The organism is Arthrobacter sp. NicSoilB11 (assembly GCF_019977375.1).
Lineage (GTDB): Bacteria > Actinomycetota > Actinomycetes > Actinomycetales > Micrococcaceae > Arthrobacter.
In genome coordinates, this window is sequence record NZ_AP024657.1 from 3,087,404 (window position 1) to 3,537,787 (window position 450,384).

The 450,384-nt window shown below is 66.0% G+C and carries 447 protein-coding genes, 4 tRNA genes and 2 pseudogenes (2 of these 453 only partly in view); 205 read left to right on the forward strand and 248 right to left on the reverse strand.

All coding sequences use genetic code 11. The features are described 5' to 3' along the window. The 12 genes from LDO14_RS14270 to LDO14_RS14325 all read left to right on the forward strand — a co-directional run. A protein-coding gene (locus tag LDO14_RS14270; RefSeq protein WP_144600733.1) for a bifunctional glycosyltransferase family 2/GtrA family protein crosses the window boundary here: on the forward strand, positions 1-835 show its 3' portion. It extends 404 nt beyond the left edge of the window; 835 of the gene's 1,239 nt are visible here — the last part of the coding sequence; the start codon falls outside the window, past its left edge; its stop codon occupies positions 833-835. Between the two features lie 116 nt (positions 836-951). Beyond that, positions 952-2,757, forward strand: coding sequence for a glycosyltransferase family 39 protein (locus LDO14_RS14275; protein ID WP_223992274.1), 1,806 nt, complete (start codon positions 952-954; stop codon positions 2,755-2,757). Between the two features lie 507 nt (positions 2,758-3,264). Then, positions 3,265-3,456 (forward strand): Flp family type IVb pilin, encoded by a 192-nt coding sequence (locus LDO14_RS14280; protein WP_056388971.1) that lies wholly within the window; start codon positions 3,265-3,267, stop codon positions 3,454-3,456. 203 nt (positions 3,457-3,659) lie between these two features. Next, positions 3,660-3,851, forward strand: a complete 192-nt coding sequence (locus LDO14_RS14285) for a Flp family type IVb pilin (protein WP_056388968.1) — start codon at positions 3,660-3,662, stop codon at positions 3,849-3,851. Positions 3,852-3,985: 134 nt separating this feature from the next. After that, the gene (locus LDO14_RS14290) at positions 3,986-4,375 is read left to right on the forward strand and encodes a TadE family protein (protein WP_056388966.1); all 390 of its coding nucleotides are present in this window, start codon (positions 3,986-3,988) and stop codon (positions 4,373-4,375) included. Further along, entirely contained in the window at positions 4,363-5,334 is a 972-nt protein-coding gene (locus LDO14_RS14295; RefSeq protein WP_223992276.1) for a pilus assembly protein TadG-related protein, read from the forward strand. Before LDO14_RS14290 ends, LDO14_RS14295 begins: the two co-directional genes overlap by 13 nt. A 22-nt stretch (positions 5,335-5,356) precedes the next feature. Then, complete coding sequence (locus LDO14_RS14300) at positions 5,357-6,106, forward strand: RcpC/CpaB family pilus assembly protein (RefSeq protein ID WP_263422480.1); 750 nt, start codon at positions 5,357-5,359, stop codon at positions 6,104-6,106. Beyond that, positions 6,103-7,296: an AAA family ATPase gene (locus tag LDO14_RS14305; protein ID WP_056388961.1), complete on the forward strand. Its 1,194-nt coding sequence runs from the start codon at positions 6,103-6,105 to the stop codon at positions 7,294-7,296. The genes LDO14_RS14300 and LDO14_RS14305 overlap by 4 nt, the downstream gene beginning before the upstream one ends. Beyond that, positions 7,296-8,801, forward strand: a complete 1,506-nt coding sequence (locus tag LDO14_RS14310) for a CpaF family protein (RefSeq protein ID WP_056388956.1) — start codon at positions 7,296-7,298, stop codon at positions 8,799-8,801. Before LDO14_RS14305 ends, LDO14_RS14310 begins: the two co-directional genes overlap by 1 nt. Positions 8,802-8,811: 10 nt before the next feature. Then, the gene (locus LDO14_RS14315) at positions 8,812-9,744 is read left to right on the forward strand and encodes a type II secretion system F family protein (protein ID WP_056388953.1); all 933 of its coding nucleotides are present in this window, start codon (positions 8,812-8,814) and stop codon (positions 9,742-9,744) included. Between the two features lie 6 nt (positions 9,745-9,750). Beyond that, complete coding sequence (locus LDO14_RS14320; RefSeq protein WP_056388950.1) at positions 9,751-10,635, forward strand: type II secretion system F family protein; 885 nt, start codon at positions 9,751-9,753, stop codon at positions 10,633-10,635. Positions 10,636-10,728: 93 nt separating this feature from the next. After that, positions 10,729-11,208 carry an Hpt domain-containing protein gene (locus LDO14_RS14325; protein ID WP_018769154.1) on the forward strand — a complete coding sequence of 160 codons (480 nt, stop codon included), beginning with the start codon at positions 10,729-10,731 and terminating at the stop codon, positions 11,206-11,208. A gap of 3 nt (positions 11,209-11,211) precedes the next feature. Here the strand turns inward: LDO14_RS14325 and LDO14_RS14330 are convergent, their stop codons facing one another. Further along, positions 11,212-11,997: a response regulator transcription factor gene (locus LDO14_RS14330; RefSeq protein ID WP_223992278.1), complete on the reverse strand. Its 786-nt coding sequence runs from the start codon at positions 11,995-11,997 to the stop codon at positions 11,212-11,214. Between the two features lie 253 nt (positions 11,998-12,250). Between LDO14_RS14330 and LDO14_RS14335 the strand changes: the two genes are divergently transcribed. Beyond that, a complete protein-coding gene (locus LDO14_RS14335; protein WP_223992280.1) occupies positions 12,251-13,918 on the forward strand; it encodes a sensor histidine kinase in 1,668 nt (555 codons plus the stop codon). Here LDO14_RS14335 and LDO14_RS14340 read toward each other — a convergent pair whose 3' ends face one another. The 8 genes from LDO14_RS14340 to LDO14_RS14375 form a co-directional block, all read right to left on the reverse strand. Beyond that, complete coding sequence (locus LDO14_RS14340) at positions 13,919-14,812, reverse strand: tRNA pseudouridine synthase A (protein ID WP_223992282.1); 894 nt, start codon at positions 14,810-14,812, stop codon at positions 13,919-13,921. It abuts the gene before it with no gap. A 32-nt stretch (positions 14,813-14,844) separates the two neighbouring features. Then, positions 14,845-15,426, reverse strand: a complete 582-nt coding sequence (gene rplQ, locus LDO14_RS14345; protein WP_026265744.1) for a 50S ribosomal protein L17 — start codon at positions 15,424-15,426, stop codon at positions 14,845-14,847. A gap of 68 nt (positions 15,427-15,494) precedes the next feature. Continuing rightward, positions 15,495-16,505 carry a DNA-directed RNA polymerase subunit alpha gene (locus LDO14_RS14350; RefSeq protein WP_013601812.1) on the reverse strand — a complete coding sequence of 337 codons (1,011 nt, stop codon included), beginning with the start codon at positions 16,503-16,505 and terminating at the stop codon, positions 15,495-15,497. Positions 16,506-16,635: 130 nt separating this feature from the next. After that, positions 16,636-17,037: a 30S ribosomal protein S11 gene (gene rpsK, locus LDO14_RS14355; RefSeq protein ID WP_018769149.1), complete on the reverse strand. Its 402-nt coding sequence runs from the start codon at positions 17,035-17,037 to the stop codon at positions 16,636-16,638. 54 nt (positions 17,038-17,091) lie between these two features. Then, on the reverse strand, positions 17,092-17,466 hold the full coding sequence (gene rpsM, locus LDO14_RS14360) for a 30S ribosomal protein S13 (RefSeq protein ID WP_003803743.1): 375 nt from the start codon (positions 17,464-17,466) through the stop codon (positions 17,092-17,094). 184 nt (positions 17,467-17,650) lie between these two features. After that, a complete protein-coding gene (gene rpmJ, locus LDO14_RS14365) occupies positions 17,651-17,764 on the reverse strand; it encodes a 50S ribosomal protein L36 (RefSeq protein WP_009358722.1) in 114 nt (37 codons plus the stop codon). 71 nt (positions 17,765-17,835) lie between these two features. Beyond that, complete coding sequence (infA, locus tag LDO14_RS14370) at positions 17,836-18,057, reverse strand: translation initiation factor IF-1 (protein WP_009358723.1); 222 nt, start codon at positions 18,055-18,057, stop codon at positions 17,836-17,838. A gap of 171 nt (positions 18,058-18,228) precedes the next feature. Then, positions 18,229-19,167, reverse strand: a complete 939-nt coding sequence (locus LDO14_RS14375; protein WP_223992285.1) for a P1 family peptidase — start codon at positions 19,165-19,167, stop codon at positions 18,229-18,231. Positions 19,168-19,382: 215 nt separating this feature from the next. On the opposite strand from LDO14_RS14375, the gene LDO14_RS14380 reads away from it, so the two are divergent. The 3 genes from LDO14_RS14380 to LDO14_RS14390 are packed head-to-tail and all read left to right on the forward strand — an operon-like array spanning position 19,383 to position 22,669. Then, positions 19,383-20,342, forward strand: coding sequence for a sugar ABC transporter permease (locus LDO14_RS14380; RefSeq protein WP_026265743.1), 960 nt, complete (start codon positions 19,383-19,385; stop codon positions 20,340-20,342). Positions 20,343-20,383: 41 nt separating this feature from the next. Next, on the forward strand, positions 20,384-21,259 hold the full coding sequence (locus tag LDO14_RS14385; protein WP_223995246.1) for a carbohydrate ABC transporter permease: 876 nt from the start codon (positions 20,384-20,386) through the stop codon (positions 21,257-21,259). Between the two features lie 60 nt (positions 21,260-21,319). Then, on the forward strand, positions 21,320-22,669 hold the full coding sequence (locus LDO14_RS14390; protein WP_018769145.1) for an ABC transporter substrate-binding protein: 1,350 nt from the start codon (positions 21,320-21,322) through the stop codon (positions 22,667-22,669). A 108-nt stretch (positions 22,670-22,777) separates the two neighbouring features. On the opposite strand, the gene map (LDO14_RS14395) is transcribed toward LDO14_RS14390, so the two are convergent. The 23 genes from map (LDO14_RS14395) to rpsJ form a co-directional block, all read right to left on the reverse strand. Further along, complete coding sequence (gene map / locus LDO14_RS14395; RefSeq protein WP_018769144.1) at positions 22,778-23,605, reverse strand: type I methionyl aminopeptidase; 828 nt, start codon at positions 23,603-23,605, stop codon at positions 22,778-22,780. A gap of 72 nt (positions 23,606-23,677) precedes the next feature. Next, positions 23,678-24,247 (reverse strand): adenylate kinase, encoded by a 570-nt coding sequence (locus LDO14_RS14400; RefSeq protein WP_018760442.1) that lies wholly within the window; start codon positions 24,245-24,247, stop codon positions 23,678-23,680. A gap of 5 nt (positions 24,248-24,252) precedes the next feature. Then, positions 24,253-25,563 (reverse strand): preprotein translocase subunit SecY, encoded by a 1,311-nt coding sequence (gene secY, locus LDO14_RS14405; RefSeq protein ID WP_223992287.1) that lies wholly within the window; start codon positions 25,561-25,563, stop codon positions 24,253-24,255. A gap of 210 nt (positions 25,564-25,773) precedes the next feature. Continuing rightward, a complete protein-coding gene (gene rplO, locus LDO14_RS14410) occupies positions 25,774-26,259 on the reverse strand; it encodes a 50S ribosomal protein L15 (protein WP_013601817.1) in 486 nt (161 codons plus the stop codon). Next, positions 26,260-26,466: a 50S ribosomal protein L30 gene (gene rpmD, locus LDO14_RS14415; protein WP_009358731.1), complete on the reverse strand. Its 207-nt coding sequence runs from the start codon at positions 26,464-26,466 to the stop codon at positions 26,260-26,262. 2 nt (positions 26,467-26,468) lie between these two features. Further along, entirely contained in the window at positions 26,469-27,185 is a 717-nt protein-coding gene (gene rpsE, locus LDO14_RS14420; protein ID WP_018769142.1) for a 30S ribosomal protein S5, read from the reverse strand. Then, complete coding sequence (gene rplR, locus LDO14_RS14425) at positions 27,182-27,565, reverse strand: 50S ribosomal protein L18 (RefSeq protein ID WP_018769141.1); 384 nt, start codon at positions 27,563-27,565, stop codon at positions 27,182-27,184. The genes rpsE and rplR overlap by 4 nt, the downstream gene beginning before the upstream one ends. Positions 27,566-27,567: 2 nt before the next feature. Then, on the reverse strand, positions 27,568-28,104 hold the full coding sequence (rplF, locus tag LDO14_RS14430) for a 50S ribosomal protein L6 (RefSeq protein ID WP_018769140.1): 537 nt from the start codon (positions 28,102-28,104) through the stop codon (positions 27,568-27,570). Positions 28,105-28,122: 18 nt separating this feature from the next. Beyond that, complete coding sequence (gene rpsH / locus LDO14_RS14435) at positions 28,123-28,521, reverse strand: 30S ribosomal protein S8 (RefSeq protein ID WP_018769139.1); 399 nt, start codon at positions 28,519-28,521, stop codon at positions 28,123-28,125. Between the two features lie 82 nt (positions 28,522-28,603). Further along, positions 28,604-29,185 (reverse strand): 50S ribosomal protein L5, encoded by a 582-nt coding sequence (gene rplE / locus LDO14_RS14440; protein WP_018769138.1) that lies wholly within the window; start codon positions 29,183-29,185, stop codon positions 28,604-28,606. Continuing rightward, positions 29,185-29,547: a 50S ribosomal protein L24 gene (gene rplX, locus LDO14_RS14445; protein WP_015937845.1), complete on the reverse strand. Its 363-nt coding sequence runs from the start codon at positions 29,545-29,547 to the stop codon at positions 29,185-29,187. Before rplX ends, rplE begins: the two co-directional genes overlap by 1 nt. 3 nt (positions 29,548-29,550) lie before the next feature. Next, complete coding sequence (gene rplN, locus LDO14_RS14450; protein ID WP_003803789.1) at positions 29,551-29,919, reverse strand: 50S ribosomal protein L14; 369 nt, start codon at positions 29,917-29,919, stop codon at positions 29,551-29,553. A gap of 630 nt (positions 29,920-30,549) precedes the next feature. Continuing rightward, complete coding sequence (rpsQ, locus tag LDO14_RS14455; protein WP_018769137.1) at positions 30,550-30,855, reverse strand: 30S ribosomal protein S17; 306 nt, start codon at positions 30,853-30,855, stop codon at positions 30,550-30,552. After that, positions 30,852-31,181, reverse strand: a complete 330-nt coding sequence (gene rpmC / locus LDO14_RS21635) for a 50S ribosomal protein L29 (RefSeq protein WP_018769136.1) — start codon at positions 31,179-31,181, stop codon at positions 30,852-30,854. The genes rpsQ and rpmC overlap by 4 nt, the downstream gene beginning before the upstream one ends. Before the next feature lie 2 nt (positions 31,182-31,183). After that, positions 31,184-31,600, reverse strand: coding sequence for a 50S ribosomal protein L16 (gene rplP, locus LDO14_RS14465; RefSeq protein ID WP_015937848.1), 417 nt, complete (start codon positions 31,598-31,600; stop codon positions 31,184-31,186). Beyond that, complete coding sequence (gene rpsC, locus LDO14_RS14470; protein ID WP_018769135.1) at positions 31,601-32,431, reverse strand: 30S ribosomal protein S3; 831 nt, start codon at positions 32,429-32,431, stop codon at positions 31,601-31,603. Continuing rightward, positions 32,432-32,797 (reverse strand): 50S ribosomal protein L22, encoded by a 366-nt coding sequence (gene rplV, locus LDO14_RS14475; RefSeq protein ID WP_009358304.1) that lies wholly within the window; start codon positions 32,795-32,797, stop codon positions 32,432-32,434. A 38-nt stretch (positions 32,798-32,835) separates the two neighbouring features. Beyond that, positions 32,836-33,117, reverse strand: a complete 282-nt coding sequence (rpsS, locus tag LDO14_RS14480; protein WP_003803803.1) for a 30S ribosomal protein S19 — start codon at positions 33,115-33,117, stop codon at positions 32,836-32,838. A 12-nt stretch (positions 33,118-33,129) separates the two neighbouring features. After that, positions 33,130-33,969: a 50S ribosomal protein L2 gene (gene rplB, locus LDO14_RS14485; protein ID WP_026264302.1), complete on the reverse strand. Its 840-nt coding sequence runs from the start codon at positions 33,967-33,969 to the stop codon at positions 33,130-33,132. A gap of 29 nt (positions 33,970-33,998) precedes the next feature. Continuing rightward, positions 33,999-34,304, reverse strand: a complete 306-nt coding sequence (rplW, locus tag LDO14_RS14490; RefSeq protein ID WP_011692807.1) for a 50S ribosomal protein L23 — start codon at positions 34,302-34,304, stop codon at positions 33,999-34,001. After that, positions 34,301-34,921, reverse strand: coding sequence for a 50S ribosomal protein L4 (rplD, locus tag LDO14_RS14495; RefSeq protein WP_018769134.1), 621 nt, complete (start codon positions 34,919-34,921; stop codon positions 34,301-34,303). The genes rplW and rplD overlap by 4 nt, the downstream gene beginning before the upstream one ends. 4 nt (positions 34,922-34,925) lie before the next feature. Next, positions 34,926-35,576: a 50S ribosomal protein L3 gene (rplC, locus tag LDO14_RS14500; RefSeq protein WP_018769133.1), complete on the reverse strand. Its 651-nt coding sequence runs from the start codon at positions 35,574-35,576 to the stop codon at positions 34,926-34,928. Between the two features lie 17 nt (positions 35,577-35,593). Further along, complete coding sequence (rpsJ, locus tag LDO14_RS14505; RefSeq protein ID WP_003803825.1) at positions 35,594-35,902, reverse strand: 30S ribosomal protein S10; 309 nt, start codon at positions 35,900-35,902, stop codon at positions 35,594-35,596. 398 nt (positions 35,903-36,300) lie between these two features. Between rpsJ and LDO14_RS14510 the strand changes: the two genes are divergently transcribed. Next, positions 36,301-37,737 (forward strand): GH1 family beta-glucosidase, encoded by a 1,437-nt coding sequence (locus tag LDO14_RS14510; RefSeq protein ID WP_018769132.1) that lies wholly within the window; start codon positions 36,301-36,303, stop codon positions 37,735-37,737. Positions 37,738-37,776: 39 nt separating this feature from the next. Here LDO14_RS14510 and LDO14_RS14515 read toward each other — a convergent pair whose 3' ends face one another. The 9 genes from LDO14_RS14515 to LDO14_RS14550 all read right to left on the reverse strand — a co-directional run bounded on the left by LDO14_RS14515 (position 37,777) and on the right by LDO14_RS14550 (position 52,538). Beyond that, a complete protein-coding gene (locus LDO14_RS14515) occupies positions 37,777-39,027 on the reverse strand; it encodes an Nramp family divalent metal transporter (RefSeq protein WP_223992292.1) in 1,251 nt (416 codons plus the stop codon). 109 nt (positions 39,028-39,136) lie between these two features. Next, complete coding sequence (locus LDO14_RS21610) at positions 39,137-39,262, reverse strand: hypothetical protein (RefSeq protein WP_018769130.1); 126 nt, start codon at positions 39,260-39,262, stop codon at positions 39,137-39,139. 101 nt (positions 39,263-39,363) lie between these two features. Beyond that, a complete protein-coding gene (tuf, locus tag LDO14_RS14520; protein ID WP_013601835.1) occupies positions 39,364-40,554 on the reverse strand; it encodes an elongation factor Tu in 1,191 nt (396 codons plus the stop codon). Positions 40,555-40,811: 257 nt separating this feature from the next. After that, positions 40,812-42,926: an elongation factor G gene (fusA, locus tag LDO14_RS14525; RefSeq protein ID WP_018769129.1), complete on the reverse strand. Its 2,115-nt coding sequence runs from the start codon at positions 42,924-42,926 to the stop codon at positions 40,812-40,814. 69 nt (positions 42,927-42,995) lie between these two features. After that, on the reverse strand, positions 42,996-43,466 hold the full coding sequence (gene rpsG / locus LDO14_RS14530) for a 30S ribosomal protein S7 (protein WP_003803829.1): 471 nt from the start codon (positions 43,464-43,466) through the stop codon (positions 42,996-42,998). 1 nt (position 43,467) lies between these two features. Then, complete coding sequence (gene rpsL, locus LDO14_RS14535; protein WP_009358312.1) at positions 43,468-43,842, reverse strand: 30S ribosomal protein S12; 375 nt, start codon at positions 43,840-43,842, stop codon at positions 43,468-43,470. Positions 43,843-44,227: 385 nt separating this feature from the next. After that, on the reverse strand, positions 44,228-48,127 hold the full coding sequence (locus tag LDO14_RS14540) for a DNA-directed RNA polymerase subunit beta' (RefSeq protein WP_223992294.1): 3,900 nt from the start codon (positions 48,125-48,127) through the stop codon (positions 44,228-44,230). 103 nt (positions 48,128-48,230) lie between these two features. After that, complete coding sequence (rpoB, locus tag LDO14_RS14545; RefSeq protein ID WP_018769127.1) at positions 48,231-51,740, reverse strand: DNA-directed RNA polymerase subunit beta; 3,510 nt, start codon at positions 51,738-51,740, stop codon at positions 48,231-48,233. A 309-nt stretch (positions 51,741-52,049) separates the two neighbouring features. Then, positions 52,050-52,538 (reverse strand): hypothetical protein, encoded by a 489-nt coding sequence (locus LDO14_RS14550; protein ID WP_346656237.1) that lies wholly within the window; start codon positions 52,536-52,538, stop codon positions 52,050-52,052. A 255-nt stretch (positions 52,539-52,793) separates the two neighbouring features. Here LDO14_RS14550 and LDO14_RS14555 point away from each other — a divergent pair, with 255 nt between their 5' ends. Together LDO14_RS14555 and LDO14_RS14560 are read left to right on the forward strand one after the other, a co-directional pair. Then, positions 52,794-53,993 carry an acetyl-CoA C-acetyltransferase gene (locus LDO14_RS14555; RefSeq protein WP_026265738.1) on the forward strand — a complete coding sequence of 400 codons (1,200 nt, stop codon included), beginning with the start codon at positions 52,794-52,796 and terminating at the stop codon, positions 53,991-53,993. Beyond that, entirely contained in the window at positions 53,993-54,490 is a 498-nt protein-coding gene (locus LDO14_RS14560) for a YbaK/EbsC family protein (RefSeq protein WP_056388921.1), read from the forward strand. The genes LDO14_RS14555 and LDO14_RS14560 overlap by 1 nt, the downstream gene beginning before the upstream one ends. 72 nt (positions 54,491-54,562) lie before the next feature. Here the strand turns inward: LDO14_RS14560 and rplL are convergent, their stop codons facing one another. The 9 genes from rplL to LDO14_RS14605 all read right to left on the reverse strand — a co-directional run bounded on the left by rplL (position 54,563) and on the right by LDO14_RS14605 (position 61,072). Next, on the reverse strand, positions 54,563-54,940 hold the full coding sequence (rplL, locus tag LDO14_RS14565; protein WP_018769123.1) for a 50S ribosomal protein L7/L12: 378 nt from the start codon (positions 54,938-54,940) through the stop codon (positions 54,563-54,565). Positions 54,941-55,018: 78 nt separating this feature from the next. Further along, the gene (gene rplJ / locus LDO14_RS14570; RefSeq protein WP_018769122.1) at positions 55,019-55,600 is read right to left on the reverse strand and encodes a 50S ribosomal protein L10; all 582 of its coding nucleotides are present in this window, start codon (positions 55,598-55,600) and stop codon (positions 55,019-55,021) included. Between the two features lie 296 nt (positions 55,601-55,896). Continuing rightward, positions 55,897-57,015 carry a GNAT family N-acetyltransferase gene (locus tag LDO14_RS14575; RefSeq protein WP_223992301.1) on the reverse strand — a complete coding sequence of 373 codons (1,119 nt, stop codon included), beginning with the start codon at positions 57,013-57,015 and terminating at the stop codon, positions 55,897-55,899. A gap of 7 nt (positions 57,016-57,022) precedes the next feature. Next, a complete protein-coding gene (locus LDO14_RS14580) occupies positions 57,023-58,120 on the reverse strand; it encodes a GNAT family N-acetyltransferase (RefSeq protein WP_223992303.1) in 1,098 nt (365 codons plus the stop codon). Between the two features lie 132 nt (positions 58,121-58,252). Beyond that, positions 58,253-58,960, reverse strand: a complete 708-nt coding sequence (rplA, locus tag LDO14_RS14585; protein WP_018769119.1) for a 50S ribosomal protein L1 — start codon at positions 58,958-58,960, stop codon at positions 58,253-58,255. Between the two features lie 178 nt (positions 58,961-59,138). Further along, complete coding sequence (gene rplK, locus LDO14_RS14590; RefSeq protein WP_003803853.1) at positions 59,139-59,570, reverse strand: 50S ribosomal protein L11; 432 nt, start codon at positions 59,568-59,570, stop codon at positions 59,139-59,141. Between the two features lie 128 nt (positions 59,571-59,698). After that, on the reverse strand, positions 59,699-60,517 hold the full coding sequence (gene nusG / locus LDO14_RS14595) for a transcription termination/antitermination protein NusG (protein WP_018769118.1): 819 nt from the start codon (positions 60,515-60,517) through the stop codon (positions 59,699-59,701). Between the two features lie 115 nt (positions 60,518-60,632). Beyond that, positions 60,633-60,917: a preprotein translocase subunit SecE gene (gene secE, locus LDO14_RS14600; RefSeq protein WP_056388913.1), complete on the reverse strand. Its 285-nt coding sequence runs from the start codon at positions 60,915-60,917 to the stop codon at positions 60,633-60,635. Between the two features lie 82 nt (positions 60,918-60,999). Then, a tRNA-Trp gene (locus LDO14_RS14605) sits at positions 61,000-61,072 on the reverse strand. Positions 61,073-61,348: 276 nt separating this feature from the next. Between LDO14_RS14605 and LDO14_RS14610 the strand changes: the two genes are divergently transcribed. After that, positions 61,349-62,566: a pyridoxal phosphate-dependent aminotransferase gene (locus tag LDO14_RS14610; protein ID WP_018769116.1), complete on the forward strand. Its 1,218-nt coding sequence runs from the start codon at positions 61,349-61,351 to the stop codon at positions 62,564-62,566. 155 nt (positions 62,567-62,721) lie between these two features. On the opposite strand, the gene LDO14_RS14615 is transcribed toward LDO14_RS14610, so the two are convergent. Both LDO14_RS14615 and LDO14_RS14620 read right to left on the reverse strand, forming a co-directional pair. Continuing rightward, a complete protein-coding gene (locus LDO14_RS14615; RefSeq protein ID WP_018769115.1) occupies positions 62,722-63,411 on the reverse strand; it encodes a response regulator transcription factor in 690 nt (229 codons plus the stop codon). Then, positions 63,408-64,775 (reverse strand): ATP-binding protein, encoded by a 1,368-nt coding sequence (locus LDO14_RS14620; RefSeq protein WP_056388911.1) that lies wholly within the window; start codon positions 64,773-64,775, stop codon positions 63,408-63,410. Before LDO14_RS14620 ends, LDO14_RS14615 begins: the two co-directional genes overlap by 4 nt. 125 nt (positions 64,776-64,900) lie before the next feature. Here LDO14_RS14620 and LDO14_RS14625 point away from each other — a divergent pair, with 125 nt between their 5' ends. From LDO14_RS14625 to LDO14_RS14645, 5 genes are all read left to right on the forward strand, one after another. Continuing rightward, a complete protein-coding gene (locus tag LDO14_RS14625) occupies positions 64,901-66,601 on the forward strand; it encodes a PspC domain-containing protein (RefSeq protein ID WP_056388910.1) in 1,701 nt (566 codons plus the stop codon). 1 nt (position 66,602) lies between these two features. Beyond that, complete coding sequence (locus LDO14_RS14630; RefSeq protein ID WP_018769112.1) at positions 66,603-66,860, forward strand: hypothetical protein; 258 nt, start codon at positions 66,603-66,605, stop codon at positions 66,858-66,860. A gap of 3 nt (positions 66,861-66,863) precedes the next feature. Beyond that, positions 66,864-67,121 carry a PspC domain-containing protein gene (locus LDO14_RS14635; protein ID WP_018769111.1) on the forward strand — a complete coding sequence of 86 codons (258 nt, stop codon included), beginning with the start codon at positions 66,864-66,866 and terminating at the stop codon, positions 67,119-67,121. A gap of 238 nt (positions 67,122-67,359) precedes the next feature. Then, positions 67,360-68,385 (forward strand): ATP-dependent 6-phosphofructokinase, encoded by a 1,026-nt coding sequence (locus LDO14_RS14640; RefSeq protein WP_018769110.1) that lies wholly within the window; start codon positions 67,360-67,362, stop codon positions 68,383-68,385. Between the two features lie 27 nt (positions 68,386-68,412). Next, the gene (locus tag LDO14_RS14645) at positions 68,413-69,129 is read left to right on the forward strand and encodes a GNAT family N-acetyltransferase (RefSeq protein WP_134163695.1); all 717 of its coding nucleotides are present in this window, start codon (positions 68,413-68,415) and stop codon (positions 69,127-69,129) included. On the opposite strand, the gene LDO14_RS14650 is transcribed toward LDO14_RS14645, so the two are convergent. From LDO14_RS14650 to LDO14_RS14675, 6 genes are all read right to left on the reverse strand, one after another. Continuing rightward, positions 69,091-70,614, reverse strand: a complete 1,524-nt coding sequence (locus LDO14_RS14650) for a DHA2 family efflux MFS transporter permease subunit (RefSeq protein WP_018769108.1) — start codon at positions 70,612-70,614, stop codon at positions 69,091-69,093. The genes LDO14_RS14645 and LDO14_RS14650 overlap by 39 nt on opposite strands. Before the next feature lie 51 nt (positions 70,615-70,665). Continuing rightward, positions 70,666-71,097, reverse strand: a complete 432-nt coding sequence (locus LDO14_RS14655; RefSeq protein WP_134163694.1) for an ankyrin repeat domain-containing protein — start codon at positions 71,095-71,097, stop codon at positions 70,666-70,668. After that, complete coding sequence (locus LDO14_RS14660; RefSeq protein WP_166673021.1) at positions 71,097-72,179, reverse strand: glycine cleavage T C-terminal barrel domain-containing protein; 1,083 nt, start codon at positions 72,177-72,179, stop codon at positions 71,097-71,099. Before LDO14_RS14660 ends, LDO14_RS14655 begins: the two co-directional genes overlap by 1 nt. Before the next feature lie 22 nt (positions 72,180-72,201). After that, positions 72,202-72,936, reverse strand: a complete 735-nt coding sequence (locus LDO14_RS14665) for a flavodoxin family protein (RefSeq protein ID WP_018769105.1) — start codon at positions 72,934-72,936, stop codon at positions 72,202-72,204. Between the two features lie 16 nt (positions 72,937-72,952). Beyond that, positions 72,953-73,561 (reverse strand): FABP family protein, encoded by a 609-nt coding sequence (locus tag LDO14_RS14670; RefSeq protein ID WP_018769104.1) that lies wholly within the window; start codon positions 73,559-73,561, stop codon positions 72,953-72,955. Between the two features lie 173 nt (positions 73,562-73,734). After that, entirely contained in the window at positions 73,735-74,502 is a 768-nt protein-coding gene (locus LDO14_RS14675) for a hypothetical protein (RefSeq protein WP_043424912.1), read from the reverse strand. A gap of 339 nt (positions 74,503-74,841) precedes the next feature. Between LDO14_RS14675 and LDO14_RS14680 the strand changes: the two genes are divergently transcribed. The 10 genes from LDO14_RS14680 to LDO14_RS14725 all read left to right on the forward strand — a co-directional run bounded on the left by LDO14_RS14680 (position 74,842) and on the right by LDO14_RS14725 (position 82,673). Then, entirely contained in the window at positions 74,842-75,540 is a 699-nt protein-coding gene (locus tag LDO14_RS14680) for a response regulator transcription factor (RefSeq protein WP_018769102.1), read from the forward strand. A 34-nt stretch (positions 75,541-75,574) separates the two neighbouring features. After that, positions 75,575-76,543, forward strand: coding sequence for a mycothiol synthase (mshD, locus tag LDO14_RS14685; protein ID WP_134163693.1), 969 nt, complete (start codon positions 75,575-75,577; stop codon positions 76,541-76,543). A gap of 130 nt (positions 76,544-76,673) precedes the next feature. After that, entirely contained in the window at positions 76,674-78,923 is a 2,250-nt protein-coding gene (locus LDO14_RS14690) for an RNA degradosome polyphosphate kinase (RefSeq protein WP_018769100.1), read from the forward strand. 9 nt (positions 78,924-78,932) lie between these two features. Beyond that, positions 78,933-79,901 (forward strand): NUDIX hydrolase, encoded by a 969-nt coding sequence (locus LDO14_RS14695; protein ID WP_134163692.1) that lies wholly within the window; start codon positions 78,933-78,935, stop codon positions 79,899-79,901. A 20-nt stretch (positions 79,902-79,921) separates the two neighbouring features. Continuing rightward, complete coding sequence (locus LDO14_RS14700; RefSeq protein WP_018769098.1) at positions 79,922-80,725, forward strand: thymidylate synthase; 804 nt, start codon at positions 79,922-79,924, stop codon at positions 80,723-80,725. Then, positions 80,722-81,306, forward strand: a complete 585-nt coding sequence (locus LDO14_RS14705; protein WP_018769097.1) for a dihydrofolate reductase — start codon at positions 80,722-80,724, stop codon at positions 81,304-81,306. Before LDO14_RS14700 ends, LDO14_RS14705 begins: the two co-directional genes overlap by 4 nt. A gap of 4 nt (positions 81,307-81,310) precedes the next feature. Beyond that, on the forward strand, positions 81,311-81,529 hold the full coding sequence (locus tag LDO14_RS14710) for an NF038396 family protein (RefSeq protein ID WP_018769096.1): 219 nt from the start codon (positions 81,311-81,313) through the stop codon (positions 81,527-81,529). Positions 81,530-81,620: 91 nt separating this feature from the next. Next, entirely contained in the window at positions 81,621-81,947 is a 327-nt protein-coding gene (locus tag LDO14_RS14715) for a hypothetical protein (protein ID WP_134163690.1), read from the forward strand. Positions 81,948-81,987: 40 nt separating this feature from the next. After that, on the forward strand, positions 81,988-82,392 hold the full coding sequence (locus LDO14_RS14720; RefSeq protein ID WP_056388894.1) for a VOC family protein: 405 nt from the start codon (positions 81,988-81,990) through the stop codon (positions 82,390-82,392). After that, positions 82,389-82,673, forward strand: coding sequence for a helix-turn-helix domain-containing protein (locus LDO14_RS14725; protein WP_056388893.1), 285 nt, complete (start codon positions 82,389-82,391; stop codon positions 82,671-82,673). The genes LDO14_RS14720 and LDO14_RS14725 overlap by 4 nt, the downstream gene beginning before the upstream one ends. A 266-nt stretch (positions 82,674-82,939) precedes the next feature. Here LDO14_RS14725 and LDO14_RS14730 read toward each other — a convergent pair whose 3' ends face one another. Further along, positions 82,940-83,863: a phosphotransferase gene (locus LDO14_RS14730; RefSeq protein ID WP_223992305.1), complete on the reverse strand. Its 924-nt coding sequence runs from the start codon at positions 83,861-83,863 to the stop codon at positions 82,940-82,942. A gap of 250 nt (positions 83,864-84,113) precedes the next feature. Between LDO14_RS14730 and asd the strand changes: the two genes are divergently transcribed. Further along, on the forward strand, positions 84,114-85,244 hold the full coding sequence (gene asd / locus LDO14_RS14735) for an aspartate-semialdehyde dehydrogenase (protein WP_223992308.1): 1,131 nt from the start codon (positions 84,114-84,116) through the stop codon (positions 85,242-85,244). Between the two features lie 1,091 nt (positions 85,245-86,335). Here the strand turns inward: asd and LDO14_RS14745 are convergent. From LDO14_RS14745 to LDO14_RS14790, 10 genes are all read right to left on the reverse strand, one after another. Then, on the reverse strand, positions 86,336-87,439 hold the full coding sequence (locus tag LDO14_RS14745) for a winged helix DNA-binding domain-containing protein (protein WP_018769089.1): 1,104 nt from the start codon (positions 87,437-87,439) through the stop codon (positions 86,336-86,338). Positions 87,440-87,545: 106 nt separating this feature from the next. Next, the gene (locus LDO14_RS14750) at positions 87,546-88,613 is read right to left on the reverse strand and encodes a UDP-N-acetylmuramate dehydrogenase (RefSeq protein WP_144600775.1); all 1,068 of its coding nucleotides are present in this window, start codon (positions 88,611-88,613) and stop codon (positions 87,546-87,548) included. A gap of 22 nt (positions 88,614-88,635) precedes the next feature. Then, entirely contained in the window at positions 88,636-89,910 is a 1,275-nt protein-coding gene (locus tag LDO14_RS14755) for an MFS transporter (protein WP_223992310.1), read from the reverse strand. 48 nt (positions 89,911-89,958) lie between these two features. After that, positions 89,959-90,396, reverse strand: coding sequence for a MaoC family dehydratase (locus LDO14_RS14760; RefSeq protein ID WP_018769086.1), 438 nt, complete (start codon positions 90,394-90,396; stop codon positions 89,959-89,961). A 2-nt stretch (positions 90,397-90,398) separates the two neighbouring features. Next, a complete protein-coding gene (locus LDO14_RS14765; RefSeq protein ID WP_223992311.1) occupies positions 90,399-90,860 on the reverse strand; it encodes a MaoC family dehydratase N-terminal domain-containing protein in 462 nt (153 codons plus the stop codon). 66 nt (positions 90,861-90,926) lie between these two features. Continuing rightward, a complete protein-coding gene (locus tag LDO14_RS14770) occupies positions 90,927-91,151 on the reverse strand; it encodes a DUF3188 domain-containing protein (protein WP_018769084.1) in 225 nt (74 codons plus the stop codon). A 35-nt stretch (positions 91,152-91,186) separates the two neighbouring features. Further along, on the reverse strand, positions 91,187-92,146 hold the full coding sequence (locus LDO14_RS14775; protein WP_223992315.1) for a DUF2797 domain-containing protein: 960 nt from the start codon (positions 92,144-92,146) through the stop codon (positions 91,187-91,189). A gap of 27 nt (positions 92,147-92,173) precedes the next feature. Continuing rightward, positions 92,174-93,037 (reverse strand): CoA ester lyase, encoded by an 864-nt coding sequence (locus LDO14_RS14780; protein ID WP_134163680.1) that lies wholly within the window; start codon positions 93,035-93,037, stop codon positions 92,174-92,176. Positions 93,038-93,205: 168 nt separating this feature from the next. Next, positions 93,206-94,147, reverse strand: a complete 942-nt coding sequence (locus tag LDO14_RS14785) for an aldo/keto reductase (protein ID WP_223992322.1) — start codon at positions 94,145-94,147, stop codon at positions 93,206-93,208. Positions 94,148-94,178: 31 nt separating this feature from the next. Beyond that, entirely contained in the window at positions 94,179-95,891 is a 1,713-nt protein-coding gene (locus LDO14_RS14790) for a glycoside hydrolase family 13 protein (protein ID WP_223992333.1), read from the reverse strand. A gap of 96 nt (positions 95,892-95,987) precedes the next feature. Between LDO14_RS14790 and LDO14_RS14795 the strand changes: the two genes are divergently transcribed. After that, positions 95,988-97,205: an ROK family transcriptional regulator gene (locus LDO14_RS14795; protein WP_223992335.1), complete on the forward strand. Its 1,218-nt coding sequence runs from the start codon at positions 95,988-95,990 to the stop codon at positions 97,203-97,205. Positions 97,206-97,236: 31 nt separating this feature from the next. On the opposite strand, the gene LDO14_RS14800 is transcribed toward LDO14_RS14795, so the two are convergent. Further along, the gene (locus LDO14_RS14800; protein ID WP_018769078.1) at positions 97,237-97,893 is read right to left on the reverse strand and encodes an SDR family oxidoreductase; all 657 of its coding nucleotides are present in this window, start codon (positions 97,891-97,893) and stop codon (positions 97,237-97,239) included. A 105-nt stretch (positions 97,894-97,998) separates the two neighbouring features. Between LDO14_RS14800 and LDO14_RS14805 the strand changes: the two genes are divergently transcribed. The 5 genes from LDO14_RS14805 to LDO14_RS14825 are packed head-to-tail and all read left to right on the forward strand — an operon-like array spanning position 97,999 to position 106,074. Then, positions 97,999-101,706: a nitrate reductase subunit alpha gene (locus LDO14_RS14805; protein WP_223992336.1), complete on the forward strand. Its 3,708-nt coding sequence runs from the start codon at positions 97,999-98,001 to the stop codon at positions 101,704-101,706. After that, entirely contained in the window at positions 101,706-103,400 is a 1,695-nt protein-coding gene (gene narH, locus LDO14_RS14810) for a nitrate reductase subunit beta (protein ID WP_043424889.1), read from the forward strand. Before LDO14_RS14805 ends, narH begins: the two co-directional genes overlap by 1 nt. Further along, positions 103,397-104,017, forward strand: a complete 621-nt coding sequence (gene narJ / locus LDO14_RS14815; RefSeq protein ID WP_223992337.1) for a nitrate reductase molybdenum cofactor assembly chaperone — start codon at positions 103,397-103,399, stop codon at positions 104,015-104,017. Before narH ends, narJ begins: the two co-directional genes overlap by 4 nt. Positions 104,018-104,019: 2 nt before the next feature. Continuing rightward, positions 104,020-104,817, forward strand: coding sequence for a respiratory nitrate reductase subunit gamma (gene narI, locus LDO14_RS14820; protein WP_223992338.1), 798 nt, complete (start codon positions 104,020-104,022; stop codon positions 104,815-104,817). 45 nt (positions 104,818-104,862) lie between these two features. Beyond that, positions 104,863-106,074, forward strand: coding sequence for an MFS transporter (locus LDO14_RS14825; protein ID WP_223995262.1), 1,212 nt, complete (start codon positions 104,863-104,865; stop codon positions 106,072-106,074). Here LDO14_RS14825 and LDO14_RS14830 read toward each other — a convergent pair. From LDO14_RS14830 to LDO14_RS14855, 6 genes are all read right to left on the reverse strand, one after another. Further along, positions 106,059-106,613 carry a dihydrofolate reductase family protein gene (locus LDO14_RS14830; protein WP_223992339.1) on the reverse strand — a complete coding sequence of 185 codons (555 nt, stop codon included), beginning with the start codon at positions 106,611-106,613 and terminating at the stop codon, positions 106,059-106,061. The two genes, LDO14_RS14825 and LDO14_RS14830, sit on opposite strands and share 16 nt — an antisense overlap. A gap of 138 nt (positions 106,614-106,751) precedes the next feature. Beyond that, positions 106,752-107,540, reverse strand: coding sequence for a membrane protein insertase YidC (gene yidC, locus LDO14_RS14835; protein ID WP_223992340.1), 789 nt, complete (start codon positions 107,538-107,540; stop codon positions 106,752-106,754). Between the two features lie 91 nt (positions 107,541-107,631). Further along, positions 107,632-107,705: transfer RNA gene (locus LDO14_RS14840), tRNA-Met, on the reverse strand. A gap of 60 nt (positions 107,706-107,765) precedes the next feature. Then, a tRNA-Thr gene (locus tag LDO14_RS14845) sits at positions 107,766-107,837 on the reverse strand. Between the two features lie 295 nt (positions 107,838-108,132). Further along, positions 108,133-110,190: a DEAD/DEAH box helicase gene (locus tag LDO14_RS14850; RefSeq protein WP_223992341.1), complete on the reverse strand. Its 2,058-nt coding sequence runs from the start codon at positions 110,188-110,190 to the stop codon at positions 108,133-108,135. 395 nt (positions 110,191-110,585) lie between these two features. Continuing rightward, positions 110,586-111,239 carry an MOSC domain-containing protein gene (locus tag LDO14_RS14855; protein ID WP_223992343.1) on the reverse strand — a complete coding sequence of 218 codons (654 nt, stop codon included), beginning with the start codon at positions 111,237-111,239 and terminating at the stop codon, positions 110,586-110,588. A gap of 181 nt (positions 111,240-111,420) precedes the next feature. Between LDO14_RS14855 and LDO14_RS14860 the strand changes: the two genes are divergently transcribed. The 4 genes from LDO14_RS14860 to LDO14_RS14875 are packed head-to-tail and all read left to right on the forward strand — an operon-like array spanning position 111,421 to position 115,986. Beyond that, positions 111,421-112,062, forward strand: coding sequence for a Tat pathway signal protein (locus tag LDO14_RS14860; protein WP_223992345.1), 642 nt, complete (start codon positions 111,421-111,423; stop codon positions 112,060-112,062). Between the two features lie 3 nt (positions 112,063-112,065). Next, on the forward strand, positions 112,066-113,277 hold the full coding sequence (locus LDO14_RS14865) for a glutathionylspermidine synthase family protein (protein WP_056393073.1): 1,212 nt from the start codon (positions 112,066-112,068) through the stop codon (positions 113,275-113,277). A gap of 13 nt (positions 113,278-113,290) precedes the next feature. Next, positions 113,291-114,784, forward strand: coding sequence for an APC family permease (locus LDO14_RS14870; RefSeq protein WP_223992347.1), 1,494 nt, complete (start codon positions 113,291-113,293; stop codon positions 114,782-114,784). Then, on the forward strand, positions 114,781-115,986 hold the full coding sequence (locus LDO14_RS14875; protein WP_223992348.1) for an acyl-CoA dehydrogenase family protein: 1,206 nt from the start codon (positions 114,781-114,783) through the stop codon (positions 115,984-115,986). The genes LDO14_RS14870 and LDO14_RS14875 overlap by 4 nt, the downstream gene beginning before the upstream one ends. A 101-nt stretch (positions 115,987-116,087) precedes the next feature. Here LDO14_RS14875 and LDO14_RS14880 read toward each other — a convergent pair whose 3' ends face one another. The 5 genes from LDO14_RS14880 to LDO14_RS14900 are packed head-to-tail and all read right to left on the reverse strand — an operon-like array spanning position 116,088 to position 121,372. Next, positions 116,088-116,858: an SDR family oxidoreductase gene (locus tag LDO14_RS14880; protein WP_223992349.1), complete on the reverse strand. Its 771-nt coding sequence runs from the start codon at positions 116,856-116,858 to the stop codon at positions 116,088-116,090. A gap of 25 nt (positions 116,859-116,883) precedes the next feature. Next, on the reverse strand, positions 116,884-118,236 hold the full coding sequence (locus LDO14_RS14885; protein WP_223995264.1) for an MFS transporter: 1,353 nt from the start codon (positions 118,234-118,236) through the stop codon (positions 116,884-116,886). 5 nt (positions 118,237-118,241) lie between these two features. Next, positions 118,242-118,748 (reverse strand): helix-turn-helix domain-containing protein, encoded by a 507-nt coding sequence (locus LDO14_RS14890; protein ID WP_026265732.1) that lies wholly within the window; start codon positions 118,746-118,748, stop codon positions 118,242-118,244. Positions 118,749-118,797: 49 nt separating this feature from the next. Next, positions 118,798-119,961: a cystathionine gamma-synthase gene (locus tag LDO14_RS14895; RefSeq protein ID WP_223992350.1), complete on the reverse strand. Its 1,164-nt coding sequence runs from the start codon at positions 119,959-119,961 to the stop codon at positions 118,798-118,800. A 25-nt stretch (positions 119,962-119,986) separates the two neighbouring features. After that, positions 119,987-121,372 carry a cystathionine beta-synthase gene (locus LDO14_RS14900; protein ID WP_018769058.1) on the reverse strand — a complete coding sequence of 462 codons (1,386 nt, stop codon included), beginning with the start codon at positions 121,370-121,372 and terminating at the stop codon, positions 119,987-119,989. A 59-nt stretch (positions 121,373-121,431) separates the two neighbouring features. On the opposite strand from LDO14_RS14900, the gene LDO14_RS14905 reads away from it, so the two are divergent. Then, a complete protein-coding gene (locus LDO14_RS14905) occupies positions 121,432-122,619 on the forward strand; it encodes an SLC13 family permease (RefSeq protein WP_223992351.1) in 1,188 nt (395 codons plus the stop codon). Positions 122,620-122,690: 71 nt separating this feature from the next. Here LDO14_RS14905 and LDO14_RS14910 read toward each other — a convergent pair whose 3' ends face one another. After that, on the reverse strand, positions 122,691-123,095 hold the full coding sequence (locus LDO14_RS14910; RefSeq protein ID WP_018769056.1) for a VOC family protein: 405 nt from the start codon (positions 123,093-123,095) through the stop codon (positions 122,691-122,693). A 184-nt stretch (positions 123,096-123,279) separates the two neighbouring features. On the opposite strand from LDO14_RS14910, the gene LDO14_RS14915 reads away from it, so the two are divergent. The 5 genes from LDO14_RS14915 (at position 123,280) to LDO14_RS14935 (ending at position 126,982) form a co-directional block, all read left to right on the forward strand. Further along, positions 123,280-124,266, forward strand: a complete 987-nt coding sequence (locus LDO14_RS14915) for a 3-methyladenine DNA glycosylase (RefSeq protein WP_223992352.1) — start codon at positions 123,280-123,282, stop codon at positions 124,264-124,266. Positions 124,267-124,370: 104 nt separating this feature from the next. Further along, positions 124,371-124,964: a hypothetical protein gene (locus LDO14_RS14920; protein WP_223992354.1), complete on the forward strand. Its 594-nt coding sequence runs from the start codon at positions 124,371-124,373 to the stop codon at positions 124,962-124,964. Between the two features lie 69 nt (positions 124,965-125,033). Next, positions 125,034-126,266 carry a C2 family cysteine protease gene (locus LDO14_RS14925; RefSeq protein WP_223992363.1) on the forward strand — a complete coding sequence of 411 codons (1,233 nt, stop codon included), beginning with the start codon at positions 125,034-125,036 and terminating at the stop codon, positions 126,264-126,266. Positions 126,267-126,272: 6 nt separating this feature from the next. Continuing rightward, entirely contained in the window at positions 126,273-126,527 is a 255-nt protein-coding gene (locus LDO14_RS14930) for a papain-like cysteine protease family protein (protein ID WP_223992364.1), read from the forward strand. Positions 126,528-126,664: 137 nt separating this feature from the next. Next, complete coding sequence (locus LDO14_RS14935; protein ID WP_018769052.1) at positions 126,665-126,982, forward strand: hypothetical protein; 318 nt, start codon at positions 126,665-126,667, stop codon at positions 126,980-126,982. Here the strand turns inward: LDO14_RS14935 and LDO14_RS14940 are convergent, their stop codons facing one another. Then, positions 126,983-128,659: an AMP-binding protein gene (locus tag LDO14_RS14940; RefSeq protein ID WP_056393060.1), complete on the reverse strand. Its 1,677-nt coding sequence runs from the start codon at positions 128,657-128,659 to the stop codon at positions 126,983-126,985. It abuts the gene before it with no gap. A 103-nt stretch (positions 128,660-128,762) separates the two neighbouring features. On the opposite strand from LDO14_RS14940, the gene LDO14_RS14945 reads away from it, so the two are divergent. Further along, complete coding sequence (locus LDO14_RS14945) at positions 128,763-129,041, forward strand: antibiotic biosynthesis monooxygenase (RefSeq protein WP_018769050.1); 279 nt, start codon at positions 128,763-128,765, stop codon at positions 129,039-129,041. 67 nt (positions 129,042-129,108) lie between these two features. Here LDO14_RS14945 and trxA read toward each other — a convergent pair whose 3' ends face one another. After that, positions 129,109-129,546, reverse strand: a complete 438-nt coding sequence (gene trxA, locus LDO14_RS14950; protein WP_018769049.1) for a thioredoxin — start codon at positions 129,544-129,546, stop codon at positions 129,109-129,111. A gap of 92 nt (positions 129,547-129,638) precedes the next feature. Further along, positions 129,639-130,193 carry an acyl-CoA thioesterase gene (locus LDO14_RS14955; RefSeq protein WP_018769048.1) on the reverse strand — a complete coding sequence of 185 codons (555 nt, stop codon included), beginning with the start codon at positions 130,191-130,193 and terminating at the stop codon, positions 129,639-129,641. 71 nt (positions 130,194-130,264) lie between these two features. Here LDO14_RS14955 and LDO14_RS14960 point away from each other — a divergent pair, with 71 nt between their 5' ends. Together LDO14_RS14960 and LDO14_RS14965 are read left to right on the forward strand one after the other, a co-directional pair. Further along, positions 130,265-130,999 (forward strand): ion channel, encoded by a 735-nt coding sequence (locus LDO14_RS14960; RefSeq protein WP_018769047.1) that lies wholly within the window; start codon positions 130,265-130,267, stop codon positions 130,997-130,999. 401 nt (positions 131,000-131,400) lie between these two features. Further along, on the forward strand, positions 131,401-132,420 hold the full coding sequence (locus tag LDO14_RS14965) for a LysM peptidoglycan-binding domain-containing protein (RefSeq protein ID WP_018769046.1): 1,020 nt from the start codon (positions 131,401-131,403) through the stop codon (positions 132,418-132,420). 104 nt (positions 132,421-132,524) lie between these two features. On the opposite strand, the gene LDO14_RS14970 is transcribed toward LDO14_RS14965, so the two are convergent. The 3 genes from LDO14_RS14970 to LDO14_RS14980 form a co-directional block, all read right to left on the reverse strand. Continuing rightward, positions 132,525-132,950, reverse strand: a complete 426-nt coding sequence (locus tag LDO14_RS14970; RefSeq protein WP_018769045.1) for a CBS domain-containing protein — start codon at positions 132,948-132,950, stop codon at positions 132,525-132,527. Between the two features lie 187 nt (positions 132,951-133,137). Beyond that, positions 133,138-133,219, reverse strand: a tRNA-Tyr gene (locus LDO14_RS14975). A 166-nt stretch (positions 133,220-133,385) separates the two neighbouring features. After that, positions 133,386-133,643: a hypothetical protein gene (locus LDO14_RS14980; protein WP_018769044.1), complete on the reverse strand. Its 258-nt coding sequence runs from the start codon at positions 133,641-133,643 to the stop codon at positions 133,386-133,388. A gap of 186 nt (positions 133,644-133,829) precedes the next feature. Here LDO14_RS14980 and LDO14_RS14985 point away from each other — a divergent pair, with 186 nt between their 5' ends. From LDO14_RS14985 to efeB, 4 genes are all read left to right on the forward strand, one after another. Continuing rightward, complete coding sequence (locus LDO14_RS14985; protein WP_018769043.1) at positions 133,830-134,321, forward strand: YajQ family cyclic di-GMP-binding protein; 492 nt, start codon at positions 133,830-133,832, stop codon at positions 134,319-134,321. Positions 134,322-134,609: 288 nt separating this feature from the next. Continuing rightward, a complete protein-coding gene (gene efeU / locus LDO14_RS14990; protein ID WP_018769042.1) occupies positions 134,610-135,473 on the forward strand; it encodes an iron uptake transporter permease EfeU in 864 nt (287 codons plus the stop codon). A 53-nt stretch (positions 135,474-135,526) separates the two neighbouring features. Next, entirely contained in the window at positions 135,527-136,723 is a 1,197-nt protein-coding gene (gene efeO / locus LDO14_RS14995) for an iron uptake system protein EfeO (RefSeq protein WP_018769041.1), read from the forward strand. A 131-nt stretch (positions 136,724-136,854) separates the two neighbouring features. Further along, complete coding sequence (gene efeB, locus LDO14_RS15000) at positions 136,855-138,096, forward strand: iron uptake transporter deferrochelatase/peroxidase subunit (RefSeq protein ID WP_231377425.1); 1,242 nt, start codon at positions 136,855-136,857, stop codon at positions 138,094-138,096. A 203-nt stretch (positions 138,097-138,299) separates the two neighbouring features. Here the strand turns inward: efeB and htpX are convergent, their stop codons facing one another. Next, positions 138,300-139,166 carry a zinc metalloprotease HtpX gene (gene htpX, locus LDO14_RS15005; RefSeq protein WP_018769039.1) on the reverse strand — a complete coding sequence of 289 codons (867 nt, stop codon included), beginning with the start codon at positions 139,164-139,166 and terminating at the stop codon, positions 138,300-138,302. Positions 139,167-139,195: 29 nt separating this feature from the next. Next, the gene (locus LDO14_RS15010; protein WP_026265730.1) at positions 139,196-140,467 is read right to left on the reverse strand and encodes an MFS transporter; all 1,272 of its coding nucleotides are present in this window, start codon (positions 140,465-140,467) and stop codon (positions 139,196-139,198) included. A gap of 81 nt (positions 140,468-140,548) precedes the next feature. Here LDO14_RS15010 and LDO14_RS15015 point away from each other — a divergent pair, with 81 nt between their 5' ends. The 3 genes from LDO14_RS15015 to LDO14_RS15025 all read left to right on the forward strand — a co-directional run bounded on the left by LDO14_RS15015 (position 140,549) and on the right by LDO14_RS15025 (position 143,311). Beyond that, complete coding sequence (locus LDO14_RS15015; RefSeq protein WP_018769037.1) at positions 140,549-141,034, forward strand: Fur family transcriptional regulator; 486 nt, start codon at positions 140,549-140,551, stop codon at positions 141,032-141,034. Between the two features lie 7 nt (positions 141,035-141,041). Continuing rightward, positions 141,042-142,538: a catalase gene (locus LDO14_RS15020; protein ID WP_018769036.1), complete on the forward strand. Its 1,497-nt coding sequence runs from the start codon at positions 141,042-141,044 to the stop codon at positions 142,536-142,538. A 137-nt stretch (positions 142,539-142,675) separates the two neighbouring features. Continuing rightward, positions 142,676-143,311 (forward strand): DUF2461 domain-containing protein, encoded by a 636-nt coding sequence (locus LDO14_RS15025; protein ID WP_018769035.1) that lies wholly within the window; start codon positions 142,676-142,678, stop codon positions 143,309-143,311. 76 nt (positions 143,312-143,387) lie between these two features. On the opposite strand, the gene LDO14_RS15030 is transcribed toward LDO14_RS15025, so the two are convergent. The 9 genes from LDO14_RS15030 to LDO14_RS15075 form a co-directional block, all read right to left on the reverse strand. Then, complete coding sequence (locus LDO14_RS15030) at positions 143,388-144,950, reverse strand: amino acid permease (RefSeq protein ID WP_018769034.1); 1,563 nt, start codon at positions 144,948-144,950, stop codon at positions 143,388-143,390. A 176-nt stretch (positions 144,951-145,126) separates the two neighbouring features. Next, a complete protein-coding gene (locus LDO14_RS15035) occupies positions 145,127-145,534 on the reverse strand; it encodes a DUF779 domain-containing protein (RefSeq protein ID WP_026265729.1) in 408 nt (135 codons plus the stop codon). Then, positions 145,534-146,556: an alcohol dehydrogenase AdhP gene (adhP, locus tag LDO14_RS15040; protein WP_026265728.1), complete on the reverse strand. Its 1,023-nt coding sequence runs from the start codon at positions 146,554-146,556 to the stop codon at positions 145,534-145,536. The genes LDO14_RS15035 and adhP overlap by 1 nt, the downstream gene beginning before the upstream one ends. A gap of 43 nt (positions 146,557-146,599) precedes the next feature. After that, entirely contained in the window at positions 146,600-148,123 is a 1,524-nt protein-coding gene (locus LDO14_RS15045) for an aldehyde dehydrogenase family protein (protein WP_018769031.1), read from the reverse strand. A gap of 124 nt (positions 148,124-148,247) precedes the next feature. After that, entirely contained in the window at positions 148,248-149,609 is a 1,362-nt protein-coding gene (locus LDO14_RS15050; protein WP_018769030.1) for a helix-turn-helix domain-containing protein, read from the reverse strand. 33 nt (positions 149,610-149,642) lie between these two features. Then, positions 149,643-150,914, reverse strand: coding sequence for a nucleotide disphospho-sugar-binding domain-containing protein (locus tag LDO14_RS15055; protein ID WP_018769029.1), 1,272 nt, complete (start codon positions 150,912-150,914; stop codon positions 149,643-149,645). Further along, on the reverse strand, positions 150,914-151,519 hold the full coding sequence (locus LDO14_RS15060) for a TetR/AcrR family transcriptional regulator (RefSeq protein ID WP_081620186.1): 606 nt from the start codon (positions 151,517-151,519) through the stop codon (positions 150,914-150,916). Before LDO14_RS15060 ends, LDO14_RS15055 begins: the two co-directional genes overlap by 1 nt. Before the next feature lie 411 nt (positions 151,520-151,930). Continuing rightward, positions 151,931-153,358 (reverse strand): FAD-dependent oxidoreductase, encoded by a 1,428-nt coding sequence (locus tag LDO14_RS15070; protein ID WP_018769026.1) that lies wholly within the window; start codon positions 153,356-153,358, stop codon positions 151,931-151,933. Between the two features lie 75 nt (positions 153,359-153,433). Further along, positions 153,434-154,429, reverse strand: coding sequence for a DNA topoisomerase IB (locus tag LDO14_RS15075; RefSeq protein WP_134164166.1), 996 nt, complete (start codon positions 154,427-154,429; stop codon positions 153,434-153,436). Between the two features lie 119 nt (positions 154,430-154,548). Here LDO14_RS15075 and rarD point away from each other — a divergent pair, with 119 nt between their 5' ends. Next, positions 154,549-155,553, forward strand: coding sequence for an EamA family transporter RarD (gene rarD, locus LDO14_RS15080; RefSeq protein ID WP_018769024.1), 1,005 nt, complete (start codon positions 154,549-154,551; stop codon positions 155,551-155,553). Between the two features lie 78 nt (positions 155,554-155,631). On the opposite strand, the gene gabT is transcribed toward rarD, so the two are convergent. Then, positions 155,632-157,002: a 4-aminobutyrate--2-oxoglutarate transaminase gene (gene gabT, locus LDO14_RS15085; RefSeq protein WP_018769023.1), complete on the reverse strand. Its 1,371-nt coding sequence runs from the start codon at positions 157,000-157,002 to the stop codon at positions 155,632-155,634. Positions 157,003-157,039: 37 nt separating this feature from the next. Then, positions 157,040-158,470 (reverse strand): aminobutyraldehyde dehydrogenase, encoded by a 1,431-nt coding sequence (locus LDO14_RS15090; RefSeq protein WP_056393178.1) that lies wholly within the window; start codon positions 158,468-158,470, stop codon positions 157,040-157,042. A gap of 168 nt (positions 158,471-158,638) precedes the next feature. On the opposite strand from LDO14_RS15090, the gene LDO14_RS15095 reads away from it, so the two are divergent. Further along, on the forward strand, positions 158,639-160,075 hold the full coding sequence (locus LDO14_RS15095; protein ID WP_018769021.1) for a PucR family transcriptional regulator: 1,437 nt from the start codon (positions 158,639-158,641) through the stop codon (positions 160,073-160,075). A 43-nt stretch (positions 160,076-160,118) separates the two neighbouring features. Here LDO14_RS15095 and LDO14_RS15100 read toward each other — a convergent pair whose 3' ends face one another. Then, positions 160,119-161,714 carry a CYTH and CHAD domain-containing protein gene (locus tag LDO14_RS15100; RefSeq protein WP_223992366.1) on the reverse strand — a complete coding sequence of 532 codons (1,596 nt, stop codon included), beginning with the start codon at positions 161,712-161,714 and terminating at the stop codon, positions 160,119-160,121. Positions 161,715-161,928: 214 nt separating this feature from the next. Here LDO14_RS15100 and LDO14_RS15105 point away from each other — a divergent pair, with 214 nt between their 5' ends. The 3 genes from LDO14_RS15105 (at position 161,929) to LDO14_RS15115 (ending at position 165,246) form a co-directional block, all read left to right on the forward strand. Further along, positions 161,929-163,152, forward strand: coding sequence for an MFS transporter (locus tag LDO14_RS15105; RefSeq protein ID WP_223995266.1), 1,224 nt, complete (start codon positions 161,929-161,931; stop codon positions 163,150-163,152). Positions 163,153-163,156: 4 nt separating this feature from the next. Then, the gene (locus tag LDO14_RS15110; protein ID WP_018769018.1) at positions 163,157-163,837 is read left to right on the forward strand and encodes a FadR/GntR family transcriptional regulator; all 681 of its coding nucleotides are present in this window, start codon (positions 163,157-163,159) and stop codon (positions 163,835-163,837) included. Between the two features lie 146 nt (positions 163,838-163,983). Then, positions 163,984-165,246, forward strand: a complete 1,263-nt coding sequence (locus tag LDO14_RS15115) for an AI-2E family transporter (RefSeq protein ID WP_223992369.1) — start codon at positions 163,984-163,986, stop codon at positions 165,244-165,246. 89 nt (positions 165,247-165,335) lie between these two features. Here the strand turns inward: LDO14_RS15115 and LDO14_RS15120 are convergent, their stop codons facing one another. After that, a complete protein-coding gene (locus tag LDO14_RS15120) occupies positions 165,336-165,875 on the reverse strand; it encodes a hypothetical protein (RefSeq protein ID WP_018769016.1) in 540 nt (179 codons plus the stop codon). Positions 165,876-166,035: 160 nt separating this feature from the next. On the opposite strand from LDO14_RS15120, the gene LDO14_RS15125 reads away from it, so the two are divergent. Genes LDO14_RS15125 through LDO14_RS15135 form a run of 3 tightly spaced genes read left to right on the forward strand, consistent with a single transcriptional unit; the run spans position 166,036 to position 168,445 of the window. Beyond that, on the forward strand, positions 166,036-166,326 hold the full coding sequence (locus tag LDO14_RS15125) for a hypothetical protein (RefSeq protein WP_026265726.1): 291 nt from the start codon (positions 166,036-166,038) through the stop codon (positions 166,324-166,326). Between the two features lie 3 nt (positions 166,327-166,329). After that, positions 166,330-167,157, forward strand: coding sequence for a DUF1206 domain-containing protein (locus tag LDO14_RS15130; RefSeq protein ID WP_018769014.1), 828 nt, complete (start codon positions 166,330-166,332; stop codon positions 167,155-167,157). 28 nt (positions 167,158-167,185) lie between these two features. Further along, entirely contained in the window at positions 167,186-168,445 is a 1,260-nt protein-coding gene (locus tag LDO14_RS15135; RefSeq protein WP_223992370.1) for an SRPBCC family protein, read from the forward strand. 72 nt (positions 168,446-168,517) lie between these two features. On the opposite strand, the gene LDO14_RS15140 is transcribed toward LDO14_RS15135, so the two are convergent. The 12 genes from LDO14_RS15140 to LDO14_RS15195 form a co-directional block, all read right to left on the reverse strand. Continuing rightward, positions 168,518-169,984: an FAD-dependent oxidoreductase gene (locus tag LDO14_RS15140; protein WP_018769012.1), complete on the reverse strand. Its 1,467-nt coding sequence runs from the start codon at positions 169,982-169,984 to the stop codon at positions 168,518-168,520. A gap of 97 nt (positions 169,985-170,081) precedes the next feature. Next, complete coding sequence (gene cobA, locus LDO14_RS15145; RefSeq protein WP_018769011.1) at positions 170,082-171,344, reverse strand: uroporphyrinogen-III C-methyltransferase; 1,263 nt, start codon at positions 171,342-171,344, stop codon at positions 170,082-170,084. Between the two features lie 74 nt (positions 171,345-171,418). Further along, positions 171,419-171,874: an SRPBCC family protein gene (locus LDO14_RS15150; protein ID WP_134163944.1), complete on the reverse strand. Its 456-nt coding sequence runs from the start codon at positions 171,872-171,874 to the stop codon at positions 171,419-171,421. 216 nt (positions 171,875-172,090) lie between these two features. After that, positions 172,091-173,047, reverse strand: coding sequence for an ABC transporter permease (locus LDO14_RS15155; protein ID WP_018769009.1), 957 nt, complete (start codon positions 173,045-173,047; stop codon positions 172,091-172,093). Beyond that, entirely contained in the window at positions 173,037-173,762 is a 726-nt protein-coding gene (locus LDO14_RS15160; RefSeq protein ID WP_223992371.1) for an ABC transporter ATP-binding protein, read from the reverse strand. Before LDO14_RS15160 ends, LDO14_RS15155 begins: the two co-directional genes overlap by 11 nt. A gap of 28 nt (positions 173,763-173,790) precedes the next feature. Beyond that, positions 173,791-174,921, reverse strand: coding sequence for an ABC transporter substrate-binding protein (locus LDO14_RS15165; protein WP_018769007.1), 1,131 nt, complete (start codon positions 174,919-174,921; stop codon positions 173,791-173,793). Between the two features lie 130 nt (positions 174,922-175,051). After that, complete coding sequence (locus tag LDO14_RS15170; RefSeq protein ID WP_018769006.1) at positions 175,052-176,218, reverse strand: RtcB family protein; 1,167 nt, start codon at positions 176,216-176,218, stop codon at positions 175,052-175,054. A 110-nt stretch (positions 176,219-176,328) separates the two neighbouring features. Beyond that, positions 176,329-177,735 (reverse strand): GTP-binding protein, encoded by a 1,407-nt coding sequence (locus LDO14_RS15175; protein ID WP_018769005.1) that lies wholly within the window; start codon positions 177,733-177,735, stop codon positions 176,329-176,331. Continuing rightward, on the reverse strand, positions 177,735-178,679 hold the full coding sequence (gene cysD, locus LDO14_RS15180; RefSeq protein ID WP_018769004.1) for a sulfate adenylyltransferase subunit CysD: 945 nt from the start codon (positions 178,677-178,679) through the stop codon (positions 177,735-177,737). Before cysD ends, LDO14_RS15175 begins: the two co-directional genes overlap by 1 nt. Further along, positions 178,676-179,404, reverse strand: a complete 729-nt coding sequence (locus LDO14_RS15185; RefSeq protein ID WP_018769003.1) for a phosphoadenylyl-sulfate reductase — start codon at positions 179,402-179,404, stop codon at positions 178,676-178,678. The genes cysD and LDO14_RS15185 overlap by 4 nt, the downstream gene beginning before the upstream one ends. Continuing rightward, on the reverse strand, positions 179,404-181,149 hold the full coding sequence (locus LDO14_RS15190) for a nitrite/sulfite reductase (protein ID WP_223992372.1): 1,746 nt from the start codon (positions 181,147-181,149) through the stop codon (positions 179,404-179,406). Before LDO14_RS15190 ends, LDO14_RS15185 begins: the two co-directional genes overlap by 1 nt. 54 nt (positions 181,150-181,203) lie before the next feature. Continuing rightward, positions 181,204-182,073, reverse strand: coding sequence for a sirohydrochlorin chelatase (locus tag LDO14_RS15195; RefSeq protein WP_018769001.1), 870 nt, complete (start codon positions 182,071-182,073; stop codon positions 181,204-181,206). A gap of 60 nt (positions 182,074-182,133) precedes the next feature. On the opposite strand from LDO14_RS15195, the gene LDO14_RS15200 reads away from it, so the two are divergent. Both LDO14_RS15200 and LDO14_RS15205 read left to right on the forward strand, forming a co-directional pair. Further along, positions 182,134-182,787, forward strand: a complete 654-nt coding sequence (locus LDO14_RS15200) for a trimeric intracellular cation channel family protein (protein ID WP_018769000.1) — start codon at positions 182,134-182,136, stop codon at positions 182,785-182,787. A 51-nt stretch (positions 182,788-182,838) separates the two neighbouring features. Further along, entirely contained in the window at positions 182,839-183,267 is a 429-nt protein-coding gene (locus LDO14_RS15205; protein ID WP_056392997.1) for a hypothetical protein, read from the forward strand. A 122-nt stretch (positions 183,268-183,389) separates the two neighbouring features. Here LDO14_RS15205 and LDO14_RS15210 read toward each other — a convergent pair whose 3' ends face one another. The 4 genes from LDO14_RS15210 to LDO14_RS15225 all read right to left on the reverse strand — a co-directional run bounded on the left by LDO14_RS15210 (position 183,390) and on the right by LDO14_RS15225 (position 187,834). Then, the gene (locus LDO14_RS15210; protein WP_223992373.1) at positions 183,390-184,229 is read right to left on the reverse strand and encodes a type IV toxin-antitoxin system AbiEi family antitoxin domain-containing protein; all 840 of its coding nucleotides are present in this window, start codon (positions 184,227-184,229) and stop codon (positions 183,390-183,392) included. A 399-nt stretch (positions 184,230-184,628) separates the two neighbouring features. Beyond that, positions 184,629-185,729 carry a polyprenyl synthetase family protein gene (locus tag LDO14_RS15215; RefSeq protein WP_223992374.1) on the reverse strand — a complete coding sequence of 367 codons (1,101 nt, stop codon included), beginning with the start codon at positions 185,727-185,729 and terminating at the stop codon, positions 184,629-184,631. After that, a complete protein-coding gene (locus LDO14_RS15220; protein WP_223992375.1) occupies positions 185,726-187,057 on the reverse strand; it encodes a geranylgeranyl reductase family protein in 1,332 nt (443 codons plus the stop codon). Before LDO14_RS15220 ends, LDO14_RS15215 begins: the two co-directional genes overlap by 4 nt. Positions 187,058-187,060: 3 nt before the next feature. Beyond that, entirely contained in the window at positions 187,061-187,834 is a 774-nt protein-coding gene (locus LDO14_RS15225; protein ID WP_223995268.1) for a demethylmenaquinone methyltransferase, read from the reverse strand. 115 nt (positions 187,835-187,949) lie between these two features. Between LDO14_RS15225 and LDO14_RS15230 the strand changes: the two genes are divergently transcribed. The 4 genes from LDO14_RS15230 (at position 187,950) to LDO14_RS15245 (ending at position 192,258) form a co-directional block, all read left to right on the forward strand. Beyond that, entirely contained in the window at positions 187,950-189,350 is a 1,401-nt protein-coding gene (locus tag LDO14_RS15230; protein WP_223992376.1) for an isochorismate synthase, read from the forward strand. A 183-nt stretch (positions 189,351-189,533) separates the two neighbouring features. After that, entirely contained in the window at positions 189,534-190,487 is a 954-nt protein-coding gene (locus tag LDO14_RS15235) for an ABC transporter substrate-binding protein (protein WP_018768629.1), read from the forward strand. A gap of 35 nt (positions 190,488-190,522) precedes the next feature. Continuing rightward, complete coding sequence (locus LDO14_RS15240) at positions 190,523-191,485, forward strand: amino acid ABC transporter permease (protein ID WP_018768630.1); 963 nt, start codon at positions 190,523-190,525, stop codon at positions 191,483-191,485. Next, positions 191,482-192,258: an amino acid ABC transporter ATP-binding protein gene (locus LDO14_RS15245; protein ID WP_134163952.1), complete on the forward strand. Its 777-nt coding sequence runs from the start codon at positions 191,482-191,484 to the stop codon at positions 192,256-192,258. The genes LDO14_RS15240 and LDO14_RS15245 overlap by 4 nt, the downstream gene beginning before the upstream one ends. Before the next feature lie 117 nt (positions 192,259-192,375). On the opposite strand, the gene menD is transcribed toward LDO14_RS15245, so the two are convergent. Together menD and LDO14_RS15255 are read right to left on the reverse strand one after the other, a co-directional pair. After that, a complete protein-coding gene (menD, locus tag LDO14_RS15250) occupies positions 192,376-194,133 on the reverse strand; it encodes a 2-succinyl-5-enolpyruvyl-6-hydroxy-3-cyclohexene-1-carboxylic-acid synthase (protein ID WP_223995270.1) in 1,758 nt (585 codons plus the stop codon). 191 nt (positions 194,134-194,324) lie between these two features. Further along, positions 194,325-196,391 carry a PhoX family phosphatase gene (locus LDO14_RS15255; protein ID WP_144600839.1) on the reverse strand — a complete coding sequence of 689 codons (2,067 nt, stop codon included), beginning with the start codon at positions 196,389-196,391 and terminating at the stop codon, positions 194,325-194,327. A gap of 301 nt (positions 196,392-196,692) precedes the next feature. On the opposite strand from LDO14_RS15255, the gene LDO14_RS15260 reads away from it, so the two are divergent. Continuing rightward, complete coding sequence (locus tag LDO14_RS15260; protein ID WP_223992378.1) at positions 196,693-197,865, forward strand: serine hydrolase domain-containing protein; 1,173 nt, start codon at positions 196,693-196,695, stop codon at positions 197,863-197,865. A 34-nt stretch (positions 197,866-197,899) separates the two neighbouring features. Here the strand turns inward: LDO14_RS15260 and LDO14_RS15265 are convergent, their stop codons facing one another. The 6 genes from LDO14_RS15265 to LDO14_RS15290 all read right to left on the reverse strand — a co-directional run bounded on the left by LDO14_RS15265 (position 197,900) and on the right by LDO14_RS15290 (position 203,489). Beyond that, on the reverse strand, positions 197,900-198,142 hold the full coding sequence (locus LDO14_RS15265; protein WP_018768635.1) for a hypothetical protein: 243 nt from the start codon (positions 198,140-198,142) through the stop codon (positions 197,900-197,902). A 158-nt stretch (positions 198,143-198,300) separates the two neighbouring features. Continuing rightward, positions 198,301-199,287: an o-succinylbenzoate synthase gene (locus tag LDO14_RS15270; RefSeq protein WP_223992379.1), complete on the reverse strand. Its 987-nt coding sequence runs from the start codon at positions 199,285-199,287 to the stop codon at positions 198,301-198,303. Positions 199,288-199,356: 69 nt separating this feature from the next. Next, on the reverse strand, positions 199,357-200,373 hold the full coding sequence (gene corA, locus LDO14_RS15275) for a magnesium/cobalt transporter CorA (RefSeq protein WP_018768637.1): 1,017 nt from the start codon (positions 200,371-200,373) through the stop codon (positions 199,357-199,359). Further along, positions 200,370-200,882: a MarR family transcriptional regulator gene (locus LDO14_RS15280; RefSeq protein ID WP_223992380.1), complete on the reverse strand. Its 513-nt coding sequence runs from the start codon at positions 200,880-200,882 to the stop codon at positions 200,370-200,372. Before LDO14_RS15280 ends, corA begins: the two co-directional genes overlap by 4 nt. Further along, positions 200,879-202,501 (reverse strand): hypothetical protein, encoded by a 1,623-nt coding sequence (locus LDO14_RS15285; protein WP_223992381.1) that lies wholly within the window; start codon positions 202,499-202,501, stop codon positions 200,879-200,881. The genes LDO14_RS15280 and LDO14_RS15285 overlap by 4 nt, the downstream gene beginning before the upstream one ends. A 1-nt stretch (position 202,502) precedes the next feature. Further along, positions 202,503-203,489: an ABC transporter ATP-binding protein gene (locus tag LDO14_RS15290; RefSeq protein WP_223992382.1), complete on the reverse strand. Its 987-nt coding sequence runs from the start codon at positions 203,487-203,489 to the stop codon at positions 202,503-202,505. A gap of 53 nt (positions 203,490-203,542) precedes the next feature. On the opposite strand from LDO14_RS15290, the gene LDO14_RS15295 reads away from it, so the two are divergent. After that, entirely contained in the window at positions 203,543-204,757 is a 1,215-nt protein-coding gene (locus LDO14_RS15295; protein WP_223992383.1) for an MFS transporter, read from the forward strand. A 101-nt stretch (positions 204,758-204,858) separates the two neighbouring features. Then, entirely contained in the window at positions 204,859-205,791 is a 933-nt protein-coding gene (locus tag LDO14_RS15300; RefSeq protein WP_223992391.1) for a phosphatase PAP2 family protein, read from the forward strand. Between the two features lie 135 nt (positions 205,792-205,926). Here the strand turns inward: LDO14_RS15300 and LDO14_RS15305 are convergent, their stop codons facing one another. The 6 genes from LDO14_RS15305 to LDO14_RS15330 all read right to left on the reverse strand — a co-directional run bounded on the left by LDO14_RS15305 (position 205,927) and on the right by LDO14_RS15330 (position 209,803). Next, positions 205,927-206,304 (reverse strand): VOC family protein, encoded by a 378-nt coding sequence (locus LDO14_RS15305; RefSeq protein WP_018768643.1) that lies wholly within the window; start codon positions 206,302-206,304, stop codon positions 205,927-205,929. Positions 206,305-206,636: 332 nt separating this feature from the next. Next, on the reverse strand, positions 206,637-207,131 hold the full coding sequence (locus tag LDO14_RS15310; protein ID WP_223992393.1) for a hypothetical protein: 495 nt from the start codon (positions 207,129-207,131) through the stop codon (positions 206,637-206,639). Continuing rightward, on the reverse strand, positions 207,132-207,776 hold the full coding sequence (locus LDO14_RS15315; RefSeq protein ID WP_223992396.1) for a signal peptidase I: 645 nt from the start codon (positions 207,774-207,776) through the stop codon (positions 207,132-207,134). Then, positions 207,766-208,374: a hypothetical protein gene (locus LDO14_RS15320; RefSeq protein ID WP_056392967.1), complete on the reverse strand. Its 609-nt coding sequence runs from the start codon at positions 208,372-208,374 to the stop codon at positions 207,766-207,768. Before LDO14_RS15320 ends, LDO14_RS15315 begins: the two co-directional genes overlap by 11 nt. Before the next feature lie 75 nt (positions 208,375-208,449). Then, the gene (locus tag LDO14_RS15325; RefSeq protein WP_018768647.1) at positions 208,450-208,992 is read right to left on the reverse strand and encodes an alternate-type signal peptide domain-containing protein; all 543 of its coding nucleotides are present in this window, start codon (positions 208,990-208,992) and stop codon (positions 208,450-208,452) included. A 157-nt stretch (positions 208,993-209,149) separates the two neighbouring features. Continuing rightward, positions 209,150-209,803 (reverse strand): TetR/AcrR family transcriptional regulator, encoded by a 654-nt coding sequence (locus LDO14_RS15330; RefSeq protein ID WP_223992397.1) that lies wholly within the window; start codon positions 209,801-209,803, stop codon positions 209,150-209,152. A 148-nt stretch (positions 209,804-209,951) separates the two neighbouring features. On the opposite strand from LDO14_RS15330, the gene LDO14_RS15335 reads away from it, so the two are divergent. Further along, the gene (locus LDO14_RS15335) at positions 209,952-211,079 is read left to right on the forward strand and encodes an NAD(P)-binding domain-containing protein (RefSeq protein ID WP_223992399.1); all 1,128 of its coding nucleotides are present in this window, start codon (positions 209,952-209,954) and stop codon (positions 211,077-211,079) included. On the opposite strand, the gene LDO14_RS15340 is transcribed toward LDO14_RS15335, so the two are convergent. After that, complete coding sequence (locus LDO14_RS15340) at positions 211,048-211,749, reverse strand: alpha/beta hydrolase (protein WP_223992401.1); 702 nt, start codon at positions 211,747-211,749, stop codon at positions 211,048-211,050. The genes LDO14_RS15335 and LDO14_RS15340 overlap by 32 nt on opposite strands. Before the next feature lie 106 nt (positions 211,750-211,855). Further along, a complete protein-coding gene (locus tag LDO14_RS15345) occupies positions 211,856-212,434 on the reverse strand; it encodes a TetR/AcrR family transcriptional regulator (protein WP_223992403.1) in 579 nt (192 codons plus the stop codon). 140 nt (positions 212,435-212,574) lie between these two features. On the opposite strand from LDO14_RS15345, the gene LDO14_RS15350 reads away from it, so the two are divergent. Further along, positions 212,575-213,252 (forward strand): NAD(P)-binding domain-containing protein, encoded by a 678-nt coding sequence (locus LDO14_RS15350; RefSeq protein ID WP_018768652.1) that lies wholly within the window; start codon positions 212,575-212,577, stop codon positions 213,250-213,252. Positions 213,253-213,332: 80 nt separating this feature from the next. Here the strand turns inward: LDO14_RS15350 and LDO14_RS15355 are convergent, their stop codons facing one another. Next, complete coding sequence (locus LDO14_RS15355; RefSeq protein WP_223992405.1) at positions 213,333-214,550, reverse strand: MFS transporter; 1,218 nt, start codon at positions 214,548-214,550, stop codon at positions 213,333-213,335. Positions 214,551-214,639: 89 nt separating this feature from the next. Beyond that, complete coding sequence (locus LDO14_RS15360; protein WP_056393166.1) at positions 214,640-215,071, reverse strand: hypothetical protein; 432 nt, start codon at positions 215,069-215,071, stop codon at positions 214,640-214,642. Positions 215,072-215,264: 193 nt separating this feature from the next. On the opposite strand from LDO14_RS15360, the gene LDO14_RS15365 reads away from it, so the two are divergent. Next, a complete protein-coding gene (locus LDO14_RS15365) occupies positions 215,265-215,660 on the forward strand; it encodes a hypothetical protein (protein WP_223992407.1) in 396 nt (131 codons plus the stop codon). Positions 215,661-215,667: 7 nt separating this feature from the next. Here the strand turns inward: LDO14_RS15365 and LDO14_RS15370 are convergent, their stop codons facing one another. After that, positions 215,668-216,282, reverse strand: coding sequence for a PAS and ANTAR domain-containing protein (locus LDO14_RS15370; RefSeq protein ID WP_056392957.1), 615 nt, complete (start codon positions 216,280-216,282; stop codon positions 215,668-215,670). A 187-nt stretch (positions 216,283-216,469) separates the two neighbouring features. Between LDO14_RS15370 and LDO14_RS15375 the strand changes: the two genes are divergently transcribed. Beyond that, positions 216,470-216,811, forward strand: a complete 342-nt coding sequence (locus LDO14_RS15375) for a hypothetical protein (protein WP_018768657.1) — start codon at positions 216,470-216,472, stop codon at positions 216,809-216,811. A gap of 51 nt (positions 216,812-216,862) precedes the next feature. On the opposite strand, the gene trxB is transcribed toward LDO14_RS15375, so the two are convergent. Continuing rightward, the gene (trxB, locus tag LDO14_RS15380; RefSeq protein ID WP_142071539.1) at positions 216,863-217,840 is read right to left on the reverse strand and encodes a thioredoxin-disulfide reductase; all 978 of its coding nucleotides are present in this window, start codon (positions 217,838-217,840) and stop codon (positions 216,863-216,865) included. Between the two features lie 22 nt (positions 217,841-217,862). Beyond that, positions 217,863-218,297, reverse strand: coding sequence for an arsenate reductase ArsC (locus LDO14_RS15385; RefSeq protein ID WP_134163971.1), 435 nt, complete (start codon positions 218,295-218,297; stop codon positions 217,863-217,865). Between the two features lie 155 nt (positions 218,298-218,452). On the opposite strand from LDO14_RS15385, the gene LDO14_RS15390 reads away from it, so the two are divergent. Next, positions 218,453-218,776: a hypothetical protein gene (locus LDO14_RS15390; protein ID WP_018768660.1), complete on the forward strand. Its 324-nt coding sequence runs from the start codon at positions 218,453-218,455 to the stop codon at positions 218,774-218,776. Between the two features lie 141 nt (positions 218,777-218,917). Here the strand turns inward: LDO14_RS15390 and LDO14_RS15395 are convergent, their stop codons facing one another. Both LDO14_RS15395 and LDO14_RS15400 read right to left on the reverse strand, forming a co-directional pair. Further along, the gene (locus LDO14_RS15395; RefSeq protein ID WP_223992409.1) at positions 218,918-219,361 is read right to left on the reverse strand and encodes a hypothetical protein; all 444 of its coding nucleotides are present in this window, start codon (positions 219,359-219,361) and stop codon (positions 218,918-218,920) included. Positions 219,362-219,423: 62 nt separating this feature from the next. Continuing rightward, complete coding sequence (locus tag LDO14_RS15400; protein ID WP_018768662.1) at positions 219,424-219,942, reverse strand: MarR family transcriptional regulator; 519 nt, start codon at positions 219,940-219,942, stop codon at positions 219,424-219,426. Between the two features lie 227 nt (positions 219,943-220,169). On the opposite strand from LDO14_RS15400, the gene LDO14_RS15405 reads away from it, so the two are divergent. Both LDO14_RS15405 and LDO14_RS15410 read left to right on the forward strand, forming a co-directional pair. Beyond that, positions 220,170-220,919 carry an ANTAR domain-containing protein gene (locus tag LDO14_RS15405; protein WP_018768663.1) on the forward strand — a complete coding sequence of 250 codons (750 nt, stop codon included), beginning with the start codon at positions 220,170-220,172 and terminating at the stop codon, positions 220,917-220,919. Positions 220,920-221,214: 295 nt separating this feature from the next. Further along, positions 221,215-221,361 (forward strand): hypothetical protein, encoded by a 147-nt coding sequence (locus LDO14_RS15410; RefSeq protein ID WP_155845532.1) that lies wholly within the window; start codon positions 221,215-221,217, stop codon positions 221,359-221,361. Here LDO14_RS15410 and LDO14_RS15415 read toward each other — a convergent pair. Further along, positions 221,358-222,647, reverse strand: coding sequence for an MFS transporter (locus LDO14_RS15415; protein ID WP_223992411.1), 1,290 nt, complete (start codon positions 222,645-222,647; stop codon positions 221,358-221,360). The two genes, LDO14_RS15410 and LDO14_RS15415, sit on opposite strands and share 4 nt — an antisense overlap. Then, entirely contained in the window at positions 222,631-223,932 is a 1,302-nt protein-coding gene (gene ftsW / locus LDO14_RS15420) for a putative lipid II flippase FtsW (protein WP_223992413.1), read from the reverse strand. Before ftsW ends, LDO14_RS15415 begins: the two co-directional genes overlap by 17 nt. Before the next feature lie 203 nt (positions 223,933-224,135). Between ftsW and LDO14_RS15425 the strand changes: the two genes are divergently transcribed. Next, positions 224,136-225,671 (forward strand): LCP family protein, encoded by a 1,536-nt coding sequence (locus LDO14_RS15425; RefSeq protein ID WP_223992414.1) that lies wholly within the window; start codon positions 224,136-224,138, stop codon positions 225,669-225,671. Positions 225,672-225,688: 17 nt separating this feature from the next. Here LDO14_RS15425 and LDO14_RS15430 read toward each other — a convergent pair whose 3' ends face one another. Next, the gene (locus LDO14_RS15430) at positions 225,689-227,239 is read right to left on the reverse strand and encodes an HNH endonuclease signature motif containing protein (RefSeq protein ID WP_223992416.1); all 1,551 of its coding nucleotides are present in this window, start codon (positions 227,237-227,239) and stop codon (positions 225,689-225,691) included. Positions 227,240-227,418: 179 nt separating this feature from the next. Here LDO14_RS15430 and LDO14_RS15435 point away from each other — a divergent pair, with 179 nt between their 5' ends. Then, the gene (locus LDO14_RS15435) at positions 227,419-227,745 is read left to right on the forward strand and encodes a winged helix-turn-helix domain-containing protein (protein WP_223995272.1); all 327 of its coding nucleotides are present in this window, start codon (positions 227,419-227,421) and stop codon (positions 227,743-227,745) included. After that, entirely contained in the window at positions 227,742-228,470 is a 729-nt protein-coding gene (locus LDO14_RS15440; RefSeq protein WP_223992418.1) for a cation transporter, read from the forward strand. Before LDO14_RS15435 ends, LDO14_RS15440 begins: the two co-directional genes overlap by 4 nt. A 16-nt stretch (positions 228,471-228,486) precedes the next feature. On the opposite strand, the gene LDO14_RS15445 is transcribed toward LDO14_RS15440, so the two are convergent. Continuing rightward, entirely contained in the window at positions 228,487-229,728 is a 1,242-nt protein-coding gene (locus tag LDO14_RS15445; protein WP_223992420.1) for an acyltransferase, read from the reverse strand. A gap of 143 nt (positions 229,729-229,871) precedes the next feature. Here LDO14_RS15445 and LDO14_RS15450 point away from each other — a divergent pair, with 143 nt between their 5' ends. Next, positions 229,872-230,609: a GAF and ANTAR domain-containing protein gene (locus LDO14_RS15450; RefSeq protein WP_223992422.1), complete on the forward strand. Its 738-nt coding sequence runs from the start codon at positions 229,872-229,874 to the stop codon at positions 230,607-230,609. Between the two features lie 90 nt (positions 230,610-230,699). Then, positions 230,700-231,116, forward strand: a complete 417-nt coding sequence (locus tag LDO14_RS15455) for a VOC family protein (RefSeq protein ID WP_018768673.1) — start codon at positions 230,700-230,702, stop codon at positions 231,114-231,116. A 14-nt stretch (positions 231,117-231,130) separates the two neighbouring features. Here LDO14_RS15455 and LDO14_RS15460 read toward each other — a convergent pair whose 3' ends face one another. Beyond that, positions 231,131-232,582, reverse strand: a complete 1,452-nt coding sequence (locus LDO14_RS15460; protein WP_223992425.1) for an FAD-dependent monooxygenase — start codon at positions 232,580-232,582, stop codon at positions 231,131-231,133. A gap of 195 nt (positions 232,583-232,777) precedes the next feature. Between LDO14_RS15460 and LDO14_RS15465 the strand changes: the two genes are divergently transcribed. Then, positions 232,778-233,113 carry a YciI family protein gene (locus tag LDO14_RS15465; protein WP_223992427.1) on the forward strand — a complete coding sequence of 112 codons (336 nt, stop codon included), beginning with the start codon at positions 232,778-232,780 and terminating at the stop codon, positions 233,111-233,113. Further along, positions 233,113-234,360 (forward strand): DUF6596 domain-containing protein, encoded by a 1,248-nt coding sequence (locus tag LDO14_RS15470; RefSeq protein WP_223992429.1) that lies wholly within the window; start codon positions 233,113-233,115, stop codon positions 234,358-234,360. Before LDO14_RS15465 ends, LDO14_RS15470 begins: the two co-directional genes overlap by 1 nt. 278 nt (positions 234,361-234,638) lie before the next feature. Here LDO14_RS15470 and LDO14_RS15475 read toward each other — a convergent pair whose 3' ends face one another. From LDO14_RS15475 to pdhA (LDO14_RS15500), 6 genes are all read right to left on the reverse strand, one after another. Then, the gene (locus LDO14_RS15475; protein ID WP_223992431.1) at positions 234,639-235,373 is read right to left on the reverse strand and encodes a glycoside hydrolase family 16 protein; all 735 of its coding nucleotides are present in this window, start codon (positions 235,371-235,373) and stop codon (positions 234,639-234,641) included. A 441-nt stretch (positions 235,374-235,814) separates the two neighbouring features. Next, positions 235,815-236,123, reverse strand: a complete 309-nt coding sequence (locus LDO14_RS15480; protein WP_186447800.1) for a hypothetical protein — start codon at positions 236,121-236,123, stop codon at positions 235,815-235,817. A 210-nt stretch (positions 236,124-236,333) separates the two neighbouring features. Continuing rightward, positions 236,334-236,480, reverse strand: coding sequence for a lmo0937 family membrane protein (locus LDO14_RS15485; RefSeq protein WP_018768678.1), 147 nt, complete (start codon positions 236,478-236,480; stop codon positions 236,334-236,336). 171 nt (positions 236,481-236,651) lie between these two features. Continuing rightward, on the reverse strand, positions 236,652-238,181 hold the full coding sequence (locus LDO14_RS15490; protein ID WP_223992433.1) for a dihydrolipoamide acetyltransferase family protein: 1,530 nt from the start codon (positions 238,179-238,181) through the stop codon (positions 236,652-236,654). Positions 238,182-238,183: 2 nt separating this feature from the next. Continuing rightward, on the reverse strand, positions 238,184-239,311 hold the full coding sequence (locus LDO14_RS15495; RefSeq protein ID WP_144600872.1) for a transketolase C-terminal domain-containing protein: 1,128 nt from the start codon (positions 239,309-239,311) through the stop codon (positions 238,184-238,186). Continuing rightward, entirely contained in the window at positions 239,308-240,534 is a 1,227-nt protein-coding gene (gene pdhA / locus LDO14_RS15500; protein WP_056392928.1) for a pyruvate dehydrogenase (acetyl-transferring) E1 component subunit alpha, read from the reverse strand. Before pdhA (LDO14_RS15500) ends, LDO14_RS15495 begins: the two co-directional genes overlap by 4 nt. A 343-nt stretch (positions 240,535-240,877) precedes the next feature. Here pdhA (LDO14_RS15500) and LDO14_RS15505 point away from each other — a divergent pair, with 343 nt between their 5' ends. From LDO14_RS15505 to LDO14_RS15535, 7 genes are all read left to right on the forward strand, one after another. Then, on the forward strand, positions 240,878-241,105 hold the full coding sequence (locus LDO14_RS15505) for a hypothetical protein (protein ID WP_056392926.1): 228 nt from the start codon (positions 240,878-240,880) through the stop codon (positions 241,103-241,105). Positions 241,106-241,285: 180 nt separating this feature from the next. Continuing rightward, positions 241,286-241,747, forward strand: a complete 462-nt coding sequence (locus LDO14_RS15510) for an Lrp/AsnC family transcriptional regulator (protein ID WP_043449375.1) — start codon at positions 241,286-241,288, stop codon at positions 241,745-241,747. 892 nt (positions 241,748-242,639) lie between these two features. Continuing rightward, on the forward strand, positions 242,640-243,095 hold the full coding sequence (locus LDO14_RS15515) for a hypothetical protein (protein WP_026265679.1): 456 nt from the start codon (positions 242,640-242,642) through the stop codon (positions 243,093-243,095). 78 nt (positions 243,096-243,173) lie between these two features. Further along, positions 243,174-244,310 carry a hypothetical protein gene (locus LDO14_RS15520; RefSeq protein WP_018768686.1) on the forward strand — a complete coding sequence of 379 codons (1,137 nt, stop codon included), beginning with the start codon at positions 243,174-243,176 and terminating at the stop codon, positions 244,308-244,310. 1 nt (position 244,311) lies between these two features. Further along, positions 244,312-244,809 carry a hypothetical protein gene (locus LDO14_RS15525; RefSeq protein ID WP_018768687.1) on the forward strand — a complete coding sequence of 166 codons (498 nt, stop codon included), beginning with the start codon at positions 244,312-244,314 and terminating at the stop codon, positions 244,807-244,809. Further along, entirely contained in the window at positions 244,806-246,941 is a 2,136-nt protein-coding gene (locus LDO14_RS15530; protein ID WP_018768688.1) for an Ig-like domain-containing protein, read from the forward strand. The genes LDO14_RS15525 and LDO14_RS15530 overlap by 4 nt, the downstream gene beginning before the upstream one ends. A gap of 175 nt (positions 246,942-247,116) precedes the next feature. Then, positions 247,117-247,743, forward strand: coding sequence for a maleylpyruvate isomerase family mycothiol-dependent enzyme (locus tag LDO14_RS15535; protein ID WP_018768689.1), 627 nt, complete (start codon positions 247,117-247,119; stop codon positions 247,741-247,743). Here LDO14_RS15535 and LDO14_RS15540 read toward each other — a convergent pair. The 6 genes from LDO14_RS15540 to LDO14_RS15565 form a co-directional block, all read right to left on the reverse strand. After that, complete coding sequence (locus LDO14_RS15540) at positions 247,725-248,087, reverse strand: metalloregulator ArsR/SmtB family transcription factor (RefSeq protein WP_018768690.1); 363 nt, start codon at positions 248,085-248,087, stop codon at positions 247,725-247,727. The genes LDO14_RS15535 and LDO14_RS15540 overlap by 19 nt on opposite strands. After that, on the reverse strand, positions 248,084-248,542 hold the full coding sequence (locus LDO14_RS15545; RefSeq protein ID WP_018768691.1) for an SRPBCC family protein: 459 nt from the start codon (positions 248,540-248,542) through the stop codon (positions 248,084-248,086). The genes LDO14_RS15540 and LDO14_RS15545 overlap by 4 nt, the downstream gene beginning before the upstream one ends. Before the next feature lie 130 nt (positions 248,543-248,672). After that, positions 248,673-248,885 carry a hypothetical protein gene (locus tag LDO14_RS15550; RefSeq protein WP_018768692.1) on the reverse strand — a complete coding sequence of 71 codons (213 nt, stop codon included), beginning with the start codon at positions 248,883-248,885 and terminating at the stop codon, positions 248,673-248,675. Between the two features lie 517 nt (positions 248,886-249,402). Further along, a complete protein-coding gene (locus LDO14_RS15555; RefSeq protein WP_018768693.1) occupies positions 249,403-250,752 on the reverse strand; it encodes an MFS transporter in 1,350 nt (449 codons plus the stop codon). 224 nt (positions 250,753-250,976) lie between these two features. Beyond that, a complete protein-coding gene (locus tag LDO14_RS15560; protein WP_223992434.1) occupies positions 250,977-252,029 on the reverse strand; it encodes a trypsin-like peptidase domain-containing protein in 1,053 nt (350 codons plus the stop codon). A gap of 73 nt (positions 252,030-252,102) precedes the next feature. Next, a complete protein-coding gene (locus tag LDO14_RS15565) occupies positions 252,103-252,567 on the reverse strand; it encodes a hypothetical protein (protein WP_018768695.1) in 465 nt (154 codons plus the stop codon). A gap of 435 nt (positions 252,568-253,002) precedes the next feature. On the opposite strand from LDO14_RS15565, the gene LDO14_RS15570 reads away from it, so the two are divergent. The 4 genes from LDO14_RS15570 to LDO14_RS15585 all read left to right on the forward strand — a co-directional run bounded on the left by LDO14_RS15570 (position 253,003) and on the right by LDO14_RS15585 (position 258,195). Next, positions 253,003-255,108 (forward strand): transglycosylase domain-containing protein, encoded by a 2,106-nt coding sequence (locus tag LDO14_RS15570; protein ID WP_051081330.1) that lies wholly within the window; start codon positions 253,003-253,005, stop codon positions 255,106-255,108. Positions 255,109-255,273: 165 nt separating this feature from the next. Next, positions 255,274-256,023: a phosphatase PAP2 family protein gene (locus LDO14_RS15575; RefSeq protein ID WP_223992435.1), complete on the forward strand. Its 750-nt coding sequence runs from the start codon at positions 255,274-255,276 to the stop codon at positions 256,021-256,023. 133 nt (positions 256,024-256,156) lie between these two features. Next, on the forward strand, positions 256,157-257,230 hold the full coding sequence (locus tag LDO14_RS15580) for a glucose 1-dehydrogenase (RefSeq protein ID WP_018768698.1): 1,074 nt from the start codon (positions 256,157-256,159) through the stop codon (positions 257,228-257,230). Beyond that, positions 257,227-258,195, forward strand: coding sequence for an aldose 1-epimerase family protein (locus LDO14_RS15585; protein WP_018768699.1), 969 nt, complete (start codon positions 257,227-257,229; stop codon positions 258,193-258,195). Before LDO14_RS15580 ends, LDO14_RS15585 begins: the two co-directional genes overlap by 4 nt. A gap of 121 nt (positions 258,196-258,316) precedes the next feature. Here LDO14_RS15585 and LDO14_RS15590 read toward each other — a convergent pair whose 3' ends face one another. Beyond that, positions 258,317-258,817 carry a MarR family transcriptional regulator gene (locus LDO14_RS15590; RefSeq protein WP_051081332.1) on the reverse strand — a complete coding sequence of 167 codons (501 nt, stop codon included), beginning with the start codon at positions 258,815-258,817 and terminating at the stop codon, positions 258,317-258,319. A gap of 84 nt (positions 258,818-258,901) precedes the next feature. On the opposite strand from LDO14_RS15590, the gene LDO14_RS15595 reads away from it, so the two are divergent. The 8 genes from LDO14_RS15595 to LDO14_RS15630 all read left to right on the forward strand — a co-directional run bounded on the left by LDO14_RS15595 (position 258,902) and on the right by LDO14_RS15630 (position 267,900). Further along, positions 258,902-259,369: a hypothetical protein gene (locus LDO14_RS15595; RefSeq protein WP_018768701.1), complete on the forward strand. Its 468-nt coding sequence runs from the start codon at positions 258,902-258,904 to the stop codon at positions 259,367-259,369. Then, on the forward strand, positions 259,366-260,031 hold the full coding sequence (locus tag LDO14_RS15600) for a gluconate 2-dehydrogenase subunit 3 family protein (RefSeq protein ID WP_018768702.1): 666 nt from the start codon (positions 259,366-259,368) through the stop codon (positions 260,029-260,031). The genes LDO14_RS15595 and LDO14_RS15600 overlap by 4 nt, the downstream gene beginning before the upstream one ends. After that, on the forward strand, positions 260,028-261,683 hold the full coding sequence (locus LDO14_RS15605) for a GMC family oxidoreductase (protein ID WP_018768703.1): 1,656 nt from the start codon (positions 260,028-260,030) through the stop codon (positions 261,681-261,683). The genes LDO14_RS15600 and LDO14_RS15605 overlap by 4 nt, the downstream gene beginning before the upstream one ends. Positions 261,684-261,685: 2 nt before the next feature. Further along, the gene (locus LDO14_RS15610; RefSeq protein ID WP_018768704.1) at positions 261,686-263,476 is read left to right on the forward strand and encodes a thiamine pyrophosphate-requiring protein; all 1,791 of its coding nucleotides are present in this window, start codon (positions 261,686-261,688) and stop codon (positions 263,474-263,476) included. Between the two features lie 3 nt (positions 263,477-263,479). Then, positions 263,480-264,586 (forward strand): enolase C-terminal domain-like protein, encoded by a 1,107-nt coding sequence (locus tag LDO14_RS15615; RefSeq protein ID WP_018768705.1) that lies wholly within the window; start codon positions 263,480-263,482, stop codon positions 264,584-264,586. A 42-nt stretch (positions 264,587-264,628) separates the two neighbouring features. After that, positions 264,629-265,246, forward strand: coding sequence for a hypothetical protein (locus LDO14_RS15620; RefSeq protein ID WP_018768706.1), 618 nt, complete (start codon positions 264,629-264,631; stop codon positions 265,244-265,246). Beyond that, positions 265,246-266,001 carry a ZIP family zinc transporter gene (locus LDO14_RS15625; protein WP_018768707.1) on the forward strand — a complete coding sequence of 252 codons (756 nt, stop codon included), beginning with the start codon at positions 265,246-265,248 and terminating at the stop codon, positions 265,999-266,001. Before LDO14_RS15620 ends, LDO14_RS15625 begins: the two co-directional genes overlap by 1 nt. 63 nt (positions 266,002-266,064) lie before the next feature. Then, on the forward strand, positions 266,065-267,900 hold the full coding sequence (locus LDO14_RS15630; RefSeq protein ID WP_018768708.1) for a glycoside hydrolase family 15 protein: 1,836 nt from the start codon (positions 266,065-266,067) through the stop codon (positions 267,898-267,900). A 5-nt stretch (positions 267,901-267,905) separates the two neighbouring features. Here the strand turns inward: LDO14_RS15630 and LDO14_RS15635 are convergent, their stop codons facing one another. From LDO14_RS15635 to LDO14_RS15650, 4 genes are all read right to left on the reverse strand, one after another. Continuing rightward, positions 267,906-270,347: a hypothetical protein gene (locus LDO14_RS15635; protein ID WP_018768709.1), complete on the reverse strand. Its 2,442-nt coding sequence runs from the start codon at positions 270,345-270,347 to the stop codon at positions 267,906-267,908. Positions 270,348-270,352: 5 nt separating this feature from the next. Then, positions 270,353-271,024, reverse strand: coding sequence for a hypothetical protein (locus tag LDO14_RS15640; RefSeq protein ID WP_018768710.1), 672 nt, complete (start codon positions 271,022-271,024; stop codon positions 270,353-270,355). Positions 271,025-271,114: 90 nt separating this feature from the next. Further along, positions 271,115-272,809 (reverse strand): alkaline phosphatase family protein, encoded by a 1,695-nt coding sequence (locus tag LDO14_RS15645; RefSeq protein ID WP_223992436.1) that lies wholly within the window; start codon positions 272,807-272,809, stop codon positions 271,115-271,117. 31 nt (positions 272,810-272,840) lie between these two features. Beyond that, complete coding sequence (locus tag LDO14_RS15650) at positions 272,841-273,863, reverse strand: DUF6454 family protein (RefSeq protein ID WP_018768712.1); 1,023 nt, start codon at positions 273,861-273,863, stop codon at positions 272,841-272,843. 278 nt (positions 273,864-274,141) lie between these two features. Here LDO14_RS15650 and LDO14_RS15655 point away from each other — a divergent pair, with 278 nt between their 5' ends. Beyond that, entirely contained in the window at positions 274,142-275,230 is a 1,089-nt protein-coding gene (locus LDO14_RS15655; protein WP_018768713.1) for a glycerophosphodiester phosphodiesterase family protein, read from the forward strand. Between the two features lie 79 nt (positions 275,231-275,309). On the opposite strand, the gene LDO14_RS15660 is transcribed toward LDO14_RS15655, so the two are convergent. The 6 genes from LDO14_RS15660 to LDO14_RS15685 form a co-directional block, all read right to left on the reverse strand. Then, complete coding sequence (locus tag LDO14_RS15660) at positions 275,310-276,164, reverse strand: IS3 family transposase (protein WP_018772269.1); 855 nt, start codon at positions 276,162-276,164, stop codon at positions 275,310-275,312. Beyond that, positions 276,161-276,487, reverse strand: coding sequence for a transposase (locus tag LDO14_RS15665; protein ID WP_018772270.1), 327 nt, complete (start codon positions 276,485-276,487; stop codon positions 276,161-276,163). Before LDO14_RS15665 ends, LDO14_RS15660 begins: the two co-directional genes overlap by 4 nt. 267 nt (positions 276,488-276,754) lie before the next feature. Next, positions 276,755-277,576, reverse strand: a complete 822-nt coding sequence (locus LDO14_RS15670) for an alpha/beta hydrolase (RefSeq protein WP_223992437.1) — start codon at positions 277,574-277,576, stop codon at positions 276,755-276,757. 129 nt (positions 277,577-277,705) lie between these two features. Then, entirely contained in the window at positions 277,706-277,858 is a 153-nt protein-coding gene (locus tag LDO14_RS15675) for a hypothetical protein (protein WP_018768715.1), read from the reverse strand. Next, a complete protein-coding gene (locus LDO14_RS15680; protein WP_223992439.1) occupies positions 277,855-278,133 on the reverse strand; it encodes a hypothetical protein in 279 nt (92 codons plus the stop codon). The genes LDO14_RS15675 and LDO14_RS15680 overlap by 4 nt, the downstream gene beginning before the upstream one ends. Then, the gene (locus tag LDO14_RS15685) at positions 278,130-278,381 is read right to left on the reverse strand and encodes a hypothetical protein (protein ID WP_223992441.1); all 252 of its coding nucleotides are present in this window, start codon (positions 278,379-278,381) and stop codon (positions 278,130-278,132) included. Before LDO14_RS15685 ends, LDO14_RS15680 begins: the two co-directional genes overlap by 4 nt. Before the next feature lie 418 nt (positions 278,382-278,799). Between LDO14_RS15685 and LDO14_RS15690 the strand changes: the two genes are divergently transcribed. The 3 genes from LDO14_RS15690 to LDO14_RS15700 all read left to right on the forward strand — a co-directional run bounded on the left by LDO14_RS15690 (position 278,800) and on the right by LDO14_RS15700 (position 280,352). Next, the gene (locus LDO14_RS15690; protein ID WP_223992443.1) at positions 278,800-279,078 is read left to right on the forward strand and encodes a hypothetical protein; all 279 of its coding nucleotides are present in this window, start codon (positions 278,800-278,802) and stop codon (positions 279,076-279,078) included. Between the two features lie 84 nt (positions 279,079-279,162). Further along, positions 279,163-280,089, forward strand: a complete 927-nt coding sequence (locus LDO14_RS15695) for a multidrug DMT transporter permease (protein WP_134164007.1) — start codon at positions 279,163-279,165, stop codon at positions 280,087-280,089. Positions 280,090-280,145: 56 nt separating this feature from the next. Next, on the forward strand, positions 280,146-280,352 hold the full coding sequence (locus tag LDO14_RS15700) for a hypothetical protein (RefSeq protein WP_018768720.1): 207 nt from the start codon (positions 280,146-280,148) through the stop codon (positions 280,350-280,352). An 84-nt stretch (positions 280,353-280,436) separates the two neighbouring features. Here LDO14_RS15700 and LDO14_RS15705 read toward each other — a convergent pair whose 3' ends face one another. Further along, positions 280,437-280,808 (reverse strand): hypothetical protein, encoded by a 372-nt coding sequence (locus LDO14_RS15705; protein ID WP_144600892.1) that lies wholly within the window; start codon positions 280,806-280,808, stop codon positions 280,437-280,439. 171 nt (positions 280,809-280,979) lie between these two features. On the opposite strand from LDO14_RS15705, the gene LDO14_RS15710 reads away from it, so the two are divergent. Then, on the forward strand, positions 280,980-281,690 hold the full coding sequence (locus LDO14_RS15710; RefSeq protein WP_223992445.1) for a hypothetical protein: 711 nt from the start codon (positions 280,980-280,982) through the stop codon (positions 281,688-281,690). Between the two features lie 24 nt (positions 281,691-281,714). Here the strand turns inward: LDO14_RS15710 and LDO14_RS15715 are convergent, their stop codons facing one another. The 3 genes from LDO14_RS15715 to LDO14_RS15725 form a co-directional block, all read right to left on the reverse strand. After that, positions 281,715-282,584 carry a class II glutamine amidotransferase gene (locus LDO14_RS15715; protein ID WP_223992447.1) on the reverse strand — a complete coding sequence of 290 codons (870 nt, stop codon included), beginning with the start codon at positions 282,582-282,584 and terminating at the stop codon, positions 281,715-281,717. Between the two features lie 241 nt (positions 282,585-282,825). After that, entirely contained in the window at positions 282,826-284,226 is a 1,401-nt protein-coding gene (locus LDO14_RS15720) for a glutamate decarboxylase (RefSeq protein WP_223992449.1), read from the reverse strand. Positions 284,227-284,419: 193 nt separating this feature from the next. Next, a complete protein-coding gene (locus LDO14_RS15725) occupies positions 284,420-285,118 on the reverse strand; it encodes a GntR family transcriptional regulator (protein ID WP_223992451.1) in 699 nt (232 codons plus the stop codon). A 228-nt stretch (positions 285,119-285,346) separates the two neighbouring features. On the opposite strand from LDO14_RS15725, the gene LDO14_RS15730 reads away from it, so the two are divergent. From LDO14_RS15730 to LDO14_RS15745, 4 genes are read left to right on the forward strand one after another with little or no spacing between them, the layout of a single operon-like run. Next, complete coding sequence (locus tag LDO14_RS15730; protein WP_223992453.1) at positions 285,347-286,261, forward strand: ABC transporter substrate-binding protein; 915 nt, start codon at positions 285,347-285,349, stop codon at positions 286,259-286,261. 4 nt (positions 286,262-286,265) lie between these two features. After that, positions 286,266-287,228 (forward strand): amino acid ABC transporter permease, encoded by a 963-nt coding sequence (locus LDO14_RS15735; RefSeq protein WP_223992455.1) that lies wholly within the window; start codon positions 286,266-286,268, stop codon positions 287,226-287,228. Continuing rightward, positions 287,225-287,989, forward strand: a complete 765-nt coding sequence (locus LDO14_RS15740; RefSeq protein WP_056392863.1) for an amino acid ABC transporter ATP-binding protein — start codon at positions 287,225-287,227, stop codon at positions 287,987-287,989. The genes LDO14_RS15735 and LDO14_RS15740 overlap by 4 nt, the downstream gene beginning before the upstream one ends. Before the next feature lie 23 nt (positions 287,990-288,012). Further along, a complete protein-coding gene (locus LDO14_RS15745; protein ID WP_223992457.1) occupies positions 288,013-289,188 on the forward strand; it encodes an alpha-hydroxy acid oxidase in 1,176 nt (391 codons plus the stop codon). 52 nt (positions 289,189-289,240) lie between these two features. Here the strand turns inward: LDO14_RS15745 and LDO14_RS21665 are convergent. The 7 genes and pseudogenes from LDO14_RS21665 to LDO14_RS15775 all read right to left on the reverse strand — a co-directional run. Beyond that, positions 289,241-289,500 (reverse strand): annotated as a pseudogene (locus LDO14_RS21665) (glutamate decarboxylase); the annotation flags it as partial. Between the two features lie 179 nt (positions 289,501-289,679). Then, positions 289,680-290,504: a DUF3883 domain-containing protein gene (locus LDO14_RS15750; RefSeq protein ID WP_223992459.1), complete on the reverse strand. Its 825-nt coding sequence runs from the start codon at positions 290,502-290,504 to the stop codon at positions 289,680-289,682. A 198-nt stretch (positions 290,505-290,702) separates the two neighbouring features. Next, complete coding sequence (locus LDO14_RS15755; RefSeq protein WP_346656241.1) at positions 290,703-291,500, reverse strand: serine protease; 798 nt, start codon at positions 291,498-291,500, stop codon at positions 290,703-290,705. After that, positions 291,440-291,817, reverse strand: coding sequence for a hypothetical protein (locus LDO14_RS15760; RefSeq protein WP_134164023.1), 378 nt, complete (start codon positions 291,815-291,817; stop codon positions 291,440-291,442). The genes LDO14_RS15755 and LDO14_RS15760 overlap by 61 nt, the downstream gene beginning before the upstream one ends. Before the next feature lie 400 nt (positions 291,818-292,217). Beyond that, positions 292,218-293,456: a MinD/ParA family protein gene (locus LDO14_RS15765; protein WP_223992463.1), complete on the reverse strand. Its 1,239-nt coding sequence runs from the start codon at positions 293,454-293,456 to the stop codon at positions 292,218-292,220. Between the two features lie 341 nt (positions 293,457-293,797). Then, positions 293,798-293,950, reverse strand: coding sequence for a hypothetical protein (locus LDO14_RS15770; protein ID WP_223992465.1), 153 nt, complete (start codon positions 293,948-293,950; stop codon positions 293,798-293,800). A 288-nt stretch (positions 293,951-294,238) separates the two neighbouring features. Then, entirely contained in the window at positions 294,239-295,066 is an 828-nt protein-coding gene (locus LDO14_RS15775) for an MBL fold metallo-hydrolase (RefSeq protein ID WP_223992467.1), read from the reverse strand. A gap of 1,085 nt (positions 295,067-296,151) precedes the next feature. Here LDO14_RS15775 and LDO14_RS15780 point away from each other — a divergent pair. The 14 genes from LDO14_RS15780 to LDO14_RS15845 all read left to right on the forward strand — a co-directional run bounded on the left by LDO14_RS15780 (position 296,152) and on the right by LDO14_RS15845 (position 313,071). Further along, the gene (locus LDO14_RS15780; protein ID WP_223992469.1) at positions 296,152-297,654 is read left to right on the forward strand and encodes a polysaccharide biosynthesis tyrosine autokinase; all 1,503 of its coding nucleotides are present in this window, start codon (positions 296,152-296,154) and stop codon (positions 297,652-297,654) included. A gap of 220 nt (positions 297,655-297,874) precedes the next feature. Further along, the gene (locus tag LDO14_RS15785) at positions 297,875-298,963 is read left to right on the forward strand and encodes a glycosyltransferase (RefSeq protein WP_263422509.1); all 1,089 of its coding nucleotides are present in this window, start codon (positions 297,875-297,877) and stop codon (positions 298,961-298,963) included. After that, positions 298,956-300,014 carry a glycosyltransferase gene (locus LDO14_RS15790; protein ID WP_223992473.1) on the forward strand — a complete coding sequence of 353 codons (1,059 nt, stop codon included), beginning with the start codon at positions 298,956-298,958 and terminating at the stop codon, positions 300,012-300,014. The genes LDO14_RS15785 and LDO14_RS15790 overlap by 8 nt, the downstream gene beginning before the upstream one ends. Further along, on the forward strand, positions 300,011-301,090 hold the full coding sequence (locus LDO14_RS15795) for a glycosyltransferase family 4 protein (protein WP_223992475.1): 1,080 nt from the start codon (positions 300,011-300,013) through the stop codon (positions 301,088-301,090). The genes LDO14_RS15790 and LDO14_RS15795 overlap by 4 nt, the downstream gene beginning before the upstream one ends. Before the next feature lie 78 nt (positions 301,091-301,168). Beyond that, positions 301,169-302,377 (forward strand): glycosyltransferase, encoded by a 1,209-nt coding sequence (locus tag LDO14_RS15800; protein WP_223992477.1) that lies wholly within the window; start codon positions 301,169-301,171, stop codon positions 302,375-302,377. A 704-nt stretch (positions 302,378-303,081) separates the two neighbouring features. Continuing rightward, a complete protein-coding gene (locus LDO14_RS15805) occupies positions 303,082-303,864 on the forward strand; it encodes a hypothetical protein (protein ID WP_223992479.1) in 783 nt (260 codons plus the stop codon). Then, positions 303,857-304,966, forward strand: coding sequence for a glycosyltransferase family 4 protein (locus tag LDO14_RS15810; protein ID WP_223992481.1), 1,110 nt, complete (start codon positions 303,857-303,859; stop codon positions 304,964-304,966). Before LDO14_RS15805 ends, LDO14_RS15810 begins: the two co-directional genes overlap by 8 nt. Positions 304,967-305,030: 64 nt before the next feature. Next, the gene (locus tag LDO14_RS15815) at positions 305,031-306,197 is read left to right on the forward strand and encodes an oligosaccharide flippase family protein (RefSeq protein WP_263422481.1); all 1,167 of its coding nucleotides are present in this window, start codon (positions 305,031-305,033) and stop codon (positions 306,195-306,197) included. Positions 306,198-306,202: 5 nt separating this feature from the next. After that, complete coding sequence (locus LDO14_RS15820; protein ID WP_223992483.1) at positions 306,203-306,682, forward strand: hypothetical protein; 480 nt, start codon at positions 306,203-306,205, stop codon at positions 306,680-306,682. Positions 306,683-306,896: 214 nt separating this feature from the next. Next, positions 306,897-308,360 (forward strand): sugar transferase, encoded by a 1,464-nt coding sequence (locus LDO14_RS15825; RefSeq protein ID WP_223992485.1) that lies wholly within the window; start codon positions 306,897-306,899, stop codon positions 308,358-308,360. A gap of 42 nt (positions 308,361-308,402) precedes the next feature. After that, entirely contained in the window at positions 308,403-309,716 is a 1,314-nt protein-coding gene (locus LDO14_RS15830) for a UDP-glucose/GDP-mannose dehydrogenase family protein (RefSeq protein ID WP_223992487.1), read from the forward strand. Between the two features lie 722 nt (positions 309,717-310,438). After that, positions 310,439-311,596, forward strand: a complete 1,158-nt coding sequence (locus LDO14_RS15835; protein WP_263422482.1) for a DUF4012 domain-containing protein — start codon at positions 310,439-310,441, stop codon at positions 311,594-311,596. A gap of 173 nt (positions 311,597-311,769) precedes the next feature. After that, positions 311,770-312,369, forward strand: a complete 600-nt coding sequence (locus LDO14_RS15840) for an LPXTG cell wall anchor domain-containing protein (protein ID WP_223992489.1) — start codon at positions 311,770-311,772, stop codon at positions 312,367-312,369. 291 nt (positions 312,370-312,660) lie between these two features. Further along, positions 312,661-313,071: a VanZ family protein gene (locus LDO14_RS15845; protein ID WP_223992491.1), complete on the forward strand. Its 411-nt coding sequence runs from the start codon at positions 312,661-312,663 to the stop codon at positions 313,069-313,071. Positions 313,072-313,080: 9 nt separating this feature from the next. Here the strand turns inward: LDO14_RS15845 and galU are convergent, their stop codons facing one another. The 5 genes and pseudogenes from galU to LDO14_RS15870 form a co-directional block, all read right to left on the reverse strand. Continuing rightward, positions 313,081-313,971, reverse strand: coding sequence for a UTP--glucose-1-phosphate uridylyltransferase GalU (galU, locus tag LDO14_RS15850; protein WP_134164035.1), 891 nt, complete (start codon positions 313,969-313,971; stop codon positions 313,081-313,083). Positions 313,972-313,980: 9 nt separating this feature from the next. Further along, the gene (locus tag LDO14_RS15855; RefSeq protein ID WP_223992493.1) at positions 313,981-314,790 is read right to left on the reverse strand and encodes an enoyl-CoA hydratase-related protein; all 810 of its coding nucleotides are present in this window, start codon (positions 314,788-314,790) and stop codon (positions 313,981-313,983) included. A gap of 24 nt (positions 314,791-314,814) precedes the next feature. Next, a pseudogene (locus LDO14_RS15860) lies at positions 314,815-314,940 on the reverse strand (phenylacetate-CoA oxygenase/reductase subunit PaaK); the annotation flags it as partial. Between the two features lie 81 nt (positions 314,941-315,021). Then, the gene (locus tag LDO14_RS15865; protein WP_223992495.1) at positions 315,022-317,853 is read right to left on the reverse strand and encodes an FAD-binding and (Fe-S)-binding domain-containing protein; all 2,832 of its coding nucleotides are present in this window, start codon (positions 317,851-317,853) and stop codon (positions 315,022-315,024) included. Further along, the gene (locus LDO14_RS15870) at positions 317,853-319,571 is read right to left on the reverse strand and encodes an L-lactate permease (protein ID WP_223992497.1); all 1,719 of its coding nucleotides are present in this window, start codon (positions 319,569-319,571) and stop codon (positions 317,853-317,855) included. Before LDO14_RS15870 ends, LDO14_RS15865 begins: the two co-directional genes overlap by 1 nt. Before the next feature lie 156 nt (positions 319,572-319,727). On the opposite strand from LDO14_RS15870, the gene LDO14_RS15875 reads away from it, so the two are divergent. Further along, the gene (locus tag LDO14_RS15875; protein WP_018768753.1) at positions 319,728-320,420 is read left to right on the forward strand and encodes a GntR family transcriptional regulator; all 693 of its coding nucleotides are present in this window, start codon (positions 319,728-319,730) and stop codon (positions 320,418-320,420) included. 1 nt (position 320,421) lies between these two features. Here LDO14_RS15875 and LDO14_RS15880 read toward each other — a convergent pair whose 3' ends face one another. The 3 genes from LDO14_RS15880 to LDO14_RS15890 form a co-directional block, all read right to left on the reverse strand. Then, positions 320,422-321,147, reverse strand: a complete 726-nt coding sequence (locus tag LDO14_RS15880) for a FadR/GntR family transcriptional regulator (protein ID WP_223992499.1) — start codon at positions 321,145-321,147, stop codon at positions 320,422-320,424. Between the two features lie 111 nt (positions 321,148-321,258). After that, positions 321,259-322,629 (reverse strand): FAD-linked oxidase C-terminal domain-containing protein, encoded by a 1,371-nt coding sequence (locus LDO14_RS15885; protein WP_026265688.1) that lies wholly within the window; start codon positions 322,627-322,629, stop codon positions 321,259-321,261. Between the two features lie 101 nt (positions 322,630-322,730). Then, positions 322,731-324,476, reverse strand: a complete 1,746-nt coding sequence (locus tag LDO14_RS15890) for an L-lactate permease (RefSeq protein ID WP_223992501.1) — start codon at positions 324,474-324,476, stop codon at positions 322,731-322,733. A gap of 227 nt (positions 324,477-324,703) precedes the next feature. Here LDO14_RS15890 and aceB point away from each other — a divergent pair, with 227 nt between their 5' ends. Next, the gene (gene aceB / locus LDO14_RS15895; protein WP_223992503.1) at positions 324,704-326,320 is read left to right on the forward strand and encodes a malate synthase A; all 1,617 of its coding nucleotides are present in this window, start codon (positions 324,704-324,706) and stop codon (positions 326,318-326,320) included. Between the two features lie 145 nt (positions 326,321-326,465). Here aceB and LDO14_RS15900 read toward each other — a convergent pair whose 3' ends face one another. Genes LDO14_RS15900 through paaA form a run of 6 tightly spaced genes read right to left on the reverse strand, consistent with a single transcriptional unit; the run spans position 326,466 to position 331,348 of the window. After that, entirely contained in the window at positions 326,466-327,251 is a 786-nt protein-coding gene (locus LDO14_RS15900; protein ID WP_223992505.1) for an enoyl-CoA hydratase-related protein, read from the reverse strand. A 38-nt stretch (positions 327,252-327,289) separates the two neighbouring features. Next, entirely contained in the window at positions 327,290-328,516 is a 1,227-nt protein-coding gene (paaE, locus tag LDO14_RS15905; RefSeq protein ID WP_223992512.1) for a 1,2-phenylacetyl-CoA epoxidase subunit PaaE, read from the reverse strand. 9 nt (positions 328,517-328,525) lie between these two features. Next, the gene (paaD, locus tag LDO14_RS15910) at positions 328,526-329,047 is read right to left on the reverse strand and encodes a 1,2-phenylacetyl-CoA epoxidase subunit PaaD (RefSeq protein WP_223995278.1); all 522 of its coding nucleotides are present in this window, start codon (positions 329,045-329,047) and stop codon (positions 328,526-328,528) included. Between the two features lie 5 nt (positions 329,048-329,052). After that, a complete protein-coding gene (gene paaC, locus LDO14_RS15915; RefSeq protein WP_223992513.1) occupies positions 329,053-329,979 on the reverse strand; it encodes a 1,2-phenylacetyl-CoA epoxidase subunit PaaC in 927 nt (308 codons plus the stop codon). Continuing rightward, positions 329,976-330,356: a 1,2-phenylacetyl-CoA epoxidase subunit PaaB gene (gene paaB / locus LDO14_RS15920; protein ID WP_223992514.1), complete on the reverse strand. Its 381-nt coding sequence runs from the start codon at positions 330,354-330,356 to the stop codon at positions 329,976-329,978. Before paaB ends, paaC begins: the two co-directional genes overlap by 4 nt. Further along, positions 330,353-331,348, reverse strand: a complete 996-nt coding sequence (gene paaA / locus LDO14_RS15925; protein WP_223992515.1) for a 1,2-phenylacetyl-CoA epoxidase subunit PaaA — start codon at positions 331,346-331,348, stop codon at positions 330,353-330,355. The genes paaB and paaA overlap by 4 nt, the downstream gene beginning before the upstream one ends. Before the next feature lie 356 nt (positions 331,349-331,704). Between paaA and LDO14_RS15930 the strand changes: the two genes are divergently transcribed. From LDO14_RS15930 to LDO14_RS15965, 8 genes are all read left to right on the forward strand, one after another. Continuing rightward, entirely contained in the window at positions 331,705-332,730 is a 1,026-nt protein-coding gene (locus LDO14_RS15930; RefSeq protein ID WP_223992517.1) for a hypothetical protein, read from the forward strand. Positions 332,731-332,836: 106 nt separating this feature from the next. Further along, positions 332,837-333,229: a cupredoxin domain-containing protein gene (locus LDO14_RS15935; protein WP_018768765.1), complete on the forward strand. Its 393-nt coding sequence runs from the start codon at positions 332,837-332,839 to the stop codon at positions 333,227-333,229. A gap of 154 nt (positions 333,230-333,383) precedes the next feature. Beyond that, positions 333,384-334,154, forward strand: coding sequence for a CHRD domain-containing protein (locus LDO14_RS15940; RefSeq protein WP_026265692.1), 771 nt, complete (start codon positions 333,384-333,386; stop codon positions 334,152-334,154). A gap of 269 nt (positions 334,155-334,423) precedes the next feature. After that, positions 334,424-334,885, forward strand: a complete 462-nt coding sequence (locus LDO14_RS15945) for a sortase (RefSeq protein ID WP_223992519.1) — start codon at positions 334,424-334,426, stop codon at positions 334,883-334,885. 48 nt (positions 334,886-334,933) lie between these two features. Then, positions 334,934-335,566, forward strand: a complete 633-nt coding sequence (locus LDO14_RS15950; protein ID WP_223992521.1) for a hypothetical protein — start codon at positions 334,934-334,936, stop codon at positions 335,564-335,566. A gap of 74 nt (positions 335,567-335,640) precedes the next feature. Continuing rightward, positions 335,641-338,286: an AMP-binding protein gene (locus tag LDO14_RS15955; protein WP_223992523.1), complete on the forward strand. Its 2,646-nt coding sequence runs from the start codon at positions 335,641-335,643 to the stop codon at positions 338,284-338,286. Between the two features lie 169 nt (positions 338,287-338,455). Then, on the forward strand, positions 338,456-339,430 hold the full coding sequence (locus tag LDO14_RS15960) for a type IV toxin-antitoxin system AbiEi family antitoxin domain-containing protein (RefSeq protein WP_223992525.1): 975 nt from the start codon (positions 338,456-338,458) through the stop codon (positions 339,428-339,430). A gap of 230 nt (positions 339,431-339,660) precedes the next feature. Next, positions 339,661-340,242: a hypothetical protein gene (locus LDO14_RS15965; RefSeq protein WP_018768771.1), complete on the forward strand. Its 582-nt coding sequence runs from the start codon at positions 339,661-339,663 to the stop codon at positions 340,240-340,242. A gap of 142 nt (positions 340,243-340,384) precedes the next feature. Here LDO14_RS15965 and LDO14_RS15970 read toward each other — a convergent pair whose 3' ends face one another. Continuing rightward, on the reverse strand, positions 340,385-341,266 hold the full coding sequence (locus LDO14_RS15970) for a helix-turn-helix transcriptional regulator (RefSeq protein WP_056393152.1): 882 nt from the start codon (positions 341,264-341,266) through the stop codon (positions 340,385-340,387). A gap of 93 nt (positions 341,267-341,359) precedes the next feature. Between LDO14_RS15970 and LDO14_RS15975 the strand changes: the two genes are divergently transcribed. From LDO14_RS15975 to LDO14_RS15985, 3 genes are read left to right on the forward strand one after another with little or no spacing between them, the layout of a single operon-like run. Continuing rightward, on the forward strand, positions 341,360-342,241 hold the full coding sequence (locus LDO14_RS15975) for an aldo/keto reductase (protein ID WP_223992527.1): 882 nt from the start codon (positions 341,360-341,362) through the stop codon (positions 342,239-342,241). Between the two features lie 25 nt (positions 342,242-342,266). Further along, positions 342,267-343,295, forward strand: a complete 1,029-nt coding sequence (locus tag LDO14_RS15980) for an aldo/keto reductase (protein ID WP_223992529.1) — start codon at positions 342,267-342,269, stop codon at positions 343,293-343,295. Positions 343,296-343,342: 47 nt separating this feature from the next. Beyond that, positions 343,343-344,173: an oxidoreductase gene (locus tag LDO14_RS15985; protein ID WP_223992532.1), complete on the forward strand. Its 831-nt coding sequence runs from the start codon at positions 343,343-343,345 to the stop codon at positions 344,171-344,173. A 167-nt stretch (positions 344,174-344,340) separates the two neighbouring features. On the opposite strand, the gene LDO14_RS15990 is transcribed toward LDO14_RS15985, so the two are convergent. Genes LDO14_RS15990 through LDO14_RS16005 form a run of 4 tightly spaced genes read right to left on the reverse strand, consistent with a single transcriptional unit; the run spans position 344,341 to position 347,361 of the window. After that, complete coding sequence (locus LDO14_RS15990) at positions 344,341-344,889, reverse strand: DinB family protein (RefSeq protein WP_223992535.1); 549 nt, start codon at positions 344,887-344,889, stop codon at positions 344,341-344,343. Positions 344,890-344,927: 38 nt separating this feature from the next. Continuing rightward, positions 344,928-346,313 carry an FAD-dependent oxidoreductase gene (locus LDO14_RS15995; protein ID WP_223992537.1) on the reverse strand — a complete coding sequence of 462 codons (1,386 nt, stop codon included), beginning with the start codon at positions 346,311-346,313 and terminating at the stop codon, positions 344,928-344,930. Then, positions 346,310-347,014 carry an aquaporin gene (locus LDO14_RS16000; RefSeq protein WP_134164054.1) on the reverse strand — a complete coding sequence of 235 codons (705 nt, stop codon included), beginning with the start codon at positions 347,012-347,014 and terminating at the stop codon, positions 346,310-346,312. Before LDO14_RS16000 ends, LDO14_RS15995 begins: the two co-directional genes overlap by 4 nt. After that, on the reverse strand, positions 347,011-347,361 hold the full coding sequence (locus LDO14_RS16005) for a metalloregulator ArsR/SmtB family transcription factor (RefSeq protein ID WP_018768779.1): 351 nt from the start codon (positions 347,359-347,361) through the stop codon (positions 347,011-347,013). Before LDO14_RS16005 ends, LDO14_RS16000 begins: the two co-directional genes overlap by 4 nt. A 140-nt stretch (positions 347,362-347,501) precedes the next feature. On the opposite strand from LDO14_RS16005, the gene map (LDO14_RS16010) reads away from it, so the two are divergent. Continuing rightward, positions 347,502-348,275 (forward strand): type I methionyl aminopeptidase, encoded by a 774-nt coding sequence (map, locus tag LDO14_RS16010; protein WP_018768780.1) that lies wholly within the window; start codon positions 347,502-347,504, stop codon positions 348,273-348,275. 3 nt (positions 348,276-348,278) lie between these two features. Here map (LDO14_RS16010) and LDO14_RS16015 read toward each other — a convergent pair whose 3' ends face one another. Then, positions 348,279-348,797: a GNAT family N-acetyltransferase gene (locus LDO14_RS16015; RefSeq protein WP_018768782.1), complete on the reverse strand. Its 519-nt coding sequence runs from the start codon at positions 348,795-348,797 to the stop codon at positions 348,279-348,281. A gap of 166 nt (positions 348,798-348,963) precedes the next feature. Between LDO14_RS16015 and LDO14_RS16020 the strand changes: the two genes are divergently transcribed. Next, positions 348,964-349,404 carry a hypothetical protein gene (locus tag LDO14_RS16020; RefSeq protein ID WP_056392795.1) on the forward strand — a complete coding sequence of 147 codons (441 nt, stop codon included), beginning with the start codon at positions 348,964-348,966 and terminating at the stop codon, positions 349,402-349,404. Here LDO14_RS16020 and LDO14_RS16025 read toward each other — a convergent pair. From LDO14_RS16025 to LDO14_RS16035, 3 genes are all read right to left on the reverse strand, one after another. Beyond that, positions 349,373-351,349 (reverse strand): amino acid transporter, encoded by a 1,977-nt coding sequence (locus tag LDO14_RS16025; protein WP_223992539.1) that lies wholly within the window; start codon positions 351,347-351,349, stop codon positions 349,373-349,375. The genes LDO14_RS16020 and LDO14_RS16025 overlap by 32 nt on opposite strands. Before the next feature lie 142 nt (positions 351,350-351,491). Beyond that, entirely contained in the window at positions 351,492-352,175 is a 684-nt protein-coding gene (locus LDO14_RS16030) for a response regulator (RefSeq protein ID WP_144601359.1), read from the reverse strand. Next, the gene (locus LDO14_RS16035; RefSeq protein WP_223992541.1) at positions 352,172-354,745 is read right to left on the reverse strand and encodes a DUF4118 domain-containing protein; all 2,574 of its coding nucleotides are present in this window, start codon (positions 354,743-354,745) and stop codon (positions 352,172-352,174) included. Before LDO14_RS16035 ends, LDO14_RS16030 begins: the two co-directional genes overlap by 4 nt. Before the next feature lie 140 nt (positions 354,746-354,885). Here LDO14_RS16035 and LDO14_RS16040 point away from each other — a divergent pair, with 140 nt between their 5' ends. Next, positions 354,886-355,632 carry an ABC transporter permease gene (locus LDO14_RS16040; protein ID WP_223992542.1) on the forward strand — a complete coding sequence of 249 codons (747 nt, stop codon included), beginning with the start codon at positions 354,886-354,888 and terminating at the stop codon, positions 355,630-355,632. Positions 355,633-355,673: 41 nt separating this feature from the next. Here LDO14_RS16040 and LDO14_RS16045 read toward each other — a convergent pair whose 3' ends face one another. Next, positions 355,674-357,035 carry a phenylacetate--CoA ligase family protein gene (locus LDO14_RS16045; RefSeq protein WP_223992544.1) on the reverse strand — a complete coding sequence of 454 codons (1,362 nt, stop codon included), beginning with the start codon at positions 357,033-357,035 and terminating at the stop codon, positions 355,674-355,676. 38 nt (positions 357,036-357,073) lie between these two features. Next, positions 357,074-357,619 carry a YceI family protein gene (locus tag LDO14_RS16050; protein ID WP_018768789.1) on the reverse strand — a complete coding sequence of 182 codons (546 nt, stop codon included), beginning with the start codon at positions 357,617-357,619 and terminating at the stop codon, positions 357,074-357,076. Between the two features lie 160 nt (positions 357,620-357,779). Here LDO14_RS16050 and LDO14_RS16055 point away from each other — a divergent pair, with 160 nt between their 5' ends. Both LDO14_RS16055 and LDO14_RS16060 read left to right on the forward strand, forming a co-directional pair. Beyond that, positions 357,780-358,193 (forward strand): hypothetical protein, encoded by a 414-nt coding sequence (locus LDO14_RS16055; RefSeq protein WP_018768790.1) that lies wholly within the window; start codon positions 357,780-357,782, stop codon positions 358,191-358,193. Between the two features lie 42 nt (positions 358,194-358,235). Then, positions 358,236-359,006, forward strand: coding sequence for a CDP-alcohol phosphatidyltransferase family protein (locus LDO14_RS16060; protein ID WP_223992546.1), 771 nt, complete (start codon positions 358,236-358,238; stop codon positions 359,004-359,006). Positions 359,007-359,084: 78 nt separating this feature from the next. Here the strand turns inward: LDO14_RS16060 and LDO14_RS16065 are convergent, their stop codons facing one another. Further along, on the reverse strand, positions 359,085-359,489 hold the full coding sequence (locus tag LDO14_RS16065) for a DUF302 domain-containing protein (protein WP_134164063.1): 405 nt from the start codon (positions 359,487-359,489) through the stop codon (positions 359,085-359,087). Positions 359,490-359,534: 45 nt separating this feature from the next. After that, the gene (locus tag LDO14_RS16070) at positions 359,535-359,792 is read right to left on the reverse strand and encodes a metal-sensitive transcriptional regulator (protein ID WP_018768793.1); all 258 of its coding nucleotides are present in this window, start codon (positions 359,790-359,792) and stop codon (positions 359,535-359,537) included. Between the two features lie 124 nt (positions 359,793-359,916). On the opposite strand from LDO14_RS16070, the gene LDO14_RS16075 reads away from it, so the two are divergent. The 7 genes from LDO14_RS16075 (at position 359,917) to LDO14_RS16105 (ending at position 365,338) form a co-directional block, all read left to right on the forward strand. Continuing rightward, on the forward strand, positions 359,917-360,534 hold the full coding sequence (locus tag LDO14_RS16075) for a rhodanese-like domain-containing protein (protein WP_134164064.1): 618 nt from the start codon (positions 359,917-359,919) through the stop codon (positions 360,532-360,534). Beyond that, on the forward strand, positions 360,531-361,289 hold the full coding sequence (locus LDO14_RS16080; RefSeq protein ID WP_018768795.1) for a sulfite exporter TauE/SafE family protein: 759 nt from the start codon (positions 360,531-360,533) through the stop codon (positions 361,287-361,289). Before LDO14_RS16075 ends, LDO14_RS16080 begins: the two co-directional genes overlap by 4 nt. A 20-nt stretch (positions 361,290-361,309) precedes the next feature. Next, positions 361,310-361,651: a rhodanese-like domain-containing protein gene (locus LDO14_RS16085; RefSeq protein ID WP_056392779.1), complete on the forward strand. Its 342-nt coding sequence runs from the start codon at positions 361,310-361,312 to the stop codon at positions 361,649-361,651. Between the two features lie 52 nt (positions 361,652-361,703). After that, on the forward strand, positions 361,704-362,000 hold the full coding sequence (locus tag LDO14_RS16090; protein WP_018768797.1) for a rhodanese-like domain-containing protein: 297 nt from the start codon (positions 361,704-361,706) through the stop codon (positions 361,998-362,000). Positions 362,001-362,050: 50 nt separating this feature from the next. Then, the gene (locus LDO14_RS16095) at positions 362,051-362,413 is read left to right on the forward strand and encodes a thioredoxin domain-containing protein (RefSeq protein WP_223992548.1); all 363 of its coding nucleotides are present in this window, start codon (positions 362,051-362,053) and stop codon (positions 362,411-362,413) included. A 105-nt stretch (positions 362,414-362,518) separates the two neighbouring features. Next, a complete protein-coding gene (locus tag LDO14_RS16100; RefSeq protein ID WP_223992550.1) occupies positions 362,519-363,919 on the forward strand; it encodes an MBL fold metallo-hydrolase in 1,401 nt (466 codons plus the stop codon). Between the two features lie 141 nt (positions 363,920-364,060). After that, on the forward strand, positions 364,061-365,338 hold the full coding sequence (locus tag LDO14_RS16105) for an MFS transporter (RefSeq protein WP_223992551.1): 1,278 nt from the start codon (positions 364,061-364,063) through the stop codon (positions 365,336-365,338). A 12-nt stretch (positions 365,339-365,350) separates the two neighbouring features. Here LDO14_RS16105 and LDO14_RS16110 read toward each other — a convergent pair whose 3' ends face one another. From LDO14_RS16110 to LDO14_RS16150, 9 genes are all read right to left on the reverse strand, one after another. Then, positions 365,351-365,593 (reverse strand): phosphopantetheine-binding protein, encoded by a 243-nt coding sequence (locus LDO14_RS16110; RefSeq protein WP_056392768.1) that lies wholly within the window; start codon positions 365,591-365,593, stop codon positions 365,351-365,353. Positions 365,594-365,621: 28 nt separating this feature from the next. Further along, positions 365,622-367,007 (reverse strand): dihydrolipoamide acetyltransferase family protein, encoded by a 1,386-nt coding sequence (locus LDO14_RS16115; RefSeq protein WP_223992552.1) that lies wholly within the window; start codon positions 367,005-367,007, stop codon positions 365,622-365,624. Next, positions 367,000-367,992 (reverse strand): alpha-ketoacid dehydrogenase subunit beta, encoded by a 993-nt coding sequence (locus LDO14_RS16120; protein WP_223992553.1) that lies wholly within the window; start codon positions 367,990-367,992, stop codon positions 367,000-367,002. Before LDO14_RS16120 ends, LDO14_RS16115 begins: the two co-directional genes overlap by 8 nt. Beyond that, a complete protein-coding gene (pdhA, locus tag LDO14_RS16125; protein ID WP_223992554.1) occupies positions 367,989-369,038 on the reverse strand; it encodes a pyruvate dehydrogenase (acetyl-transferring) E1 component subunit alpha in 1,050 nt (349 codons plus the stop codon). Before pdhA (LDO14_RS16125) ends, LDO14_RS16120 begins: the two co-directional genes overlap by 4 nt. Then, positions 369,035-370,888 carry an acetate--CoA ligase gene (acsA, locus tag LDO14_RS16130; protein WP_223995280.1) on the reverse strand — a complete coding sequence of 618 codons (1,854 nt, stop codon included), beginning with the start codon at positions 370,886-370,888 and terminating at the stop codon, positions 369,035-369,037. Before acsA ends, pdhA (LDO14_RS16125) begins: the two co-directional genes overlap by 4 nt. A 34-nt stretch (positions 370,889-370,922) precedes the next feature. Beyond that, positions 370,923-371,150 carry an erythromycin esterase family protein gene (locus tag LDO14_RS16135; protein WP_263422483.1) on the reverse strand — a complete coding sequence of 76 codons (228 nt, stop codon included), beginning with the start codon at positions 371,148-371,150 and terminating at the stop codon, positions 370,923-370,925. A gap of 97 nt (positions 371,151-371,247) precedes the next feature. Continuing rightward, positions 371,248-372,588 (reverse strand): phosphoribosyltransferase, encoded by a 1,341-nt coding sequence (locus LDO14_RS16140; RefSeq protein WP_018768808.1) that lies wholly within the window; start codon positions 372,586-372,588, stop codon positions 371,248-371,250. 5 nt (positions 372,589-372,593) lie between these two features. Further along, positions 372,594-372,941, reverse strand: coding sequence for a CU044_2847 family protein (locus LDO14_RS16145; protein WP_018768809.1), 348 nt, complete (start codon positions 372,939-372,941; stop codon positions 372,594-372,596). A gap of 14 nt (positions 372,942-372,955) precedes the next feature. Next, on the reverse strand, positions 372,956-373,312 hold the full coding sequence (locus LDO14_RS16150) for an SPW repeat protein (RefSeq protein ID WP_144601347.1): 357 nt from the start codon (positions 373,310-373,312) through the stop codon (positions 372,956-372,958). Between the two features lie 197 nt (positions 373,313-373,509). On the opposite strand from LDO14_RS16150, the gene LDO14_RS16155 reads away from it, so the two are divergent. The 6 genes from LDO14_RS16155 to LDO14_RS16180 all read left to right on the forward strand — a co-directional run bounded on the left by LDO14_RS16155 (position 373,510) and on the right by LDO14_RS16180 (position 378,802). Further along, positions 373,510-373,866 (forward strand): PadR family transcriptional regulator, encoded by a 357-nt coding sequence (locus LDO14_RS16155; protein ID WP_223992555.1) that lies wholly within the window; start codon positions 373,510-373,512, stop codon positions 373,864-373,866. Next, complete coding sequence (locus LDO14_RS16160; RefSeq protein ID WP_018768812.1) at positions 373,863-374,228, forward strand: DUF1048 domain-containing protein; 366 nt, start codon at positions 373,863-373,865, stop codon at positions 374,226-374,228. The genes LDO14_RS16155 and LDO14_RS16160 overlap by 4 nt, the downstream gene beginning before the upstream one ends. A 25-nt stretch (positions 374,229-374,253) precedes the next feature. Next, complete coding sequence (locus LDO14_RS16165; RefSeq protein WP_223992556.1) at positions 374,254-375,069, forward strand: ATP-binding cassette domain-containing protein; 816 nt, start codon at positions 374,254-374,256, stop codon at positions 375,067-375,069. Beyond that, complete coding sequence (locus tag LDO14_RS16170) at positions 375,066-375,830, forward strand: ABC transporter permease (RefSeq protein WP_223992558.1); 765 nt, start codon at positions 375,066-375,068, stop codon at positions 375,828-375,830. The genes LDO14_RS16165 and LDO14_RS16170 overlap by 4 nt, the downstream gene beginning before the upstream one ends. Positions 375,831-375,963: 133 nt before the next feature. Further along, complete coding sequence (locus tag LDO14_RS16175) at positions 375,964-377,166, forward strand: alkaline phosphatase family protein (protein WP_223992560.1); 1,203 nt, start codon at positions 375,964-375,966, stop codon at positions 377,164-377,166. 1 nt (position 377,167) lies between these two features. After that, a complete protein-coding gene (locus tag LDO14_RS16180; RefSeq protein ID WP_223992562.1) occupies positions 377,168-378,802 on the forward strand; it encodes an alkaline phosphatase family protein in 1,635 nt (544 codons plus the stop codon). Between the two features lie 23 nt (positions 378,803-378,825). Here the strand turns inward: LDO14_RS16180 and LDO14_RS16185 are convergent, their stop codons facing one another. After that, on the reverse strand, positions 378,826-379,971 hold the full coding sequence (locus LDO14_RS16185) for a glutamate--cysteine ligase (protein ID WP_056392750.1): 1,146 nt from the start codon (positions 379,969-379,971) through the stop codon (positions 378,826-378,828). A gap of 199 nt (positions 379,972-380,170) precedes the next feature. Here LDO14_RS16185 and LDO14_RS16190 point away from each other — a divergent pair, with 199 nt between their 5' ends. The 8 genes from LDO14_RS16190 to LDO14_RS16225 all read left to right on the forward strand — a co-directional run bounded on the left by LDO14_RS16190 (position 380,171) and on the right by LDO14_RS16225 (position 388,673). Next, positions 380,171-380,893 carry a VIT family protein gene (locus tag LDO14_RS16190; RefSeq protein WP_223992565.1) on the forward strand — a complete coding sequence of 241 codons (723 nt, stop codon included), beginning with the start codon at positions 380,171-380,173 and terminating at the stop codon, positions 380,891-380,893. A gap of 60 nt (positions 380,894-380,953) precedes the next feature. Then, entirely contained in the window at positions 380,954-381,442 is a 489-nt protein-coding gene (locus LDO14_RS16195; RefSeq protein ID WP_018768819.1) for a hypothetical protein, read from the forward strand. Between the two features lie 159 nt (positions 381,443-381,601). Continuing rightward, positions 381,602-382,459, forward strand: a complete 858-nt coding sequence (locus tag LDO14_RS16200) for a cytochrome c oxidase subunit II (protein WP_018768820.1) — start codon at positions 381,602-381,604, stop codon at positions 382,457-382,459. Positions 382,460-382,474: 15 nt separating this feature from the next. Continuing rightward, positions 382,475-384,229 carry a cytochrome c oxidase subunit I gene (gene ctaD, locus LDO14_RS16205; RefSeq protein WP_223992567.1) on the forward strand — a complete coding sequence of 585 codons (1,755 nt, stop codon included), beginning with the start codon at positions 382,475-382,477 and terminating at the stop codon, positions 384,227-384,229. A 182-nt stretch (positions 384,230-384,411) separates the two neighbouring features. After that, positions 384,412-385,467, forward strand: a complete 1,056-nt coding sequence (locus LDO14_RS16210) for an iron ABC transporter substrate-binding protein (protein WP_018768822.1) — start codon at positions 384,412-384,414, stop codon at positions 385,465-385,467. A 4-nt stretch (positions 385,468-385,471) separates the two neighbouring features. Continuing rightward, positions 385,472-387,061, forward strand: a complete 1,590-nt coding sequence (locus LDO14_RS16215) for an iron ABC transporter permease (protein ID WP_223992569.1) — start codon at positions 385,472-385,474, stop codon at positions 387,059-387,061. Then, the gene (locus LDO14_RS16220) at positions 387,058-388,215 is read left to right on the forward strand and encodes an ABC transporter ATP-binding protein (protein ID WP_186447816.1); all 1,158 of its coding nucleotides are present in this window, start codon (positions 387,058-387,060) and stop codon (positions 388,213-388,215) included. The genes LDO14_RS16215 and LDO14_RS16220 overlap by 4 nt, the downstream gene beginning before the upstream one ends. Before the next feature lie 197 nt (positions 388,216-388,412). Continuing rightward, positions 388,413-388,673: a hypothetical protein gene (locus tag LDO14_RS16225; RefSeq protein ID WP_018768825.1), complete on the forward strand. Its 261-nt coding sequence runs from the start codon at positions 388,413-388,415 to the stop codon at positions 388,671-388,673. Between the two features lie 14 nt (positions 388,674-388,687). Here the strand turns inward: LDO14_RS16225 and nhaA are convergent, their stop codons facing one another. Together nhaA and LDO14_RS16235 are read right to left on the reverse strand one after the other, a co-directional pair. Next, positions 388,688-390,040 carry a Na+/H+ antiporter NhaA gene (gene nhaA / locus LDO14_RS16230; protein ID WP_018768826.1) on the reverse strand — a complete coding sequence of 451 codons (1,353 nt, stop codon included), beginning with the start codon at positions 390,038-390,040 and terminating at the stop codon, positions 388,688-388,690. Between the two features lie 83 nt (positions 390,041-390,123). Further along, on the reverse strand, positions 390,124-390,822 hold the full coding sequence (locus tag LDO14_RS16235) for a PAS and ANTAR domain-containing protein (RefSeq protein WP_018768827.1): 699 nt from the start codon (positions 390,820-390,822) through the stop codon (positions 390,124-390,126). A gap of 449 nt (positions 390,823-391,271) precedes the next feature. On the opposite strand from LDO14_RS16235, the gene LDO14_RS16240 reads away from it, so the two are divergent. From LDO14_RS16240 to LDO14_RS16275, 8 genes are all read left to right on the forward strand, one after another. Next, on the forward strand, positions 391,272-393,407 hold the full coding sequence (locus tag LDO14_RS16240; protein ID WP_223995284.1) for a heavy metal translocating P-type ATPase: 2,136 nt from the start codon (positions 391,272-391,274) through the stop codon (positions 393,405-393,407). A gap of 32 nt (positions 393,408-393,439) precedes the next feature. Then, positions 393,440-393,940: a hypothetical protein gene (locus tag LDO14_RS16245; protein WP_223992571.1), complete on the forward strand. Its 501-nt coding sequence runs from the start codon at positions 393,440-393,442 to the stop codon at positions 393,938-393,940. Between the two features lie 53 nt (positions 393,941-393,993). Further along, positions 393,994-394,626, forward strand: coding sequence for a DUF305 domain-containing protein (locus tag LDO14_RS16250; protein ID WP_223992573.1), 633 nt, complete (start codon positions 393,994-393,996; stop codon positions 394,624-394,626). A 141-nt stretch (positions 394,627-394,767) separates the two neighbouring features. After that, entirely contained in the window at positions 394,768-395,460 is a 693-nt protein-coding gene (locus LDO14_RS16255) for a low molecular weight phosphatase family protein (protein ID WP_223992575.1), read from the forward strand. Between the two features lie 133 nt (positions 395,461-395,593). Next, complete coding sequence (locus LDO14_RS16260) at positions 395,594-396,748, forward strand: LCP family protein (RefSeq protein WP_223992580.1); 1,155 nt, start codon at positions 395,594-395,596, stop codon at positions 396,746-396,748. 219 nt (positions 396,749-396,967) lie between these two features. After that, positions 396,968-398,653: an alkaline phosphatase D family protein gene (locus tag LDO14_RS16265; RefSeq protein WP_223992581.1), complete on the forward strand. Its 1,686-nt coding sequence runs from the start codon at positions 396,968-396,970 to the stop codon at positions 398,651-398,653. A 161-nt stretch (positions 398,654-398,814) separates the two neighbouring features. Beyond that, a complete protein-coding gene (locus LDO14_RS16270) occupies positions 398,815-399,606 on the forward strand; it encodes a histidine phosphatase family protein (RefSeq protein WP_223992584.1) in 792 nt (263 codons plus the stop codon). Further along, a complete protein-coding gene (locus LDO14_RS16275; RefSeq protein ID WP_223992586.1) occupies positions 399,575-400,531 on the forward strand; it encodes an NAD(P)H-hydrate dehydratase in 957 nt (318 codons plus the stop codon). Before LDO14_RS16270 ends, LDO14_RS16275 begins: the two co-directional genes overlap by 32 nt. 177 nt (positions 400,532-400,708) lie before the next feature. Here LDO14_RS16275 and LDO14_RS16280 read toward each other — a convergent pair whose 3' ends face one another. The 4 genes from LDO14_RS16280 to LDO14_RS16295 form a co-directional block, all read right to left on the reverse strand. Further along, complete coding sequence (locus LDO14_RS16280) at positions 400,709-401,131, reverse strand: Hsp20 family protein (RefSeq protein WP_018768837.1); 423 nt, start codon at positions 401,129-401,131, stop codon at positions 400,709-400,711. 238 nt (positions 401,132-401,369) lie between these two features. Continuing rightward, the gene (locus LDO14_RS16285; RefSeq protein ID WP_134164085.1) at positions 401,370-401,567 is read right to left on the reverse strand and encodes a hypothetical protein; all 198 of its coding nucleotides are present in this window, start codon (positions 401,565-401,567) and stop codon (positions 401,370-401,372) included. Between the two features lie 92 nt (positions 401,568-401,659). After that, entirely contained in the window at positions 401,660-403,300 is a 1,641-nt protein-coding gene (locus LDO14_RS16290) for an FAD-dependent monooxygenase (protein WP_223992587.1), read from the reverse strand. 13 nt (positions 403,301-403,313) lie between these two features. Further along, positions 403,314-403,880: a hypothetical protein gene (locus LDO14_RS16295; protein WP_223992588.1), complete on the reverse strand. Its 567-nt coding sequence runs from the start codon at positions 403,878-403,880 to the stop codon at positions 403,314-403,316. A gap of 147 nt (positions 403,881-404,027) precedes the next feature. On the opposite strand from LDO14_RS16295, the gene LDO14_RS16300 reads away from it, so the two are divergent. From LDO14_RS16300 to LDO14_RS16310, 3 genes are all read left to right on the forward strand, one after another. Continuing rightward, entirely contained in the window at positions 404,028-406,262 is a 2,235-nt protein-coding gene (locus tag LDO14_RS16300; RefSeq protein ID WP_223992589.1) for a S9 family peptidase, read from the forward strand. A gap of 213 nt (positions 406,263-406,475) precedes the next feature. Further along, positions 406,476-406,682: a DUF2945 domain-containing protein gene (locus LDO14_RS16305; protein WP_018768841.1), complete on the forward strand. Its 207-nt coding sequence runs from the start codon at positions 406,476-406,478 to the stop codon at positions 406,680-406,682. Positions 406,683-406,686: 4 nt separating this feature from the next. Further along, positions 406,687-407,883, forward strand: coding sequence for an FAD/NAD(P)-binding oxidoreductase (locus LDO14_RS16310; protein WP_223992590.1), 1,197 nt, complete (start codon positions 406,687-406,689; stop codon positions 407,881-407,883). Here the strand turns inward: LDO14_RS16310 and LDO14_RS16315 are convergent. Genes LDO14_RS16315 through LDO14_RS16325 form a run of 3 tightly spaced genes read right to left on the reverse strand, consistent with a single transcriptional unit; the run spans position 407,880 to position 410,024 of the window. Beyond that, positions 407,880-408,446, reverse strand: coding sequence for a GNAT family protein (locus LDO14_RS16315; protein WP_223992591.1), 567 nt, complete (start codon positions 408,444-408,446; stop codon positions 407,880-407,882). The two genes, LDO14_RS16310 and LDO14_RS16315, sit on opposite strands and share 4 nt — an antisense overlap. A gap of 5 nt (positions 408,447-408,451) precedes the next feature. Then, positions 408,452-409,612, reverse strand: coding sequence for an acetate kinase (locus LDO14_RS16320; RefSeq protein WP_223992592.1), 1,161 nt, complete (start codon positions 409,610-409,612; stop codon positions 408,452-408,454). A gap of 55 nt (positions 409,613-409,667) precedes the next feature. Then, a complete protein-coding gene (locus tag LDO14_RS16325) occupies positions 409,668-410,024 on the reverse strand; it encodes a VOC family protein (RefSeq protein ID WP_223992593.1) in 357 nt (118 codons plus the stop codon). Positions 410,025-410,135: 111 nt separating this feature from the next. On the opposite strand from LDO14_RS16325, the gene LDO14_RS16330 reads away from it, so the two are divergent. Further along, positions 410,136-410,426 (forward strand): hypothetical protein, encoded by a 291-nt coding sequence (locus LDO14_RS16330; RefSeq protein WP_018768847.1) that lies wholly within the window; start codon positions 410,136-410,138, stop codon positions 410,424-410,426. A gap of 86 nt (positions 410,427-410,512) precedes the next feature. Here LDO14_RS16330 and LDO14_RS16335 read toward each other — a convergent pair whose 3' ends face one another. From LDO14_RS16335 to LDO14_RS16350, 4 genes are all read right to left on the reverse strand, one after another. Beyond that, on the reverse strand, positions 410,513-411,712 hold the full coding sequence (locus LDO14_RS16335; protein WP_223992596.1) for a fumarylacetoacetate hydrolase: 1,200 nt from the start codon (positions 411,710-411,712) through the stop codon (positions 410,513-410,515). Then, the gene (locus tag LDO14_RS16340) at positions 411,709-413,238 is read right to left on the reverse strand and encodes an aldehyde dehydrogenase (NADP(+)) (protein ID WP_223992597.1); all 1,530 of its coding nucleotides are present in this window, start codon (positions 413,236-413,238) and stop codon (positions 411,709-411,711) included. The genes LDO14_RS16335 and LDO14_RS16340 overlap by 4 nt, the downstream gene beginning before the upstream one ends. Next, entirely contained in the window at positions 413,235-414,584 is a 1,350-nt protein-coding gene (locus tag LDO14_RS16345; RefSeq protein WP_056392707.1) for an L-fuconate dehydratase, read from the reverse strand. The genes LDO14_RS16340 and LDO14_RS16345 overlap by 4 nt, the downstream gene beginning before the upstream one ends. Positions 414,585-414,756: 172 nt before the next feature. Then, on the reverse strand, positions 414,757-415,482 hold the full coding sequence (locus LDO14_RS16350) for a GntR family transcriptional regulator (protein WP_223992599.1): 726 nt from the start codon (positions 415,480-415,482) through the stop codon (positions 414,757-414,759). 270 nt (positions 415,483-415,752) lie between these two features. Here LDO14_RS16350 and LDO14_RS16355 point away from each other — a divergent pair, with 270 nt between their 5' ends. Further along, the gene (locus tag LDO14_RS16355; protein ID WP_018768852.1) at positions 415,753-417,084 is read left to right on the forward strand and encodes an MFS transporter; all 1,332 of its coding nucleotides are present in this window, start codon (positions 415,753-415,755) and stop codon (positions 417,082-417,084) included. 78 nt (positions 417,085-417,162) lie between these two features. On the opposite strand, the gene pta is transcribed toward LDO14_RS16355, so the two are convergent. Further along, positions 417,163-419,289 carry a phosphate acetyltransferase gene (pta, locus tag LDO14_RS16360; RefSeq protein WP_223992600.1) on the reverse strand — a complete coding sequence of 709 codons (2,127 nt, stop codon included), beginning with the start codon at positions 419,287-419,289 and terminating at the stop codon, positions 417,163-417,165. A gap of 190 nt (positions 419,290-419,479) precedes the next feature. Between pta and LDO14_RS16365 the strand changes: the two genes are divergently transcribed. From LDO14_RS16365 to LDO14_RS16385, 5 genes are all read left to right on the forward strand, one after another. After that, on the forward strand, positions 419,480-419,950 hold the full coding sequence (locus LDO14_RS16365; protein ID WP_018768854.1) for a hotdog fold thioesterase: 471 nt from the start codon (positions 419,480-419,482) through the stop codon (positions 419,948-419,950). Positions 419,951-419,956: 6 nt separating this feature from the next. Beyond that, positions 419,957-421,309: a phenylacetate--CoA ligase PaaK gene (paaK, locus tag LDO14_RS16370; protein ID WP_134164093.1), complete on the forward strand. Its 1,353-nt coding sequence runs from the start codon at positions 419,957-419,959 to the stop codon at positions 421,307-421,309. Positions 421,310-421,424: 115 nt separating this feature from the next. Beyond that, the gene (locus LDO14_RS16375) at positions 421,425-422,030 is read left to right on the forward strand and encodes a TetR/AcrR family transcriptional regulator (RefSeq protein WP_134164094.1); all 606 of its coding nucleotides are present in this window, start codon (positions 421,425-421,427) and stop codon (positions 422,028-422,030) included. A 101-nt stretch (positions 422,031-422,131) separates the two neighbouring features. Beyond that, entirely contained in the window at positions 422,132-423,268 is a 1,137-nt protein-coding gene (locus LDO14_RS16380; protein WP_223992601.1) for a trypsin-like peptidase domain-containing protein, read from the forward strand. A gap of 13 nt (positions 423,269-423,281) precedes the next feature. Next, positions 423,282-423,587 carry a hypothetical protein gene (locus LDO14_RS16385; protein WP_223992602.1) on the forward strand — a complete coding sequence of 102 codons (306 nt, stop codon included), beginning with the start codon at positions 423,282-423,284 and terminating at the stop codon, positions 423,585-423,587. A 108-nt stretch (positions 423,588-423,695) separates the two neighbouring features. Here the strand turns inward: LDO14_RS16385 and LDO14_RS16390 are convergent, their stop codons facing one another. Next, positions 423,696-424,103 (reverse strand): VOC family protein, encoded by a 408-nt coding sequence (locus LDO14_RS16390; protein ID WP_056392696.1) that lies wholly within the window; start codon positions 424,101-424,103, stop codon positions 423,696-423,698. Between the two features lie 166 nt (positions 424,104-424,269). Further along, the gene (paaZ, locus tag LDO14_RS16395) at positions 424,270-426,381 is read right to left on the reverse strand and encodes a phenylacetic acid degradation bifunctional protein PaaZ (RefSeq protein WP_018768860.1); all 2,112 of its coding nucleotides are present in this window, start codon (positions 426,379-426,381) and stop codon (positions 424,270-424,272) included. 144 nt (positions 426,382-426,525) lie between these two features. Between paaZ and LDO14_RS16400 the strand changes: the two genes are divergently transcribed. Then, positions 426,526-426,969 carry a hotdog fold thioesterase gene (locus LDO14_RS16400; RefSeq protein ID WP_051081334.1) on the forward strand — a complete coding sequence of 148 codons (444 nt, stop codon included), beginning with the start codon at positions 426,526-426,528 and terminating at the stop codon, positions 426,967-426,969. A gap of 104 nt (positions 426,970-427,073) precedes the next feature. Beyond that, a complete protein-coding gene (locus tag LDO14_RS16405; protein WP_134164097.1) occupies positions 427,074-427,781 on the forward strand; it encodes a DUF4397 domain-containing protein in 708 nt (235 codons plus the stop codon). 69 nt (positions 427,782-427,850) lie between these two features. Here LDO14_RS16405 and LDO14_RS16410 read toward each other — a convergent pair whose 3' ends face one another. Together LDO14_RS16410 and LDO14_RS16415 are read right to left on the reverse strand one after the other, a co-directional pair. Beyond that, a complete protein-coding gene (locus LDO14_RS16410) occupies positions 427,851-429,989 on the reverse strand; it encodes a S1 family peptidase (RefSeq protein ID WP_223992604.1) in 2,139 nt (712 codons plus the stop codon). Positions 429,990-430,079: 90 nt separating this feature from the next. Then, complete coding sequence (locus tag LDO14_RS16415) at positions 430,080-430,805, reverse strand: tyrosine-protein phosphatase (RefSeq protein WP_223992606.1); 726 nt, start codon at positions 430,803-430,805, stop codon at positions 430,080-430,082. 204 nt (positions 430,806-431,009) lie between these two features. Between LDO14_RS16415 and LDO14_RS16420 the strand changes: the two genes are divergently transcribed. Continuing rightward, the gene (locus LDO14_RS16420) at positions 431,010-431,867 is read left to right on the forward strand and encodes an SGNH/GDSL hydrolase family protein (protein ID WP_134164099.1); all 858 of its coding nucleotides are present in this window, start codon (positions 431,010-431,012) and stop codon (positions 431,865-431,867) included. A gap of 13 nt (positions 431,868-431,880) precedes the next feature. Here the strand turns inward: LDO14_RS16420 and LDO14_RS16425 are convergent, their stop codons facing one another. Then, positions 431,881-432,489, reverse strand: a complete 609-nt coding sequence (locus tag LDO14_RS16425; RefSeq protein WP_056392686.1) for a GNAT family protein — start codon at positions 432,487-432,489, stop codon at positions 431,881-431,883. A 74-nt stretch (positions 432,490-432,563) separates the two neighbouring features. Here LDO14_RS16425 and LDO14_RS16430 point away from each other — a divergent pair, with 74 nt between their 5' ends. Continuing rightward, on the forward strand, positions 432,564-432,797 hold the full coding sequence (locus LDO14_RS16430) for a DUF6480 family protein (RefSeq protein ID WP_018768867.1): 234 nt from the start codon (positions 432,564-432,566) through the stop codon (positions 432,795-432,797). Between the two features lie 9 nt (positions 432,798-432,806). Here LDO14_RS16430 and LDO14_RS16435 read toward each other — a convergent pair whose 3' ends face one another. The 4 genes from LDO14_RS16435 to LDO14_RS16450 all read right to left on the reverse strand — a co-directional run bounded on the left by LDO14_RS16435 (position 432,807) and on the right by LDO14_RS16450 (position 436,512). Next, positions 432,807-433,679: a 3-hydroxyacyl-CoA dehydrogenase family protein gene (locus tag LDO14_RS16435; protein ID WP_018768868.1), complete on the reverse strand. Its 873-nt coding sequence runs from the start codon at positions 433,677-433,679 to the stop codon at positions 432,807-432,809. 3 nt (positions 433,680-433,682) lie between these two features. After that, positions 433,683-434,492 carry an enoyl-CoA hydratase/isomerase family protein gene (locus LDO14_RS16440; RefSeq protein ID WP_018768869.1) on the reverse strand — a complete coding sequence of 270 codons (810 nt, stop codon included), beginning with the start codon at positions 434,490-434,492 and terminating at the stop codon, positions 433,683-433,685. Further along, on the reverse strand, positions 434,492-435,718 hold the full coding sequence (locus LDO14_RS16445) for a thiolase family protein (RefSeq protein ID WP_026265702.1): 1,227 nt from the start codon (positions 435,716-435,718) through the stop codon (positions 434,492-434,494). The genes LDO14_RS16440 and LDO14_RS16445 overlap by 1 nt, the downstream gene beginning before the upstream one ends. Positions 435,719-435,837: 119 nt before the next feature. Then, positions 435,838-436,512 (reverse strand): pentapeptide repeat-containing protein, encoded by a 675-nt coding sequence (locus tag LDO14_RS16450; RefSeq protein ID WP_056392683.1) that lies wholly within the window; start codon positions 436,510-436,512, stop codon positions 435,838-435,840. A 129-nt stretch (positions 436,513-436,641) separates the two neighbouring features. On the opposite strand from LDO14_RS16450, the gene LDO14_RS16455 reads away from it, so the two are divergent. Beyond that, a complete protein-coding gene (locus LDO14_RS16455; protein ID WP_018768872.1) occupies positions 436,642-436,818 on the forward strand; it encodes a CsbD family protein in 177 nt (58 codons plus the stop codon). Positions 436,819-436,863: 45 nt separating this feature from the next. On the opposite strand, the gene LDO14_RS16460 is transcribed toward LDO14_RS16455, so the two are convergent. Beyond that, positions 436,864-437,919: a DNA polymerase IV gene (locus LDO14_RS16460; RefSeq protein WP_223995292.1), complete on the reverse strand. Its 1,056-nt coding sequence runs from the start codon at positions 437,917-437,919 to the stop codon at positions 436,864-436,866. 230 nt (positions 437,920-438,149) lie between these two features. Here LDO14_RS16460 and LDO14_RS21670 point away from each other — a divergent pair, with 230 nt between their 5' ends. Further along, positions 438,150-438,287, forward strand: coding sequence for a hypothetical protein (locus tag LDO14_RS21670; protein ID WP_346656242.1), 138 nt, complete (start codon positions 438,150-438,152; stop codon positions 438,285-438,287). Between the two features lie 200 nt (positions 438,288-438,487). On the opposite strand, the gene LDO14_RS16470 is transcribed toward LDO14_RS21670, so the two are convergent. From LDO14_RS16470 to LDO14_RS16485, 4 genes are all read right to left on the reverse strand, one after another. Further along, the gene (locus LDO14_RS16470; RefSeq protein WP_056392681.1) at positions 438,488-439,948 is read right to left on the reverse strand and encodes an amino acid permease; all 1,461 of its coding nucleotides are present in this window, start codon (positions 439,946-439,948) and stop codon (positions 438,488-438,490) included. 174 nt (positions 439,949-440,122) lie between these two features. Continuing rightward, the gene (locus LDO14_RS16475) at positions 440,123-440,458 is read right to left on the reverse strand and encodes a Rieske (2Fe-2S) protein (protein WP_018768875.1); all 336 of its coding nucleotides are present in this window, start codon (positions 440,456-440,458) and stop codon (positions 440,123-440,125) included. Continuing rightward, entirely contained in the window at positions 440,455-442,890 is a 2,436-nt protein-coding gene (gene nirB, locus LDO14_RS16480; RefSeq protein WP_263422510.1) for a nitrite reductase large subunit NirB, read from the reverse strand. Before nirB ends, LDO14_RS16475 begins: the two co-directional genes overlap by 4 nt. A 110-nt stretch (positions 442,891-443,000) precedes the next feature. Continuing rightward, positions 443,001-443,348, reverse strand: a complete 348-nt coding sequence (locus LDO14_RS16485; RefSeq protein ID WP_018768877.1) for a hypothetical protein — start codon at positions 443,346-443,348, stop codon at positions 443,001-443,003. 166 nt (positions 443,349-443,514) lie between these two features. Here LDO14_RS16485 and LDO14_RS16490 point away from each other — a divergent pair, with 166 nt between their 5' ends. The 5 genes from LDO14_RS16490 to LDO14_RS16510 all read left to right on the forward strand — a co-directional run bounded on the left by LDO14_RS16490 (position 443,515) and on the right by LDO14_RS16510 (position 447,909). Continuing rightward, complete coding sequence (locus LDO14_RS16490) at positions 443,515-444,276, forward strand: CPBP family intramembrane glutamic endopeptidase (RefSeq protein ID WP_018768878.1); 762 nt, start codon at positions 443,515-443,517, stop codon at positions 444,274-444,276. A gap of 52 nt (positions 444,277-444,328) precedes the next feature. Next, entirely contained in the window at positions 444,329-444,769 is a 441-nt protein-coding gene (locus LDO14_RS16495; RefSeq protein WP_056392678.1) for a VOC family protein, read from the forward strand. Positions 444,770-444,791: 22 nt separating this feature from the next. After that, on the forward strand, positions 444,792-445,745 hold the full coding sequence (locus LDO14_RS16500) for a 1,4-dihydroxy-2-naphthoyl-CoA synthase (protein ID WP_018768880.1): 954 nt from the start codon (positions 444,792-444,794) through the stop codon (positions 445,743-445,745). 12 nt (positions 445,746-445,757) lie between these two features. Then, positions 445,758-446,951 carry an AMP-binding protein gene (locus tag LDO14_RS16505; protein WP_223992608.1) on the forward strand — a complete coding sequence of 398 codons (1,194 nt, stop codon included), beginning with the start codon at positions 445,758-445,760 and terminating at the stop codon, positions 446,949-446,951. A 76-nt stretch (positions 446,952-447,027) separates the two neighbouring features. After that, positions 447,028-447,909, forward strand: coding sequence for a 1,4-dihydroxy-2-naphthoate polyprenyltransferase (locus tag LDO14_RS16510; protein WP_026265707.1), 882 nt, complete (start codon positions 447,028-447,030; stop codon positions 447,907-447,909). Here the strand turns inward: LDO14_RS16510 and LDO14_RS16515 are convergent. Next, positions 447,906-448,220 (reverse strand): DUF4229 domain-containing protein, encoded by a 315-nt coding sequence (locus tag LDO14_RS16515; RefSeq protein ID WP_018768883.1) that lies wholly within the window; start codon positions 448,218-448,220, stop codon positions 447,906-447,908. The two genes, LDO14_RS16510 and LDO14_RS16515, sit on opposite strands and share 4 nt — an antisense overlap. 61 nt (positions 448,221-448,281) lie before the next feature. Here LDO14_RS16515 and LDO14_RS16520 point away from each other — a divergent pair, with 61 nt between their 5' ends. Together LDO14_RS16520 and LDO14_RS16525 are read left to right on the forward strand one after the other, a co-directional pair. After that, positions 448,282-448,671: a PLD nuclease N-terminal domain-containing protein gene (locus LDO14_RS16520; protein WP_018768884.1), complete on the forward strand. Its 390-nt coding sequence runs from the start codon at positions 448,282-448,284 to the stop codon at positions 448,669-448,671. Positions 448,672-448,709: 38 nt separating this feature from the next. After that, on the forward strand, positions 448,710-449,246 hold the full coding sequence (locus LDO14_RS16525; protein WP_223992609.1) for a hypothetical protein: 537 nt from the start codon (positions 448,710-448,712) through the stop codon (positions 449,244-449,246). Between the two features lie 3 nt (positions 449,247-449,249). Here LDO14_RS16525 and LDO14_RS16530 read toward each other — a convergent pair whose 3' ends face one another. Next, positions 449,250-450,384: the 3' portion of a dynamin family protein gene (locus LDO14_RS16530; protein WP_134164107.1), read on the reverse strand. Its footprint extends 359 nt past the window's final position; only the last 1,135 of its 1,494 coding nucleotides appear in the window; the start codon falls outside the window, past its right edge; the stop codon is at positions 449,250-449,252.

The following is a 450,384-nucleotide window of genomic DNA, read 5'->3' on the forward strand; positions in this document are numbered from 1 at the left end:
AAGCCGCGGGCCGCAGCGTGAGTTCATTTCGCGCTCATACAACTTTCTGCTTAAACGCACTATGCAGGTTCGTTTCTCCGATGCCCAGTGCGGTTTCAAGGCCGTCCGGGCTGAAGTCGCCAAGAAACTCCTTCCCCATATTGAGGACAACGGATGGTTTTTTGACACGGAACTGCTGATAATTGCGGAGCGCTCGGGCCTTCGGATCCACGAGATCCCAGTGGACTGGGTCGACGACCCGGACAGTCGGGTTGACATCATGCAGACAGCAGCTGACGACATTCGCGGACTGGTCCGCGTTGCTGGCTCCCTTGTGAAAGGGTCCATTCCCGTCCAAGCGATATATGCCGAGCTGGGGCGGCGCCCCATGGTCGCACAGTCGAGGCCCAGCTTTTTTGGGCAAGTTATCCGGTTCGGCATTGTCGGAGCCATATCCACTGTGGCCTTTGCACTGCTCTATGTGCTGTTCCAGGAGCCTCTTGGCCCCCAACCCGCCAACTTTCTCGCCCTCCTCCTGACGGCGGTGGGTAATACAGCCGCTAATCGCCGTTTTACGTTCGGCATGAACGGCCCGGACAGGCTCTTTACCCAGCAGTTTCAGGGACTTGTTGTTTTTACGCTGGCCTGGTCAATAACATCATCGTCGCTGCTGGTATTGCACACTTCTGCACCGCACGCTTCCCCTACCATGGAGCTCGTGACACTGACAGGGGCTAATATCCTCGCGACCCTCATGCGCTTCGTCATGTTGCGCGTCTGGGTTTTCCGTGTTCCCGGCACTGATCCAGCCCGCCGCGTTGTGGCATCCAGCGCGCAAGCGGTACGCGCCTCTTGACGGCGTTGACACCCGACCCGTCGGACCCCGCTGAGCTTCGAGCGCAGGTGCTTCAATCACGCCAAACCCCCCTTGCGGCACATCGGGCATCCTCGGGGCGCCGGAGGGAGACTTGGATGCTGTGGGCCCTCCTGGCCCTGACAGCGGTGCTCTACCTTTGGGGCCTGGACCGCAACGGATGGGCGAATTCGTACTATTCAGCGGCTGCCATGGCAGGCTCACAGGATTGGACGGCATTCTTCTTTTCATCCTCGGATCCTGGCAACGCCATTAGCGTCGATAAACCTCCTCTCAGCCTCTGGTTAATGTCGGCTTCCGTCTGGGCCTTCGGTCTGAATCCCTGGAGCATCTTGGTGCCGCAGGCATTGATGGGCGTCGCGAGCGTCTTCCTGATGTACCGCATGGTCCGCACTTATGTCGGAAGCACCGCGGGGTTTCTCGCAGCGACATTCTTCGCCATAACCCCGGTTGCAGTGGTGATGTTCCGCTATAACAATCCGGATGCATTGCTCACCTTGCTGATGATCGGCGTGGCCTATGCTGCGTTGGAGTCTATCCGCAGCGACAAGGTTCGGTGGCTGATATTGGCCGGTGGCCTCACCGGTGCTGCTTTACTGACGAAGCAGCTTCAAATCGCACTGGTCCTGCCTGCGGTTGCTGTTACCTATCTCGCTTTTGCCACCGGTCCACTTGTGAAACGCGTGCTGCACGTCGCGGCTGCCCTGTTAACAGCAGTGGTTACGGGCGGCTGGTGGTTTGTCCTTGTGCAGATGGTCCCGGCGGCCAGCCGCCCCTTCGTCGGAGGATCCCGTCTTAACAGCGCGGTGGAATTGAGCTTGGGCTACAACGGCCTGGACCGCCTGACCGGTGAGGACGCCAGCCGGACTATGTCTCCCAGCACCGCCAGCCTGGCGGAAAAACTGGATTCAGGATTTCAGCGTTTCCTGCAACCGCAATTCTCTGGCCAGTTCGGCTGGTTCCTGCCTCTGGCCGTAGCAGGCATGTGCATTGCCATCTGGCACATCAAGCGGCGGAGCGGTAGCCGGCGATATCGGGCGTTCCTCAGTCTGTGCGTTCTCTGGTTTCTCTGCGCCTCAACGGTGTTGGCATTCATGTCAGGTATTGTCCATCCGTATTACTGCCTAACTGTTGTACCACCGTTGTGCTGCCTCGCAGGGACGGGTCTGCTGCACTTGTACCGGCTTCGTGACCAGCGAAACGCACGCTGGGTGCTGGCCGGGACGCTCCTGGCAACGATGGTTCTGGCCTTCCTCTCGGCGAATCGTTCAACCGCTGATTTTCCGCTAGGTCCTCTTGTGGCGCTCCTGGTCTGGTCGTTGGCCATCACCCTTCTGGCGGTCCCGCCCCCGTTTCCAGCCCTCCGGAACGTGCCAGCGAGCCTCTTGGCTGTCGCGCTATTGGCCGGTCCTTCCGTTTGGTCCGTCAATACAGTCCTGAGTCCCCACGAGGGTGCAGGCGTCGTGGCTGGCCCCAGTATCCTCGGCGTGCGCACCGACCACCCCGACCGTCAGCAGATGGGTTCGGACGTGCCACCCAGTTTCATGGCTGTCATGTTCGGAAACCTGCCAGAATCCGGAATCGTTTCGCGCCTCCGTGCCACGCCGGCCACCAGCAAATGGTCGGCGGCCATGGTGGGCTCCGAGACAGCGGCTAACTATCAGCTGGCAAGCTTACGCTCCGTGCTGCCGCTTGGCGGTTTCGATGGTACTGATCCCTTCCCGACCCTGGAACAGTTTCAGCGTATGGTCACCGACCACCAGGTGGCGTCCGTAGTCATACAGGACCTGCCACCATTGACCCTTGAGGGCCGCGGAGAGTCGGCAAGAATCGTGGACTGGGTGAGAGGCCATTACCGGGCCGAACAAATCGGGAGTGCCCAGTTTTACAAGTTGCTGCCGTAACGGCGGACAGTGGCCGCACAGCTTCTGTCCTTTTCGGAACTGGGCCATCCTTCCGATATCGCAGGGTTTGCCGGGTGATTGCGCACCAAACATGCACTTTGAAAAGCCTTTGCGAATACGCCAGCCACCCCGTCGAAATGACTCAAGCGGAGAATCTGTCGCGTTGACCACCTGTACTTGCGCAGGACTTTCACCGTGGAAACAGCTCGGGTTCCACGACGGACACCGTCCAGGCGACGGCTCCTCATGGCGAACGCCGGTGTGACCCAACAACACCGAATACAGCAAACAACACATCCATTCCTGGTGCCACCTTCGCCTTCGCCTTCCCAGTCTGCAAGCCTTCCAGTTCCGCAAGGTTTTCCACGCAATTGCGCAGGAAAGGTACACCTTGAAAAGCCTTTGCACAGGATCCTGCAAGACCCGGTCAACACCGCATCAAGGCTTGCTAACTTCGTCTTAGTGCTGGTGCAGGGCCAGCCAAACCTACTCGCTCAGGAGTTCATAATGCTTTCTCTCATCGCCACCCTTCAGACCCTCGGCTTCAACATCAAGAACCGCCTCCACGACGAAAAGGGCGCAACAGCTGTCGAATACGGCATCATGGTCGGCCTCATCGCAGTCGTCATCATCGTCGCTGTAACCACCTTGGGCGGCCAGTTGAACACCATGTTCACCAGCGTCACGGCCAAGCTCTAGCTGGGACGAAAAGAGCTCGGGTTCCCGCGACGAACACCGTCCGGGCCACAGCTCCTCATGGCGAACGCCGGCGTGACCGCAAACAACAGCGGGTTCGGCAAAACACAGAATCCTGCAAGACCCGGTCAACCGTTCCAAGCCTTGCTAACTTCGTCCTAATGCTGGTGCAGGGCCAGCCAAACCCACTCGCTCAGGAGTTCATAATGCGGTCTCTCATCGCCACCCTTCAGACCCTCGGCTTCAACATCAAGAACCGTCTCCACGAAGAAGAGGGCGCAACAGCTGTCGAATACGGCATCATGGTCGGACTCATTGCAGTCGTCATCATCGTCGCTGTAACCACCTTGGGTGGCCAGCTCAACTCGATGTTTACAAATGTGACTGCCAATCTCTAAAACCCGGCCCCTACAGCAAGACCCGAGGCCCAGCGCGCCCGGCTATTGTGCGGTGCAGCTCAACTGCACCGCACAAGCTGTTTCACGTGTACAAATCCACTCATCGCAACACAGACTCGAGAGGAACGCAGCAGATGCTGAGGCCATCAGAACGCGGGGCGGCGGCCGTTGAGTTCGCCATCGTCGTGCCTGTCCTCATCAGTTTGCTCCTTGGCATCATGGAATTCAGCCGGGCCTACAACGCCCAGGCATCGCTTTCGGCCGCGGCCCGCGAGGGGGTCCGGGTAATGGCCATCACCAATGATCCGGCGGCGTCTCGGACGGCAGCCGAAAACACGGCTGTCTCCCTAAATCCCCTTCTCGCTGATTCAAACATCACCTTCAAGAACCTCGACACGGGCACTACAACCTGCTCATCGGGCAACCGCATTGCGGTCACAATCACATATACACTCTCCACGCTGACGGGTATCGCCGGACCATTCACTATGACTGGCCAAGGAGCCATGTTGTGCGGCGGCTGAAGAAGATCAGCAGAAATTCCCGTTCCGAACAGGGCGCCGTGAGTGTCATCGTGGCAATAATGATGGTGGCCCTGCTTGGTTTTGCCGCCGTGGCGGTTGATGTCTCGATGATGTACTCAGAACGTACCCAGGTTCGGAACGGCGCTGACGCGGCTGCGCTTGCCATCGCTCAGAAGTGCGCTAAGAGTACCGCTGACCCGGACTGCACGGGTACCTCCCCGCTCGCCGCCAGCCTTGCGAATAGCAACGCCACCGACGGGCTGAGTAACATCAAGTCCGCCACGCCCGATACGGCCAGTCAGACTGTAACCGTTACGACAGGATCACAGCAGACGGGGAATAGCCCAAACCAGGTCACCCTCTTTTTCGCTCAAATATTCGGAATCTCTTCAGCAGAAGTGACCGCTGCCGCTTCGGCGCAATGGGGTACCCCGTCCAAGGGGCCCGCTATTCTTCCCTTGGCCATTGCTTACTGCAAACTGGACATTCCACCAGCCGGAAGCCAAGGCGCCGTACAGGTTCTCGAGCAGGCGGTGAATGGTTGTGGTGGCTTGCCGGGCGGGTTCGGGTGGATCACCACCTCGGGAACAAAATGCTCCGTCACGATGACGGCCGGCCAGTCCGACAATGCGGGTATCTGGTTTGCGAGCGATCCCGGGGCCAGCGCCCCAACGATCTGTAGCGCTGCCGATTTCAACCAGATGAACGACCAGACAGTTCTACTCCCTCTCTATGACGTGGCCACCGGTACGGGTTCCTCCGGCAAGTACTACGTCAAAGGCTTTGCGGCATTTCATGTAACTGGCTACCACTTTGCCGACATTTCCTGGAGCACGGGCGGAAACGTCCAAAACAAGACGATTCGTGGATACTTCGTAAAATTCGTATCCCTCGCCCAAGCATTTGAACTTGGTAACGTCCCAAACTTTGGGGCCTCAGTTGTGCGCCTCACCCCATAGCTAAAAGCAACAGGAGCAGTCATTGAAGTCACGTATGTTGGCCGGTGTATCAGCAGTGGTGCTGGCCATCATTGGGGCGCTTCTCATCGTCGCCTACGCCCAGGGTGCCGACCAGCGCGCCATGAAGGACCTGGATCCCATCGGGGTACTCGTGGTGACCAAGGCCGTACCGGCAGGCGCTTCCCTCGACATCGTAAAGGCGTCCGTTACTGAACAGCAGGTGCCAGCAACCGCTGTTTCAAAGACCGCTCTGAAAACCCTTGAGGCCTCCGCCGGCAAAGTCGCCGCAGTGGACCTCGTCCCCGGCGAGCAACTTCTCGCCGAACGGTTGGTTGACCCGGTGGACGCCAAGTCCAGTGGTGCCATCAAAGTGCCTATAGGGATGCAGGAAGTAACCTTCGAGCTCGAACCCAAGCGTGTGGTGGGCGGCAGGATTGACGCCGGCGACCATGTGGGCATCGGGTTCAGCTTCGCTGCGGAAAAAGCAAAAGCAGGCGAGCCAACCACCCAACTCACCCTCCGAAAGGTTTTGGTTACCGCCGTCCAGCGGGCCCCGCAGGCACTACCAAGCGCGAAGCCCACGGACGGCACCAATCCCCAGGACACAACGCTTCCGCAAGGTTCGCTCATGGTCACGGTTGCCGTGAGCGACATCGACGCAACCAAGATCATTTACTCCTCAAACAACGGCGATCTCTGGCTCACCAAAGAACCCCTCGACGCCAAGGACAACGGCGGCTTCATCGCCAAGAAGGACACGGTGTATAAGTGAGCCGCTTCGTCCTCCTTTCCCCCAACGGCGACTTCGACCTGAAGCTGCGTTCCGCCGTCGCCAACGGCCTGCGCGGCAGCGTCCAGACCATCGCCTCGGACATCCTCCCGGCGGGCCCCGCGGAACTCTTCGCCCTCCTCAACCAGGAGCAGCCGGAGGTGCTGATCATCGGCCCGGACGTCCCCTACGAGGAAGCACTCCGGTTCGCCAAGGTCTTCGATGTCCAACTGCCCGGCCTCAGCCTGGTCCTGGTCAGTGACATTGACCCCGGTGGCTTGTTGCACGCTATGCGCGCGGGCATCCGGGACATCCTCAGCCCCCAGGCGGACGCCGCCGAAATCCGGGTGCTGCTGGAACGCGCCTGCCAGTCCTTCGCCACCCGGCACCGCGGCCCCGAGGCACAACAGTCGGGGAACGGCAAGGGCCTGGTCATCGGCGTGTTCTCCCCCAAGGGCGGCGTGGGCAAAACCACACTGGCCACGAACATCGCCATTGGACTCGGGCGGATCGCCCCCATGAGCGTGGTCATCGTGGACCTGGACCTCCAGTTCGGGGACGTCGCCTCCGGCCTCTACCTCAACCCCGAACACACGGTCACGGACGCCGTCACCCCCGCCGCCGCCCAGGACTCCCTGGTCCTCAAGGCCTTCCTTACCGTGCATCCGGCCGGCATCTACGCCCTGTGCGCACCGCCCAACCCGGTGGACGCGGACCACATCACCCCGGACCAGGTCAGCCGGCTGCTGGAGCAACTGGCCCAGGAGTTCCAGTACGTGGTCATCGACACCGCCCCCGGCATGCCGGAAATCGGACTCGCCGCAATGGAGAAATGCACCGATGTGGTCTGGGTGAGCGCCATGGACATCCCCAGCCTGCGCGGACTCCGCTCCGGCCTGGAAGTCCTCCGCCAACTCGAAATCATGCCGGAATCCCGGCACGTGGTCCTGAACATGGCGGACGCCAAGGCAGGCCTGAACGTGCAGGACGTCGAATCCACCATCGGCGCCCCGGTTGACGTCAGCATCCCCAGGTCGCGCGCGGTGGCCCTGTCCACGAACCGTGGCATCCCTGTCCTGCAGGACTCGAAGAAGGACCCCGCCGTCAAAAGCCTCCGCCAGCTTGTGGAGCGCTTTAATCCGGCCTGGCGAGCACAAGCACAGCGGAAGCTTCACCGAAGGGTGGTTATCTGATGAAACTCTCCGAGCGCATCAACGCGGTCCAAGGCCGCAACGTATCCTCCACCAGCCCGGGATCCGTACCCGGCACCGCGCTGCTCGAGCAGCCGCGTCCTGCGACCGCGCCTTCCCCGTCCCCCGCCGAACGTGCGGAAGCTCGCTCTCCCGGCATCACCGCCGTCGCGCATCCAACGCACGAGGCCGGCACTTCCTTTGTGCCTAAGGCACCGGGCGTGGATGTCTTCGCAGCAATGAAGCTCAGGGCCGCAACCGCACTTTTCGAGCGGATGGGCACCCGGTTCAATGATGGTGCAGTCACTGAGCAGGAACTCCGGAGCACAGCCAAAGAGGAGCTTACCCGGATCATTGACGCGGAACAGGTACCGCTGACGCCGGAGGAGCGGACCAGGCTGGTCCAGGACGTCGCAGACGACGTGCTGGGCTACGGCCCCCTCCAGCGGCTGCTGGACGATCCCGCAGTCACCGAAATCATGGTTAACCGCATGGACCAGATTTACGTGGAACGCAAAGGGAAGCTGGTTCTCACTGAGTCCCGGTTCAGTTCCGAAGAGCACCTGCGCAAGGTCATCGAACGCATCGTGTCCAAGGTAGGCCGCCGCATCGACGAGTCCTCGCCGCTTGTGGACGCCCGGTTGGAGGATGGCTCGCGTGTCAACGCCGTCATTCCGCCCCTTGCCGTGGGGGGCTCCTCGTTGACCATCCGTAAGTTCAGCAAAACTCCGCTGACCGTTCAAAACCTCATAAACTTTGGCACCCTGACGCCGGAGATGGCGGAGCTGCTAAACGCCTGTGTCAAGGCCAAGCTCAACATTATCGTTTCCGGCGGTACCGGAACCGGCAAGACGACGTTGCTGAACGTGCTGTCATCCTTCCTGCCGGCTGACGAACGCATCGTGACTATCGAGGACGCCGTGGAACTACAGATCCAACAGGAGCACGTCGTTCGGCTGGAAAGCCGTCCGCCCAACACCGAAGGCAAGGGCGCGGTGACCATCCGTGAGCTCCTCCGCAACTCGCTTCGTATGCGTCCTGACCGGATTGTGGTTGGTGAGGTCCGTGGCGGCGAATCACTGGACATGCTCCAGGCCATGAATACCGGCCACGACGGCTCCCTGTCCACGGTTCACTCCAACTCCCCCCGCGACGCCGTGGCCCGCCTTGAAACCCTGGTGCTGATGGCTGGCATGGACCTCCCGCTGCGGGCCATCCGCGAACAGATCGCCTCCGCGGTGAATCTGATCGTGCAGATCTCCAGGCTCCGTGACGGGTCCCGCCGGATCACGCACGTCACCGAGGTCCAGGGGATGGAAGGCGACATTGTCACCCTCCAGGACGCGTTCGTCTTCGATTACTCGGCCGGCGTGGACGCCCAGGGGCGGTTCCTCGGGAGGCCCGTGGCCACCGGCATCCGGCCCCGGTTCATTGACCGTTTCGAGGACTTGGGAATCCACGTATCGCCGGGCGTCTTTGCCGGTCCGCTGTCCCCGGGCGCCAAGTAGGGACGCGGCCATGATCATCGCCATTGGAAGCGTCTTTCTCCTGGCTGCTATCTGCCTCCTCGGCGTGGCCATCCTTCTGCCAAGCGCCCCTACAGTGCCGCTGGACCGCCGTCGTCCGTTTGAACCGGAACCGCCATCCTCCCTGTCCCGGCTGGCACTGTCAGGCGTCAGGTCCTTCGAACGGCTGCTCGGTGGCCGCAACGTCAGGCTATTCTCCCGCGCGGAGCTGGAGAATGCGGGCCTGCGCCAAAGCCAGGCCGAATTCTTCCTGCTGGTGGGCATCGGCGCGTGCGTCGGGATGCTGGTGGGAGCCGTGATTGTGGGCCCACTGCTCGGATTGCTGCTCGCGCTGCTCGCTCCGTTCGTGGGGAAGCTTGTCCTCGGGTTCCTGAGCGGCAGGCGTCGTGCAGCGTTCGACGGCCAACTCGGCGACACCTTGCAACTGCTCTCCGGCGGCCTCCGTGCCGGCCACAGCATCCTGCGCGCCATCGATGCCGCCGCCGTGGAATCGCAGAAGCCAACGTCGGAAGAGATGCGCCGTGTAATCACCGAAACCAGCCTGGGCCGCGACCTGCTGGCCGCCCTCAACGACACCGCCGAGCGGATGAAGAACGAGGACTTCGTGTGGATCTCGCAGGCCATCCAAATCAACCGGGAGGTCGGCGGCAACCTGGCCGAGGTGCTGGACCAGGTGAACGAGACCATCCGCGAGCGTGGGGAGATCAAAGGCCACATTAAGGCACTCGCCGCCGAGGGCAAGTTCTCGGCTTACATCCTCATAGCCATGCCGTTCGGTATCGTTGCCATGCTGCTTTCCGTCAGCCCCAACTACATGAATTCGATGTTCACCCATCCCCTGGGCTGGGTGATGATCGGAGCCTCGTTCGTCCTGATGACCATCGGCGCGCTCTGGATGCGCAAGATCATCGACCTGAAGTTCTGAGGACACATGAACCTGACCATCCTGCTCTCAGTCCTTCTGGTCTGCCTGCCCCTTGCGGGGCTTGCCTGGTCTGTCCTGACCGTGGACAAGCAGGGCCGGACCTCCGCCGCCGAGCTACTCTCGCGCGGCGCACCGGCAGTCACCGCTGCACCAGTGGGAGCACCGGGGCTACTCGAAACCTTGGGCAGGCGCGTGACTCCCCCGGCCTATGTCGCATTCCTGGACCGGCTGCTGTCCCTCGCCGGCAGGCCCGTTACGATGCCGCTGGGCAAGGTGCTTGGGTCCAAGCTGGGCCTCGGCCTGGTCGGGGTGGCCTTGGGCGGCTACTTGGCGGCGGTGGGAAGCAGCCCGATGATGAAACTCGCGGGACTCTTCGTCCTCTTCCTTGGTTACTTCATCCCGGACCTTCTGCTATACAGCAAGGGCAAGGAACGGCAGAAGGCCATGCAGCTGGAACTCGCCAACACCCTGGACCAGATGCTCATTTCGGTTGAGGCTGGGCTGGGCTTTGAAGGCGCCATGGCCCGGGCAGGCGAGAACGGCAAGGGCCCCCTTGCAGAGGAGCTGGTCCGCACCCTGCAGGACATGCAGGTGGGACGCAGCCGCCGCGAGTCCTACATCGCCCTGGCCGAGAGGACCAGCATCCCGGAACTGCGCAGCTTTGTGCAGGCCGTGGTGCAGGCGGACACGTACGGAATCGCCATCAGCCGGGTCCTGCGCGTCCAGGCGAAGGTCATGCGGGTCAAACGGCGCCAGCGGGCCGAGGAAAAGGCCATGAAGCTGCCCGTCATGATCCTTTTCCCGCTGCTGTTCTTTATTTTTCCGGTCCTCTTCATTGCCATTCTGGGGCCGGCCGTGATCAATACAGTGGTGACCTTCAGCGGCCAGTAAAGATGCTCAGCGCGGCGGCAAGGTTGTCTCAAGGTTTACACAGAATGATGAAAAACAGGACCCCGAAGCATTTCCAGGAAGTAGCCTTGAACAATGAACAGTCCCGATCCCGGTTCCAGCGGAAAGAGCCCCGCTGCGGACTTCCCGCTGTCCGGGGTCGGTTTTCCTCCCGCTCCCGCTCCCGCCGGCGTGGACCCCTCACTGGAAGCGGCCGCTCTCTTGCCGTTGGTTGATGCCGCAGTGCTGGCGGAACTCGAAGATGAGCTGGCCGGGTCCGGACTGGCGCAGCGCTTCGCCAGGGACTACGCGGCCATGTGGGACGTGCGGCTGGCCCGGCTGGGAACAGCGGTGCTGAGCCGGGACGGGGACTCTGCCCTGGACGCGGTCATCAGCCTCAAAATCAGTTCCGCCATGGTGGGCGGGGTACGGCTGGCAAAGCTCGCCGAACTCCTGGAGGGCCTGATCCGGCGGGGTGACTTTGTCCAGGGGCAGGCGATGATGGCAGGCGTGGCCCAGGACGGGGCACGCACCGTGTCCGAACTGCAGTCAACCTACATCATGGAGAACGGCTAGCAGTTAAGCATCGTCCGGCCGCCTCGGCGCCAGCCGGTAACCCACCCCACGGACTGTCTGCAGCCAGCGCGGGGACAACTGGTCCTCTTTGAGCTTGCGCCGCAGGTTTCCCACGTGGACCTCCACCGCCCGCTCGTCCGCCTCGCTGATGTAGGTGTCCCGGTCATAGAAATCGCCCCGCACCGCCCGCACCAGGTCCGCCCTGGTGCACACGGCACCACCGCCCTTCAGCAACACGTGGAGCAGGTCGAACTCGCTGCGGGTCAGGCCCAGCGGCTCGCCCTTAACCTCCACGGTGCGTGTCCGGTGGTTCAACAGGAGTCCGTTGTGCCGCAGGACGCCGGGCTCGGACTGCGTGGCGGCAGGAACCGGTGCCTGGCCCCCGTGTGACGCGGATTCATGCTGCTCGTTCACCTCGTGGCGCGGCCTGCGCATCATGGCTGCCACCCTTGCCCGGAGTTCCCTGGGCCTGAACGGCTTGGCGATATAGTCATCCGCGCCCGCATTCAGTGCTGACAGCAGGTCCGGTTCGTCGGTCCGGCCAGTCAGCATGACCACGTACGCGTTGCTGAAATTCCGGATTCGCCGCAAAACCTCGAACCCGTCGATATCCGGCAGGCCGATATCCAGCGTCACAACGTTGGCCTGCTTAGTGCGGACCACCTCAACCCCGGCCCGTCCGTCAGCCGCCGTATGAACTTCGAAGCCCGCCTGGGTCAAGACACCTTCGAGGAGGTTGCGTACGTCGTCGTCGTCCTCGATAACCACCGCTACACCAAGATCGTCCATTGCTACCCCTGCGCCAGGCGGAGATGGCCCCCCATTGGCCCAGCGCCAATGCCATTCCCGCTCCAACAATTTATACGCTACTAGTAAGCCCGGCTGTTCACATACGAATCGACACTGAAAATTGAAAAGTCAATTACTATGACAAGACATGTGCATTATCCAAGGGAAAGGGTGCTGGCCAAGGTAACTGGGGGGAATTGCTACATCTTGGCGGCGCCTGCTTTCCGGACCTAAAGGGGTACGAGTCAGAAACATGGCCGAGCCGTTGTTCCAGCGTGGACCCGGACGCATCTTCCGGCGGCTGGGAACCCGCGCCCAAGTGGCGCTGTGCCAGCTCCCCCTTACCTTCCTTGTGCTTGTCATTGCCGTGGCCACCCCCTTCGCCTGGCCCTCGCTCATGCACTCCCCCTTGTACGTGGCCGGCCTTGCCCTGAACGCGGTTTTGTTCCTGGGCTGCTTCCTGGTTCCCTGGGAACGCCTGGCGCACCGCCCATACCTGCTGATCCCCGTGCTGGACTTCGCGCTGATCGGGTTCCTGCGCAACGGCGCCGCTCCGCTCCTGCCGGGCCTCGCGGTACTGGTGGTCTTCCCGGTCATCTGGCTTTCCGCCTCCGGCATGCTGGCGCGCAGCAGCCTGGTGCTCAGTTTTGTGGGGCCCTTCCTGATCATGGTTCCATCTGCCGTGGGCCATCTCCCCACCGTCACGGCCTCGGACCTCACCACCGTCCTGCTCTTTCCCGTGATGATGCTCGCCGTATCCCTGGCCATCCGCTTCGCGAGCGTAAGCCTCCGGCAGCAGCAGCGTGAACTGGCGGACAAGGACCGTGAACTCCGCGAACTGCTGGCCGCAAGCCGGGAACGGGAGAAGCTGCTCGAAACTGTATTGGAGGCCACCGACGTCGGAATTGCCGCCGTCGACCGCTCCGGCCACTTCCTGGTGTCCAACAGCCGCCAGCGCAACTTCCGCCGTGTCACAGGCGCTGACGACGCCCTCCCCGGCCAGGGGCACCAGCTCATCTTTGGACAGGACCGGCGCACGCTGCTCCCCCGGGACCGGCGGCCCATCAACAGGGCCATGGCAGGTGAGTCCTTCGCCGACTACCTGGTGTGGGCCGGCGAAGGCCCGGAGCAGCGCGCCATATCAACCGCCGCCCGCCCGCTGGTCGGCGAGGACGGCCGGCTGACCGGGGCAGTGGTGGTCTACACGGACGTCACCGGCTGGGTGGAGTCCCTGGCCGCGAACCAGGAGCTGGTGTCCAACGTCTCGCACGAGTTCAAGAACCCACTGAACTCGATTCTGGGCAACGTGGACCTGGTCCTGGACGACGCCGACAGCCTGCCCCGGCAGGTGGCCCAGCGACTGCTCGTGGTGCAGCGCAACGCGGAACGGCTGCTGGACCTGGTGGCCGACCTGACGGCCTCCGCCTCCACCACCTTGAACGTCCACCCAAAGCGGACCGACCTGGCCAGCCTGGTGGAGACCAGCCTGGGTTCCGCCCAAGCCCTGGCGCAACGCTCCCACGTGGAGATCGCCGCCGACGTCCCCTCGCCGCTGTGGGCCTACGCGGATCCGCTCCGGATCGGACAGGTGCTGGACAACTTGGTCTCCAACGCCATCAAGTACTCGCCCGACGGCGGCAAGGTCAGCATCAGCGCGGACGCGGACCGGCAGTGGGTCCGGCTGAGCATCACGGACACCGGGATGGGCATGTCCAGCGAGGACGCGGCGAGGGCTTTCAACCGGTTCTTCCGCGCCGAGACCGCCCGGAAGGCCGCCATCCCGGGCGCAGGTCTGGGTCTGTCAATCACCCGAATGATTGTGGAGCGGCACGGCGGGACGATCGCCTGCCAGAGCGGCGAGGGCCAAGGCAGCACGTTTACGGTGACGCTGCCGGCCGAGGGCCCACCCCCGGCGTTCTAGTCAGGGCTCGCGGAGCGCCCGGGTCTGTTCGGCGCGGGCCAGGAGCTCGCTGTCCGAGGGGTAGGCCACTTCCTCAAGCACCAACGGATGCGGGGCGGCCAAGACCGACTTGGCGTCCCGCTTCTGCAGCAGCAGCCGTTCGTGCAGCCAGCCCGGCTCCACAACGCCTTCACCCACGTACAGCGCGGAGCCGATGAGGGCGCGCACCATGTTGTGGCAGAACGCATCAGCCTGGACGGTGGCGACAATGACACGGTCCTCGCCGCGCCTGAACTCAAACCGCTGGAGTTCCCGGATGGTGGTGGCGCCTTCGCGCGGCTTGCAGAAAGACAGGAAGTTCTGCAGGCCCAGCAGCTGCGAGGCGCCCTCGTTCAGCAGTCCCACGTCCAGCGGATTCTTGTGCCACAACGTGAAATACCGCTCCAACGGATCCCACAGGGCGGGCCCGTCTGCGATCCGGTAGCTGTAGCGGCGCCAGAGAGCCGAGAAGCGGGCGTCAAAGCCCACAGGTGCCAACGAGATGTCATGCACTTCCACGGCCCCGTGAAGATCGCCCAGGGCCCGGTTCAATGCCCCGCGGAGCCTGCGCAGCATGGCGACGGCGGGATCCAGTTCGTGCCCGCGCGGCAGGTTCTGCCACTCGTCTTCGGTGAGGTCCAGGTGGACCACCTGGCCGCGGGCGTGCACGCCGGCGTCGGTCCGTCCCGCCACGGTGACACGCACCGGACGGCGTACCAACAGGGCGATCGCCTCTTCCAGGACGCCCTGGATGGTGCGCCGTCCCGGTTGCAGTGCCCACCCGCTGAACGGGCCGCCGTCGTACGAAAGGTCAAGCCGGATACGCAAAAACCCGCCGCCCCCTGGAACGGGGGCCGCGGGTTTTTGGTGGTTCACAGACCTAAGTCTATGCGAAGAGAATCAGCGAATTACTTCGCGTCCTTCTCTTCGGCGGCGGGAGCCTCGGGAGCTTCCTCAGCGGCGGGAGCCTCTTCGGTTGCAGCCTCTTCAGCCGGAGCCTCAGCAGCTTCGGTCTCCACGGCCTCAGCCTCGGGAGCTTCTTCTGCAACGGGTGCAGCAGCAGCTTCCTTCTTGTCGGCATCGCGCTTGGCAGCGGAGGTAGCCTCGGCTACGACGGCCTGCTTGGCGGAAACCGGCTCGAGGACCAGTTCGATGACAGCCATGGGAGCGTTGTCGCCCTTACGGTTGCCGATCTTGGTGATGCGGGTGTAGCCGCCATCGCGGTTCTCCACAGCCTGGGCGATGTCGGTGAACAGCTCGTGGACGATGCCCTTGTTGCTGATCAGGCCGAGAACGCGGCGGCGGGAAGCGAGGTCGCCACGCTTGGCGAAGGTCACCAGGCGCTCTGCGTACGGCTTCAGGCGCTTGGCCTTGGTCACCGTGGTGGTGATCCGCTTGTGCTCGAACAGGGATGCTGCCAGGTTCGCGAGCATGAGGCGCTCGTGAGCCGGGCCGCCTCCGAGGCGCGGACCCTTAGTGGGGGTAGGCATAATTGTTTCTCCTCATGTGGAAGCCGTGGGCGGCACACCGTGGTGCTGCCCTCCGGCCAAGGTCTGGTTTAGAGTTCGTCGTCGCCGAAGGCGGCGTCGTCCTCTTCGATTGCTGCGGCGCGTGCTGCGAGGTCAAAACCGGGAGGCGAGTCCTTGAGGGACAGGCCCAGTTCAACCAGCTTTGCCTTGACCTCGTCAATGGACTTTGCACCGAAGTTGCGGATGTCCATCAGGTCAGCCTCGGAGCGGGCAACGAGTTCACCCACGGTGTGGATGCCCTCACGCTTGAGGCAGTTGTAGGAACGGACGGTGAGGTCCAGATCCTCGATCGGCAGTGCCATGTCGGCTGCCAGGGCAGCGTCGGTGGGCGACGGGCCGATCTCGATACCTTCAGCTGCGGTGTTCAGCTCACGGGCCAGACCGAACAGTTCCACCAGGGTGGTGCCTGCGGAAGCGACGGCATCGCGCGGGGCGATGGCCTGCTTGGTCTCGACGTCGACAATCAGCTTGTCGAAGTCGGTGCGCTGCTCAACACGGGTTGCTTCCACGCGGAAAGTAACCTTCAGCACCGGCGAGTAGATGGAGTCGACCGGGATACGGCCGATCTCTGCATCGCCGGACTTGTTCTGAGCTGCCGAAACGTAGCCGCGGCCGCGCTCGATGGTCAGTTCGAGTTCGAACTTGCCCTTCGAGTTCAGCGTGGCGATGTGCAGATCCGGGTTGTGGAATTCGACGCCGGCCGGCGGAGCGATGTCCGCGGCGGTGACGACTCCGGGGCCCTGCTTGCGCAGGTAAGCCACGACGGGCTCGTCGTGCTCGGAGGAAACCGACAGGCTCTTGATGTTAAGGATGATCTCGGTGACATCTTCCTTGACACCCGGAACCGTGGTGAACTCGTGCAGCACACCATCGATCCGGATGCTGGTTACGGCAGCACCGGGGATGGAGGAGAGCAGGGTACGGCGGAGGGAGTTTCCGAGGGTGTAGCCGAAGCCCGGTTCCAGCGGTTCGATGATGAAACGCGAACGGTTTTCGGAGACTACCTCTTCGGAGAGGGTGGGGCGCTGTGCAATGAGCACTTAGGTTTCCTTTCGGCGAGCATCCGCTATATGACGCAACACAGGTGGTGGAAATTCGGTCTGAAGACTTAACGCGCTGGGCTTGCCCGGACCATCGCTGGTCCGGGCAAGCTCCTGCTGCGGAAAAGAATTAGACGCGGCGGCGCTTCGGCGGGCGGCAGCCGTTGTGGGCTGCGGGGGTGACGTCCTGGATGGAGCCAACCTCGAGGCCTGCGGCCTGCAGCGAACGGATTGCCGTCTCGCGACCGGAACCCGGTCCCTTGACGAAAACGTCTACCTTGCGCATGCCGTGCTCCTGCGCACGCTTGGCAGCGGCTTCGGCAGCCATCTGTGCAGCGAACGGGGTGGACTTGCGCGAGCCCTTGAAGCCAACCTCACCGGAGGAAGCCCAGGAAATAACAGCGCCGTTCGGATCCGTGATGGAAACGATGGTGTTGTTAAAGGTGCTCTTGATGTGCGCCTGGCCAAGCGCGATATTCTTCTTGTCCTTCTTACGCGGCTTGCGAACCGCGCCACGAGTCTTCGGGGGCATTTTTTCTCCTACAGAAAGTTATTGGGGAAAGTCCGTAAATCCCGAGCGGGGATTTTAACGGGCCTTCTTCTTGCCGGCGACGGTACGCTTCGGGCCCTTGCGGGTACGTGCGTTGGTCTTCGTACGCTGACCGCGTACGGGCAGGCCCTTGCGGTGGCGCAGGCCTTCGTAGCTGCCGATTTCAACCTTGCGGCGGATATCTGCTGCTACTTCGCGGCGAAGGTCACCCTCAACCTTGTAGTTGCCTTCAATGTAGTCACGCAGCTCAACCAACTGGGCGTCAGTCAGGTCCTTGACGCGAACGTCAGCGCTGATGCCCGTGGCAGCCAGGGTTTCGTGTGCACGGGTCTTGCCCACGCCGTAGATGTAAGTAAGCGCAATTTCCAGCCGCTTTTCGCGGGGAATGTCTACGCCAGCGAGACGAGCCATAGTGGCAGTACTCCTTGATAAACCGGAGGTCGTAGGCAGTACACCCGCATGTTCCATGCGGCCCCAGCCTCCGACCGGGGGTTAGCTGTCCGGACTCTTTCGAGCTCAATGTTCCAGATCAGCTTGTGCTGCCTTTATTTACTTGCGTGGGTTAGCAACCCAGGATTTCCTTCAGGGAAGGAAATTAGCCCTGGCGCTGCTTGTGGCGCGGGTTCTCGCAGATCACCATGACCCGGCCATTACGGCGGATCACTTTGCACTTTTCGCAGATCTGCTTGACGCTCGGCTTGACCTTCATGGCGTTCCTTTGCGTGTAGCAGTGTGGTCAACTGGAGCAGCGGTCAGCTTGTGCTGAAGCCGCCCAGCAATTTACTTGTAGCGGTAGACGATACGACCACGGGTGAGGTCGTACGGGCTCAGCTCCACCACTACGCGGTCCTCGGGGAGGATTCGGATGTAGTGCTGACGCATCTTTCCAGAGATGTGTGCCAGAACGATGTGCTTGTTGGTGAGCTCAACGCGAAACATCGCGTTAGGCAGCGCCTCGGTCACAACGCCTTCGATCTCAATGACCCCGTCCTTCTTGGCCATACCCTCCGCTAACTGTTGTTGCCGCAGTCCCGCCGGAATGCACCGGGCATGACCACGAACGTTTTTGTTGGATCGATTGCCGCCTCCAGGCCCAAAAGGGCGTGGCAGTCCAGACAACCAACAAACAACACTACCCCGTTGGCCGGTAAAAGTTAAATCGGCCATAGTAGCCTACGCCGGGCGGTAGGCACCATATTCGCCTGCTGGAGTGCTGACGCCTGCAGCGCTGGCCACGCCGTCCAGGATGGCCAGGCGGACGACGTCGGCTGCCGCACTCTGCAGCGTAATAAGGCTGACCTGCCGGGCAGCTTCGTCCGAGCGGTCCAGTGCCACGGCACCGGTCGCCAGGCAAAAAACGGTGTCCCCGTCGGCGAGGGTGTGGCTGGGATTCAAGGCACGGGCAATCCCCGCGTGCGAGGCAGCCGCCGTGCGCTTGCACTCGGCCGCATCAAGGACGGCGTTCGTGGCCACCACGGCAAGGGTGGTGTTCGTCGTGGCCGCTGCTTTGATTGGCGCTGGAAAGCCAGGTTTGGTCTGGTCGAACGGGAGCCCGAGCGCGTTGACTATGGCCAGCGCGCCGACCACTACCCCGTTCTCCAGCGTGACCGACGCCGTGCCAACTCCCCCTTTGTATTGCCCCCTGCCAATAAGTGCCCCGGTTCCGGCACCCACGTTGCCGCGTTCGACGACGTGCCCTTCCTTCTGTGCTGCCGCGGCGGCCGTTGCCGCGTAGCCCATGTCCGGCGTCGGCCGTGCCTTGAAGTCGCCGCCCCTGCCAAGGTCGAAGATCGCGGCAGCGGGGACGATGGGCACGACGCCCCCGGGAACGGCGAACCCCCGCCCATTCTCCTCGCACCAGCGCTGGGCACCGGCCGCGGACGCCAGCCCGTAGGCGCTGCCGCCGGTCAGCACCACGGCGTCCACCGCCCTGACCAGGGTGGTGGGGTCAAGGGCGTCCGTTTCATGTGTGGCAGGGCCGCCGCCCTGGACCTCCACCGAACCCACGCAGCCCGGCGGCGGCAGGACCACGGTGACGCCGGTCAGCCAGCCCCCGCTGTCCTTGTGGACCTGGCCTACCCGGATGCCCGGCACGTCGGTGATGGTTCCCATTCCCCTATTCTCCCCTCTGTGAGCGCGCCCCTGCCGCATCGCGGGACTTTGTGCGAGACTGCATTCAACACAGCGTTAACGGGCGACGAAGCCTTGGATAACAGTCCCCTGACAAGGGCATATGCGGGTTTCAGCCCCCTGACGGTCTGGTGTAGTAGTCCCTAGATCAAGCCAGGGCCGGCCACGAGCAGGCTCCCAACCCGGGAGAGACACGCATGACCCGTCAACTCGCCCCCCACCCCGCCGCCAAACCCAAGAGGCCTCCGGGGCGGTCCGCGAAAATCCCTAAGCGCCGGTGGACTGCACGGACCCGCAGGGACTTCTTTGTCTTCCTGGCCATGGCGCTGCCCAACCTGGTGCTGATCGCCGTCTTCACCTACCGGCCGCTGTTCAGCAATATCTATTACTCCACCCTCGACTGGACCCTTGGCTCCCCCACGGCCACCGTGGTTGGCCTCAGCAACTACGTCACCTTCTTCACCAGCAATGATGCGCCGAAAGTCCTGGGGACCACGGCTGTGTTCACCGTGGTCACGGTGGGCGGCTCCATGGTGCTGGGCCTGCTGGTGGCGCTGGCACTGAACGCGAAGGTCCGCGGCACCACCTTCGCCCGTTCGGCCGTCTTTGCCCCGTACGTACTCTCCGGCGTCGGCGTGGGCCTGGTGTGGCTGTTCATCTTCGACCCCGGCTACGGCGTCCTGGCCTGGCTGCTGCGCGGCATCGGGCAGCAGAGCCCGCAGTGGATCAACGACCCCCAACTCTCGCTGGTCATGGTGATCCTGGTCTACGTCTGGAAAAACCTGGGCTACTGCGCCGTGGTGTACCTTGCGGGGCTCCAGTCCCTCCCGGCGGATGTCATGGAAGCCGCGTCCCTGGACGGCGCCAACGGATTCCGCCGCTTTGTCAGCATCTCGCTGCCGCTGCTGTCCCCCACCACGTTTTTCCTCCTGATCACCACCATGCTCAGCTCGCTGCAGGCCTTCGACCTCATCCGGATCATGACGCCGCTGGGCACCGGCACCAGCACCCTGATCTACGAGGCCTACCTGCAGGCCTTCGGGGCGTACAACAGGGCCGGCTACTCGGCAGCCATTTCCGTGGTCCTGTTCGCAATCCTCCTGGTGATCACCGTGCTGCAGCTGCGGTTCGTGGAACGAAAGGTGCATTACTCGTGACTTCCCTTTCCCCGGTCAGCCCCGACCCCGCAGCTCCCGCCATTGCCGGACCGGAGCCAAGCCTCCACCGTGACCGGCCGTTCTCCCGCCGCAACCTCATCCGGACCGTGGTGGCCGGCTACCTGCCGCTGCTCGTGGCCACCCTGGTGGTGTTCCTGCCCCTCCTGTGGATGGTCCTGAGCTCCTTCAAGACGTCCGGCGAGATCGTCACCACGGACCTGAAGATCCTCCCTGAAAGCCTGGACCTGCAGAACTACCGGACCGCCATGACCACGGTGCCGTTTGGGCAGTTCTTCCTGAACAGCACCATCGTTACCCTGGCCGGGGCCACCATCAAGGTGCTGCTGGCGATCCTGACGGCCTATGCCCTGGTGTTTGTCCGCTTCCCGTTCCGGAACTTCATCTTCCTGCTGATCCTGGTGGCCCTCATGGTGCCGCCGCAGGTGTCCATCCTGCCCAACTTCATCCTGATCGCCGGCATCGGCGGGAAGAACACGCTGTGGGGCATCATCCTCCCCGGCCTTGGCACCGCGTTCGGAACGTTCCTGCTCCGCCAGCACTTCCGCACGCTTCCCGCCTCCATCCTGGAATCGGCCGAGGTGGACGGTGCCGGCCACTGGCGCCGGCTCTGGCAGATCGTGGTTCCCGTCTCGGTCCCGTCCATCGCCACCGTGGCGCTGGTGACGATCGTGACCGAATGGAATGACTACATCTGGCCCCTCATCATCACGGACCGCCCCGAAACCATGACCCTGCCCGTGGGTCTCACCCTGCTGCAGAACAACGAAAGCAACGCCGCCGGCTGGGGCGTCCTCATGGCCGGGGCGGTCCTGGTCATCGTTCCCATCCTGATCATCTTCGCGGCCCTCCAGCGCTACATCGTTGCGGGCCTCACCCAGGGCAGCGTAACCGGCTAAGCTGCCGGCCGCCGTCGTACTTTCCAACCTTTACCAAGGCAACAACCGAAAGGAACCGTCATGACACTGCACCTGGACCGGAGGCATTTCCTGGGCCTGGCAGGGGTATCCGCCTCTGCAGCTGCCCTGGCCGCATGCGGCGGACCATCAACAACCGGCGGCGGCCAGGCTACCTCCCAGGCAGCCGAGATCGACTTCAACGGCGTGAAGCCCGCCGCCAAGATCGACTTCTGGTCCAGCCACCCTGGCCAGTCCCAGGAGGTGGAGAAGAGCCTGATCGACAAATTCCACGCCAAGAACCCGGACATCACCGTCAACCTGGTCACCGCCGGTGCCAACTACGAGGAAATTGCCCAGAAGTTCCAGACCGCCCAGGCCGCTAAGTCGGGCCTGCCGGGCGTGGTGGTCCTGTCCGATGTCTGGTGGTTCCGCTACTACACCAACGGCAGCATCATTCCGGTTGACGGCCTTATCAAGCAGCTGGACATGAAGATGGACGACTTCCAGCAGTCGCTGGTCAATGACTACAAATACGACGGAAAGCAGTGGGCACTGCCCTACGGCCGGTCAACGCCGCTGTTCTACTACAACAAGGACCACTTTGCGGCGGCTGGAATTCCCGACCGTGCCCCGAAGACCTGGGACGAGTTCAGTCAGTGGGCACCCAAGCTGAAGGCAAGCTCGGGCGCGCAGTACGCCTATATCTACCCCGCACTCGCCGGGTACGCGGGCTGGACGCTGCAGAACATGCTGTGGGGCTGGGGCGGCGGCTGGTCCAAGGAATGGAACATCACGTGCGACTCCACCGATTCCGTGGCGGCCCTGCAGTGGGCGCAGGACTCCATCTACAAGGACAAGTGGGCCGGTGTTTCGTCCAAGGAAGCGGCGGATGACTTCTCGGCCGGGCTGACCTCCACCACCATTTCGTCCACCGGTTCGCTGCTGGGGATCCTGAAGTCGGCCAAGTTCAACGTTGGTGTTGGCTTCCTGCCGGGCGGTCCCAAATCCCAGTCGAACGTGTGCCCCACGGGCGGCGCCGGGCTGGGCATCCCCAGCGGGATCACCAAGGAGGAACAGCTGGCCGCCGGCAAGTTCCTGGACTTCGTCACCCAGCCGGAGAGCACGGCGGAGTTCTCGGCAGCCACCGGCTACATGCCCACCCGCAAGTCCGCGGACATGGCGGCCGTCCTGGCCAAGACGCCACAGATCAAGACCGCCATGGACCAGCTGGCGGTGACCAAAGTCCAGGACAACGCCCGGGTGTTCCTGCCGGGCGCCGACCAGGAAATGGCCAAGGCCGCCGCCAAGATCCTCACCCAGCAGGGCGACGTCAAGTCCACCATGACGGACCTGAAGAACACGCTGCAGAGCATCTACGACCGCGACGTGAAGCCGAAACTGAAGTCGTAGCACCTGGCCGACGCGCAAAAGCCCTGGCGACACCCACTTACAGGTGTCGCCAGGGCTTTTGCGTGTCGTGCCTGAAGGCGCGCGTCGCTTACGGAATCGGCGCGTCGCCTACGGGATCGGCACGGGGGTGACGCCGAGGGGCAACAGGTGCTCCGCGCCGCCGTCGGGAGCTGAAAGCACCCAGATGCCTTTTTCGTGCACGGCCACGGAGTGCTCCCACTGGCAGGAACGCTTGGCGTCGGTGGTGACCACCGTCCAGTCGTCATCCAGGACTGCCGTGTCAATGCTGCCGCGGACCAGCATGGGCTCGATGGCCAGGCACAGGCCCGGTTTGATCTTGGGCCCGCGGTGGCTGGTGCGGTAGTTCAGGACGTCCGGTGCCATGTGCATCTCGGAGCCGATGCCGTGGCCCACGTAGTCCTCCAGGATGCCCAGCGGTTTGCCCGGCACAGATGAAACGTAGTCGTCGATGGCGGCTCCGATGTCTCCCACATGCGTGCCGGTTGCCAGTGCCGCGATCCCCCGCCACATCGCTGCATGGGTGACGTCGGACAGCCGCTGGTCCTCGGGGTCCGCGTTTCCCACGATCACAGTGCGGGCGGAGTCCGAATGCCAGCCGTTGACGATCGCGCCGCCGTCGATGGAGATGATGTCGCCGTCCTGCAGGACGCGGCTGCCGGGGATGCCGTGCACCACTTCCTCATTGACGGACGTACAGATGGTAGCGGGGAAGCCGTGGTAGCCCAGGAAGTTGGACTTGGCACCTGCCTCGTTGAGGACTGCGGCGAAGACGTCATCCAGGTGCTTGGTGGTGACCCCCGGCACCGCGGCGGCAACGGCGGCATCCAGTGCACGGCTGAGGACCAGGCCGGCCTCATGCATGGTGCGCATCTGGGCGTTGTTCTTGAATTCGATGCGGGGCTGGCCGAAGGCCATGGTGTGTCCTTTCAAATGGCTGAGGCTCCTCCCGGATGCCGGGAGGAGCCTCGATAAACCGGGCGCCTGGGGTCAGGCTGCCTGTGCGGCCTTGATGGCCTGCATGACGCGGTTGGTGACTTCGTCGATGGGACCGATCCCGTCAACCTGGGTGAGGATGCCGCGCTCGGCGTACTTTGCCACCACGGCTTCGGTCTGCTCGTGGTACAGGTCAAGGCGGTGGCGGATGACGGCTTCGTTGTCGTCGCTCCGGCCCGTTTCCTTGGCCCGGCCCAGGAGGCGGTGGACCAGTTCCTCGTCATCGGCGGTCAGCTGCAGGACCACGTCGAGCTTCTCGTCGCCGTCGGCGAGGATCTCGTCCAGGTAGTCCACCTGCGCGGTGGTGCGCGGGTAGCCGTCAAGCAGGAAGCCGTTCTCGACGTCGGACTCGCCCAGGCGGTCGCGGACCATCTTGTTGGTCACGCTGTCCGGAACAAAGTCACCGTTGTCCATGTACTTCTTGGCCTCGATGCCCAGAGGGGTTTCACCCTTCACGTTGGCCCGGAAGATGTCACCGGTGGAGATGGCCACAACGCCGAGGCGCTCTGAGATCCGCTCCGCCTGCGTTCCTTTTCCGGAACCGGGAGGTCCAATAATCAGCATTCTCGTCATCGCAAAAGCCCTTCGTAGTGACGTTGTTGTAGCTGCGCATCAATTTGCTTTACGGTCTCCAACCCAACGCCCACCATGATCAGGATCGAGGTGCCACCGAACGGGAAGTTCTGGTTTGCGTTGATCAGTACCAGTGCAACCAACGGGATCAGCGCCACGAAGCCCAGGTAGAGGGCGCCGGGCAGGGTGATCCGAGAGAGCACGTACTGCAGGTAATCAGCGGTCGGCCTGCCGGCGCGGATACCTGGGATGAAGCCGCCGTACTTCTTCATGTTGTCTGAGACTTCTTCAGGGTTGAAGGTAATCGCGACGTAGAAGTAGGTGAAGAACACGATCAGGACGATGTAAACCGCCATATAGATCGGGTGGTCACCGCGGGTGAGGTTGTTGTTGATCCATTCAACCCACGGTTGCATCGACTCGCCGTTCCGGGGCTGGTTGAACTGTGCGATCAGCCCGGGAATGTAGAGCATGGAGGAGGCGAAGATCACCGGAATGACACCGGCCATGTTCACCTTGATGGGAATGTAGGTGCTGGTGCCGCCCACGGTGCGCCGGCCGATCATACGTTTGGCGTACTGGACCGGAACGCGCCGCTGGGACTGTTCCACGAAGACCACCAGCGCGACGGTGAGCAGGCCAACGGCCAGGACAATGAAGAAGGTCCCGGGGCCCTGCGAGGTCCAGATGGCACCCAGCGAGGTGGGGAACTGCGCAGCGATGGACGTGAAGATGAGCAGCGACATGCCGTTGCCCACGCCCTTCTCGGTGACGAGCTCACCCATCCACATGATCAGGCCGGTGCCGGCCGTCAGTGTGATGATGATCAGGATGGTGGTGATGATGCTGTTGTCCGGGATCACCGGCAGCTGGCAGCCGGGAAGCAGCTGCCCGGAGCGGGCCAGGGACACCAGCGTGGTGGCGTTGAGCAGGCCCAGCGCGATGGTGAGGTAGCGGGTGTACTGGGTCAGCTTGGACTGTCCCGACGCGCCCTCGTCGTAAAGCTGCTGGAACCGGGGAATGACCACCCGGAGCAGCTGGACGATGATGCTGGCCGTGATGTAGGGCATGATGCCCAGGGCGAAGATGGACACCTGGAGCAGCGCACCGCCGCTGAAGAGGTTAACGAGCTGGTACAGCCCGCCGGCGGTCTGACCGTTTTGCAAGCATTGCTGGACATTCTGGTAGTTCACACCTGGCGAGGGAATGAAAGCACCCAAGCGGAATATGGTGATGATTCCCAGCGTGAACAACAACTTGCGTCGCAGATCAGGCGTGCGAAAGGCCCGGCCAAATGCGCTAAGCAAGCGTCCTCCTGTGGTGTCAATAAGAGTGGGGGTGCGGAACTTGATAAATCCCGACAACCGAGTCTAACGGTTGAATGTGCCGTGCGAACAATCCGTGCCAGCGCGCATGCGCCGGATGGCAGGAAAATATCGCCCGGCGGATGTGAAAAACTCCCAGTATCCGGGGCCGAAGCCCGCGGATACCGGGAGTTCAACAGCTGGCGCCGTCCCTTAGAGGGCGGTGGTGCTTCCGCCTGCTGCAGCAATCTTTTCAGCGGCACTGGCCGAGAATGCGTGGGCGGTGACGTCAACCTTGACGGTGATGTCGCCGGTGCCCAGCACCTTGACGGGCTGGTTCTTGCGAACTGCGCCCTTTTCGACCAGGTTCTCCACGGTGACTGCGCCACCTTCCGGGAACAGCTCGTTGAGCTTGTCCAGGTTTACAACCTGGAACTCAACCCGGAACGGGTTCTTGAAGCCACGCAGCTTCGGCAGGCGCATGTGCAGCGGCAACTGGCCGCCGGCAAAGCCAGCCTTCACCTGGTAGCGGGCAGCCGTACCCTTGGTACCACGGCCGGCAGTCTTACCCTTGGATGCCTCACCACGACCAACACGGGTCTTGGCGGTCTTGGCACCCGGCGCGGGACGCAGGTGGTGAACCTTCAGGGCGTTCTGCTTCTCAGCAGCCTGTGCCTTATCAGCAGTGTTCTCTGCCATTTACTTCGCCTCCTCTACCTTTACCAGGTGCGGAACCGTGTTGAGCATTCCAACGGTCACGGCATCGGCGGTGCGGACAACGGTGTGTCCGATCCGCTTCAGGCCGAGGGACCGAAGGGTGTCGCGCTGGTTCTGCTTGCCGCCAATGGCGGACTTGATCTGAGTGATCTCCAACTGAGCGTCGGAGGGGACCAGGTTCTTAGCCATGACTAAACACCTGCCTTAGGGGCGAGGAGGGCCTTCACCAGTGCCGCCGGAGCGATCTCGTCGAGGGGCAGGCCGCGGCGTGCTGCCACTGCTGCCGGCTCTTCGAGGCGCTTCAGGGCATCAACAGTCGCGTGAACGATGTTGATGGCGTTGGAGGAACCGAGCGACTTGGAGAGGATGTCGTGGATACCCACGCACTCCAGTACGGCACGGACCGGACCACCGGCGATAACACCGGTACCGGCGGAGGCCGGACGCAGCATTACAACGCCTGCAGCGGCTTCACCCTGAACGCGGTGCGGGATGGTGCTGCCAACGCGGGGAACGCGGAAGAAGGACTTCTTGGCCTCTTCAACGCCCTTGGCGATAGCAGCGGGAACTTCCTTGGCCTTGCCGTAGCCCACGCCGACCATGCCGTTACCGTCACCAACGACGACGAGTGCGGTGAAGCTGAAGCGACGACCACCCTTGACGACCTTGGAAACGCGGTTGATGGTGACAACGCGCTCTACGAACTGGTTCTTCTCGGCTTCACGGCCACCGTCGCGGCCGCCACGGCCACCGCGGTCGCCGCGGCCCTGGCCGCGGTCGCCACGCTCGCCGCGACGGGCGCCACCACGGCGGTCCTCGGCAGCGGGGGCAGTGGTCTCAGCAGCTGCGGCTTCGGGCGCCTTCTGATCTGCAGACACAGTGTCCTTTTCCTTGTTTGCTTCGGTCACAGTGACAGCCCACCTTCGCGTGCACCGTCAGCGACGGCGGCAATGCGGCCGTGGTACTTGTTACCACCACGGTCGAACACGACAGCCTCGACGCCGGCAGCCTTGGCACGTTCGGCAACGAGCTCGCCGACGCGCTTGGCCTTGGCAGTCTTGTCACCGTCGAATGCACGGAGGTCAGCTTCCAGGGTGGACGCGCTTGCTACGGTCTGGCCAATGCTGTCATCGACAACCTGGACAAATACGTGGCGTGCGGAGCGGTTGACCACCAGGCGGGGGCGGGCAGCCGTACCGGCAATGCGCTTGCGGATACGAAGCTGGCGGCGGCTGCGGGCAGCAGCCTTGCTCTTGTTCGTACGCTTCTTGTTAATGGAGATGGCCATGGTTACTTACCAGCCTTTCCGACCTTGCGGCGGATGACTTCGCCGGCGTAACGGATGCCCTTGCCCTTGTAGGGGTCCGGCTTCCGCAGCTTACGAATGTTGGCAGCAACTTCGCCGACCTGCTGCTTATTGATACCTGAGACAGAGAGCTTGGTCGGTCCCTCTACTGCAAAGGTGATGCCGGCCGGAGCGGAAACGCTGACCGGGTGGCTGTAGCCGAGAGCGAACTCAAGGTCAGATCCCTTGGCCTGAACGCGGTAACCGGTACCGACGATTTCAAGCTTCTTCTCGTAGCCTGCGGTGACGCCCTGGATCATGTTGGCGATCAGGGTGCGGGTCAGGCCGTGGAGCGAACGGGAGGCGCGCTCGTCGTTCGGGCGGCTGACGGTCAGGGTGTTCTCGTCCAGGGCAACCTCGATGGGGCTGGCCACAGTGTGGGTCAGCTCCCCCTTGGAACCCTTGACGCTGACGACAGAGCCGTCAACCTTGACCTCAACGCCGGCAGGAACGGTGATGGGGAGACGTCCAATACGTGACATTATTCTCTTCCTTTCCCGTTACCAGACGTACGCGAGGACTTCGCCGCCCACGCCCTTCTTGCCGGCCTGCTTGTCAGTCAGGAGGCCGGAAGAGGTGGACAGGATTGCGATACCCAGGCCACCGAGCACGTGAGGCAGGTTGGTGGACTTCGCGTAAACGCGGAGACCCGGCTTGGAGATGCGGCGTACACCGGCGATGGAACGCTCGCGGTTCGGACCGAACTTGAGTTCGAGGGTCAGCTTCTTGCCAACCTCAGCGTCCTCTTCCTTCCAGCCGGCGATGAAACCTTCGGCCTTGAGGATGTCGGCAACGCGTGCCTTGAGCTTGCTGTAAGGCATAGACACGGAGTCGTGGTATGCCGAGTTTGCGTTACGCAGGCGCGTAAGCATATCTGCGACAGGATCTGTCATTGTCATGTGGGCTCATGCCCTTCCTCGTAACGGTTTCCGCCGTTCCCTCCTTGATGGAGCGGAGCGGCCGGACCTTTTACGTAGTTAATTAAGCTTCGGTTTTGAACGGGAAACCAAGCGCCTTGAGCAGCGCGCGGCCTTCGTCATCGGTCTTGGCGGTGGTCACAACCGTGATGTCCATACCGCGGACGCGGTCGATCTTGTCCTGGTCGATTTCGTGGAACATAACCTGCTCGGTCAGACCGAAGGTGTAGTTGCCGTTGCCATCGAACTGCTTGCCGCTGAGGCCGCGGAAGTCGCGGATACGGGGCAGGGCCAGGGTGACCAGGCGGTCCACGAATTCCCACATGCGGTCGCCACGCAGGGTTGCGTGTGCACCGATGGGCATGCCTTCGCGCAGCTTGAACTGTGCGATCGACTTGCGGGCCTTGGTAACCTGCGGCTTCTGGCCGGTGATCTGGGTGAGGTCGCGGACAGCGCCGTCGATCAGCTTGGAGTCCTTGGCGGCATCTCCAACACCCATGTTCACAACAACCTTCACCAGGCGGGGTACCTGGTTCACGTTCTCGTACTTGAATTCATCCTGGAGCGTTGCCTTGATGGATTCGGCGTACTTGGTCTTCAGACGAGGAACGATCTTCGTTGCCGGAGTCTCGAGAGTCTCAGTCATTAGATGTCCTTCCCGGAGCTCTTGGACACGCGGATGCGGACGGTCTTCTTGACACCGTTCTTCTCCACCGTGTCGAGGCGGAAGCCCACGCGGGTCGGCTTCTTGGTCGACGGGTCAACCAGGGCCACGTTGGAAATGTGGATCGGGGCCTCAACGACCTCGATGCCACCGGTCTTGGTGCCGCGCTGCGACTGTCCAACCCGGGTGTGCTTGGTGACGCGATTGATACCCTCAACCAGCACGCGGTTGGTGTCGGTGAATACGCGCAGAACCTTGCCCTGCTTGCCGCGGTCGCCGCCGCGCTCAGCCTTGGCGCCAGTGATGACCTGAACCAGGTCACCCTTCTTGATCTTTGCAGCCATGGACTAGAGCACCTCCGGAGCCAGAGAAACGATCTTCATGAACTTCTTGTCACGCAGTTCACGACCAACCGGTCCGAAGATACGGGTACCGCGGGGGTCACCGTCGTTCTTCAGGATCACAGCTGCGTTCTCGTCAAACTTGATGTAGGAACCATCCGCACGGCGGCGTTCCTTCTTGGTACGGACGATGACGGCCTTGACCACATCGCCCTTCTTTACGTTGCCGCCCGGGATTGCATCCTTGACGGTGGCGACAATGACGTCACCGATGCCTGCGTAGCGACGGCCGGATCCACCGAGAACGCGAATGGTAAGGATTTCCTTAGCACCCGTGTTGTCGGCGACCTTGAGTCGCGACTCCTGCTGAATCACTATTTACTCCTTGCGTCGCGCCGGTTCTCAGGCCGTGATCTTGCTACGGAATGAGCCTTGCGGAACGGTTGATCGGGGTGTCTCTTGACCTGCCTGGATTTTGCCAGACCAGGCCTAAACGCCCGTGCCAGAAGCAGTTGCTCCCATCCGGTCCGGGACGGATCCCGGGCGCACAGGGGCACTATGCTGTGGCACGCTTGTTTACGAGGTTGATGACGGCGCGCGAAAGGCGCCATACAAACTCAATATCCTAGCACGTTTTCCGCCGGTCCCCATATCACCACCGCCCACCACCCCGCAAGACGGACGACGGCGTCACGCAGGGCAGCCTTTCGGCCCACCAAAGGTGCCACTCCCCCGCCAGTCCAGGCGCCGCCGTCGTCCGGCAGTCCACTACGCCCCATCACTACCTGCAGGAAATCCTCCAACGCGCCATCACCTCCCGCTGGTACGTTTCGGCAAGTGTTGTGGCGTTTCCGCAAAGCGTGCAGGAACTGATGGGGCGCTTCGGGAAAAGATGCAGGAAGTGATGGGGCGTCTGTGTGGGACGGACGGCCACGCCCGCTGCCCGTTAAACGAGGAAGCCCCCGCTCCCGGGAGGGAGCAGGGGCAACAGCTAAGCAGCAGGTGCTACTTGGCCTTCTCGAGGATTTCCACGAGCCGCCAGTTCTTGGTGGCGGACAGCGGACGGGTCTCGGCGATGACTACGAGGTCGCCGATGCCGGCGGTGTTCTCTTCGTCGTGTGCCTTGACCTTGGAAGTGCGGCGGATGACCTTGCCGTACAGTGCGTGCTTCACGCGGTCTTCAACCTCGACGACGATGGTCTTTTCCATCTTGTCAGAGACCACGTAGCCGCGACGGGTCTTGCGGTAACCGCGCTGCCCAGCCTTGGCTGCGGTAGCAGTTTCGGTCACGTTCTGGTCCTTTTCACTCACTTGGCGTCCTCCTCGGTCTCAGCCTTTTCAGCCTTGTCGGCCTTCTTGGTTGAAGCCTTCTTGGACTTCTTCTCTTCCTTGGCTTCCACAACCGGTGCGGCAACCTCGGCACGAATGCCCAGCTCGCGTTCGCGGAGAACGGTGTAGATGCGGGCGATGTCCTTCTTTACCGCGCGCAGGCGACCGTGGTTCTCCAGCTGTCCGGTGGCGGACTGGAAACGCAGGTTGAACAGCTCTTCCTTGGCCTTGCGGAGTTCTTCAACGAGACGCTCGTTGTCGAAACCGTCCAGCTGTGCGGGAGCCAGATCCTTGGATCCTACTGCCATTTCTACTCACCACCTTCGCGACGCACAATGCGTGCCTTCAACGGCAGCTTGTGGATTGCCAGGCGCAGGGCCTCGCGAGCTACCTCTTCATTGACACCGGAGAGTTCGAAAAGAACCCGGCCCGGCTTGACGTTGGCGACCCACCATTCCGGTGAACCCTTACCGGAACCCATGCGGGTTTCGGCCGGCTTCTTGGTCAGGGGACGGTCCGGGTAGATGTTGATCCAGACCTTACCGCCACGCTTGATGTGGCGGGTCATCGCAATACGGGCAGATTCGATCTGGCGGTTGGTGACGTATGCCGGGCTCAGGGCCTGGATACCCCACTCACCGAACGAGACCTCGGTGCCGCCCGTGGCAGCGCCGGAACGACCCGGGTGGTGCTGCTTACGGTGCTTGACTCGACGTGGGATAAGCATTTAAGCCTGTCCTCCTTCTACAGCAGCAGGTGCTGCTTCAACTGCCGGTGCTTCGGCAGCAGGAGCTGCGTCAGCGGCCGGGCGGTCGGTGCGACGGCGGCGGTCACCACGGTCAGCGCCACCCGGGCGGCCGGGACGGTCGCCACGGTTACCGCGGGACGGAGCTGCAGCAGCCTGTGCTGCCAGTTCCTTGGCGGTGACGTCACCCTTGTAGATCCAGACCTTCACGCCGATACGGCCGAAGGTGGTCTTGGCTTCGTAGAAGCCGTAGTCGATGTTCGCGCGGAGGGTGTGCAGGGGCACACGGCCTTCGCGGTAGAACTCCGAGCGGGACATTTCAGCGCCACCCAGGCGGCCCGAGCAGGCGATACGGATGCCCTTGGCACCTGCACGCTGAGCGGACTGCATGGCCTTCTTCATCGCACGGCGGAATGCCACGCGGGAAGTCAGCTGCTCTGCAACGCCCTGGGCAACAAGCTGGGCTTCCATCTCGGGGTTCTTGACCTCGAGGATGTTCAGCTGGACCTGCTTGCCGGTGAGCTTTTCGAGCTCGCCGCGGATGCGGTCTGCTTCTGCTCCACGGCGGCCGATGACGATGCCGGGACGTGCCGTGTGGATGTCCACGCGGACACGGTCACGGGTGCGCTCGATCTCGACCTTGGCGATGCCGGCGCGCTCCATGCCCGTGGACATGAGCTGGCGGATGCGGATGTCTTCGCGGACGAAGTCCTTGTACCGCTGGCCTGCCTTGGTGCTGTCAGCGAACCAGTGCGATACGTGATCGGTGGTGATGCCGAGTCGGAACCCGTGCGGGTTTACTTTCTGTCCCACTTAGCGAGCCTCCTCTTTCTCCGGGGTAGCGACTACCACGGTGATGTGGCTGGTGCGCTTCTTGATCTGAAATGCACGACCCTGGGCACGCGGCTGGAACCGCTTCATGGTCGGGCCTTCATCAACAAACGCTTCGCTGATGATGAGGTCGCCTTCGTCAAACGCCACGCCGTCGCGGTCCGCGAGGACCCGGGCGTTGGAGATTGCCGACTGAACTACCTTGAATACCGGCTCCGAAGCTGCCTGGGGGGCAAACTTCAGAATTGCCAGAGCCTCATTCGCTTGCAATCCACGAACAAGGTTGACGACGCGCCGGGCCTTCATAGGCGTTACGCGGATGTGGCGCGCAATTGCCTTGGCTTCCATTGCTTTCCTTCTCTCGTCTTTGACGTAAACGCAGGCGCCTAGCGGCGCTTGCCCTTACGGTCGTCCTTGACATGGCCGCGGAATGTCCGCGTGGGAGCGAATTCGCCGAGCTTGTGCCCGACCATCGACTCAGTGACAAACACCGGGATGTGCTTGCGTCCGTCGTGTACGGCGATCGTGTGTCCGAGCATGTCGGGGATGATCATCGAACGGCGGGACCAGGTCTTGATGACGTTCTTGGTGCCCTTTTCGTTTTCCCTGGCTACCTTCACAAAGAGGTGCTGGTCAACGAAAGGACCTTTTTTCAGGCTGCGTGGCATGTGTCCAGGCTCCTATCGCTTGTTCTTGCCAGTACGACGGCGACGCACAATAAGCTTGTCGCTCTCTTTGTTGGGGCGGCGGGTGCGGCCTTCACGCTTACCGTTCGGGTTGACGGGGTTACGTCCACCGGACGTCTTACCCTCGCCACCACCGTGCGGGTGGTCAACCGGGTTCATGGCAACACCACGGACGGTCGGGCGGACGCCCTTCCACCGCATACGGCCGGCCTTGCCCCAGTTGATGTTCGACTGCTCGGCGTTGCCCACCTCGCCGACGGTTGCGCGGCAGCGCACGTCAACGTTGCGGATTTCACCGGAAGGCAGGCGCAGCTGGGCGAAGCGGCCTTCCTTGGCAACAAGCTGGATGGATGCGCCGGCGGAGCGGCCCATCTTGGCGCCGCCACCCGGACGCAGTTCCACTGCGTGGATAACGGTACCCACCGGGATGTTGAGCAGGGGCAGGTTGTTACCGGGCTTGATGTCAGCACCGGCACCTGCCTCGACAACGTCACCCTGGGAGAGCTTGTTGGGAGCGATGATGTAACGCTTGGTGCCATCAACGTAGTGCAGGAGGGCGATGCGAGCCGTGCGGTTCGGATCGTACTCGATTTCGGCAACGCGGGCGTTGACGCCGTCCTTGTCGTGGCGACGGAAGTCGATCAGACGGTACTGGCGCTTGTGCCCACCACCCTTGTGACGGGTGGTGATCTTACCGGTGTTGTTACGGCCGCCCTTCTTGGGCAGCGGACGTACCAACGACTTTTCCGGCGTCGACCGCGTAATTTCGATGAAGTCCGCTACGCTCGAGCCACGACGGCCCGGGGTAGTCGGCTTGTACTTACGGATTCCCATAATTTATTTCCTCGTTAAAGTGGTCTCCGCTACGCGAGCGGACCGCCGAAGATGTCGATGGTGCCTTCTTTGAGGGTGACAATCGCACGCTTGGTGTTCTTGCGGGTACCCCATCCGAATTTGGTGCGCTTGCGCTTACCGGCACGGTTGATGGTGTTGATCGATTCGACCTTGACGGAGAAGATCTTCTCCACGGCCAGCTTGATCTCGGTCTTGTTCGAACGGGGGTCCACCAGGAAGGTGTACTTGCCCTCGTCGATCAGGCCGTAGCTCTTTTCCGACACGACGGGTGCAAGCACGACGTCGCGGGGATCCTTGATGGTGGCTGCACTCACTTGGCATCCTCCTCGTTCTTAGCTGCCTTAGCGGCAACGAATGCGTCGTAGGCAGCCTTGGTGAAGACAACGTCATCAGAGACGAGAACGTCGTAGGTGTTCAGCTGGTCTACATACAGAACGTGAACGCCGGCGAGGTTGCGCACGGACAGTGCGGCAACGTCGTTATCGCGCTCGATGACGACCAGCAGGTTCTTGCGGTCGGACACACCGCGGAGCGTTGCCAGTGCGGTCTTGGCGGAGGGCTTGGTGCCTTCAACCAGTTCTGCGACAACGTGGATGCGACCGTTGCGTGCCCGGTCAGACAGTGCGCCGCGCAGTGCAGCAGCAATCATCTTCTTGGGGGTGCGCTGGCTGTAGTCACGCGGGGTGGGACCGTGGACGATGCCACCGCCGGTCATGTGGGGAGCACGGATGGAACCCTGACGGGCGCGGCCGGTGCCCTTCTGCTTGAACGGCTTGCGTCCTGCACCGGAAACTTCAGCGCGGGTCTTGGTCTTGTGGGTTCCCTGGCGGGCAGCAGCGAGCTGGGCAACGACAACCTGGTGCAGCAGCGGCACGTTGGTCTGAACGTCGAAGATCTCTGCAGGCAGGTCAACCTGGACAGTGTTAGCCATTGAACTAGGCTCCCTTCACGGCGGTGCGTACGAGTACGACCTGGCCGCGGGCGCCGGGAACGGCACCCTTGATCAGGAGCAGCGACTTCTCGACGTCAACCGCGTGGACCGTGAGGTTCAGCGTGGTGTGACGAACGGCGCCCATGCGGCCGGCCATTTTCATGCCCTTGAAGACGCGGCTCGGGGTGGATGCGCCACCGATTGAACCGGGCTTACGGTGGTTCTTGTGGGCACCGTGGGAAGCTCCAACACCGTGGAAGCCGTGACGCTTCATAACACCGGCGAAGCCCTTACCCTTGGTGGTGCCGATGACGTCGATCTTCTGGCCGGCTTCGAAGACCTCTACGGAGAGCTCCTGGCCCAGCTCGTACTCGGCAGCATCTGCGGTACGGAGTTCGACGACGTGGCGGCGAGGCGTGACGCCTGCCTTTTCAAAGTGACCAGCCAGCGGCTTGGTGACCTTGCGGGGATCGATCTGGCCGTAGCCGATCTGAACGGCGACGTAGCCATCGGTCTCAGCGTTGCGCAGCTGGGTGATGACGTTCGAGTCTGCCTGGACCACAGTGACGGGGATGAGCTTGTTGTTCTCGTCCCAGACCTGGGTCATGCCGAGCTTCGTGCCCAACAGGCCCTTTACGTTACGGGTTGCGGTCATAGTTTCTCAGCACCTCCCTACAGCTTGATTTCGATGTTCACGTCAGCCGGCAGGTCGAGACGCATGAGCGAGTCAACAGCCTTCGGCGTGGGATCGATGATGTCGATAAGACGCTTGTGCGTGCGCATTTCAAAGTGCTCGCGGCTGTCCTTGTACTTGTGCGGAGAGCGGATCACGCAGTACACGTTCTTCTCCGTCGGCAGCGGCACGGGGCCGACTACCGTTGCGCCTGCGCGCGTGACCGTCTCAACGATCTTCCGTGCTGAAACGTCAATGACCTCGTGGTCGTATGACTTCAGCCGGATGCGGATTTTTTGTCCCGCCATGTCGCCTGACTCTCTTTCAGTCTGTGCTTCCCCGGTTTAGGGCTGCCCTGTTCACTTACTCGTTGTATGGCTGCCGAAGCATTTGAGGTCGTAACCACCATCCGCCGCACAAACTGAATCCGGATGAATCCGGGTTCCTCACCTTGCCGGCGTAACCGACCCCCGCGGTCGGGCGTGTCGCGCTGGGCGCACATATAAATCCGCAGTTCCATGGGGGTGGGTTATGTTTGGTCTTCAGCTTGGACCCTGCACCCGGCATTATCCGGATCGGGACGCGAAGAAGCGCTTGAACAACTCATCTAGTATGCCGGAAATCCGCGGCAGATGCGAATCGGCTCCGGGTCCGGGCTGGTCACCGGCCATTGCCGCGGACCCGAACGCGCTGGATGATAGGGAGCATGACCCTGGAAGGCACTGAATCGGTGACCGAACTGGCCGGACGCGTTCCGCCGTCGTTCACGCTTGGCGTCGCGGCGGCGGCGTTCCAAATTGAAGGCGCACTCAAGGCCGGGGGCCGCGGGCCATCGGGGTGGGATGCCTTTGCGGAAAAGCCCGGCGCCATCCAGGACGGACACTCCCCCGCCGTGGCCTGCGACCATTACAACAGGTTGCCGGAGGATGTGGCGCTGCTCAAGGAACTGGGCGTTGACTCATACCGGTTCTCGCTGTCCTGGCCACGCATCCAGCCGGATGGCCAGGGCGGCTTCAATCCCGAGGGCCTGGACTTTTACGACCGGCTGATCGACCAACTCCTTGAGGCCGGCATCTCCCCCATGGCAACGCTCTACCACTGGGACACCCCGTTGCCCCTGGAACACCGCGGCGGCTGGCTGAACCGTGACACCGCGGAGCGGTTTGGCGAGTATGCCAGGGCTGCCGGCGAGCGGTTCGGCGACCGTGTGGCGCAGTGGGTCACCCTCAACGAACCGGTCTCGGTCACCCTGAACGGCTATGCCCTTGGAGTGCACGCACCGGGGCGCCGGTTGATGTTTGACGCCCTTCCCGCCATCCATCACCAGCTCCTGGCGCACGGGCTCGGCGTGCAGGCACTGCGGGCCGCCGGCGTGGCGGGCGGCATCGGCCTGACCAACCTGCACTCCCCCGTCAGGCCCGCCACCAGGAAGCTTGGCGACCGGCTGGTGGCCCATCTCTACGACCTGCTCATGAACAGGATCTATGCCGACCCCGTCCTGCTGGGCCAATACCCCTCGCTGCCGCTGTACGCTAAGCCCTGGCTGCGATCAATCGGGAGGATTTCCGATGCGGACCTCCGGACCATCCACCAGCCGCTGGACTTCTACGGACTGAACTACTACTTCCCCGTCAAGGTGGCCCTGGGGCCGGGCATCACTCCCCTGCCTGCGGATATGCACAAGCAACTCGCCAAGCTGCCCTTCCACGAGGTTGGCTACTCCGAGTTCGACAGCACAGGATTCGGCTGGCCCGTGGCACCGGACCATCTGGGAATCCTGCTGCGGGAAATGCGGGACCGGTACGGAGCGGCCCTCCCGCCGGTGTACATCACCGAGGGCGGTGCCAGCTTCCCCGAACCCGACCGTATCGCCGGCACACTGGAAGACACCGACCGCGTGGAGTACCTTGCCGCACATCTGACGGCAGCGCTTGACGCCACCGCCCCCGGCGGCCACGCCGAGGGCGTGGATCTCCGGGGCTACTACGTCTGGACGCTGATGGACAACTTTGAGTGGGCGGCCGGCTACTCGCAGCGTTTTGGGCTGGTGCACGTGGACTTCGAGACACTGGAGCGGACGCCCAAGCGGTCCTTCTACTGGTACCAGGCGTTGTCCAGGGCACGGCGCCACCGGCCACATTAGTGGCGCGCCACCGGCACCGTTGCGGCGGCGGCGGCGGGTTCAGCCGTGTCCCAACACCGTGAGGAAGATCAGCACGCAGTTCAAGCCCACGATCAGGGTGGCGCTGGTCCAACCGGCGATCTTGAGCGGCTTTGAATCGGCGTGGATGCCCATCACCTTGCTGCTGCCGGTGAGCCGGATCAGGGGGATCAGCGCGAACGGGATGCCGAAACTCAGGAGGACCTGGCTCAGGACCAACGCCAGCGTCGGTTCAATCCCTGCGCCCAGGACCGCCAGCGCGGGAATCAGGGTGACGGTCCGCCGGACCAGCAGGGGAATCCGCACCTTGAGGAGGCCGCCCATGATGGTGGCCCCGGCGTAGCATCCCACCGAGGTGGACGCCAGGCCGGAGGCCAGCAGGCCCACAGCGAAAACGACGCCGATCACAGGGCCCAGTGCGGACGTCACGGCAGCGTGCGCGCCGGCAATGGTGTCAGTACCCTCCACGCCGCGAAGGCTGGAGGCAGCCAGCAGCAGCATGGCAATGTTGACGACGCCGGCGAGCAGCAAAGCGCCGGCGACATCCACGCGCGTGGTTCGGATCAGCCGGGTCCTGACCGCCGGATCTTCCGAGAATCCGTGGCGGTCGCGGGCAAGGGCGGAATGCAGGTAGATGGCATGCGGCATAACCGTGGCCCCGAGCATGCTCGCCGCGAGCAGCACGGTGTCGGTCCCCTCGAACCGGGGCACCAGTCCGGCCAGGGCGCCGCCGGCGTCAGGCGGTGCGACGAAGAGGCCCGAAACGAACCCGACAGCAATGACGCCCAGCAGGGTAAGAATGGCAAATTCGAAGGATTTCTGGCTGCGGTGCGACTGGAGCGCCAGCAGCAGCATGGACGCCAGGCCGATAACGACGCCCCCGGTCAGCAGGGGCAGGCCGAACAACAGGTTCAGTGCCACTGCCCCACCGATAACCTCGGCCATGTCAGTGGCCCCGGCAACGATCTCGGCCTGCACCCAATAGGCGCGGCGGCGCCGCGTGCCCAGGCGCTTCCCGAGGATTTCGGGCAGGCTCATGCCGGTGGCGAGCCCCAGCTTGGCTGACTGGTACTGGATCAGTACGGCCATGCCATTGGCTGCAACGAGGACCCAGACCAGGAGGTAGCCGAAGCTGGCGCCGGCGGTCAGGTTGGCGGCGACATTTCCCGGGTCGACGTAGGCAATGGCAGCAACGAATGCCGGCCCGAGCAGGAGCAGGCGGGACCAGATCCTGGGGGTGGCGGATTCCGCCGTCATTGTTGAAACAGCCATTGCGTGTCCTCGTCGTTGCGGGCGTCGATATGACGAGGATACCCCGAATTTAGGTATACCGAAAAGTAGGAGTAAGGAGTACCGGCAGATCGGCGTGCTGCCCCTGTTGCTACTGGTTTTTGTTTGCCCTGTTGATCCGCTTGGCCCGGTCAATCTCGCGCCGGAAGTACTTCCTGGTCCAGAACACCCCGGCTACAACGGCCACCGCGATGATCAGGAAAATAAGCCATCCCATGATGAACTCCTTTCAGTGGTGCAACAGTACCAGTGGCCCCTTAACGAAAAAGGACAGCCCCGCTGCTACTGCAGCGGGGCTGTCCTTCAGGTCAGCAAGTACTACTTGATGATCTTGGTAACACGTCCCGAACCAACGGTGCGGCCGCCTTCGCGGATTGCGAAGCCGAGGCCCTCTTCCATAGCGATCGGCTGGATGAGCGCAACGGTCATCTCAGTGTTGTCGCCAGGCATAACCATTTCCGTGCCCTCGGGCAGGGTGATAACGCCGGTTACGTCCGTGGTGCGGAAGTAGAACTGCGGGCGGTAGTTGGAGTAGAACGGGTTGTGACGTCCGCCTTCGTCCTTGGAGAGGATGTAGACGTTGGCCTCGAAGTCGGTGTGCGGGGTGATGGAACCCGGCTTGACGACAACCTGGCCACGCTCGACATCGTCGCGCTTCAGACCGCGGAGCAGGAGGCCACAGTTCTCGCCGGCCCATGCTTCGTCGAGCTGCTTGTGGAACATCTCGATACCGGTAACCGTGGTCTTCTGGACCGGGCGGATGCCGACGATCTCGACCTCGGAGTTGATGGCGAGGGTTCCACGCTCGGCGCGGCCCGTAACAACGGTGCCACGACCGGTGATGGTGAAGACGTCCTCGATCGGCATCAGGAACGGCTTGTCGCGGTCACGTACGGGGTCCGGAACGGACTCGTCCACAGCAGCCATCAGGTCCTCAACGGACTTGACCCACTCGGGGTCGCCTTCCAGGGCCTTCAGGCCGGAAACGCGGACAACCGGAGCGTTGTCGCCATCGAAGCCCTGCGAGCTCAGGAGCTCACGAACTTCCATTTCGACGAGGTCGAGGAGTTCCTCGTCCTCAACCATGTCAGCCTTGTTCAGCGCGACCAGCAGGTAGGGAACACCAACCTGGCGGGCAAGCAGAACGTGCTCGCGGGTCTGAGCCATCGGGCCGTCGGTAGCGGCAACCACGAGGATTGCGCCGTCCATCTGGGCAGCACCGGTGATCATGTTCTTGATGTAGTCAGCGTGGCCGGGGGCGTCAACGTGTGCGTAGTGACGCTTCTCGGTCTGGTACTCCACGTGGGAGATGTTGATGGTAATACCGCGCTGACGCTCTTCGGGTGCAGAGTCAATCGACGCGAAGTCACGCTTCTCGTTGAGATCCGGGTACTTGTCGTACAGCACCTTGGAAATGGCGGCCGTCAGCGTCGTCTTACCGTGGTCAACGTGACCAATGGTGCCGATGTTGACGTGCGGCTTAGTCCGCTCGAACTTTGCCTTTGCCACAGGTTCCTCCTAGAACGTTTTCAAATAGCTTGCCCTCCAGCCGCGCTTATCGCGGTAGAACTCAGGCAAGTCTACTTGGGGGGCTTTGGATTGGTGAAATTGCAGATTCAGGAACTAATACTAATCCCCTGAGCCTGTTCGTGCAGGGGCCGGACCGGCTTGCCGGATAAATCCGGCCGGCCCGGCCACCTGCACCGGCTGCGCTGTCCGCTGGCGGACTGCCCAACCGAGGTGTTCGCTTTGAAAGTCCGGAAGGACTACTCGCCGCGGGACTTCTGGATGATCTCGTCGGCAACTGCCTTCGGGACCTCGGCGTAGCTGTTGAACGTCATGGAGTACACAGCGCGGCCCTGGGTCTTGGAGCGCAGGTCACCGATGTAGCCGAACATGCCGGACAGCGGAACGTGCGCACGGATGACCTTGACGCCCTGTGCATCTTCCATGGACTGCATCTGGCCACGGCGGGAGTTGAGGTCACCGATAACTTCACCCATGTATTCCTCAGGGGTGCGGACCTCGACATCCATCAGTGGTTCGAGCAGAACCGGGTTCGCCTTGCGTGCAGCTTCCTTGAAAGCCATACGGCCGGCGATCTTGAACGCCATTTCCGAAGAGTCAACATCGTGGTACGCGCCGTCGATCAGCGTGGCCTTGATGCCTACAACCGGGTAGCCGGCCAGGACGCCGTCGTTCAGTGCATCCTGGATGCCCGCGTCAACGGACGGGATGTACTCGCGCGGAACGCGGCCACCGGTGACCTTGTTCTCGAACTCGTACAGCTCGCCTTCGGCGGTGTCCAGCGGCTCGATGGCGATCTGGATCTTTGCGAACTGGCCCGAACCACCGGTCTGCTTCTTGTGCGTGTAGTCGTGGCGTTCGACGGCGCGCTTGATGGTTTCGCGGTAGGCAACCTGGGGCTTGCCCACGTTTGCCTCGACCTTGAACTCGCGGCGCATGCGGTCCACCAGGATGTCCAGGTGGAGCTCGCCCATGCCGGCGATGATGGTCTGGCCGGTATCTTCGTTGAGGGACACCTGGAAGGTGGGGTCCTCAGCGGAGAGCTTCTGGATGGCCGTGGAGAGCTTCTCCTGGTCACCCTTGGTGTTCGGCTCGATGGCAACCGAGATCACGGGCTCCGGGAAGCTCATGGACTCGAGCACGATCTGGTTGTTGGCATCACACAGGGTGTCACCCGTGGTGGTGTCCTTCAGGCCAATGGCTGCGTAGATGTGGCCTGCGGTAGCGCCCTCAACGGGCATTTCCTTGTTGGCGTGCATCTGGAACAGCTTGCCGATGCGCTCCTTCTTGCCCTTGGTGGAATTGACCACCTGGGCGCCTGCTTCCACGTGACCGGAGTACACGCGGATGAAGGTGAGCTGGCCGAAGAACGGGTGCGCAGCAATCTTGAACGCCAGAGCCGAGAAAGGCTCTTCCGATGAAGGCTTGCGGGTCAGTTCCTTCTCTTCGTCGCGAGGATCGTGGCCGACCATCGGGGGGACGTCGAGCGGGTTCGGCAGGTAGTCCACAACTGCGTCGAGCATGGGCTGAACGCCACGGTTCTTGAAGGCGGAACCGCAGAAGATCGGGTACAGCTCGGAGTTGATGGTCATCTTGCGGATGCCGGCCTTGAGCTCGTCGATCGAGATCTCTTCACCCTCGAGGTACTTGTCCATGAGTTCCTCGGAGGACTCAGCGACAGTCTCAACGAGGGTCGCGCGGTATTCCTCAGCCTTTTCCTGGAGGTCAGCCGGGATCTCGCGGATCTCGTACTTGGCACCCATGGTCACGTCACCCTTGGCATCGCCGGGCCACACCAGGGCGCGCATGTAGAGCAGGTCAACGACGCCGATGAAGTCGTTCTCGGCACCGATGGGCAGCTGCATGACCAGCGGCTTGGCACCGAGGCGGCTGATGATGGTGTCTACGGTGAAGTAGAAGTCAGCACCGAGCTTGTCCATCTTGTTGACGAAGCAGATACGCGGAACGTTGTACTTGTCAGCCTGGCGCCAAACAGTCTCGGACTGCGGCTCAACGCCTTCCTTGCCATCGAAGACGGCGACTGCACCGTCGAGGACGCGCAGGGAGCGCTCAACCTCAACCGTGAAGTCAACGTGGCCGGGGGTGTCGATGATGTTGATCTGGTTGTTTTCCCAGAAGCAGGTCACGGCGGCAGACGTGATGGTGATGCCGCGTTCCTTTTCCTGTTCCATCCAGTCGGTGGTCGAAGCGCCGTCGTGCGTTTCGCCGATCTTGTGGTTCACACCCGTGTAGAACAGGATGCGCTCGGTGGTGGTGGTCTTGCCGGCATCAATATGGGCCATGATGCCGATGTTGCGGACCTTACTAAGGTCGGTAAGCACGTCCTGTGCCACGGGGTCTCCTTTTGGGATGGACTACGCGTTCGCCGCCGGCTCTGTTGAGTCGGCGGCGTCCGGGGAGTATTACCAGCGGTAGTGTGCGAAGGCCTTGTTGGACTCGGCCATCTTGTGGGTGTCTTCGCGACGCTTCACAGCGGCACCGAGACCGTTGGACGCATCCAGGATTTCGTTCTGGAGACGCTCGGTCATCGTCTTCTCGCGGCGGGCCTTGGAGTAGCCAACCAGCCAGCGCAGGGCGAGTGCGGTGGAGCGGCCGGGCTTGACCTCAACCGGAACCTGGTAGGTGGCGCCACCGACACGGCGGGAGCGGACCTCGAGGGAAGGCTTGACGTTGTCCATGGCCTTCTTGAGTGCTGCTACGGGGTCGCCGCCGGACTTGGCGCGTGCGCCTTCGAGTGCACCGTAGACAATGCGCTCTGCCGTGGACTTCTTGCCGTCAACGAGCACCTTGTTGATGAGCTGGGTTACCAGCGGGGAACCGTATACCGGATCCGAAACGAGCGGCCGCTTGGGGGCCGGACCCTTGCGAGGCATATTACTTCTTCTCCATCTTTGCGCCGTAGCGGCTGCGGGCCTGCTTACGGTTCTTCACACCCTGGGTATCGAGGGCGCCACGGACGATCTTGTAGCGGACACCCGGGAGGTCCTTCACACGACCACCGCGAACGAGCACAATGGAGTGCTCCTGCAGGTTGTGGCCAACACCGGGGATGTAGGCGGTTACTTCCACGCCGCCGTTGAGGCGCACACGTGCCACCTTACGCAGAGCCGAGTTCGGCTTCTTCGGGGTGGTGGTGTAGACGCGGGTGCAGACACCGCGGCGCATGGGGCTGCCCTTAAGCGCGGGAGCCTTGGTCTTTGAGACCTTAGGCGTGCGGCCCTTGCGGACCAGCTGGTTAATCGTAGGCACTCTCGTGTTCTCCGTTTTATCCGGAGTGGCTGTTTCCGGCCACTCTCCTGTTGCGTTGCCCCGCCGCCCGGGCCTTGAAGAAGATCTCCAGGGCGGCGAAGGCGAAGCCTTAATAGTCGGATCGCATTCCCGGGGGCGACTGGCGTCGGACAAGTCCCTAGGCATGCAAAAATGTGGCATACGTTGCACAAGAACCCTGCAAACCGGAAACGTCGCTCTGGTCCAGCTTTTCAGCTGATACCGGCGCTCTCATCCACTGCCACAATAACAATTGGTAACAAGTCTAGCACGGACAGGCTCCATGCCTTAATCGGGGGGTTAAAGCGGGATGGTCCCCCACCTTGCGGTGCGGGACCATCCCTTCGTAAGGCTCTGCCGGAGTTGGTTACCGGAAGTCGTTGCCCAGGTCGTAGTCATCCAGGGGGATGGCGTGGAACTCGGGGGCTCCGTCACCGCCCAGGGTGTCGTACGAGAAGTCACTGAATGCGCTGGGGCCGGTGAACAGGTTGGCCTTTGCTTCCTCAGTGGGCTCGACGGTGACCTCGGTGTAGCGCGGGAGGCCCGTGCCGGCCGGGATCAGCTTACCGATGATGACGTTTTCCTTCAGGCCCAGCAGCGGATCGCTCTTGCCTTCCATGGCCGCCTGCGTCAGGACGCGGGTGGTCTCCTGGAAGGAAGCTGCGGACAACCAGGACTCGGTGGCGAGCGATGCCTTGGTGATGCCCATGAGCTCGGGACGTCCGGAAGCCGGAGTCTTGCCCTCGGACACAACGCGGCGGTTCGCTTCCTCGAACCGGCTGCGCTCGGCGAGTTCGCCGGGCAGCAGGTCCGATTCGCCGGACTCGATGACCGTGACGCGGCGCAGCATCTGGCGGACGATAACCTCGACGTGCTTGTCGTGGATACCGATGCCCTGGCTGCGGTACACGCCCTGGACCTCGTCCACCAGGAACTTCTGTGCCGCACGCGGACCCATGATGCGCAGGACCTGCTTGGGGTCCACCGGGCCGTTGATCAGCTTCTGTCCGACGGAGACGTGGTCGCCGTCTTCGATCAGCAGGCGTGAACGGCGCAGGACCGGGTAAGCGATCTCTTCCGTTCCGTCGTCCGGGGTGATGACCAGGCGCATCTGGCGCTCGGACTCTTCGATGGTGATGCGGCCGGCTGCTTCAGCAATCGGGGCGACACCCTTCGGAGTACGGGCTTCGAAGAGCTCCTGGATACGGGGCAGACCCTGGGTGATGTCGTCGCCACCACCGGCGGAAACTGCACCACCGGTGTGGAACGTACGCATGGTCAGCTGGGTACCGGGTTCACCGATGGACTGTGCGGCGATGATGCCCACGGCCTCGCCGATGTCCACGGTCTTGCCGGTGGCCAGCGAACGGCCGTAGCACAGGGCGCAGGTGCCCACGCTGGACTCACAGGTGAGCACGGAACGGACCTTGACCTCAGTGATGCCTGCCTTGAAGAGCTCGGCGATGACGACGTCGCCGCAGTCGGTGCCGGCGGCTGCGAGGACGTTGCCCTCGGAGTCAACGACGTCGACGGCCAGCGTACGTGCGTAGGCGCTGTTCTCGACGTTCTCGTCCAGGACGAGCTCACCGTTGGAGTCGGCGACGGCGATGGGCGTGACCAGGCCACGCTCGGTGCCGCAGTCTTCTTCGCGGACGATGACGTCCTGGGAGACGTCCACCAGACGACGGGTCAGGTAACCCGAGTTGGCGGTACGCAGAGCGGTATCGGCCAGGCCCTTACGGGCACCGTGCGTGGCGATGAAGTATTCCAGCACCGACAGGCCCTCACGGTAGGAGGACTTGATGGGGCGCGGGATGATCTCACCCTTCGGGTTGGCCACCAGGCCACGGATACCCGCGATCTGGCGGACCTGCATCCAGTTACCACGTGCACCGGAGGACACCATGCGGTTGATGGTGTTCATCGGGGACAGGCTTTCGCGCATCACCGAGGCGATGTCGTTGGTGGCCTTGTTCCAGATCTCGATCAGTTCCTGGCGGCGCTCGTCGTCGTCGATCAGGCCCTTGTCGTACTGGCCCTGGATCTTGGCGGCCCGCTCTTCGTACCCGGCAAGGATTTCCGGCTTGGCGGCGGGGACCTCGATGTCGGAGATGGCGACGGTGACGCCCGAACGGGTGGCCCAGTAGAAACCGGCATCCTTCAGGTTGTCCAGCGTTGCTGCGGTGACGACCTTCGGGTAGCGCTCGGCAAGGTCGTTGACGATGCGGGACAGTTCGCCCTTGTCGGCAACAGCCTCAACCCAGGGGTAGTCCTCGGGCAGGGTCTCGTTGAAGAGGACCTGGCCCAGGGAGGTCTGGACGAGTGCGGGCTGACCCGGCTCCCAGCCTTCCGGAGCTTCCCAGCCGGCGTAGGGCACGAAGCCTTCGAGGCGGATCTTGACCTGCGAGTTCAGGTGCAGCTCGCGGGCATCGAACGCCATGATGGCTTCCGAAACCGAACCGAAGATGCGGCCTTCGCCGGCTGAACCGACACGCTTGGTGGTCAGGTGGTAAAGGCCGATGATCATATCCTGCGAAGGCAGGGTGACCGGGCGTCCGTCGGAGGGCTTCAGGATGTTGTTCGAGGACAGCATCAGGATGCGGGCCTCAGCCTGCGCCTCGGGGCTCAGCGGCAGGTGCACTGCCATCTGGTCGCCGTCGAAGTCGGCGTTGAACGCGCCACAAACCAGCGGGTGCAGCTGGATTGCCTTGCCTTCGACAAGCTGCGGCTCGAACGCCTGGATGCCCAGGCGGTGCAGGGTAGGTGCACGGTTGAGCAGCACCGGGTGTTCGGTGATGATCTCTTCGAGCACGTCCCAGACCTGCGGGCGGTAGCGCTCCACCATCCGCTTGGCCGATTTGATGTTCTGGGCGTGGTTGAGGTCAACCAGGCGCTTCATCACGAACGGCTTGAAGAGCTCCAGGGCCATCTGCTTGGGCAGGCCGCACTGGTGCAGCTTCAGCTGCGGGCCGACGACGATGACCGAACGGCCGGAGTAGTCGACGCGCTTGCCGAGGAGGTTCTGGCGGAAACGGCCCTGCTTGCCCTTGAGCATGTCGCTCAGGGACTTCAGCGGACGGTTACCCGGTCCGGTGACCGGACGGCCGCGGCGGCCGTTGTCGAAGAGGCTGTCAACAGCTTCCTGAAGCATGCGCTTCTCGTTGTTGACGATGATCTCCGGAGCACCCAGGTCAAGCAGGCGCTTGAGGCGGTTGTTGCGGTTGATCACGCGGCGGTACAGGTCGTTGAGGTCGGAGGTCGCGAAGCGGCCACCGTCCAGCTGGACCATGGGGCGCAGTTCCGGCGGGATCACCGGGACGGCGTCGAGGACCATGCCAAGAGGGCTGTTGTTGGTGGTCAGGAACGCGTTGACCACCTTCAGGCGCTTGAGGGCGCGGGTCTTGCGCTGGCCCTTGCCGTTGGCGATGACGTCGCGCAGCAGGTCGGATTCGGCCTGCATGTCGAAGTTCTCAAGGCGCTTCTTGATGGCTTCGGCACCCATGGAGCCCTCGAAGTACATGCCGTAGCGGTCCCGCAGTTCGCGGTACAGGCCTTCGTCACCTTCGAGGTCGGCGACCTTCAGGTTCTTGAAGCGGTCCCAGACCTGCTCGAGGCGCTCGATGTCGGCGTCGGCACGCTTGCGCACGTTGGCCATCTGGCGGTCGGCGGAGTCGCGGGCCTTCTTCTTGTCGGCAGCCTTGGCGCCTTCGCCTTCGAGGCGTGCGATTTCGCCTTCGAGGTCGCGGGCGATCGCGGCGATGTCGGCATCGCGGTTGTCGATCAGCTGCTTCTTCTCGATGTCGTGCTCAACCTGCAGGTTGGGCAGTTCCTCGTGGCGGGCAGCTTCGTCGACGCTGGTGATCATGTAGGCGGCGAAGTAGATGACCTTTTCGAGGTCCTTCGGGGCCAGGTCAAGCAGGTAGCCCAGGCGGGACGGAACACCCTTGAAGTACCAGATGTGCGTGACGGGGGCGGCCAGTTCGATGTGGCCCATGCGCTCACGGCGGACCTTGGCGCGGGTGACTTCAACGCCACAGCGCTCACAGATGATGCCCTTGAAGCGCACGCGCTTGTACTTGCCGCAGTAGCATTCCCAGTCCCGGGACGGGCCGAAGATCTTCTCGCAGAAGAGGCCGTCCTTCTCGGGCTTGAGCGTGCGGTAGTTGATGGTTTCCGGCTTCTTAACCTCGCCGTACGACCAGCCGCGGATGTCTTCCGCGGTGGCGAGGCCGATCTGCATGAGGCCGAAGGAGGATTCGCTGGACATATGGTCCCTGTTCTCTCTTGTTCTCTAAATTCTGAAGTCTTGGTGCGGGATGAGGGAGGGGGCGTACGACGGCGGGTGGTCACCCGCCGTCGCAAACCTCCTGCTAGACCTCTTCTACGGAGCTGGGCTCTGCGCGAGACAGATCGATGCCCAATTCCTCCGCAGCCGTGAAGACTGCGTCATCAGAGTCACGCATTTCAATTGTGGTTCCGTCCGTGGAAAGGACTTCCACGTTCAGGCACAGCGACTGCATTTCCTTGATCAAGACCTTGAAGGATTCGGGAACGCCCGGCTCGGGGATGTTCTCGCCCTTGACGATCGCTTCGTAGACCTTCACACGACCGTGGATGTCATCCGACTTGATCGTGAGGAGTTCCTGGAGCGTGTAGGCGGCGCCGTAAGCTTCGAGCGCCCAAACTTCCATTTCACCGAAGCGCTGGCCACCGAACTGTGCCTTACCACCCAGCGGCTGCTGCGTGATCATGGAGTACGGGCCGGTGGAGCGTGCGTGGATCTTGTCGTCCACCAGGTGGTGGAGCTTCAGGATGTACATGTAGCCGACCGAGATCGGATCCGGGAACGGCTCGCCGGAGCGGCCGTCAAACAGGCGGGTCTTGCCGGAGGAGTTGATCAGGCGCTCACCATCGCGGGTCACGTTGGTGGAATCCAGCAGGCCCGTGATTTCCTCTTCGCGGGCACCGTCGAACACCGGCGTTGCAACAGTGGTGGGGCCACTCTCGCGCGGCAGGTTCGGCAGCTGCTTGACCCACTCGGGCTCGCCTTCGATCTTCCAACCGGTCTTGGCAACCCAGCCAAGGTGGGTTTCGAGCACCTGGCCCACGTTCATACGGCCCGGAACACCCAGCGGGTTCAGGACGATGTCAACGGGGGTGCCGTCGGCAAGGAAGGGCATGTCCTCAACGGGGAGGATCTTGGAGATAACACCCTTGTTGCCGTGGCGGCCGGCGAGCTTGTCGCCGTCGGTGATCTTGCGCTTGGCGGCCACGTAGACGCGGACCAGCTGGTTCACGCCCGGGGGCAGCTCGTCGTCGTTGTCGCGGTCGAAGACGCGGACGCCGATGACGGTGCCGGACTCGCCGTGGGGCACCTTCAGGGAGGTGTCGCGGACTTCGCGGGACTTCTCACCGAAGATGGCGCGCAGCAGGCGCTCTTCCGGGGTCAGTTCGGTTTCACCCTTCGGGGTGACCTTTCCAACCAGGATGTCCCCTGCTTCAACCTCGGCACCGATGTGGATGATGCCGCGCTCGTCCAGGCCTGCCAGGACTTCCTCGGACACGTTGGGGATGTCACGGGTGATTTCCTCGGCACCAAGCTTGGTGTCGCGGGCATCGATCTCGTGCTCCTCGATGTGGATGGAGGAAAGGACGTCCTCGGCAACGATGCGCTGCGAGAGGATGATGGCGTCCTCGAAGTTGTGGCCTTCCCATGACATGAATGCCACGAGCAGGTTCTTGCCCAGTGCGAGTTCGCCCTGGTCCGTTGCCGGGCCGTCGGCGATGATGCCGCCAACTTCCAGGCGCTGGCCTTCGTTCACCAGGACGCGGTGGTTGTAGCAGTTGCCCTGGTTGGAGCGGGCGAACTTGTTGATGCGGTAGTTGGTCTCGGTGCCGTCGTCGTTGAGCATGATGACGAGCTCGGCGGAAACCTCGGTGACCACACCGGCCTTCTTGGCGATGACAACGTCACCGGCGTCGACGGCGGCAGCGCGCTCCATGCCGGTGCCCACGAACGGGGCCTCGGAACGGACCAGCGGCACAGCCTGGCGCTGCATGTTGGCACCCATGAGTGCGCGGTTGGCGTCGTCGTGCTCCAGGAACGGGATCAGGGCGGTAGCCACGGACACCATCTGGCGCGGGGAGACGTCCATGAACTCAACGTCCGCGGCCGGAACCAGGACGGGCTCGCCCCCACCACCACGGGCACGGACCAGCACGGTGTCTTCAGCGAACTTGTTGTTCTCGTCCAGCGGCGCGTTGGCCTGGGCGATCAGGACCTCGGCCTCGTCGTCGGCTGTCAGGTACTGGACGTCGTCGGACACGACGCCGTCCTTGACCAGGCGGTACGGGGTTTCGATGAACCCGAACGGGTTGATGCGTCCGTAGGATGCCAGCGAACCGATCAGGCCGATGTTGGGGCCTTCAGGGGTTTCGATGGGGCACATACGTCCGTAGTGGGACGGGTGCACGTCACGGACTTCCATGCCGGCGCGGTCACGGGACAGACCACCGGGGCCAAGGGCCGACAGGCGGCGCTTGTGGGTCAGGCCCGAGAGCGGGTTGTTCTGGTCCATGAACTGCGACAGCTGGGAGGTTCCGAAGAACTCCTTGATGGCTGCGACCACGGGGCGGATGTTGATCAGGGTCTGCGGCGTGATGGCCTCGACGTCCTGGGTGGTCATACGCTCGCGGACAACGCGCTCCATGCGGGACAGGCCCGTGCGGACCTGGTTCTCGATGAGCTCGCCGACGGCGCGGATGCGGCGGTTGCCGAAGTGGTCGATGTCGTCGATTTCGACGCGCAGGTCCACTTCCTGGCCATCGCGGGTGCCCTTGATGGTCTTCTCGCCGGCGTGCAGCGCGACGAGGAACTTGATCATGGCAACGATGTCTTCAACGTGCAGGACAGAAGCTTCCTTGTCGCCAAGGGAGCGGTCGATGCCCAGCTTGCGGTTGATCTTGTAGCGGCCAACCTTGGCCAGATCGTAGCGCTTGGAGTTGAAGTACAGGTTGTCCAGCAGGGACTGGGCAGCCTCGACGGTGGGCGGCTCGCCCGGACGCAGCTTGCGGTAGATGTCCAGCAGGGCGTCTTCGCGGGTCTCGGTGGCGTCCTTCTCCAGGGTTGCCCGCATGGAGTCGTACTGGCCGAACTCTTCGAGGATCTGGCCTTCGGTCCAGCCAAGGGCCTTCAGCAGGACGGTGACGGACTGCTTGCGCTTGCGGTCGAGGCGGACACCGACCTGGTCGCGCTTGTCGATCTCGAGCTCAAACCAGGCACCGCGGGAAGGGATGATCTTCGCGGTGAAGATGTCCTTGTCGCTGGTCTTGTCAGCGGCGCGCTCGAAGTAGGCGCCCGGGGAACGGACCAGCTGGGAGACGACGACACGCTCGGTGCCGTTGACGACAAAGGTGCCCTTCTCGGTCATCAGCGGGAAGTCACCCATGAACACGGTCTGCTGCTTGATTTCGCCCGTGTTGTTGTTCATGAACTCGGCCTTGACGTACAGCGGAGCCGAGTACGTTGCGTCCCGGTCCTTGCATTCGGCCATGGTGTACTTGGGGTCAGCGAACTCCGGATCGGAGAAGCTCAGGGACATAGTGCCCTGGAAATCCTCGATCGGGGAGATCTCTTCGAAGATGTCCGACAGGCCGGACGTGGTGGCGACGCTGAGATCGTTTTCTTCGACAGCCTTTGCCACGCGTGCCTGCCAGCGCTCATTGCCGACCAGCCAGTCAAAGCTGTCCGTCTGCAGGGCAAGCAGATTCGGAACGTCAAGAGGTTCGTGAATCTTTGCGAATGAGAGCCGGCGAGTGGCACCATCAGTGCTGTCGGCAGTGTTAGCGGTTTCGTTATTAGAGGTGCTCGAGGCGACCAAGAGGGATCCTTCCACAGACCTTCAGGCGTTTTCAGATCTCCCCCGCTGTGCACCCTGCGGAGTGACTCCGCAGCGCTACCATCCGGTTCCGCTATATGACCCGGGACCTGATACTGACTATGCTGTGACCGTTGTTACGGCACGTTGATTGCCAGCTGCCAGGCAAAGCCCACCGCTATATGAAGGCTGAAGGTAAACAGGGAAGACGCAAATATCTACGATACGGCAAAATAACCTACGTGTCTACCCCACATCCGGCCGGATTGCAAGCACCTGATTTTTGGGGATCCCTAGGGCGCCGCCCGGATGCTAGAGCCTGAGCGTGACGCCCGCCGCCGTGCAAGCCGCGGAGTTGGCGAAGACGGCGTCCCGCACCGCGTCCTGGGACTCCGGCGCCGGCTTGGCTCCGGCCTCCGCCGCGGATGAGTGGTCGATGGCCAGCAGGCTCAGGGAGGCAAACAGTCCCTGCAGATCCCCGGAGACAGTGTCCTTGGCGTCCTGGGCCTTCAGGTACACGTCCTCATAGCCCTTGGAGTCAGTGGGTGCAACAGCGGAGTAATCCGCCACCAGCCTGTTGAAGAGCTCGCAGGCTTCCCGGGTTCCGCCCGCCCTGGCACCCTGGCTTGCGCCGCCGGTGGCCAGGGGGCCGCTTCCGGCCGCATCCCGGGTCTGCTCCGGCGATGCGGTCGACTGGACCGATTCCGCCGGCGCCGGGGTGGACACCGAGCAGCCTGCCATCATTCCGCCCGCAAGTAAGGCCGTGGCGGCCGTGGCTGCCGCGATAGATGTCGTCTTCACTGTGTCGCTCCGTCCGTCCCGGCTCCGGACCATCTGTCCCCCTGCAAAGCATGTGCCCCTGCAAAGCCTCGCCGTCCACCCTACGCAAGAGGCCGCCGTCGTGCACAACGCTGCCGATGGGGACCTCTCCCCTGCCGCGTGTGGAACGAACTGATTCAGGAATGCACATAGGGGTTCCAGCGTTTGAATAGTTGGGTGACCAGGGTCACGATAGCCTTGGTGGCTTACACCGGAACCGGACTGAAAGTGAAAACCATGGGCAACTCTCCCGACAACAGTGACGTTGTCATCCTCGGGGCAGCACGGACTCCGCAGGGCCGGATCAACGGCCAGCTCTCGAGTCTCACCGCCGTGGACCTTGGCGCCCACGCCATTAAAGCCGCACTGGAATCCAGCGGCGTCGGCACCGGCGACGTGGAGGCCGTGATCATGGGCCAGGTGCTTCAGGCCGGTGCGGGGCAGAATCCAGCGCGGCAGAGCGCCGTCGGCGCCGGCATCGGCTGGAACGTCCCCGCGGTCACAGTCAATAAGGTGTGTCTTTCAGGCCTGACGGCGGTGATCGACGCCGCCCGGATGATCCGTGCCGGCGAGGCCGCGGTGGTGGTGGCCGGCGGCCAGGAGTCGATGAGCCGCGCGCCGCACCTGCTCCCGGGGTCCCGCCAGGGATGGACGTACGGCTCCATCCAGGCGCTGGACGCTGCCGCCCATGACGGCTTGACCGATGCCTTCGACGGCCAGTCCATGGGCCTGTCCACGGAAACACGGAACCTCACGCTGGGCATTGACCGCACGTCGCAGGACAACGTTGCCGCCCAGTCCCACCAGCGCGCGGCGCTGGCGGCAAAGAACGGAACGTTCGACGGCGAGATCGCACCCATCAGCGTGAAGCAACGCAAGGGCGAGCCCCTGGTGGTGGATTCCGACGAGGGCGTCCGCCCCAACACCTCGGTGGAGTCGCTGGCAGGCCTGCGCGCAGCGTTCGTCACCGATGGCACCATCACCGCCGGTAACTCCTCTCCCCTGTCCGACGGCGCCGCCGCCCTGGTGCTCGCATCCCGAGGCTACGCGGAGGAGAACGGGCTGGAGTACCTGGCCGTGGTGGGAAAGCCGGGACAGGTGGCCGGCCCTGACAACTCGCTGCATTCCCAGCCGTCAAACGCCATCATGAACGCCTTGGGCAAGGCCGGGTGGAGCACTGCGGACCTTGACTTCATCGAGATCAACGAGGCCTTCGGGTCCGTGGCGGTACAGTCCCTGAAGGACCTGGACTACCCCCTGGAAAAGTGCAACATACACGGCGGTGCCATCGCGCTGGGACATCCGATCGGGGCCTCGGGCGCACGGCTGGCGGCCCATGCGGCCCATGAGCTGAAACGGCGCGGAACGGGCAAAGCCGCCGTGTCCCTCTGCGGCGGGGGCGGGCAGGGCGAGGCCCTCCTGCTGTACCGCGACTGATGGCGGGCGCATCCGGGAACGGAACGGACGGCGTCGGACGGGAACGCTTCCTGGCCGACGCCGCGGCCCGCGGCCTGCAGGTTGACGTGGTGCAGCGCCCGGCAGCAAAGAGCCTCGAGGAGGCCGCCGGCATCCTGGGCATCAGCCCGTCCGACATCGTCAAATCCCTGGTGGTCAAGCACAAGGACGGCACCTTTTTGTTCGCCCTGGTCCCGGGCGACCGGCAGATCTCCTGGCCCAAGCTCCGCGCCCTGGTAGGCGTCAACAAGCTGTCCCTCCCGCCCGCCGCTGCCGCGCTGGAGGCAACCGGCTATGAGCGGGGCACAATCACTCCGCTGGGGAGCACCACCGCCTGGCCGGTCTATGCCGACGCCACGATCACTGGGCGACGGATCTCCATGGGGGCCGGCGCCCATGGCTACAGTGCGTTCGTTGACGCCGATGCCCTGACCGCAGCCCTGGACGCGGTTGTGGCGGATATCAGCGACCCCGCGTAACGCGGGAGACCAGTTTAAAGCAGGAAACCCCGCCCACCGGAGTGGACGGGGTTTCCTGAGGAAAAGGCGTTGTTACTTGAGGGTAACGGTGGCGCCTGCAGCCTCGAGCTGCTCCTTGGCCTTCTCGGCAGCTTCCTTGTTGGCGCCTTCGAGGACAGCCTTGGGGGCACCGTCAACCAGGTCCTTGGCTTCCTTGAGGCCGAGGGAGGTGATGGCGCGAACTTCCTTGATGACTGCGATCTTCTTGTCGCCGGCAGCTTCGAGGATGACGTCGAAGTCGGTCTTCTCTTCAACCTCTTCAGCAGCTCCGCCACCGGCGGGGCCGGCAACTGCAACAGCAGCGGCGGTAACTTCGAAGGTCTCTTCGAAGAGCTTGACGAACTCGGAGAGCTCGATGATGGTCAGTTCCTTGAAAGCTTCAATGAGCTCTTCGTTGCTGAGCTTCGCCATGGTAGGCGTCCTTCCTGTTGTGGTGTCCGCAATGGCGCATGGCCTGAGGGGCACCGGAGTCTGGTGGGGGTAAGAGAATCAGTTCTCTTCGGCAGCGGGAGCTTCAGCGGCAGCTTCAGCTTCAGCGGCGGGGGCTTCTTCAGCGGCGGGCGCTTCGGCAGCTGCCGGTGCACCGTTCTCTTCTTCAAGCTTGAGGCGCAGTGCGTCGATGATGCGTGCAGCTGCGGCGGCCGGTGCCTTGAGGACACCTGCAACCTTGGCGAGCTGCAGCTCACGGGACTCGAGGGCAGCAAGTGCGGCAACCTCGGTGGCGTCCAGCGCCTTGCCCTCGAAGTAACCGGTCTTGATGACCAGCTGCTTGTTGGCCTTGGCAAAATCCGTCAGGCTCTTGGCAGCGGCAACTGCGTCACCCTTGATGAACGCGATTGCAGTGGGGCCGGCAAGCTGGCCGTCGAATGCTTCGACGCCGGCTTCCTTGGCTGCAATGGCGGTCAGGGTGTTCTTGACGACCGCGAACTTGGTGTCCTGGCCGAGAGAAACACGCAGCTGCTTGAGCTGTGCAACGGTGAGCCCGCGGTATTCGGTCAGGACAGCGGCGTTCGATTCCTTGAAATCGTTAGTGATCTCAGCTACTGCTGAAACCTTGGTAGGCGTTGCCATAACCCTCCTTCCGGGGATAGTGCCGGTATTCGACGGTCCCCGCTCAAGAGAGCTAAAACTAAAAACGCCCCGCGCAGATGCACGGGCTTGGCTCAACACGGCTGTACCGCGGAGCTTTGCTTCGTTCACCTGCGCCGGCCGCCCTGCGTTGAGGGTCCTTCGTCCGGAAAACCACTGTGGTCCCCGGAGCACAACTGCAGAGTTGAGCCATGTTCAGGAGAGTGGATTTCCAACAACCGACGGTCTTTGGTACTCCCAGCTTACGCGAGGCGTTGCCGGTCCGCCAAATCGGGGACTCAGCTGGTACTGGCGTGCAACGTGGGGAGCTCCTTTTGCCAGATCCCGGTGACGCCGGCCGTCTGGAATCCGAGCTGCCTGTTGACGGTCAGGAGGTACCGGTTCTCCGGCGCGTTCCAGGTGTAGATGATGCGGGCGTCCGGGAACTGCTCGCTGAGCCGCTCCATGTTGGCCACCTTGATGAGCAGGCCCAGCTTGTTGCCGCGGTGTTCCTGCAAAACCAGGGTGTCGTCCTGGAACACGACGTCGGCCCGGTGTGCCAGCACGGTGATGGTGGTGAGTCCCACCAGGGCTCCGGTGGCGATGTGTTCGACGGCGGTGACCACCGTCCTGCGGCCCTGTGCGATGGCGACGTCCTCCGCCTCCCGCAGGATGCCGCCGTCGAACACCATCTCCTGCTCGACGGGTGCGTCCAGCGAGGGATCCAAATCGGCCCCGGCCTGGTTTTCCAGGACGGCCACGGCCTCCAGCCAGCGTTCCGGGCAGCGGTCGGTCCAGTGGTGCAGCCTGTACCTGCCGTTGTTTGCTTCGTCGGCCTCAGCCTGGAGGTCCGCCACCAGCTTGCTGTCCAGCGGCAAGCGGCAGGAGCTGAACTGCTCGATGTGCTGCAGCGTGTATCCGGTCTTCTGCGCGAACTCCACTTCGCGGCTCTCCAGCGGCACGAACCCCTGGCCGGTACCGGGAACCAGCAGGGCCTGTTCAAACTCAGACAGGGACGCGCCGGGGTGGTTGGTGTCCACCAGGATCATGCTGCGCCCTTCCCCCCTTGCCAGTTGTTCGGCTGCCTCCAGCAGCCGCCGTCCCACGCCCTGCCGCTGGTACTCGGGGAGGATGTCCAAAGTGAGTTCGGCGAGGTCCAGGTGGTCAGTCAGCGGCAGTGCAATGTCCACCGTTCCCACAATGGTGCCATCCACCTTGGCCACGAGGATCAGCTGGCGCTCATACGGATCCGCGAACTCAAGCAGCTTCTCCAGTGGACCGTAAGCCAGATCGTCGCTGCCCCACGTGGCCATCCGCACCTTGCGGCCGACTTCGACGGCGGCAAGGAAGTCCGCTGCGTCGGGGGTGTCCAGTGAGTCGGGGATCCAAAGCTGCTCGATCTTTACGTCTATTGCCATTCGGGCATCATCCCAGCCGTTTCTGCCACTCACCTTCATAGCCAGCGGGCCTGAATCCAAGTGCGGTATTTATCGCCAGCATATGCTGGTTTTCGCTGGCATTCCATGTCAGGACCGAGCGCGCCCGGGGCCACTTTTCCTGTGCGCGGCGGAGGTTGGCCACCTTGACCAGCATGCCCAGCCGGTGGCCGCGGTGTTCCTCCGACACCAGGGTGTCCTGCTGGAGCAGCGACCCCGGCACCAGCGGCCGCCAAGTCAGGACGGTATAGGCCACCAGCTCACCGGTGCGGCGGTGCAGGGCCGCCGCCACGGATGAGTGCACGCCGCTCCTGGCCAGCGCCTGCTCATCGTCCCGGACGCGGGCGGCGTCCCAGTCCTCGCGTTCCCAGTCCATCCCGGCGGTGGGCGCATCGGTGCTCATTTGTGCCCGCAGGGCGGCGTACCGGGCGATCAACGGGTCCGGACAGTGCACGTCCCAGACCGTCAGCCGATAATCGCCGGCGTGGCTGAGGGCATCAGCCTCCAGCCGCGCCAGCCGTTGTGCCGGAACGGGGAGGGCGAGCCGGCTGGAACGCTCCACCTGTTCCAGCCGGTACCCGGCGGACAGGGCGAAGGAGGTGGCCGGGTCAGCCAAAGGAAGTCCCCCGGCCCCCGACATGGCAGGTACCAGCGGACCCGCGTCATCCACCAGGCGGGCAGGGAGTTCAAAGTAGCCATCCAGCGACGTCCGGTTGTTGGCGCGGGCCACCTTCTCCGCGTGGTCAAGGAGCCGCCGCCCCAGCCCGCGCCGCCGGAAGGCCGGCGCCACCAGGACGTTGATCCCTGCCGTGGCGGTGTTCTCCCGCAGGGGCAGCGTCACCGAACACATGCCCACCGGTTCCTTGCCCAGCCGGGCGACAAAGAGGTGCCGCGCCTCGTATGCGGTGCCGCGCCAGTGTTCCACCTCCTCCGCGTAGGTGTAGCCACGGTCACGGTCGCCCCATGTCTGCAGTTCGTGCGCTTCCCGCATTGACTGGCAGTCGTTGAAGTCCTGAAAGTCGCTGCCGCCCTCGGTTGACGGAGGAACAACGACGGCGGAAATCACCAGGGCGTTCGGCTGCGTCATTCCCCAAGCGTAGCCAGCCGTGGACGGCTGTCGAGGGTGCGCAAGCGGCGTTTAACGCCTGAAGGGACCGCCCGGCTGGTAGCCGGACGGTCCCTTCAGAAGTGCCGGAAGGCACGGGACGCTGCTGAGGATTTACGCCTCGGTGAGCACCTTGGTGACGTTGGGGTCAACGGAGATGCCCGGGCCGAACGTGGTGGCCACGGTGGCCTTCTGGATGTAGCGGCCCTTGGATGCGGACGGCTTGAGGCGAAGGACCTCTTCCAGTGCGGCTGCGTAGTTCTCGGCCAGCTTCACGGCGTCGAAGGAAACCTTGCCGATGATGAAGTGCAGGTTGGAGTGCTTGTCGACGCGGAAGTCGATCTTTCCACCCTTGATGTCGTTGACGGCCTTGGTGACGTCGGGGGTCACGGTGCCCGTCTTGGGGTTCGGCATCAGGTTACGCGGACCCAGGACCTTACCGAGGCGGCCAACCTTGCCCATGAGGTCAGGGGTGGCAACGGCGGCGTCGAAGTCGGTCCAGCCGGCGGCGATCTTTTCGATCAGGTCGTCGGAACCAACGAAGTCGGCGCCGGCTGCGATTGCGGCCTCAGCCTTGTCGCCCGTGGCGAAGACCAGGACGCGGGCCGTCTTACCGGTGCCGTGGGGCAGGTTGACGGTGCCGCGGACCATCTGGTCGGCCTTGCGGGGGTCAACGCCGAGGCGGAAGGCAACCTCAACCGTGGCGTCGAACTTGGACGGGTTGGTGTCCTTGGCCAGAGTTACTGCCTCGAACGGTGCGTAGTGCTTCTCCGCGTCGATCTTGGCGGCTGCTGCCTCATATGCTTTGCTGCGCTTTGCCATGCTGCTTATTTCTCCTTGTGCAGTTGTGGTCTGCGGACCGCGCTGGGCCCTGCCACAGTCGGTGATCCGGTTCGTTATCCGGCCCGGATGACCAACATTTCAATGTGTTTGGTGCCGGTGTCCCGGCGGTGCCGCCCGTCGTCGTCAACTACCTGACGCTGGACAGCGGGAAGGGTGGTTAGCCCTCGACGGTGATGCCCATGGAGCGGGCGGTGCCGGCGATGATCTTCGCTGCGCCTTCGAGGCTGGTGGCGTTGAGGTCTTCCATTTTGGTGGAGGCGATCTCGTTGACCTGGGCCTGGGTCAGCTTGGCAACCTTGACGGTGTGCGGGGTTGCTGAACCCTTGGCGACGCCTGCAGCCTTCTTGATGAGTTCTGCAGCCGGCGGGGTCTTGGTAATGAACGTGAAGGAACGGTCTTCGTAGACCGTGATTTCCACGGGGATGACGTTTCCGCGCTGGGCTTCCGTCGCAGCGTTGTACGCCTTGCAGAATTCCATGATGTTGACACCGTGCTGGCCAAGCGCAGGACCGATCGGCGGGGCCGGGTTGGCGGCACCTGCCTGGATCTGCAGCTTGATGAGGCCGGTGACCTTCTTCTTGGGAGCCAATGTAGGGTCCTTCTCTCAATAACGTCCTGGGGCACAGGAGCGTGCCTCAGGTTTTTGGCCGCCATGGCAAGGCGGCCGGCCGTTCCGGTGCAGCTAAGCGGGCGGCGCCGGGACGAATTCTAGGATTCTCAGATCTTGGTGACCTGGTTGAACGCCAGGGTGACGGGCGTTTCGCGCTCGAAGATGGAGACCAGCACCACGAGGGTCTGGGACTCGGGCTTGATCTCGGAGATCGTGGCGGGAAGGGTCTCGAAGGGACCTTCCTTGACGATGACGGATTCACCGACCTCGAAGTCGACGGCCACGGGAGCCTGGTTCTGCTTGTTGACCGGCTTGCCCTTCTCGGCCTGTTCCTCTTCGAAGACAGGGGCGAGCATGGAGAAGACCTCGTCAAGGCGCAGCGGGACCGGGTTGTGGGCGTTGCCCACGAATCCGGTGACGCCGGGGGTGTGGCGGACGGCGCCCCAGGAGGCGTCGGTCAGGTCCATGCGGACCAGGACGTAGCCGGGGATGCGGACGCGGTTGATCACCTTGCGCTGGGCGTTCTTGATCTCCACGACTTCTTCCATGGGCACCTGGATTTCGAAGATGTAATCTTCCATGTCCAGGGTCTGGATGCGGGTTTCAAGGTTGGCCTTCACGCGGTTTTCGTAACCTGCGTACGAGTGGATGACGTACCAGTCACCTTCCTGGCGGCGCAGCTTGGCCTTGAACTCCTCAGCGGGATCCACGGCTGCAGCTGCTGCCGCGGCGGCGAGGGCGTCGGCGGACTCGTCTTCCCCGTCAGCGTCTGATGCATCGCCTTCGGCAGCAACTACCACGTCGGAGGCGGCGTCGTCGGATTCGGGCGTGGAGGACTCAACCTCGGACTCTTCACCGGCTTCTGCCGTGACGTCCGGGGATTCTTCCAGCCCCGTCTCGGTTACCTCGAGCTCCTGCTCAGACACTTGGTCTCCTGCTTCCTCATTGCCTAACATGCCTATTTAAATGGCTCAATCCCGCACACCGGCGCATCCCTTCCGGTTTCCCGGATGGAACACGCGGCCTGCGGACTGTGCAGCCTTAGCTGTCCTTGGGGCCGGTACCGCCGAAGATCCAGCTGACAGCGGTTCCGAAACCAATGTCCAGCAGGCTGACGATGACCATCATGATGGCCACGAACACCAGCACCACGAGCGTGTAGTTGATCAGTTCCTTGCGGGTGGGGGCAACAACCTTCTTCAGTTCGCCGATAATCTGGCGGACAAAGAGTGCAATGCGGGCGAAGAAGTTTGCCTTGGCTTCCTTCTTAGCTGGGCGGCCCTTGGAGCTGCTGGCAGCTGTTTCGGTCACCTGGTCCTCGCTCATCTTTGCAATGGTGGATTACCCGGCCCTGATCAGAACCATGGTTGCTGCGCCTGCCCCGGGCTTTCGCCCGGAGCAGCTTGCGCAGGGCAGACAGGACTCGAACCTGCAACCTGCGGTTTTGGAGACCGCTGCGCTACCAATTGCGCCACTACCCTATGGAGTGAATTCCACTCTTTGACGACCCAACACCAGCTTGAACTGGGGCGCACGTCATCATCCGTGTTTCAACACCGGTGAACCAGTCTACGCAAGAACTTCGCGTAGGTAAAACCAGCCCGGCCCGGTCCGTCCGAAGTCCGGCCTGAAAGGTGCTGCGCAGGGCAGTCATAAATCAAAACCGGCTCCCCGGAGGGTCCGGTGAACAGCATAGAGTAGAACTCGTCGAATCCCACATTCCAGCCACCCGGCTGCAAGCGAAGAACGGACCTGCCATGTCTGCCGCCCGCGTTTCCCAACGCATTTCCGCAATTGCCGAATCCGCAACCCTGGCCGTCGATGCCAAGGCCAAGGCGCTGAAGGCAGCTGGCCGGCCCGTTATTGGCTTCGGCGCGGGTGAACCCGACTTCCCCACCCCGGACTACATCGTGCAGGCGGCCATCGAGGCTGCAGGGCAGCCCAAGTTCCACCGCTACTCCCCCGCCGGCGGCCTGCCCGAGCTGAAGAAGGCCATCGCCGAGAAGACCCTCCGCGATTCCGGCTACCAGGTGGACCCCTCCCAGGTCCTGGTCACCAACGGCGGCAAGCAGGCCGTCTACAACACCTTCGCCACCCTGGTGGATCCGGGCGACGAAGTCATCGTTCCCACCCCGTTCTGGACCACGTACCCGGAGGCCATCCGGCTCGCCGGCGGCGTCCCCGTGGAGGTTTTCGCCGGCCCCGAACAGGACTACCTGGTGACCGTCGAACAGCTCGAAGCAGCCGTGACGGACCGCACCAAGATCCTGCTGTTCGTCTCGCCGTCGAACCCCACCGGCGCCGTCTACTCCCCTGAGCAGGTGGCGGAAATCGGCAAGTGGGCCGCCGCCAAGGGCCTGTGGGTGGTCACAGACGAAATCTATGAGCACCTGACCTACGACGGCGTGCCGTTCACGTCGATCGCCACCGCGGCCCCCGAACTGGGCGACAAGGTGGTCATCCTCAACGGCGTTGCCAAGACGTACGCCATGACCGGGTGGCGCGTGGGCTGGATGATCGGCCCGGCCGACGTCATCAAGGCTGCCACCAACCTGCAGTCGCACGCCACCTCCAACGTGTCCAACATCATGCAGATCGCCGCCCTCGCCGCCGTGTCCGGTCCGCTGACCGCCGTGGACGAAATGAAGGTTGCGTTCGACCGCCGGCGCAAGGCGATCGTGGCAGGACTGAACGCGATCGACGGAGTGGAATGCCCGACGCCGAAGGGCGCCTTCTACGTGTACGCGGACGTCCGTGCCCTGCTGGGCAAGGAATTCCCGACCGCGTCCGGTACGGCCACGCCGCAGACCTCCGCGGAACTGGCCTCGCTCATCCTTGACGAGGTTGAAGTGGCAGTGGTTCCCGGCGAAGCCTTCGGCCCCTCGGGCTACCTGCGCCTGTCCTACGCCCTGGGCGACGACGACCTCGCCACGGGCGTCCAGCGCCTGCAGGACTTCCTGGGCAAGGCCCAGTAGTCGCTCCATCACCTTCCGCAGGAACAACCCAAACGCCCCATCACCTGGTGATGGGGCGTTTGGGTTTAAGGCGCAGGATCTGATGGGGCGTTTGGGTTTAAAGGCCGAAAGATGATGGGGCGTTTGGTTTAAAGGCGCAGGATCTGATGGGGCGTCTACAGGAGGCGGCGCTCGGCTGCCCATTTGGTCAGTTCGTGGCGGCTTGAGAGCTGGAGCTTGCGCAGCACGGCTGACACGTGGGTCTCCACCGTCTTGATGCTGATGAAGAGCTCCTTGGCCACCTCCTTGTAGCTGTAGCCGCGGGCGATGAGGCGCATGACCTCAAGTTCCCGGGCGGAGAGCTTGTCCAGCTCGTCATCGGCAATATCCGCAGGAGCGGTGCCAAAGGCGTCCAGGACGAACCCGGCAAGGCGTGGGGAGAAGACCGCGTCGCCGCCGGCCACCCGGAACACGGCGTCGGTGATCTCGGCACCGGAGATGGTCTTGGTGACGTATCCGCGGGCACCAGCGCGGATGACGGCCACCACGTCCTCCGCAGCGTCGGAGACGCTCAATGCCAGGAAACGGGTGGTGGACAGGAGCGCGGCGGAGCCGGCGATGACTTCCCGGCCGCCGCCGCCCAGTCCTCCGGGCAGGTGGACATCGAGAAGAACGACGTCGGGCCGCTGCTGGGCGATCACGGCAATGGCCTGTTCAACGGTGGCGGCCTCCCCCACCACCTGGATGCCGGCGTCGAGGTCAGCTTTCAGCCCGGACCGGAAGATGGCGTGATCGTCCACGATGACCACCCTCACGGAGTTTGCCGGCCGGGCGCTTCCGGTACTTGTCCCCTGGGTCGTGTTCATGATTTTCCTTCCGCGTGTTCTGCTGCAGCCGGCAGCCTCAGGCGGACCTCCGTACCGTCCCCCGTGCTGAGGATGGCCGCCGAGCCGCCATGCCGTTTCATCCTGCCGATGATCGATTCCCTGATACCGAGGCGGTCCGCCGGGACGTCCCCCAGCTGGAAACCGGGTCCCCTGTCCTTGATGAAGATCTCAGCCTGCCCGTCCGATGCCTCAAGGTAGACCGAGACGGTTCCGCCGCCGTGCCGCGAGGCGTTGAGCATGGCCTCCCGGCTTGCCTGGACCAGGGCTTCGTGCGCCTCGGTCATGGCGGCGTCACCCACGGTGACCACCTCCACGGCGTTGCCAAGCAGGTCCTCCACCTCCGCCGCAACAGCCTTGATCCGGTCTGAAAGCTGTCCGCTTTCACGGCCGGGGTCCTGGAACAGCCAGCCGCGCAGCTCGCGTTCCTGGGCACGGGCCAGGCGGACCACGTCATGCTCGTTGCCGGCGCGCCGCTGGATCAGGGCCAGTGTCTGCAGCACGGAATCGTGGAGGTGGGCAGCGATCTCCGCCCGTTCCGTCTCCCGGATCCGGCCGGCTCGTTCCGATTCCAGGTCCCGCCAGAACTTCAGCGCCCACGGCAACAGGACCAGCACCACGCCGCCCAGGACGGCCACGGACGCCAACAACGCCAGCCAGGTCTGTTCCCAGGAGCCCGAGCCGGACACCATCACCAGGACCCCTGCCACCACCAGCGCCAGTCCTGCAGCGAGCCTGCCCCACCCGCCGGCCTGGTCCGCTTTGGTCTTGTCCACCAGCCCTGCGCGGCGCGTCTCATCCAGCTGCATCCAGGCGATCGACGCGCCGCCCAGCACAGCTGCAGCCGGGATCAGCGTCCCCAGGGACACGTCCACGCCCAGCATCTGGGCAATCATGATGCCGGCCACCAGCAGGAGCCCGCAGCCCAGCAGGATTTCCTTGCCGTACCGCATCCCGCGCGCCCGGAACCAAGGGGGCTCTCCGGAGGCTCCCGCTCCGGCCGGAACGGGCCCATCGGCACCTGCTGGTGCTCCGCCGTCGGACGCCGTCTCCTGCGCCGGCTGGGCCTGCTGCGGCTGGCCCGGTCCCAGCTGGCTGACGGCGGGAGCAATGGGCGACGCCGGCCGGCGGGCGTTGCGGCGCGCGGCCTCGTCCGCGGTGGGCACCATGATCCAGAGCCATGCGTAGAAGACCAGGCCGGCCCCGCCTGCGAAGGAGGCGAGGACCATGCCCAGCCGGACATTCTTGACCGGCCAGCCCAGGTGCGCGGCGAGGCCGGAGCAGACGCCGGCGATGACACGGTCGCTGCTCCGTGCCAGGGGCGGGCGCACCGGGAGGGTTGTCATGGATCAATCCAAACACGGATCAGGGTTGCCCGGACCGTATCCGGCCGCTTACCGGGGACAGCTCAGGGGCCGTTCAGGGTATCCCCCAGTAGAGCGGCGACGGGCCCGGACGGGAGGATCGAGGTATGAACTCGCAGACCCCCTCCCCTGACGACGAACACCCTGCCGGGGCCATCCCCGGATCCGACAGCGAGCGGCCCACGGAGCCGCTGCCGTCCTCCCCTGCAACGCCTCCGGAGCCTGAGGTTGGCCCGGGTGCCGGTCCCGCGGCCGGCCCGTCAGGTGGTCTTGGCGCCGGTCCCTCAGCTGATCCGGGTGCCGGACCGGGCCCTGATCCCGCTGATAACACCCAGGGCTATGCCTACCGCAGCAGCCCCACCGCCCCAACTCCTTCCACCGACTTCTTCGGCTGGATCCGCAGCAACGGCATTTACCGGGGCAACGACCGTTGGGTCGGCGGCGTCTGCAGCGGAATCGCCCACCGGCTGAACGTGGACCCGATCATCATCCGCGGCGCCTTCATTGTCCTCACTCTCCTGGCCGGCATTGGCGTGTTCTTCTATGGCTTGGCATGGGCGTTCCTGCCGGAACCGGACGGCCGGATCCACGTCCAGGAAGCCGGCGCCGGACGCTGGTCCAGTGGCATGACGGGCTCCCTGATTGCCACGGTCCTGGGTCTCACCGGCCTGGGCGGAGGCTTCTGGGGCTGGAGCCATAACGGCCTCAGCGGACTGCTCTGGACCGTCTTCTGGGTGGCCGGCGCAATCTATTTGGTCTACTACCTTTCCCAGCGCAACAAGTCCCACCCCACCATGGCCGGCCACACGCCGGCAGCCCCCGGCGCGGGCCACCCGGCCGGACGCCCGGGCGCGGACTACACCTCGTCGTTCTCCGCAGGCACGCCCTCCGGGCCGGCGCCCGGCTTCCCGGCGGCGCCCCGGTACAGCGGCGGCCCCACCAGCTCAGCGTCCACCGGTATCTATGGCCCGGGCGGACACGGCACTCCTATCGGAACCGGTGTTCCCGTCGGAGGCACCTCCGCCGGCCCAAACGGCTCCGGTTCAGGCAGCACAGGCCCAGGCGGGCCGGGCACAGGCGGGCCGGGCAGCGGCGGGCCGGGCACAGGCGGGCCGGGCAGCGGCGTTCCCGGTGGAAGCAGCTACCCCGCACCGTGGGTGCCCCCGCAACCGCCAAAGCCCCGGCCGTCCGGCCCCGGCGCTCCCGCCGTCGCCATCGCCACGGGCTCGGCCCTGGTGGTGGGCGGTGGCCTCAAGGCGCTGGATGCCGCAAACATCATCGACCTGGGCGGCTCCGCCAACGCCATCGTGTGGGCCAGCGCGGCAGCAGTGCTAGGCCTGGGCATCCTGGTGGCGGGTTTCCGCGGCCGCACCTCCGGCGTCCTGAGCCTCTTTGCCGTAATCGCCCTGGTTACCGGCGGCATCTACAACACGCTGGACGACGGCCGGATGCGTTTCCAGCAGGTGGACTGGAACCCGGCAAGCATTGAGGAGGCACGCGGCGGCATCGACATCACCGCCGGGCGGGGCACCGTGGACCTCACGGGCCTGTCACCCACCGCCCCCCTGACGTCCGACGTCGTGGTTCCCCTGGACATCACCGCCAGCAACGTGACCGTGGTGATCCCGCAGAACCTGCCCGTCGACATCAAGGCGGACATGACCATGGGAAACCTTAACGAGGCCACCGGCCAGCGCGGCGGCACCACCACCCGCGAAAGCAGCTACAACGCGGACAAGCCCGGCAACCACCTGGTGGTGCGGATCGACGGCACGTTCAGCAACGTCACAATCCAGGAAGGCAACTGACATGGACAGCAGCAACATTCCGACGACGGCGGGCCAAGACCCCGCCGGACCGGCACCGGCGAGGGTGGGGACGGTGGTGTGGGGACTGATCGTCCTGGCGCTGGCCGCACTCATCATCGTGGCGCAGCTGGGCATCGTGACACTCAATGGCACCTACGTCCTGATCGGCCTCATGATCGGCGCAGGTGTGGCCCTGGTGGCCGGCGGCCTGCTCTCAGCCCGCAAACGTGACAACGCATCAACTACAGGGAAGTCTTGAACCATGGATAAGTTCTTCAGCATTGTCAGGGGCCTTGGCCTGCAGCGCGGCCCACAGCGGTGGCTCGGCGGAGTGCTGGGCGGCATCGCGGCCAAGCTCAACGTCGACGTCGCCTACGTCCGCATCGCATTCCTGCTGTTCTGCCTGCTCCCCGGACCTGCCGTGATCTTCTACCTCCTGGCCTGGGTGATCCTCCCGGACCAGCGCAACGAGATCCTGCTCCAGACGTTCCTGGACCGCCGGTCGCTCAACCGGCCCTGACCAGCCAAGTCGCCGGCGCCGGACACACTGGCGCCGGCACCATAAATCGGCCACGACCACGGCCCCTGCTTTCGCGGACACTCCCCGACAGCAGGGGCCTTTCCTGTCCCGGCACTGCCCGGCCCGGGCACCCCCATGTAACCGGTTTGTGTCGTACCCCACACACCCCATTACACTTCTAGGTGAGCTCAGCGTGGCGCTCTGCCTGTAAACCTTCTCTCCAGGATTTGAGCCGAACATGAAAATTGGAATCCTCACCAGCGGTGGCGACTGCCCCGGACTGAACGCCGTGATCCGAGGCGCCGTGCTTAAGGGCATCGCCGTCCACGGCCAGGAATTCGTCGGATTCCGCGATGGATGGCGGGGTGTGGTGGAGGGGGACATCATCGACATCCCCCGCACCATGGTCCGCGGCATCGCCAAGCAGGGCGGCACCATCCTTGGCACTTCCCGCACCAACCCGTTCGAAAACGGCGGCGGCCCCGAGGCCATCAAGGCCCACATGGACCGGCTGGGCATCGACGCCATCATCGCCATCGGTGGTGAGGGAACACTCGCCGCCGCCAAGCGCCTGACCGACGCCGGACTCAAGATCGTCGGCGTCCCCAAGACCGTTGACAACGACCTTGACGCCACCGACTACACCTTCGGGTTCGACACTGCCGTGCAGATCGCCACCGAAGCCATCGACCGGCTCCGCACCACCGGCGAATCCCACCACCGCTGCATGATCGCCGAAGTGATGGGCCGGCACGTGGGCTGGATCGCCCTGCACGCCGGCATGGCCGCAGGCGCGCACGCCATCCTGATCCCGGAGCAGAAGGTCAGCATCGAGCAGATCACCGAATGGGTCAAGGAAGCCCATCATCGTGGCCGCGCGCCCCTGGTGGTGGTGGCCGAAGGCTTCGTACCCGAACACATGGAAAGCCCGCACTCCGAGCGCGGCCTGGACACCTTCGGCCGTCCCCGGCTGGGCGGCATCGCGGACCAGCTCGCCCCCGAACTGGAGGCACGCACCGGCATTGAAACCCGCGCCACCATCCTGGGCCACATCCAGCGCGGCGGCGTCCCGTCGGCCTTCGACCGGGTCCTGGCCACCCGGCTTGGCATGGCTGCCATCGATTCCGTGGTGGAAGGCTACTGGGGCACCATGGTGGCGCTCAAGGGCACCGACATCCGGCACGTTGCCTTCGAAGAGGCCCTGGGCCAGCTGAAGACCGTCCCGCAAAACCGCTACGACGAAGCCGCGGTCCTGTTCGGCTAAGTCAGTGGGCCGCCCTAGGCTGGGACCATGACACTCGATCCCGGCTCAGCGGCCATCATCCAGCTGGCGTGGGCACGCCGGCTGGGCCTTGACGACGACGCGTTCGGGGACGCCCTGGTCTCCGGGGCAAGGATCGTCCGGGCGGACGAATCGGCCCGGACCGTCGAGTTCGTCCGGTTGTTTGGCAGTTCCGCGCTGGTGGGCCCGCAGAGCGTCATCGAAGCCGCAACGGACATTCCGGACGAGGAGATGGCCCAGCACGTCACGCTGCTGAAACTGACCAGGGACCGGGGCGGCCATGGGCTCGGCGCTGCCGCCCTGTTCTTCGCCGACGACCTGCCGCTGCAGCAGCCCTCCGGGGAACTCACGGTCTCGCACGGGAACCCGGAGGCCATTGAACTGGAGGGCCGCTGCCCGCCGGACGACGTCAACGAAGTGGGGCTCTCCGACCTCGAAAACCGCTACACCATCGTGCATGAGCAGGACGGCAGGCGCGTGCCCCTGGCCTGCGGTGCGTACGGCGAATGGGAGGGCCTGCTGGCCAACATGGGCGTACTGGTGGACCCGGAATGGCGGCGGCGCGGCCTGGGCTCGCTGGCCGCGTCCATCGCGGCGCACGAGGCCCTCGCCGCCGGGCTGACGCTGCAGTGGCGTGCGGACGTCAGCAACACCGGCTGCCTGGCACTGGCCAGGCAGCTTGGCCTCTCAGCCGGCGGAATCCAGACCAGCGTCCACCTTCGCTGACGCCTGGTCCTGGCCCTGCGTCCCCCAGCCCTGGACCGGCTGCGGCTTGGCGAAGAACAGTGCCACCGCCGCCCCCACCAGGATCACTCCGGCGGGCAGCAGGATGGACTGGCCCATCGCGGTCGAGAATCCGGCGTGCAGGAACCCGGGCAGCGAGCCACCCATTGCCAGTCCTTCCCCGGCGGACCCGCCCGGCCCTCCCGAGGGAAGCTCGGCGGCCAGCCGCGACTGGATCAACACAGCGATGGCCGCACTGCCCAACACCGCGCCGATCTGGCGGGTGGTGTTGTACACGCCCGAACCGGCACCCGCCTGGCGCGGCGGCAGGTTCCTGGTGGCAGTGGTGCTCAGCGGGGCCCAAATGCCGGCGTTGGCGAAGCCCAGGACGGCGCTGGGCAGCAGGAACATCAGGATGGGCGTATCCGGCTGCATCAGGACCGAGTTCCACAGCAGCGCCACCGCCATGAGCACCAGCCCGGTGGCCGTGATGAACTTCGGGTTCACGCGGTCCACCAGCTTGCCCACCACGGGTGCAAGCCCGCCGGAGATCAGTGCCATGGGCACCATCATGAGGGCGGACTGTGTGGGGGTTAGGCCCCGGACCAGCTGGTAGTAGAAGATCAGCGGCAGGCTGAAGGCGGTCACCGTGAAGCCGACGGTGGTGATCCCGATGTTGGCCAGCGAGAAGTTGCGGTCCCGGAACAGCGCCAGCGGCAGCAGCGGCTCGCCCTTGTTGAACCGCTGCCACAGGACGAAGACAGCCAGCACCACGATGCCGGCGATTATCAGGCCCCACACGCTGATGGGCCCGGTGATGGTGCCCCAGTTGTAGGTTTCGCCCTCCTGGATCCCGAACACCAGAAGGAACAGCCCGACGGCGCTCAGCAGGACGCCGGGAATATCGAAGCGGTGCGGATGGGTGCTCAGGGCCGGGACGTTGCGCAGCGCCAGGATGAAGCCCACGACGCCGATGGGCACGTTGATGAAGAAGATCCACTCCCAGCCCAGGCCGTCCACCAGGACGCCGCCAAGGATGGGCCCGACGAGCGTCGCCATGCCCGCTGTTGCGCCCCAGACCGCCATGGCTGAGCCGCGGCGGTCCGGCGGGAAGATCCGGGTGATCACGGCCATGGTCTGGGGCGTCATCATCGCGGCGCCAAGGCCCTGGAGGACACGGGCGGCGATCAGGATCCGGACGTCGCCTGAGAGGCCGCACCACAGCGAGGCGAGGGTGAAGACCACCAGGCCGGAGAGGTAGAGCTTCTTGGGCCCGAACCTGTCGCCCAGCCTGCCGGTGATGAGCAGCGGGACGGCGTAGGCCAGCAGGTAGGCGCTGGTCACCCAGATGACCGAGTTGATGTCGGCGTCCAGCCCCTCCATGATGCGGGGGTTGGCCACGGACACGATGGTGGTGTCGATCAGGATCATGAAGAACCCGATCACCAGGGACCACAGTGCCGGCCAGGGCTTTGCTACGTTTTCCACTCGGTCATCCTTCAGGAGTTTTTGTTGGTGCCGGGCGGAACCCGGGCAGAGCTAGCCCAGCAGGTCCAGGATCTCCGTGCGGGCAAACATTTGCGCCGCGGCGCGTGCCGAGGGCGCACCGGCGTCCGGATCCGCTCCGGCGTCAAGCAGGACCCGGGCCACGTCCGTGTAGCCCTTGAATACGGCGCCTGCGAGCGGGGTCTGGCCCCGGTCGTTGGCGGCGTTGGCGTCGGCGCCGTGTTGCAGGAGCAGCCCAACGGTGCCGGCGTGGCCGTGGTAGGCGGCCAGCATGAGCAGGGAGTCACCGGCGGAGTTGGTCATGGTGGCGGGAACCCCGGCGTCCAGGTAGGCACCCAGCAGGGCGTCGCTCCCCTCACGCGCAGCCTCGAAGAGCGCCTGCGCCAAAGCCAGCGCGACGTCGTCGTGCCCTTCCGCTGCCGTCGTCCCAACGCCGGCAGGCGTGGTCCCGGTGTGCTCGGTCATCAGCGTGGCCCCCTCAGGAATCCGGTCTGGCGCCCCACCACCTGGCCGGCATCGGGGGCAACAATGATTTCCTGGACGGCGGCATACGGCTCATCGCCGTCCAGGACGGTCAGTATCTCATCCGCGGCCACGGAACGTTTTATGACTGCCAGGGCCACAGGACCCATCTCGTAGTGCTGCGCCACGGAGGTGACGGTCCCGACTTTCCGGTCCCCTGCCATGACCGGGCTGCCGGCGGCGGGGAGGGTGTGCTGCGAGCCGTCCAGCTGCAGGAAGACCAGCCGGCGGGGCGGGTGGCCCAGGTTGTGGACTCGGGCGATGGTCTCCTGGCCTTTGTAGCAGCCCTTGGCCAGGTGCACCGCGGTGCGCAGCAGGTCAAGCTCGTGCGGGATGGTCTTGTCATCCGTCTCGGCACCGATCCGGGGGCGCCAGGCGGCGACCCGCAGGGCTTCCGCGGCGAGGACACCGGCCAGAGACCGCCCCGCGACGGCCTCTTCCAGTTCGGCGGCCGGGATGAGGTACTCGAACCAGGGGCGCTCCAGCCCCGGATGGTTCTCCTCCGACACGGTGGCATAGGAGTATCCGCCGGCGGATACGTGCGGCCACGGGTCCTGCCAGGCGAGGCGGCCGGACCACTCCGGGACGGCCCGGGTGCTGCCCACGACTGCCCAGTCGGACGAGACGTCGGCGATTTCCACCCGCAGCATGAACTTCATCCGGTTGAGGTACTCCGCCAGCGGCGCTGCCTCGGCGGCCTCAACGATCAGCCACGTGGTCCCGCCGTCGTCGACAACCCGGGCGTCAAAGTCGATGCGGCCCTGGACGCTGAGGAGCAGCAGCTCGCTGGACTCCCCCGGCTTCAGCGCGGCCACCTGCTGGGAGGACAGGGTATTAAGCCAGCTCAGCCGGTCCGGGCCGGTGACGGTGACCACGCCGCGGTGGGAAAGGTCGACGACGGCGGTTCCGGCAGCGAGCGCGCGCTGCTCGCGCAGCGGCTCGCCGTAGTGGGCGGCGACTCCGGCGTCAGGGACGCCGGCCTCGACGGCGCCGGGGCGCGACAACAAGGGGCTGGGCGTAGTCATATGAAGTAGAAGTCCTTGGAGGCTAACGGTATTCCGGATTTTCGAAATCGAAATGGGTACCGGCGTTCCATTCGTTGGGCAGGTTGCCGTAGGCCGGGTAGCCGCCCGCATCCTTCAGCATCCTTGCCAGGTGCAGGAGGTTCCAGGTCATGAAGGTGGTGTTGCGGTTGGTGAAGTCGCTCTCCGGGCCGCCGGAGCCTTCATCCAGGTAGCTTGGGCCCGGACCAACCGGCCCGATCCAACCCGCGTCGGCCTGCGGCGGGATGCTGAAGCCGATGTGCTGAAGACTGTAGAGGATGTTCATGGAACAGTGCTTGATGCCGTCCTCGTTGCCGGTGATCAGGCAGCCGCCCACCTTTGGATAGAAGGCCCACTGGCCCCTGTCATTGAGCTGGCCGGAGTGGGCGTAGAGGCGCTCGATAAGTTTCTTGGTCTGCGACGAGTTGTCACCGAGCCAGATGGGGCCCGCCACCACCACGATGTCAGCTTCCTGGACAGCGGGATAGAGATCCGGCCACTCGTCCGTGGCCCACCCGTACTGGGTCATGTCCGGGTAGACACCGCTGGCGATGTCGTGGTCCACGGTACGGATCACCCTGGTGCTGACACCCTGCTTTTCCATGATGCGGCGGCTGATGGCAATCAGCCCGTCCGTGTTGGATGTCTGCGGCGACTTCTTCAGGGTGCCGTTGAAGAAGACGGCCTTGAGGTCGCCGTAGCCGCTGGGCTTTCGTGCTTGATCCGTGCCGTCTTCCATGAGGTTTCTTTCCTGTTCAGGAGACTCTATGCAGGAACGCGGAGGCGTGGGCTTCAAGGCCCTTGCCGGTTTCGCCGCCTGTCGCCACGTCCCACCGCCACAGGAGGTTGCCGTCCACCAGGCCAAAGATCCGGGTGGCCGCACTGTACTCCTTGGAGTGGCTGCCACGCATCACCATGTCGGTGGTCAACTGGATCTGCGGGCCCTTGATCTGGCCGTAGTACAGCTCGGTGATGCCGCCTGGGTGGGCGATGGACACCGAGATGTCGAAGCCGCCGTCCTTGTTGCGCAGCGCCTCCACCTCATCGGCACTCTTCAACACCGGGACGATGTCGGCAGGCACCAGGCCCGGGCCGCCGTCGGCATCCAGCTGCTTGCGTTCAAGCGCCCAGAAGCCGGTCTCAACGGTGAGCGGCCGCAGGCGCGTGCCCTCGTCGTCGGTCAACCAGCTCTCGGCCCGGTACTGCAGGTACGGCAGGCCGTTGTGGGTGAAGGAGACGTGCTGCAGGAAGTGTTCCGAATCCTCGTCGCCGCTGCCCAGCCGGCCGCGGCCCTCCCACTCGCCAATGAGCCACGAAAGGGGGACGAGTTCAGGGGTCAGATCTGTAGGAATCTCAATGGGCATTTGTTCTACCTCGAGATACGGCCGGCTCCGGAAGAGGGGTGGCTACTTCTGGCCCTTGAAGAGGCGGTAGACCACGAATCCGGCGAACCAGGCCATGGACAGGCTCGCGATGCCGAGCAGGACAAGGAAGAAGATTTCAAAAGCAAGTACGGACATGGTGCCATCCTAACCCGTTAGTAGATGAGTAGTTTGTCTATGAAGTAAGCGAGGGATCCCACCGCTGAGACGGGGGCCAGGCCCATGCTCAGTGCGGCCGCAAAATTCAGCGGGGCGCCGCGGAGCGTGGCCAGTCTGCGGAAGCTTGCCAGGACCGCGCCCACCACCACGCCGAAGACCGCGGCCGGCAGGACGGCGATGTCCGACAGGACCAGTCCGGCGAGCGGCCCGGCCAGGCCCGCCAGGACAATGCCCAGCGGAGCAATGATGCTGTCCGGCCAGCGGATAAGGCCGGCCAGCAGGGCCACCGCGGCACTGATTGCCGCCACCAGCAGCATTTCGCGGACGCCGTTGAACCGCGCTCCGGCAACCCAGCCGGCGCCGAGGCAGGACAGCAGGACACCGGCGCAGCAGCCCAGTGTGGACTCCAGCCGCTGGGCCTGTCCCGTACCGCGGACCAACTGCACCACAAACACCGCCATCATTCCCAGCGCCACGAAGGCCGGCGTCCAGTCCAGGTAGCCCGGGGCCGGCGCCACGCCGGCCGCCACGGCAGCGCCTGCGCCCGGCAGGGCGATGACGGCGGCAAGGGTCTTCTTGGCGGGGATGCGGAGGAAATGCGGCCACCCGATCCCCACTGCGGCGGCGATGGCGACACCGACGGCGACGAGTGCTTCAGGCGAGGCATAGACCCCGGCGATGATGGCGGCCAGGCCGGCGATGCCGACAACGCCGATGGTCCAGGAACCCAGCGAACGCACGGGTGCCTGCAGGTCCGCCGTCATGCAGGGCCCGGCCTGTGCTTCGTCGGTGCACTCACTGCGCTGTTTTCCCATCCTGGCGTTGGCCGGAAGGCTGGTCCGCCCCCTCATGGCAGGGCTGGTCCGCCCTGCTTCAATCCTGCCTTATGTGAAGGGCATATGTCGCAAAACGCTCCCGTCCGCGGCCTGGATCTGTGGCCTGGAGGAGGCCGCCGGGTATACTCAAGGTTCAGCTACGCTCCCTGCTGAGGTAGCTGGCCGGCGGCGTGCTGACGGCCCAGAGCCTCGTGCAGGAAGCCAGTACCGGCCGGTGAGAATCCGGTTCAGTCGCCCAATGATGCGCGGACGGCCCTTGGAGGAACAATGTCGCACATCCTGTTACTGACCAACAGCACCGGTTCTTCGGTGGACATCCTGCCTGCCCTCGAATTGCTGAACCACAGGGTCCACATCCTCCCGGCCGAGCCCACGGCCCTCCTTGAGACAGACCCCTGCGACATCGTCCTGCTGGATGCCCGCAAGGACCTGGTGGGCGCCCGTTCACTCACGCAGCTCCTGAAAGCCACCGGGCTGAGCGCTCCCCTGGTCCTGATCCTCACAGAAGGCGGCATGGCCGCCGTTTCCTCCGCGTGGGCCGTTGACGACATCGTCCTCGATTCCGCCGGACCCGCCGAAGTGGAGGCGCGTATCCGGCTGTCCGTTGCCCGGGCAGTCCCCGAGCAGGAAGACGCTCCGAGTGAGATCCGCGCCGCCGGCGTCATCATCGACGAGGCAAGCTACACGGCACGCGTCAACGGCGCCCCGCTGAACCTGACGTTCAAGGAGTTCGAGCTCCTGAAATACCTGGCCCAGCATCCAGGCCGCGTGTTCACCCGGCAGCAGCTCCTCACCGAAGTCTGGGGCTACGACTACTACGGCGGCACCCGCACCGTGGACGTCCACGTCCGGCGCCTCCGGGCAAAGCTCGGCGCGGACCACGAGAACCTGATCAGCACGGTCAGGAACGTCGGCTACCGCCTCACCCTCGTCCGGCAGCAGGAAGACGAACTCACCGAGGCCTGAGCCCCGGCGCGCCATTGACGTATAGCCTTGGCTCATGACTCCAGCGCATCCGCAGAAGTGGCCCGTCCATGTCGTCCGGGGCGGAGTTGACCAGCAACTCCTGAAGGACTGCCGCGACCTCCTGGCCGCGGCTGAGGAATCGGATGGAAACCCTTCCATCTCCGAGCAGACCCTGGTGACCATGCGCGCCGGGGACTCCGCGGAGCACACCCTGCTGACGCTGGCCCTGTATGCACCCGACGAGGACTCCGATCCGGCGACCGGACAGGACCTGGCGGGCTTCGCCGTCGTGGTTGAGGAGCCGGACGGCCACGGCATCCTGGAGATCGCCGTCCACCCCTCCTACCGGAACCAGGGCGTGGCGGACCGCCTGGTGGGGGCCCTCAAGGAGGTCCGGGGCTTTGGCGGGCTGAACGCCTGGTCCCACGGCAACCACGAGGCAGCTGCCGACCTTGCTGCGCGGTACGGCTACGCGCCGGTGCGTGAGTTGTGGAAGATGCGGATGACGACGGCGGGCGCGGAGCTTCCCGACGCAGGCCTCCCGGACGGGGTGGCCATCCGCACCTTCGTGCCGGGCAAGGATGAGGACGCCTGGCTGGCCGCCAACAGGGCTGCCTTCGCCCACCATCCGGAACAGGGAAACCTCACCCGGGCGGACCTCGAGGCGCGCATGGCGGAGGACTGGTTCGATCCGGCCGGGTTCTTCCTGGCGGAGGACCGGGCCGGCCGCCTGCTGGGCTACCACTGGACCAAAGTCCACCCCCGGCACGGCTCGCACCCTGCGATCGGCGAGGTGTATGTGGTGGGCGTGACACCCGAAGCCCAGGGCATGGGCCTGGGCAAGGCATTGACCATCTCCGGTATCAGGCACCTTCGCGACTCCGGGCTGAACGGGGTCATGCTCTATGTGGACGCCGACAATGCCGCGGCCGTCGCCCTCTACCGGCGGCTCGGCTTTACGCGCTGGGACATGGACGTCATGTATGGCCCGGCGGCGGGGTAGGCAGGACAGCCGGAAGAATCCCCCGCCCGGGAGGAACAGGGGCCGTGGCGTGGGTGAATGCTTGTAAGGTTGAAAGGGAACCGCGCGGGGCGGAAGCGCCGGCACCAACGCGCCAGCTAAAGGAGAAGCCATGAACCCGGAACCCTCCGGAACAGCTACGTCCCAGGATGTTGCGGCGCCTGTACGGGCACGCTTCGGCTCCTCCGAGGTACCGGCCTCAAGGGCCACCCAGGACCGCATTGACATCCCTGAATTCGCGCCGAACCTGCAGCCGGAAGGAGACATCCGGCCTGACCGGTTCCTGGACCGCGAGCTGAGCTGGCTCGCCTTCAATTCGCGGGTCCTGGAACTGGCCGAGGACCCCACCCTGCACCTGCTGGAACGCGTCAGCTTCCTCTCCATTTTCGCGTCGAACCTGGACGAGTTCTTCATGGTCCGCGTGGCCGGCCTCAAGCGCCGTATCGCCACGGGACTCGCCGTCCCCTCCCCCGCCGGCCTGAGCCCCGTCGAGGTGCTGGAGCGGATCAGCGAGGAAGCCCACCGGCTCCAGGCACGGCACGCCCAGGTGTTCGCTGACCAGATCCGCCCGGCCCTGGCCTACGAGCACATCCACCTCATGCACTGGGACGAACTGGACGACGCCGCCAAGCAGCAGCTGAGCGTGATGTTTGCGGAAAAAGTCTTCCCCATCCTCACCCCGCTGGCCGTTGACCCTGCCCACCCCTTCCCTTACATTTCGGGCCTGTCACTGAACCTGGCGGTGGTGGTCCGGAACCCCGTCAGCGACAAGGAGCTCTTCGCCCGTCTGAAGGTGCCGGACCAGTTGCCCCGCCTGATCTCCATCGACGGCCCCCGCGCCGGCGCGGTGCCCGGGCGGGTGGCCCGGTTCATTGCGCTGGAGGAAGTCATCGCCGTCCACCTGGACAAGTTGTTCCCGGGCATGGAGGTGCTGGAACACCACACCTTCCGGGTCACCCGCAACGAGGACCTGGAGGTGGAGGAGGACGACGCCGAAAACCTCCTGCAGGCCCTGGAGAAGGAACTCCTGCGCCGCCGCTTCGGCCCGCCCGTCCGGCTGGAGGTGGCCAACGACATCAACCCCAACATCAGGGCCCTGCTGATCCGCGAGCTGGGCGTGGAGGAATCCGAGGTCTACTCGGTGCCGGCTCCACTGGACCTTCGCGGCCTGTCCGTCATCGCCGGAATCGACCGCGCGGACCTGCATTACCCCAAGCACGTGCCGCACACGTCCCGGTACCTGAATGAGTCCGAGACCTCCAAGGCGGCGAACGTCTTTGCCGCCATGCGCCGCCGCGACATCCTGCTGCACCACCCGTATGATTCGTTCTCAACTTCGGTGCAGGCGTTCCTGGAACAGGCCGCGGCGGATCCCAAGGTGCAGGCCATCAAGCAGACCCTGTACCGCACCTCCGGCGACTCCCCCATCGTTGACGCGCTGATTGATGCCGCCGAGGCCGGCAAGCAGGTCCTGGCTTTGGTGGAGATCAAGGCGCGCTTCGATGAGCAGGCCAACATCTCCTGGGCCCGCAAACTGGAGCAGGCCGGCGTGCATGTGGTGTACGGGATCGTGGGCCTGAAGACGCACTGCAAGCTGTCGCTGGTGGTCCGCCAGGAAGTGGACGGGCTCCGCCGCTACTGCCACATCGGCACCGGCAACTACCACCCGCGGACCGCCCGCTACTACGAGGACCTGGGCCTGCTGACGGCGAACGAACAGGTGGGCGAGGACCTGTCCAAGCTGTTCAACCAGCTTTCCGGCTACGCACCGAAATCGACCTTCAAACGGCTCCTGGTGGCACCCCGTTCCGTCCGGTCGGGACTTATCGACCGGATCGAGACCGAGATCCGCAACGCCAGGGCCGGCGTGCCGGGACATGTGCAGATCAAGGTGAACTCCATGGTCGATGAGGCCATCATCGATTCCCTTTACCGCGCCTCCCAGGCGGGGGTCAAGGTGGATGTGGTGGTCCGCGGCATCTGCTCGCTGCGCCCCGGCGTTCCCGGGCTGAGCGACAACATCACTGTCCGGTCCATCCTGGGCCGGTTCCTGGAGCACTCGCGGGTGTTCGCTTTCGCCAACGGCGGGGATCCCGTGGTGTACATCGGTTCGGCCGACATGATGCACCGCAACCTGGACCGCAGGGTGGAGGCGCTGGTCCAGCTGGCCAGCGCGGACGACATCGCCTATGTCCTGGACCTCATGAAGCGCTACATGGCGCCGGAAACATCCAGCTGGCACCTGGACAACGAGGGCCGCTGGAACCGGCACCACCTGTCCGAGGACGGGAAGCCGCTTGAGGATGTCCAGTCCTGGTTGTTGGCGTCCCGGCCGCGTCAACGCAGCCTGAGCCGGCGATAGGCAGCCGCGTTGTCAAGCGATGCACTCGTAGCCGACCAGACTGACCACCCGGGGGAACCCGTAGCCGTAACCGCTGCGGGCGCCATCCCGTGGCGGGTCAACAAGGACCTCCTGGAAGTCGCGCTGATCCACCGCCCGCGCTATGACGACTGGTCCTGGCCCAAGGGAAAGATCGACAACGGCGAGACCATTCCCGAATGCGCCGTCCGTGAGGTGTGGGAGGAGATCGGCCTCCGCGCGCCCCTGGGCATACCGCTGCCGCCTATCCACTACCACGTGGCGTCGGGCCTCAAGAAGGTCTACTACTGGGCGGTCAAAGTCAACGGCAACACCCTGGTTCCGGACGGCAAGGAGGTGGACAGCGTCATGTGGTGCGCCCCAGAAAAGGCGGCCGGCCTGCTGTCCAACCCTTCCGACGTCGCGCCTCTTGAACACCTGCGGGACGCGCACGAAGCGGGCACCCTGGACACGTGGCCCCTGCTGGTGCTCCGGCACGCCAAAGCCAAGCCGCGCTCATCCTGGAGCAAGGCAGAGGGCGAGCGTCCGCTTGCGGCCACAGGCAACCGCCAGGCACAGGCCGTCGGCCGGCTCCTGGATGTGTGGAAGCCCATGCGGGTGGTCACCAGCCCATGGCTGCGCTGCGTGGCAACCGTGGCCCCCTACGCGCGGGCGGCGGGGGCCAAAGTGAAGCTGGCGGAAGGCCTGACCGAACACAAGCACCAGCGCAGTCCCAAGAAGACCGCGGCCGTCATCGAATCCCTTTTCGACAAGCAGCGGCCCGTGGTTGTCTGCACGCACCGGCCGGCACTGCCCACCGTCCTCAAGCAGGTGGCCACCCATACGCCGGCACCCTTGGCGAAGCTCCTGCCCGGCCGCGAGCCCTACCTGTCCCCCGGCGAGGTGGTGGTGTGCCACGTGGCCAACGGCGGAAAGAAACGGGTCGTGGCGGTGGAGCAGTTCAAGCCCTTCGACGACTAGGCAGCCAGTAGACTTGGGGCGTGAGCATCCCTACTCCCTATGAAGACCTCCTGCGCGATGTCCTGGCCTCCGGCACCCATAAGTCGGACCGCACGGGAACCGGAACCACCAGCGTTTTCGGCCGCCAGATGCGCTTTGACCTGGCCAAGAGCTTCCCGCTGATCACCACCAAGCGGGTCCACTTCAAGTCCGTTGCCGTTGAACTCCTGTGGTTCCTGCGCGGTGAAACCAACATCAAGTGGATGCAGGACCAGGGCGTCACCATCTGGAACGAATGGGCGGACCAGGACGGCGACCTGGGCCCGGTCTATGGTGTGCAGTGGCGCAGCTGGCCCACACCGGACGGCGGGCACATCGACCAGATCGCCGAACTGATCGAGAACCTCAAGTCCAACCCGGACTCCCGGCGGCACCTCGTGTCCGCCTGGAATGTCTCCGAACTCAACGACATGGCGCTGCCGCCCTGCCACGCGTTCTTCCAGTTCTACGTGGCCAACGGCAAGCTCTCCTGCCAGCTCTACCAGCGGTCGGCGGACATGTTCCTGGGCGTCCCGTTCAACATCGCCTCCTATGCACTGCTCACCTGCATGGTGGCCCAGCAGGTGGGGCTTGAGCCCGGCGAATTCATCTGGACCGGCGGCGACGTGCACATCTACGAGAACCACATGGACCAGGTCCTCAAGCAGCTGGAACGCGAGCCGTACGAATACCCGCAGTTGAAGATCACCCGCAAGCCGGCATCGATCTTCGACTACACGCTGGAGGACTTCGAGGTGGTGGGCTACAAGCACCACCCCACGATCAAGGCACCGATCGCCGTATGAGCACCGAAAACTTCACCGATCCCCAGTCCTTCACGGAGGAGCTCGCCGCCTCCATCACCGGCGTCGGCCTGGTCTGGGCGCAGACGTCCGACGGCGTCATCGGCAAGGACGGGGACATGCCCTGGCACCTGCCCGAGGACCTGAAGCACTTCACCCGCCTCACCACCGGGCACCCGGTCATCATGGGCCGCAAGACCTGGCTGTCCTTCCCGGACAAGTACCGCCCCCTGCCCGGCCGCACGAACATCGTCATCACCCGGCAGAAAAGCTGGGCCAGTACGCCTGAGGCGGAGGGCGCCGTCGTGGTTCCCTCGCTGGATGACGCGCTCCTTGAGTCGCAGTTTGTCGACGGCGGCGAAACGGTCTGGATCCTGGGCGGCGGCGATGTTTTCCGCCAGTCCACGGACCTCGCCAACGTTGCCGTGGTCACCACCATCGACATGAAGGCCGACGGCGACACGTTCGCTCCCGAGCTTGGTCCCAGTTGGGTGGCGTCCGCCTCCGTCCCGCCGGACGGCTGGCTGACAGCCGCCAACGGCACGCGCTACCGATTCACCAAATGGTCACGGACCGAGGGCTAGGAACATGCTGAAGAAACCCGAAACCCTGTTCGTCCTGGGCTACATGCTGCTGCCCCTGCTGGCGCTCCTGTCCGCGATCGTCGGCCTGACCATGATCCTGGGCGGCAACAAGATCGCCGGTGCAATCGTGCTGGTTGTCGTCACCCAAGCCTTCGCCTTCGGCGCGTTCTTCGCGCTGCGGGCCCGGAAGGCTGCCGTACTGGAGGAGTCGGACCGGGGTTAGTGCATACCGCCGTGCAAGGGCAGGACAACCCAACGCGGCCGTAGTGATCCTGCCTTAGGCTGGGGCCTGCAGCGCGCTGAACTGCTGCGGGATGAAAATTGGGGGAATCCTGGTGGCAGGGACTTTGTGGGGTGCCGACGTCGATCCACTGCGCACCCTCGCGCAGCTCTTCAGCAAAACCGCGGACCTGCTGCAGCAGCAATCGACACAGCTGGGCAGCCAGATCAACAACAATCCGGCCTGGAAAGGCGCGGACTGGCTCACTGATCCCGAAGCCAACCTCATGGTTATCAAGCAGCACCTTGGCAGCAACCCAGAGGGCGGCGTCACTCTTCGCCCGCCGCGAGGATCCCACCGTACAGACCCTTTACGTGAAGAATGGCGGCGACGGATCATGGACCACTATCTCCACACATAGAGGCTTGACGATGTACTTGCATTTTGCAAGTATGAGCCGCATGAGCCTTTTCATCACCTGCCCGGTTGAGAGCGTCGAGCGCGCAACCGCCTTCTACACCGCCTTGGGCTGGACCCTTAACGCCGAGATGTCCGATCACAACGTGTCATGTTTCCAGATTGCGCCCGAGCAGTACGTCATGCTCGGAAGCCGCGAGATGTACGCAAGCGTCGGCGGCGCCGAGGAGCTGGTCGGCGGACCCGACACTCCTTCGAAGATCACGGTCTCATTCGACCTCGGCAGCCGCGAGGCGGTCGACGAGCTCACCGAACGCGCCGGCGCAGCCGGCGGGCGGATCGGTGACACCGACGACTACCCCTTCATGTACCAGCGCCAGTTCGACGACCCCGACGGCTACCACTACTCGCCGTTTTGGATGAAGCCGGACACCGACCCGACCGAGTGAGCGACCTCGCCGCGGCCCTCGACGTCGTCGGAGCACGGTGGGCCCTGCTCATCGTAGAGCGGCTGCTCGACGGGCCACAGCGCTACGGCGATCTGCAGCGCGACCTCGGAGTGCCGACCAACATTCTCGCGACCCGCCTGCGCGAGCTTGAGGCCGCCCGCGTACTGTCCCGTCTGCCCCTCCGGCACAACACCCGGGCCTATGCGCTGACCGACCGGGGGCTCGCCTTGCGCGAGGCGATCGTCGCGCTGGCACGCTGGGGCGGCGAGGAAGTAATTTAGGTGTGGCGAGGAATCGCGATGCGCTCCACAAGCTCGGTTATGCCAGGGTTGTGAGTTGCAGCGGGAGCCCTGAAAGCGGTCCCGGCACAGCGGCGAGTAGGCGATGCCTCTGGTTGTCTGCCGTGAAGACCTTCATCCGCGAAAAAAGAAGTGGCGTCGGCACCGCTCACATCATTGACTTTGTGCCGCCCGCAAGGGGCCGGTGGCACCGAGCGGAATCCGGAGCGCGCCTTACGCCGCGTACCATGGACCGACGCAGGTCGCTGTCACAGGAGCAGCGCCTCGAGCTCCGGAAGTCGGGCGAACAGGTCGGGGAGGCCGCGCACCCCGTTGCGCACAGCCTCGTGCGACAGCGCGAGGTCAGGGCCGGTGCCCGCCTCGACGCCGGCGAGGCACCGGAGGATGTTCCACCTTGTGTGCCCCAGCCAGCCGCCGATCATGAATACAAACCAGCTTGGACCTGAAGGCGGCAGGGTTCCGTCCCCCGCGACATAGCCGTCGAGAACCGAGCGGAAAATGCTGGGCTTGATGTGGTCGAAACCACACCCCTTCGCGATGCTCAGCGCGGTCGAGCCGAGCTCACCGGACAGGTCGAGCATGCCGGAGAGCTCCCAGTCGAGCACCACCGGCCGACGCTCTCTAGTGAGCAGGTTCCATGGTTGGATGTCCCCGTGGGTCAGTACGACGGGGCCTGGCCGTTCGCAGGTGTCGACGAAGCGGGCAATCTCGAGGAACGTCTCGACGTGAGAAGCGAGCTCGTCGGCCCACGGTTGTCCGGTCGCGGCCGCCCGCGCTGCGAGTTCGGGCCAGTCCCGTGGCACCGGGTCCTCGACCGGCACCTGCGTCCATGGGATGTCGAGTGCATGGATGCGCGCGAGGATCTCACCGATCTCAAACGCGAACTCCGCCGACACCGGCGCTTCGGGCAGCTTCTCGCCTTCGACCCATCGGTGAACGAGTGTATGGTGGCTGGCCGAGATCGGCTCTGGCATCGGAATGCCGGCAGCGAACGCAGCCCGCTCAAACCTGAACACATCCTCGACGCGATAGGTCCAGCGGCGGTCGACGAGGTTCAACTCCTTCACCGCGAACGACCCCTGGTCAGTGTCGAGTCGGTACACCCGGTTGGCGAACCCGCCGTGGACGCGAATCATCGGCCCGATCGGCGCGCCGAGATGCGAAAGGTTCACCCACTGATTCTAGGAGCTGGCAGTTCCTTGATACACCGAACTTTCCCGGCCGCTTGCCGGGACCAGGCCAACGAGCTGCGCAAGGAGCGGCAGGCACCCGAACCTGGAGCAGGACACGTCAGCAAATGACCCGCAAGGCGTTGCCGGGACAACGGGCCCCTCACGCAGGCCGCCGTCGTACCTTTCCGGGCTGCCGGCGGCGTGACGTAACCGACTGCGACCTGCCGGTTCCGAAGTCTAAACTGGACCAATGACTACAGCAGCTACCCCTTCCGTCGGCCTGGTCGGATGGCGCGGCATGGTCGGTTCCGTCCTGATGCAGCGCATGCAGGACGAGGGCGACTTCGCCAACATCAACCCGGTGTTCTTCTCCACCTCCAACGCGGGAGGTGCCGCGCCTTCCTTCGCTGAAGGCGCCGGCAAGCTCGAGGACGCGTTCGACGTCGACGCCCTGGCCAAGCTGCCGATTATCGTTACCGCACAGGGCGGCGACTACACCAAGCAGGTCCACGGCGAACTGCGCAGCCGCGGCTGGGACGGCCTCTGGATTGACGCCGCTTCCACCCTGCGCATGAATGACGATTCGATCATCGTGCTGGACCCCATCAACCGCGACGTCATCGACAAGGGCCTGGTCAACGGCACCAAGGACTTCATCGGCGGCAACTGCACCGTTTCCTGCATGCTGATGGGCCTCGGCGGCCTGTTCAAGAACGGCCTGGTGGAGTGGGGCACCTCCATGACCTACCAGGCGGCGTCCGGCGGCGGTGCCCGGCACATGCGTGAGCTGCTCAGCCAGTTCGGCACGCTCAACGCCGAGGTCAGCACGGAACTGGACGACCCGGCGTCGGCCATCCTGGACATTGACCGCAAGGTCCTGGCCCACCAGCGCACGGACATCGACGCCACCCAGTTCGGCGTCCCCCTGGCCGGCTCCCTGATCCCCTGGATCGACGCCGACCTGGGCAACGGGCAGTCCAAGGAAGAGTGGAAGGCCGGGGTGGAGACCAACAAGATCCTGGGCACCTCGGAGGAAAACCGCGTGATCATGGACGGCCTTTGCGTCCGCATCGGCGCGATGCGGTCGCACTCCCAGGCCCTGACGCTCAAGCTCCGCGAGGACCTGTCCGTCGCCGAAATCGAAAAGCTCCTGGACGAGGACAACCAGTGGGCCAAGGTCATTCCGAACACCAAGGAAGCCTCCATGGCGGAGCTGACCCCCGTGGCCGCCTCCGGCACCCTGGACATCCCGGTGGGCCGCATCCGCAAGATGGAGATGGGCCCGCAGTACATCAGCGCCTTCACCGTGGGCGACCAGCTCCTCTGGGGCGCTGCCGAGCCGCTGCGCCGCATGCTCAACATCGCCACCGGCAACCTGTAAAGGCGTACAGCTGCCCACGAGCGGCCCCTGCCCACACGGACGGTGCTCCCCAGCGCCGTTCCTGCGGGCAGGGGCCGCTTTGGTGTTCCGGGCTGTCCGAGGAACGCCGCCAGTCGGGCACGGAGCTCCCAAGGCCGGTCCAAGTGATTCCAGTGCAGCCTGAAGACCCGCCACCCGGCCTCCACAAGCGCATTTTCCCGCCAACGCTCCGCGAGCAGCACCTCCTGCGTCGGTTTGTGGTCCGTGTATTTGACGGCGCCGTCAAATTCGACGATCACCCGGGTTTCAGCATCGGCGAAGTCTGCCCGGAAGAGGCCCGCAGTCGTCGTGATCTCCACCTGTGGCTTGAATGTGGCCAGACCGAACGAGCAGAGCAGCAGCCTGGTCCTGGTCTCCCCGGCCGATTCCGATCTCGCATCCAGAACCTGCAGCAGGTCCGAAGCGCGCCTGCCCCCGCGCGTGACATGGCTTTTCTCCAGCAGCCGCCGCATGGTGGCCAATGATGCGCCCTTGCGGAGGGCGTGGTCGCCGATGACGGCAGCCTTGTCGAGGGGCAGGGTCCGGGCGCAGTCCAGCACGGTCCTTTCGATGGAAATGGCCAGGATTTCGCGTCCGTCGGGCGTCCACAATGAAGCCAGTTCTTCTTCTGTGAGCGGGATCCGGCGTTCCACACATGGCAGCCGTGCAGCCGTGCCGCGCTCGCATGGCTGTACCGGGCCCGTCCCGAGGTCGACTCAAAGTGCGCCATGATTCGGAGCTGGTCCCGGTCCCACGGTTTTATGGTGTTCCAGTGTGCGGCAAGGACATATGCTCCCCGCCGCACGCGGAGCAGGGCACCGCTCTTCACTGCTGCTGTCACCACCCGGTCATCCAGCCCGGCAGCGGCCAGCTGTGCGGTGGAGGCAACGGCTCCTTCAGGCCAGCGATCGTGAACCAGGGCACGTACTGTCTCGGCTTTCATCGTTCAAGCGTCGCTGGCGTGCAGGCATGGTGACAGCCGCCCCCACCGCCATGTGGATTGTCGGTAGCCTGAGCGGCCCTTGCCCGCAATACCGTTGCTGCCCAGCACCGGTTATGCGGGGCAGCACCGCTCACGTGGCAAGGAACGTTAGATACCGCCGGGCGGCCCTGGTGAGGGCTGCCTGGGCTGCCGGCCCCAGCTGCCGGGTCTCGTCGAAGAGTTCGGGCACGACGGCGGCACTGCTGCCCGTGCCCTGGAGCGCCCAGGTGCCCACCACCTTCCCCGCCGCAACCACCGTCTTCTTGAAGACTCCGTTGCCGCCGGGAACTATCAGGTCCGAATGCTCCGGCGCCAGGACGGGAGTCCGGTCCGTGTAGCCGAGGACGAACTCATCGAACCCGGGCAGCAGGTGAAGGGAGCGGCCACCGGGAACACCGGAATCCAGGAGGGACGCCACCTCCGGTGAGAGCCAGTAGCTGGTGCCATCGATGTCCAGCTCCACCAGTTGGCCCTGCACGTGCTGGAACGCGGCGCGCACCTCGGTCAGCGGCAGCTGGGTCCACCAGGCAAAGTCGCGCACGGTGGCCGGGCCATGGCTCCGGAAGTACCGAACCATGAACTCACCGATGGCCTCCTCGCGCCCGGGAAGGCGTGACGCCGGAATCCACTCGTCGAAAGCCGCGATCAGCTGCTGGTTACCCGAAAGCGGCCCCGGAACCAGCCAGCCGTGCCGGCACAGCGTACCCAGGAGATGGATGCCGCGCTGGCCCTGCGTTGGCTGGCCGCCGGCGTCGAAAACCTTGAACAGCCCGGAACGGCTGACGGGACCATCGGCCAAGATGCGGTCCAGCGCCAGGTCGCGCGCCTTCTCAACATCAGCCCAGGCAATCTCCAGCTGCCGGTGCCTGGCCGCAATGCTCCGGGTAAGCCGCTCGGCGGTGAGGTCCAGCATCCAGCGCAGGTCCTCGGGGGCAACCAGGTGCAGCGTTCCACGCATGGGCCACGACCGGACCACACTCCCGGAATCGATGGCAGTGCGGACGTCGGCGATCCCCGCACCGGGTACCCGGACCCCCACTGCCCACAGCGCCGCCGGCAGGTCCTGCGCCTGCATGGCGGTCATCCACCGGACCAGTTCCGGTACTGAGGCGGCACCGTCCCCGGTGAGGCGCTGCGACACCAGCCGGAGCCTGCCGATCATCCTGTGGTCGCGCACGGAACCAGATGCAGCCATGCGCCCATCCTAGGCCGGGGACTGCGGTGGCGGGATGCCTACAGTTCCAGCGCGCCTACAGTTCCGGGATGCCTACAGTTCCAGCGCGCCTACAGTTCCGGGATGCCTACAGTTCCAGGCCGATGAGCAGCGGCTCCGGGTGCAGCTGGATGCCAAAGCGGCGTTCGACGCCGGCCCGCACCTCCCGCGCCACAGCCACCATGTCGGCGGCGCTGGCTGAGCCGCGGTTGGTGATGGCCAGGGTGTGCTTGGTGGACAGTGAGGCGCGGCCACCGGCCACGCCATCCGGTTCCAGGCCAAAGCCCTTGCCGAACCCAGACTGGTCGATCAACCACGCGGCAGAAAGTTTCACCAGGCCGTCCTGGCCTGCCGGATACCGCGGCGCTGCTTCGGGCAGCGTGTCCGCGACAGCGGCCGGGACGATGGGGTTGGTGAAGAAGGAACCCGTGGAATACGTATCACGGTCGGCGGCGTCCCACACCATGCCCTTGGAGGCACGCAGCCGGAGCACTTCACGGCGGACGTCGTTGGCGTAGGCGCGCTTGCCCACCTCCACCCCGAGGGATCGGGCCAGTTCGGCGTAGCGGATGGGGGCGCTCATCCGTCCCAGCGGCAACTGGAATTCCACAGTGAGCACCACGTACCGGGGCGAGCCGTTGACGGTGGTCTGCTTGAGGATGGAATCCCGGTAGCCGAACTTCAGTTCGGAGTTGGTGAAGGTCTGCACAGCGTTGCGTTCCCGGTCCCAGGTGCGCACGGCGGCAATGGTCTGCGAGACCTCAGAGCCGTACGCCCCCACGTTCTGGACCGGCGTGGCACCCGTTGAGCCGGGGATCCCGGACAATGCCTCAATCCCGGACCACGCGTGGCGGACGGCGTGCTCCACGAGCTTGTCCCAGTTATGGCCGGCCTGGACCACCACTGCCACGCCACCGCACGAGTCCTCGGCGTTGACCGTGAACCCCTCCGAGGCGATCCTGACAACGGTCCCGGGGAACCCGTCGTCGGACACCAGGAGGTTGGACCCGCCGCTGATGATCAGGACCTGCTCGCCGGCCGCGTCCGCGGACCGGACGGCGTCGATGATCTCTGCCTCGGTCCGGGCCTCAATGAACTTGCCGGCGGGGCCGCCGACGGCGGACGTGGTCAGGGAGGAAAGCAGGGTGGGAGTCACCCATCAACAATACTAGGGAAACCTAGGCGGGCTTCCGGGCCACCGGGGACAGCAAGAAGCTCACGGCCAGCATCACCACCACGGCAAGGAGTGAGTGCAGGATGCCCACGTGTTCGGCCAGCAGGCCCAGCAGCGGCGGCCCGCACAGGAACGCCCCGTAGCCGATGGTGGACACCACCGATACCCGGGCCGCTGCCTTCGCGGGATCGTCGGCTGCTGCGGACATGCCCACCGGGAAGCCCAGGGACGCACCCAGGCCCCACGCGGCGAGGCCAACATAGGCGAGCCACGGCGCCGGAGCGAACACGAAGACGGCCAGGCCCAGGACAGCCATCGCAGCGCACCAGCGCATGACGGGTACCCGCCCAAACCGGTCCAGCAACGGCGTCCCGGCGAACCGGCCGATGGTCATGAACGTGACAAACAGGCCGTATCCGGCGGCGCCGGCGGCATCGCTCTGGCCGTGGCCGTCCGCCAGGGCCAGGGCCACCCAGTCCCCCGCGGCGCCTTCGGCAAGGGCGAGGCCGAGCACCAGGACGCCCAGCAGCAGTGTCCGGCGGTCCCGCCACGCCTGCGCGATCTTGCGCTTGTTGTCCAGCGGCGCCTCCGCCGTGCTCCCGGCGCGGATCAGGGGGATGGGGCCCGTGATGGGGTCTTCGAAGTTGTCCGGGGAGTAGGTGCGCTCCCCCGCCACCGGGGTGACGTCGGCGCGGAACCAGGACGCCGCCGTCGCCACCGACACGGCCACCACGGCCCCCGCCGCCGCAAGGTGCCAGAACACTGGCAGGGACACTGCCGCCGCAGCGGCACCAAGCCCCGCACCCGCCACCGTGCCAAGGCTGAAGGCACCGTGGAGCCGGGGCATGATGTGCCGGCCCACTGCACGTTCCACGGCTGCGCCTTCCACATTGGACGCGGTGTTCCAGCTCCCCGTCCCCAGGCCGATGATGGCCAGGCCCATGGCCGTTGCCACCGGGCTTGCCAGCACGGTTGTGCCAAAACCGGCGGTCAGCAGCCCGGCCCCCACCATGATGCTGCCGGTGCGGATGGTCCGTTTGGACCCCAACCGCAGGACGATCAGCCCGGACGCCGAGACAGAGGCGAACGAGCCCAGCGTCATGCACAGCAGGATCACGCCGATGTTGCCCGGGCTCAGGTCCAGCGCGTCCCGGATGGCGGGCAGCCGGGACACCCAGGAGGCGAACGCCAGGCCGCTGGCGCCATAGGCCACCACGACGGCGTTGCGCCAGTGGGCGACCTGGGCGGCGGTAGCCCCGGTTTTGGGAGCGGAGGTCAACGGGTGCTGCTCATGATCACCAAGCGCGCATCAGGACAGCTTGACGCATCAGGACAGCTTGACGAGGGCCTGGGCCTTCATCAGGACCTTCTGCCCTGCGGAGACAACGGTGAGGTCAACGCGGGCGGTGCGTGCATCGGCGTCGAGCTTTCCGATGGTGCCGCTGACTTCGATGGTGGCGCCGGGCTGGTCCGTTCCGGTGGTGTCCGCGACCAGGACCGGCTTGGTGAAGCGGGTCTGGAAATCGACGACGGCGGCGGGGTCGCCTGCCCAGTCGGTCACCAGCTGGACGGCTGAGCCCATGGTGAACATGCCGTGTGCGATGACGCCCGGCAGCTCCACGCTGGTGGCAAAGGCCTCGTTCCAGTGGATGGGGTTGAAGTCGCCGGAGGCACCGGCGTACTTGACCAGGTCCGTGCGGGTGACCTCGATGGTGCGGCTGCCGATTTCCTGGCCGGCGCTGAGTTCATTGAAGCTGGGGCTCATGGTTACTGTCCCTCTCCGCGGACCAGGATGGATGACGTGGTGGTGGTGACCGGTTCCCGTGAATCGTCGGAACCGAGGGCGAAGATCTCCGAGCGGGTGGTGATCATGGCACCGCCGCCCATGGCCCGGACGCCGTCGACATGCAGTTCCGCGACGAGGCGGTCCCCGGCAATGATGGGCCGGTGGTGGGTGAAGCGCTGGTCCGCGTGGACCACGCGGGAGAAGTCGATGCCGGATTCCGGATCCTCGATGAGCTGGGCGTCGGCCCGCTGGGCGATGATGATCGCGAAGGTGGGCGGCGCCACCAGGTCCGTGTGGCCCAGCGCCTCGGCGGCGTCGACGTCGAAATGCGCGGGGTGGGTGGCCTTCACAGCGCGGGCGAACTCGCGGATTTTCTCGCGGCCAACGTCGTACACCTCTGCGGCAGGGTAGCTTCGGCCCTGCAGATCCGGATTGATAGTCATGGATTCCAGCCTATCGCCCGCGTGTTGGCGGGCAGAAAAGGCCCGCCGCAACCGTTACGGCGGGCGCTACCGGCGCAGGTTCTTCCGGATGGCCTGGCCGCGGACCACGATGCCCACGACGTGCAGGACAAGGCCCAGTCCGATCAGCGGCAGGGAGGCCCAGGCCAGCGTTTGGTTGCCGCCGGTGTTGCCGATGATGTTCAGAATGATGCCGACGGCGATCAGTCCCATCGCGCTGAAGACCAGGACTTTGTAACGGGTTGGCGCGGTGGCCCAGAATTCGTTCAGCACCGTGCAAGTCTACCCGCCGGGCCTGCCGGATCCCGCTAGAACAGGGATTCCTGCACCGCCGGGACCTCCGAGGCGTAGCCGCCCAGGATGATGGTCCGGGCGGCGAATTGGGAGAGGTTGACCACGAACGCGGCGTCCGTTCCATCCAGCCGGGCCAGAGCATTTGCCCCGCTCAGGGCAGTGACCGTGAAGCCGTGCTGCCCCTGGTCCAGCGCGTGCGGGTAGGCATGGCGTTGGGCGGGCCCGTAGAGGGCTTCAGCGTGCGCCGGCCTCGCCCACTGCTCCTCCACAGTTACAAAACCGTCGACGGCGGTGCGTGCCAGCAGTGTGCGCACCTCGCCGGCCGCGCGGGCGTTGGCGGCCTGCAGGTCCCGTTCCGGGAGCGGCTGCAGGAGGGCGTCCGCTTTGGCTGCGGACCGCACCTGCTGCGTCAGGCCCACCTCGGCTGTCACCAGGTCCTCCAGGATCCGCACCACCCGGCCGTCCCGGGCCCGGGCAACATAAGCGGCCGCAGCGGCCCCCTGCTCCGCGAGCCTGTTCCACTTCCGCGGGCCGGAGGCCGTTCCCACCTTGGTGGCACCGCCCGCGAACGTGGCAATGTACAGCCAGTGTTCCTGCATCAGGTAGTCACGGAGGCCCGGAGTGACCCTGCCGCCCCGGTGGAAGTCGTGCATGAGCCGGGACTCGTCCAGCACAAAGCACCGCTCGCACTGCTTTCCCCGCAGGGCCGGGGCAGCGGAGGCGCAGAGGACGTGGCTCCGCGAGGTTGCCGACTGGACCCGGATGTGGCCCAGGCAGGACCTGCCCGGTTCCACCACCTCGAAGCCGAGGCGCCGGCCGGGGCTGAGGCTGAGCTGACGGAAGTCCCCCTCCGGTGACTGGAGGCGCAAGACCGCGCCGCCGCCGTCGTCCGCGGCCCTGGAGCCCTCCGGCGCCCTGGAACCCTCCGGCGCATCCCAAAAGACCCCGTGGACCAGATAGCGGGTATCGGTCACGGGGTCTCCTGAAGTGGCGGGTGGGTGTTACAGCGCGGGCTGCACCCCGAAGGCTACGGCGAGCTTCATGATCTTCTCGGCGCGGCCAAGGCGGGGTAGGTCGGAGCCGTCACGGATGACGCGGCCGTTGGCTTCGAAGTCGTTCATGAAGTCGGTGGCCCACGCGACGTCCGACGGCGTGGGGCTGATGACCTCGTTGATGACCGGCGTCTGGTCAATGGCCAGGCACAGCTTGCCGGTCATGCCCATCATCACGGTGATGCCGGTCTGCTCGCGCAGGATGGGGTGGTTGGTGCCGACGGTGGGGCCGTCAATGGGGCCCGGCAAGTTGCCCACCCGGCTGGCGACCACGAGCTTGGCCCGCGGGTAGGCCATGGCCTCCGGGGTGGCGGCCATGCCGGTGTCGCGGCGGAAGTCGCCGGAACCGAAGGCCAGGCGGAACGCACCCTGGGCCTTGGCGATATGGTTGGCTTCCTCGATGCCCAGGGCGGATTCCACCAACGGGATCACGGGGGTCTTGCCGTCCATGCGGTGGAAGCTCTCGGTGACCTGGTCCGCGGATTCGGTCTTGGCGAGCATGACGCCCAGCAGGCCCGGGGTGCCGCGCAGCCCGGCAAGGTCATCAGCCCAGAACGGGCTGGTGGCGTCATTGATCCTCACCCAGGCCTTGCCGCCGCCGGTCAGCCAGTCGATCACGTTGGCGCGGGCCTGGTCCTTCTGGGACGGGTCCACCGCATCTTCAATATCCAGGATGATCGAATCGGCGCGTGAAACGGCCGACTGGTCGAACAGCTCCGGCTTCATGGCATTGACCAGCAGCCAGGAACGGGCGATCTCTGCGGGGATATTGCGTTCCGGCCTAACAGTTTCGGCGGCGATGGTAGACGTCATGCTTTCTACAGTATCCGCCCCGCAAGCGGCAAGGCGAAGAAATCGGCCAGCTTGTGAGGATCAATACGAACTAAACGGGATATGACCGTGTCTCCGGTTAAATGCGGGCAGCAGAAAGGGCCGTTGTGACCTGCACAACGGCCCTTGCTGCTGCCCGGCCGGGAAGGGTCAGGGGATGTTGCTCCCGCGAGCCGTGACCCAGAGTTTGTACCAGTCGGCGCGGGTGAGGGCCTGCGCCACCCGGGCTGCGTCGCCGCAGGCCCGGATGCGGTCCGGGTTGACCGTCCCGATGACCGGCGCGATTCCGGCCGGGTGCTTCATCAGCCAGCCCAGCAGGACACCCTCGCCGGAGGTGCCGTACTCCCCCGCAAGCCCCGCCACGAGTTCCGCCGTTGCCGCATCGGCTGAGGTGGGACTGTCCGGTTCGGCGCCGGTGTAGACGCCGCGGGCCAGGGCACCGTACGCCTGCAGGGTGATGTTGTTCCGGGTGCAATACTCAAGCGTCCCGTGCGGGAAGCTGTAGTCCAGGTGCTCCGGGTGGTTAACCAGGACCTGGCTTTCCAGCCATGCCCGCTTGAGCAGGCTCATTTCCAGCTGGTTGGCAACCACCGGGGTCTCCAGCCGGTCCTGCAGCGCCTCGATCTGCGCTGCGGACATGTTGGACACGCCCAGTTGCCGGACCTTGCCTTCGTCCATGAGCTGCCCGACGGCGGAGGCCACCTCCGCGGGGTCCGCCAGGGGGTCCGGGCGGTGCAGCAGGAGGATGTCCACGTAGTCCGTCCGGAGCCGTTCCAGGCTGCCGTTGACCCGTTCCAGGATGGCGTCCCGGCTCAGGTCGTAGTGGGTCTGAAGGCCGCGTTCGTTCAGCCGGATGCCGCATTTGGTCTGCAGCCGGATCCCTTCCCGCAGACCTGGAGTGGCGGCCATGACCTCGCCGAACACCGCCTCGGACTTGCCGCTGCGGTAGATGTCCGCGTGGTCGAACAGGGTGATCCCGGCGTCCAGGGCGGCATGGACGGCAGCGGCGGCCTGGTCCACATGGTGGCTGCCATGTGGTTCGTCAGACCAGCTGCCGCCCAGTCCCATGCATCCGTAGATGACCTCCTGCATCAGGGCCGCCCACGCCGGCGGTTCACGCCCATCAGCGCAACCACGCGGTGGTGTTGGCCGGCAGCTTGCCGTCCTCCAGCGGGCCGCTGCTGACCAGCACCTTGCCGGCCGGAAGGTCGACGGCGGTGTTCCCGAAGTTGGTCACGGACTGCCACCCGTTGGGGCGCTTGAAGTGCAGGACGTCCGGGTTGCCGTTGTCAACCCATTCGAGGTCCTCGTCCGTCTGCAGTTCACGGCGGAGCTTCAGGGCCTCGCGGTAGAGCTCCAGGGTGGAACCTTCGGTGCCGTCCTGGGCCTCCACGGCGTACTTGCTGAACCAATCCGGCTGCGGCAGGTGGGAGCCGCCGTCGCCGAAGCCGAAGGAGGTGCCTTCCACCTTCCAGGGCAGCGGCACGCGGCAGCCGTCGCGGCCAATCTCCACGCCCTTGTTGCGATAGAAGGACGGGTCCTGCCGTTCCGATTCGGGAATCTCGGCCACTTCCTGCAGGCCCAGTTCCTCGCCCTGGTACAGGTACGCGGAGCCGGGAACGGCGAGCATCAGGAGGGTGGCGGCCCGCGCACGGCGCTCGCCCAGTTCAACGTCCAGCTGGTCCTTGGGGCCGCCGGCCAGCAGCCAGTCCTTGCCGTCCTGGCCCTTGGCGCCGGCCTTTTCCTTGGCCACCTGCGGCAGCCCGTAGCGGGTGGCGTGCCGTACCACGTCGTGGTTGGAGAACACCCACGTGGAGGAGGCGCCGGTGGCGGCAGCCTCGGCCAGGTTGCGGGTGATGATCTCCTTGAACTCGGCGGCGTCGAAGTCGGCCTGCAGCAGGTCGAAGTTGAACGCCTGGCCCAGGCCCTGGGGGCTGGCATAGCGGGCACGCCTGGTGGCGTGCACCCAGGCTTCGGCGACGGCGGTGCGCGGCGGGTTGTACTCGTTGAACACCGCGCGCCATTCGGCGTAGATCTCGTGCACTTCGTCGCGGTCCCAGAACGGGTGCGTCCCGTCGTCGAATCCGTCCACTCCGGTGTTGGCGGCGCTCAGTTCCAGCTTGGAGAGCAGCGGCTCGGTGAGGTCCTTGGTGAGGGCGTGGGCAACGTCGACGCGGAAACCGTCCACGCCGCGGTCGGACCAGAACCGCAGCGTCTTCAGGAAGTCATCCCGGATTTCGCGGTTGGACCAGTTCAGGTCCGGCTGCTCCTTGGCGAAGATGTGCATGTACCACTGGCCCGGGGTGCCGTCCGGTTCGGTGATGCGCTCCCAGGCGGGGCCGCCGAACACAGAGTCCCAGTCCGACGGCGGGAACTCGCCGTTGGGGCCCTTGCCGTCACGGAAGATGTAGCGGTCGCGGGCCGGCGAACCCTTCGGCGAGGCCAGCGCTTCCTGGAACCACTTGTGCCGGTTGGAGGAGTGGTTGGGGACAATGTCCGCAATCAGCTTGATGCCGGCTTCGTGGAGGGCCTTGGCCATCTCGTCGAAGTCGTCCAGGGTGCCCAGCTTGGGATCCACGTCGCGGTAGTCGTCAACGTCGTAGCCGCCGTCGGCGAGCGCGGAGGGGTAGAACGGGCTCAGCCAGACGGCGTCGATGCCCAGCGACTTCAGGTACGGGACCTTGGCGGTGATGCCCTTCAGGTCACCGATGCCGTCGCCGTTGGAATCGGCAAAGCTGCGCGGGTAGATCTGGTATACGGAGGCCTGGCGCCACCAGTTGGGGTCGGCCGGACGGTCGGAGTCGGACAGGGTTGCCAGCGTGGCAGTGGTGGACAAGGGGTGGTCCTTTTCTTTGCAGCAGGTACATTTATATTGAATCTAAATTTACTTTCCCAAGTATTATCTGGTGCTTTGCTCAGGAAGGTCAACAGCATGCCTGAACTGGTTCCGGCGACTCCCCAGTTGCTGCGGCGGGTCAGTGCCGGCGCGGTCCTCGAATTCCTCCGCGCCTCGGCCGCGGTGACCGTCACGGACGTCATGGCCGCCACGGGCCTGACCCGCGCCACCACCATCGCCGTCTGCGAGGACCTGGTCCGGCGCGGCTGGGTCCTGGAGCGGGAAAACCAGCGCGAATTCGGCGGGTACCACAAGGGCCGCCCCGCCCGCCGGTTCGAACTCAACGAGCGCGCAGGCGTGGTCCTGGGCATGGACATCGGCTATTCAAAGGTCATCGTGGTGGTTTCCGACCTCCGGGGCAAGACATTGGGACGGTCCAGCCGGCCTTTCCAGGCGGGAGACGTCGGTTCCCGGGAACGCATAGCCTTCATCGACGGCGTAGCCCAGGCGGCCCTGCGGTCCGCAGGAACGGAGCCCGGCCGGGTACTGGCCGTCTGCGCCGGAGTTGCCGCACCCGTGGACCGGCACGGGCAGGTGGTGGCCACGCAGAAGTTCTGGGGGCTGTTCGACCTGGGACTGGGGGCGGCCCTCAAGGAAACCCGGGGCTGGACGGTGCTGCTGGAAAACGACGCCAACCTTGCGGCCCTGGGCGAACGCTGGCAGGGGGCGGCCGCGGGAATTGACGACGTGGTGGTGATCCTGGCCAGCGAACGGCTGGGTTCGGGCATCGTGGAGGGCGGCCGGCTGGTCCACGGAACGCGGGGCAGCGCCGGGGAGCTGGCGTACCTGGACCTGGTGGAAGGCGTGGGCGACACCTACGGCATCGCCCACCTGGCGCGGACCTGGGCCGCCGAAGCCCTGGCCACCCCGGTCCCCACCGCCCTCCGCTCCGTCCCCCACGGGCGGTTGGAAGCTGAGCAGGTCTTTGCGGCGGCGGAACAGGGCGACGCCGTGGCTCTTGGCATCATGGACCGGCTGGCGGACAGGATGGCACGGGTGGTGGGAACCGTAGCCACCCTGCTCAATCCGGAGCTGGTGGTGATCGGCGGCGGGGTGGCCGATTCCGCGGGCGTACTCCTTGCACCCATCAGCGAGCGCCTGAAAGACTTCACCGCCACCCCCGCGCGGGTGGCGGTCTCCCCGCTGGGCGACTCAATCGTCACGGTGGGTGCCGTGCGCTGCGCCCTGGACTACGTGGAGCAGAATTCCCTGGACCTGGACCTGGAGCTGGCCGCGCCGGTCGCCCCGGCATAACCGAGGCCACGCGCCCCTTGCCCGCCGGGGTCTACGCGCCCGGTTCCAGGGCCGCTGCCACCGGCAGCGTGCCGTCGCGGAACTCGATGGTCCGGCCTGCGGTCTGGGGCAGGTCCAGCACCGCCGCGGCCACGATCGCCGTGTTGGCACGTGACGTGTCACGGTCCCCATCCGGCGACGGGTCCACGTCGATCAGCCCGGTCCCCGGCTTGTCGGTCAGTGCCCCGGGCCCCAGGATGGTCCACGCCAGCCCGCTGCCGCGCAGGTACTCGTCAGCGGCCGCCTTGGCTTCGGCGTAGGCGAAGAAACTGTTGTCTTCCGGCACTCCGTGGTCCTTGCCCGCACCGAAGTAGGACACCATCACGTACCGGTCCACCCCTGCCTGGGCCGCCGCATCCATGGAGCGGATGGCAGCGTCCCTGTCCACCGCGTAGGTGCGGCCGGGGTTGCCGCCGCCAGCCCCGGCGGACCAGACCACGGCGTCATGCCCGGCCAAGGCATCGGCGATGGCCGCCGTCGTGGCATTTTCCACGTCCAGGACCGACGGCGTGGCGCCAGTGGCGGCGACGTCGTCCGCATGGTCCGGATTGCGGATGAACGAGGTGACGGAGTGGCCCTCGCCGGTGAGGAGCTGGGACAGGAGGAGGGCCACTTTCCCGTGGCCGCCGATGATGGCGATGCGTGTCATGCACCCATTCTGCCCGCCCCGGGAGGGATTCGGAGCAGCCATGGTCCACGGAACAGGGCCTTTGTGCCCTGTTCCGCGTTTCCGGCTCCCGCCTAGCTTGGGGGCATGGCTGCCGGACCCCGTGCGGGGTTAGATGGACCCGCATCAGAAGCAATGTTGAAGCTGGGCCGTTTCTTTACCCGGTGGGACCAGACCGACGACGGCAGGGCCGTCTTCCGGGAGGGGGGCCGCAAGGGCGACATCTTCTACCGCGACCGGTGGAGCCACGACAAGGTGGTCCGCTCCACCCACGGGGTGAACTGCACCGGTTCCTGCTCCTGGAAGGTGTACGTCAAGGACGGCATCATCACCTGGGAATCCCAGCAGACCGACTACCCGTCGGTGGGCCCTGACAGTCCCGAATACGAACCGAGAGGCTGCCCGCGCGGGGCAGCCTTTTCGTGGTACACCTACTCCCCCACCCGGGTCCGCTTTCCCTACGCACGCGGTGTACTGGTGGAGATGTACCGGGAAGGGAAGGCACGCCTGGGCGACCCGGTCCTGGCCTTCGCCGAGATAGCGGCCGACCCGGACAAGCGCCGGCGCTACCAGCAGGCCCGCGGCAAGGGGGGCCTGGTCCGGGTCTCCTGGCAGGAAGCGATCGAGATTGCCGCCGCCGCCCACGTGAACACCATCAAGACCTACGGCCCGGACCGCTGCGCCGGCTTCTCGCCCATCCCCGCGATGTCAATGGTTTCGCACGCCGTGGGAACGCGCTTCATCCAGCTGATCGGCGGGGTGATGACGTCCTTCTACGACTGGTACGCTGACCTGCCTGTCGCCAGCCCGCAGGTGTTCGGGGACCAGACCGACGTTCCCGAGTCCGGTGACTGGTGGGACGCGCGCTACCTCATGATGTGGGGATCGAACGTCCCGGTCACCCGAACTCCGGACGCGCACTGGATGGCCGAGGTGCGGTACCGCGGCACCAAGGTGGTCACGGTCAGCCCGGACTATGCGGACAACACCAAGTTCGCGGACGAATGGCTTCCCGCCCAGGCGGGAACGGACGCTGCCCTGGCGATGGCGATGGGGCACGTCATGCTGAAGGAATTCTTCGTGGACCGGGACGTGCCGTTCTTCACCGACTACGTGAAGCAGTACACGGACCTTCCGTTCCTGGTCCGGCTGGTGAGGAATGACGACGGCGCGCTGACGCCGTCAAAATTCCTCACTGCGCGTGACATCCCGGCGGAGTCCGGGGCAGAGGACGCTGCGTTCCGCACCGTCCTGTTCGACAAGAAGGCCGGCCGTCCGGCCGTCCCCAACGGGTCCCTGGGCTTCCGCTACTCCGGCAGCGGCGAGGGCAAGTGGAACCTGGACCTCGAGGGGATGGAACCGGCGCTGTCGCTGCGGGAGGTCTCGGGAGAAAGCGCCGAGGTCCTGCTCCCGTGCTTCGAGCAGGCGGACGGCACCGGCAGCGTGCTCCGCCGCGGCGTGCCCGTCATCGAGGTGGAAGGCCAGCTGGCCACCACGGTGTTCGACCTCATGCTCGCGCAGTACGGAGTGGGCCGCGACGGGCTGCCCGGGGATTGGGCCGCCAGCTATGACGACGCCGCCACGCCCTACACCCCGGCATGGCAGGAGGAGATCACCTCCGTACCCGCCCAGGCCTGCATCCGGGTGGCCCGCGAGTTCGCCCGCAACGCCGAGCAGTCCAAGGGCCGGTCCATGATCATCATGGGCGCCGGCATCTGCCAGTGGTTCCACGGCGACACCACGTACCGGGCCATCCTGGCGCTGGTGATGCTGACCGGCTGCATGGGACGGAACGGGGGCGGCTGGGCGCACTACGTGGGGCAGGAAAAGACCCGCCCCATCACCGGCTGGGTCTCGCTGGCCAATGCCCTGGACTGGTCCAGGCCGCCGCGCACCATGATCGGCACCGGGTACTGGTACATGCACACGGACCAGTGGCGCCAGGACGGATATTCAGCGGATGCGCTGAAGTCCCCGTTGTCCACCGGCGCCCTGGACGGCCTGCACACCGCGGACGCCATCGCCCAGTCCGCGCGGCTTGGATGGATGCCGTTTTACCCGCAGTTCGACCGCAACCCCCTGGACCTCGCCGACGAGGCGGAGGCCGCCGTCGCCGCCGGAACCGCCAAGGACACCCCCAGCTATATCGCGGACGCACTCAAGAACCGGACACTGAACCCGGCCATCGAGGACGTGGACGCCCCGGAGAACTGGCCGCGCACGCTGGTCCTGTGGCGCTCCAACCTGTTCGGTTCCTCCGCCAAGGGCAATGAGTACTTCCTGCGGAACCTGCTGGGCACCCACAACAACGTCCTGGGCACGGATGCCGAGGGACTTAAACCCAAGGATGTGAAGTGGCACGAAAAGGCGCCGGAAGGAAAGCTGGACTTCCTGGTCTCCGCGGACTTCCGGATGACCTCCACCACGCTGCTCTCCGACGTCGTGTTCCCGGCCGCCACGTGGTACGAGAAGCACGACCTGTCCTCCACGGACATGCACCCGTTTGTGCACGCCTTCACCCCAGCAATCGACCCGCCGTGGGAAACCAAAACGGACTTCGAGATGTTCCACCTGCTGGCCCGGGAGTTCTCCCGGATGGCCAAGACCCATCTGGGCGTCCGCCGGGACCTGGTCAGCGTGCCGCTGCAGCACGACACCCCGGGCCAGCTGGCCCAGCCCGGGGGGATCGTGCGGGACTGGCGTGACACGGACATTCCCGCCGTACCGGGCCAGAACATGCCCGCCTTTTCGGTGGTGGAGCGGGACTACACGGCCATCGCGGACAAGCTCGCCGCCGTCGGGCCCCTGGCCGACAAGCTCGGTTTCACCGTCAAGAACGTCACGTACAAACTCGCCGGCCCGTTGGAGCGGCTCAGCCGTTCCAACGGCGTGATGCTCGGCGGCGCAGCGGACGGGCGGCCGGCGATCGACACCGACGCGAAAATGGCCGAGGCCATCCTGGCCTTCTCCGGCACCACCAACGGTGCGCTGTCCGTGCAGGGCTTCAAAGACCTCGAAGTCCGCACCGGAAGGAAGCTGGCGGACCTGTCCGAGGGCTCCGAGGAAAAGTTCATCACCTTCGCCCAGACCCAGGCCGGACCGGTCCCCGTGATCACGTCGCCGGAATGGTCAGGCTCCGAAACGGGCGGCCGGCGCTACGCCCCGTTCACCATCAACATCGAACGGCTCAAGCCCTTCCATACCCTGACGGGGCGGATGCATTTCTTCCTGGACCACGACTGGATCACGGACATCGGCGAGGGGCTGCCCATCTACCGGCCGCCGCTGGACATGCACCGGCTCTTCGGCGAACCCAAACTGGGCCGGAACGGGGAGCTGGAAGTGGTGGTCCGGTACCTGACGCCGCATTCCAAGTGGTCCATCCACTCCGAATACCAGGACAACCTGCTGATGCTCTCGCTCTCCCGCGGCGGCCCCACGGTCTGGATGAGCCCCGCCGACGCCGAGGCGATCCAGGTCAAGGACAACGACTGGGTGGAGTGCCTGAACATCAACGGGGTCCTGGTGGCCCGGGCGATCGTCAGCCACCGGATGCCGGCTGGCGTGGTCTACGTCCACCACGCACAGGAACGCACCATCGACGTACCGAAGTCCGAAGCCACGGGACGGCGCGGCGGCATCCACAACTCGGTGACCCGGCTGCTGGTCAAACCTTCGCACCTGATCGGCGGCTACGCCCAGCTGGCCTACGCGTTCAACTACCTCGGCCCCACCGGGAACCAGCGCGACATGGTTGCCACCGTCCGCCGTCGTTCCCAGGAGGTGCAGTACTGATGCGTGTCATGGCTCAAATGGGCATGGTCATGAACCTGGACAAATGCATCGGCTGCCACACCTGTTCCGTGACCTGCAAGCAGGCCTGGACCAACCGTGCGGGCACCGAGTACGTCTGGTTCAACAACGTGGAAACCCGGCCCGGGCAGGGGTATCCGCGCCGCTACGAGGACCAGGAGAGGTGGCACGGCGGCTGGGTGCTGAACAAGCGCGGCAAGCTGGTGCTGAAAGCCGGGGGCCGGGTGAAGAAGCTCCTGGGGATCTTCGCCAGCCCCGTCCAGCCCGAGCTCAAGGACTACTACGAGCCGTGGACCTACGATTACAAGACCCTCGTGGACGCGCCGCTGGGCGACGACTTCCCGGTGGCCCGGCCCAAGTCCCTGATCACCGGCAAAGACACGAAAATCACGTGGTCCGCGAACTGGGACGACGACCTGGGCGGCTCCACCGAAAACGGCCACCTGGACCCGATCGTGGAGAAGGTGCGGCGCGAGTCCGAGGACAAGATCAAGTTCGCCTACGAGCAGACGTTCATGTTCTACCTGCCGCGGATCTGCGAGCACTGCCTGAACCCGTCCTGCATGGCGTCCTGCCCCTCCGGCGCGATCTACAAGCGGGTGGAGGACGGGATTGTGCTGGTGGACCAGGACAAGTGCCGTGGCTGGCGGCAGTGCGTCACCGGCTGCCCGTACAAGAAGATCTACTTCAACCACAAGACGGGCAAGGCCGAGAAGTGCACCTTCTGCTATCCAAGGGTGGAGGTGGGGCTGCCGACGGTCTGTTCGGAGACCTGCGTGGGCCGGCTGCGGTACCTGGGGTTGTTCCTGTACGACGCCGACGCCGTCACCGCGGCGGCCGCGGTCACCGACCCCAAGGAACTCTACGACGCCCAGATGGACGTGCTGCTGGACCCGAACGACCCCGCCGTTCAGGCCGAGGCCCGCGCCCAGGGGATCCCCGAGGACTGGATCGACGCCGCGCGGCGCTCGCCGGTCTACGCCCTGGCCAAGGTCTACAAAGTGGCACTCCCGCTGCACCCCGAGTACCGCACCATGCCGATGGTCTGGTACGTGCCGCCGCTCTCACCCGTTGTGGACCTGCTGCGGGACCAGGGGCACGACGGCGAGGACCACGGCAATCTCTTTGGCGCCATTGATGCGCTGCGCATCCCGGTGGAGTATCTCGCGGAACTGTTCACCGCAGGCGATGCGGACCGGGTCACGGCCGTACTGAAGAAGCTGGCCGCCATGCGTTCCTACATGCGCGGCATCAGCCTCGGCAACGACCCGGACGACTCGATCCCCGAGGCCGTGGGCATGGACGGCCAGACCATGTACGAGATGTACCGGCTGATGGCCATTGCCAAATACGACGAACGGTACGTCATTCCCAAGGCGCACGTGGAGCAGGCCCACGACCTGGAGGAGATGGGCTGCTCGCTGGATTTCGACGGCGGCCCTGGCATGCAGGATTCGGCACCCTTCGGGGAGGCGAGCGGCAGGCCCGTCCCGGTGGCCGTGGACACCTTCCACGCCCTGCGCGACCGGCAGACAAGTGACGAGGTCTCCGCGGGGACGGGCCTGAAGGGCAGGGTGAACCTGCTGAACTGGGACGGCCGCGGGGCGCCGCCCGGCCTGTTCCCGGACAAGGGGCACGAAGCGGATACCCTCGACGCTGCGGAGGACCAGCCGTGAACCGCCACGACCAGGTGGTGTACCTGGCAGCGGCCTGGTGCCTGTCCTATCCCGATGAGGACCTGGTGCAGCGGGTTCCCCTGGTCCGGGCAGCGCTTTCCGAGTTTCCCGGGGCTTTGCCGGCATTTGCGCCGGTACTGGACCTTCTCGAGGCCACCCCGCCCATGGAACTGCAGGCCCAATATGTCCGCGAGTTCGATCTCGGCCGGCGGCACGCGCTGCATCTGAGCTACTGGACCGATGGCGACACCCGGCGCCGCGGTGAGGTGCTGGGCTTCTTCAAGGAGGCCTACCGGCACAGCGGCGCCCTGGTGGACCTGGACGGGGAACTTCCCGACTACCTGCCCATGGTGCTGGAATTCGCTGCCCGGGTGGATTCCGCGGCCGGACGCACCCTGCTGAAGCGTTACCGGGCCAGCTTGGAGATGCTTCGGCTGGGGCTGCTTCGGGACAACCTGCCGCATGCCACGATCCTGGCGGCCATCTGCGCCACCTTGCCCGGGAAGTCACCCCAGGACGAGAAGGAAGTGATGCGCATGGCCGGATACGGTCCACCCTCCGAAAGCGTGGGACTGGATCCCTACGATCCGCGGCTTTTGCCGGTCAGGAGGGCCTGACCATGCCCGTACTCAAGGCGTCCACCGTGGCGGAGCCGGGACCCGCCGTCGTACTCAACGCCTGGGATACCGTCCTGTGGGGCGTCCTGCCCTATGTCATGGTGGTGGTGCTGGTGGGCGGGCTGGTGTGGCGCTACCGGTACGACCAGTTCGGCTGGACCACCCGGTCCTCCCAGCTTTACGAATCCCGGCTCCTGAGGATCGCCTCCCCGCTTTTCCACTTCGGGCTGCTTGCGGTCATCGCCGGGCACTTCTTCGGCCTGGTGATCCCGATGGCCTGGACGGCGGCGGCGGGCATGAGCCAGGAGTTCTACCACTTCAACGCCCTGCTGGTGGGCGGCATCGCCGGGGTGGGAACGCTGGGCGGGATCGCGCTGCTGATCTACCGGCGGCGCACCACCGGCCCGGTCTTCATGGCGACCACCAGGAACGACAAGACCATGTACGTGGTGCTGACCGCGGCCATCGTCTTTGGCCTGTGGACCACCCTGGCCAGTGTGTTCGAGGGAGAACACGGGCACAACTACCGGGAAACGGTGGCGCCGTGGTTCCGGTCGCTGTTCATCTTCCAGCCGGACATCGCGGCGATGGCCGCTGCGCCGTTCACCTTCCACCTGCACACCTTGGTGGGCATGGCGCTGTTCGTCATCTGGCCGTTCACGCGCCTGGTGCACGCCTTCACGGCACCCCTGCACTATCTTTTCCGCCCGTACATCGTCTACCGCTCGCGGGACAGGGAAACGAAGGGCCGGGGCTGGTCCGCCGTTGGCACGCCGGACAGGGACACCCGCAACCGCTGACCGGCGGTGCGTTTGGATCATGGTGAGGAGCAGGAAGTGGCCGGAATGACCGCAGCGCCGGGCACCTGGAGGGCGCTGAACCTTGCGCTGGCGACGGCGGCATCCGTGGCAGGTTTCTGGGCATGGAACTCCGTGGCCACGCTGGGCGCCTTCTACGTCCAGAACCTGTCCCTGACGCCGGCCAGCACCGGGATCCTGGTGGCCATGCCGGTGTTCGTCGGTTCGCTGGGACGGATCGTGGTGGGCACGCTCACGGACAAGTACGGCGGCAGGGCCATGTTCACCTTCGTGCTCCTGGCCGCCATCCCTCCCCTCCTCCTGGTGTCGGTCGGCGGCCTCCTGAGTTCCTTCGCGCTGGTACTGGGGGCCGGGCTGCTGCTCGGCGTGGCAGGGACCGTTTTCGCCGTCGGGATCCCGTTCGTCAGCGCCTGGTACCAACCAGCCCGGCGCGGGTTCGCCACCGGTGTCTTCGGCGCCGGGATGGGCGGCACGGCGCTGGCGGCATTCCTGAATCCCCGGCTTGTGGCCGGGATCGGATACTTTCAGACGCACCTGCTGATCGCCGGCGTCCTGGCCGTGATGGCGGCGCTGGTGTGGTTCGCCATGAAGGAATCCCCGGATTGGGCGCCCAGCCACCTGCCGGTGCTGCCCAAACTCCTCGACGCTGCCAGGACGGCAGTCACCTGGAAGATGTGCTTCCTCTACGCCGTGGTCTTCGGCGGTTTCGTTTCCTTCGCCACCTACCTGCCCACCTATCTGCGGGACGTGTACAGTTTCGATCCCTCCGGCGCCGGCGCCCGGACCGCCGGGTTTGCCCTGGCCGCTGTCCTGGCCCGTCCGGTGGGCGGGGTCCTGGCTGACAAGCTGGGCCCGAAACCGGTAGTCCTCACCGCCCTTGCCGCCGTCGCGGTCCTGGGCTGGGTGGTGAACATGCGGCCCGACGGCGAAGTCCCCGCCGGTGCCACATTCGTTGCCATGGCGGCAGCGCTGGGTCTCGGAACGGGCGGCGTGTTTGCGTGGGTCGGCGTCCTGTCACTGGCGGGGAAGGTGGGCAGCATCAGCGGCATCGTGAGCGCCGCTGGCGGATTGGGCGGATACTTCCCCCCTCTGGTCATGGGCGCCACCTATGACGCAGCGACCCGCAGCTATTCGATCGGGCTGCTCCTGCTGGTGGGCACCGCGCTGGTGGCCCTGTTGTTCACCCTCTTCGCGGTCCAGCCCAGGACGGGTGCGCCGGCGGTTCAGAGGACTCCGTAGCGCAGGTACACCACGCCGTTTCCGAACGGGCGTTCCTCCAGCAGTTCCAGCCGGGCCTCCAGTCCGTCCGGCAGGAAGCGCAGGCCGCCGCCCACGGCAACCGGGGTGATGAAGAACTGGCATTCGTCCACCAGGCCGGCGTTGAGGGCGTGTGCCGCCAGCGTGGGGCCGCCGATGCTGATGTTCCTGTCCGTGCCGGCCTTCATGTCCCGCACCGTCTCCGGGCGGAACTGCCGCTCCAGCCTGGTGCGGGGCGTGGGAGCGATGGCCAGCGTCGTCGAGTACACCACCTTGTCCGCCCCCTGCCAGATCCGGGCATAGTCCTGGATCACCGAAGGATCCCCGGACGTGCCCATGGTTTCCCAGACAGACATCACCTGGTACATCCGCCGCCCCAGGAGGTAGGTGCCCACATCCCGCTCCAGGTCGTTGATGAAACCGTGGACCTCCACATCCGGCGCGGACCAGTTGAAGTTGCCGTCCTTGTCTGCCGTGTAGCCGTCGAGGGACATGATTGCGGAGTAGATCAGCTTCGCCATGGCCCCATTCTGCCGCCGGATATCAGGCCCGCATAGGTTTTCGGCGCTGCTTGCGGCATTCCTGGGCTTGTTCGCACATCCGTGCCTTCTACGCGGGTCATTGCGAACAAGGCTAGGACCGCAGCATCCGGCAAAGCCTTACTGCTGCCGCGACACCATGAACTGCTGGCCCAGCGTCCAGAGGTTGGAAACCGTCCAGTAGACCAGGACTCCGATGGGGAAGAAGATCCCGCCCACGCCGAAGACCACGGGCAGGACGTACAGCAGGACTTGCTGCTGGCGCATCAGGAGACTGTCGCTGTCCTGGCCGTCGATGGTCCGTGCGGCCACAAGTTTCTGCGTCAGGAATTGGCTGGCGATCATCACCAGGATCATGACGACGGCGAGCACAGCCACGGCGGCCGGGTCGCCTGCGCCGTGCAGCAGGGAGGCTGACAGAGGTGCCCCGAAGATGCTGGAGGAATCGAACTGGACCACCTGGTCGTGTCCCATCACGCCAATGCCTTCGCCCTGCCGCGAGGCGTTGGAAATTCCGGACAGCACCTGGAAAAGCGCCAGGAAGAACGGTGCCTGGATCAACAGCGGCAGGCATGCAGAGAACGGGTTGGTGCCGTGCTTTTTGTAGAGGGCCATCTGTTCCTGGGCCATGGCCTGCCGGGACGCAGGGTCTGTCCTGCCCTTGTACCTGTCCTGGAGCTCCTTCAGGTCCGGCTGCAGGAGCCGCATCCTGCGCTGGGCCCTCACCTGGGCCAGGAACACCGGGATTAGTGCTGCGCGGATGACCAGGACCAGCCCGATGATGGACAGCGTCCAGGTCCAGCCGCCCGCCGCCGGCATGCCCACGGCGGCCAGCCCGTCGTGGAAAGCCACCATGATGGCGGACACCAGCCACCGGAACGGCTCCATCACCGCCGTGAAAAAGTCCACCGATCCCCCGTCCGCCAATTGCTGCCAAGCTACTGCGGATCCGGGAAACAAGAAAGCCCCCGGGATCCATGGATCACGGGGGCTTAGCCTGTAGCGGTGGGGAGGCTCGATCTCCCGACCTCACGATTATGAGTCGTGCGCTCTAACCAACTGAGCTACACCGCCACGAATGAGAAAAACCTGCGTCAAGCCGGTCAAACCGCCTTGACGCAGGCCCTCATTCAGAGCCCCCCACCGGAATCGATCCGGTGACCTCGTTCTTACCAAGAACGCGCTCTACCACTGAGCTAGGGGGGCAACGAGTAAATACTCTACCGGAAGATTTACGCACCAACAAATCGGCGCCCGGAGCCCCTTCCGGACGGTCGGGCAAGTGCTTTTCCGGGCTGCGGAAGCGTGTTTTTCCGCGGAATTCCGGGGCTGGAGGGGTGATGGGAAGCAGGGCGGACGACGGCGGCAGGCACCTTCCCAGGGCCCCTCGCCACCGTGCCGGAGCCCGAATGTGGCGAGTCCCACACCCGTGCGGTTAAACGCCGATGGGCCGGCTCGAAAGCCGGCCCATCGCCGTCGTCAATTCCTCAACGCCGGGGGTTTACCACTTGCCCTTGCGGTTGAAATCGCGGTGGCCGCCCTCGCTGCCGCTGCGGGGCTTGCGGGAGCCGTCGCCGTGGCCGCCGAAGCGGGAGTCGCCCGACTGGCCGCGGTCGCTGAAGGAGCGCTCGCTGTACGAACGGCCGCCGCGGTCAGCGGAGGACCGCTCGCCGTCGTTCTTGCGGAATTCCTTCTTGAACCCGCCGTTGCCCTTGAAGTTGCCTCCCCGGTCGCCGCCGCGGCTGCCCTGGTAGGCGCCGCGGTCACCGGACGGCTTGCGGCCGTTGTCCAGTTCGAGGTGGATCAGCTCGCCGCCGATCCGCGTGCGGGACAGGGCCTTCAGCTGGTCGGGGCTCAGGTCCGCGGGCAGCTCTACCAGGGAGTGGTCCGAACGGATGTCGATGCCGCCGATCTGCGCGGAGGAGATGCCGCCTTCGTTGGCAATGGCGCCCACGATGGAGCCGGGCATGACGCGCTGGCGGCGTCCCACCGCGATCCGGTAGGTGGCATTGCCCTCGGTCAGCGCACGGGTCGGCCCACGGGAGCCGAAGCCGTCCTTGGAGCGCTCGCGCTTCTGGAATTCAGGAGCGGCAGGCAGTTCCTTGACCAGCAGCGGCTGGCCGCCCTGCGCCATCACGGCAAGGGCGGCAGCGATCTCTGCTGCGGGAACGTTGTGCTCCTCCTCGTAGGAGGCGATGAGGTCCCGGAACGCCGCGACGTCCTCGGAGGCGAGGGTCTCGGTGATGCGCTCGGCGAACTTGCCCAGGCGCAGCGTGTTGACGGTCTCGGCCGTGGGCAGGTGCATCTGCTCCACCGGCTGGCGGGTGGCCTTCTCGATGGAACGCAGCAGGTACTTCTCCCGCGGCGTCATGAACAGGATGGCGTCACCGGAACGGCCTGCACGGCCGGTACGGCCGATGCGGTGCACGTAGGACTCGGTGTCGTGCGGGATGTCGTAGTTGATGACGTGGCTGATGCGTTCCACGTCAAGGCCACGGGCGGCGACGTCGGTGGCCACCAGGATGTCGATGCGGCCTTCCTTCAGCGCGTCAACAGTGCGCTCGCGCTGCTGCTGCGGGATGTCACCGTTGATGGCGGCGGCCTGGAAACCGCGGGACTTCAGCTTGTCAGCAAGGTCCTCGGTGGCCATCTTGGTGCGCACGAAGGCGATGACGCCGTCGAAGTCTTCCACCTCGAGGATGCGGGTCATGGCGTCGAGCTTGTGCGGGCCCATGACCTGCAGGTACCGCTGGCGGGTGTTGGCACCGGTGGTGGTCTTGGACTTGACGGAGATCTCGGCGGGATCGTTCAGGTACTGCTTGGACATGCGGCGGATCTGGCTCGGCATGGTGGCGGAGAACAGTGCCACCTGGCGGTCCGACGGCGTCTGCTGGAAGATCTGCTCAACGTCCTCGGCGAAGCCCATGCGCAGCATCTCGTCGGCCTCGTCCAGCACCAGGTACTGGAGTTCGGACAGGTCAAGGGAACCCTTGGAGATGTGGTCGATCACGCGGCCGGGGGTACCAACAACCACCTGGGCGCCGCGGCGCAGGCCGGCCAGCTGGGGCCCGTAGGCGGAGCCGCCGTAGACGGGCAGGACGGTGAAGTCGTCGATGTGCTTGGCGTAGGAGGTGAAGGCCTCGGCCACCTGGAGGGCCAGCTCGCGGGTGGGTGCCAGGACCAGGGCCTGGGTCTTGCGGGACGGGCCGTTGAGGTCGTGGAGCTCGGCCAGCCGGGACAGTGCCGGTACTGCGAATGCTGCAGTCTTACCGGTGCCGGTCTGGGCGAGGCCCACGACGTCGCGGCCTTCAAGCAGCAGCGGGATGGTTGCTGCCTGGATGGGGGAAGGCTTTTCGTAGCCAACGTCCTGCAGGGCGGCCAGGACGCGGCCGTCGATGCCAAGGTCGGCGAACTTCACGGTGTTTTCTTCTGCCTCAGCGGCAGGGGCGTCCGCAGCGGCAGGAGCCTCGGCGGCGGGAGCGGTTGCGGGAGCCACGGCGGCGGGAGCCACGGGGGCATCCTCAACAACGGCGGTGGTTTCGTTCTGGTTTTCGGGCATAGGGGGATATTCCTCATCCATAGGGGGCCAGGCGGCACTACCCGAGGTGAGCGGAGCCGCAGTACGCGTGCCGATGATGCCGGGCAAACGTTGACCGGCCGGTCACAGAAGTCCGGCGCTTTCGCAATCCCGTGGCAGGACTTCGCGCTGCATCTCTTGGCTGCTATCCCAGCAGTCTGTACAGCGTTTTCTTTAGCCGGCTCTCCCTATGAAAATGCCCGCATCGCTTGTGCGGGCCCCAACACTTGCCAGTCCTGCCTCAAAAATTGGGCAGGAATAAGGGATTTCCGGAGTGGGGGATATTTCAAGTGTAAGGTACGGACGCCATTGACCGCCAATTCAATGCCCGACGACGGCGGTGAGCTTGCGCACACAGCCCGCCCTGGGCAGGGGTGCTACTGCCCCAGCCGCCGCAGCAGCAGCCCAAACTTGGTGTGGTATTCGTCCTGGAGCCGGATCTCGCCGTCGGACTCTGCACTGCGGAGCGCCTCGATGACCTCCGCGTCCGGCTCACTGAACCACTGGCCGATCGTGATGCCGTGGCGCGGCACGAAGGTCCGCTGGATGGGGTCGCCGGCGCGGATGCTGCCGGTGCGGATGACGCGCAGGTAGGTCCCCACCCGCCCCTCCTCGGTGAACCGCTTCACCCACTGCGGTTCCTTCATCCGGCGCTGGAACGTGGCGCAGGGGACGCGCGGGGAGGTGACCTCGAGTTCGACGTCGGCCCCCACCTTCCAGCGCTCCCCGATGACGGCGTGGGTGGCTTCGATGCCGGCCACCCGCAGGTTCTCACCAAACATGCCCGGCGGCAGTTCGCGTCCCAGGGTGCGCGCCCAGAAGTCGGCGTCGGCCTGGGAATAGGCGTAGACGGCCTGGTCCTCTCCGCCGTGGTGCACCCGGTTGGCCTGGATATCTCCGCGCAGGCCCAGCTTGTGGACCTTCACCGGGCCGTCCGCCGGGCGCTTGTCGATGGCCGTCACGCCAACGTTTCCCTGGTCCGCGATGAGCTGGTGGACGCGGCAGACAGCAAGGACAGAACCAGATTCCATGGCATCCAGTCTAGGGTTCCCCCGCGGCGGGCTCCCTGCGGCGCGGGGATGGGCAGTTCTCCCCTGCCGTCGAGCGCGGTTTTACTCGCAGCCGGCCTGCCCAGGGATTACGCTGATCCGAGGATTGCAATTGGGGGTGCAGCGCTGTGCCCAATTCACGTGGACAACTGAAGGGGACGCTGTGGATTCAAACACCATGGACCCGAACGAGGATCCCAGCAAGGAGCCGGACAACGCTTCCGAAGTGGAGCACGGCGCGTCCGGCCGGCCGCAACCGGGAACCGGCAGCAGCACCGCCAAGCCTCCGCCCTGGCAGGTCCCCAAGCCGGACCTGCGCCCCGAACTCCTCAATGAACCGGTCACACCTGTCGACCCGTTCGCGCGGGAGCGGGAAAAGCAGCTCAATGACGCGGCCGCACGGAAGAAGCGTTCCCAGCGGCGCACCGTGGTGGTGGGCCTGGGCGTGACAGCCCTCCTGGCCGGGACCATCACAGCCGTTGTGGCCAGCAATGAGGATGATCCCGAGTACGCGCAGGTGTGCTTCAACGACGAAACCGGCGAGCGCGTGGCGGACACCAACTGCGACAGTTCGGCGGGCCGCGGGGGCGGCATCTACGCCTGGTACTTCTACTCCCGCGGGGCAAGTGTTCCGCCCATTGGCCAGAACCGGTCCACCGCGCCCAACTACACGCGCACCGTCCCCAGCGGCGCAAAGGCCTCCACGGGGTACAGCAGCCAGGGCGGCACGGTCAGCCGCGGCGGTTTCGGCTCCAGCGCCAAGAGCGGCTCAAGCGGTGGCGGCGGCAAGGTCTCGGGGGGCTGACGGATGAAGAGGATGTTGTCCGAACCCCGGCCGGGCTGGAAGCAGAAGATCGAAGAGCAGGGCCTGGTGTTCTCCACCACCACCATGGACGACGGGCGCCGGATCGAGTACTGGAACGAATCCGCGTACTACGAGTTCACCATGGACGAGGTGGAGACCCTTGAAGTGGTGGCCGAGGAGATGCACCGGATGTGCCTGGAAGCCGCGAAGTTCCTGGCCACCGGCGCCATGGGCAGCATCGGCATCGGCCCCCAGGCACTGGAACTGGCGGCCGCATCGCTGCAGGCCGGCGACGTGGATGTTTACGGCCGGTTCGACTTCATCTACGACGGCCGGGGCGGGCCGGCCAAGATGCTCGAATACAACGCCGACACCCCCACCGGACTCATCGAGGCCGCCGTCGCCCAATGGTTCTGGCTCCAGGACGTGTTTCCGGAGAAGGACCAGTGGAACGGCATCCACGAGGCCCTCATCCGGCAGTGGAAGAAATTCCAGTACCGCACCGGCATGAGCACCCTCCACGTGGCCCACTCCGAGGTGGAGGAATCCGGCGAGGACTGGATGACCGCCGCGTACATGCGCGACGTCGCCGGCCAGGCGGGGTGGACCACCATCGGGATCAACATGTCCGATATCGGCTGGGACCCCAACCTGAACCGCTTCGTGGACCTGGACAACTTCCTGATCAACACCATCTTCAAGCTCTATCCCTGGGAGCTGATGATGAAGGAGGAGTTCGGGCCCCGCCTGCTGGAGCGGGCGCACAACCCGCGCTGGGTGGAACCCGCCTGGAAGATGCTGCTCTCCAACAAGGCCCTGCTGGCCGCCCTGTGGCATCTGTACCCCGGCCATCCCAACCTGCTGCCCGCGTACCTCACGGATCCGGGGCCGCTGAAGGAGTGGGTGGGCAAGCCCCTCCACGGCCGTGAAGGCGACAACATCCGGATCCACGCGGACGGGATCAGCCTGGAGCAGCCCGGCGGCTACGGGCGGGAGGGCTGGTGCTACCAGCAGTACCACCCATTGCCGGACTTCGACGGCAACCATCCGGTGCTGGGCCTCTGGGTGGTGGACGGCGAGTCCGTGGGCTGCGGCATCCGGGAATCGGACGGGCCGGTCACGGACTACTTCTGCCGCTTCGTCCCCAACACCATTGACGCGCCGGCGCCGCTTTCGGCGGTGGCGGACTCCACCAAGGCAGGAATCGTTCTATGAAACCGGTGACAGCATGAGCACGGACATGACGACGACGGGCGGCCCCGGGCGCGGGACCGGCACCACCGTGCCGGCCAAGGGACTGCGGGCCGGCATCCTGGACCTGGGCGACTCCGTGATGCTGGGGCTGGCCTCCACCGCGCCGGTGTACTCCCTCGCCGCCACCCTGGGCCTGATCGTTGCAGTCAACGGCAACTACACTCCCCTGATCCTGCTGCTGGGCTTCATCCCGGTCCTGTTCATCGCCTACGCGTTCCGCGAGCTGAACAGCGCCATCCCGGACTGCGGCACCACCTTCACCTGGTCCCGCCAGGCCTTCGGCCCCTGGGCAGGCTGGCTGGGCGGCTGGGGCGTGGCCCTGGCCGGAATCGTGGTCCTGGCCAACCTCGCCCAGGTAGCGGGGAAGTATCTTTGGCTGCTGGTGGGCGACGGATCGCTGGCGGAGAACACCTTGCTGGTCACCGGCACGGGGCTGCTGTTCATCATCCTCATGACCTTGGTGAACTACCGCGGGATCCGGCTCGGCGAGCACGTCCAGCGCGTGCTGACCTACGTGCAGTACATTGCGCTGGGCATTTTCGCACTGGCCATCGTGGTGCGGATCGTGGGCGGGGCACCGGAAGGGCAGGCCTTTGACCTGGAATGGTTCAACCCGGCCGGCGCCTTTGCCGACCCCGGCGCCGTAGTACACGGCGCCCTCCTTGCCCTGTTCATCTATTGGGGCTGGGACACCTGCCTGGCCGTGAACGAGGAGACCGAGAACCCGTCCACCACACCCGGCCGCGGCGCCGTGATCTCGGCGTTCGTCCTGGTGGCAATCTACGTTTCCGTGGCACTGCTGGTGATGATGTACGCCACCGTGGGCTCGGAAGGAATCGGCCTGGGCAACGAGGCCAACCAGGACGATGTGTTCCTGGCCATGAAGGACGTGGTGCTGGGCCCGTGGGGCTGGCTGATCGTCGTCGCGGTTCTTGCCTCGGTGCTGTCCTCCACCCAGACCACCATCCTGCCCACGGCCCGCGGGACCCTCTCCATGGGGGTCCACGGCGCGCTGCCGGCAAAGTTCGCAGAGGTGCATCCGCGCAATCAGACCCCGGGATTTTCCACCCAGGTGATGGGAGGCGCCGCCGCGGCCTACTACGTGGCCATGAGCTTCCTGAGCGAGAACCTGCTGGCGGACTCCATCAGTGCCATCAGCCTGTTCATCGCGTTCTACTACGCCCTGACCGGCTTCGCCTGTTTCTGGTACTTCCGCGGAACCCTGCGGGCATCGGCGCGCAACCTCTGGTTCCGCGGCATCCTCCCCCTCGCCGGCGCGCTGCTCCTGACCGCCGCCTTCTTCATCTCGGCGGTCCAGATGTGGGACCCGGCGTACGGCGACACCCAAATCTTCGGTGTCGGCGGCGCCTTTGTGAGCGGGGTGCTGCTGCTGGCGCTGGGCGTGGTCCTCGCGGCCGCGTGCCGTTTCATGCCGTCCACCCGCAGATACTTCCAGGTGAAGAAATGACTGGTGAAAAAATGCCGGGTGAAGCCGTGACCGCGGGCCCGTCCGATGTCCTGGACCTCGACTCCCTGCTGTCCGCGGACGAACTGGAGCTCCGGCAAAAGGTCCGCGACTTCACCCGGCAGCGGATCAAACCGGACATCGCCCGCTGGTATGAGGACGCCGTCTTTCCCCTCGACCTCGCGACGGAACTGGGTGAGCTGGGCGTCCTGGGGATGCACCTGGACGGCTATGGCTGCCCGGGCCGGTCCGCCGTCGAATACGGCCTGGCGGCCATGGAGCTGGAGGCCGGCGATTCCGGCATCCGCACCTTCGTGTCCGTCCAGGGCTCGCTGGCCATGACGGCCATCCATACCTGGGGATCCGAGGAGCAGAAGCAGGAGTGGCTGCCCCGGATGGCGGCCGGGGAGGTCATCGGGTGCTTCGCCCTGACCGAGCCAACGGCGGGTTCAGATCCCGCCTCCATGGCCACTTTCGCGGAGCGGGACGGCAGCGGGGATGACGCCGGCTGGGTGCTCAACGGTGCCAAGCGCTGGATCGGGCTCGCCTCAGTGGCCGGGGTGATGGTCGTCTGGGCCATGACGGACGACGGCGTCCACGGCTTCCTTGTTCCGGCGGGCACCCCCGGCGTGACTGCCACGCCTATCCGGCAGAAGCTGTCCATGCGCGCCTCCATCCAGTGCGATGTGGTGTTCGACGACGTCCGGCTGGGTCCCGAGGCCCTGCTCCCGGGAGCGCGGGGGCTGCGTGGGCCGTTCACCTGCCTGAATGAGGCCCGGTACGGCATCGCCTGGGGTGCCATGGGCGCCGCCCGGGATTCCTACGAAGCCGCCCTGGCGTACTCGCAGGAGCGGCTGCAGTTCGGCAGGCCGCTGGCCGGCTACCAGCTCACGCAGGAGAAGCTGGTGAACATGCTGGTGGAAATCCAGAAGGGCACCCTGCTGGCGCTGCACCTGGGCCGGCTGAAGGACGCCGGAAGCATCCGGCCGGAGCAGATTTCGCTGGCCAAGCTGAACAACGTCCGCGAGGCGATTGCCGTGGCCCGGGAGGCGCGGTCCATCCTGGGCGGCAACGGCATCACCACGGACTATTCACCGCTGCGGCACGCCGCGAACCTGGAGTCGGTCCGCACCTATGAGGGCACGGACGAGGTGCACACCCTGATCCTTGGCCGGCACATCACCGGCCTGGACGCCTTTCACTGACCCCTCCCCCAACCAGCTAGCAGTAGATGCCGTTTTGGGGGCCCAAAACGGCATCTACTGCGAGTCAGTTGGGAGGGCGTGGGGAGAGGGGTACAGGGCACTCAGGCCGAGAAGCCGCCGTCCGCCTTGATCAGCTGCCCGGATACCCAGCGGCCGGCCGGGGACAGGAGGAACGCGACGGTGCCGGCGACATCGGCCGGGGTGCCGAGCCTCCCGGTGGGCTGGCGCGCGGTGAGCTCCCGGCGGACCTCCGGGGACATCCAGCCGGTGTCCACCGGCCCCGGGTTGAGCACGTTGGCCGAGATCCCCTGCGGACCCAGCTCGCGGGCGGCAGCGATGACGATCCGGTCCAGGGCACCCTTCGAGGCACCGTACGGAAGGTTGAACGCCGTATGGTCACTGGTCAGCGCAACGATCGCGCCGCCGTCGTCCGGTGCCTGCCGCGAAAAGGCGGCGATCAGCTGCCAGCTGGCGCGTGTGTTGACGGCGAAGTGGCGGTCAAAGGATTCGATACTGGTGTCCAGCACGCCCGAATCCACCGATTCAGCGTGGCTGAGCACCAGGCCCTGCAGCGGGCCCGCCAGCTGCCTGGCCTCGGCCACCAGCCTGTCCGGGACGCCGGGATCCTGGAGGTCTGCCGACAGGACCTGGACCTTGGCTCCAATCGCTTCCAGCTCGGCCGTGAGGCGGACCACGTCCTCGGGTTCGCTCCCCCACGGCATGCGGGCGTCGTAGTCGGCCCAGTAGGACAGGGCCAGGTCCCAGCCGTCCGCAGCGAGCTGCCGGGCAATGCCGGCCCCAATGCCGGCAAGCCGTCCCACGCCGGTGACCAGGGCAACGGGACGGACAGGGGCGGGTGCGACGGGTTCCATCCGACCAGCCTAGCCGCGCCCCAGATCAAGCCGCTGCCGGCTCCGCTTCCCGCGAACTGTGGTGCCGGCGGATGGTGGCACTGATGACCGCAGCGATGGTGCACATGGCTGCGGCTCCCAGCCAGGCGTAGGTGTAGTGGCCGGTGGCATCCCGCAGGGCCCCGGCCGCGATGGCCGCCGCGGCGGCGCCCAGCTGATGGGCGGCGAAGACCCATCCGAACACCACACTGCCGTCAGCACCGAACGTTTCACGGCAGATGGCGGCCGTGGGCGGAACGGTGGCCACCCAGTCCAATCCGTAGATCACCACGAACACGATCATGCTGGGCTGCACGTCTGCATTCAGCAGCAGCGGCAGCACCAGCAGCCCGCTGCCGCGGAACTGGTAGTAAACGGCGAGCAGGACGCGGGGGTTGAAGCGGTCCGTCAGCCAGCCCGAGGCGATGGTCCCGACAATGTCGAAGATTCCGACGACGGCCAGCAGGCCCGCGGCCGTGGTTTCGGGCATGCCGTGGTCATGGGCGGAGGGGATGAAGTGGGTGCCGATCAGGCCGTTGGTGGTGGCGCCGCAGATGGCGAAACCGGCCGCGAGCGCCCAGAACGTGCGCACCCTGCTGGCGCGCTTGAGGACCTGGAGCGCCCGGACGGCGGCGTTGCTGCGCGGGGCGCCTTCCGGAACCGCTGCCTGGGAACCAGCCTGTTCTTCAATGGCTGGCCCTTCCGCGCCGTAGGGCAGCACCCCGACGTCGGCCGGCGAGTTCTTGAGGAACTTCAGCACCAGCGGGACCACGGCAAGCGCCCCGGCAGCGATCAGCAGGGAGGCCTGGCGCCACCCGGGATCCTGCGCGAGGAGGGCGATGAAGGGCAGGAAGACCAGCTGGCCGGCGGCGCTGCCGGCCGTCAGGATGCCGATGACCAGGCCCCGGCTTTTCGTAAACCACGTGTTGGCGATGGTGGCGGCGAAGACCAGTGCCATGGAGCCGGTGCCGAGCCCGATCAGCAGCCCCCAGGTGAGGAGGATCTGCCATGACTGGTTGACCAGCACGGTCAGCGCGCTGCCCATGCCGATCAGGACCAGGGCTGTTGATGTGACGGCCCGGATGCCGAACCGCTCCATCAGGGCGGCGGCAAACGGAGCCGAGAGGCCGAACAGCACCAGGTTGATGCTGACGGCCGCCGAGAGCACGGTGGTGGACCAGCCGAACTCCTGCTGGAGCGGCACCATGAGGACGCCCGGGGCGGCCCGGAATCCGGCTGCCCCAACCAAGGCAAGGAATGCCACGGCGGCGACGATCCAGGCCGGGTGCAGGCGGCGTCGAGGTCCGGGCGCCTGAAGAACGGTGGTCTGCGAGGGAGTTCCGGCCGTTTCCTCGGGCAGGGTGCTCACGATGCCGCTCCCTTCCCGGATGCGGTGGACAGCCGGATGGGTTGATCGGACCTGGACCGGCTGTGCCAGCTGGTGTTGGCCGCCGTCAGCCGCGCGCCGCATTCGGTGCAGGTGTCCGCCGAGGTGGTGGGTTTCCCGCAGCCGGTGTGGATCACGTAAAGGTGGGCCTGGTCCGACGGCGCGGGCAGGTGTTTTTCCGCCCAGATGGTGACTGCGTTCAGCACCGGCAGGGCGTCCTCACCCTTGGGGGTGAGGACGTACTCCTGGCGTGTGCGGCCGCCGTCGTCGTAGGCCTTCCTGGCCAGCAGCCCGGACTCAACCAGGCCTGCCAGGCGTTTGGTGAGCACCGAGTCCGCCACTTCCAGCCGGCTTTTCATGGCGTCGAAGCGGCCATTCCCAAAGAAGACCTCGCGCAGCACCAGGATGCTCCATGGGTCGCCCAGGATGTCCAGGCCGCGGGCCATGCTGCAGCTGCGTTGGGACCAGTCGGATCGAAGAGGCATAGGGAAAACCCTAGCTGGCTTTCCTCAAGAAAGCCAGACCCTTTCGTGGTTACGGGATGGCCGAGAACGCCTGGTCCAGGTCCGCGATCAGGTCCTCCACGTCCTCGATGCCGCAGGACAGCCGCAGCAGGTTTACCGGGACAGCCAGCTCGGTGCCCTTGACGGACGCGTGGGTCATCTCGGAGGGGTAGTTCATCAGCGACTCGATCCCGCCCAGGGATTCGGCGAGCGTGAACACGGACGTGGACTCCGCCACCTTCCGGGCCGCCGCCTCACCGCCCTTGAACTGCACCGAGACCATGCCGCCGAACTTCCGCATCTGCTTTTTGGCGAGCTCATGGCCGGGGTGGCTGGGCAGGCCCGGATACAGGACGGCCTCAACCTCCGGGCGTTCCAGCAGCCACTCCGCCACGGCCTGCCCGTTCTCGCTGTGCCGGTCCATGCGGACGCCCAGGGTCTTCAGTCCGCGGGTGGTCAGGAAGGCGTCCATGGGCCCGGACACGGCGCCCACGGCGAACTGGACGAAGCCGATCTTTTCCGCCAGTTCGGCGTCCTTCACCACGACGGCGCCGCCCACCACGTCGGAGTGGCCGCCGATGTACTTGGTGGTGGAGTGGACCACCACGTCCGCACCCAGGGCGAGCGGGGTCTGCAGGTAGGGGGACGCGAAGGTGTTGTCGACCACCAGGAGGGCCCCGGCGTTGTGCGCTATGTCCGCGAGCGCTGCGATGTCGGTGATCTTCATCAGCGGATTGGAGGGTGTCTCCACCCACAGGAAGCGGGTCTTATGGGAGGCCACGGCGTCGCGGACCATGTCCAGGTTGGCCATGTCCACGGGGGTGTTGCCAATTCCCCAGTCGCCGAGCACCCGGCTGATCAGCCGGTACGTGCCACCGTAGGCGTCATTGCCCAGCACGATGTGGTCCCCGGGGCGGGTCAGCGCGCGGATCAGGGCGTCCTCCGCGGCCAGGCCGGAGCTGAAGCTGTAGGCGGAGGTGCCCAGTTCCAGCGACGCGAGCTGTTCCTGCAGCGCGTCCCGGGTGGGGTTTCCGCCGCGCCCGTATTCGTAGCCGCTGCGCAGTCCCCCGATCCCGTCCTGGGCATAGGTGGAACTGAAGTGCAGCGGCGGCACCACGGCTCCGGTGCGGGGCTCGAAGTCCTGGCCGGCGTGGACGGCGCGGGTGTTGAAACCTTGGTTTTCAGGCAGGGACATGGTGCTCCTTTGCGGGTAACGCAGATCAGTTGCTGAGGTAGGCCAGCAGGTCGTGCCGGGTGAGGATGCCAACGGGCGCACCCACGAACGTGACCATCAGGGTGTCCGTGTCAGACAGCAGTTCCCTGGCGGCAGAGATGGTTTCCAGCGATCCGATGACGGGCAGCTTGGGTCCCATATGCTCGGAGATCTTGTCCGTCAGCTTGGCCTCGCCCCGGAACAGTTTGGCAGTCAGTGTGCGCTCGTCCACGGCGCCGAGGACCTCGCCCATGACCACGGGCGGTTCCTGGGACAGGACCGGGATGTGGCTGACGCCGAACTCGTTCATGATGTTGATGACGTCGCGGACAGACTCGTTGGGGTGGATGTGCACCAGGTCCGGCAGTTCGCCGTTCTTGGACTTGATGACCTCCCCCACGGAGGTTTCCTCGCCGCCGGAGAGGAAACCATAGGAGCGCATCCACTGGTCGTTGAAGATCTTGGCCAGGTAGCCGCGTCCTGAGTCTGGGAGGATGACCACGACGACGGCGCTTTCCGGCAGGTCCCGGGCCGCCTGCAGCGCGGCTACCACGGCCATCCCGGAGGAGCCGCCCACCAGCAGTCCCTCCTCCCGCGCCAGCCGGCGGGTCATGGCGAAGGAATCGGCGTCGCTGACGGCGATCACCTCGTCCGGGACCGACTTGTCGTAGTTGGCCGGCCACATGTCCTCGCCAACGCCCTCCACGAAGTAGGGGCGCCCGGTCCCGCCGGAGTAGACCGAGCCCGCGGGGTCCGCGCCGATGATCTTGACCACGCCGCCGTCGGACTCCGGCCGGTCCGCCGAAACCTCCTTGAGGTACCGCCCGGTGCCGGTGATGGTGCCGCCCGTGCCCGCGCCGATAACGCAGTGCGTTACCTTGCCGTCGGTATCGCGCCAGATCTCCGGGCCGGTGGTCTTGTAGTGGCTGCCCGGGGCGGCGGGATTGGAGAACTGGTCCGGCTTGTAGGCGCCCGGCGTCTCCCGGGTGATGCGGTCCGAGACGCCGTAGTAGCTTTGCGGGCTGTCCGGCGGAACGGAGGTGGGCGTGACCACCACTTCCGCGCCGTACGCCTGCAGCACCGCACGCTTGTCCTCGCCCACCTTGTCCGGGACCACGAAGATGCACTTGTAGCCCTTCTGCTGCGCCACCAGGGCCAGGCCCACGCCGGTGTTGCCGGAGGTGGGCTCCACAATGGTGCCGCCGGGCTTCAGCTTGCCCTCGCGCTCGGCGTCCTCGATCATCTGCGCGGCGATGCGGTCCTTGATGGATCCGCCCGGATTCAGGTACTCAAGTTTGACCAGGATGGTGGCCTTGAGGCCGTCGGTCACGTGGTTGAGTTTGATGAGCGGGGTATTGCCGATGAGGTCCAGGATGGACTGGGCGTACTTCATAGGTACTAAGCTACCGCTTCCTGCGCGCCCGCCCCGGTGCGGGATGCGAGGATAGGCCGGTGAAGCAGTTCGCATGGCTGAAAGCCGCCCGGAGCTACCTGCTGCCCGGCGGAACGCTGGCAGCAGGTATAGCCACCCTGGCACTCGGTGCGCTCCCCCTGCCCGCGTTCGGGGAGCTTTCTTCCCGGACCATTCCCATCCTGGCCTTCGTGCTGGCCATGTCCCTGGTCACCGAACTGGTGGACGAGGCAGGACTGTTCCGGGTGGTGACGGACAGGCTGGCGGCCCTGGGCCGTGGCCGGGTCTTCCAGCTGTGGCTGCTGGTGGTGGCGGTGGCCACGGTGTCCACCGTGTTCCTGTCCCTGGATACGACGGCGGTGCTGGTGACGCCCGTGGTGGTCCTGCTGGCCGTCCATGCCCGGATCCCGCCGCTGCCGTTTGCGCTGACCAGCATCTGGCTGGCCAATACCGCTTCACTGCTGCTTCCCGTTTCCAACCTCACCAACCTCCTGGCCCAGGACCGGCTGGGCCTGAGCCCCTGGCGTTTTGCGGGGCTGGTGTGGGCGCCTGCCCTGGTGGGCCTGCTGGTCCCCCTGGTCCTGTTGTGGCTGGCTTTCCGGCGGGACCTGCGCGGAACATACGGGCCGCAGCCTGCGCATCCCATCCGCGACCGCACCCTGTTGAAGGCCGCTGCCGTCACGCTCCTGGTCCTGTTGCCTGCGCTGGTGTCCGGAGTGCCGGTGCAGTATCCGGCACTGGCAGCCGCGGCCTTCCTCCTGGTGGTCTTCCTGCGCCGCCGGCCGTCCGTCCTGCGGTGGTCAATGGTGCCATGGCGGCCGCTGATGCTGACGGTGGGCCTGTTCATGCTCATGGAAGCGCTGCACGCGCACGGCCTGACCGCACTGCTGGCGGGTGTTGCCGGTTCCGGTGAGAGCCTGCCTGCGCTCCTGCAGCTGGCCGGGCTGGGTGCCGGTGCCGCCAACGCCGCCAACAACCTGCCCGCCTACCTGGCACTGGAACCGGTGGCGGGATCGCCGGCAAGGCTTGCGGCACTGCTCATCGGAGTGAACCTTGGGCCGCTGGTGACTCCGTGGGCGTCGCTGGCCACCCTGCTCTGGCATGAGCGGCTGCGGGTGCTGAACGTCCCCATCCGGTGGGGCGGGTTCGCCCTGGCGGGCCTGGTGGCCGTGGTGCTGACGGTGCCGCTGGCCGTCCTGGCGCTGTGGCTGGTTTCCGGCACGCCGTGAAACGGCCGGGCCGCCGTGAAACGGCAGCCCCGGACCGGCACCCGTGAAACGGCACCGTACAGCGAAGGCTGTCAGCCGCGCTGGGCGTCCCCTTCGGCCGGGAGATTCTCCCAGAGGCCCATCACGTTGCCCTCGGAATCCCTGAAGTAGGCCGTGTAGCCCATGCCGGGAATTTCGTTCTTCGGTACCACCACTGATCCACCCAGTTCCTCCACCCTCTTGAGGGTGGCATTGATGTCCGGGACGTCCACCGTGACCACCGGGTTGGTGATCTCCCCCTCCCTGGCCATCATGCCCCCGTTGATGGCACCGGCGGCCACCGGCTGGCCGTTGTCATCCATGTCCGCGGTGATGACCATGCTGTAGTCCATCCCTGGCACTGGTTCGATCCGCCAGCCCAAGGCTTCCCGGTAGAACTTGCTGGCCCGGTCCTGGTCGTCCGCGGGGATTTCGAAATGCACCACTCCGCCCATCATGGCCCTCCTGCCGTGTCGGGTTGCGGCGCAGTCTGTTCCGCGCCACAGGGTGGATTCTAGGTTTTGCCCGGGCGGCGAATTAGGGCCGTTCTACCTTTGCTTCCGGCCGTTTTCCTCCCCCGGCTGGCTTATGGGCCGGCTGGTTGTCCCGCCGCTGTCAGTGGTCCGTGGGACGATTGAAGGCATGACGATCGCAGAGGCACCTCCCCGGGTGGCAGCCGCGGCGGACGTGTCCCTGCGGTGGTATCCGGAGGCCCCGTACAGCCTTTCCCGCACGCTTGCGCCTCTTCTGCGGGGCAACAGTGATCCTTCCTTCTGCGTTCAAGGCGACGTTATCTGGAATGCGTTTACGACGCCGGCCGGTCCGGCAACCATGCGGCTCGCCCCGGCGGGCGGCGAGGCAGCAGACGGCCCCTTGGTGGACATCCAGGCCTGGGGTCCCGGCGCCGCGGCCGCCGTCAGGGCAGCGCCCCGGCTCCTGGGGGACGACGACGACTGGCGGGGTTTCGACGAACCCTCCTTCCATGCCACACTGCCCCACATGGTCCGGGAGGCCCGGCGGCGCAGCCTGGCGGTGCGGCTGCCGTCCAGCGGCCGCATGGTGGACCAGCTGGTGCCGATCATCCTGGAGCAGAAGGTGACGGTCATTGAGGCGCGGCGCGCCTACCGCTACCTGGTGCACCGGTACGGAACCCCGGCGCCCCGGGCCGGTACGTCCACCCCGGCCGGGCTGGTGGTGGCGCCAACGGCAGCGCAGTGGCTGCAGGTTCCCAGTTGGGAGTGGCACAGGGCCGGCGTGGGTCCCCAGCGCTCAGCCACCGTCATGCGCGCGCTGCGCTCCGCCGCCGCACTTGAACGGCTCGCCGCGCTGCCGGCCGCGGAGGCTGCCGGGAAGATGCAGGTCATTCCGGGCATCGGGGTATGGACCGCCGCCGAGGTTGTGCAGCGCACCCACGGCTGCCCGGATTCGATCTCCGTGGGCGACTACCACCTCGCCGCCTACGTGGGGGCGGCGCTCACCGGACGCAGGACGGACGACGCCGGGATGCTCCGGCTGCTGGAACCCTGGCGGGGGCACCGGCAGCGCGTGGTCCGGATGATCCAGAGCACCGGTTACCGCAAGCCCACTTTTGGCCCGCGGATGACCATCCAGGACCACCGGGGGCACTGAGGCTTGCCACGGCAGGTCAACGGGTGCTTGATCCGGACCGCGATGGGTAAGGCTACGGTGTGGCGTCCAGCCAGGCACGGCCGGACCACGATTGAGAGGAATCCATGAGCTCCGATCCTGGACGCACCAACTACGCCGGCGGGGAACCCCTGGACGTGGATCCAACCGGGCAAGACCCCGCGGTGGTGGACCCGGAGGCGCACGATCCTGACGGGGATGCCAAATTGAAGCTGCAACTGGCCATCTTCGACGTGACTCGCCGCGGGGCCACGGGCAAGAGCCTTGAGGAAATCCGGGAGATGCTGCTGACCGCGTTCACCGCGCGGGACGTTGCCCCACCACCGTTCACCTGGGTGGAGTCCGTGGCGTCGTCGGCGTTCTACGGTGAGCCCTACATCATCGACTACCCAACAGCCATCGCCGCCGACGATCTGGAGGCTGCCCCCGATGAGACGGTGCGGGAGCGGCTGGCCGCCCGACGGAAACTGCGCGAGACCCAACTGCCGCAGGGGATCCTTCCGGCTCCGTCCGAGTGGCACATTCCCGCCAACGAGGTCACCGGCGGCAGGACGCGACAGGCCACCATGGCCGGAAGGAACGGGGCAGCGGTCCTGGCCTTGGTCGCACTGGCGGCGGGCGCCGTCGTGGCCGTTGTGGCGCTACGGCTATCCCGCCGCCCAACCGGCCGCAGTAGCTAGCGGGCAGTTCTCCCCATGCCTCCGGCGGCGCGCCTCGCGTAAGCTTGAGCCTGGATATTTGGGGGAATAATGGCAGGCATTTATGGGGCGGACGTCGCCCAACTTCGCGCCCTGGGAAAGGCCCTTACCGCCTCTTCCGCGCGCTTGATGTCCACTGCCACGGCGCTGTCGAAGAACATGGGCGAGCCGGGCACCTGGAAAGGGGCCGACGCCGAGAGGTTCCGGAACGACTGGAATGGCACGCACAGCCTCCTGCTGGGCCGCGTCATTGAGGCCCTTGCGGACGCAGGGAAGGCAGCCGCACGGCACGCGGACGAGCAGGAACGCGCCAGCGGCGCCGGTGGCGCGTCAGGCCGGACCAGTACGGCCGGGGGCCCTCCCGGCAAGGCCGCCGGGGATGCGACGTCCGATTACCTGACCGGCGGGGAGCATTCTGTGGCGCGCCACCCCGACCGCGGCGAAGCGAACCTTGCCGCGCCCGAACTGGACAGGCTACAGGGCCTGGTCAGGGACGCTGCTTCGGGCGACAACTTCTTTGTGGGCAACGATTCGGACGTCAACAAGCTCCGCGACGCCTTGACCGGGCTCAAACCTGCCCAGCTGAACCAGTTGCTGGAGTCGTTAACCGATGATGAGCTCCGAAGCCTGGGCAGCGGCGCGGCGACCGACGGCAAGGGACTGTTCAACTGGGAGGGAACCACGCCTTTCGAACGTCAGCAACTGCTGGACCAGCTCCTGTCCAAGGCGTCAGCAGAGCAGGTGGGGCGCCTGAAGGACCTCATACCGTGGGCCCAGCCGGACGGGCAGGCCATGGGAGATGCAGCGAGGCCTGATGGCCCTGACGCCAGCAGCACGAACCGGTGGATGGAACCCAAGTGGCCGGTGATCGGACAACGCCCGGGCACTGACGACATCAGGCAGGGGCAGTACGGGGACTGCGTGGTTTTGGCCGCCGCCGGGGCCATGATCAATGCCGATTCGGGTTGGGCCCGCGAGCACGTAACGGACAACGGCAACGGCACGGTTTCCGTCCTGCTGTTCGACAAGAACGGAGAGGAGCAGTGGGTCACCGTCACCTCGGACCTGCCGGCAAACAGCAAGGGCGCACAGATGGGAGCCAAAGCAGGGTTTGGCGGCAACTGGCCTGCCTATGTCGAGAAAGCGCTGGCACAGGTTTACACCGAGGACGACAGAAACGACGGGACAGCGGAAGGGGCGCCCCCGGACCAGGCGTATCCGCCAGGCAACTACCGCGCCCTTGAAGGCAACTGGGGTCCCGACGCATTCCAGTTTTTGGCATAACCGGACGTGGAACGCACCGACGACGCCGGGAAGCTGTGGGAGGCGGCCGGCCGGGGACGTCCGGCCTTGGTCACAACACTGGGTGAAACGCCGGAGGAGGCGCCCAACGGATACCGTGCCGGCCACGCCTATTTCGTTACCGGAGTTGACGAGCGGGGGAACATCATCCTTCAAAACCCATGGGGCCCCTCCGAGCCGCGCATGTACATCTCGCAGGACGAATTCACCAAGCTCTTCAGCGATGCCACGGTGGCGGGCTGATGCCGCGTCCAGCCCTGCGGCTTCGTGGCCGCATTCTCGCTTGCACGGTTTTGCCTCTGGCACTCTCTCTGAGCGGCTGCTCCCCCTCCGCAGAGCCGTCCCAACAGCACTCACCCCAAGCATCAAAGGAGCCAGCCATGACGTCAACGGCAAGCTGCACCAACACTGGAATTTACCGGATCATCCCGTCTGCAAATGGCTCTTTTCCGCTTCTGCCGGACTCCCCGCGGGGCTCGGATGCCACACCGCTCGTGCGACTGTCCAGCACACACCTGAAGAATGACCCGCCGACGGTGGACCTGTCGGTAGCCTTGTTCGAGGTCAGCAGCCCGGCATCGAAAGACTTTCCGGGGTTGGCACTCGGGCAGGAAGCCACATTTGACGGCTACACCATCAGGATCACCTCGATCTGCGAGGGCGAAGTCCGATTCGACCTGGTGCAGCAGCCCCGCTAGTCAGAGCCCCAGCCGGGCCACCGCTTCCTCGCGCATCTGGACCTTGCGGACCTTCCCTGAGACCGTCATGGGGAAACTCTCGCGCACCTCCACGTAGCGCGGGATCTTGTAGTGGGCCAGCCTCCCCCGGCAGTACTCGGCCACCGCTGCGGCGTCCAGCCGTTCCGCGCCCGGCTTGAGGATTATGCAGGCCATCAGCTCCTCCCCATATGTGGGATCAGGAACCCCAATCACCTGGACGTCCTGGATGGCAGGGTGCGTGTACAGGAACTCCTCGATTTCCCGGGGGTAGATGTTCTCCCCGCCCCGGATCACCATGTCCTTGATCCGGCCCTCCACCACCACGTACCCGTCGTCGTCCATCCGGGCGAGGTCGCCGGTGTGCATCCACCCGTCGGCGTCGATGGCTTCGGCCGTCTTGTCAGGCTGGTTCCAGTACCCGGCCATCACCGCGTAGCCGCGGGTGCAGAGCTCACCGATCTGCCCGCGCTCCAGTTCCTCCCCCGTGGCAGGGTCAACGATCCGGCTCTCCAGTTGCGGCATGGTCCTGCCCACGGTCTCGGTGCGCTGCTGGAGGGTGTCCCCCTTGCGGGTCATCGTGGACACGGGCGAGGTCTCGGTCATGCCGTAGCAGATGGCCACATCCACCATGTTCATTTCGGAGATCACCCGGTTCATCACCTCGATGGGGCACAGCGAACCGGCCATCACCCCCGTGCGGAGCGTGGACAGGTCATAGGAGGCGAAGTCCGGCAGCGCGAGCTCGGCGATGAACATGGTGGGAACCCCATAGAGGGATGTTCCGGCGAAGTCCTGCACTGCCTCAAGTGCGGCCGCCGGCGAGAAGCCGCGGCCAGGGATGATGGTGGCGGCGCCGTGGCTGAGCGCATTGAGGTTGCCGATCACCATCCCGAAGCAGTGGTAGAAGGGCACCGGGATGACCACCCGGTCATGGTCCGTGTAGCCCAGCAGCTCACCGATGGCGTAGCCGTTGTTCAGGATGTTGTGGTGCGTGAGCGTGGCGCCTTTGGGAAAGCCCGTGGTGCCGGACGTGTACTGCAGGTTGATGGGATCGTGCGGGTGGAGTTCGGCCATGCGGGCCTTCAGGGCAGCGTGACTCACGTCGTCCGCCCGCTTGAGCAGTTCGGCGTACGTCAGTTCGGCATCGCTTTGGGGGCTCCCGGCCGTCAGCCCATCCAGGCCGTGGTCCGGCAGGAAGACCAGCTCCCGCAGGTCCGGGCAAGTCAGCAGGGCCTGCCGCGCCATGGCCACGTAGTCGCTGTTGTTGTCCGACGGCGCCGTGAACAGCATGCGCATGCCGTTCTGCTTGACCACGAATTCCAGTTCATGGCTGCGGTAGGCCGGGTTGACGTTGACCAGGATGGCGCCGGCCTTGGCGGTGGCGTACTGCAGCAGCGTCCATTCGGCGCAGTTGGGGCTCCAGATGCCCACCCGCTCCCCCTTGGCGATGCCCAGGGCGAGGAGCGCACGCGCCAGCCGGTCGACGTCGTCGTTCATCTTTGTGTAGCTCCAGCGGCGGGCATCGGCGCCCGGCACCGGTGCGGCCTCAATCAAGGCGTCATGGAGGGGGAACTGGGCGGCCACGCGCTCGAAGTTCGCGCCGATGGTTTCCTCCAGGAGCGGGACGTCAGTGTCCCCGGCTGTATAAGCACGCATGATGGCACGCTACCAACAGGATCCCTGCAGGAGAAGGAAGACAGGCGGGGAAACGGGCGCAACACAACGGGGCGCCACCTGCAGCCCCGGTATTGTGAAACGCATGAGTGCACCCATTGACCTGATAGCAACGTTCATTCCCAACGACGGCGAGTTCTTCCGCGTCAAGCTGGCCCTGGAAATCGCGATCGATGAGGTGGTGAACGAGCCAGGCTGCATCCGCTACGAGCTGACCGAAGCCACGGAGGAGAAGCTGGTCCTGACCGAACAGTGGGCGTCCGAGGAGGACCTGGACAAGCACTCCAAGGGCACCGCTGTGCAGGACCTGAACGAGTCGCTGAGCGCGTTGCTGGCCGAACCGGTCAAGCTGGAACGCGTCTGACGCAGCCTGAACGCAAAAATGCGGGACCTCCAGTGGGAGGTCCCGCATTTTTTGTGCTGTCAGAGTCTTAGAAGTCGGGGATCTGGGTGCCGTCCTGCGTACCGTCCCGGGGGCCGGCAGGCTGGCTGGCCGCCGCTGCCGCTTCTTCCCGCTGGCGGGCCACGTGGGCGTGGACCTCGTCCATGTCCAGTGCCTTCACCGCGTCCACCACCTGTTCCAGCTGCTGGGCGTTCAGGGCGCCGGGCTGCGAGAACACCAGCACCTTTTCACGGAAGGCCATCAGGGTGGGGATGGAGGTGATGCCTGCCTCCGCCGCCAGCTGCTGCTCTGCTTCGGTGTCCACTTTGGTGAACACGACGTCAGGGTGCTTCTCGGAAACTGCTGCGTAGGTGGGGCCGAACTGCTTGCAGGGGCCGCACCATTCTGCCCAGAAATCGACCAGGACAATGTCGTTGCCTTCGATCGTGGATGCGAACTGTTCACCTGTGATGTCGAGGGTAGCCATGTGTCCACGCTACGCGCCGGGGCCCCGGCTGTCGCCCGTGTTCGCTCCCCGCGTCATCGGGAATAGGGGAAGGACGACGCCGGCACGGGGGTTCAGCGGTTGGCATCCCACAGGTGCGGGGAAGGCGTGCGGCTGCCGGGCAGGGCGCTGGAGGCGCGCCACTCATGGATCCACTCGGGCAGCACCAGGTCCCCGGGCGGTGTCCCGAACTCCGCGATGATCTCCTCCTGGCTGACCGGGCCGGTCTTGGTGACCAGCCGGGTGGCGATGTAGGCACGTGCGTAAATCTCGCCGTCGGCCACCATGCGCTGCTCGAAGAAGATCGCCTTGGTGTCCAGCCCGATGATGCGGGTCTCGATGGCGTAGTCCTGCCACAGCTGCAGGGATTTGCGGAAGGAGATGGTTTCCGCCGACACCACCGGGCTCCAGCCGCGGCGGCGCATCCGCTTCCAGACGCCGCTGCGCACCATGAGGTCGAACCGGCCCAGGTCCATCAGGGACAGGTACATGCCGTTGTTGACGTGCATGGCGATGTCGATGTCCGTGGGCAGGACGCGCAATGGCAAGGATGCCGGTTCCCATACGGCGAGCGGCGGCCGCCGTTTCGACCGGAAAAGCAGAAGCAGTGTTCTCAGGAGCAGGTGCATGCCTCAATGTTACCCGCCGGTAACATCTTTTGGCCTGCTGTGCCGCGGTCCATCCCCTTAGGATTTTCTGCATGACGCAGCAACGCTACCGGGCCCTGGCGGAGTGGCCCCTGATGGCGACGGCACTGGTATTTCTCGGCGCGTACGCCTGGCAGGTCATCGGCAGGGTCGAGGGCAGTGGGGCGGACTGGCTTGAGGCGGTCATGTGGGTGACCTGGTTCGTCTTCGTCCTGGACTACTCTGCAAACCTGTGGCTCTCGGCTGACCGGCGGCAGTGGTTCATCCGGAACCTGCACGAGCTGGTGATCGTGGCCTTGCCGTTCTTCCGGCCGCTGCGCCTGCTGCGCCTGGTCACATTGTTGTCCGTCCTGCACCGTACCGTGGGCGAAACGCTGCGCGGCCGCGTGGTCACGTATGTGGCGGGGTCCGCGGCGCTGCTGGTTTTTGTCGGTGCGCTGGCTGTGCTGGACGTCGAACAATGGGCGCCGGACGCCAAGATCACCACGTTCGGCGATGCCCTGTGGTGGGCCACCGCAACCATCACCACGGTGGGCTATGGGGACATGTACCCGGTGACGCCCATCGGCCGGCTGGTGGCCACGGCGCTGATGATGAGCGGCATCGCCGTGCTGGGTGTCGTGACGGCGTCCATTGCCTCCTGGCTCGTCCAGCGGGTTGAGGATACAGCGGAAACGGTGGCGGAGGCCGTGGAAGAGCCGCTGCGGGTTGAAGTGACGGAACTGGTGGCCGAGATTGCCTCATTGCGCCGGGAAATCGCCGAGCTGCGGGAACGCCGGACGCCGTAGAAGCGGGGATTGAGAGATTCCGTTTGGTGGTTGGCCTGCGCCCTCCAGGTCACGGCCGGTGGCAAGTATTGGGCTTCCGGATGCTGAGTAGCTTCGCTGCCGCGGGCGGGTACCGGCCCCGAAAACTCGGGTAATTCCTACTGGTGCCCCGGCCTTGGGGCGATTCCTAGACTCGGGATTCCTAGGACCAACACGCACTGGCAGGTCCCCCGGGTGGCTTCCGGACGTTCCTGCCTTCACGCGGAGTTCCGCATTTTCTGGGTATGCGGATGCCTCCACCCTGTGCCGCCTGCGGCTCCGGCAACTGCCGGGGCCGGCGGTGCAATGACTTCGCCATCCGTCCGGCGCACCGGTGTGCAGCAGCACAACCTGGCTGGACCGAACCCAGATGGGCCAACTCCATGAAACAGCCTTTCATTCCCTCCCCCGAGGGCACCAGCAGAAGCTTCGCCACCGACGAACCACGGACTGACCTCAACACCGGCCGGCCGGTCATCAGCAACAGGTTATGGGCCGGCATGGCCACGGCGGCCGTTGTGGCCGCGGTAGGCGTGGGCGCCATGGCAGCGCCGCCCGCTACCCTCGGCGGAAGCACGACGGCGGCGGCCCAGGTGGCAGAGGCCGCCTCACCACCGTCGCCAAGCGCCGCAGCCGAAACAGCCACGGACGCCGTGGCATCCGGACAAAGCGATCCGGGTGCGGCATCGGCGGTGGCGGCACAGGCTGCTGCGCCGGCCGCCGACCCGGCGCCTGCCCCCGCACCGGCAGCAGCCGAACCTGCGCCGGAACCTGCGCCCGCACCGGCCCCCGCGCCTGCCGGTGACCCCAACGTGTACACCGTGGTCCCGGGCGACACCGTGGGCGCGATTGCTGCCGGCCATGGCGTGGACATGAACGCCATGCTCGCGGCCAACGGGCTCAGCGCCTACAGCATCATCTACCCTGGCCAGACGCTCCTGCTGACCGGTCCGGCCATCGCAGTGGCCGCACCCGCCCCGGCTCCGGCCGCGGCTCCGGCCGCGGCCCCGGCCGCGGCCCCGGCTCCAGCGGCCGCACCGGCACCTGCTCCGGCTCCCGTCCCCGCAGCGCCTGCAATCCGGACCATTTACGTTGCCGGCTCCGGCGGCCAGTCCATGGTGGACGCCTGCATCGGGCCCATCCACTTCACCCCCAATGACGGCTATTCGCTGTTCATCACCGAGCATGATTTCTGCGGCGGCTGGGCCCGGTTCTCCGGGATCAGCGTGGGTGAGACGGTGAGCATCCCGGGCTATGGAACCTTCACGGTAACGGGGCGCGGGACGGTCCCCAATCCCGGAACCACCAACGACGTGATTGCGGTGTTCGGCGGTTTCCCCCGGGCGATCCTGCAGACCTGCATCCCGGGCACAAGCCAGATGCTGCTGATCGCACTGAACTGAAGGCACGTGAACCCGGGAGCTGAGCCGGGTTATCAAAAGCTTGTCCGCGGGTCCGAACCTTTACGGCTTGGATCCGCGGACAAGGCCATGCCGCATTGCCGGCGCTATATCCCGTGGCGCTCCGAGATGTGCTCCACCAGTTCGCCTACGCGCTGTTCGGAGTAGTTGCGCGCAATGTCGCCCTGGCTGATGATGCCCACCAGTTTGTGGTCGGAGATCACCGGGAGCCTGCGGACCTGGTGCTTTTCCATCATGTCGATGGCTGCATCGACGTTGGCGTCGGCGTCGACGCAGTAGGGCTTGCCGGAGGCGAGGTCGCGGGCCATCATCTGGCCCGGGTCACGGCCGGCGGCGACGCACTTGAGCACAATGTCGCGGTCGGTGATCATGCCCTTCAACTTGCCGTCATCCCCGCAGATGGGGAGGGCGCCGCAGTCCAGGTCCTGCATCATCCGGGCGGCGTCCACAAGGGACTCGCCTTCACGGATACATCGCGCATCCGTGGTCATGAATTCACGTACAGCACTCATTGAATCCTCCTTCATCGATGGATTTATCGACGCAGGGCATCGGGGCACGTGCGCCGATTCTGTCAGACTACGCCCGCACCCCCATGGTGTCGACGACGGTTTGGCACCGTTTCCAGGCGGCCTCCGGCCCTGCCTGGAGACACGAAAAAGCCCCCGGAACCTGGTGGTTCCGGAGGCTTTCCTTGGGTGGCAGATGAGGGATTCGAACCCCCGTAGGCGTTGCCAGCTGATTTACAGTCAGCCCCCTTTGGCCGCTCGGGTAATCTGCCGAACTTCAAAAGAAGTACCCGCTGATGCAGTGTTCGGAGCGTCCGTTTCCGTCCGTTCCGCTTCAGTAACCGCGGGCAAGACAACTTTACAGAACTTCCGCCGAAGAATCGAATCGAGCCCCGGGCAGCCCCAAAAGCCGCGGAACAGCGCCGGAAAACCGCTGTTTTATGCCTCCTGGCCCAGGATGCGTCCGGCCAGCTTGGCCTCGAAGCTCAGGGCCTGCTCCTCGGTGATCTGGTTCAGCTGCACGGCCCGCTGAAGGTCCGCCCGTACCCCGTCCATGCGGGAGGAGGCGTCGGCCACCGGGCTGAAGATGATGGAGGCTGCCAGCGCTGCCGCCGCCACCGAGGTCGCCGCCGTGGCCACCGCCCCCGCTGCTGCTGATGTGGTCCGGGTGACATAACGGGCGGCCTTGCGGTGCATGGTGTTCCTCTCGAACTTCAGTACAACTGCTCCAACTCTCGCCAGCGCGCCTTCGTTCCCCCGGTGCGTCCGCTGAGAGGGAACTGTGAATCCGCGGCCCCCACCGGTCCGGGCATCCGTACTAGGCTGGATTCCAGTGATCCTGGCCCTGTTCCGCGCGGGGCGCCCCATCAACAAAGGAGAGTCATGGCAGGCGAGTCAACGTTCGACGTCGTAAGCAAAGTGGACAAGCAGGAAGTGGCCAACGCGCTCAACCAGGCCCAGAAGGAACTCGCCCAGCGCTACGACTTCAAGGGCGTCGGGGCCGAGGTGGACTTCAGCGGCGAGAAGATCCTCATGAAGGCCAACTCCGAGGAACGCGTCCTGGCGGTCCTGGACGTACTGCAGTCCAAGCTGATCCGCCGCGGAATCTCACTGAAGTCGCTGGATACCGGCGAGCCCTACGCATCCGGCAAGGAGTTCCGCCTGGAAGCCTCCATCAAGGAAGGCATTGCGCAGGACCTGGCCAAGAAGATCAACAAGCTGATCCGGGACGAGGCGCCCAAATCGGTGAAGTCCCAGATCCAGGGCGACGAACTGCGGGTCTCCTCCAAGTCCCGCGATGACTTGCAGGCCACCATGGCGCTGCTGAAGGACTTCGAGGAAGCCGACCTGCAGTTTGTGAACTTCCGCAGCTAGCCTTCCCCGCCGTCGAATTCGACGCGGATAATTTCCTCCGCTACGCCTAACGGCCGGCGCACCCGATATACGGGGGGCGCCGGCCTTTTTGCGTATCGCGGACGGCTTTGCGTGTCGCGGGCGGCTTTGCGTGTCGCGGGCGGCGGAGCCGGTCGCCGATTCCGCTGCGGCCCCGCCATGCGTAACGAACACGAAATTACAGCACGTTTAGTTTGCGTAATTGCCGGCGCCGGGTAATCTCATCCTTAGGCCTGCCTAAGTAAGGCTTACCTGAGCGAAAGAACCTCCATGACTGCCAACTACCTGATCGGCCTGCGCGAAGGACTCGAAGCCACCCTGGTGGTGGTCCTCCTCATGGCCTACCTCGCCAAGACGGACCGCCGCCACCTCATCCCCCGGCTGTGGACAGGCGTTGCGGCGGCCGTGGCTGTCTCCGTCGGGTTCGGGGCCCTCCTGACCTTCGGCCCCAAGGGCCTCACGTTTGAGGCGCAGGAGGCGATTGGCGGCAGCCTGTCCATCCTCGCCGTCGGCCTGGTCACCTGGATGGTCTTCTGGATGGCCCGCACCGCGCGGACACTCGGCAGCGACCTGAAGTCGCGCGTTGACCGGTCCGCAGGCGGGGCCGGTTGGGGCCTGGCCGTGGTGGCAGCCATCGCCGTGGGACGGGAAGGCCTGGAAACGGCCCTCTTCCTGTGGGCGGCGGCCAAGGCCACCGGTGAGACCACCCAGCCACTGCTGGGCGCCCTGCTTGGCCTGGCAACCGCGGCCGGCCTGGGCTACCTGCTGCACCGCGGCGTCCTGAAGGTCAATCTCTCCCGCTTTTTCACCTGGACCGGCGCCGCCCTGATCGTCATCGCCGGCGGCGTGCTGTCCTACGGCGTCCATGATCTTCAGGAGGCCCGGCTCCTTCCGGGCCTGCACTCCCTGGCGTTCGATATCAGCGCCACGGTACCGCTGTCGTCCTGGTACGGCACCCTGCTCAAGGGCACCCTGAACTTCTCCCCGGCTACCACCTGGCTGGAAGCCGCGGCGTGGCTTGTGTACGTACTGCCCGTGCTGTTCCTCTACCTGCGCACGCACTTCACGTCGGTGCCGCCAGGCAGGACCATGGCCGGCAACAACCACGCCGCCAAAGCCCCGGCCGCTGCCTGACCGACTGCTTGACCGCCAAAAGACCTCCGCACCCGCACCCAAAGGACAACCCAATGCCCGGCTTCACCCTGCCCAAAACACCCCGGTACGTCTTCCGAAACAAGCCCGCCGCCCTTGCTGCCGCCGTCGTGGCCGTCCCTCTGCTCCTCACCGGCTGCACGGACAACACCAAGGCAGCGGACACCTCGGGTGGCGCCATCGAGGTTGTCAGCTCAAATACCGAGTGCAAGGTCTCGGCCGGCAGCGTGCCCAGCGGAAACCTCAGCTTCTCCGTGAAGAACGAGGGCACGGAGGTCACCGAGTTCTACCTGCTGGCAGCGGACGGGCTGCGCATCCTGGGCGAGGTGGAGAACATCGGCCCCGGCCTGACCCGCAACCTGGTGGTCACCGCCCCGGCAGGCACCTACACGACAGCCTGCAAGCCGGGCATGGAAGGCGACGGGATCAGGGGCGCCCTGGAAGTCACCCAGTCCGGAAACCAGCCGTCGGCCGACACGGACTTCCAGCACCTCCTGGACACCGCCACCGGGCAGTACGCCTCCTACGTCAAGGACCAGAGCGAGCAGCTGCTCACCGGCACCCAGCAGTTCGCCGCCGCCTTCGCGGCCGGCAACGCGGAGGAGGCGCGCTCCCTGTACGCGGCAACGCGCCAGCACTGGGAACGGATCGAGCCCGTGGCCGAGTCCTTTGGGGACCTGGACCCGCAACTTGATGCCCGTGAAGCCGATCTCGAACCGGGCCAGGAGTGGACCGGCTGGCACCGTGCCGAGAAGGACCTGTTCCCGCCGGCGGACTACACGGCGTTGACGGCAGCGGAACGGTCCTCGATCGCAGACCGGATGGTGGCCGACACCAAGGACCTGGTGGAGCGCACCCGCACCCTGGAGATTTCCGCGGACATGCTGGGCAACGGCGCCAAGGAACTGCTGGACGAGGTTGCCACCGGAAAGGTGACCGGGGAGGAGGAGATCTGGTCGCACACGGATCTTTGGGACTTCCAGGCGAACGTCGACGGCGCCCGCATCGCCTTCGAAAGCCTGAAGCCTGCTTTGCTTCGGAAGGACGCTGCCCTGGCCTCCTCCCTGGATGAGAAATTCGCCGCACTGCAGGCGGAGCTGGCCACGCACGCCCAGGGCACTGGCTTCGCCTCCTACGACAAGCTGGCCCCTGAGCAGGTCCAGCGGCTGGCGTCACTGGTTGACGCGCTCGGCGAACCGCTGTCCCGGCTGACGGCGGCGGTGGTCCTGTGACCGGCTGCCCCTTTGGCGGCCGGCCGCCGGAGGCCTCCGCGCCGGATGAACCTGCCGCTTCACCTGGGGCGGCGCAGGATGGCGGGGACCGGGAACAGCCGACGGCGGGAGCCCGCCTAAGCAGGCGCGGCCTGTTTGGCATCGCCGGACTGGGCGGTGCGGCAGCGGGGCTCGCCGCAGGCTTCCTGGGGCACGACGCCGTGGCCGCCTCTGCCGCGCCGCCGGCCGCCGACAGCCCGGTGGTCCCCTTCCACGGCCACCACCAGGCCGGCATTACCACCCCCGCCCAGGACCGCCTGCACATGGCCGCGTTCGACGTCACCACGACGAAGCGTGAGGAACTGGTCCAGCTGCTCAAGGACTGGACGCGGGCTGCGGAAGCACTGACCGAGGGCCGCCCGGCGGGCGCAACCGGCGCCGTGGACGGACCCTATGGTGCCCCTCCGGAGGACACCGGCGAGGCGCTGGACCTCAACGCGGGAAAGCTGACCCTGACCTTCGGCTTCGGCGCCGGCCTGTTCGAAAAGGACGGCGTGGCCCGCTTCGGACTGGAAGGACGCCGGCCCGAGGCCCTGGCCGACCTGCCGCACTTCCCCGGCGAGGACCTGGACCCCGCCCGCAGCGGCGGCGACCTGGTGGTGCAGGCCTGCGCGGACGACCCCCAGGTGGCGGTGCACGCCATCCGAAACCTGGCACGGATCGGCTTCGGCAAGGTGCGGGTCAGGTGGTCCCAGCTGGGCTTCGGCCGGACATCGTCCACGTCCCGCACGCAGGAGACCCCGCGGAACCTCTTCGGGTTCAAGGACGGCACCAACAACCTGAAGGTGGAGGACCAGCAACTGCTGGACCAGCATGTGTGGGCAGCGGCCGCCCGGCCCCAGGATGCCTGGATGACAGGCGGCAGCTACCTGGTGGCCCGCCGGATCCGCATGCACATCGAGATCTGGGACCGCACGTCCCTGGGCGAACAGGAAGGCCTGATCGGCCGGACCAAGGGAACGGGTGCACCCCTGTCCGGCGGCGGGGAGTTCACCGAGCCCGATTTCGCGCGGCAGGGCAAGGGCGGAAAACCCCTGATCCCCCTCGATTCCCACATGCGGATGGCACATCCCAGCCAGAACAGCGGCGTGCGGATGCTGCGCCGGGGCTACAACTACACCGACGGTTCCGACGGCCTGGGGCACCTGGACGCCGGGCTGTTCTTCATTGCGTTCGTCACCGATCCACGGACCCACTATGTCCCCATGCAGATGGCGATGGCCAAGGGCGACACCCTGGCGGTGGAGTACCTGAAGCACACGGGCTCCGGACTTTTCGCGGTGCCGGGCGGGGTGAAGCCCGGCGGCTTCATCGGCGAAGGCCTCTTCGCGTAGCGGGACCGCCCATGCCGGCCCCGCCCCGCCGTCGTTCCCGACGCGCCAAAGGCTAACCGCTGCGCAGGTTCCTTGGCGCACCCGAAATACCAGAGGCGCCAAGGAATCTGCGCAGCGAAAATGAAGGTGCGCGTCGCCGGCGAAGGCGCAGGTCGCTGCTGAAGGCAGGGCGTCGGCAGACAGGTCCGACGGCGGGCAACCGGCTACGTCTGCCGGCCGGCCATCCGCTCCAGCCGGGCGATCCGGTCCCGCATGGGCGGGTGGGTGGCGAACAGCTTGTTCATGGCGCCGCCGCGGAAGGGGTTGGCGATCATGAGGTGGGAGGCGTTGACCAGCCGCTGGTCCTGCGGCAGGGGCGCGATGGTGACGCCGCGTTCGATCTTGGCCAGTGCCGAGGCGAGCGCCAGCGGATCGCCCGTGAGCTGCGAACCGTCCTCGTCGGCGTCGTACTCCCTGGTGCGGGAGATGGCCATCTGGATCAGCGACGCCGCGAACGGCGCCAGCAGTGCCATGGCGATCATGGCCAGGGGGTTGGCGTTGCGCCGGTCACCGCCGCCAAAGAACAGCAGCATCTGCCCCACGGACGTGATGACGCCCGCGACGGCGGCAGCCACGGATGAGGTGAGGATGTCCCGGTTGTAGACGTGCATCAGTTCGTGTCCCAGGACGCCGCGGAGTTCACGGGCGTCCAGGAGCTGGAGGATGCCCTCGGTGCAGCAGACCGCGGCATTTTGCGGATTGCGTCCGGTGGCGAACGCGTTGGGGTTCATGGTGGGCGACACATAGATGCGCGGCATGGGCTGGTTGGCGCGCATCGAAAGCTCGCGGACAATCTGGTAGAGCTGCGGCGCCTGGGCTTCGGAGACCGGGATGGCCTGCATGGCCCGGATGGCAATCTTGTCGCTGTTCCAGTACCCGTAGAAGGTGGTGCCGACGCCGATCAGGGCCATGATCCAGATGGGGGCCGAGCTGCGTGTCCCCACGCCGATGAGCCCGCCAAGGCCCAGCAGCACCGCCCACAGCACCCCGAACAGTGCCGCGGTCTTCAGTCCGTTGTGATGGTTATGCACGTTTCCTCCTCGTTAAAAGGAACGGCCGGCTAGGGAACCGGGTTCCGCGCATCGTACGTCCGGAAGCCCGGCTGCAGTTTCGCCGCCAGCAAGGCCCCCGCAATACACAGCGCACCGCCGAGCAGCAGGACCCAGCCCTCATTCAAAATCTTAGTCGCGCCACCCGCCAGCAGGTCCCCGATTCGAGGGCCGCCGGCCACCACCACGATGAACACGCCCTGCAGCCGGCCGCGGAGGTGGTCAGGGGCCGCGGCCTGCAGGATGGTGTTGCGGTAGACGCTGCTGATGGAGTCGGCAATGCCTGCAAGGACACAGCAGACGGCGGCGGGCAGGAGCCACAGGGTCACCGCCCCGGCCGGCGCGGGACCGGCCAGCAGCACCACCAGGCCGAACGCCCCGATGGACGCGCCCCAGCCCATCACCGAAACGACGACGGCGGTCCCCTGGCGGCGCACGCTGCCCAGCGGACCGGAGAACAAGCCGGCCAGGAAGGCCCCGACGGCGGTGCAGGCCAGCAGGATGCCCACGGTTGCCTCGCCGCCGCCGATCATGAGGGCCGCGACTGCGGGCAGCAGCGCCCGCGGCTGGGCAAGGACCATGGCGATGAGGTCGATGATGAAGGTCATGCGGAGGTTGGGCCGCGTGCCAAGGAACCGGAACCCCTCGATGACGGAGCGGATCCCCGCCTTGCTGTGTCCACCGGTGGGCGGCATGGGTGGCAGCCGGTAGACAGCCCATAGGACGAAGGCAAAGCTCACGAAGTCGATGGTGTAGGTCCAGCCGAACCCGAGCCACGCCACCAGGAGGCCGGCCAGCAGCGGCCCCGCGGTCATGGCAAGGCCCAGGGTCAGCATGCTCAGCGCGTTGGCGGCCGGCAGGAGTTCCTTGCGGATGAGCGTGGGGATGATGGCGCTGCGTGCCGGCTGGTTGATGGCCTGGGCCCCGCTTTGCAGTGCCACCAGCAGGTACAGCACCCACACGTTGCCGAGCTGCACCCAGGCCTGCAGTGCGATCAGGCCGGTGGTCAGCCAGAGCACGGTGGTGGCCAGCAGGGCAATCCGCCTGCGGTCGTGGGCGTCGGCGATGGAGCCGCCCATCAGGCCACCGATCACGAGGGGAACCAGCGCGAAGATGCCCAGCAGGCCCACGTAGAAGCTGTCCTGCGTCAGGCGGTACACCTCGAGGCTCACTGCCACCAGGGTGAGCTGGCTGCCGACGGCGGACACCGCCGATCCGAGCCACAACCGGCGGAATGCCGGGCTTTCCCTGAGCGGTGTGACATCGGCAAGCAGTTTCCCCACCCCCGTAACACTAGCGGGCGACACGGGAAGGTAAGCCACGCCTTATTGTGAGTTGCTAAAAATAAGTGTTTCAATGGAGCCATGATGGAGCACTTTGACGGCCAGGAAGCGTGGGCTGCAGCCCTGCGCGCCCACGGCCGCAGGGTGACCAAGCAGCGGCTGGCCGTCCTTGCCGCCGTCGAACGCCACCCCCACTCGCCTGCCGAAAGCATCCTTGCCGCCGCCCGGGCCGAGCTGCCCGAACTGACGGCCCAGTCCGTCTATGTAGTCCTCGGCGACCTGACGGACCTGCACATGCTGCGCCGCTTCGAGCCGCCGCACTCCCCTGCCCTGTATGAGACGCGTGTGGGCGACAACCACCACCACGCCATCTGCATCAGCTGCGGCCGGGTGGAGGACGTGGACTGCGCCGTCGGCCACGCCCCCTGCCTCACGCCGCACTGGAACCCGGACGCCAAGCCCATGACCATCCAGATCGCGGACGTCATGTACCAGGGCATCTGCCAGGAATGCCAGCAGGCCCAGCAACTTCCTCCCCACAGTCCCTCGCAAGAAAAAGAGAAATAGGAGAACAATGACTGCCGTTTCCACAACCCAGTCAGGCGCGCCGGTTACATCCGACGCTCACTCGAAGTCAGTTGGTGCCGATGGTGCCATCATCCTGACCGACCACTACCTCGTTGAAAAGCTCGCGCAGTTCAACCGCGAGCGGGTTCCGGAGCGCGTAGTGCACGCCAAGGGCGGCGGCGCATTCGGCACGTTCAAGACCACCGAAGACATCTCCAAGTACACCAAGGCCGCGTTCCTGCAGCCCGGCGTCGAGACCGAGATGCTGATCCGCTTCTCCTCCGTCGCGGGCGAGAACGGCTCCCCGGACACCTGGCGCGACCCCCGCGGTTTCGCCGTGAAGTTCTACACCACCGAGGGCAACTACGACCTCGTGGGCAACAACACCCCCGTCTTCTTCATCCGCGACGGCATCAAATTCCCGGACTTCATCCACTCCCAGAAGCGCCTGCCGGGCACGCACCTCCGCGACGCCGACATGCAGTGGGACTTCTGGACCCTGTCCCCCGAGTCCGCCCACCAGGTCACCTGGCTCATGGGTGACCGCGGCCTGCCGGCCTCCTGGCGCGAAATGCAGGGCTACGGCTCGCACACCTACCAGTGGATTAACGAAGCCGGTGAGCGCTTCTGGGTCAAGTACCACTTCAAGTCCAACCAGGGCGTGAACTCCATGAGCTCCGAGCAGGCCGAACAGCTGGCCGGCTCTGACGCGGACTTCTACATCCGCGACCTGTCCGAGAACATCGCCGCGGGCAACTTCCCGTCCTGGGACCTGCACGTGCAGGTCATGCCGTACGAGGATGCCAAGACCTACCGCTTCAACCCGTTCGACCTGACCAAGGTGTGGCCGCACGGCGACTACCCGCTGATCAAGGTGGGCACCATGGAGCTGAACCGGAACCCGGAGAACTACTTCGCGCAGATCGAGCAGGCCACCTTCGCGCCGTCGAACTTCGTGCCGGGCATCGCCGCCTCGCCGGACAAGATGCTGCAGGCCCGCATCTTCTCCTACGCGGACGCACACCGCTACCGCGTGGGCACCAACCACGCGCAGATCCCGGTGAACCAGCCCAAGAACCAGGTCAACAACTACAGCCAGGACGGTGCCGGACGTTACCTGTTCAACGCCCCCTCCGTTCCGGTCTACGCACCCAACTCCGTGGGCGGCCCGGCTGCCGTTGAGCCGCAGAACCCGGCCGGCGGCTGGGAGAACGACGGCGAGCTGACCCTTGCCGCGCACTCCCTCCACGCCGAGGACAGCGACTTCGTCCAGGCCGGCGCGCTGTACCGCGAGGTCTACGACGAGGCAGCAAAGGCCCGCTTCCTGGAGACCATCACCGGTGCCGTGGGCGGCGTCCAGAGCCCGGGCATCAAGGAACGCGCCATCCAGTACTGGACCAACGTTGATGCCGAACTCGGCGCCAAGCTGCGCGCCAACCTCGGCGCAGGGGATGCCCCCTCCGCTCCGGCCTCGGATGCAGAGTCCGCCAACAAGATCGGCTGACCAGGCTTCCTGCCGGCTGAACCGAAAGAACACCCCGTCACGGGCCTCCGTGGCGGGGTGTTCTGCAGTCGGGCCGCTTTTGCACATACGGCGGCGTAGACCTGGCTGGTTGCGGGCGGCAGCCCTACGCTCCGTAGATGAACACTTTCGCAGGCATCCCCGTCGAAGCTTTCCGCTTCTACGCACAGCTGGAGGACAACAACAACCGCGACTGGTGGCTGGCACACAAGGCAACGTACGAGGAATCAGTCAAGGCACCACTCACCCTCCTGCTCTCCGAGCTGGAACCCGAGTTCGGACCGGCCAAGCTTTTCCGCCCCAACCGCGACGTCCGCTTCTCACTGGACAAGTCGCCCTACAAAACTGCCCAGGGAGCATTCGCTGCGCGCCAGGAAGGCGTGGGTTTCTATCTCCAAATCAATGCTGACGGGCTGTTGATCGGTGGGGGCTACCACTCCCACACTCCCGCCCAGCTGGCACGGTTCCGCGCGGCCGCCGACGCTTCCGCCAGCGGCGCCGCCCTGCAGGACATTGTTGATGCCGTGGCCGGCGCCGGTTTTGCCATCGAGGGCGAGACGCTGAAAACCGTCCCGCGGGGATTCGACAAAGACCATCCCCGCGCCGAACTGCTCAAGCACAAATCGCTCTCCGCCGGAGTCGAGGTGGGCCGGCCGGAGTGGGTCTCCACACCCGCAGCGAAGGAGCGGATCGCGGAACGGTGGCGGCAGCTCCGGCCGCTCGTGGAATGGGTGGGCCGGTACGCGGCGCCCTGAAACGCGGCTGCCGGAAATGCGGCTGCCCGCCCGGCACAGGCCGGGCGGGCAGTTCAGGAGGAGTGGTCGCGGGCCGTCAGGTGCGGCTCAGCTCATCCTCGTCGTCCCGTTCGGCGGCGGGGGCTGCAGCGGAACCCGCGGCGCCGTTGACGCTGGCGTTGGCCTCGGCGAAGCGCTCGTTGAGCCGGGAGTGCCGCTGTCCGTACGCGAAGTAGATCGCCAGGCCAATGACCAGCCAGACGGCAAAGAAGATCCAGGTCTCCACGGCGAGGTTGGTCATCAGGTACAGGCACAGCACCGCGGAGACAACCGGCAGTACCTTGCCGAACGGGACGCGGAAGGCGGGCTTCAAGTCCGGGCGCTTCCTGCGGAGCACCAGGATGCCCAGGCTGACCACCACGAACGCGGACAGCGTGCCGATGTTGATCATTTCCTCGAGCAGGTCCACGTTGGTCAGGCCTGCCACCAGGGCAACTGCGGCGCCGCAGATGATCTGGAGGCGCGCCGGGGTGGAACGCTTGTCGCTGGTCTTGGACAGCGACCGGGGCAGCAGTCCGTCGCGGCTCATGGCCAGCACCACGCGGGACAGGCCCATGAGGAGCACCATGATCACGGTGGTCAGGCCCACCAGGGAACCGAAGGCGATGACCTTGGCAGCGGACGTGTCGCCCACGGCCTCGAAGGCAGTGGTGAGGGTGGGGCTCTTGGCCTCGGCCAGCTGGGTGTAGGACACCATGCCGGTCAGGGCCAGGGACACGAGGATGTAGAGCAGCGTCACCAGGGCCAGGCCGCCAAAGATGCCGCGGGGCAGCGTCTTCTGCGGGTTCTTGACTTCCTCGGCGGAGGTGGCCACCACGTCGAATCCGATGAAGGCGAAGAACACCAGTGCGGCCCCGGCGAAGATGCCCATGGTGCCGTACTGGGCGGGCGCGGCACCGGTCAGGAAGCCGAAGAAGGACTGCTTCAGGACGTCCGCGGCGCCGGTGCCTGCCGTGGGCTGGGCGGCGGGAACGAACGGGCTGTAGTTCTCCAGCTTCACGTAGGTGAAGCCCACCACGATCACGAACAGCACCACGCCGATCTTGATCAGGGTGAAGATGTTTCCCACGCGGGCGGACAGCTTGGTGCCCAGCACCAGCAGCACGGTGAAGATGGCCACGATCAGGAAGGCGCCCCAGTAGAGGTCCACGCCGCCCAGCGAGAGGGCCGGCGGGATGTCGAGGCCCGTGAGGGCAAACACCTTGCTGAGGTAGATGCCCCAGTACTTGGCGATGACGGCGGCGGCCGTGAACAGCTCGAGGATCAGGTTCCAGCCGATGATCCAGGCAAGGAGTTCGCCCATGGTGGCGTAGGTGAAGACGTAGGCCGATCCGGCCACGGGGATGGCGGTGGCGAACTCGGCGTAGCACATGATGGCCAGCGCGCACGTGACGGCGGCGATGGCGAAGGAGACGGTGACGGCGGGGCCCGCGAAGTTGGCAGCGGCCTTGGCGCCCACCGAGAAGATACCGGCGCCCACAGCAACGGCGACGCCCATGATCATGAGGTCCCAGGTGCTGAGGGAACGCTTGAGTTTGCGCCCTGGCTCATCGGCGTCGGCAATCGACTGCTCGATGGATTTTGTCCGCAGAAGATTCATAAGGGGGGTCACAATCCTGGTTTGTGATGGAAACAGACCTATCAACGATAGTGTCCATCCACTGGACGGCCCCAATCGTCCCGAATAGTGAGACGGCCTCTGCGCCGAATATTCTTCCGCCAACGCACTCGGGGCCCTCCTAATGGAGAGCCCCGAGGCGTAAAGCGTCGAACTTGCTAGGCAGGCCAGTCCATCAGCGTTGACCGGATCAGGAAGCGTTTGCCCTCCGGCGCTTCCACCGAAAAGCCGCTCCCCCGGCCCGGTACAACGTCCACGGTCAGGTGGGTGTGGCTCCAGTAATTGAACTGTTCCCGGGACATCCAGAACTCCAGCGGAAGTGGCTGCAGGCCGTCGGACAGGTCGAACAGCCCCAGCAGGACGTCCGAGTCCCCCGTGATGAAGTCCCCTGCCGGGTAACACATGGGTGAGGACCCGTCGCAGCAGCCTCCGGACTGGTGGAACATGAGCGGTCCGTGCCGGTCCCAGAGCATCCGCAGCAGGTCCACGGCCGCCGGCGTGAGCGCCACCCGGGAAAAGTCTTCCCCGGGCAGCGTCACGGCGGCGTCCATCCCGTGGTCCGGCATCAGAACCTCAGCACCACGCGGCCGTCGATCTTGGCGTGCTTCATCTCATCGAAGACGGCGTTGACCTCGGAGAGCTCCCGGACGGACACTGTGGGGCGGATCTTTCCCCTGGCGTAGAAATCCAGCGCTTCCTCAAGGTCCTGCCGGGTTCCGACGATGGAACCGCGGACCGTCAGCCCCTTGAGCACGATGTCGAAGATCGGCGCCGGAAAGTCCCCCGGAGGCAGTCCATTGAACACGATGGTGCCGCCCCTGCGGGCCATGCCAATGGCCTGTCCGAATGCTGACGGATGCACCGCCGTAACCAGCACCCCATGGCACCCTCCTGTTTCACGCTGGATCACCTCTACCGGATCTTCATGCAGCGCGTTGACGGTCACTTCCGCTCCGTGGGTCCTGGCCAGGGCCAACTTGTCGTCCGCGACGTCCACGGCGGCCACCCGCAGGCCCATGGCGACGGCGTACTGGACGGCGATGTGCCCCAGCCCTCCGATGCCGGAGATGGTGACCCACTGCCCCGGCCGGGTCTCGGTCATCTTCAGGCCCTTGTAGACGGTGACGCCGGCACAGAGTACCGGCGCCACCTCGACGGGGTCGGATCCCGCCGGTATGCGCGCCGCGAAGCGTGAGTCCACGAGCATGTACTCCCCGAAGGACCCGTCCACCGTGTAGCCGCCGTTCTGCTGGGCCTCGCAGAGGGTCTCCCAGCCGGTGCGGCAGTACTGGCAGTCACCGCAGGCGGACCACAGCCAGGCGTTGCCCACCACGTCTCCGATGCGGAGGTCGGTGACGCCTTCACCCAGTGCCACCACCTCCCCCACGCCCTCGTGGCCGGGAACGAACGGCGGGGCGGGTTTGACCGGCCAGTCCCCTTCTGCTGCGTGGAGGTCGGTGTGGCATACGCCGGTGGTCAAGACTTTGACCAGTGCCTGGCCGGGCCCGGGTACCGGCATGGCGACGTCCTGGACGGACAGGTCGGCACCGAATTTGGTTACTACTGCTGCTTGCATTGTCGTCGTCATTGGCGAAATCCTTGCGTCGTTGTGGCGGGGGGGTAGTGCTGGCCTAGAAGAAGCCCAGCTTGTTTTCGTCGTAGCTGACCAGCAGGTTCTTGGTCTGCTGGTAGTGGTCCAGCATCATGGCGTGGTTTTCACGGCCGATGCCCGAGGACTTGTAGCCACCGAAGGCGGCACCCGCCGGGTAGGCGTGGTAGTTGTTGACCCAGACACGGCCGGCCTGGATTTCCCGGCCGGCGCGGTAGGCCACGTTGCCGTTGCGGGACCAGACACCGGCGCCCAGCCCGTAGAGGGTGTCGTTGGCGATGCCCATGGCGTCGTTGTAGTCGCTGAACTTGGTCACCGCCACCACGGGCCCGAAGATCTCCTCCTGGAAGATCCGCATCCGGTTGTGGCCCTCAAACACGGTGGGCTGGACGTAGAAGCCACCCGCCAAATCGCCCGGGAGTTCGGCGCGGGCGCCGCCGGTGAGGATCCTGGCGCCTTCCTGCTTTCCGATGTCAATGTAGGACAGGATCTTCTCCAACTGGTCGTTGGAGGCCTGTGCACCAACCTGCGTATCGGTGTCCAGCGGGTTGCCCTGGACCATCTTTTCCACCCGGGCCACGGCGTCCGCCATGAAGGAGTCGTAGATGTCCTCCTGGACCAGCGCCCGGGACGGGCAGGTGCAGACTTCGCCCTGGTTGAAGGCGAACAGCGCGAAACCTTCCTGGGCCTTGTCGTAGAACGCGTCGTTCTCCTGGGCAACGTCGTTGAAGAAGATGTTGGGGCTCTTGCCGCCCAGTTCCAGGGTGACGGGGATGAGGTTCTGGCTGGCGTACTGGCTGATCAGCCGGCCGGTGGTGGTCTCGCCGGTGAACGCGATCTTCCGGATCCGGGAGCTGGAGGCCAGCGGCTTGCCGGCCTCCACGCCGAAGCCGTTGACCACGTTCAGCACGCCGGCGGGCAGCAGGTCCCCGATGAGTTCCACCAGCACCAGGATGGAGCTTGGCGTCTGTTCGGCGGGCTTGAGCACCACCGTGTTTCCGGCGGCGAGCGCGGGTGCCAGCTTCCAGACGGCCATGAGGATGGGGAAGTTCCAGGGAATGATCTGGCCCACCACGCCGAGCGGTTCGTGGAAGTGGTATGCGGTGGTGTTCTCGTCCAGCTGGGAGAGGCTGCCTTCCTGGGCACGGACGGCTGAGGCGAAGTAGCGGAAGTGGTCCGCCGCCAGCGGCAGGTCCGCGTTCAGGGTCTCCCGGACCGGCTTGCCGTTGTCCCAGGTTTCGGCGACGGCGAGCATTTCCAGGTTTTCGTCGATGCGGTCGGCGATCCTGTTCAGGATTGCGGCACGTTCCGCTGCTGAGGTCTTTCCCCAGGACGGTGCCGCCTTGTGCGCCGCGTCCAGCGCCAGTTCGATGTCTTCGGCCGTGCCGCGGGCCACCTGGCAGAACGCCTTGCCCGTCACCGGAGTGATGTTGTCGAAGTATTGCCCCTTCACGGGGGCCACCCATTCCCCGCCGATCCAGTTTTCGTACCGGTCCTTGAAGGTGACCTTCGAACCGTCGGTTCCCGGCTGTGCGTAAACGGTCATGTGCTTAGCTCCTTTGCTGTGCAGAAGGCGGGCCCCAGGGGCCGTTCGCCGTTGGAGACAGCGTAGGAGTTGGCAGGTTGCAGCCAGGTTGCAGGCCTGTGGCCGGTGTCACAGGGGGGCGTTGTCAGGCGCGCAGTTCGGCTTCCAGCCGTTCCAGGTCGGCCACGACGGCGGCCCGCTTGGGTGAGCGCGGCGGCAGGAGGCGGAGCGCGGCGCGGCGGATTCCGACGTCGTCACTTGCCTCGGGAAGCGCGGCGTACTTGAGCAGGGACTCGGCACTTCCATCCGTGAGGACGGCCTCCCGGAGCAGGGACGAGACCCTGTTCCTCAGCTCGATGATGCCGGGCGCCTCGGAGCGCGGGAGCACGCCGCCACGGTAAATCTCCAGGGCAATCCGGTGTGCACCGCGCTGCAGGCAACTAAGCACCTGGCCGGTGTCCGGCACCAGGTCGACAGGCAGCCGGTAGGGGCGCGAGCCGGGAACAGCGTCCGGGGAAAGCTGTTGGATGACCTTGCGCAGGCGGACCATCTCGGCGCGCAGCGTCATGGTAGGGCCGTCCCCGGGATACAGCAGGGCGCTGAGTTCCTCCGCGGTGAGCCCGTCCGGGTGGGTGCTGAGCAGGGCCAGGATCTCGCTGTGCCGGGCGGACAGCGAAACCGTCCTGCCGCCCAGGCTGAGCAGCGCCTGGTCGCGGCCCAGCAGCTGCAGGCTGTTCCGGTAGAGGCTGCCTTCCTTGGCACCCTGGCCCTGCCTGGCGGCGGACGCCGGGGACCGCCGTCGTACGGGCTTCCTGGCCAGCTCCGCCGCGCGCTGCAGGCGCTCCACCCGCAGCTGCGCCTGCGCGGCCGCCACGGTGGCCTCCACCAGCGACAGCGTATGCGGCGCCACCGCGGTGGCTGTCCCGGTGATGTCCACGACGCCCAGCACGGCGCCTGAATCGGGGTCGTGGAAGGGGACGGCGGTGCAGCTCCAGGGATGGACGGCCCGCTGGTAGTGCTCGGCGCCGGCGATCTGGATCCCCTTGCCCAGGGCCAGGGCCGTTCCCGGGGCACTGGTGCCAACACTGGCCTCGGACCAGTCGGCACCGGGGACGAACATCATGCCTTCGGCGCGGCGCTGGAGCGTGGGGTCGCCGTCCACCCACAGGAGCCTGCCCACCTCATCGCCTACGGCCACCAGGAGGCCGCTGTCATGGCTGGGCTGGACCAGGAGTTTGTTGATGACCGGCATGATCGCTGCAAGGGGGTGCTGCCGGCGGTAGTCCTCCAGCTCGTCCCAGTCGAAGGCAAGCGGCGCGGCCGCATTGTCAGGATTGGCTTTGAAGCCGGCGGACCGTAGCCACGATTCCCTGATGAGTTTGCGCAGGCCGGGGATTTCGGGCGTGGCATCGCCCAGGCCCGGCATCTCTGGAATGGCACCGTCCAGGCGCTCGTGACCTGCCAGCGCGGCGCGCTGTCGCGGTTCAGGCTGGAGCAGGTTCGTCATCAAACTCCCGGAAAGTGCAGGCTTCTGGCGCGGCTAGTCTAGCCGTACCAGTTCCTCCAGCGCATCCACCCCTGCCACTGCTCCACCCGCGGCAGCGTAGCCCTCCGCAACCCGCCGCGCCCCCGGCGCCTTGGTCCGGGCCTGGTGGACGGCGGCGCGGAGCCTTTCCGGGGTGAGGTGCTTCCGGCTCAGCCGCACCCCGGCGTCGGCGGCCACCACCCTCGCCGCCACCTCGTGCTGGTCCCTGCCGAACGGAACCACCACCACGGGCACCCCTTTGGCGAGCGCCTTCTGCGTCGCCCCCATGCCGCCGTGCGTGATGGCGACGGCGGCGCGGTCAAGGACGGGACCGTGCGGCACGAAGTGTTCCAGCCGGGCATTGGCCGGGACGGACGCAAAGGCTTCGGCGCCGGATGCCCGGTGCGCCCCGGCGGACCCGGTGTCCGCTGCCGGCAGGGTGGCCACCACGGTGAAGGGTTCAGCGGCCAGGCCGGCCAGCGCCGCCCGTACCAGGGCTTCGTCGGCCTGGTATTCGGAGGATGTGGTCACCAGGACCACGGGGTCCTGGCCATCCCCGAGCCAGGAGGGAGGCTCCGCGGGCGGTTCCCAGCCGAGCGCGCCGATCATCCGCACGTCCGGCCCCCAGTCCGGATGGGGATACTCGAACGGCTGCGACGTGGCCACAAGCATCAGCGGCGCGGTGCGGAACATCTCGTCCGCACCGCTGACGGGTAGCAGTTGGCCGGCGGACAGCTCCGCCCGCAGCGCGTTGATGTGCGGCAGCATCAGCTTTTCCACGGCGCCGGTCACCAGGCGGCGGGCCAGTGCATCACGGGCCCTCCCCAGCGGGCCGGACATGGGGGCAAGCCCGGGTCCGAACGGCGGCGTTCCCCTCGACTGGAGCGGCGGGGTGTAGGGGCTGAAAGTGGCCCACGGCAGCCCCGAGGATTCGGCCTGGATGCGGGCTCCCCAGGCGTTGATGTCGATGAGCAGCAGGTCCGGGCGAACGTCATCAATGGCCTGCTGCAGGTCCGGGGCGTCGAACCGGGCGCGGGCCGTGAAGGTCTCCACGCTGGAAGCCAGGGCCGCCTTCGCGTTGTTGGCGCGGTAGTCAGTGGCCTCGACCGCAAGTATCCGGTCATCCACCGGTCCGGCATGGAACCCCGCCTCCATGAGCAGCGGGACCTGCCGGCGCAGGGTACGGACGTGGACACCATGCCCGCGGACCTTCAGCTCCTGGAGCAGCGGGACCATGGGGAAAAGGTGGCCGATGGCGGGAGAGGTGTAGGCAAGGACGGTGGACATCAGGGCCTCCGGATGAAGGGTTCCAGCATTTCGAGCAGGCAGTGGGCCACGTGGTCGCGGCTGAGCCCGGCATCGAGGCGCAGCAGCTTCCAGGTGTAGACGTCGCAGAGGGCGACGAACTGGGCAAGGCGGCGCTTCCGCTCTACCCCGTCCGGCAGGAAGTCATCTGCCAGGAAGGGCGCGAAGACGCGTTCGCACCACTGCCGGTGGAGCTGCCGGCCGCCTTCGGTGATCTCTGCGAGGACAGGGGACGTTTCCTCCTCGGCCAGCATCTTCAGGGCCAGGGCGCCGGTGGTTTCGTAGTGTTCCAGGAGATTGTCGACGGCGGCGGGTACGTCGCCGGGAGGAGCGGCACCGCGCTGGCCGGCAACCTGCGCTGACGCGAATTCCGCCGTGGCGTGGATCAGGCCCGGGCGGTCGCCGAAGCGGCGGATGACGGTCTGGACGGTCACCCCGGCCCGTTCAGCAACGGCATTCAGCGTCACGCCGGCGAGCGGCCCCTCCATGAAGAGGTCCAGCGTTGCCTGCAGGATCCGGCGCCCGGTTGCGGCGGCAGAGGCCGCACGCTTCCGGGAGTCGTAGGCACGGGTTCCCGCCATATTCATGTTAATCAGACTAACTTGAATACGGCTCTGCGGCCAGAGGTCACCGGGCCAGGTTTACAACCAGGGCCCGCCCGACCCATCAGATGCCCCCTTCACGGCCAGCGCCTCCAGCTGCCCGTCCGCGCTTCCAACAAGCAGTGAGAGGCGGCTGCGAACGTGGGAGGCCTGCTCTTTGGGGGTTTTCGCCTCTCCCAGAGGGCGCAGCCACAGTGCAATGTTCACGTATTACTGCAGTCCATACTGCGATTTCTGCAATTCGGCCACAGTGATCACGTCATCGGTGTCGCGGTACCAGGATCCGCTGTGCTTCGAGAATCCCGCACCTTCATGAAGCCGTCAAAAGTGGTTTGAATGACGTTCCTGCTGATGGCCCTCCCTAAGTAACCACCTGCTGGCGGAGTGCGGCCGGAGTCAGCCGCGGGAGATGCGGATCATGTCCTCGCGCGGCACCACTTTGATCCGTTCGCGCACCACGTGGTCCAGGCCTTCGGGTCCGGTCCAAGCGGCCCCGAGTCCAGCCTCATGGGCGTCGAGCTTGTTCCACCCTTCCCAGGTGGTGTATTCGATACCGCGTTCCTCGAGCAAGTCGATGATGGCCTGGGGATCCGGGTTTTGTGCAGCGGGGAGGTTCGGCCGGTCCTCCAGCAGGAAGCCGATGGTCTCCAGCGCATCGCCCTTGGTGTGGCCGATGAGCCCGACGGGTCCGCGCTTGATCCAGCCCGTGGTGTAGATGCCCGGGACGGGGTTCCCGTCGGCATCCAGGACGCGTCCGCCCTCATTGGGGATGACGCCGCGCTTGGCGTCGTACTCCAGTTCGTCCAGGGCGGAGCCGTGATAGCCGATGGCCCGGTAGACAGCCTGGACGTTGTATTCGACGTACTCCCCGGTGCCCTTGGCGTTGCCGGTCCCGTCCAGCTGCATGCGCTCAAACTTGATGCCGCCCACCCTGCCCGTGCCGTCGTCGAGCACTTCCACGGGGCTGTGCAGGAAGTGCAGGTGCAGCCTGCGGGAGGAGGGGCTCTCCGACTCCGCGTGCTCCTCAACCAGCCAATTGGTGAGCGTGTTCACCATGGTCTTGACCTGGTTGTTGCTGCGGATGGCCTCATCCGAGGCCTCGTCGAATTCAAAGTCCTCCGGATACAGGACGATGTCCACGTCGTCCATATGGCTGAGCTCGCGCAGTTCCAGCGGGGTGAATTTAACCTGGGCCGGTCCGCGGCGGCCGAAAACGTGGACGTCCGTGACGGGCGAGGACTTCAGGCCCTGGTAGACGTTGTCCGGAATCTCGGTACTCAGCAGCTCCTCGGGGTGCTTGACCAGCATGCGGGCCACATCCAGGGCCACGTTGCCGTTGCCGATGACGGCGATTTCCCTGGCCTCGAGCGGCCATTCCCGGGGAACATCGGGGTGCCCGTCGTACCAGGACACGAAGTCGGCGCCGCCGAAGGAACCCTGGAGGTTGATGCCGGGAATGTCCAGGTCCGCGTCCTTCACGGCGCCCGTGGAAAAGATCACGGCATCATAGAAGGCCCGGAAATCGTGCAGGGTAAGGTCCCGGCCGTAGGTCACGTTGCCCAGGAACCGGATGTCCCCGCGGTCCAGGACCTTGTGCAGGGCGTTCACGATGCCCTTGATGCGGGGGTGGTCCGGGGCCACACCGTAACGGATCAGTCCGTAGGGCGCGGGGTAGGCCTCGAAGAGGTCGATGCTGACCTGGAAGTCGCCGTCCTTCACCCCGCTGGACTTGGTGAGGATGTCCGCAGCATAGACTCCTGCCGGTCCTGCGCCGACGATGGCGACGCGGAGGGGACGGTTGGCGGTTTCGCTCTTGTTGGACACCGGGAGCCCTTCTGAACTGGTCCTGCTCACGTTTCATGAGACTGCGCCGCGTCATGCAGCGCACAGTCCCCCATTCTAGTTGGCGGCCAGGGCCACCACCTTGCCTTCGCGGTACAGGAGTGCCCGGAGTTCGGCCTCCGCCGAGTCCAGGCGCTTTGGATCGATGGTTTCGCCGTCATGGAAGTGGTCCAGGACGCGGGGGTCCACGTAGCTCTTCCGGGCGATGGAGGGTGTGTTGCCCAGCGTCTCCGCGGCCTCGTGCATGGCCCGGCTGATGGCCCGTTTCCGTTTGGCCGCCGTGCGCTGGGGGCCGGTCCGGGCAAGGCTTGCCGCCGCGGCCACCGTCCCGCGAAGGGTGCGGAAATCCTTGGCGGTGAAGTCCGATCCGGTCCGCTCCTTCACGTAGGCGTTGATGTCCGCGCTGGTGACCGGACGCCAGGTCCTGCCCTCCTTGTAGGCCAGGAGCCGGGCGTTGGGCCCGCGGCGCTTGAGGAGGCGCAGCACGACGGCGAGGTCCGGGTCGCGGATCTCCGATTCCCAGTCCTTGCCGCTCTTGCCCGGGAAGCGCAGCAGGATGCGGTCCTTGCGGACCTGGACGTGGGCGCACAGCAGGGTGGCCAGGCCCCGGCTGCCGTTTTCATTGGTGTAGCGTTCGGACCCCACGCGCAGGGATCCGCTGTCCAGCATCCGGAACGCGGCCGCCAGGACCCGCTCGCGCGTGAAGCCATCGCTGCGCAGGTCCATGGTGACCATGCGGCGTGCCGCGGGCAGCGATTCGGCCAACTGGAGGGACCGGTCGAACTTCACCCGATCCTTACGCTCACGCCACTCCGGGTGGTAGATGTACTGGCGACGGCCCACCGCGTCCACCCCGGTGGCCTGGATGTGGCCGTTCTCAAACGGGGCAATCCAGACGTCCGTCCACGCGGGCGGGATGCCGATGCTCTCCAGCCGGTCACGGACGGGACCGGGCGGCAGGGTGGAGCCGTCCAGGTCCCGGTAACTGAAGCCTTTGCCTGCCGGTACCCTGCGGTAGCCGCGGCCCGAGGCGTTGCTGCGCCGGAGCCTCATGGGGCCGGCTGCGGGGTACGGGCACATGTCATGAAAGAAAGCCTACTGACTATTTTCGGGTTTTCCCGCCTGCGTCCCGGAATACCTGCCCGCGGGCTGCTGTTATGGAAAGCGTGCCCATGCCAGAAGGAACCCCCGTAGCCACCTCCCCCACGTCACGCTCCACGGCAGGTGATGCGGTGCCCGCGGGTCCCAAGGCAGTCGCCGGGGATTCGACGGCGGGAATGCTGTTCGGCATCGGCGCGTACGTTTTGTGGGGGCTGCTCCCGCTGTACTTCTTCATCCTGATGCCGGCCGGCGCCGTCGAGATCGTGGCCAACCGCGTGGTGTGGTCGCTCCTGTTCTGCGCCCTCCTGATCACGGTCACCCGGGCGTGGGGTGTGCTGGCTGCCGCGCTGAAGGACCGCCGCGTGTTTGGTTCCCTGGCGCTGGCTGCTTTCCTGATCGCCATCAACTGGCTGACCTATACCTACGGCGTGACCACCGGGCAGGCGGTGGAAACGTCACTGGGCTACTTCATCAACCCGCTGGTCTCGGTGCTCCTCGGCGTGCTGGTCCTGAAGGAAAAGCTGCGTCCGCTCCAGTGGGCCGCGGTGGGCGTGGGCTTCGTGGCCGTGGGCGTCCTCACCTACTCCTACGGGAAGTTGCCGTGGATTGCGCTGACGCTGGCGTTCAGCTTCGGCCTGTATGGCTTCGTCAAGAACCGGGTGGGGTCGAGGGTGGACGCCATCACCAGCCTCAGCGTGGAGACCATGGTGCTGGCACCGCTGGCCGCCGTGGCGATGGTGGTCCTGGCCGCGAACGGCAGCTCCACGCTGACTTCCCAGGGGCCCGGGCACTTCTGGCTGCTGCTGGCGTCCGGCGTGATCACCGCCGTTCCGCTGCTCTTCTTCGGCGCCTCCGCGCGGCGGCTGCCCATGACGACTATCGGGCTGCTGCAGTACTTTGCCCCCGTGCTGCAGTTCCTGGTGGCGCTGCTGGTGTTCCGGGAGGCCATGACCGTGGAGCGCTGGATGGGGTTCGGGGTGGTGTGGCTGGCACTGCTCCTGCTGACCCTGGACATGCTGCGGACGGCGCGCAGGAACTCGGTGGCCCGCCGGGCAGCGCTCCGCCAGGCGGCCTAGAAAGCGTCCGATGACAAAGAAGGTGGGCTCCCCACCGGGAGCCCACCTTCTTTGCGTTGCCGGAGGGAGTCGTTCCGGTTAGGCGTTGGCCTTGATGGCGGCGGCGAGGACATCCAGGCCGTCGTTCAGCAGTTCGTCGGTGATGACCAGCGGCGGCAGCAGGCGGATGACGTTGCCGTAGGTGCCGCAGGTGAGGATGATGACGCCTTCCTTGAGGCAGGCGGCGGCAACAGCCTTGGTCAGTTCCGGGTTCGGCTCCTTGGACCCTGCCTGGACAAGTTCGACGGCGAGCATGGCGCCGCGGCCGCGGACGTCGCCGATCACGGCGGTGCCGGAGCCGGCCAGTTCAGTCTGCAGGCCGCGGAGCCGGCCCAGCGCGAGTTCCTCGATGTGGCGGGCACGGCCGTTCAGGTCGTACTCCTCCATGGAGCCGATGGAGGCCAGCGCCGCGGCGCAGGCCACCGGGTTGCCGCCGTAGGTGCCGCCCAGGCCGCCGGGGTGGACGGCGTCCAGCAGGTCGGCGCGGCCGGTGATGGCGGACAGCGGCATGCCGCCGGCGATGCCCTTGGCCATGGTGATGATGTCCGGGACGACGCCCTCGTGGTTCACTGCGAACCATTCGCCCGTGCGGCAGAAGCCGGACTGGACCTCGTCCGCGATGAAGACGATGCCCTTTTCCTTGGCCCAGGCGGCCAGCGCGGGCAGGAACCCCTCGGCGGGAACGATGAAGCCGCCCTCGCCCTGGATGGGCTCGATGATGATCGCGGCCACCTGGTCGCCGCCGATCTGCTTCTCGATCATGGTGATGGCACGCTTGGCGGCCTCGGCACCGGTGATGGAGGGGTTTTCCTCGCGGTACGGGTAGCTCATGGGCATGCGGTAGACCTCGGGAGCGAACGGTCCGAAGTTGGTCTTGTACGGCATGGCCTTGGCGGTCAGCGCCATGGTCAGGTTGGTGCGGCCGTGGTAGGCGTGGTCAAAGGCGACGACGGCGTCCCGGCCGGTTGCCAGGCGGGCCACCTTGACGGCGTTTTCCACTGCTTCCGCGCCGGAGTTGAAGAGGACGGTGCGCTTTTCGTGGTCGCCCGGGGTGAGGCGGTTCAGCTGCTCGGCGACCGCCACGTAGCCTTCGTACGGGGTGACCATGAAACAGGTGTGGGTGAAGTGCTCCACCGCTTCCTTGACGGCGCCGACGACGGCGGGATCGGACGCTCCCACGCTGGTCACGGCGATGCCCGAGCCGAGGTCGATGAAGGAGTTGCCGTCGACGTCGTGGATGATGCCGCCGTCGGCGTCTGCAACGTAGACCGGGACGCTGGAGGCGACGCCGGCAGCCACCACGGACTTGCGGCGTTCGGTCAGTGCCACGGACTTGGGGCCCGGGAAGTCGGCCTGGACGTTGCGCTTCTGCTCCAGGCGGTAGGTGATGTCTGATGCGGTGGTGGTCATGGGAAGGCCTTTCTTTGAAGCCTGGCGGTGGGTGGTTTTACGCGTCGAGGGCGGACATCACGTGCTTGATGCGCGTGTAGTCCTCCACGCCGTACATGGAGAGGTCCTTGCCGTAGCCGGACTGCTTGAAGCCGCCGTGCGGCATTTCGGCGGTGAGCAGGATGTGGGTGTTGATCCAGACGGCGCCGAAGTCCAGGTCGCGGCTCAGCCGCATGGCGGTGCCGTGGTTGGTGGTCCAGACACTGGAGGCCAGGGCGTAGTCCACGTCATTGGCCATGGCCACTGCCTCTTCTTCGGTGCTGAACTTCTGCACCGTGATGACCGGGCCGAAGGTTTCCTTCTGCACCACGTCGTCGGTCTGCTTTGCTCCGGTGATGATGGTGGGTTCGAAGAAGTAGCCCTTCTCCCCCGCGCGGTGGCCGCCGGTTTCGATCCGGCAGTTGGCCGGCAGGTTCTCCACCACCGACGTGACGGCGTTGAAGTGGTTCACGTTGTTCAGGGGGCCGAAGTAGTTGTCTTCGTCGTTCTGCGAGCCGGTGTGCAGGGTCCTGGTGTGCTCCACCATGGCGGCCACGACGTCGTCGTGCACGGACTCCTCCACCAGCACGCGGGTGATGGCGGTGCAGTCCTGGCCGGCGTTGAAGAAGGCGAACTCGGCGATGGCCGCGGCGCTCTTCTTGATGTCGGCGTCCTTGAACACGATGGCCGGGGCTTTGCCGCCGAGCTCCAGGTGCGCACGCTTCAGGCCCTTTGCGGCACCGGAGGCAACGGCGATGCCGGCGCGCACGGAACCGGTGATGGACACCAGGCCGGGGACCTTGTGCTCCACCATCATGGCGCCTGTTTCGCCGGTGCCGAGCACCACGTTCAGCACGCCGGCCGGGAAGATGCCGCCGGCCAGGCGTGCCAGGACCAGGGTTGATTCGGGGGTGGTGTCCGACGGTTTCAGGACCACGGTGTTGCCGGCCGCGAGCGCGGGGCCGATCTTCCAGATGGCCATCAGGAACGGGTAGTTCCAGGGCGCCACCTGGGCCACCACGCCGATGGGTTCGCGGCGGACGTAGGAGGTGTGGCCCTCGAAGTACTCGCCCGCGGACTTGCCTTCCATGATGCGGGCGGCGCCGGCGAAGAAGCGGAGCTGGTCGGCGCCGGCAGCCACTTCCTCGGAGGCGATCAGGGAGCGGACCTGGCCGGTGTTGCGGTGCTGGGCTTCGACGAGCTCGTCGCTGTTGGCCTCAATGGCGTCGGCGAGCTTGAGCAGCATCAGCTGGCGCTGGCCCGGGGTGACATGCTTCCAGGTCCTGAAGGCGTCCTTGGCAGCTGCCATGGCGGCATCGACGTCCGCCTGCACGGAAACGGGGGCCTGCGCCACCACGTCGCCGTTGGTGGGGTTGACCACGTCCAGCAGGGTGGTGCCGGCGGGGGTGACGAACTTCCCGTTGATGAAGTTCTGCAAGGTTTGGACCACGGTGTGCAACCTCTTTCGTAAGGGCCATCGGCGGCCGGGCGGAGACCACGACGGATGGATGGAACTGCCTTGAGCCTATGCCAGCGCCCAAGCGGGGTGAATAGCCACCTGCACACCCTTGCCAAAGAGGTTTAGTGCGGTTGCCCAGCTCACGTTTATCCTTGCTTCATGGCCATTTCCCTTGCTGCCCTGGTGGGCGTGTCCTCCCTGAAGCTGTCCAAGGCGGGCGTGGCGGAGACTACCTGGAACCAGGACATCAACTGGGTTGCCGTCACGGAGCTGGAGGATCCCCAGCGGTTCCTCAACGGCGGCGAGCTGGTCCTCACCACCGGCCTGCGGCTGCGTTCCGCCCCTGAGCAGCGCCGTTTTGTCCGCCAGGTGCAGCGCGCCGGCGCGGTGGGCATCGGTTTCGGCGTGGGCCTTTCGCATGAGGCGGTGCCGCCGGCCCTCCTGGCGGAGGCCAACCGCTGGGGCCTGCCCGTGGTGGAGGTGCCGTACGAGACTCCCTTCATTGCCATCACCAAGCTGGTGGCGGACGCCCAGTCGGCGGACCACTACGCCAAGCTGGAACGGCTGATCGCAGGGCACCAGGTGCTGGCGCGGGCGCTGCTGACCGGCGGCGGACTTTCCGAGCTGTTGAAGAACCTGGGGGGCATGCTGCGTACAGACATCGCGCTCACGCAGTTCACCGCGCAGCTGTACAACAGCAGCACCGCCAGCCCGTCGGCGGAGACCTGGTCCAGCTATCCCGTCCCTACCGGGCGGCGCGATGCGTGCACGCTGTGGGTGCGCCAGCCGTTCGAGGACACAGGGATCATTGGCTACGCGCAGAACCTGATCAGCGTGGAGCTGAACAACATGGTCAAGCAGCGGCAGGCCCAGCGTGCCCTCTGCGGCCAGGTGCTGGAGGACGTGATCCACGGCGCGCTGGAGACCAGCGAGGCGCAGCGCCGCCTGGCCGGCGTGGGCGTGAACAGCACCCGCAAGAACGTGGTGCTGCTCGCTGTTTCGGCCGCCCATGGCAAGGCCCTGGGGAGCACCTCGGTGCCGCTGGAACTGGAAAAGGCCGTTGCCGCCGTCGTGGGCAAGGACCTGGTACTGGTGGTCAATGACGACGGCGGGACGGCGCCGGCGCTGGCACGGAAGCTCAGCGACCACCTCGCCGAAGCCGGGATCCACGCCACGATCGGCATCGGCGGGGCGTACACCAAGCCGAACGGCCTGCGCTGGAGCTACTTCGAGGCCCGGGACGCCGCCAGCCACGGCCTGCCCGTCAACGAACCCGAGCGGCTCAGCCTGACGTCGCTGCTGCTGGCCAGCGAGGATGTGCCGCTGGCGGATATGGCCCACGAATCACTGAACCCCCTGCGGTCCTTCGATGCCGCACACGGCTCTGAGCTGATGGCCACGCTGGAGAGCTACCTGAACAACAACGGCTCGGTGGCCGCGGTGGCGGAGGAGCTCACGCTGCACCGCAACACCGTCCGCTACCGGCTGGCCCAGATCACCGAACTGACGGGGTACGACCCCGCCGTCACCGCCGACCGGGTGCAGCTGTGGCTCGCCCTGGCCGTGGCCCGGTTGTCGGCCCGCCAGGGCAGGTAGGCAGGGAGGCGGAAAAGGGGGCCGGCAGCGCCCTGCTGCCGGATCAGATGACGCCGTGCCCCAACAGGTCGCGGGATTTCTTCCAGGCCTTCCGGAAGCCGGCCCGGGCTGCCAGCATCCGTTCTTCCTGCCGGCTGAGCAGGTGGGCATAGATGCCTGCGGCGGCCGCGTCGGTGTTGTCGGCGGCGACACCGGCAAGCAGGTCGCGGGCCACTGCGGCGTCCTGGAAGCTGCCCAGGATCCTTTGCTGCCGGCGGGCGGCCTTTGCCACCTTGCCCGCACGCTTGCCATGTACCAGCGCGGCTGATTCGGCCACGTGGCGCAGCCGCTTGGCGTCCTTGCGGACACGGTGGAGGGCAAGTTCCTGTTCCCTGCCGCGCCGTGCCCCCTTGGCAGCCTTGCGTGAGCGGCGCAGCCGTTTGGCGGCCTTGTCCACCGCCTTTGCCGCCGCCCGCCGGCCGGGCGTAACCGCTTCGGCCCGCACCGGTGGGTTGTCCCGGAAGTCCTCGAGCTTGTCCAGGAGCCGGAAGTAGCGCTCCGTTCCCAGGGCTTCGCGCAGGAGCCGGTACGCGTCGTCGTAATCGGCAACCGTGCGCTGTTCCAGGCCTGCCGTTGCTCCCGCAACACCGTCCCCGGGCGGCAGCCCGGCCAGCTCTCCGCGGAGCTGCTCCCGCAGGACTTCAGCGTCACGCGGCCGGCCCAGCAGCTGGCCCAGCCACTTCAGCTCGCTCCGCAGCTTGCGCACCGGCGACGCCCGGTACAGCCTCCCGTAGGCGCCCAGGACCGAGCGGATCCGGCGCGTTGCCGAGCGCATGGCATGGACCGCCTCCGGCTCCTCGCCCCGGACAGCGGCATCGGTGGCAAGGATCTGCTCAATCTGCGCCCCCACGTACACGGTGACGACGGCGGCTGCGGGGGCACGCTTTCCGGCCAGCAGCGCCGGGCTGCCTTCGTCGCCGGCGGGGCCGGCGGCGTCCCCGCCGCCGGGGGACCGCGTTCCGGCCGCCTTGCCCGGCCCCAGTGCGCGGGCCAGCTTGGAGGCGTGGCCTGCGGGGCGGGCGCCGGCAGCGGCAAGCAGTTCCTCCACCGGGCCAAAGAGGCCTGGGTCGCCGTGGACCAGTTCCAGTTCCCACTCGCGCCACTGCTGCCGGGTGGCTGCGCCCCCCTCCTGCAGCCGTTCGGCGGTGACCTGGTCGTCGGCGAGGTCGGCGAGGTGCACGCCGTCGTCACCGTACAGGGGGTAGGTGGTGCGCCGCGTGTGCAGTCGGACCACCGGCACCGGGACGGCACCCCGGAGGTAGGCATGCAGGTGGGTGAGCAGGGCGTCCGGGACCACGTCCGGGCGGCCCAGGGGTGCGTGCAGTTCCGTGCGTTGCTGCGGGCCTTCCCCGGCTGCGGCGGCGGCCTGGGGTGGCAGCTTCAGGTGCCACCCGGCGTCCTTCCCGCCCGTGCGCCGGCGGAGGGTGATGCGCCGGGCGGCGAGGGAATGCTTTGGCGTGTCGAAGTAGACCGCTTCAAGGAGATCGGTATGCGGCTTGCCCGTGCGGGCCACCCCTGCCGCCTGCTCCAATGCGGGCACTGCGGCGCCAGTGTCGACGTCGTATTTTTTCTCGATCTCGAGTCCCCGGGAAGCCTCCACAGCCGTCCTTCCGCACCACCTGGTCCGCGCCAGGCCCTCCGACAGTCCGTTGGCAGTCTATTGCAGCGGCGCCGGACCGGGAGAGGTTGGCCACAAAAGCGCAAACATCAAACGTCTAACCTTTAGGATGGAGGGTATGTCCGCCACTCCCCCCGCTTCCCCGCCCGCAAGCATCCAGGCGCCCACCGCAGCCCCCGCCGCGCCGGCACCCGGCATGGCGCCTGCCAAGCCACGCTCCGCCGTCGTGTTCGGTGTCATTGCGTTGGTGCTGATCGGGCTGAACCTCCGCGCGGGCATCACCGGGGCGTCAGCCCTGCTGCACGACCTCCAGTCGGTACTGGGCTACGGGGCGTTGGTGGCGGCCATCATTCCGTCGATTCCCACACTCTGCTTCGCGGTGGCCGGCGCCGCGACGTCCTGGCTCAGCGGCAAGGTGGGTGTGGAGAAAGCCATCCTGCTGTCGCTGGCCCTGCTGGCCGGCGGCCTGTTGCTGCGCGGCATCCCCGCCACCGGCATGCTCGTGGCCGGCAGTGTGGTGGGCATGTCCGGACTGGCCATCTGCAACGTGGCCATGCCGTCCTTCATCCGCGAGCACTTCGCCTCCCGCACCTCGCTCATGACCGCCGTCTACACCGTGACCATGACCACCGGCGGCACCCTGACCTCCGTCCTGGTCGTACCCCTGGCCCAAGCCCTCGGATCCCCGTCCGCCGCGGTGGGCGCCGTCGGCATCGCTGCCGTGGCCGCCTTCCTGGGGTTCCTGCCCGTGGCACTGCACGCGCACCGCAACGCCGCCCCGGCCACGGGCCTGCGCGTGTCCCCCTGGCCGCTGTTGCGGACCCGCAAAGGTCAACTCCTCACCGCGATCTTCGCCCTTCAGGCCCTGCTCGCGTACGCCCTGCTCAGCTGGTTTCCCTACATGCTCACCACCATGGGCCTGAGCGCCTCGGACAGCGGACTGATGTTCGGGCTCATGCAGCTGGTCTCCGTTCCGGCGGGCATGGTGCTGATCGCCATCGGCTCCCGCCCGCGGATGCTGCGCCCGGCGTTCTACCTGGTGAGCATCACCATGGCCGTGGGAATCCTGGCGCTCCTGGTCCTCCCCGTGGGGCTGGCGGCCGTGCCCGCCGTCCTGCTGGGCTTTGGCCTGGGCATCTTCCCGCTGGTGATGGTCATGATCAGCCGCAGCGGCACCAGCACCGCCGAAACCACTGCACTGTCCACGCTGGCCCAGTCGTCGGGTTACCTGCTGGCCACGGTGGGCCCGTTCGGCATGGGCCTGCTGCACAGCGCCACGGGCGGCTGGATCCTGCCGCTGGTGCTGCTGCTGGCACTGGCCCTGGTACAGATTGTGGTATCCCACCTGATTACCGGCCGCGCCATGACCGGAAAGCCCGCAGGGGCAGCTCCGGTCCGGGCTGCGGACGGAAGGAAGTAACGCCATGTCCCTGAGCCCGTCAGTCCGGCCGCCGCTCGCCGCCGAAGTCACGGCCAAGCTGCGCGGGATGGTCCACTCCGGCGAGTGGGCCCTGAACCAGCGCATCCCGCCCGAACCGGAACTCATGGCCCGGCTCGGCGTCTCCCGCGGGACCCTCCGTGAAGCGGTCAAGGCCCTTGCCCACGGCGGCATGCTGGAGGTCCGGCGCGGGGACGGCACCTATGTGCGCGCCACAAGCGAGATGTCCGGCGCCGCGCAGCGGATGTACCAGGACCACACCGAGCAGCACATCCTTGAGGTGCGGCTGGGCCTGGACACCCAGGCGGCCCGGCTGGCCGCCCGCAATGCCACGGACGACGACGTCACGGCCCTGCGTGCCCTGCTCGCCAGCCGGGACCAGGCCTGGAACAACGGGGACGTCGACGCCTGGGCGGACGCCGACTGGCACTTCCACGAAGGCATCGCCCGGGCGTCCGGGAACCCGCTGCTGCACGAGCTCTACGCCAGCTTCGGAACCGCGTTCCACCAGGATCTCCTCAAGCAGCAGCGCCGGCCCGGCTTCAACGGGCTTCCGCGGGACGGCCACGAGACGCTGCTCGCTGCGATCGAGCGGCGGGATGAAGACGCTGCCGTCGCCACGGTGAACCGGAACCTGAACTCCTGCGCGGAGTGGCTGGCCGAGTAGTCCCGGCGGCACACCCTGCGGGGAAGGGCCCGCTCCGGGGTTTCCGCACCCCCAAACCATCAGTAGGCTTACCATCTGACGAAGGTTGTTCTGCCCTGCGCCGCATCCCGTGGCGCAGGGCACCCTCCGGACGATGAGGAGTACCCATGGCGCGATCAACACGCCTTAGTGATCAAGAGCTGGGCAACGAGCCCCTCCGGCAGGCGCAGGACGGCGCAGCGGCTGGCGATGGGGCACATACCGATGCCGGGCGGCCGGGCGGTGCAGCCCGCCAGGGTCAGCGCCCAGGCACCATCAGGAAAGCACCGGGCTCCAGGCCGCCGGGCGCGCTCTGGTCTGACGGCCTGGGCAGGGCAGGCACCCGCGCAGCCCAGGTTCTGCTGGTTGTGCTGGTGGTCGCCGTCTCCGTCTTCGCGCTGATGCAGATCAAGCTCCTGGCGATCCCCGCCCTGATCGCCCTGATCCTGGCAGCAGCGATCGGCCCGTTCGTGAACATGCTCCGCCGCCGCGGGATACCGGGCGGCCTGGCCACCGGCATGGCGTTCGTGGCGCTGCTGGTGATCCTGGCCGGCGTGTCCACCGTCATCTATTTCTCCGTCCGGAACCAGTGGGGCGAACTGGCGGCGCAGGCCTCCTCCGGCCTCGACGAGCTGGAGCAGTTCCTGCTGACGGGGCCCATCCCCATCGAGCAGGAACAGCTCAACCAGGCACGGGAGGCGGTGGTGCAGTTTGCCACCAGCAGCCAGGTCCGCTCCGGCGCGGTCACCGGGCTGTCCGTGGTGACCGAATTTATTGCCGGGGCCAGCCTCATGGTGGTCATCCTGTTCTTCTTCCTCAAGGACGGCGCCAAGATCTGGGACTTCTTCCTCCGCCCCTTCTCCGGCCAGCGTGAAGCCAAGCTGCGCCGGTCCGGACGCCGCACGCTCGAGGTCTTGGGCGGCTACGTCCGCGGCACCGCGATCGTGGCCCTGGTGGATACCGTGGCCATCGGTGCGGCGCTGCTGATCATGCAGGTACCGCTGGCCATTCCGCTGGCCATCATCGTCTTCATTACCGCCTTCATCCCGCTGGTGGGGGCAACGGTCGCAGGCATCCTGGCCGCCCTCGTGGCGCTTGTTGCCAACGGGCCGGTGGTGGCCCTCATTGTGGTGGCCGTCGTCGTCGCGGTCAACCAGCTGGAGGGCGACCTCCTGCAGCCGGTCGTCATGGGCAAGTCACTTCAGCTCCATGCCCTGGTGATCCTCATGGCATTGACTGCCGGCACCATCCTGGCAGGGATCGTGGGCGCGGTCCTGTCCGTGCCGCTGGCGGCGGTGGCCTGGGCCATCATCCAAGTGTGGACAGCCGAGGACCCGGACCTGAAGGACATGAACCCGGACCTGCCCCCGGCCAATACGCAACCGGTCTAGCGGACTCCGCCCCAAGCACCCCGGACACGGCGGCGGCCCGGCACTTACGTGCCGGGCCGCCGTCGTCAGCTTCTTACTGCGTGTCCGCCCTACTCGCCGCGGAGGCCTGCAAAGACGTTCTTGGGCCGCTGCATCTCGCCGTGCTTGGCGCCGAGGATGATCACCAGGGCTGCGAAGCCGGGGATGGCCCACTGCAGGAGCTTGAGCTGCTGCTGGGCCGTCTTCAATTCGTCCGAGGCCGCGCCGTGCGGCTCCGTTGCGCCTTCGGCGCCTTCACCGGCAAGCTTTTCCACCTTCTTGCCCAGGATGCCCGAGTACAGGGTCACCGCGGCGCCCACCACGGTGACCGCCGTCTTGATGACGGTGTCGCGGGCCACGCCCTCCTGCTTGGCGATGCGGCCCTTGTTCTCCCAGGCGATGGCGAGGTCCGCCACCAGGTGGGAGGCGAAAGCCGCCGTCTGGAACGGCGCCCACTTCATCCAGCCGGCACTGGAAAGCCGGGTGCGCTCGGCGGGGTCCTTGGCCTGGGCCGCCGCGCCGTTGAGTCCGATGGCGCCCATGAGTGATCCGCCAAACCATGCTGCCGCGGTCAGGTCGTGAACTGAACGGGCAATGAGGTTTCCTGCCATGATGTGCGTTCCTAACGTTGTGAACTGGTTCCGGGTTTTGCCGCTGTGCAGCGGACTTCGCTTGCCTGTTCCATCGAGGTATGGTGCGCCCATGGTAAGCACACTTACTAATATTACGAAACCCCGTCCCGGGCGGGGGCAACCGCGTAATATCGTCGCCATGGGAAAAACAGGAACATTGTTCGGCTGGGCCTTCGGGGACCCCGCCCGTGAAAGTGACGGCGGCTACGTGGACGGCCTGCAGCGCGAGGCGCTCAGGAATGCGCGGGAAACCGCCAAAGCCAAGGGCGTGGAGGCGGTCACCGGGTCCGAGGTGTTCACCGTCCTCAGCGCGGACGATTCCCTGGTGGAACTGGACAACGCCCCGGGCCAGCTGGTGGTCCGCTGCACCGTGCACGTGGAGGGACCGGGCGCGGAGAAGCTGAGGGCCGAAGGGCCCATGAACGGCTGAACCATGTCCGACGGCGATTCCACCCTCAGCCAGGCAGCAGACGCTGTCGAGGAGGCGTCCAACCACAAGGCCCTGGACGTCCTGGCCCGCACCGGATTTGCCGTCATGGCGGTGCTGCACATCATCGTTGGGGCCATCGCCGTTGCCATCGCCCTCGGCCATCCGGGCGATGCCGAACCCACCGGCGCCATCGCCCAGCTCGCGGACAACCCGTGGGGACCCGTGGTCATGTGGGGGTGCGTGGCGGCATGCCTGGGCCTTGCCCTGTGGCAGGCCAGCGAAGCGACGTTGCGCGCACGGAGCCTGGCACGCAAGGAACGGCTGGCCAAGCTGGTCTCCTCGGGATTCCTGGCCATCGCATACGGCAGTGTGGGCCTTACGTTCGCCGGCTTCGCCCTGGGCCAGCGCAGCGACTCGGGAGACAACACCCGGGACTTCAGTGCCAGCCTGATGGCCAACCCCCTGGGGCCGTGGGTCCTGGTGGCGCTGGGCCTGACCATCCTGGGCATCGGCATCTACTTCATCGTCAAGGGAATCCGTCGCGGCTTCAAGGAGGAGCTGTTCCACTTCGACGGCACCCGGCGCGGCAGGCTTATCGACAGCCTGGGCGTCACCGGCCATGTGGCCAAAGGGATAGCGCTGGACCTCACGGGCCTGTTGTTCGTGATCGCCGCGGCCAAGCACCGGCCCGAGGAATCCACCGGCCTGGACGGCAGCCTCAAGGCCCTGCAGCACCACCCGTTCGGGCCCACCCTCCTGGTGGCCATTGGCGCCGGCTTCATCGCTTACGGGATCTTCGCGCTGATCCGGGCCCGGTTCGGGCGCATGTAGTCCGCCGCTTTATGGGTAGGAAGGAAGTATGACCCAGCAGCCGCGCGTTCTTTCCACCGTCACCGGGAGTGCCGGGCAGGCCTTTGCCGCCCTCTTCCGGCTCCTCAAACTCGCGCGGCCGGACCGGCCTATCCACCCCCAGGGCCTGGGCCTGGCCGGACAGCTCACCAGGACCGGCAACCCCGCACAGCCCAGCGGCATCGACTGGCTCGATTCCCCGGGGACCGACCCGGTGGTGGCCCGCTTTTCACGGTCCCTGGGCCTGCCGCAGGCGCTGCCGGACATCCTGGGCCTGGCGCTCCGGGTTTCGCCGACCAGTGCTTCCGCCGGTTCCTCGACCCCTGCCGCTGCCTCCGGTACCAACCCCGCGGACGTCCTGTTTGCCTCCACCGGCTGGGGACTGCCGGGCAGGTTCCTCCTGATGCCGCGGCTGGACATTGCGGGAGCCACCCTGACCACGCTGGTGCCGTACCGCGGCCGGACGGGCCCGGTGCTGTTGGGACTGCGGACGCTGAACCTGCCTTCGGGGTCGCCAGCCTCCGGCGAATGGGTGCTGGGACTGTCCTGGGCCAAACCCGGAGGGCCGTGGCGGGCGTGCGGTGAACTGCGGCTGAACGCGGGTGCGGACCCCGCGGACATCCCGCTGCGTTTCGACCCTCTTGAGAACCAGCCGCCGGGCGCCCGGACGTACGCCTGGACCCGCCGCCTGCGGAAGCCGTCCTACCGGGCCGCACGGCGGCCCGCACCTCCCGCCGTCGGACACTTGAAGGACCCCGGACACCCGACGGGGTCCGCCGAAGCACCCCACCAAAGCATGACCGGAACCGGAAGGAACTCCATGTCCACCGTCTCGCAGCTGTTCACCTCCCCCGCGGCCGACGTCTGGCGGGTCATCGCCGACGGCTGGCTGTATTCCGGCTGGGTGGTGGGCGCATCCCGGATCAGGGACGTGGACGCCGAATGGCCCCGGCAGGGTTCCCGGCTGCACCACTCCGTGGGCGCCTGGCCGCTGGTGATTGATGACAGCACCAGCGTGGCGGCCGTCGAGCCAGGCCGCTCGCTGGAACTGGTGGCGCGGGGCTGGCCGATGGGCGAGGCCAAGGTGGAGATCACGCTGGAGGACCGGGGCGACCAGTGCCTGGTGACCATCGCCGAGGATGCCATCCGCGGCCCCGGCAAGCTGATGCCGAAATTCCTGCGGGACCCGCTGATTTCGGCGCGGAACCGCGAGACCCTGCGTCGCCTGGAGCTGATGGCCGTTGGCGGCGCTGGTAAGCAACAGGGTTAGGGCATATTAAAGCAGGAACCGCGGGACCAATGGCCCCGCGGTTCCTGTCTGATGGTGCGTTGAATCGGTGCGTTAGACCTGCGCGGCCACACCGTCGCGGGAGATGTCCACCATGTCCTCGCGCGGCACCACCTTGATGCGCTCACGCTTGACCTCCACGCCGTGCGATCCCCCGGCCTCAGTGGCAGCTGCACCCAGTGCGAGTTCGTGCGCGTCCAGCGCCAGCCAGCCTTCCCAGCTGGTGAACTTCACGCCGCGTGCGTCGAGGAGTTCGGTGACGGCGTCCTCCTCCGGTGCCGAAGCGACGGGAAGGTTTTCGCGGTCTTCCAGCAGGTAGGTCACCGTCTCCAGGGCGTCGCCCTTGGTGTGGCCGATGAGGCCGACCGGCCCGCGCTTGATCCAGCCGGTGGCGTAGATGCCCGGGACGTGGTTGCCGTCGGAGTCCAGGACGCGGCCGCCGTCGTTCACCACAACGCCCTTCTTGTGGTCGAACTCCACGTCCGGGAGGGCGGAACCAAAGTAGCCGATGGCTCGGTAGACGGCCTGGACCGGGTAGTCCACGTACTCGCCGGTGCCGCGGGCGTTGCCGGTGCCGTCCAGCTCGGTGCGCTCAAACTTGATGCCGGCCACCTTGCCCGGGGTCTCGGCGTCGTCATAGATCTCCACCGGGCTGTGCAGGAAGTGCAGGTGCAGGCGGCGGGACGCCTTGAGCTCGGAGACGTCCTCGGGCTGCTCGGCAATCCAGTTGGTGAGCGTGCCCACCATTGTCTTGGTCTGGTTGTTGGTCTGGATCTGGCGGTCCGATTCCTCGTCGAACTCGAAGTCCTCCGGGTACAGGATGATGTCTACGTCCTTGGAGTGGGACAGCTCGCGCAGCTCCAGCGGGGTGAACTTGACCTGGGCGGGGCCGCGGCGGCCGAAGACGTGCACGTCGGTGACCGGGGAAGCCTTCAGGCCGGCGTAGACGTTGTCCGGGATCTCGGTGGTGAGGAGGTCGTCGGCATGCTTGGACAAAACACGGGCCACGTCCAGGGCCACGTTGCCGTTGCCGATCACCGCGATTTCCTTGGCCTCGAGCGGCCATTCGCGCGGGACATCGGGGTGGCCGTCGTACCAGGAGACGAAGTCGGCGCCGCCGAACGAGCCCTCCAGCTCGATGCCGGGGATGTTCAGGTCCGCGTCCTTGATGGCGCCGGTGGCGAAGATAACGGCGTCGTAGTGGGTCCGGAGGTCCTCGATGGTGAGGTCCGTGCCGTAGTCCACGTTGCCGAAGAAGCGGATGTCGCCGCGGTCCAGCACCTTGTGCAGGGCGTTCACGATGCCCTTGATGCGGGGGTGGTCCGGGGCCACGCCGTAGCGGATGAGGCCGTAGGGTGCCGGGTAGCGGTCAAAGAGGTCGATGCTGACGGTCAGCTCGCCGCTTTTGACGGCTTCGCTCTTGGTGAGGATGTCAGCGGCGTAGACGCCGGCCGGGCCGGAGCCCACGACGGCGACGCGCAGCGGACGCGCAGCAGTTCCTACGGTGGTGCTGGATGACACGGCTGTGTTCCTTTTCTTCGTTCCGGCCCAACTGGCTCGCATTTGTTGTCGTTTTGACGGCTCAGAACGACAACAACTGCCAGTCAGTTGGATGGGGCTAGGTGGTGAGGACGGTCTTGCGGGGGCTGTTCGGGGTGGTGGTGCTGTAGTCAGCGGTTTTGAAGTGCGACGGCGCGAAGGGGCTCACGCGCACCACGTCACCGATGACAATCACGGCAGGATTTGCGACGCCGGCCGCCTGGGCCTGGTCGGCGATGGAACCGAGCGTGCCAATAGTGACGCGCTGGTCCGGCAAATAGCCGTTTTCCACGATACCAACCGGGGTGTCCTGCGGCAGGCCGGCTTCGCCCAGCGCGGACGCGGATTCGCGCAGCTGGCCGACGCCCATGAGCAGGACGATCGTGTGGTCCGGACGGGCGGGTACCTCGGAGAGTTCCTCGTGGCCGGTGACCACGCTGAAGCCCTTGGCCAGGCCGCGGTGGGTGACGGGAATGCCGGCTGCTGCGGGAACGGAGATTGCCGAGGTGACGCCGGAGACCACTTCAACCTCGACGCCGTGCTGGCGGCAGTATTCGGCTTCCTCGCCGCCGCGGCCCAGCACGTAGGGGTCCCCGCCCTTGAGCCGGACAACGCGGTGTCCCTTGAGGGCTTCCTCGACGAGGATCCGGTTGATCCCAGCCTGCGGAACGGGGTGGTGGCCGGGGGTCTTGCCGACTTCGATGATCCGGACGTCCGGGGCGAGTTCGTTGAGCAGTCCGCGGGGGCCCAGGCGGTCGGCGACCACGACGTCGGCCTGGCCCAGGAGACGGCGGCCGCGGACCGTGATGAGGCCCGTATCGCCGGGACCGCCGCCAACCAGCGCGACGGATCCCTGGTGTGCGCGGCGGCGGCGCAGCGGCAGGTCGCCGGTTTCGAGGGCGGTGGCCACGGCATCGCGCACGGCCATGGCCCGCCGCGGGTCTCCCCCGGCGTTGATGGCGATCTTGACGTCGTCGACCTCCGCAACGGCGGGAGTCCAGGCGGCGGAAGCTTCATGGTTGGAGGCGTTGACGCACCAAACGCGCTGTGCCTCGGCGTCGGCCGACACCTGGGCGTCCACGGCGGAATCGCCGGTGGCGGTCTGGACGAACCACACGCCGTCGACGTCGCTGGAAAGGTAGGGCCGCGCTTCCCAGGTGAGCAGGCCGGCGCCGGCCATCTCCAGCAGCGCGGGCGAGGCAACCGGAGCCACGACGGTGACCACGGCCCCTGCGTCGAGCAGCCCCTTGGCGCGGCGGGCGGCAACGGGGCCGCCGCCCACCACCAGCACCGGGCGGCCGAGCAGCCGCAGCGCCGTGGGGTAAATGTCCTGAATTGCCATGAATCAACGGTAGGTCCGCGTCACATTCGCCCACAAAGGCCGAGCAACACCAGTTCACGTAAGGTAATGCTGCGTCACAAACGTTTAGCCGCAGCGGCGAGGAACCTGCCCCTGCGGACGATGAGGCGCTCCAGGTACCGGGCCAGGAACAGGCGCTCGACGGCGCGGCCCAGGACCCCCAGCGGGGCGGTGAACTCCACCCGGTCAACCATCAGGCTTCCCGTGGCAGTAGGCGCGAATTCGTGGACGTGCCGGAAGGCCTTGAAGGGGCCCTTGACCTGTTCGTCGGTAAAACTGCGCGGGTAATCGAAGGCGGTAATGCGGCTGGTCATGGTGAGCGGTATGCCGAGGTGCCTGGCTCGCCACGTTACTTCCTGGCCTTCCCCGATAAGCCCGGTTGTCACCCCTCCCACCGCCCGCTCGCCCGCTGTCCGCTGCGACTCCAAGTGGATGTCAATGCTGCGCGCCCGGTCGAAGAGCTGCTCCACGGGGAGCGGGGACGCGGTGCGGCACTCGAAGCTGGCGGTCATGGCGCCAGTCTGCCACGGCCCGTCCTGGTGGGCGCCGGCGGTCGCGGGGCACTTTGGCGCGTTCCGGCGTCGAACCGGCCCTGAAACCCGGCGTGTCCGTGTCAAAGTGCCCCGGTTCCGTCAGGTCAGGGCACAGAACAGTCAGAGCACAGGACAGCAGAGAGCCCGACGGCGGGACTCGCCGTCGGGCTCTCAGGTGCCTGGGTGCGGGCTGACTTAGCGGGTGCTGCCGGCCAGGAGGCCGCGGCGGCGCAGGAGGCGCTTCTCGATGGGGCCGAACACCAGAAGCTCAATCAGGATGCCGACCGCGAGGATCAGCAGGATGGCGGCCATGACCACGCCCATGTCGGACAGGGTCCGGCCCTGGTCCAGCAGCGACCCCAGGCCGAAGCCGATGGTGCCGCCCACAGCGATGATCTCCGCGGCCATGAGGGAGCGCCAGGAGAAGGCCCAGCCCTGTTTGAGGCCGCCCAGGTAGCCCGGCAGCGCGGCCGGGAGGACAATCTGCAGGGCCATCTGCAGCCGGGACGCGCCAAGCACCGTGCCCACCCGGCGGTACTGCGGCGGGATCTGGTCCACGCCGGAGATGAGCCCGTTGATGATGGACGGGATGGCGCCCATGAACACCACGAAGTACACGGTGGCGTCGGTAAGGCCGAACCAGATAATGGCCGCGGGGACCCAGGCCACGGAGGGCAGGACCTGCAGTCCCGAAATGAGCGGTCCAAACGCGCGCCGCAGCGGTGCCACCTGGGCCAGGAGCAAGCCGACCGGCGTGGCGATGGCCACCGAAATCAGGAAGCCCACCACGCCGCGCTGCAGCGACGTCCAGACTGATTCCTGGAACTTGCCGTCGCCCCAGAGAACGCCCAGCTGGCCAAGGACGTCCAGCGGCCCGGGAACCAGGTCGCGCCGTTTGACGCCCAGGGACACGTAGAACTGCCAGACCAGCACCAGCACCAGCAGCGCGGCTACGGGCAGGAGGATGCGGCTCCAGTCGATCCGGTGTTTGCGGTCGGCGTCGGACTGCAGCGAGTCAAGGCCGGATTCCAGCTCCCGGAGGTCCTCGTTGCCGGTGGACGTCCGGGTCAGGGCGGCATGGACTGGCTCGCGGGTTTTGGTTTCGTCGGGCTCAACCACCGGCGCGGAGCCGGACAGGGACTTACTTGGCATGGCGGCGAATCTCCTCCCGCAGCCGGGCGGTGATGACCCCGGTCAGCTGGCCGGCGAGCCCGGCGTCGGTTCGGTGTTCCTCGGTGACGGCCCATTCCTGGACCACGCGGCCGGGGCGCGAGGACAGCAGCAGGACGCGCTGGCCCAGCCGGACGGCCTCGCGGACGTTGTGGGTGACGAAGACGATGGTGCGCCCGGTTTCCTTCCAGATGCGTTCCAGCTCGTCGTGCAGCAGGTCGCGGGTGATTGCGTCCAGCGCGGCGAACGGCTCGTCCATGAGCAGGAGCTGCCGGTCCTGGGCCAGCGAACGTGCCAGCGAGACGCGCTGCCGCATGCCGCCGGAGAGCTCGTGCGGGCGCTTGTCCCCCGCCGTCCCCAGGTGCACCAGTTCCAGGAGCTCCTGGGCCTTGGCCTTGCGCTCGGCCTTGCCCACCCCGCGGAGCTTGAGGGCCAGCTCGATGTTTTCCCGGGCGGTGAGCCACGGGAAGAGGGCGGCGTCCTGGAACATGAAGGCGGCGCCGTCGCTAGGTACTTCCAGGGCGCCCGACGTCGGCGCTTCGAGTCCCGCGATGATGTTCAGGAGGGTTGATTTGCCGCAGCCGGAGGCACCGAGGAGGGCAACGAACTCGCCCTGATTGATGTTGGCGTTGACGTCGTCCAGTACCGGGGCGCCGTCGCCGAAGCGCTTGCCCAGGTGTTCCAGTACGACTGGCATGGTGCCGTCCTTAGGTAGTGGGGGTGGGTCAGTCCTGGCCGAGTCCGGCCGCAGAAATCTTGTCGGTACCGCCGGTGACCTGGTTGAGGGCACGGAGGTCGAAGAGTCCGTTGATGTCGGCCTTCTTGGTGGTGCCGGCCTCCACGCCGTCCTGGAGGAGCTTGGAGTAGCTGCCGGCCAGGGGGTCCAGGGTGAAGGTGATGTTGGCCAGCGACCTGGTAAGGACATCTCCCGGCAGTGCTGCCCCGGCGGTTTCCTGCAGGGCGGAGTTGATGAGCTCCGCCTTCTGGCCGGCCGGCGCCGAATTGAGCCACGCTACCGATTCCGCGTTCCCCTTCAGCAGCGCCTTGACCGTGTCCGGGTGGTCCGCGGCGAACTTCTGGTTCACGATCAGGATGGTGGTGGGAAACTCGCCCGGCTTGCCGGTGCCGGTTCCGTCCCACAGGTCCTTTTCGTCCACCAGCACCTGGGCGCCGGCCTGGAGCACCAATCGTGAGGCCCACGGCTCAGGCAGCCACGCGCCGTCGAGCTTTCCGTCCTGGAACAGCTTGAGGGACTGGGCGTTGTCTGTGGGGTTGATGGCGACATCGCCGCTGCCGTCCACGTTGGTCTTGTAGCCCTGCTTGCTGAGCCAGGCCCGGAGCGCCACGTCCTGCGTGCCGCCGAGCTGCGGGGACGCGAGCGTCTTGCCCTTGAGGTCGGCGGCGGAGTTGATCCCGGGCCTGACCACCAGCTGTGCACCGCCCGCCGCGGCGCCCGCAATCACCCGCACGGACTGGCCCTGGCTCTTGGCGAACGAGTTGATGGCCGGATTGGGGCCGATGTAGGCGGCGTCGATGGCACCGGCATTCAGGGCCTCGATGGCTGCCGGGCCGGCGTTGAAGGTTTCGGTGCTGAGCCTGGTGCTGCCCAGGGCGTGCGCGAGGAACCCCTTTTTGATGCCCACCAGGGCCGCGGCGTGGGTGACGTTGCCGAAGTAGCCCAGCTTCAGTTCCGCGGCCGGGGTGGGCTCGGCGGCCTGCGCCTCGCTGTTGCGGGAAATGTTCGAGGCCACGATGGCGCCGACGGCGATCAGCAGGACCAGCCCAATGGCCAAGGCAGCCTCGACGGCGCGCCTGCGCGTGGGAACCGCGCTTTCGCCTGCCACGATGCGGGTCATCCCGGGCTTGGAACTAGTCATTGTTTCACCATAGGGAGTGGCCCAAACCCGTTCAACGACGCGGAAACGGGGGGTCACGCACGTTCATCTAGCGTCACATTTGGCCGCACTCCTGCCCTGTTTCGCAGATTCAGTTGCCTTTGACGTTGACCAGCTGCCGCAGCTTGTGCCGCACCGTGACCAGGTCCGCGGCATCCTGCATGACCTGGTCGATCGGCTTGTACGCGGCCGGGATTTCGTCAATGAAGGCCTCCGAGGCGCGGAACTCGATGCCCCGCATGGCCCGCTTCAGCTCCTCCAGCGTGAAGGCCTTCCGGGCAGCGTTCCGAGAGTACTCACGCCCCGCCCCGTGCGGTGAGGAGTTCAGCGACGCCGGGTTGCCACGGCCCACCACAACATACGACGCCGTCCCCATGGACCCGGGGATAAGTCCGGGATCTCCGGGGGCGGCTTTGATGGCGCCCTTGCGGGACACCCACACGGACTTGCCGTAGTGCGTTTCCTGCTCGGTGAAGTTGTGGTGGCAGTTGATCCGCTCGCGTTCCCGGACCGGCCCGCCCACCCAGTGGCTGAACTGGGTTCTTACGCGGTCCATCATCTCCTCCCGGTTCAGCAGGGCGAAGTGCTGGGCCCAGCGCAGTTCGGCGATGTACCGCTCGAACTGCGGGGTTCCCTCGTCCAGGTACGCGAGGTCCGGGTGCGGCAGGTAAATCTGGTTCTTGCGGCTGATAAGCCGGGCGACGCCGATGTGGTGCTGGGCGATCCTGTTGCCGATGCCCCGCGAGCCCGAATGCAGGAAGAGCCACACGCCGTCGTCCTCATCTGCGGAGACCTCGATGAAGTGGTTCCCCGAGCCCAGGGACCCCAGCTGCAGCTCCCACTTGGGAACGTACTGGGCAGGGTTGAAACCGGCCTTCGCGGCCCGCTGCTTCAGCTCCGCGATCCGCGGCTGCGCCGTGGGAAGGACCTGCCTGTTGTTATGCCCTGCCGACAAGGGGATGACCCGCTCGATGTCCTCCCGGAGGCGCTTGCGGTCCTTGGGCAGGTCCTTCACGGAGTACTGGGTGCGCACCGCGATCATGCCGCAGCCGATGTCCACGCCAACCGCGGCCGGAATGATGGCGCGCAGCGTGGGGATGACGGAGCCCACGGTGGCGCCCATGCCCAGGTGCGCATCCGGCATCAGCGCCAGGTGCGGGTAGATGAACGGCAGGGCCGCGGTCATCACTGCCTGCTCGCGGGTCTTGTCATCAAGGATGGACGCCCAGTTGAGGAGCTTCGGGCTGATGGTCTCCATGCTTTCGCCTCCTCTGACAACCTTACGAGACGGCAAAACCGCGGCTTGTTCGCGCGTCAGAACCTTCACGGTCCGGATCTGCGAACAAGCCGCGGTTTCGAAAGGAGTACCTAGATGCTGTAGCGCTCGTCCTCGTGGTCGCCCGGGTGGTCCTTGACCAGGCCTGCGGCCAGCGTGTTGCCGTCCAGCGGGTCGATCACCAGGAACGCGCCGGTGCGGCGGTGGTGCAGGTAGTTCTCCAGCGGCAGCGGGGCGGCGAGCCGGAGCTGCGCGTGCCCGATGTCGTTCAGTTCCAGGCTGGAGGCGCCTTCAAGCTTGAAGGTGGCCAGGTCCAGCTTGCCGGAGACGCTGCGGACCATCGCCTGCACCGTCCGGGTGCCGTGCTTGACCAGCACCTTCTGGCCTTCGCGGAGCGGCTTCGGGGACAGCCAGCACAGGGCGGCGTACAGGTCGGCGGAAGCCTCGCGGACGGTGCCGGCGGCCGCGATGGTGTCACCGCGTGCGACGTCGAACTCGTCCGCCAGCCGGATGGCCACCGACTGCGGGGCGGCGGCTTCCTGCAGGGAAGCCCCGGCAAAGTCGATGCCCACCACAGTGGTGGTCCGCGGCGACTGGCCCGGTGTCAGAACGGACACCTGGTCCCCCACCTTTACGGAGCCTTCGGTGATCTGGCCGGCGTAGGCGCGGTAGTCGCGGAAGGCCTCCACATCCAGGCCGGCGGCGACGGCGTCGGGGGCCAGGGCGCCCTGCGGCCGGATGACCAGCTGCACCGGGAAGCGGAAGCTTTCCAGGTGGCTTTCCAGTTCATCGGCGGCGGGGAGGGTCTCCAGGACCTCCAGCAGTGCGGGGCCGGTGTACCAGGGGGTGCGCTCGGAGCGCTCCACCACGTTGTCGCCGTCGAGAGCGGAGACCGGGATGACCAGGAGGTCGCTGATGCCGTCGGAGCCCAGGCCCAGTTCGCGGCCCACCTGCTGCACGTCGGCTTCGATCCCGCGGAACACGGACTCGCTGAAGTCCACCAGGTCGATCTTGTTCACGGCCACGATCACGTGCGCCACGCGCAGCAGCTGCAGCACGGACAGGTGCCGGCGGGTCTGCTCCAGCACACCCTTGCGGGCGTCAATGAGGACGACGACGGCATCCGCAGTGGACGCGCCGGTCACCGTGTTCTTGGTGTACTGCACGTGCCCGGGGCAGTCGGCCAGGATGAAGCTGCGCTGGTCGGTGGCGAAATAGCGGTAGGCCACGTCGATGGTGATGCCCTGTTCGCGCTCGGCGCGCAGGCCATCGGTCAGCAGGGCCAGGTCGATCCCGCCCTTGTCGCCGCCGAAGCCGCGGTCGGCCGAGGTGCGGGCGACGGCGTCGAGCTGGTCAGCCAGGATGGCCTTGGAATCGTGAAGGAGGCGGCCCACCAGAGTGGACTTGCCGTCGTCGACCGATCCTGCCGTGGCGAAGCGGAAGAGCGTGGTGGGCAGGGCCGTTTCCAGGTCTGCCGGGAGAACTGCTTCGGTGGTCATTAGAAGTACCCGTCCTTCTTGCGGTCTTCCATGGCGGCCTCGGAGATGCGGTCATCTGCGCGGGTGGCGCCACGTTCGGTCAGGGTGGAGGCAGCGACTTCCACCACGACATCGGACACGGTGTAGGCGTTGGATTCCACAGCGCCGGTGCAGGACATGTCCCCCACTGTGCGGTAGCGGACGGTCTTGGTGATGACTTCCTCGCCGTCGCGGGGCTGGGACACTTCGCCCACCGCGCGCCACATGCCGTCGCGGGCGAAGACCTCGCGCTCGTGGGCGTAGTAGAGGCCCGGCAGCTCGATGTTCTCGCGTTCGATGTAGCGCCAGATGTCCAGCTCGGTCCAGTTGCTGATGGGGAAGGCCCGGACGTGCTGGCCCACGGTGTGGCGGCCGTTGTAGAGGTTCCACAACTCGGGGCGCTGGTTGCGCGGGTCCCACTGGCCGAACTCGTCGCGGAGGCTCAGGATGCGCTCCTTGGCGCGGGCCTTGTCCTCGTCGCGGCGGCCGCCACCGAACACGGCGTCGAACTTGTTCTGCTGGATGGCGTCCAGCAGGGGGACGGTCTGCAGCGGGTTCCGGGTGCCGTCGGCGCGCTCGGCCAGCTCGCCGCGGTCGATGAACTCCTGGACGGAGCCCACCACCAGCTTCAGGCCCAGCCGCTCAACGGTGCGGTCGCGGAAGTCGATGACCTCGGGAAAGTTGTGGCCGGTGTCCACGTGCAGCACGGGGAACGGCACCTTGCCGGGCCAGAACGCCTTGGTGGCCAGGTGCAGCATCACCACGGAGTCCTTGCCGCCGGAGAACAGCAGCGCGGGCTTCTCGAACTCGGCAACAACCTCGCGGATGATGTGGATGGCCTCGGACTCCAGGGTGTCCAGGCTGGACAGGCGCGTGGATACGGCGGCGTCAGTCACCTGGGTCTCCTCGGTAAGTGAAGTGCTCATACGTGTAGTCCGCATTCTGTCTTGTCGGTTCCTGCCCAGCGGCCGGCGCGGGGGTCCTCGCCGGGTGCCACCTTGCGGGTGCAGGGCTGGCAGCCAATGGAGGGGTAGCCCTGGGAAAGCAGCGGGTTGACGGGCAGGAGGTTGTCGTCGGAGTACTGGACCAGCTGGTCGAATGTCCAGGCGGCCATGGGGTTGACCTTGACCAGGCCGTTCTTCTCATCCCAGCCGATCAGCGGCGTGTTGGTCCGGGTGGGGGCTTCGTCGCGGCGGACGCCGGTGAACCAGAGCTCGTAGCCGGCCAGGGTGCGCTGCAGCGGGGCCACCTTGCGGAGGGCGCAGCACTGGGCGGCGTCGCGGGCAAAGAGGTCCTTGCCCAGGAGCCGGTCCTGCTGCTCCACAGTGTTTTCGGGGAGCACGTCCACCACGTTGACGCGGAGGTTCGCGGCCACCTCGTCACGCGTGGCGTAGGTTTCCGGGAAGTGGTAGCCGGTCTCCAGGAAGAGGACGTCGACGCCGGGCATCTGGTCCGCCACCAGGGCGGGCAGGACGGCGTCGGCCATGGAGCAGGCGACGGCGACGGCGGGCAGTTCGAAGTTGCGCTCCACCCAGGCGATGACATCGCGGGCAGGGGCGTCCCAGCCGAGCTCGGCAGCGCCGGCTTCAGCCAGCGCCTTGAGCTCCTCGACGGGACGCTTGGCGGGTGCGGGTGCCAGGTGTTTTGCCATTACTGCAATGCCTCCTCGTCTGCTGCGTGGGCCCATTCGGCGAAGGTCTGGCCTTCGGCACGGTCGGCCACGAACCGGCGGACCACCCGCTCCACGTAGTCGGGCAGGTCGTCCACGTACACCTTCAGGCCGCGGACGGTGCGTCCCAGCCCTGCTTCCTCGCGGTCGTTGGAAGCCAGCCCGCCACCCAGGTGGACCTGGAAACCCGGGGAGGGGTCGCCGTCGGGCGTTGGCAGCATCATGCCCTTCAGCCCGATGTCCGCCGTCTGGATGCGGGCGCAGGAGTTGGGGCAGCCGTTGATGTGCAGCGAAAGTGCCTGCGGCAGCTCGCCGGATTCGGCGAGGTCGGCCAGGCGGCGCTCCAGCTCGGCCACGGCCGTGGCGGCGGTGTGCTTGGTCTCCACAATGGCCAGCTTGCAGTACTCGATGCCGGTGCAGGCGATGGTGCCGCGGCGGAACACGGACGGGCGGGCGGACAGGCCCAGGGCGTCCAGTTCAGCCACCAGGGGCTCAACCTGTTCCTTCTCGACGTCCAGGACCACCAGCTTCTGGTGCGGGGTGGTGCGCAGGCGCCGGGAGCCGCGGGCCTCAAGGGTGTCCGCGAGCCTAACCAGCTGGGCCCCGGACAGCCGGCCGGCCAGCGGGGTGGCGCCGATGAAGAACTTGCCGTCCTTCTGCTCGTGCACGCCGATGTGGTCGCCCGGTGCGGTGGGCTTGGGCGCGGCGGGACCGTCGGCCAGCTTGTAGCCCAGGTATTCGTCCTCGAGGATCTGGCGGAACTTCTCCGGACCCCAGTCAGCCAGCAGGAACTTCAGGCGGGCCTTGGTGCGCATGCGGCGGTAGCCGTAGTCACGGAAGATGCTGGTGACGCCCAGCCACACGTCCGCGGCCTGCTCCGGCTTCACGAACGCGCCCAGGCGCTTGCCGAGCATCGGGTTGGTGGACAGCGCGCCACCCACCCACAGGTCGTAGCCGGCGCCGAATTCGGGGTGCTTCACGCCAACCAGGGCGCAGTCGTTGATCTCGTGCACCACGTCCTGGCTGGGGTGGCCGGTGATCGCGGTCTTGTACTTGCGCGGGAGGTTGGACAGCAGCGGGTTGCCGATGAACCGCTCCCCCAGCTCCTCGATGAGCGGGGTGGGGTCGATGATCTCGTCCTTGGCGATGCCCGCCACGGGCGAGCCCAGGATGACGCGGGGAACGTCCCCGCAGGCCTCGGTGGTGGACAGGCCCACGCCTTCCAGGCGGTTCCAGATCTCGGGGATGTCCTCCACGCGGATCCAGTGCAGCTGGATGTTCTGGCGGTCGGTGAGGTCGGCGGAGTCGCGGGCGAAGTCCACGGAGATCTGGCCGATGACGCGCAGCTGCTCGGTGGTCAGGGCGCCGCCGTCGATCCGCACGCGCAGCATGAAGTACTTGTCCTCGAGCTCGTGCGGCTCAAGCGTTGCGGTCTTGCCGCCGTCGATCCCGGGCTTGCGCTGGGTGTACAGGCCCCACCAGCGGAACCGGCCGTGCAGGTCCTGGCCGGGGATCGCGTCGAAGCCCTCTTTGGCGTAGATGGTCTCGATACGCTCGCGCACGTTCAGGCCGTCGTCTTCCTGTTTCCAGGTTTCGTTGGCATTCAGGGGCGTCTTGCCGTCCACCTTCCACTGCCCGTGCGGCTTCGCAGCAGGACGGGACGGGCGGGCGGGGCGCTTGGTGGCAGCGGAGTCCGCGGACGCTCCGGCTAGAGCTGTATCAGTCATGCATCGACTGTAGGTCCCGCCCGAATTGCGTCACAAAGGGCCGGAAACGCTAAGTCACCTAGGGAAATATTTCGTCACGAAACGCCGGAGGGCCTTGAAGATGCCACCCTCCTGTGCATCCGCGGCGGGTGCGGCCGGGGCCGGTGCGGCGGCTTCCAGGGGTGCCGCTGCCGGTGCTTCCGCAGGGGTCCCGTTCATCGTTGCGACGGCGGCGTCGTACCTGTCCAGCGCGATCTCGGCGAGCACGGGGGACGGCAGCAGGGGTTCGGTCACGACGTCGGCTCCTGCCTTGGCGAGCTGGTCGTGGAAGAAGCCCGGCGCCAGGAGGTAGGAGGCAATCACCACCCGACCGCCGACGTCGACGGCCCCGGCGGACTCCCCCGCCCCGGCACCTCCTTCAAGTTCCTCCCGAAGCATCGCGACGGCGTCGGGCACTGAGGGCTTGGCCGAGGCACCGTAGGCGGCCACGATCCGGTTGGACCGGAGCTCCTGGAGCTGGCGCAGCAACTCCTCCACGCTGACGGCGGCGTTGGGGTTGGACGAGCCGGCGGCGGCAAGGACGATGACGTCGTTGTCCGTGGTCCCGGCTTCGCGCAGCCGCTGGTCCAGCAGTCTGGCGAGCCGCGGGTCGGGGCCCAGCGGTGCGGCGGCCGCACTGCCCGGACGGCTCTTCACGGCCCGCGCGATGTCCACCTTCACGTGGTAGCCAACGCTGAGCAGCAAGGGAACCACCACGGCGGCCTCCCCCTCCGGCAGGCCCGCCACCACATCCACCAGGTCCGGCTGCTGGACGTCCACATAGGCTTCCCGGACGTCGAGGCCTGGCCGCAGTTCAGCAATGGCGGCGCGCAGGGCGTTGACCTCCGCGGCCCCCTGTGTGTTGGACGTCCCATGGGCACAGGCGATCATGATGGGGCTGTTCATAGGGGCTAGCGTAACGTTGGAGCCGCCCTGTCCGCCCTCTTTGAAATACCGGGACGCCCCATGACATTCGCCTTTGACAACTCCCCGGTGTGGCTGGATCTGCTGGGCGTGTTTTTCTTTGCCGTCTCGGGCTCGCTGCTGGCGGCGCGGAAGCAGATCGACATTGTGGGATCGCTGCTGCTCGCCTCCCTGGTGGGGCTCGGCGGAGGCGTCATCCGGGACATCATCCTGGCCATTGTTCCCGCCGCCTTCACCAATCCGGCGTACCTGGCCCCGCCGCTGCTGGCCACCGTGCTGGTCTTCTTCCTGTTCTCCAGCGTGCAGCGCTACACGTCCCTGCTGATCCTGTTCGACGCCGCCGGCCTGGCCTTGTTCTGCATGACCGGCACGCTCAAGGCGCTGGCCACGGGCCTTAACCCGGTGGCGTCCGTGCTGCTGGGGGTGACGACGGCGGTGGGCGGAGGGCTGCTGCGGGACATCACCGCCAATGAGGTTCCCGAACTGTTCAACCCCAAGGACATCTACGCGCTGCCGGCTTTTGTAGGGGCTGCCATGACTGCCGTGCTCTGGGTCTTCGGCGTGTTCAACGTCCTGACGGCGGCCGCCATCGCGGCAGTGGTTTTCACGTTCCGGGTCCTGGCGTGGCGGCGTTCCTGGCAGGCCCCCCTCGCAGTCCGCGGGTGGCACCGGCGCGGCACCGATCCAGGGCTGTGAGTGCTGCCCCGGTGTCATTTTGGGGTGCTCCGCATTGGCTAGGATATGAGCATGACTGACATGTTCCTCGAGAAGTTCCGTGCGCTTGTTCCGAAGTATCTCGAGGATGAATGGCAGGAAGAGGACGGCCTGACCCCGGAGGAACTGGATAAGGCCCTCGCCGGGCACCAGTTCCAGATCCCCTTGGTTTTGCGCGAGTTCTACCTGGCCCTTGGCGGCTGCGAGGACCTCATGGAGGCCTACCACTACTTCTGGGACCCCGAAGAGCTCGAGGTCGACGACGAGGGCTTCCTCATGTTCCTCGAGGACGAAGAGGAACAGTTCACCTGGGGCTTCCGCGTAGGAGACCTCAGCGTCCCCGATCCCATCGTGTACCGCCGCAACAATGCCCGCGGCCAGTGGAAGTCCGAGGAAGGCACCTTCTCCGAATTCGTCTTCGACATGTTCGAGTGGGCGTTCGAGGACGAAGAGGAAGAGTAGGGACTCCCCGCTTCCGGCTGGGCTGCCTTGCTGCGGTCCTGGGGCACTTTGACACGGACACGCCGTGATTCCAGCCTGTTTTGCCAACTGTCGCGGCCAAAGTGCCCCGCGACCGCGGGAACTCACCGCGCACTGAATGATCCCCGCCGGCTCTGTTCCAGCACCGCCAGGACCTGGTCCACCATCACCCCGGGATGGTGGACCACATCCGCATAGCCGAACCTCAGGCAGAGACGCCCGCCAACCACTGTGGCATTGTTGCGTGCCCTGTCCTTCTTAACCTGCTTTGCCTCCAGGTGGCTGGCGCCGTCGGTTTCCACCACCAGGAAATCCTCAATCAGGAAGTCCACTTCACCCACCCCCGGGAGCTCCACGTGCCGGCGGACATGGAGGCCGGCCCTGTGGAAGTGGTAGTTGGCCAAGACTTCCAGGAGCGAGTCCGCCCGCGGAATTACGTGATCCAGGACTGACCGGGCACGGGCGTTGCGGTTCCCGGGAAGCTTGCGCCGCAGGAAGTCCACCGTCACATCACCGCGTTGCGCGGCACACTGGACCATTACCAGCGCCTCCAGTTCCGGCAGGCAGTGCAGGGCATGGATGAGGACGTCGGCCAGGCCTGCCACCGGCAGCCAGGGATGGACAGGGTGGCGGATCCGGCCGTGGGTGAGGGTGCCCGGCACTGCCTTCCTGTGCCCAGGGCTCAGATGGACCACACCCGCCTTCTCCAGGGTCCACAGCTGATAAACGGGGGCAGCGGAAAGGCAGGTCACGAGCGCATTGTGCTGCAGCGCCAAACCGAGCACGCCGCCTTCCACCGGCAGGCCGTAAACACCCCGCCGGCCCCTCACGATGAGGCCTGCTGCCAGGAACTTGTCCACCCGCGTTCTGGAGAATCCCGCCCGGTGCAGTGCTGCAGTCCGGGCCACCCCTCCCCGGCGACGGAGAAAAGCCTCAATATCCATGGCTCCACGGTCCCCTGTACCTTGCCGCAAGCGACAGTTCCGAGCCGCGCCATGTGGAGAACCTGCAGTCGTGGGGCACTTCGACACGGACCCGCCACAGGTTCAGCCCTGTATGCAGGGGGCGGCCCTCAATGTGCCCCACGACGGCCGCAAAGGCAGCCCTGAAAAATCTTTGACACCTGCAGTAACAAGGGACTTGTGCGTTATGACAAAGCTGTCATAAGCTATTCACGGATCCGCTAAACGCCTCCGGCGGGTCTGATGCGAACGGAGAGATGGCCCCGGTTCACAGCAGCTTCGGTTGTTGAGGACCGGGGCTGTCCCGTTAAGGGGGGGCACAAGAAGAAGCCCGGCACCAACTGGATGAACCAGGGGAACCGGGCTCCTAAAAACCAAGGATCAGCTGGCGCGGTCCACCACGGCCAGCGCGAAGTTGGACAGCGACTCCTTGACCACGCCCTCGGGCAGCGGGGCCAGGGCAGCGATGGCTTCGTCGGCCCAGCGGCGTGCCACCACCCAGGACTGAGCAGTGACAGGGTGCTCGCGCAGCCCGGCCACGGCGGCAGCCAGTGCATCATCAGAGGACAGGTCGCCGTCAATCAGCGTCAAAAGGTCGACGGCGGACTGGTCACCGTCAGCGGCAGCCTTGCGCAGGAGCAGGACGGGCAGGGTGGGAACGCCTTCACGCAGGTCCGTTCCGGGCGACTTGCCGGACTTCACCTTCACGCCGGTTACATCGATGACGTCGTCGGCCAGCTGGAACGCGACGCCCACCTTCTCGCCGTACTCCACCAGGATGTCCTCAAGGGCCTCGTCGGCGCCGGAGAAGATGGCACCGAACTGGCCGGAAGCTGCCACCAGCGAGCCGGTCTTGTCCGCGATCACGGAGAGGTAGTGCTCCACCGGATCCTCGTCAGGGCGGGGCCCCACCGTTTCGTGCAGCTGGCCCAGGCACAGCCGCTCAAACGTGCGGGCCTGGATGCCCAGCGCACGCCCGCCGAGTTCGGACACCAGGATGGAGGCCCGGGCAAAGATCAGGTCCCCAGTCAGGACGGCCACGGAGTTGCCCCATACTTCGTGGGCCGTAGGGGCGCCGCGGCGGAACGGCGCGGAGTCCATAACGTCGTCGTGGTACAGGGTTGCCAGGTGCGTCAGTTCCACCACGACGGCGGCCTGCACCACTGCGGGCAGGGATGCGTCCCCGAGGTGGGCGCAGAGCAGGGTCAGCAGCGGCCGGATGCGCTTGCCGCCGGCTTCCACCAAGTGGCGCGACGTTGCGTCAGCCAGCGGATCCGAGTTGGCGATGGCTTCCCGGAGTTTCTTCTCCACCTTGGCCAGGTTGTTGGTGATGGCCGGCCCCAGCTCGGCGTCCCCCGCGATGGCCGCGAAGCCTGCCGGCAGCTGGAGGCCCGTGGCAATGGCGGTGGTGTTGAGGCTGGGTTCGGAGTCCGGCAGGCCGTGCCCGGCGTGCGTCCAGCTGTGGTCTGCGGATTTGGTCACGGGTTAACCCTAACTTTTTGTTGCGGATACCGCTGATTCGGAGCTGACGGGGTATTGGACGTGGCCGGAACCAGCGATTCCAGGACGCGGATCACCCGGTCCTCGAAGCCTTTGGCGGTGGGGTCCGTGAGGTTGGCAAGGAGCCTGACCACGAACCGCATCAGCACTGGGATTGGCATGCCTGTCCGCAGCGCGAGTTTCATGACGGCCGGCTTGCCGATCAGCGCGGCGAAGGCCCGGCCGAGGGTAAAGTGCGAGCCCCACTGGTCCCGCACGTAGTCCGCGTACCGCGAAAGGTGCGCGTCGGCGTCGTACGTTCCGCCTGCTGCCATGGAGCGCGAGGAGGCGTCGATGATGAACTCCGCGGCAAAACGCGCCGACTCCATCGCGTAGGAGATGCCCTCACCGTTGAACGGGGACACCATGCCGCCGGCGTCGCCCAGCAGCAGGAGTCCCGGCGAGTAGTGCGGGGTGCGGTTGAAGCCCATGGGCAGCGCGGCGCCGCGGATCTCGCCCACCTGGTTTTCCGGTGTGAAGCCCCAGTCGGCGGGCATGCCGGCGGTCCAATCGCGCAGGACCTGCTTGTAGTCGAGCTTGCCGAATTCCTTGGAGGAGTTCAGGATGCCCAGGCCCACGTTCGACGTGCCGTCGCCCACGCCGAACACCCAGCCGTAGCCGGGCAGCAGCTTGCCGTCACGGCCGGGAAGTTCCAGCCAGCCTTCCATCCAGTCGTCGTCGGTGCGCGGCGAGGTGAAGTAGGTGCGGACGGCGACGCCGAGCGGCCGGTCGTCGCGCTTCTGGATGCCGAGTGAGACAGCGGTGCGGGTGGAGTTGCCGTCGGCGGCCAGGACGACGTCGGCACTGAAGTCGTGCGTCTGTCCCGTCTTGCGTCCGGACTCGTCAAGGAGCGCTGCGCGGACCCCGGTGACCCGGCCGTCGTCGTCCCGGAGGGCATCGGTGACGCTGTGCCGCTCAAGGATGGTGGCACCCGCGGCCTGGGCGTGCCGGGCCAGTTCCTCGTCAAAGCCAAGCCGGGTGCGGATCAGGCCGTACTGCGGGAAGTCGGACACCTCGGGCCAGGGCAGTTCGATGGTGCGGCCGCCGGCGATCAGGCGCAGGCCCTTGTTCCGCCGCCAGCCGTCGTTCTCAGGGTGCGGCAGGCCGAGCTTCTGGATCTCGCGGACGGCCCGGGGCGTGAGTCCGTCGCCGCAGACTTTCTCGCGCGGGAAGCTGGTTTTCTCCAGGACCGTGACATCGAGGCCGGCCTTGGCGAGGTAGTACGCGGCGGTGGACCCGGCAGGGCCGGCGCCGACAATCAGTACCTTCACAGGTCAGCGGACGATGTTGCGGCGCAGCTTGGCCACCGGGCCCTTGTGCGCGGCGATGGCGGCAGCGCCGCCGTTGGACGGCGGGGCGGGCTTGAAGGCGCGGTGGACTGCCACGATGCCGCCGGTCAGGTTGCGGTAGGTGACATTCTCCCAGCCGGCCTCCTGCAGCCAGGCGGCCAGGTGGTCCTGGTCCGGCCAGGCGCGGATGGACTCGGCCAGGTAGACGTAGGCGTCCGGGTTGGAGGCGACCTTGACCGCGATGGCCGGCAGGGCCCGCATCAGGTATTCGGTGTACATGGTGCGCCACAGCGGGACCACGGGCTGGGAGAACTCGGCGATGACCAGCCGGCCGCCCGGCTTGGTGACGCGCAGCATCTCCAGCAGCGCCTTCTTGGGCTCGTTCACGTTGCGGAGGCCGAAGGAGATGGTGGTGGCATCGAACGTGTTGTCAGCGAACGGCAGGTTGGTGGCGTCACCGGCAATGAAGTTGATGTCCGGGCGGCGGCGCTTTCCCACCTTGAGCATGCCCAGGGAGAAGTCGCAGGCCACCACGTCTATGCCGGCGTCGGCATATGGCTCGCTGGAGGTACCCGTTCCGGCCGCGAGGTCCAGGACGCGCTGGCCCTTGGAGACTTCCATCGCGTCCACCACGATCTTCCGCCAGCGGCGGGTCTGCCCCATGGAGAGGACATCGTTGACGACGTCGTATTTCGGTGCGACGTCGTCAAACATCGTGGCTACTTCGTCCGGACGCTTATCCAAGGATGCTCGGTTCACCATGACATTGTCTCAAATGTTCCCGTGCGTGCTGACCAGCCCTTTTTTGCCCACTCAAGCCTGCATCAGGGTGCCGGGGAGGCCACCGTGTACGCGGGAGTAGTGTTGTCTCATCATGACGAGCACGTTCCGCACCTTGACAGTCCCCCTGGATGGCAAAGCGTTCCCCGGGGGGCTGCCTTCGTTTCTGGTCAGGGACGACGTCCTGTGCTGGACCCGCAGGGAAGCCGGGCTGGCCGGGCTTGGCGAGATTGCGCGCTTCACTGCCACCGGGCCGGACCGGTTCCTGGAGGCGGACATCTGGTGGCGGCACCTGGTCCTCGAGGCTGAGGTCGCGGACTCCGTGGAGCTGCCCGGCACTGGCCCCGTCGCCTTCGGCTCCTTTGCCTTTTCCAAGACTTCCGCCCACGAGTCGCGGCTGATCGTGCCCGAGATCGTGGTGGGCGTCCGGGACAACCAGGCATGGCTCACGCAATTGACGTTCGACGACGGCCAGCTCACCGAAGCGTCAGCCCTCGCCGCACTGGACCGCTGGCTCAGCGGTGCTCCCGCCGAAGACCCGGACGTTGAAGGCACGACGGCGGCAGCGGACTCCGCCGGGGACGCTTCCCTGGGCGGCGTGCCCGGCAAAGCCCGCGGCGCCGTCGTACGCCCCCTCCCCCTGGCGGCCGGCGCAACGCTGCACACCGGTTCCCTCAGCGAGGAAGCCTGGATGGAGGCCGTGGCCGCCGGTGTTGCCGAGATCCGCACGGGGGCACTGGAGAAACTGGTGCTGGCGCGGGACGTTGTGGCTACTATTCCTTCCGGCGTACATGCCGCGGACGTGCTGCGCGAACTTGCCGCACGGTACCGCGAATGCTGGACGTACGGCGTGGACGGGCTGGTGGGGGCCACGCCCGAGATGCTGATCCAGGTGGAGGGCCGCACCGCGCAGGCGCGCGTGCTGGCCGGCACCCTGGACCGCCGCGACGCGCACGGCGAGGACGGTCCGCCCATGGATTACGCTACGCGCGTGCTCGCCGGCTCCGAGAAGCAGCGGCATGAGCACGAGATTGCCATCCAGTCCCTGACCAGGCAGCTGGCGCCGTTCTCGGAGGCCATGAATGCGCATGATGAGCCCTTCATCCTGGAGTTGCCCAACGTGTGGCACCTGGCCTCGGACGTCAAGGCGGAACTCACCGAGGTGGAGGGCCACGTGCCCACCTGCCTGGCCCTGATCAACGCCCTGCATCCCACGGCAGCTGTCTGCGGAACCCCCACCCTGGTGGCGGGCGAACTGATCCGGAAGCTGGAACATCTTGACCGCGGCCCCTATGCCGGGCCGGTGGGCTGGCTGGATGCCGCCGGGAACGGCGAATGGGGCATCGCCCTGCGCGGTGCGGTCATCGAGTCGACCGACACCGTGAGGCTATATGCCGGCTGCGGCATCGTTGACGGCTCGCAGCCCAAAGCCGAGCTGGCCGAAACGTGGGCCAAGTTCCGGCCCATGCTGGAATCGCTGGGCATCAAGAGCTGATTTTCCCCCGGATTCGGTACGAGGTCTGGGATCACAGACTCTTCCCGCTCCTAAAGGCTTGCTTTTGCCCCCGCTACAGTTATCCAATAGTGAAACTTAGTTGCGTGTGACGTACCTCTCTTGTTGAGCGTTACACTATAAGCCGCGTTAGTACCTCATAGCCCCTGCAACAAAAGGTAAGAAATGCAGACTCCCCGTACCCTCCTGGGCACTTCCAAGCTGACCGCTGCCACCATGATCGCCATCAGCGCCCTGGCCCTCTCAGCATGCACGAACGCCTCGGAAACGGGTCCCTCCGGCGCGGCCACGTCCTCAGGCAAGGCCAGCGCGAGCTTTGATCCGTCCACGGTTAAGAAGGACGACGCCCTCGCTGCCATGGTCCCGGACACCATCAAGTCCAAGGGCACCATCACGGTAGGCTCCGACACCAGCTACGCACCGGCCGAATTCCTGGGTCCGGACGGCCAGACTCCCGTGGGCTACGACGTGGACATCGCCAAGGCCATCGGCGCCACGCTGGGCCTCAAGGTCCAGGTCCAGACTGCCGAGTTCACCGGCATCCTTCCGGCCCTCGGCCCCAAGTACGATCTGGGCATCTCCTCGTTCACCATCAACCCGGAGCGACTGGGCGCCGTGAACATGGTCAGCTACTTCAACGCCGGCACCGCCTGGGCCGTGCAGAAGGGCAACCCCAAGAAGTTCTCCCTGGATGATGTCTGCGGCAAGTCCATCGGTGTGCAGACCGGCACCGTCCAGGAAGACCCGGATCTTTCGGACCGCAACAAGAAGTGCGTCGCGGACGGCAAGAAGCCCATTGACATCGTCACCCTGAAGAACCAGACGGATGTCACCACCCGACTGGTAAACGGCAGCATCGACGCCATGACCGCCGACTCCCCCATCATCGGCTACGCGCTGACCCAGACCAACGGCCAGCTGGAGAAGCTGGGCGACGTCTACGATTCCGCTCCCCAGGGCATTGCTGTGGCCAAGGCTGACACCGCCTGGGCAGAGGTCATCCAGAAGACCGTCACCAAGCTGATGGAAGACGGCTCCTACAAGAAGATCCTTGAGGGCTGGGGCAACTCTGAGGGCGCCATCACCAAGTCCGAGGTCAACCCGGCGGTCAAGTCTTGAGTTTTCGCGTTACCGACGACAAGTCAGGCGTGCATATGGAACACCCTCAACACCGGGATGCGCCGGTACTGAACAAGTCAGTGCCGGTGCGCCACCCCGGCCGGTGGATCAGCGCCCTCATCATCCTCGCTGTCGTAGCAGTGTTCCTGCAGAGCCTGTTCACCAACCCCAACTTCCGCTGGGACGTTGTGGGCACCTACATCCTGGACGTCAAGGTGGTCCAGGGTGTGGGCTGGACGCTGTTGCTTACCGTGGCCTCGATGGTCCTGGCCATCGTCCTGGCCATCCTGCTGGCATTCATGCGCCAGTCCGACAACCCCATATTCCGCTGGTCGAGCTGGGTCTGGGTGTGGTTCTTCCGCGGCACACCCGTCTATACCCAGCTGGTGTTGTGGGGCCTGATTTCGGTCCTTTATCCCAAGATCAGTGCGGGCATTCCGTTTGGACCTGAATTCTTCAGCCTGGACACCTCCGCAGTCATCACTGCCACGGTGGCTGCCATCCTCGGTTTGGGTCTCAACGAATCCGCCTACCTGGCGGAGATCTTCCGGGCCGGCCTCAAGTCCGTGGACAGGGGCCAGCAGGAAGCCGCCGAGGCGCTGGGCATGTCCAAGGGCAAAATCATGTGGCGGATCATCCTTCCCCAGGCCATGCGGGTGATCGTGCCGCCAACCGGCAACGAAACCATCGGCATGCTGAAGACCACCTCGCTGGTCCTGGCGGTCCCGTTCACCCTGGACCTGACATTTGCCACCAATGCGTTGGCCAACCGCACTTATCTGCCCGTGCCGCTGCTGATCGTGGCAGCCATCTGGTACCTGGTAATCACCAGCATCCTGATGGTGGGTCAGCACTTCATCGAGGCCTACTACGGCAGGGGCGTGGACAACCAGGCCCCCGCAGCCGGTGTCAACCCGGCTGCTGCCAAGGCTGCCGCGGCCGGTGCCGATGCACACCGGTCAATGAAGACGGACTTCCCCGAGGAGAGTGCACGATGACGATCACAGCAGAAAAGCCGCTGGTCCAGATCGAGGGCCTCCACAAGTACTACGGGCACCACCATGTGCTGCGGGGCATCGACATGACCGTCAAACAGGGCGAGGTGTCCGTGGTGATCGGGCCTTCGGGTTCCGGCAAGTCCACCATGCTGCGCTGCGTGAACCTCCTGGAAACGATCAGTGCCGGGCGGATTTCCGTGGGCGGTCAGTTGATCGGCTACCGCGAGGTCAACGGCCGGCTCCACGACCTCAAGACCAAGGAAATCGCCGCCCAGCGCCGGGAAATCGGCATGGTGTTCCAGCGGTTCAACCTGTTCCCGCACAAGACCGCGCTCCAGAACGTCATGGAAGCACCGGTGCATGTGAAGGGCCAGCCGAAGGCCGAGGCCCAGAAGCGGGCGCTTGAGCTGCTGGACCGTGTGGGGCTGGGCGACCGGGCAGGCCACTACCCGTCCCAGCTTTCCGGCGGCCAGCAGCAGCGCGTGGCCATCGCCCGGGCGCTGGCCATGGAGCCTGAGCTCATGCTCTTTGATGAGCCCACCTCGGCCCTGGACCCGGAGCTGGTGGGCGACGTCCTGAACGTGATGAAGGACCTGGCAAAGTCCGGCATGACCATGATCGTGGTGACCCACGAGATCGGCTTCGCCCGCGAAGTGGGCGACACCCTGACCTTCATGGACGGCGGCGTGGTGGTGGAGTCGGGCGATCCCCGCGGGATCATCGCCAACCCCCAGCATGCGCGCACCAAGGAGTTCCTCAGCCGAGTGCTTTAGCTTGGTCCGCTTTCGAAGCCCAAATTCCCTGGCGCTGCCGTTATCTCGGTAGCGCCAGGGAATTTGTGCTTCCAGAGGGAATATGCGCGTCGAGGACGTGCGCACGCCCCCAGGCGCTTACCGGCCGGCCAGCACGCCCTCAACTGCCGCGGCCACCGCTTCCTTGATGCGGGCGTGGAGCTGCCGCAGCTGCCGGCGGTCCGTCCGGACCTCCACGATGCTGCGCCCCTGCACAGGCCGGGCCAGCGCTTCGGCGAGTCCCGCCGTCGTACTTACCAGTGAATGTGCGACGCCGTACGCTGCGGCGAGTGCCGCGATGTCCACTGAGTGCGGGGTACCGAAGAGGCGCTCGACGACGTCCCCGTACCGGCCGCCCTCCTCGACTCCCCCGTGCTCCAGCAGCCCGAAGATGGCGCCGCCGGAATCATTCAGGACCACGATCCGCAGGTCCGGCTGCTCCTCCCCCGCGCCGAGGAGGAGTCCGCCGGCCTCATGGAGGAAGGTCACGTCGCCCATGAGGGCGGTGGTCTCCTGCCGGCCGCCCAGGGCAATGCCGGTTGCTGTGGAAATGGTGCCGTCGATCCCGGCAAGGCCCCGGTTTGCGTAGACGGTGGCGGCCGGATCAGTGGCGGGCACTCCGGCCAGGTCCACGTCCCGGATGCCGTTGGAGGACCCCAGCAGCAGCTGGCCGCGGGCGTGCTTCCAGACCAGCGAGGCGACGGAGGGGCCGGTGGCGGCGGCCTCTGCGGAGACCACCTGGTCCAGGGCATGCTGGGCAGCCGAGCCGGCGAGGAGCCAGGTGTCCAGCCAGGCGGAGGTGCCCCGGCCGGCGAAATCGGCAAGGTCGGCCAGGTTCTCCAGCGGCAGCTCGGTGCGTCGGCCAGGCTCGTACCATGCGACCGGAACCGGCTGGTACAGAGCGGATTCAACATCGTCGCGGGCCAGCAGCGCGGCCACGGGACGGGACAGGGTGGGCCGGCCGAACAGCACCACGCGCTCAATCGGCTGCGCCGAGCTGGGTCCGAAATGCTCCAGCAGCAGCCGGTACGGGCCCACGGCGTTGGGTCCGAACCGGGAATTGGAGGACGGTTCGGCGAGCAGCGGCAGGTTGTGGGCGCGGGCGAACGCCTCGGCGACCGGGCCGGCGTCGTGCCCTGCCAGCACCACGGTGCGCCGCTCCGGCAGGCTGGCCGCTGCCGGGGGCAGGTTCATGACCAGGGGCTCGGTGCCCACCCGGTAGCGCGTCCGTTCCACCGCCTCCGGCAGACCTTCTTCGGGGGACGGGACCAGGGGGTCGCGGAACGCGAGGTTCAGCTGGACCGGGCCCGGCGGCAGGTCCGGGAAGGCGCCGGCTGCCGCGGAAAGCCCGGTTTGAATGGCCCGCTCCGGACTGGTTCCGGCGGGTATGTCGGCCGCGAACCGGACCTGGTCACCGAACAGGTCCGGCTGCACGGTGGTTTGGTTGGCGCCGGTTCCGCGCAGCTCCTCCGGCCGGTCCGCGGACAGGACGATGAGCGGTACGGCAGCATGGTTGGCCTCCATCACCGCCGGCATCAGGTTTCCGACGGCGGTCCCGGACGTGGTGAGCACGGCTGCGGGCGAGCCGGTGGACAGGGCCAGGCCCAGGGCCGTGAACCCGGCGGACCGTTCATCGATCCGGACCAGCAGGTCCACCCGGCCGGCCGCGGAGGCCTCGGCCAGGGCGTACGCCATGGGGGCCGACCGGGAACCAGGCGACACCACCACGTGCCGCACACCGCCGTCGAGCAGGACGTCGACGGCGATCCGCGCCGCAGCCAGGGCGCTCAACTGGGCTTCCGGGTCATCCCCGTCAGGGAATCCAGGGGTGGCCTCCGGGGCAGGTTCGTTCGGCAAAGTCACCCAACCAGTCTGCCACCCCGCGACGCCCGCTCATGTATGGCAAACAATCTCCCAACCCCCGCTCACCTTTGGTCGCCCAAAACCAAACGCCCGCTCACCTCCGGGCCCCATTAGGAGTCAAAGGTGAGCGGGCGTTTCCAGAAAACCCGTCAAAGGTGAGCGGGCGTTTCCAGTCTTAAGGAAGACTAGCCGCGGAACACCTGGACCACCGCGGGACGGGGCGCGCGCACCTGGCCGGGTGCCGGCGTCGTGCCTGCCGGGACGTAGTCCGGGAAGTAGGAGTGCGGCGCCTCGAAGGTGCCTTCCTCGCCCGGGTGCTGCACGGAGACGAACACCATGCGCTCGTCGTCGTGGATGACCGGGCCGCAGGTTTCGGCGTCGCGGGGAACGGAGAGGAACTGCTCCACCTTGCCGCGCTCCGCGCCGTCCAGGGTGACCTTGAAGAGGCCGTCGTTGTAGCCGATGCCGGACGGCGCGCCGTCGGTGGAGATCCAGAGGTTGCCCACGGAGTCGAAGGCCACGTTGTCCGGGCAGGAGATGGGCGAGACCTTGTCCGCCGGGTAGCCGGAGAAGTACGTGACGTCGCCCTGGGCGGGGTCGCCGCAGACCATCAGGAGGGTCCAGTTGAACTTGGTGGAGGTCTGGTCGCCGGTTTCGGTGATTTCCACGATGTGCCCGTCGCGGTTCTGGGTGCGCGGGTTGACTTCGGTGGCGCCCTCCTTGGTGCCGGTGCCGCGGTCCGAGTTGTTGGTGCAGACCACGTAGACCTTGCCGGTGTGCAGGCTGGGCTGGACGTCCTCGCACCGGTCCATCTTGGTGGGTCCCACCTTGTCCGCGGCCAGTCGGGTGTACACCAGGACCTCCTCGACGGACATGCCGGGCACGGCGGACTTGCCGCCGACCACCAGGGGCAGCCATTCGCCGGTGCCGTCGAACGCGCCGTCGGCGGGAAGCGCCCCGGTTCCGGTGATTTCCGCGGCGGGCGAGTTGCCGGTGAACTTGGCGACGTACAGATCGCCCTCGGACAGCAGGTCCATGTTGTGCCTGCGGTCGCCCTCACGGTACTTCTCCGCCGAGACGAACTTGTAGAGGTAGTCGAACTTCTCGTCGTCGCCCATGTAGGCCACCACGTGACCGGATTCGGCCACGATCACGTTGGCACCCTCGTGCTTGAAGCGGCCCATCGCGGAGCGCTTCTTGGGCGTTGAGGTGGGGTCGAAGGGGTCGACTTCCACGATCCAGCCGAAGCGGTTGGTTTCGTTTTCGTAGCCGGCGTTGCGGGTGTCGAAGCGGGGATCGTCCAGCTCCCACTTGCGGGCGGTGGGCTTGGCGGTGAGGCCGTAGCGCTTGTCGCTGGCGGAGGTGCCGCCGGCCACGAAGTAGCCGTTGAAGTTTTCCTCGCCGGAGAGGATGGTGCCCCAGGGGGTGGTGCCGCCGGAGCAGTTGCCGAACGTGCCTTTGATGGCGCGGCCGGAGGGATCGGCGACGGTTTTGACGAGGGCCGAGCCGGCGACGGGGCCGGTCAGTTCGTAGGTGGTATCGGAGAGGTAGCGGCGGTTCAGCGGGGCGCCCTTGACGTAGCTCCACGGCTTGGTGGTGTTCTTGCGCTCGAGTTCCACCACGGCCAGGCCGTGCGCTGCGCGGCCGATGGCACGGGTTTCGGCGGCGTCGTAGCCGGCCGGGACCATGATGTTCTCGTTGGTGTATTCGTGGTTGGTGAACAGTACCGCGCGGCGGCCCTTGCTGCCCGGGATTTCCACGATGTCCGTGTAGTCGTTGTTGTAGCCGAACTGGCGGGCCTGGGCTGCGGCAGTCTGGTTGTTGAGGTCGAAGTCCGGCGAGTCAGCGAACAGCGGGTCGCCCCAGCGGATGATCGGCTGCCAGGTGAAACCTTCCGGAACGGTGAAGGCGTCGACGGCTTTGTCCACGGGCTTGATGGCGGTGAACTGCAGCTTGGAGTTGCCGAAGCCTTCCTTGGCGGCCTTGGACAGGCCCGCAGCGGAGGCGGGTTCGGCGGAGCTCACCGCGGAACCGAGGACGACGGCGAGTGCACCGGCGGCTCCCATGCCCAGGGCGGCGCGGCGGGACAGGGTGGCGGAGGCGATGTCGCGGAAGTAGCTGTTGGAGCTGGTGTTGCAGACGTCACCGGCGCAGGCGTTGTCGCACTTGAGCGCGCAGGTGACGGGGCTGCGCTTGCCCTTGGTATGGCCGAGCATGGGCAGCAGGGTGAACTTGCGGGCAGTTTCAGACATGGGAACCTTCCAAGAATTCTCGCTGGGGTGCCCGATCACCCTTCCAGCCGGTTCCTACAGGAAGCCATCAATTGGATGAAGTTATGGTGAACCGCCCGTGACCTGCAGGAACGTTTCATCCGTCAATGCAGGTGGTACCGCCCGTTCCGTGGGTTGGCTGAGCATGCCGCGGCTGCTTCCCGCTGGCGGTGGGCGGACTTAAAATTGGAGTGCTGGGCGGACGGCGCCATCAGAGGTTTGGCCGGACACGGCGCTGCAGGCGGCCCAAACACGTCACCCTGTCCAGAGCGGATGCCCCGGCATGAGCACGAACAGACCTGCCTGGCGGCGGGCGGTCTTCGCCGCCGTCCTCGCCGTGACCGGCTGCACCTACACCCCGGACGAGCCCGTCCCCTCCCCAAGCTCCCCCAACCCCTTCGGTTCCCTTGAGAACCAGGTGAAGCTGTTCATGAACGACGGCGCGGTGGCCACCGTCGTGCAGGTCAAATGGCCGGAAGGTGAGTGGTCCAAGGCCTTTGGCATGCGCGACCTTGAAACGAGGACCCCGGCACAGGCCACCGACCGTGTGCAGATCGCCAGCGTCACCAAAACGATGACGGCCGTGGCAGTACTCAAACTCGTCGACGACCACCTCATCGGCCTGGACGACCCCGTAAACGATGTCATCCCCGGCTTCACAGCACTCAATCCTCCGGGCCCCATCACGGTGAGACAGCTGCTCAGCCACACGTCTGGCATGCCGGAGGCCAACGATGCGTTGCCGCGCGACGTCGACTTCCGCCCAAGTGTTTCCCGGACGATGACGATGGAGCGGGGTTTGCAGCTGGCCCGCACCCTCCCGTGGGATGGGTCCAGCGTCGGCTCCTTTAGGTACTCGAACACGAACTACCTCGCACTCGGACTGCTTATCCAGGAACTGCGGCATAAGCCCTTCACCAGCGTCATGCGTGAGGAGATCTTTGGTCCGCTTGGTTTGAAGAGCACCACCCTGGACCACCTCGACCCGCTCGAATCCGGGCTTCTCCACGGCTATGTGACCCTCCGGGGTGAGCGGATCGATACCACTGACAACATCTTCAGTGCCGGTTCGCCGGCCGTGGGCGCCGTTTCGACAGTGGAGGACATGAACCACTTCATGGCGGCCCTTTTCCAGGGCCGGGCAATCTCCGCCGCGTCGTTGGGCGCGATGACGGCGAAGACCGTCTTCTCGCCGTACGGGCTGGGCCTCTGGGAACACGCAGATGGCTGCTCGCCCCAGCCGCGCTACGCGGGCAGGGGGCTCTTCTGGGACTATCAGACTGTGGCGGTCAGCAGCAGCGACGGGCGCTACCAGGCCGCGATGACCGTCACCACCCCGCCGCTTCCGACAGAGCTGGAGGATGAGTCCACCCAGAACATGCGCGAACTCCTGGTCGGCCAAATCGAGTCAACCCTTAACGAGGCCCTTGACCGGCTGTGCGCGCCGGCAAAATGAGGAAACACCACTCCCCGATTGGTGGCCGTCTTCCTCAACCCACGGGATGCCCGTGCGAGCAGTGGTCCTCCCCCGGCAGGATCTCATGCCCCTGGATGCAGGTCCGTTGCGGGGCAAGGGGCCGGTCATGGCTGCTGAGGAAGATACTGCTGGAGGCACGCTCGATGCCCTCGTCCTCCCGCCTCAGCCATTCCGCCAGGTGCAGCCGGTGATGCTCCCCGGAGTTTTCCCGCTTTTTCGATTCATCCGCCTGATGCCTGAAAGGTATCTTCACCATGGCACTTGCGACCTTAAATAACGTCCCTGTTCGGTGCAGGGAGGAACCGGTGGAACCATGATAGGAGCCACGCAACCCTCCGGCAATCACCCGCAGGACGCCACCCTGCAGCGACATCCAATGCCGGCTAACTGCCGTTTGGGGCGTGAAAACGGCAGCTACTCAGCAGTCGCTCGGGGGAGGAGGGCGTGGACACGGCGGAGCCTGTCCAGCCACCAGTCCCGCCGGTCCGCGGGAGCCGCAAACCGCTCAAGCAGCCCGGCGTCGGCGGCAACGTCGCGCAGGCGGATGGCGCCGTCGTCGGCCACTAGGGGGTCCGTGGTGATGTCCGAGTCAAACAGCGACACCGTTCCCAGGCCGCAGGCGTAGGGCAGCTCGGGCAGGGCGGCGGCGAGGGCAAGGCCCGCGCGGATGCCGATGGAGGTGTCCAGCGCGGAGCTGACGACGGCGGGGAGTCCGGCCTGTGCCACGATGTCCAGGGCGCGCCGCACTCCCCCAAGCGGTGCCACCTTGACCACGATCAGGTCCGCCGCGCCCGCCCGGGCCACCCGGAGCGGATCGGTTTCCTTGCGGACGCTTTCGTCGGCCGCGATCAACACCGGCGTCCCGGCGTCCCGAAGCCGGGACCGGACCTCGGCAAGGCCCTCGATGGAAGGCACCGGCTGCTCTGCGTATTCCAGCCCAACAGGCGCCAGCCGGGTCAACGCCTCCACGGCGCCGGGCACGTCCCAGCCGCCGTTGGCGTCCACGCGGATGGCCGCGTCCGGCAAAGCGGCGCGCACGGCACGGACCCGGGCGACGTCGTCGTCAAGCGACTGGCCCTGCTCCGCCACCTTGACCTTGACGGCGTCCACGCGGCCGAACCGGGCCAGGACGTCGGGCACCCGGTCCGCGGAGACAGCCGGCACGGTGGCGTTCACCGGGATGCTGTCCCGCAGCGGGGCCGGGAACCCCTGCCAGCCCGCCTCGATGGCGGCGGCCAGCCAGTGCGATGCCTCGGCGTCGCCATACTCGGGAAAGGGGCAGAACTCGCCCCAGCCCGCCGGCCCGCGGAGCAGGAGGGACTCGCGTTCCATGATTCCCCGGAACTTCACGCGCATGGGCAGGCTGACCACGTGCGCGCTGGCCAGGAGTTCGTCAAGCATGCCGTTTACTGTAGCCGCACCTCACTGCGAATTTTGCGCGTCGTGGAGGCGCAGGGCCAGCGAAGGACGTCAGATCCACTTGTTGTGCTTGAACGCCAGGTAAAGGGCCAGCCCCATGGCCGCCATCACGCCCAGCGCATAGGGGTAGCCATAGGTCCACGCCAGTTCGGGCATGTTGACGAAGTTCATGCCGTAGATGGACGCCACCAGCGTGGGGGCGAACAGGATGGCAGCCCAGGAGGAGATGCGCTTGACCTGCTCGTTCTGCTCAAAGCTGGACTCTGTCATCCGCTGCATTTCATCGTTTTGCCGCTGGGCCACGAGGGCTGCGTTGACGGCGAGCGCGTTCTGGAGCAGGGCCCGGAAGGATGCCACGCGTTCATTGATCCTGAGGACGTGGTCCAGGACATCGCGGTAGTGGTCCCGAAGCTCGGTTGACTGTTCGCGGTCCGGGGCTCCGGCGATCAGGGCCTGCAGTATCCCCGCCAGCGGACTCGTGGCCCGCTGGAAGGTGATGACCTGCCGGGACAGTTCATAGATGCGGCGGGATACGTCCGGATCCGCACCGAACAGGTCATCCTCAATTTCGTCGATGTCGTTTTCCAGGCCCGCCACCACCGGCTCGTATTCGTCCACCACCTGGTCCAGGATCCCGTAGAGCACCGCGTCCGGTCCCAGGGCCAGGAATTCCGGCATGGACTCCATCCGGCGGCGGACCTTGGCCAAATCCGGGGACTCGGCGTGCCGGACGGTGACCACGTACTCGTCGCCGGCGAAGACGTGGATCTCGCCGAAGTCCACCCTTTCTTCGTCGTCACGGTACCGGGCTGGCCTCAGCACCAAAAACAGGCACTCGCCGTAGTGCTCCAGCTTGGCCCGCTGGTGGCCGGCAAGTGCGTCCTCGATGGCCAGCGCGTTGAGGTCGAATTCCTCGCCGACGGACTGCAGCTCCTCTGCGTCAGGCCGGTACAGCCCTATCCACGCCATCCCCTCCCGCTGGCGGAGCAGGAAGTAGGTCTCGTCAAGGTCTTCCGGGTCCTCGGTGCGCAGCCCGTTCACGTACACGGCGTTGTCGATGATGGTCACGGCGTGGCCTCCCTGGCCCGTTCGCGCTCCCAGTCGTCCAGCAGGGCCGGCATCCGCGCATTGAGGAACCGGTAGAACCGGGCCATGTCCGCCACCCGGGCCCGGGCCGCTGATCCCTCCGGGAGGGTTTCCGCCGTGGCGTCGGTCAGGGCCGCCAGCTTTTCGTAGATGGGGCTGTTCCGCATGGACACCACGTACCACTCGTCCTCATGCAGGGCGTAGAGGTCGCGGCGGCTGCCGGGCTGGGAGACGCGATGGACGAAGCCCACCGTCTGCAGGTACCGCACAGCCCCGGAGACCGCCGCGGCGCTGGCCCCCAGCCGCTCCGAAAGTTCCGCAGCCGTGAGGCTCCCCTGCTCGGAGGACACCAGTGCCAGCAGGGTCCGTGCCGGCATCTTGGGGAAACCGGCGGCGGCGAAGGCAGCGGCAGTTATTTCGGCAGCGGCGGCGGTGGAAGCCGCGGCGGCCAGCGTGTCCCGGGCAGCCGCCACCTCAGCTCGGGGGCTCATGCCGACCCCACTTCCCGCCGCCGCATGCCCGCAATGGCCAGCGCGGCGGCAGCCGCGGCGATGGCCAGCATCCACCATGCGCCGCTCCAGTCCGTGGCGTCCCCGTGCGGTACCGGTGTGTGGGTGAACGGGGACAGGTCGCGCAGGCTTTGGTCCAGCCCCAGCATGCCCCCGAAGATTCCCAGCATCACGCCCAGGGCAAGCAACGCCCAGCTGGTGGCGGTGGTCCCGGCAGGCCACAGGACGAACACCAGCGCCGGAACGGCAAGGTAGATCAACGCTGCGGGCAGCTGGGCCAGCGCGGTTTCCCACAGCGCATCGGCCGGCATTGAGGTATCCCCGGAACCGGTGAGCGTGGCCCACGCCCCCACCCCGGCCAGGCCCACCACCAGCACCACGGCCCCCGCGCCCAGCAGCAGGTAGCCGGCCAGCCACCGGACCCGGCCCACCGGTGCGGCCAGCAGGAGTTCGGCGGTTCCGGCGGCTTCCTCCTGCCGCAGCCTGATCACCGCCTGGAGGGCGCACGCCGCCGCCAGGACCCCGGCCATCGAGAAGAGTACCGACACCATGAGCTGGGTCAGTGATGTGCCCTGCGACTGGAGCATGGCCCGCATCACGGCAGTGATGTTGGTGTCAGGGGTGTCGACGGCGGCAATCGCCTTTCCCAGCGACCCCGCCAGCAGCCCGAGGGCCAGGCCGCTGAACCCCCAGCCGATGATCGACCCGGACTGCAGCCGCAGCGCCAGGGCTGCCGGGCTTCGAAGCGCCGGCCGGGCGGCAGCGCGTCCCGGCCTGGCACCCCAGACGCTGGCCCCGCTGTCCCGCGTGCGGAGGATGAGCCAGGCGGCGGCGAGGCAGCCGGCGGCAAGCCCCACCGGCAGCAGCAGCGGCCAGGTGCGATTGCCGGAGAACGCGAACGTCTGCTGGCCCCAGCCGATGGGCGAGAACCAGCTGGCTGCCCCTTCGGTCATGCTGGTCCCGTCGGCGCCGGGCGTCCCGGTGGCGTCCCCGATCCCACGCAGGACGTACGCCAGGACAACCAGCGCGGCCGAGACGCCGTTCGCACCGCGTGAAGTCCCCATGAACTGGGCCACCAGCAGTCCCACGCCCAGGAAGGCGAGGCCGGCGGCGCCCGTTGCGGCTCCGGCAGTCAGGGAGCCTTGCGTGTCCAGCCCCTGGGCGGCGAAGCCGCCGAACACCGCGAGCGCCACCAGGATGTTGGCCGTGACGCCGTGCAGCAGGGTGGCGGCGTTGGGCAGCAGGCGGCCGGCAGGCGTGGCGGCCACCAGTTCCGCCGTCCCCGTCTCCTCGTCCGCCCGGGTGTGGCGGACCGCGAGGAAGGTGCTCATCAGGCCTGCCAGCAGGGCAAGGAACGCGTAGATCAGGAAGAACGTGAAGGCCCCCTGGTCGGCGCCGCGGGGCAGGCCGCGCAGCATCAGGATGGCGGGCGTGGCGATGGCCACCTGCAGGATCTCCGTGCGGCTGGCCACGTTGCCGTAGGTCTGGGTCACGGCGGCCGCTGCAAACCAGGCGAACGCCCCGATGGCTGCCACCCAGCTCAGCAGCTGCCAGCGGTCCCGGCGCAGCCGCTGGCCCCAAAGGACCAGGAGGACGGCCATGTCAGCCCCGCCCCCTCGCGCCGAGCAGGTGGCGCCGGGAGCCGTGTCCGAAGTCGGGCGCATCAGCCTGTGGCCCGGCGGTACCGGCGCTGTCGCCGTAGTGGCGCAGGAACAGTTCCTCCAGGGACGGCGGAACAATCGTCAGGCCCTGCACGCCCAAGGCGCCCAGGGCAGGAAGCACCTCCGCGATCCGGTCGGTGTCGGCGCTGAACCGGATCCGCCCGGCATCGACCGTCAGGTCATGCACCGCGCCCAGGCGGGCCAGGGCCTCGGGGTCCAAACCGTCAGCGGCGAACGACACCTCCGACCTGGTGAGGTGCCGCAGGGAATCCAGCGTCCCGCCGTCGACAATCCTGCCCGCGCGGATGATGCTCACCCGGTGGCACAGCACCTCCACCTCGGAGAGGATGTGGCTGGAGAGGAGCACGGTGGCTCCGCGGTCGACGGCGGTGAGCAGCTCCCTGCGGAAGACCTCCTCCATGAGCGGGTCAAGGCCGCTGGTGGGTTCGTCGAGCAGGTACACCTCGGCTTCGGTGGCGAGGGCCGCGATCAGGGCCACTTTTTGCCGGTTGCCTTTTGAGTAGGCGCGTCCCTTCTTGGCGGGATCGAAGTCGAAGACCTGGCACAGCCGGTCCTTTCGACGCCGGTACGCACCGCCGTCGGCGGTGCCGCCGCGCAGCCGGGACAGCAGGTCGATGGTTTCCCCGCCGGAGAGGTTGGGCCAGAGCCGGACGTCGCCGGGAACGTAGGCCAGCCGGCGGTGCAGCTCCACCGCCTGTGTCCAGGGCTCGAAACCCAGGACGGACGCGGAGCCGGACGTGGGCCTGGCCAGCCCCAGCAGGATGCGCAGGGTGGTGGATTTCCCGGCGCCGTTGGGACCCAGGAAACCGTGGATCTCACCGCGCTGGACTTCCAGGTCGAGGCCGTCAAGGGCCCTGACGTGCCCAAAGTGCTTGTGCAGGTTCGCTGTGTGGACAACGGTGTTCATGGTTCAAGTCTTCGAAGTTTTCACAAATTTATGAAGGTACTAAAGTCCCCACTATGAGCACCGGCCACCCCCAGTCCAGCGGCAAGGCCGCCAGCTCGTCCTCGGCACCGCTGTATGCCGCGGGGTTCGTCACCGCTTTCGGTGCCCACAGCATCGCGGCCGGGCTGGGCGCGCAGAGCGGAAACATCGGGCTGACCCTGCTGAACCTGGGCATCCTGCTGGCCCTCTACGACGTTGCCGAGGTCTTCCTGAAGCCCGTCTTCGGTGCGCTCAGCGACCGGATCGGCGCCAAACCCGTCGTCATCGGCGGCCTCTTCGCTTTTGCCGCCCTGTCCTTGATCGGCCTTGGCGCAGCTGACCCGCTGATCCTTGCCCTGGCCAGGCTGGGACAGGGCGCGGCGGCGTCGGCCTTCTCGCCGGCGTCGTCCGCCATGGTGGCAAGGATGGCCCGCGGCGGGAAGGCCGGCACCTACTTTGGCCGGTACGGGTCCTGGAAAAGCCTGGGATACATCATCGGCCCACCGCTGGGCGCGGGGCTGATCCTGGCCGGCGGTTTCCCGCTGCTGTTCGGCACGCTGTCCGCGCTGGCTGCGGTGACCGCGGTGTGGGTGCTGCTGTCCGTGCCGCATCTGGCGCCGCTGCCGCGGAAGCGGTACACGGTGCTGGACCTCGCGCGGCAGGTGGGCGAGCGCCGGTTCCTGGTCCCCACGCTGGTGCTGGCCGCCTCAACGGGTGCGTTGGGTGCCGCCGTCGGCTTCCTTCCGGCGCTGGCCACCCGGCACGGCCTGGACGCCTTCGCCGGGACGGCGGCGGTGAGCGTGGTGGCGCTGGGCTCGGTGCTGACCCAGCCGTGGATCGGGCGGCTGCGGGACCGGCACGCCGTCACGGACAACAGGGGCACGACGACGGGCCTGCTGCTGATTGCCGCGGGCGTCGGCCTGGTGGCGGCCGCCCCGGGAGTGGTCACCATCTTCGTTGCCGCGGCGTTCATCGGGGTTGGGATCGGCGCGGTGACCCCCCTCGGTTTCGCCCACCTGGCGGACACCACACCCCCCGAACGGATGGGCAGGACCATGGGCTCGGCGGAACTGGGACGCGAACTGGGCGACGCCGGCGGGCCGCTGCTGGTGGGCGGCATCGCCACGGCCACGGCGCTTCCGTTCGGGCTGGGTGTGCTGGCGCTGCTGGTGGCCGCGGCGAGCATCCCCCGGCTGGACCCGGTCCAACCCACCCACCGCGGCCCAATCAACCCCCCGCGGCCCAACTAGCTCGCAGTAACTGTCGTTTTGAGCCCTGAAAACGACAGTTAGTGCGAGCCAGTTTCAACGCTTGAGAGGTCTTCCAGCTTTCTGTGTCACCCTTAACCGCGATGACTTCTTCACGGCAACTACCCATCAGGACCCCGGCCCGGCCTGCCCCGGGCTCGGCGTTCCTGTTCGTGCTGTCCACCCTGGCGTGCATTGCCGGGCTGGTTGCCACCTACTACTTCTTCGTCCAGACCACCACCGGACAGTTCATTGACGAGTCCGCGCTGGTGGAGGCCGTGGAGATCCACGGCCCCGCCGGCAAGGCCGCCACCCGGTTCCTGGACCTGCTGCCCACCATCTCGCTGGTGATGGCCGCCGTCGTGGTCCTTTTTGTGACGGTGATCCGGCGGCACTGGACGGAGGCAGGGATCGCCGTGGCCGCGTGCATCGGCGCCAACGTGGCAACCCAGGTACTGAAGGACCTCCTGCCGCCGCGCCCGGACAAAGGCGTGTTAACGCTGGAGCTGAATTCGCTGCCGTCGGGGCATACCACCCTGGCCGCGTCCGCGGCGGCTGCGGTGTTTTTGATGGCGTCGCCGCGCTGGCGCCCCATGGCCGGCTTCATTGGCGGCACCTTTGCCATCGCCTCGGGGGTGTCCACGCTGATCAACCAATGGCACCGGCCGGCCGACGTGGTGGCAGCGTTCCTGCTGGTGGGGGCGTTCATGATCCCTGCCGGCTGGCTGATCCTCCGCCGTGGTTCATGGAACGAATGGGACGGGTTCGGCGAGCATGTGGGATCCGCCCGGATCTGGCTTACGCTGCCGGTGCTGATCGGGCTGGCCTCGGCCGTGGTGGCGGTGTATTCGTTGATCCGGATTGCGCCCAGTCCATGGCAGGAGGCCAGCACCACCAACTACTTCTGGGCGGGCATCTCCCTGATTGTGATCGCGGGATACCTGGCCACCGTTGCCACCACCTCCCTGTTCGCCTACGCGGCACGACGGCGGGACGCGCGCAGTAGCACGGAGCGGCCGCCGGCAGCGGGGTTTTGAGCAAATCTTGAGGAATTGATACCCCCTGGCTTGAGCCATGCCCGGGATAGTTGCAGGTGCCCGGGCGGCGTCTTGAAGTGGGCGCCGCCCGGTACCCCCACTGCTCTCCCGCTTGCAGCCTCTCCGGCGGAGGTTTCAGGGATCGAGCCGCTTGCGCAGGAGGCAGAACTCGTTGCCTTCCGGGTCCTGCAGCACGTGCCACTGCTCGTCGCCGGTCTGCCCCACGTCGGCCGGCCGTGCGCCGAGGGCCAGCAGGCGTTCCAGCTCCGCGTCCTGGTCCCGGTCCACGGGGTTGACGTCGATATGCAGCGGAAGCCTCCCCACCCGCGGATTGCTGCTGGGGCTCAGGAAGATGGTGGGCTGCAGACCGCCAAAGCCGGCATCGGGCGGTCCGATCTCGATCGCACCATCCTCCCGGTCGATCTCCACATAACCCAGGACCCCGCTCCAGAACCGCGCAAGCAGTTCCGGGTCGGCACAGTTCAGGACCAGTTCGCTGATACGGCATGACATGGTGCCAGTGTACGGACGGGCCGCGGCTGCATGCGGGCGGACACGGACAGGAAGGCACGACGGCGGCACGCACCTCGCGCGGGAACTCACCTCCGACGCGCAGGGTTGTTCTCGACACGCGTAGTTGTTCTCGACGCGGATATTCCCCTCCGCGGCCCAAATATCCGGGGCGCAAAGGCAACTGCGGGTCGAAAGTGAATATGCGCGTCGTGACGAGGGCGGGCAGAACCACCGCTGGACGGGCAAGCCCCAGCCCGGCGGGAGGCGGCGCCGCTGCGTGGGGGGTGTTAGCAGCGGCGCCTTCTTCCGTCGGGCTGGCGGTGGACCGGCGCCTAGAAGGTCGTGGACAAGCAGGTGACTTTGTTGCTGTTGTTTCCTTGTTCAAGTGACACGGTGGCTGACGCGGTGGTCTGCACCTGGTTCGCGTATGTCGCTGTGATACGGATGGTGAGTGGGGTGGTGGTCCTGTTGGCCAGCACGATCTGCGAGTTGATGGTCAGGGTGATGGTGCTGGTTGTTCCCAGGCTTACGGACTCGTTGTAGGAGGGCCCATACGTGCCGTTCGGCTGGAGTGCGGCGTAGGTAAGTGTCGTTGGCGCCGTCGTCCCCACCGCTGACAAGGTTGCGGTTTGCCGCGGGTTGTCATTGGTGCAGGTGAATCCCGAGAACTGGTTCGGCCACGCGCCGGAGGCAGTGACGGTCATGGTGGCCGTGGCGCTCTGCTGCCAAAGGGCCGAGGCCGAGGCGCCGCCTATGCCCAGCAGCACCGTGAGGATGAAGGCCCCGGCGGCCAGGCCCGCACCGGGAACATTCCCGAACCGTGCCATCTACATCGCCCCGGCAGCCGCGTTGTCCCGGGAACGGGTCTTGCGGACCGACCTGTACACGGTGATGGCTCCGTAGCCGATGAGTGCCACGGCAGCGATGACTGTCCAGGTCCCACGGTCGGAATTCCCCAGGAAGTTGGCCACGAAACCCACGTACGGGACTGCGTAGAACAGCTTGCCCTTGACCTGGATGGCGCGGACGGGGTTCTCATCGTTGGCGCCGTTGTTGTCGCCCTTGGTGATCAGTGTCTTCTCGCCCTGCTGGGTGGACCCGAACCCCACGATCCGGTGCGTCTCCACATCGGGCCGGCCTGAGTAGAGCTGGAAAGTGATGACGTCACCATATTTCAGCTCATCAAACGGGGCAGGTTTCATCACCATGAACGTGCCCGGCGGGTACTTCTGCGCCATGGATTTGGTCAGCACCGTGTAGGTCTGCGAACCCGTCGCCACCGGAACCACGATGAGGACCAGGGCGGCGAACAGTGACACCAGCATGGCTGCCATGCTCAGGAAACGTCCGACGACGGCCCAGGCGGCAGTGCGCCTTCGTCCACGCTGCCGGGTGGTTGCCGGAGTCCCGCTCCGCGGTTCTGTCGGGTCGGCTTCGCCGCCCAGCAGGCGTTCGGTCAGGTCAGCAGCCACTGGGCACCCCGCAGAGCTGACGTGCGGTGAGTTGGAGCGAGATGTTCACTGCCTGTCCTTTCACTGTGGAGGGGGCGCTGGAGCTCAGGCTCACCTGGAAACAGAAGACGGTGGAACCGCCTTTGGCAACCGTGGGCGAGACAAGCCCTGCGGTACTGATTGACGCGAAGCCTGTGGCGGTGCTGCATTCCGCGGAGGAAGCCGCAGTTTTCGCGTTGACGGTGACGTAACCGGCGAGGGTTCCGCCGCTGACGTTTGCGATGGTGGGCTGGCCTGCCGTGATCGCCGTGTTGAACTGGCCGCCGGCGTTGGTGTTGTTGGTGACCACCACGCCGCCGTAGACCGAGGTGCCCGGGCCCAGTGTCCCTGCGGGAGAAAGGGTCAAGGTGGCAGCCGAACCGTCAGCAAGGGTCATTGTGGTTGTTTGTCCCGTGTTGACCGCCGTCAGCGCCGTATCGAACGACGCCGACGTGATGGTCCCGGGGGAGGCGGATGCCGCCGCGCTCCACAACGCGTAGGTTCCCTGAACGGTGAACAGTCCCAGGACCACTGCAACGGCGGTCAGCGCTGCCGCCTGCAGCCTGCGCTTGGTGCGCATGGTTCCTCCTGGGTCCTGATTCCGGGCTTCGGTCAATCCAGGCGGGTGACCTTGAGGCCACCCGCCTGCGGAAGGCTAGGAAAGACCGGTCTGGGTCACCTGGGTCAGCTGGAACGCCACGTTGTTGAAGTTGTAATTCGCTGTGGTGTCCGCGCGGCCGGCAGTGCTGGACAGGAACTCAAAGGTGATTGTCGCGGTGACCGTCTGGGCTGAACCCGTCGGCAGCAGGGGGTTGGCTACGGGCGCGCCGGCAACGGTAAGAGCCGGACCGGTCACAGACACGTTGGCGGTCGTGAAGCCGTTGGTCGCGGTGATGCCAGTGGTTGCCACGTTGGCGGCCATCTTGTTGCCGACCAGGGTTACCGTCAGATCCTGGGTGAAGGTGAGCTTGTCGCCCGGGACCACCTTGTAGGTGCTGATGTCGGCAATCGTGGTGCCCGCACGGTCCTTCCAAACACCGGATGCAGTCTTGGCAACGTTCAAGTCACCGGCAACGATGGTTCCCGGAGCCGCAATTGCCTCCGCGTTCCAGTTGGCCAGGGTTCCCCCGCCGCCCAGCAACAGTGCTGCGCCAACGGCGATGGCTGCGGTTCCCTTGATCAGAGTGCTGTTCTTCATGATGTCCCCTCAGACTTTTTTGGTGTGTGCGTTTTGTCTAGCTGGGGACAACATTGCCGTGCCAAGCTCAGGAAGTGAGGGGGTAAAACGTCAACGAAAGCTCAAGTTATTTGAAATTTCAACCAGCCCCTGACCTGCACTTCCATCGGAATGCAGCTCATTTCTGCTCCAGTAACAGCCGGCACCAGGCATCGGTCAACCAGTCTGCGAACCGTTCCGGACTCCACCCGCGCTGGTCCACCAGCAGCACCCAGTATTCGGGCCCGTTCATGCTCCACACGGCGTCGGCCAGCTCTTCGGCAGGCCGGTCCGTCCGCAGTTCCCCGGTGGAGGCAAGGTCCTCAACGAACTTCAGCATGTTCGCCGCCCGCCGGTTGGAGATCTCCTTCCACAGTGCTGCGCAGTCGGGATCCGTGCCGGCGGCATCGCGCAACGCCACGTATACCGGAGCAAGGCGCGGCTGGATGCGGGCCAGAGCATGGGCGTAGATGGAAATCTTTTCGGCTGCAGCCTTCGCCTCCCGCATTTGGATCACGTAGTCGCGGCGCTCGGCGGGCACCGCCTGGCCGGTCCCGGAGATGGCCGTTTCCACCACTTCCCGCAGGAGGTCCGGTTTTCGGCCGATGGTGGCATAGATGGTGTCGACGGCGACGCCAGCCCGCCGTGCGATGCCGGCCACGGTGCTGGAACGGTAGCCCTCCCCCACAAAAAGTTCACGGGCGGCAGCCAACACGGCGTCGCGGGTGGCCGCCGCCTGTTCCTTCCGGAGCGGCGAGTGATAGCGGCGGGCCGGGGCATTGACTGCATCCATCGGGAGGCCTACCCTAATTTCATCCGAAGTATATTCGGATGAATCTTAGCAGGAAGCCCGGACAGGCAGTAGCGAACCCGCAAGGCGGCGGCAAAAGCCGCAACGCCGTGGCAGGCTCACAGCAGTCCGGGGCGGAAGGGCAGGCGTCATGTCAGAGCACTTCGATACGGTCGTCATCGGCGGCGGCCAGGCGGGTTTGGCCATGGGCTACCACCTGTCCCTCCTCAAGCGCCCCTACGTCATCCTGGATGAGAACGCCAGTACCGGGGACAGCTGGCGCAGCCGCTGGGACTCCCTCCGGCTGTTCACCCCGGCCCGGTACGACGCCCTTCCCGGCAGCCGCTACCCGGCTCCTCCGTGGTCCTACCCGTCCCGGGAGGAGTTTGCCGGTTACCTGAGCAGCTACGCGGAAAGATTCGCGCTGCCGATCCGGAACAACGTCCGGGTCACCAGCCTCAGCCGCAGCGGACATCACTTCGTCATTGAAACCGAGAGCGGCCGGCAGTTCGAGGCGGACAACGTGGTGGTGGCCGCCGGCTGGGACCGGAAGCCCAAAGTTCCGGCATTCGCACATCACCTCAACCCGGACATCCAGCAGTTCACGGCGGCAAGCTACAGGAACCCAGGAGACCTCGCCCCGGGCCCGGCCCTGGTGGTCGGCGCGGGCAATTCGGGCGCGGACATTGCCCTGGAGCTGGCCACCAGCCGCACGACATATCTCTCAGGCAGGCATCCCGGCGAGATTCCTTGGCCCATCGACGCCGTGGCAGCAAGGCCACTGACCCTCGCGGTCTTCTTCGCTTTCTCCCACGTCCTGACGCTCAACACGCCGATGGGCCGCAAGGCCCGGCCACAAATCCTTGCGCACAGCGGACCACTGGTCAGGGTGAAAAACCGGGACCTGGTGCGTGCCGGCGTCGAATGCGTCTCCAGGACGGAGGGCGTCAGGGACGGCCGCCCGTTGCTGGCGGACGGCCGGACCCTTGAGGTTGCCAACGTCATGTGGTGCACCGGCTTCCGGCCCGCGCTGGAGTGGATCCGTCTGCCAGTGTTCGGCCCGGACGGCGAGCCGGAGCAGGACCGCGGCGTCGCAAGGGCGCAGGCGGGGCTCTACTTCCTGGGCGCCGTCTTCCAGCAGTCGCTGGCGTCCTCCATGGTCCACGGCGTAGGCACGGACGCAGCCTTCATCGCCAGGCGCATCGCAGCAACCAAGGCATCCACGGCAACACAGACACCCGCCGGCGTCAGGCCGGAAGGTTCAGCTGCTCCACAATGATCCGCGCGGTTCCGGGGTCGCCCAGGATCCTGAAGTGTCCCGCCACCGGGAGTTCAATGTTGGTGGCACCGGGAAGGACGCTCCCCTCCGGAATGTGCGGATCGAACGGCCCGTAGATGGACGTGATGCGGCTGTTGATGGTCAGTTCACGGGCCATCTGGAGGGTCAGGGCGTTGCGCGGCGAGAAGATCCGGAGGCTGGGCAGCAGCATGTACCGGGCGTAGCGCGAGCCGGAAAACGGTGCGCACACGGCGATCATCCGGTCGATCCGGTGCTCCGGGTCCAGGGACAGCATGGCGTACTTCCCAATCAGGCCGCCCTTGCTGTGCGCCACCAGGATGGCATCGCGCAGTCCCGCCTCCTCCAGGTGCTGGGCCACCAGCTTTGCAGCGTCCGGGACCTTCATCTTGTTGCGCTGCAGCACCGTGACCACGTGCACGGGATGCCCGGCGTCGTGGATGGCCTGGATGAGCGGCATCATGAACTGCCAGTTTTCGTACACGCCGGGAATGATCAGCACGGGCTGCCGGGTGCCGTTGCGGAAGGACTCCGGCTGCACGCGCGACAGGAATCCGCGGACCTGCCAGCCCGCGGCATAAACATAGTCCTGCGCCCACCACACGGCTTTTTGCAGCGGGCTGATGCGGGCTCCAGCGCCGGGATCACTCATGTGTCGAGAATAACGCGCTCCTGCGACACTTCCCGCAATGACGGTCCGGGGGAAAGTGGAGCCGCAGCTGGACCTGGCGTATTGGCCCCGACCAGCTTCACCGTGACTAGCGCTGGGTGCAGGCGTCGTCCACGAGGCGCCGGGCCAGGTTCAGGGCACGCTTGCCGTAGCGGGTGCCGTCGAGAACCGCGCCTGTTGCATAGGCCCCGTTGAGGACGATGAGCAACTCCTCGGCCAGCTCGCCAGGGTCCTGCGCACCGGCGTCGGCTGCCAGCGACTGGAACCAGTCCCGCACCTGCTGCTTGTGCGCTGCCGCCACCAGATGGGCCGGGTGGTTGCCCTCCGGGAACTCGGTGTTCGTGTTCAGCATCGGGCAGCCGCGGTAGGTAGCACCGGCGGTATCTCCGGCCAACACCTCAAAAACGGCAGTGAGTTTCTCCCGGGCGTCGTCGCGTTCCCCGGCCGCCTGCCGCATCCGCTCGAACCAGGCGTCCGCGCGTCCCTGAACGAACGCTGTGGCGAGGGCGTCCTTGGTGGGGAACTGGCGGTAAATGGTGGCGTTTCCCACCCCGCATTCCTTGACCACCGTATCCATCCCGACCGCGCGGATTCCCCGCTGGTAGAACAGGCGCGTGGCCACCTCAAGCACATTGCGCCGGTTCTCCTCGCCGCTCTTGCGCGCCACGGCAAACCCCACCCTTCCAAAACCAAAGCCAAAAAATGTACCGCCTATAGTTTGACAGACGGATCGATCCGTCACAAACTAATGAGAACGATCCGTCACATCAGATCCGACCCGATAAATAAGAAGCTAAGGGAACCACCATGAAGACTGCTGTCCTCGGAACCGGCACTGTCGGCCGCACCATCGCCACCCGCCTGGCAGAGCTCGGACATACCGTGACCATTGGCACCCGCAGCCCCGAAGCCACGCTCGGCCGCACTGAGGCCGACGCCATGGGCAACGCACCCTTCGCCACCTGGGCTGCAGCAAACCCGGGCGTCACGCTGGCCGGCTACGCAGAGGCCGCCGTCGGGGCAGAGCTCATCGTCAACGCCACCAACGGCAACGGATCCCTGGATGCCCTGGCACAGGTAGGCGCGGAGAACCTTGACGGCAAGGTCATTCTGGATATCGCCAACCCGCTCGATTTCAGCCAGGGCATGCCGCCCACCCTGTTCGTCAAGGACACCGATTCACTCGGTGAGCAGATCCAGCGCGCTTTCCCCACCGCCCGCGTGGTGAAGTCCCTCAACACCCTCAATGCCGACCTCATGGCGCGTCCGGACACCCTTCCCGAGGCCAGCACTGTCTTCGTCTCCGGAAACGACGCGGACGCCAAGCACATGGTCACGGAACTGTTGAAGGATTTCGGCCACCAGGACGTCATCGACCTCGGGGACATCTCGACCGCCCGTGGCACGGAGATGCTCCTCCCTGTCTGGCTTCGCCTCTGGGGCGCCCTCGGCACGCCCGAGTTCAACTTCAAGATCGTTCGCTGACCCGGGGAACCGGTTCGGGACGCCAGCCTTGGGGTGGCGTCCCGGCGGTCAGCAGTTGCGGCGGTCAGCAGTTGCGGCGGTCAGTAGTTGCGGCGGTGCTTCAGGCGGGGAATGACGACGCCGAACACGGCCGCCGCCGCGAACCCCAGCAGGCCTGTGGCTGAGATCCCCGGGCCCAGGGATGCCAGGGCGGTCACCCCGGACAGCAGGACCGGGCCGCCTGTGGAGCCGGCATCCGCCATGAACCGCCAGAGGCCCAGGAACTGGCCGCGGCCCCGGTCCGGCGAGAAGTCGGCGCCCAGCGTCATCACCAGGCCGGAGCTGATGCCGTTGCCAAAGCCGATCAGCAGCGCCGCCAGCAGCAGTCCCACGAAGGAACCGGTGAGCGGGATCAGGAGCAGCGCAGTCCCCATGAGCAGCGTGGAGGGAATCGCCACCCACTGCCGCCCCTTCCGGTCCATCAGTTTCCCGGCGGGATAGAACACCAGCATGTCGATGGCACCGGAGAGCCCGTAGATCAGGGATGCGGAGGTGGCGTCCATGCCCAGGTGGTCGGCCCAGAGCGGGATCACCACCTGCCGGGAGGACCGCAGCGCGCTGAGCAGCAGGATGCCCACGCCCAGCGAAAGGAACACGCCGGCATGCGACGCCGCGACGCTCCGAAGCGTGGGCTGGGGGCCCGCGTCCCCGCCCAAGGGGACATCCGGCGTCGCAAGGTCCGGGATGGTGAGGGACAGCAGCGCGGCGGCCGCCATGGCCACCACCCCCACCCAGTAGGCGCCGGCGATGCCGAAGAACTGCATCACCGCCGCGCCCGCGAACGGGCCGATGAACACGCCGATGCGGTTCACGCCGCCCAGCGTGGACAGCGCCCGGGCGCGGAAGGCCACCGGCACCGCCTCCGTCAGGTACTTCTGGCGGGCCAGGCCAAACACCGCTCCGGACATCCCGACGACGGCCATCGCCACGGCGAGCAGCCACAGTCCGTTCGGGGCCAGGGCGGAGGTGGCGGCGGCTGCCAGCGCCAGGCCACCGGCGACGGCGGCGCCCACGATGGACCAGCGTTCACCGAAGCGAAGGGTTACCAGCGACGCCGGCAGGTTGAAGAACCAGGATCCCAGTCCGATGAGGGTGACGATCAGGGCTGCCACTGCCACCGAAGCGCCCAACTCGCGGGCAGATAATGCCACCACCGGAAGGATGGCGCCCTGCCCAATTCCGAAGAGCAGTGTGGGTCCGAAAGCGGCGACCGCAATGCTGCGCAGGCTGAAGGGCTGGGAGGGGTCCGGGGAAGTCATCAGATTTATCCTATGGCCGCCCCCTCCCTGGGGAGGCTGCAGTGTGACGCAGCGGACAGGGACTCACAGTGGCCTCCGCGGAGACTGGATCAACGGGCCCTTGGTTCCAACCCGGCCAGGGCGCGGAACAGGTTGACGACTTCCACCACCGCCCCGATGGCCGAGCCCACGATGCCGAGCACCAGCAGCACCCGCACCAGCACCGGCCAGCCGGACCAGCCGGTGCCGAAGTCGAAGGGAAATACCTCCCACAGGCGCAGCATGGCGGCAACCCCGAAGCCTATGACCACCAGGTTGCCCAGCGCCACGAGGGTACGTGCGTGGATCACCACGCAGACGAGGTTGACGATGATGCCCGCGATCAGGGACGCGTTGATGAGGTCAAGGACGCGGGACATGTCGGCTGTCAGGAACGGCAGCACCTGCCACCCAGGCCACATGTTGATCCCGTACAGCAGCAGGGCGTTGACGATGGCTGAGCCAAGGTTGCCGCTGCGGCTGGTGGTTGTCCTGTCCGCCATGGCAACAGGGTCCGGCATAGGGACCATGCCCGAAAGTGCCGAAGGTCCCCCGGCGGCGCCTTCCTCCCACCGCCCGGCCCTACCGCCCAGCCGCCGAGAACCCATGGACCCACGAACCGGACGACGGCGGGCCCTTCGGCCCTGTTTCGCCGACGCCCAGGGCAACCACGCTGTCTGAAGGAGGTGGTGGAAGATGTTTACTCTTCGCACCCTGGGCGGCATCGCCCTCTTGATGGCCGGGAGCAGCTGGTTGTGGATTACGCCCACCTTCGCCACCCGCGGGGTCAACACGTCAGGTATCTGGTGGAACATCACCATGGTGCTTGCGCTGCTGACCGTCTTGGGGTTCCTGGTGGCCACGTGGGGACTGTTTGCCCGGTGGAGCTGGTGGGAAAATGCGGCCCTCGCGTCGGCTGCACTTGGGCTTGTGGCCCTGGCGCCCTTCTGGTTCGCAGCCATCGGCGGGGGCGAAACTGTCGGGACCACGGCGTGGAATGTGTTCGTCCACGTCCTGATGGTGGCCGGCGTCGCGGTGTTGCTGCTGGTCCCGTCGCTGGAGCGGTGGGTGAACCAGCAGGTCATGGGATAACCGGGAATCAGTAACCCTCCAGGACTTCCCTGGCCTTCCCGTTTGCCGCCGCGCTGGTCAATTCCTCCGCCACGAGGTGCAGCTTGACGTTGGCGTGCTGGCTTCTGGCGGCCAGCACCCGGAACGCCGATTCGGCATCCACACTGTGCAGGGCCATGACAATGCCTTTCGCCTGCTCAATGACCGCCTTGTGCCCGAACGCACCCTCGATGGCCTCCGTCGCGGCATGCTGGGACTCGATGCGCAGGCTCTGGGTCACATCCACCATGAAGCCGCGGGCCAGCTCCACGCGCCCGGAAGGCGCGGCGACGGCCTGGATCGCAGAAAAGACGCGCCGCTCCCTGCCGCGGACGTCAATGATCCGGTGCAGCAGGGCACCCTGGCCACCGCCCTCAAGGAGGTCCGCCCACAGCGCGCGCACCGGTTCCCGGTCCCCCGGGTGCTTGTGGGCCATCAGCACGTCAAAAGTGGGCACCACCTCACCTGGCTGCAGCCCGTGAATGCCAAACATGCCCTCGGACCAGTTCATGCTTCCTGAGGCAACGTCCAGCTCAAAGGTCCCCGACGGACAGACGGCAGTGATCGGCAGCGGAAAGAGGTACGCATCCAACTTCGACCACATGCATTCCTCCAAAACTCACATACCCAGTGCGGGTTTTCTCGCACAACAATAGCTGAATCCGGGGGCCGCTGGTTGCCATATCCGCTGGCGCAGCAGGCGGATTCGGGGGGTCACAAAAGCCGCGCGGAGGAGTAGCGTTCGCCTTATGGGCGCTGATCCGCGCCCGCAGCCAAGGGGAGGTCAATTCATGGGTGAAGTGTGGATCCGCACGCTGGGCAACGGGCTGGTCCGGGCAGATCGAGTCACGGAGATTTCATCTACCCGCGGGTCCCTGCATGAGGACAGCGGGTATTCATTGAAAGTGATCGTGGACGGCAAGGGCCACGTGCTGATTGACGACGGCGGGCTGCAGGGGTCCCTGCCCGAACGGCTGGAATACGCCAGGCATATGGAAGACGCCCTGCTGCTGGCCATCGACGAGGCGCGCGAGAACGACGCGTCCATGGTGATCTCCTACGAGCCGGAGCGTGAACGCTGGTCCGCAGCTCCAGTTTCAGTATTAACCGGACGGCTTCCCGAAGTCGTCTGACCCGCGGAATGAAGCCTGCCCGGGCAACAGTGAGTGCCCGGGCAGGAGTACTTAGCTGTGCGTGGGTTCTTCCACGAGGGCGGTGGCGATGCTGGCCGCGTCCTCCAGTGCGGCCAGGAACCGCTCTGCGTCCAGGGCGGCGGCACAGCCGGTGCCGGCGGCGGTGATGGCCTGCCGGTAACGGTGGTCCACGGCGTCGCCGCAGGCAAAGACGCCCGGCAGGTTTGTGCACGTGGTGGGGGCGTCCACCTTGATGTAGCCTTCCTCGTCCAGGTCCACCTGGCCCGCCACCAGTTCGGTCCGCGGCAGGTGTCCGATGGCCACGAAGATGCCGGTGGCGTCCTGGTGCCGGGTCTCACCGGAACGGGTGTCTGTGAGGGTTACGCCGGTGACCTTGCCGTCGCCGTGGATGGCGGTAACGGCAGAGTTCCAGGCGAAGCGGATCTTGGGGTTGTCCTTGGCCCGCTGCGCCATGATGCGGGAGGCGCGCAGCTCGTTCTTGCGCACCACCACGGTCACGGTCTTGCCGAACCGGGTCAGGAAGGTGGCTTCCTCCATGGCGGAGTCGCCGCCGCCAACCACGATGATGTCCTGGTCACGGAAGAAGAACCCGTCGCAGGTGGCACACCAGGAAACACCGTGGCCGCTGAACTTTTTCTCCTCAGGCAGGCCGAGTTCCTTGTACGCAGAGCCGGTGGCCAGGATGACGGCCGTAGCCTCGTAAGTCTCCCCGCCGCCGGTGACCACGCGCTTAACGGAACCTCTCAAGTCAACGGACGTGGCGTCGTCGTACTCAATGCGCGCGCCGAACTTTTCCGCCTGCTGCTGCAGCCCGTCCATCAGCTCAGGGCCCTGGATGCCGCCGGGGAAGCCCGGGAAGTTTTCCACTTCAGTGGTGTTCATCAGCGCGCCGCCGGCGGTGACGGAGCCGGCCAGGACCAGGGGGTTCAGGCCCGCGCGGGCGGCGTAGATGGCGGCGGTGTAGCCGGCGGGGCCGGAGCCGATGATGATCAGCTGTTCTTTGCTCATGGATTGTCCTTCGGTGGCGGTACTACTGGGCGTCCGCGTGCTGCGCGGGCAGGAGTTCGGTGATCAGTTGTTCAACGCGTGCCTTGATCTCATCACGGATTGGACGGACGGACTCAACGCCCTTGCCTGCCGGGTCCTCCAGGACCCAGTCTTCGTAGCGCTTGCCCGGGAAGAACGGGCACTCGTCACCGCAGCCCATGGTGATCACCACGTCCGATTCTTTCACTGCCTCGGTGGTGAGTACCTTGGGGACCTCTGCGGACATGTCGATGCCTACCTCGGCCATGGCCTCCACCGCGGCCGGATTGACCTTGTCGGCCGGCTGGGAACCGGCGGAGCGCACCTCGACGGCTCCCCTGGACAAGGAGGTGAGGAACGCTGCCGCCATCTGGGACCGGCCGGCGTTGTGGACGCAGACAAAGAGGACGGAAGGCTTTCCTGCGGGGTCGATGCTCATGGCACTCCTCAAACTGGTAGGAAACTACGTTCGGTGTAATAAAGGCCCCCGTGTTGCGCAGGTCACATTTGTTGCCTAATCTAATTGAGGCTCATGCAAACGGGCCATGCAAGAAGCTGCAGCGTCGCAGCCAATGCCGGGGAAGGCTTTACAACTTGAACTCTAAGCTGAACATCGTAGTCCGGGTGGATCTGGACCACAGCAAGGCCAAGGTGATTGCAACGGGGCATATCACCATTCACAGCGTCAACGCCCTCTATGTAGTGGCAAAGCGTGCCAACTCCCTCAGGGGAGGCCTGGACCTGGAACTGGACGTTTCCAGCGCCTGGGTGGACGAGGAAGCACTGGAAATGCTCCGCGCCGCCTCTGAAACAAGGCACCTTCCAGCCAAAATCGATCCGGAACAGGCTCCCTGCACCATCAGCGTGCTGGCTGACCGCCGACATCCGCGTCACACGGCCGGCCGCCTGGCCGCATAAATTTCCCGGCCGCTCGCCGCGCCCATTTTTCGGGCCAGAGCAGGCCGACCACCGCTTCTCTTTCCGCTCCAACAGCCCGAAGTGCAGCTGCATCTGAACAAACGGATGGCTGCACTTCGGGATGGTGGAGCAGTTTTTGTTTTACCGCAGCTGGTCCTTGGCAACCAGGATGTCCTGAAGCTCCTCAACGGTGAGGCCGGCGGCCCTGCCCAGGTCCTCCCGCCCCGCACCCAGCCTCGCGGCGCTCTGGACTGCATGCTCAAACCTCTCCTGCGCCGCATCCAGCTCCCACTGGAGGCTCTCCACCCTTGCGGAAGCCAACTGGACGGCCTCCAGCGGATCACCGGCAGTGCCGCCGTCGACGATCCTGTAACCGCATGCGCAGGACCATTCCGCCGAGCCAAGCTCCAATGGTGCCCACCCCAGCGACGCTATCGGTACGGGGCCGGCCGCCATCGCTGCGCCGCAGTGAAAGGGTGCCGCGGGGTCGCCAATCACAGAGGGCGCGGGCTGAAGCGGGAGTTCTTCGTAATGCTCAACGCGGGTCGACTGCCCCGGCGCCTGAGGTTCAAGTACTGCAGTCATGCAATCCGCCGTCCGGTAGTTAACTAACAATGTAGCTAGTCTAACTAGGATTATCTCTTTGTCTACCGGCCGGTAATGCCGGGGCCGGAGTTGACGGCGTCCACTGCTTCCCGCATGCGCACCAGGAAGTGCATGACGGCCTTGATTTCTTCGGAAGACAATGATTCGGCGGCTTCCAGCATGCGCTTGTGCATCTGGTTCAGGTTGTGCCGGACTTCCTCGTCGGCGCCGGGAGTAGGCCGCAGGATGACGGCGCGGCGGTCCGAGGGGTGGGGCTCCCGGGTGACGTAACCGCCGGACACCAGGCGGTCCACAAGACTGGTCATGGAGGCGGACGTGATGCACAGGCGGGCTGCAAGTTCCGTGGGTCGGATTCCCACGCCGGCAGCCTCTGCATCGATGAGGTACCGCAGCGCCAGGAGGTCCGTCTCCCCCATTGCGGCGGACGAGCGGGTGCGCCTTCTCATAGCGCTCTCCGAGGTCCGGAATTCGCGGAGCGCGTTGATGACATCAACAGCCCCGGGCTCGACGCCCTCGACGGGTGGGTACCAGTAGCCTTCGCTTGCACCATGCGGGTTCATGCGAATTCCTTCGATATCCTACTTGCTTGGCTGTCTAACAAACCCATGGTAGCCCACTTGTTCCCCCGCCACCTCCACAACGTTGAAAAGCAGCAGGCAAGTACCCGGGCGGGCGGCACGGGAAAAGTAGAGTACCGGCTACTCGTGCCGCACACCGTCCCGGCCCAATAAGTTTCTTCCAACCCGCGGCGCCACGGCCAAGGGGCGTGACGAGACGGGGGTGCAGGGTGGCGGTTGGCCCGGCAGACAATGTGGAGCCCGAACGGCAGGGGTTCCTGCTGGATTTGGTGACAGGGGCCGACGGCGATGCAGGGTCCCTGCAGAAGCTCACCGATGCTGCCGCCCGCTGGATCAGCACTTCCGCCGGAAGGGCACTGGAGTGCGCCGCCGTCCTGCACCGGCAGCGGTCCTGTTTTGCCACCGCCGGCAGCACTCCGGCCGCGGCCAGCGTGGCATCGGAGGACGAGCACGGGGACAGCCCCACCGCTCTTGGTTCGCCGCTGATGGCGCCGGCAGTGATCAACCAGGCCGGCGCCCGCTGGGAGGCGTACCGCAGGCGGCTGCTGGACAAAGGCTTCGGCTCAGCGCTTGCCGTTCCCCTGGAACTGCAGCCGGGCTCGGCTGGAGCCCTCGTGTTCCTGGGACCGGCAAACTACGTTTTCAACGCCAAGGTGATCAACGAGGCAGCCTGGTTTGGCGAGGTGGCATCGCACAGCCTGAAGCTGGCCCTCGACGTGCACGGCGTCATCCGCGCCGGGGACAACCTGAAACAGGTACTGGAGAGCCGGACCAGCATCGACGTGGCCTGCGGCGTGCTCATGGCGCAGAACCGCTGCTCATACACGGAGGCGTTCAGCAAGCTTGCCGGCACCTCGCGGCACCGGAACCTGAAGGTCCGCAGCGTTGCGGAGAACATCCTGAGGTCACTGCCCAGCGGCACGCCCGGAACACGGTTCGAGCCCCCGGCAATCGCGTAGGAACTGCGGCGAAAATCCTAGTGCCGTGCCCGTGCCCTGATAAGGCCGGCCGCCACCAGCCCTGCACCTCCGAGTGAAGCCAGCATGCCGCCGAGAGCCACAAAGTAATCGGTAATGGTCATTGTCCTGCGCTCCTTCCGTACTGCCTGATGAGCCCAAGCTATGCGGCGAAACTCAGCATTTCCTGAAGGATCGCCAGCAGCTTTGGTCAAGATCCGGTAAAGGAAAACTGCGGCGATCCACATACTTTGGCCCGCGATCTTCTCTTTGTGGGGGCGTTCCGTATTATTCATGCATGTGGACAAAACAAAGCCAGAGCTTCTGCCCCACCTGCGGCAGGACCACCAATCACGTCACCCATTTCCAAAAGGACGACGCCGGGTCCCTGGTTGCGGACGTCCGCTGCGTTGAGTGCCCCGAGATTGCCGGGGCGGTCGCCTAGGTAGTTTCGTTCCCCGAAGACGGCAGTTGGCCTTCCATGCCGGAGGCGTGCGGACGCACGACGGCGAAGACCGCCAGGGCCGCGGCCTGGACCACCGTGACGGTAACCGCAAGTGCAGGAACTGAGATCTCGTAGAGCAGGCCGATGACGAAACTGCCGGCCAGCCAGGCAAGGCCGTAGCAGGCAGTGAACATCCCGTAAGCACTCCCCCGCCGGGCCACCGGAGCGAGGCCCGCCACCCCGGCCCGCATGGTGCTTTCCTGGACACCCATCGCTGCTCCCCACAGCAGCACCCCCGCCACCGCAAGCGCCGTGCTGTTGCTGAAGCCCAGCCACGGGACCGCGGCGGCCAGGACCGGAAGGGCCAGGAGAACCTTCAACCCCACCCGGTCAAAAAGCCAGCCGGAAACCAATGCCGCCACGGCATCCACTCCCATGGCCGCGGCGTAAAGCACCGGGACCAATGAGGGCGGCAGGAGTCCGGTGGCCACCAGATGGAACGACAGCAGGCCGAACGTGGCATAGCCGAACATGGTCAGGCTGCTGAAGGCTGCGTAGAGCCAGTACTGGCGCGGCATTGGGGCCGGCTTCCCAGCAATTGTGTCCTGGGCGGGAACGGGGCTGGCGGGAACGGGGCTGGGTGGGGCTGGCGGCGCGGCGGAAGGCTCGTAGACACCGGGGTCGGGAACGCGTCGCCTGAGGCGGAACAGAATCAGCATGGCAGCAATCCCCGGAACAGCCAGGAGCAGGAACCCGGGACCGTAGCTGCCGGACAGCGCCAGGGCCGCCCCCACCAGCAGCGGCCCCACCAGTGCCCCCACCTGGTCCAGCGCCTCGTGCAGCGCGAACGCCTTGCCCTGCCCCATCGCTGAACCGGCCTCGGCCAGCATGGTGTCCTTCGCCGGGCTCCGCACCGCCTTGCCCAGCCTTTCCGCCAGGACCAGCAGGCAGGCTATCCACAGCGCATCGGTGATCCCCAGCAACGGCACGGACAGCGCGGTCAGGGCATAACCGCTGAGTGCGAGCGTCCATCGCAGCGCCGGCCGGTCGGCCAGCCGCCCGAACACCAGGCGGAGCACCAAGGCCACCGCTTCACCAGCCCCCGTGACCACGCTGACCAGGAGCGCGGACGCGCCCAGCGCACCCAGGTAAGGGCCGGTGACGCTCCGCGCCCCTTCGTAGACCATGTCCATCAGCGCACTGACCACCCCGAAGACCAGGATGAAGCGGATGGCAGTCATGGGCGCCGGAGGAGCTGTCCCGCCGGCGCTACCGCTGGTACGCATGCTCCCGGGCCTGCTTAACGCCCCGGCCGGACACAGCTCGGGTTGACACGGGCCGGGCTGACACGGGACGGCCGGGTCCGGCGCGACGGGACCGGGTGGGGTGAGGGTGTACACCTTCCGGACGAGTTACCGCCAGGATCACCCCGATGCCGGCCAGTGAGGAGACCATGGCCGATCCGCCATAGGAGATGAACGGCAGCGGCACGCCGATCACCGGCAGCAGTCCGCTGACCATGGCGATGTTGATCACGGCCTGTCCCAGGATCCAGGTGATCACGCTGCAGGCCACGATCCGCGAGAAGGTGTCCGTGGTGCGGGCAATGGTCTTGAACACCGCGATGGCCAGGATGGCGAACAGCCCCAGCACCAGCAGGGTTCCGGCCAGGCCGAGTTCTTCGCCGAGGATGGAGAAGATGAAGTCGTTGTGGGCTTCCGGGATCCAGTTCCATTTCTGCCGGCTCTGTCCCAGGCCCACGCCAAACCAGCCGCCGGAGGCCAGGGCGTACGCGCCGTGCTGCGCCTGGTAGCCCATTCCCTGCGCGTCCTCGTCGGATCCCATGCCCAGCCAGGATGAGATCCGCCCCATCCGGTTGCCGCTGGTGGCCGCGAGCAGCAGCGCTGCCACCGCGCAGACCAGCCCCGCAACCGAGAACACCTTCATCCGGACTCCGCCATAGAACATGGTGGCGGCGAGGATCATCATGATGATCATGGTGGTGCCCAGGTCGTGCCCCAGCGCCACGATCAGCATGATCAGTCCCCCGGCGGGTGCCAACGGAATGACCGCATGCTTCCACTGCCCCAGGAGGGCCTGCTTGCGGTCCAGGATGGCGGCGGCCCAGACGATCAGCGAGAGCTTTGCGAACTCGGAGGGCTGCGCGGTGAAACCTCCCACGCTCAGCCAGTTCCGGTTGCCGTTGACGGACATTCCCAGCGGTGTGAACACCAGCACCAGGGCAACAAGGGAGCCGATCAGCAGCGGCCAACCCAGCCATCGGATCCGCCGCACGGGCATCCGGGCCAGCACCAGCATGATCACCACGCCAGCCACGGTCCACATGGCCTGCTTCAGGGGCAGGTCGTACGGATTGTTTCCTGCCGCCACAGATTCCACGGACGACGCCGATGCCACCTCCACGAGTCCGATCGCCGAGAGCGTGAGGACCACCGCCATGATCAGCGGCCGGAGGCGTCCCGGGGAGTCATCCACCAGCCACACCGCCACTTTGCCCAGCCCGCGCCGGGCAGGACGGCCCGCCACGCGCTGCTTTTGTCCTGTATTCATCTGTCCGTTCCTCAGCCTGCACAGCAGGGCTTTCCCCATGGCCGGGCCCATCTCCGGGGCGGGTACCCGCCGAGAAAAAAGAGTACGCCCTCTGCCGCCGCCAGGACCGGGACGGCGCGGCTGCAGGCTGCCGTTCTTGGGGAATTGCCAGCTTGGGCCTGTAGGGTAGCCGAAACCTGTCCCCTCCCGAAGGTCATTTTTTCGTGTTCGGTTCCAGAAAATCCCCCGACCCGGATCAGGTTGGCTCCGCCCCCGGCGCCTACCCCGGCCAAGGCGAGTTGTACGCCGCCAGTTTGCGCCGCCGTCGGCCTGTACGCCGTGTCCCGCGCTGGCTCAAGGCCGTTACCGCCGTGGTGTCCGCGCTGCTCGTCGGTGCCGTGGCCTTCGGCGGCTACTGGGCGTGGCGCCTGCAGTCGAACATCACAACGTCTGAACTGACGGCGGGTGGAGAGCGGACCGAAGGGACCGTGAACGACAGCACGGACCGGATGCAGATCCTGGTCCTGGGCTCCGACACCCGGGACGGCAGCAACAGCCAGTACGGCAGCGCGGAGGACTCCTCCGGCTACGGCCAGTCCGACGTCATGATGCTGCTGGACATTTCCGCGGACAACAAGCACGTCAACGTGGTCAGCTTCCCGCGCGACCTGCTGGTGGACGTGCCGGCGTGCACGGACCCCAAAACCAAGCAGGCATATCCGGCCCGCCAGGACGTGATGATCAACAGCGCCATGGCACAGGCCGGCATCGGCTGCGCCGTGGACACCGTGAACAAACTGACCGGCCTGGAGGTGGACCACTTCATGATGGCCGACTTCAACGCGGTAAAGGAACTGTCCAATGCCGTGGGTGGCGTGGAGGTCTGCGTCAGCGATGCCGTGCACGATCCGGACAGCGGGCTGAACCTGCCTGCCGGAACGTCCCAGGTGCAGGGCGAACAGGCGCTGGCGTTCCTGCGGACCCGGCACGCTTTCGCCAACGGCGGGGACCTGGGGCGCATTCAGGCCCAGCAGGGCTTCCTGGCTTCGCTCAGCCGGAAGCTCAAGTCCGAGGGCACTCTGGGCAATCCGCAGAAGACCCTGACCATTGCCGACACCATCACCAGGAACCTGACCGTTGACTCGGGCCTGTCCTCCATCCCATCACTGCTGACCATCGCCAACCGGCTGAAGAACATCGACCCGGCCAACATCAACTTCATCACCACGCCCACGGTGCCGGCGCCGGCGGACCCCAACCGGCTGGCACTGAATGAGCCGACAGCCTCCAACTTCTTCGCCGCGCTCCGAAGCAGCCCGGACCTGAGCCAGCCCTCCTCCGCCTCCCCCACGGAGGCGCCCGCAACTCCCGCGGCACCCGCCTACGACAAGTCACTGCAGCCCGTCTCCATTGCCAACGGCACCGGCGTGACGGGGCGGAGCAATGCCATTGCCGGGCTGCTCTCCGAGGCCGGTTTCACCAACCTGACCAAGCTGCAGGCCCAGGCGCAGGAGAAGACCATGGTCTACTACTCGGCCGGGTTCGAGGACGTGGCCGCGGACGTGGCAGCGCTGTTCGGCCTGCCCGCAGGCAACGTGCAGCAGGTGGCGAACATCCAGGGCGTGCAACTGTACGCGGGCACGGACTTTGCCACCGGCACCAAACCCGCCGCACCGCCGTCGTCCGCCGACTCCTCAGGCGGCGTGGTGGCCCAGACGGGCAGCGACCAGACCTGCCAATCGGCCAACCCTCTGGGGTAGCAGGACTACAGGCCGGTCTACCGGCGCGGCGGCTCACACGGCATGGGGCTGAAGGCGCGCTTCCCCAGGAGGCTTCGTTCGCGGACCCGGCTTCGTTCGCCGGGCAGGAACCCGGGTGGCCACTTTGGTGGTTCCCAGTCCTGGTGTTCGCTTGTGTAGTGGCGGCCTGTGGGTGAGGTCCAGCCCGGTGGTTCGTTCGTGCTGGCCGGGGTGGGTTTCCAGGCGGTGGTGTGCCGGAGCCTGTGGTGCTTCGGGCAGGGCTGTCCCAGGTTGCTGATGCCGGTGGTGCCGCCGTGGTGCCAGGCGAGGAGATGGTCGGCCTCCGTGTCCAGGGAGGTGTTGCTGCAGCCCGGGAACGGGCATTTCCCGTCCCGCATCCGCAGCCAGGCCCGCATGGCCCTGGGAATCCGGTAACTTTTCCGGCCGATCTCCAACGGCGCCCCGTCCCGGGGGTCCACCAGGACCCGGTAGAACGAGCCCGCCCCGTCCGCGACCAGTCGCCGCGCCATCGACGCCGGCACCGGACCATACCCGTCCAGCATCGCCGGTTCATCGGTCAAACCCATCAGCGCGAACACCGGAACCGTGACCAGCACCTCGGCGCGGACCGAGGAGGGCAAGTGTCCCGGCCCGGCGCCGTCAGTGCCACCGGCACCGGCGCCCGGCCCGGCAGCAGCCAAGACGCCGGCAGTGGCACTGGCACTGGCACTGGCACGGCTGAGACTGGTGCTGCCGCCCCGGGTGTTACCGCTGCCGAGGATGGCTGCGGCGAAACTGTCGGCCCGCAGCTGGGGCATGGTCCTGTCCTCGGCCGGGCCCTGCAAACCCCGCGCGGCAGCGGTGAGCCGGTTCCACCCGGACATGGCCTGGTCCGCGGGCAGGTACGCGCCCAGCCACGCCATCCCGTCCCGGTCCGCCCGGAACTCCACCCGCCGCTCCGCCACACCCCTGGCGTGCCGCTTCTCGATCGATTCGGCGTGGTGGCGTTCCCGCCAGGTCCGGGCCTTGACCCGGAACCGGTGCGCCGGCAGCTCCCCAACCGGGCAGCCGCGGGCGGCATCCTGTGCTTCAGGGTCCAGGAAATGCGCCTCCAACGCCGCCGCCCCCGCCACATCAAGGGACGCCGTCTCATCTGCCAGCACCAGCGCGTGCTGCCACGACAGGGTCCCGGACTGCAACGCCTCCAAAGTCCGCGGCAAGCTGCTGGTCAGGGCGTGTGAGGTAGCCAGGAACGACCCGGCGGCCCGCGGACCCAACGCCAGCACGCACCCGACCTCCGCCGCGACCGCCATCTCCTGCGCCACCATTGGCACGCCCGTCCCCGCCACAGCATGCGCAGCCCCCGCGTACCCCACCGCAGCCTTCGCCTTCACCCCCGCAACCCGCGCCTCGACCTCCCGGGCCCCGGCGAGGATGTCCAGGCACCCATCCGCCAAACCGGCCAGCGGATCAGAAACCGCATCAATATCCGCGAACGCCTCCAGACCCGCCCCGTCCACCTCAGCCTGAAGCACAGCAAGGGCAGCGCGAATGTCCTCGAACGCCCTCACAACCGCCGCTTTCCCCATAAACCAACTATGACAAGGGGGTCTGACAATTGCCGGCGGGCCACCGAACGTTGAACGCCTCCTTCACTTCAGCGGCGGTTGTTCAGGCCGAAAACTTGTCGCGGGGACTGGGATTACAGTTCATCTTCACCTGAATACAGTGATGGCTGTACTCTAAAACCGTGCAAACCCTCCAGCCCATGCAGACCCTCACCCACGCCCCTGTGCTGGCCCGTTTTGGCTATGCGGTGTCGGACCCTACCCGCGCCCGAGTCCTGCTGGCACTTGCAGACGCCCCTTCCTATCCTTCCGACCTGGCGGACAACTTAGGGGTGTCCCGGCAGAGCATGTCCAATCACTTGACCTGTTTGCGCGGCTGCGGACTGGTGGTTGCGGTGCCGGACGGGCGGCGGAGCCGTTATGAACTGGCGGACGCCCGGATCGGCCACGCTATCAAGGACCTCATCAATGTTGTCCTCGCGGTGGACCCAGCCTGCTGCGCCCCTGATGGGGAATGCTTCGCATGACCGCTGCGCTTAACTCCCCCACGGTGGAACGCCGCAGGGTGCTGAGCCGGCGAATCCGGCTTCTGGCGGGAGCAACCATCACCTACAACGTCATCGAGGCCGTCGTGTCCCTGTGGGCGGGCGGCGCGGCCGACTCCTCGGCGCTGATCGGCTTCGGCCTGGATTCGGTGATCGAAGTAGCCTCCGCACTGGCATTGTCCTGGCAGTTCTCCGCCAAGGACCCGGAGCGGCGTGAGCATCTGACCCTGCGGATCATCGCCATCTCATTCTTCGCCCTGGCCGCATTCGTGGCTGTGAATGCCATCCGATCTTTGGCGGGTGCGGGAGAAGCCCAGCACTCGGTGCCCGGCATCGTGATCGCGGCGTTGAGCCTGGCCGTCATGCCGGTCCTGTCCTGGACCCAACGCAGGGCTGGGCGGGAACTGGGATCACGGACAGCGGTGGCCGATTCCAAGCAGACGCTGCTATGCACCTACCTCTCCGCCGTGCTGCTGGTTGGCCTGGTCCTGAACAGCACCCTGGGCTGGTGGTGGGCAGACGCCGGCGCGGCGCTGGTGATCGCCGGCATTGCTGTGCGTGAAGGCGTCAACGCGTGGCGCGGGGACGCCTGCTGCGCCGTTCCCCACGTGGTGGCTGAAGAAGCCGAAACCACTGCGTGCTGCCCGGACTGTTCCAGCACCGCCAAACCGGAGCCCATGGGTATGCCCGGCATCCGAAAGGACTGACCTGCAGCTTCAGGCGTCAGTTGGTCAATTGGCCGGCAGGCTCGGGTTCCTGCGCTGGTTGCCTGGAAGCATTAGGCGCCGAAGGCGCGCGGCCCGGAGTCCCGGGAGTGGAACCTGCAGGCGTTGAACGGTCGACGGCGGGCTCCAACCTTTTGTTCGCCCATCCCCGGAGCGGCCGCTCAACAAAGCGGAAGGACGCGTACGCCAGCAATACCGTGAGGGCTGCGGTCAGTGCGATGCGGAGCGGCAGCGCCGGGATCAGGGGCATCAGCAGCAGGTAGACCGGCAGGTGCCAGAGGTACAGGCCGTAGGACAGATCGCGGCCGGGGCGGGCCAGCCAGGGGTGGCTGAGGATACGGGAGAGGAACCCGGCCGGCTGGAGCACCAGGGAACCGATCAGTACCGCGGACAACAACGCGAGAGCCGCGGGCCCCCACGTCCAAAACAGGTTGAACCAGTCGCCGGGGGTGTCCGGCTCCTTAAGCAGGAACAGCGCTGCCACCAGGGAGATGCCGGCCAGCGGTGCAGCCCAGCGGGCAGCGGACACCAGTGCGCGGTGCAGCCGGGAACCGTCCCGCACGGCCGTGAACATCAGGGCGAGCGCACAGCCGATCAGCAGTTCGTCCGCCCGGGTGTCCGGTCCGTTGTAGATGCGGTCCAGCGGCTCGCCCGCGTTCACCAGCAGGAACCGGTTCAGTACGAAGACGGCGGCCAGGGCGACGGTGGCCAAGGCTGAGGTACGGACCTTCCAGAAGCGGAGCATCAGCAGCAGGAGCAGCGGCCACACCAGGTAGAACTGCTCTTCCACGGCGAGGGTCCAGGTGGGGCCGAGGGTTTCACCCGCGATGGACTCGCCGAACATGCCAAAGTGCGCCAGGTTCATCACGTACGCGGCAGCGGGAAGGACGAACCCCGCCTGGCCGCCCCAGCCTGACGCCGGGAACAGAAGGCCGACGGCGACGATCACCGCGCAGAGTGCCAGGAGCGCCGGCCAAAGCCGGGCCAGGCGCTTGGCGTAGAAGACGCCCAGGTGGAGCCGGCCGGTGGCGATCCGTTCCTTCATGATCAGCAGCGTGATCACGAAGCCGCTCAGCGTGAAGAACACGTCAACACCGATGGATCCACCCGGCATGGAGTCGGTGGCGGTATGGAAAAAGAACACGCCCGCCACGGCGATGCTCCGGAGCCCATCCAGGGCATGCTTGCGCCCCGCGATCAGCCCCGTTTGGGGCGCCGACGGGCGTTCCGGTACTGACAAATTTCGGCTGCTGGACCTAAAAACCACTAAGCAAGCATATATAACGTTTCCATAACTGCGCTGTGCGCGGGCTTGGAGAAGGCTGGTATCGGTGCGCTGATCCCGCCCTTGTGGCTGATTCCTGCTGCTTCTACATTGAACAGATGGTGGACCAGGACATGGCGGACGACTTTGAAGGGATTGTGGATCTGATCGCCGGGACGGAGGACATCAAGTCGGTGCTGGATGGACTCACCGGCTTCGCGGCAGCCAGCATGACCAGCACTACCGGAGTGCCTATCGAATGCGCTGTCACCCTGCACCGGCGCAAGCGTACGGCCACCATCGGCGGCAGCAGCGGCAGGGCCGCGGTGCTTGACCGGATTGAACAGACGCTGGGAGACGGGCCCTGCGTGGAAGCGTTGGAAAGCGGAGTTCCCGTCCTGTTGGGAGACGTTTCGTCCGACCTGCGGTGGCCGGAATACCGGAGCGCCCTTTCTGCCGCGGGGGTTGCCAGTGCCCTTGGCATCCCCATGAAGATGGATGACGACGCCGGGGCAGTCCTGGATTTCTTTGCCCCCTCCACGGGGTGCTTCACTGAGCAGGCGGTGTCTGATGGGCTCCGGTTCGCCGAGATGGCGGGAAAGGCCCTGCGGCTCGCAGTCCGGATCGTGGCTGCGGAACAGCGGGCCGAGCACTTGAAGTCGGCCATGGACACCAGGACCGCCATCGACCTGGCCTGCGGCATCATTATGGCCCAGAACAACTGCAGCAGGGATGCCGCCTTCGGCCTTCTCAGCAACGCCTCCAGCACTCGAAACCAAAAGCTCAACGAACTCGCCGAAACGCTGGTGGACCGGTTCTCGGGCCCTGGAACAGCTGAGGCCCACTTCGACGACTGAGGCTTCACCCCACCCCTTCCCGCTTGGGGAGGGCCCTGTTAGCATGACGCGTGCCGACAACGAAGTCCCGCTCACAAAAGGAGTCCCCGTATGCCCACCCGGCTCAATCCCTATCTGAGCTTTCGAAACAATGCCCGTGAAGCCATGGAGTTCTACAAAGACGTCTTTGGCGGTGAACTGAACATCGGCACGTTCGCGGAATTCCAGGCCAGCCAGGATCCCTCCGAAGACCAGTTGGTCATGCACGCACAACTCGATACCCCAACGGGGCTGACCCTGATGGCGTCGGACACCCCGCAGCGGATGGACTACACGCCCGGAAACACGTTCAGCATCTCCCTCAGCGGCGGTGACGACGCGGAACTCAGGGGCTACTGGGAGAAGTTGTCCGAGGGCGGCACGGTGACAATGCCGTTGAACACAGCCATCTGGGGTGACACCTTTGGCATGTGCACCGACAAATTCGGTGTCCAGTGGCTGGTGAACATCGCCGGGCCGAAGCAGTAACTTGCGCTGAGAGGTCAGCCGCCGGCCCTGCCGCACCAAGTGTCCAGGGCCTCGGCAAGCCCGTCTGCTGAGCCCGCGCCCACCCAGGCGACGTACCCGTCCGGCCGCACCAGGACTGCGGCGGGCGCACCCACAGCACCCAGCACGGGAAGCTGCCAGCCGCCGTCGTACGTGGCCGGAACATGCCGCACCCTGCCGTTGGAAAGGCCCGCACCCAACTCCTGCCCGCTGAAGTCCAGCAGCAGGGGCCGCGCCTGGTGCAGCAGTTCGAAGACCCGGATGGGACCTTCGGCAGTGGTGACTTCCAGGTCCGGCATCCGGCGACCCAGGAGCGGATGGCCGGCGCCCAGGTCGTAGGCCACGTCGAGCCCTGTCACAAGCGCCGCGATGGGAACCCCGGCCCCCTCCACGCGGAGCACCTCGCCAAGCAGGTCGCGCAGCGCCTCCTGCCGGGGGTCTGATTTTTGGAAAAGCGACTGCGCCATGGTGTACTTCAGCGCCCGCTCCCCCGCCTGGTGGCGCTCCGCGTGGTAGGTCTCCAGCAGTTCCTCACCGGAGAGGCCCCGCACTACCTGCCCCAGCTTCCACCCAAGGTTGACTGCGTCCTGCACGCCGAGGCCAATACCGAGCCCGCCTGTCGGCGAGTGGACATGCGCCGCGTCGCCGGCCAGCAGCACCCGGCCCTTCCGGTAGGTCTCCGCCTGGCGGGTGGCGTCGGTGAACCGTGACAGCCAGGTGGGACTGTGCACGCCGAAGTCGGTGCCGAACACGTCGGTCAGCGCCTGCCGCAGGTCCGCCAGGGTGGGCTCGGTGGTTGGACCGAGCGCAGCCTCGGTCACCACCACCCGGACCGTGCCGTCCCCCATCGGGTAGAGGCCGTGGATGCCGCGGGCGTCCACCTTTCCCTGCTGGACAGGCTCCCCCGCCACCTTCACCTCGGCAATCAGGCTGCTCCGGGTTGCGTCCGGGCCCGCCATCGTGATGCCCGCCGAACGCCGCACCGTGCTGCGGCCCCCGTCGGTGCCCACCACATACCGGGCCCGCAGCGATCCGCCCGCGCCAAGCTGAACGGCCACGCCGCCGTCGTCCGCCTCCACGCCGGTGACCTCCACGCCGCGCCGGACCTGCACGCCCAGCTCCTCCACCCACTCAAGCAGCAGCCGCTCAATGTGGTTCTGGAACAGCGCCAGCGTGTATGGATGCCGGGTGGGCAGCCCGCCCAGGTCCAGCGGGGTGTTGCCGAACGTGGCCGCGTTAATCGTTTTGCCCTCGGCAAGGAACCTGTCCACGATGCCGCGCTGGTCCAGCAGTTCAAGGGTGCGGGAATGGATTCCGCCCCCGCGGGAGCCCGCCAACTCCTGGGACTCCCGCCGTTCAAGGACAACGGCGTCCACCCACGCCAGCCGCAGCTCGCCCGCCAGCATCAACCCCGTGGGCCCGCTCCCCACAATCACCACGTCATGCATGCCGTCCCCCTCAATCCACGAATAATCGACCGCCAGTATGCGGCACCCCCGGGGCCTTGCGGCAAGGCCCCCACGGCGGGGTACCTTGGAAATGGAAGGGGATTCCCGCGCTGCTGTCGATTTTCGCTTCCGGTGCGCGTCGTATGGGTAGGGGCTCCACTGAAGGGCTCCGGCCAACAGCGAAGGGAGCACGACATGTCCAAGTATTTGATCCTGATTTTCCAGGATGAGGCGGTAGCGCGGCAGGCCGAAGGCGAGTCGATCAGCGCCAGCTACCAGGAGTTCATGCAGCGGCGCGGTTCCAACCTGATCAACGGGGCCGCCCTGCAGCCATCCTCGACCGTGACGTCCGTCCGGCGTGATGGGTCGGGCGGGTTCCTGGTCTCGGATGGTCCGTTCACGGAGTCGAAGGAAACCCTGGGCGGCTATTACCTGGTGGAGGCAGCCGACCTGGATGAAGCCCTCGAAATCGCCAAGGAGGTACCCGCCGGGGTTGGAGTCGAGGTCTGGCCCGTTCGGGTGGTCAGCTGATGCCGCACGCCGCCAGCTCCGAGGTCGCCGCGGCGGTGGCCGACGCCCACCGGCGCGAATGGGGGTTCGTGCTGGCGGCCACGGTGCGTGTTGCCGGGGATATCGACGCCGCCGAAGAGGCGGTCCAGGACGCGTATGCCAGTGCCCTGGCCACGTGGGGCGTGAACGGAATCCCCAGGAATCCGGGGGCCTGGCTTACGGTTACGGCACGACGGCGGGCCCTGGACATGCGGCGCCGCGTGGCCACCCTCCGGCGGGCCCTGCCCAAGCTGCTGGAACCTGAGGAGTATGGCGACGACGCGCCGGACGCTGATGACATCCCGGACGACCGGCTCCGGCTGATTTTCACCTGCTGCCATCCCGCCCTGGCGCTCGAAGCCCAGGTGGCGCTGACGCTGCGGCTGCTGTGCGGACTGTCCACCGCCGATGTGGCGCGCGCGTTCCTGGTCCCGGAAGCCACCATGGCGGCACGGATCACCCGCGCGAAAAAGAAGATTGCCGCCGCCGGCATCCCCTACCGGGTACCGCCGGTGTCTGAGCTGCACGAACGCGTAAACGGCGTGCTGTCGGTGGTGTACCTGGTGTACACGACGGGGCACACCTCCCCGTCAGGTTCGGACCTGATGCGCCGCGACCTTGCCGAACGCGGCTTGGAGCTGGCCAGGACACTGCGGGTCCTGCTACCCGCTGACCCCGATGTTGCCGGCCTGCTGGCCCTGGTCCTGCTTACGGACGCCCGCAGGGACGCCCGGATGGACAAGCACGACGAGCAGGTTCTGCTCGAGGACCAGGACCGGTCGAAATGGGACCGGCGTGCCATCGCGGAAGGTGTTGGGCTGTTGCGGGAGGCCTTGGTTTCGCGGCCTCCCGGCAGGTTCGCCCTGATGGCCGCGATTGCCGCTGTGCACGATGAAAGCGGATCCTGGTCCGACACCGACTGGCAGGAGATCCTGGTCCTGTATGACCTGCTGATGGAAAGGTGGCCGTCCCCGGTGGTCCAGCTCAACAGGGCCATCGCGCTGGGCTTCGCCGTGGGTTATGCGGAAGGCCTGGCGGAGCTGGATGCGCTCGGTGCCGAGCCGCAGCTCGCCCGGTACCCGTATCTTGCCGCGGCGCGGGCCGACTTCCTGGCCCGGCTTGGGCACCCGGAGGAGGCGCGGGTGGCGTTCCAGGAAGCCCTGATCCTCACCGGCAATGAGGCGGAGCGGCGTTCCCTCCGGGCCCGCCTGGGTCAACTCGTGGAGTAGCCATCGCCGGTTCCTGTCCTGTTCCGGGCAAAGGGAAAGCCCCTCCCAGGAGGGGCTTTCAACGTAGTGGTCATTTGTCTGTAGGTAACGGTCAGTGGTGATGCACTCCCCCTTCCCGGACGCCCCCGGCGCCCATCCGGACTATGACCCAACCCACTTTAATAACATGTGGCCAGTGCGTAAAGACCCTTTGTGCCGAAAAACTTGAAAGGAAGGACGACGGCGCGGGGCCGCCGTCGTGCCATGGCTGGTTGGGTCAGTCCAAGCCTTCGCCGTGGCTAGGACTTAGCCCAGATGGATACCCAGTCGACCAGGACGTGGCCGCTGGTCTCGGGCAGCGGGCATTTTGGCGAGCAGGACTCGGTCTGCAGGATGTAATGCATGGGTGTGTTCAGTCCGAACGACCTGGACACGCCGATCGAATTTCCATCAAGGAAGAATTCGATGCCGTCGGCACGCCACTCAGTAGTAGCGATATGCCAGTCCCCGTACGGTACTTCCGGACGCAGGGCGTCCCAACGGTGCACGCCGTTCTCCACGCCGTGTACGGCTGCGTAGATGAGCTTTGACAGGTCTCCCTCGGGAAAATCGATCTCGCCGTCCTCGGGCCATCGCTTGCTGTCCGGCCACAGCAGCCATGCCAGTTTGAATCCCGGCAGGACATCGGCCTTGAAGCGGACCGAATAGCGCCCGTACACCAAGCTGTTGTACGGCCGCTGGCTGGCCCCATCCAGTTTCGGTGACGGAGCAGCACCCATTGCCACGCCGTTTTCAGAATGCAGGTAGAAGTCCAGGACGCCATCGTGGACACTCAGGACCTTCGACGGGAAATACCCGGATGTCCGTTCGCCCTTGTTTTGCTGCTGGGCGGCTGTGTCCGGCGTGCCGTCCGCGTAGTTCGCGCTCCAGCGCGTGCCGTAGACGGGGCCCGGGAATCCGCCAGTGCCAACGTCTCCTTCGGCGAAGTCCTCAACAAAAACCTGCCTCCAGCCAGGCAGGTCTCCCACTGGCACGGACAGGGAGGCTGCAGAAGGGTCTGAGGGTCGATCGAGGACAAGGGGCGGTACCGAACCAGGCGAAGGCTCCTCCGTTGGTGGCTGTGCTGACTCAGAGGCCGCGGAAGGGACGTCCGTCGCCGCCTGCGCAGAATCGGAGACCGTGCTCTCCGGTTCGGCTCCCTGGGGCGGCGATGAACCTGGAGCACGCCTGAGGTCGCCGCATGCCACAGCTGATAAAAGCGTCATAACCAAGACGAGGACGACGCAAGTCCATGCACGATGCTGAATCCTCTTCAAGAGTTTCGCTCCTCCCAGAAGACCTTGGACGGGAGCCTGGTCCCCCTAGTCAATTCAGCCTACGGACAAGCCGCGCATTCGGTCACGAGTAGTGGGTACTCATATTTCCGTTCAGGGCCTTGAGGGGGCTACGCGTTAGGTTGATTACGGGGAGGACCGTCAGCCCAATGGGGATACCGTGCGCCAGTATGAGGTTGCGCCGGTTTCCTTTTGGTGCGCGTTACGGGAAAAAAGCCCTGTCCCTGACTCGGCCATAGGCGGCGGAATACGGACAATTTCGAGTTCGAAGATATCGAGCAGACACCTGCTTCCCGTCAATGTGTCCAGAATCCAAAACCGCCCGTATTCCGGGTCTGTGTCCGTCACCGGGCCCCGATGAATCAACGTGTTCTGGTAGAAAGCTTCGATCGCATCGCCGGAAACGAGCTCACTGCAGGATCCAACGACATGGGGGTCAAGACTTGTCACGACTCATCCTTTTCTCTTGGCTTACAGATCCCCCTGTCTCATATCCTTCCTGCGCAAGCTGACTGCCGGGTGTCTACAGGATGATGATTCCCTGACATTTTGGGTGCGGGGCACCGCACGAGCCCACGCAAAGGCCCGGCCCTGGATCGCGGGTGCTAGCCGAGTACCGGGACCGGGCCTTTGTGTGACGGACGGGCCTTTGCAGGAATGTCAGGCGCGGGTCCTGCCACGCAGGAAATGGAAGATCAGGACCACCACGGCGACAACCAGAAGTATGTGGATCAGTCCCCCGCCGATATTGGCTAGCAGGCCCAGAAGCCAGAGGACCGCGATGATAATGGCTATCCAAAGCAACATCAGAATCTCCTTGGTTCGTTTCCAGATGGCACATATATACCCCGCCAGGGGCGGCCCCTGGAAAGGCCCACAAAGGTTTACCGCGTGGTGCCTCTTACCCTAATTCAGATTTCCATTAGGGAAAATGGCGCCACGAATTGCGCCAAGAATTCGTCCCTCAAACAGCGGCCACTAGATGTCGGCCAGCAGCGACGTGGGGTTTTCGATGGCATCTGCCACGAAGCGGAGGAAGCCGCCGGCGGTGCCGCCGTCACAGACGCGGTGGTCGAAGGTCAGCGTGAGTTCGGTGACCTTGCGGACCGCCAGCTCACCGTTGACCACCCACGGCTTGTCGATGATCCGGCCGACGCCGAGGATGGCCACCTCCGGATGGTTGATGATCGCCGCGGACCCGTCCACGCCGAACACGCCGTAGTTGTTCAGGGTGAACGTGCCACTGCCCAGCTCGGTGGGGGTCGCCTTGCCGTCCCGGGCCACCTGGGTGAGGCGGCGGATCTCGCCGTCGAGCTCCCTGGCGCTGAGTTTCTCGGCGCCGCGGACGGACGGGACCACCAGGCCCCGGTCGGTCTGCGCCGCGAAGCCCAGGTTGACGCCGTCGAACGCGACAATCTCCTGCGACCCGTCCTCCGCGGCTTCGATCCGGGTGTTCAGCTCCGGGTACTTTTTCAGCCCTGCGGTGACGAAACGGGCGATGAATGCCAGCAGGCCAGGAGCCTCGGCGCCGTTGGCCTTAAGTCCCTCGCGGAGCTCCAGCAATGCGGTGGCGTCCACATCCACCCATACGGTTGCTTCCGGGATCTCGGACCGGCTGCGGGCCATGTTGGCGGCCACGGCCTTGCGGACCCCACGGACCGGGGTGCGGGCGGCAATGCCAAGCCCGGTGCGGGCGTCCACGCCGTTGGCCGGGGTGGCTTCCCGGGGTGCCGTGGCCGGCCGCGTTTCGGCGGGCTTGGCCTCCTCGGGCTTGGCTGCGGGGGCTTCCACCGGTGCAATGGTCCGCAGCGCAGCCTCAACGTCGCGCCGCATGATCAGGCCGCTGTCGCCGGAGCCTGAGATGTCCCCGAGATCGACGCCGTGCTCCCGGGCCATGCGCCGGACCAGCGGCGAGATCACCGCGCCGAGCTTGCCGGGGACGCGGGTGCGCAGGAGGGTGAGGTCGTCCTCGGTGGGCTTCGGTTCAGCCGGCTCAGCGAGGGCGACGGCGGTCTTCCGGGCACGGGTGCGCCGGGCAACACCGTGTCCGCCGGGAGTCCCATAACCGATCAGCACATTGCCGGATCCGGCCTTCTCTTCTTCCCGATAGGTCTCGGCTGCCGCTTCAGACGCATTCGACGCGGATGATGCCGCTCCGGGAGTGGCATCGGGCCTTCCTGAGCCGGCAGCATCGTCCGCAGGACGAATGCTGTCCGGCGAAGGGGCGGGGGCGGCATCATCCGCGGCGACCCCAGCACCAGAGGAAACAGGCGTCACCGAAATCAGCGGCTTCCCCACGTCCAGGGTCTCGCCGGGCTGGCCGTGCAGTTCGGTGACGATTCCGGCATACGGCGACGGTACCTCCACGGCGGACTTGGCGGTCTCCACCTCGGCAATCGGCTGGTCGACGGCGATCTCGTCGCCCACGGCAACGTGCCAGGAGACGAGTTCAGCTTCGGTAAGGCCCTCGCCGAGGTCGGGCAGCAAAAACACACGTGGTTCGCTCATGGTCAGTTCTCCCACTGAAGGTCGTCAACGGCGTCGAGGATGCGGTCCACGCCGGGCAGGTAGTACTTCTCGAGTTTGGGTGCCGGGTAGGGGACGTCGAATCCGGTAACGCGGCGGATGGGGGCGGCCAGGTAGTGGAAGCAGCGTTCCTGGACCCGGGCCACGATCTCGGAGGACACGGACGCGAAGCCGTGCGCCTCGGCGATCACCACGGCCCGGCCGGTCTTGCGGACGGACGCGCACACGGTGTCGTCGTCGAACGGGACGATGGTCCGCACGTCGATGACCTCCAGCGAGCGGCCTTCCAACGCGGCCGCTTCGGCGGCGGCGAGCGCGGTGGGGACGGACGGGCCATAGGCAATCAGCGTGGCGTCCGTGCCGGGACGTGCGACGGCGGCACGGCCTTCGGAGGTGCGTCCCGCCGTCGTGCCTTCCGCGGAAGCACCTTCCTCGTGAAGGCGGCGGAGCTCGGGAAGGTCCACGGAGTCCTTGGTCCAGTACATCTTCTTGGGCTCCATGAAGACGACGGGGTCGTCGGAGTCGATGGCTTCGCGCAGCATCCGGTAGCCGTCCGCCACCGTGGCCGGGGTATAGACCTTCAGGCCCGCGGTGTGCGCGTAGTAGGACTCGGAGGAGTCGCAGTGGTGCTCCACTCCCCCGATGCCGCCGCCGTACGGGATGCGGATCACCATGGGCAGCTTCACGGCCCCCTTGGTGCGGTTGTGCATCTTGGCCACGTGGCTGACGATCTGCTCGAACGCAGGGTAGGCGAACGCGTCGAACTGCATCTCGATGACAGGGCGCATCCCGTTGATGGCCATCCCCACGGCCATGCCCACGATGCCGGACTCGGCCAGCGGGGTGTCGAAGCAGCGCTGTTCGCCGAACGTGGCGGTGAGGCCGTCGGTGATGCGGAAGACCCCGCCCAGCATGCCCACGTCCTCGCCGAACACCAGGACGGAGGAGTCGGCGTGCATGGCGTCCGCCAGGGCGGTGTTGAGGGCCTTGGCCATGGTGACGGGCTGGGGACCCGCGGCTTCGGCGGACGCGGCGGCCGAGGCTGCGGCCCGGGCGGTGGCGGCACTGACGTTGCCGTTGGCTTCGGACGAGGTGGTGATGGTGGGGCTCACTTGCCGGCCTCCTGTGAATCAGTAGCTGCTGCGTCGCGGGCCAGCTCGTCGGCGAGCATGGCGGACTGTTCCTTCAACTGCGGCGTCTGCCGGGCGAAGACGTGGCGGAACAGTTCCTGCGGGTCCACCTGCACGTCCTCGCTCAGGCCCTCGCGCAGCTGGGCGGCAACCGCTTCAGCGTGGGAAGCGATGCGTGCTTCGGCGTCGTCATCCAGCAGCCCCCGGTCCGTCAGGTACGTCCGCATCCGGTTGACGGGATCCTTGGCCCGCCACTCCGCAACCTCGCTGTTTTCCCGGTAGCGGGTGTCGTCGTCGGCGTTGGTGTGGGCCTGCATGCGGTAGGTGTTGGCTTCCACCAGGAGCGGGCCGGAGCCTTCACGGGCGAGTTTCACGGCGCGGTCCAGGACGGCGAGGAGGGCCACCACGTCATTGCCGTCCACGCGTTCGCCGGCCATGCCGTAGCCCACGGCCTTGTGCGCCAGCGACGGCGCCACGGACTGGTGCGCCAGGGGCACCGAGATGGCGTACTTGTTGTTCTGGACGAAGAAGACCACCGGCAGGTGGAAGACGGCAGCGAAGTTCAGGGCTTCGTGGAAGTCGCCTTCGCTGGTGGCACCGTCACCGCACATGGCCAGCACCACGGTGTCCTCGCCGCGGAGCTTGGCGGCGTGCGCCACGCCCACGGCATGCAGCAGCTGGGTGGTCAGCGGCGTGCACTGGATGCCCACCTTGTATTTGAGGGGGTCGTAGCCGCCGTGCCAGTCGCCGCGGAAGATGGTCATCACCTGTACCGGGTCCACGCCGCGGGTCATCACGGCCACGGCGTCGCGGTAGGTGGGGAACATCCAGTCATGCTCGGACAGGCAGAGGGCGGCGGCCACCTGGCAGGCTTCCTGGCCGTGGCTGGAGGGGTAGACGGCCATGCGGCCCTGCCGGACCAGGGCGGAGTTCTGGTCGTTGACGCGGCGTCCGACGACGAGGCGTTCGTACGCTGCCAGCAGTTCGTCATCGCCGGGCACAGGGTATTCGTGGCCGGGCTGGGTGCCCTGCTCGCTGTCCGGGATGAGCCGGCCGTCCGGATCCACCATCTGGATCTGGTGCCGGGCGGGGAGCATGTAGTCCTCCACCGTGATGCCGAACTTCTTCACAGCTTCCGTGAGCGCATCGTCTGCGGGCTCGGTGCTGGCGGTGTCCGGCGCGGTGTGGTCTGCGGAGATCGTCATTGGTCCGTCCTTCGGTAGCCACTATTCCCTCCCAGTATTGTCCCGGGCGAGGTTTCGTATCCAGCACCTGCGCAAATCGTGGAGAAGCTGCCCTGAAGTGCCGGCTTTGGAAGACGATTTGTAACTGTGACGTGGATTACCGACCGGAGCCGTGGACAAAATGGCGGGCTGGGAAACTGCTCATGCTTCCATCCGGGCGCGAAAGCCTGGCGGCCAACGGAAAGAAGTGCATTGACCCCTGTCTCCCGAAGGCCCACACTCGGATGATGCGGGTACGCACCGTCCCGGGACATCCGGGACTGCGGCATTTTCCTAACAGCAGTGACAGGCGGGGGCGTTAGCTATGGAAATAGCCAAATTGTGGGACAGGCTCGACCCGGACACGCGGCAATGGCTGGTTGATAATCCCGGCTGCAAGATCCTTCCGCGCACCGTCGCGGCGGCCATCATGAAGAGCACCGGAGTCGAATTCGAACAGGACAGGCACGGCGAAACCGTGCTCTCCCCCGGCGACTGCGACTTCATCCGCGGCGCAGCGGAGGGGACCGGGACCCGCCACCACGGGTCCTGATCCACACCCCGGACGGCCCGGGAAAGGCCGACCGGTTGAACATCATTCGTTCCAGCGGCGTTCCTGCTGCCGGTTTTGTATTCCCGCGCGCTCCGGCCACGGAGACTCTCCTCAAATCTGCCTACTATGGAAGACGATTTGTATTCGTGAGGTGGACTACCGACGGGAGCCGTGGGCACGATGGCGGGCAAGGATGCGGCGGCCGAGGTTCCGCTGGATGAGATCGACCGGCGCATCATCAGCGAACTCACCCGGGACGGCCGCATGTCCGTCACGCAGGTGGCGGAAAACGTGCACATTTCCCGGGCGCATGCCTATTCCCGCATTGCCCGCCTGACCGGTGACGGCGTGCTCACCCGGTTCACCGCGCTGGTGGATCCCATCAAGGCAGGGTTGAAGTCCTCCGCCTACGTGACGCTGAAGCTGAAGCAGGATTCGTGGCGGGAACTCCGCGACCAGTTGGGCGCCATCCCGGAGGTGCACCACATCGCGCTGGTGGGCGGCGACTTCGACGTGATCCTGCTGGTCCGGGCCGTGGACAACATCGACCTGCGCCGCGTCATCTTCGACCAGCTGCAGACCATGCCCGGAGTGCTGGACACGCAGACGTTCCTGGTGTTCGAGGACGTGGATACGCGGTAAGCCGGCCTTCCTCGCTGCCGCGCACCGAAATCAAGCGGCCAATATTGAGCCGACCTTGATGAATTCTTGACCGGATCCGGGGACGTCCTTGAGGCGTTCCCTCCAAAGTGATGCGTGAAGGACGGGAGCGCATCGCTGATGCACCTGGGTACTGGGTCCCAGTCAACCCGCGCCTGCGTCGGATAACACCGACGGTCTCAGAAGCCTGGCGGCGCTAAGCAAGGGCGCCGCCAGGCATCCAACTCAACTTTCCACACAAGACCAGGGGCCTGCGGCGGAGGCACGGATCAGCGTCGATCCGAAAAAGCCGCCGGCCCCCGCACCCCAAGTGGGACATACGACGGCGGGACGCGGCCGCCGTCGTACGCTCGCGTCCCTGCGTTGATTGACGCGCATATTCGCCCACGACGCGCACATTCCCTTTCGCCGCCCACATTCGAGCCGCGCCACGGAATATGCGCGTCGAAAATCACGAAGCGCGTCGAAAATCACTTCCTGCGGCGCACCACCAGCACGATGTACAGGGCAACAGCCACCGCCACCAACGCGCCGATGCTGACTCCTGCGCTGGGACCGTCAAGCATGCCGGAACTCCTCTCCAGCGAGACATCGTTACTGACGCCAACAGCATACGTCCGTCCGTCGTCGTCGCCCCGCCGGCTGCGGACAGCGGACTGGGGGCATTGGCACCCGCTTTGACTTTGGCCACCCGAGTAGGGGCGCACGAATCCCAGTAGTGGAATTCACACTCCCCTGAAAATTCGAGTACCGGTACGTGTTGTTGGGCAGAGCGCCAGCCGAAAACATTGGGTCATCGATCCACCGAAAGGCACCAGGATGGGGCCGCTCATGGGGGAACGGGTTCTCAATCACATTCACAAGGAGTCTTTCCATGCGCCCAATGACCAAGAAGAACAAGATCGCCGCTGTTGCACTTTCCGCCACGCTGCTGGCAGCCGGTGGCGGCGCCGCCTACGCCTACTGGAGCACCACGGGCTCCGGCACCGGCTCTGCAGCGGCGGCAGCCGGCACGCAGGCCGTCACCATCAACGTGACGGTGGATCCGGGTGTGGCGCCCGGTACGCCGCAGACCATCACCTACACGGCCGCAAACCCGAACGCGAGCAACACCCAGGTGACGCTTGCCACGCCGGTAGTTACTACAAGCGTCGACGGCTGCCTGCCAGCTTGGTTCTCGGCCACGGCTCCCGCCGGCGCCACTAACGTACCGGCCAAGGCCACGGCCACGCCTCTGGGCACCGGAACCCTCACCCTCAACGACAGCGCGACGGTCGACCAGAGTGCCTGCAAGGGCGCCACGATCACTGTGACCGTCGGCAGCAACTAACAAACGAGCGGGCCGGGGACGGGTGAAAACCCCGTCCCCGGTTCGTCGTCAACCGCACCAAAGTGGAAGGGGCACGGGGTGCACAACAAAGACGGGCAACCGCGGCATCGCCTGCGGCAGGCCATCAAGGTGGCGCTGATCGGGCTTGCGGTGATGCTGGCCAGCGCGGGGGCGCTGTTCGCCGCAACGCAAAGCACCAAAGCGGGCATCACGGTCCAGGTCTCGCCCGCCAGCCAGTCGGTCCAGCAGGGGCAGTCCGCGGCCTACACGGTGACGGTGACGTCCACCGGGGGCTTCAGCGGTACGGTCAACCTGACCACCGCGGGACTGCCGGCCGGAGCAACAGGTGCCTTCACGCCGTCGTCCGTCCCCCTCAGCTCGGGCACCACGTCAACTTCCACCCTGAACGTCAGCACGGCAGCCACCACCCCGGCGGGCACCAGCTCGTTGACCATCACCGGCACCAGCGGCAAGGTCTCCGGCAGCGTCACCGCCGGCCTCACCGTCAACTACAAGATCTCCTCCGGCCTGACAGTCGCCGCCTCCCCTGATTCGCTCACCGTCCCGCCCGGTTCCACCGCGGTGTACACCCTGCAGATCACCCGGAACAACCTGTCCGGGCCGGTCACCTTCAGCGTCCTGGGCGGACTGCCCTCCGGCGCCGCCGCAACGTTCTCGCCCAATCCGGTGACCGGCACCTCCACCACCCTGCAGGTGGCAACAACGGCCGCTTCACCGAACGGCAGCTACAGCCTCTACCTCATGGGCACGGGCAAGGATGCCGCCGGGAAGGCCCAGTACGCCTACGCCAACGTGCAACTGGTCCTGGACTCCACCATCAAGCAGTTCGTCCTCTCCGGAAACGTCCCCGGCACCCTGTCCCCCGGCACGTCGGCCGGCCTGGACCTGCAAATCAGCAACCCCAACAACAAGGCGCTCTCGCTGACCAACATGTCCGTGGCGGTGGCAGGCGTCACCCGCAGCACGGACGCCGTGGCCAGGAACCTTCCCTGCACCGCAGCGGACTTCGTGGTCACGCAGTACAGCGGCCCCTACCCGGTCTCCGTTCCGGCGGGCAGCAGCTCCCTTTCCGGGCTCCGTTTGGCACCGTCGGTGTGGCCCAGGGTGGGAATGCTGGACACCTCCGCCAACCAGGACGGCTGCAAGGGTGCCTCGCTCCAGCTCACCTACTCAGGATCAGGACAGGGGAACTGAGATGACCGCCAACCCAACCACCCGCCGTCGTGCAGTCAGGGCAGCGGCCCTCGCCGGACTCCTGGCCGCTGCCGGCGCCGGAACCGCCTACGCGTACTGGGGCACCGCGGGCACCGGCACCGGTTCCGCAGCCGCGGCCACCATGCAGGCCGTCACCGTGGACGCGCTCGTCGCCGGGGACAACCCAAAGTCGACGCTTGTTCCCGGCGGTACTGCCGACGTCGTCCTCCGCCTCACCAACCCCAACCCCTACGCCGTGCAGGTCTACAGCGTCACGGCCAACGGGGCCGCCACCGCGGACGCGGCACACCCCGGCTGCACCACCACCGGAGTCAGCTTCGTGGGGAGCGCGGCGCCACTGTCCCCGGCCACCTTCGTTCCGGCCAACTCGTCCACCCTGCTCACCCTTCCAGGATCGGCCGCCATGGATACCACCTCTCTCGCAGCCTGCCAGGGCGCCACCTTCCACCTTCCCGTCACGGCGGAGGTGCGCAAATGAGCCTCGCCATCCGTGCTTTATTCGGCCGCCCGTCCCGCCGGGTGCCCTGGATCATCACCGCGCTCCTGCTCCTGCTGGGCACGGGTACCGCTGCCTATGCCTTCTGGGCCTCGACCACCAGCAGCAACAACGCGGCCGCCGCTGCCGACGCGCTGTCCGCCGGGTCCAAGCCCGCCGTCACCGCCAACGGTGCCTCGCTCAGCGTCAGCTGGGCAGCCGGCACCACGGTCAACGGCCGGGCGGCCACCGGGTACACCGTCACCAGGTACGCGGCGGCCACCGGTGGCACCGGAACACCGGCAACAGGTGGTTGCGCGGGGACCGTCACCACGCTCACCTGCACCGAACAGAATGTCCCGGGCGGCATCTGGTACTACACGGTCACCCCCACCATCGCGCTGTGGACGGGTTCGGAAAGCCCGCGCAGCACCGGCGTCAGCAGTGACTCCACCGCCCCGGTGGCCTCGGTGTCCGGCATTTCGCCCACCCCCAACGCCGCCGGCTGGAACAGCACCAGCCCGGTCACCGTGACCATCACCGCCGACGACGGGACGGCTGGATCCGGCGTCGCCTCCATTACCTACGCGGTCGACGGCGGCGCCAAGCAGACTGTGGGCGGCAGCGTCACCAGCATCCCGGTGAGCGGCGACGGAACGCACACGGTCTCCTACTTCGCCACCGACAACGCCGGCAATGCCGGCACGGCGCAGAGCCAGACGGTGCGGATCGACACCCAGGCGCCTGCCGCACCGGGGCTCAGCGTGCCCGCCTTTGTGAACTCCGCCAACGTTGCCGCCGTACCCGTCACCGGGACGGCGGAGGCAGGGGCCAAGATCACCCTTACTGCCAGCGACACCGGTTCCGGCGCCCCACATTCGGTGACGGTTACGGCTACCGCATCGGGAACCGGAAGCTGGTCCGCCTCCTTGGATTTGAGCACCTTCAAGCAGGGAACGATCAACTACAGCGCCACGGCCGCGGACGCCGCCGGGAACACGGGAGCGGCAACTGCGGCTTCGAACACCAAGGACACCATCGCTCCGGCACCAGCGCAGGGCGTGGGCGTGCCTATATACGTCAACAGCTCCACCGTTTCCTCCGTGCGGGTCTCCGGAAGCGCCGAAGCCGGGACCACTGTGACGGTTGCGGCCACGGACACCACTACTGCCCCTCCGGTCACTGGCACGGCCACTGACGCCGGAACGGGTTGGTCACTGAACCTGAACCTCACGCCGCTCAAGGATGGAACAGTCACCTACGCCGTCACAGTCAAGGACGCCGCAGGCAACAGCAGTTCGGCCGTTACACCGAGCCCCACCAGTTTGAAGGACACTGTGGCACCGAAGCTGACCATTGACACCCCGGCGTACATCTACTCGGGCAACGTGGGCGGCTATAAGGTCAGCGGCACCAATGATCCTGGCCTGACCGTCAACCTGAGCGTCAGCGATTCGACCACCAGCGTCCCGGCAACGGCATCAGGGACGCCATGGACAACCGGCGGCCTCAATCTGGCGGGCCTCAAGGAGACGTCCACGGTTGTACCGGTGGTCACGGTCACTATCACTGCCACCACAAGCGATGCGGCAGGAAACAGCAGTACGGTCACGGCCACAGCGGTCAAGGACACCCAAGGGCCCACAGTTACCTCAGTCAAGCTGCTCAACGGCGGCTCGACCAATACCCGCCAGGCCTCAGCGGACGCTGGCGACACCATTACCCTCAAATTCTCGGAAAAGTTGGACCTGGCCAAGGTGTGCACCAACTGGACCGGCTCCCAATTGTCGGGCACTGCAACGATCACTGATAATGCGGGCAATGACACACTGGGTGTCACGATCCCCGGTTGCTCCGTCGGCACGGTATCCCTCGGCGGGGACTACCTCAACGGCGCCGCGGCCACCTTTGGAGCCCAGGGAACAGGCTCAACCCTCAACTGGGATGCCGCCAACAACGCCATGGTTATCAAACTCGGCAATGCGCCTAACGGCAGCGCAGGCGCGGGCACACTCAACGCGGGTGTCCCTGCGGGCCTGCCGGCGTACGCCCCACCACAGAGCCTGACCGACGTGGCGGGGAACCTGATCGGTACTGTCTCGTTCAGAGACACCCTCTCCTCAGGACTGGGATAGGTGACGCGTTACCGGCTCCCCACCGACTATTCGGCGGGGAGCCGGTGCGTGTCCGGCCGGGGTGTGGTTCACGCTCCTTACGACACACCCCACATACACTTTGGCTAGCGGATCCAGCAAAGGGGCGCGTGATCAAGCACCCCCGGACCGCCCAAGGGAACAGGAACCCAACGTAATGACGGACTTTGATGCCTTGATCGACGCCGAACGGAACCGCCTCATCGGCGCCCTGGAAAGGCTCGACGACGAACGCTGGAACTCACCGAGCCTGTGCGGTGGCTGGCGGGTGAGGGACGTCGTCGTCCATCTCCTGATGCCCTACCAAATGTCCCTACCGCGGTTCTTCATCAATATGGCCGCAGCCGGGTTCGCGTTCGACAGGATGGCGGACCGCTGGGCCACCCGGGACACCCGCCCGAAGGATGAACTGCTGTCAGCCCTTCGGCGCACGAAGGCGGAGCGTTTCGGGGTTCCAGGCGCCGGCCCTGAAGCACCGCTGAGCCACCTTGTCATACATGCGGAGGACATCTACAGGCCCCTGAAGATCGACCATGTGATAGAGCCGGAGAGTGCCAACATCGTCCTGGACCAGCTCACCACGCCCCAGGCCCAGCGTTCACTGAAACCGGGCCTGATCGATGGGCTTGCCTTCTCCACCCAGGACACGGGCTGGAGGCACGGCACCGGCGCCCAGGTGCTGGGCAGCGCGTCGGCCCTGATCTCCACCCTTGCGGGGCGGCAGGGATCCGCAGCCGAGCTGACCGGCGAAGGAGCCATTCTGCTTCAGGGCAGGGGCCGCTGACTTTCCCGATCCCGGCTGCTTCGTTGAATGGCTTCGGCCATGCTCTTGATTCTCTGGAGCCGGGCATCCCATGCAGCGCTGACCGACGACAACTGGGCAACGGCGCGGGAAAGCTCTGCCTGGTTCACCTCATAAACGCGTTGCCGGCCTGCGGGCCTGACATAGACCATCCCCGCACGGTGCAGTACCTCCAGGTGCTTCGCCACCGCCTGCCTGGTCACGGGCAGCCGGGTGCTCAGGCCCGTGGCCGTGCCGCCGCCTTCGGACAGGATCAGGTCGAGCATCTTCCGCCGGGTGGGATCACCCACCGCGGACCAGAGATCGTCGTCGATAGCGATGGTCATTGCGCAGCGACCAGCCGGCCGATGTAGGCCACAAGCCGTGGCAGGAAGTAGTCCCAGCCCCGGACGTGGTCATTGTAGTTAAGCTCGACGTCAGCTTGCTCCCATCCCTTGTCCTGGAACCCTGCCTCCGTAAAGCGCAGCAGTGTCCCCGAGCCCTGCGGAATCAGCTCAAAAGTCACCAGGAGGGAGTTTTCCGGCGATGCCGCGGCTTCGTCGTAAACCCACCTGAAGGAGAAGCGCCGCGACGGCTCGACCTCCACAACCGTCAGCTTCACCACTTTTGCATCTGCCGCCGTCCGGTCGCCGAAGACTATGTCCCCGCTTGAACCCGCGGTGGGGTCAAAGGCGGCCTCATCGGGCCACCATTGGCGCAGGTGTTCGGGGGTGCTGATGACCTCGAAAACAATCTCCGGCGCCGCTTCAATGTGGATTTCCCGCTCAATGCTGTTGTGCATGTCCAGTTCCTTTCGCAACCATTGGTTGCTAAGAGCCTAAACGACGCAGCACCCGAAGCGCAACCATCGGTTGCGCAGGCGTCTTCGCCAACCCGGAGCGGCAGAGATGACGACGGCTGAGATCGCCTGCCTACTTCTGCTCGGGTATCCAGAACGGGGCATTCACCCCCGCTCCTGTGAGGTTGTCGCAGCGGACCAGCTGGGTGCCGATGCGCTCCAGCGGGCAATCCACGTAGGTGTTAAGGACTTCCTCGTCATAGCCCGCGGTGGCCGGGGCTGGCCCTGCGGAGAGGAAGAGTGCCGGAAAAACGGCAGCGATGACCGGGACAGTGCGCTTGTGCAACGGGGGGCTCCTTGGATTCGGCAAGGGAGATTGACGGGCGGCCGGCCCTGGACGAGGGCCAGCGCAACTGGGTCCCCAGCCGATTCCCCAAAATGCGAATCCTGCCAGCTCAGGACTCTCCGGCAGGACCAAAGTACATGAACCGCCCGGGCAGCCATAAGGGTCCCGGGCACCCCTTATGCAGCACGGCCTACCCAATCATGACTCCCGCAATCCCGGGAACGGGCGCGGGGTGGGCCTACGCAACGAAAGGAAAATCCCCTCCTCCTGGAGGCTTATCCCCCAACACCCACCCCTCCGGAACCCTCCCCGGCCCTTAGTTGTTCGCGTGGATATGCGGACTCCTCTCCCCCACAAACCCACAATCCGTTGCACTGGCGCAACTGATGCGGGGGTGGGTCATGTCTCGGAATGGCCCACCTTCACCGCTGAGTTACCGTGACGAGCGCCTACCAGTGACGAGGCTGCGACCGGCATCCCGCTACCGGCGCAGTTGCCCGTGCTGCAAGGGCGCCCGTCAGGATGTTTTCCTCCTGGTTGCTTCTGCCTCTGCCCCGCCGGAGAGGGCACCCTGCAGCCGGGCACCGGACAGCGGCCTGTCACCGCTTCGCCGCAATGTCAGCATCACCAGGCCTGCAGCCAGGAGGCAACATGCCAGGAAGATGGACGTGGCCAGGAAACTGCCGTGCGTCACATCCTGCAGGAAACCACCAACGTAGGGTCCAACGAATCCGCCGAGGTTTCCTACCGCATTGATCAGTCCCATAGCGGTGCCGGCGACGGCCACCGGCATGGCCCGGGACGCTGAAGCCCAGAATGGACCGTCGTAGGCCAAGGCCCCGGCGACGGCGATGCTAATGAGGGTAACCGCAAGGAACGGCATATTGTCTCCGGTTGCTACCGAGACCACCAGCGCAACAGCACCGACTGCCATCGACAGCAGCACGTGAGTGGAGTAGCGGCCGGAACGGTCGGCCGCTTTGGCGTTGTACCAGAGGCCGACCATCGCCAGCACGTACGGAACTGCGGTGATGAGCCCCACCTCCATAGACGATCCGGAGGTAATTGTCTTGATCACGTGCGGCAGCCAGATGTTGATGCCATAGAAGCCAATCTGGATGAGGAAGTACACCAAGGTCAGCCGCCACACAACCGTGTTGGACATAACGTGGCGCAGGCCCAGTTTCTCCTGCTGAGGATGTTCCCTTGCATCCGCAGCGAGCCCATTCTCGATGTACTCACGCTCCTGGACCGAGCACCATGCCGCCTCGCGCGGATGGTCAGCGATCAGGGCCCACCACAGGGGTGCGGCGATGACGAAGGGGAAGATGCCCTCGATGATGAACAGCCACCGCCAGTCCGAGAAGGAGAGAATCCAGCCGGAGAGGGGGCCCGTAATGATGGAGGCGATGGCGATGTTCATCATCCAGAATGCGTAGGCCCGTGCCCGCTCAGCGGCCGGGAACCAGTGGCTGATCAGGACAAGGATCGCAGGCCAGATTCCGGCCTCGGCGACACCCAGGAAAAAGCGCACCACCAGCAGTTGCGTGAAATTTTGGATGAATCCGGAAAGAACGGCCAGTACGCCCCAGATGAGCACCATGATTCCGACGAACTTCTTCGCGCTCCAGTGCTCGGCGAGGTGGCCGCCTGGAATTTGCAGGACGAGATAGCCGATGAAGAAGATGCCTGCAGCCAGGCCCTGCTGGGCGGCGTCGATGCCCAGGTCCTGATGGAGTCCGTTCAGGGCGAACCCGATATTGGTCCTGTCCATAAACGAAATGATGTAGACGACAATGGCGACGGGAATCAACCGCTTCCACCGGGCATTGCCCACTGCCGTTGCTGACTTGACGTTCTGTGCCATTGGAAATGCTCCTTCGCGATATGGCTGATCAGACCGCCCCCCCAGTAAAGCTACTGCTCTCCCGCGGACCTCGTCGGGGTTCGCTTTCCGCCAAGCGGCGGAACGAGCGGGACTTGTTCGGACAGAGCCGACCTGACGTTGCAGGCTTTTACGCCTTGAGTTGGCGACCCTTACCCGAGCAGCATTTTCTTATTTTCACGCAACTATTGCGTTAGCGCAATAAGTCATTTAGCCAGGTCGCCAAGGGTGACGTGCAGGTTCTGGGATGCTGAGCCGCGCTGCACGATGACGTCCACCTGCTGCCCGGGGTCCTGTTTCCTGAGGGCCACCAGCAGGTCCGTCACGTTTCCAATGTCTGCCTGGGCGAACTTGGTGATGATGTCTCCTGCCTTCATGCCGGCTTGTTCCGCTGGGCTTCCTTGCGAAACGCTCACGATCAGCGCCCCCGCCGTCGTGGGCAGGGAGAACCGTTGGGCGAGTTGCGGCGTGATGTCGGTGGGGACCACACCGAGGGCGGCGTGTTTGACCGATCCGCTGGCCAACAGCTGGTCTGCAACGTCGGTGACAGTGGAAGATGGCGTAACGAACCCGATGGCTACGGCTCCGGTGCTGGGTGGAAGGTAAGCCTCGGAAAGACCGATTACCTGTCCGCCGGCATTCGCCACCGCACCGCCGGAATTACCGGGGGAAATCGGCGCATCGGTCTGCAGCAGGTCGATGGCGCCGTGGGGTGATTCCTTCGACGGCGGCATGTTCCGGTGCAGGCTGGAGACAATTCCGGCAGTGACGGTTTCCTCCAACCCCAGCGGGCTTCCGATGACAACGGTCATCGAACCCACCTCCGGATCTGTTGCAGCAAATTTTGCGGCCGGAAGGCCGGTGCGGTCGACCTTGAGGACAGCAAGGTCCGTGACGTCGTCAACGCCAACTATTGTGCCTTGGGACTGAGAGCCATCAGCGAACTGGACCTCAACGTTCTTAAAGGGCTGTTTTTGCTGGTCCTCCACGACATGGGCGTCTGTGACAATGGATCCATTGCCGTCGTAGATGACACCGCTGCCAAGGCCGACAGCAGTCCTGATGGTGACCACGGATGGTTCGACCTCCCTGACCACGCCGGGAACCGCGGCCAGGCCGCCGCCGCCCGACAGGCTTGCCTTGGATGCGTCCGGTGATGCAGTGGAGGAACCGGGCCCCGGTGCCGGGTTTCCCGTACAGCCCGTCAGCGTCAGCGCCGCTGCGGTCATTCCAGCCGCCGCGTAGAGTCTTAACCTCATTGGATACCTCCTCTTTGAGAGATCGCCCGGGAGGGGCGGTCGCCTGTCTTGCCCAGCAGGGCTGCTGCCAGCGTCAAGGGCTGGGCGAAGGAACATAAGGCTGGTACTGGTCAAAAGTCCCGTCCTGAATGGGGACGTTGATTCTGGTTTCCTGCCCCTTCACGCTTACTGTCAGGTCAGTGCGCGCCCCGGGAGCCTCCGCGGCACTGTTGAGAATGAGGGGCGTCTGGTCAAACTCCTTGTTCCCGCTTGCCGGGATCCTGACCTGGACTTGCTCGTCGGAGTCGGCCAGGACCATCTCAATATCAGCAGCCGTGGTGTTGATGATCGTTCCCAACACGCGTGCGGGTTCATTTTGCCCTGATGTCACAAGCAGAACGCTTCGCAACTCCAGCCCGGCAAAGTTCAAGTCGGAACCGAGCGCAATGGGATCGCGGTCCCCTTCGGAAGGGTTGTAGCAGCCGGTAGCCAGAAGGGCCGAGATCACCAGGACGGGCAGGAGGCGGAAAAACCGTATGGTGCCGTGGGCGGGTTTCATGGATGTTCCTTTCCCTGGCGTTGAGATGCTGCCGGCTGGTCAAAACAGAAGCCTGCATGAGATCTGCAGGTGACAATGCGGCGGAGATGGCGCAGGTCGCCTGGCAGCCCAGTACAGCTTTTCCCCTGCCCCACCGTGGTTAGCTTTAGGGCTTCATCCGTGGGCTTCCCCGATATATCCCCTCCCTCAGTGTGGCGCAGCACTTGCGCCAACGCAATCACTATCCACTTAGCAAGTTCCACTTTTCTGAATTGTTGCCCTCCTGTTACCGGATTCAGCCCTGTCGATGCAGATTCGGGACATAGCATTGTTTGCACATTGGCAATCATTCCGAGACAAGCGGCACTAGACCCAGGAGGGGTTGCTTCCAGGCACCCCTGTCCATGCGACGCCTTGATCGAAGTGCAGTGACGACACGACAAGGAATTCTCCTGCATGCTCCTTAGAGACAAACTGTGGCGAAAGGCTGCCGCCTTCATGGCTGCCTGCGTCATCGGCGGCTTCCTGGTCACCGGGCTCCTGGTCCCCGCGGCGGCGTTGGGCTCATCCCTGGCCGCTACATCCACCAAGCTTTTCGAGCAGCTGCCCTCAGTGCTGGATCTGAACCCCCCGGCCCGGAACTCGGAGGTGCTGGCTAAAGATGGGTCGGTCATCGCCACGTTCTATTCGCAGAATCGCGTGCCGGTGGAACTGGAGCAGGTATCACCGTTTATGCGCGACGGGATCGTGGCCATCGAGGACTCCCGTTTCTATGAGCACGGCGGCATCGATCCAGCGGGCATTCTCCGGGCCCTCTACGTGGACACCTTGGGCGGCCGGCAGGGCGCATCGACCATCACCCAGCAGTACGTCAAGAACGTGCTCATCCAGGCGCTGATCTCCAGCGGCAGGGCGGACGAGGTCAAGTCCAGCGCGGCCAGGACCATCGGCGACAAACTTCGGGAGATGAAACTCGCCGTCAGCCTCGAGGACAAGTACTCCAAGGACCAGATCCTTCAGGGCTACCTGAACCTGGTGTATTTCGGCAACGGAGCCTACGGCATCCAGTCGGCAGCCAAAGAGTATTTCGGCGTCGCCGCAAGCGACCTCAGCCTTACCCAAGCCGCCGCCCTGGCAGGAGTGGTCAACAGGCCCCTGTACTACGATCCGATCACCGAACCAGGCCATGTGGTGGCCCGGCGCAATGAAGTTCTGGACCAAATGCTCCAACAGGGTTACATCTCCACGGTCCAGCACGACAAGGCTGCCGCCGCGCCCCTCGCCTTGAACGTCCAGCCAACCGTCCAAGGATGCGCCGCGGCGACTTCTCCATACTTCTGCGACTACGTCCAACGTTTGATCCTCAACGACCCCGCCTTCGGGGCCGACGAGACGGCCCGGCGCAGACTTTTGTACCAGGGTGGGCTGTCCATCCACACCACTCTGGACCCGGACCTGCAAAAAGTGGCCCAGGGACAGGTCAATGCCTCGCTTCCCCCGGCGGATCCCCTGCAGCGCGGGGCCGCCCTTGTCAGCGTCCAGCCCCGGACGGGCAAGATCCTTGCCATGGCCCAAAACACCATATACAACCCGGCGCCTGGGCCCGGACACTACACGGGCAACTTCGCCCTCCCAGAAACGGACAGCCGCGGTAAGCCGCTCCATGGTGCCGGCGGCTTCCAGATCGGTTCCACGATGAAACCATTCGTCTTTGCTGAATGGCTCAATTCCGGCCGGTCCATGGCTGTCCGGCTGGACGGCTCGGTCCGCACCTACAAGGCCGGCTTCCCATGGAAAAACAGCTGCGGCACGACGGCCGGGTCCTACGATCCCGCCCTCGGCCAGACACCCCTGCCCAACGACGACCCCTACCACTACTACCGGATGAGTGTCCTGGAAGGCCTGTACCACTCCATCAACACCATCACGTTCCAGTCAGCAACGCAGCTGGATTTCTGCAACATCCAGAAGATGGCCACAGCGGCGGGCATCAAGGACGGCCACACCAACAAGCCCTACGACCTCTCCAGTATCGCCAACCTGATCGGCACCCAGGATGTCGCGCCGCTGGACATGGCTACCGCTTACGCAACTTTCGCGGCCGGAGGAATCCGCTGCAGACCCGTCGCCTTGGAGACGGTCACCGGACCCGGCGGACACCACTACCCGGTGCCAGCCGCGGACTGCACCCAGACCATCGACCCGGACGTCGCTGCCGGCGTCACGTACGCCCTGAAGCCAGTACTGACCAAAGGATCGGGCTACAACATTCCCGTGAACAAGGAACAGGACATCTTCGCCAAAACCGGCACCACCGACGGACACACCCAGACATGGACCGTTGGCGCCACCACAGGCATCGCCACCGCCTCATGGTTCGGAAGCTACAAAGGATTCGGGCCGGAATGGGCAAATGAGCACATCACCATCAACGGAAAGTACTACGCCGGTCTGGACGGAGCAAACATCGCCGGCACCCAGTGGGCCCACCTCATGAACGCCGCGGCCCCAAAATACCCAGGCGGCCCTTTTCCCTCGCCACCACCATCAATGCTCCGCTGACGGGGGCGGGCCAGCCCCGTATTCGATTGCGCAATTACAATTATTGCGCTATCGTTCATTGATACTCGGTGAAGCAACGGTGGCTTTTTCACGAGCTTCACTTCCCAAACCGCGAAAGTTCCCCAACGACGAGGAACCAGTCCAGCAGGAGGAATGGGTGCCGCCGTGGCAAGCGATGACGACGATGTCCGCCCTGATGTAAAAGAGTCGCAGTCTCAATCCTTGGCTTTTCGCTTAGGCGACGGATTCATTGTTCCCCCAGGCCGGTTCCTCGTCCTGAGCGCAGTGTCACTTGCGCTGGCCCTGGCCGGCGCCGCTTCCTTTTTGCTGACGCTGGGGGAAGTGCTTCACGGCAATGGCGTCACAGCGGCCGACGGTCCCATGACCGAGTGGTTCGTGAATCACCGGACCAGTGCTGCCACCATGGTTCTGGCGGGACTCGCCATTGTGTTCGGCCCGGTCGCCCTTCCGCTGATAACACTGCTCGCCACCACGGCCTGGGCCCTTTTGACCCGCCGCCTTTGGCGCCCCTTGCTGCTCGCCGGGTCGATGCTCACGGGGGTCATCATTACGGAGGTCATCGCCCACGCCGTGGGACGTTCCCGTCCCCCAGCGGCACTGATGATGCTGGGCGCCGATGCCACTTCATCGTTTCCTTCCGGGCACGTCGTCGGTGCCTCAAACTTTCTGCTGATCGGCGCATACCTGCTCTATTCCCGCTCCTCCCGCACGGTTTCCGTGATCGTTGCCTTCAGCGCTGCAGCCGGAGGCCTGACACTGGAAGCAGCAAGCCGCGTTTACCTCGGCTATCACTGGTTTACAGATACGCTCGCGTCCGCCTCCATCTCCGTGGTTCTCCTCGCGGTCGTGATCATGCTGGATATCAACCGCGGCGGCCATGCGGCAGAACAATGAGTGCGAAAGCCGACTGGCTGCCCGGCTGCTGAGCGGGCTCGATGGACGTTAGCGCTTGCTTCCCCCACACTGTTGCGTCATCGCAAATAAAGCGAGACACTGGCCACGACAACCACGGCTAAAGGGAGACATCATGCGTGCGCTGACAGTGACCCCGGGAGTCAAGGACTCCCTTCACCTGCGCGACATTCCGGAACCGGCAGCGGGTGAAGGACAAGTGCTGGTGGATGCCCTGGCGGTTGGCCTCTGCGGCACCGACGCCGAGATCATCGCGGCAGATTACGGCGAGGCTCCGCCGGGCCAGGACTACCTGGTGCTGGGCCATGAAAACCTGGGCCGGGTGCGGGAAGCTCCGCGGGATTCCGGCCTCGCCGAGGGAGACCTGGTGGTGGGCATTGTCCGCAGGCCCGATCCCGAACCCTGCAAAGCCTGCGCCGCCGGCGAGTGGGACATGTGCCTGAACGGCAAGTACACCGAGCACGGCATCAAAGGCCTGGACGGATTCGCGCGCCAGCAATGGCGCGCCGACCCGCAGTCCATAGTGAAACTGGAGGCGGGGCTGGAAGACGTGGGTGTGCTGCTGGAGCCCACTACCATCGTGGCCAAGGCCTGGGAACAGATCACCAGGATCGGGCAGCGGGCTTTCTTCGACCCTCATATCGCCGTGGTGACCGGAGCCGGACCCGTTGGCTTGCTCGCCGCACTTCTGGGCGTCCAGCAGGGCCTGGAAGTCCACGTCTTCGACATCGTCAAGGACGGGCCCAAGCCGGAGCTGGTCCGGGACCTCGGAGCCATCTACCACAGCGAATCACTGCCGGACTCCGGCCTGAAACCGAACGTCCTGGTTGAGTGCACGGGCGTCACCCCCGTGGTCCTGGACGCACTGCGCTGCCGCGCCCAGGACGCCATCACCTGCCTGACCGGCGTCTCGGGAACCGGGAACCAAACGGAAGTGGATGTCGGCGCCCTCAACCGCGAGGAAGTGCTGATGAACGGCGTGGTCTTCGGCAGTGTCAACGCCAACCGGCGCCACTACGATGCCGGCGCCAAGGCCCTGTCCTCTGCCAACCCCGACTGGCTGCGCCGCCTCATCAGCCGCCGGGTACCCCTCGAAAACTACGCTGAGGCCTTCCATCACAGGCCTGACGACGTCAAGGTTGTGCTGGACCTGCAAAAGTCCCGCGGCGGCAGAGGCGACCAGCGATGATTCCCCGCCGGGAACCAACAGAAGCCACCATCGACCACCGGCACCCGTCCGGGCTCCAGTACGAAATCCGGTACGGCGGGCAAACCGCGCACCTCACGGAGGTTGGCGGGGCATTGCGGGACTACCTGCTGGACGGCCGCACCTTGCTGGACGGGTATGGACCGGATGAGATGTGCACGGGCGCACGCGGTCAGTCGCTCATCCCCTGGCCGAACCGGATCAAGGCCGGCAGCTATGAGTGGGAAGGCCGTCGGCTCCAGCTTGACCTGAGCGAGCCGGACAAAGGCGGGGCCATCCACGGACTGACCCGCTGGCGGAACTGGAATGCCCCGGTTGTGGAGCAGACCGACGAATCCATCTCCTTCGCCTACACCCTGCACGCCTGCCAAGGCTGGCCCTGGGTCCTCGACTGCCGGCTGGACTATCAACTCGGTCCGGACGGATTGACGGTGCGGAGCACGGCGGTGAACCGGAGCGACTCGCCGTGCCCCTACGGGACTGGGGCGCATCCTTACCTCAGCACAGGAACGCTGCGCGCGGGCGCTATCGACACCGCCTTGGTCCAGGTGCCGGGGCGGACGTACCTGCCCGTGGATGAACGCGGCATCCCCACCGGGCACGAGCGTGTGGACGGCACAAAGTACGACCTGCGGGAACTCCAGCAACTTGGTGGCCGGCACATCGACGTGGCCTACACCGACCTTCTCCGCGGCGGGGATGGGCGCGCCCGCGTAAGGCTGCTGCGCCCGGACCGCTCCGGAGGAGTTGAGCTGTGGGTGGACGACACATACCCCTACCTGGAGATCTTCACCGGGGACACCCTCCCCCAACGGGACCGCCGCCGGACCGGGCTGGGCGTGGAGCCCATGACGTGCGCCCCTGACGCCTTCAACTCCGGCGAAGGCCTGATCACCCTGGACCCCGGGCAATCCCACACCGGACAGTGGGGCATCAAGCCAGCCTGAAGGATTCCCTCCGCCGATCCGGGTCCAGCAGAGAATACATCCCACTTTTGCCAACTATTGCGCAAACGCAAATATTGGGTTTCAATGAAAACATGGCTTGCCGCACCAGGATCCGGTCACGTCACGTACCGGCTCCCAACGTAAAGCGACCGTCGGAGGTACCCTGGCCACCGGCGGCGGCTGCGAAGGCCTCCAGCGCGGCGGCCAGCGCAGGACGCCGGCCCGCAGGCATCCTGGAAATCACCTCTGCGATGGCCTGCCGCCGGTGCTCCAACACGGAGTTGACCAGTTCCTTGCCCTTGCTGGTCAACTCCAACCGGATGTATCGGCGGTCCGCGGGGTCTTCACGGCGCTGCAGCAGGTCAGCCGCTACCAGCCGGTCGCAGATGCGGGTGGCATTGGATGCGTGCACGCCAAGCTCTGCGGCGACGCCGCCGAGGTTTTGTGGTCCGCGGGTATGGATAAGGACCAGCACCCGCAGCTGTGGCGTATTGACGATGTCCTCAACCTCAGCAACAGAGCGGGCCACCACGCGCAGAAGAGTGTCGGCGGCGCCCATCACCGCTTCGACTTCCCGACTTGAAGGTTCAGGGATCAACGCAGATCCGGCAGATGTATCCATGGGCACCAGTTTCCTCTAATGGTTGCTGTCCCGCAAAGTTTGCCAGCTTCCCTCGTCTGTTCGCAGGCGGCCCGAAGGAGAATCATGAAGACGCAACACCCGGCAGATCCGGTCCGCAGCACGGTGAATGGCATCGACCGGCTTGTACGGAATGTGCAGACGGGGAGGTTTGAGCGCTCCCTGTCAGGCCTGACGGCTGCCGGTGCCCTGGTCACGGCGGCGGAAATCTATCTGGAACATGACAAGGCCAGTTTCGGCAACAAGTGGATGTGGGTTCCCGTTGCCTTGGGCCCGCTGGGTGCCGCCGCGGGAGTAGCCGGCGTATTCAGCCGCCGCATGGCAAAGACCGCCCTCCCGCTGGCCAGCGCCGCGATCATTGCCAACGGGCTGCAAGGAACCTGGCTGCACCTGCAGGGCATCCGGCAGAAACCGGGCGGCCTGTCCAACCTGCGCTACAACCTGGAGATGGGTCCGCCGCTGTTCGCGCCGCTGCTGGTCACCCTGGTGGGCGGAATGGGGGTGTTGGCCTCCGTCCTGAGGCGGGAACCATGAGCAGCCTCCCACTGGACATGTCCGACGGCGGCGGCCGCTACCCCGGCTTCAGCACCCGCGCCCAGGCGGGCCATTGGGACCGGGCGACAGCCGCCGTCGTCGAGTCCCGCCTGGGTATGCCGCCGGACGTCCGTTTCTTCACGCCCGCAGAGGAGGCCGCAGCGCGCGCCCTCTTCGACCAGTTACTGGGCCAGCAGGGCGAGCCCCGGGTGCCGGTGGTGAACATGGTGGACGCCCGCCTGGCAGATGAGCAAACCGACGGCTGGCACTATGACAACATGCCGAGGGACGGCGAAGCGTGGCGGGCAACGCTCGCGGCGCTGGACCGTGAAGCGCACTCCCGTGCCGGCTCCACCTTTGCCGGCCTGGATCCAGAGCAGCAGGCCGGGCTCCTGCAGGACATCTGCAATCTGCACCGGGAACTCTGGCACGGCCTGCCGGCGGACCGGGTGTGGAGCCTCTGGACCCGGTACGCCTGCACCGCCTTCTACTCGCATCCCCTGGCCTGGGACGAAATCGGCTTCGCGGGACCGGCCTACCCGCGCGGCTACAAGAACCTGGGTGTGAACCGCCTGGAGCCGTTCGAGGTGCGCGACATCCGCCCCGATGCTGACCCCACCCACGGGCCAACCCACCACGCAGGCCACGGGGCAGACCGGTGAACAGGGTCCGCGAACGCAATGAGTCCGCGTGGCTGCTCCCTTCCGGACCCGGCAGCAACCTTCGGCTGCGGGAGAACATGCGGCGGTACGCCGAAACCGATGAGGTGGACATGGTCATCGTGGGCTGCGGAGCAGGAGGTTCCACGCTGCTGCAGCGCCTGGCACGGGCCGGGTGGCGGGCGGTGGCGTTGGAGGCGGGTCCGTTCTGGGAACCCGAGCAGGACTGGGTCAGCGATGAAGCCGGATCCCACCACCTGTACTGGACCGAACCACGGGTTATTGCCGGGACTGATCCCGTGCCATTGGGGTCAAACAACTCGGGCCGGGGGGTGGGCGGCTCCATGGTCCACTTCGCCGGGTACACGCCACGTTTCCACCCCAGCGATTTCCGGACCTTCACTGCTGATGGGGTGGGCGCCGACTGGCCTCTGGAGTACGCGGAACTGCGGCCGTTCTACGAAGACATCGAAGCGGAACTGCCGGTCGCCGGGGAGCGCTGGCCGTGGGGCGACCCGCACGGCTACCCGCACCGGCCGCATCCTGTGTCCGGCAACGGCGAGCTGTTCCTGCGCGGCGCCAACGCCCGCGGCATCACCGCGAAGGTGGGTCCGGTGGCCATCGCCAACGGCAGGTTCGGCAACCGGCCGCACTGCATCTACCGGGGATTCTGCCTCCAGGGCTGCAAGGTCAACGCCAAGGCATCCCCGCTGATCACGCACGTCCCGGACGCGCTGGCCCACGGCGCCGAAATCCGCCCCGACTCGATGGCCACCCGGATCGGCTTTGACGAACGCAGCGGGCTGGCAACCGGCGTCGAATATGTCCAGGGCGGTGTCACGAAGTTCCAGCGGGCCCGCCTGGTGGCCGTGGCCGGCTACTCGATCGAAACCCCGCGGCTGCTGCTGAACTCCGCCACGCCGCGCTTCCCGGACGGGATGTGCAACGACTTCGACCAGGTGGGACGGTACCTGATGGTGCAGGGCGCGCCCCAAACCGCCGGGCGGTTCCAGGCCGAGGTGCGGATGTGGAAGGCTCCTCCCCCCGAAGTCAGCACGGAGGACTTCTACGAAACGGACCCGGCAAAGCCATACAAGCGGGGATTCTCCATCCAGTGCGTGTCCCCGTTGCCCATTACCTGGGCCGAGCATGTTGCCGCGCAAGGGCACTGGGGGTCCACCCTCCGCCGCTACATGAGCGACTACCCGCACTGGGCCTGCCTGGGCGCCCTGTGCGAATTCCTCCCCCTGAAGGAGAACCGGGTAACGCTGGCTGACGAGACGGACCGGCACGGCATTCCCGTGGCGCGCTTCAGCTACGGCCAGTGCGACAACGACCGGCAGCTGATGTCCGCAGCACAGCAGGTCATGGAAGAAATCCTGACCGCTGCAGGGGCAGAGGAAGTCATCACCATCAACCGCTATGCCCACTTGGTGGGCGGGGCCCGGATGGCAGCCACCCAGGACGCCGGTGTGGTGGACCGGAACTGCCGCAGTTTCGCGGTACGCAACCTCCTGGTCACGGACGGCAGCGTGCTGCCCACCCAGGGCAGCGCCAACCCCGCCCTGACCATCATGGCGCTGGCGGCCCGCGCCGCCCGCGTCCTGGTCCAAGGCGCCCGCCGCGGCGCCACGATGAGCGCAAAGGAAGACTGATCATGGCAACCACAGTGGCCGACTGCCTGCTCGCACGCCTCGGTGAGTGGGGTGTGGACAAGGTCTTCGGTTTCCCCGGAGACGGTATCAACGGCATCCTGGCCGCCTTTGGCGAGGCCGGCAACCAGCCGAAATTCATCCAGGCACGGCACGAGGAGATGGCCGCGTTCGAGGCCGTGGGCTACGCCAAGTTCGGCGGCCGCGTGGCCGTGTGCATGGCCACCTCCGGGCCCGGAGCCATCCATCTGCTCAACGGCCTCTACGACGCCAAGCTGGACCACGTTCCGGTGGTGGCCATCGTGGGACAGACGGCACGCAGCGCCATGGGCGGCTCCTACCAGCAGGAGGTTGACCTGCTGACTCTCTTCAAGGACGTGGCTTCCGACTACGTCCAGATGGTGACCGTCCCCCAGCAGCTGCCCAACGTCATCGACCGCGCCATCCGGATCGCGGAGGCCCAACAGGCACCCACCGCTGTGATCATCCCGGCCGATGTGCAGGAACTCGAGTATGCCGCCCCCACCCACGACTTCAAGATGGTCCCTTCCAGCGTCGGTGTCCGCTGGCCCGACATCCAGCCTGACACCGACTCGATCCGCGGTGCCGCGCAACTCCTGAATGAAGGCTCCAAGGTGGCCATCCTGATCGGACAAGGGGCGCGGGGCGCGGCCGCGGAGGTCCGGGAAGTGGCTGAACTGCTGGGAGCAGGGGTGGCCAAGGCGCTGCTGGGCAAGGACGCCCTGCCCGATGACCTTCCCTACGTCACCGGCTCCATCGGGTTGCTGGGCACCCGCCCCAGTTACGAGATGATGCGGGACTGCGACACCCTGCTCACGGTGGGATCCAGTTTCCCGTACACGCAGTTCCTGCCTGAACCGGGCCAGGCGCGTGGCGTGCAGATCGACGTCGACCCCAAGATGATCGGGCTGCGCTACACCAACGAATTCAACATCGTCTCCGACGCCGCTGCCGCCCTGCGCGCCCTGATTCCGCACCTGGCCCGCAAGCAGGAGCGGTCCTGGCGGGAAAACCTGGAATCGAACATCAGCCGCTGGTGGGAAACCATGCACGACGAAGCCATGGTCAGCGCCAACCCGGTCAACCCCATGCGGCTGTTCGCCGAACTCTCCACCCGGTTGCCGGCGGACGCGATGCTCAGCGCCGATTCCGGCTCCTCAGCCAACTGGTACGCGCGGCAGCTGAAGTTCCGGGAAGGCGTCCGCGGCTCGCTGTCCGGTAACCTGGCCACCATGGGCCCCGGTGTGCCCTACGCCATCGGCGCCAAGTTCGCCTTTCCGGCCCGGCCCGCCATCGCCTTCGCCGGGGACGGCGCCATGCAGATGAACGGGCTGGCGGAGCTCATCACGGTGAAACACTACTGGCGCGAATGGAATGATCCCCGGCTGGTGGTGGCCGTCCTGCACAACAATGACCTGAACCAGGTCACCTGGGAAATGAGGGCCATGGGCGGGGTGCCGGCCTTCCGCGAGTCCCAGGCCCTGCCCGACGTCGACTACGCGGGTTTTGCGGAGAGCCTGGGGTTGCAGGGCATCCACGTTGAGGACCCCGACGACGTGGGGCCGGCCTGGGAGAAGGCCCTCGCCGCGGACCGGCCCACCCTCCTGGACGTCCGCACCGACCCCGATATTCCGCCGATCCCGCCGCACGCCACCTTTGAACAGGCGCGGAAGACCGCGGAGGCCATGGTCAAGGGTGACGACAGCGCCTGGGGCGTGGTGAAGGAAGGGGTCAAGACCAAGATCCAGGAATTCCTGCCGCACAAGGAGGGCTGAACCGTGTCCGCCGCCGCCACCCCGGTCACCGCCATCCGGGCAAGCGCCTTCACGGTTCCAACCGACGCACCCGAAGCGGACGGCACCTACAGCTGGGACTCCACCACCCTGGTCCTGGTGGAAGCGGACGGCGGCGGGAAGACCGGGTTGGGCTGGACCTACGCCCCGGTGCCGGCGGCGGCCCTGGTGGAAGGCCTGCTGGCCCCGGCCGTCCAGGGCATTGACGTTTTGGACGTGCCGGCCGCGGCAGCTGCGATGGCGCGGACGGTGCGCAACCCTGGCCGGACCGGCTTGGCATCCTATGCCGTGTCCGCCGTCGACTGTGCCCTGTGGGACCTGAAGGCCCGGCTGCTGGAGGTGCCGCTGCATAAACTCCTGGGCGCTGTCCGGGATTCCGTGGCCGTGTACGGCAGCGGCGGGTTCACCACCTACTCCGACGACCAGCTGCGGGACCAGCTCCAGGGCTGGGCCCAGGGCCAGCACATCCCCCGGGTGAAGATCAAGATCGGCCAGGACGGCGGGACGCACGTCGCGCGGGACCTGGAGCGCATCCGCCAGGCGCGTGCCGCCATCGGGCCCGGCACGGAACTGTTCGTGGACGCCAACGGTGGCTACAGCGCCAAGCAAGCGGTCCGGGTCATGCGGGAAGCAGCAGATGAGCACGTCACCTGGTTCGAAGAACCCGTCTCCAGCGACGACCTCGCCGGACTGCGGGCGGTGCGCGCCGCCGTCGACGCCGACGTGGCCGCCGGGGAGTACGGAACGGGACTGGTGTACTTCCGGCGCATGTGCAGCGCGGACGCCGTCGACTGCCTCCAGGCCGATGTCAGCAGGTGCGGCGGGATCAGCGAATGGCTGCGCGTGGCCGCCGTCGCGGCCGCCCACGGACTGGAAATCTCAGGCCACTGCGCACCCCACCTCAGTGCCGCCGTCGCCGCAGCCACCCCTAATTCCCGGCACCTTGAGTGGTTCCACGACCACGTCCGGATCGAAAACCTGTTCTTTGACGGAGCGCTTGACCCGGACGGCGGATGGGTATGGCCGTCGGATGTCCCCGGCAACGGGCTGGCCTTCCGCGCTGCCGACGCCCGCCCTTACCGGGTCCAGTAAAAGCAGGTACCCGCCAACCATGACAGGACCGAAAGGAAGCCCATGAGCACCAGCCCAGGCAACGCGAACCCCTCCGGGGCAAAGCCACTTGACCCTGACCCCACAGGCCAGGATCCGAGCGCCGAGGACCCCGGCGGGAGGCATAAAGCGCTGCTGCAGGCGGTGATCTTCGAGGTCGCACGGGAGACCGAAGGCCGGGGGCTGGCGGATATCCGGGACATGCTGCAGTCAGGTTTCGCGCGCGCCGGCGTGGCGGCACCTACCAATGCATGGCTGGACTCGGTGGCTTCCGCGGCGTTCTATGGAGAGCCGTACATCATCGACCTCCCCGCAGCCCTGGCGGCGGAGGGTGCAGTGCCCGCCCCCAACCAGGAGGTACGGGAACGGCTGGCCGTACGCCGGGAGCTGCGGCAGGAACAACTGCCGTCGGGGATCTTTCCTCCCGCGTCGGCCTGGGAGTTGGATGAGAACGACGCCACCGGCAGAAGGCCGGAGCCGGGCCCCGACGCCCGGGCCGTGCTGGAAAGCACCCGTGCGGCGCGGCGGATGCTTGCCGTGGCGGCGTCAGGCGCGGCCGCGGGCCTGGCCTTTGCGGCGGTCCGGGCGGCGAGGAACGCACGGCGCTGGAGAAGCGGGCGTTCGACGGCGGGTGGTGCCTAATGCCGGCATGGCTGCAGGCATGGATGTGGGGCACCATCGCCGGCGGGGCGCTGGTAGTGGGATGCGCGCTGGCGTGGAAATGGAAGATCCCGCCAAAGGTGGTGTCCTCTGTGATGTCGTTCGGCGCCGGTGTGCTGATTTCTGCGCTGTCGTTTGAGCTCGTGGAGGAGGCCGTCAACGGCGGCGGACTGTGGCCCACCATCGCCGGGTTCGCCAGCGGCGCCCTGGTGTATGTGGCTGCCAATGCCGTGTTGGCCAGCAAGGGCGCGAAGCATCGGAAACGGTCGGGCGGCAAGCAGCCCTCCGAAAAGGAAAAGCCGGGCAGCGGGACGGCCATCGCCATCGGCGCGCTGCTGGACGGCATCCCGGAATCGGTGGTCCTGGGGGTGGGGCTGGTGACAGCGGGCGCGGTCAGCCCTGCCATGCTGGCCGCCGTCTTCATCTCCAATGTCCCCGAGGGACTGTCCAGCACAGCTGGGATGAAAAGGGCCGGCCGCGGGCCTGGCTACGTGTTCGGCGTGTGGGGCGGCATCGCCGTCCTCTCCGGTTTTGCCGCGCTGGTCGGGTTCCTGGTCCTGCAGAACGCCCCCGGGGAACTGGTCGCCTTCATCACCGCCGTTGCGGCCGGCGCCATCCTGGCGATGCTCGCCGACACAATGATTCCCGAGGCCTTCGAGGAGCACCACCTGCTTACCGGCCTGATCGCCGCCGCGGGATTCCTGGCGGCATTCACCGTGGACCAGGTGGGCGGATAGCTTCCCGGCTTCCCAACTGGCGGGAAGCCGCACCATGTCGGATACGAAACCCCGGAGGAACAGATGGCAAGGATCGAAGACTATGCGATCATCGGTGACCTGCACACGGCTGCATTGGTGGGCCGCAGCGGGTCCATCGACTGGATGTGCATGCCAAACTTCGATTCACCGGCATGCTTCGCGGCCCTGCTGGACTCGCCGGAGGCGGGGCGGTGGCGGCTGGACTCGCCGGAGGCGGGGCGGTGGCGGCTGGCCCCGGCCGGAGCCGGTGACTGCACCCGGCGGCGCTACCGGCCCGGCACGCTGATCCTGGAGACGGAATGGGACACGGCGGATGGAAGCGTCAGGGTAACGGACTTGATGCCGGTCCGCGATGGTTCCGCTGACGTGGTGCGCATGGTGGAGGGCCTGAAGGGGAGCGTTGCCATGCAGGGCGAACTGTCCCTGCGCTTCGATTACGGCCGGATCGTTCCGTGGGTCCGGCGGACCAGCCACGGCATCAGCGCCATCGCGGGCCCTGACGCCGCCTACCTCAGCACCCCCGCGCCGCTGGAGGGCAAGGACATGCGGACCGTCAGTGAATTCACCGTCAACGCCGGTGACCGCATCCCGTTCGTCCTGCGCTGGGCACACAGTTACAAGGCCGTCCCGGACCAAACCGAGCCGGAGAAGGCGCTGGCCTCCACGCAGGAGTATTGGGAGCAATGGACCGGCCGGAACTCCATGGCTGGCGACTACAAAGACGCGGTGGAACGGTCCCTGATCACCCTCAAGGCACTTACCTTCGCCCCGACCGGAGGCATCGTGGCCGCCGCAACCACCTCATTGCCTGAGAACCCCGGGGGCAGCCGCAACTGGGACTACCGCTTCTGCTGGCTGCGGGACGCCACCCTGACGCTGCAGTCCCTGCTGGCCTGCGGCTACAAGGATGAAGCAGCAGCGTGGCGGGAATGGCTGCTGCGTGCGGTGGCCGGCAACCCCGCGGATTTGCAGATTATGTATGGGCTGGACGGGACACGCCGGCTGCCCGAGGCCGAGCTGCCGTGGCTTGGAGGGTTCGAAGGTTCCAAGCCTGTCCGGACCGGCAACGCCGCGGCCCCGCAGCTGCAGCTGGACGTGTGGGGAGAGGTCCTGGACGGCCTGGCCCTCACCCGGGCCGCGGACCCCGGCACCACGGATGATTCCTGGGATATCCAGGTGGCGTTGATGGAGTTCCTGGAGGGCGCGTGGGACCAGCCGGACAACGGGCTCTGGGAGATGCGGGGGCCCCGGCGCCATTTCACCCATTCCAAGGTCATGGCCTGGGTGGCCGCGGACCGGATGGTCAAGGCCGTCCAGGAATCCGGCCTTCCCGGACCCGGGGGGCGCTGGGCCGCACTGCGCAAGCAGATCCACGACGACGTCATGACGCACGGCTTCGACCAAAAACGCAACACCTTCGTCCAGTCCTACGGCAGCAGCGAACTCGATGCCAGCCTGCTGCTGATCCCCCGCGTCGGGTTCCTTCCCCATGACCATCCCCGCGTCGTGGGCACGGTGGACGCGGTCCAGAAGAACCTGACCGAGGACGGGTTCGTCCTGCGGTACCACCCCGAGGCCAGCAATGACGGGCTGCCTGGCACCGAAGGCGTCTTCCTGGCATGCTCCTTCTGGCTCGCCGACGCGCTGCTGGGCATCGGCCGCCGGGACGAGGCCGTGGACCTGTTTGAACGCCTGCTTTCGCTGCGCAACGACGTGGGCCTGCTCAGTGAGGAATGGGACCCCCGCAACAACCGCCAGCTGGGCAACACGCCCCAGGCATTCAGCCATTTCCCGCTCATCCACTGCGCCCTCCAGCTGCAGCACGGCCCGCACCATAGCAATATGCCGCTAAAGGAAAGGCATGCTGGCCTGAAGTGAACGGCTCAGCCTGCGCTGGAAGTGGGGATTGGTGCGGGGGTCCCCCCTCCGCCGGAATCCACGGTGGGTGCCGGCGTTGCCTCGTCAACGGACGACGTCGGCTGCCCGCCTTCCCCGTCCTGGCCCGCCGGCGCTGTGGCCACCTCAGTCGGAGCCGGGTTGGGGGCGCCGGCCGGGGCCGTCGGCTGGGCCGGGACGCTGGGTTCGGTTTGGGAACTGGACGTCGTGGGCCCCGGGGAGGGTCCTGCTGATGCCGGAGATGTCGGCCCGGAGGACGACGTCCCGGAAGTGCCCTTAACGATGGCCGTAATCTGCTCCTTGTAGCCGTTCAACGTGGCCTGGATATCGGAGAGCGGCACGTCCTGGAGATTCCGGCCGTACTCGGCGATCTGCGCCCACAACGCCTCGAGCTGCTGCTTGCTGGCCGGATCCAGCGGCCCGTCCAGGGTCAGGACCAGCTGGCTGGCCAGGGCGTAGGCCAGGCAGTCCAGGCAGTTGTAGTTCGCCGCCGCGGAGAGGTTCTGCGGGACGATGACGTCCGCCTGCCCCACCACCAGGACCACCTGGAATCCGACAGCCACCGCGGCGCAGCCCGTGCAGTTGGCGAACGCATAAGCCTCGTTGGTGGTGGTGACGGGATTGCCGTCCTCGGCCCACACCAGCGCGAACGCCACGCTGTACGTCACCGAGCCGTCGGTGGTGTTGACCGCGAGCGCCTGGTTTCCGTCGCCCTCCGGGGCGGCGGGCCGGTCGAACGGGAACACCCAGGACGGCGCCGCAGCGGAAGAAGCGCCGCCGGTGGAGGACGCCCCGGTACCAGAGGCATCTGCGGGTACCAGCACCATGCTCAGCTGCGGGTTGTCCCGCGTGGGCTTGGTGGCGCCGGCCGGCCACAGCGCAACGGTCTGCCCGGTTGCTCCCTGCCGGAGCGCCCCGCGCTCACGCTGGGGAAGGATTGCGCGGGTGGCGTCCCCCAGTGTCCCGCGTTCGTAAGCTTGGACCGGACGGTAGGTCCCGCCGTCGGGCCACCATGCCCAGGCGAGCCCTGCCAGAAGAGCCGCGACGGCGGCCATGGCAACGGTGCGCTGCACCGCCTTGCCGCGCGTTTTCTGCCACAGCCCGGTCACCAGCTGCCGCAGTAGCCGCACCACGATGTACAGCACGCCCAGCACCGGCACGGCCACCACAACAACCGCCAGTGCCCGCACCGCCGCGCCCAAAACGTCGCCGGACGACAGACTCGCCGCCAGCATTTCCTGCTGCTTGACCGCACTCGCCCAGCCCGTCGCCAGCAGCCGCGGCAGGGAAAGCACCATCATCACCATGCTGAACAGCAGCACCGGAACGGTCACCAGGACCCAGACGGTGACCACGGCCCGGGCCCAGGGCTTGAGCACCTTGCTTTCAGGGTTGCCCCACCGCCACGGAAGGATCCCCAGGAGGGTGGGCTTGATCCGCTGGAAAAGGTCGGGCACGCCGGTGGCGTCGGCCAGGATGTGGTAGCCGTCGTACTTCACCAGCGGGATCAGCTGGCGGACCATCTGCAGGATCTGCGTGACCACCACCAGCAGCAGCGCATCAAAGCCGGTAGCCCACCACAGTCCCATGATGGCCACTGCCACGATGGCGTTGAAGTACAGGCCGCCCAGGTCCGTGCGGATCCGGCCGCCGCGGCCCAGCCGGTATGAGTCGGTCACGTCCGTGAAGAACGCGGGCCACAGCAGGTACAGCCCGGCGCCCATTGCCCCGGGTGTTGCCCCGCCCTTGCGGGTGGCGGCGGCATGGCCGAATTCGTGGAAGCCGGCGGAGAGGATGGTGACGGCGAGGATCAGCAGCAGGAGAGCGGGCTGGGCAAACGCCTCGTGGGTGGCCGAGCCCAGGCCCTTGACCATGAGCACCCACCAGCAGGCGGCCAGGAACGCCGCCGTTACTGCCACCACGATCAGCGGGTTGAAGAGGACAGCGAACGGGGCCGTGATCCTGCGGGTGCGTTGGGGGTCGGACACGATATAGCGGAACCGCAGGCCCAGCAGCGGGTTGGCCTTCCTGACTTCGGGCTGGGTGCCGTCGGCGAGCCGGAGGAGGCCCATCGGGAGCAGCTGCGAATCCATCAGGGTGCGCACGTTGTCCGCGCTGACCAGCCGTCCGGAGCCTTCGCTGACGCGCCGGGCGATGCCCTCAAGGTCCCGCGTCCCGTCGGCGGCCTCCAGCACCAAATACAGGAGCCTGGTCAGCTGCAGGGTCTGGCCGTCGGCGCGCCGAACCAAGGCGGGCGGTTCGCGGTAGCCGGATCCCTCGGCGGGGCCAAGCAGCTGCACACCGTCGGCCAGGGCTGGAAGGTGGCCGCCCGCCGTCGAGCTGCCTTGGTCCGGCGGGTCCTGGGCAAGGGTGGCGCGTGACGACGGCGGGCCCGCCTCGGGAGGCGGCCCGCCGTGGGTTTGGGTCATCTGCCTTACTGCTGCAGGTCGGACTGCTGATCGGCCGTGGCGTTGGCCTCGCCGTCGATGTGCTGCGAGATGGTGGCGCTCTGGTCCGAGATGGCGTAGGCCTGGCTGTCGATGGAGCCGATGTTCGCGGCCACCGCCGCGTCGATGGGAGCGGCAACGTTGGCGTTGGCGGCCACGGCACCGTTGATGGGTGCCGCGATGGCGGCGTCGGCGTCCAGGTTTACATCGACGTTCAGAAGGTTGCCGTTCAGGGCGCCCGCTGCATCCGTCAGCCCGCCGGTGCCCGAGGGGACCGTTACCGAACCGGACGTTCCGTCCGTGGTCCCGTCCGTGGTTCCGGTATCGGTGGTACCCCCGTCAGCGGTGCCATCAGCCTGGCCGATGACGCTGTCCTGCGTGGAGTCCGCATTCGCGTCGGCAGTGATGCCCTGGTCAATGGCGGCGTCCTGGCTGGACAGTGCCTGCGCGTCCGAGCCGAAGGACAGGATGTTGGCCGAGGCTGCTGCGTCGATCGGTGCCGCCACGTTGGCGTTGGCGGCTACGGCCAGGTCGATGGGTGCTGCGGCGTTGATACCAAGGTCCAGGTCAGCGTTCAGGTCCAGGACCGATGCAACTTCCTTGTCCGGAAGCGCGGTGGCCTGTTCCGACATCAGTTCTTCATCAGTGAGGGGACGCATTTCATTGTCCATGCTTGAGAGACCTCCGGTGCGGCGCGGGTGCTCTGCCCCCAGCGGACAGCCCGCGCCACACAATAGTAAGCATGATTATTAGTTTTGTGCAGAGGGAAGAGGAATATGGCTGACCGAGTCAATGGCTCCGGTTTGTTCGTTGAGCAGGACTTTGTCGTTGCGCTGGTGGTGGAAGTTGAACATGGCACCCAGCGAACCCGCAGCGGCGTCAGCGGAGGCATCGCCAATCCGGCCGGTGTTCCAGTTGTCCTCGATGAAGCGAAGGATGGAGGCCTGGTCCGTTTCGGTGTGGTCCACGAAGTTCTTCTTCGCATACGGGGAGATGACCACCAGCGGCTGGCGGGGGCCCGGGCCGCAGCGGTCTGCGTAGCCACCGGCCATGGGGACTCCGCTGGCCGCGGCGTCCTGGCACCAGGCGGCGTCATCCGCGGTGTTGGATGAGTTCTTCACCTTCGCGGCCACGTGGTCGTACCAGCCGTCGGAGTCGTCGTAGGCGAGCACGACGGCGGTGTCGTCCCAGTTCTTGGACTGCTGGATCTGGTTGACGGTGGCGGTGATGAAGTTTTGCTCGTCCACGGGGTCGGAGTAGGCGGCGTGGCCGTCCTGGTACATGCCGGCCTTGAGGAAGGACACGGCGGGCATATTGTCCGTATTTAGCACCTTGGTGAAATCGGTCAGGTCGTACTGGTGGTTGGCCTGCCCGTTGTGCCCGATTTCCGCGTCCGTGGCTGGCGCCAGGTGGTGCGGGTTGGCGGTGGAGGCGTAGTACTGGAACGGCTGGTGGTGCGGGGAGTAGTCCGTCACGCCGGCACCGGCGGCGTTGGTGTGCGTGGACAGGCACGACGCCGGTCCGGTGGCCGTCGCGGGGGTGGTGGGCGTGAACCCGCCCTGGAACCAGCCCCAGGAGACGCCCTTGGTGGTGAGCAGGTCGCCGATGTTGGTGCCGGTCATGCCGGCCAGGTTGTTCGCCTTGGCGTGGCTGTTGTTGGAGCAGTCGTCGTAGACGGGGTCGGGGTCGTTGATCACGGTCCCCACCCCGTTTGCGTCGGGCTGGCGGACGGCGGTGCTCCCGGTGGCCGGAGTGGCAGCGGGCTGTCCGTCTGCGGTGTATTCCTTGGCGCCTTGGGTCTGCCCGGACACCAGATTGAGGGCGCCCGGGGTGGAGGGGCCGAAGACGGTGCTGAAGTGGTTGTCGCTCATGGAATAGTTCTGGGCGTAGTTCCAGATGCCGGTCACGGTGTTGCCGTCGTAGTAGTCCATGGTGAGCCCGGGGCGCCCGTACTGGTTGGTGCCGCAGGCGTCCCGGCTGGTGTACTGGACGAACTTGTCCATGAGCCCGCCGTTGAAGGCCTTCTGTTCGGCGTTGTACCCGTGGTCCTGGTCGCAGGTGACGGCCTGCATCGGGGAGAGCCGGGCGGGCTGGATGGAATTGGGGTTGTTCGGTGCCAGCAGCCCCGCGTTGGCAAGGGTGTTGATGTCCTTGGGCGTGTCCTCGGAGGCTGTAAAGGCGGCCGTCGGCGCGCCGGAGCCCTGCTGGGTTTCACCTGGGGTGTTGGCGGCGTTGGGGTAGGTGGCGAAGTAGTGGTCAAAGGAGACGTTTTCCTGGAAGATCACCACCACGTGTTTGATGGGCGTCGCGGTGTTATCGCCTGCGGTGGCGGGCGCCGCGCCGAGGCCGAAGAGCCCGGCCGTCAGTGCCGAGGCAGCCAGGGCCGTGGCGCCGGTGGCCGCGGCCACGCGCCTTGGTGTGGACCGTCGTCGTGATTGGGGCATGGTTGAATCCGTTCGTTCCTGGTGCTGCGGGCTACGGGGCGGGGGTGACGGTGGCTTCGTAGGTGAGGATTTCGGTGCCATTGGCTTCTTCGCCGTTGTCCGGGGCCACCGTCATGGTGAGGTGGCCGCCGTCGGCGGTCATTTTGAAGGGATTGCGCGTGGCCACGTGGCCTGCTGAGGACCACTGCTGGAACGGCACGTCGCGGCTCACGCTGCGGGACTTCAGGTCGATCATCGCCATGCCGCCCAGTTCGTAGGTGGCACCGGTGCCGCCGGCGGCCGGGGTCTGCGGGAGGTTGGTGATCCCGCCGCAGAGCATTTTGGAGTCGGGCACGTACTGGCAGTCCTGGTAGTCGATGAAGTAGTTGGGGTTTTCCCAGGTGGAGAGCTGCTTGCCCTGGAGGTCCCATTCCGCGAACCGGCGCGATCCCCAGGTGTTGCCCACAAGGTGGCCGGTCTTCTTGTCCATCACGACGCCGCCGAAGTGGTCTGCCACTTCGAACTGCTTGTGCACGTCCAGGGTGGTGGCGTCCACCCGGTAGATGATGGCACTGCTGTCGGGCCGGTACTGGGCCACGGGGACCCAGACGTTGGTGCCGTCAAAGTCGATGCCGCCGGGGTGGTACATGTCCCCCTCGCCCAGGATGATGTCCTTCTGGAGGTTGCCGGCCCTGTCCATGACGAAGAGGTGGCCGATGCCCTTGCCCGGGGTGCGGTCGAATCCTCCCTGCGGAGTGGGGAACTTGGTGGTTGGCTCGGTGATCTGGACGGCCGACAGGAAGATGTGGTCCGCGCTGTAGGCCATGCCCTCGGTGTGGTAGGTGGGGAAATTCAGCTTCAGCTTGGAGGTCTGCTGCCACTTGGTGCCCCGGTCCACGCCGGTGAAGGCTTCGGCCAGGGCGGTGTCGGCTTCCTTATGGTCGCCGGATTCGTTGCCGGCCTTGGCGTTGCTGTTGCCTGCTGCCTGGGCGACGGCGGTGCCGCCGAGTGCCGACGCCGCCAGGATGATGGCTGCGGCGGCCGTGAGAATGCCTCGGGTAGGGGACGTGCTCATTGGGGGAGCCTCTCAAAGATGGGTCGTAGCAAGAGGTCCCCAAGTTACTTAGCGGTAATTAATGCCTGTTGGCAGGTAGGTGAACGCCAGATGGCGTCATGGATCACGTTCCAAAGGCAGGCGTCTGGGCTGGTCAGCCGGTTGGAGCAGCGGGTTTCCCGTTCGCGCGACGGCCACGTGCAGTTTGCCTGGGCGTCGCCGGACATTTGCCGTGGGTGGGAACAGTGGCGAAGGCCCCGCCCCGGGGCCCCCCTCCCCCACATTTGGAGACTTGTCTGATGAAGTATGCAAAGCTGCTGACCGCAGCCGCCGTGTGCACCGGCCTGGCCATGGGAACATCCCTCCCGGCCCACGCAGCGGACACCAACCCCAACGGCACCGAAAACCACTTTGACCTCCAGGCCCACCGCGGCGGGATCGGCCTGACGGTCGAGTCCACGCTGGCGTCCTTCGCCAAGGGCATCGAAACGGGCGTGTCCACCCTCGAACTGGACCTGCAGATCACCAAGGACGGCCGCGAAGTCATCACCCACGACCGCAAGATCAGCGGCCAGAAGTGCCAGGACACCGCACCCGTCACCCCCGGGGATCCGCAGTTCCCCTACGTGGGCAAATACATCAAGGACCTCACGTTCGCCCAGGTCCGCAGCCTTGATTGCGGCTCAAAGACCCTGCCGCAGTTCCCCGGCCAGCAGGCTTCCCCCGGCGCCAAGATGCCCACCCTCGCCGAGGTCTTCGACCTGGCCAGGCAGTACCGCGCCAGCCAGGTCAAGTTCAACATCGAGACCAAGGTGGAGGCAGGGGCTCCCGAGCAGACGGCGCCGCGTGAACAGTTCGTGGACGTGGCCCTGCGTGAGATCAACGCCGCCAACATGGCCGAGCGGGTGTCCATCGAGAGCTTCGACTGGGGCGCCCTGCGCGTGGTGAAGGAACGCCAGCCCGGTATCCGCACGGTGGCCCTGACCAACAAGGACTTCCTGCAGGCCGGCATGCCCGGCGCCTCACCCTGGCTGGGCGGCATCGACGCCGACGACTTCGGCGGTGACCTCGTCGATGCAGCCGCGTCCCTGGGCTTCGACGCCGTCTCGCCGGTTCACGGCACACCGCAGAACGGAACCGTCACCGATCCCGGCTACGTCCCGTACGTCACCGTGGACATGGTGAACCGGGCCCACGCCAAGGGAATGCAGGTCATCCCCTGGACGGTGGACGACAAGCCCACCATGCGCGCCCTGATGGACGTGGGTGTGGACGGGCTCATCACCGACTACCCCAACGTGCTGCGTGACGTGATGGCCGAACGGTCGCTGAAGCTGCCCAAGCAGTACACGCTGGAACCCGGAGCATCAGCAACGGCAGCGGGCTGAACCTCTCCGCACCCGCAGAAGGCCCCCGTTCCGGAGTTTCTGAACTGCTCCCCGGAAGTTGGACTGACTAAATAAGAGCCTAAGCCGCGAGGGTCTGGGTCCGGTATTGCACCGGGCTCAGGCCCTTGAGCTTTGTCGAGATTCTTTCGGTGTTGTACCAGCGGATGTATTCGTGCAGTGCCCCTGCCAAGGCGTCGGTGCTGAGGTATCGCACGTGGTGGAAGAGCTCTTCCTTAAGGTGGCCGAAGAAGTTTTCCATCACGGCGTTGTCGTAGCAGTTGCCCTTGCGTGACATCGACTGGCTCGCGCCGGCTTCCTGTAAGAGTTTTCGCCACGAGACGTGCTGGTACTGGAAGCCCTGGTCCGAATGCACGAGTGGCTGCTGGTTATCCTCAAGGCAGGCAAGGGCCTGGCGCAGCGAATTATTGGTGAGCTCCAGATTCGGAGACGGGCTGATCGAGTAGGAGATGATCTGCCGGTCGAAAAGATCCATAACCGGCGAAAGGTAGAGCTTACGGTCGCCGACGCTGAACTCCGTCACATCCGTTACCCACTTCCGGTTCGGGGCATCAGCCTCGAACTCCCGGTTCAACACGTTCGGAGCAACCCGGCCCTGCCCGCCCTGGTAGGAGTTATAACGCTTCTTCCGCCGGACCTTGCACACCAGATTCAGGGACCGCATGAGCTTCAGAACGGTCTTTTTCGCGACCGTCCACCCTTGCTTGACCATCTCGGTGTGGACCCGCCGGTGCCCGTACCGGCCATGGTTCTTCTCGAAAATTTCCCTGACAGCGGCCTTGATGAACTCCTGCGGATCAGGGCCTTGGATGCGTGCCTGATGATAGAAGAACGTCGATCTGGCAAGAGATGCTGCCTGCAGCAGGACCGGAAGCGGGAAGTCAGCCTTGAGAGCGATGAGGGCTTGGACCTTCACCGTCGTTCCTGCGCCCTCAAGGCCCGCAATTTTCCCAGGTAAGCCACTTCCGCCCGCAACCGTTCGTTCTCCCGCCGTAACCGCTCCAGTTCCGATACCTCGGCCGGCTGCGGGGCATCAGGTGCCTTAGGCCTGCCCTTGGACTTGGGACGTAATGCGTCCGGGCCCTCGCGGCGATACGCCCGGGCCCACGTCTTCAGTAGCGTGGGCGAGGACAAACCCACCTCCGCCGCGAGATCCGGGGCAGTCTCACCGGCGATAAACCGTTCAACCAGCGCGAGCTTGAATTCGAACGAGTACACCTGTTTCGTCGGCTTGGCCACCAGCGCTCCTCGACCATGGATCTTCCACCGCCGATAGAGAACCCTTATCGGCGGGCGGGACACCCCTAGCAACGTCGCCGCCGCACTATCCGCGATGCCCTTCTCAAACCACGCTACAGCGGCCTCACGCTGAACCTCAGACAACGAACTACGTGCATGCATAAAACTGCTCCCCGGAAGTCGGAACTGAATTTCTCAGTCCAACTTCCGGGGAGCAGTTCATTTCCGGGACGGGGGCCTTCTACGGTCCGCGGCCGGCGCCGGGAACTAACTCCGGGCGAGCCCCAGGATCCCCGCCGCGGTCCCGGCAGCGCCACCGTGCTGGACGATGTGCGGCTTGCCGGGAATTTCCAGGAAGGTGCCGTTGGGGACCGTCGCGGCCAGCTTCTCGCACCAGTCCCTCGGGGCGATGGGGTCGCGTGAACCTCGGACCACAAGGACCGGCTGGCTCACCAGGGCCAGCCGCGCGTCCAGGTCGTAGCCCATCATGACGGGCAGCTCGGTCAGGTACCAGCGGAGCCCGGACCGGATGTAGTCGGTGAAGACGATGGCATTGCCCAGCGGGCTCTCCTTCAGCCCGTCCAGGCCAAGGGCCAGGGACTGCTCCAGGACGGTCCGGCGGGTCGGATCCACTACCGGGCCCAGCAGCGCCACATGGGACACCAGGTCCGGCCGCTGGACCGCCAGCTCGGTGGCGAACTGGGTGCCCATGGAGTGCCCCACCACCACGGCGCGGGAAACACCCATCTTTTCCAGCACCGCAGCCGTGTGTGCGGCGTAGTGGGCCACGGACAGCTGCCGGTCCGGGGTGGGGGTGCCGCCGAAGCCGGGGAGGTCCACGGCGTAGGTGTCCCCGTGCCGGGCCAGCAGCGCCTGCAGCCGCCGGTAATAGCGGTGCGACATTCCGATGCCGTGCAGCAGCACGAAGACCGGTCGCGGGGAACCCGCAGGGCCGGCAAGGAAGTACACGTGTGAGGTCAGTCCGCCGGCGGCGACAATCCGGGGCGTAAGGCAGGGCCGCATGCCGGGCAGGTGCATCGGGCGGCGCGCGGGTTCAGCGGCGGGTGGTTGGTCGGTTGCGGCGTGCACCGGCAGTCCTTTTCAAGTTCAAATCCATCGAGCGGTTCCTACCCTAAAGTGGCCAGCGCGGCAGGTGCGCTATGGACGGTGACCTGCGTGTCGGCGTCGAAGGTCCGCGGCGTGCCCATGCGCCGGTTCCTAGCTGTTGCCGGTGTGGACAAGGCTGTCCAGGTCCAGCTGCTGGGCAGGCGCGTCGGCCAGGCCGGCGGGCGTGAGGTCAAAATGCTCGACGGCGGCACGGGCTTCGCGGGCGGCAGCGGGGCCGTGCGGGGTATGGGTGTTGTTCATCATGGGTGTGAAATTCCTTGCGTTTCATGCGGAATGGGGGTGTGCGCGGGAAGCGCCGCCACGTGCTCTGCCGTGGTCTCCAGGACCCGGGAATGGCGGCACTGGGAACAGTGGATGGCCACAGCAACTGTTGAGGCGCGGGGGTTCAGGACGGGCGGCGAGTCAACGAACAGGTGGAGGTCCGTGTCGCAGTGGGAGCACCACGGGCGTTTTCCGTGGGGCTGGAGGGTGTGCCTGGGCACGTAGCTGTTGGAGGCCTGGGTGACGAGGACTGTCACACCACGGCCCGGTAGCTGCACAGGATGTAGTCGGCGGCCGCCGGTCCGGTCATGCGCAGGCAGGCGTCGGGGCGGACGCGTCGGCTCATCGCCTCAAAGAAGACGTGCTCGTCCTGCGGCTCCTGCTGGGACAGGTTGCACCAGCTGGTGTAGAGGCCGTACAGGGTGTCGTCGTCAAGGCCGCTCCCGGAGTCGTGGTCCGGGCAGGTGGCTTCGGTGAGGAACTGGTCGAACTGTGATTGCGCCATGGTGGCTCTTTTCAAACAAGGTGCAGTTGTTCGCCGTTCGGCTACAGCGGTTCAAACCCGGAGCCTTGCACAGTGCACCGGGCGGGTTTGCGGGGAGCTGTGAGTGCCCGGCAGGGAAAATCAAACGTGGGGTGGGAGGAGAAGGGGGGACATGTAGTTCTCCTGGGATATGTGTGAGCGGCCGTAGCGGCCATGCAAACTCTGATCCCTTGACTAAAACCATGTCGACAATTTCTCTACACTGTAGACTTTAGGTGTAGACCCAGTTATAAGCAAGCTGGGGGCGGCGTGGCGCACGGCGAGGTATGGGCCGATTTCCAGGCCGAAAGGAATGCCGGGAGCGGACCCATCCAGGGCACCCGCGGCTACGAATGCAGCATGTGTGAGCATACGGCCGCACCCGGCTGAAGGGCCAAACATGAGCGCCCCGAATCATCGACAATTCCTGTCCGAATGCCTTGTCCCCGTCCCCGCGAAGCAGCCGGGCCTCAGCGACGACGAGGTGTACGGGCTGTACCTGAGCTGGTGCCTGCTCAATGCCCGGAAGCCCGGCCCCACCGCATCGCTGTGGGCAGCGGTGCGGCAGGAAGGGTACCTGCAGCAGCACCGCGGCGGCCGGAACGAGTGGCCCGATTTGTGTATGACCGGCCCTGCGGCCGTGGACTACATCCTCGCCAGCCGGCCCAGCCTGCTGTAGCCGGGCAAGCTGTAGACGGAAAAGGCCCGACGGCGGGTGGCCGCCTGGGTGGGTAGCTGCGTCCGTGTTGGGTAAGGTCTGATCATGATCCAGCAGGCTGCGGCCGTGTCCGCGCTGTCGTCCTACCACTGGCTGGGCATCCCGATTGCCGCGGCCGGCGCCGTCCTGCTTGCCTTGGGAACGCTGTTCCAGCACCGTGCCGTGGAAGACCAGCCGGCTGCAGCCGGGCGCGCGGCGGGCAGCATGGGCGGCGGACGCCTGCAGGCCCTGGTCCGGAGGCCGGTGTGGCTGGCCGGGACGGGGATGCTCGGCGCCGCCATCCTCCTCCAGCTCACCAGCCTGCGGTTCTCGCCCCTGATCGTGGTGCAGCCCATCGGCGCCATCGCCCTGGTGGTCACCACCCTGGCAACGGCCCGGATGACCCGCCGGTCCCCCGGGCGGCGGGCCCTCACCGCGGTGGCGTTATGCGTTGGCGGCGTGGGTGTGTTCGTTGCCGTGGCGGCGCTGTCCGCGGAGGACGTGGAGGTCAGCGACCGGCACTTGATCACCATCCTGATCGTGCTCGCCGTGGTCCTGGCCGGTGTTGCCGTGGCCTTCGCCTTATGGCGCCACCGGTCGGGTGCCGTGGTGTTCACCGCCGGTGCCGGGATCCTCTTCGGGTTTGTCGCGGCCCTGGCCAAGACCGTCATCGCCCGTCTGTTCCAGGGCGACTTCGAGTGGTTGTCGCTGACATGCCTGGCAGGCCTGCTCATCGCCGCCCTGGCCGGCAGCTTCCTGGTCCAGAACGCCCACACAAGGGGAACCCCCGAACTCGTGGTGGCCGGCCTGACCGTCATCGATCCCCTCGTCGCCGTCGCCATCGGCATCACCATCCTGGGCGAGGCCGACGCAGCACCCCCGCTGGCCATCGTCCTGTTCCTCCTGTCCGGGGCCACCGCCGTCGCCGGCGTTTTCCTGCTGGCCACGGTCAAGAAGCCGCCTACGGCGGCGCGTGCCTCGGTTCGTGGTTGAATGACCACTGTGCCCCAGAGCACAGTCAGGACCCATCCGAGCACCAGGAGGACACTATGGCTGGAATCAACGCAAAGTTCGACAAGGAGTACCTCGACAAGGGCATCGACGAATTGGCGAAGGCGCCCGTGGAGGCGCTGAAGGGATTGTCCGAAAGCGACGCGCAGAAGCTCAAAGAGGCGCTGAACATCAAGACCGTCAAGGACCTGGGCACCAACAAGTTCTTCCTCTGGGCGCATTCCGTCGCCAAGCTCGCGGAGTAGCGGGCACCATCCATCCCTTCAGCAAACACACGAAAGCTCCCGGCGCAGGCCGGGAGCTTTCCTGTCTTTGGGTGCCTACCGCACCTAGCCGGCCTTCACGGCGTCGGCAGCGCCGGCGAAAAGCCGGATACGGACTATCCGGACCACCACTCCCAGCAGAACCAGGCCGATTCCCAGGGCCATGAGGCTCCACACGGGCACGGAATCGGAGTCGATGGTCCGGTAGCACGTGGCCGCGGCCCCTCTGCCGGCCTCTTCCAGGTCAGCCAGTTCTGCGGCGCGGCTGTTGGGAAGCAACGGGCTGCCGCAGAGCGGGCCGGACGGCTGCAACCCGATGACGAAACCAAGGATGTACACGTCGAATCCCGCGGCGACAATCCACAGCCACGTCCGCTGCTGCCAAAAACCCAGTTTGCCGGCAGGAACAGGCTTCGCCCGGGGATCACGCATCTTCATAGGCCGAGCATAATCCGCGTCCCGGATAAAGGTAGGGATAAAGGTGGAGGACCGGCATTCAGCATTTCCCCAGCCTGCGGTCCTACAGTGAACCCTGCCGGTCCAACCCGTCGGGTGGACCCACGCGCAAATTTGGAGGAACACACCGTGGTGAAGCCATCAATTCCGTCAATGAGGGCCCGCATCGGCGTCGGAGCGGCAGCAGTCCTGGCCGCCGGTGCCATGGCCGCCGCGGGCGTGGGTGCCGCGTCCGCATCCCCCAGCCCAACATCCGTGTCTGCAACCTCAACCACAGCATCCAGCGACGTCAAGGCAGCAAAGGGCGCCGGCGGCCTGAAGGCCTTCCTGACCCTGAACGCTGACAGCCCGCAGGCCGCCGGGGACCGTGCGGCGGAAGCAGCCGCGGCGCTGGTCAACCACCCCAAGCTTTTCGCCAAGCTCCCCGCTGCCCTCCAGGCGGACGTGACAGCCCTCAAGGACGCCGCCCCCGCGGACCGCGTTAAGGATGCCTACAAGATCAAGACCACCGCCCTGTCCGGCGGATACGGTGCCGAGATCCAGAAGCGTGCCGAAGCGCTGGAGAAGGCAGCCACCGGCCTTGCCGGCCTGCGCCAGGAGCTGCGCACCGCGTTCAACTCGGACAATCCCGGCGCCGGGCTCCAGAAGGTGGCCGACCAGCTCATCAACCACCCCAAGCTGTTCGCCAAGCTCCCGGCCAACCTCCAGGCGGACCTGACCGCACTCAAGAACGCCGCCCCGGCGGACCTGGATGCCCAGGCGAACAAGATCAAGGACACCGCCATCAACGGCGGCTACGGTGCCAAGGTGCAGAAGATGGCCCAGGCGCTGGCGAAGAAGGCTGCCGCGGCGCCGGCCACGTAAGCCGCGCCTTCCGGAGATACACCGTCAGGACATTTGCGACGCCGCCGCGGACGGTTCCAGGTCCGCGAGCGTGAGCGGGTGGGCCGGTTGGTCCCGGAAGGGGAAGGTGGACGTCACCGCCAGGTCCGGGCCAACATGCACCAGCTCCCCCGGCGCCATGGGACGCCAGCCGGGGTTCTGGTTCATCCGCTTGGTGGCGAAGAGCACGGAGCGGGACTCGGCCAGTTCGGTGCTTCGGGAGTGGATCCTGGGGCTTCTGGCGTCCAGAGGTGCCACCGGAGCGGGTTCGGTGAAGGGGTCCCGTTCCAGCACGTACAGCGGGTGGGTTGCCGGGTAGCGGAGCGCCCAGAGGTCGGTGGCCGTCGTGACAATGATGTTCAACGCCAGGACGGGCAGCTCGGCGGCCACCCAGCCCACCGCCCGGGAGATGCCCTCGGCCACATCCCCGCCGGCCCTGCGGCTCTCTGCCGTGATGAGGGCGAAGAGCCGCTCACTGTCGGTCTGGCCCCGCACCAGTTCCGCCACGCCGAACTCACGCAGCCGCGCGTCGAGCCGGTCGAGTCCGTGGAAGGCACCGTTGTGGGCGAACAGCCGGCCGTCCTGCTCGAACGGGTGCGTGTTCACCAGGGTGTGCGCGCCGGTGCTGGCGTACCGGACGTGGGCCAGGAAGGTGGTGCTCCGCAGCTCCCTCGCCTCCCGGGCGAAGGCGTGGTCCTCCCATGCGGCGAGCGGCCGTTTGGTGACCCGCGGGCCGCCGTCGGGATCGAACGTGCCGATCCCGGCGCCGTCGGGCTCCTTCCTGCTCTGCTCGGACAGGCTGTCCGGGGCGTCAAGGAGCCAGAAGGTGGCGCGGACGGGCCGGTATCCGGCATGCAGCCCGAACAACCGGCACATGGAGCGCTCCTCCCGACAACGGGCTAGTGGCGGGATGTGTGATCCATGGCCTGATAGCGGTCGTAGCAGTCACGGGAGCAAAATAGCGCGGTGGGAGTTGGAGGCAGGTCCGAGCCGCAAAGCCTGCATTTCGGCTTGGGTCGAAGGCTCCGAAGCACGGTGTTCAGCATGGATGAAGGTTATGCGCCTGCCCGGAAAATTGGACCAGTAACCAGATACTTCAATCTGCGGACAGCGATACCTAGTGGTGGAACGCTTCCTTGTGCTTGTCGGTGGGCATGGGCGACGTCAGGGCGTCCAGGTAGGCCACTTCCTTCTTGAGGTCGTCAAGGAAGCTGGAGGCGAGGTCCCGGGTGAAGCCGTTGCGGACCACGATCCGCTGCACCGTGATGCCGCTGAGCCCTTCGGGCAGGGCGTAGGCCGGGACCAGCCAGCCGTTCATGCGCAGGCGTTCGGACAGGTGGTGCAGGTCCCAGTTCCTGGTGTGGCCGTCGGTGAGCTGCCAAGCGAAGACCGGGATATCGGAGCCGTCGCTCCAGAGGGTGAAGGCGTCCATGTTCCCGATCTCATGGGAGAGGTACAGGGCGACGTCGCGGGAGCTGGCCTGCACGGATTTGTAGCCGGCGAAGCCCAGGCGGAGGAACAGGTAGTACTGCAGCAGCACCTGGGCTCCGGGCCGGGAGAAGTTCAGGGCGAAGGTGGGCATGTCCCCGCCCAGGTAGCTGACGTGGAACACCAGGTCGTCGGGTAGGGACTGTTGGTCCCGCCAGACGATCCAGCCCAGGCCGGGATACACCAGCCCGTACTTGTGGCCGGAGGTGTTGATGGAGGCCACCCTGGGGAGCCGGAAGTCCCACACCAGTTCCGGCTGCAGGAACGGCGCCACCATGGCCCCGGAGGCGCCGTCCACATGGATGGGGATGTCCAGGCCCGTGGCGGCCTGGATGCGGTCCAGCGCGGCGGAGATCTGCTCCACGGGTTCGTAGGCGCCGGTGTAGGTGACGCCCATGATGGCGGCGACGCCGATGGTGTTCTCATCCACGTAGCGGTCCAGGTCATGGCCGTCCAGGGTGGGGTGTTCCCTGGACACGGGAACGTAGCGGGCTTCCACCTCCCAGTAGTTGCAGAACTTCTCCCAGCACACCTGCACGGCGGAGCTGAGGACGATGTTCGGCGCGTCCGTGGGCTTGCCCTCGGCGCGGCGGCGGTGCTGCCACCGGCGCTTGAAGGCCAGGCCGGCCAGCATGCAGGCTTCGGAGGAGCCGATGGTGGAGGTGCCGATGGCCGCCGCAGGATCCGGCGAGTTCCACAGGTCCGCGAGCATCCGCCAGCACCGGGTTTCGATCAGCGCGGTCTGCGGGTACTCGTCCTTGTCGATCATGTTCTTGTCGAACGCTTCCGCGTACAGCTGGGATGCTTCCCGTTCCATCCAGGTCCCCACGAACGTGGCCAGGTTCAGGCGGGAATTGCCGTCCAGCATCACCTCATCGTGGACCACCTGGTAGGCGGTGCCCGGCAGCGACTCCCCGTCCGGGATGGTGAAGCGCGGAAAGAGGGTGGACTCCCCCGGCCGGCTGAACAACGGGTTCAGCTCCACGCTCGTTTCGGGCTCCTGCCGTTCGCTCCGGTGTGACCTCGTCATGTCCAGTTCCTTCGCCCGCCGTCGTCCGCAGGCAGACGCCTGCGGCCGCACTTCCGCTGTTCCCAGCACTCCGTATTATTCATGCACCCGGAGCAAACGGCAGCAGGGATGGCGGGTTAGGGCGCGGCAGAAGTACGACGGCGGCACGCACCAGGGAGCCAGCCGCACCGTACAAAAGGGGGCAGGCAGAGACCTACTGCTGGCCGAACTTTTTGAGGCTCAGCGAGCGGGACCTGATCCCCTCGATGTGGTTGTTCATCGCGGCCGTCGCCGCTGCGCAGTCCCCGGCCTTGAAGGCATCAATGATGGCCTGGTGCTCCTGCACCGTGTGGTCACCGCTCATGTCGTTGTGCACCATCAGCCTGAAGCGCTGGATGCTTCCCTCGATGGACCCGTAGGCCCGGAGCAGGAACTCGTTGTCCGTTGCCTCCACGATCCGCCGGTGGAAGTTTTCGTCGGCCTTCCAGTAGGCCCGGTATCCCGCGAAGGTGTCGCCGCCATGGCGTGACGCCTCAAGGTCGCGGTGGAACCCTTCCAGGTCCGCCACCAGCTCCTGTGTTGAGTTGGTGCAGGCGATGCTGGTGCATGCGGGCTCGAGGATCTGACGCGACGTCAGAAGCGCCGCGATGTCGCTGGCGGTGGGCTCCGGCGCAACCTTGTAGCCGCGCAGGGCTTCCCGCCTGACCATGCCGGTGGTTTCCAGGCGTGCCAGGGCTTCCCGCACGGGAGTCGAAGAAACTTTGAAGCGCTTGGCCAATCCGTCAATGCTCAACGGGGATCCGGTGGAGATCTTGTCGTCGAGCAACAGGGACAGGATGGCCTCGAACACCTGGTCGACCAGCATGGGCCTGCCGGGGATCGAGACTTCTTCTTCAGGCGAAGCGGCGTTCATTTCGGAATCCTATGTGAATTTTTCGGTCAGTCGCATGCAGCCGTAACACCACTTCCACGAGCGCGTCGTCACAAACCAAACACGGCGAAAAGGGTGTTTGCAGAAAATCGTGCATGATGTACGGTACATGATACCGGACAGCGAAGTGATCTGTACCACAGCCAAGCTGCCCATCAAGGTTGGAAGCTCTCCTACCACCCCTCCTCCCCCACTTCCGAAGGCGTGTAGATGATTCAGTTTCGATCGATGTTGGTGACCGTCGCCGCAGTTTCCATGGCGAGCGTGCTTCTCTCCGGGTGCTCCAACCCCGAAATGACCAGCTCAGCCCAGTCCGATGCCCCTAAAAGCTCGAGCTCCGCGGGGGCCGTCAAAGTCGACGAAGCCGCCGCCGCAGCCCTCCCCAAGGATGCGCGGGACAGGGGAACGCTGACCGTCACCATGAGCCAGAGCTCGCCTCCCCTGCACTTCATGGCCGCCGACGGGACAACCATTCAAGGTATCGACCCGGAAATTGCCATGGCCCTCGGCCAGACGCTGGGCCTGAAGACGGAGGTCAAGAGTGGCCCCTTCGACGGCATCATCCCCGGTATTGCTGCCGGCAAGTTCGACATGGCCATTTCCCAGATGTCTCCCTCGACAGAACGCATGAAGGTGCTTGATTTCGTGGACTACTACCAGTCAGGCAGCGGCATTGGTGTGGCTCCGGGCAACCCGCAGCACCTGACGCTGGACACACTCTGCGGGAAGCGTGTTGGCGTGCTGAAGGGTTCATTCCAGGACCTCAAGCGCCTGCCTGCCCTTTCCCAGGCCTGCACTGCCGCCGGCAGCCCAGCCATCGAGGCCATGACCTACCCCGATATGCAGGCCCCCAATCTTGCACTGACGGCCGGACGCATCGATGCGGTCTACATCGACGGACCCACCCTGGGCTACGCCATCAAGCAGGGCGGCCAGATCGAACTGCTCGGCGAAAAGGACGTCTCCCCCGTCAGCATCGGCTTCAAGAAGGGGGCGGGCATGGAAAAGGCAGTGCAGCTGGGCATGGAGTCTCTCGCGAAGAGCGGCAAGTACAAGGAGATCCTCGACAAGTGGGGCGTGGGCACCGGTGCAATCTCTGACTTCGCCTTCAACAAAGCGCAGTAGCCAGATGGCCAACACAGCCACGGAACCCGACGCCAAGGCACCCGCCGGTGACGCGCTGGACCGCCAGCTTCTCCTGGGCCGTCCGCACCAGCGCCACGGAGGGTTGTGGCTGACGGCGGCAATCGTCCTGTTCGCGATCTTCCTGGTGGGCTACTCCCTCGTCACCAATCCGCGGTTCGAGTGGAACGTGGTCTTCGGCTGGTTCACCTCGGAGCGGCTGTTCACAGGCCTCCTGCGGACGCTGGGACTGACGGCCATCTCCATGGCTGTGGGAATCGTCGTCGGCGTCCTGCTGGCGCTGGCCAGGCTCGCCCCGAACGCCATCGTGGCCGGGACCGCCGCGTTCCTGGTCTGGCTCTTCCGTGGGGTGCCGGTCTTCGTCCAGCTGCTCTTCTGGGGGTTTATCGCCGCCATCTACCCGCGGATTGCGGTGGGCGTGCCGTTCGGGCCCGAGTTCTTCTCGGTGGATGCCAACGTGCTGATCACCCCCTTCATGGCGGCGATCCTGGGGCTGGGCCTGAATGAGGGCGCCTACATGTCCGAGATCGTCCGGGCGGGGCTCCTGAGCGTCAACCGTGGACAAACGGAAGCGGCCACGGCCCTGGGCATGCGCCGGTTCGCGATACTTTCCCGGATCGTCCTGCCGCAGGCGATGAAGATCATCATCCCGCCAACGGGCAACCAGACCATCTCCATGCTGAAGACCACCTCCCTGGTGAGCGTCCTGGCCTTCCCCGAGCTGCTCTATTCAGCGCAGCTGGTCTACAGCGCCAACTTCAAAACCATTCCGCTGCTTATCGCCGCCAGCATGTGGTACCTGCTGGTGACCAGCGTTCTGAGCCTTGGGCAGTTCTTCATTGAACGGCGCTTCAACCGGGGCGGAATCACTTCCGGACGCAGCCCCCGCCGGCCCCGCAAGCCCAAGGCGGCAAACCCCCGCACCACACCAGAGGAGGCCCGGCCATGAGTGACGTGATGATCGAAGCGCAGGGGGTCACCAAGAGTTTCGGCGACCTCGAAGTCCTCAAGGGCATCGACCTCACCATTCCCAAGGGCAGTGTGACCTGCATTATCGGGCCGTCCGGCTCCGGCAAGTCCACATTCCTTCGCTGCATCAACCAGCTGGAAACGCTCGACGGCGGGTTCATCCTTGTGGACGGACAGCCGGTTGGCGTGAAGATCAGGAAAGGCCGGCTGCACGCGCAAAACAACGCTGAGGCGGCGAGGATGCGCGAGAACATCGGCATGGTCTTCCAGAGCTTCAACCTTTTCCCCCATATGACGGTGCTGGAGAACATCTGCGAGGCGCCGGTCAGGGTGAAGAGGGAGAACCGGAAGGCCGTCCAGGACCGGGCCCGCGTCCTCCTGGAGCGGGTGGGGCTTTCCGAGAAGGTCCACGCCTACCCGGCGTCCCTGTCCGGCGGCCAGCAGCAGCGCGTGGCCATCGCCAGGGCATTGGCCATGGAGCCACGGCTGATGCTGTTCGATGAGCCCACATCGGCCCTGGATCCGGAGCTGGTGGGCGAGGTGCTGGACGTGATGCGCAAGCTCGCGGACGGCGGGATGACCATGATCGTGGTCACGCACGAGATCGGCTTCGCCCGGGAAGTGGGCGACCACCTGATCTTCATGGACGGGGGCGGCATCGTGGAGCAGGGCGACCCCCGGACCGTCCTGCGCGACCCCCGGCATGAACGCACCAAACAATTCTTGGCGAAAGTAATTTAGACCTTCACATTGGAGCAGGACCCTTGAGAAACAAATGGATTGTCAGCATCGATGACTACCGCAAGGCTTCCCGGAAACAGCTTCCGAAGATGATCTCGGACTACTTGGAGGGCGGCGCGCTGGACGAGACCACCATGCGCGCCAACGAGGACCGGTTCGATGCCCTGATGCTTCGCCAACGGTCAATGGTGGACCTCCGGGGCCTGAACACGTCCACCACCGTGCTGGGCCATTCCCTGGCGCTGCCGCTGATGGTGGCACCGATGGGCATGCTCACCATCTTCCACCCTGGTTCGGATCCTGCCGTTGCCCGGGCCGCCGTCAGGGCGGGGTCGATCTTCATCCACAGCGCGTGGGCCGGCTGCTCGCTGGAAGAGGTTGCCAAGGTGGCCCCCAACAACCTGTGGGCGCAGATCGCTTTCTGGAAGGATCCGGAGGAAACCGCCAGCTACATCAACCGGGCCCGGGCCGTGGGGGTGGAGACCCTGGTGGTGGCGGGTGACGTGGGTTCATCGAGCAAGCGGGAACGGGACCTGCACCATGGACTGTCCATGCCGCCGCGCCCGCCGGTGGCGGACTACTTCAATGCCGCCACCCGCCCAGCCTGGCTGTGGCGCTGGCTCACCGGCCGGAAGATGACCTACGGAAACTACCAGATCAACGGCCGCCCGCTGCGCATGGACGAGATGAACAACTGGATGGCAACCAACAAGAACCCGGGCGCCACCTGGGAGGACTTCGCCAGGCTCCGGTCCGAGTGGAAGGGCAACCTGGTGATCAAGGGCATCATGGACGCCGAGGACGCGGCCCGGGCCGTGCACGAGGGCGCGGACGGCATCTTCGTCTCCAACCACGGCGGCCGGCAGTTCGACTCCCAGCCCGCCACCATCGATGTGCTGCCCTCCATCGCGGACGCTGTCGGCGGCCGGGCGGAGATTTATCTCGACGGCGGCATCCGGCGTGGGCACGACATCGTCAAGGCAGTGGCACTGGGCGCCAAGGCTGCACTGGCCGGGCGGCCGTTCGCCTACGCCCTTGCCACCGGCGGGGAGCCGGCGGTGGACCGGGTGTTCGGAATCCTCCAGGACGAGCTCAAGGGGGCCATGGGGTTCGTGGGCAAGTCATCCGTTGCGGACCTGGACAGCAGCATCTTCGCAGGGCGCAGCACGTCAGCCGTACCCGAGAGCCTTCTCGTGTAGAAGCATGAATCTGTCTTCAGTAACTGCCCGCTTCCCCGACGGGAGGCGGGCAGTTCTTGTCGAAGGCTGCCGCGTACAACTGCGAGGCTTCCGGTTCCATCCAGGCCCCACGAACGTGGGCAGGTTCAGGCGCGAGTTGCCGTCCAGCATCACCTCGTCGTGCACCACCTGGTAGGCGGTACCCGGGAGCGATTCCCCGTCCGGGATGGTGAAGCGCGGAAAGATAGTGGACTCCCCCGGCCGGCTGAAAAACGGGTTCAGCTCCACATTCGTTTCGGGCTCGCGCCGTTCGCTCGGGTGTGACGTCATCATGTCCAGTTCCTTCGCCCGCCGTCGTCCGCAAGCAGGCGCCTGCAGCTGCACTTCCGCTGTTCCCAGCACCCCGTATCATTCATGCACCCGGGACAAACGGCAGCAGGGCGGGGGGCTTGGACGCGGGAGAAGGACGACGGCGGCACGCACCTGTTGCGAGCGCGTTGCGACGGGTGCCTTCAGCTCAATCTGCCGGGAAGAGTCCAGTCAAAGTCTCGCGGACGGAGGTCCCGATCTTCTGGAGCAAGATCAATAACCCTGAATGATCCAGCCTCGAAATCCACCACCCCGTCTATTAAACGCATGCCTGACCACACGCCTATTCGGCACGGCCCGGGGTGCTTGCGGGCATGGTCCACCTCATTGCGCGTCAAGATAACGGATTGTCCTGCACTCTGGGTGCCCTTGGCTTCGAGGTAAATCACTTCCGTTCCCCTGACTGCTACGGCGTCGTACGGACGGTTCAGTCGCGTATCGGTGACGGTCCAGCCTCGCTCCCGGTAGTAGCGCATCAAGCGGTCCTGCGCTGCATTCTCGATTGCTCGTCGGGCGGCGGCATCCATTTGGAGCCCTTGTCCGCTTGCGCCGGGCCGGTCCCAAGCCACGAGAGGATCTTCGTCGGGGCTCTCAGCCACAGGGTCCAGGCCATACTGGATTGAGTTCCTGCTGTCGTGTGTGACGCGTGTTCCAATTAGGGCGTCGTGAACGTAATCTCCAGCACGCAGGACATGGCCGAGAAGCGCCTTTTTTGGTCTCCCCGGCATGCCTGTCAACACCTTGTGCTTCGGGTCGTCCAACGCAGCGACCAGAACAACCATGCCTTGGTAATTGAGCGCCGCCCAGCGTTCACTTGCGATGCGGTCTGCGTCCAAGCGATAATCTCCGCGGTTGTGATCCCAAAGTTCCTCCGGTGTCGCGTCCGGGTCATAGCCGTACCATGCGCGCCCAAGCGGGTCGTCGTTTTCCGCTGCAGTCAGGCTGCTGAGCCTGATGTGAATCACCATGCTTCGAGTATCCAAGACCGAAGGGCAGGAACTGCGAATGCGCGCTGTGTTCTCTGGCCGTGCTGCTAGACACCGATCGCAGGGGGCTTCCTCATTTGAGGTTACGAGGCAGCAGCGTTCCAGTATTCAGTATTACGACGGCAGACACCCGTCCACTTCCAGCAGTTCCTGAGACTACGACCTGTTGGGTTCCCATCTTTAATCACAGCCAGCCTCGTTCGAGAACTTCGAAGGATCCTTGAGTACTTGGTTGAGAGCCTCTACCGGCACCGCAATGTACTGGCCGCCCCCGCCGGCATACGCAACTCCCACGAGCTTCCCTGAGGAGTTGACAAGGGGACTGCCTGAGCTGCCGTGCTCTATAGGTGCGCTGTTGTACATCATCTGCAGAGGTGACGAACCTAGAGGGTCGCTACCGTATCGCAGAACCTTCCCGTTCGTGGTGGTTAGCTCGCCACCAAGGGGATATCCAATCGCCGTAACCTCGGACCCAGCCTGAGGGTTTGATAGCGCGAGTTGGAGCGTGGCCGGTAATGACTCCTTCGTCCAGACCAGAGCAAGATCGGCGACAACGGCCGCGCCTACCGCGTTGACCGTGAGATCTCTGCCGTCATACGTGCTCACCTGCAGGAGCGCTGCCCCGCCAACAACGTGGCGGTTAGTGACGAACACATGGTCTGCGATGGCGAACCCTGATCCGCTGGAGACTCCACCACAGCCCACATTGCGAACCCGCAGCGCAGCACGCTCATAGGTGCTGAATCCGGACGTGCTACCAGCCGGGGTCGGCGCAGTAGGCGCGGCTACCGACTGTATTGGCGCGACAGTTGGCGAGGGAATCGGTGAGGGCGGCGGAGGCACGGGGGCAAGACCACAGCCCGCTATCACCAGCAGAGCAAGTACGACCGCGCAAGCAATGCGCAGTCTCCTGAAACTCATTTCAAGCCCTGGATGGTCCGTGTAAGGCTGTCGCTGTCTGCCCGCGCAGTGTTGCATGCTGAATTCACGCCCTGCACGAAACTAACCAGCGAGGCTTGCTCGTAGGCAGTGTAGTTCACGAGATAGGTTTGCAGCTTTTGCAGGTCGCGGATGCAGGTGGACATCTCCGTGCTGACGTTTTGAGACGTAACAACAACTTCCGCAAGAAATGCAGTACTGTCCCCGAGTTGCGCTTTCTCGTTCGCTAGGGAGCGGATTCGGGCGTTCGCGTCGTTTAGCTGGTTCGTGGTGTCGGTCAGCTTACCGTTGGCTGTCCTCAACTGATCCGTCAGGGAGGCGTTTTTCGCCGACAAGCCGTCACGCTCCGCGGTCATTGAGGCAAGACTACGTGAAGCCTTGTCCGAGCTTGCCCGCCACTTATCCGCGGAGTTAGTACTGTAAGCGTACGCTGCACCGAGGACGCTTACGAGCACAGCCAGCACGACGATAGCCAGGACGAACGGCCATTTCCGGGGCCTCCGCTGGCTCGGTCGGGAATCCCCACCCATCGGCGGTACATATACCGGCGCCGACTCATTGTTCATTTAGGTCCCCCATCAGGTTTCTGCCTACAGCTAGGCAAAATTATGGGGTCACGTCAGCCCGTACAACCAATAGGCTCCGTCACGTTTCGGACATGGGACGCTGGGGCCGCCCAGGGCCGGCGGGTCGCCTGCGTATCCGGGGCCCAGAACCTCGCGCCGACGCTGGACCTTTCGCAGAAAGGTAGAAGGCCTACCGGTACCCGTCCACGATCGCAGCGGCAATTTCCTTGTACGCCCGCCGGGTCTCCGGCTTCAGCACGTCAAGGGTCACCAGATCACCATCAGCAACACCGCGGTCGTGAGGAACGGCGATAAGTTCGCGGCAGATCCCAGACAGGTGCTCTTCGATCGCGTCCTTGTCCACCCGGGAGGACACCTCGTCCTTGTCCGTGATCACCACAATGGCGTTCCGGGCCAGGTCCTCGTAGCCGTGGCTGGCAAGCCAGTGCAGGGTGCTGCGGGCCCGCTTGGCGCCGGACACCGCATAGCCGGCGGCGATCACCAGGTTGTCGGCCGACTGCAGGATGCCGCTCATCGCGTTGTGGGTTACGCCGGTGCCGCAGTCGGTGAGCGCTACCGAGTAGTAGCCGGAGATGAGCTTGCGGATCCGCAGGTACTCCTCGGCCGTCAGCGAGTCCGAAACTTCCGGGTCCTGCTCCCCCGCGATCAGGTGCAGCCGGCCGGCATGGTGCATGTACCGAGCAAGGGCCGTCAGGGAATCGATGGACTCGATGTTCTCCAGCAGGTCCGTGATGGTCCGAGGGCTGGCCTGCTGGTAGATGCCCTCGCCCAGCGCGCGCTCCACCAGGTCCCCGGAGTCCGGGTTGGCGTCGATGGCGCAGGGGGCGTCGCCGCGGTATTCGGCCAAGGTCAGGCCCACGCCCACGGTGGTGGAGGTCTTGCCGATGCCGCCCTTGAGGCTGAGGATGGCGGTGTTGTAGCTGCCCTGGAGCTGCCTGGAAATCCGGCGCCCCAACTCGTCCTCCTGCCGCTGCTTGGGGCCGGGACCCAGGTTCCAGGCGCCTCCGGTCAGGTTGTACAGCGCACCGCGGATGCCACCCCTGGGACGGGGCTTCTGCTCCTTGACGAACAGCCCCGGCGAACTGATGAAGTCCGGCAGGGGGACTTCGGCGATGGTGTCCGCCACGGTAGGACGGCTGCGGCGGAAAGCGGGAGCGTCCGACGGTGGCGCGGCAGCTTCGCGGGCAGCGTCACCTGAAACATTGACCGCCGGCGCGGAGGGAACAGACGCGATTGGATCCGCCGCGGGCTGCCTCACGGGTGGCGCAGGAGGGGCCGGTGCAGGTGATGGTGCCCGCGACGGCGTGGTGGCATCGGCTGCGGCAGCCGCTGCCGCCCAGGACGTGCGGCGAGTAGCTGGCGTCCCGGCGTCGCTGGGATTGGAAGGGGAAGGGGTTACTGCTGGCATGGTTCCTGTCCAGGCATCGTCCACTGAGCCGTCGGCACGACGAAGGTCGCGGCGTCGGCGCAGTTGCGGCTGCCCTGCATCCTCTGCTGGGGCGCCTGCATTCTGATCCGCCGGTTCTGGCATGTCTGTCCCCCCGGACGATCGGCAAACTGTTATGCAGCACTAGTTCAAACAGTAATTCTAGGCGCTGGGACCGGGTTACCCAGCCAGGCTGTTTAGTTAGTGGTGCGTGAGGGCGGCCGCTACCACCGCGACGGTGAAGACCAGGAGGACGGCAAGAATGGTGTACCCCACCCACTTGGGACGGCCTTTGTGGGGGTTGATGTCGACGTACGGCATGGTCAGCGTTGATTACCTCTGGGGGCGGGTGCGCAGCGGACGGGGATCCGGATGGCGCGGCGCTTCAGCCGCAGCATTTGGTACAGGACGGCGAAGGGAACCAGCAGGGTGCCCAGCAAAGCGCTCAGCGCCAGGGCGTAGTCCGAAAAAGCCACAACAGCCTCCATTGGTCAAAGTGATCCCCATCGCCTCGAACCTAATCACGTGGCATATCGATTCACAAGTCACATCGAAGAGCGGGACTTAAGCCTCTAGACCAATGTCTTGGACCACCTGAAGCGGCACATAGCCTGCACAAAAACCACGAGGACGGCCAGCAAGACAAAGGAAAGTAGCCTTATCTTTTACTTTCGTCTCCCCCCGCCGCGCGCCCAACATCAATGGTTAGTCGCGTAAACTTGCGCGGGGGCCCAACCCAAGATTTCCTCAAGAAAGACGTATTGTTACGAAGCTTCCTGGGGCTTGAGCCGGGTCTCCTGCAGCCGCTTGATGAACCACCGGGACTGCTCGGGGCCATAAGGCAGGACGGGAATCGCCTTAGTGGCGTCGTTAGGGGTGTCGCGGATGGACTGGCGGGCCTGGCGGACAGCTGTTGTCATCGTGTTGGCCATGGTCTTGACGAACTGGTCGCTGCACGGCTTTCCATGGCCCGGGATCAGGAACTCGTAACGATGACGCAGCGCGGAGATGTGCCTCAGCACGTCGGCCCACTCCTCGGGATAGGAGTCCTCGAATGAAGGATGCGCGCCCTGTTCCACAAGGTCGCCCACGTAGAGCGTCGTCGGCGTCCCGACCAGGAGGTCACCGTCAGTATGACCACGTCCTAGGTAGAACAAGGTTGCTGTCAGGCCACCGAGGTCAACGAGGACGGGTTGCTCCTTGACGATGGCATTCGGGACCACGAGTTCGACGTGCTCCCCCTCGCCGGTGGACATCTCCGGTTCCAGGGTTCCAACGTGCCGGCGCTGCAAGTCGCCTCGTTGGTCGATTTCGGTGGCGCAGTTTTGGTGTGCCCAGAATTCCGTGACACCCGCCTCGGCGAATACAGCATTGCCAAAGAAGTGGTCGTAGTGGGCGTGGGTGTTCACGACGACGAGCGGCAGATCTGACTTTTCACGGACCGCGTCCAGAATCTCGCTCCCCTGGCGGGGCCCACACCCGGTGTCGATGACCATGGCGCGCTCGGAGCCGACGATGAGGCCCGTGTTTAGTAGGGATCCTTCAGTGACCAGTACATAGTTGTCCGTGCCGACTTCGAGCCATTCCGACATTGTTTCTCCGTACCTCCGGCAAGCAGTGCGCGTTCGTCTCGTTGAACGATTCTACTCACGCGCGCTGGATCGATTGCGAGCATCTGCTGCCTGCTGCCGGCCGCGAGTCGGGTCACTCCGTCGGCGTCCGGCAATTTTGCCGACTGCAGAGACAACAACAAAATACGCATAGCGATTTTGGCGAGAGGGCAGCGGCCAGCGACTACACAAACCGACCGCAAGCCCAATACTCCTATGCCGGTCCGTGCTGATTCACCGATGTTCCGAAGCCTGCGGGAATCGGACCCCGCGTCACTAACCGGCGCTCTCTTGGCCTGTCGAAGAAGGCCTATAGTTCAACCATGGGGATCAAACAACATAAGATGTTTTGCAGTTCCTGCAACCGGACCACAAACCATGTTACGAACTACCATCGAGCTGGCGAAGAGACGGTCTTGGCTGCAATAGTCAGGTGTGGCGAGCATGCAGAGACAACCGCAGACCTTCCGAAGTCGTGATTGCGTGCTCTCTGTAAGGACACGCGCCGTATCATGGACCGGTCTCGGCCGCCCGTCTCAGTGCGATAAGGCCTCCTAATGGACGGTCGCGATCTTCACGAGGGGACTGGCAAGCCGTGCTTCTTCTCCCAAGAAGCTCAACGAAACCGGTGAGCGGGATTGCCACCATGAAAAGTGGGTCATGACTGCCAGGTAGGAAGTTGGAGAACCAGGCGCGACATCGCAGGTCACTGAGTATTTGGTTCTAGCTGCTACGTCTAGCCATCGCCATCGAACCGCAAAGAGCGCAGGGAGCAGTTCCCCGTTACTTCGAGCCGGAACTGCAGACCCTACGACAAGGACCTTCACTTTTGAGAACGGGCTTCTGACGTGGTGACGGCGCTTCGGCCCACTCGACTCCTACTCTAAGGATGAACAGCATTCTGTGAGGGGTTAACCCAAAAAGTCGTCGCAGCTGCCAGGGTAAGCCGCGCAAGTTCATCGAGACATAAGTGGATCCGTGTACAGGTACAATTATGGAAACGCGTGAAGTAGCCGTTTGGGGGTCGGCCAAGAGCACTCCCTATATTGCAACCAGGGGGCCCCGATTTGGATCTTAGCGATTACCTGCGCATTGTTCGCCGCAGTTGGAAGTGGATCGTAGCCCTTACGTTGGCAGGAATCCTGATGGGTGGCGTCGCTTCGGTCCTAGTCAAGCCAACCTATATAGCCGAGACGCAACTCTTTGTAGCCATTCAGAACTCCGGAACTGTCTCGGAACTCCAGCAGGGCAACACCTTCAGTCAAGCGCGTGTGCAGTCTTACGTTAAGACAGTTACCACCCCGGCCGTCCTGCAACCGGCTATCGATAGCCTAGGCCTCGATACAACGGCTGAAGTGCTTTCGGAAAAGGTCAAGGCCAGCACAGAACTCAACACCGTACTAATAAACATATCGGTCTCAGACGGATCCGCGGTGCAAGCGGCAGCGACTGCACAGGCCGTCGCTAATAGTCTAATCTCAACAATTGAAAGTTTGGAGAAACCGAAGACCGGGGGTTCATCTCCTGTCAGTCTCTCTATTGTCCGCCCGGCCGTTCCCCCGGTGACTCCGTCTGCACCCAACACCCGTCTCAACCTCATACTGGGTTTGCTTGTGGGCTTGGGTTTGGGCATAGGGACGGCTGTGCTGAGGTCCGCCTTCGACACAAGAGTCAGGGGCGAGGCTGACCTTCGAACCGTGACACAAGCTGCCATACTTGGCGGAATTGCATTTGATCAGGACGCTGTAAAAAAACCGCTTCTAACGCAGACCCCATCGCAAGGCCCGCGAGCAGAATCTTTTAGGCAGCTCAGAACCAATTTGCAGTTCGCGAATGTCGCTAATCGCGCACGCTCGATCCTGGTTACTTCTTCCTTACCAGGAGAAGGTAAGAGTACAACGGCTACAAATCTCGCGATTTCTTTGGCGCAGTCGGGTCTTAACGTTTGTCTAGTTGACGCAGACCTTCGCCGCCCCATGGTTCACGACTATCTGGGACTTGATAGAAATGTCGGACTTACTACTGCCCTCGTCGGAGATGTAGAACTTGAAGACGTTCTCCAACCATGGGGCGAGGATAATCTATTCACTCTTACATCCGGTCAAATACCCCCAAACCCGAGTGAACTTTTGGGTTCAGGGCAGATGCAGATGCTTTTGGGTCAATTGAAGGACTCTTTTGACATGGTGATAGTGGATGCGCCGCCGCTGTTGCCCGTTACGGATGCCACGGTCCTCTCTCAACACGTGGACGGCATCGTCTTGGTAGTAGGAGTACATACGCTACGAAGGCCCGAACTGACGCGGTCGCTGTCGGCTCTTGAAATGGTCGATGCAAAGTTGTTGGGCGTAGTGCTGAACCGGACTCCGGCTAAGGGTTCTGACTCGTATTCATACACTTACACCTCATACGCTTCGGCGGAAGCGACTTCACGTGCCCGTCTTTCCGAGCCGCTTCCAAGCAGGACGAATGGTTCCGAAGTGGGACATTATTCCGGACACGACTTGGGGATGCGAGCAGACGAAACTAGCCGCGCAGTCCGCTTCCCTGCCGATCGCATCCCGAACTAGGCCTTTTGCCCGCTTCACCAAGGGGCGAGACGATATGTAAAAGGCGATCACGTGCGCCTCCTGCTGATCGATATCGCTCATGCTACCGCGGAACCTTCCCAAGACTCGCTGACGTTGTGCCGCAGTCACAAAGCTACCTCTGAAGGAGCCACTCTTGCCAGGAATAGTTGTCCATGAATGGATAGAACCGTCCGGAGGAGCCGAGAAGGTAGTGGAGGCAATGCTCGACGCCTTTCCGCGCAGTGAACTATTTTGTCTCTGGAACGACGACCCGAGCAAGTATGAAGGTCGGCAAGTTCACGAATCTATCTTGGCTAAGACTTTCCTTCGCCGAAAAAAGTCCATGGCATTGCCGGCAATGCCACTCATTTGGCGTAGCCTACGGTTTTCCAAAAGCTTCGACTGGGTGCTCGCGAGTTCTCATCTGTTCGCACATCAAGCTACATTGCCATTCCAGCAAAGCCCTTACAAAAAATTTGTATATGCTCACACCCCTGCGCGTTACCTATGGGTTCCTGAGTTGGACCGTCGAGGTGACGCGTTGATTCCTAGATTAGGAGCTGCGCTTTTAAAACCTATGGACAAGCGAGCTGCCAAAGAGAATACTGAAATAGCTGCCAACAGCAATTTTGTGCGCGAACGAATTGAGTCGACGTGGGAAGTGGAGTCACGTGTCATTTACCCGCCCGTTGACGTTGATAGAGTGCAGGCGATCTCCTCTTGGGCCGATGAACTGTCAACAGAGGAACAGTCGCTATTGGACTCGCTACCTGATGCGTTCATCCTCGGCGCCTCACGTTTTGTTCCGTACAAGAGATTGGACCTAGCCATAAAGGCGGGCGCCGACACGGGCACCCCGGTCGTGATTGCCGGCCAAGGCCCAGAGGAGTCGAAGCTCCGTGCTCAAGCGGCAGAAGCACCGGTGCCCGTGCACTTCGTCATCGACCCGTCCGACCGGATGCTGTTTTCTCTCTACGAGCGAGCACTTGTCTTTTGCTTTCCAGCGATTGAGGATTTCGGAATCATGCCCGTAGAAGCAATGGCAGCAGGTGCACCAGTGCTGGTAAATGCAGTCGGAGGTGCGGCAGAGTCCGTGGTAGATGGCGTGACCGGGTACCATCTGCACGATTTTGAACCGGCAACATTCCAAAACGCCCTAGATCGAGCGGCACGGCTGGACAGAGGCCTTATAAAGAAGCGTGCCTTAGCGTTTTCGCGGTCGCGTTTCATAGGCGAATTGCAGAACTGGATCGAACCCAATAGCGAAGCCACGGATCTTCGAGAATTGGGGAGGACCGGAGATGTTTAGTCGGGATGTCCAGGTCCTCGAAGTAGGTGGACGCGGAGGTGTCTATCAGCACAGCCTTGAGGTTGCTCGAGCATTGGCGGAAGCTGGTTATAGCGTAACTCTACATACCGCCTCGGATCCCGAGATTGAGGACGAACGCGTCCGGCTTTGCCGCTGCTTTAGCTGGAAACGAAAAACACGCTTTTTTCGGGGACCATTAATTGCTTTTGGCTTCCTTTTCCTAACAGTGCCCCACATCCTCAAACAGTCGGGTACGGTATGGGTCCAAGGAACCTTCAAACCACTACTCACCATGTATGCGCTCGGCATGCTCCGTCTCTCGAACCGACGGACAATATTTAGTCCGCACAATCTATTCACTCGCTACGGAGGAGCTACAGAGCGCTTCTATATGCAGCGTTGTCTGCGGCTAGCCCATATCGTCGTGTCTTATAACGATACAGATGCTGAAATTCTCGAGTCACTCCAAATAAAAGTTGCTCGCATCCCGCTCTTCATGTATTTACCTTTTGTTTCAGAAAAGACACTGACTGCGTGGCGTAAGAGGCTGCAGCACTCCAGCCCGGATATATGCGTGGTAGGCCAGCTTCGTCTGGATAAAAACCTACCTATGCTGGTGAGAGCGGCATCAGCCGCCGGTAAGTCACTGGTTCTAATGGGTGAGGACGCAGGCGCGCTGGAGGAAGTGGAAGCGGAGATAAGCCGCTTGCCCCATAATACAACTACCGTACTTGAGGGCTTCTTTCCGCTTGAAGACTTAGCAGCAGTAGTGGCGCTTACTGGAGCTGTAGCACTTCCTTACAGCGTGGCGAGCCAGTCCGGGGTAGCTGCATTAGCAAAGGCCTACGATGCAAAGGTTATTGCATATGCAACCGGTGGCCTGAAGGAACAAGCTGACGTTCTTGTCGGCTCGCTCCTTGACTCGGATTGGGAGAAGGTTCTTCGCGAACACGCGTTGCATACGCCCCACCGAGACGTCCGGGCGCCTAAGCCATACAGTGAAGCGCAAATCGCCACTCTTGTATCTCTTTTCGAGGAGGCGTCTCGATGAGCAGTCTGTTAGCATTTTGCATCACGTCAAAAGTCAGTGGTGGTGAAATCTACCTTGTCCAGCTTTTGAGAGCATTGGACGACGCTGGGTGGCAAGTTGCATTGGCGGGCCCCCCTGATAACCAACCGTTGCAGGCCTTATGCCAGGAAAACTCGGTCAGGTATGTAGCTACCGATGTTGGCCCAAAACTCGGTAAGAAGACCGCGCCTGCGGTGCTTCTGAAATGGCGTTCAAATCAACGTGAGTTATTTCGCCTGATTGAGATTGAATCGCCCGACGTCGTCTTTTTCCAGTACAAATTGGAACAAATGCTATGGGCCGGTGCTACTTTAGGCCGAAAAGTAGTCATTTTCGAGCATGGGCCTGTCCCTCGGGCAATTGAGTCTTTTCCCTTCTTTCGGAGAAGGTACAATCGCGCTCTGGCCGCCGCTTCTGAGAGATTCGCAGCCTCGAGACCCGCTGTGAGGGCGATTGAAGCCCGGGGATTCTCATCCCGCATCATCCCCGCGGGCGTGAACAAGCATCAGGTACGCTCTTCCCTGGCTACTGCACATGAGACCCGGCAAATTCTCGAAAGTATGCTTCCCGACTGCACGAGCATCGGAATCTACGCTGGCAGACTTACGGAAGATAAAGGGATAGTAAAAGCTGCACAAGCAATAGCTGATCTCCCTGGGGTTGGCTTGGTCATCGCCGGTAGCGGGCCCAGTCGGAAGAAGTTAGAAGAGATCGCTGATAGCTCTGCCAACATTGTACTCTTGGGGCAGATTACAAACTCAATGCACTTTGCTGCCGCAGCTGACTTTGGCATTTTGCTTACAAGTGATCCTGGAGAAGGACGTCCATTGTTTGCGCTTGAGTGTGTAGCCGTAGGAGTGCCTGTCATAGCGAACGTACACTCGGCCGCCGTTGATGATCTGATCCACGAGGTTGGTCTAGGTCCTGTGCTTGCGATCGATCCTTCCGCACCAAATTCAATAAGCTCCGCGATAAGGACAGTTGAGAAATTTGCCCCTATTGAGTTGGATTGGACTACGGCCGCCGCGGTTTTCGATTCAGCTGTCCGCTCACCTTAATCGAATTACTCACATCAAATCAATTATCTGCGCGGCGGCTAATCCACCACGCTCCATGGATAGGAAGTTCCGGTTCACGTGGAGAACTTTTCTCTCAACCAGCAGCTCAACGGTTTCCCTACTTCTACAAATGTTGTGGTTCTCTCCACCGCTGACTTCAATAGCCCTGTGTGGACAAACAAGCAGCACATGGCTGTCGGACTAGCAGAAGCTGGCTACAACGTTTTTTATGTAGAATCACTTGGGCTTCGTGCACCTACCTTCACCCGCGCTGACATTTCGCGTGTTCTGCGTCATGCGCTCAAGCTCATACGACGGCGGATGAAGAAGTCGGATGCACGACAGCAGCCTGCGTCGCAACCAAACAATTTAGTTTTAATAGCGCCCACGGTGCTTCCCTTTCACGGCCTTCGAATTGTTCGCAAAATCAATGCTGCGCTGATTCGTCGCCTACGACGAGATCACCTTCCCTCTGATGGTAATTACATTCTCTGGACTTTCTCTCCGATTACGTACGGACTAGAGAGCGGATCAAAGGGGGTCGTTTACCACTCTGTTGACCTTCTGCATACTATTCCGGGAGTGCCCACAAAAGCATTGCGAGACGCTGAATCCGCTTTGATGATTGCGGCAGACGTCGTTGTTGCCAGTAGCAAGGGCGTGGAAGATCATCTCAAGATTCTAGACTCAGCTAAGAAAGTTCTCCTATGGGAGAACGTAGCCTCAACAGATCTATTTGCCGCAAGCATGAGCAACAGTGTGCCTCGTGCTATCTTCGCGGGGAATGTGACGCCCACAAAAGTTGACGTTCATATGCTTCGTGGACTGGTAGAAGCCGGTGTTCCTCTCGCTATCGCAGGCCCGATGGGTATTGACGGGTCAACCGGTGACCTTGAACTCAAGAAGCTAGTGGAATCTCCAGGAGTTGAGTACTTGGGAAACCTTGCGTTGGCTGACCTCGCTCGGGAAGTCGGGAGGTCTCAGGTAGGTCTGATCCCCTACTTACGAAACGACTACACAAGTGGTGTCTTTCCCATGAAGGTGTACGAGTACCTGGCGGCCGGTCTCGAAGTCGTATCTACGGACATACCTAGCCTGTCCGAAAAATCTATTGAAGGTCTTCACGTCGTGACTGCAAATCATTTTGTGGAAACTGTGACACGCTCTCTGGCGACATTTACCGAAGAGGGGGCTCGAAAACGTTCTTTGGATGCCAGATCCAATTCTTGGGATAATCGCATCAAAGATGCAACGGCTATCCTGCATGGATTTCGGCGGAAGCAATGAGGCCCCGATTCCGGCCGATCGACGGGCAGTCCGCGCCTTCGGTCCTGCCACTACAGAGGCAAACCGCCTTAGCTTTGCTACTTATCATTAGTGCCGTTCTGGTAGGGATGGCATTCTTGGCGTGGTCTTTAATGGATGGAACGGCGAGTGGTGCCCCTGTATCAGCGTGGCTCATTAATCTCGCTACGACAGTGTTCGTTGCGTCTTCTGCTTGGAACCAGTGTCTGGCTTCCAGCAGGCGAGGCCTTCAGCCCTCACCAATCGGGTCCGCAGTCTTCGCCCCCCTCGTTCTGATGACAGTAACGTTCCCTGCTGCATCACTCGTCTGGAGAGCACGGACTGCAAATGTTGAGAAGCTTACAAGAACGGAACTGGCAACGCCCGAAGCCCTGACATTCGCTCTATTGCTCTTCTCTGCATCTTTAATAGCGTTTTGGTGCGGAGAACGAGTTCTCAAACCAAGATGGAGCTCCCCCGTCACACTTAGTTCCGGGGCGCCACCGCGCTGGCGTGGTGCGCAGCTCATCCTCATCTTTATAGGTTTAGCATCCTCCATCAGCCAACTCGGAGGGGACCGAACGGTCGAATTCTCCGAGCGTGGGACGCAGGAGGGCCAAGGGTTACTCGTTTTGGCGTGGTGGTGCCTACCTTTAGGCATCGCTATTGGTTTCCTGTTCAGCCATTGGGACTCCAAATTTCGGATCGTGCTCAGCCTGATTGGCATTGCTATGATCGTGAACTCTGGGGTCCGAAGTCCGCTACTACTCATCGCCATTGCATTCATACCGCGTCTGGTCTCAACCATAGCCCGCTCGCGCCGGCCCTTTCGGACCTGGACCGCAGCGATCATGGGTTCTTATTTACTTGTAGCGGTGGGAGGTGCCATATCGGTCTGGCGTGGTTCCATAAGGTACGGAAATCCGGTGACATTCGGCGCGGCACTTTACAACGCATGCCTGGATCCCTTAAAAGCATTGACCTCATCAGGAATCGATACAGTAGATGGCTTGCTGCTCGTCTACTCCTTGCCCACCAATATAATTGACGCGAACCTCACGGACTTATTCAAGGTGGTGCAGACTGCAATACCAAGCCAATTCTATCCAAATAAGCCGGAATTTATTAGTAATATCATAAGCCATGAACTCCTCGGCTATGGCGCTGCGGGTATGTTCATGTCCGGCCCCGGTTACTTGATAATGATCGGCGGCAGCTGGTTGGCCGCTATTGTTATTTTCTTTTTGGGAGGAATCATTTTCCGTCAGCTGGCGGGAAGGCGAGTTGGTGGCGTTGCTTGGCTCATTCTCACTTACACGCTCATCCGGTTCGTCATGGGCGGTGATGCTTTCGACTTCTATCAAGGGCTAACATTGGTTTGTATTTCTGTGACGTCATTATTTGCGGCTAAATGCGCTCGGCTCGTTTCTGCGCGGCTACGGCGAGCTGACTTAAAGGCAGGGGAAAGAATGGAGTTTTCCCTTGATTGAGTGGCATGTTCTCGATCCGAGTCAAGAGTTGGCCTCCAACAATGGAGCTGCCATTCTGTGTGTCGCGCGTGAACTAGCAGCTGCGGCGCGGGAACAGGGAACGGAGTCGTTCATAGTTGGGGGCAGACGAGGCTCCATAGATATCGCCGAGGCACTGCCGGTGCTCAAACAGCCCGTCCACGACGGGCATGAATTCCGTTGGTTGCTTGAACGGTCGTATAGATTTTTGACCGGTCACTGCCTCACTCCAGGACTGCGCTTCTTCCCGAGTACGAGCCTTCCGCCGGATGTTGTTATCCTCCACAACTTGCCATGGGCTATATCCGCGATACGCAGGCGGTTCCCAGATGCCAAAGTGATCCTTTACGTTCACAATAAGATATTGAACAAACTACCTTCGTCCTCGTTGCGTGCCGCGCTAGGGAGGTTTGACGACATTGTTTGCGTATCCGAATATATTCGTAATGAACTCGAGGTCAGGTGTCGTTTCAGAACTACAGCTTCACCGAAGTTTCGAACGCTTCACAGCGCTGTCCGCTCAAACCTTCTTTTTACGGAGCGCGATCCTGAGTTTGACGTCGTATATGTGGGACGACTCGTTCCTGAAAAGGGTGTTCACATCCTCACCGAGGCCGCTGCACTGCCAGGCAGAACATGGCGGGTCGCGGTAGTAGGCGGCAAATACTTCGTGCCAGGCGCAGAGGAAGACCCCTATGTCCAACAGCTACACAGCCGGCCTGCTGCTGAGAACCTCGATATCGAATTCACGGGCCCTGTACCTCCAGCAGCAGTGGTGGAGTTCCTAAGTAGGGCACGAGTCGCGGTCGTCCCCTCTGTATGGGAGGAGCCAGCCGGTTTGACGCTTCTGGAGGCCATGGCAAGTCCTGCTGCTGTTGTTGCAAGTCGGGTGGGTGGAATGCCTGAGATGAGCAAGGCCGGTGGCGTCATCTTTGTACCACCATCGGATCCACAGTCTCTTCGAGGTGCGGTGGACGACCTGCTGGCTGATGAGATGAAGCGGAAGCTCGTCGCATCAAAGGGAAGAGATGAAACTGCGGGCCGGTCGTGGGAGGACGTATATGCCGATCTTACGGCTACGTAGACGAATGAATCTGGGTGTCCTCCGCAGCTTCGCTGCTTATAGCTTCGCACCGGCAGTTGGTCTCATGACCGCTCCAATACTCGCTCAAAGCTTGGGCGTCGAGGGCAGGGGCCAGCTGGCGGCCCTTATGCAACCTCTGACGGTGGCCGACTCGCTCGCCGCACTTGGCATTCCTACCGCCACGGCCTTTTACGTCGCACGTGGGGCAGACGTTCGCAGAATGCAGTTCCGAGGGTACGCCGGAGCCTTACTGACCGGTGTGGTGGCCTTTGGAGTTCTGGCCGCTTACAGCTTTAACGTCGCTCAAAGTCAGGGTATCTCCCAGCCTCTGCTTGCCCTCCTCTGGATGTCTGTGATACCTGGTGCGCTTTTAGCGGTGAGAAGGTCCGCCTGGACTGGCCTTCAGCGCTGGAAACGTGTCGACTTGGAGCGCACTGCATTCGCAGGCTCCCGACTGCTCATCATCCTTATGCTCGCCGTATTCGGGCTTGGCGAGGTCATGCCATTTGCCGCTGGGCCAATAATCGTCGGCTTGCTCATTTCGTCTGCCCTGCTGATTCCGAAGTTTCACCCCACGCCTCAGATAGCCGACTACGACGCAGCACCTGCTAAGAAAGATTTTTATCGCTTCAGCATTTATGCCGCTTTTGGGACTGTCTCCGCATCCGCCAGCGCGCGGCTGGATCAAGCGCTGATGCCAAGTCTTACTTCGAGCGAACAGCTGGGCCTCTATGCAGTCGCTGTAACCGTAGCGGAGGTCCCGCTTCTTGTTGGCACTGTGTTGGCCAGGAACCTTATGTCGGAGGCTTCAGCCGGAGAACCGCTGAAGAAGATGCTAAGGCAAATCCTGTTGGGCGCCGGCGTAGCAGTTGTGGGGAGTGTGATTCTGGGCGCTTTGGCGTCTTGGGTTGTTCCATTGATATTTGGAGCTAGCTTCCGTGACAGCTTAGCCCCTATCTATCTTCTACTGCTGTCTACCTGTATGTCCGTCCTGACAATATCGTTTTCTGCCGTACTAACGGGCTGGCATCGCCCTCTTTTGGCCTCAGTCCCGCAAGTAATGTCAGTGGTTGCAGTCATATGCGGATTTGGTGCAATTGGCCAAGGGATATCTGCCGTAGAAACGGCGATCATCGCGGTTGCAGCTCAAACCATTGCCTTCGCAGCTTCTTGTCTTCTTATCGGTCTGATGCGTCCTTCCACGGGACGCCATCGGCGAACTAGAGAGTGAATGGAATGAATCTTCAAGAGCGACTATTAGTTTTGACTCGAAACCCAATTCTTGGATCGATAGCCTATACCATTTTGAAGGTTCTAGGAATTGAACTGCCTCGCTCGGTCCGTCTTGGCGGCCGGGTCTTTTTACCTCATGGCGCGGTTGGCCTTGTGGTTCATGAGACAACGTCTTTGGGCAATGGTGTGACGCTTTTCCAGGGAGTGACCGTCGGCCGCGGCGACCAATACGAGCCCGTCACCGAGAATTCTCCTACCGGCGACGCGGCGGGGGGCGTCGTCATTGGGGACGGTGCCATCTTAAGTGCGGGGGCCAAAGTACTCTTCAAGACAGGAGAGACCCTAACCATAGGTGCTGGCGCGATTGTGGGGGCGAACGCTGTTGTACTGTGTTCCGTTCCTCCTGGCGAAGTCTGGGCTGGAGTGCCTGCAAGAAAAGTCGGCACAGTTTCAAAGTATGGCGACAAGCCGCGTGAGCGATGACTGCCTTGAGAATAGAAGCTCACCGGGAGGGGATGCCGGATTGCGCTCCTGTCAGAGCAGGATGCGCTACAGCGCGAAATTCCAGTGTCACAGCATTTGGGTGGCACCCATCCCAGGCCAAGTTGGCGGTAGTCATGCCGTAGCATTAACGGCTGCCTAGTCAAACGGGCTACATTTACGGAAGTAACTTGGAAAGCATGGGGGACGCAGGTTAATGGGCAGAACGCCGCGCTGGCAGCAGACATACGCTCGGCGCATCAATTTTTTGGACGGTCTTGTGATTGCATGGGCCATCTTCGGCGCCCATCTGCTTCGCTTTGGTCCCTTTGATTCCGAGTCGCTGTCGGGAGTAGTCGTCACCGAAGCCGTTCCCGGTCTACCTCTTCCCTACTGGCTGTTCGGTTGCCTCCTTTTCGTGACTTGGTGGCTTATGTTGGGGGCCTGGGGGAGCAGGCAGACGCGCGTACTCGGCTCGGGACCGGAGGAGTACAAAAGGGTTGCAGCAGCCTCCCTTTGGCTGTTTGGGCTCATCGCAACCTTTTCATATCTGTTTCGAGTAGAAACTGCACGTGGATATGTTGGAATCGCGCTTCCCATAGGTCTTACAGGTTTGCTGGTCTCGCGATGGCTTCTCCGACAGCATCTGAGCATCGACCGTCAAGGTGGGCGGAGCATGTCAAGACTCCTGCTTGTAGGCGGACCGAGCGCCGTAGCCCACCTGGCCGCGTCGCTGAGGACCTCCCCCCACGCGGGGTATTTACCGATCGCTGCCTACACACCCGGGGCTAATGCCTCCCATCATCCTGATACGCACCTTGACCTTCCCGTCATGGGTGTTTCAGCCAATGTGGCGACAATCGTCGAGGCCATAAAAGAATGCGGCGCTGATGCTGTTGCTGTTTCGGCCGGCGTCCAATTACACCCGCAGACACTGCGCCATCTGGGTTGGGAGCTTGCAGCCCAGAACATATCTCTAATAATGGCGCCAGCGTTAACCGATGTTGCCGGTCCACGCATCCATACTCGGCCAGTTGCCGGCCTCCCGCTCATACACGTTACGACTCCAAGCTTGGAGGGCGGTCAGCGGGTAGCCAAACGACTATTTGACATTGTTATCTCCGGTGCCCTGATTACGCTGGCTGCGCCCTTGATGATGATCGTCGCAGTGGTTGTGCGGTTTGATAGCAAGGGGCCAGTACTTTTCCGGCAACAACGGGTGGGTATGGGGGGCAATACGTTTCACATGCTCAAGTTTCGTTCGATGGTAGTTGACGCCGAGCGACAGCTTTCGGTGCTTTCAGACCAAAACGAGGGCAGTGGGGTTCTGTTCAAAATTAAGAATGATCCACGCATCACTCGCGTGGGTCGGTACTTGCGTCGATACAGCGTCGATGAACTCCCTCAACTTTTCAACATTTTTGCGGGATCCATGAGCCTAGTGGGGCCTCGTCCCCCGCTACCACAGGAGGTCGAAGCCTATGAGCGGGATGTGCGACGTCGGCTGTTGGTAAAGCCAGGGCTGACTGGGTTGTGGCAAGTAAGCGGTAGATCGGACTTGTCTTGGCAAGATTCAGTTCGACTGGATTTGTACTACGTCGAAAACTGGTCACTGGCGGGTGATCTAGTGATTCTTTTACGCACTATAAGGGCAGTATTTCGTAGCGCCGGTGCCTACTGAATTCATGGGCAAACACATCGACCCTTTGGGAAGGAACTTAAATTGCGTATTAGTGTTATCGGTTGCGGCTATCTCGGTGCTGTACATGCAGCATGTATGGCGAAGTTGGGCCACGACGTTGTTGGCATAGACGTAGATGAACAAAAAATTTCCGAACTGTCGAGGGGGCGCGCACCTTTTTTTGAACCAGGTCTAGAAAATCTGCTTCAGGAGGTTCAGTCGACAGGACGGCTGAGATTCGCGACTGAATTCGCAGCAGCTGAGGGAAGCTCGGTGCACTTTATCTGTGTCGGTACACCGCAGAAGAAAGGAGAAAACGGGGCCGACTTGACGTTCGTTGATGCGGCCACATCTGCGCTACTCCAGCATCTTTCTCCGGGCGACATAGTTGTAGGAAAGTCTACTGTTCCAGTGGGAACAGCTGGGCGCCTTGTCGCGGTAGTCAAACAGGCTCAGCCGGAAGCGGACCTCCTTTGGAACCCGGAGTTTCTCCGCGAGGGACATGCAGTCTCCGATACCCTCCTTCCGGACAGGCTTGTTTACGGTGTCGACGGAGGGTCCGAAGATCACCGCTCCGTGGAGGTCCTGGACCAGGTATACGCATCAGCCTTGGAAGCTGGTATCCCTAGGCTAATTACAGACCTCCCGACAGCAGAATTGGTTAAGACCGCAGCCAATTCTTTCTTGGCTACAAAGATATCTTTCATCAATGCTATGGCGGAGCTATGCGACGCGGCCGGCGCTGATGTCTCCCTACTCGCAGATGCAATCGGTCTGGACGACAGAATCGGTCGGAAATTTTTGAATGCCGGCATCGGCTTTGGTGGAGGCTGCCTGCCGAAGGACATCCGTGCTTTTATGGCGCGCGCCGGCGAGCTCGGGGCGGACCAAGCACTGACATTCCTTCGTGAAGTAGATGCAATTAATATGCGTCGTCGAACACGTGTCGTCGAGTTGACTCGTGAACTTTGTGGAGGCTCACTTTTGGGACAGCGCATTACCGTTCTAGGCGCAGCTTTCAAACCTGAAAGTGACGATGTGCGAGATTCACCGGCTTTGAGCATTGCAGCTCAACTGCAGTTGCAGGGTGCCGACGTTACGGTGACCGATCCGGAAGCATTGGCAAATGCCGCTCGACGCTTCCCGGAGTTGCACTACGAGAAGTCGACGGGCACCGCACTCAAGGATGCGGATGCCATCCTCCTTCTTACCGAGTGGCAAGAATACCGTGATCTAGATCCATATGAGACCGCATATAGTGTCGCCTATAAGAGGGTTCTAGACGGCAGGAACGTCTTGGACGCCCGCAAGTGGCGCGCTGCCGGTTGGACCTACCGTGGGTTGGGCCGTCCTTGACGATGGCGGATGAAGATAACCTGGAGTCTCCTCCTCAGCCAAGCGGCTCCAGCACGGTGACAAAAAAGTGGCACCGTCCTCCTGTCCTATTCCTTCGAGTAGCGGTGCCGATTCTGGTCGTCGCTATCCTCCTGGGCGCGGGATGCGCGTGGCTAGTGTTCAAGGCGACAACGATTCGCACTGAATTGGAAACGGCCGCCGCTCTCGTGCCACAGCTGAAGCAGGAAATCGTGGCATCAGACGCTGATGCCGCTTCAGGCACTGTGGGGAAACTTCGTGCTCACACTGCCACCGCAAGAGCAGAGGCAGAGGATCCCCTTTGGGCTCTAGCATCCGGGCTTCCGTGGGTGGGACCGAATCTTAGCGCAGTGTCCGAAGTAGCTCGATCCGCGGACGACGTTGCCGCTCTCGGCCTGACGCCGTTGGTCAATGTTTATGAGTCCCTCAACTGGGATGCGCTTATGCCCAGCGGGTCAGGATCGAACCTCGAGCCGCTTCAGTCAGCAGCCCCGAGCGTGAACTCGTCGGCCTACGCAGTTCGTGCATCCTTCGAGAGGCTTGAAGGAATTGACGACACAATACTTTGGCCGCAAGTTGCGGGCCCATTGCAGGAGGCTACGAAAGAGCTGCGGCAAGCGACGGGAGCACTCGACTCCGCAGCTGATGCAGCGAGCATTGCTCCGTCGATGCTCGGCACGAATGGAGCAAGAAGCTACCTTCTAATGATTCAAAACAACGCCGAGGCTCGCGCGTCAGGTGGCATCCCAGGCGCACTTGCAGTCGTCACGCTCGATCACGGTAAGTTATCGCTCGGCGTCCAGAGCAGTGCCGTCGAGGTAGGCACTTCTTCCCCTGCTTTGCCCGTAGATCCCCAACAGGAACAGATCTACAGCACCCGTCTGGGAAAGTACATGCAGGACATCAATCTCACGCCGGACTTTCCCACTGCAGCAGCAACTGCACGGAAGATGTGGGAGAAGAAAACCAGCCAGCGAGTCGATGGCGTCATATCAATCGATCCTGTAGCCCTTAGCTACATTTTGAAATCGACAGGACCGATCGCCGTACACGGTCCCGAACTAGCAACGGTGAAAGCTTCCGGTTTGCCAACCGAACTAACTGCCGACAACGTCGTACCGACACTACTCTCAGACGTCTACGCGAAGATCAAACAACCAAAATTGCAGGACGCATATTTCGCAGGAGTAGCCCGCGAGGCTTTCTCGGCCTTTTCCAGTGGTAAGGGTGAAGCCAAAGGACTTATCGCCGGCTTGTCCCGCGGGACAGAAGAAGGCCGTGTCCTCGTTTGGTCGGCTGATCAATCCGAACAATCCAAAATCTCAAAGTACGCATTGAGCGGCTCTATCTCAGGGCCAAGTGTTTCGCCCGCCCAGTTCGGCGTGTACTTCAACGACGGCACAGGGGCAAAGATGGACTACTACGTGAAGCGCACTGTTCAGCTTGTAAAGGAATGCTCGGCAGACGGCTACGAACAGACAACCGTTCGCATTACCAGCATCAACACAGCACCAGCTGATGCAGCTGACTCCCTGCCTGCCTACGTGACTGGCGGGGGTGTCTTTGGGGTAAAGCCAGGAACGGTGCAGACAAACATCGTGGCGTATGGACCAGTACAAGCAAACGTCGAATCCGCAACCATCGACGGACAGAAGGCACCGTTTGCCCCCTACCTGCACGCGAACCGTCCGGTCGGTGTTGTCGCTCAGCAACTGGCCCCGGGGGAAAGCAGAACCGTCGATTTCACCTTTGGGAAAATTGTCCAGCACGCCGAACCTAACCTAGTTGTCACGCCGACTGTCCAGCCTGTAAAGGACGTTATCCTTGCGACGGCAAATGCGTCTTGTGACCCGGGGCAGTGACGGTCGCGTTAACACTATGTAAACCGACTTGATTGAGCTTGGTGACAACCGGTCGAGGATGGTACCGTCTTTCTTGGGATATCTATCCGTAGTTCTGCACACGGTCTCGTGTAGAGGGGACACTTCCCCGAAATCGGGTATCACAAAACTTAAACGTCTCCGGGGGGACACACATGAAAAAGACTTTTGCTGCACTCGCGCTCGCGGGCTCCATCGCACTCATCGGCTCAGCTCCCGCCATGGCCGCAACCTACCCGGCTCTTCCGCCGCAGGCAGCCGTTTCGGACGGTGTTGTTGGCCCGGGCGAAACTTTCGTCTTCCGCGGCCAGGGCTTCCGTGCTGGCGAGCCACTGATCATCCGCGTTACGCCCGGCCAGGCTCCCGCTTCCAACGGCGCTGGCGTTGGTAACCGTGCGGTTGCTGCCCGCATCGCCGTCGTCACCGAGGCTCAGAACCTGTCCGCTACTGCAGACGCCCAGGGCGCTGTCGCACTCCCGATCGCAATCAGCGAAGCTGGGACCTACTCCATCACCGCTACCGGCACCCAGTCGGGCGTCACCGTCGGCCCCGTCACGGTTACCGTGGCAGCTTCACTGGCCAACACCGGCGGCAACGCTGCCGGTGCTCCGCTGGCCAACACCGGCGGCCTTGCCAACACCGGTGCCGACTCCGGCCTGGTTCTCTGGACCTTGGTTGGCGCTGGCGCACTGGCTGCCGGGGCAACCTCGGTAGTGGTGGTCCGCCGCCGCGCCAAGGCAGAGGCTGCTGCCTAACAACGCTTTTCCAGCACCAACGAAGGTGGGTGCTTCTCCGGAAACGGAGAAGCACCCACCTTTTGCTTTGTGTGGTATCTATTTGATCTATGGGGAGACATTGGCGCAGAGCACCACGAGAGTACGACTTTTCCATCCCGCTCCCCCGGCCTCAGGTGCTGCACTACATGCTCCTTACACTCCTGGCCGCAGCAGCCCTCGGGACTGCCGTGTTCGCCCTTCTGCGGGCCTCCTGAGGTTCGGTTGAGATTCCTTTACAACTATCGCCTCTGGCGCACAGTTCTGGCAGCCATGCTTGTTCCACTGGCGCTCGTTGCCTTTTGGCCGTCGCCGGTAGACCAGCTCGTTTCGGGACAGCTCACAGCGGTCCTGCATATCCTCCATGTTCGTGGCGTCCCTGGCTGGTTCAATTACAAATTTATCGAGGCCGCCGCCAACGTCGTCCTATTTGTGCCAGTCGGTCTTGTGAGCCGGTTGGCATTTCCAGAAAAACGCTGGTGGCAGATCGGGGCATTCGGCTTGCTGGTTTCCGGCTGCATTGAGCTGGGCCAGCTCCTGTTTCTTCACCAACGCTTTGCAAGCCCGTCAGACATCGTGACAAACACGTCAGGAGCTGTCATAGGGGGCCTCTTGGCAGCCTTGGCGGCCCAAACACAGAAGAGGCCCGCTGCCTTCCGGCAGCGGGCCTCCAAGAAGCAATAGAGAGTCGGGCTAGCCGACGAAGTTCTTCATCCAGGTCTTCAGGTCCTCGCCGAACTCCACGCGCTCGGACGCGAGGGTGATCACGGCCTTGAGGTAGCTGAGCTTGTCGCCGGTGTCGTAACGGCGGCCCTTGAAGACCACGCCGTAAACGCCGGAGCCCTCGCCCTCGCCGGCGGCAAGGGTCTGCAGGGCGTCCGTCAACTGGATCTCGTTGCCGCGGCCCGGTTCGGTGTTCTCAAGAACCCCGAACACGGAGTGGTGCAGCACGTAGCGTCCGATCACGGCTAGGTTGGACGGAGCTTCGCCGACGGCCGGCTTCTCCACCAGGCTGTTGACGCGCACGTAGTCCTCGCCATCCACGGCAGTGATGTCTGCGCAGCCGTAGGCACTGATCTGCGACGGATCAACTTCGATCAAAGCGATCACAGAACCACCGGTCTTCTGCTGCACCTCCATCATGGTGCTCAGGAGGGTCTCTGCCTCGTCGATGAGGTCGTCACCCAGCAGGACGGCGAACGGCTCGTCACCCACGTGCTGCTGGGCGCACAGGACCGCGTGGCCCAGGCCCTTGGCCTCGCCCTGGCGGACATAGTGGATGGGGCCCAGGTTGGAGGCGTACTCCACCAGGCCCAGCTTGTCCTTGTCCCCCTTGGCTTCGAGCGCGGCCTCCAGGCCCGGCTCGCGGTCAAAGTGGTCCTCCAGGGCGCGCTTGTTGCGGCCCGTGATCATCAGCAGGTCCGTGAGGCCTGCGTCAATCGCTTCCTCCACCACATACTGGATGGCCGGGCGATCAACCACCGGCAACATTTCCTTCGGCATTGCCTTGGTGGCGGGCAGGAAGCGTGTCCCCAATCCGGCAGCAGGAATGACGGCTTTGGTAATAGCTTTCCCCTTAGTCATAGCTGAACCTTACAAATCAGCGGCAGACAAAGGCAATTTACCGCCGGTGAATTTCGGTTCGCGCTTCTCCTGGAAGGCCCGGAAACCCTCCGCGTAGTCGTCGGTTTTGCAGAGCCGCGCCTGCTCCTCGTTTTCCTCCTGCATGGCCTGCCACAGGCCCAGCCGCTGGTCACGGATGTGCGCCACCAGCTCCTTGGAGGCAACGAACGCCTCGGTGGCGCCGGCAGCCACGCGCGAAACGATGGCCCGAGTGGAGTCCAGTAGCTCGGCGGCCGGCATGGCCCGGCTGAACATCCCCTGTGCCACCGCCTCGGCGCCCGAGATCAGGTCCGCCGTGTAGATCAGGTCCAGCGTCCGGTGCATGCCCAGCCGCTCCGTGAAGTACCAGTGGCCGCCCGAATCCAGCGTGGCGCCCAGCTTGGCGAACGGCGAGCCGAACTTCGCGTTCTCCGCCACATACACCACGTCCGTGGCCAGCAGCAGCCCCAGCCCCACACCCAGGCAAGCCCCCTGCGCCGCAGCGAACGTCGGCGCGGGGAAAGCGGCCATCTTCTTCAGCAGCGGCTCCACCAGCCCGCCCAGGTACGCCGCGGCGTCGTCGCTCTCCGGAGTGACCCCCGCAATGTCCCGGCCCGCGCAGAAAGCGCGGCCCTCTCCCCTCAGCAGCAGCGCCCGCACCTCACCGCGTGAGGCGGCGGCAGCAGCGTCGTCGTACGCCTGTGCTAAATCCCGCAGCGCCTGCTCATCCAGCGAGTTCAGCTTGTGGGGTGCGTCCAGGACGACTTCTGCAACACCGTTGCTGAAGGAAAGGGAAATCATGGGGCTCCTTTAGTGAGTAACAACCTAGACGTCGAAGTCGACCGTGACTTCCTTGCTGGTGGGGTGGCTCTGGCAGGTCAGCACGTAGCCCCTGTCCAGCTCATCCTGCTCCAGCGCGTAGTTCTCGTCCATGGTCACGTCTCCTTGGACTCATCCACCACCACGGGACGACCGGCAGCGGGGCGATCCGCTGCTGCCCGGGAGCGCACGTGGCGGGAAGGTACCGTTTCCCTATCGCGTGACCTCTTCCAGCAGTTCCAGCACGTGCCGGTAGTCCTGGCCCGTGGCGCGGGTCATGCCCAGCTCGCAGGTGCGGTTGCACGAGGCGTGCGCCGTCGCGTCCAGTTGCTCCACTTCCAAAGCCTGCTTCCGGGTGGCGGATGCCGTGAGCTCGGGGTGGAGCATTCCGCGGTCCCCCGCGAAGGCGCAGCAGCCCCAGTTCACCGGCACATCCACCTTCTCCGCCACGGCCTGGGCCACCGATTCCAAGGCACCGTTGATCCCCATCCGTGTGGAAGAGCAGGTGGGGTGCAAGGCCAGGGACTCGAGCTTTGCGTGCTCCGGCAGCCTGGGCAGGATGCGCTCGGCGACGAAGTCCACGGCATCCTCGATCCGCAACGGCCGCTGACCTACCAGCGGGTCGTCGGCTTCCACCACCTGCCGGAGGCCCTCGGTGCAGGACGACGCGTCACAGATGATGGCCAGCTCGCCGTCCCGGGTTGCCTCCCGCAGCGCTGCCAGGGTCTTCTCCTTCATGGTCGCCTGGCCGGCCCCCATTCCCTTCGAAGACCACGGGGTCCCGCAGCAGAGGGAATCGATGCCCTCCGGGACCAGCAGCGTGATCCCGGCCCGTTCACACAGCTGCTCCAGGCTGTACTGGACGCCCCGTCCGCCAGCGGGACCACCGGGTTGGGAACCCGCACCGGCCGGCCCGAACATCGTCCCCACGCAGGCGGGGAAGTAGACGGCGTCCGGTGCCCGGTCCGGCGTCGGGCGCTTGCGTGCGGAACCGCCGCCGGGCAGTTCGGGCGAGTACAGGGGCACCGTGTCCGTGCCCAGCACCGCACGCGCCGCCTTGTTGGGCGCCACGACGGCCGGGGCCGGAAGCCTGTCCACCACGGTCAGGGCCAGCGAAGCCCCGCGCGTGACCCCGCCCCAGTGCCTGGCCGCAGCGTTCCAGGCCGCGTTGGCCACCGGACCGGCGTCCTCGCGGCGCAACCGCTTGACCAGCAAGCCGGTGTTGATGTCCACGGGGCAGGCCGTCTGGCACATGCCGTCCACGGCGCAGGTCTGCACGGACTCGTAGTCGTAGTCCCGCTCCAGCTCTTCAACCAACGCCGTGTCGCCGGCGAGCCGTGCGGCCTCGATGGCGCGCAGGGTGACGATGCGCTGGCGGGGCGTCAGGGTCAGGTCCTTGCTGGGGCACACCGGCTCGCAGTACCCGCAGGAGACGCAGCGGTCCACTTCCTCAGCCACCGGCGGCGCCGTCTTGATGTGCCGCAGATGCGCCTTGGGATCATCGTCCATGAGCACGCCGGGATTGAGCATGCCGGCGGGATCGAACAGCTCCTTGATCCGGCGCATTACGCCGTACAGCTCGTCCCCGTACTGCCGCCGCACATACGGTGCCATCACCCGGCCGGTGCCGTGCTCCGCCTTGAGCGAGCCGCCCTCCCCCAGGACCAGGTCCACCATGTCCTCGGTGAACGCACTGTACCTGTCCAGCTCCTCCGCCGTGGCGAAGCCGTCCGTAAGCATGAAGTGGACGTTGCCGTCCTTCGCATGCCCAAAGATCACACTGTTTTCGTACCGGTACTTGTCGAACAGCCTTATCAATTCACGGCACGTGCGGCCCAGGACCGGGACCGGCACCACAATGTCCTCCAGCAGTGCCGTGGTCCCCTGCGGCCGGGCACCCGCCACGGAGGCGTACAGGCCCTTGCGCAGGTGCCACAGCTGGGCGCGGGCGGACGCATCAGCAGTGAACTGCGCCGGGGCCGCCAGCTTGAGGCCGGCGAGGGCGCGTTCGCCCACCTCACGCAGGGCCGCAACCTGGTCCGGCTGCCCGGCGGAGTATTCCACCAGCAGCGCCGCGTGTTCGCGCACCGCAAGGTCGCGTACGACGGCGGGAGTTCCCTTCAGCGTCTGGCCCACCTTGAGCGAGAGCGCGTCCAGGAGTTCCACCGTGGCGGCGCCGGTGTCCACCAGCGCCGGCAACGCCGCGTTGGCGGCCTGCAGGTCCGGGAAGACAAGCAAGCCGGTGGCGGAGTGCGAAAGCCGCGGGATGGTCCGGAACACCGCCTCTGCCACGAAGCCCAGGGTGCCTTCGCTGCCGACGATCAGGTGCGCCAGCATTTCCACCGGGCGCGTGTAGTCCAGCAGGGAGTTCAGGCCGTAGCCCATGGTGTTCTTCATGCTGAACTGCTGCCTGATGCGGTTCACGGAATCGCTGTTCCCCCGCACCCTTGCCGCGAGCTGCACCAGGCCGTCATACAGTTCCGGTTCCAGCGTCCGCAGCCGGGTGTCCGCGTCCATTGCCCCGGTGTCAATTACCGTCCCGGACGGCAGCACCACGGTGAGCGACTCGAGCGTGCGGTAAGCATTGTCCACCGTTCCGCAGTTCATGCCCGAGGAGTTGTTCGCCACCACGCCGCCGATGGTGCACGCGGCCTCGCTGGCCGGGTCCGGCCCGAACTTGCGCCCGTAGGGCGCCAGCCGCGCATTCAGGGCCCGCACCGTGACTCCCGGCTGCACGCGGACCCGCGCACCGCCGTCGAGCACTTCAACATCCCGGAAGTTGCGGCGCACGTCCACCAGCACGCCGTCCGTGACGGCCTGTCCGCTAAGGCTGGTGCCGCCGGAACGAAGGGTGAGCGGAACGCCCTGCGCCGCGCTGGCCCGGAGCAGCGCGCCCACCTCCCCGGCGTCCTTGGCCACGGCCACCGCCTGGGGGATGAGCAGGAAGTGCGAGGCGTCATGGGCGTTGGCGTGCAGGTCGATGGCGCGGGTCTTCACCTGTGCAGGATCGGCCACGGCCTGCCGGAAAAATTCGAGTTTCTGCATCAGGGAACCATCCAGCCGAGTAGGGGGGTGGATTGCAGGAAGATCAGTACCGTGATGAGGGCCAGCAGGCCCAGGCTCCAGCCGATCAGCTTCCGGAACAGGGTTCCCTCTGCGCCTTCCAGCCCCACCGCGGCGGCGGCGACGGCCAGGTTCTGCAGGGAGAGCATCTTGCCCATGACGCCGGCCGAGGAGTTGGCGGCGGCCATCAGTACCGGCGAGAGTCCGGTCTGCCCGGCGGCGGTGGCCTGCATCTGGCCAAAGAGGGAGTTGGATGATGTGTCCGAGCCGGTGAGGGCCACGCCGATCCAGCCGATCAGCGGCGAAAGGAGGGCGAAGAAGCCGCCGGCCGAGGCAAGGGCGAATCCCAGCGTGGTGGTCTGCCCGGACAGGTTCATGACGAAGGACAGGGCCAGGACGGTGGTGACCGTGACGATGGTCCAGCGCAACTGCTTCAGGGTTTCCCAATAGACGCGCAGGCTTTTGCCAACCGGGATTCTGTACAGCGCCATGGTGAGCAGGCCGGAGAGCAACAACAGCGTCCCGGTGGATTTGAGGTGGTCCAGCTTGAACTTGGTGGCCGCTACCGCTTTGCCCTCCGAGTCCTCAATGTGCAGGCCGGGCCAGGCGAACGTCACCGTGCCCACCAGCCCCAGCCAGGTTTTGATGAACGGGATCTGGGCGATGGAAAACACGGCGATGATGATCAGGTAGGGCGCGACGGCGAGCCACACCTCACGGGGCGCCGGGCGGGAATTGTCCGTGGGGACTCCGGAATGGTCCGGAACGCTCCCGTGCCGGGCACCCGCCGTCGTGCTTACCTGCGTGCCGTTGCCGACCGCACTCTTTCGGCCGGCCATGGCTGGAACCGACACATCCTGTACCGATCCTTCCACGCGCACCGACTCCTTCGGCTGCCAGGCCTTCAGCATCAGCAGCACCGCAGCCACCGTGACCACCGCGGCCACCACGTCGGTCAGTTCCACGGCGAGGAAGTTGGAGGTGATGAACTGCGCGGCGGCGAACGCGGCGCCGGCCACCAGCGCAACGGGCCAGGTCTGCTTGAGGCCGCGTCTGCCGTCCACGATGAAGACCAGAAGCAGCGGCACGATGAGGGCAATGAAGGGGGTTTGGCGGCCGGCCATCGAAGAGAGGTCGTGCAGCGGCAGGCCGGTGACGCCGTTCAGGGCGATGATGGGCGCGGCCATGGCGCCAAAGGCTACCGGGGCGGTGTTGGCCAACAGCGAGACGACGGCGGACTTGAGCGGTTTCATGCCGGCGGCCATCAGCATGGCTGCGGAGATCGCGACGGGCGCGCCGAAGCCTGCCAGCGATTCGAGGAGCGCACCGAAGCAGAACGCAATCAGGATCGAGAGGATCCGCAGGTCGTTGGAGATGGAGCGGATGGTCCGGCCCAGGGCGTCGAACCAGTGCGTGGCCACGGTGAGCTTGTAGATCCAGAGCGCATTGACGAGGATCCACAGGATGGGAAACAGCCCGTAGAAGATGCCCGCGGCGGTGGCGCTGAGGGCCTGGTCCAGGGGCATCTGCCAGCCTGCGACGGCCAGGACGAAGGACAGGACCAAGCTGGCGATGGCAGCTTTGGCGGCCTTGACCCGGAAGACGCCCAGCAGGACGAACAGCAGGACCAGGGGAAGGGCCGCGCACAGGGCGGAAAGCAGGAGGGACCCGGCGATGGGGTCAAGGATCTGCTGAAACATTGGACTCCAGATGGTGAGCGGCGCCACATCGGCGTGACGACTCATCGATTGTCTAACAAGTACACATGTCCGTCAAGAGCGATGAATACTTGTCTGGCAAAATGGGATGGAGACGCCCCTTGTTTGCTCGAAACTTATTTGTTGGAACGGAGATCTGTGGCCGGCCGTATTGCAGCTGTCTCGATTGTGGAAGCGGTGGCTTCGGATCTGCGGCTCCGCATTTTCTCCGGCGAGCTACCCTCCGCCCACGCGCTGACGGAGACCGACGTGGCCACGTCCTACGACGTCGCTCGCCCCACCGCGAAGGCAGCCATCGAGAAGCTGGTGGCCGAGGGCCTGCTGGTTCGCGGCACGCACAAGACCGCGCGGGTGGCGGACCTGGGACCGGAATCGGTGCGGGACATCTACCTGGCCCGGGCGTACCTGGAGAGCGAAGTGCTTCGCCGGCTCGCCGCCGCACGCACAGTGCCCGCCGGGGCGGTACAGGCCAACCGGGATATCGCTGCGCTGGCCACCGGAGCGCCGCTGGACGTGGTGGAACCGGACATGCGGTTCCACACCAGCCTGATCGACGCCGTGGGGAACGAGCGGATCAGCAGGATGTACTCGTCACTCGTGGCCGAAGTACGCCTGTGCATGTCCCGGGTACAGTCGCTGCACCTCCTGGACACCACTTTGATCCAGGCTGAACACGAAAAGCTCCTGAAGCTGATCGAGGCCGGACAAGGCGAAGAGGCCGCCCAGCTCCTGGACCAGCACCTGGGACGCGCGCGCGAGCGCCTGGTGGCCGCGATGGGCGGCGAGGCGGGCCCGGAAGCGGACCTGCCGTCCATGCCGGTGCGGCAGTAACTCAGCGCAACCTGTCAGCTGTCTGTTCGTACAGCCATGCGATATGGCTCCGCAGCAGCTCCGCGGCGCGCTCGGCGTCCTTTGCCTCCACAGCATCGAAGATCCCGTGGTGGTGGGCCCTCAGCTGCTCCAGCACCATGGGCCACTGCCCAAGGGCATCCAGGGCGTCCTTGAGGTAGCCCCGGATTGAGCCGCTGAGCGACTCCATGATCGTTTCGATAACCGTGTTACCGCCCATGGCACTGAGGGCCAGGTGGAACTCCGCGTCGAGGGCGTGGAATGTTTCCGGATCGATGTCCGGGGCATCCATGGCCTCGAGCAGTTCCCTGGCCCGCTGGATCCCGGCCGGGTCGTCGTGCAGGGCCGCCGTCCTGGCTGCCCAGGTTTCCAGAAGAATCCGGGCTTCGACGATCTCCGCAACCGGAAGACGGCTGCTGGCAATGTGCAGGCGTAGGGTGGCGGACAAGCCGGCTGACGGCTCGGAAACGATGACCGAGCCAGACTTGGGGCCGGACCTGTTGGAACTTCGAAGGACCCCCATGGCGTCCAGCAGGCGCATGGCTTCGCGCACTGAAGCGCGCGAAATGCCGTAGGTTTCCGCCAGTATCCGTTCACCTGGCAGCTGATCCCCGATTTTGAACCGGCCAGAGCGCAGCCCCGCCTCAATATCCTCTACCAGGACGTCGTACGTCCGCCTGGATCCCGGTGCCACCGAAGGTTTGGTCATGGATCCATCCTGCCCTAACAACCAGCACCTGCATTCTGTCCTGCTGCGCCACGGAGAACCGGCGCAGCAGGACAGAAGCGGATCAAGGAACCGTGGGACGGGTTGTCCGGCTCAGATTGCCTTGCCGGGATTGAGGATTCCCTGGGGGTCGAAGACATTGCGGATGGCGCGCTGGAGTTCCAGCGAGGTGCTGCCGAGCTCGTCCTCGAGCCAATCGCGCTTGAGCAGGCCGACGCCGTGTTCCCCGGTCAGCGTGCCGCCCAGGCGCTGTGCCAGGTAGAACATGTCGCCAAGGGCCTTTTTGGCCGGTCCTTCCGTGATGGATTGGTCGGGGTTGACGACGATCATCGGGTGCAGGTTGCCGTCCGCTGCGTGGGCCACATTGAAGATCCGGACCCCCGTCTTCCGGGAGATGTCCTCCAGCCCCGCAAAGACATCTGCCAGCCGGTTCCGCGGCACGCCGATGTCGCAAATGGACACGCGGCCCAACGTCTCAAGCGAGGGAATCGCTTCCCGCCGGGTGGCCACGAGCGCGTCCGCTGCCGACGTGTCCACTGCTTTCTCGACGTGACTGGCGAAGGGTTCAATGGCTTTGAGGAGGACGTCCTGCTCAAGGAACGCGCCGTACCCGTCAGTCTGCGCCAGCAGGAAGGCGCCGCCCTTGGACCGGTGGTTGGTGCCATGCACGGTATCGACGGCTTCCAGCGTGGGGCCGTCCATGAGTTCCAGCACCGAGGGCTGCAGCCGGGCGGCGATGATGGCGGATGCTGCCAGCGCGGCGGCGTCCACGTCCGGGAAATAGGCGGCGACGGTGGCGGTCTGGATGGGTTTGGGCCGCAGACGGAGCGTAGCTTCGACCACCACGCCCAGCGTTCCCTCGGAGCCGATCATCAGCGCGTTCAGGTCGTACCCCGTGACGCCCTTGATGGTGTTCCGCCCGGTCCGCAGCACCCGGCCGTCGGGCAGGACCACGCGGAGGGCGAGCACGGATTCCCGTGTAACACCATATTTTGCGCACCACATTCCGCCGGCATTGGTGGCAATGTTGCCGCCGATGGAGCAGATTGCCGTGCTGGCCGGGTCCGGCGCATAAAAGAGTCCATGCTCCCCCGCGGCCGCGTTCACCTCCGCGTTGAGGACGCCGGGTTCAACCACGGCCAACTGCTCCACGGGATCGATGTGCAGGATCCGGTTCATCCGGGCCAGGTCAAGGACTACTTCCCCGGCCTGCGCGGAAGCTCCGGCGGCAAGGCCCGTTCCGGCTCCCCGGGGAACCACCGGGACATTGTGGGCCGCGGCAAGCTTCATGGTTGCCACAACTTCTTCGGCACTGGTGGCATAAACGACGCCGTCGGGCAGGCTCGGCGGAACGTAGCCGGAACGGTCCGTGCTTACCCTGACCCGCTCATCCAGGTCTGTGGAGGTGTGAGCGCTTGCAGCCAAAAGCGCTGCTGATGCTGTGACAGCTGTAGTTGTACTCATGGGAAGGAAACCTCTTTGTTTTCTAGGGTGGGTTCTTTGGGCACCCGGCCGGGCGGAACCGCTCCGCCCGGCCGTATTCCCGGTGTGCAAGGTGGCGCCGGCTAGGGGATCATCCAGCCGAGTACCGGGGTGGACTGCAGGACGATCAGCACCGTGATCAGGGCCAGCAGGCCCAGGCTCCAGCCGATCAGCTTGCGGAACAGCGTGCCCTCGGCGCCCTCCAGGCCAACCGCCGCTGAGGCGACGGCCAGGTTTTGCAGCGAAAGCATCTTGCCCATCACGCCGGCCGAGGAGTTGGAGGCAGCCATCAGCACCGGCGGGAGGCCGGTCTGCGCGGCGGCGGTGGCCTGCATCTGCCCGAAGAGTGAGTTGGACGAGGTATCCGATCCGGTAAGGGCAACCCCGATCCAGCCAATCAGCGGCGAGAGGAAGGCGAAGAAGCCGCCGGCGGACGCGAGGGCGAGGCCCAGGGAGGTGGTCTGTCCGGACAGGTTCATGACGAAGGACAGGGCCAGGACGGTGGTGACCGTGAGGATGGTCCAGCGCAGCTGCTTCAGGGTTTCCCAGTAAATGCGCAGGCCCTGGGCTGCCGACAGGCGGTACAGGATCATGGTGATGAGGCCGGAGACCAGAAGCAGGGTTCCGGTGGCTTTGAGGTGGTCGAACTTGAGCTTCTGCGCGGCAACATGCTTCCCGCCGGCGTCCACGACGTCCAGGCCCGGCCAGGCGAAGCTGATGCTTCCGTTGGCGCTCAGCCAGTCCTTGACTGCGGGGATCTGGGCGATGGAGAAGACGGCCATGATGATCAGGTAGGGCGCCACAGCCATCCAGATTTCCCGGCGGACGGGCCGCTCCGTGGCGCTGTGCCGCACCGCGACCCGGGTGGTCGCAGCCGCGGAGACAGCCTCCGTAACCGATGCGGATGCCGGTATCCTTGCCGAACCGCGGCTTGAGGATGATGGGCCGGACGGACGTCCTTCCTCAAGATCGCCTGACCCTCCGGACTGCCCGGACATATCAATGATTTCCCGCGGCTGCCAGACACGGAGCATCAGCAGCACGGCGGCCACGGTAGCCACAGCAGCCACGACGTCGGTCAGTTCCACAGCGATGAAGTTGGACGTGATGAACTGGAAGATGCCAAAGACTGCGCCGGCCACCAGTGCAACGGGCCAGGTCTGCTTGAGGCCGCGCCTGCCGTCCACGATGAAGACCAGGAGCAGCGGCACGATGAGGGCGATGAAGGGGGTCTGGCGGCCGGCCATCGAGGACAGGTCGTGCAGCGACAGGCCGGTCACGCCGTTCAGGGCGATGATGGGCGCGGCCATGGCACCGAAGGCCACCGGCGCGGTGTTGGCCAAAAGCGAGACGATGGCGGATTTCAGCGGTTTCATGCCGGCGGCCATCAGCATCGCCGACGTGATGGCAACCGGGGCGCCGAAACCGGCGAGTGATTCGAGGAGCGCGCCGAAGCAGAACGCAATCAGGATCGACAGGATCCGCAGATCGTTGGAGATGGAGCGGATGGTCCGGCCCAGGGCATCAAACCAAGGCGTGGCCACCGTGAGTTTGTAGAGCCAGAGCGCGTTAATGAGGATCCACAGGATGGGGAACAGACCGTAGAAGGCTCCTTCTGCCGTGGCGCTGAAGACCTGGTCCACAGGCATACGCCAGACCATCAGGGCCAGGATGATGGACAGCGCCAGGCTGGCGATCGCGGCTTTGGCCGCTTTCACCCGGAAGACGCCCAGCAGGACAAACAGGAGAATCAACGGCAACGCCGCGCAGAGCGCGGACAGGCCGAGTGAACCCCAGAGGGGGTCCACGACTTGCTGGTAAGTGCTCACAAAAAACTCCTTTGTATTTGGAGCGGGGAGGGTGGGGCGCGATGAATGGGATAAGAAACGCCGAGCGGGAATTCCACAATGTGAGATTGAGATATTGCCTCGTGGACAAACTGTATGTATTGGTCTGACCGCTAGTCAATGGTCTGACCGATTATTCTGAAGCTCTTGTTTTTTCATCTGGCAGAACATAATGTCCGTATCGTGAAACTCCTCGAAAGGACCAAGCAATGCCCCTGACCCGAACCGCTGCCCTGCCCTTTGACCGCGCCGCCGAAATCCTGACACCGGACGCCCTGGAGTTCCTCGCCGCACTCCATGGACGCTTCGCCGCCGAACGCGATGCCCGCCTTGCTGCACGGCAGGAGCGCCGTTCAGAAGCCGCAAAGACCGGAACCCTGGACTTCCTGCCGGAGACAGCAGCCGTCCGCGACGGCGACTGGACCGTTGCCTCGGCGCCGCCCGCCCTCCAGGACCGCCGGGTGGAAATCACCGGCCCCTGCTCCCCCGCCAAGATGGCGATCAACGCCCTGAATTCGGGGGCAAAAGTATGGCTGGCAGACCTGGAGGACGCCAGCTGCCCCACCTGGTTCAACGTCATCGACGGCCAACTCTCGCTGTACGACGCCGCACGCGGAACCTTGGCCTACACGTCCCCCGAGGGCAAGACGTACGCCCTTCGAACCGACGCGCCCACCGCCGTCGTCATCATGCGCCCCCGCGGCTGGCACATGGAGGAGCGGAACCTGGAATTCGACGGCAAGCCCGCCATCGGCGCCCTGGTGGACTTTGGACTGCACTTCTTCCACAACGCCAGGCAGCTCCTTGAGAACGGCCACGGCCCCTACTACTACCTGCCGAAGATGGAAAGCCACCTTGAAGCCCGGCTGTGGAACGACATCTTCGTTTTCGCACAGAACGCCCTCGGCATCCCGCAGGGAACCATCCGGGCCACCGTCCTGGTGGAAACCATTCCCGCGGCCTTCGAGATGGACGAGATCCTGTATGAACTGCGGGACCACGCCTCCGGCCTCAACGCGGGGCGCTGGGACTACTTGTTCAGCATCATCAAGTATTTCCGCGATTCCGGTTCGAAATTCACCCTGCCTGACCGTGCAGCGGTATCGATGACCGTTCCCTTTATGCGCGCCTACACCGAACTGCTGGTCAAGACATGCCACCAGCGCGGCGCGTTTGCTATGGGTGGCATGGCAGCAGTCATTCCGAACCGCCGCGAGCCGGAAGTCACGGAAGAGGCGTTCGCAAAAGTACGGGCAGACAAGACCCGCGAGGCCAACGACGGATTCGACGGCTCCTGGGTTGCACACCCAGACCTCGTTCCCATCTGCATGGAGGTATTCGACCAGGTCCTGGGAGACGCCCCCAACCAGGTGCAGCGGACCCGCCCAGAGGTCCACGTCACCGCCGAACAACTGCTCGACATCGAGTCAGCACCCGGCGACGCCACCGAAGCCGGTCTCCGCGGGAACCTGTACGTTTCCATCGCCTACACCGCAGTGTGGCTGTCCGGGAACGGGGCAGTTGCCATCCACAACCTGATGGAGGATGCCGCGACGGCCGAAATCTCCCGGTCGCAGGTCTGGCAGCAAATCCGCAACGGGGTAGTCTTCGCCGACACGGGGAACACGGCAACCCGCGAACTGGTTGAGCGCCTGCTGGCCGAGGAAACGGAAAAGCTCCGGAACGAGGTGGGCGACGATCTGTTCAACCGGTACTACGGACCGGCATCCGGCATCATTTCCCGGATCTGCCTGTCCGAGAACTACACCGATTTCCTCACCACACCGGCCTACGAGCTACTGGAATCGGAGATGGCGGCCCGGTAGGGGTACCTGCCTGGGCGGTTTCAACCGTTAGACGGCTGGAGGCCCGGCGCCAATGCGGCGGCGGACCTCCAGCCTCATCGATTGCTCCGTAACTGCCGTTTTCGGCCCCGGAAAGGACAGTTGCGGACCAATCGAGGAGGTGTAATCAGTGGCCGCCGGTGAATTTCGGCTCGCGCTTCTCCTGGAAGGCCCGGAAACCCTCCGCATAGTCGTCGGTTTTGCAGAGCCGTGCCTGCTCCTCGTTTTCCTCCTGCATGGCCTGCCACAGGCCCAGGCGCTGGTCACGGATGTGCGCCACCAGCTCCTTGGAGGCAACGAATGCCTCGGTGGCGCCGGCGGCCACGCGCGAAACGATCGCCCGCGTGGAGTCCAGCAGCTCGGCGGCCGGCATGGCACGGCTGAACATCCCCTGTGCCACCGCCTCGGCGCCGGAGATCAGGTCCGCCGTGTAGATCAGGTCCAGCGTCCGGTGCATGCCCAGCCGCTCCGTGAAGTACCAGTGGCCGCCCGAATCCAGCGTGGCGCCCAGCTTGGCGAACGGCGACCCGAACTTGGCGTTCTCCGCCACGTACACCACGTCCGTGGCCAGCAGCAGCCCCAGCCCCACGCCCAGGCAGGCCCCCTGTGCGGCCGCAAACGTAGGAGCGGGAAAGGAAGCCATCTTCTTCAGCAAAGGCTCCACCAGCCCGCCCAGGTACGCTGCGGCGTCGTCGCTCTCCGGGGTGACCCCCGCGATGTCCCGGCCCGCGCAGAAGGCGCGGCCCTCTCCCCTCAGCAGCAGCGCCCGCACCTCACCGCGTGAGGCGGCGACAGCAGCGTCGTCGTACGCCTGTGCTAAATCCCGCAGCGCCTGCTCATCCAGCGAGTTCAGCTTCTGCGGCGCGTCCAAGACGACTTCTGCAACACCGTTGCTGATGGAAAGGGAAATCATGGAACTCCTATGTTCGGGCGGTCAAGCGGGGGAACGGCTTAGACGTCGAAGTCGACCGTGACTTCCTTGCTGGTGGGGTGGCTCTGGCAGGTCAGGACGTAGCCCCTGTCCAGCTCATCCTGCTCCAGCGCGTAGTTCTCGTCCATGGTCACGCTGCCGGCGACCACCTTGGCGCGGCAGGTGCCGCACACTCCGCCGGCGCACGCGAACGGCACGTCCGGGCGGACCCGCAGCGCCGCGTTGAGGATGGACTCGCGGGCGTGGGTGGGGCTGGCCACCTCGCCCTGCAGGCCGTCCAGCTTGAACGTGATCTTGTACGTCTCCTTGGACTCGTCCACCACCACGGGACGGCCGGCCTGCCCCTCCGGACGGTCCGGCTTGCCGGACGTAAACAGCTCGAACCGGATGTTCTCCGGCTTCACCCCGCGCTCGGCCAGGGTGTCGCGGCACAGCTGAACCAGTTCGAACGGCCCGCACAGGAACCATTCGTCCACATCGTCAGCGTGCAGGGCGGTGCCCAGCAGCTGCTGAAGCTTCTCCGCGTCGATCCGGCCGGAAAGCAGCGGCGCGATCCGCTGCTCGCGGGAGAGCACGTGGTGGATGGCCAGCCGCTGCGGGTACTTGTCCTTCAGGTCCGCCAGTTCCTCCAGGAACATCACGTCCATGGCGGCCTTGTTGGCGTAGATCAGGTCGAACCGGGTGTCCGGGTTGGCGGCCAGCAGCGTCCGGGCGATGGCGATCACCGGGGTGATGCCGGACCCGGCCGCGATGGCCACGAAATTCCCCGGCTCCCCCGCCAGGTCCTCCGGGTGGTTCATGGAGTTCATGACGTTCTGCTCCACGGCCACACCGTCCCGGCCGTGCTTGGACACGAACGCGCCCATGGGGCTCATCACGTCCAGGGTGTCCCCCGCCTTCAGCTCGGCGTTGGCCCACGTGGAGAACAGCCCGCCCAGGTCCTTCTTGATGGCCACGCGGATCTCGCTGGTGCCGTCCGCGAAGCTGCGCGGCTCGGCGCAGATGGAGTAGCTGCGGCGGATCTCCTTGGGCTCGCCGTTCTCATCCGGCAGCGTGGTGCGCAGGGCCACATACTGGCCGGGCAGGTAATCGAACTTGCCGGCGAGCTCCGCCGGCACGTGGAAGCTGACCTCGATGGCATCATCGGTGAGCCGGCGCACCTCCTTCACCGTGAGGGTGTGGAAGGACGGACGACGGCGGCCGGTCAGCTCAGCCTCTTCGGCGGCGGTCTGGCGGACAACAGGCATGGGGCTTCCTTACAGGACTTTGAAGTAGTCGAACGGTTCCTTGCAGTCCTGGCACACATAGAGGGCCTTGCAGGACGTGGAACCGAAGCGGGTGAGTTCCTTGGTGTTGAGGCTGTTGCACTGCGGGCACTTCACGGCCAGGCTCAGCCGGACGGGGCCGGAGTGGCCGCCGGCCTTGCTGTGCCCGGTGGGCGGGGCGATGCCGTACTGCTGCAGCTTCTGCTTTCCGGCCTCCGTCATCCAGTCCGTGGTCCACGCCGGGGCCAGGACCAGGTCCACGTGCACGTCCGCGTAGCCCTCCTTCTTGAAGGCGGCGTAGACGTCGTCGCGGATGGCATCCATGGCGGGGCAGCCCGAGTACGTGGGCGTGATGGTCACGGTGACCGTGTTGCCCTGCACGTCCACGTTGCGCAGGATGCCCAGGTCCGCGATGGTGAGCACCGGGATCTCCGGATCCACCACGGTGGCCGCGATGTCCCAGGCCCGCTGCTGCGGGGTCCGGGTGCGGCTTTCGAAGTCCGAGATGTACATGGCTGTCACCAGCTGGCCCCGGGATGCTCGCGGGCCAGCACCTGCATCTCCGCAAGGATGTAGCCCAGGTACTCCGAGTGCTTGCCGTACCGGCCGCCGCCCGGGGCTGCGGGCACGTCCGGAACTTCCAGTTCCGCCTCGGTGAGAATTTCTGCGGTGAGGCGGTCAAAGTCCTCCCGGAGCGAGGAAGGCGCGACGGCGGCACCCGCCTCAGCGAGGCGCTGCGTCAGGTCATCGTCCTGGAACAGTTCGTTGACGTACGGCCATATGAGGCGCAGGCCGTGGATCATCCGCTTGCGGGATTCCTCGGTGCCGCCGGCCAGGCGCAGCACCCACTGGGCGCTGTGGTCCCGGTGGTAGTCCACTTCCTTGACCGCCTTGGCGGCGATGGCGGCCAGGGTTGCGTCCGTGGATCCGGTGAGGCGGCGGTAGAGCTCGTACTGGTAGTAGCTCACCACGAACTGGCGGGCGATGGTGGCCGCAAAGTCGCCGTTGGGCTGCTCGAACAGCTGGACGCTGCGGAACTCGTGCTCGCGGCGGAAGTACGCCAGGTCATCCTCGGACTTGGCCGAGCCGTCCTCGTTGGTGAACGCGGCGCCGGCGTAGGTAAGGAAGCTGCGGGCGTGGCCCAGCTGGTCCAGGGCGATGTTGCCCAGGGCGATGTCCTCCTCCAGCTCGGGGGCGCGGGAGATCCAGTGGCCCAGGCGCTGGGCCAGGATCAGGGCGTCGTCGCCCAAGCGGAGGGCGTACTCGGCGATGTCCTCCGAGGGCTTCACCAGGCCGGTGCGGACCTCGAGGGCGATGTCCTCCGGGCGCAGGGCGTTGCCGGGGGTGATGCGGGTGGCGGAGGCGTTGGAGTCGCCGCCGGCCACACCGGTGGAGATGTCGCCGTGGCCGGTGGTTTCGTGGGTGCTGGTTTCGGGGGTGCTCACAGGTGCTTCACCCCTTCGCTCTTGGTGTAGTACGTGGCGTGCCGGTAGTCCTTGCCCTGCGGGGACTCGAAGAAGGATCCCTTGGAGTCGGGATCGCTGGCGGCGATGGCGTCCGCGGGGACCACCCAGATGGAGACGCCCTCGTTGCGGCGGGTGTAGAGGTCCCGTGCGTTGCGGAGGGCCATGGCGGCATCCGGGGCATGCAGGGATCCGGCGTGGACGTGGCTCAGGCCGCGGCTGGACCGGACGAAGACCTCCCAGAGGCCCCAGGCGCTCTTGTCATGGTGCTCCTGCGGGGCTGGGGACGCTTTGGGTGCTTCGCGGTTGATCTCGGTGGCGGAGCTGGCCGGGGTTTCCGGGTTGCCGTGCGGGCTCATGCTGCGTATTCCTTCTGCTGCTTTGCTGACTGTTTTGCTGCGTAAGCCGCCGCTGCCTCGCGGACCCAGGCGCCGTCGTCGTGCGCTGCCCTCCGCCGCTCGAGGCGCTGGGCGTTGCAGGGACCGCGGCCGGCCAGGACTTCCTGGAACTCGTGCCAGTCCAGCGGGCCGTGCTCCCACTTTTTGGTGTCCTCGTTGAAGCGGACCTGGTCATCGGGGAGGGTGAGGCCCAGGACCCTGACTTGCTCCACCATCATGCCCACGAAGCGGCTGCGGAGCTCGTCATTGCTGAACCGCTTGATGTTCCAGGCCATGGACTGCTTGGAGTTGGGGGAATCGTCGTCCGGCGGGCCGAACATCATCAGGGCCGGGGCGTACCAGCGGTTCACGGCGTCCTGGGCCATCTGCTTCTGCTCGGGGGTGCCGTTGGAGAGTTCGAGGAGGATCTCGAAGCCCTGACGCTGGTGGAAGGACTCCTCCTTGCAGATGCGCACCATGGCGCGGCCGTAGGGTCCGTAGGAGGCGCGGCACAGCGGGACCTGGTTGCAGATGGCTGCGCCGTCCACCAGCCAGCCGATGGCGCCCATGTCCGCCCAGGTCAGGGCCGGGTAGTTGAAGATGCTGGAGTAGCGGGCCTTGCCGGCGATGAGGTCGTCCATCATCTTGTCCCTTGTTTGTCCAAGGGTCTCGGCGGCGGAGTAGAGGTAGAGCCCGTGGCCGGCCTCGTCCTGGACCTTGGCCATGAGGATGGCCTTGCGCTTCAGGCTGGGGGCGCGGGAGATCCAGTTGGCCTCCGGCTGCATGCCGATGATCTCGGAGTGCGCGTGCTGGGACACCTGGCGCAGCAGGGTCTTGCGGTAGGCCGCGGGCATCCAGTCGCGGGGCTCGATGCGCGAGTCCTCGGCGATGATCCGGTCGAAGTGGGCCTGGCCTGCGGCTTCTTCTTCCGGGGTTAGCTCAGCGGGCACTGACTGCAGGTTCTGCGCTGCCATGGTTGCTCCTATGCAAAGACCGTCTGGGACGTGCCGAATTATTTACCGACCGTTCGTTCAGGATATGCGGGAGCGCCGGACCTCGTCAAGCGTCCCCCTCCCCCTCGCGACGCCCCATCACTTCCTGCCCCCTTTCCCGCAATCCCCCATCACTTCCTGCACCCTTTCCCCAAACGCCCCATCAGGTCCCGCAAAAGGTGCGTGCCGCCGTCGTAATGGCCTGTCAACTCTGGTTTTGGCGATGAGTCCGGTCTTATACTTTCCACGCCCTACCGGGCCCAAATAACGAAACATCCCATGGTTCGGCGTTCCGATGCCGGCGACAGCAATGCGCGCAGTTTCTCCGTGAAGGATGGATGCTCTTGAGACGGTTCCTTGCCCTGGTATCTGCTGTTGCGCTGGCCTTCATTGCCATGACCGGGTTGAGTCCCGGTACCGCCAGGGCTGCGGCCGGGCTGTGCATGGGTGCGCCGCCTGCCGACGGCACCGTGTACGCGGAGACCCGGCAGTTCGTGGATACGCAGTCGTGGTGGATGCCGGACGCTGACCAGGCCAACAACTCCGTCACCAACACCGGCCACCTCCACCTGGGGGCCTGCGTCCCGGAACGGGAAACGATCAGCTCGGGCAACCTCACCGTGAACGTCCGGGTGATCCTTCACGACAACCCGGGCACCGCCGACTACGTGGCCATGGTGTTCAAAACCTCGGACCGGGAAACCACCGTCCAGAAATGCTACCTGCGGGCCACGGCACCTGACTTCAGCTGCCCGGGCCCGGCCGGTTCCGGCGGGGGCGACTTCACATGCACCGGCACCTGCGAGCGCTGGCTTACCTTCTCCGCACCCATCTCCGGCTTCAACCACTCAGGCACGCAGGAGGTCCGCTTCCGCGGGTTCGTTTCCGAGCCGGACGGCAACGAAATGAGGGCCAACTTCAACTGGCAGGTCAACATCCAGAACGGCAAGTCCGCGTCCGACGTGACCAGGGACCCCTTCCTGCGGGGCAAGGGCTGGTACACCCACGCCGGATACTGCGAGTCCTCGGTCCGCAGCCTGCCCCTTCCCGACGGACCGGTGTCGGGAGTCTGGGCTCCCCTCGTGGGCCTGACCAGCCACACGGACGGCTCGCGGCCGGCTACCCACTCCTTCATCTCGGTAGACCCGGACTTCCACGCGGTTCCGGCCAACCCGGGGCTGGTCCTCTGGGACTCGGCGGGCGCCTTCGGACCCGAGCCCTTCGGGGCCGCTCCCCTCGCGATCGACACCCGTGGCCTGGCCAACGGCGTGCACAAGCTGCACCTGCGGACGTCCTGCCGGGACGACAAGCTGGGCTCCACCAACTCCGGGGTGATGGTTGTGCCCTTTACGGTGGCGAACTGACCCCCCATCCTGGAGGCCGGGGGCAACGAATAGGGCGCACAGGGTAGTTTCCTGAAGGCCCGCCATCCGGCGGGCAACGGACGCATCCCTCCTGAAAGGGATTGCCATGAAAGCTTCTTCTTGGATCCGGGCCGTCACCGTGGCCATCGCCTTGGGCGGGATCACCGGGTGCGCTGCCGGGAGTGGGAATACTCCTGCCACGCCTTCAGCTGGTTCCCCCAGATCGTCGGCGGAGGGATCGGCGCAAGCCGCCACTTCGGTGATCACGATACGGAATTTCAAGTTCGAGGTCCCCACCACGGTCAGACCGGGATCGATGGTGACGGTGACGAACGCCGACAGCGCCCCGCACACGGTGACGGCAAAGGACCATGGCGGGTTCGACGTTGCGGTCGATCCCGGTGAAACCGCAATTTTCAAAGCGCCCGACTCACCCGGGGAGTACGGGTTCGTTTGCAGCTTCCATTCCCGAATGACGGGAACGCTGATGGTGAAGTGACCGCCACAGCCTCCATCAAAAGAGCAATGACCACACGGAAAAAGTGAATCAGGCCACGTCCACACCCATCCGCTGATGGTGCCGCCGCGAAGTACCGGTGTCTCCTCTCTGGGGACGCCAACATCACACGGACGTGAATGAGGAGATTTTCCGAATGAATAAGTCACTTCGCTTTATGGCAGTCCCCACCCTTGCCCTCGCCGCACTCGCCCTGTCCGGTTCCCCTGCAATGGCCGCCGACGGCTCATACCAGTCAACGCTGAAGCAGATCAACGGCAGCGCCGGATCGGGCACCGTCACAGTTGATGTCATGGGCAACCAGGCCCACGTCGTCCTCAAGGTGTCGGGCCTGCCCGCCACCTTCATGGATGCGCCGTACCCCCACGTCCAGCACATCCACGGCGGGGCCAAGGGCGTCTGCCCCGACCCTTCTGCGGACAAGGACGGCGACAAAGTCATCTCCACCACCGAGGGCGCACCCTCATACGGTGGCATCGTCACCACCCTTTCCACCAGCGGCGATACCAGTAAGGCAGCAGGCCTTGACCTGAAGGTCGCCGGACAGGGCGCTTCCTATACGGTGGACCGCACGTTCGAACTGAACGCCGAAACCAAGGCGGCCCTGGAATCCGGAACGGCAGTGGTTGTGGTCCACGGCCTTGACCCCGCCACCCTCAGCGCCGCAGGCCAGGCCGCCAAGAGTGATCTGGTTCCATCACTGCCGCTGGCGGCTACGTCCCCCGCCCTGTGCGGAACGCTGACGGCCGGCCAAATGAAGATGCCTGCAGGCGGCGCCAACACCGGCATCCCCTCTGAACCCGGCTCTGGCACCGACACAGGCGCCCTCGCCATCGGCGGCGGCCTGGCCCTGGTTGCCCTCGCAGGCGGAGCTTACGCCGTCCGCCGCCGCAACGCGGCAGCATAGCCAAGGCTGAACGGATCAATTCTGTGACATCAAGGAATTTCGGCCGCCGTGGAGGTCCCGGGGCCTCTGCGGTGGCCGGGGTTCTGCTCGCGCTTTCCCTGGCGGGCTGTGCCGCCGGGAGCGCCACTACTTCAGACCCCAAGCCTTCCCCTTCCGCCTCCGCACCACAAGTGGCTTCCCCCGCGGTTACATCAACAGCACCGGCGCCCCCTGTTCCACCAGCAGCCCCTTCTCCACCAGAGGCCCCGGCTGCGCCGCAGCCGCCGGCCGTGCTGGATGCCTCGCCTCCTGCTGTCCTGAGCATTCCTTCCATCGGGGTGCGGACGGACCTTCTCCACCTGGGACTGGAGGAGAACGGTTCGCTGAAAGTGCCGGAGGATGTGGGCAACGGCGCACCGGCCAGCTGGTACAACGGTTCCCCCACGCCCGGCGAACGGGGCCCCTCGGTGATCCTGGGCCACGTCAACGCCCTCGGAGGGCACAAGGGTGTGTTTGCTGACCTCCGGAAGCTCGGGCCCGGTGCCGAGGTCAACGTTTCACGGGCCGATGGCAGCACTGCCGTCTTCACCGTCGACCACGGGGCCCTTTACTCCAAAAACGAATTCCCCACCCTCGAGGTTTACGGCAACACTGCCGGTGCAGAGCTTCGGCTCATCACCTGCGACGGCTACGACCCCGCAACGGGGCTCTTCGATGACAACTACGTGATCTACGCCAAGCTCAAAGCCTGACAACAGCCGCGCACCCCGCTCCCAGGGGCCGGCAGAATTGGATGCGCCATGAAACAGCACAAGTCCTTGCTGGCCTCCGTGGCCCTGTGCACCCTTCTGCTTTCCGGCTGTGCAACAGCGGCGGGATCCGTCACCCCGGCTCCGGGCAGTTCGACGGCGGCCCCGCCGGCAACGTCACCGGAGGCGGGCCACCACGGCGCCGGCCACCACGCCCAGGAATCAGCATCCCCTGGTCCGCCGGCGGCCGGCCCGAGCGCTGCTGCCCTGATGGTTTGCGGCGACCAGCCGAAGGAGAGGCTGCGGTCCATCCTTGACCTGGCTTCGAACCCGCACACCGTAGACAGCTGGGCGGACAGCACCTTCACCTGCACCTACCATCTGGCCGAGGGAGCACTGGTCATTTCTGTACAGGAAACGGCGGACAAGGCATCGGCACTCAAGTACTTCACCGCAATGCAGGCCCTCGCAAAAGGCGCAAAACCCATCGAAGGCCTGGCAAATCTTGGGTTTCCGGCTTACGAAACCGGTGACGGATCCGCCGTCTTCCAGAAGGACAGCTTCGTGCTGCACGTAGACGCGTCAGGCCTTCCCCCCACCTTGGGGCCGGACAGCATCACCCGCAACGCCCTGGCCTACCAGCTTTCGACGACGATCCTGGCCTGCTGGGTGGAGCACCACTAATTGACGGCTTTACGGCACGAAAATCTTTCCTAATCCATTTGAGTTAGGTTAGGTTACCCTTCTATGGTTCTCCGGTGACTACAGAGACAAAGCTCGCCGGGGTTCCGTTCGCCGCGGACCTGGCCCGCTTCGGCGACCGCCCAGCCGTCAGCGCCCACGGCCGGTCGCTGAGCTACCGGGAACTGGCCCGGCAGGTGGAGGACATGGTCCGCGCGTTCGGGCCGGACCGGCGCCTCATTGCGCTGGAAGCCGGGAACACTTTTCCGGCCCTGGTGGCGTACCTGGCAGCCCTGTCCTCCGGCAATCCGTTACTGATCCTGCCCGCGGGGGACTCCGCCGCGGGCGCACTGGTGGCGGCGTACGACCCCGATGTGGTTGTCCGCGTCTCCGGCACCGAAGCCGCCCTGGATGTCCGGCGGCAACAGACCCGACATGACCTGCACCCGGAACTCGCGCTGCTGCTGAGCACGTCCGGGTCCACCGGCTCCCCCAAACTCGTCCGGCTTTCCGCCGACAGTATCCAGGCTAACGCCGCCGCGATCGCCCAGTACCTGCAGCTGCGCCCCAGCGACAATGCAGCCACCACCCTGCCCCTCTCCTACTGCTACGGCATGAGCGTGGTGAACAGCCACCTCCTGGCGGGCGCCTCCCTGGCGCTGACCGACCTCTCGGTAGTGGACCCCTGCTTCTGGGACCTGGTCCGCACGGAAAACGTGACGTCCTTCGCGGCAGTGCCGTACACCTTCGACCTGCTGGACCGGGTGGGCTTCAAGGACATGGAGGTGCCAAGCCTGCGCTACATCACCCAGGCCGGCGGACGGCTGGCCCCGGACCGCGTGCGCGCCTACGCTGAGCTGGGCCGGCGGCAGGGGTGGGACCTGTTCGTGATGTACGGGCAGACCGAGGCCACCGCCCGCATGGCCTACCTGCCGCCGGACCAGGCCCTGGAGCGCCCGGAGGCCATCGGCGTGCCCATCCCGGGCGGGTCCTTCCGGCTTGAGCCGGTGCCCGGCCTGGACGCGTCCGAGCTGGTGTACTCCGGCCCCAACGTGATGCTGGGGTACGCCGAACAGCCGGCGGACCTCGGCCTGGGCCGGGTGGTCACCGAGCTCCGCACGGGCGACCTGGCCCGCCGCGGCCCGGACGGGCTCTACGAGATTGTGGGCCGGCGCAGCAGGTTCGTGAAGATCGTTGGGCTCCGCGTGGATCTTGGGCAGGTGGAGCGGATGCTGGCGGACCTGGGGGTGACGGCTGCGGCAGCGGGCTCCGACGACGCCGTGGTGGCCGCCATCGAAGGCGACCACGACGTGGCGCTGCTCGCCAAAACCCTGGCGCAGGACCTGGGCCTGCCGCGCGCCGCCGTCGACCTTTACCCGGTGGAAGCCATCCCGCGCCTTGGCAACGGAAAGCCGGACTATCCTGCCGTCGCCGCGCTGGCCTGTGGAGGAGAAGCGGACGACGACGGGCCGGCCGGGGTTGTGGACGCGGGCTCGGATGACGTGCGGCGCATCTTCGCCGAGGTGCTGGAGGTGGACGACGTTGCCGGGACCGATTCGTTCGTGTCCCTGGGCGGCGATTCACTGTCCTACGTGGCGGCGTCCGTCCGGCTGGAGCGGGCCCTGGGCTACCTTCCCGGGGGCTGGCACCTGATGCCGGTCTGCGAACTGTCGCCATCGCCGCACGTGGTGCCCGCCGCCGTCGCGCCTCCCGGCAGTGCCGGGCCTTCCGGAATTGCCGGGCCTTCCGGCACTGCTTCCGGCAATTGGGTGCGCAGGGCCCGGCGGAGGCTGCTCGCGCCGATGGAGACCGGGATAGTGCTGCGCGCCGTCGCCATCATCGCGATCGTCTCCACGCATATTGGGTTCTTCCACTGGCAAGGCACGGCCCACGTGCTCATGGCGGTGGCCGGCTACAACTTCGCCCGCTTCCAGCTGTCGGGGGAGCGTACGGAACGGTTCCGGCGGCACCTGCGCAGCGTCGCGCGGATCGTGGTGCCGAGCGTTGCCGTGATCGCGCTGGCCTTCGCCGTGACGGACAAGTACGCCCTGCACAACGTTTTCCTGTTGAACTCACTGGTGGGGCCGGCGGGGTGGAGCGACTACTCGCGGTTCTGGTTCGTGGAGGTTCTGGTCCACATCCTGCTGGGCCTGGCCCTGTTGCTGGCGGTACCGGCCGTTGACCGGGCGGTGCGGCGCTGGCCGTGGGCGTTTGGGGTGGCCCTGGTCCTGGTGGATCTGCCCCTGCTTTTTGGCCTGGTGGAGAGCCGGTACCCGGGGCAGGGGCCGGTCCTGTGGCTGTTCGGGCTGGGTTGGGCGGCCGCCGCGTCCCGCACCCTGTGGCAGCGTTCAGCCGTTACGGTTCTGGCCGTCCTGGCGGCTCCGGCCTCCTTCGACAACCCGTACCGCAGCGCCACCATCCTGGCAGGATGCCTCATCCTGCTCTGGCTGCCCACGCTGCGGGTGCCCCGGGGACTCCACCGGATCATGGCGCTGCTGGCGAGCGCTTCGCTCTACATCTACGTCACCCACTGGCTGGTGTATCCCCTGTTTGATTCCGTTGACCTCTTCGAGCGGGCGGACAAAGGACTGGCCGTGCTGGCGTCCCTGGCCTGCGGCGTCCTCTACTGGGCAGGGGCCACCCGGGCCATGGGTGCGGCGGAACGGTGGATCAAGCGGCGGCGGTCCCTCTCCCGCGCCTCGGTTGAGCCGGCCGCTGTGTAGCGGGTTGGGCGCAGACCGGTTTTCGACGCGCAGATTCCCCTGCGCAGACCGTATGTTGGGTGCGCCGGGGAGCATGCGAGTCGAAAATGGGCGGCCGCGTCGCCCGGGCTTTTCCACATAGCGGCGCTCTCCACTCCTGCAGCGAAGGTGTGCCGGGCAATGTGGTTGCATGACCGATCTTCCACCGTTGCTGTTGTCGCGCGACCGCAACCTGCACGGGTTGAGTGCCAACGATCTCGCCAAACGCGTGCGGTCCGGCGCTTTGGTCCGGGTGCGGCACGGCATCTACATCGACGGCCCAGCGTGGCGGGCCATGAAGCCGTGGGAACAGTACCGGGTCCGCATCCAGGCGGCCGCGGAAGCATTCGAGAAGCCCACAGTTTTCGCCCGCCATTCCGCGGCAAGCGTGTGGGAAATCCCCACCATCGGCTTTCATCACCCGGTCCAGGCACTCACATTGAAGAACGACGGCGGCCGGTCCCGTGCCGGAGTCAGCCGGCACTTTGCGGCGCGGGCGGATTTGAAGGTGGTCCGGTTGGAGGGCCTCCTGGTCACCGACCGCATCCGGACCGTCCTGGACCTGGCAGCCTTCAACCCCTTCGCCGAGGCCGTTGCGCCTCTGGACCATGTGCTCCGGCCGGATCCGCGCCGGCAGCTGCCTGCCATCACCAAGGCTGAGCTGGAGAGCGGGATGGGATCGATTTACTCCGCCGCTGCCACGCGGAGAATCCGGGCGGCCATCGAGTTTGCCGATCCCGCTTCAGGCTCGGCCGGGGAGTCCTGGAGCCGGGCGCTGATCCATGTGGCCGGCTTCGAACCCCCGGTCCTCCAACAGCGGTTTTCCGACGCGGACGGGCTGGTTGGTTACTCGGATTTCCACTGGAAGGAGTCCAGGGTTGTTGGCGAATTCGACGGCGAGGAAAAGTACCTCAAGTCCGAGTTCCTCAAGGGCCTGACCGCATCCCAGGCTGTTGTGGCTGAAAAGCAGCGCGAAAACCGGATCCGCGCCCTGGGCTACAACGTGGTGCGCTGGGACTGGGCCGACCTCAAGGTGCCCGGGACGCTGGAACGGAAGCTGGCGGCGGCAGGTGTGGGCCGCCGTCGGACGCGCTCTGCCGTTATCGACGCGCAAAACCGCCTCTGACGCGCATATCCCTTCCCGCGCCCCGTATACGAGCGTCGCAAGGGAGCATGCGTGGCGACGGCAAATATGCGCGTCGAAAACGGCGGCCGTGCACCGAAGCGGGGCCAGGAGCGGACGGTGCATCAGCGGGTGATTTTTCCTTGTTGACGGCCACGCGACGGGGCTATGTTGGAGCTACGCCCGGGCCCGGCTGGGACGGCCATCGCTGACAGGTCTCGCAGAGGTATGTCATGAGTTATGTCCCCGTCAGCAGACGCACCATCAGGCTGCACCGTGAATCTGAGCGGTCCACGCGGCGCCTTGTTGCTGCCCTGTCCGGTGTTGCCATCGCGGCGTGGCTATTGTCCGTGTTGCTGTCAGCCGCGGTCAGCGTTGACGGCTTCGTCCACGACGTCGATCTGGTGGTGCATGACCTTTTCCTCGTTGTGGCTTTCGGCGCCATCATCCTGGTCGACTGGCATGGATTCCTGTGGCTGATCGGCCGGCGGACACTCGGTGAAATCATTCGACTCGATGGGGCAGCAACACCGTTAATCTGGGGTGGCCTGGCCGGCATGCTTGCCACCGGGGTGTTCCTGAGCCCGCACCTGGACAGCCCGATGACAGAGGTCAAGCTCGCGGCGGTCCTGGTGCTCAGCCTGAACGGAATCATGCTGATCCCCCTGATGCGGCGGCTGGCGCGGCTCCCTGCCAGGACTGCGTTCAAGGATTTATCCACTGGCCAGCGCGTCCACCTGATGTCATGCCTGGTGGTCTCGCAGCTCTGCTGGTGGACGGCGATCATCATTGGGTTCATCAACGCGCAGTCCTGACGCGCAAAGCCGCTGACGACGCGCACATTCCCTGGCGCGGCCCAAATATGGGGTGCGCTTACGAATATGCGCGTCGAGGACGGATATGGGGAGCGCATATGAGTATGCGCGTCGAGAACGGGTTTGCGCAGCGCAGGCTGGCTCAGGTGGCCTTCTCCTGGGCCGGAACCCCAGCCGCCGCCTGCGTAGCCGCCCAGCTGGCGAGGACCTTCAGCGCGTCCTCGGACGGGCTGCCTGGCTCGGCGGTGTAGATGTTGATCCGCAGCCCGGGATCCGCGGGGAGCTCCATCGCCTCGTAGGCCAGGTCCAGATCCCCCACGATCGAGTGGTGGAGTCGTTTGCGGCCGGTGCGGTGGTACTTCACGTCGTGCCGGGCCCAGCGGACGCGGAACTCCTCGCTGCGCGTTGAGAGCTCCCCGATCAGGTCGGACAGGTCCTTGTCGTACGGGTTCTTCCCGGCCGTGGACCGCAGCACGGCCACGATGTCGTCAGCGGCGCGCTCCCAGTCGGCGAAGAACTCCCGCGCTTTCGGGCTCAGGAAGGTGAACCGTGCGCTGTTGGGTGGGGTGCCGCCGTCGGTCATCATCTCCAGGTACAGGGCCCGGCCCAGCTCATTGGACGCCAGCACATCGCCGCGGTCGTTGCGGACCCAGGCCGGCGCCGCCGTAATTGCATCGATCACCCGCTGCACGCTGGGCCGCACCGTCTGCGGGCTCCGCTTGCGCCGTGCCCGCGGAGCAGCCGTGGACGCGCGGGCCAGGTCGAAAAGGTGGGCTGTCTCGGCGTCGTCCAACTGCAGGGCGCGGGCCAGGGACTCCAGGACACTGTCCGACGCTCCGGACAGATTTCCCCGCTCCAGCCGGATGTAGTAATCGATGCTCATCCCGGCGAGCATGGCCACCTCCTCCCGGCGCAGGCCCTTAACCCGCCGGTTGCCGCCGTACGCGGGCAGCCCGGCGTCGTCCGGTGTGATCCTGGCGCGGCGGGAGGTCAGGAACTTCCGCACGTCATCGCTGTTCGTCATGGCACCCACGCTACGCCGGGCAAATATCCCAAGGGAGGGACTGCCAGCCCCTCCCACAAACCCGTCCACCCCAATACCGTGAAAGGCATGGTTATGGAACTCACGCTCAACAACAAAATCACAATGCCGGCGCTCGGCCTGGGCGTCTTCCAGAGTCCCCCGGAAGAGACGACGTCGGCGGTCCAGACCGCGCTGGAGGTGGGCTACCGGCACATCGACACCGCCGCCGCCTACGGCAACGAGCGGGAGGTTGGCCAGGGCATCCGCCGTTCAGCCCTGGACCGGGCCGAGGTGTTCATCGAGACCAAGGTCTGGGTGAGCGACTACGGCTACGACCGGGCCCTGCACGCCTGGGACAAGGCCGCCGGCAAGCTGGGCGTGGAGCAGCTGGACCTGTTCATCCTGCACCAGCCCGCCCCGGACCGGTTCGAGAAGACCATCGCCGCGTACAAGGCGCTGGAAACCTTGCTCAAGGACGGGAGGGTGCGGGCCATCGGCGTCAGTAACTTCATGCCTCACCACCTGGCGCAGCTGCTCGAGGAAACCGACGTGGTCCCGGCCGTCAACCAGATCGAACTGCACCCCTACTTCGCCCAGCGGAACGTCCAGGCGGCGGACGCCGAGCACGGCATCCTCACCCAGGCGTGGTCGCCGATCGGCGGCATCACGTTCTACCCGGGCTGGGGCGAGAACCGGAAAAACGTCATGCGGGACCCGGCGATCGCCGCCGTCGCGCAGGCCCACGGCAAGACCCCCGCCCAGGTGATGCTCCGCTGGCACCTGCAGCAGGGCCGCTCCGCCATCCCCAAGTCCACCAACCCGGCCCGCATCGCGGAGAACTTCGACGTGTTCGGCTTCGAGCTTTCCGCGGCCGAGCTCGCCGCCATCGACGCCCTGGACACCGGCGTCCGCAGCGGCCCCGACCCGGACGTGGCCCGCCCCGAGCGGTTCGCCATGGTCATCCCCGAAGCCTAGAAGCCCAAGAAGAGAAGGAACCAGCATGGAATACCGCCCGCTTGGCCGCACCGGTGTGCAGGTCAGCCCCCTCTGCCTCGGCGCCATGATGTTCGGCCCGTGGGGCAACAACGACCGCGCCGACGCCACCCGCATCATCCACCACGCCCTGGACGCCGGCATCAACTTCGTCGACACCGCGGACGTCTATTCCGCGGGGGCCTCCGAGGAGATTGTCGGGGAGGCGCTCGCGGGAAAGCGCGATGACGTCTTCCTGGCCACCAAGTTCTTTATGCCCATGGATGAGGACCGCCCCAACCGCCGGGGCGGCTCCCGCCGCTGGATCATGCGCGCGGTCGAGGACTCGCTGCGCCGGCTGAACACCGACTACATCGACCTGTACCAGGTGCACCGGCCCAGCCCGGACACCGATGTGGAGGAAACCCTGGGCGCCCTCACCGACCTGGTCCGCCAGGGCAAGGTGCGCTACATCGGCTCCTCGTCCTACTCCGGCTCCCAGATCGTGGAGGCGCAGTGGGCGTCCCGCGAACGGAACCTGGAGCGGTTCGTCACCGAGCAGCCGCCGTACTCCATCCTGACCCGCGGCATCGAGGAGGATGTGCTGCCCACTGTGCAGCGGCACGGGATGGGGACACTGACCTACAGCCCGCTGGCCGGCGGCTGGCTTTCCGGCCGGTGGCGGAAGGACTCGGCATCCAGGCCCACTTCCAGTGCCCGCCCCAGCGCCCGGTTCGACATGACCCAGCCCGCCAACCAGCGCAAGCTGGACATCGTGGAGGAGCTCGCCCAGGTGGCCGAATGGGCCGGCGTCACCATGATCGAGCTGGCCATCGCGTTCGTGATCAACCACCCCGGCGTTACCTCCGCCATCGTGGGTCCGCGCACCATGGAGCAGCTGGAGTCCTACCTCCCCGCGGCGGACACCAAGCTGGCGCCCGAGGTGCTGGACCGCATCGACCAGCTGGTGGCGCCCGGCGTCACCGTCAACCCGGACGACAACAGCTACGGCGCCCATGAACTGACGGCACAGGCACGACGGCGGCACCGGGCTTAACTGCCGGCGTCCGCCTCACTCTCCAACCCCCTATGAAAGGAAAAACCATGGCAACGTGGCTCATCACAGGCTGCTCCACCGGACTTGGCCGGGCACTGGCGGAAGCCGTGCTCGCGTCCGGGCACAACGCCGTCGTCACCGCCCGCAAGGTGGAGACGCTGCAGGAGGTCACCGCCGGCTTCCCTGACACCTCACTGGCACTCCCCCTGGATGTCACGGACAAGGCGCAGATCAGCGCGGCGGTCAAGGCGGCGGAGGAAAAGTTCGGCAGCATCGACGTGCTGGTCAACAACGCCGGCTACGGCTACCGGGCCGCCGTGGAGGAAGCGGACGACGGCGACATCCGCCGCCTGTTCGACACCAACTTCTTCGGGGCCGTGGACATGATCAAGGCAGTCCTCCCGGGCATGCGTGCCAACAAGGCCGGGTCCATCCTGAACATCTCATCCATCGGCGCCCGGATCACCCCCGCCGGCTCCGGCTACTACGCGGCCACCAAGGCGGCACTGGAGGGCATGTCAGGGTCTCTGCGCAACGAGCTGAAACCGCTGGGCATCAACGTCACCGCCATCGAACCAGGCGGCTTCCGGACGGACTTTGCGGGCCGCTCGCTGACCCAGTCCTCGACGGCGATCGACGACTACGCGGACACGGCCGGCAAGCGCCGCAAGGAACACGACACCGCCCACGGCAACCAGCCCGGCGACCCGGACAAGGCCGCCCGGGCCATCATCGCCGTCGTCGAATCCGCCAACCCGCCGGGCCTCCTGGTCCTGGGCACCGACGCCTTCGGCGCGTTCGGTAAGGTGGCGGAAGCCCAGCGCGCCGAGCTGGAGCAGTGGCAGGAGCTGAGCACCAGCACCGACATCACGGACTGAGCCGGTGAGCCCCGGCCGGCTGGCTTCAGCGACGCGCAACTTCATCTTCGCGGCTCATATTCCCCCACGCAGCCCAAATCAGGGCCGCGAATGGGAATTTGCGCGTCGGAAATGAAGAGGCGCGTGGCAGCAAAACGGCGCAGGCCCGGTGCGAGGGTTAGTCCGCGCTACCTGCCTGGGGGCAGGGACGGCAGCGTGGTCAGGCTGAGCTGCGCGCGGTGGTGACGGTAGTGCTTGGGCGCCCACTCCAGGACGTCCCGGCGGCTCATCCACGGCATGAAATAGGGGTCCCACGCGGTGGGCATCGTCATGCCGCGGCCCAGCGCATCCTGGTTGGCGTGGCCGTACCAGTTCACGATCACCGCCGTAGTCCGGTCCATCATCCGGAGCATGCCGGCTGGCTTCAGGACCCGGCCCCCGGCCGCGCTCCCGGCCCAGTTCACCCAGTTGTACGGGCGGGCGCACGAATCCAGGAGGCGGCTCCAGGTCCGGGAGGCCAGGGGCGGCAGGTGCGAGAACAGCCCCAGGAGCGGTATGCCCGCCAGCGTGATGTTCTGGCCGAGGACCATGTGGAAGAGCAGTTGCCGGTTGGTCCACCGCGTTCCGATGGACGGGAGGTCCAGCTCGTCATCGCTGGCGCCCAGGACGATGTTCCGGAAGTCGGCCGCGATCCACAGCAGGTCCGCTTTCACTGGATCACTGTCCCGTTCCGTCATCGGGGCCTCCCGTCCTTGGACATCAGCCGGTGTTCACATCATAGGCTGGCAGGTTCGGCGGTGCGTCCGTGCTGCAGGCCCGTGGCGAAGCCGATGGTCACGGGCACCGGCGCGGACGTTCCGCAGCAGGAGTCCCCGGCGGTGTCGGCGGCGTCACCGGCCTCGGTAGGGAGGCTGGTGGAGCACACCCCGGTCTCTGGCAGTTCGAGTTCCACGGCGTCCGCGGCTTCGGTATCGCCTGCCAGGGCTGCGGCGATGGAGCGGACCTGTTCGTAGCCCGTGGCCATGAGGAAGGTGGGCGCCCGGCCGTAGGACTTCATGCCGGCCAGGTAGAAGTCCTTTTCCGGCTGTTCCAGGATCCTGGCGCCATGGGCCGGAACCGTGCCGCAGCTGTGGAAGTCAGGATCGATCAGCGGGCCCAGGGCCTTGGGGGCGTCGACCGCCGGATCCAGGTCCAGCCGCAGCTCGGACAGGATGGACAGGTCCGGCCGGAACCCTGTGGCCGGGATGACCCTGTCCACGGTGAGGCTGCGGCCATCCGTTGCGTGCACGGTGACCTTGCCGTCACGGGTTTCGAGGCGGCCGGTGTGGAAGTTTGTGAGGAGCTGGACGGCACCGGTGTCGACGGCGGTGTGCAGCCGGGCGCCCAGCTGGGCGCGGGCGGGCAGCTGGTCGGCGTCCCCGCCGCCGTAGGCACGGGCAGGCGTGGCGGCCCGGATGGCCCAGAAGACTTCCGTTCCCGAGTTGGCGCGGGCCACGCGGGCCAGGTCCAGGACCATGTTGGCGGCGGAGTGTCCGGAGCCGATGACAAGGGTGCGGCGGCCGGCGAATCCGCCGCCGGTCACGTCCGGCAGGGGCCCGGTGACCAGCCCGGCGGCCCGGGCTTCCGCCTCACCCGGGGCGGGCAGGCCGGAAGCTCCCAAGGGCGCCGGCGTGGTCCAGGTTCCGGAGGTGTCAATCACGGCGCGGGCCAGGAGCTCCGACGTTTCCCCGCTGCCGTCCTGGATGCGCAGGAGGAATGGGGCGGCGTCGCGGCCCTGGCTGCGGCCCTTGTCCATGCCCTGCCGGCTGACAGCAACTACCTTCGCCCCGGTCCGGATCCGGTCCTTGAGTTCCGGTGTGGCGGCCAGCGGTTCCAGGTAGTCGGAGACGATCTGGGAGCCGTACGGCAGCGCGGTGGGGCGGGGCGCTTCCCAGCCGGCCCGTTCCAGCAGGCGCACGGCGGCGGCATCCAGGTTGTACTTCCACGTGGAGAAGACGCGCACATGGCCCCACTCGCGGATGGCGGCACCCACCGTGGGCCCGGCCTCGAGCACGATGGGTTCCAGTCCGCGTTCCAGCAGGTGCGCGGCCGCGGCCAGGCCGACGGGCCCGGCGCCGATGACGGCCACGGGGAGGGATGCGGAGCTTGCCTTGTAGCTCATGAGAGCACCTTTCGGTCGGCCGCCGGGGCGGCGGAAACAGCAGCAAAGGAGGGGTAGAGGAAGCGGACCAGGAGGAATCCGGCGGCGCCGCCCAGCAGCTGCGCCAGGATGAAGGCAGGGGCCGACGGCGGCGCGATGCCGGCAAAGGTGTCCGTGACGGTGCGCGCCATGGTCACCGCAGGGTTGGCGAAGCTGGTGGAGCTGGTGAACCAATAGGCGGCCGTGATGTAGCCGCCGACGGCGAACGCCACGCGGTCAGCACGGCCCGACCGGACGGTGCCGAAGATGACCAGCAGCAGGCCCACCGTGGCAATGACTTCCCCAAGCCAGAGCGGGACGCCGGTGCGCTGGTGCGTGGACCAGCTGACGGCGTCCAGCCCGAACATCAGGTTGGCGGCCACCGTGCCGGCCAGGCCGCCCAGGATCTGCCCCGCAACCAGGCCGGCCGCCGTGGTGGTGTCGATCATCCCCAGCGCCCGCTCCACCAGGGTCACCACCGGATTGAACGACGCCGACACCGGCTGCAGTGCCATGATCAGCGCCACCAGCGCGGCACCCGTGGCGAGGCTGTTCTGCAAAAGCTGCAGGCCGACGTCGTCCGGTGACAGCCTGGAGGCCATCACGCCCGAGCCGACCACGGCCATGACCAGGAACGCGGTGCCGATGAACTCTGCCGTGGCACGCCGGGCCAGACCTGTCATGCGGCCTGCCCGCCGATCAGGGCGGCCAGGTTCTGCAGGGCCTCGGTGCGGGCCCGGTAGTAAACCCACACGCCGCGCTTTTCCCGCTCCAGCAGACCCACCTCATGCAGGATCTTCAGGTGGTGGCTGATGGTGGGCTGGGACAGCTCGAAGGCATCGTTGAGGTCGCAGACGCAGGCTTCGCCGCCCTCATGCGAGGCGACCATGGACATCAGCCGCAGCCGGACCGGATCCGCCAGGGCCTTCAGCAAGGGGGCGATCCCTTCAGCTTCCGGCAGGGACAAAGGCTCCCGGGCAAGCGGCGCGCAGCACGCCACCGCCTGGACCGGGGTCAACTCCAAAGACATAGACACACGTAAATATTTACACTCATCTATGTCTTTGGCAACCCCAACATTCCGCTGTACGAAAGAGCCCCTTGCACCCTTCTGCGCACGGGCAAATAGGATGGCACCTGGAGCTAACCGCCGCACACGAAGGGCGCACCATGATCGAGATCCTCACCCCGGCTGAGGTGGCCCGCGCCCGGGAGACCGGCGCCCTGGTGGCTGACATCCTGCAGGCGATGAAAAGCCGCGCAACCGTCGGCACCAACCTCCTGGACATCGACCAGTGGACCAAGGAGATGATCACCGACGCGGGGGCGGAATCCTGCTACGTGGACTACGCGCCGTCCTTCGGCCGGGGTCCCTTCGGCCACTACATCTGCACGGGCGTCAACGATGCCGTGCTGCACGGGCTGCCCCACAACTACGCACTGGCCGACGGCGACCTGCTGACCCTGGACCTCGCCGTCGTCAAGAACGGGATGGCCGCGGACGCCGCCATCAGCTTCATCGTGGGCGAATCACGGCCGGCGGAGAGCGTGGCGATGATCGAGGCGACGGAACGCGCCCTGGCAGCCGGGATCGCCGCCGCAGGGCCGGCAGCCAAGATCGGGGACATCTCGTACGCCATCGGCCGCGTCCTCATTGATGCGGGGTATCCGGTCAACACGCAGTTCGGCGGCCATGGCATCGGTTCCACCATGCACCAGGACCCGCACGTGCCCAACACCGGGCGGCCCGGCCGCGGCTTCAAGCTGCGGCCCGGGCTTCTGCTCGCGCTGGAGCCCTGGATCATGGCGGACACGGACCAGCTGGTGACGGACGACGACGGGTGGACGCTAAGGAGCGCCACCGGCTGCAGGACGGCCCACACCGAGCACACCATCGCCATCACGGAGGACGGCGCCGAGATCCTGACGCTGCCTTCGAGGTAGGCCTTACTCCGTCCCGGCCACCGCGCTGCGGCGTTCCAGGAGCAGGGTGTCCTGCCAGTGCCCGGCCTTGGGGCCGTGGCTGATCCGCGCGATCCGTTCCCTGGTTCCCACCACCCGGAAGCCGAGCTTCCGGTGCAGCGCCAGGCTGGCCGTGTTCTCCGGGAAGATGCTGGACTGGATGGTCCAGATTCCTGCCGCCTCCGTAGAATCGATCAGTGCACCGAGGAGCAGCCTGCCCACGCCCCGGCCGTGCGTTTCCGGCGCCACGTAAATGGAGTGCTCCACGACGCCCCGGTAGACCTCCCGGGACGAAACGGACGTCACGGCGGCCCAGCCCAGAACCCGGCCCGCGTCCTCGGCGATCAGCCGGTGCCCGGGCAACCGGCCGCCGTCGAACGCCTCCCAGGTGGGCGGCTCGCTCTCGAACGTCGCCTCCCCCGTGGCAATGCCGGCGGCGTAAATCGCGTGGACGGCGTCCCAGTCCTCGGGGCACATGGGGCGGATGGTGACGGGGCTGTGCATGGGTTCCATTATGGTGGCCGACCACGGCGCTGGTGGCCCAGGCATCTCCCCGGCGGGACAGGCTGTAAATATTCCGTCAATAAAACGGCCCTGCCGCCCCGGCCGCGCGTGCACCGTCCTTTGATGGAGGCAGGTCAGCACATGCACGTGACGGCAAGGAGCGGAGATGCGGTGGGATGAGGCGCCCGATGACCGTGGCAGGGTCAGGTTTGCCGCGGCAGCCGAGGCCGTGGAGGGCTACGGCGGGCGCGCACTGAACGGCCGCGCCCTCCACCCGGCCGGCGGCTACCTTTTCCCCGACCAGGACGGCGAGGGGTGGTGGGTCATTTTCCAGCCGTGGCCCTCGACGGGCGGGCAGGGGCACAGAGTGCCCGGCGACATCCTGGCCTGCAACGATTCCTACGGCGACATGGTGCATGTGATGGTGCTGGCGGCGGGCGTGCGGGAGGACGACGCCGAGGCGGCCTTCCGCGCGGACGTCCCGGTCAGCCTGGCGGACGCCGCGCGGGTGGCGGCAACAGTGCCGCACGTGGCTGCCCCTGCGCACAGGGACGGGACGACGACGTATCCCCCGGTCAGCCGACGTGGACCCACGGGCGCTGGGTGACGTCCGGGACGGCCTCGCGCAGCACCTCCCTGGTCACCGGCGCGATTTCGCCCTCGCCCAGGAACAGGAACCGCACCAGGTTGGTGATCGGATTCCCCTCAGTCCAGCGGAAGTAGATGTGCGGCATGAGCCCCGTGACGTCCCTGATATGCAGCAGTACCGAGGCGATGGTATTGGGAACAACCGGCCCGTGGACTTCCAGGATGTGGTAACCGTGGCGGTTCACGCCACGGACATACAGTTCCGTTTCAAAGTCGGAGGAGTCATCCACGATCACTTCCAGGAACAGGGCATCGCCTGCCAACGGGAGGTGGCTGACCTCGATGGCAGACTCAAGCTTGTCCCGGTATGCCTCCGCAGACATCCGCAGCGGCTCGTGCGCGATGATCGCGATGGGGCCGTCCAGGGTGCTGGACATGAACTCCAGGGCCTGCTGGTCCAGGTGCACCCGGGTTGCATGCAGCTCAAAGGACCGGCGGACCCTGGACAGCAGGGAGATGACGATGATGCCCAGGATGAAGATCGCCGCGATCCGGATGCCTTCGGGCCGCTCGAAGATGTTGGCCACCGTGGTGTACGCGAACACCACGGAGATGGCACCGAAGCCGAAGGTGAGGTTGCGTTGCCCGCGCCGGCGCGCCGACAACGTGACGGCCACCGCTGCGGAGGTCATCAGCACCAGGACGCCGGTGGCGTAGGCACCGCCCTGGGCGTCGACGTCGGCGTTGAAGATGAAGGTGATGAGGAACCCGACCAGCGTGAACACAAGCACCAGGGGCCTGACAGCCTTGGCCCACTCCGGGGCCATGCCGTAGCGGGGCAGGTAGCGGGGAACCAGGTTCAGCAGGCCGGCCATGGCCGAGGCACCGGCAAACCAGAGGATGCCGATGGTGCTGATGTCGTAGACGCTGCCGAAGCCCACGCCCAGGTATTCGTGCGCCAGGTAGGCCAGGGCGCGCCCGTTCGCCTGGCCGCCGGGCTGGAATTCCTGTTCCGGAATCAGGACAACGGTAATGAAGCTGGTGGTCAGCAGGAACACGCTCATGATCGCCGCAGCGGTGGTGAGCATGCGCCGGGCTCCGCGGATTCGGCCCGCCGGGTTCTCCTCCGTGTCATCCGCCGCTCCGCGGACCTGCGGCATCACGGCAACGCCGGTTTCGAAGCCGGACAGGCCCAGCGCCAGTTTGGGGAACACCAGCAGTGCGATGGCCACCGTCACCAGGGGGTTGCCGTGGGATACCCACAGATTCGTCCACCAGTCGCCCATCGCCACCGGGTGGGAGACCACCTGCATCAGGGTGGCAACCACCACCACCGCATTCAGGCCCAGGTACAGGACAACCAGGAAGACGGCGACGCCGATCGCTTCCTTGAACCCGCGCAGGAACACGGCAGCCAGCAGGGCCAGCAGGAAAAGCGTTACGGGGACGTTCTGGTTTTGGAGCCAACCGGGGGCAACAGGATTGCCGATCAGGTGTGCGGTGGCATCGGCGGCCGAGAGCGTCATGGTGATCATGAAGTCGGTGGCGGCGAACCCGAGCAGGACCAGCACCAGGAGCTTTCCTCCCCAGCGGGGCAGCAGCCGCTCCAGCATGGCAATGGAGCCCTCACCGCGGGGGCTTTCACCGGCAACCCGGCGGTAGACCGGCAGGGCACCCAACAGTGTCACGGCCACAAGGACCAGGGTGGCCAGCGGGGAGATGACACCGGCTGCCAGCGCGGCGATGGCCGGCTGGTAGCCCAGGGTGGAGAAGTAGTCCACGCCGGTAAGGCACATGACCTGCCACCACGAGTGCTTTTTTTCGTGCTGGGTGGGAACACCGCCGGGGCCCTGGTGGGTGCCCTTGCTGTCCTGCAGCCCGAACAGCAGCCAGTCCTTCAGCGCCTCCCTTCCGTGCGGGTGGGTGGCGGAAGGATCCGCCGGGGGCCTGCTCAACGTGGTCATGTCTGCCTTTCCGCGCTGCCCGTTGCACCGCGATCATTGCGAAGCTAGCACCGGCGAAATTGGCGGAAGCGCCAGAAAGGGAATTCTTGATGTTTCCTTTACGCGTGATGTTCGACGGCGGCCGGAGCGGTCCGGCGGCAGGTCACGGCTCGAAGCGGTAGCCCATGCCGGCCTCGGTCAGCAGGTGGCGGGGGCGGGCGGGATCCGCCTCCAGTTTGCGCCGCAGTTGGCCCATGTAGACGCGCAGGTAGTGGGTCTCGTTGTCATAGCCGGGACCCCAGACCCTGGCGAGCATCTGCTGTTGCGTTATCAGCCGGCCGGGATTCCGCACCAGCATTTCCAGGATGGCCCACTCGCGGGGGGTGAGCCGGACCGGATCCCCCGCCCGGGTCACCTTCCGGTTGGCCAGGTCCACCTGGAAATCACCCACATCGATGGCGGCCCCGCCGTCGGCCACGTCCAACGTGCCGCTCCGGCGGCCGGCAACGCGCAGCCGGGCCAGGAGTTCGTCCAGGCCAAACGGCTTGGTGACGTAGTCGTCCGCCCCGGCGTCCAGGGCCCGGACCTTGTCCACGGACCCGTGCCGGGCGGAAAGCACGATGATGGGCATGCTGCTGGTGCGGCGGATCCTGGTGATCACGTCCACGCCGTTGATGTCCGGCAGTCCGAGGTCCAGCACCATGGCATCCGGATGGCCGCCTTCCGCGTGCTTCAGGGCGGCCACCCCGTCCAGGGCGGTCAGCACCCGGTAGCCCTCAGCCTCCAGGTTGACCTGGAGGGCACGCAGGAACTGCGGCTCGTCGTCAACGATCAATACTGTCCTCATGAGGTGCTGGTGCCTGCTTTCCGGCGAGGGGTGGAAACGTCCGGTGCGGCAACCTGGGGCAGGCGGATGACTATGGTCAGTCCCCCGCCCTGGGTCGGCTCGGCCAGCAGGTGACCGCCCATGGCCTCGGTGAAGCCTTTCGCGACGGCGAGGCCAAGCCCCATCCCGAGTCCCGCGGGGGCGTCGTCGAGGCGCTGGAAGGGCTGGAAGATCCCCTCGACGGCGGCAGCGGGCACGCCCTGCCCGTGATCGACGATGTGCAACTCGCCAAAGGGGGTTCCGCCGTCGCCCACTCCCCTGGTTCGCGTCGAAACGCCGACGATGGCCACGTCGGACGCCGGCGCGTATTTAAGCGCGTTTTCCACGATGTTGGCGATGACCCGCTCCAACATCCCCAGGTCGGCATAGATCGCAGGGATGTCCGGGGGAAGCTCCACCCGGATCCGGTCCGCCGGGAGGCCGCGCAGCGCGTCCTCGATTGCATCACGCCACGTGACGGGCGCTGTCAGTGGCGCAGCCGAACCGCTGGAGATCCGGGACATGTCCAGGAGGTTGGCGATCAGGGCGTCCAGGCGCTCGGTGTAGGACTCGACGGTCTCGAGCATCTCGGCCTGCACCTCATCGGGAAGCCTGCGGCTCTGGCGCCGCAGGGCCGTTACGGCCAGTTTTATCCCCGCCAGCGGCGTGCGCAGGTCATGGCTGACCGCCCGCAGGATGGCCGTGCGGACGTTGTTGCCCTCGGCCATCTTCGCGGTGCTCTGCAGCGTCCGCTGAAGGGCATGGCGCTGGCGCAGCAACAGGAGGTGGGCGCCGTGGGCGGACAGGAGGAGCCGGTCCCCGGCGGTGAGGGTGCGTCCGGAGAGGACCAGGGCGGTCCGCTCGTCGGCGAGTTCCACGCTGTCCGTCAACCCTGCCGTGTCCGGGGAGGGAGGAGGCGCCTCCCCGGAGAACGCCTGGAGCTCCCATGCTGCGTCCTTGTCCCCGGATGTGGTGAAGAGCCCGGCCGAACGGACCTGGAAGGTTTCCCGGACCTTGCCCATGAACGCTGCAACGGTGTCATCGGCCAGGAGGGCATCGTGGGCGAGGTCCGCGAGGGTGGCGGCTTCCGCGCGGGCACGTGCGGCTTCCCGGGCGCGCCTTGCGGACAGGCCCACCACCAGTGACACGGCCACCGCTGCACTGAGGAAGACCAGCAGCGCGAAGACGTTTTGCGGGTCGCTGATATTGAGCGTTCCCACCGGGTCCGTCTGGAAGTAGTTCAGCAGCAGCGAGTCCAGGACGGCGGCGAGCACCGCAGGCCACAGGCCGCCGATGAACGCCACGGCCATCACCCCGGTCAGATGGACCAGTGCGTGGGTGGCGAGGTTGAGCTCCGGATTGCGGGACAGCGCCGCCGTTACCAGGACCGGGAGGACCACAGCCAGGACGAAGCCGATCAGCGTGCGCCTGCCGCTGAGCGCCGCGGGAGATGGCCCCGGCAACCCAGGGCCGCCCTGGGGAAGGGAGACGATGTGCACGTCGATATCGCCCGAGCCCCGGACCACTTTGGCGCCTGCACCGATACCGAGGATCCTGCTCCGGAGCGTCCCCGGTGAGGCGCCGATGACGATCTGGGTGGCGTTGACGCTGCGGGCAAATTCGAGGAGGGACCCCGCTGCGTCCTCACCGGACACCGTATGGCAGGTGCCGCCGAGGTCGGCGACGAGGCGCCGCTGCGCGTCCAGCAGCTGCCCCCGCGTCGCGGCCGTGCTTTCGGCGCGCCGGACGTGAACCGCCAGCAGGTCCCCGCCGTTGACCCGGGACAAGATCCGGGCCGCCCTCCTGACGAGCAGCTCCCCTTCGGGGCCTCCACTGAGTCCGACGACAACCCGCTCGCGGGCCGGCCAGGTGGCGGTGATCCCCTGGCTTTTCCGGTAGCCCGCCAGCCCTTCGTCCACCCGGTCCGCCAGCCAGATCAAGGCGATTTCACGCAGGGCAATGAGATTGCCCAGCCGGAATTCGTTGGCCAGGGCAGCGTCGATCCTGTCCCTGGGCACAACGTTCCCGTCAGCAACCCTCTGGCGCAGGAGTTCGGGCGATATGTCCACCAGCTCGATGTGGTCTGCCCGCCGCACCACGGCGTCCGGGACCGGTTCCCCGTCTGGTTCGTCGGTGATTGCGGCGACGACGTCTTTCAGCGATGCCACATGCTGGACGGCAAGCGTGGTGAGCACGTCCGTCCCCGCCGCCAGAAGCTCCTCGATGTCCTGCCAGCGGCGGGTATTCCTGCTGCCCGGAGCATTGACGTGCGCATACTCGTCGACGACGGCCACCTCCGGTTTCCTTGCCAGCACAGCGTCCAGGTCAAGCTCGGGTACCTCCGCCCCGTTGCCGTCGGGCAGAAGGCGCGGCGCCACGACGTCGAGCCCGTCAAGGAGCTGCCCGGTGTCAGGCCTCCCGTGCGCGGCGGCGATGCCGATCACGACGTCCCTGCCGCCGGCCAGGATCTGGTGCGCCTCACGCAGCATGGAGTACGTGGTGCCGGCCCCCGCGGCCGCACCCAGGAAGATCCGAAGCGTTCCCCGTGCCATACCCACAGTCTTATCCCCTCCGGCCATACTGACCAACCCGTTGCCTCCGCGGGTCAGACGTGGGCGGGCGCTCGAGCAAAACCTGCCGGGTGTGAGCGGGCGTTGCAGGGACGGGACCGCTCGCTCAGTAAGCTGGCGGCATGCCCGCCCTTTCCACCCTGCTGCCCACCCTGGTGGCCCTTGCCATCCTGGCGGCACTCACGGTGGGAATCCTCTGGGGCGCGCGGACGCCGTCGTACCTCTCCCCTGCCCTGGCCATCCTCCGCGGGGCAGCCCAGCTCGCGGCCATCAGCCTGGTGCTGGGCGGCGTCATCAGCAACCCGCTGTGGGTGGGGGTGGCCCTGCTGGTCATGTTCACCGTAGCGTCCGTGACGGCAACACGAAGGCTCACCTGGTCCTGGCGCCGCTTCGCCCTGGTGGCGGTGACCATGGCTGCCGGCATCCTGGTGACGGTGGCCGTCGTGTTTGGAACGGGCGCCATCGAATTCGCGCCGCGGTACCTGCTGGCCGTGGGCGGGATCGTGATCGGCAACTCGATGACCATCGCCACCCTGGCCGGACGCCGTTTCTTCGAGGCCGTCCTGGAGCAGTGGGACCAGGTGGAGGGCTGGCTGGCGCTGGGGGCGACGCCCCGGCAGGCCACCCTGCTCCAGGCGCGGCAGGCAGTGCACTCGGCCCTGATCCCGTCCACGGACCAAACCAAGACCACCGGGCTGGTCACCCTTCCCGGGGCATTCGTGGGCGCGATCTTCGGCGGCGCCTCACCCCTGGAGGCCGGCCGGTTCCAGGTGGTGGTGCTGGCCTCGATCATGGCGGCCGGGTCCATCACCGCCGTCGCTCTGATCCGCTCGCTGGGCAACGTGAAGGTGCGGCCGGAACCGGTGTAGGCCGGGCGTCAACGGGCCGGTTACCTCCGTCCGGGGGCACCTTAGGGCCGGTTTTTCCAGGCGCGCACGAATGGTGCTTTCCCTAGGGCGGTCCGTTCAAGCCGCTCCACCAGCCGGATGTCCACGGGCATGTGCGCCGCGCCGGCAGCCATAAGGGCGGCGGTCACCGCAGCCCGGACGCCTTCCTCGGATTGCCCGGGTGCGAGTCCGGCCAGCAGCACCCGCAGCCCGGACGGTTCCTGGATGACCTGCCAGCCTGCGACGGCCGCCTGGTCCAGGACCTGGTGGAAGACATTCGGGTGCACGTTCACGGTGCCGGTCCTGCCCGGCAGTTGCAGGACGTCCTCGATGCGCCCCTCGATATCCTCCATGACGGTGAAACTGCGTCCGCAGGGGCAGCCCCTGCCGCCGAGCCTTACGGTGTCCGACATCTCGTACCTGATCAGCGGCACGGTCCGGGAGAACAGGACGGTGACCAGGAGCTTGGACCCGGTTGTCCCCGCCGGGACGGGGTTGCCGGCCTGGTCCACGGGTTCGATGATGAGGAGGTCCTCGTAAACGTGGCGGTTCCGGTAGGTGCAGGGGGATGCGATCCCCGCCGTTTCGGTGGCGGCGTAGACGTCGAAAGGGGCGCTGCCCCACGCGGATTCCAGTTCCGCTGCGGCCTGGGCGCTGAGCACCTCGGAGGCTGACATCACCCCCTGCGGCGCGATGTGCAGCCGCCCTGCCAGCTGTTCCGCGGCCAGGGGTTTGAGCGCTGAGGCGTAACCGACGAGGACCCGGGGCTGGAACCGGTTGAGGGCGGCGACGTTCTCCTCCATGGGTGCGGTGACGTCCAGGCGAAGGGTGGGGACCACTCCGGAGCGCACCGATGCGCCGACGACGGCTGACTGGTGGGTGGGGACCCGCGAGCTGACCAGGGCCACCTTCAGCGGCCGGGTCAGCCCCAGGGTAAACCCTGCCCAGTCGTTCGCGCGGGCGTACGAGGCCAGGACGGTAGCCCACTCCGCGCGGTTCCAGACGAACGTTCCGCGCCGGCCGGTGGTCCCGGCTGTCGCCGCCGCCCACCAGCGGCCCTTCCATGGCAGTCCGGGGTCTCCACCGCTCTCGACGAGCGACCGCAGATGGCCTTCCACTTCCGCCAGCGTCAGGTGCGGGGTGGTGATGGCCTCATCGAAGTGCTCCATCAGGTCTGCTTTGGTCACTTGCGGCAGCCGGTCCAGCGGAGCGTCGTGCAGGCCGGCATGGTGGCGGCGGTAGAACTCCGAGCCGGCGTAGGCCGCCCGGCGCAGTTCCGTCAGGGCATGGTCCTGGTGTGCGGCGATCCGGGCGGCGTCCCAGCGGTCCCGTTTCCGCCACGCAGCCCGGAGGAACAGCACACGGGGGACCAGGCGGAGGTCCACGGCGGTTGCCTGACGTTGCCTTGCCGCGGTCCGGCCTGTCAGCCCTGCTTGACCAGAGCCGCCTCGAGGTTGATCTTGACCTTGTCGCTGACCAGCACGCCGCCGGCTTCCAGCGCGGCGTTCCAGGTGAGCCCGAACTCCTTGCGGCTGATTTCGGCTTCCGCGGAGAATCCTGCCCGCGTGGCGCCAAAGGGATCCACGGCGACGCCGGTGAACTCAACCTCAAGCTCCACCGGCCTGGTCACGCCCTTGATGGTCAGGTCCCCCGTCAGGGTGTATTCCTCCCCGTCCCCTTCGATGTGGGTGCCGCGGAACGTCATTTCGGGATACTTTTCGACGTCGAAGAAGTCCGCGCCCTTCACGTGCGCGTCACGGTTGGCGTCACCGGAGTCAAAACTTGCCGTGGACACCGTGGCATGCACCGAGGACTCCTCCAGGGACCGCCCCACCCTGGCTTCGGCGCTGGCCTGGGTAAAGCGGCCACGGACCTTGCTGATTCCGGCATGTCGGACGCTGAAGCCGATCTCGCTGTGGGACATGTCCAGGAGCCATGTTCCCGGCGTGAGTTCCTGGGGAAGGGTCATTGTCATTCTCCTTACTCGTAGGGCCGCAGGCTTCGCTGCCCGCTACAGGGGCAAGACTGCGGATGCCCCTAAATATTCCCCATAAAACCCGCAGATATAAGGGTCCGGGGTGAACCGGGGGGGAACTTCGGGCGTATACATAGACGTGGCTCTACGTTTATTGACCGCCCTGGCGCTGTTCATCGATGCCGGCGTCCATCTCTTCCTGGCCCCGGGCTACCAGGCCGCGCAGCCGGGCACCATCAGCCAGGGCACCCTGTTCCTGCTCGAAGCCGCGGCGGCCCTGGTGGCCGGCCTCTATGTCCTGGTCCGCGGCAGCCGCGCCGCCTACGCACTCGCCCTGGCGGTGGCACTGAGCGCCTTCGCCGCCGTCATGCTCTACAGATACGTGGACATCCCGGCCATAGGTCCGATTCCGGCAATGTACGATCCCGTATGGTTCTTCTCGAAAACCCTCAGCGCCGTCGCCGAAGGGGCGGGATCGCTGCTGGCTCTGGCGGGCCTGGTCCGTAGCGGCCGCGGGAGAAGGGCCGACGACGGCACGGGGGTCCGTGCCGGGCGTCGCCGGCCGTGACGATCGCCGGGGCCGTTGCCAGCATGCGGGGGGAGGTGGCAGATGGGCGCAGCCGGATGGGCGATGTCCGGGCACGCGATGCCTGACGCGGTGGCAACCCTGGCCGCCTACGCGGTCCCGGCCTTGTGGCTGTCATCCCTGTCCGCCTCCGGACCGGTCCTCCAAATGGCCGGCCTGTGTGCAGGCGCCCTGGTGACCGCGGCCGCCGTCGGCTCTGTCCTGCGGCGCATCCCGCGCTTTTCAACTCCGGCAGACCGCGTCACCCTGCTCCGTGCCGTCCTGGTGGCACTCTGCGCCGTGGTGGCCGTCCCGGAACTGTTCACCGGGCGCAGCAGTTTCCTGGTGCCGGTCCTGGGCGGTGTCGCCTTCCTGATGGACGGGCTGGACGGCGCCGTGGCGCGGCGGACCGGGACAGCGTCCCCGGCGGGAGCACGCTTCGATGCCGCCACCGACGCCGCGCTGGTGCTTGTGCTGTCCATCGCGGCCGCGGCGGTGGCGGGCCCGTGGACACTGGCGATCGGGGGCATGTACTACGTGTTCACGGCCGCCGCGTTCTTCAGGCCGCACCTGCGTGAGCCGCTGCCGCCCAGTGTTTCCCGCAAGGCCATCGGAGCCTTCCAACCGCTGGCGCTGCTGGTGGCGCTTGTCCCTGGTATCCCGTGGGCTGCCGCCTTCCCGGCGGTGGCGCTGGCGCTGCTCACGTATTCCTTCACGCGCGATGTGGTCCAGCTGGAGATCCGCCACCGCTCCCGAGAGCTTCCCGCTGCCCACGCCCACTTTCGACACCCACATTCCCCGGCGCTGCCCGAATAGCCCGAGCGCTAGGGAATATGCGCGTCGCAGGTGTTCAAGCGCGTCGCCACAAGAAGTCTGGTGCGGACTTCCCCTGCCTCACCCCAGGCTGGCGAGGGCCTTCCGAAGGCGCGCGCCGGCGTCGTCCGCAACCTCTTTGACCGCGGCAGCGTCACTGAGCTGGACCATGGCCTGCGGGTCAATGGCCTCGACGGTGGTCTCGGTGGCATCGGCCTTACGCCGCACCACCACGTTGCAGGGCAGCAGCGCACCCATTTCCGGCTCGGCTGCGAGGGCACGGCTGGCAAGGGCCGGATTGCAGGCGCCCAGGATGACGTAATCCCCGACGGCGTCCGCGGCCTCGGCGCCCAGCTTGGCTTCGAAGGTGGACCGGACGTTGATTTCCGTCAGGATCCCGAAGCCCTGTGCCGCAAGGGCCTCGCGGGTGCGCTCCAGCGCTTCCGCCCAAGGCAGGGACACGGTGGTGGCCAGGGTGTACGTCATGGTGCTCCTCGGGATATTCGACGGTCCGCTGATATTGCAGGCTGATTAGGCCAGGGAGAGGAAGAGCTTCTCCAGGTCCTTCCGGTCCATGGTCTGGTCCTTCTGCGTGATGCACTGCTCCAGCCCGGTGGCAATGATGGCGAAGCCGGCGCGGTCGAGGGCTTTGGACACGGCGGCCAGCTGGGTGACCACGTCCTTGCAGTCCCGGCCTTCTTCAAGCATCCGGGTGACGGCGGCGAGCTGTCCCTGGGCGCGCTTGAGGCGGTTGATCACGGGCGTGAGTTCGGTTGGGTTCAGTTCCATAAGAAGGGTCTCCATTGATGGGGTGCTCCCGTCAACTGTATACCCCTCCGGGTGTTTTGACTACCCCCGGGGGTATCTGTGATACTCGGTGGGGTATCCAGCCCATCCCCTCCGAGAGGCATCAATGACTTCCCCTTCAAAAGCAACCGCCGTTACAGCGCTTGCCCCCGAAACCCTCCGGTCCTGGTTCACGGAGCACCAGGACCTCGTGGTCATCGACGTGCGCTCCGCCGCCGAATTCGGGTCCATGCACATCCGCGGCTCCTACAACGTGCCGCTGCCGCTGCTCTCGGAGCACACCGATGAGCTCGCCGCCCGGCTGGGTTCACGCGTGGTCCTGGTGTGCCAGTCCGGCGTCCGCGCCGAGCAGGCACGGCAGCGGATGGCCACCGTCGGCCTCGACACCGCCTACGTCCTCACCGGCGGCGTTCCGGGCTTCGCCGCCGCGGGCGGCGACGTGGTCAAGGGCAAGGACCGCTGGGACCTGGAGCGCCAGGTCCGCCTGGCCGCCGGCTCCCTGGTGATGCTGGGCCTGGTGGGCGGCAAGTTCGTCTCCCCCAAGGTCCGCATGCTTGCCGGCGCCATCGGAACCGGCCTGACGTTCTCGGCCGCAACCAACACCTGCGCCATGGGCAAGGCCCTTTCGGCCATGCCGTGGAACAAGGCCGCCAAGGAACCCACCCGCGAAAGCGCCATCCTCCAGCTTCCCGTTCCGGCAGCAGAAGAGGACGCCGCGGCATGATTCCGGCCCTGGGCCTGGGGCTTGTCGTCGGCATCGTCCTGGGCGTCGTGGGCGGCGGCGGCTCCATCATCGCCGTTCCGGCCCTGGTGTACGGCGTGGGCATGAGCCCCGCCCAGGCGATTCCGACGTCGCTGCTGGTGGTGGGCGTATCCTCGCTCACGGCCCTGCTCCCCAGGATCCGGGAGGGCCTGAACTGGCCCGTGATCGCCTTGGTCGGCGGCGCCGGGATTCCGGCGGCCTGGGCCGGCGCGGCCGTGGGCAAGCTGCTGGACCCGAACCTACTGATGCTGGCGTTCGCCGGAATCATGGTGGCCGCAGGCATCCGGATGCTGATGAAACCCCGTGAAACCGAAGGGTCCTGCAGCACGGGGCCGCACCGGGCGTTCCGCTCCTGCGCCCCGAAGGCCGTAGGCGTTGGCCTGCTCGTCGGGTTCCTCACCGGGCTGCTCGGCGTGGGCGGCGGCTTCCTCATCACCCCGGCGCTGACCATCTTCCTGGGCCTGCGCATGAAGCAGGCCGTCGGAACGTCACTGGCAATCATCGTGGTCAACTCCGCTGCCGGCTTCAGCGCCCATGCCGCCGGCTACACCGTCGACTGGGCCACCACCCTGGCGTTCGCAGTCCCGGCAATCCTGGGATCCGTCGTCGCCGCGCGGCTGGCCCGCCGCCTGCATGACAAGCACATCCGCATCTCATTCGCGGTACTCATCTTCGCCGTCGCGGCATGGGTCACCGCCGGCACGGTCACCGCCTGACCCACCAAGAGGAGAACACCATGGGACTCATCGATTCCCTCAAAAAAGCCTTCAGCAAGCCTTACAAGACGGTATCCGTGGCGCAGGCCAAGGAACTCCTGGGCTCGGGCGCCACACTGATCGACGTCAGGTCAGCCCAGGAATGGCGGACCGGCCGGGCGCCGCAGGCCAAGCACGTCCCCCTGGACCGGCTGCAGGCCAGCACCGCCGGGATCCAGAAGACCCGCCCCGTGATCGCCGTCTGCGCCTCCGGAGTACGGTCCGCCTCAGCAGCCCGCCTCCTGGCCGCCAAGGGGTACGACGCCTACTCGGTACGCGGCGGCATGGCCGCATGGCGCCAAGCCGGCGAGCCCGTCCGCTAGGCAAGCAGCACCACCCGGCAACCCAGCCGAACCACTTCAAAGGAGAACCACCATGGCTGAAATCACCATCACCGAAACCGACCAGCGCCGCTCCACCGCCCGGATCCTTGACGTCCGCGAGGACTTCGAAGTCGCCGAAGGGATGATCCCCGGCGCATTGCACATCCCCATGGGCGAGCTGCAGGCCCGCTTGTCCGAACTGGACCCGGCCGTGCCCGTGATCGCCATCTGCCGCAGCGGCAACCGCAGTGCCGCCGTCGCTGAAGCCCTCAACGGCGTCGGCTACAAGGCGGACACCATGGCCGGCGGCATGACCGCGTGGACCCGCGCCGGACTCCCCACCACCTAGGCCCTGCCGCGAGGCAACAACCCCACCCGCCCGAAAGGACACGACAGACCATGGCAACCATCGACATCACCGAGCAATCCTTCGCCCAGACCCTGGAGGACAACAACATCGTCTTCGTAGACTTCTGGGCAGCATGGTGCGGCCCGTGCCGCATGTTCGCCCCCACCTACGGCGCCGCCGCCGAACGCCACCCGGACATCACCTCCGCCAAGGTGGACACCGAAGCCGAACAGGCCCTCGCCGCCGCAGCAAACATCACCTCCATCCCCACCCTGATGGCCTTCAAGGACAAGACCCTCGTCTTCTCCCAGCCTGGAGCACTCAACGCCACCGGCCTCGAGGAAGTCATCCAGGCCGTCAAGAACCTGGACATGGACAAACTCCGCGCCGAAGCCGGCCACCAGCACGCCTGAGCCACCGGCGGCCACATCAGTTCCCCTCGTTGCGTTATACCCCTGGGGGTATCTATACTTGATTCAGAACCCCTCCATCCCCTTTCACCCGAAGGAGAGCACCAGATGCTTATCGAACGCATTTACGACGAAGACCTGGCCCAAGCCAGCTACCTGATCGGCTGCCAGGCGAAGGGTGAAGCCATCGTGGTGGACGCCCGCCGCGACATCGCCGTCTACCAGGACCTCGCCGCAAAAAACGGCATGAAGATCGTGGCCGTCACCGAGACCCACATCCACGCCGACTACCTCTCCGGCACCCGCGAACTTGCCGCTGCCACCGGCGCCAGGATCTACGTCTCCGGCGAGGGCGGCCCGGACTGGCAGTACGAATTCGACGGCGAGCGGCTGTACGACGGCGACACCATCACCCTGGGCAACATCACCATCAAGGCGGTCCACACCCCGGGCCACACCCCGGAGCACCTGTCCTTCCTGGTGACCGACGGCGCGTTCAGCAACCAGCCCGGCTACCTGCTCTCAGGCGACTTCGTGTTCTCCGGCGACCTGGGCCGGCCTGACCTGCTGGACGAAGCAGCCGGCGGCGTGGACACCCGCTTCGTGGGCGCCAGGCAGCTCTTCGCCAGCCTGCGCGACAAGTTCCTGACCCTGCCGGATTACGTCCAGGTCCACCCCGCGCACGGCGCGGGCAGCGCCTGCGGCAAGGCCCTCGGCGCCATCCCGTCCTCCACCGTGGGCTACGAACGCCTCTACGCCTGGTGGGGCCCGTACCTCGCCGCCAATGACGAGCAGGGCTTCATCGATGAACTTTTGGACGGCCAGCCCGACGCCCACGCCTACTTCGGCCGCATGAAGCGCGAAAACCGCGTGGGGCCGGCCGTCATAGGCGAACGCGCTCCGCTGAAGGAACTGGACACCGCCGTCGTGGCCAAGGGCCTGGCGGAGGACACGCTGACCTTCATCGACACCCGTTCCAATGACGAAGTCCACCGCGGCACTGTGGCCCGTTCCCTGAACGTCCCGGCCGGGAAGTCCGTGGCCAGCTACGGCGCCTGGGTGGTCAACCCGGAAACGGACAAGAACCCGCTGGTGCTCCTTGCCAAGGACCGGGACCAGGCCCAGGACATGTGGGACCATCTGGTCCGGGTGGGCATCGACAACGTGGCCGGCTACGTCACCGGCATGGACGGCCTGCCCACCTTCACTCCCAAGCTGATCCAGCCGGAGGAACTCGGGAAGTTCGACGCCGCGATGCTCCTGGACGTCCGCAACAAGACCGAGTACAAGGCCGGGCATGTCCCGGGCGCGTACCAGCTCAGCGGCGGCCGCCTCATGTGGCACCTGGATGAACTGCCGGCCGGCGGCACCATCGCGTCCTACTGCCAGTCGGGCGTCCGGAACTCCGTCGCCGCCAGCGCCCTGCGCCGGGCCGGGTACGACGTCGTCGAACTCGATGGCAGCTACGCCGCCTGGAACGCCTGGCAGAACAGCGTCCCCGCCGCCTAGCCACTCCACCCAAGACCACCCGGGCAGGACCCCCCTCGTGCCCGGGTTCAGGTCCGGGCGCGTCCCCCGCGCGTCCGGACCCGGCCCGGGCGTGCCCCCGCACGCCCGGGCCACCTTACGTCCCCACGAACGGAGCACCCCATGCCGGGCAGGACCCTCCCCCGCCATGCCACCGGAACAGCCGGTGCCGTGCTTGGCCTGCGGCAGAACCTGGCGCAGTTCATGCTGCTGGTGGCTGTCAACGCGCTGGTGGGCGGCACCCTGGGCCAGGAACGCACCGTCCTGCCCCTGCTCGCATCCCGGACGTTCCATCTGGACCTGTACACGGGCGCGCTGACCTACATCCTGGCCTTCGGCCTGTCCAAGGCCGCGATGAACTACTTCGCCGGCACGCTCTCGGACAGGTACGGCCGGAAACCCGTCCTCGTGGCGGGCTGGCTGGTGGCAGTGCCCGTACCGCTGATGCTCATCTTCGCCCCGTCGTGGGGCTGGATCGTGGCGGCCAACGTGCTGCTGGGCATCAGCCAGGGCCTCACCTGGTCCACGGCCGTGATCATGAAGATGGACCTCGTCGGCCCCAGGCAGCGTGGCCTGGCCATGGGCTTCAACGAGGCGGCGGGCTACCTGGGCGTCGCCGCCACCGCGCTGGCCACCGGCTACCTGGCAACTGCCTACGGCCTCCGCCCGGCCCCGTTCCTGCTGGGTGCCGCGTTCATTGCCCTGGGACTGGGCCTGACTGTCCTGGCCGTCCGGGAGACCCACCACCATGCCATGGCCGAGGCCTCACAACACGTCGGCGTCCACAGCAACGCCCATGCCGGCCTCTCCACGGGCCAGGTGTTTACCCTCACCAGCTTCAGGGACCGATCCCTTTCGGCAGCCAGCCAGGCCGGCCTGGTCAACAACCTCAACGACGGCCTGGCCTGGGGCCTCTTCCCCGTCCTGTTCGCCGGCGCAGGCCTGGACCTCGGCCAGATCGGCATCCTGGCGGCCGCGTACCCCGCCGCCTGGGGTGCCGCCCAGCTGGCCACCGGCGCCGCGTCGGACCGGTGGGGACGGAAATGGTTCATCGCGGCCGGCATGCTGGTGCAGGCCGTGGCACTGGGAGTGGTCGCATCAGCGCACAGCTTCGGGCCGTGGCTCGCCGCCGCCGTCGTGCTGGGCCTCGGTACCGCCATGGTCTACCCCACCCTGCTGGCCGCCATCGGAGACGTGGCCCACCCGGCCTGGCGGGCCCGCTCCGTGGGGGTCTACCGGCTGTGGCGCGACGGCGGATTCGCCGTCGGTGCCCTCCTCTCGGGAGTCCTCGCCGACTTCTACGGCATCCCCGCCGCGATCGCCGCCGTCGCGATCCTTACCGCAGCCTCCGGCGCCGTGGTTGCCGTCCGGATGCGCGGCAGCGACCACGCTGCGGGATGACAAACCCCAGCTTCATCCGTGCCCTGCCAGGTACGTGACCAGGCCGTCCACGGTGGCCACCGCAGGGTAGTCGGCCTCCGGGATGTCCACTCCCGTGCCCTCCGCGATGACCTCCACCAGGCGGAGGAAATCCAGCGAGTCCAGTTCCAGGTCCTGGCGCAGCCTGGCGCTGCCCTCCAGGTCTTCGGGCCCCACGTCGGGCGCCACTTTGCCGATGGCGGCCTCCACCGCCTGGCGCGCATCCTGTTCGTTCATGGCTCCTCATCCGTCCGGCTCCCGCTGCTCACAACTTTTCCGGCGCCTGAAGCAGTTCGTCGATGCGGGCCAGGAAACGCCCGCCGCGCAGCCCGTCACTGACCCGGTGGTCCGCGGACAGGGTGGCGATGGCGGCGTGCCGGATGCCGAGCATCCCGTTGTGCGCCCACGGCTGCTCCAGCACCTTGCCGAAGCCCACCATGGCCACCTGCGGCGGGTAGATCACCCCGTACACGCTTTCCACGCCGAGGTCCCCGAGGTTGGTCACTGTGATGGTGGGATCGGCCATCTCCGCGCGCTGCAGCCGCCCCGCCCTGGCCCGGCCGACCAGGTCCCGCAGCTGGTCCATCAGCTGGTCCAGGCTGAGGGTGTCCGCGTGGTGCACCGCCGGGGCCACGATCCCGCCGTGCCGCAGGGCAACGGCCACGCCCAGGTGGACGGCACTGCTGGGATGGAACGCGCCCTTGGTGAAGAACCCGTTCATGTCCGGTTCCTCCTTCGCCGCCAGCGCGGTGGCCTTCAGCAGCAGGGCCGACGGCACCAGCCGCGATGACACGGGCCGCTGCTGGTTCGCCGCCTGCATCCACGCCATCGCCGCCGCCAGGTCCAGGGTGGTGGACAGGTAGTAGTGCGGAATTTCCTTCTTGGACCGGGACATCAGCGCGCCGATGGCCTGCCGCAGGGTTTCCGCCTTGCCGCCCGCCGCCGTCGTCCGGTTCCGCCCGGGCTGCTCCTCCTCCGGGGTTCCGCGCGGCGCTTCCACGGTTGGGGCTTCCACCGGTTGGGCTTCCGACGGCGGTGCTGCCGCGGGCTTTTCCGCGCCGGCTTCCTTAGCTGGCCGCCCCCGGGGCGGAACGGCGGCGAGCACGTCCTCCTCGGTGACGGCACCGCCCGGGCCCGTCCCCGTGACCGCGGACAGCTGGACGCCGAGTTCGGCGGCCAGCCGCCGGGCCAGCGGCGACGACCGGATGCGGTGCGCTTCGGGTGCTGGTGCCGGCTCCGGCGCCCTGGTGCCGGACGCCGCTGCGGCGCGTTCGACGTCGGCCCTGGTCACCTCGCCGTCCGTGCCGCTGCCGCTGATGCGTCCGACGTCGACCCCCAGCGTGTGCGCAAGGTGCCGGACCGGAGGTGCTGCCTTTGCCTCGCGGTCCGCGGGCGGGGCTGGCGGGAGTTCGGCGGGCGTGGCGGTGATCCGGGCGATGGGGGTGCCCACGTCCACGGTGTCGCCGATGTCCACCAGGAACTCGGCCAGCACGCCTTCCTGGAACGACTCGATGTCCATCACGGTCTTGTCGGTGTCCACGGCCGCCACCAGGTCACCCTTGTGGATGTAGTCCCCGGGCTTGACCAGCCATTCCACCACCTTGCCGTGTTCCATGTCCGCGCCCAGTGACGGCATCCGGAACTCAGCCACCGGCGCCCACGGCCCTTCGCGCGGCGGCCATGACCCGCTCCACGGACGGCAGCGCGGCCTGCTCCAGGTGCTTGGCGTACGGGACAGGGACCTCCAGGCTGCACACCCGCTCCACCGGCGCGTCCAGGTCGAAGAAGGCCTGCTCGGCGATCCTGGCCGCGATCTCGGCCGAGATGCTGCCGCTGCGCCAACCTTCGTCCACCACCACGGCGCGGTGCGTCTTTTCCACGCTGGCGAGGACGGTGTGCATGTCCAGTGGGCGGAGGGAGCGGAGGTCGATGACGTCGGCGTCGATCCCTTCCCCGGCCAGTTGACCGGCCGCGTCCAGCACCATGGGCAAGGTGCCGCCGTAGGTGATGAGCGTCAGGCCCTGCCCGCCTCCGTTCCCTTGCCGCAGGACCGCCGCCTTGTCGATGTCCACGGCGCCGGCATCGTCGTCGAGCTCGCCGGCCACGTTGTACAGGGAACCGTGCTCGAAGATCAGCACCGGGTCCGGGTCCTGCAGCGCGGTCCAGAGCATACCGCGGGCGTCGGCCAGGGTGGCCGGGGCAAGGATGCGCAGCCCCGGAATGTGGGCATACCAGCCCTCCAGGCTGTGCGAGTGCTGGGCCCCGAGCTGACGGCCGGCGCCGGTGGTCATCCGGATGACGATGGGCACGTTGAACTGGCCGCCGGACATGTGCAGCAGGGTGGCCGCGTTGTTGATGATCTGGTCCAGCGCCAGCAGGCTGAAATTGACGGTCATGATCTCGACGACGGGCCGCATCCCGCCCAGCGCAGACCCGATCCCTGCCCCCACGAAGCCGGACTCGGACAGCGGGGTATCGCGGATCCGTTCAGGCCCGAATTCCTCCAGCAGCCCCAGGCTCACGGCGAAACTGCCGCCGTACCGGCCCACGTCCTCGCCCATGAGGAACACCCGTTCGTCCCGCTGCATGGCCTCGCGCAGCGCGGCACGCATGGCTTCCCGGTAGGTGGTTTTCATCCTTCCGCCCTGCCTTTCCCGGCCCCGTCGCCGGCACTGACATTGCCACTGTCGCTTTCGGCCCGGTCGCTGTACACGAACCGTGCCAGTTCGGACACCGGTTCCGGCGTCCCGTTCTCGGCGAACCCGACGGCGGTGCTGATCTCCGCGTCCACGTCCGCCGTAAGTGCGGCCCAGTCTTTCTCCGGCAGCCGTCCCGCCGCCCGCATGGCACCTTGCAGCAGGCTGATGGGGTCCCGTTCCATCCACTGCGCCACCTCGGCTTTCTCCCGGTACAGCTCCGGATCGAACATGGAGTGGGCGCGGAAGCGGTACGTGCGCAGTTCCAGGAAGTGCGGGCCGCCGCCGGACCGGACGGCGTCCACGGCACGCCTGGCTGCTTCCTCGACCGCGAGCACGTCCATGCCGTCCACGGCCCAGGCGGGGATTTCATACCCGGCGGCCTTGAGCGCGATGTCCGTCTGGGACTCGGAACGGCCCAGCGCGGTTCCCATGGCGTAAAGGTTGTTTTCGCAGCAGAACAGCACCGGCAGCTGCCACAGCGCTGCCAGGTTCATGCTTTCGTGGAACTCGCCTTCGGCCACCGCGCCTTCGCCGAAGAAGCAGACGGTGACCCGCTGGCGCCCGGACATCCGGTCCGCGAGCGCCAGGCCGACGGCAAGCGGCAGGCCCCCTGCCACGATCGCGTTTCCGCCGTAGAAGCGGGTGGCGGCGTCGAACAGGTGCATGGATCCGCCGCGCCCGCGGCAGCATCCCTCGGCGTGGCCGTACATTTCGGCCAGGATGGCTCCGGCGGAGACGCCCCGCAGGAGGGCGTGCCCGTGTTCCCGGTAGGTGGCCACCACGGCATCCTCGGGTGCCAGGGTTTCCATCACCCCGGCCGCCACGGCTTCCTCGCCGATGTAGACGTGCAGGAAGCCGCGGATCTTGGCGGCGCTGTACAGCTCGATGCATTTTTCCTCGAGCCGGCGCACCCGCAGCATCTGCCGCAGCAGGTGGAGGGCATGCTCCGCGTCCGGGACGGCCTGGTTCTTGAGGGTACTCACGGCTGGTCCTTCAGTGTCATGGCCGGTCCTGCCGGTGATTCCAGTGTTGAGGTGTCGCCTTCGGGCAGCCCCAGCTCGCGGGATTTGAGGAGCCGCCGCAGGATCTTGCCGCTGCGGGTCTTGGGCAGGGTGGCGGTGAAGTCGAGCAGCCGGGGTGCCACGGCGGCTCCCAGCCGTTTCCGCGCGAACCCGATGATGTCCAGCTGCAGCTCCTCCGTGGGCTCGTTGCCAGGCTTGAGCTCCACGAAGGCCTTGACCACTTCGCCGGCCACGGGGTCCGGCACGCCGATCACGCCCGCTTCGGCGACGGCCGGGTGCTCCATCAGGCAGCTTTCCACTTCGAAGGGCCCGATCAGGTGGCCGGAGGACTTGATCACGTCGTCGCCGCGGCCCACGAACCAGAAGTAGCCGTCGCCGTCGCGCTTTGCCAGGTCCCCGGTGAGGTACCAGCCGCCGGCGAAGCACCGCCGGTACCGTTCCTCCTCGTTGAGGTAGCCGCGGAACATGGACGGCCAGCCGGGCCGCAGCGCCAGCTCCCCCATGGCGTCCGGCTCGGTGACCAGGACCGCCTTGCCTTCCCGGAGCACGGGCTTGCCGTCGGCGTCCCGGGCCACCAGGGCGGCCTCGATGCCGGGCAGTGGCCGGCCCATGGAGCCCGGACGGATGTCCATGGCGGGGTAGTTGGCGATCATGATCCCGCCCGTTTCGGTCTGCCACCAGTTGTCGTGCACCGGCAGGCCCAGCACGTCCTGGCCCCACACCACTGCCTCCGGGTTCAGCGGCTCCCCCACGCTGGCGATGAAGCGCAGCGCGGAGAGGTCATGGCCGGCGGCTCGTTCCGCGCCTGCCTTCATGAGCATCCGCAGGGCCGTGGGGGCGGTGTACCAGACGGTGACGCGCTGCTCCGCGAGGATGCGGTACCAGCGGTCGGCGTCCAGCTCCTCCTCGTCCACGATGGCGGTGACCCCGTGCACCAGCGGCGCGATGATGCCGTAGGACGTGCCGGTCACCCAGCCGGGATCGGCGGTACACCAGTAGATGTCATCGGGGTGCAGGTCCAGCGCGTAGAGGCCGGTGGCATAGTGGGCCGCGACGGCGCCATGGACATGGATGGCACCCTTGGGCGTGCCCGTGGTGCCGCTGGTGAAATGCAGCAGGGCCATGTCCTCCGGCTGGGTGTCCGCGATCGCGTCGATTGGGTCAGCCCCAGCCAGGAGCCGGGCCAGGTCCAGGGTTCCCGGTTCGGGGCTGCCGTCCGCGTCCACCAGCAGGACGTGGCGGAGTTCGGGAAGGGTGTCCCGGAGCGGCGCAACCTTTTTGCGGTAGAGCGTTTTGGTGGTCACCAGTACCCGGCCGGCCCCCAGGTGCAGCCGCTGCCGGACAGGCTCGGGGCCAAAGGCGGAAAAGAGCGGGCAGAAGACGCTGCCGTTCTTGAAGGTGCCCAGCACGGCCACGTACAGCCCGGGGCTGCGGCCCAGGAGCGAGAAGACCCGCTCGCCCCGCCCCACCCCAAGGCTTCGAAGTACGGCGGCGAACCTGTTGGTCTGGTCCGCAAGGTCGCCGTAGCTCATGGACCGGGTGCCGCCGTCGGCCTGCACAAAGCGCAGGGCTTCCTTGCCGCCGCGGCCTTCCGCCACGTGGCGGTCAACGGCTTCGTAGGCAATGTTGAGGCCGCGGCCGCCGGGCAGCCCAGCCAGCGCCTGCCGTGCCTGGTCCCAGCTGAAGTCCCGCCGGGCGGCATCATAATCGGCCAAATTGGGCTGGACCGGGAAGGCTGCCACGTCCTTGGTGATGGCAGGCCAGCGCGTGGACCCCTCGATTCCGGTGGCCATGGTGCTCCTCTGGTCCATCATGTTCCTTTGTTATGGGTGGAACCGCTGTGGGCTAGAACCCCGAGGGCCCGGTTTCGAGCTCCGGTTCGCCGGGCTGGTACTCGTGGTGCAGCGGCCGCAGGGCCTCGGTCCGCGGATGCAAGAACAGCGCGTCGTAACGGTCGCCCATCCGGGTAGGCACATAGTTGCCCCTCTCCCGGCGTGGGTTGTACACCACGCCGATGGCCCGGTGCCCGCGCCAGGACGTCAGCCACCGCCCGGCCCGTTCCGGACCGAACACCAGCACCGACGGTTCGCCCAGCGCCTCGTGGAGGAGGTCCTCGTGGCTCCCGCCGCCCGTTCCCCGCCGTGTTCATCCCGGTTGCCCTGGGCCGCCGTCATTCCCTGGCCTCCGGCCGGGCACGCCCCACCGGGGACGGCAGGAGGTACTGCCGGAACCAGTCCGCGGCCAGGGTGGCCGCCATGGCCAGGGTGCCCGGTTCCTCGAACAGGTGGGTGGCCCCGGGAACGATCTCCAGCCGCGTGGGGGCATGCATCTGGGCCATGGCCTGGCGGTTGAGGGCCAGCACCTGGGTGTCCGCCCCGCCCACGATCAGCAGGGTGGGGGCCTTCACGGCGGGAAGCCGCGGCCCGGCAAGGTCCGGCCGGCCGCCCCTGGAGACGACGGCCTCAACCTGGGCGCCGGGCTCGGCTGCAGCCCACAGAGCGGCGCCGGCCCCGGTGCTTGCGCCGAAGTAGCCGATCCGGCCGGCGGATCCGTCGTGGCGCGCTTCCAGCCAATGGGTGGCGGAGGAGAGGCGCTGGGCCAGCAGGGCGATATCGAACACGTTGGCCCGGTTGACTTCCTCCTGGGGTGTGAGCAGGTCAAGGAGCAGGGTGCCAAGGCCGGCCCCATGCAGGACGGAGGCCACGAAGCGGTTGCGCGGGCTGTGCCGGCTGCTGCCGCTGCCGTGGGCAAAGAGGACCGTGCCGTCACACCTGGCGGGCAGGTAGAGGCTGCCCCGCAGTGTCACCGTTCCCGCCGGAATCTCAACATTCTCTTCCAGGCTCCCGTCTTCCCCTTCCTCGGCGCGGTGGCGGGGCGGGGACGCGGCGGCGTCGAGCAGCTGCACCACCTCGCCATCCTCCGTGGGCGAGAAGTCGTGGTAGTAGTAGCCCACGGCCTGGAAGTTTTGGGGTGAAAGCAGGCAGACGACGTCGTCCGGTTCCTTGAGCTCCACGACGGCGCGGGCAGGGGCAACAGGAACGGCAAGGATGACTCTTGCCGCACCGAGTTGCCGGGCCACTTGGCAGGCCGCCCTGGCGGTGGAGCCGGTGGCGATGCCGTCATCCACGATGATGGCCGTGCGGCCGGTGAGGTCGATGCGCCGGCGCCCCTGGCGGAACCTCGCCACCCTGCTTTCCAGCAGGGCGCGTTCATGGCGTTCAACCTGCTGCAGGTCCTCCTGGGTCACCCGGGCCATGGAAATGGTGCGCGGATCCAGGACCCGGACATTGCCCTCCCCGATGGCTCCCATGGCCACCTCGGGCTGGAACGGAACCCCCAGTTTCCGCACCACGATCACATCCAGCGGCGCGTCCAGGGCCTTGGCTACCTCGAACGCCACCGGGACGCCGCCCCGGGGCAGTCCCAGCACCACAACGTCCTTTCCGCGCAGGGGGGCGAGCCGTTTACCCAGCCGCCGCCCGGCGTCGGACCTGTCATGAAACGCAACCATAGCCATCACCCGTTATGCGTGATTTCTTCCCCGGGCAGGGCTCCAGCCGCCGGGCTCCAGGACATTCGAAGGACAAAATGGGCGTCGGAACTGCTCTTTGCAATCACCGCCCCTGCGTCCCCCGCGAGCTTCACCCCGAACTCGATCTCTATTTGTTCGGGGGTGAGTTCCGCCATGGCCTCCAGTGCTGCGCGGGCGGCCGGGCGGACGCTGGCAAGAGCGTCTTCCAGCCGCCTGCCTGTGTCCAGGATCCCCTGTTCATTGCGGGCAGGATGGTCCACGCCGTAGCTGTCGTCCGCAGTCTCAACCAGCACTGTTCCGGAGCCCACTTCGTAACGCAGCACTTCAGTCATGGCGGATGCCTCCGCTAATGCGAGATGCGGAGATTGTGATGGGCTTCCGTGCTGGGCTTAATGGCCACCGCGGTGACCACCAGCGCTACTGCCCCGGCGATCCACGATGTCCAGGCTGCCCCCGTCGCGCCCGTGTAGGACCCCACCCACGGCGAGAGGACCAGCGCAGCGGCCAGCACGGCCTGTGCCCATTCCATCGCCGGCATTCCCGGCATGGCCAGGTTGATGACGCCGCTGACCACCAGGAGCCCGCCGAAGAGGAGCATGAGCGTGGTGGACATGCTTTGCTGCCGCGTCCACAGGACCGCAATAGCGGTGAAGAGACCGGCGGCGACTGTTACGTAGTCCTGCCACCGATACCACTTTTTCACTGAACTTTCCTTTCTGTTGCGGGCGGCACGCCCTGTGCGTGTCCGCCCCGCAGGCCCCAGCTTCCCGCGGTTTAAGTCAACGCCCGGCAACAGCGGGGTGCTAGGGCAGAAAGACCTACGAGGCCCTTGCACTCCTGGTACTCAGTGATACTATCTACTGGTAGTCAGCATCACTAAGTAGTAAAGAGGAGCCCCCAATGGGCAAGCAAATGACCGAGATGCTCAAGGGCACCCTGGAGGGCATCGTCCTTGCCATCCTCGCCGCGCAGCCCGCCTACGGGTACGAAATAACGGCCCGGCTGCGGGAGGAGGGCTTCGCCGACATTGTCGAGGGCACGGTGTACGCGCTGCTGGTCCGCTTAGAACAGCGCGGCCTCGTGGACGTCGCAAAGGTCCCATCCGAAAAGGGGCCACCCCGCAAGGTCTACACACTGAACACGGCAGGCAGCGCCTACCTGGACGAGTTCTGGAGCACCTGGAGCTTCATCGCCGAACGGATAGAGCACCTTCACCACAACAAGAACCAGCCACAGGAAAAAGGAGAACAACCATGACGCAGGGATGGATCGAGAAAGTCACCGGCCCGTTCGACGACAAGAAGCGCTGGCGCCAGTACAAGGCGCGCAAAGAGCAGCTGCCCGGCAGCTACCGCACCACCATTGACGCCCTTGAGCGCTATTTCACCTATGCCGGGGCCATCGTCAAGGGCGACGTCCTCATGCAAATGCTCGAAGACCTGGCGGACCTGGTGGAAGGGGCCGCCGCTGACGGTACGGCCATTCGGGACATCGTGGGGGATGATCCGGTGGAGTTCGCGGAAACCTTCATCAGCAACTACTCCGACGGCCAGTGGATCAACAAGGAGCGGCAGCGCCTGACGGACTCCATCAACCGGGCCGCCGCCGACGGCGCCTGACCACCGCCAAGGGAAAGGACCGGCCATGACCCATGACCAGGCCCCGGCACCCGCCATCCGGGTACAGGGCATCGAAAAGTCGTTCAAGGGCCTGCGCGTTCTGCGGGGCGTCCACTTCGACGTGGCGCCGGGAAGCATTTTCGCGCTCCTGGGCTCCAACGGCGCCGGCAAGACCACGCTGGTGCGCATCCTGTCCACGCTGCTGCGGGCGGATGCGGGCACCGCCATGGTGAACGGGTACGACGCCGGCGCGGAGCCGGAGGGCGTGCGCGGCTCCATCAGCCTCACAGGCCAGTTCGCCGCGGTGGACGACGTGCTGACCGGCCGGGAGAACCTGGTGCTGATGGCAAGGCTGCGGCACCTGCGGAGCCCTGGGGAGATTGCCGGCCAGCTCCTTGCCAGGTTTTCCCTCACCGAGGCCGGGAACCGCAGGGTGTCCACCTACTCCGGCGGGATGCGCCGGAGACTGGACATCGCCATGAGCCTGGTTGGCAGCCCGCCGGTCATCATCCTGGACGAGCCCACCACCGGCCTGGACCCGCAGGCCCGCCTTGACGTCTGGCAGACCGTGCGCCAACTTGCTGCCCGCGGAACCACGGTGCTGCTCACCACGCAGTACCTCGAGGAGGCCGAACACCTGGCCGACCGGATAGCCATCCTGCACCAGGGCACCATCATCAGGAACGGAACCCTGGCCGAACTCAAGCGGCTGCTTCCGGCCGCCACGGTGGAATACGTCGAGAAGCAGCCCTCGCTGGAGGACGTCTTCCTCGCCCTCGTCGGGGACCCGACCAAGGACGGCTCCGAAAGCACCACCGGCGCACGAAAGGAACTGCCATGACCACCCATGTCCTTAGCGACACACGGGTCCTGGCCGGACGCTCGCTCCGCCATATCCTGCGCAGCCCGGACACCATCATCACCACCGCCGTCACACCGGTGGCCATGATGCTGTTGTTCGTCTACGTGTTCGGCGGTGCGATCAACACCGGCTCCGGCGGCCCGTACGTCAACTACCTGCTCCCCGGGATCCTGCTCATCACCATCTCGTCCGGCGTCGCCTACACCGCCTACCGGTTGTTCCTGGACCTGCAGGGCGGCATATTCGAACGGTTCACCTCCATGCCGGTGGCCAGGGGCAGCGTCCTGTGGGCCCACGTGCTCACGTCACTGGCCGCCAACTTCGGGGCACTGGCCGCCGTGGTGGGCGTTGCCCTGCTGATGGGATTCCGCAGCGGAGCCTCCGTGGCCGCCTGGCTCGCCGTCGTCGGAATCCTCGCCCTCTTCACGCTGGCACTTACCTGGATCGCCGTGATCGCCGGGCTGCTGGCGAAAACCGTGGACGGGGCCAGCGGTTTCAGCTACCCGCTGATTTTCCTGCCGTTCATCAGCTCCGCTTTTGTTCCCACCGGTTCCATGCCCGGCCCTGTGGCCTGGTTCGCCGAGAACCAGCCGGTGACGTCCATCGTCGATGCCATCCGTGCCCTGCTGGCGCAGGAGGCCGTGGGCAGCGGCATTTGGACGGCCCTGGCCTGGCTGGCGGGACTTCTCGTGGCAGCCAGCGCAGTCGCCGCCGCCGTGTACCGCCGAAAGTTCACCTGAACCCGGCACCGGCGGCAACCCGGAACCTGATTCACTGCCAACTCACAGCGATTGCCCCTGCACAACTCGGCATCTGTATGCAAGAGTGGCGTCAACGCTGGGGCGCTGTAGAGACCGACGACAGGGGCCGCGTGTGTACCGAATATCAGCCCGCTCAACCGCTGTTCGGCGGCGGCCCTCACCCGCGCTGCTGCCACTGCTGGCCCTGCTGCTGTCCGGGCTCGTGGCCTGCCAGGGTCCAGCACCGGCATCGCCTCCCGATTCCCAAAGCGCCACGCCATCCGAAAGCCCCGAGGCGGAACCAACACCCACAGAGACCCCAGGCACCGCCGTCGATCCGCAGGGCACCCCCACGGCCGCCGGAGCCCCCGGGCACGTATTCGTGATCAACCTGGAGAACAAGAGCTACGACTCCGTGTGGGGTGGCAACTCCGCCGCGCCTTACCTGTCCGGCACCCTCCGGAAGAAGGGCGTGCTGCTGCAGAACTACTACGGCATCGCCCACAACTCGCTGCCCAACTACCTGGCCCAGATTTCCGGCCAGCGGCCCAACGACAATACGGAGCAGGACTGCCGCACCTACACGGAGTTCAACACCACGGGCAGCGATGGGGACGGCACCCTGCAGGGCAACGGCTGCCTCTACCCGGACCAGGCACAGACCATCGCCGGGCAGCTGAGCGCGCATGGCAAGACGTGGAAGGGGTACATGGAGGACATGCAGCAGCCCTGTGCGCACCCGGTCCCCGGCGAACCCGACAACCACATCCGGGCGACCGCCGATGAGATGTACTCCACGCACCACAACCCCTTCGTCTACTTCCACGCCATCACGTCGTCCCCGGACTGCGTGAAGAACGTGGTGAACTTTTCGGCGCTGGCAAACGACCTGAAATCCGCAGCCACCACGCCGAACCTTGCCTACATCACGCCCAACCTCTGCCACGACGGGCATGACGAATCCTGCGCCGACGGCACCCGCGGCGGACTGCGGGCCGTGGACTCGTGGCTTAAGGCCCATGTGCCGGCCATCCTGTCCTCCCCCGCATACAAGCAGGACGGCGTGCTGGTCATCACCTTCGACGAGGCCGAGGGCGACACGGCCGGGCCGTCCGCCGGAGACGCCGGGAGCCCCGGAGGCGGTGCAGCCGGCGGCAAGGTGGGTGCCCTGGTGCTGTCCCCGTTCAGCCCGGCAGGGGCCACATCGGACCAGCCGTACAACCACTACAGCCTGCTGGCCACCATGGAGGACATCTTCCACCTGCCGCGGCTCGGGATGGCCGGCGACCCCGGCGTGCAGGCCTTTGGCGGCGATGTCTTCCGGCAGGCTTCCTAAGATGGGCTTCCCGGGGCAGGGACGACGGCCCGGTGTCCCGGCCGCCGCCTTGACCGTGGCGGCCCTGGTGCTGCTCGCCGTCGTGGTTCCCGTTGCCCTGCGCACCGGGACCTCGTCCGGGACCAACGGAGGGATCTCCAAGATCAAGCACGTGGTGATCATTACCCAGGAGAACAGATCCTTCGACAGCTACTTCGGCACCTACCCGGGTGCCGACGGCATTCCCATGCAGGACGGCAAGCCTGCCGTTTGCCTGCCGGACCCGGCGCGCGGAGGTTGCGTTGCGCCGTTCTATGATTCATCAGACAGCAACGACGGCGGCCCGCACAGTCCTGCCGACGCGGCGGCAGACATCAACAACGGTGCCATGGACGGGTTCGTGACCCAGGCGGAAAAGGGCATTGCCCATTGCGAGGCGACTGCCACCGACTGCACGTACAAGACCAGGCGCACCGACGTGATGGGCTACCACGACCGAAAACAGCTGCCGACCTACTGGACATACGCCGACAATTTCGTGCTTCAGGACCACATGTTCACCTCCGCCGCAGCCGGAAGCCTGCAGGCCCACCTCTACATGGTGTCCGAGTGGTCAGCCAAGTGCACGAAGCCCGGGGAGCCGTCGTCGTGCGTGGATGCACTGGATGGCCTGGACAATGAACCTGAAAAGGCGGAGTTCGATGACAGCCTGATCGGCGAATGCCAGGCAGACCAGGACCTGCAGACCTGCCGCGACGCCCTCGGGGAGGCAGGCAGTGGCCCCGACCTTGCCGTCCAAACCCAGCAGCTGGCAACGGCCAGCTGCAAACGCACCGATTCCTACGCCACCTGCAAGGCCGCCGTCGACGCAGCACCATTCCCGGCCGCGCTGAAGGAGAAGCTGGCAGCAGCAGCCAAGAACCTGAAACAGCCCAATTACGCCTGGACCGACCTGACCTACCTGCTCCACAAACACAATGTGCCGTGGGCCTACTACGTCTTCAGCGGCACCGAGCCGGACTGCCGCAACGATGCCGCCACGTGCGCCCCCGTTGAGCAGGATGCCGAAACGCCGGGGCGGTGGAATCCGCTGCCGTACTTCGACACGGTCAAGGAGGACGGCGAGCAAGGCAACATCAAACCGCTTGCCGGTTTCTACGACGACGCCAGGCAGGGCAGGCTGCCGGCCGTCAGTTGGGTGGCACCCAGCGACGAGGTCAGCGAACATCCCCCGGCCAAGGTCAGCACCGGCCAGCAGTATGTTGCCGGGCTGGTCAACGCGATCATGAGCGGCCCGGACTGGGACAGCACCGCCATCTTCCTGAACTGGGACGACTGGGGCGGGTTCTATGACCATGTCCAGCCACCTGCGGTGGACAACAGCGGCTACGGCCTGCGCGTCCCCGCCATGGTCATCAGCCCCTACGCGAAGAAGGGCTACATCGACCATCAGATCCTCAGCCAGGACGCCTACTTCAAATTCATCGAGGACGATTTCCTGGGCGGCGAAAGGATCGACCCCGCCACCGACGGCCGGCCCGACAACCGCCCCGGGGTCCGGGAGAACAACCCGCAACTGGGCGATCTGGCCAACGCCTTCGACTTCAATCAGACACCGCTGCCGCCATTGATCCTGCCCAACGCCACCACCTACTGACGCCTGCGTCCAGGACGCGGCTCCTAGGAGGAGCCGGCAGTGCAGTCAGCGGCATCCTGTACTACCTGCTCCAGGTCGCCGGTGCGGTGCAGCACCTCCATCTGCCGCACGGCGCCGGTGCCGGTGTTGAGTACCGCGTCCACCAGGGCCTCCACCCGGGGCAGGTCATCCATGTCTTCCAGCGCCCCACGGATGTGGTTCAGCAGGGAATTCACGACGGCGAGCGCGGACGCCGGGCGGTGCGTGTGCGGGTCCAGCAGTTCTCCCCGCAGCCCCCACCGGCTTGCTTTCCAGGCGGCCAGCCGAAGCAGCGCCGAGGGCGCCGACACCGGCTCGATGCCCTCGCGCCATTCCCGCGCGGACGTTTCCACCAGGCCCCTGGCAATTCCCGCCAGCATGACGGTGTTCTCCGGCCGCAGGCACACGTCGGCCACGCGGATCTCTACTGTGGGGTAGTGCCGCGAGAGGCGGGCATCGAAGTAGACCATGCCCTCGTCCAGGGCGACGCCGGTGCTCACCATGTCGTGCACCAGCTGGTGGTAGGCGTCCGGGGTCCCCAGGATGTCCAGCGGACCGGCCGAGGGCCAGCGGTTCCAGACCTGGGAGCGGTAGCTGGCGTAGCCGCTGTCCTGGCCGTGCCAGAACGGTGAGTTGGCGCTGAGCGCGATAAGCACCGGCAGCCAGATACGCATCCGGTCCAGCACGGCCACGGCTTCCTCCGGCGACTCCACCGAAACGTGGATGTGACACCCGCAGGTGAGCTGTTCCCTGGCGGTCAGCCCGTATTCCTCCGTCATTGCCCTGAATCTCCGGAGCTGTACGGGATGCGGGTCGGCCGGGAGCGGCGAGGTGCCCAACGCGGCCACCCTGACGCCGATGTCCCCTGCCGCCTGCCGGGCGATACCCCGCCCGGCAATGATGTCCTGTTCCAGCCGTGCCAGGGTGGCGTGGGGCGGGGTGACCACCTCGATCATTTCCTGCTGGAACTCAGCGGCCAGGACGGGCCCGGCTCCGGCCTGCAGGGGGCGGACGTACAGGTTCAGGAGTGCTCCGGCCATCGGCACGGCTTCCCCGTTTGCGGGGTCCACCAGGAGCAGCTCCTCCTCGACGCCGAACGTTCGCCTGCCTGCGCCCGCGCCTCCATTGCCGTCATTGCCGTAGGTGTCCATCGCCGTCGTCCTCCTCCCGTTGCCTGCTCTTGGAGCGCCCAGGCCTGGATCCTGCTTTTCAGGACTAGTAAGTAAACTTATTTGTTTTAAGGTACGCCCAGGATTGCAGTTGGTACAGGGTCTGCACCAGGCATGCCCGTGTGGTTAGGGGATGCAAACCTTCGTGGCAGAGGGGTCCCTGCAGTGCTTTACTGCCAGCATGTCTGAAACTCTCAAGCAGAGCCGCAACGAACCGCACGACAGCAGCGTGGCATCCCGCCTGAACTGGCTGCGGGCCGGTGTCCTGGGCGCGAACGACGGCATCGTCTCCGTGGCGGCAACTGTGGTGGGCGTGGCCGGGGTGACCAACGACCTCGCGCCAATCCTGGTGGCAGGCACCGCGGCGGTGGTGGGCGGCGCCGTGTCCATGGCGTTGGGCGAATACGTTTCCGTGAGCAGCCAAAGCGACAGCCAGCGGGCACTGATCGAAAAGGAACGCCAGGAGCTCAGGGACGATCCCGACGGCGAACTGGCAGAGCTTGCGCACATCTACCAGGCAAAGGGACTCAGCGAAGCCACGGCCCGGACAGTTGCCGAAGAATTGACGGCAAAGGACGCACTGAAGGCACACCTGTCTGCCGAACTGAACATCGACGAAGAGGAAGTGGTCAGCCCCTGGCACGCAGCCTTCGCCTCCGCCATCGCGTTCACCGTCGGCGCCGTGCTGCCTATGCTGGCCATCATCTTCCCGCCCGAAGGGGCGCGCATCCCGGTCACGTTCGTCGCCGTCATCCTGGCGCTCGCGCTGACCGGCACCGTCAGCGCCAAAATCGGCGGCAGCTCCAAGCGCAAGGCCACCATCCGGCTGGTGGTTGGCGGGGCGCTTGCCATGGCCTTCACGTTCGCAGTGGGAAGCCTCCTGGGCACCACCGGCATCGCCTAGCCCTTCTCGAACCCAGCCACTTCCCACATTCCGCTGCCCGCTACTGATCAGGAGTTTCCCGTGCTGGAGATCGCCGGCCTTCCGGCCCATATTCTGTTGATCCACGGCGTGGTGGTCCTGGCTCCGCTGGCCGGGGTCTCGGCAGTGGTTTTCGCCCTGCTCCGGCGCACCAGGCGTTACCTGGCCTGGCCCATGGGAGTCCTGGCACTGCTGCTGGTTCCGCTGTCCGTCCTTACCGCCGAAGCGGGGGAACAGCTGGAAAAGGCCAGGGGCGCGTCACAACTGGTTGAGGAGCACGCCCACCAGGGGAGTTTCCTCCGCTACGTCACAGTGTTGTTCCTGGTGGCCGTGGGTGCCCAGATCACCGCAGCCTTCCCCACGCTCCTGACACGCCGGCCCGCCTTCCACGGTCTCCGCGGGCTCCTGGAGTCCCGCTGGCTGCTCCCCGCCACCTCGGTGCTGGGCGTACTGGCGGGACTGTTCCTGGTGTACCAAAGCATCGTGACCGGCCATTCGGGAGCAGTGTCCGTTTGGGCCGGCAGCCGCTAGCGCAGCCCCCCGAAAACCTCTTCCCATCAGCATCCGCCCCGGCGTAGGGTGGGGCACACAACTGCTGGTCCCGGGGCCAGCAGTGGGCTCATGCAGTTGGGCTTCTGGAGCATGCCGGAGGGACCACAGGTGGGTAGGAAACCATTCAAAAACCAAAGCATGCGGCGCCTGGCAGGACTGGGCGCTGGCCTTGGTGTGTTGCCGCTGCTGGCCTCCTGCTCCGCCGAAGTGTCCCGCGGCTTCCTGCCCGGCAACCGTGACACCACCAACAACACCGCGCTGATCACGGACCTGTGGGTCAACTCCTGGATCGCTGCACTGGTGGTGGGCATCATCACCTGGGGACTGATGATCTGGGTCATCGTTGCCTACCGGCGCCGGAAGAACACCGTAGGGTTCCCCGCGCAATTGAGCTATAACCTTCCGCTGGAAGTGTTCTACCTGGCCATCCCGCTGATCGTCATCGGCGTCCTGTTCGTCTTCACGGACCGGGAACAGCGGGCCATCGATGCACGCTACCCCAACCCGGACGTGGTGATCGACGTCTTCGGCAAGCAGTGGTCCTGGGATTTCAACTACGTCAAGGAACAGGTCCACGAGGACGCCGGACAGCAGGCCCACCTGACGGGCGACTGGGGCACCCCGGACCGGCTGCCCACCCTCTACCTGCCGGTGGGGAAGAAAGTGGAACTGCACCTGCAGTCGCGCGACGTGCAGCATTCCTTCTGGGTGGTGGATTTCCTGCAGAAACGCGACCTGTATCCGGGCCACGAACAGTACAACCCCTACATCAACATCACCCCCAACCGCGTGGGCGAATACATGGGCAAGTGCGCCGAACTCTGCGGCGAGTACCACTCCGAGATGCTCTTCAAGGTCCGGGTGGTGAGCCAGCAGGAGTATGACAGCCACATCGCGGACCTGAAGGCCAAGGGCAACACGGGCAACCTGGGCGCCGACTACAACAGGGCACCGATGTCGGCCCCGTCACCGCAGGCCCCGGACGCAGCACAGTAAAGGAGGGCACCGAACATGACCACCACAGGCCAAAGAATGGGCGGAACCGCAGCCACGGCGGCACCGGCAGTGGTCCGGCGCTCCAAAGGCACCATCATCGTCAACTGGATCACCTCCACCGACCACAAGACCATCGGGTACATGTACCTGATCTCGTCCTTCGTGTTCTTCTGCGCCGGGGGCGTGATGGCCCTGCTGATCCGTGCCGAATTGTTCGAGCCCGGCATGCAGATCCTGCAGACCAAGGAACAGTACAACCAGCTGTTCACCATGCACGGCACCATCATGCTGCTGATGTTCGCCACCCCGCTGTTTGCCGGGTTCGCCAACGTGATCATGCCGCTGCAGATCGGCGCCCCTGACGTGGCCTTCCCGCGCCTGAACGCGCTGGCCTTCTGGTTCTTCCTGTTCGGCTCCACCATCGCGGTGTCCGGCTTCATCACCCCGCAGGGCGCAGCGTCCTTCGGCTGGTTCGCCTATGCGCCGCTGTCGAACACGACGTTCACCCCGGGCATCGGCGGTGACCTGTGGGTCTTCGGCCTGGCACTGTCCGGCTTCGGCACCATCCTGGGCTCCGTCAACTTCATCACCACCATCATCTGCATGCGCGCCCCGGGGCTCACCATGTGGCGGATGCCCATCTTCACCTGGAACACCCTCGTCACCGCCATCCTGGTGCTCATGGCATTCCCGCCGCTGGCCGCCGCCCTGTTCGCGCTCGGCGCGGACCGCAAGTTCGGCGCCCACATCTTCGACCCGGCCAACGGCGGCGCCATCCTCTGGCAGCACCTGTTCTGGTTCTTCGGCCACCCGGAGGTGTACATCATTGCGCTGCCGTTCTTCGGCATCGTGTCGGAGATCTTCCCGGTCTTCAGCCGCAAACCCCTGTTTGGCTACAAGGGCATCGTGTACGCCACCATCGCCATCGCAGCCCTGTCCGTGACGGTGTGGGCCCATCACATGTACGTCACCGGCGCGATCTTCCTGCCGTTCTTCGCCTTCATGACCATGCTCATCGCGGTGCCCACCGGCGTGAAGTTCTTCAACTGGATCGGCACCATGTGGGGCGGGTCGCTGACCTTCGAAACGCCGATGCTCTGGAGCATGGGGTTCCTGGCCACGTTCCTGTTCGGCGGCCTCACCGGGATTATCCTGGCCTCGCCGCCCATGGACTTCCACGTCTCGGACACCTACTTCGTGGTGGCGCACTTCCACTACGTGGTGTTCGGCACGGTGGTGTTCGCCATGTTCGCCGGGTTCTACTTCTGGTGGCCCAAGTTCACCGGCACCATGCTCAACGAGCGCCTGGGCAAGATCCACTTCTGGATGCTGTTCCTGGGCTTCCACGCCACGTTCCTCATCCAGCACTGGTTGGGTGTCCTGGGCATGCCCCGCCGGTACGCGGACTACATGCCGGAGGACAACTTCACCGGAATGAACCAGTTCTCCACCATCGGGTCGTATCTCCTTGGAGCGTCCCTCATCCCGTTCTTCTGGAACGTCTACATCACCTGGCGCGCCGGCAAGAAGGTCACCGTGGACGATCCCTGGGGCTTCGGCGCTTCGCTGGAGTGGGCCACCTCCTGCCCGCCGCCGCGGCACAACTTCACCTCGCTGCCCCGGATCCGTTCGGAACGTCCCGCCCTGGACCTGCACCACCCGGAGCTGAGCGTCCGGCTCCACCCGTCCGAAATCGCCCCCGGGGAGAGCCTCCTGGGTGCCGCGGACATCGGGGAGCACGACGTCCACGACCCCAACCCGAACACCTAGTGGACCATCAGAATTACGTCACGCCTTGTTTGCGTAATTGATGTGAACCTCATCACTTAAAGCGCTTTCCGGCTTGGAGCTTAGGTTTGCCTACCCTACAGTTTCCTGACATAGGCACCGTTTACCGGCGCCCATCAGGACTTAGGTTCAAGCAGACTTTTTCCCCACCGAAAGCAGCCTCAATGAAGATCCGCAACAGCGCGCTGGCCGGCATCGCACTCGCCGCCACCGCCGCTCTTGGCCTGACCGCCTGCGGCGGCGCCACCCCCGCCGGCAACGGCTCGTCTTCCGCTTCCGGCGGCGCCGCCGCGGGCGGGATTACGGTGTACAACGCCCAGCACGAGAGCCTCACCAAGGAATGGGTGGATGCCTTCACGGCCGAAACCGGCATCAAGGTGACCCTCCGGCAGGGCGATGACACGGAGATGTCCAACCAGATCATCCAGGAAGGCCAGGCGTCCCCCGCGGACGTGTTCCTCACCGAAAACTCCCCCGCCATGACCCAGGTGGAGAACGCAGGGCTGTTCGCCGACGTCAACAAGGACACCCTGGCCCAGGTCCCCTCCGAATTCACCCCCTCCACCGGGAAGTGGACGGGCATCGCCGCACGCTCCACCGTCCTGGTCTACAACAAGACCAAGCTCACCGAGGACCAGCTGCCCAAGTCCATGCTTGACCTGGCCAAGCCCGAATGGAAGGGCCGCTGGGCTGCGTCACCCACCGGCGCGGACTTCCAGGCCATTGTCTCCGCACTGCTGGAACTGAAGGGCGAGTCCGCCACCGAGGACTGGCTCAAGGCCATGAAGGACAACTCCAAGGCGTACAAGGGCAACAGCACGGCCATGAAGGCAGTCAACGCCGGTGAAGTGGATGCCGCGCTGATCTACCACTACTACTACTACGGCGACCAGGCCAAGACCGGCGAGAACTCCAACAACGTCACGCCTTACTACTTCAAGAATGAGGACCCGGGCGCGTTCCTGTCCGTCTCCGGTGGCGGCGTGCTCAAATCGTCCAAGAACGCTGCAGCCGCGCAGGCCTTCCTGAAGTTCATCACCGGCAAGAAGGGGCAGGAAGTCCTGAAGAACGGCACGTCCTTCGAGTACGCCATCGGCTCTGATGTGCCTGCCAACGACAAGCTGGTTCCCATCAAGGACCTGCAGGCCCCCAAGGTGGACGCTGCGAAACTCAACTCCCAGAAGGTCAGCGATCTGATGACCCAGGCAGGACTACTGTAATTCCGTGACCTCCGATCTATCGGCTCCCCCACGGCGGAGCACGACGACGGCGGGCCGGGGCACACGCCCCCGCCCGCCTTTCGGCGTTTCCGCGGTGTCCGTCGTGGCGGTGCTGATCGCCCTCTTCTCCCTCATCCCGCTGGGGTACGTGGCCTACATGACGGTGGCAACCGGGTGGGACACCGCCGTCGGCCTCATCCTGCGGCCCCGGGTGGGCGAACTGCTGCTGAACACCCTGCTCCTGATGGCTGCCACCATCCCGCTGTGCCTGCTGCTTGGCGTGGCGGGGGCATGGCTGGTGGAACGGACCAAACTGCGCGGCCACCGAATCTGGGCAGTCCTGCTGGCCGCGCCGCTGGCCGTCCCGGCGTTCGTGAACAGCTACGCCTGGGTGTCGGCCATCCCGTCGCTGGGCGGCCTGGGCTCGGGGATCCTGATTTCCACCCTCTCCTACTTCCCGCTGGTCTACATTCCGGCGGCAGCCACCCTGAGCCGGCTGGACCCGGCCATAGAGCAGTCGGCCGCCGCGCTGGGACTGGGCGCCTGGCGGGCCTTCTTCCGGGTGGTGCTCCCCCAGCTGCGGATCGCACTGACGGGCGGCGCGCTGCTGGTGGGGCTGCACCTGCTGGCCGAATACGGCGCCTTCGCGATGATCCGCTTCGACACCTTCACCACCGCGATCATGACCCAGTACCGGTCCACGTTCAACGGCGCCGCCGGGAACATGCTGGCCAGCGTGCTGGTGTTCTTCTGCCTGCTGCTGCTGGTGGCCGAAGTCCGCAGCCGCGGCACGGCACGCTACGCGAGGATCGGTTCAGGCGTGCAGGCCAAGGCCCTGCGGCTCCCCCTGCATGCCTACCACGTCCCCGCGCAGCTCTTCCTGCTGGCGCTGACCGCCCTGGCGTTCGGCCTCCCGCTGTTCTACGTGCTGAAGTGGATCCTGGCCGGCGGGGCCGAGGCCTGGACCGCCACCGAATTCCTCCCCGCACTCCTTGCCACGTTCTGGTACGGGCTCCTCGGCGCCGCAGCCACCATCGTGGTCGCCTTCCCCATGGCCTACCTCGCGGTCCGGAGGCCCGGCTGGTTCAGCAAGTCCCTGGAACTGTCCAACTATGTCACCAGCTCCATGCCCGGCATCGTGGTGGCCCTGGCCTTCGTCACCGTCAGCATCCGCTTGGTACCGGGGATCTACCAGACGGCGGGAGTGCTGGTGGCCGCATATGTTCTCCTGTTCCTTCCGCGGGCCCTGGTGAACCTCCGGGCCGGCCTGGCACAGGCGCCCAAGGAACTCGACGAGGCGGCACAGGCGCTGGGCAAGCCGCCGCTGCTGGCCTTCATCCGGGTCACCCTGCGGCTCACGGCTCCGGCCGCCGCGGGCGGGGCTGCCCTGGTGTTCCTGGCCATCGCCAACGAACTTACCGCCACGCTGCTCCTGTCCCCCAACGGCACCCGGACCCTGGCCACCGAGTTCTGGAGCAAGAGCAGCGAAATCGACTACGCAGGCGCCGCACCCTATGCCCTGCTGATGATCCTGCTTTCCGCACCCATGACCTATCTCCTCTTCCAACAGTCCAAGAAAGTAGCCGGACAGTGACAGCACCATCGACCCGCAGGCTGCCCGAGCCGCGGGTGGCACCCTCCGTGGCCGCAACCACCAACAGCCACCTGCAGATCACGGACGTCACCAAGAACTTCGGATCGCAGGCGGTCCTGAGGGGCGTCAACCTGTCCGTGGCCAAAGGCGGAACCACCGCCATCGTGGGACCGTCAGGCTCCGGCAAGACCACGCTCCTGCGCCTGATCGCCGGGTTTGAGCATCCGGACACCGGCAGCATCTCGCTGAACGGGACCCTGGTGGCGGGTGAGGGCGCTTGGCTGCCGGCGCACAAGCGCCAGATCGGCTACGTGGCGCAGGACGGCGCCCTGTTCCCGCACCTCACCGTTGGCCAGAACGTCGCCTTCGGCCTTGATGCGGCAAAGCTTGAAGGCGGCAGGCGGGCCGTGGCAGCACGCGTTGCCGAACTCCTGGAAATGGTGTCCCTGGATGCCGCCATGGCCAAGCGCCGGCCGCACCAGCTCTCCGGCGGCCAGCAGCAGCGGGTTGCCCTGGCCCGGGCGCTGGCCCGTGAACCGGAGCTGATGCTCCTGGACGAGCCCTTCTCCGCCCTGGATGCCGGGCTCCGCGTGGCCACCCGCCGCGCCGTGGCCAAGGTGCTGGCCGAGGCCGGCGTCACCACCATCCTGGTCACGCACGACCAGGCGGAGGCCCTCTCCTTCGCCGACCAGGTGGCCGTGATGCGCGGCGGCAAGCTGGCCCAGATCGGCAACCCCTTTGTGGTGTACACCCGCCCCGCAGACCGCGCCACCGCTGAATTCCTGGGCGACGCCGTCATCCTGGACGCCTGGCTGGAAGGGTCCCTGGCCACCTGCTCCCTGGGCGGCATCCCGGTGCGCAGGCCGCCGGCGCAGGGACGGGTGCAGCTGATGCTGCGGCCGGAACAGATCCGCATCGCCGAAGACGGCCCCATCCGCGGCGTGGTGGTGGACACCGACTACTTCGGGCCCGAAACCACGGTGCGGCTGAAGCTGAACGTGCCCCAGGAAGTGGCAGAGCACGCCGACCACCGCTACCCCGGCGGCGGCGAAGTGATCACCATCCGGCACTGGAACGCGTCGATCGCGCGGCCCGGCATGGAGCTGTGCCTGCGGGTTGTGGGCGAAGCCGTCGCGTTCCCGATCGAGGACTGAGCTCCGGCCTGCCGCGCTCAGCTGCGTATCAGAAGCTAGTCCGCACATCCGAAGCTACAGGGCACAGATGGACGAACAAGCTTCTGATCGGTGCGCCCGCCCCTGCTGACACAGAAAAAACACCGGGCGGAAACACTCCGGCAACCTCGTCAGGGCAAGCTGTGCTTACGGGGATACAACAGCAGGAGGCAGCCCACATGGAGGCACAAGGAGTACGTACCGCCCAGCTCCGCATCGGGGACCAGATTGAGGCATGGCACCGCGGCAGGCTCTTCCACAAGGGACGGGTGACGGACGTCGTCCCGCACCTGGAACTCTTCTGGATCCTGGACGCCCGCACCGGCACCCGCAAGCTGCTGGACCCCGAGGCCCTGGAGATCCGCCACGTGGAAGCCCCCGCCGAAACGGGAACCCAGGTATCAGCCAAGACCCAGGCAAAACCACTCGCCCCCGCCTGATGCTCGGCGAAGGGTCAGGTGCGTTCCTGGTAGACGTCCGGGACGCCGTCGTGGTCCGAATCCACCCTCTCAAGCTCTTCGGCGACCCGGTACTGCCGGTTCCGGGTCCGCAGCACAGCCGTGGCCAGCAGCGCGGCGATCAGTGACGCAGCCAGGATGCCCACCTTGGCGTGGTCGTCATGGAGGCTGCCATGCCCGAAGCTGAGCTCCGCCACCAGCAGGGACACGGTGAACCCGATCCCTGCGAGCAGCGCCACGCCAAACACATCGATCCATTTGAAGGAGCTGTCCAGGCTGGCCCTGGTGGCCTTGGTCAGGATCCACGTGGTGCCCATGATGCCCACCGGCTTGCCCAGGACCAGGCCCAGGATGATACCCAGCGCCACCGGGTCCGTCAGGGCCGAGCCCAGGCCCTCCCACCCGCCAACGGCCACGCCGGCGGAGAAGAACGCGAAGATGGGAACGGCCACGCCGGCGGAAATCGGACGAAACCGGTGCTCGAAGATCTCGGCCAGTCCGGGCCCTGCCTCCGGGCCGCCGGAGGCCCGGGACCGGATCACGGGAATGGCGAAGCCCAGGAGTACCCCGGCCACGGTGGCGTGGATTCCGGAGGCGTGCACCAGCGCCCAGGTCGCGGCACCCAGCGGCAGCAGGATCAGCCAGGCTGCAACTGCGTGGCGGCCGAAGAACCGGCGGTACTTCTGGGCCAGGAAGGTGTAGACGGCCAGCGGGATGAGGGCCAGGAGCAGCGGCGCGGCCTGGATGTCGCTGGAGTAGAAGAACGCGATGATGGTGATGGCAATCAGGTCATCCACCACGGCCAGCGTCAGCAGGAAGATCCGCAGGGCGCTGGGGAGGTGGGATCCGATGATGGCCAGGACCGCCACGGCAAAGGCAATGTCCGTTGCGGTGGGGATGGCCCAGCCGCGCAGCGTTTCCGGGCTGGCGAGGTTGACGACGGCGTAAATCACCGCCGGGACAGCCACGCCGCCCACGGCGGCCGCCACGGGCACGACGGACTTGCTGACTTGCCGCAGGTCGCCGGCAACGAATTCGCGTTTGAGTTCCAGGCCCACGAGGAAGAAGAAGATGGCCAGCAGCCCGTCCGCTGCCCAGGCCCCCAGGCTCAGGTCCAGGTGCCACGGCCCATAGCCCACCCTGAGATCCCGGAGGGCAAAGTAGCTGTCCGACGCCGGGGAGTTGGCCCAGATGAGGGCAATCACGGCAGCCAGGACCAGGAGGGCTCCACCCACGGTTTCCTTGCGGAGGATCTCCCCGATGCGCAGGGCTTCGGCGTAGCTGCCGCGGGCGAAGACGGTGGAGCCGAAAAACTTGTTCCTGCTGGGCGTGGGCGGGGTGGAGGTCATGAAGGCGTCCTTAAATCCGGGTTCGGCAAATCCATGCCGACCAGACTTCCCGGCGCACCTCCCCATATCCTACCGGGTACCGGCTACCCGGCGCGGCGGCCCCCGGCGCGGTCTGCCCGGCCGTTCATGCGTTCTGCCCGGCCGTTCAACTGGATGGCCCGCACGGCCCGGTCGAGGTAAGTCCGCGCCTCCGGGGAGTTGGCCAGCTGCACCAACTCCGCTGCCACCACCACCAGCTTGACGTTGCGGTGGCTGCTGGTGCTGACCAGCATCTGGAAGGCGTCGTCGGAGCCGAGCTTCAGCTGCCCCATGAGGATGCCCCTGGCCTGGTCGATCAACGTGCGGGTTGCGGTGGCACCCACCACGGCCTCGCGCGCAGCCTCTTCAGTTTCGCGCTGCAGCGTCCGGCTGAGGTCCACCGTCACGCCTTCGAACGCCGCCAGCGTTCCATCAGCGGCCAGGATCGCCTCGCCGGAGGTGAGCACACGCCTGGTCCGGCCGCGGGCATCGACGATCCGGTGGTACATGCAGAAGAACCCGCCGGTGGTCGATACCTGCGCCAGGATCTCCTCGCACCGCTCCCGGTCATCCGGGTGCTTGTGGGACAAGATCAGTTCCATGCTGGGGACAACATCGCCGCGCTGGTAGCCGTGCAGCCGGAACATCCCGTCCGACCAGTGGAAGGTTGGGCCTGCAGGCCCCATCTCCACCCTGAAGATGCCCGCATCGCTTTCACTGTCTCTGAGCGCACTCGAATACGTGTATAGGTTGCTGAGCTCCATCACAGGTCCACCCTCCCGCACACCGGCCAGCCCCCCCCTATGGGAGCGGGCTCTCGTCACTACTCCCAGTATGGTCGCCCCGCGCGCCGGAAGGTAGGGCGGGATGCCCTATGGATGCAGCGGACACATAGAGTAGGGACCCTTGCCACTTATACCCCTAGGGGGTATATTGGTGGTGTTGTCAGTGAAGTGGTATGTCCCGGCTGGTGCCCACACCGGCCTTCACAGCCGTTCAACCCCAGCGCCCCTTGATTCCCTCAACGGATTGGAACTGACATGAACACCGGGAACCGCCCCGAGCTCCCCCTCGCCTCCTCCGGCTGCAGCTGCTGCGCCCCTGCCGGCGCCGCGGAACCGGCCACCACCCTGCCCGCGCCTGAGGCACAAAAGCGCCCTGCCGCCGTCGGAAATTCCGATCGCTTGGCAGCGGCTTCCTCGAAGGAGGAATGATGCAGGACCATCACGACATGCAGCACCAGGGCGGCCCGCACGACCATCACCAGCCACCCAGCGGAACCCTGACCCAGCCGCCGGCGCACGGCGCCGGGCATGGACAACACGGCGGCCACAGCGACGACGACCATACCGTCCACACGCACGGCCAGCACGCCGGGCACAGCACAGCCATGTTCAAGGACCGGTTCTGGCTGACGCTGGTCCTGGCCGTTCCGGTGGTCTATTTCAGCCCCATGATGGGCGACCTTTTGGGCTACATGCCGCCCGAGTTCCCCGGTTCCGCCTGGATCCCGCCGGTCCTGGGCACCGTCATCTTCCTGTACGGCGGCCAGCCGTTCCTCAAAGGCGGCCTGCAGGAGCTCAAGGACCGCGCTCCGGGAATGATGCTGCTGATCGGCATGGCCATCACGGTGGCCTTTGCCGCTTCCTGGGTCACCAGCCTGCGCATCGGCGGCTTCGACCTGGACTTCTGGTGGGAGCTGGCGCTGCTGGTGGCCATCATGCTGCTGGGCCACTGGATCGAGATGCGTGCCCTCGGGTCGGCGCAGGGCGCCCTGGATGCCCTCGCGGCTCTGCTGCCGGACGAGGCCGAACGCATTACGGACAGCGGCACGGAAACCGTCCCCGTTTCCCACCTCAAGGCCGGCGACCTGGTCCTGGTCCGCCCCGGCGCCCGCATGCCCGCGGACGGAACCGTGGTGGACGGGCAGGCTGAGTTCGACGAGTCCATGATCACGGGGGAATCCAAAACCGTGGCACGCGGCGCCGGCGACCCGGTGGTGGCCGGAACCGTGGCCACGGACAGCAGTGTCCGGGTGCGCGTCACCGCCGTGGGCGACCAGACCGCCCTGGCCGGGATCCAGCGGCTGGTGGAAGAGGCGCAGGCGTCGTCGTCGCGTGCCCAGGCACTGGCAGACCGCGCAGCGGCCTTCCTCTTCTACTTCGCCGCCGGCGCCGGTGTCCTGACCTTCATCGCCTGGACACTGCTGGGAAGCGTTCCAGACGCCGTCACCCGCACCGTCACCGTCCTGGTCATCGCCTGCCCGCACGCTCTGGGTCTGGCGATACCCCTGGTGATCGCCATTTCCACGGAGCAGGCGGCCCGGGCCGGGGTGCTGATCAAGAACCGGATGGCGCTTGAACGGATGCGCACCATCGACGTGGTCCTGTTCGACAAGACCGGCACGCTGACCACCGGTGAGCCGGAGCTGAAGGACGTTGCCGTGGCCGGCGGCGTCGAGGCGGACGCCGTGCTGGCCCTCGCCGCCGCCGTCGAGTCGGACAGCGAGCACCCCGTGGCGCGGGCCATCGTCCGCGCCGCCAGGGCCCGGAGCCTGCCACTGCCCCAAGCCACCGGTTTCACCTCGCTGCCGGGCCGGGGCGTCCGGGCCAGCGTGGACGGCCGCACCGTGCACGTGGGCGGGCCTGCGCTCCTGCGCGAGCTCGGCGTCGTCGAACCCGAGGCCCTGGCCTCAAGCACCCGGGCGTGGATGGACCGCGGAGCCGCCGTGCTCCACGTTGTCGACGGCGGCGCGGTCCTGGGTGCCGTGAGCATGGAGGACGCGGTGCGGCCGGAGTCGCGGCAGGCTGTGTCCGCCCTGCAGCGGAGGGGCGTCAAGGTGGCCATGGTCACCGGTGATGCGCACCAGGTGGCGCAGGCCGTGGCGGCGGACCTGGGCATTGACGAAGTGTTCGCCGAGGTCCTGCCCGCGGACAAGGACAAGAAGGTGGCCGAGCTGCAGGGCCGCGGGCTGAAGGTGGCCATGGTGGGCGACGGCGTCAACGACTCGCCGGCGCTGGCACGCGCGGAGGTGGGCATCGCCATTGGCGCCGGAACCGACGTCGCCATGGAATCGGCGGGCGTGGTGCTGGCGGGGAACGATCCGCGCGCAGTGCTGTCCATGGTGGACCTGTCCCGGGCCAGCTACCGCAAGATGTGGGAGAACCTGGTGTGGGCCACGGGCTACAACATCCTGTCCGTGCCGCTGGCCGCGGGCGTCCTGGCGTTCGCCGGGGTGGTTCTGTCCCCGGCTGCCGGGGCTGTGATGATGTCCGCGTCCACCATCGTGGTGGCCCTGAACGCCCAGCTGCTCCGGCGCCTGAAACTGAACCCGTCTGAGGTACGTTGAACAGCATGGACAGATCGGAAGGAGGGACAGCCATGACCACCCGCGCCGTGGCGTCCTTCCTCCGCGCAGCCTGGCTGCTGGCCGCCACCCTGGCCGTCATCGCCGGGCTGCTGGGCATGCACGTGCTGACCGCCGGGCATGCTTCGCACGGGCCTGTTGCCCAGGGCATGGATACGCACAGCGCGGCGTCGCACAGCATGGCCTCCCACAGCGCTGACTCCCCCGCGGCACCGGCCGGGGCCGCCGCCGTCGTGCATTCCGCGGTTGGGGACCATCCCGGCCACGCGGCCGCCCCGGCTTCCACCGACCCGCCGGCCCTGGCGCCGGGCACCTGCGGCAACTCCTGCCCGGGGGCGCAGGAGTCGGGGGCGCCCTGCGTGCCGTCGGTCCCCGGCGGCCCCGTGACGGTCCTCCCGCCGCAGGCAACCCTTGCCGTCCTTCCGTTGCTGCCGGCGGCCGGCAACCCAGGCTCTTCCTACGGGTACCTGCCGCCCAGCCCATCACCGTGCGACCTCTCCATCAGCCGGACGTAAACCGGACTGCGCCCTGTACCCCGGCCCAGTTCCACTAGATCCCTGAAGGACCCATGAACACCACTATCAAAACCCTGTCCATTGCTGCTGCCCTGGCGGCTTCCCTCGGCCTGGCAGGATGCGCGGCCAATGCCGGCTCCGGCAACGGCATGCCCATGGACCACGGCAGCTCCAACCCCATGTCCAGCACGATGCCAAGCGCCGGCACCATGCCCAGCGCCAACGCCGACCATAACCAGGCGGACATCACGTTTGCCCAGATGATGATCCCGCACCACGCCCAGGCGGTGGAGATGAGCGGCATCATCCTGGCCAAGCCGGACATGCCCGCAGAGGTGACCGCGCTCGCCACCAAGATCAAGGCGGCGCAGGCACCGGAGATCGCGCAGATGACCGGCTGGCTCAGCGGGTGGAACGTGCCCACCATGATGAGCGACCACTCCGGACACGGCATGACCGGCATGGTGGACGACGACGGCATCGAGAAGCTGAAGTCTGCCACCGGTACCGAGGCCGCGCGGCTGTTCCTCGAGCAGATGATCGGGCACCATGAGGGCGCCATCGACATGGCCCAGCAGGAGATCAGCGCCGGCAAATTCCCGGACGCCGTGAAGCTGGGCCACGACATCGTGGACGCGCAGCAGGCGGAAATCACGCAGATGAAGCAGCTGCTGACCACCCTGTAACCGGCACTTCCGGCCGCCGGGCAGTCCTGCGGCGCGGCGGCGGCACCCGGCCCGGGAGCCCGTCGCCGCGCCGTTGCGTGTTAAGTTGAAAGGCACGGGTCCGGACCGGATCCGCCAGCAGCTGGGAAAAGAGACATCTCCTTGGACACTTCCGCACCAGTACGAATCCTGACCGTCTGCACCGGCAACATCTGCCGCTCGCCGGTGGCCGAACGGCTGCTGCAGGCTGGACTCGACCAGGTGGTGCCGGGTGGTTTCCAGGTGTCCAGCGCCGGCACCCGCGCCCTGGTGGGCGAACCCATGCAGCCCATTTCAGCGGACATCGTGCGGACCTTTGGCGGTGATCCCGAAGGGTTCGCGGCACGGCAGCTCACGCCCAGGATCCTGCGGGGCGTTGACCTGGTGCTCACCATGACGTCCGGGCACCGCGGCGAGGTCCTGCAGCTTGATGCCTCCCTGCTCAAGCGGACGTTCACCATCCGCGAGTTCGCCCGGATGCTTGATGTCCTGGCCCAACGGGCCTCCGGGACAGACGGCCAGCGGGCCGCCGTCGAATCTTCCCCAGGTGCGCTTCCGGGCGGCGACGCGTCTGACGGCGACGCCCGGCTGGCTGCCAACGCCGCCTTGTGGCGCGGCTTGCCGGCACGGGCCGCCGGGGTGCGCCACCTTTCGCTCCCCGCCGACGCCGCAGACAACGACATCGTGGACCCGTACCGCCGCGCGCCGGAGGTGTACCGGGAGATGGAGGACCAGCTGGCCCCCGCCATTGTCTCCATCCTGCGCCATGCCCGCCTTAACGCCCCGGTCCCCGGGACCGCGCCCCAGTCGCCCTAGCGGAACAGCGTTACAGCAGCTCGACGCCGAACCGGATGGAACCTTCGCAGGTGACAGTTTGGATAACCTTGTAGCCAACCGGGGCCTGCCCGACGCACACTGAACCCACCAAACACAATGAGGTGGAGGCGTCATGAGCATCCCAGGCGGTTCTGATCCATCCGGGCCCGGTAACTCCGGGAACTCCGGTTCCCTGCCGCCGGGTTCCTCCGGTTCCCACCGGCCGGCCTGGCTGGCGGCTCTGGGCCGCCGCCGCTGGGTCGCCGCCCTGGTGGTGCTGGCACTTGTGGTGGCTGCCGGAGTCGCGGTCTTCAGCCTGAGCCGCTCCGGCCAGCAAGCACAGCCTGCAGCCACCCAAACCGAATCGCCCAGCCCGACGCCGACGCCCACACCCACCCCGACTCCCTCTGAAACTCCCCCGCCCGCTCCTGCTCCCCCACCGCCGCCTGCCCCGATCCCGGACCTGCCCGCCACCCCGATGAACATCCTCGTCATCGGCAGCGACATCCGTGACACTCCCGCACGCGACGCCGCCGCCCACACTGCAGCCACCGGTGAACCCTCAGACCAGAGGGCGGACACCCTGATGGTGGTCCATGTCCCTGCCGACCGCCGGAACCTCTACCTCGTCTCCATCAACCGCGACAACTGGGTGGACATCCCCGGCTTCGGCAGCGCCAAGATCAATTCCGCGCTCCAGTATGGCGGGATCGACCTGCAAACCGCCACGGTGCAGCAGCTGCTGGGAATTACCATCGACCACACCCTGATGCTCGACTTTGGCGGGTTCAAGCTCCTGGTGGACGGCCTGGGCGGCATCGACGTCAATGTGCCGATGTCCTTCCAGTCCTCGATCGAAACCCAGCACGTCTTCACCCAGGGCATGAACCACCTGGACGGACAGGCCGCCCTGGAATTTTCCCGCGAGCGCTACGCGTTCTCCGACGGCGATTTCCAACGGGTCCGCGACCAGCAGATCATGCTCCGTGCCATCCTGGCCCGCCTCACCGGGGGCAGTGCCCTGAACGACGTGAACGCGGTGCGGTCGCTGGTTGATTTCGCCTCCTGCTGCCTCACCGTGGACAAGGGTTTCGATCCCGTCCAGGCAGCGATCCTGGCCTACAGCCTGCGCAACCTTGATGTGAACGCCATTGGCACCATGACGCTTCCGACGGCGGGCTCCGGATTCGTTGCCGGGCAGTCCGTACTGTTTCCCGACTATGGAGGGATCGCGGCCGTGGGTGCGGCACTTCGGGAGGGCCGGATCGGCGACTTCGCGAGGCCTTAGGGCACGCCAGCGACACGCTTAGTCACTGGCGACGCGCATATTCCCTGGCGCGGCGATATTTGGGGTGCGCAGATGACTTTGGGCGTCGCAGCGGAATTTGCGCGTCGCCACTGCGGCAATACGCTCCGGACGCGGCCGCCACGCCTTGTTCAGCAGCGGCTTACCCGGGGTTCACCAGCGGGACAGAGTCTGTGCGCCCGCCGGAGCGAACCTGAGGGCATGACTGAGAACTCCCGTGCCACCGTTTCACGCCGCACCGTCGTCAAGGGGTCGGTCCTGGCCGCCGCGCTCGCATCCGTCCCGGCCGCTGCCCAGGCGGGCACCACACCGTCAGGCGTCGCGCTGGTCCGCAACCGCCTGACCCTGCCCAGCGGCATCGCCACCGGCGACGTCACCTCCGATTCAGCCGTCCTGTGGTCCCGCGCGTCCGGCGCCGGCCGGATGACGGCAGTCCTGCGGGCAGTGGACGACGGCGGCCAGGTCCTGCGCGGGCGCGGCGCCTTTGAGCGGGTGCTCCGCGGGCCCCGGGCCACCCAGGCGTCCGATTTCACCGCCAAGATCCATGCGGGAAACCTGCCGTCCAACACCCGCTTCGCACTGGAAATCAGCTTCGAGGACGACGGCGGGGCGGCCGGCGAGACGGTCCGCGGCAGCTTCCGCACGGCGCCGGACGCCGGAACGATCAACGGCACGGGCCGCACCGGTGGCACCAGCAGCGGCGGCGACGTCCCGGCGTCGTCTGCGCAAAGCTTTGTGTGGACCGGCGACACCGCTGGCCAGGGGTGGGGCATCAACGAGGAGATCGGCGGGATGCGCGGCTACCGGGCCATGCACCAGACCCGCCCGGACTTCTTCATCCACTCCGGCGACACAATTTACGCCGACGGGCCCATCGCCGAAAGCGTGGTGGAAAAGGACGGCCAGGTGTGGCGGAACCTGGTGACAGAGGAGGTCTCCAAGGTGGCCGAAACGCTCACCGAGTTCCGCGGCCGGCACCGGTACAACTCCATGGACGCCAACATGCGGGCCATGTTCGCTGACGTCCCCGTGATCGCCCAGTGGGACGACCACGAGACCCACAACAACTGGTACCCCGGCCAGATCATCGATGACTCCCGCTACACGGTGCGGGACGTCAACACCCTGGCTGCCCGCGGCCGGCAGGCATGGCAGGAAAACATGCCCATCGCGGACAGCTCGGCCGTCTGGCGCCCGGGAACGTTCGACGACGCCGGCCAGTACCAGCCCGCCCGGATCTACCGGAAAATCAGCCGCGGACCGCAGCTGGACGTCTTCTGCCTGGACATGCGCACCTTCAAATCGCCCAACACGGACGGCAAGGAGCCTTACGCCACCTCCATCCTGGGCCAGGAGCAGGTGGACTGGCTGATCCGCGAAGTTTCGAAGTCAAAGGCGACCTGGAAGGTGATCGCCGCGGACCTGCCGCTGGGCATCGTGGTGCCGGACGGCCCGGTCAACCAGGAGAGCCTGTCCAACCGCGACGCCGGCGCCCCGTTGGGCCGTGAGCTGGAAATTGCCGCGGTGTTGAGCGCCTTTAAGCGCAACGGCGTGAAGAACACGGTGTGGCTCACCGCCGATGTGCACTACTGCGCCGCCCACCACTACTCCCCCGAACGGGCAGCCTTCACCGGCTTCGATCCGTTCTGGGAGTTCGTGGCCGGGCCCATCGCCGCGGGATCATTCGGCCCCAACACGATGGACGGCACGTTCGGGCCCGAGGTGGTGTTCTCGAAGGCAGGGCGCTTTGCCGGGGAGTCCCCGCGCGGCGGCGAAAACCAGTTCTTCGGGCACGTCCAGTTGGATGCGGACAACAGCTTCACCGTGAGCCTTCGCAACGCCAACGGAGCCACGGTGTTCTCCAAGGTCCTGACGCCGGAGCCGTAGCTTCGGGTCCCCGCGGCACTGTTGCTGCGCCGACGGCGGCCGCGCACCCATGGTGCGCGGCCGCCGTCGGCCGTTATTTTCCGCCGCCCCCTGGGTACGCCGTTGGTAGTGTTCCTGCAATCGGCACGGCATTTCGGGCACGGCGAGGACGGGGTGGTTTCTTGAAGGGTGAATCAGCAAACGACGACGGCCTGACGGAGGCCGTCCAGCAGGCCGGGGCCGTGGAGCTGCTCCTGGTCCGGCACGGCGAGAGCGAGGGCAACGTGGCGGCCACCGAGGCCCGTGCGGCCGGAGTGGAGGTCATCGAGGTTCCGGCCCGTGATGCGGACGTGGACCTGTCGGCAACCGGGAGGGAACAGGCCAAGGCGCTGGGTATCGCCCTGGGCCGGACCGCCGGGGAGTTCCGCCCTGACGCCGTGGTGTCCTCCCCCTATGCCCGTGCCCGCCAGACCGCTGAAATTGCGGTGGAAACAGCCGGCTGGCCGCTGCAGGTGCGCACGGACGAGCGGCTCCGCGACCGCGAACTCGGCATCCTGGACCGGCTCACGCGGCTGGGCGTGGAGAGCCGCTACCCCGAGGAATCCGAACGCAGGGATTGGCTGGGAAAACTGTATTACCGGCCGCCGGGAGGGGAATCCTGGGCGGACGTGGCGCTGCGGCTGCGGTCCGTACTGGCAGAGCTGAACGGCCTGGGCACCGGCCAGCGGGTGATGCTGGTGTGCCACGACGCCGTGATCATGCTGTTCCGGTACGTGCTGGAGGGGCTGAGTGAGAAGGAACTGCTGGACCTGGCAGCCACGGAGGCCATCCTCAACGCCTCGGTGACCCGGTTCGTCCGCCCCTCCGGCGTTGGGCCGTGGACGCTGGAGAGCTTCAACGTGGCCGACCACCTGGCCGAGCAGGGCGTCACCGTCACCGAGCATGCCGGAGACACCAGTGTCCGGCCGCGGTGAATCCTCCGGCGCCACCCTGGTGACGCCGTCGCTCCTGCGGGACTGGCCGCTGCCGGCACCGGGCGCGGACAAGTATTCCCGTGGCTCAGTGCTGGTGGTGGGCGGTGCCCGGGCCACCCCCGGCGCCGCCCTGCTGGCCGGCACGGCAGCGCTGCGCGCGGGCGCCGGAAAGCTGACCCTGGCCGTTGCCGGGTCGGTGGCCGTCCAGCTGGGGGTGGCGCTGCCCGAGTGCGGTTCCATCGGCCTGCCGGAGACTGCCGGCGGCTCGGTCAAACCGGAACTGGACAGCATCCACTCCTACGTGGACCAGGCGGATGCCCTCCTGGTGGGGCCCGGCCTGGACGACCCCGACCTTGCCGGTGAACTGCTGGAGGCGTTGCTTAAGCGCGAGGCCGGCGGCGACCACGGCGGTGGCGGCAACCCCGGTGGTGGCGCCGGCAGCAAGCAAGGCGCCGCCGTCGTCCTCGATGCCTACGCGCTGGCCGCGCTGGTACACCTGGAGGACCAGTTGGACCCGTGGCGCGGCCGCCTCATCCTCACACCGAATCCCACAGAGGCCGGCATCCTGCTGGGGCGGGACACGGATGACCTCGAGAAGGACCTGGCCGAAATCTGCGAACGGTTCGACGCCGTAGTCAGCTGCCAGGGGCTGATCACCCAGCCGCCAGGGCTGAACCCCGACGAGCCGGACCTGTGGAAGATCACCACGGGGTACGGCGGACTGGGCACCTCCGGCAGCGGGGACGTGCTGGCCGGGGCCATTTCCGGGGCCCGGGGAACCAGCAGCGCGCAGGCAGCCTGTTGGGGTACCCACCTGCACGCAGCCGCGGCAGACAGGCTGGCCAGCAGGCTGGGCCCGTTGGGGTTCCTGGCCCGTGAACTTGCCGACGAACTGCCGGCCCTGATGCTGGAACTGGGCACCTGACCCTTGACGTGGACCGCCCGGACATGCGGACGGCCCCCGGCCAAAGCCGGGGGCCGCCGTGTCGGGAGGTCAGGGCCTACGCTGCCGTTGCGCTGTTTGGCGCTGTGGCGTGCACAGAATGGCGATTCGCCCCAAAAAGGCAGTCAACAGATATGGCCGCCTCCCGGTCCTTAAGGTCTAGGCAGCGATTTCCTGCTTTTCCCCCTTCGTTTCGATTTCGATCTTGCGCGGCTTGGCCTTTTCGGCGACCGGGATCCGCAGCGTCAGGACACCGGCGTCATAGCTGGCCTTCACCTTCTCTGTGTCCAAGGTGTCGCCAAGAATCAGCTGGCGGCTGAAGACGCCGCGCGGCCGCTCAGCGGCAATCAGCTCGGTATCCTTGCCAGCGGGATCGGGACGCTCCGCCCGCACCGTCAGGACGTTCCGTTCGACATCCAGGTCCACCGAGTCCGCCGTGACACCCGGCAAATCAAAGGCCACGACGAATTCCTGGTCCTCGCGCCATGCATCCATCGGCATCGCCGCCGGACGTGCAGTGGTTCCGAGGACTTGCTGGGTTAGCCTGTCCAGCTCGCGGAACGGATCGGTTCGCATCAACATGGCTTCCCTCCTCGTGAGAGTTGATCCAACATCCACGTCAGTCGATCTATATTCGCTGACATAGATTTTTTAGCACCGTGGAAGCAGGTCCGCAAGGGGTTTGGGTGCCGATTCCTGAAGAATTTTTCGGTCCTGCAGGCTTCGGATTTCCGCCTTTATCCGGGCACACGGAAGGGGCCTCTTGCACAGCTCCTGCTGTGCAAGAGGCCCCTTCCGGACTAGGTTCTGGCTTCTCCGGTCAGTCCCTGGTGGGGTCCGGACGCAGCGGTGCGGGCCCTGGATCCGGGACGGGCAGCGGGCCTGGGGGCGCCGGCGCGGGGAACGGATTGGGAGACGGCGGGCCGGGCGGGCGCGGCTGGGTGGGATCCGGCGATGTGGGCTCCGGACCGGGTTCGGGCGGAAACGGCTCGGGTTCGTGCACTGGCGGGATGGTCATGGAACTTCCCCTCTCACGCTGGGCGGATGTGCCTTGAACTGAACAGAATACGCCTGCGGCCCGCCGGCAACTACCCTCCAGTCCGGCGCCGTTTAGTACAGCGTTGATTGGTCCGGGACGGCGCCGACCAGCCGCAGCCAGTCGCGCAGCTGGGCGGAGCCTGCCTCCCCACAGCGGAAACCGACGTATCCGTCCGGGCGGACCGCCACAACGCCCCGGCCCGGGTGGCTGTCGAGGCGGTGGACATGGAGCAGGGGACCGGGTCCCGCCCCTGCCCGCAGGGTGGGGTCTTCACCCAAGGTGCCAGGGCCGGCGTCGCGTTCCAGCAAAAGGTGGACGCCGGGCACGGCGGTCAGTTCGTGAAGGCGGGCCGCCCGCCCGCCGACCGTCACGGGTGCATCCGGCAGCCGCTCACCGGGCCTCGGCCACCCGGCGGCGCGCGGCGTGCCGTCCAGGGAGATGGCACTGTTCCGGTAGCGCACGAATGGCTGGGACAACAGCCTGATGCCCTGGGAGGTGAGCCACTGCCGGCGGAGCAGCACCGGCAGGACCGGAGCGAAGACGGGCAGGAGGCTCCGGGCCAGGCCGGCCACCGGGTGCGGCGAGGCTTCGCCGAAGAAGATGACGTGCGTCAGCGCCAGCACGCGCCGGGCCGCGAGCCGCCGCTCGTGCCCATAGGTTGCCAGCAGTTCCGGGAGCGGCCCGCCTGCCGTCGAGGCGAAACCGAGCTTCCACCCGAGGTTGAGGGCGTCCAGGATGCCGTTGTTCATGCCCTGCCCGCCCGCAGGCGAGTGGGCGTGCGCGGCGTCGCCGGCGAGGAAGAGCGGAGTGTTTCCGAACGTACTGGCCAGGCGGTGTTGAAGCGGGACCTGGGCTGACCAGCGCACGTCCCGGACCGCAGCACCCAGTCCCGACTCCCCCATCAGGCGGGCCACTTCATCCGGCGGAACGGGCGGACCCAGCTGTCCGAAGCCGGCGGTGGATTGCGGCAGCGCCGGCCGGGTGGCCAGCATCCGCCAGGTGGCGCCCTCGCCCAGCGCGAAGAGGAAGGCCAGTCCCCCGGTCCCGACGGCCACGTGCAGCAGGCCAGGGTCCAGGGTGCCATCAAGCTCCAGGTCTGCCAGGACCGCCTCCACCCGGTACGGGGCACCCCGCCACTGCGCGCCGGTGAAGCCGCGGACCGTGCTGGACTGCCCGTCGCATCCGGCCAGGAACCGGGAAGCGTGGCCGCCGGCTCCGCCCCCGGCGTCGCGAAGCTCCGCATGCACCAGGCCAGGCCCCGGGCCACCGCCGGTATCCAGGGTGCCCTCCGGTCCCAGTCCGCAGAACTCCACGCCCCAGTCCACCGGCACGCCCCTGGCCTGCAGTGCCTGCCAGAGCACGTCCTCGACGTCGGCCTGCCGGACCAGGGTCAGGTGCGGAAAGGCGGTATCCGGGAGGTCAGCGTGGCCCAACCGGGCTTCGACCACGCGCCGGCCGAAGTGTATGCGTGCCAGGGGCGTGGTGTCGGCCCGGTCCAGCAACGCGTCGGTCACGCCCAGCGGGCGAAGGCCCTCCAGTGCCCGTGCATGCAGCATCATCGCCCGGGACGGCCGGACACGGTGTTCGCGCCGGTCCACCACCCTGACCGTGGCTCCGTGGGCGTGCGCCTGGAGGGCCGTGGTGAGCCCGGCGGGACCGGCGCCTACCACCAGAAGGTCGGTGTCCGCCGTCGTGCGTTGCCTGCCTGCCATACCCGCCCGGCCGTCATGCCTGGCCGAGAAGCCGCCACCAGGCGTGGTCCTGGGTGGCTGCTGCTTCCTGCATCCGGGCGGGGTTTGCGAGCACCTCGTCGCGGCGCAGCCCGGGAACCACTTTGTAGCTGATGGACCCGGGTACGCTGACCAGTTCCAGGACCCGCCAGAGGGCCGCAGCGTAGCTTCGCGCCCGCTCGGCACCGTCCCATTCGTACAGGCCGCGGTAGGCACCGAAGGTGTCGTGGGCGCACCACAGCTTGGAAACAAAGCCCGGGAACCCGACGAAGAGCGGGGTGTTCAGCAGGCTTTCCGCCTCGAAAAGGCGGTGCATCCGGCCCCGGACCAGGCGCAGCGTGAAGGCCACCACCAGGATGCAGGGCTCGCCGGGCTGCCGGTCGACGGCGGTCTCCCGGTAGACCCGCGAGGTGCTGCCGTCAGCGAAGCGCAGCACCCGGCCCACGTTTTCCTTGGGAAGATGCACCTGCCTGCGGACCAGCATCACGCACGACGTTCCCATGCAGCGGGTCACCGCCAGCCATGCTTTGGCGCGGGGAGCCGGTCCGGATTCGGGGGTCATGGTTTCTCCTTTTCCCTGCGGGACCCTTTCAGGGTGCCGGGAACCGCGGGTAGGATCCCAGAGTCTTTCGCCCCATTCGGGGCGTCCCTTCTCCCCCGGTAGCGAACGGCCTGCCGACTTGTCCGGGCTGGTCTATATATTGAATCCATGACCTCCACCTCCCTGCAGGATTCCACCGGCACTGCCACCCCGGCGCCCCCGGTTGCCAAGAAGATCCCCACCGAACGCACCCACCACGGGGAGACGTTCGTGGACAACTACGAGTGGCTGCGGGACAAGGAATCGCCGGAGGTCGTGGAGCACCTGCGGGCCGAAAACGCGTACCAGGAAGCCGTCACCGCGCACCAGGAGCCGCTCCGCGAGGCCATCTTCCAGGAGATCAAGGGCCGCACCCAGGAAACAGACCTCTCCGTTCCACACCGCAAGGACGGCTGGTGGTACTTCAGCCGCTCCGCGGAGGGCAAGGAATACGGCATCCACTGCCGGGTCAAGGCGCAGGACACCGGAGACAAGGTGGCGGACTGGACTCCGCCCGCCGTGGAACCCGGCCTGCAGATCCCCGGCGAGGAAATCCTGCTGGACGGCAACGTGGAAGCCGAAGGCAAGCCGTTCTTCTCCATAGGCGGCACCGCCGTCACGGTTGACGGAACCCTCTATGCCTACGCAGTGGACAACTCCGGAGACGAACGCTTCACCCTCCGGATCAAGGACCTCCGCACCGGTGAACTGCTGCCGGATGCCATCGAAAACATCTTCTACGGCGTGGCGTTCTCCCCGGACGGCACCCGTATCTTCTACACAGTGGTGGACGAGTCCTGGCGCCCGTACCAGGTGAAGGCGCACGTCCTGGGCACACCCGTGGCCGACGACGTTGTGGTGTACCAGGAGGACGACCCCGCCATGTGGCTGGGCTTCGAGCTCTCCGCGGACCGGCGCTACCTGGTGCTGGGCATTGGATGCTCGGAGTACAGCGAAACCCGGCTGCTCCGTTTCGACGACCCCACCGGAACCGTCAGCACGGTGATCTCGCGGGATGAACGCATCCTGTATGAGGCCGAGCCCTTCCTGCTCGACGGCCCCGACGGGAAAACCGAGAAAATCCTGCTCACGCACAACCACGGCGCCATCAACTCCATGGTCTCCCTGGCTGACGCGGAAGAACTCCACAAGCCGCTGGCAGAACAGACCTGGCAGACCATCGTGGAACATTCCGGCGACGTCCGCGTCAACGGCGCCGGTGTCACCGCCACGCACCTGGTCGTGTCCATCCGCAAGGACACCATCGAGCGCGTCCAGGTGATGGGGCTGGCCGGCCTGGGCACGCCTGCGCAGCAGGCGCCGGTGGAGCCGGCGTTCGACGAGGAGCTGTACACGGCGGGGGTGGGCGGTTCGGACTACGAGGCACCCGTGATCCGGCTGGGCTACACGTCCTACTTCACGCCGTCCCGCATTTACGACTTCGTCCTGCCCACCCCGGAGCAGCCCACCGGCGAACTGCTGCTCCGCAAGGAGAGCCCCGTGCTGGGTGGCTATGACGGAAGCGATTACGTGGCCACCCGGGAATGGGCCACCGCAGGTGACGGCACGCGCATCCCGCTGTCGGTCCTGCGGCACAAGGCCGTCAAACAGGATTCGACGGCGGCCGGCCTGGTGTACGGGTACGGCTCCTACGAGATGAGCATGGACCCCGGCTTCGGAGTAGCACGGCTGTCCCTGCTGGACCGCGGTGTGGTGTTCGTGATCGCCCACATCCGCGGCGGCGGCGAGCTGGGCCGGCACTGGTACGAGGACGGCAAGAAGCTCACCAAGAAGAACACCTTCACCGACTTCGTGGACGCCACCGACTGGCTGGCGGACTCGGGCTGGGTGGATCCCTCCCGCATCGCCGCCCTGGGCGGTTCGGCCGGTGGACTCCTGATGGGTGCCGTGGCCAACATGGCACCGGAGAAGTACGCGGCCATCGTGGCGCAGGTGCCGTTCGTGGACCCGCTCACCAGCATCCTGGATCCGGACCTGCCGTTGTCCGCGCTGGAGTGGGAGGAGTGGGGCAATCCCATCACGGACCCGCTGGCCTACGCCTACATGAAGTCCTACTCCCCCTACGAAAACGTGCGGGCGGTGGCCTACCCCAAGATCGCCGCGGTGACGTCCTTCAACGACACCCGGGTCCTGTACGTGGAGCCGGCCAAGTGGGTGCAGGAACTGCGGAACAAGACCACGGGGTCCGAACCTATCGTGATGAAGATCGAGATGGACGGTGGCCACGGCGGCGCGTCCGGACGGTACGTGCAGTGGCGCGAGAGGGCCTGGGACTACGCCTTCATCGCCGATTCCCTGGGCGCAACAGAACTGCTGCCCGGAGCCGGCCTGAAGCAGGACTGAAACGTACGACGGCGGGCGCGTCCCGCCGTCGTACGCTTTCCTTCGCCAGCCCTGCGGCAGGCACTGCTTCAGGGCTGGTTCCCTTCGTGACGGGACCGCCGCCCACCTGCTCAGAGGCGGTGACAGAGGAATTCCCTGTCAATGCGCCCATAAGCTAACCATGCTTACTATTGGGGGGCACTTGTTTTCCGCAGGGATCCCAGAGGAGCAGGCATGTCATTGAGCAAGGGAACGCATGTGGAGTGGAACACTTCGCAGGGCAAGACGCACGGCAAAATCGTCGAAAAAAAGACCAGCGACTTTGAACTCGACGGCAACACGCACCGCGCCACTGAGGACGAACCTCAGTATGTGGTGGAGTCGGACAAGACGGGTGCCCGCGCGGCGCACAAGGCATCCGCGCTGACCGAGAAGAAGTAGCGCCGTGGCTGCCCAGTACGAGGTAGTCATCATCGGCGGCGGAAACGCCGGCATCTCCCTGGCAGCCCGGCTGCAGCGGTACGGGGTCAAGGACGTGGCTGTCATCGAGCCCAAGGACCATCACCTCTACCAGCCGCTGTTTTCGCATATCGCAGGAGGCCGCGCCCAGGCACAGGAAGCCATCCGCTCGCAGGAATCCGTGACGCCCCAGGGCGTGACGTGGATCCATGACGCCGCCGCGGGCATTGATGCCGCCGCCAACACGGTCACCCTGGCGTCCGGTTCCACCGTGGCCTACGGGCAGCTGGTGGTGTGCCCCGGGCTGCAATACGACTGGGACGCGGTACCGGGCCTGGCCGAGGCCGTGCACTCGCCCTCCGGCGCCTCCCACTACGAGTTCGAACTGGCGTCCAAGGCCTGGACGCTGCTCCGCAGCATGACGTCCGGCACCGCCGTTTTCACCATGCCGGCGGGCCCCATCAAGTGCGGCGGCGCTGCCCAGAAACCCATGTACCTGGCCTGCGACTACTGGCGGGAACAGGGCCTCCTGGACCGGATCCGCGTGGTGATGGTCCAGCCTTACCCCACCGTTTTCGGGGTCCCGGAGGTGGACCGCGAACTGGACCGCAAGATTGCGGAGTACGGCATCGAACTGCGGACCAACAGCGAATTGGTTGGCGTGGATGCTGCAGGCCAAACAGCCACCATCCGGGATCTTGCCGCCGGTACCGTGGAGAACCTGCACTACGACGTCCTCAACGCCGTCCCGCCGCAGTCGGCCCCGGACTGGCTCAAGGCCACGGACCTGCCGGCCGCCGGTGACACGGGCGGCTTCGTGGAGGTGGATTGGCAGACCCTTCGGCACCTCCGCTACCCCAACGTGTGGTCCCTGGGCGATGCCGCAGGCACCACCAACTCCAAATCCGGCGGGGCGCTGCGCAAGCAGACCAAAGTGGTGGCCAAGAACCTGGTGGCAGCCCGGAAAGGCAAGCGGCTGCCGGCGAAGTACAACGGCTACTCGGTGTGCCCGTTCACGGTGTCACGGGACACGGTGGTGTTCGCCGAGTTCGATGACCGTTACCGCCCCATGCCCACCCTTCCGCGGGTGCCCACCTGGAACGAAAGCAAGTTCTCATGGGTTGTGGACCGGGACCTGTTCCCGAAGATCTACTGGAACCTGATCCTCAAGGGCAGGGCCTAAAGCTCACCGCCGGAACCGATGCGCCATTCATCGGCCAGGATGGCATAGATGAGCTCAGTGGCCCACTGGCCCTTGTAATGCCACTTGTCGATGTGCCGCGCCTCCAGCCGCATGCCCAGCCGGCCGCACACTGACGCCGACGCCACATTGAGTTCATCCAGCCGGGCTTCAATCCGGTGCATGCCCAGTTCCCCGAAGCCCAGCTGGAGCATGGCCCGGGCGGCCTCCGTGCCGTAACCCTTACCGCGTGCTCCGGGCGCCAGTGTCCACCCGACTTCGCCCTGGCCGAGTCCCGGCAGCCATTTGAGCACCACCTCCCCCTGCAGCCCGGGCTCATTCACTGCCTCGATGGCGAGGGCCACCCAGTCGCCCTCCTTCTCGAAGGCAAAGTTGGCGTACCGGCCCACCCGCTCCATCGACTGGGTGTAGCTCTTGGCCGGGCCGGGCAGGAACCGGGCGGTCTCCGGCAACGAGTGGTAGGCGTGGAAGGCTTCAAGGTCACCGCCGTCAAAACGGCGGAGTACCAGCCGTTCGGTGCGGATCGGCAGGGAAATGTCAGGCATGGGGCTTATCGGCCGGCGGAGACGACGGCGGCTGTTGCCTCTGCGATGGCGCGTTCCTCATCCGTGGGGACCACCAGGACGGGAATCGCGGACGAGGGCGTGGAAATGACGCGCGGTTCCTTGGACCGCCGGGAGTTCAGGCCGCCGTCGAGCTCGATGCCCAGGGCGCCCAGCCGGTCCGCCACCTGCGCCCGGAACTGGGAGGAGTTCTCGCCGATCCCCGCGGTGAACACCAGAGCCTTGGCCCCACCGACTGCCACATGGTAGCCGCCGATGTATTTGGCCAGCCGGTAGGATGCCACCGCGAGCGCCATCGTGGCTTTTTCGTTCCCGGACTCGGAGGCTTCCACTACCGAGCGCATGTCGTTGTTGCCGGCCAGGCCCTTCAGCCCCGATTCCCGGTTGAGCATGGTGTCGATGTCCTCGGGCGTCCAGCCGGCGCGGCCAAGGAACACCAGGATGGAAGGGTCAAGGTCGCCGGAGCGGGTGCCCATGACCAGGCCCTCCAGCGGGGTGAAGCCCATGGAGGTGTCCACCGACTTCCCGCCGCGGATGGCGGTCACGGAGGCACCGTTGCCCAGGTGCGCGATGACGCCGTCGAACTCCTCAGCGGGAAGGTCCAGCAGGGCGGCCGACCGGCGCGCCACGTACTCATGGGAGGTCCCATGGAAACCGTAGCGGCGGATGCCGTGGTTGGTGTACAGCTCGTCCGGGACGGCGTAGCGCCACGCGTGCTCGGGCAGGGTGCGATGGAAGGCGGTGTCGAACACGGCCACCTGCGGCATTTTGGGCCACTTTTTGGTGATGGCACGGATGCCCAGCACGTTGGCGGGGTTGTGCAGCGGCGCCAGCGGGTTGAGGCGTTCGATGGCGCGGGTGATCTCGTTGTCCACCAGGACGGGTTCGGCGAACCGCTCGCCGCCGTGGACCACCCGGTGCCCCACCGCACCGAGCTCAAGGCCGCCCAGTTCCCGGTGGATGGCCGCGTCCACCTGCTCCAGCGCCTCCGCGTGGTCCCGCGGGCCCTCGATCTCGCCGTCCCCGCCGCCGCCGTTGCCCATGCCGATCTTCTCGATCAGCCCCTCGGTGAGGACCGTTCCGGCTGCCACGTCACGGACCTGGTACTTCAGGGAGGACGAACCGGAGTTGATGACGAGCACGAGCATGCGGGGCCTCCTCAGCCTGGCGTCTGCAGTTCAACCCCCACTATAGGTTGAGCCGCTATCGGTCGGTGAGCAGCAGCGTGTTGCCGTCCGGGTCCTGCGCCGTGAAGAAGAGGCATACCTCCGGAGACCCCTCGATGGCACCGACCGGAACACCGCTTTCCGCCAGCACGGCATGCGTTCCAGTCAGGTCGTCCACCATGAAATTGCAGGTTGCCCACGCCAGCCCGGGGGCGGCCTTGATGCCGCTGTCCGGGCCCATCAGCGTGACGGACGCGGTTCCCGCAGCGGTGAGGACTGCTGAGAAGGTGTTCGCCTCCGCGACGCTGAGTCCAAGAAACCGGCGGTACCAGTCGGCCGCGGCGTGTGGGTTGCGGACAGGGATGAAGGCAGTGGTGATGGCTGTTCCGGGCATGCCAGCGATGTTAGCCGAGGGGAACATCGGGTCGGGCCCTTCCTTGCGGATCAGGCCCCGCTGTGCCTATGGTCGGCGGACAAGGCTGGACCACGCCGAGAGGACAATTCCATGACGAACGAGCCCAATTCGATCGACGAGAACGACCCCACCAACACGGGATCCAGCAGCACCGCCCCGCTCAACGCCGGAACGGGATCCGGCGGCAAGGGTGATCCCACGGGAGTGGAGGGCGCCAATCCGGCCCTGGACGACACCGGCAACCTCAAGGCCGCAGAGACCGGGGAAGCGCCGGAGGCGCCCGAGAACCGGGAGGACCTGGACCTCACCCCGCAGGGCCTCTCCGACGAGCCTGCCAAGGAAGAGGATCAGGAGAGCCTGGCCAAGCCGGACAACAGCTAAGCACCGCAGGCACCAAAGCACCCCATGAACAACGTACGACGCCGGCACTCACCAAAGTGCCGGCGTCGTACGTTGTTGCACCACCGCTAGGCCCGCGCCTCCTGCTGCTGCGCGGCCAGGTATGCGAACAGCCGGCGCAGGCCGAATGACCACTCCGGCAGTTCCTCACAGGGCCCCACCCGGTTGATCAGGGCACCCAGGTGCCGGCTGCGGATGGTCACCCGGTCACCGTGTTTGTGGGTGAAGCCCTGTCCCGGCACGTCGCGGTCCTGCGTCGGGGCAAACAGGGTCCCCGTATACAGCGCGAACCCGTCCGGGTACTGATGGTGCTTCCCGTGCGTCGCCGCCACGAGCTCCTCGAAGGGCCTGCTGATCCGGGACACGCTGTTCCGGCCTTCCAGCAGGTAGCCGTCCGGGCCTTCGACGCGCAGCAGGATCTCCTCGCCGCGCAGCGTGTCCAGGGTGAATTGCCCGTCGAACAGCCGGATCAGCGGTCCCAGCGCGCTGGAGGCGTTGTTGTCCTTGGCCTTGCCCAGCAGCAGCGCGCTCCTGCCCTCAACATCACGCAGGTTCACGTCGTTGCCGAGCGTCGCACCCACCACTGTGCCGCCGGAGGTGGCGATCAGGACCAGCTCCGGCTCCGGGTTGTTCCAGGACGAGAAGGCCGGGATGCCGATGCCCGCGCCCAGGCCTACCGAGGAGAGGACCGGGGCCTTGGTGAAGACTTCCGGGTCCGGACCGATCCCCACTTCCAGGTACTGCGACCACAGGCCTTCGGAGATCAGGACGCGCTTGGCTTCGGCGGCTTCCGGCGATCCCGGCCGCAGGGCGGAAATGCTTCCACCCAGGGCGCGCCCCACCAGTTCCCGGACCTCTGCTGCGCGTCCGGCGTCGCCCGCGCAGCGCTCCTCGATGACGCGCTCGATCATGCTGTCCACGAACGTGACGCCGCAGGCCTTGATGACCTGGAGGTCCACGGGGGCCAGCAACCGGGTCCGGGTGCTGTCACCCTCCAGGGACGCCTTGACGACGCCGGCCGTGTCCCAACGCGGTTCCGCCAGGCCGGGATCTGCCAGGGCTGAGCGGACGGCGGCAGCGGGATCGGGCAGCTCCAGGAGATCCGCGACCGTTCCGGCCAGGCGGTGCAGGTCAAAGACGCTGCCCCCGCTGACGGCCACAACGCGTGGTCCCCCGCTCTCCACATCCCAGACCCGCCCGATCAGCAGGGCCTGGTCCGCGTCCTCGGGGAGTATGGCGTGGACGTCTTCCGGGCCTGTGGCGTTCATTGCTTGTCCTCCTGGGTGGCCACAACCCCGGCTGCGGCGCCGGATGGGCGCTGCCAGACGCCATCCACCCTTTGCGGAACCTGCCAGGGATTGCTGTCCTGCAGGGGTTCGGGCAGCCGGTCCGCGGGAAAGTCCTGGTATGCCACCGGCCGCAGGAACCGGCGGACCGCCGCCGTGCCCACCGACGTGGTGGCCGAGGTGGTGGCGGGGTATGGCCCTCCGTGGTGCTGGGCGTAGCTGACGGTAACTCCCGTGGGCCAGCCGTTCCACAGGACCCGGCCGCTGATGTCCGCCAGCCGGGCAGCGAGCGCGGCGACGTCGTCGTCCGCTTCCGCCTGGAGCGTGGTGGTCAGCTGCCCTTCCAGCAGCCCGGCCAGGTCCGGCAACCCGGATTCGTCGTCGTACGCGACCACCAGGCTGGCCGGCCCGAACATCTCCTGGCGGAGCAGCTCCGGATTCTTCCGGACCTCGTCGGCAGTGGTGAGCAGGACGGTGGGGGCCGGCTCCTCGGCAAAGTCGCCTTCCACCAGGACGTCCACGCCGTCGGTGTCCCGGAGCCGGCTGACGGCATCGCAGTACCCGTCGTGCAGGCGGGGGCTGAGCAGCCGGGCGGGCGTGAAACCTGCCAGGGCCTGCGCCAGTTCGCGGCGAACGTCATCGGCCTGCCCCGCGGGGACGAACAGCAGCCCGGGCTTGGTGCAGAACTGGCCCATGCCCAGGGTGAACGAGGCAGCATAGCCGGCGAGGATGTCCGCCCGCCGCGCGGCCCAGGCCCTGCCCGTGACGAAGACGGCGTTGATGCCGCCCAGTTCACCGAAGAACGGAATGGGCTCCGGGCGGGCAGCGATGCGGTCGAGCAGGGCGCGGCCGCCCGCGGTGGAGCCGGTGAAACCGATGGCTTTCACCTGGGGGTGGTCCACCAGCGCCTCGCCTGCCTGCCGCCCGGTCACCATGGAGAACAGGCCCGACGGCGCACCTGCACCTTCCAGCGCATCGATCACGGTCCGCGCGGTCCGGGCCGCAAGCCCGGCGTGGGCGTCGTGGGCTTTGTGGACGACGGCGCAGCCGGCCGCCAGGGCCGACGCGCTGTCCCCGCCCATCACGCTGAACGCAAAGGGGAAGTTGGAGGCGCCGAAGACGCCCACAACGCCGAGCGGGACGTTGTAGCGCCGAAGGTCCGGGCGCGGGCCCATGGGCCAGTTGGGGTCGGCGTGGTCGATGGTGGCGTCGAAGTGCTCCCCGAGGCGGATTTCCGCCGCGAAGAGCCGCAGCTGGAACACGGTGCGCTTCAGTTCCCCTTCCAGCCTGGCCGTCCCGAGGTGTGTTTCGGCCACGGCGGTCTGCACAAGTCCCGCAGCGTCCTGCTCCAGGCCGGCGGCAATGGCTTCAAGCCAGCCGGCGCGCCGGTGCGGGTCCGCCAAACGGGCCTGTTCGAAGGCACGGTGGGCGGCGCCGACGGCGGCGTCGAGCTCCCCTGCGGTGGTGGGTCCGGCGAGGACGGCCGTTGCGTGGGGAGCCGCGGTCATCGGCCGGCTCCTGCCGCCGCGGCCAGGGATCCGCCGGTGACGGCGGCCCGGTTGCCCACTTCCTGCCAGCCTGCGCCGTTGGGGAATTCCCAGCGGGCGCGGGAGGCGGTGAGCATCTCGGCGCCCGTGCCGGGCAGTGCCGGGGCGGCATAGCGGCCGTCGATGATCCGGACGGGTTCGGCAAAGTGCTCGTGCAGGTGGTCCACGAATTCGATCATGCGGTTTTCCTGGCTGCGGCCCACCACGGCGTAGTCGAAGAAGGAGAAGTGCTGGACCAGTTCGCACAGGCCCACTCCCCCGGCGTGCGGGCAGACGGGGACCCCGAACTTGGCTGCCAGCAGCAGGATGGCGATGTTCTCGTTGACACCGGCCACACGGGTGGAGTCCAGCTGCAGGACGTCGATGGCGCCGGCCTGGAGGAGCTGCTTGAAGACGATCCGGCTCGCCACGGCCTCTCCGGTGGCCACCCGTACCGGGGTGACACCCTTGCGGATGTCGGCGTGGCCCAGGATGTCATCCGTGCTGGTGGGCTCTTCGATCCAGTAGGGGGTGAATTCGGCCAGCTGGTTGACCCACTCGATGGCCTCGGAGACTTCCCAGCGCTGGTTGGCGTCAATGGCGATGGGCAGGGCGCCCACCGCCTCACGGGCCAGGGCCATGCGCCTGCGGTCATCGTTGATGTCGCCGCCCACCTTGAGCTTGATCATGGAGAAGCCTTCCGCGGCCGCCTCCTTGCTCAGCCGGACCAGTTTCTCGTCGCTGTAGCCCAGCCAGCCCGGGGAGGTGGTGTAGGCGGGGAACCCGTTGTTCCGGAGCGACTCGATGCGCTGGGCTTTGCCTTCCTGGCCGGCGCGGAGGATCTCCAGGGCTTCCTCGGGGCTGAGGGCGTCACGGATGTGGGTGAAGTCCACCACGCTGACCAGTTCCTCCGGTGTCATTTCGGCAAGGAGGAGCCACAACGGCTTGTTTTCACGGCGGGCACGGATGTCCCACAAAGCGCTGACCAGGGCGCCGCAGGCCATCTGGGTCACGCCCTTCTCGGGTCCCAGCCAGCGGAGCTGGGAGTCGTGGACCAGGAGCCTGGACGCGCCGCCCAGGTCATAAATCAGCTCGTCGATGTCGCGGCCCACCAGCAGGCGTGCGTAGGCGTCAATCGCGGACGTGAGGATTTCATTGCCGCGGCCGCAACTGAAGATGAAGCCGTGGCCCTCATCGCCCGCGTCGGTGCGGATGACAACGTAGGCGGCGGAGTAGTCAGGGTCGACGTTGACCGCATCGGAACCGTCAAGTTCGAGGGATGTGGGGAAACGAACGTCCTGGGTCTTGATGGACGTGATGGAAGGCATGGAACTCAACTTTCGGTTTACGACTGCTGGGAGGGGAAAGATTCGATTCCTATACGAATTTCTAAAATCATATAGGACATGTGATCCAGGTCAAGACCTGCCCGGCAGGCATTCGCTTGCCCGGGCACACAAAAGCCCCGGCCCTGCAGGGCCGGGGCTGCGCCGCACTGGGCTAGCCGGTGATGATCCGCCTGCGCGGCGGGCCGCTGTCCTCCAGGGGGGCAAGTTCACCTTCGAAGGCCTGGGCAAACCTGTCGAAGGAGTTGCGGATATGGGTGGTCATGGCCGCCTCGGCCCGCTCCGGATCGCAGGCTTCAATCGCCTCACGCACGGCCGTATGCTCAGCCACCGTGATGGCGCCGTCCACATCTGCCGGGTAGAGCCGGAAGGTGTGCAGGTGGCAGTGCGTCTGGGCAAAGGCGTGCCGGACCACAGGATTTCCGGAGGCGGCCAGGATGGTGTCATGAAAGCGGGTGTCGTGCGCCACCAGATCCTGCCTCAGGTCCCTGCTGCGCTTCATGGTGCCCCGGAAGCCCGCCAGCTCCTTTTCCAGCGCGGCGGCCGGATTGGCAAGGCGGTCCACCGCCGCCGCACGCGCCGCCCAGGGCTCCACCAGGAGCCTGAACTCGAACAGCGAGCGCAGTTCCGGCAGGTCCAGGAGCGGGGTGGTGCTGTAGCCGCGGCCGGGGTTGTACACCACCAGGTTGTCGCCCTCGAGCCGCTGGAGCACCTCACGGACCGGGGTCTGCGAGACGCCAAGGCTGCGGGCCACGGCATCAATGTTGATGCGGGTGCCCGGAGCAATCCCGCCGTCCAGGATGGAGGCGCGCATGGCCGTGTAGACGTCGGGAACGGCTGCTTTGCCGCGCGGAACTTCGGATGGTTGACGTGGGGGCACGCAATTACCTCTTGAACTGGAGTGGACCGGGTTGAACCGGGGCACCCGGTTGCACGGGCGCCGGTTGGAGTGAAGCTGCTGGGGGAATCATAAGCCACCCGCCGCCGGCAGCTTCTCCGCAGGCTTTCCAAAAGCAACACTTGATCTGGATCACAAAATCTATATGATTAACCCGATTCCTATATGATTTTGGCGCAGATATCTTCCGCGTCTCCCCCTCCCGCACGTGCGCACCGCACCCGAAGCCATGTATATGTCGAAGGAGACCGCATGACTACGCTCGGAAGTAAAACAACCCTTGGCACTCCAGCCCGGCAGCCCCGCCTGATGACCCGCAAACGCTGGGTGATCATCTGGCTTGCCTTCATAGGCCTCAGCATCAACTACCTGGACCGTTCCAGCCTCAGCGTCGCACTGCCCTTCATGGGCAAAGACTTTGAACTCAGCGCCACCCAACAGGGCCTGATCTTTGCCGCCTTCTTTTGGGCCTACGACTTCTTCCAGCTCGCAGCGGGCTGGTACGTGGACAAGGTAGGCCCGCGCCGCTCGTTCTCATTGGCCGCCGTGTGGTGGTCCGTCTTCACCATGGTCACCGCCGCCGCATCCAGTTTCTGGTCCCTCTTCGCGGCGCGCTTCCTCCTCGGGGTGGGTGAAAGCCCGGCGCCCAGCACGGCCGCCAAGGTGGTGGCCACCTGGTTCCCGGTCCGCGAACGCGCCTTCGCCACCAGCATCTGGGACTCCGGCTCGCGCGTCGGGGCCGTCATCGCCCTGCCGATCGTCACCCTGATCGTCGCCTTCACCTCCTGGCACGCGGTGTTCATCATCATCGGTGTCCTTGGAATCATCTGGGCCGCCGTGTGGTGGAAGTACTACCGCGGCCCGGAGGAGCACGCCGGCGCCAACGCCGCCGAAGTCAGCTACATCCAGGACGGCGGCGCCCGCGGCGCGGCAAGCGACGACGAAAGCGCAGCCAAACTCCCCTGGCGTTCGCTCTTCAAGTACCGCACCATCCTGAGCATGATGTTCGGCTTCTTCTGCCTGAACAGCGCCATCTATTTCTTCATCACGTTCTTCCCCAGCTACCTGGTCAAGGAACGCGGCTTCGACCTCCTCAAGCTCGGCTTCTTCGGCGCCATCCCCGGCATCTGCGCCGTCCTGTTCGGCTGGCTGGGTGGCTACCTGGCCGACCGTGCCGTGCGCGCCGGGTCCCCGGTCAGCAAGGTCCGCAAAACGGCCATCGCCGGCGGCCTGGCAGGCGGCTCCGTCATCATGTTTGCCGCACTGGTCCCGGAAGCCTGGATGGCCCTTGCCCTCCTGTCCGTCGCCTACTCCAGCCTCACCGTGGCGGCAACCGGAATCTGGTCCCTGCCGGCGGACGTTGCCCCAAGTTCACGGCACGTCGGCTCCATCGGCGGCCTGCAGAACTTCGCCTCCAACCTGGCCGGCATCTTCACGCCGATCCTGATCGGCGTGCTGGTGGACCAGACCGGATCCTTCGTGGCGCCGCTGGCCGTCATCGGCGCGATCTCCCTCATTGGCGCAGCCAATTACCTGTTCGTCATTGGCAAGATCGAGCCGCTGAAGGTCAAGGCAGCCGCCTAGGCCTTCCCAGCCGCCAGGCAAAAGTACGACGCCGGCACTTACCAAAGTGCCGGCGTCGTACGTTTTCTGCGTGGTGCCCTAGGAGGCCGGTGCCTCTGCAGAGACCTGCGCCTGTTCCTGCACCTGGGCTTTCGCAGCACTTTGCGCCTGGATGGCGGTGATGGCCACGGTGTTCACGATGTCCTCCACCGTGCAGCCGCGGGACAGGTCGTTGACCGGCTTCCGCAGCCCCTGCAGGACGGGGCCCACGGCAACGGCACCCGAGCTCTGCTGCACCGCCTTGTACGTGTTGTTGCCGGTGTTCAGGTCCGGGAAGATGAACACCGTGGCCTGCCCCGCCACCGAGGAGCCGGGCATCTTGGACGCGGCAATGGAGGCATCCACGGCGGCGTCGTACTGGATGGGGCCCTCCACGGCGAGGTCCGGGCGGCGCCGGCGGACCAGCTCGGTGGCCTGCCGCACCTCGTCCACCGCCTCACCCGATCCTGAGCCTCCGGTGGAATAGGAGAGCATGGCAACCCGCGGCTCCACGCCGAACTGGGCGGCGGTCTCGGCCGAGGCCAGGGCAATGTCCGCCAGCTGCTCCACGTTGGGGTCCGGGTTCACAGCGCAGTCGCCGTAGACCAGCACGCGGTCCGGCATGAGCATCAGGAACACCGAGGACACGATCTTCACGCCCGGCCGGGTCTTCACGAACTCCAGGGCCGGCCGGATGGTGTGCGCCGTGGTGTGCGCCGCGCCGGAGACCATCCCGTCCACCACGCCCAGCTGGACCATCATGGTGCCGAAGTAGCTCACGTCCTGCATGATCTCCAGCGCCTTGGGCAGGTCCACGCCCTTGTGCGCCCGCAGTTCGGCGTACTTCTCTGCGAACGTGAGCCGAAGCTCGGAGGTGGCAGGGTCAATGACGTTGATCCCGGTGAGGTCGATGCCGTTCGCGGCGGCCAGTTCCCGGACGGCGGATTCGGGGCCCAGCAGCGTCAGGTCGCAGACATCACGGCGGTGCAGGATTTCGGCTGCGCGCAGGATCCTGACATCGGTTCCCTCCGGCAGGACAACGTGGCGGCGCTGCGACCGGGCCCGTTCGATGAGGTCGTGCAGGAACCGCAGCGGGGTCATCCGCTCGGGCCTGGGCAGGTGCAGGCGCTCCACCAGCTCGGCTTCATCCACCCGCCGGGACCAGAGCCCCAGGGCGGAGGCCACCTTGCGCCGGTGCCCGGACCAGATCTCGCTGCGGACCTCGGAGACCCGGCGGGCGGTCTGGTAGGTGTCATCTCCGGTGGCGAACACCGGGAACGGTGCCTGCGCCAGGAGCGGGTAGATGTTGGCATCCGGGGCCAGGCCGCCGGTGAGGATGAGCGCCGACGCCACCGGGAACTCGGGTGAGAAGGAGGATGCCAGGCAGGCCACCATCACGTCCGCCCGGTCCCCCGGCACGATCACCAGGGCGCCTTCATCCAGCACGTTCAGGAAGTTGCCCACATTCATGGCGGCCACCTTGATGTCCCTGACGTCGCGTTCCATGTCCGGCGTGCCGGCGATCTGCCGCACGCCCAGCGCCATGGCCACCTCCCCGGTGGTGGGCCGGGCGATCTCCTCCAGTTCCGGCAGGATGTACACGGGCCGGCCGGAGGCACCGGGCTTCAGGGCCGCCGCAATGGCGTCCAGGTCATCGGCGTTTGCCCGGTTGACCATGATGGCCAGGAGTGAGCACTTTTCCGCGGCAAGTTCCTTGCGCGCCACTTCGACGGCGGCAGCGGTCTCCGGAACGGTCCGCCCCTTGGCGCCCACAACGGCCACCACGGGCGTGGCCAGGTTGTTGGCAAGCCGGGCATTGAGGTCGAATTCGACGGCGGAGTCCTGGCCCACCAGGTCTGTGCCTTCGACGATCACCACGTCGCAGAGGCGGGCGATGTCGGCGAAGATCTCCACGCACCTGGCATCGATCTCGGCCCGGTTTCCCTCCGCGAGCAGCGTGCGGACCTCCCCGTAGGTCAGGCCGCCGCGGCACCGGTCCTCGTCCAGGGCGAACCGGGACTTCATCAGCGCCACCATGGGGTCCTCGGCTGCCGAGGGGCCGTGGACCACGGGCTTGAAGAAGCCGATCCGGTCCGCGTGCCGGTGCAGGGTGTCCGCCAGGCCCAGGGCTACCAGGGACTTGCCCGAGCCGGGGGTGGTTGCGCTGACGTAGATGCCTTTGGCCATGGTCCGCCCTTTGCTGTTCTTGCTGGTGCAGGTCCTCCCATCCTTGCACTTCAAGCCCCGTGGCGCGCGCCGCCGTCGGGCATTCCACCCCCGGATGCCTTCCAGGCCAACGCACGCTGCCCTTGACACCGGACCCCCTCATGGGATTACCTAATGAACATTCGGTAAATAAAGCTGGAGGCAATGACGCATGGCTGAAGCAACACTTTCCGGGGCCACCCACCCCATCCTGGAAAACGACTACGCCTCCGAATGGATGGGAATCCAGGTCCTCGCCCTCAGCGACGGCCATGCAACCATCCGGATGACCCTTCGGCAGGAAATGCTCAACGGTTTCGGGATGGCCCACGGCGGAATGATCTTCGCGTTCGGGGACACCGCCTTCGCCCTCGCGTGCAACCCCATCCACCCTGCACCCGGCGAGGAAGGCACCATCACCGTGGCCTCCGGCGTCGACATCAACTTCCTCAAGCCCGCCTTCCGCGGCCAGGTGTTGACCGCCGTCGCAGACCGCCGCTCCAGTGCCGGGCGAAGCGGCCTGTACGACATCCAGATCTTCGCGGCCGACGCCGCCGCGCCGGCTTCCGAAACCCAACCCAGTTCCCCGGGCGAGCTCATCGCCGAGTTCCGCGGACGCAGCCGCACCATTCCCAAGAAGTAGGAAACCATGACCCTGCATGCCCCCGAAACCCCCGCCGCTGCCGGCATCGACCCCGGCCTGGACCGCGAGGAAACCATCTCCCGCGATGAGCTCGAGGCCCTCCAGCTCAGCCGCCTGCAGCACACGGTGGCCTACGCCTACGAGCGCGTGCCGCTGTACAAGCGCAAGTTCGACGACGCCGGCATCCACCCCAACGACCTGCGTGAACTGAGCGACCTGGGCAACTTCCCGTTCACCACCAAGGACGACCTGCGCGAGGAATACCCGTTCGGCATGTTCGCGGTACCGCAGCACGAAGTGGCCCGCGTCCACGCGAGCTCGGGCACCACGGGCCGCCCCACCGTGGTGGGCTACACCAAGCAGGACCTGGCAGACTGGGCGAAGCTCGTGGCCCGCAGCTTCCGCGCCTCCGGCATCCGCCCGGGCATGAAGGTCCACAACGCCTACGGCTACGGCCTGTTCACCGGCGGCCTGGGCGCCCACGCCGGGGCCGAAGCCCTGGGCTGCACCGTCATCCCCATCTCCGGCGGCCAGACCGAACGCCAGATCCAGCTGATCCAGGACTTCAAGCCGGACGCCATCCTGGCCACGCCCACATACCTGCTCACCATCGCCGACGCCATGGCCCACATGGGCATCGATCCCGCCTCCACATCGCTGAAGTATGCGGTGCTGGGCGCCGAGCCGTGGACCGAGGAGATGCGGCATGAACTTGAGGTCACCATGAACCTCAAGGCATGCGACATCTACGGGCTGTCCGAGGTCATGGGCCCGGGCGTCGCCGGCGAGGCGGTGGAGACCCAGGACGGCAGCCACATCTGGGAGGACCACTTCCGCCCCGAAATCATCGACCCCTTCAACCCGGTGGCGGGCAAGGAGAACGTCCTGCGCGACGGCGAACACGGCGAGCTGGTGTTCACGTCCCTCACCAAGGAAGCGCTGCCCATCATCCGCTACCGGACCAAGGACCTCACCCGCCTGCTGCCCGGCACGGCCCGCCCAGCGCACCGCCGGATGGGCCGCATCACCGGCCGCAGCGACGACATGATCATCCTGCGCGGCGTGAACCTCTTCCCGTCCCAGATCGAGGAAATCGCCCTGCGGATCCCTGAGCTCAGCCCGCACTTCCAGCTCGAACTCACCCGCCCCGAGGGCCAGCGGATGGACCAGCTGACCGTGCGCATCGAGCGCCGCGACGCGGTGAGCATTGAACAGGGCACGACGGCGGCACGCACCTTGAAGGAGCAGATCAAGATCCACGTGGGTTCTTCGTGCACGGTGGACGTGGTGGAGCCGGGCTCGCTGGAGCGGTCCAACGGCAAGCTGCGCCGGATCTACGACCTGCGCCCCAAGGGCTAGGAGTCAGTTCTCCACGGTCGGCCGGGGCCGCTTAGACGGCCACCGGGTCCAGCGCTGCCGGACCCGGTGGCCGGGCTCCGGCCGATTACCGAACGTTCATGAGAAAATGGCGGGTATGTCTTCCACAGATGCTCCTGCAAAGCGCGGCCGGCCCGGGTATGACCAGCAGTCGGTGCTGCTGATTGCCGTCGACGTATTCAACCGCCACGGGTACGATGCCACCTCCATGGGCATCCTGGCCGAGAACCTGGGCATCTCCAAGTCTGCGATCTACCACCACGTACCATCCAAGGGCGACCTCCTCAAGCTTGCCCTGGACCACGCCCTGGGCGGCCTCGAGGCCATCCTGGAGCAGCCCCAGGCTACCTCCGGGGCAGCCGACGCGCGGCTGGAGTTTGTGCTGCGGCAGACCGTGGCGGTGCTGGTGGACCGCCTGCCCTTCGTCACGCTGCTCCTGCGCCTCCGCGGGAATACGGACATCGAACGGGATGCGCTGGAACGCCGGCGCACCTTCGACCACAAGGTGGCGGCCCTGATCTCCGCCGCGCGCGACGAAGGCTCGCTCCGCCAGGACATCGACCCGCGGACCGTCTCACGGCTCCTGTTCGGCATGATCAACTCCATCGTCGAGTGGTACAAGCCCGGCGGCTCCCTGTCCCCGCAGCGGCTGGCTGACGACGTCATCACCATGGCGTTCGACGGCCTGCATGCTGACGCATAGGCGGCAGCCGGGCCGGCCCAGGCATCAATAATAAGTGTGCTTGGTATTTTCCTGCTCCCCGGCTACGGTGGTAGAAAACCAGCATCCGCAGGGAGGTACCGATGGGCCAGGCCACAGATCCACGGCGTTCACGGCGCCCCCGGACAGTGCTTGCCGGCGGCGCCCTGGCGGCCGCCTTGGCACTCAGCGGCTGCACCGGTACGCCAAGCCCCCCGGCCCCCAGCGGCACCTCCCCAAGCCAGGCGTCGCCGTCGGCCTCCGCCAACTCCACGCCCGCTCCCTCCACCTCCGGTTCGGCCGGGACGGAAGGCGGCAACTCCGGGACAGCGGCCGGAAACCTGCCGCAACTCGTGGAAAACCTGTCGCCGTCGGTTGTCACCATCTTCACGGAGGGCGGCCTGGGCAGCGGGGTGGTGTACTCGGCCGACGGCCTGATCCTGACCAACGAGCACGTGATCCGCGGCGCCACCAACGTTGAGGTGGGGTTCGCGGACGGTCAGCGGGTGGAAGGAACGGTGAAGGCCAGCGACGCGGTGACGGACCTTGCGCTGGTGCAGGCCAAACGCACCGGCCTGCCGAAGCCCGCCTATCAAAGCAACCTGCCCAAGGTGGGCGAAGGCGCCCTGGTCCTGGGCTCACCCCTCGGCTTTGAAAACACGGCCACCGCCGGCATCATCTCCGGACTCCACCGCTCCATCCCCGGATCCGCGTCCAACAGCCTCTCCCTGGTGGACCTCATCCAGACGGACGCGCCCATCAGCCCCGGCAACTCCGGCGGCGCCGTGATCAACATGCGCGGCGAGGTGATCGGGATCAGCGAGGCCTACATCCCGCCGTCAGCCGGCGCGGTGTCACTGGGCTTCGCGATTCCCGCCGCCACCGCCGTGGACGTCGCCGAAGAACTGCTGGCCAACGGCACCGCAAAACACGCCTACCTGGGGCTGACGCCAGGCGAGCTGACGGCGCAGATTGCGGACCAGCTGGGAATCCAGGAAGGGGCCGGCGTCGTGGTGCTCGCTGCCGACGGTGACGGTCCTGCCGGGCGCGCGGGGATCCGGCCGGGCGACGTCCTGCAGTCCATGGAGGGCGTGGAGCTGACCACCCCGGAGAAGCTCCTGGCGGAACTGCGCAAGCGCAACCCAGGGGACACCGTAGGCTTCAAGGTCAAGCGCGGCGATCAAAGTTTGGATATCAAGGTGGACCTGAGCGACCGGCCTGCCAGCACAACCACCCGATAGGAAGGAAAAGAATATGAGCCACCCCAAGGAAGAGCCCGACGCAGGATTCATCATCCCGGACCCCTCAAAAATGCGCGAGGACGTTCCCGGCGACGCCGGCGACGAGGCCAACGTGATCCGCTTCAGCGAGGAGCAGGCCCTGATCGAGGAACAGTCGCACGGCGTCCGCCCGGACACCTACAGCATTCCCTCCGGCAGCCCCACCATGGACGAGGCCCGCGGCAACATGGACCTCTCCGACCGCAGCGAGGACGGCCACGGCACCGGCCGCGAGGATGACAGCAGCGACGACAGCCTGCACGGCGGCGCCGAAAGCTGACGCCGGCGAACCAAGACAAGCAGCAGGGGTGCCCCGATCCGACCGGGACACCTCTGCTGCTTCAGTTTGGGCTTGCCTGCAGCTGCCGCGCCTGGACCTGGTACTCGCCTAGACCTGGTACTCGAGGGCGCTGCCGAGGTTCTGGTGGACGCACAGGATGTTGTGCTCCGTGTCCATGAACCAGGCGCACTTCTCCGAGTCCGTGGTGCAGATGTGGTTCTCCGTCCGCAGCGTAGGCAGGTCATAGTCCTGGAACACCACACCCTTGGCTTCCATGTCCCTGACAGTTGCCTCGATGTCCGGGACCTCAAAGCTCAGCGCAGTGTGATCGGAGTGCTTGCCGTCCGCGACCGGCATCAGCTGCAGCAGGGGGCCGCCGTCGGTGCCGAGTAATTCGCTTCCGTCGTCCGCCTTGCCGCGGTGCGGGAGCCCGAGCTTTTCTGTGTAGAAACTGCGGGCGCGGGCTGCATCATCGACGGGCAGGATGGTTGTGGCTGTGCTCAGTTTAAGGTTCATGTGGGCCACCTCCTACGGGAAGAATCTTACGCCCGGGCTGCCGGAAAAGACCCTCCCCAACGCCCCACCACCTCCCGCACCAAAACCCAAAACGCCCCATCACCTCCTAACGGAAGGTGATGGGGCGTTGGGGAAAAACCCGCAGCAGGTGATGGGGCGTTGGAGGTTACTTCTCCACGAGGGTGAGGACGTCGTAAGTGGCCACAATCTCGTCGTTCTGGTTGGTGAGCACGGCGTCCCAGGCCACCTCGCCGTATTCGTCCGTTTCACGGGGAGTGATCTTCTTGGCGGTCAGGGTCACCCGGATCGAATCACCTGCGGCCACGGGGGTGGTGAAGCGGCAGTTTTCCAGCCCGTAGTTGGCCAGGACCGGGCCCGGGGCGGGCTCGACGAACAGTCCGGCGCCCCAGGCGAGGAGCAGGTAGCCGTGGGCCACGATGCCCGGGAAGAACGGGTTGGCTTCGGCGGCTTCCCGGTTGGTGTGCGCGTAGAACGTGTCGCCCGTGGAGTTGGCGAAAGCAGTGATGTCCTCGAGGGTGACCTGCCGCAGGTCCGAGCGGACGGCATCACCGATCCGCAGCGTCTCCAGGGACTTCCGGAACGGGTGCGTCCCCTCGGTTTCCACCGTGAAGTTGCGGTCCGCGCCCGTGTGCCACACACCGGTGACGGCGGTGAGCATGTTGGGCGAACCCTGGATGGCGGTGCGCTGCATGTGGTGCATCACCGAACGGATGCCGCCCAGTTCCTCGCCGCCGCCGGCGCGGCCGGGACCGCCGTGCACCAGGTGCGGCACGGGCGAACCGTGCCCGGTGGAGCTGCGGGCGTCCTCGCGGTTGAGCATCAGGACACGTCCGTGGTGCGCTGCGATTCCCGTGACCAGTTCCCGAGCCACGTCAGGATCATTGGTGCACACCGAGGCAACAAGCGAGCCGCTGCCGCGGGCGGCCAGGCGGACGGCGTCGGCAATGTCCTTGTACCCGATCACGGACGAAACGGGACCGAAGGCCTCCAGCGAGTGGACTTCCTCCGCTTCCGGGTCCTGCCAGTTCAACAGGACGGGCGCCATGAATGCCCCGCCCTCCACCACACCGGTGGTTCCGTCGGCTGAGGTGACCGACGGCGAATCCAGCGTTCCGTACGCAAGCTCACCGCCGGCGTCGAGCATGGACTGCACGGCCGCGCGCACATCGTTCAGCTGCTCCACGGAGGCGAGGGCGCCCATGGTGACGCCGTCAGCGCGTGGGTCACCGAGGACGACGCGCTCGGCGATGCGCTTGCCGATGGCGGCGGAGACGGCCGGAACGAGTTCCTGCGGCACGATGGCGCGCCGGATGGCCGTGCACTTCTGCCCGGCCTTGGCCGTCATCTCGGTGACCACGGACTTGACGAAGGCGTCGAATTCCGGTGTGCCCTCCACCGCGTCGGGGCCAAGGATGGCGGCATTGAGGGAGTCGGTTTCCGAGGTGAAGCGGACGCCGCCCTGGACCACGTTGGGGTGGGACTTCAGCGACAGTGCGGTGGACGCGGAGCCGGTGAAGGCCACCAGGTCGCGGTAGTCCAGGACGTCCAGCAGCCCGCGGACCGAACCGGAGACCAGCTGCAGCGAGCCCTTGGGCAGGATGTTCGACTCGACGATGGCCTTGACCACGGCCGCGGCCACGTAGCCGGTAGGCGTGGCGGGCTTGACGATGGTGGGCACGCCGGCGATGAAGGCGGGCGCGAACTTCTCGAGCATGCCCCAGACCGGGAAGTTGAACGCATTGATCTGCACGGCGACGCCGGGGATCCGGGTGTAGATGTGCTCGCCGGCGAAGGAGCCGTCCTTGGACAGCACCTCCATGGGCCCGTCCACCACCACCTGGGAATTGGGAAGTTCACGCCGACCCTTGGACCCGAACGTGAAGAGGACGCCGATGCCGCCGTCGATGTCGATCATGGAGTCCACCTTGGTGGCACCGGTCTGGGCCGAGAAGGTGTAGAAGTGTTCGCGCCGGGCGTGCAGGTACTGCGCCAGCTCCTTGAGCTTGAGCGCCCGCTGGTGGAAGGTCAGCTTGCCCAGTTCGGCCTGGCCGGTGGTGCGGCCGTAGTCCACGACGGCGGCCAGGTCCAGGCCCTCCGTGCTCACCTTCGCCAGGATCTCCCCGGTGCTCGCATCACGGACGGGGACTGCCGAAGCCGACGACCCGGCGTCGGGCGTCCACCATGCATCCATGATGAAGCTGGGCACTGTCTCCACGGTGTCGACCGTGGCCTGGGGAGCTGTGGCGGTGGTGGTCATCGTTGACGGTCCTTCCAACAAGGGGGCAGGCAAACAGGACGGGTCATTACTGACCGTCCGTTCGGTAATATATTCACCATACATGAAGTGCCGTGCTGCACACTAGAAGGCCGGGACTGAATTCGGCCACCCAAAGGAGAACGTATGAGCGCCCCAACCCCCATGGATGCTGCCGGGAACCAGCCCGATGCGCACGAGCTGTGGAAGATCACGCTCGGCGAGCTGGACGAAAAGATGGGCGTGAAGATCCTGGAGGAGTCCGTTGAACGCGTGGTGGCCACCATGCCGGTGGAGGGCAACAGGCAATCCTTCGGACTGCTGCACGGCGGCGCCTCCCTTGCCGTGGGCGAGGCCGTGGGATCCTGGGCTGCCGTCATCCACGCCAGCACCATGGGCAAGACGGCGGTGGGCGTGGACGTTTCCGCCACCCACCACCGCTCCGCACGCGAAGGCCAGATCACCATCACCGCCACCCCCATCCACCTGGGCGGCACCCTGGCCACGCACGAGGTGCTGATCACCAACGAGGCGGGCCAGCGGCTGTGCACCCTGCGCATCACCAACCTGCTGATGAAAAGAAAAAGCTGATCTAAAAAAGATGCCGGGCCGTGCATCCAGGGACGGTGTTGCGGCGGTAGTAAGCGCGTAAGCATCCTCTGCCCGGCTACCGGGCTTCCCTCAAGGAGTTCGACATGCGCAAAATGACCTACGCCGCTGGAGCGCTTTCCCTTGCCGCTTCGCTGGCTTTCGCCGCCCCCGCCCAGGCAGGCGGCCGGCACCACCATGACGATCCCGCCCTGCTGTCCGTCCTGCACGGGGTTCCCGGCCTGACCGTCGACGTGTGGGTGAACGGCGAGCTCACCCTCGATGACTTCACACCAGGGACCCTGGCCGGCCCGCTGGAATTGGCTGCCGGTGACTACCGGATCGCCATCACGGCATCGGATGCCACCAGTGCGGAGAACCCGGTGATCGGGCCGGTCGACGTGGAACTCGACGAGGGCCGCAACTACACTGCCGTGGCGCACCTCAGCGCTGATGGGGCACCCACCGCATCGCTCTTCACGAACGACACCAAGGCGCCCCGCAACGACAAGAAGGGCAAGCTGACGGTCCGGCACGTGGCCGCAGCCCCCGCCGTGGATGTGCTGGCCGGCGGATCGGCAGTGATCGAGGACCTCCGCAACCCGGACGAGGCCACCCTGAAGCTGAAGGCCGGGACCATTTCAGCAGCGGTAGCCGCCGCCGGAACCACCGATCCCGTGATCGGCCCAGCGGACATCACCGTCGAAGCCGGGAAGAACACCATCGTCTACGCGTGGGGAAGCCTGGCCGACAACACCTTGAAACTGGCCGTCCAGGTGGTTGGCGGCAAGGAGAAGTGCGACGAGCACGACTAACCACGCAGTTACCATCCACAGCGCTATGGCTGCGGGCAGGCCCCCTGGCGGGGCCCTGCCCGGGTCCGGTTACCGTGATGCACGCCTGTTCCGCCGGCGGACAAGGACCATGAGCAGGAGTCCGACGGCGAGGGCTCCCGCCGCCCAGGCCGCTGCGGTAATCAACCCGGACGCTCCGGTGTAGGCCAGGCCGCCGGCGCCACGATCATCGTGTCCACCGGTGTTGGCAAGGTCCGCAGGTGGTGCGCTGGGAGTCGGGCTGGCCGCCGTCGGAGGTACGACGGCGGCCGTTACAGTCGGCAGGGCAGGCGACGGGTCGGCGGGGGCAGGGGCGATGGGAGCAGGTGTGGTTGGAGCAGGGCCAGGGCTGCTTGGCACTGGATTGCTCGCTGTCGGCGCAGTCGGCGTCGGGCTTGGCGTTGGAGTCGGCGGTCCCGTTGTGGCGGCCGCGAACTCGAAACTGCTGACCCCGGACCGGCTGAACCCATTGACCGTCTCAGCGGTGAACCGTAGCGTGTCCGCACCCTGCGGAGCCGTGAAACTCCACTTTCCGGCCGCGTCCACGGGCACGTCGAACGGGTCCTTCCCTTGGATTGTAATCCTGACGCTGGACCCGGCAGCGACGGCCGAAGCGGGCGCGGCAGGAACCTGGCCGGAAAGGACCTGGCCGGGCTTGTAGGTTTCGCCGGGCGCTGGTGCCGTGATGGCAGGCTTGTTGAGGAACACTTCCAGCTGGTAGCCGGGCAGCACAGCCAGGCTGTCCCGCAGGGTTGCTGCGACAGCAAAATTCTGCACCACATTGCCATTCGCATCCGGCGTATCCCCCGCGGAGTGGGTGCCCAGGGCGTAGTTCCCACTGAGGTATGGTCCGCCGGAGTCCCCGCCGCTGGACTGTACTCCGTAGGACAGAAATCCATCAAAGGCCCGGATGTCGTTGGCGTTCTTCTTATAGTCAGGTCCTGGCACCAGGAAGATCCCCACTGCGTCGACGGTTCCGCAGGACCAGCCTGAGGATCTGCCGGACCGGCAAACAGGCATCCCAACCACCGGGTCCGCCGAACCAACGATCTTCACGTCCGGCCCGGGCGCTGAAGGGTCGCCCCAGGTACTGGCAGCAGGAAGCGGATCGATGTCCTGTCTTAGTGACTGGATGACAGATATGTCCGTTCCGACATTCCCGGGGTCTGTGATGGCGGTGTAATCAGGGCCTGAAGGCATACTGGGATCAATAACCGGTGAGTTGCCCGGGCCACCGAACTGGCTGAAGCCGAACTTTCCCAGGGGCCCGGCCGGTACCCCCTGGAATTCCAGGGTTGCTGTCTTGGCGGCACCATCCGATGCGCAGTGGCCGGCAGTCAGGACGGTGGGAAGCCCGGCGGGGTCGAATGCCGAGAAGCCTGTGGAACAGACGAAGCCGATGTCCGTCTGGTATCCAATACCGCCGGGAACGTCCGCCTCGGGCTTCAGCGGAGTCCCGCCGTCGAGCTCCACGTTGGCGTAACGGGACACAAACTGTTCAGGGGAAACCTTGCCGGTGCTCTTGCCGGCTGCGTCTGCCCCGGCTGCTTGGGAAACGGCGGAAAGCGCCTCCGGCGTGTTGATTCCGCCGGTTCGGATCACGAATTTTCCCCCCGCGGACATGACGGCCTGCAAACCCTGCGGGCCGACGTCGCGGAGGTATGCCTGGAACAGCTGCTCCGTGTTCACTGCCAGTTGTGCCCTGGAGCCGTCCGCAGCCGTCGAGGGTGAGGGAGCCGGCGCCGCCGTGGGCGGCTCCGCCGCGGGTGCTTCGAGCAACATGGGGAATGTATTGCCGGCAAGGGCGGCAACCGCCCTCCCAAGCGCATCGCCGGATCCGGTCACGATGATGGTGCGGCCGTCGATCCGGATTCCTGCGTAGCCCGGGACCTGGCGCAACTGAACAGCCGCGGCAGCCGCCTGCGCACCCAACTCGCCCGCGGCCTCGAACTGCTGGGGAGTCAGCTTGAGGTCCCGCTGCACCGCATCGTCCAGCGCTGCCTCTGACAGGGTGGTTGTGCCCACGCCTGGTGTTGTACCGGAAGACGTGAACGTCCCTGCGGAGGTTCCCGGAGCCGGCGGCGGGTTTTCGGAGCCGGCGGGTGCCGGGAAGGCCGCAGCGGGCCCGGCAGCGAGGCCCAAGGCCAGTGCCACGCCGGCTACCGTTCCTGTGGCAGTAATTCTTTTCATTGGGATCGCCGTTCCGCTCGTCCGCATCTGCGTTTACACGCGCTGGGATGACGGCGCGGTCGCACAGGTCACAGCAACCACACCTGTCACTCAAGTCACAAGAGTATCCTTTTGGCGTGCAAGGCCGGAAGCGGCATCCAATTCCGCAGGGCTCAATCCGTTCGCCAGCAAATAGCTCCGGGTGTCCAGGCCGCGGACAAACGCGACCACCGCCAGCCCGCGTTGCTCCAGCAGCGGAGCCAGTTCCGATTCGGGCAGGCAGCGTTCCCGGCTGTGCGGCGGACCGTGCGTGCGGTAGCGCTCGTTGATGCCGCGGGCAGCCCGCCGGTACCCTTCGGCGATCGCGTCGTCGGAGTCCCCCGCGAGGTCCTGGACCATGGCGGCCACCAGCCCGCTGCGGTCCCGGCCTGCGGCACAATGCAGCAGGACGTTCCCCTGGGGCGCGGCCAGGGCGATGCTCCGGAAGACGCCCACCAGCTTCTCGGGGAAAAAACGGGCATTCGCGGCGTAATGCGCGGGATCATTCAGGTAGGGTCCGGTAATCGCGGTGAAGCGCGGGTCATCCGGATCCTCCGTGGGTGCCTGCACCATGTCGATCCCCGTCCACGCCTCCTCCGGCACCACCGGGTCGTTGTCCCGGCGCCGCCCCTCCGCGGTGTTACGGAGATCCACCACCGTGCGGACGCCGTCGTCGAACACCTGCTTCCATCCCGCCCCGGTCAGCCATTCACGCCGGCCCATCCGGTAGATGCCCCCGGAAACGTGCCACGCGTTGACAGCTCCGTCCCAGTCCATGGGCCTGCCACGCTCACTCATCCGCACAGCTAACCACAAGCTCCTGAATGCTGCACCACAAAAGGTCACAACAGGGAAGGGTACAAAGGCCTCCTGGCTTCCACCCGCTGGGCAATACTGTTGCGGGCACTAGATACTTCATGTGACTGATGTTCAAAGGGGACTCCAGTGGGAAATGCTGTACTACGACGCCGACTCCCGGCTATAGCGGCCGGCCTTGCCAGCATGGCCATGGCGTTGGGCCTTGCGGCCATTCCGGCGCAGGCAGCGCCTCCCCCAATCGACTACGTCGCGCTGGGAGATTCCTATACCGCTGGAACAGGGGCGGGCGCAGCCCTCCGCCCTGCCGGCGTGTCCTGTTGGCAGAGCCATCCGGGCTACGTGGACATCGTGGCGAAGATCGGCCGTGTTGACCTTGTGGAGAATGCCGCCTGCCATGGAGCCGTCCTGTCGACGGCCAGCCCCACCTACGATCCTGTTGTCTACACGCCCACCGTCCAGGAGCAGCTCCAGGGCCTTGTAAGCTCCGGCAAGCTCAGCCCTGATACCGAACTCGTTTCCATCACGGCCGGAGCCAACGATTTGGGCTTCTCCCGGGTTTTGGGTGTGTGCGCCTTCTATGGGGATACGGCGTGCCAGGCCGCAATTGCGCAGGCCACATCGCCGGCAGCACTCGCCTTCCTGACGACAGGCCTGGTGCAGGCATACTCCGCTATTCATCAAGCAGCCCCAAACGCCAGGATCGTAGTGCTGGGTTATCCGCTGCTCTTCGAGCCGTCGAGCGCTTTCGCTCCCATTCCCGTTACCAACCAAATGCTGATCAACCAGGCCACGCTGACGGTCAACGGCACCATTTCCGGTGCCGTGGACACCGCTAATGGCCTTTACGGCACCAACGCCCGCTACGTCGACGTCACGGCACGGTTCGCAGGGCATGCCGCCAACTCCCTGGATCCGTGGCTTCGACTGGACCCAAACAACTTCGCTGCCGACTACAACTTTCACCCAAACGCCGCCGGACACCGGGCTTATGCGTCAGCGGTGAGGAGCGCCATTAGTTCGGCGCCGTTGGCCGTGCAGTAATCAGGCCAAACCACTACGTCCGCCGGGCCAGCCGGTACTCAAGCCCGGCACGGACGGCAGGCCATTCATGGTCCAGGATGGAGAACACCACGGTGTCCCGCAGGTTCCCGTCGCTGGTCCGTGAGTGGCTGCGCAGCACGCCGTCCTGCTTTGCGCCCAACCGGGCGATGGCCTCCCGCGACTGGTGGTTCAGCCAGTGGGTGCGGAACTCCACGGCCGGGCAACCGACCACCTCGAAGGCGTGCCGAAGCAGCAGGAGCTTGGAGTCCGGGTTGGTGCCGGTGCCCTGCGCGGAGGCGGCGTTCCAGGTGGAGCCGATCTCCACGCGCGGCGTGGCGGGGTCGATGTTCATGTAGGTGGTCATGCCGATGATGCGGCCCGGCCCGCCGCTGGCGGCGTCGATCATACGGGTGGTGAAGGGGAGCATTGATCCCTGCTCCTGCAGGGACAGGCGGCGCCGGATCTCTGCCGCCATGGCGTCCGGAGCCGGGACCGACGTGTACCAAAGCTTCCACAGCTCGCCGTCACTGGCCGCATCCACCAGGCCGTCGTGGTGCTCCTCCGCGAGCGGCTCCAGGATTACGTAGCGGCCGGTCAGGGTAAGGGGTTCAAGGAAAGTCACTGCACCAGCCTAGGGCCGCCGGTAGGCGGGTTACGCTTGGGGGCAGCACCACGGCGTCGAGCGAGGGAGTTACTGTGTCAGGAACCAACCCGGATCCCGAGGACGACAAGATCACCGGCCTGGAGCCGGGCGGCGGGGTTCCGCCGGGCGAAACTCCGCCGGGGGAAGCATCCACCGTCGGCCCGCAGGGCCATGAGGAGCGCGGGCCCGGGAAGGGCACGCAGTTCCTGTGGATCGCCGTTATCGGCGTCGTGGTCCTGCTGTGCCTCCTGTACTTCATCGGCTACATTGTGGGCTTCTTCGACTAGGCAGCGTCTCTAGCTGGGCCAGTCGAAAAAGCCCTTGCCCGTCTTGCGTCCCAGTTCACCGCGGGCCACCTTGTCCTTGAGGATCTGCGGCGGCGCGAACCGCTCGCCCAGGGTGGAGTGCAGGTATTCGGCGATGCCCAGCCGCACATCCAGGCCCACGATGTCCGTGGTCCTGAGCGGTCCGGTGGGATGTTTGTAGCCGAGCACCATCGCGGCGTCGATGTCCTCAGCGGACGCCACGCCTTCCTCCACCATCCGCATGGCTTCGAGGGCGATGGCCACGCCAAGCCGGGATGACGCGAACCCCGGGGCATCATTGACGACGACGGCGGTCTTGCCGAGTGCCTCCACCCACGTTTTCGCCGCGGCGGCAAGTTCGGGAGACGTGCGCTCACCCAGCACCACCTCAATGAGGGTGGAGGCCGGCACGGGGTTGAAGAAGTGAAGGCCCAGGAAGTTCTCCGGCCGCTTCAGTTCACGGGCCAGGCCGTTGACGGACAGCGACGAGGTGTTGGACGCGATGCAGGCATCCTCCGTCAGCCGTTCCTCGATCCCGCGCAGCGCCGTCACCTTGAGGTCCCAGTCTTCGGGGACGGCTTCCACCACCAGCTGACGGCCTGCAAAGGAGTCGTAGTCGGTGCTGACGGTGAGCCGCGACACCAGCTCTTCGAAGTTGGCGTCCACACCGCCGCGCTCAATGCTCTTCGCGGCCGCGGACTCCACCCGTTCCCGGGCGGCCTGGGCGGAGACGTCGTCGCGCTCCACCACCAGCACGTCGGCGCCCTTAATCAGGAAAGCGTGGGCAATACCGGCGCCCATGCGGCCGCCGCCCAGCACTCCCACGTAAGTGGGAAGGTTGGCGGGGACTTCAATGTTGCTCATGGTCTACTTTCCGTCGGCTGGATTGGCGGAGGCGGCGTTGGCCTTCTTGGCTGCGTTCCGGTCCAGGAACGCCTGCATCCGGTCGAATTTGGCCTGGGATTCGAACAGGATGCCCTGGGCCAGCTGGTCGATCAGCGGATGCGCCTCGGCAGGGGCGTGGAACACGGATTTGGTAATGCGGACGGCCAGCGGGTCCTGCCGCCCGATCCTGTTGGCCAGGCCGTGGGCTGCATCCAAAAGCTCCGCGGGATCGTGGATTTCGGTGATGAGGTTGGCCGCTTTGGCCTCATCGGCGCCGAGGATAAGGCCGGCCAGGAGGATCTGCTTGGCCATCGGTTCGCCCACCAGCTCCTTCAACCGCCAGCTGGCACCGGCCGCGGCGAGGATTCCCAGCCCGGTTTCCGGGTTGCCGATCCGCACGTTGGGGGTGCCGATCCGGAAGTCCGCAGCGTAGGCAAGCTCCGCCCCGCCGCCCAGGCAGTAACCGTCCAGTGCGGCAATGACCGGCATGGGCAGCTTGGCGATCCGGACGAAGATGGTGGAGTTGATCCCCTGCAGGGCATCGTCCCGACGCCTTTCGCGAAGCTGCGCGATGTCCGCGCCGGAGGCGAAGACACCCTCCACGCCGGCAATGATCAGCACCTTGGGGTTCTGTTCCAGCGCTGTGCAGACAACATGGAGCTCATCCACCATCTGCTGGTCAATTGCGTTCTTCACCTCGGGCCGGTTGAGCAGCACCACCACGCGGTCGTCCCGCTCCTCCACCAAAAGGGCGGTGAACTCTTCCGCCGCCAAGTCCACCCAGGCCGCCATCAGATTTTCTCCAGCAGCAGGGCGGTGCCCTGGCCGACGCCCACGCACATGGTGGCAAGGCCGATTCGGGCGTCCTCACGCTCCATCCGTCCCAGCAGGGTGATGGCAATCCGTGAGCCGCTGGAACCAAGCGGGTGCCCCAGGGCGATGGCTCCGCCGTCGCGGTTCACGATTTCCGGCTCCAGCCCCAGGCGCCGGATGCAGGCCAGGGACTGCGTGGCAAAGGCTTCATTAAGTTCGACGGCGGACAGGTCACCGACGCCCAGGCCGCTGCGCTTGAGTACTTTCTGGGTTGCGGGGACAGGACCAATGCCCATGATCTCGGGTTCACAGCCGGCAGACGCGCCGTCGATGATGCGCGCCCGGGGTGTCAGGCCCAACCGCTCGATAGCTGCCTCCGACGCCACAATGATCGCCGAGGCGCCGTCGTTGAGGGACGAGGAGTTCCCGGCCGTCACCACGGATCCGCCGTGCGCCACCGGCTTCAGCGCTGCAAGAACGTCCATGCTGGTGCCGGGGCGCGGGCCTTCGTCCGTATCCACCACCGTTTCGGATTTGCGTGTCTTGACGGTCACGGGAACGATCTCGTCCTTGAAGCGGCCGGCTTCGATGGCGTCCAGGGCAAGCTGGTGCGAGCGGACGGCGAATGCATCGGCGTCCTCGCGGGAGATGCCATCCACCCTGGCCACTTCCTCTGCCGTTTCAGGCATGGAGTAGGTCATCTTGCCGTCGCGGGACAGCCCGCCGTGCTGGAAGTGGGGGTTGGTGAACCGCCAGCCGATGGAGGTGTCAAAGATCTGGCCCGGCTTGGCGAAGGCGGCGGTGGGCTTCTCCTGCACCCAGGGTGCCCGGCTCATGGACTCAACCCCGCCGGCAATCACGATGTCCGCGGCGCCGGCCTTGATCATATGGCTGGCCTGGATGATGGCGCTCAGGCCGGAGGCACAGAGCCGGTTGACCGTTATGCCCGGGATGTGCAGCGGCAGCCCGGCAAGCAGGGTGGCCATCCGGGCCACGTTCCGGTTCTCCTCCCCCGCGCCGTTCGCGTTGCCGAGAATTACTTCGTCAATGCTCTCGGGATCCAGGCCGGCGCGTTCCACGGCCTCGCGGAGCACCAGGGCGGCGAGGTCGTCCGGGCGCACGGCGGACAGCGCGCCTCCGTACCTGCCCACGGGCGTTCGGACCCCGCCAACAAGGAAAGCCTGCGGACCTGCGGTTGCAGCCATGGAAACACCCTTCACGCGATAAACAGCACTGTCATCGGCGGCCGGCACAGCGGAATCCTCCACTTACCGACCGTTCGTTCTGTAAATGGTACACGGCGATGCTGTGCATGCGCATCCAGTTACAGGACTGTCACCCCCAGGTGGGCGGCAAGGAGTGGCGCGAGGAGTCCCAGCTGGTAATCGTCAATCACCATGCCGGCCAGGCTGCCGAGTCCACTGATTTTGCGGAATTCCGTGCCCCTGAGGTCAAAGTCCTTCAGCTTGGCTCCAGCCAGGTCCAGCGATCCCACCGTGCAGTCCACAAGCTTCACGCGGGTTGCCACGGCGGCACCAAGGTCAAGTTCATTGATGATGCAGCCGGTGATCAGCACATCCGTGAGCTTGGCGCCGCGGAGGTTGAGGAAGTCCAGCTTGCCGCCGTCGATCCGGACGGACCGCCAGCCGCTTTCATAGAGCTCGGCAGAGCCCAGGCGCGGATTGCGGAACTCCACCTCCTGCCAGGTGCTCCGTGCGCCCCGGAAGACGGGCGCATACAGTTCGGCCAGGATGCAGTCGCGGAACGAGGCACCGCGCAGCTGGGTCTCGTTGAAGGACGCGGCCTCGAAGACGCACTCGGAAAAGACGGCACCGCCCAGGTCCAGGCCGTCGGCGGCGGGACGGCTGAACCGGACGTTCTCATGCCTCCCGCCACGCCGGAACTCGAGGTCCGGGCGGTCCTCAAGACCCTGCAGTTCCACCGGGGAGAGCCGGGGCGGCGCCACTTTGGCCACCCCCTTGCCTCGCACTTTATCCATGGCCCGAGCCTAACGGCCGGCACCGACAAGGAACAGCACGCCCAGGGCCAGGGGCTTGAAATAGTAAGCAAGCTTTGCATATTGTGAGAGAGCACGGTTGATCGACGGAAACGAAAGGAGGCCGGAACCATGGGCCTCGGAGACAAGATCAGTAACGCGGCAGAGGACCTTGGCGGCAAGGCCAAGGAAGCTGCAGGAACCGCGACCGACAATGACCGGCTGAAGGCAGAGGGCCAGGCCGACCAGGTCAAAGCCGATGCCAAGAAGGTCGGCGAGAGTGTGAAGGACGAGTTCAAGCGGGACTAGTTCCTTGCTGGTGCGGCCGCAGCGAACGGCGTGCTGCACCAGCCCTCACCATCCACTGCGGGTGGGCGTGTGCCCCTTTCGCGAATCCTCGGGCATGGTCATCTCGGCCCGGAGGCCGAGCAACCGGATGGGCCGGCCCGGCTCGATCTTCGCCAGGAGGTCGAAGGTCCGGGCCAGTACTTCGCCCGGATCGGACGTCGCGGGGATCTTCCGTCCGTAGGTCGTGGTGCTGAACGGGGCGTACCGCACCTTCAACGTCAGGCCAATCACCGGCCGCCCCTCGGCAGCAACATCCTCCAGCACCCGCGCGGCCAACTCCCTAACGGCGTCGTCAATTTCCGCCGCATCCGTCAGGTCGCGCTGGAAGGTGGTCTCCCTGCTGTGCCCCCGGGCCACCCAGGGAGTATCGTCGACCACCCGCGCGCCGTCGCCCCGCCCAAGCTGGGCGTACCAGGGACCCATCTTGGGACCGAACTCGGGGACCAGGTCACGGGGGTCCGCGGCTGCGAGCGCCTCGACAGTCTTGATGCCCAGCTTGGCCAGGCGCTGGGAGACCTTTGCACCAATGCCCCACAGCTCAATCGTGGGACGGCCCCCCATGACGTCAAGCCAGTTGCCTTCCGTCAGCCGGAAGATGCCGGCGGGCTTGCCAAATCCGGTGGCAACCTTGGCACGGACCAGGGTGTCGCCAATCCCGATGCTGCAGTGGAGGCGCGTTTCCGCCAGGACGGCCTGCTGGATTTGCCGGGCGCAGGCCTCCGGATCCGTCGTCTCGACGCCAACGAACGCCTCATCCCAGCCGAGCACCTGCACCGTTGCCCCGGGCTGCGAGCGCAGCACTGCCATGACCTTCTCCGACGCCTCCAGGTACGCCTCGTGATCCACGGGAAGGATGACCGCGTCCGGCACTTTCCGCGCGGCGATGCGCAGCGGCATGCCGGAGCCCACGCCGTAGGCCCTGGCCTCGTAGGACGCCGTGGACACCACCGCCCGCTCGGTGGGATCACCGCGGCCGCCCACGATCACCGGCTTGCCCGCAAGCTCCGGCCGGCGGAGCACCTCGACGGCAGCGATGAACTGGTCCAGGTCCACATGCAGCACCCATGGTTCGCTCACATGCCCAGTCTGCCCCGGCCGGGCGCCGCAGGCCATCTTTCCCGCATCCCTTCAGGGCTGGAACGCAAAAGGCGGGATTTCCCCGGGGCGGCCGGTTAGCCTTGGCCGATGACCATCGTTGACCTGGGCCCAGGGAGCGCCGCCGCGGGCGGTTCCCCGGCCTGCGCGGCTATCTGGCGGTACCTGAAGGCCAAGGCCCTTTTCCCGCCGTCGTCATGATCCACGAGGTGTTCGGCCTGGATGACCAGACCCGCCGGCACGCGGACAGGCTGGCAGCGTCAAGGAATTCCCTACCGCCGGCCACGCCTTCCTCAATGATGAAGAGCTGGGTCCGGTCCTCCTCCGGCCCTTGATGCGCGTCATGGGCGTGGGACCGGACCCGGAGTCCTCGCCCGAAGCCTGGCAGCGCATTGAGGACCACTTCGCCAGGCACCTTCGCGGCTGACGGGCCGCCTGGCTGGACGGAGCGAGGCCACGTGGCCCAAACGCGGACGACGGCGGTCTCCCGCCAAGGGGAGTCCCGCCGTCGTCCGTGCTGCTGGGGCCGGAAGGGCTAGCTGAAGAGCTGGCTCTTGGGCTGGTTGTTCTTGACCTTCTGCCAGCCCAGCCACAGGACCAGCGCGAAGAACGGAATGGTGGCCAGGGTCCACAGGCCCAGGTAGAACACCTCGCCGTCCTTGCTGGTCATGGTGTCGAACCCGATCAGCACGGTGATGGCGAGCAGGCCCAGCATGCCCGCCCAGCTGGTCCACGGCGAGCCGGGCATGGGCAGGGTGGAAGTGACGCCCTTGCGGCGCCGCAGCACGATCTGGCTGGCGAAGATGGAGCCCCAGCAGAAGATCACGCCGATGGAGGCACTGTTGAGCGCCAGGTCGAACGCGTGCGAGCCGCCCAGCCAGATGTTCAGCAGGATGCCCACGAGGTAGAACGCGGCGATGGCCAGGATGGCTGCATACGGGACGTGCCGCTTGGACATTTTGGTGAGCCACTGCGGGGCGTGGCCGTTGTTGGCCATGGTGCGGAAGACCCGGCCGATGGAGTACAGCCCGGAGTTGCAGGAGGAGAGGGCGGCGGTGATGACGATCATGTTCATGACGTCGCCCACCCAGCCCAGGCCCATCTGGCCGAAGACGGTCACGAACGGGGACGTGCCGGCCTTGTACTGGTCGGACGGCAGCAGCATGGCCAGAAGCAGGACGGACCCTACGTAGAACACCACAATGCGCAGCACGACGGCGCGGATCGCCTTGGGCACTTCGCGTTCCGGCTTTTCCATCTCGCCGGCGGTGACGCCCACCAGTTCGATGCCGTTGTAGGCGAAGATGACGGCATTGAGGACCAGGACCATCACCAGCGCGCCCTTGGGGAACATGCCGCCCTCGGCCGCGAAGAGGTTCGACACGGACGCGTGGCCGTCGCCCACCTTGGCGTTGGTGACCACCATGAAGGTGCCCACGGCCAGGAAGATGACGATTGCGCCGACCTTGAGGCAGGAGGCCCAGAATTCGAACTCGCCGAACGCTTTGACGCTCAGCAGGTTGACGGCCACCAGGAGCGCCAGGGCGGCGATGGCCGACGCTTCCACGGGGACATTGGGGAAGAAGAACTGGAAGTACAGGCCGATGGCGATGAGCTCGGCGATGCCGGTCATGCCCCAGTTGATGAAGTACATCCAGCCGGACAGGTAGGCGCCCTTTTGGCCGAACATCTCACCGGAGTAGCTCACCAGGGAGCCGGAGGTCTGGCGGTACATGATGAGTTCGCCCAGGGCCCGCATGAGCAGGTAGGCGATGACGCCGGCGATGGCGTAGGAGAAGATCAGGGCCGGGCCGGTGGAGGCGAGGCGGCCGCCGGCTCCCATGAAGAGGCCGACGCCGATGGCGCCGCCCATGGCGATCATGGTGACGTGGCGCCGGCCCAGCGTCTTGCTGTAGCCCTCGGCGCTGAGGGATGAGTCGACGGCGACGGGTGGGGCCGTGCGGTTCTCGAGATCTGTGGGGGTACTTTGAGGCACAACGATTCCTTGTGGGTTGGGGGTTGGCCGCATCCGGACTTCGTATGATCAAGCTCACAAAATTCGGCCTCTGGGCCGTTGAACCTGCAGATGTGTGGGCGGATCGTCGAACTGCCGAAGCTTCACGCGACCTGACCATCCTACAAGACAGTCCGGAGTGGTACGTGACGCGCACTACATCTCAGCCGTCTCCAGCACCAGATTCTGCTCCGGATCCAGGGAAATCCGGTAGGTCCGCAGGGGTTCCGCTCCGGTGGTGGAGCATCCCGACGTGAGGTCGAACGCGTGCTGGTGCAGCGGACAAATCACCACCTGCCGGTCCACGGTGCCGTCCGCAACAGGGCCGCCGCGGTGGGGGCAGACCCCGGAGACCGCCCGCAACGAACCGTCCCGCAGCCGGAAGACGGCCACCTGTTCGCTCCCGACTCCGAAGGCCCTTCCCTCGCCCAGCGGAATCTGGTCCACCGGCCCCAGGACATGGGCGCCGGCACCTGTTCCGGCGCCGCTCATCGGACCGGCACCTGAGGGAGGACGGTCAGGGGCAGCGAAGTCCTGAACTGGCCGGGCGTTCGCGGGTCATCGCGTTCCTGCCACGGATCAACGTAGCTGTCCACGGAGGCCTGCATCGCCTCGTCAAGCCGTCCGGCGATCCCCTCTGCGTCCTGCACAATCACGGCCCGCAGGTACTCGATGCCCACGCGCGGGACGAAGGCATAGGTCCGTTCCAGCCAGTTGGCCTGTTCGCGGTAGTACTGCATGAAACGGCCGGTGAGGACCTTCACCTCTTCCGGATCGTCCACGGTGGCCAGCAGGTCTCCCTTGCGGATGTGGGCACCGGCGGCTCCCCCTACATAGATCTCCCAGCGGCCGCCCTCCACTGCCACCACGCCCACATCCTTCACCAGCGATTCTGCGCAGTTCCGGGGACACCCAGAGACTGCGAGCTTGAGTTTGGCGGGCGCCTCGAGGCCCTGGAAGCGGGATTCGATCTCGATACCCAATTTGGTGGAGTCGCCGGTGCCGTAGCGGCAAAAGTCCTTTCCCACGCAGGTTTTCACGGTGCGGAAGCTCTTGCCGTAGGCATAGCCGGAGGGCATGTCCAGGTCCGCCCACACCTGCGGCAGGTCCTCCTTGCGGATCCCCAGCAGGTCGATGCGCTGCCCCCCGGTGAGCTTGATCAGCGGGACGTTGTGCTTCTCCGCAACATCTGCGATCCGGCGCAGCTGCTGGACCGACGTCACGCCGCCCTTCATCTGGGGCACCACGGAAAAGGTGCCGTCCCGCTGGATGTTGGCGTGGACCCTGTCGTTGATGAAGCGGGCGTCGCGTTCGTCGATGTACCGGTCCCCCAGCATCATCTTGAGCAGCGAAGCGAGCCCCATCTTCGACTTTGCATCCTCGGCGCCGCCCGGCGCCAGCGCCTGGAACAAGGCCGAAACCGACCGCAGGCCGCGTGCCCGGACTTCTGCCATCAGGGCCTGCTTGTCCAGGGGGATGCCGGGAACGTAGTAGCCGGCATCGGGATCCTCTTCCACCGCTCCGTCGGCCGCCCACTCCACCACCTGCCGCACCAGGAGCTTGCAGGAGCCGCACCCTTTGCCGGCACGGGTGGCGTCCATGGCCCCGGACACCGAGGTGCAGCCGCTCTTCACCGCGCCCACCAGGTCCTTCTTGCTGACGCCGTTGCAGTTGCAGACCTGTGCTTCGCCGTCGAGCTCCGCGACTCCGGTCTCCTCCCCGGGCGTGCCAAGATCGAACATCAGCCCGAGCCGTTCCTCGGGCAACGGAAGCCCGCGGTCGAACGCCTGGGTCAGGTAGGCCACCTTGCGGCTGTCCCCCAGCAGCGTGGCGCCCACCATCTTGTTGTCCCGCACCACGATGGACTTGAAGACCCCGCGGCTGGGCTCGGAAAAGACGATGTGTTCGTCCGTCTCAAGTTCCGGCCCGTGCAGGCCCATGGAAGCCACCTCGACGCCGGCCACCTTCAGTTTGGTGGCCGTGCGCGAGCCCAGGTACGCGGCGCCCGTGTCCGTCCCCGTCACATGGTTGGCCAGCACCACCGCCTGCTCCCACAGCGGGGCCACCAGCCCGTACACCTCACCGCGGTGCTGGACGCACTCCCCCACCGCGTAGATGTCGTCCTCGTCCTGGACCCGCAGGCTGTCATCCACCACAATGGCCCGCTCCACCGGGAGCCCGCTGAGGACAGCCAGGTCCAAATTGGGACGGATCCCGGCCGCCACCACCACCATGTCGCACTCAATGTCCGGCCGGCCGCGGAGGCTGACGCCGGTCACCCTGTCCCTGCCAAGGACGGCCGTGGTCCGGCAGCCGGTCAGCACCCCAATGCCCAGGGCCTCAACGCTCCGGCGGAGCACCGCACCGCCGTCGGGCCCCATCTGTGCGCTCATCAGGTGGCCGCCGGAGTGGACCACGTCCACGCCCAGCCCGAAGCTGCGCAGCCCGGCAGCGGCCTCCAGCCCCAGCAGGCCCCCGCCGATCACCACGGCGTGCCGGTGATGTTCCTGCTGTGCGTGGGCAGCCATTTTGCGGGTGTCATCGATGGTGCGGAAGCCGAAGACGCCCTGCTTCACCGACCCGCCGGGCGTGTAGAGGCCGTCCAGGGGAGGAAGGTGGGAGCGGCTTCCCGTGGCGATGATCAGCGTGTCGTAGGGCGTCACCCGGCCGTCGCTGGAAAACACGTGCTTGGCGAACCGGTCGATCCTGTCCGCCCGGACGCCCGCGTGCAGCGTGATCCCGTTGTCCTGGTACCAGGACAGGGGGTTGAGGAAGATGTCCGCGTCGCTCTCCTCGCCCGAAAGGACGTGGCTGAGCATGATCCGGTTGTAGTTTCCGTACGGCTCGTCCCCGAACATGGTGATGCTGAACTGCTCCGCACCGCCCCGGGCCAGGATCTCCTCGACCGCCCGGGCGCCGGCCATGCCGTTGCCGATGACCACGAGGCGCCGGCGACTGTCCCCTGCGCGGGACCGGGGCCTGGGTCGGGCTGCGGCTTGCGCCCCGGTTTGCGTCTGCTCCGCCATGCTGCCCATCAGTGTTCCACCATCCCCAGGTCGATCACCACGGATCCGTGGACTCCCTCGGGCGCCGCCAGGTACAGCTCAATCACCGAGCCGCCGTCGATGTCCTCCACCACGCGCAGCGGAACATGGACCTCGTTCCTGGCTCCGATGGGGAAGTACCGCATCGGAACGCCGTTGCGCATGAGCACCACGGCGATCAGTTCGCTGCTTGAGTTGCCGCCGCGGAAGTACAGCGCCTGGTTGATCACCCCGTCCGGGACGTAGTGGGAGAGTTCGCTGTGCAGGGGGACGGGCTTCTCCATTCCCACGCCCTGGAAGTGGTAAATGCCTTGCAGGAAAAGGTTCTTGGTGATCACGGACAGATCCTTTCGGCCGGCGGAAAGACGGGCATGGGCCCATCTTCCGCCGCCGATGTTTCCGGCCGCCGGTCCCCCGGTAAAGACTGCTTTACGCGATTCTCACCGTTCCGTCAGCCCGGATACCGGCACCTGCTGCTGCCTGGTTGGGGGATAGGCTGAAAGCATGGCAACAGTCCACCGCGTACCGCCCGCGCCACAGCCCCAGCTGTACCGCTTCTCCCCCATGGACCTGGCCACGCTGTGCCTCTACGTTGCCATCGCAGGGTTCTTCGCGGTTGCCGGCGATCTGGTGGTTCCCTTCGTCCGGCAGATCGCACCGTCCCCCGCCGCCGCCACCTACGCCGTGAACCTGCTGTTCTATGCCTCGGTGGGAATACTGGCGCTGCTGGCCGCCCGCAAAGTGGTGGTCCGGGACCTCAAGGTCCTGGCAACCCGGCCCTGGTTCACGCTGCTGATGGTGCCGGCGGCCGTAATCGCCATGATGATCCTCACCGCAATTGTGGTGGCCGCCAACGGGCAGGTGGAGACCTCCGCGAACCAAGCGGGCCTGCAGGCGCTCATGCAGCAGGTTCCCGCGTGGCTCATGGTTCCGCTGCTGGTGGTGGTGGGCCCGTTCGTGGAGGAATACATCTTCCGCCACCTGCTGATCGGCAAGCTCAGCAGGCGCCTCAACATCTGGATCTGCTGTGCCCTGTCCGTCCTGCTGTTCGCAGCGCTCCACATCGTGGGGCAGGAAGCGATCACCCTCACCGCATTGCTCCCCTACCTGGCCATGGGCGCCACGCTGGTGTTCGTTTACGTGTGGACGGGGAAGAACGTGATGTTCTCCTACTTCGTGCACGCCGCCAAGAACCTGCTGGCGGTAATCCTGGTCTACGCCATCCCGCCGGAACTCTTCGAGCAGATGCAGAACATCCAGGCATAGGCCCGCTCCACAACATCTTCCGCACCGCTGCATGCGGCCGTACGGTGGACGGATGGGACTGAATATCCAGATAGTCATTGATTCCGCCAGGCCGCACGAGCTCGCCGACTGGTGGGCGGAAACCCTGCAGTGGGCCGTGGAACCGCAGGACGCCGGGTTCATCCGCTCCATGGTCGACCAGGGCTTCGCCACGGAGGACCAGACCATGACGCACCGCGGGAACCTGGTGTGGAAGGACGGCGCTGCCATCCGGCCGCCGGAGGAGATCGAGGCCAAGGCGCCTGCGCGGCGCATGCTGTTCCAGTCGGTCCCGGAGGGAAAGACGGTGAAGAACCGGGTGCACTGGGACGTCAGGCTGGACGGCCGGGACAAGGACGAAGTGCGGCGCGAGCTTGAGGCCCGCGGCGCCTCCTTCCTGTGGTCGGCGCGGCAGGGGCCCCATTCCTGGCACACCATGGCGGACCCCGAGGGCAACGAGTTCTGCATCAGCTGATGCCGATTACTAGACTTGGACGGTGAGCAACCAGATCCCCGCCCCGGTGTCCGACGTCTTCGATCCCACGCGCTGGCGGGTGGTCTCCGGCTTCGAGGACTTCCAGGACATGACCTACCACCGGCAGGTGGAGCGGGATTCCGACGGCGGCTGGGTGCGTGACCTGCCCACGGTCCGCATCGCATTCAACCGGCCCGAGGTCCGCAACGCGTTCCGGCCGGGTACCGTGGACGAGCTCTACCGCGCCATGGACCACGCCCGGATGACCCCCGACGTGGCCACCGTGCTCCTCACCGGCAACGGCCCCTCCCCCAAGGACGGCGGCCACTCCTTCTGCTCCGGCGGCGACCAGCGGATCCGGGGCCGGGACGGCTACCGGTACGCCGACGGCGAGACGCAGGAAACCATCGACCCCGCCCGCGCCGGCCGGCTCCACATCCTGGAAGTCCAGCGGCTCATGCGCACCATGCCCAAGGTGGTCATCGCGGTGGTCAACGGCTGGGCCGCCGGCGGCGGACATTCACTGCACGTGGTCAGCGACCTCACCATCGCCTCCCGGCAGCACGGCAAGTTCAAGCAGACAGACGCCACCGTGGGAAGTTTCGACGCCGGCTACGGCTCCGCGCTGCTGGCCCGCCAGGTGGGGCAAAAGACAGCCCGGGAGATCTTCTTCCTGGCCCGCGAATATTCCGCAGAGGACATGGTTCGCATGGGTGCAGTGAATGAGGCCGTGGACCACGCGCGGCTCGAGGAAGTGGCGCTGGAGTACGCCGCGGACATCGCCCGCCAGTCCCCGCAGGCCATCCGCATGCTGAAGTTCGCCTTCAACCTCGCGGACGACGGCCTGGCCGGCCAGCAGGTGTTCGCCGGCGAAGCCACCCGCCTGGCGTACATGACGGATGAAGCCGTGGAGGGCAAGGAGGCCTTCCTGCAAAAACGCGACCCCGACTGGTCACGCTTCCCGCACTACTTCTAAGGCAGGACGGCAATGAACAGCGAAGCAACACCGGCGCCCGTCCCCACCGGGCCGCTGAATATCGAACCCGCCCTGAAAGCCCTCGCGGCCGCCCTCCATGGTGAGGGCCCCGCCGTCGAACTGTCCCTTGGCCCGGACGGCAGCCTGGTCGTGGGCCACGTGGAGACGCCGGGCTGCGACGACGCCGTAGCCGTGGTCCGCACGTCAGGTTCCACCGGCACACCCAAGGCAACAGTGCTGACCGTGGAATCCCTGGCGGCCTCCTCCATGGCCACCGCCCTGCGGCTCAAGGGCGAGGGCCAGTGGCTGCTGGCGCTGCCCGTCCAGTTCGTGGCCGGCATCCAGGTGCTGGTGCGCTCCCTGTTCGCCGGCACCCGGCCCTGGGTCATGGACATGTCCGGCGGCTTCACCCCGGAGGCGTTCACGGCCGCCGCGCTGGAACTGACGGACAAAATCCGGTTCACCTCTCTTGTTCCCACCCAGCTGCAGCGGCTCCTGGACCACCCGTCACCGGACACGCTCGCCGTGCTGCGCCGCTTCAATGCCATCCTGCTGGGCGGCGCCCCGGCCCCGCCGGCCCTGCTGGCAGCCGCCCGGGACGCCGGGGCCAGGGTCATCACCACCTACGGTTCCGCAGAGACCTCCGGCGGCTGCGTCTACGACGGCTACCCCCTTGAAGGCGTCTCGGTCCGCGTGGCGGAGGACGGCCGGATCCTGCTGGGCGGGGACACGGTGGCCGCAGGCTACATCGAGGCGCCGGACGAGGAAACCGGGACGTTCTTCGAGGAGGACGGCGTGCGCTGGTACCGCACCAGCGACCTGGGCTCCATTGACGACGACGGCCGGCTCACCGTGCTGGGCCGGGCCGACGACGTCATCATCACCGGCGGCGTGAAGGTCTCCGCCGGGCACGTCCAGGAGCAGCTGGAACAATCCGACGCCGTCGCCGCGGCTTTCGTGGCCGGTGTGCCGTCCGCGGAGTGGGGGCAGGCCGTGGCCGCCTACGTGGCGCTCACCCCCGAAGGCGCGTCCGGGCAGGAAGCCGGGGACGCCGCCGTCGTGCTCCAACAACTGTGGCAGCAGCAACTGGGCGTCCTGGCGCCCAAGACCGTCCTCACCGCACCGGCCCTGCGGATGCTGCCCAACGGCAAACCGGACCGGCTCGCCATGACCGCCGAACTCAGCGCCCTGCACGGGGGAAAGTAGAGTTGGACCTGCACCACCGCGGCGGGTGCGCACGTTCCATCCTGCCGTCTTACCGAAACAACACGAGGTACTAACCGTGGCAACAGCCGCCCAATGGATCCAAGGCGCCCGACTCCGGACGCTGCCGGCAGCGATCGCGCCAGTGCTGATCGGCACCGCCGCCGCCTACGAAATGGACTCGTTCCTCCTGCCCAACGCCATCCTTGCGGCTCTGGTGGCGCTCCTGCTCCAAGTGGGCGTGAACTATGCCAACGACTACTCGGACGGCATCCGCGGGACCGACGACGACCGCGTGGGTCCGCTGCGGCTGGTGGGCTCGGGCGCCGCCAAGCCTGAACACGTCAAGTGGGCGGCGCTGGGAACGTTCGCCCTGGCCATGGTGTTCGGCCTGGTCCTGGTGGTCCTCACCCAGGCCTGGTGGCTGATCCTGGTGGGGCTCGGCTGTGTGATGGCCGCCTGGGGCTACACCGGCGGCAAGAACCCCTACGGCTACATGGGCCTGGGCGACCTGTTTGTCTTCGTCTTCTTCGGCCTGGTGGCCACCCTGGGCACCACCTACACGCAGGCGGGCCACATCAGCCTGTCCGCGGTCATCGGAGCGATCGGCACCGGCCTTATCGCCACGGCGCTGCTCATGGCCAACAACGTCCGGGACATCCCCACCGACATGCAGGCTGGCAAGAAGACCCTGGCGGTGCGGCTGGGCGACAAGCATGCGCGGGAAAGCTACGTGCTGATGCTCGCCGTCGCCATCCTGCTGGTGGTGATCCTGGCACCGGGCCGGCCGTGGATCCTGATCGTGCTGCTGCTCATTCCGGCCTGCCTGATGCCGGCCTGGCTGATGATCAACGGGCGCAAGCGCAAAAGCCTGATCCCGGTCCTGAAGCAGACCGGCCTGATCAACCTTGGCTACAGCGTGCTGTTCTCACTGGGGCTGATCCTCAGCCACGGGTTCTAGCGCTTGTTGTTGTTGCTGCCCTTGGCGTTGTTGATGGTGATGTCCGGGTTGGCGTCCAGCAGGGCGTCCTCGGCGTTGGCGTCCTGGACTTCGCCGGCGGAGCGCAGCGGCTTGGCCTTCCCGGAGAAGCGGTGCTGCAGGGCCGCGGCGGCAGCGTCGCGCTGCTTCTGGAAGAACAGGTAGCTGATGGCAAAGGCAATGAGCGCGGCGCAGATCACGGACATCAGCACCCCCACCTGCAGAAGCGCGAACAGGGCAAACAGGGGCACGAAGATTGCCAGCCGGATCAGGGAATATTTCAAAAAGGCCACTATTCAAGTTTAGCCGCCTCCGCCAGCGGCCCCTGCGCGTCCTGACGATAGACTTAATGGCATGCTCTTCCGTGTGGCTTTGGCCGTCGCAGTCCTCGTCATCTTCGTGTATGGCCTGGTGGACGTGATTCGCACTGAGGGCCGACTGACCCGCGGGATTTCCAAACCGGCCTGGATCATCGTCCAGATTGTCCTGCCCGTCCTGGGAGCCATCCTGTGGCTGCTGATTGGCAGGCCGCGCGGTACTGAGCAGCCCCGGCCCAGCTACCCGCATCCCGTGGCTCCGGACGATGACCCGGACTTCCTCCGCAACCTTGAGGCACGGCGCCGCAAGCAGGCCGAAACGGAGCGCCTCAAGAAACTCCGGGACGAGCTGGACGCAAAAGCCAAGGAGGACGGCGGCAAAGGCCAGCGCGGCACCGATGAACACGATACCGACGGACTGAAATAACGCTTATGGCGTTCCAACCCGGCGGAGAAGAGCGGCGCGTGCCGGCTCCCCCACCGAGGCCCGGCCTGTCCTACTCCGCGCCGCCGCCCATCCCTGTCATTCCCCCGGTACCCCAGGTTGTCCGGACGGCCCGCACGCTCTGGATCTTGAGCTTCGTGGCGGGCCTGGCCGTCCTGCTGGGATCCTTCGTGGCCCGGGATTCCAACCTGCAGCGGCTCCGTGGCGTAGTGGCGGGCATGGCTGCGGGCAGCGACGCCCGGTCGGTAGAGACCGCGGCGGAGATCGTCTTCTGGGGGAGCATCGGCGCCCTGTTGCTGGTGACCGTGCTTGAAGCTGCTGTCCTGGCCGCGGCGCTGGGCCGCAAAAACTGGGCCCGCTGGGTCCTGGTCCTGCTGCTGGCCGCCCACCTTCCCGTCCTGCTCCTGGCATCCGCCTTCCTGGTCCCAAACGGCGCCGACGGCAGCTACGTGGTGATGCTGTGGGGTGCCGGCCTGCTCCTGGCGCTCGCCGGGCTGGTGCTTCTGTTCCTGCCGTCCGCCGGCTCCTGGCTGAAGCGGGAGGCCACGCAGGCCTGAGCCCTACGCTGACCGCGCCTGGGCGTCCCTGGCTGCGAAATCCGCAAGGACACCCTCGCAACTGCGGATCACCACCCGGCACGTTTCAACAGCGGACCTGGCCGTCAGCGGGCTTTCAGCAACCCTGCGCCACCGCGCCAGGCAGCGCCGCGCCTCAGCGGCCAGCACGTCCGGACCGGAGTCAGGCGCCATGCCGAGCCGCAGGGATGCCGCCGCGCCGCGGCCGCCAATGAGCCGTTCAGCTTCCGCCGCCAGTTCGGGGGCCAGGTCCACTCCGGCAGTGCGCAGGGCCGCCAGCAGCCGGAGTTCGCGGAACTCATGCGCGTTGGCCTGGACGCGCTCCAGGGACGCCGCCAAATCTTGCGTTCCCTCACGGGGGCGGCTGTCCAGGAGGTTTCCCACCGCCACCAGCACGGTCCTGGCCTTCAACGCTTCCGCCCGCGCCTGGAACTGCCGGTCCAGCACCTCCAACAGCGGATCCAGGCCGCTGCGCCGGGCCAGCTCATGGGCCAGGGGCGTTGGCTCGGGGTAGCCATTGCGGATAAGGACCACGGCCAGCCGGATACCGAAAAGCCCATAGCGCTCCAGCAGTGAGGACCGTGCCTCTTCCGTCAGTGCCACGGGTTCCCCGGACCGGCGGAACCTGTCGGCGGACAGCAACATCCGTTCGCGCGCGGCCCGGTCCAGGGTGGCCAGCAACTGGAGCGCCTCAAAGTCCGGCTGGCGCAGGGTGCGGGCACTTTGGGCCAGGAGTCCGGCCACCGGGACAACGCCCAGTGCCAGCTTCCGGAGGTTGGGGTCCCGGCTGTACCTTTCCGCGATGCTGCCGGCGGACAACAGGGAGTCGATCCGTCCGGCTCCCACCTCGTCGGCACGGGACAGCACCGCGATGGCGTTGACCGTACCCGAGCGGCCCGCCGCGGTGTCGCGGAAGGATTCCAGGAACCTCAGATCGGACGCGTGCATGTGGCGCATCAGGTAGATGACGGCATCAGCTTCCGACGCCGAATCCTCCGGAGCCAGGAAACGTATGGACCGTGCGGACACGTCCTGGGACACGGAAGCGATGCCGGGGGTGTCGATCAGCGTCATGGCCTGCAGGGCCGGCGCAGGCCATTCGACGTCGAGCCGTTCCACT

Excerpts from the sequence above, each read along its gene's own strand:
- LDO14_RS15710 (WP_223992445.1), top strand. The coding sequence starts at position 280,980 with ATGAGGGCCCGCATCGGCGTCGGAGCGGCAGCAGTCCTGGCCGCCGGT.
- LDO14_RS14325 (WP_018769154.1), top strand. The coding sequence starts at position 10,729 with ATGAACAGTCCCGATCCCGGTTCCAGCGGAAAGAGCCCCGCTGCGGAC.
- LDO14_RS16305 (WP_018768841.1), top strand. The coding sequence starts at position 406,476 with ATGTCATTGAGCAAGGGAACGCATGTGGAGTGGAACACTTCGCAGGGC.
- LDO14_RS14805 (WP_223992336.1), top strand. The coding sequence starts at position 97,999 with ATGGCTGCCGGACCCCGTGCGGGGTTAGATGGACCCGCATCAGAAGCA.
- paaD (WP_223995278.1), bottom strand. The coding sequence starts at position 329,047 with ATGTACATCTCGGACTTCGAAAGCCGCACCCGGACCCCGCAGCAGCGG.
- LDO14_RS15880 (WP_223992499.1), bottom strand. The coding sequence starts at position 321,147 with ATGACCAAACCTTCGGTGGCACCGGGATCCAGGCGGACGTACGACGTC.
- LDO14_RS15435 (WP_223995272.1), top strand. The coding sequence starts at position 227,419 with ATGCAGACCCTCACCCACGCCCCTGTGCTGGCCCGTTTTGGCTATGCG.
- LDO14_RS15965 (WP_018768771.1), top strand. The coding sequence starts at position 339,661 with ATGAGTTATGTCCCCGTCAGCAGACGCACCATCAGGCTGCACCGTGAA.
- LDO14_RS15460 (WP_223992425.1), bottom strand. The coding sequence starts at position 232,582 with ATGCATGACGTGGTGATTGTGGGGAGCGGGCCCACGGGGTTGATGCTG.
- rpsM (WP_003803743.1), bottom strand. The coding sequence starts at position 17,466 with ATGGCTCGTCTCGCTGGCGTAGACATTCCCCGCGAAAAGCGGCTGGAA.
- LDO14_RS15350 (WP_018768652.1), top strand. The coding sequence starts at position 212,575 with ATGAAGACTGCTGTCCTCGGAACCGGCACTGTCGGCCGCACCATCGCC.
- LDO14_RS15735 (WP_223992455.1), top strand. The coding sequence starts at position 286,266 with ATGGCCAACACAGCCACGGAACCCGACGCCAAGGCACCCGCCGGTGAC.
- LDO14_RS14330 (WP_223992278.1), bottom strand. The coding sequence starts at position 11,997 with ATGGACGATCTTGGTGTAGCGGTGGTTATCGAGGACGACGACGACGTA.
- LDO14_RS21670 (WP_346656242.1), top strand. The coding sequence starts at position 438,150 with ATGATCCACGAGGTGTTCGGCCTGGATGACCAGACCCGCCGGCACGCG.
- aceB (WP_223992503.1), top strand. The coding sequence starts at position 324,704 with ATGCCCCTGACCCGAACCGCTGCCCTGCCCTTTGACCGCGCCGCCGAA.
- LDO14_RS14760 (WP_018769086.1), bottom strand. The coding sequence starts at position 90,396 with ATGAGCCCCAGCTTCAATGAACTCAGCGCCGGCCAGGAAATCGGCAGC.
- LDO14_RS14335 (WP_223992280.1), top strand. The coding sequence starts at position 12,251 with ATGGCCGAGCCGTTGTTCCAGCGTGGACCCGGACGCATCTTCCGGCGG.
- LDO14_RS15155 (WP_018769009.1), bottom strand. The coding sequence starts at position 173,047 with ATGCCAAGTAAGTCCCTGTCCGGCTCCGCGCCGGTGGTTGAGCCCGAC.
- LDO14_RS16315 (WP_223992591.1), bottom strand. The coding sequence starts at position 408,446 with ATGCCTGACATTTCCCTGCCGATCCGCACCGAACGGCTGGTACTCCGC.
- LDO14_RS16435 (WP_018768868.1), bottom strand. The coding sequence starts at position 433,679 with ATGAGCAACATTGAAGTCCCCGCCAACCTTCCCACTTACGTGGGAGTG.
- rplQ (WP_026265744.1), bottom strand. The coding sequence starts at position 15,426 with ATGCCTACCCCCACTAAGGGTCCGCGCCTCGGAGGCGGCCCGGCTCAC.
- LDO14_RS16265 (WP_223992581.1), top strand. The coding sequence starts at position 396,968 with ATGACTGAGAACTCCCGTGCCACCGTTTCACGCCGCACCGTCGTCAAG.
- LDO14_RS14390 (WP_018769145.1), top strand. The coding sequence starts at position 21,320 with ATGACACTGCACCTGGACCGGAGGCATTTCCTGGGCCTGGCAGGGGTA.
- LDO14_RS16075 (WP_134164064.1), top strand. The coding sequence starts at position 359,917 with ATGACTTCCCCTTCAAAAGCAACCGCCGTTACAGCGCTTGCCCCCGAA.
- acsA (WP_223995280.1), bottom strand. The coding sequence starts at position 370,888 with ATGGACCAGAGGAGCACCATGGCCACCGGAATCGAGGGGTCCACGCGC.
- adhP (WP_026265728.1), bottom strand. The coding sequence starts at position 146,556 with ATGACGACGACAATGCAAGCAGCAGTAGTAACCAAATTCGGTGCCGAC.
- LDO14_RS15690 (WP_223992443.1), top strand. The coding sequence starts at position 278,800 with ATGAGCGCCCCGAATCATCGACAATTCCTGTCCGAATGCCTTGTCCCC.
- LDO14_RS16365 (WP_018768854.1), top strand. The coding sequence starts at position 419,480 with ATGGCTGAAGCAACACTTTCCGGGGCCACCCACCCCATCCTGGAAAAC.
- LDO14_RS15840 (WP_223992489.1), top strand. The coding sequence starts at position 311,770 with ATGAAAAAGACTTTTGCTGCACTCGCGCTCGCGGGCTCCATCGCACTC.
- LDO14_RS15205 (WP_056392997.1), top strand. The coding sequence starts at position 182,839 with ATGACTGACATGTTCCTCGAGAAGTTCCGTGCGCTTGTTCCGAAGTAT.
- LDO14_RS15630 (WP_018768708.1), top strand. The coding sequence starts at position 266,065 with ATGGCAAGGATCGAAGACTATGCGATCATCGGTGACCTGCACACGGCT.
- LDO14_RS14635 (WP_018769111.1), top strand. The coding sequence starts at position 66,864 with ATGGATAAGTTCTTCAGCATTGTCAGGGGCCTTGGCCTGCAGCGCGGC.
- LDO14_RS16285 (WP_134164085.1), bottom strand. The coding sequence starts at position 401,567 with ATGACCATCCCGCCAGTGCACGAACCCGAGCCGTTTCCGCCCGAACCC.
- LDO14_RS16065 (WP_134164063.1), bottom strand. The coding sequence starts at position 359,489 with ATGACGTACACCCTGGCCACCACCGTGTCCCTGCCTTGGGCGGAAGCG.
- LDO14_RS16490 (WP_018768878.1), top strand. The coding sequence starts at position 443,515 with ATGGCAACAGTCCACCGCGTACCGCCCGCGCCACAGCCCCAGCTGTAC.
- LDO14_RS15655 (WP_018768713.1), top strand. The coding sequence starts at position 274,142 with ATGAAGTATGCAAAGCTGCTGACCGCAGCCGCCGTGTGCACCGGCCTG.
- LDO14_RS16375 (WP_134164094.1), top strand. The coding sequence starts at position 421,425 with ATGTCTTCCACAGATGCTCCTGCAAAGCGCGGCCGGCCCGGGTATGAC.
- LDO14_RS15025 (WP_018769035.1), top strand. The coding sequence starts at position 142,676 with ATGAACACTTTCGCAGGCATCCCCGTCGAAGCTTTCCGCTTCTACGCA.
- LDO14_RS14555 (WP_026265738.1), top strand. The coding sequence starts at position 52,794 with ATGGGCAACTCTCCCGACAACAGTGACGTTGTCATCCTCGGGGCAGCA.
- LDO14_RS15030 (WP_018769034.1), bottom strand. The coding sequence starts at position 144,950 with ATGAATCTTCTGCGGACAAAATCCATCGAGCAGTCGATTGCCGACGCC.
- LDO14_RS15525 (WP_018768687.1), top strand. The coding sequence starts at position 244,312 with ATGACCGCCAACCCAACCACCCGCCGTCGTGCAGTCAGGGCAGCGGCC.
- LDO14_RS15035 (WP_026265729.1), bottom strand. The coding sequence starts at position 145,534 with ATGCCGGACCACGGGATGGACGCCGCCGTGACGCTGCCCGGGGAAGAC.
- LDO14_RS14780 (WP_134163680.1), bottom strand. The coding sequence starts at position 93,037 with ATGACGTCTACCATCGCCGCCGAAACTGTTAGGCCGGAACGCAATATC.
- LDO14_RS15755 (WP_346656241.1), bottom strand. The coding sequence starts at position 291,500 with ATGCAACACTGCGCGGGCAGACAGCGACAGCCTTACACGGACCATCCA.
- LDO14_RS14660 (WP_166673021.1), bottom strand. The coding sequence starts at position 72,179 with ATGACTACGCCCAGCCCCTTGTTGTCGCGCCCCGGCGCCGTCGAGGCC.
- LDO14_RS15430 (WP_223992416.1), bottom strand. The coding sequence starts at position 227,239 with ATGGGGAAAGCGGCGGTTGTGAGGGCGTTCGAGGACATTCGCGCTGCC.
- LDO14_RS14955 (WP_018769048.1), bottom strand. The coding sequence starts at position 130,193 with ATGCACCTGCTCCTGAGAACACTGCTTCTGCTTTTCCGGTCGAAACGG.
- LDO14_RS16095 (WP_223992548.1), top strand. The coding sequence starts at position 362,051 with ATGGCAACCATCGACATCACCGAGCAATCCTTCGCCCAGACCCTGGAG.
- LDO14_RS15900 (WP_223992505.1), bottom strand. The coding sequence starts at position 327,251 with ATGATTTCCCTTTCCATCAGCAACGGTGTTGCAGAAGTCGTCTTGGAC.
- LDO14_RS16290 (WP_223992587.1), bottom strand. The coding sequence starts at position 403,300 with ATGGCAGGCAGGCAACGCACGACGGCGGACACCGACCTTCTGGTGGTA.
- LDO14_RS16165 (WP_223992556.1), top strand. The coding sequence starts at position 374,254 with ATGACCCATGACCAGGCCCCGGCACCCGCCATCCGGGTACAGGGCATC.
- LDO14_RS15715 (WP_223992447.1), bottom strand. The coding sequence starts at position 282,584 with ATGTGCCGGTTGTTCGGGCTGCATGCCGGATACCGGCCCGTCCGCGCC.
- rpsH (WP_018769139.1), bottom strand. The coding sequence starts at position 28,521 with ATGACAATGACAGATCCTGTCGCAGATATGCTTACGCGCCTGCGTAAC.
- LDO14_RS16210 (WP_018768822.1), top strand. The coding sequence starts at position 384,412 with ATGAAGATCCGCAACAGCGCGCTGGCCGGCATCGCACTCGCCGCCACC.
- LDO14_RS15750 (WP_223992459.1), bottom strand. The coding sequence starts at position 290,504 with ATGGTGATTCACATCAGGCTCAGCAGCCTGACTGCAGCGGAAAACGAC.
- LDO14_RS16020 (WP_056392795.1), top strand. The coding sequence starts at position 348,964 with ATGCGGTGGGATGAGGCGCCCGATGACCGTGGCAGGGTCAGGTTTGCC.
- LDO14_RS16405 (WP_134164097.1), top strand. The coding sequence starts at position 427,074 with ATGCGCAAAATGACCTACGCCGCTGGAGCGCTTTCCCTTGCCGCTTCG.
- LDO14_RS15325 (WP_018768647.1), bottom strand. The coding sequence starts at position 208,992 with ATGAAGAACAGCACTCTGATCAAGGGAACCGCAGCCATCGCCGTTGGC.
- LDO14_RS16090 (WP_018768797.1), top strand. The coding sequence starts at position 361,704 with ATGGCTGAAATCACCATCACCGAAACCGACCAGCGCCGCTCCACCGCC.
- LDO14_RS15415 (WP_223992411.1), bottom strand. The coding sequence starts at position 222,647 with ATGCGTACCAGCGGTAGCGCCGGCGGGACAGCTCCTCCGGCGCCCATG.
- LDO14_RS14830 (WP_223992339.1), bottom strand. The coding sequence starts at position 106,613 with ATGGCGAAGCTGATCTACTCCGCAATCATGTCCCTCGACGGCTACACG.
- LDO14_RS15720 (WP_223992449.1), bottom strand. The coding sequence starts at position 284,226 with ATGACGAGGTCACACCGGAGCGAACGGCAGGAGCCCGAAACGAGCGTG.
- LDO14_RS15795 (WP_223992475.1), top strand. The coding sequence starts at position 300,011 with ATGAGCAGTCTGTTAGCATTTTGCATCACGTCAAAAGTCAGTGGTGGT.
- LDO14_RS15270 (WP_223992379.1), bottom strand. The coding sequence starts at position 199,287 with ATGCTTGACGAACTCCTGGCCAGCGCGCACGTGGTCAGCCTGCCCATG.
- LDO14_RS16160 (WP_018768812.1), top strand. The coding sequence starts at position 373,863 with ATGACGCAGGGATGGATCGAGAAAGTCACCGGCCCGTTCGACGACAAG.
- LDO14_RS15995 (WP_223992537.1), bottom strand. The coding sequence starts at position 346,313 with ATGAGCTACAAGGCAAGCTCCGCATCCCTCCCCGTGGCCGTCATCGGC.
- LDO14_RS16185 (WP_056392750.1), bottom strand. The coding sequence starts at position 379,971 with ATGGACACCTACGGCAATGACGGCAATGGAGGCGCGGGCGCAGGCAGG.
- LDO14_RS15985 (WP_223992532.1), top strand. The coding sequence starts at position 343,343 with ATGGCAACGTGGCTCATCACAGGCTGCTCCACCGGACTTGGCCGGGCA.
- rplA (WP_018769119.1), bottom strand. The coding sequence starts at position 58,960 with ATGGCAAAGCGCAGCAAAGCATATGAGGCAGCAGCCGCCAAGATCGAC.
- LDO14_RS15450 (WP_223992422.1), top strand. The coding sequence starts at position 229,872 with ATGGTGGACCAGGACATGGCGGACGACTTTGAAGGGATTGTGGATCTG.
- LDO14_RS16225 (WP_018768825.1), top strand. The coding sequence starts at position 388,413 with ATGGAGGCACAAGGAGTACGTACCGCCCAGCTCCGCATCGGGGACCAG.
- LDO14_RS15200 (WP_018769000.1), top strand. The coding sequence starts at position 182,134 with ATGACATTCGCCTTTGACAACTCCCCGGTGTGGCTGGATCTGCTGGGC.
- LDO14_RS16415 (WP_223992606.1), bottom strand. The coding sequence starts at position 430,805 with ATGAGTGAGCGTGGCAGGCCCATGGACTGGGACGGAGCTGTCAACGCG.
- LDO14_RS16260 (WP_223992580.1), top strand. The coding sequence starts at position 395,594 with ATGAGCATCCCAGGCGGTTCTGATCCATCCGGGCCCGGTAACTCCGGG.
- LDO14_RS14655 (WP_134163694.1), bottom strand. The coding sequence starts at position 71,097 with ATGACCGAGCACACCGGGACCACGCCTGCCGGCGTTGGGACGACGGCA.
- LDO14_RS15110 (WP_018769018.1), top strand. The coding sequence starts at position 163,157 with ATGTCCCTGAGCCCGTCAGTCCGGCCGCCGCTCGCCGCCGAAGTCACG.
- paaE (WP_223992512.1), bottom strand. The coding sequence starts at position 328,516 with ATGCCTGTTGTCCGCCAGACCGCCGCCGAAGAGGCTGAGCTGACCGGC.
- paaZ (WP_018768860.1), bottom strand. The coding sequence starts at position 426,381 with ATGACCACCACCGCCACAGCTCCCCAGGCCACGGTCGACACCGTGGAG.
- nirB (WP_263422510.1), bottom strand. The coding sequence starts at position 442,890 with ATGGCCGGCGCCCGGGCGGTCGAGGAGATCCTGGCCCGGGGCGGTGCG.
- narH (WP_043424889.1), top strand. The coding sequence starts at position 101,706 with ATGCGTGTCATGGCTCAAATGGGCATGGTCATGAACCTGGACAAATGC.
- LDO14_RS16155 (WP_223992555.1), top strand. The coding sequence starts at position 373,510 with ATGGGCAAGCAAATGACCGAGATGCTCAAGGGCACCCTGGAGGGCATC.
- LDO14_RS15120 (WP_018769016.1), bottom strand. The coding sequence starts at position 165,875 with ATGGCAGGAAACCTCATTGCCCGTTCAGTTCACGACCTGACCGCGGCA.
- LDO14_RS14610 (WP_018769116.1), top strand. The coding sequence starts at position 61,349 with ATGTCTGCCGCCCGCGTTTCCCAACGCATTTCCGCAATTGCCGAATCC.
- LDO14_RS15685 (WP_223992441.1), bottom strand. The coding sequence starts at position 278,381 with ATGGCGCAATCACAGTTCGACCAGTTCCTCACCGAAGCCACCTGCCCG.
- LDO14_RS14785 (WP_223992322.1), bottom strand. The coding sequence starts at position 94,147 with ATGCAGGAGGTCATCTACGGATGCATGGGACTGGGCGGCAGCTGGTCT.
- LDO14_RS15885 (WP_026265688.1), bottom strand. The coding sequence starts at position 322,629 with ATGAGTACAACTACAGCTGTCACAGCATCAGCAGCGCTTTTGGCTGCA.
- infA (WP_009358723.1), bottom strand. The coding sequence starts at position 18,057 with ATGGCCAAGAAGGACGGGGTCATTGAGATCGAAGGCGTTGTGACCGAG.
- gabT (WP_018769023.1), bottom strand. The coding sequence starts at position 157,002 with ATGACCACCACCGCATCAGACATCACCTACCGCCTGGAGCAGAAGCGC.
- LDO14_RS14560 (WP_056388921.1), top strand. The coding sequence starts at position 53,993 with ATGGCGGGCGCATCCGGGAACGGAACGGACGGCGTCGGACGGGAACGC.
- LDO14_RS16330 (WP_018768847.1), top strand. The coding sequence starts at position 410,136 with ATGACGAACGAGCCCAATTCGATCGACGAGAACGACCCCACCAACACG.
- LDO14_RS15465 (WP_223992427.1), top strand. The coding sequence starts at position 232,778 with ATGTCCAAGTATTTGATCCTGATTTTCCAGGATGAGGCGGTAGCGCGG.
- LDO14_RS14825 (WP_223995262.1), top strand. The coding sequence starts at position 104,863 with ATGACCGCAGCGCCGGGCACCTGGAGGGCGCTGAACCTTGCGCTGGCG.
- LDO14_RS16120 (WP_223992553.1), bottom strand. The coding sequence starts at position 367,992 with ATGAAAACCACCTACCGGGAAGCCATGCGTGCCGCGCTGCGCGAGGCC.
- LDO14_RS16340 (WP_223992597.1), bottom strand. The coding sequence starts at position 413,238 with ATGACCGCGGCTCCCCACGCAACGGCCGTCCTCGCCGGACCCACCACC.
- LDO14_RS15295 (WP_223992383.1), top strand. The coding sequence starts at position 203,543 with ATGAGCACCGGCCACCCCCAGTCCAGCGGCAAGGCCGCCAGCTCGTCC.
- pta (WP_223992600.1), bottom strand. The coding sequence starts at position 419,289 with ATGGCCAAAGGCATCTACGTCAGCGCAACCACCCCCGGCTCGGGCAAG.
- LDO14_RS15320 (WP_056392967.1), bottom strand. The coding sequence starts at position 208,374 with ATGCGCACCAAGCGCAGGCTGCAGGCGGCAGCGCTGACCGCCGTTGCA.
- rplX (WP_015937845.1), bottom strand. The coding sequence starts at position 29,547 with ATGGCTGCAAAGATCAAGAAGGGTGACCTGGTTCAGGTCATCACTGGC.
- LDO14_RS15590 (WP_051081332.1), bottom strand. The coding sequence starts at position 258,817 with ATGGATACATCTGCCGGATCTGCGTTGATCCCTGAACCTTCAAGTCGG.
- LDO14_RS15790 (WP_223992473.1), top strand. The coding sequence starts at position 298,956 with ATGTTTAGTCGGGATGTCCAGGTCCTCGAAGTAGGTGGACGCGGAGGT.
- LDO14_RS15855 (WP_223992493.1), bottom strand. The coding sequence starts at position 314,790 with ATGATTTCCCTTTCCTTCAGCAACGGTGTTGCAGAAGTCGTCCTGGAC.
- LDO14_RS15255 (WP_144600839.1), bottom strand. The coding sequence starts at position 196,391 with ATGTCTGAAACTGCCCGCAAGTTCACCCTGCTGCCCATGCTCGGCCAT.
- LDO14_RS16240 (WP_223995284.1), top strand. The coding sequence starts at position 391,272 with ATGCAGGACCATCACGACATGCAGCACCAGGGCGGCCCGCACGACCAT.
- LDO14_RS16180 (WP_223992562.1), top strand. The coding sequence starts at position 377,168 with ATGGGCTTCCCGGGGCAGGGACGACGGCCCGGTGTCCCGGCCGCCGCC.
- rplE (WP_018769138.1), bottom strand. The coding sequence starts at position 29,185 with ATGACTGAGACTCTCGAGACTCCGGCAACGAAGATCGTTCCTCGTCTG.
- LDO14_RS16145 (WP_018768809.1), bottom strand. The coding sequence starts at position 372,941 with ATGACTGAAGTGCTGCGTTACGAAGTGGGCTCCGGAACAGTGCTGGTT.
- LDO14_RS15675 (WP_018768715.1), bottom strand. The coding sequence starts at position 277,858 with ATGATGAACAACACCCATACCCCGCACGGCCCCGCTGCCGCCCGCGAA.
- LDO14_RS15095 (WP_018769021.1), top strand. The coding sequence starts at position 158,639 with ATGGCCATTTCCCTTGCTGCCCTGGTGGGCGTGTCCTCCCTGAAGCTG.
- LDO14_RS14615 (WP_018769115.1), bottom strand. The coding sequence starts at position 63,411 with ATGAACACGACCCAGGGGACAAGTACCGGAAGCGCCCGGCCGGCAAAC.
- LDO14_RS14630 (WP_018769112.1), top strand. The coding sequence starts at position 66,603 with ATGGACAGCAGCAACATTCCGACGACGGCGGGCCAAGACCCCGCCGGA.
- LDO14_RS16280 (WP_018768837.1), bottom strand. The coding sequence starts at position 401,131 with ATGTTGATGCGAACCGATCCGTTCCGCGAGCTGGACAGGCTAACCCAG.
- LDO14_RS15135 (WP_223992370.1), top strand. The coding sequence starts at position 167,186 with ATGACCCAGCAGCCGCGCGTTCTTTCCACCGTCACCGGGAGTGCCGGG.
- LDO14_RS14970 (WP_018769045.1), bottom strand. The coding sequence starts at position 132,950 with ATGAGTGCTGTACGTGAATTCATGACCACGGATGCGCGATGTATCCGT.
- rplR (WP_018769141.1), bottom strand. The coding sequence starts at position 27,565 with ATGGCCATCTCCATTAACAAGAAGCGTACGAACAAGAGCAAGGCTGCT.
- LDO14_RS14315 (WP_056388953.1), top strand. The coding sequence starts at position 8,812 with ATGATCATCGCCATTGGAAGCGTCTTTCTCCTGGCTGCTATCTGCCTC.
- LDO14_RS15300 (WP_223992391.1), top strand. The coding sequence starts at position 204,859 with ATGACTTCTTCACGGCAACTACCCATCAGGACCCCGGCCCGGCCTGCC.
- rplC (WP_018769133.1), bottom strand. The coding sequence starts at position 35,576 with ATGACCGCAACCCGTAACGTAAAGGGCCTGTTGGGCACGAAGCTCGGC.
- LDO14_RS15330 (WP_223992397.1), bottom strand. The coding sequence starts at position 209,803 with ATGGATGCAGTCAATGCCCCGGCCCGCCGCTATCACTCGCCGCTCCGG.
- LDO14_RS15130 (WP_018769014.1), top strand. The coding sequence starts at position 166,330 with ATGTCCGACGGCGATTCCACCCTCAGCCAGGCAGCAGACGCTGTCGAG.
- LDO14_RS15510 (WP_043449375.1), top strand. The coding sequence starts at position 241,286 with ATGGCGGGCAAGGATGCGGCGGCCGAGGTTCCGCTGGATGAGATCGAC.
- LDO14_RS15935 (WP_018768765.1), top strand. The coding sequence starts at position 332,837 with ATGAAAGCTTCTTCTTGGATCCGGGCCGTCACCGTGGCCATCGCCTTG.
- LDO14_RS14895 (WP_223992350.1), bottom strand. The coding sequence starts at position 119,961 with ATGTCCCTGCCTGAAAACCAAGGTTTCAACACCCGCGCCGTCCACGCC.
- rarD (WP_018769024.1), top strand. The coding sequence starts at position 154,549 with ATGCCAGAAGGAACCCCCGTAGCCACCTCCCCCACGTCACGCTCCACG.
- map (WP_018768780.1), top strand. The coding sequence starts at position 347,502 with ATGATCGAGATCCTCACCCCGGCTGAGGTGGCCCGCGCCCGGGAGACC.
- LDO14_RS15165 (WP_018769007.1), bottom strand. The coding sequence starts at position 174,921 with ATGACCCGCATCGTGGCAGGCGAAAGCGCGGTTCCCACGCGCAGGCGC.
- LDO14_RS16335 (WP_223992596.1), bottom strand. The coding sequence starts at position 411,712 with ATGAACGCCACAGGCCCGGAAGACGTCCACGCCATACTCCCCGAGGAC.
- LDO14_RS15600 (WP_018768702.1), top strand. The coding sequence starts at position 259,366 with ATGAGCAGCCTCCCACTGGACATGTCCGACGGCGGCGGCCGCTACCCC.
- LDO14_RS15400 (WP_018768662.1), bottom strand. The coding sequence starts at position 219,942 with ATGAACCCGCATGGTGCAAGCGAAGGCTACTGGTACCCACCCGTCGAG.
- LDO14_RS15045 (WP_018769031.1), bottom strand. The coding sequence starts at position 148,123 with ATGACCGTTTACGCACAGCCGGGAACCGACGGTTCGAAGGTCACCTTC.
- LDO14_RS14765 (WP_223992311.1), bottom strand. The coding sequence starts at position 90,860 with ATGACTATCAATCCGGATCTGCAGGGCCGAAGCTACCCTGCCGCAGAG.
- trxB (WP_142071539.1), bottom strand. The coding sequence starts at position 217,840 with ATGAGCAAAGAACAGCTGATCATCATCGGCTCCGGCCCCGCCGGCTAC.
- LDO14_RS16250 (WP_223992573.1), top strand. The coding sequence starts at position 393,994 with ATGAACACCACTATCAAAACCCTGTCCATTGCTGCTGCCCTGGCGGCT.
- rplO (WP_013601817.1), bottom strand. The coding sequence starts at position 26,259 with ATGGCAGAGAACACTGCTGATAAGGCACAGGCTGCTGAGAAGCAGAAC.
- LDO14_RS16235 (WP_018768827.1), bottom strand. The coding sequence starts at position 390,822 with ATGGAGCTCAGCAACCTATACACGTATTCGAGTGCGCTCAGAGACAGT.
- LDO14_RS14935 (WP_018769052.1), top strand. The coding sequence starts at position 126,665 with ATGACGTCAACGGCAAGCTGCACCAACACTGGAATTTACCGGATCATC.
- LDO14_RS16345 (WP_056392707.1), bottom strand. The coding sequence starts at position 414,584 with ATGCCTTCCATCACGTCCATCAAGACCCAGGACGTTCGTTTCCCCACA.
- rplL (WP_018769123.1), bottom strand. The coding sequence starts at position 54,940 with ATGGCGAAGCTCAGCAACGAAGAGCTCATTGAAGCTTTCAAGGAACTG.
- LDO14_RS14280 (WP_056388971.1), top strand. The coding sequence starts at position 3,265 with ATGCTTTCTCTCATCGCCACCCTTCAGACCCTCGGCTTCAACATCAAG.
- LDO14_RS14910 (WP_018769056.1), bottom strand. The coding sequence starts at position 123,095 with ATGATGGGCGGAGTGGTGCATTTCGAAATCCCCGCGGACGACCAGGAC.
- LDO14_RS14965 (WP_018769046.1), top strand. The coding sequence starts at position 131,401 with ATGAAACAGCCTTTCATTCCCTCCCCCGAGGGCACCAGCAGAAGCTTC.
- rpmJ (WP_009358722.1), bottom strand. The coding sequence starts at position 17,764 with ATGAAGGTCAAGCCGAGCGTCAAGCAGATCTGCGAAAAGTGCAAAGTG.
- LDO14_RS15490 (WP_223992433.1), bottom strand. The coding sequence starts at position 238,181 with ATGAGCGAACCACGTGTGTTTTTGCTGCCCGACCTCGGCGAGGGCCTT.
- LDO14_RS15235 (WP_018768629.1), top strand. The coding sequence starts at position 189,534 with ATGCAGACTCCCCGTACCCTCCTGGGCACTTCCAAGCTGACCGCTGCC.
- LDO14_RS15285 (WP_223992381.1), bottom strand. The coding sequence starts at position 202,501 with ATGGCCGTCCTCCTGGTCCTTTGGGGCCAGCGGCTGCGCCGGGACCGC.
- LDO14_RS16355 (WP_018768852.1), top strand. The coding sequence starts at position 415,753 with ATGACTACGCTCGGAAGTAAAACAACCCTTGGCACTCCAGCCCGGCAG.
- LDO14_RS15775 (WP_223992467.1), bottom strand. The coding sequence starts at position 295,066 with ATGTCGGAATGGCTCGAAGTCGGCACGGACAACTATGTACTGGTCACT.
- LDO14_RS15545 (WP_018768691.1), bottom strand. The coding sequence starts at position 248,542 with ATGCACAACAGCATTGAGCGGGAAATCCACATTGAAGCGGCGCCGGAG.
- LDO14_RS15385 (WP_134163971.1), bottom strand. The coding sequence starts at position 218,297 with ATGAGCATCGACCCCGCAGGAAAGCCTTCCGTCCTCTTTGTCTGCGTC.
- LDO14_RS16080 (WP_018768795.1), top strand. The coding sequence starts at position 360,531 with ATGATTCCGGCCCTGGGCCTGGGGCTTGTCGTCGGCATCGTCCTGGGC.
- LDO14_RS15340 (WP_223992401.1), bottom strand. The coding sequence starts at position 211,749 with ATGAGTGATCCCGGCGCTGGAGCCCGCATCAGCCCGCTGCAAAAAGCC.
- LDO14_RS16400 (WP_051081334.1), top strand. The coding sequence starts at position 426,526 with ATGAGCGCCCCAACCCCCATGGATGCTGCCGGGAACCAGCCCGATGCG.
- LDO14_RS15930 (WP_223992517.1), top strand. The coding sequence starts at position 331,705 with ATGCTCTTGAGACGGTTCCTTGCCCTGGTATCTGCTGTTGCGCTGGCC.
- LDO14_RS14945 (WP_018769050.1), top strand. The coding sequence starts at position 128,763 with ATGAGTGCACCCATTGACCTGATAGCAACGTTCATTCCCAACGACGGC.
- LDO14_RS14285 (WP_056388968.1), top strand. The coding sequence starts at position 3,660 with ATGCGGTCTCTCATCGCCACCCTTCAGACCCTCGGCTTCAACATCAAG.
- LDO14_RS15105 (WP_223995266.1), top strand. The coding sequence starts at position 161,929 with ATGGCGCCTGCCAAGCCACGCTCCGCCGTCGTGTTCGGTGTCATTGCG.
- LDO14_RS14400 (WP_018760442.1), bottom strand. The coding sequence starts at position 24,247 with ATGCTGATTATTGGACCTCCCGGTTCCGGAAAAGGAACGCAGGCGGAG.
- LDO14_RS15970 (WP_056393152.1), bottom strand. The coding sequence starts at position 341,266 with ATGACGAACAGCGATGACGTGCGGAAGTTCCTGACCTCCCGCCGCGCC.
- LDO14_RS15695 (WP_134164007.1), top strand. The coding sequence starts at position 279,163 with ATGATCCAGCAGGCTGCGGCCGTGTCCGCGCTGTCGTCCTACCACTGG.
- LDO14_RS14900 (WP_018769058.1), bottom strand. The coding sequence starts at position 121,372 with ATGAAGTACGCCCAGTCCATCCTGGACCTCATCGGCAATACCCCGCTC.
- LDO14_RS15455 (WP_018768673.1), top strand. The coding sequence starts at position 230,700 with ATGCCCACCCGGCTCAATCCCTATCTGAGCTTTCGAAACAATGCCCGT.
- LDO14_RS16100 (WP_223992550.1), top strand. The coding sequence starts at position 362,519 with ATGCTTATCGAACGCATTTACGACGAAGACCTGGCCCAAGCCAGCTAC.
- LDO14_RS15515 (WP_026265679.1), top strand. The coding sequence starts at position 242,640 with ATGCGCCCAATGACCAAGAAGAACAAGATCGCCGCTGTTGCACTTTCC.
- LDO14_RS15175 (WP_018769005.1), bottom strand. The coding sequence starts at position 177,735 with ATGACCACCGAAGCAGTTCTCCCGGCAGACCTGGAAACGGCCCTGCCC.
- rplP (WP_015937848.1), bottom strand. The coding sequence starts at position 31,600 with ATGCTTATCCCACGTCGAGTCAAGCACCGTAAGCAGCACCACCCGGGT.
- LDO14_RS15245 (WP_134163952.1), top strand. The coding sequence starts at position 191,482 with ATGACGATCACAGCAGAAAAGCCGCTGGTCCAGATCGAGGGCCTCCAC.
- rpsG (WP_003803829.1), bottom strand. The coding sequence starts at position 43,466 with ATGCCTCGCAAGGGTCCGGCCCCCAAGCGGCCGCTCGTTTCGGATCCG.
- LDO14_RS15050 (WP_018769030.1), bottom strand. The coding sequence starts at position 149,609 with ATGACGAACCTGCTCCAGCCTGAACCGCGACAGCGCGCCGCGCTGGCA.
- LDO14_RS15650 (WP_018768712.1), bottom strand. The coding sequence starts at position 273,863 with ATGAGCACGTCCCCTACCCGAGGCATTCTCACGGCCGCCGCAGCCATC.
- paaK (WP_134164093.1), top strand. The coding sequence starts at position 419,957 with ATGACCCTGCATGCCCCCGAAACCCCCGCCGCTGCCGGCATCGACCCC.
- LDO14_RS15845 (WP_223992491.1), top strand. The coding sequence starts at position 312,661 with ATGCTTGTTCCACTGGCGCTCGTTGCCTTTTGGCCGTCGCCGGTAGAC.
- LDO14_RS15820 (WP_223992483.1), top strand. The coding sequence starts at position 306,203 with ATGAATCTTCAAGAGCGACTATTAGTTTTGACTCGAAACCCAATTCTT.
- cysD (WP_018769004.1), bottom strand. The coding sequence starts at position 178,679 with ATGAGCACTTCACTTACCGAGGAGACCCAGGTGACTGACGCCGCCGTA.
- LDO14_RS16445 (WP_026265702.1), bottom strand. The coding sequence starts at position 435,718 with ATGGCTGCAACCGCAGGTCCGCAGGCTTTCCTTGTTGGCGGGGTCCGA.
- LDO14_RS15540 (WP_018768690.1), bottom strand. The coding sequence starts at position 248,087 with ATGACCATCGCTATCGACGACGATCTCTGGTCCGCGGTGGGTGATCCC.
- LDO14_RS15485 (WP_018768678.1), bottom strand. The coding sequence starts at position 236,480 with ATGTTGCTTTGGATAGCCATTATCATCGCGGTCCTCTGGCTTCTGGGC.
- LDO14_RS15505 (WP_056392926.1), top strand. The coding sequence starts at position 240,878 with ATGGAAATAGCCAAATTGTGGGACAGGCTCGACCCGGACACGCGGCAA.
- efeU (WP_018769042.1), top strand. The coding sequence starts at position 134,610 with ATGACTGCCAACTACCTGATCGGCCTGCGCGAAGGACTCGAAGCCACC.
- pdhA (WP_056392928.1), bottom strand. The coding sequence starts at position 240,534 with ATGACGATCTCCGCAGACCACACCGCGCCGGACACCGCCAGCACCGAG.
- LDO14_RS16495 (WP_056392678.1), top strand. The coding sequence starts at position 444,329 with ATGGGACTGAATATCCAGATAGTCATTGATTCCGCCAGGCCGCACGAG.
- LDO14_RS16295 (WP_223992588.1), bottom strand. The coding sequence starts at position 403,880 with ATGACCCCCGAATCCGGACCGGCTCCCCGCGCCAAAGCATGGCTGGCG.
- LDO14_RS15990 (WP_223992535.1), bottom strand. The coding sequence starts at position 344,889 with ATGACGGAACGGGACAGTGATCCAGTGAAAGCGGACCTGCTGTGGATC.
- LDO14_RS15635 (WP_018768709.1), bottom strand. The coding sequence starts at position 270,347 with ATGACCCAAACCCACGGCGGGCCGCCTCCCGAGGCGGGCCCGCCGTCG.
- LDO14_RS16455 (WP_018768872.1), top strand. The coding sequence starts at position 436,642 with ATGGGCCTCGGAGACAAGATCAGTAACGCGGCAGAGGACCTTGGCGGC.
- LDO14_RS14575 (WP_223992301.1), bottom strand. The coding sequence starts at position 57,015 with ATGGCAATAGACGTAAAGATCGAGCAGCTTTGGATCCCCGACTCACTG.
- LDO14_RS15645 (WP_223992436.1), bottom strand. The coding sequence starts at position 272,809 with ATGCCCCAATCACGACGACGGTCCACACCAAGGCGCGTGGCCGCGGCC.
- LDO14_RS16380 (WP_223992601.1), top strand. The coding sequence starts at position 422,132 with ATGGGCCAGGCCACAGATCCACGGCGTTCACGGCGCCCCCGGACAGTG.
- LDO14_RS15975 (WP_223992527.1), top strand. The coding sequence starts at position 341,360 with ATGGAACTCACGCTCAACAACAAAATCACAATGCCGGCGCTCGGCCTG.
- LDO14_RS14670 (WP_018769104.1), bottom strand. The coding sequence starts at position 73,561 with ATGCCCATTGAGATTCCTACAGATCTGACCCCTGAACTCGTCCCCCTT.
- LDO14_RS15595 (WP_018768701.1), top strand. The coding sequence starts at position 258,902 with ATGAAGACGCAACACCCGGCAGATCCGGTCCGCAGCACGGTGAATGGC.
- LDO14_RS14290 (WP_056388966.1), top strand. The coding sequence starts at position 3,986 with ATGCTGAGGCCATCAGAACGCGGGGCGGCGGCCGTTGAGTTCGCCATC.
- LDO14_RS15355 (WP_223992405.1), bottom strand. The coding sequence starts at position 214,550 with ATGACTTCCCCGGACCCCTCCCAGCCCTTCAGCCTGCGCAGCATTGCG.
- rplV (WP_009358304.1), bottom strand. The coding sequence starts at position 32,797 with ATGGAAGCCAAGGCAATTGCGCGCCACATCCGCGTAACGCCTATGAAG.
- LDO14_RS16035 (WP_223992541.1), bottom strand. The coding sequence starts at position 354,745 with ATGGCACGGGGAACGCTTCGGATCTTCCTGGGTGCGGCCGCGGGGGCC.
- LDO14_RS15440 (WP_223992418.1), top strand. The coding sequence starts at position 227,742 with ATGACCGCTGCGCTTAACTCCCCCACGGTGGAACGCCGCAGGGTGCTG.
- LDO14_RS15305 (WP_018768643.1), bottom strand. The coding sequence starts at position 206,304 with ATGTCATGCCGTATCAGCGAACTGGTCCTGAACTGTGCCGACCCGGAA.
- LDO14_RS14745 (WP_018769089.1), bottom strand. The coding sequence starts at position 87,439 with ATGGCTGCATCTGGTTCCGTGCGCGACCACAGGATGATCGGCAGGCTC.
- LDO14_RS15060 (WP_081620186.1), bottom strand. The coding sequence starts at position 151,519 with ATGAATATGGCGGGAACCCGTGCCTACGACTCCCGGAAGCGTGCGGCC.
- LDO14_RS15020 (WP_018769036.1), top strand. The coding sequence starts at position 141,042 with ATGACTGCCGTTTCCACAACCCAGTCAGGCGCGCCGGTTACATCCGAC.
- LDO14_RS15700 (WP_018768720.1), top strand. The coding sequence starts at position 280,146 with ATGGCTGGAATCAACGCAAAGTTCGACAAGGAGTACCTCGACAAGGGC.
- LDO14_RS15185 (WP_018769003.1), bottom strand. The coding sequence starts at position 179,404 with ATGGCAAAACACCTGGCACCCGCACCCGCCAAGCGTCCCGTCGAGGAG.
- LDO14_RS14320 (WP_056388950.1), top strand. The coding sequence starts at position 9,751 with ATGAACCTGACCATCCTGCTCTCAGTCCTTCTGGTCTGCCTGCCCCTT.
- LDO14_RS16060 (WP_223992546.1), top strand. The coding sequence starts at position 358,236 with ATGGGCGCAGCCGGATGGGCGATGTCCGGGCACGCGATGCCTGACGCG.
- LDO14_RS15470 (WP_223992429.1), top strand. The coding sequence starts at position 233,113 with ATGCCGCACGCCGCCAGCTCCGAGGTCGCCGCGGCGGTGGCCGACGCC.
- LDO14_RS15335 (WP_223992399.1), top strand. The coding sequence starts at position 209,952 with ATGTCAGAGCACTTCGATACGGTCGTCATCGGCGGCGGCCAGGCGGGT.
- LDO14_RS21610 (WP_018769130.1), bottom strand. The coding sequence starts at position 39,262 with ATGGGATGGCTTATTTTCCTGATCATCGCGGTGGCCGTTGTAGCCGGG.
- LDO14_RS14680 (WP_018769102.1), top strand. The coding sequence starts at position 74,842 with ATGTCGCACATCCTGTTACTGACCAACAGCACCGGTTCTTCGGTGGAC.
- LDO14_RS14890 (WP_026265732.1), bottom strand. The coding sequence starts at position 118,748 with ATGCCTCTTCGATCCGACTGGTCCCAACGCAGCTGCAGCATGGCCCGC.
- LDO14_RS15760 (WP_134164023.1), bottom strand. The coding sequence starts at position 291,817 with ATGACCGCGGAGCGTGACGGCTTGTCGGCGAAAAACGCCTCCCTGACG.
- LDO14_RS14960 (WP_018769047.1), top strand. The coding sequence starts at position 130,265 with ATGACGCAGCAACGCTACCGGGCCCTGGCGGAGTGGCCCCTGATGGCG.
- LDO14_RS16450 (WP_056392683.1), bottom strand. The coding sequence starts at position 436,512 with ATGGATAAAGTGCGAGGCAAGGGGGTGGCCAAAGTGGCGCCGCCCCGG.
- LDO14_RS15610 (WP_018768704.1), top strand. The coding sequence starts at position 261,686 with ATGGCAACCACAGTGGCCGACTGCCTGCTCGCACGCCTCGGTGAGTGG.
- LDO14_RS15960 (WP_223992525.1), top strand. The coding sequence starts at position 338,456 with ATGACCGATCTTCCACCGTTGCTGTTGTCGCGCGACCGCAACCTGCAC.
- LDO14_RS16245 (WP_223992571.1), top strand. The coding sequence starts at position 393,440 with ATGACCACCCGCGCCGTGGCGTCCTTCCTCCGCGCAGCCTGGCTGCTG.
- LDO14_RS14795 (WP_223992335.1), top strand. The coding sequence starts at position 95,988 with ATGCCTGAACTGGTTCCGGCGACTCCCCAGTTGCTGCGGCGGGTCAGT.
- LDO14_RS16105 (WP_223992551.1), top strand. The coding sequence starts at position 364,061 with ATGCCGGGCAGGACCCTCCCCCGCCATGCCACCGGAACAGCCGGTGCC.
- LDO14_RS14865 (WP_056393073.1), top strand. The coding sequence starts at position 112,066 with ATGAAGAGGATGTTGTCCGAACCCCGGCCGGGCTGGAAGCAGAAGATC.
- LDO14_RS14510 (WP_018769132.1), top strand. The coding sequence starts at position 36,301 with ATGACCCTGGAAGGCACTGAATCGGTGACCGAACTGGCCGGACGCGTT.
- LDO14_RS15765 (WP_223992463.1), bottom strand. The coding sequence starts at position 293,456 with ATGCCAGCAGTAACCCCTTCCCCTTCCAATCCCAGCGACGCCGGGACG.
- LDO14_RS16015 (WP_018768782.1), bottom strand. The coding sequence starts at position 348,797 with ATGCACAGCCCCGTCACCATCCGCCCCATGTGCCCCGAGGACTGGGAC.
- rpsS (WP_003803803.1), bottom strand. The coding sequence starts at position 33,117 with ATGCCACGCAGCCTGAAAAAAGGTCCTTTCGTTGACCAGCACCTCTTT.
- map (WP_018769144.1), bottom strand. The coding sequence starts at position 23,605 with ATGGCCTTCGGCCAGCCCCGCATCGAATTCAAGAACAACGCCCAGATG.
- LDO14_RS15825 (WP_223992485.1), top strand. The coding sequence starts at position 306,897 with ATGGGCAGAACGCCGCGCTGGCAGCAGACATACGCTCGGCGCATCAAT.
- LDO14_RS15015 (WP_018769037.1), top strand. The coding sequence starts at position 140,549 with ATGATGGAGCACTTTGACGGCCAGGAAGCGTGGGCTGCAGCCCTGCGC.
- LDO14_RS15555 (WP_018768693.1), bottom strand. The coding sequence starts at position 250,752 with ATGGCACAGAACGTCAAGTCAGCAACGGCAGTGGGCAATGCCCGGTGG.
- LDO14_RS16000 (WP_134164054.1), bottom strand. The coding sequence starts at position 347,014 with ATGACAGGTCTGGCCCGGCGTGCCACGGCAGAGTTCATCGGCACCGCG.
- LDO14_RS15725 (WP_223992451.1), bottom strand. The coding sequence starts at position 285,118 with ATGAACGCCGCTTCGCCTGAAGAAGAAGTCTCGATCCCCGGCAGGCCC.
- LDO14_RS16440 (WP_018768869.1), bottom strand. The coding sequence starts at position 434,492 with ATGGCGGCCTGGGTGGACTTGGCGGCGGAAGAGTTCACCGCCCTTTTG.
- LDO14_RS16040 (WP_223992542.1), top strand. The coding sequence starts at position 354,886 with ATGCCCGCCCTTTCCACCCTGCTGCCCACCCTGGTGGCCCTTGCCATC.
- rplF (WP_018769140.1), bottom strand. The coding sequence starts at position 28,104 with ATGTCACGTATTGGACGTCTCCCCATCACCGTTCCTGCCGGCGTTGAG.
- LDO14_RS16005 (WP_018768779.1), bottom strand. The coding sequence starts at position 347,361 with ATGTCTTTGGAGTTGACCCCGGTCCAGGCGGTGGCGTGCTGCGCGCCG.
- LDO14_RS15535 (WP_018768689.1), top strand. The coding sequence starts at position 247,117 with ATGACGGACTTTGATGCCTTGATCGACGCCGAACGGAACCGCCTCATC.
- LDO14_RS14675 (WP_043424912.1), bottom strand. The coding sequence starts at position 74,502 with ATGACGGCGGACCTGCAGGCACCCGTGCGTTCGCTGGGTTCCTGGACC.
- LDO14_RS15705 (WP_144600892.1), bottom strand. The coding sequence starts at position 280,808 with ATGAAGATGCGTGATCCCCGGGCGAAGCCTGTTCCTGCCGGCAAACTG.
- LDO14_RS14515 (WP_223992292.1), bottom strand. The coding sequence starts at position 39,027 with ATGGCTGTTTCAACAATGACGGCGGAATCCGCCACCCCCAGGATCTGG.
- LDO14_RS15580 (WP_018768698.1), top strand. The coding sequence starts at position 256,157 with ATGCGTGCGCTGACAGTGACCCCGGGAGTCAAGGACTCCCTTCACCTG.
- LDO14_RS14645 (WP_134163695.1), top strand. The coding sequence starts at position 68,413 with ATGACACTCGATCCCGGCTCAGCGGCCATCATCCAGCTGGCGTGGGCA.
- LDO14_RS15240 (WP_018768630.1), top strand. The coding sequence starts at position 190,523 with ATGGAACACCCTCAACACCGGGATGCGCCGGTACTGAACAAGTCAGTG.
- LDO14_RS14625 (WP_056388910.1), top strand. The coding sequence starts at position 64,901 with ATGAACTCGCAGACCCCCTCCCCTGACGACGAACACCCTGCCGGGGCC.
- LDO14_RS15570 (WP_051081330.1), top strand. The coding sequence starts at position 253,003 with ATGCTCCTTAGAGACAAACTGTGGCGAAAGGCTGCCGCCTTCATGGCT.
- LDO14_RS16140 (WP_018768808.1), bottom strand. The coding sequence starts at position 372,588 with ATGGTTGCGTTTCATGACAGGTCCGACGCCGGGCGGCGGCTGGGTAAA.
- LDO14_RS15230 (WP_223992376.1), top strand. The coding sequence starts at position 187,950 with ATGACGAGCACGTTCCGCACCTTGACAGTCCCCCTGGATGGCAAAGCG.
- LDO14_RS14980 (WP_018769044.1), bottom strand. The coding sequence starts at position 133,643 with ATGCACCGCAAGGCCGCCCGTTATGTCACCCGGACCACATCAGCAGCA.
- LDO14_RS15360 (WP_056393166.1), bottom strand. The coding sequence starts at position 215,071 with ATGGCGGACAGGACAACCACCAGCCGCAGCGGCAACCTTGGCTCAGCC.
- LDO14_RS15815 (WP_263422481.1), top strand. The coding sequence starts at position 305,031 with ATGACCGCTCCAATACTCGCTCAAAGCTTGGGCGTCGAGGGCAGGGGC.
- LDO14_RS16200 (WP_018768820.1), top strand. The coding sequence starts at position 381,602 with ATGCGGCGCCTGGCAGGACTGGGCGCTGGCCTTGGTGTGTTGCCGCTG.
- LDO14_RS15565 (WP_018768695.1), bottom strand. The coding sequence starts at position 252,567 with ATGAAACCCGCCCACGGCACCATACGGTTTTTCCGCCTCCTGCCCGTC.
- LDO14_RS14875 (WP_223992348.1), top strand. The coding sequence starts at position 114,781 with ATGACTGGTGAAAAAATGCCGGGTGAAGCCGTGACCGCGGGCCCGTCC.
- LDO14_RS15375 (WP_018768657.1), top strand. The coding sequence starts at position 216,470 with ATGGGTGAAGTGTGGATCCGCACGCTGGGCAACGGGCTGGTCCGGGCA.
- LDO14_RS15730 (WP_223992453.1), top strand. The coding sequence starts at position 285,347 with ATGATTCAGTTTCGATCGATGTTGGTGACCGTCGCCGCAGTTTCCATG.
- LDO14_RS14310 (WP_056388956.1), top strand. The coding sequence starts at position 7,296 with ATGAAACTCTCCGAGCGCATCAACGCGGTCCAAGGCCGCAACGTATCC.
- galU (WP_134164035.1), bottom strand. The coding sequence starts at position 313,971 with ATGACTAAGGGGAAAGCTATTACCAAAGCCGTCATTCCTGCTGCCGGA.
- LDO14_RS15740 (WP_056392863.1), top strand. The coding sequence starts at position 287,225 with ATGAGTGACGTGATGATCGAAGCGCAGGGGGTCACCAAGAGTTTCGGC.
- LDO14_RS15210 (WP_223992373.1), bottom strand. The coding sequence starts at position 184,229 with ATGGATATTGAGGCTTTTCTCCGTCGCCGGGGAGGGGTGGCCCGGACT.
- LDO14_RS16025 (WP_223992539.1), bottom strand. The coding sequence starts at position 351,349 with ATGACCACGTTGAGCAGGCCCCCGGCGGATCCTTCCGCCACCCACCCG.
- LDO14_RS15560 (WP_223992434.1), bottom strand. The coding sequence starts at position 252,029 with ATGAGGTTAAGACTCTACGCGGCGGCTGGAATGACCGCAGCGGCGCTG.
- LDO14_RS15290 (WP_223992382.1), bottom strand. The coding sequence starts at position 203,489 with ATGAACACCGTTGTCCACACAGCGAACCTGCACAAGCACTTTGGGCAC.
- ctaD (WP_223992567.1), top strand. The coding sequence starts at position 382,475 with ATGACCACCACAGGCCAAAGAATGGGCGGAACCGCAGCCACGGCGGCA.
- LDO14_RS16085 (WP_056392779.1), top strand. The coding sequence starts at position 361,310 with ATGGGACTCATCGATTCCCTCAAAAAAGCCTTCAGCAAGCCTTACAAG.
- LDO14_RS15530 (WP_018768688.1), top strand. The coding sequence starts at position 244,806 with ATGAGCCTCGCCATCCGTGCTTTATTCGGCCGCCCGTCCCGCCGGGTG.
- LDO14_RS14665 (WP_018769105.1), bottom strand. The coding sequence starts at position 72,936 with ATGGAAGACGGCACGGATCAAGCACGAAAGCCCAGCGGCTACGGCGAC.
- LDO14_RS14275 (WP_223992274.1), top strand. The coding sequence starts at position 952 with ATGCTGTGGGCCCTCCTGGCCCTGACAGCGGTGCTCTACCTTTGGGGC.
- LDO14_RS15195 (WP_018769001.1), bottom strand. The coding sequence starts at position 182,073 with ATGAACAGCCCCATCATGATCGCCTGTGCCCATGGGACGTCCAACACA.
- LDO14_RS15125 (WP_026265726.1), top strand. The coding sequence starts at position 166,036 with ATGGGAAAAACAGGAACATTGTTCGGCTGGGCCTTCGGGGACCCCGCC.
- LDO14_RS15640 (WP_018768710.1), bottom strand. The coding sequence starts at position 271,024 with ATGCGTCCCCTCACTGATGAAGAACTGATGTCGGAACAGGCCACCGCG.
- nhaA (WP_018768826.1), bottom strand. The coding sequence starts at position 390,040 with ATGACCTCCACCCCGCCCACGCCCAGCAGGAACAAGTTTTTCGGCTCC.
- mshD (WP_134163693.1), top strand. The coding sequence starts at position 75,575 with ATGACTCCAGCGCATCCGCAGAAGTGGCCCGTCCATGTCGTCCGGGGC.
- LDO14_RS15280 (WP_223992380.1), bottom strand. The coding sequence starts at position 200,882 with ATGAGCCCCCGAGCTGAGGTGGCGGCTGCCCGGGACACGCTGGCCGCC.
- LDO14_RS16325 (WP_223992593.1), bottom strand. The coding sequence starts at position 410,024 with ATGCCCGGAACAGCCATCACCACTGCCTTCATCCCTGTCCGCAACCCA.
- LDO14_RS14880 (WP_223992349.1), bottom strand. The coding sequence starts at position 116,858 with ATGGAACCCGTCGCACCCGCCCCTGTCCGTCCCGTTGCCCTGGTCACC.
- LDO14_RS16390 (WP_056392696.1), bottom strand. The coding sequence starts at position 424,103 with ATGAACCTTAAACTGAGCACAGCCACAACCATCCTGCCCGTCGATGAT.
- LDO14_RS15150 (WP_134163944.1), bottom strand. The coding sequence starts at position 171,874 with ATGACCGCCAGCTTCGAGTGCCGCACCGCGTCCCCGCTCCCCGTGGAG.
- LDO14_RS15365 (WP_223992407.1), top strand. The coding sequence starts at position 215,265 with ATGTTTACTCTTCGCACCCTGGGCGGCATCGCCCTCTTGATGGCCGGG.
- LDO14_RS14690 (WP_018769100.1), top strand. The coding sequence starts at position 76,674 with ATGAACCCGGAACCCTCCGGAACAGCTACGTCCCAGGATGTTGCGGCG.
- LDO14_RS15870 (WP_223992497.1), bottom strand. The coding sequence starts at position 319,571 with ATGTTTCAGCAGATCCTTGACCCCATCGCCGGGTCCCTCCTGCTTTCC.
- asd (WP_223992308.1), top strand. The coding sequence starts at position 84,114 with ATGACTACAGCAGCTACCCCTTCCGTCGGCCTGGTCGGATGGCGCGGC.
- trxA (WP_018769049.1), bottom strand. The coding sequence starts at position 129,546 with ATGGCTACCCTCGACATCACAGGTGAACAGTTCGCATCCACGATCGAA.
- LDO14_RS14850 (WP_223992341.1), bottom strand. The coding sequence starts at position 110,190 with ATGCCCGAAAACCAGAACGAAACCACCGCCGTTGTTGAGGATGCCCCC.
- rpmC (WP_018769136.1), bottom strand. The coding sequence starts at position 31,181 with ATGGCAGTAGGATCCAAGGATCTGGCTCCCGCACAGCTGGACGGTTTC.
- LDO14_RS15940 (WP_026265692.1), top strand. The coding sequence starts at position 333,384 with ATGAATAAGTCACTTCGCTTTATGGCAGTCCCCACCCTTGCCCTCGCC.
- secE (WP_056388913.1), bottom strand. The coding sequence starts at position 60,917 with ATGAGCGAGGACCAGGTGACCGAAACAGCTGCCAGCAGCTCCAAGGGC.
- LDO14_RS15370 (WP_056392957.1), bottom strand. The coding sequence starts at position 216,282 with ATGTGGTCGAAGTTGGATGCGTACCTCTTTCCGCTGCCGATCACTGCC.
- LDO14_RS15115 (WP_223992369.1), top strand. The coding sequence starts at position 163,984 with ATGGCGCGATCAACACGCCTTAGTGATCAAGAGCTGGGCAACGAGCCC.
- LDO14_RS14705 (WP_018769097.1), top strand. The coding sequence starts at position 80,722 with ATGAGCACCGAAAACTTCACCGATCCCCAGTCCTTCACGGAGGAGCTC.
- LDO14_RS15785 (WP_263422509.1), top strand. The coding sequence starts at position 297,875 with ATGCTCGACGCCTTTCCGCGCAGTGAACTATTTTGTCTCTGGAACGAC.
- LDO14_RS14855 (WP_223992343.1), bottom strand. The coding sequence starts at position 111,239 with ATGGAATCTGGTTCTGTCCTTGCTGTCTGCCGCGTCCACCAGCTCATC.
- LDO14_RS16030 (WP_144601359.1), bottom strand. The coding sequence starts at position 352,175 with ATGAGGACAGTATTGATCGTTGACGACGAGCCGCAGTTCCTGCGTGCC.
- LDO14_RS14800 (WP_018769078.1), bottom strand. The coding sequence starts at position 97,893 with ATGACACGCATCGCCATCATCGGCGGCCACGGGAAAGTGGCCCTCCTC.
- LDO14_RS16520 (WP_018768884.1), top strand. The coding sequence starts at position 448,282 with ATGCTCTTCCGTGTGGCTTTGGCCGTCGCAGTCCTCGTCATCTTCGTG.
- LDO14_RS15585 (WP_018768699.1), top strand. The coding sequence starts at position 257,227 with ATGATTCCCCGCCGGGAACCAACAGAAGCCACCATCGACCACCGGCAC.
- LDO14_RS15260 (WP_223992378.1), top strand. The coding sequence starts at position 196,693 with ATGAGCACGAACAGACCTGCCTGGCGGCGGGCGGTCTTCGCCGCCGTC.
- LDO14_RS16420 (WP_134164099.1), top strand. The coding sequence starts at position 431,010 with ATGGCCATGGCGTTGGGCCTTGCGGCCATTCCGGCGCAGGCAGCGCCT.
- LDO14_RS16050 (WP_018768789.1), bottom strand. The coding sequence starts at position 357,619 with ATGACCCTTCCCCAGGAACTCACGCCGGGAACATGGCTCCTGGACATG.
- LDO14_RS15310 (WP_223992393.1), bottom strand. The coding sequence starts at position 207,131 with ATGGCACGGTTCGGGAATGTTCCCGGTGCGGGCCTGGCCGCCGGGGCC.
- LDO14_RS14920 (WP_223992354.1), top strand. The coding sequence starts at position 124,371 with ATGAGCTCCGATCCTGGACGCACCAACTACGCCGGCGGGGAACCCCTG.
- LDO14_RS14915 (WP_223992352.1), top strand. The coding sequence starts at position 123,280 with ATGACGATCGCAGAGGCACCTCCCCGGGTGGCAGCCGCGGCGGACGTG.
- LDO14_RS15410 (WP_155845532.1), top strand. The coding sequence starts at position 221,215 with ATGTGGACAAAACAAAGCCAGAGCTTCTGCCCCACCTGCGGCAGGACC.
- LDO14_RS15835 (WP_263422482.1), top strand. The coding sequence starts at position 310,439 with ATGATTCAAAACAACGCCGAGGCTCGCGCGTCAGGTGGCATCCCAGGC.
- rplB (WP_026264302.1), bottom strand. The coding sequence starts at position 33,969 with ATGGGAATCCGTAAGTACAAGCCGACTACCCCGGGCCGTCGTGGCTCG.
- LDO14_RS14540 (WP_223992294.1), bottom strand. The coding sequence starts at position 48,127 with ATGTCCAGCGAATCCTCCTTCGGCCTCATGCAGATCGGCCTCGCCACC.
- LDO14_RS15620 (WP_018768706.1), top strand. The coding sequence starts at position 264,629 with ATGAGCACCAGCCCAGGCAACGCGAACCCCTCCGGGGCAAAGCCACTT.
- efeO (WP_018769041.1), top strand. The coding sequence starts at position 135,527 with ATGCCCGGCTTCACCCTGCCCAAAACACCCCGGTACGTCTTCCGAAAC.
- LDO14_RS14985 (WP_018769043.1), top strand. The coding sequence starts at position 133,830 with ATGGCAGGCGAGTCAACGTTCGACGTCGTAAGCAAAGTGGACAAGCAG.
- ftsW (WP_223992413.1), bottom strand. The coding sequence starts at position 223,932 with ATGAATACAGGACAAAAGCAGCGCGTGGCGGGCCGTCCTGCCCGGCGC.
- LDO14_RS15950 (WP_223992521.1), top strand. The coding sequence starts at position 334,934 with ATGAAACAGCACAAGTCCTTGCTGGCCTCCGTGGCCCTGTGCACCCTT.
- LDO14_RS16110 (WP_056392768.1), bottom strand. The coding sequence starts at position 365,593 with ATGAACGAACAGGATGCGCGCCAGGCGGTGGAGGCCGCCATCGGCAAA.
- paaB (WP_223992514.1), bottom strand. The coding sequence starts at position 330,356 with ATGAGCCCGCACGGCAACCCGGAAACCCCGGCCAGCTCCGCCACCGAG.
- LDO14_RS14940 (WP_056393060.1), bottom strand. The coding sequence starts at position 128,659 with ATGCGTGCTTATACAGCCGGGGACACTGACGTCCCGCTCCTGGAGGAA.
- LDO14_RS15160 (WP_223992371.1), bottom strand. The coding sequence starts at position 173,762 with ATGCCAGTCGTACTGGAACACCTGGGCAAGCGCTTCGGCGACGGCGCC.
- LDO14_RS14720 (WP_056388894.1), top strand. The coding sequence starts at position 81,988 with ATGAGCCTTTTCATCACCTGCCCGGTTGAGAGCGTCGAGCGCGCAACC.
- narI (WP_223992338.1), top strand. The coding sequence starts at position 104,020 with ATGCCCGTACTCAAGGCGTCCACCGTGGCGGAGCCGGGACCCGCCGTC.
- LDO14_RS14710 (WP_018769096.1), top strand. The coding sequence starts at position 81,311 with ATGCTGAAGAAACCCGAAACCCTGTTCGTCCTGGGCTACATGCTGCTG.
- LDO14_RS14375 (WP_223992285.1), bottom strand. The coding sequence starts at position 19,167 with ATGGGAACCATCACCGACGTGCCGGGCATCCGGGTAGGCCAGGTCCAC.
- cobA (WP_018769011.1), bottom strand. The coding sequence starts at position 171,344 with ATGGCAATTCAGGACATTTACCCCACGGCGCTGCGGCTGCTCGGCCGC.
- LDO14_RS14715 (WP_134163690.1), top strand. The coding sequence starts at position 81,621 with ATGAAAATTGGGGGAATCCTGGTGGCAGGGACTTTGTGGGGTGCCGAC.
- LDO14_RS14925 (WP_223992363.1), top strand. The coding sequence starts at position 125,034 with ATGGCAGGCATTTATGGGGCGGACGTCGCCCAACTTCGCGCCCTGGGA.
- rplD (WP_018769134.1), bottom strand. The coding sequence starts at position 34,921 with ATGGCTAACACTGTCCAGGTTGACCTGCCTGCAGAGATCTTCGACGTT.
- LDO14_RS15625 (WP_018768707.1), top strand. The coding sequence starts at position 265,246 with ATGCCGGCATGGCTGCAGGCATGGATGTGGGGCACCATCGCCGGCGGG.
- LDO14_RS16385 (WP_223992602.1), top strand. The coding sequence starts at position 423,282 with ATGAGCCACCCCAAGGAAGAGCCCGACGCAGGATTCATCATCCCGGAC.
- LDO14_RS16190 (WP_223992565.1), top strand. The coding sequence starts at position 380,171 with ATGTCTGAAACTCTCAAGCAGAGCCGCAACGAACCGCACGACAGCAGC.
- LDO14_RS15075 (WP_134164166.1), bottom strand. The coding sequence starts at position 154,429 with ATGAGGCTCCGGCGCAGCAACGCCTCGGGCCGCGGCTACCGCAGGGTA.
- LDO14_RS14870 (WP_223992347.1), top strand. The coding sequence starts at position 113,291 with ATGAGCACGGACATGACGACGACGGGCGGCCCCGGGCGCGGGACCGGC.
- LDO14_RS14620 (WP_056388911.1), bottom strand. The coding sequence starts at position 64,775 with ATGACAACCCTCCCGGTGCGCCCGCCCCTGGCACGGAGCAGCGACCGT.
- LDO14_RS15170 (WP_018769006.1), bottom strand. The coding sequence starts at position 176,218 with ATGGAGACCATCAGCCCGAAGCTCCTCAACTGGGCGTCCATCCTTGAT.
- LDO14_RS15865 (WP_223992495.1), bottom strand. The coding sequence starts at position 317,853 with ATGCAGAAACTCGAATTTTTCCGGCAGGCCGTGGCCGATCCTGCACAG.
- LDO14_RS16505 (WP_223992608.1), top strand. The coding sequence starts at position 445,758 with ATGAACAGCGAAGCAACACCGGCGCCCGTCCCCACCGGGCCGCTGAAT.
- LDO14_RS16320 (WP_223992592.1), bottom strand. The coding sequence starts at position 409,612 with ATGCTCGTGCTCGTCATCAACTCCGGTTCGTCCTCCCTGAAGTACCAG.
- rpsJ (WP_003803825.1), bottom strand. The coding sequence starts at position 35,902 with ATGGCGGGACAAAAAATCCGCATCCGGCTGAAGTCATACGACCACGAG.
- LDO14_RS16410 (WP_223992604.1), bottom strand. The coding sequence starts at position 429,989 with ATGAAAAGAATTACTGCCACAGGAACGGTAGCCGGCGTGGCACTGGCC.
- LDO14_RS16170 (WP_223992558.1), top strand. The coding sequence starts at position 375,066 with ATGACCACCCATGTCCTTAGCGACACACGGGTCCTGGCCGGACGCTCG.
- LDO14_RS14380 (WP_026265743.1), top strand. The coding sequence starts at position 19,383 with ATGACCCGTCAACTCGCCCCCCACCCCGCCGCCAAACCCAAGAGGCCT.
- rpmD (WP_009358731.1), bottom strand. The coding sequence starts at position 26,466 with ATGGCTAAGAACCTGGTCCCCTCCGACGCTCAGTTGGAGATCACTCAG.
- LDO14_RS15265 (WP_018768635.1), bottom strand. The coding sequence starts at position 198,142 with ATGGTGAAGATACCTTTCAGGCATCAGGCGGATGAATCGAAAAAGCGG.
- LDO14_RS15395 (WP_223992409.1), bottom strand. The coding sequence starts at position 219,361 with ATGACTGCAGTACTTGAACCTCAGGCGCCGGGGCAGTCGACCCGCGTT.
- LDO14_RS16300 (WP_223992589.1), top strand. The coding sequence starts at position 404,028 with ATGACCTCCACCTCCCTGCAGGATTCCACCGGCACTGCCACCCCGGCG.
- LDO14_RS15190 (WP_223992372.1), bottom strand. The coding sequence starts at position 181,149 with ATGACTGATACAGCTCTAGCCGGAGCGTCCGCGGACTCCGCTGCCACC.
- LDO14_RS16275 (WP_223992586.1), top strand. The coding sequence starts at position 399,575 with ATGCCGGAGACACCAGTGTCCGGCCGCGGTGAATCCTCCGGCGCCACC.
- LDO14_RS15055 (WP_018769029.1), bottom strand. The coding sequence starts at position 150,914 with ATGTCCACCGTCCTTGCCTACACCTCTCCCGCCATCGGCCACCTTTTC.
- LDO14_RS14580 (WP_223992303.1), bottom strand. The coding sequence starts at position 58,120 with ATGACGCAGCCGAACGCCCTGGTGATTTCCGCCGTCGTTGTTCCTCCG.
- LDO14_RS14640 (WP_018769110.1), top strand. The coding sequence starts at position 67,360 with ATGAAAATTGGAATCCTCACCAGCGGTGGCGACTGCCCCGGACTGAAC.
- LDO14_RS16070 (WP_018768793.1), bottom strand. The coding sequence starts at position 359,792 with ATGGAACTGAACCCAACCGAACTCACGCCCGTGATCAACCGCCTCAAG.
- paaA (WP_223992515.1), bottom strand. The coding sequence starts at position 331,348 with ATGGCAGCGCAGAACCTGCAGTCAGTGCCCGCTGAGCTAACCCCGGAA.
- rpsK (WP_018769149.1), bottom strand. The coding sequence starts at position 17,037 with ATGCCCCCGAAGACTCGTGGCGCGGTTCGCAAGCCGCGTAAGAAGGAC.
- LDO14_RS16475 (WP_018768875.1), bottom strand. The coding sequence starts at position 440,458 with ATGAGCGGCGCCGGAACAGGTGCCGGCGCCCATGTCCTGGGGCCGGTG.
- LDO14_RS15980 (WP_223992529.1), top strand. The coding sequence starts at position 342,267 with ATGGAATACCGCCCGCTTGGCCGCACCGGTGTGCAGGTCAGCCCCCTC.
- rplJ (WP_018769122.1), bottom strand. The coding sequence starts at position 55,600 with ATGGCAACGCCTACCAAGGTTTCAGCAGTAGCTGAGATCACTAACGAT.